Here is a 461,373-nt window from a genome sequence, read left to right as displayed (position 1 = left end):
TTGCCCTTTCGAATGATCAGATCGTACACGTCTATCCCATCCTTTTCACCAGTTGTCCATATCCCTTTTCGCCCACAACCCGCCCATCCCGGGCCACAATTCTGCCCCGCACCAGGGTCAAAACGGGGAGCCCCTTCCCCTTCATGCCCACGAAGGCAGAAATTCTGTTCAGATAATGCAGCGAATCCGCGGTGATCTCCCACACCCGGTCAGGGTCCAGGATCACCAGGTCCCCATCAAAACCCGGCTGAAGGGCTCCCTTTTGGCCATAGATCCCAAAGGTCTTTGCCGGGCCCTCGCTGAGCGCCCTGGCCAAAAGGGTGGGCGAATAACCCCGCTTCACCACACCTTCGCTGTAGACCACCTGCAGGGTGCTTTGGATGCCGCTGATGCCGCCCCAGATATCAAATACGCTCTCGCCCTCCTTTTCATCCGCTCTGCAGGGGGAATGGTCCGAACCCACCGAAGAGATCACTCCCGACTCCACATAGGTCCAAAGCTCTTCCGCCGCTTCCCTGCTGCGAAGGGGCGGCGCACATTTGAAGAGCGCGCCCCGCTTGAGAACATCCTCCTTCGTGAAGCTGAGGTAATGTCCGCAGGTCTCCGCCGTCACGTCCACGCCCGCCCGCTGGGCTTCTGCGATGGCCTCGGCCACCTTCGGATGGGATACATGGCAGATATGCACCTTGCAGCCCGTTTCCGCCGCCAGGTCCAGGACCGCCTGGGTGGCAGTCAGCTCCGCCGATACCGGCCGCGAATCGAGAAAATCCTGCCAGCCGTTTCGGCCTGCACGCTTATTCAGCATCTCGCCATGGCGGATGATGGAGAAATCCTCGCAGTGGAAGCCGGCGCGGCCGCCAAAGCTATGAATGATCTCCATGGCCTGCCGTGCCTCGCCATAGCTGAGGGACACGTAATCTGGAGAAACCGGTCCGATGAAAGATTTGAATGCCACACAGCCCTTTTCATGGAGTCCGGCAAGTTGATCCAGATTGCTGTCCACCAGCCCGCCCCAAAAAGCATAGTCCACATGAGCTTTTCCGGATACGGCCGCAAGCTTTCGTTCAAAGATATCTCCATCCGTCAATGCAGGCTCGTTCTGCAGGGGCATATCCACCACCGTGGTGCATCCGCCCGCCGCTGCGGCTGCCGTGCCATGTTCAAAATCCTCCCGCCAGGTAAATCCGGGGTCGTTGAGATGCGCATGGCTGTCGATGGCGCCGGGAAACACATACCTGCCCGAAGCATCGATCACCTCTCCCGCCTCCGGCCGCGATTCCGGCGCCAGAAGCGCCGCGATCTTTCCGTCCTTTATCCCGATCCCCGCCGGCGTCACTGCCTTTCCGCTCACCACGAGGCCGCCCATAATCAAAACATCATACATCGAAACCTTTCCTTTCCATCAAAAACGCGGTAAATCCCAAAGATCTCTCTTTAAGATTTGCCGCGTATTGTCATTATCCTGCAAAAATCCGCGTTCCGTCCCGGTGTTCCAGTGCGGATTTCATGTTTTCAATGGAGGTAATGATGGCTTCGCTGCCGCCCGCCGCCACAAACTCCATGGCAGCCTCCACCTTGGGACCCATGCTGCCCGGAGGGAACTGCCCCTCGGCTAGATAGGCCCGGCATTCCGTGAGGGTCATCTCATCCAGTTCCCGCATATTGGGTTTTCCAAAATCGATGGCCACTTTGGGCACCCCTGTCAGGATAATCAGCGTGTCTGCTCCTACCTCCCTGGCCACCAGTGCGGAAGCAAAATCCTTATCGATCACCGCCTCCACACCTTTAAGCTCCTCGTCTTCCTGCACCACAGGGATGCCGCCGCCGCCCACGGTTATGATCAAAAAGCCTTCCTTTAACAAGGCACAAACCGCATCCTTTTCCACCAGATCCAGCGGCCTTGGCGACGCCACCACCCGGCGGTACCCGCGCTCGCTGTCCTTTTGCATCTCAAATCCCTTGGTTTTCGCAAGAAAGTCCGCCTGCTCCGCGGTAAAAAACGGCCCAATAAACTTGGTGGGCTTTTGGAAGCTGGGGTCCATTTTATCCACCAAAACCTGGGTGAGCACAGTGGCAATCTTTTTTTGGATATGCCGATGCTTCAGCGTATTGCTGAGGGTCTGCGCGATGAGATAACCAAGACTGCCCTGAGTCTGCGCACCACACACATCGAGAGGATTTTCCGGTACCACGCTCTTGGCCAAATCGTTTTGCAGCACGATACTGCCCACCTGCGGCCCGTTTCCGTGAGTCAGAATGATCTCATATCCCGCCTCGATTAGATCGGCAATATTCTCACAGCAACGCTTAATATTGCTTTGCTGCTCCTCGATGGTACCCTTTTGACTGCTCTCAGTGATCGCGTTGCCGCCAATGGCAATGACCACAGTCTTCATAATGATTCCTCCATGTTTACCGCGACTCTTAAGGCCATGAGGATGCCCCGAAGGGTGTCGCGGCCCGAACTGTGGCCGGTCTCAGCCACGCTTTTCACCGCCGCCTCATTGCCCTCCCGGGCCAAACGGTGGAGTTTCTCACCAAATTCCCCTTCGCAGGAGCGGAGGAGGAACTCACGGCTGAGGTCATTTGTCCCCCCGGCCAGCTCCCGTACCCGGTTCGACAGCTCGTCAAAGGGCGCCGCTGTCAGCCGGCACGCCCAAAGCATGCCCACCAGAAAATCGTCCCCAGAGGGTGTGAGCCCCTGCCCCAGTCCGATCAGGGAAGGCACTTGCTCCAGAACTTCCCGCCAGCCCGCGGCTTTTTCCATGGCCGCTATTCTTTTTTGAAAAGCGGCCGTCAGGACACCGCTATCAGACCCTTCTTTATCCATAAAGGCGAAAAGATTTCTTTCGATTGCCCGGGCAATACCGTCCATAGTGTCCCTTGTCAGCCGCCCGGCAAGCTTCGGATTCCAAACCTGCCGTTCCCCGGCAAAGATTATGGTATCCTCAATCTCCAGCCAGCGGGGCGTGAATCGAACCGGCATGCCTCGGACCGCCTTTGGAAGCGTTCCTCTGAGGGTGATGGACAGCGGAGTTTTCGTCGCTTCCGAAGGATGGAGGGCCATAAGTCTTCCGGGAAGCTGAAGGTTGATCACACTGCGGTAAACGGAATGCACACAACCCTCGGCGCCGTTCCTGAACATTTTCTCAGCAGCCTCCACGCATTCAGCGACAGCCCCATCCAAATTCATCAATTCGGGTTAAACCCCAGTTTTTCCGCATAGGCCAGCACCGCCTTGGTGAAGCACTCCAGCGGCGGATTGACCGTACCCGCGCCAATCTGTCCCAAGCCCGCAATTTTGTGAGCAATACCGGTGTTGATCACCGGCGTGATGCCGGTGGCCGCCACCTTGCGGATGTCGATGCCAAGGCAGGTTCCCTTGAAATCCCAGGTGGGGATGGGGAACATGCCGTTGTTGGCGATGGTAATCTCGCACATGCGGTTGCTGGTCTCCAGCGCGTCGTAAAAGCCACCGCTGCCCACAAAACGGGTGACCGCCGGCGCCGCGATCATGGCCATGCCGCCCACGCCGAAGGTTTCGGTGATGGCCGAGTCGCCGATGTCGGGGTTGGCGTCCTCCTCGCTAAAGCCCGTGAAGTACAGGCCCTTGGGCGTATTGACCGGGCCGGTAAACCACTCGTTCCCCATGCCGCTCACACGGATGCCAAAATCCTTTCCGTTACGGCTCATCACCGTGACCACCGTCCCATACTCCACCGTCGCCGCGTAGTCCATCACCGCTTTGCCGGTAGCCATCATCACATTTAGGAAAAACTGGTCGGTGTTTGCCAGAAACTGAATAACCTTCCTCTTATCTTCAGTGGGGATATCCAGACCCACAATGATGGGCGCCACTTCCTTCAGGAAAACGAGGGATGCGGCAATGTTCCTTTGATGGAACTCGTCGCCCATGGCAATGGCCCTGCCAATCATCACGTTCAGATTGAGGCCGCCTTCCACCGTCTTCACCGCCTTTGCCAGCACGGGGCCCAGTGTGTCCCGCATGAAGCGCAGCCGGTCCACCACAGCTGGTCCGTAGGCGCCGAAACGCAGCACCTGGCCGATACCCTCGTTCATGGTGCAGTAGGCATCGTTGCCGCCGGTCACATTGGTGACCTTGAGCACTGGCATGTGTGCCGAGGTGATGCCCCCCATGGGTCCCACGAAGCCCGCATGATGGCAGGGCATGAAGGCCACCTCGCCCCGCTCAAAGAGGGCCCAGGCCTCCTCCTCCGTCGCAGCCCATTCTTCAAAGAGCGCCGCGCCCACGCAGGAGCCCTGCATGGGATGGGTCATCTCCTGCCACTCGATGGGCGGTCCGGCATGGAGCAGAAGCTTGCCGTGACCAAAGACATCCGACGCCTCGCAGGCGGGAATCACATCCACCAGACAGGGCAGGCTGCCGCGCACCTTGTCGATTACAGCCTCATTGGCTTCATCGATGTTGCGGTAAGGGCCGTCCTTAAATTCATAGTGTCCCAGGAAATTCAGGGCTTTCAACAGCGTTTTATCGCCGCCGGCCACCGGCCGCCATTCAAAGTGCACCGATCTTACGCCCTGCTTCTCAAGATCGTCGGCAAAGCCCTTGAGGCCCACATTGATCACGGCAGGCGTTCTTTGAAGCAGTTCCTTTGCGGCGTTTGAAGCCCCCGCACACTTTATTGCACCGGGCAGCTTTGCCGCCTTCAGCGGTGCATCGGGCAGGGCGTATCCGGCGATCTCAAGGGCGGCTTTCACCGCCCGGCTGTTGCCAAGGTAGACGTGTGCGCCGGCCTTCTCCAGAACCGCTTTGGAATGGAAGAGATTTTGAGGATCCCCCTCTGTGCCGAGAAGATTGACCACGAACGCGGTCCGATCCCCGCGGACCTTTTGAAGCTCCTCAATGGCGCCGGCCAGTTCCGCCGCCGGATCCTTGGCCGAGCCATAGCCCAGCACCACATCCAGCAGCACCACCGCCGGTCGGTCCAGCCCCGCCAGAATCTCCTTCATTTTCTCGTTTCGCGAGCTGGGATCCATCATGGGATGGGGCTTGCCCTTTGTGTACACATCGTCGCCGAGGTCAATGATCTCCCCGTTCTCCGATCGGAGGATGTAGCCCATCTCGTGAACGCTCTCCTCCTTGATGCCCATGGCCTCCTTCGCCAGATAGGCCGCTTCATAGGCCAGCGTTCCGCCGGTAAAAAGTCCAATGAGTTTTGCTCCGGGCAGTGCTTTCAGCCCATCGCCATCTCCGCCAAGGTCCCGCGGAGTTCCCCCCGCCAGTTCCACGGCGGTCCTTGCCAGGCCCTCCATGGTGCCCGCAAGACGTACTCCGCCCGTCCCTTCCCGAGCCTTTTCGCCCAGGAACAGCACAGCACAGGGTTTCGTAAGTCCGGCCAGGACGCCCAAAAGCTCATCCCGCACCGACGGCGCCGGGGGCTTGGAAATCACCGCAATCACATCGGTAGCCGAATCGTCCTCCAGCGCGCCAACGGCGTCCTTCATGGTGATGGCGCCAATTTTCCCGGACAAATCCCGTCCGCCGGTACCAATGGCGTGGGAGATGCCTCCGCCCAGCCGGTCAATCATGACGGAAAGCTCCTGAATGCCCGTGCCGGAAGCGCCGGCGATACCGATATTGCCCCGCCTCACACTGTTGGCGAAGGCGAGGGATACGCCGCCCAAAATGCTGGTGCCGCAATCGGGCCCCATCACCAAAAGTCCCTTTGCATGGGCGGCCTTCTTCAAGGCCAGTTCATCCTCCAAGCTCACGTTGTCGCTGAAAAGCATCACATGCCTGCCCTGATTCAGCGCTTCCATGGCCTCCGCCGCCGCATATTCGCCGGGTACGGAAATCAAACATACGTTGTAGTCCCCGCCCAGATCCTTTGCCGCTTCCCAGCTTTTTATCACGGTCTGTCCCGCAGCTCCGGAGGCCGCTTTATTCCTGCCCTCCGCCGCTTCCTTCACCGCTCTCAGGACGCTTTTCACCGCATCCTCATTTTCTGCATCCACAGCGATCACCATATCGTTGGCCTTCGCCGCCGTCAGCTTCTCCGAACCAAAGCCGCCTTTTTCCATGATCTCCTTGTTGGCCGCCGTGCCCATCATGACCGTGGCCTTCTCGATTCCGGAGAAATGACTGAGCTCCTTGCTCAGCTTCATCAGTTCCACTGAATCCATGTAGGTGTTTTTTTCAATAATGGTGTGCAGCACCGCACATACCCCCTTATCTGCGCTTCCGCCGGCAACGCCCGCGGCTCCTGTACTATTTCAGGTTGAGAACGACATCCTTCAAAATCGCTACCGCCTGCGCCAGATACTTGCAGTCAGTATCCTCCTCGGGGCAGTGGCTGCGGCCCTTTTTGCTGGGCACAAAAATCATGGCCGTGGGCATCTTCTCCCCAATGGGCAGGCTGTCATGTCCAGCACCGCTGTTGATATGCTGATAGGCAAAACCGTTTTGGATGCAGCTGTCCTCGATCAGCCCCTGCAGTTTTTCGTCCATGTCCACAGGATCCACCGTCAGCGTCTCCAATATGGAGTAGCTTCCCTTAAACCGGGCGGCTTCCTCATCCAGAATGGCCAGAAATCTGTGATAGACGGCGTCCACATTCTCCAGTTTGGTGCTTCGGATATCGACGCTGAACTTTACCTCCGAGGCCACCGTGTTAACGGCGTTCGGCAGTGGTGCAAAATACCCGCAGGTGGCCACCGTATGCTCATATTCCCGTGCGAGATCGCCCAGCCGGGCCACAGCCTTGGCTGCAATCTCGATGGCATCGATGCGCATATCCATGGGCGTGGTGCCCACGTGGTCCGCCCTGCCCTTCACCGTGATGATGCGCCGCTTCATACCCACGATGGTGTCCACGATTCCAATGGATTTCTGGTTCGCTTCAAGAATGGGGCCCTGCTCGATGTGCACCTCAAGAAAAGCTTTGAGCCCCTCAAGTTCCCGGACCGCCTCGCCAATCCGGTCGGGGTCGGCGCCGTATGCCTCCATGGCCTCATAGATGCTTATGCCCGCCGCATCCTTCAGCCGCTTCAGTTCGTCCACCGTGATCTCGCCCAGAAGAGCCTTGCTGGACAAAAATCCCGAGGAGAAACGCGCCCCTTCCTCATCGTTCATGGCGATAACTTCCACCGAATACAGGGGCTGAATTTCCGCCTCCCTCAGCTGGCGCACCGTCTCAATACCGCAGATCACGCCGGACATGCCATCAAAAGCGCCGCCGTTTTTCACGCTGTCGTAGTGGGAGCCGATCAGGATTGTTTCCCTGCGCTTTCCCTCCAGGCGGCCAATGACCGCTTCCGATGCGTCCACCCGAACCTCCATGCCCGCTTCCGCCATGAGCCACTTCAGCGCTTCCACCGTCTTTTTGGCCTCCGGCGTGAAGGGCAGACGGGTTACACCCGGGCCGGGCGCGGAAATCTTGGACAGCATCTCGATATCCTTCTCCATGCGCGCCGCTGCGTTTTCCATAACCTTCCTCCTTTTTGCTGACCCCTTGCAAACCTTTTTAAAACATGGTCTAATGATTTTATTCCATCTATGAATCAAGGTGTTTATTATGGCAATTACTTTGAACTGGCTCATCCATCAAAGCAAACTGGAGAATCTTTCCCTGGCAGCGTGTCCGGAACTCATCGACACGCCCATCTCCAGCGTCAATATCATGGACAATCCCGATGTCATTCAATGGTTCAAAAAGAATGAACTGGTGCTGACCACGGGCTACGTGTTTGCCAACGATCCGGAGCTGCAGACCACCATTCTGCAAAATCTAAAGCAGGCCGGCTGCAGCGCCCTTTGCATCAAAACAAAGCGCTATTTCGATACCATCCCCCAGCACATTCTGGACGTGGCGAACCGCATACATCTGCCCATCATCGAGCTGCCCGTGCATTACTCCTTCTCCGATATCTCCAGTCTGATCAGCAAGGAGATCTATGCCGATGAATTCCGGGATATCGCCCGGGAACAAAAACTCTACAACGCCCTGTTCAACAGCTTTTTTGAACACAGGCCCACCGAAGACACCCTCGAGCTGCTGAGCCGTTATCTGGATCATGGCGTGCTCCTCCTGGATGAGGGCGGCCGCGTGCGCTTTAATGCCGCAGGAGACGGCGGAAAAACGCTGCCCCCAGCTGAAATTCACATCGATCCGGTGCGGCTGAAAGATGCCTCATCCCGTCAGTCCGTTGAGGTGCAGCTGGGCGATGCCCTGCATCAAGGCGCGCTCACCCGCTTCGGCAAGCAGTATTTCTGCGTCCTGACGGACCGGCCGGACAAGCTGCCCTGGGACACCATTGACCACGCCCTGCGCATCATCGCCCTTTCCCAGCGCGGCCATGAGGAGCGCCCCCTGGATTTAAACAATTACTATGAGCCCTTCTTCCAGTTCCTAATCGACGGAAAAGGAAAAACCGATACGGAAATTGTGCAGCTGTGTGATTATTACGCTTTTCCATATCGGCTGAACCGGGTCTGCGTGCTCATCGCACCCCGGGAAAAAGAAAAGGGCTTCGACCCCGTTGAATCGGTGAAGCTTGTCCGGCGTGTCCTCAAAAAATGCGGGGTGCGGGACAGCTTCATCGCCTCGGGCCGCCGGCTTGTCTGCCTGTATCTATTTGGCAGGGACGAGGAACTCTCCGCCCTTGTCCGCACCTTTGCTCAGCAGCTGCTATCCGTAAGCCGGAACGGCTTTATCGTGGGGACAGGTCCCAGCGGCCGCGATTTAAAAGAAATCGCCTCCACCTATGAAAAGGCCAGCTTCATGCTGTCCCTTGGGGATAAGTTTCCGGGCCGGCCGGATTTCTTCTTCCAGGAGCATTTCATCTTCTGGCAGATTCACACCCTGCCAGCCCGTGAGCGGGAACGGATTTATCGGGATACGGTAAAGCCTTTGGCCGACCATGACGCCAAAACCCGTTCCAGCCTCACTCAAACGCTTCAAGTCTATTTCGAGTGCAGATTCAACGCTTCTCTTGCCGCTTCCAGGCTCTATCTGCACCGAAACACATTTTTAAAGCGCATCGCCAAAATCAAGGACATCCTGCCCATGGATCTGGAGGATCCAAACGCCCTCTATGCCATCCATTATGGGCTATGCGTCCATCGAATGCTGATGTGATTACTGCTCTGCTTCCCGGTAGACCTCAAGAGCGGCCGCGACGGCATCGCCGGCGGGAAGTTTCACCTTGTGCTGAAGCAGAACCGCCTCCAGAGCGCCCAGCGTAAACAGGATATTCCGCTTCTGGCTGGAATAGCCCATGTTGCCGATGCGAAGGATCTTGCCATCCAGCGGGCCAAAGGAGGTGGCAATTTCAATGCCAAAGTCATTGAGGAGCTCGGCGCGAAGCACCTTGCCGTCCAGGCCCTCGGGAATATTGATGGCGGTGACCACGGGCATCTTGTGCTTCAGATCGCCGAAGATGGTCAGGCCCATCGCCGTAAGACCGGCGCACAGCGCCTTATCATTCAGCTTATGACGGGCGAAGCGGTTGTCCAGGCCTTCCATTAAAATGCAGCGCAGCGCCTCATGAACCGCATACTGCATGCTGGTCGCTTCCGTATGGTGGTTGAGCCGGCGGGGACTCCAGTAATCCTGAAGCTGGGCCAGGTCCAGGTAGTTGCTGGGAATCTGGGGCAGAGAGGACGCCTTGTCCTCCGCCGTACGGATGCCCTTTTCCACCTTCTTGCGGGCGAGAATGATATCCTCGATCGCTTTGTTGTAGGTGATAAGCGCCGAACCGGAAGGCGCCGAGACGCACTTTTGCGTACCCGCGATGCATCCATCGATGAACCAGTCATCCACCTTGACTTCCGTACCGCCCAAGGTTGCCACCGTGTCCACAATGAGCAGGGCGCCGTAATTCTTGCAGATCCTGCCGATCTCCTCGAGGGGCTGCATCATGGATGTGGAAGTCTCGCCATGGACCAGGGCCACGGCCTTATACCGCTGCTTTTTCAGCTCCGCCTCGATCTGTTCAGGATCGAATACGCTGCCCCAGTCGGTTTCAATCAGGGTGATATCCGCGCCGCAGCGCTCCAAGATCTCCGAAAGCAGATAGCCAAACCTGCCAAAGGCGGGAATCAGTACCTTGTCCCCCGGGCAGATCGCACCGGTAAGGACCGTCTCCAGACCGCCGCGGGAAGTGGTATCCACAGTGTAGGTCTGGGCATTCTTCGTCTGGAATACCCTGCGCGCCATTTCCATGGTCTCGTTCATCAGCGCTGTGAATTCCGGATCGAACTGCCCCAGAATATGGGCGGACATGGCCCGAAGGACCCGGGGATCGGCCTCCACCGGTCCGGGAGCCATCAGCGTGCGGGGAGACGGATTAATTTCTTTAAATTCCATAAGAAGACCTTCCTTTCCCAATATATTTTCATTATACTCCTGTAGCCCAAATCTTCAATGGATGATCTGTCTGTTAATCAGACCTTATAGTGTGCATTGTGCATACTGCTCTTAAAGTATCATCATGGCGTCGCCGAAACTGAAAAATTTGTAACGTGCCTCCACCGCAGCCCGATAGCACTTTAAGGCGTTTTCCCGACCCATGAGCGCGCTCACCAGCATGAGCAGCGTGGATTCGGGCAGATGAAAATTGGTGATGAGCGCGTCCACCGCCCTGTAACGGTATCCCGGTTTGATGAAGATATCGGTGTAGCCTTTGGCTTCCCGCAGCCTGCCTTCATCGTCCGCCACCGTTTCCAGCACCCGAACGCAGGTGGTGCCCACCACCACAATCCGCCCGCCATGACCGCGAACGTCGTTCAGGGTTTGGGCCGCCTCTCCCGAAAGCTCATAATATTCGGAATGCATGTGATGGTCCTCCACGTTTTCCGCCTTCACCGGGCGGAAGGTGCCAAGGCCCACGTGGAGCAGAATGGGCACAATCCGAACGCCCTTGTCCTTCAGCCTCTGCATGAGTTCGGGGGTAAAATGCAATCCCGCGGTGGGCGCTGCCGCCGAACCGTTGGTTTTGGCATAAACCGTCTGATACCGGTCCTTATCCTCCAGGGCTTCTTTGATATACGGCGGCAGGGGCATCTGTCCGATCTCATCAAGAAGGGCCTCGAACACGCCCTCATAGAAAAAGCGCACCCGCCGCACGCCGCCCTCCTCCACGGTGAGGATTTCCGCCCGGAGCTTCCCTTCAGCAAACTCCACCCGGGCCCCCTCGCGGAGTTTGCGGCCCGGCCGCACGATCACTTCCCATTCGTCCATGGCAATGCGCCGCAGAAGCAGAAATTCCACGGCGCCGCCGGTGCCCTCCCGCACCCCAAAAAGGCGGGCCGGAATGACCCGCGTCTCATTGATCACCAGCGCATCCCCTGGGTTCAGATATTCGATCACATCGGCAAAATGCCGGTGCTCCAAGGTATCCTCTTTTCGGTTATAAACCATCAGCCGGCTTTGATCCCGCTCCTTGATGGGCGTTTGCGCAATGAGCTCTTCCGGCAGGTCGTAATAAAAATCACTGGTCTTCATGGCTACACCAGCTTCATCTGAGCGCCGTCGTTCCGCTCGGGATAGGGCAGACCAAAATGCTCATAGGCAAGACGCGTGGCAATGCGACCCCGGGGCGTGCGGCTCATGAAACCAATCTGCATAAGGAAGGGCTCGCACACATCCTCAATGGTGCCCGACTCTTCGCCGGTGGCCGCCGACAGAGTATCGAGACCCACCGGGCCGCCGCCGAACTTATCGATGATGGTGCGAAGAATGTTTTGATCCACACTGTCAAGGCCCAGAACGTCCACACCCAGCCGGTTGAGCCCCTCCGCCGCAATCTCCCGCGTGACCACGCCGTCCGCCATTACCTGTGCAAAATCCCGCACCCGTTTCAGGTAGCGGTTGGCCAGCCGCGGGGTGCCTCTGGAGCGGCGGGCGATCTCCGTTGCGCCGCCCTCGTCCACCTTCACATCCAGTATGCGGGCCGCCCGTTTTACGATCTGCTTCAGCTCGTCCACCGTGTAGAGCTCCAGCCGGAACACGATGCCAAAACGGTCCCTTAGAGGACCGGTGAGCATGCCCGCCCGGGTGGTGGCCCCCACCAGTGTGAAGCGGGGCAGATCCAGCCGAATGGATCTGGCCGAGGGTCCCTTGCCCAGCATGATATCCAGCACAAAATCCTCCATGGCGGGATATAAAATCTCCTCCACAGCGCTGTTCAGGCGATGGATCTCATCGATGAAGAGCACCTCCCGGGGATTGAGGTTGGTCAAATTGGAGGCCAGATCCCCCGCCCGCTCAATGGCGGGTCCGGAGGTAATGCGGATGTTCACACCCATCTCGGCCGCGATAATGCCGGCCAAGGTGGTCTTGCCCAGCCCCGGCGGGCCATAAAGCAGCACATGATCCAGCGCCTCCTGACGCATCTTGGCCGCTTCCATGAAGATGCGAAGATTTTCCTTCACATTCTTTTGTCCGATGTATTCCTCAAGGGTCCGCGGCCGGAGGTTGTACTCCAGCTCCGCGTCCTCCTCGGACATGCTGGTAACCACCAGCCTTTCATCTTCAAACATCCCTTACCCTCCTATCGCTGATCCAACTGACGCAGCGCCAGCCGCACGATATCCTCCACCGTGCTCTCGCTGGCGGCGGCACCCACCGCCTGAGCCGCTTCGCTTGCGGTGTATCCCAATGCCACCAAGGCGGCCAGGGCTTCCTGCGCGGCGCTTCCCGCCGGCGCCTGCGCGGGCGAAAAGCTGCCAATGGAAAAATCGGCCTTTTCCAATTTGCCCCGAAGCTCCAGAATGAGGCGCTGTGCGATTTTCTTGCCAATGCCCGGCACCTTGGAAAAAGCGGCCACATCATCGGCCAGCACCGCCATAGCCACCGCATCCGCCGTCATGCCGGACAGAATGGCGAGCGCCACGCGGGGGCCCACGCCCGAGACGGTAATCAGCCGGTCGTACATATCCCGCTCCACCTTGTCATAAAAACCGTAGAGAATGAGAGCGTCCTCCCGCACCCAAAGCCGCGTATAAAGTTTCACCTTTTCGCCCATCTTCACCCGGCCCAGAGTTTGCGTGGAGACATGCAGCTCGTAGCCCACGCCCCCCGCGTTCACATAGACGGCGGCGCCCTCCACTTCCTCAGCCACGCCCTTGATAAATCCATACATTGCTTCTTCTCCTACTGTATCTTGAATTCGCCGCTCATTCGATAGCTGTATGCATGGCAGATCGCCACGGCCAGCGCATCCGCAGCGTCGTCAGGTTTGGGAATATCCTTCAGGTTCAGCAGGGTTTTCACCATCAGCTGCACCTGCTTTTTATCCGCCTTGCCGTATCCCGTCACCGCCTGTTTGATCTGCATGGGTGTATACTCATACAAGTTGGAAGTGTGCTGGGCGGCGGCCACCAGAATCACGCCCCTTGCCTCGCCCACGCTGATCGCGGTGGTCACATTGCGGCTGAAAAACAGCTCCTCCACGGCAATAGCGTCCGGCTCATAATGGCCGATGAGCCGTTCAATGCCGTTGTAAATCATCATCAGCCGCTGAGGCGTGCGCACCTTGGCCGGCGTCTCCAATACGCCGTATTCCACCGACGCCACTCGAATTCCATCGGTGCTTACCACCCCGAATCCGATGGTGGCAAGGCCGGGATCAATTCCCAAAATCAGCAAAAGCGCCATCCCTCCATTTTGCCATATGACAACATTGTCCACGGTTTTTTCCCGTTTGTCAATGGACCGCTTTACCTATTATAACATAAATAAAGGGGCCCGCATCCGCAGGCCCGGGGGTTCAATTTTCTGCCCAGTTTAAAATAGGCTGAAGGTTTGCCGGATCGCACCAATCCGAGGCTCTTCCCCATAGGGACATCAGGTTCTTCTCCCATTCCTCCCTTTCCTCTTCCGGCTTTTTGTCCAGCATCTTTTTCATTAGATTCATCATCATGCGATCCTTCAAGGTCATTTTCCCAAAATCCATGGCGCCCCGGAGCATAAAAAGCGGCGCTTCCGCCATGGCCGGCGTAAAATTCTTTGACAGCAGGGCTTTGCGGGATTCGGGGGTTTCCGGAGCGGCGCCCACGGCAAAAACCGCGAGTCTTTGTCCCTCCGCCGCTGGAAAGCAGTTCTTGAGCAGCGATATACCCGCTATGCCGCCCGCATAGATGCCCCCGCCGTAGATCAGGGTGTCATACTGCCGCAGCCGCTCCGCCCTCACGCTTTCCCGAACCAGCAGGTCCGCGCCCAGCGCCTCCGCCAGCCATTCGGCATACCTCTTGGTAGAACCATACTTGGATTTATAAATCACCGCTGTCATCGCACTTTTCCCCCTTTTTATTCAGTCCTTCATAAAACTTCAAGAGCAGCCGCAGAAATTCCCGCAGTTCCTCCCTTGTCATATTGTAAAAAAGCTCATCCATGAATCTCCCGTCCCGGCTCTTATGCTGTTTAGCATATTCAATGCAGTATTCCGTGACCGCGACCCGGTAAGTGCGCCGGTCCGAAGCATCCCGTTCCAGCCTTAAAAAGCCCTTCTGTTCCAGCTTCACCGCGATCTGTTTCGCATTTTGATGGGAGGTACCCATGGCCGATGCCAGTTCGCCCAGCGAAGGCGCCTCCTCAAAGAAGGTGGTCAGCACCGCCAGCATGAACCATTGTTTGGACGTAATACCGTCCAAATAGCTGTTGCCCACGGTCTCCAGCCTGGTAGCGATCAAAAAAAGACTGCCGAAGACGGCATAGCGCGGATCCAGCCCTGCGATCTTATCCGAATTCATTCCAATCAGCTCCATTAGGTAATGTATTACCTTTTATGCAAACACTATACCCCGGATTCCAATTTGCTGTCAAGGGTTAAAAATATACATTTTTGCTGGTGCAGCTTAAAAATTTGTTATATAATACGATTTGTTTGAATAAAGACGCAAAAATCAGTTGCATATTTATACATATCGCATTATAATTATGCCAAGTTCAATCTTAGGAGGATGCATCAAATGAGCAAGAAAAAAGTTGTATTGGCCTATTCTGGCGGTCTTGATACTTCCATCATCATTCCTTGGCTGAAGGAAAACTATGATTATGAAGTCATCGCTGTGGCCGGCGACGTGGGCCAGGGCGAGGAGCTTGAGCCCCTCAAAGAGAAGGCCATCAAAACCGGCGCTTCCAAGATCTTTATCGAGGATTTGAAAAAGGAATTTGTGGAGGATTATATCTGGCCCACCCTGCAGGCTGGCGCCGTGTACGAGGGCAAGTATCTTTTGGGCACCTCCTTTGCCCGCCCTGTGATCGGCAAGCGTCTGGTGGAGATCGCCCACCGCGAGGGCGCCGAGGCCATCTGTCACGGCTGCACCGGCAAGGGCAACGATCAGGTGCGCTTCGAACTGGCCATCAAGGCCATCGACCCTTCCATCAAGGTCATCGCCCCCTGGAGGATCTGGGACATCAAGTCCCGGGAGGAAGAAATCGACTACGCCCAGGCTCGGGGAATCGACGTGCCCGTGACCAAGAAGTCGATCTACAGCATGGACCGCAACATCTGGCACGTGAGCCACGAGGGCGCGGATCTCGAGGATCCCTGGAATGAGCCCAAGAAGGAAATGCTTCTTTTGTGCAAGGCTCCCGAGGATGCTCCCGACAAGCCCACCTACGTGACCATCTGCTTCGAGAAGGGTATTCCCGTTGCCGTCAATGGCGAGCGCATGGAAGCGGTAAAACTTTTGGAGACGCTGAACAAGATTGCCGGCGAAAACGGCGTTGGCATCATGGACATGGTGGAAAACCGTCTCGTGGGCATGAAGTCCCGCGGCGTGTATGAAACTCCCGGCGGAACGGTGCTCTATCAGGCTCATAAGGAGCTTGAGGAGATCACCCTTGACCGCGCCACCGCCCATTTCAAGGAACAGGCCGCCATCCGCTTTGCCGAGTTGGTCTATGACGGCTGCTGGTTCACGCCTCTAAGGGAAGCCCTGTCCGCTTTTGTGAGCGACACTCAGAAGACCGTAACCGGCACCGTGCGCCTCAAGCTCTACAAGGGCAGCTGCACCGTGGCCGGTGTGAAATCCCCCTACAGCCTCTACAGCGAGGATTTTGCCACCTTTGGCGAGGATGAGGTCTACAATCAGAAGGACAGCGAGGGCTTCATCAATCTCTTTGGCCTGCCGTTGACGGTTCGGGCCATGATGCAGAAAAAAGTGAAGGGATGAAATCATGAAACTTTGGGGCGGACGATTCGAAAAAGCAACCGACGCGGCGGTGGATGACTTCCACTCCTCCATTCATTTCGACTGGAAGCTGTACGAGGAGGATATTCACGGCAGTATGGCCCATGCCCGGATGCTGGCCAAACAGGGCATCATCACTGACGCCGAGGGCGAGGCCATTGTTAAGGGCCTTGAGGGCATCCTTCAGGATATCGCAGCGGGCAAGGTTGAGTTTTCCCTGGCTGCCGAGGACATCCACATGAATGTGGAGACTCTTTTGATCGGGCGGATTGGAGAAGCCGGCAAGAAGCTGCACACCGGCCGCAGCCGCAACGACCAGGTTGCACTGGACGTCCGCCTTTACACCAAATCGGCCATCGATGAAATCACCGGCGATTTGGTGACGCTGGAAAATCTGCTGCTGAAGCTGGCCGAGGAGCATCTGGACACCATGATGCCAGGCTACACCCATCTGCAAAAGGCTCAGCCCATCACGCTGGCCCATCATCTGATGGCCTATTTTCAGATGTTCCGTCGGGACTTGGGGCGTCTTTCTGACTGCAAGGTGCGGACCGATGAAATGCCCCTCGGCGCCGGTGCTCTCGCCGGGACCACCTACGATCTGGACCGGGAATATGTGGCCCGGCAGCTCGGTTTCGCCAGGGTCACGGAAAACAGCCTGGACAGCGTGTCCGATCGGGATTTTGTGATCGAATTTCTTTCCGCGGCCTCCCTTATTATGATGCATCTCTCCCGTTTCTGTGAGGAGCTGGTTCTTTGGTCCACGCAGGAATTCTCCTTTGTGACGATGGACGATGGTTATGCCACCGGTTCCAGCATCATGCCCCAGAAGAAAAACCCCGATGTGGCCGAGCTCATTCGAGGCAAATCCGGCCGCGTTTTCGGACACCTCATGGGGCTGCTGACCACCATGAAGGGGCTCCCTCTCGCCTACAACAAGGATATGCAGGAGGATAAGGAACCGCTTTTTGATGCCCACAGCAACCTGCACAAGTGTCTTACCACCTTCACCGGCATGCTGGCCACGATTACCTTCCGCAAGGATGTAATGCACCGCGGGGCTCTCGGCGGCTTCGCCAACGCCACCGATTTTGCCGATTATCTGGTCAGAAAAGGCATTCCCTTCCGAGATGCCCACGAGATCACCGGTAAGGCGGTGCTATACTGCATCAAGCATGAAAAGTCACTGCTGGATCTGTCCGCGGAGGAGCTCAAGGACTTCTCCCCGCTCATTGGAGAGGACCTCTACGGCGCCATCAGCCTGGAAACATGCGTCAATGAACGAAAGGTTTACGGCGGTCCTGCCAAGGTTCAGGTGGAGCAGGCCATCGTCAACGGCAGGGCCTTCATGGCAAAGCTTTCTTAAATCATGAAAAGACCGGGAAATATCCCGGTCTTTTTTATTGTGATTTTGTTACCGGCTCCACTTCGCCGGCCCGATATCCGGCGCGCTGAACAATTTGTTTCAATTCCTCATTGGGAACCGGTTCCTTTGTGTGAACAAGAGCGCACAATTGCTGCAGTTCATCCCTTCAAATGCAATTTTTCGCACATAGGTGCAATGGGATACCTGAATGAACACGGTGCGCTTCACTTTCAGCTGGCCAACGCTTTGCCAAGAGCGGCGCAGGCAGCTTCGCCTTCGCTGTCCGGCGCCTCGTTGCAGATCACGCTGTCACAAACCAGCACGGCCCCATCCCCTTTACAGGTCGCTTCCCAGGTGCGCATCCATTCGCCGTCACCCCAGCCATAGGAACCGAAAAGTGCAATCCGCTTGCCCGAGAGTTTAGCCTCGCAGGCACCGAACATGGGCGCAAACTCATTCTCCTCCAGCTCTTCATTGCCCATGGAAGGACAGCCAAAGGCCACTCCATCAAAATCGTCCATCCTGTCCACGTCAAATTCCGAAGCGGTGATCAGGACCACGTCTGCGCCGCCCTCCTTCGCGCCCGCCGCAACCTGATCGGCCATCGTCCGGGTGTTGCCGGTGCCACTCCAATAAACCACTGCCACTTTACTCATCTAAACGACCTCACTTCATTAAATATTGTACAGGTTAAGCAGTTACGGTGAGCTGCCAAACCGTTTTCCCCTCATGCCAGAGCCGCCCATAGATTTCGCGGCACCTCTCAAACCGGGCGAACAGTTTCAACGCCTCGTATTCGTTGCAATAGACCTTCCAGCATCCCGTATATTTGCTGTTCTTTCCCGCATTTTGAATAAACCCGATAACGTCTCCCAACGGGTAACCCAGAAAAATTCCGATCTCATGAGGAAATCCTTCGCAGTTTTTCAGCCTGCTCCTGAGCCGGTCAAGGGCATCCACCGTATTCAAGCGGTCATAACCGTATTGAGCCAGAAAATCTGCCACACCAGGCTTCATGAAGTCCGCTTCCAGGCGGTTTTTGCGATACACATAGATCAGCGCCCGGTTTCCTCTTTTTCTTAGAATCTGAAGGGATAATCCCTTTTTGCTGAGCTTGCGGTTCCAAACAGCCACATGATGTTCCACCTCACCCAAAGCCCCCAGCGGGGTGCAAAATAGATTGGCGGTCTTCAGGGAGGCCAGAGTGGGTGCACAATTCTCAATCAGGTACTTCTCCAGCAACAACGTCCCTCCTCAAATTGGCCCTGGATTCGATGCCGTTTTTCTCAAAGTATTTTTTAAGCGCCTCGAAGCTTTCGGCACTGATGATGTGCTCCATACGGCAGGCGTCATGCAAAGCTGTTTCCCGCTCCACGCCCAGCCCGGACAGTACGTTTGAGAATAGAAGATGCCTTTCGTACATGGTTTCAGCAAGTTTTCGGCCCTCCGGCGTCAAAAAGATCTCATGGTTCTCCCCCATGTCAATATATCCGCCCTTCCTGAGGTTCTTCATCGCCACACTGACGCTCGCTCTGGACACCCGCATTTCGGAGGCGATATCAATGGATCGGACCGTTCCCTGCCGACCTTGCAGCATCAAAATCATCTCCAAATAATCTTCCCCCGACTCCATAACTTTCATCCATGTGCGCCTCCTTCATCGCGGCAAGCGTTTTTAGTTAGTTATAGCTAACCTGAGGTTTATAAAAAACGCGGCCCTTTCCGCGCTCCCGAGTTAGCTATTGCTAACACCCACTTCAGTTTACTATAGATATCTCATCAAATCAAGAATAATTTAAAATTTTCTTCCCTTTTTGACCCGCAGCAGTTCCTGACCGATGATCGTCCTAGCCTCCTGGACATTTGTAAACGCACAGGGATGGTTTAAAAGGTACTTGCCAACTTCACAGTATTGTTTTAAGGAATAATCCCCCACATCCATCCAGAGTTTTGCAACCTGATCCGGCGTCGCTGTTTTATAATGCAGATCGGATAAATAATCGCAGTTCAGCAGCATAGCTATGGCTTCAACCAAATCCACCGCATATTTCACGAACCGCTCCACCCTTTCACAAATATTTACATAAAGACATTGTAGTACAAATTGTGACAACAGTCAACAGTAATAACTTTTTATTAAGTCATTTATTTCTGTATAAATAAAGCTATAGCTACTAGACTATTACTAGGTGATAAAATGAGTATCGATTATGCTGCAATCGGCAGACGCATTCAAGGAATGCGCAAAAAAAGCAAAAGAACGCAGGAGAATCTAGCGGAATATCTATCCGTGTCCGTAGGATACATCAGTCAGATCGAACGGGGCGTAACCAAGATCAATCTGGACACCCTTTCCGAAATTGCTCGATGGCTCGAGTGCGATATTACCGCTTTGGTTTCGGGGATCACGCCCCAACAGAGCTCCTATTTAAAGGATGAAATCGGCCAAATCTATGCCGGTATGAATGAACAGCAGCGGAAGGTGCTGCTGGAAATTGCGCTGGCCATACAAAAATACGGATGATGCGGTGTGCCCAGCACACCGCTTTTTATAACAGGAGAAGATCGCTGGGCTCCTTACCGGTTGGCAGGGAAAAGAGAGGCTGCCGTGTTTCGGCGGAAAAGGCGGTCACCGTCTCATCCTCCAGATCGGTGACAAAGACCGTATCCCCCTCCGCCCAGACATGCCAGGGCATGGAACCCGCCGGCACCAAGTCCACCACGGCGGGCTCTTCAAGACTGAGCACGCTCAACCGCCCGCTGCCGGTATTGGCCACCCAGGCTTCGTTTTGAAGGACGCCTATGCCGCCCGGCGCAACGCCCATGGGCATACGGGCGATCTTCCTGCCTTCGCCCAGGCTGATAAAGTCCATCCAGCCGCTGCCCTCGTAATCCACTCCGGTGACCGAGACCAGGATTTCTCCCCGTTTTTGATAGAAGGCCATGCACTGGGGCGCGCCATCCACCTGAAAGATGCCCAAAAGATGGAGATCCTCGCCGTCCAGCAGCATCACATCCCGGGAATCGGCGTTGGCCACCACCAGCATGGAACCATCGGGTGTGAACAAAGCGCAGCAGGGATATAAGCCCACCGGAACGCTGAACATGGGTTTCAAGGTGGCCTTATCCAGAATATACAGACAGTTTGCATCGCCGCAGCACACCACAAGATAGGTGCCGCAGGGCGACAGGGTCACATGGACGGGATGGGCGGCCACGCTTTTGGCGCCCAGGATCTCGCCCTCCTCGGCGCTTAAAGCCGTAACGCTCTCATCAAAGGCATTCACGCAAAAAAGACTCTCCCCATCCGTCGCCAGATGGCAGGGTCCCACCGCAGGAACGCTTCGTCCCAGGCCCCGGTTGATGGCGGCAATATCAATCCGCTTGGTCTTTTGGCTTTCCGGATCAATCCGCCACAGAGTATCCTCCCCCATGTTTGCAACCCATAACCTCTTCATCCATTCACCCTCCATTGAACCCCGTTAATGTCATACTATGAGCTTTGAAGGGTTTTGGTCCGCCTTGACAGGCCTTGGGCCGCGGTTATAATAGGAGCTGGAGGTGGCAAGCATGTTTGAATACAAAACCCGGGGAACCTGTTCCACTCGGATTGAGCTTGATATCGATGGGGACCGCATTCAAAAAGTGAAGTTTAAAAATGGCTGTGACGGCAACCTTCAGGGGATCAGCCGTTTGGTGGAAGGTATGAGAATCGATGATGTGATCGCAAAATGCGAGGGCGTGGACTGCCGCGGCAAGGGCACATCCTGCCCCGACCAGCTGGCCCGCGCCCTCAAAGAATACAAGAGTGCTCAGGGCTCCTGATCGATGACAAGACGCGCCTGAAAGACCTGTCGGATGGTTTCCATGACCTCGGCATCCCGGGCCACGTGAGCGTCCATATGGACCTTGCCGGGCGAAATGGTGATGAGGGAGCTGAGAAGGATATCGGCCTTGCCAAGCTGCATCCTTGAAAGTTCATCCTCCATCTCAAAAAGGGTCTCGTCCTCGATGGGTTCGCCCTGGCCATCGGTCAGGAGGTACTGGCCGTTAGCGTCCAGGGTGATGTTGACCCGGTCAATCTTGGGCTCCTGCGTGTCCACGAAGATACGCAGCAGCCGGATAAACTGCATATATTCCCGTTCGATGAGCAGCTCCTCCGCTGCTCTTTTGACTTTCTGTTCCCAGTAGCGCACCCAGTCCTTCAGCCGGAAACGGACAAAGCCGTCCAGCATCATTTCCTTCGAGGTCAAAAGATAGTCCTCCACCTCGTCGGTTACGCGAAGGCTCCACCGGGCGAAGCCGGCTCCATGGTTTTCCTTCATGTCCTGCCAGCTGTCCAGCACCATGTGTTCGATGCGCCAACGGTCATAGGCATTGAAGGATGAGCAATATTTTTCGATCAGTTTGGACACCATATTCTGCGGCAGACCGTTCATGATCACGTCCGCCAACAGCACGCTTACTTCCCGCCGCTTTTCTTCGGGCACGTGCAGGAGGCAGCCGTCGTCGTCCATTTCAAAGCATGCATTCAGCTTATAATCGTCCGCACGATCCGCCAAAATGCCCTGCAAATCAAAGGTATCCTCCCGCACCCCGATCCTGTACTCCATCCTCGCCGCACCCCTTTTCTATTTACTCCATTGTATGCAAGGAGTATTCGATCTTGCGCTTGCTAGTATGCCCAAGACCCAGAAAAAAGTTTACGGCAAATACTGGTCCCGCTCCTAATAGAAACGGTAGTCCCGCTTTAAATGCTGGGAAAGCAGGATGGGATTGCTCTTCAGTTCCACCATGTCCCCCTCGTCGATCTCAAGTTTGTCCGCCTCCACCATGAAGTAGTTCGCACCCACGCTGCCAATCACCTTGGCCGGTTCATCGTTGATCCAAACCGTGAGTCCGTTCAAAAGTGTTTTAACGGTGTATCGCATCCACGACAAGGGCGCAAGGCGGAAGATATGCTGATCCGCTCTTTCCATGAAGATGCCGTCGGCATAACCCGCCGCGATAACCGCCACCCGGGTGCGGCGTTTGAGCAGGGTCCTCGCACCGTAGCCCGGCCGCTCCCCCGCCTTCACCCAGCGTATACGAAGCACAGGCGCCTTCAGCTTCCAGGCTTTCTTGAGGCCATATCTGTAGAATTCCGGGACGCCGCCCACCAGCCCCGAACCAATGCGTATCATGTCCATACGCATCTCCGGAAAGCGAAGCGCAGCCCCGGAGGCGCAACAATGCAGACGCCCGGTGGGGACGCCCTTATTTTTCAAAACATTCACACATTGTTTAAAGAGCTTGAACTGCTTACGGGTCAGAGCCTCGTCCTGATAAGGTGCGGCAAAGTGGGTGTAGGTCCCTTCGATATCGAATTCCGCAGCCCTTGAAATGAACCGGGGGAGCTCGACCGGTGAGAATCCGTAACGGCCAAGGCCCGTATCCAGCGCAACGTGCACCCTGGGTCTTTGGTGACAGAGAGCCGCAGCTTCCAGCACGCATTCCATCTGCCTGACGCCGCCGAGGACCAGGGTCACTCTCCGCTCCATCAGCTTTTTGAGATGGGCCACCGACAGAATGGGCGTCAAAAGCAGCAGTTCCCCATCCACGCCCTGGCTTCTTAATTTCATAGCCTCCGCATAGCTGCCCACTGCCAGGGCATCGGCGCCCGCCCTCAGCAGGATTCTCGCATATTCCACCAGACCCATGCCATAACCATTGTTTTTGATCACCGCCATCAGTTTCGTGCCCATATTTTTAAAAACTTTCACGTTGTGCTGAATGGCCAATACGTTTACCATCACTTCAGCGCCATGGGCCTCCTCCGCTGTCGCAACCTGCATTTTATAGGCTTCGCTCACACGTCATACCTCTTTTTCTTTTGGATAACTCCAGTATGTCAAAGAGGCATGCAGCAAGTCCGCACAAAAATGCAATGAAAATGTAAAACCTATGGCATCTCCAAGCTAAAACCGCTGATGTTGTTCAGATGCTCCTCATAGATCAGTGTAAAGGACGCACCGTTTTTAAGATCCAGTGTCATCAAAATATCGGAGGTTCGTGGATTGAAGTCAACCAGGCGCGCCGCGTCCCCCTCCGGGTCGTAGAAGATGGCTTCTGCCAGATAGGCGGCCTCCAGCAGGTCATCGGACCCGACGTCCAAAAGCTGGAGGGATACCAGGTAAGCCCTAAGCGGATTGACAGGCATATCTTGATTTTCGTAATTGTACATGTATTCCAGCAGCGCGTTATACTGGTTGTCCCGCTCCTCCTGGGTCAGCGCCACAAAATTCATGGGTTCCGGCCTGCAGCGGAGATACACCACGTTGAATTCGGCGTCGAGAGCGCAATCCACCCGCATTTTTAACGAATCGTTGTAAAGCTCCGTATTTTCACCGAGGGAGACCAGACCATTTTTCATAAAGATGAAATCACCGTTATTGCCGCTGCAGCGGATGAATTTGCCCTCAAGGCTGCACACATCCACCAGCTTATAATAATAGCTTCCATCAAAGTCCTGTCCATTGGCCATTCCATTGGCCATCCCATTGACCATCGCTTGCTCCATGGACTGGCTCGCGTCCGTGCCACAAACCAGCGCCATGAAACGGATAAAATAATCGATGCCCTTGCCCTCGATCTTTGCAAGATCCTCCTCCGTCGCTTCCTGTCCCGTACTCGGTTTATAGTAGTTCCACGGGTATAGGGAGGGCCCCTCCTCCGTGCCCTGCACGGCCAGTTTCTCGGCCAAGGAGACATCGTCAAACTCAACGATCTCATTCTTATGGGTGGGCAGCAGATGATCCATCAAAGTCACCGCTGCCACGGCCGCACCCAAAAGCAGTATAGCGGCCAGCACCATGCAGATACTGCCCCGAATTTTCCGCGGTCTCACGAGGCGGCCCCCTTTCTGAAGACGATCTGCACCATCGTGCCCTTGCCCACGGCGCTTTGAATCTTGAGCTCCGCACCATGCAGCCTTGCAATTTCCACGCAAAGGGCCAGCCCAAGGCCCGCGCCTCCTGCCTTCCGGGAGCGAGCCTTATCCAGCATATAGAAGGGTTTTACGATTTGGGATATCTCCTTTTTGGGAATGCCGTGACCGTAATCCCGGATGGCAATCACCAATCGTTCCCGGTGAAAGCCCGCCATCATCTCTATGGTCTGACCGGGTTTGGACGCCTTGACGGCATTATCCACCAGATTGTACAGCATGGATTTAAAAAGCTCCATATCGGCCCGAATGGTCACCTCTGGCGACTCATGGACCAAAGTGAGCTCATTTTTCTCCATAATGGGCGTGAGTACCACGGCCATCTCGTCCATGGCCTCCTTCAGCGGAACATCCTTAAAATCCATCTTGGTCTGCCCCAGGGTGATGAGTTCCATCAGCTTGCCCGACAGGGCCCGGAGGCGCTTGGTCTCCTCCACGATGATGCCGGCGTATTCCTGCCGCTCCCGATCGCTTACCACCCGCTTCACCCGAAGCAGGTCGGCAAAGCCCAAAATGGAGGTGAGCGGCGTTTTCATCTCATGGGCCAGATTGGCAATAAAAATCCGCCGGTCTTCCGCCACCTGTTCCAGTGCATCCACGTTCTGCTCCACGGCGTCCGCCATTGCGTTCATGTTTTCCGAGAGTTCAGACAGCTCGCTTCGGCCTTTGACCGTGACCCGAACGCCATAGTTGCCCTGGGCGATCTGCCGGGTGCTCTCATTGATCCGCTGCAGGGGCCTGAGCAAAATCAGCACCAGCGCCAAAAGAATTCCCGCCGCCGCCAGCGCACACACGATGCTGATGATCTGCGTATATTTGAGCTGCTCCGCTCTCAGGGCGTAGATTGCCGAAACATCGGTGGAGGTTACCAGATCGTAAGTGGTATCGGAAAGTTCAAACTGGGAGAAGGCCAGCATGTAAGTGCCGCCGGCACCGTCCACAATCTCCACCAGATGCTTGCCCGTCCCTTCCCCCGCCTTGACAAGGGCCAGCTCCAGTTCGGATGAGCATTTGCTGGTGCTGAGAACGGACCTCCCCTCCAAAAACAGCGTGGCTCCTGTGCTGCCGCTTCCCTGCTGAGCGTTCATCACATCCCGGGCATAGCCGCGGATGTCCTCATCCTCCAGCACCACTTTACCCTGCCGCAGCCGTTCATAGGTCACGGTGTTCTTCAGGGTGGCCACCAGATACTCATGTTCCGACAGCGCCCGGGACTGTTCCCGCTCCACCATCAGTTCATGGGTGTTGCGCAATAGCAAAACCGCCGTCATATCCACAGCCAGAATCACCAGAATCAAGGTGCACAGGAAGATTTTTTGCCAAAGCTTCATCCCATCAACTCTCCAAACGGTAACCCAGCTTGGGAACGGTCACCAGCTTTTGCTGAAGTCCCAGCTTCTTTCGTACGTGCTGCACATGGATATCCACCGTGCGGCTCTCGCCTTCGAAGGCATATCCCCACACGGCGGCCAAAAGCCGTTCCCGGGTGAGGGCGATATCCAGGTTCTGCAAAAAGAAGACCAGCACGTCGAACTCCTTGGGCGTCAGGCTCACCAGCCTGTCCCCCTTTCGCACCGTGTGCTCGTCCAGATTGACCACGATGTCCTCAAAGGCCAGCACGTTCCGGCCCCGGTTGGAGCGCCGCAGCACCACCTCCACCCGGGCCAGCAGCTCCACCGCTTCAAAGGGTTTGACGATGTAGTCCTCCGCGCCCAGCCGAAGTCCCCGAACCTTATCCGCCACCTCCTGCCGGGCGGTAAGAAAGATCACCGGAGTGCCTCTGTTCTGAACCCGCTGAATGACCTCGAATCCATCCATATCCGGCAGCATCACATCCAGCAGAATAAGATCGAAATGCTCACCCATGATGCGCTCCACCGCGTCCCTGCCGTTTTCGCAGATATGGCCCTGATAGCCGCCGATGGACAGGGTGGCTTCAATCATCTTGGCAATATGAAGATCGTCCTCCACAATCAAAATATCAATCACGGAACATCCCCTGCGCCTTTATCATGTTCTCCCGCACCCGAACGGCAAAGGGGCAGCGCGGTTCGCACTGACCGCACTGAATGCAGTCGGACGCATGCTTTTCCAGCGCCCGATAGTGCTCCAGCACCGTGGGAGCCTTTGTATACTCGTAGAGGTCCGTGTATTTGGTCACCGCCGCGATGTCGATACCCGACGGGCAAGGCTGGCAGTGATTGCAGTACATGCACTTGCCGCTCATGGAATACTTCGGAGATTCGGCCAGCACCGACAGATCCTCCAGCTCGTCCTTCGGCGCCTCGAGATAACGCAGCGCCTCCTTCACCTCCGCCTCATTGGCACAGCCCACAAGAACGCTGGCCACCGCCGGTTTCGAGAGCGCATAGTGGATGAGCTGAGGTACCGTCATGACGCGGTCGAAGGGGGTTCTCGACGGCGAGATCATGGCGCCGCCGGCCAGCGGCTTCATCACCGTGATTCCCACGCCCAACGCCTCACAGGTCGCATAGAGCTTCGCACGCTCCGGATCCAACCCCCGAAAATTATCGCTCTCATAGGTCTCACTTTTGAACATATCATCGCTGTTCACGTCTTTGGGAAGCATGTCATAGGCCGGATTGATGGAAAACATGAGCACATCCACAAGTCCCGTCTCCACCATCATCCTGGCGGTCACCGGGTTATGGGAGCTCACTCCCAGGGTGCGCACCCGCCCCGCTTTCTTGAGCGAGCGGGCGTAGTCCATCACGCCCTCCTCCAGAACGACATGGACTTCCTCCGGCGAATCCACAAAATGGATCATGCCGATATCCACATAGTCCGTGCGGTATCGGGTATAGAAATCCTCAAAATAGGCCTTCGTCCGCTTCAAATCCCGGGTCCGGGCATATTGGCCGTCCTCACAAACCGTGCAGATATGCCCCTGGAGCAGCACCTTTTCCCGCCGTCCCTCCAGCGCCCTGCCAATATTGTCCCGCACCTCCGGCTGAGGCATGAAGACATCCAATATATTGATGTCGCCGTCCACAGCAGTCCCGATCACCCGATCCACCTCGGAAAAACTTTTATCCACCAGGTACTCACATCCAAGGCCTACACAGCTCGCTTTAAGGCCGCTACGGCCCAAATCATGATAAATCATGGGCAACCTCCTCACATTGTGCCAAATCCTATTGTTTCTATTGTGTCATCGAAGCGGGAGCCTTGTCAAGGGTGCCCCCGGGCGCCGGATCGGGACAGCATGCAAATTTTTTGTAATAATTGCGCGAATTGTGCTATGATATGGAAAGAATAACCGTAAGAGGTGGACCATGAAGACTTCCCGTATTGTGCTGGCATTGCTGGTCCTGGCCGTTCTGGCGGGGATGGCCGTGTACGGTCAGCTTCTTCCCGCATCCCTTTCGGCGACCGAACCGGCATCTTCTACCATTCAGGTGGATGTTCAGGGCGCCGTTCAGCATCCCGGCCTCTACGAGCTGCCTTATGACGCCAGACTGGAGGACGCCATTGAGGCTGCCGGCGGTTCGAACGGGGATACAAAGGAGCTGAACTTGGCGGAGCGCCTCTCCGACGGACAAAAAATCACGGTCCCTGGTGCGGACGGCGGCGCTGCCTCCGCTTCCACGGAGGAACCATCAGTATCTTCAAAACCGGCTTCCGCCCCATCTGCCGAGCCGATTCCCCCTTCCGAATCGTCACCATCCGCCTCCAAATCCCCGGACGTTGAAAAAATCAACATCAACACCGCCGGAAAGGAACAGCTTATGGAGCTGCCCGGCATCGGTGAGGTTAAGGCGGAAGCTATCATCGCCTACCGCGAGAGTTCCGGAGGCTTCCATGCGGTGGAAGAGCTGCTGAACGTCAAGGGAATCGGCGAAAAGACTTTGGAGAAATTGAAACCGCTGGTATCCATCGAATAAAAAAAGCGAGACAATGTGTCTCGCTTTTTTGTTTACCGTTCATATCCATCGGGATGAGTGCGGTGCCATTCCCAGGCGGTTGCAATGATTCGATCCAATTCAGGCATTTTGGGCTGCCAGCCCAGTTCCCTTGAAATCCTGTCCGAGCTTGCGATCAGGATGGCCGGATCTCCCGCACGCCGGGGCCTGACCTCCGCACGGATCTCCCGGCCGGTCACGTATCGGGCCGCCTCAATAACCTGGCGTACCGAGAATCCGCTGCCGTTGCCCAGGTTGTAAGCCGCGGAAGCGCCGCCTCTTTGCAGATGCTCAAGCGCCCGATAATGGGCGTCAGCCAGATCCATGACATGGATATAATCCCGGACACAGGTGCCGTCCGGCGTCTCGTAATCATCGCCAAAGATATCCAAATGATCCCGCTGGCCCAGGGCCGCCTGCAGCACCAGCGGAATGAGATGGCTCTCCGGGCGGTGGCTTTCGCCGATGGTGGCATCGGGATGAGCGCCCGCCGCATTGAAATATCTCAGGCACACGGAGCGGACGCCGTAAGGCCCTTCGTAGTCCTTCAAAATGTTCTCAATGATAAGCTTGGTCTTGCCGTAGATGTTCTTTGGCTTCTTATCCGCCGTCTCCACAATGGGAATGCGGACAGGATCGCCGTACACCGCCGCCGTGGAGGAAAAGACAATGTTTTGAACCTGCTGGTTCACCATGGCCCGAAGCACGGACAGTGTGCCCGCCAGGTTGTTGTAATAATATTTTTCCGGATTGACCATGGACTCGCCCACCTGGCTGAAGGCGGCAAAATGAATCACCGCATCCACCCGATGCCGCTCCATAACCCGTTCCAGGCCCCGGGTGTCGTGCAAGTCCCCTTCCACAAAGGTAATATTCTTCACCGAATCCCGGAAACCCGTGCTGAGATTATCATAAACCACCAGTTCTCTGCCGCGGTCTTTGAAATAGCGAGCAGTGTGGCTGCCGATATAGCCGGCGCCTCCCAGAATCAAAATACTGGACATCCAAAAACCTCCTTCATGTAGCCTTTATATATTCGCCAATTCCAAGCCAAATCCTGCCCATTTGGCAAACAAAGGTTCTTTACAATTGCGAACATATGTTTTATAATCACAATGTAGGAACAAACGTTCGGAGTGTGATTTTTTGTGGACCGAATCATTCTGCACTGTGATTTGAACGCTTTTTATGCCTCGGTCGAATGTCTGTACCGGCCGGATGTTGCTCATCTGCCGGTGGCCGTGGGCGGAGATGAGCAGATGCGTCACGGCATCGTGCTGGCCAAAAACGAGAAGGCCAAAGCCTTTGGCATCGCCACCGGCGAGCCCCTATGGAAGGCCCGGGAAAAGTGTCCAGGCCTTGTGATCCTGCCGCCCCACTCCCGGCGCTATCTCCATTTTTCCCAGCTGGCCCGAAATATCTACCAGCGCTACACCAATCGCATCGAGCCCTTCGGCATCGACGAGGCCTGGCTGGATATCACCGAAAAGGGCATGGATATGGCGGCGGGACGGCACGTTGCTGATGACATCCGCGGAGCCGTTCAGCGGGAGCTGGGCGTGACCGTATCGGTGGGTGTGTCCTTCAACAAGGTCTTTGCCAAGCTGGGCAGCGATTTTAAAAAGCCCAACGGTACCACCGTCATTGCCCGGCCGGACGTGTCCAGGCTGGTGTGGCCGCTCCCTGGGGAGCGGCTGCTGTTCGTGGGCCGCTCCGCCAAAAATGTCCTGCACAAGGTGGGCCTTTTCACCATTCGGGACATCGCTCACGCCTCCCCCAGGGTGCTGAAGGGCTGTTTGGGCAAGGCTGGTGAAAACCTGTGGCGCTATGCCAACGGCCTGGACGACAGCCCCGTGGCCATGGTGGACGAGACGGACCCCATCAAGGGACTGGGCAACAGCATCACCACCGCCCGCAATCTCACCCGCCAGGAGGAGATCCGCTTCGTGTTCGCCCATCTGGCCCAGAGCGTATCCAAACGGCTGCGCAAGCAAGGTCTGGTGGGCAGCACGCTGCAAATCTATGTCCGGTTCAGTGATCTTTCCCATCTGGAGCATCAGGGCCAGCTCCCCGCACCCACCCAGCTGGAAGACGATCTGACCCGGGAGGCCTGGCGCCTCTTCCAGGGCGTAAGGGTACAAAAGCCCATCCGCGCCCTGGGCATCCGCCTCACCCAGCTCCAGTCCGTCGAAGAGGCCGCCCAGCTTTCACTGCTGTGGAACGAAAAAAAGCGCCAACAAACGGCGCAGCTTGAACAATGTCTGGATCAAATTCATCGGCGTTTCGGTCCGGAAAGCGTACGGAAAGCCCCCGGCCTGGATGAGAACCTGGTCTCCCTGGTCCGGAGCACGGGCGTGGCTTCCCTCCCCGGCCGCCCTCACGCCTTTTGACGGCGAGAATTACAGCCGGTTCCATAGAACCTGATGATTTTCAAGATGGAGCTCAGCCCGGCCCGTCTCCCGAAGGTAACGCAGATAGGCGCCAAAGGTGGACATGAGCAGATAGTAGCCCACAAGATCAAAACGGGCGTCCAGCTCCCCCATCACCTTCCGGAAGGCGTCCTCCTTGGTCATGGGGCGGTCCAGTGCCTCATGGACCCTGCAGGCAAGCTCCTCAATGGCCCGCCGGTTGTCTCGGGCCAGGGCCCGAAAATCCTTCGCCACGCCGCCGTGGGCCAGCACACAGGCCTTCACGTCCATCTCCTCGATGACCTCCAGCGTCCCCAGGCTCTCCTTCACATCCACCAGATAGGGCATGCCCGTTCGCTGCCAAACCTTTCGCGAGATAAGCGCATCCCCGGAAAACAAATAGCCGTCCTCACTGAGGAAGCCTCCATGCTCCAAACAGTGGCCGGGAAGGCGAACCACTTCAAAGGACACATCCTCCACCGCCATGGGGCCGGCCTCAAGATGATGCACGGGCAAAACTGCTTCGGCATGAACAAACTTCGTCGAAAGCTCTGCGATGGGCCTGGCGGCATAGAGGTAGAAGCCTTCCAGACCGCTGTTCTCGATGGCTGCGGCTTCCGCGGGAAAAGCATAAAAAGAAGGCCGGGCATGCTCCATGAGATAGCCCCCGCCTCCGATATGATCCACATGGGAATGGGTATAAAGCACCGCCGAAACGGTGAACCCCGCGCCCTCCGCCGCCTTCAGGATGCGCCGGCCATAGCGCTCATCCAGGCCCGTGTCCACGATCACAGCCCGACCGGAAGCTCCGGTCATGGCGCCGATGACATTGTTGCCCGGCATGATATAGGTATGCTGATCCAAACGCTGAAAGGCGATCAAAGAACTTCCCTTCTATTCTCCAATAATTTTAACCAGCACCCGTTTTGAGCGCTTGCCGTCAAATTCTCCATAGAAAATCTGTTCCCAGGGTCCAAAATCCAGCCGTCCGCCGCTCACCGCCACCACCACCTCCCGGCCCATGACGGTGCGCTTTAAATGGGCGTCGCCATTGTCTTCGTAACCGTTGTGGGCGTAGGCGCTGTACGGCTTTTCCGGCGCCAGCTTCTCCAGCCAGCGTTCAAAATCCTGATGCAGCCCGCCCTCGTCATCGTTGATAAAGACGCTGGCCGTGATGTGCATGGCGTTGCATAACAGCAGGCCCTCCTGAATGCCGCTCTCCTTGAGCGCGGCTTTCACTTGCGGCGTAATATTGACGAACCCGCGCCGCGCAGGCAGATTGAAGGTCAATTCCCTGCGGTAGCTTTTCATGCTTCCACCTCTTCCCACCATGCGCCGTCCCGACATACTTCCAGAATATGAACCTCCCATTTATCCTCAAAGGTGGATGTATAGTAGTCCATTTCATACTGAAAACGCTGATAATCTTTGTCCAGAATGGCGATCATCGTGGGGCCGGCGCCGCTTAAAAACATGCCCTTGGCGCCCAGTTCCTTGGCCTTTGCCACGATATCATCGAAATGGGGAATAAACTTCTTTCGATAGGGCTGATGCAGCCGGTCGTCCGAGGCCGCCCAGAGGTTCTCCACCTTGCCGGTGATCAGCGAAGCCATCATGAGGCTTGCCCTGCTGATGTTGTATACCGCATCCTTTCGGGAAATCTCCTCCGGCAGGATGCCCCGGGCCATGGAGGTGGGCAGCGGGAAATCGGGAATCATAACGGCAAACCGGACAAAATCCACCGACATCTGCTTCACATAGTAAACCCGTTCATTCTCCATCGCCGCCACCGTCACGCCTCCGATGAGGGCGGGCAGAACGTTGTCCGGATGGCCGTCCATGCGGGTGGCCAGTTCAATAATATCCCGCTTTTTTAGGGGCTGACCCATCAGCGCATTGGCCGCAATGATGCCGGCCACGATGCAGGCCGCGGAGCTCCCAAGGCCGCGGGTGATGGGAATGCCGTTGATCTGACGAAGATAGAGGCCGGGCATGGGCCGGCCTACGATTTTATAGGTTTCCTTCATGGTCCGATAGACCAGGTTGTTTTCGCCCTCTTCCACCAGGGGCAGGTCCGATTCAGGAAAGTCCAGAATAAGGCCCTCTTCCCGAGGGTCCACAATAACGGTGTTGTAAAGGCTAAGCGCCATGCCCAGGCAGTCAAACCCCGCGCCCATATTGGCGCTGGTGGCCGGAACAAAAACCTTGATCATAGGTTCTATTCCTCCGTGATCACGCGAATCGGCATGGACAGCGCAAGACCCTCGCCCTTTTGGAGCAGCGCTTTCTCGGTCATGGGCTGGGTGATATAAGCGGTCCAGCCTTCAAACTCAGCCGTATCGCATTCGCCAAGAGCCGCCGTCACTTCCTCCACCGGCTTTGCCGATCGCACGAAGAAGCTTGCCGCTTCCGTATCAGGCACGATATCCTGCGTCTCCACCGGCAGAATGGGCGCCTTGAAGTCGCTCTTCTTCACGATATCGATGATATCCGCCACCACGGCGCTGGCGGTGGGCAGCTTGCCCGCGCCCCGGCCGTAGAACATCACGTCGCCCACAGCGTCTCCCTTGACCAAAACGCCGTTGAACACGTCGAAAATCCCTGACAGAGGATAGCTATGGGGCACCAGGCAGGGGGACACCCTCGCCGTAATCTCACCGCTCTCATCCATTCTGGCCGAACCGATGAGCTTGATGTTCATGCCAAAAGCCTTCGCGCCTTCGATATCCTCCATCTGAATCTTGGTGATGCCTTCGGTATCGATCTGGCGGTAGTCAATAAATTTCTGGAAGGCGATGGATGCGAGAATTGCAATTTTACGGGTGGAATCAAAACCTTCCACATCGTTGGTGGGATCCTTTTCCGCATAGCCCAGCTTCTGCGCATCGGCCAGCACGGTATGATAATCGAGGCCCTCGTTGCCCATGCGGGTCAGAATGTAGTTGGTGGTTCCGTTCAAGATGCCCTGGATCTCCGAGACCCGGTTGGCGCTCAGGCACTGGCTCAGCGGCCGGATAATGGGGATGCCGCCGCCCACGCTGGCCTCAAACATGAACCGGACGCCCATGCGCTGAGCGGTCTGGGTCAGCTCCGGACCATAGGTGGAAACCAACTCTTTGTTGGAGGTGACCACATGCTTGCCCGCCTCCATGGCGCGGCTCACAAAATCATAGGCCGGCTTGAGGCCGCCCATCATCTCCGCCACCACCTTGATCTCCGGATCCTCCAATATATCTTCAAAACGCTTGGTGAAAAGTCCGCTGTAGGACAGCTCGGGAAATTCGCGGAGGTCCAGCACTCTCTTGACCACGATCCGCTCCCCCGCACGCTTTTGGATGCTGTCCGCGTTCTTCATCAGCACTTCCACCACGCCGGAACCCACCGTTCCATGCCCTAAAATACCCACATAAGCCATTCGATCGTTCATCCTTTCTACATTGCCTGGATCGTTACCCGTTCAGCCAGGCTCTCAAAATCCTTTCGTTTGAGCAGCGCCGTGCCTTCGGCCAGGAGGCTGGATGCCGCCGCGGCCACGCCATAGCGCAGCTGTGTCTGAAGATCCGCGCCTTCGGCCAGCCCTTTGGCCATGCCCGCCGCAAAGGAATCCCCGGCGCCCACCGTAGCCCGTACGATCACCTTGAGCGCGGGCACAAAATACCGTTCCTCCCGGGTGAAGCAATAGGCGCCCTTGGAACCCATCGTTACCACCACCACCGTGACCCCCTTCTCCAGGATGGTCTCAGCGGCCTGAATAATCTTGTCCTTGGAGTCCATCTTCCGGCCCATGTAGGCCGCAAGCTCCGTCTCATCGGGCTTCACCATGTAAGGCGCGGCTTCGATACCCCGAATGAGTGCGAATCCTTCCGCATCCAGGATGGCTTTCTTGCCCATTTCCTTGGTGCGGCGGATAAGCTGGCCGTAGAAATCCTTGGGGCATTCCACCGGCAGACTGCCCGACATCACCACAACCTCGGAATTTTCCAGACTGGCGTTGAAGCTTTGCCAAAAAGCGTCCTCCGCCATCCGAGTCCAAGGCGAACCCGCCTCATTGATCTGGGTCATGGTTTGATGCAGGTTGTTCCAGATTTTATAGTTGGTCCGCACCGTGCCCGGCAGATAAACCATGCCGTTGTGGACGCCTTCCCTGGCCAGGCGGTTGTCAAAAACCATGCAGTTTTCCCGATGCAGGAAGCCCACACAGGTTGATTCAACGCCGAGGCGCTGCAGCGCAACGGCCACGTTGATGCCCTTGCCGCTGGGCGTCATCACCGTACGGCGCACGCGATTCACGCCGCCCTCGATCAGGCGGTCCACCAGCAGAGTCCGATCAATGCTTGGATTGAGACAAACCGTTGTAACCATGGGCATTACCCCCTCACATACACTTCATGATACCGAATTTTGACGGAGAACGCAACAGAAATTGCATAAAAAGAGGAGGCTTCTCACCTCCTCTTTCACCATCCTTTACTCTTCTTCCTTCTGATGGGCTTCAATGATCTTCTGGGCCATCTGGGCGGGCACTTCCTCGTAGCGCTCAAAGCTCATCGTGAAGGAGCCCCTGGCCTGGGTCATGGAACGAAGATCCGTAGCGTACTTGAACATCTCCGCTTCGGGCACTTCAGCCACGATCTGCTGAAGCTTGCCGATGGGGTTCATGCCCATGATGCGGCCCCTGCGCCGGTTCATATCCCCGATGATGTCACCCATGTACTCGTCAGGCACGGTGATCTCCACGTGATAGATGGGCTCAAGGAGCGCGGGATTCGCTTCCTGGCATCCCTTCTTGAAGGCAAGCGCCGCGGCCACCTTGAAGGCCATTTCCGAGGAATCCACCGGGTGGAAGGAACCGTCGTACAGGGTGCAGCGGATGTTGACCACCGGGAATCCCGCAAGAACACCCTTCACGATGCACTCCCGAAGACCCTTTTCCACCGCCGGAATGTACTGGCGGGGCACCACGCCGCCCACGACCTTATCCACGAACTCAAATTCAGCACTGCCGTCCAGAATGGGTTCAAACTCGATCCACACGTGGCCGAACTGGCCATGGCCGCCGGTCTGCTTCTTGTGGCGGCCCTCCGCCTTCACCTTCTTGCGGATGGTCTCCTTGTAGGGGATCCTGGGATCGCTGAGCTTGACCTGAGCGCCAAACTTGTTGGCCAGCTTTTTCACGATAATCTCAAGATGCATCTCGCCAAGACCGCTGAGCAGAGTCTCGCCGCCGTCGCCCTTGGCCACCCGGATGGTGGGATCCTCCTCCTCCAGGCGATGGAGCCCGGAAAACGCTTTGTCCTCATCGCCCTGCTTGGTCACCGTCACCGCCATGGAAAGGGCCGGTTCGGGGAAGACAATGGGGTCGAACAAACGGGGATGATTCACCGTGGACAGGGTGTCCCCAGTATTGGTCACCTGCAGCTTGGCAATAGCGCCGATATCACCGGAGGCGATGGCGTCGGTGGGAATCTGCTTTTTGCCCTGCAGAATATATAGGCCGCTCATCTTGCCGGTCTTTTCGGCATTGACATTGTACATCGGCGCATCGGAGCGGACCGTGCCGCTCATCACCTTAAACAGGGAGAGCTTGCCCACATAGGGGTCGGCCACCGTTTTAAAGACCCGGGCGCAGAGATGTCCGTCCGAATCCATCTTCACCTTGATGCGCTCGTGCTTGCTCACATCCTCCGCTTCCATCTCCGGCCGTTCGGCAGGATTGGGCATGAGCGTCACAACGGCATTCATCAAAGCCAAAACGCCCAGATTCTGGTTGGCGACACCGCCCAGCACCGGCACAATCTTGCCTTCATTCAGCCGTTCCCTGAGACCGCGCACGATCTCCTCCAGGGTCAGCGCCTCGCCGGCGAAGAACTTTTCAATGAGCTCGTCATCGCCTTCTGCCGCCGCTTCCGTGGCCACTTCAAGGGCCGCTTCCAGCGCGCCCTGCATATCCTCGGGCACCGGCGCTTCCTTTTCCTTCTTGCCGTCAAAGAGCATCGCCTTGCCGGAGATAACATCCACGTAGCCCGTAAGCTTGCCGTCCTCCTTGATAGGCAGCTGCAAAGGCACGATGGCCGTTCCGTAACGTTCCTGCAGCGCCGCAACCGTCTTATCGAAACTGGCATTCTCCTTGTCCAGCTTATTGACAAAAATCATACGGGGCAGCTGGGCCGCTTCACAACGCTCCCATGCTTTTTCAAAACCCACCGCTACACCGGAAGCGCCGCTGATTACCAGCACCGCGCCGTCCATCACGGTCATGGCCTCCGCCAATTCACCCTCGAAATCAAAATATCCCGGGACATCGATCACATTGATCTTGCAATCCCTATGCTCCACCGCCATGACGGAGGCGCTGATGGAAATCCCGCGCTTCGTCTCCTCGGGATCATAATCCGATACGGTCGAACCGTCTTCGACCTTGCCCATGCGGTCAATCGCACCGCTCTCAAAGAGCATCGCCTCGGCCAGGGTCGTCTTACCCTTGCCACTGTGGCCTACAATGCCAATGTTTCGTATCTCCTCGGTCTTATACGCTTTCAAATCCATCACTCCTCCTTATATTGACGTGCGAACATACGCGCTTCAAACACGCTGTTATATGTATTCTACCAAACATATATACAAATTGAAATATGCCAAGGTAAACTTTTTCATGACAATTTTGCAAAAATACCTAAAAGAGCGTCTTGGACTTCTGGCGGCGGGCCGATTGTGCTATGATGATAGCAGTATTGAAAGCGGAATAGGGAGGTTTGGAATGGCTTACGATCTCAGTAAATATTATTGGCAGGACGGCCGGGTTCGGCTCCGCGCCCTCCGGGAGACGGACTGGTCGGATTTTTATCAGCAGCTTATGGACGAGGAGCACACTTTCTTCTTTGACAGCATCGTGGAGCCGCCCCATAGCGAGGAATCGGCCAAAACCCGCTGGCTGGCCTACATGGCGGAAAGCCGCAAGCAGGGCCGCCTCAACTTTGCCATCGAGAATCTCGAAGGTGAAAAAGCGGGCACCGTGAGCCTTGCGGGCATTGACGAAAAGAACGGCCTTTTCACCATGTCCGTATCGGTGCTTCCCGCCTTTCGGGGAAGGGGCTGCGCCTACAGTGCCATGAATATTTTGCTCGATTACGCCTTCAATGAAAGGCGGCTTCACAAATTTGAAAGCGCCTGTGTGGAAGGCAACACCGTCTCGCAAAGGCTTCATGAAAAGCTGGGCTGCCGATTGGAGGGCCGTTTTCGCCAACGCATCTTTCACCAGGGCCGGTTCTGGAATGAACTGCGTTACGGCCTTCTGTCGGAGGAATACCACAGCCGCCGGGAGCTTTAAAATTGGGATATAAAAAAGCGGGGGAATTCCCCCGCTTTTTTATTCCCGGTTTAGCCGCACTTGGAATATCCGCAGGAGCGGCACACCACGCAGCCGCCCTCATGCTCCAGCTTGGAGCCGCACTCCGGGCAGTCCCCCGCCTCCTTCGCCGCCGGACAGGTGTCCTTCTGGGAGCACAGGGAGCAGTTATCCAGGCACCCATGCTTATCCACAAACTCCTTGCTTCCAATATCCAGGTTCTTGGCGGCGGTTTCGGCCTGCATGTGCTGCATCTTCATGACCTTCTCCAGCACCTTGCCAATAGCATCGGGGCAGGAGAGCACCTTAAGGCCCTTCTGGCGCAGCGTGGAATGACAGCGGATGCCCTTCAGCTGCTCAATGAGCGTGGTCACGTCCATGCCGGAGCGCAGAGCCATGGAAACAAGCCTGCTGGTGGCCTCGGACTGGCTGGGACAGCCGCCGGCGCGGCCCAGATTGGTAAACACCTCGCAGATGCCTTTTTCATCGTAATTGACGGTGATGTAGAGATTGCCGCAGCCGATGCGCACCTTTTCAGTGATGCCCATGGTCACCTCCGGCCTCGGCCGGGGCGTGATGGCCGCGGGCGCCGCAGGGCCTTCTTCTTCCTTGCCCTTCACCTTGCCCACATTCAGAACCTGCAGATCGCGGCTGCCATCCCGATAGATGGTCACACCCTTGCATCCCAGTTCATAGGCGAGGCGGTAGACGTCGCTCACATCCTCCCTTGTGGCGCTGTTGGGGAAGTTTACCGTCTTCGAAACGGCATTGTCCGTGAATTCCTGGAAAGCCGCCTGCATGCGGATATGGTATTCGGGGCTGATATCATGGGCGGTCACAAACACCCGCTTCACATCCTCGGGTACGCCCTCCACATGGGCCAGGGAGCCCTTTTGAGCGATCTCCCGCATGAGTTCATCGCTGTAGAAGCCGCGCTCCTCCGCCACCTTCCTGAAGTAGTCGTGCACTTCCAAAAGTTCATCGTTGTCCATGACGTTTCGAATAAAGGAGATGGCAAAAAGAGGCTCCACGCCGCCGGACGCGCCGCAGATGATGGAGATGGTTCCGGTGGGCGCGATGGTGGTGACGGTGGCGTTTCGGATGGGCTCCTCGTCCTTAAAGATGCTCTCGCCAAACAGCGGAAAGGGGCCGCGGGTTTTTGCCAGTTCCCGGGAGGCTTCCCTGCCCCGGGTTTCGATGAATTCCATGATCTTGCCTGCAACCGCGATGGCCTCCTCGGAGTTGTAGGGAATGCCCAGCTTGAAAAGCAGATCGGCAAAACCCATCACGCCAAGGCCGATCTTGCGCGTGCTCTTGGTGGTTTTTTCGATCTCCTCCAGCGGATATTTATTCATATCGATGACGTTGTCCAAAAAATGCACCGCACTGTCCACGATGCGGGCCAGCTTGGCATAGTTGATGACAAATTTGCCCTCCTCCTCATCCAGGACGGCATTGAGGTTGATAGACCCGAGATTGCAGCTCTCATAGGGCAGCAAGGGCTGTTCGCCGCAGGGATTGGTGCTCTCGATCTCGCCCTGGCTTGGGACCACGTTGTCCCGGTTGAGGCGGTCCAGGAACACGATGCCCGGCTCGCCGTTGTTCCAGGCCATATCCACGATAAGGTCATAGACCTCCTTCGCCCGTTTCTGGCCCACCACTTCCTTGGTCTTGGGGTCGATGAGATCATAGTAGGTGTCGGCTTTCACCGCCTCCATGAATTTCTCGGTGATGCCCACACTGATATTGAAGTTGGTGATCTCCGCACTGTCTTTCTTGCACTGAATAAACTCGGTGATATTGGGATGGTCCACGCGAAGAATGCCCATGTTGGCGCCCCGGCGGGTGCCGCCCTGCTTGACGGCTTCCGTAGCGGCATTGAAAACTTTCATAAAGCTGATGGGGCCGCTGGCCACGCCGCCGGTGGAACGGACCGAGCTGCCCGCAGGACGGATTCTGCTGAAACTGAAGCCCGTGCCGCCGCCGCTCTTATGAATGAGTGCAGCATTTTTCACCGCGTCAAAGATGCCGTCCATGCTGTCCGGCACCGGCAGCACAAAACAGGCCGAAAGTTGGCCCAAAGGCTTGCCCGCATTCATAAGGGTGGGCGAATTGGGCATAAATTCAAGATTGGTCATCATTTCAAAGAACTCTTCCGCCAGCGCCTTTGTGTCACTGTTTGAATCATAATGCTTATCCGCCTCTGCAATGTGGTTCGCCACCCTGCGGAACAGGCCCTCCACAGTCTCTATTAAATTTCCCTCTTCATCCTTGGAGAGATAGCGCCTTTCCAGCACCTTGATGGCATTCTCCGAAAACTTCATGAACCCCAGTCCTCCTGTCACTTTTACATATCTTGTGTTTCTGGTCCGCCCGAAACACTAGATATTGTACCACCCCCCTATAGGTTTTTCAACCACAATATGGAGTAAAATTGGCAAAAAAAATCCGGAACCAAAGTTCCGGACGCAAAACTGTATCAAATTTATACGAAGGTGTCCTCCACCTTGCCGGGATCCACCGGCTCCTCGTTCCTGCCCTTCAAACGGTTGTTGTACCAATAGATCAAAACGGAGGCCGCGATCACCAGCCCGCCGCCCATGCAGGAGGCGGCGGACACGTTCTCGCCCAGGATCACATAGCCCAGGATCATGGAAAAGATGATGCCCGTGTAGTTGTAGACGCTCACCTCCGCCGCCGGCGCCTTCTGGTAGGCCAGGGTGATGGTGATCTGGCCCAGCCACCCGAATACGCCGATGAGGATCAAATAGATGAGCTCCGTCCAGGTGGGCACCACAAAATTTCCGATCATAAACGGAATGGAAGCCACCGAGCAGAACACAAAAAGGTGAAACAAGATGGTCTGAGGATCCACTTTGCCCTTCATATAGGCCAGAAGCGTGTAGCAGATGCCGGCGGTGATGGAGGTGCAAAAGGCTATGATAAGGGGAAAATAGTTGGAATTGAAGGTGGGATTGGCCACCAAAAAGGCGCCAATGAAGGCAAGAATCATGGCCGGAATCTGCATCTTTGAAATTTTTTCCTTGAGGAAGATGGCCGCAAAGATGGTGATGAGGAAAGGCGACATCTTGCTTAGAATGGTCACATCCGCCTGATGGGCATGATTGACCGCATAAAACAGGGTGATGATGCCAAGAAAGCCGAAGAAGGAGCGGCTGAAGAGCATGGGCTGATCCTTTTTCGTCCCAAAATAGGAGCCCTTCCGCTTGGTGATCAGGATGAAGGACACCACGACTCCCACAATATTGCGGAAAAATACCTGCTCCAGTACCGGAATGCGGCCGCCGGATAGGGAGACCACAATCTGCATCGCCGAAAAGGACAGGGCCGACAGAATCATGAGCAGAATTCCCTGTTTCTTACCGGAAAGCCCCAATATTCCCACACTCCCTTGCTTTATCCTTCCTGATTATAGCCCCGGCTCCGCTAAGCGGTCAAGAGCGGGGCGCTCAGGGTGTCTCCATCAGGCGTTTTAAGAACGCCAGGGTGTCCGGATCGGCCGAGGACGAATGATACTCCACCGTGCCCGCCGTGCGGCGGCTCGTATCAAGGCCCCGGGATTCGAGCACATGCTTTAGATGGTGAACGGTGCCCTCGTTGCCGTCCACCAGTGTCACATCCCCCAAAATGTCCCGGATGGCTTCCTTCACAAAGGGATAATGGGTGCAGCCCAGCACCACCGCTTCAATCCTCCTGCCGCCGAAGGGCGCGAACAGGCCCGTGAGGTACTCGCGGATGGTCCTATCCCGAAAATGGCCCCCCTCCACCAGCTCCATCAGCCCCACGCAGGGCAGCGGCACCACCCATTCCGGATTGTGAAAGCTGTCCAGCATGTGATGGAAGCGTTCCTGCTCCAGCGTGGCTTGGGTGGCCATAACCACCACCACCCCGTCCTCATGGCGGGACAGGGCGGGCTTCACGGCAGGCTCCATGCCGAGGACAGGAATCTCAAGACGGCTTCTCAGCATCTCCAGCGCCGCGCTGGAAGCGGTGTTGCATGCCACCAGCAGCGCCTTGATTCCCCGCTCACGCAAAAAGGAAACGACCTTCCAGGTGAGGGCCCGAATCTCCTCGGGCTCCTTCACGCCGTAGGGTGCGTTTCCATGATCTCCATAATAGATAAAGGACTCCCTGGGCAGAACCTTTACCGCCTCCCGAAGGACGCTGATGCCGCCGCTGCCCGAATCCATCACGCCGATGGGCAAATTCCTTTGATCCATGGCTACCTCCTAAGGGTTTGCTCCTTATTATGGTACCACGAATTGTAGTCTTGTCAATTCTCAAAGCTGAGGCTGATGGCCTTCGCGATGTAGGGAACGGCGTTCAAAACCTCCTCCAGGGTGTTGGCATTGTTGCCCACCTCAATAAGGATACAGCCGGTGGACAGATGCTGATTGAACCGGCCCGTCTTAACATCCACTTCCTTGGCGATGCCCGGCGCGATATCGTTGAGGTTGTTGGTCACTTTGAGCCCCAGCTTGTAGTTTTCCTGCCAGTTGGGCCGCTCCTCAAAACCGCCGGCCTTGCCCTGACCTGTACCGATGACCACCATCACCCGGGCCACCTGCTTGCCGTCAATGGTCACGGTATTGGCTTCCTTGCTGCCCTCGATATATGCGTCCCGATGGAGATCGATGATCATCTTGAGTTCAGGATTGGCCGAAAGCTGGGACTCCATGGTGGTCAGGGAGCGGTTGTAAGCCGTGCCCAGCTTGGGCGGCTCATGCAGGGTGGTGTCATGGATCGTGGGAATGCCGTACTGGTTATTGAGAAGATGGGTCAGCTCCGCGCCCACCCGGGCCACATTGAAGTTGTTGTCCTTGGTCCGCCAGGCCTCCGTCTCCTCATAGGGATTGGCGGCGTCCTGAGCGTAGGCCTCGAAGTTATGGGTGTGATAGATGAGAATCTGCGGACCGTCGCCCTGGCTGGCGATGGGCGCCAGATTATCCGTCAGGTTTTCAACCTCCACCTGAATGGCCTCCGGAACCTCCGCGGCGGCCCCGCTGTTTTCGTTCTCATGGCCGTACGCATCCCCGGTGGTAATGTTGGCCGACGCCTCCTGCGCCGTATCCTCCCCCTCTCCGCCGCTGAGGCTGGGAATGGGATAGGTGATGAGGCTCTTCGGATCGTCCAGATCCACGCCGAAGACCGCCTCGCCCAGCCACTGGACCACGCCGCTCTCCGTGCGGGCGCCGCCCCGGGACACGGCGGGCGTTTGCCCAGCGTCCGCCGCCATTTGAACAGGTTCGTCCAGATTGGCCGCCGCGCTGTCCCCCGCGAGAAGCCGGGCGCCGAGGCCCACCAGTGCCACCACAATGAGAATAAAGGCCACCCCATAGATGAGGTTGACCGCTTTGACCACCCGAATTCGCATTTGTATAACACCGTCCTTCCTCTGATATCTATTCAGGGAAGGGACGAAGTATGTCTCAAAGGGTATCCAAAGGACAATCCTTAAACGCCGTAGGAACGGACCTCCTCCAGGCTGAGACCGTCATGAAAGGCCATGTTGAGCCCTTCGGACAGACTTTTCGACGCCTCCTCAATGAGCTCGTCCACCTCCTTTGGGGTGACCACCATCTGGGGAAACGTACCGGAGAGGACCTGCTGCTGCACATTTTCAAGGAGCTTTTCCTCCAGCGAATTGAGGCTCCGCTTGCCGCCGGACAGCGCCATCTCAATGGCGTCCTGCGCGATGGTGGACGCATAGACCACCATGGGTACGCCAAGGGCGATGACGGGGATGCCCAGCGTCTTTTGGGAGATCTCCCGGCGCCGGTTGCCCACGCCGCTGCCCGGCTGAATGCCCGTGTCGGAGATCTGGATGGTGGTGCCGATGCGGGACGCCTTGCGGGCGGCCAGGGAGTCGATCACCACCAGAACGTCCGGGGCGATCCGCTCCACCAGGGAGCTTATGACCTCAAAGGTTTCAAGGCCGGTGAGCCCTAAAACGCCCGGCGCAATGGCGCTGACGCTGCGGATCCGCTCGTCGATGGCGTCCGGCATGGCCATCAGCATGTGCCGGGTAACCAGCATCTGATCCACCACTCGAGGACCCAGGGCGTCGGGCGTCATGTTCCAGTTGCCAAGGCCCACCACCAGCGCCGTGGTCTCCGCCGTCATCTCAGGCAGCAGCGCTTTCAGTTCCTTGGCCAGCTGATTTGCAATCTCGTCCTCCAGTTCCATGCTCCGTTCGGGGACCGCCGGGAATTCCAAGGTCACATAGGTGCCCACGGCCTTTCCCATTTTCCGGGCCCCTTCCTCTGTTTCGATCCGGACCCGAGTCACGGTCAGCTCGCCCTTTGCCAGCGTTTCATGGCTCTCGGAAACGCCTGAAACGCTCTCCGGATCCTTCTTTTGCAATATTTCCCTGGCTTCCATGGCCAGATCGGTACGAATATTCATGGGAAACACCTGCTTTCATGCTTTTCCCATAGCATGGCTTTCCGCCGCTCAAAGTATGCAGTCCCAGGCTTTTCCGATATTTTTCCGTTTTATGTTGCAATCTTGGGGCAACCATGATAAAATGAAATCCGTTGAAATTTCATCAAGGAGGTGAATCGAATGCCACAAATCAAATCCGCTATGAAAAGGGTTAAGGTCACGGAAAAGAAGAACATGCGCAATCGGGTTTTGAAGTCCTCCTTGAAGACGACTTTGAAGAAGTTCGATAGTGCCTGCGCCGATAAGAACGTGGGCGAGGCCGAGACGTTGTTTGTCGAAGCGACCAGCGCTGTCGATAAAGCAGTCACCAAGGGTATCCTGCACCGCAACACCGCCAATCACAAGAAGGCTTATCTGGCCCGTCATCTGGACGCCGCCAAGGCCGAATAAGGTGGAATGCAAAAAAGCACCTCGAAGGGTGCTTTTTTTGATGCTAAAATCCGGCAATCCGCTGAAGAAGCAGCTCCAGCGCGGAATCCTCTTTGAGAACGCCGGTTTTGATGGCTTCGTCCATCTCCCGGCAGGCCCGCAGAGCGGCGGCGAGCTCCGGCTCCTTGAAGCGGCCGGCCTGCTGGGCGATCTTTCTTGCTACAAAGGGCGGAAGCTTGAGCACGGAAGCGAGATTCGCGCCCTTCTCCAGCGTTTTGGCCCGATAGAGATTCCGCATCTGGCGGTAGATCATGGCAAGCACGCCGATGCCGCTCTGCCCCTGGCCCAGCAGCCCCCGCAGAATGACCAGCGCCTCGCCCAGTTCCCGCCGGCAGAGATGGTCGGTCATCTGAAAGATGTTGTATTCAAGGGAGGGCTGCACCAGCGCCTTGATATCCGTCTCCCCGATGGCTTCACCGTCCGCGTAAACGGACAGCTTGTCGATCTCATGAATCAAGTCCTGCAGTTCCCGCCCGGCGTAGAGTATGAGCAGCTGAGCCGCCTCAAAATTCAGGTTCTTCCCCTTCATCCTCGCGTAGCGGGACAGATAATCCACAAGCTCCCGATCCTCCATGGGCGAGAAGAGAACCTCCTGACCCTGCTTGATCAGAAGCTGTGACAGCTTTTTGCGCTTGTCCAGGCTGCCCCGCTGATAGAATACCAGGCAGGTGCTTTCCGGAACCTCAGCCAAATAGGCCTCCAGTGTCTCATCCCTGCCTTCGTGAAGGAGGGGGCTGTCCTTCACCACCACCAGCCGCCGCTCCGCCATGAAGGGCAGCGTTTCCGCTGCCGCCCGGATGCGGCCGCCGTCCTTCTCCTCCTCCAAAACGTCATAGTTGACCGTACGGGTGGCGGGATCGGTCAGGGCGTTCACCAGCTTTTCCAGCGCCCGCTCCTTGATGTATTCCTCCTCGCCATGAAACACATATAAGCTGCCCACGATATCCTTTCGAATCTGATCAAAGAATCCTTGATAATTCATGTTCTCACCTCGCCATATTGAAGGCCCTGCCGCTGGCATAGCCTGTCATTTTCCAAAGTTCATTCTCTTTATGCACAATTACCGCGCCGTCCAGATCGGTGCGGAAAATTTCGATATCATGATCCGTGAGCCGCTCCAAAACATCGCTGTTTGGATGGCGGTACAGATTGTTCCGGCCCACGGAGATAACCGCCGCCTCTGGTTTTGCGGCATCCAGCCAGCCCTCCGTGGTGGAGGTGGCGCTTCCGTGATGGGACACCTTGATAAGATCCGCCTCACCGATGACATTTTGCAGCTTTTCCTCCCCTTCCGCCTCCAAATCACCGGCGGTTAAAAAGCGCAGTCCGTCCAGCTCGAGAGCGAGCACCATGGACAGATCGTTGGCGCCGCCCTCCATGTCCGCCGCGGGACCCAACACCTTGAAGGGGCCGAGCTCATCGCCCGCGCCCACTTCCAAAACGGGTATATCCCGCCGCTCCGCTTCCTCCAAAAGTCTTCGAAAGGGCACGTCACCCAGTCCCTCCAGTCCTTCGGAGCAGTAGATGGCGTCCACCTTGGTGTTTTGCAGCACGGTCAAAAGCCCGCCCACATGATCCGCATCGGGATGACTGACCACCATGCCTTTGAGATGAAGTGCTCCCTCCTGCCTTAAAAAGGGCAGAATCACACTCCTGCCGGGATCCCAAGTCTCCTCCAGATCTCCGCCGCCATCGATAAGATAGGCCCCTTCCTCCGTTTTGACAAAGATGCTGTCGCCCTGGCCCACATCCAGAAATACGATCCTCGGCTGGCTGTGCTCCGCCGTTTGTACAATGAGCCCCGCCGCCATGACCACACAGCACAGCGTAAGCAGGATTTTCCGGCTCCCCGGCCGCACAAAGAAGGGCGCGGAAACAAAGAGGATAAACGCGCCAAAGCCGACCGAAGTCAGGACGCTTGGTCTTGCCAGAATCAGCGTCGTGTAGGGCACCGATGCGGTGAGCCGGGTGAGGCCGATGATTCCCTCAAAGCCGAAATGGAGGAACCAGCCAAAGGGCACGGCGAGATAGGGCGTGATAAGTCCAAGCAAGGTCGCCACCAGCCCCACGACAATGAACACGCCAAAGATAGGTACGATGATCAGGTTTACAAAGAAGGAGAGAATGGATATCCTGCCAAAATACCAGGCCATGAGGGGCAGCGTTGCCAACTGGGCGGACAGGTTGACCGCCGTGATTTCCCTAAGAGACCTCGGCAGCCTCCGGAGAGGCCCCTCGGTAAAGCGCTGGCTGAGCAGCAAAATACCGGCAACCGCCGCATAGGACAGTTGAAAACCCGCTTGAAAGAGCGATAAGGGTGAAATGATGAGAATGACCAGCATGGACAGCGCAAGGCCGGTGATGCGGTCGGCGCGCTGGCCCAAGGCCTCCCCGGCAAGATAAAAAACCATCATGAGGGATGCGCGGACAATGGAGGGCGACAGGCCCGTCATCAGTGAATAAACCGAAAGAAAGATCACAATGATGGGAAAGCGCCATTTATAGTTGAGCTTAAGCCGCCTCAAAAAGGCGGTGAGCGCCATGGCCAGAATGCCTACATGCAAACCGGATATAGCGAGGAGATGGGAGACGCCCATGATTTGAAAATTCTCGCTCACCTCATCGGGAAGATCGCTTCGATCCCCCAGAAGCACGCTGGTCAAAAGGGCGGCGCCATCGCTTTTGCCAAGGTAGCCTTCAATGGAACGGCCGAGTTTCTCCTTGAGACCCAGAATCCAGCCGTAGGAATCCAGGCCCGAATCCGTGCTTCCAAGCATGACCAAAGTGTCCGTGGTCCACCCCGTGGAGGCCACGTTTTTGTAGGCCCAATAATTTTTGTAGTTGTATGCGCCGGGATTGGTGGGTTCCTCAATGGGGTTCAGCCGAGCCCAGCCCCGAAGGGTCTGCCCATAGACGGGGGAAAGACTCACCGGGCCATCGTCCCGGCCATAGAGGGTGAGCGCACAGCGTTTGGGATCGGAAAGCCATTCCCCTTTCACCCGCACCCGCACATCCTTCAAGATCAGCCGGACCGAACCATCGTCGTTTTCCACGGGAAGCTCCGAAACGATGCCGGAGAACTCGCGAACGGAGCCGTCCAGGTAGCTGCGTTCCAGTTCGAAGGGCAAAAATGCCGTACGACAGCAGAAGAGACCCGCCGCAAGGAAAAAAAGAAGCAGGCAGGCACGGAAGGGCACCTCCCACTTGCGAAAAAGAAGGGCGAGGGCAAAAAAAGCGGCAGCCGCGCCGAGGATCGCCAGAACCGGCCATTTCAGGCAGGCGCCAAGACCCACGCCTGCAGCAAATATCAGCGCAGGCGCCACAAACGGCCGGTTGTTAAAAAAGCGCATACCCCTCACCCATCATATCGATCTATACTGTGTAACTCTCCATCTCCCGCACCACTTGGGCTCCCGGGAAAACCTCACCCGCTTCCCTTCGGTACGCCGCCTCATCGGCGTATGGCGGCATGTGGGTCAAATAAAGCTGCTCGATGCCGGCCTGCCGGGCCACCATGGCAGCCTGGTGGGCGGAAAGGTGGGGGCCTTCCGGATGCTCGCCCAAAAAACAGGCGTCCATCAGCGCGCAGTTTGCACCTTGGACAAGCTCCATGAGCCCTTCAAAATAGGCGGTGTCCCCGGAATAAAAAAGCGTTCTCCCCTCCCCATGGAGGAGCATGGCATAGCAGGGCACAGGATGCCGCACCGGATGAAAGGTCAGACTAAGCCCAGTAAAATCGAGCCTATTTGCATAGACGCCCACCCGCATATGATCGAATCCCTCAATCATGGCCAAAACATCTGCCGGCGCTCCCGGAAGATACACCGGAAGCTTTCCCTGCCGCAGCCCCTTTTTCGTGAGCATCTGCATAGCGTAGTTCAAAACGCCGAGATCGCTTATGTGATCCTGATGGAGGTGGGAAATCACCACGGCATCCAGCTCCTCAAGGGCCGTAAGCCGCTGAAGCCGTGCCGCCGTACCGCTGCCGCAGTCCAGAAGGATCTTCAAATCGGCACATTCAAGGAGATATCCGCTGGTCGCGCCGTCTTCCGGAGGATAGGGACCGTATTTGCCAAGCACTGTAAATCTCATCTAACTGCCCTCCTTGATGATGCCGGGATTCCGCATGAACGGCGTGGTCATGTACAGATAGCCGCTCAGCTTATCGATGGACTGTCCGGCTCTAAAGAACTGCACCCGCCGGATGGTGGGCATCTCGGTTAAAGTGTTGACAATGGAATAGACCAGCATCCGCTCCTGAACCTCGCTCAGACTTTGACACTCCTCATAAAAGCTGTCCGAAAGATTCACCAAGGCTAAATCGCCCTCCACCGTCACACTCTCGAAGATAGCCTCCGTTTCGCCCTCCTGGAAAATGGGCGTGGCCTCCGCGCTTTCACCCTGAAGGGGCCCCAGCATGATCTGCTCCAGTCTTTGAATCATATAGCGCATACCCGTTTGGGACATGGCCCGGGTGACGGGCACCAGCGAATTCATGCTGGGATGCGCGAAATACAGCAGCACCGTATCGCCCACAAGTCCGCTGAAGTCGGTCTTCTCCATCAAGCCTTCGGTAAAATTCTTCTCCGGAATGGACGCAATAGGTTTGCCCTCAACCTGAATGGCGATGGCATTGAGATCGGGAAAGCAGGCGCACAGGCTCTCCACCACCGAACCCAGCACCAGAGCGTCGGAGGAGGATGTTCCCTGCACCACCGTATTGAAATGGGAGGAGAAATTGAGGGTCACCTGCGTAACATTTTCCCCCTCACCAAAGGTGGGCGCACCAAGGAGCGTCAGCTGGGAGGGCAGCACCGAAGTCATGCGGGTGGGATCGATGGGCCCTTTGCGCAGCTCAGAGATGACGATTTTCACGTTTTCCACCCGGTTGTTGGTCAACTGCACGCTTCGGGGTTCGATCAAAAGATAGGCGCCGTTAATATCCTTGAAAAAGAGTGGAAGCGTCACCTGCCGGGTGTAGGTCCGCTCCGTCGACAGCATCTCCTGCTGCTCCTCCACCTCCATCGAATGCTCCCGCCACGCCTCCTCCAGCGTGCGGTTGGTCTTGGACATGAGCCCCATGGGCTCCACGGCATCCCCCTCATAGAGCACGCCCTCCACAAAGATGCCCACCCACTGGATCTCCTCGGAAGATACGGTGAGCGTGTTGGTGATGGCAAGCCGGGCTGCAAATTGTTCCTTCGGCGAAAGATTCTTGAAGGCGCTATTGAGGTTGACCAGCACCACGTTTTCCGACTGTTCGATACCAAGAAGCTTCACATCCTCCGGCACCACCGCAAGAAAACCTGAATCCACCACACCCTGATCGGCGGCGGCCGTAGCTGAGGGACTGGGCTGGATCTCCGGCTGATATTCGGGCCCGCCCAGAAGCCACTCCACCGCCGCTTCGGCCAGGCTCTTGCTCTCCGAGTACTGGACCTCGCGGACCACCGACACCAAATTGGTCCGGTCCTGATTGTAAAAATACAGGGATACGCTGCGGGAAAGCCAATTCTCGCTGCTGCCAAAAACATGGGCCTGGGCGCTGGGCGCCGGGACGTTGCCCGTTTGATCGATATTTTCACGGGAGTCGGCGCAGCCCGCAAGGGCCAGAGCCAACATGAGAACGCCGAGCGCTCCTGCTATCATTCTTCTCATGACTTTATCCTCACGGCTGCTTGCTCAGCACCGAGCTCAAAGCCGAATAGTTGATCTTCCAAATCTGATTTTCCCGCCGCATGCGCAGCGGAACATTCTGCTTTTCCGCGATGATTCCATCGCTGTAACGGATTTTCACATTGACGCACACCACTGCCGTCTGACCATCCAGCGATACGCTCTCATGAACCACGGTGTAGGATTCCAGCGTGGGGTCCTGCACGGACAGGTTGTTCGTGACCTCCTCCAGGGTGGGCCGGCTCACACCCTGCTCGTCCTTGGAAGCCACATACTTATAAAGCCGGTCCCAGCTCTTTTTGCTGAAGCAGTCCAGCGCAATGCTCATGGTGGTTCTGGGCGTCAGAATGACGTCGTTTTGACGGTACATGGGCTCCATCAGCTGGTCATCGTTCGTTCCGTCCTGAAAGCCGAGGAGGCTTCTGCGCACCCGTTCGCCCTTGCCCGTATTCTCCACGTCAATCAGAATCTGAACGCCGCTGAAATTGCCCAGCTCCGTTAAGGAGTTGATGATGGAATAGATGGCCAGCCGTTTGTATTCGTTGACCTGCTCCACGGTCTTGGGGTCCTCCGCCCAGTTGTCGGGCAGATCCCCCAAGGCATCGGCAGGGTCGAGGAACTCCCGGCTCAGCGTCACAAAAAGATAACCGTTGCTCTCCGAAACACTGACCACCTTCGTGTCGCCGTTGAACAGGGATCTGAGTTCCACCTGAGAGGGGCCCCGGATGAGCTCCTTGACGATGCCCGCTTCCGTTCTCTCGTTGGCGGCCACCTGAATCTTTCGGGTTTCCGCCGTCAAATAGGGTTCGTCCAGAAAACGGAAGTAGAGGGTTGCACCCTGGACTTCCTTCTGGCTCTCCCCCACATCCGGCGCAATATCCGCCGCCGGGCTTTCGGAAGGCCCGGGAACCTCCTCTTGAATGAGCGATCCTGAAAACAGGGAACAGCCGCTCATCATGAGGGTTAAAACAACCATGGCGGCCGTCAGCCTTACCCATCTTCCCTTCATGGCTGAACCTCCTCTTGCTGCAATTTTTCCGGCGGCTCCACGCTGGGAAGATCCACCGTGATCAGGGAGCCCTCCCCTTCCTTGGAGGACACGGTGATGGTGCCGTCGTGCATCTCCACAATCTGCCTTACGATGGCAAGCCCAAGGCCCGTTCCGCCGGTGGAGCGGGACCTTGCCTTATCCACCCGATAGAAGCGTTCAAAGATATGGGGCAGATCCGCTTCCGGGATGCCGATGCCCGTGTCCGCTACCAGGATGCGGGCATAATTGTCCTTTCTAAGCAGGGTAACCACCACCTGGCCGCCTTCGGGCGTATACTTGAGGGCGTTGTCCACCAGGTTCATCAAAACCTGCTGAAGCTTGGCCATATCGCCGTCCACATACACGCCCTCGCGGATATCGAAGGCGAGCTGGATCTTCTTTTGTTCGGCAATGGGATTGAGCACCTTCATGGTGCGGATGATGAGCTCCTGCATCGGAAATGCCGATTTATGGAGCACCAGGCTCTGCTTGTCCACCTGCACCAAAGTCAGAAGATCGTTGATGATGTTGTTCAGCCGGTCAATCTCAAGATCCACATCGCCCAGAAATTCCTTAACCATCTCCGGATCGGTGATGCCCTGGTGAATGATGGACTCCACCAAAATCTTCATGGACGCCAGCGGCGTTTTGAGCTCATGGGATGCACTTGAAACAAACTCATTGCGGAGCTTCTCCATGGTCTCAATCCGTTCGCTCATCTGATTAAAGGATTCACTGAGATGGGATATTTCGTTGTGACCGGTGACCTTCATGCGCTGGTGGTAATTGCCCTGGGCCATCTCCCGGATCCGCTGGGTGAGCTGTTTGATGGGATTTGTGATCCATCCCGTGATGAAGATGCTGACCACCACCACCGCCAAGGTGATAATGACGCCATAGAGCATCATCCGGTCGTAGATGCGGTCGATCTGATCCACCACGTCCTGAATGGATACGGACAGAACCAGAGCGCCCAGCCGCTGCCCGTTGTAGATGATGGCCGTGGTATAGTACATGGTCCAGGAGGTCACCGTACCGCTGCGCGTGAGCAGGGAACTGCCCTGCTCCGGCTTGGTGCTGTTCTTCTGGAATCCGTAGGCACTGTAGCTTTGTCCCGAGATAACCTCCTCCACCGCCTGCTGATTCAGCCGTTGGCCGTTTAATTGGGAAAAGCCGTCCACCTGCACCACGCCCTGGGCGTTCAGGATGAGCATCCTGCCTCCCTCGTTTTTGCCGTAATCCACGGCGGCGTTGTACAGGCTGACGGCGTCAGCTTTTTCTAGATAAGGGGCCAGATCCACGGCCAAGTCCTCAGCGATAAGCTGCTGCTCCTTGATGCGCTGCTCCACCAGAAAATTCTCAATGAGCTGAATGACAGAGGCTTCAAGAAGAAATAGGCCGACCGCGATCAGCACCACAAAGGCCAAGATCGTCTTCCAGCGCAGGCTGGAGATGAATCTATTGATCCGCAAAGTAGTAACCCACTCCCCATTTCGTGAAGATATAGCTGGGTTGGCCAGGATTGGCCTCCACCTTTTCTCTCAGGCGGCGGATGTGCACGTCCACCGTACGAAGATCGCCCAGATAGTCATACTTCCAGATATTCTCCAAAAGGTTCTCCCGGCTGAAAACCTTGCCGGGGTTCATGGCAAGAAGCTTCAGCAGATCAAATTCTTTGGCGGTGAGGTTCACCTCCCGATCCCCAATCTTTACCGAACGGCTGCTGAGATTGATCACCATATCCCGGACCTTGATCACGTCCTTCGGCGCCTCGGCGCCGAAAGCCTGCGTCCGGCGGAGAATGGATTTGATGCGCGCCTTCACCTCAAGAATGTTGAAGGGTTTGGTCATGTAATCGTCAGCGCCGTATTCAAGGCCCAGGATCTTGTCCATGTCCTCGCCCTTGGCGGTGAGCATAATGATGGGCACATTGGATTTTTCCCGGATGCGCTGGCACACCTCGATGCCGTTCATCTTGGGCAGCATCACATCCAGCAGAATCATATCGAAGGAACCGGCCTCAAACTTCTGAATGGCTTCCTCGCCGTCCGCGGCCGAATCCACCTCGTAACCGTCCTGCTCCAAACTATATTTCAGGCCTTTCACAATCAAAGGCTCATCGTCCACAACCAAAATCCTCTTCGCCAACTTCAATCGCTCCCCTCTCTTGGACTACATTCTATTATATACTAGCTTAACAAAATTCAAAAGCCTTTTCAATCCACCATCACATACCCGCGGAGTTTTTCCAGCGATTTCTCCCCGATACCCGTGATGTTGAGCAATTCCTCCACACCGTAGAACCTGCCGTTTTCCGCACGATATTCCAGGATCGCATCGGCCCTTGCCTCACCAATGCCGGGCAGCTCCAATAGTTCCTCCCGCGTGGCCGAATTGAGATCCAGCTTTGGCCCCCATTCATCAGCCGCGGCGGATGCCTTCGCTTGGACCGGCCGCGGAGTTTGAAGCACCTTTTCATTGGACGCCGCCCGGGGCAGAATGGTTCCCCAAGCGGAAGCTGTCATAAGCGCTGCGGCAGCCAGGCAAAACAAAATTTTTTGATAAGCTTTCATACCGATGCCATCCTTTCCCTACATCTATTCGATGGATGGCCTTCCAATCCTTCCCCGCTGGATAGACTGTACAAGTTTTCGATCCATTGTTATAATAGTTGACGAATTGGTATGGAAAGGATCGAAGCGATGCAGCCGAAACGATGGATCAGTCTTTGGATGGTTTTACTCATTCTTGTGACGTTTCACTCGCCCATTCTTGCCGAGGAGGCGTCAAATCCGCTCCCGCCGCCCAGCCTGCCCAGCGAGGTGGCTGCGCCGGCGTCGGTGAACGCAGAGAGCGTACTTTTAATCAATGCCGAAACGGGTCAGGTGCTCTATGAGAAAAACGCCGATCAGCGCATGTTCCCCGCCAGCACCACCAAGATCATGACCGCGCTCATTGCCGTGGAGCGTATTGCGGATGAGGAGATGCTCACCGCGCCGGCCAACGTGGCCGATCTCGAGGAGGGCGCCACGTCCGTCAATCTTCAGGCGGGCGAGGTGATGTCCTTCAAGGATCTGCTCTACGCACTCCTGCTCCCCTCAGCCAACGACGCGGCCATTGATATCGCCGCCCACATCTCGGGATCGGTGCCGGCCTTCGCCGAACTGATGAACGAGAAGGCGGCGTCCCTCGGCATGACGGGAACCCACTATGTCAATCCCCATGGACTTCATGACGAAAACCACTACACCACCGCCCGGGATCTGGCCATCCTGGCCCAGGCCGCCTGCCGGAACGAAAAGATCATGGAGGTCGCGGGCACCTACGAATACACGCTGCCAGCGGACAATCTTCGGGCCAAGCCCATGGTGATCACCAATACCAACCTTCTTGTCAGCGAGAACCCCAAGGAAGCCTCCTATGCCTACGAGAGCGCCACCGGTATGAAGACCGGCTATACGGGCGCCGCTCAGGCCACTCTGGTGGCCAGCGCCGAACGGGACGGTACCCGACTCATTGCGGTGATCCTGAAAGATGGCAAAAACAACCGTTTTGAAACGGCCAAGGCTCTTTTTGAATACGGTTTTTCCCAGTATCCGGCAGTGGATCTGGGACAGCTGGCCGCCTACAACATCGGGCTTGTCAGCGTGGAGAAGGCCGATTGGTTCGATGCGATGGACGGCAAGGTTTACTTCACCGTGAATGCGAACAACGCGTCCATCAATCTGGAGCGCAGCGAAGCCGAAGCTCTCATCGCGGCGGGCGGCGCTCAGCTTGAGGTGCAGTATGACCGGGAGCTCACCGCCCCCATCCGTGAGGGCGAGGTGCTGGGTACGGTAAAGCTCTCCGGTGTGGGCGGAGCCAGCATGGAGGGCACGCTGGTGGCTGCCCGGGCGGTCAACCATGAGACCATCGTCTTCCCCGTGCTTTCCGTGGAATACGCCGGCGCCTTTAATTGGATGATCGTCCTTTATGTGCTGCTGGGACTCCTGCTCCTGCTCTTCCTGCGCATGATCCAGGTAGCGCACCGCCGCAGGAAGCGCAGAAAGCGCCAGGCATCCCGTCCTGCAGCCCGGGGCAAAACCGCCGCCCGTTCCTAACTGAATATGAAAAAACGCACAGGGACCGGAATCATCCGGTCCCTGTACTATTTAGAGTAGGAGGTAAGACTTGGCTCCGCTAATGATCTGAATGACAGGAGCGGGAACAGTGGGAGCATCCGCCGCCGCACATGCCGCAGGGGCTCTTTCTTCTGTCCTTTCTCAAGCTGAGGACCGCAAGTACCGCGAGGCCCGCCAGGACAGCCGCCACAACAATCGTTCCCAGATTCTCCGATAGAAAGCTTAACACGTTAGATTCCTCCAAGAGGCTGATTTGCAGCCGGTTCATGGGTGTATTCCTTATAGGGTCTCAATAGAAGGACCAGCATAGCCGCCACGACCAGGATCGCTATCACCGACCAGAAGGTGAAGCCGCCGCCCGTAAAGAGCAGTCCCAGCTGATTGACGCAAAGGGCAATGGCATAGGCGAAGATCGTCTGATACCCCACAGCGAACAGCGTCCATTTGCCGCTGCCCATTTCCCGCTTGATGGCACCGATGGCCGCAAAGCAGGGCGCGCACAGCAGATTGAATACCAGGAAGGCGTAAGCCGCAATGGGCGTGAAGGACGCCTGAAGGTTCGCCCAGAATTCCATGCCGTCCTCAGCCACCTCAGCAAAGCCATACAGGATACCAAAGGTGCTCACCACGTTTTCTTTGGCCACAAGGCCGGTGATGGTGGCAACGCTTGACTGCCAGTCGCCAAAGCCCAGGGGCTTGAAGATGGGCGCAACCACGTTGCCGATGTCCGCCAGCATGGATTCCGTCGTATCCACCATTTCCATGCTCCAGTTGAAGCTGGACAGGAACCAGATAAGTCCGCAGGCCAGGAAGATGATGGTACCGGCCTTCTTCACAAAGCTCTTTGCCCGGTCCCACATGTGGATGAGCACACTCTTCACACCGGGCACGTGATAACTGGGCAGCTCCATGACGAAGGGCGCCGGGTCACCGGCAAACCGCTTGGTTTTCTTCAAAATGATGCCGGAGACGATGATCGCGGCAATGCCTACAAAGTAAGCGGAAGGTGCGACCCACCAGGCTCCGCCAAACAGCGCGCCGGAGATCATGGCAATAATGGGAAGCTTGGCGCTGCAGGGAATGAAGGTTGTGGTCGTTATGGTCATGCGGCGGTCCCGTTCGTTCTCGATGGTTCTTGACGCCATGACCGCAGGCACACCGCAGCCGGTGCCTATGAGCATCGGGATGAAGGACTTGCCGGAAAGACCGAATTTACGGAAGATACGGTCCATAATGAAGGCGACACGGGCCATGTACCCGCAGTCCTCCAGGATGGCAAGCAGCAGGAACAGCACCAGCATCTGGGGCAGGAAGCCCAGTACGGCGCCGATACCGCCGATGATGCCGTCCAGGATCAAAGACATGAGCCATTCCGCACAGTTGATGGACACCAGCCAGTTTTCCACCGCCGGTGGTATAATATTGGTGAACAGTTCGTCATTCACCCAGTCCGTACCCATGGAGCCCACGGTGGTCACGGCCAGGTAGTAGACGAGGAACATGACCGCCGCAAAGATGGGCAGGGCCAGCCAGCGGTTGGTCACAATTCGGTCGATCTTGTCCGATACGGTGAGGTTGCCCTTGTTCTTTTTCTTCAGACATTTGCCAATCACATCGCTGATGTAATTGTACCGCTCGTTGGTGATGATGCTTTCGCTGTCATCATCCAAAACGCCCTCGCATTCGCTGACGATGCTCTCGATCTGGGACTTCAGACCGTCATCCAGCCGAAGCTGTTCCAGCACCTTCTCATCCCGCTCAAAAAGCTTAACGGTGTACCAACGCATCTGGCTGCCATCCACCCGGTCGGTGACGAGGGCCGCAATCTTTTGAAGCGCTCCCTCCACCGCATCTTCAAAGCTATGTTTGTGCACCATTGGCTTGCCGGCTTTGGCCGCCGCAATGGCCTTGTCGGTAAGCTGTTTGAGGCCTTTGCCCTTGAGCGCGGAGGTTTCCACCACCTCGCAGCCAAGAAGCTGTGAAAGCCGCCCAAGATCGATCCTGTCGCCTCTCTTGTCCACGATATCCATCATGTTGAGGGCGACCACTACTGGAATGCCCAGCTCGGTGAGCTGCGTGGTGAGATACAGGTTGCGCTCGATATTGGCGGCGTCCACGATGTCGATGATCACATCGGGCTTCTCCTGAACCAGATAGTTTCTTGAAATCACTTCCTCGAGGGTGTACGGAGACAGGGAATAGATGCCGGGCAGATCCATGATGGTGACGTCTTTATGCCCTTTCAGCTTGCCTTCCTTCTTCTCCACCGTTACCCCCGGCCAGTTTCCCACGTATTGTGAGCTTCCGGTCAGGGCATTAAACATGGTCGTCTTGCCCGAATTGGGGTTTCCGGCAAGGGCGATACGGATTGACATGTTCATTCCTCCCTAGTTAGTTTATGCTAACCCTATAGCGCAAAAAATCATTTGACTTCCACCATTTCCGCGTCGGCCTTTCTCAGGCTCAGCTCATAGCCGCGGATGTTGATCTCGATGGGGTCGCCCAGCGGCGCCACCTTGCGCACATACACCTGACAGCCCCGGGTGATTCCCATGTCCATGATCCTGCGTTTGACAGCTCCCTCTCCATGCAGCTTCACGACCGTAACAGTCCTGCCACAGGGAGTTGCTTTCAAAGTCTGCATACGCCCACTCCTTTCATACCATGATCCGGTTTGCCATTTCCTGGCTGATCGCGATTCTCGCATCCTTCACATTAACGATCACATTGCCCTGAAGCTTCGAAACCACCGTAACCTCGCTTCCGACAACAAAACCCAAGCCTTCGAGGAATCTTCTCGTCTTTTCCTTGCCACCCACCTTTTTGATGGCATTGGTCTCGCCCGTCTGCATCATGGATAAGGGCATCACATCACACCTCCAGCCAATTTGTTAGCTCAAACTAACCAAAGTTTCAAAACATGGGTTAGTATTAACTAACCCTTTATTAATATAGCATTGTCCCCCTTCACTGTCAATCGGTTTTTCAAGTTTTTCTTGGGGAACAGTACCAATTTGAAATTGCAGACTGGGTATGATAATATAGAGATCAACAAGTAGAAGAGGTGGGCCCATGAAAATTCAGGAATCCGCAGAAAACTATTTGGAAGCCATCTTGATGCTCGGCCAGCAGAACGGCCAGGTGCGCTCCATTGATATCGCCGCCCATCTGGGGTTTTCCAAGCCCAGTATCAGCAACGCCATGAAACGCTTCCGGGAGAACGGCTATATCACTATGGATGATACCGGATACATCACGCTCACCCCGTCGGGGCTCGAGATTGCCGAACGCATCTATGAGCGTCATCAGCTGCTCACACGCTATCTCACGGCGCTCGGCGTTGATCCGGAAACCGCACGGGAGGACGCGTGCCGGATTGAGCATGTGATCAGCCAGGAAAGCTTCGAAAAGATCAAAGCCCATGCCCAAACCAAGCAATGATAAAAGCCCGGCGGCCTGCCGGGCTTTTCCTTTACTTTTTGATCAACGGTTGGGCCAAATCTTCGCATCCTTTTCCAGCATCCAGGTATGACTGGGGTCGTCCTTGGGCTCCAGATAGGGTTCCTGGGGCAGGTGACGGATCGCCCAAAGATAGTACATGGCATATCCCGGCGCCGCGGCCTGGGGATGGGTCATGTTATCGGTAATCACCAGGGTATCGTTGTTATAGACCTTGTAGGCCTTTTCCCCCACCGCTGCAAGACCAAAGCCATTGTCCGGCGTGAAGCGGTAATGATAGATCTCCGGCTGCATATGGCTGTGAGGCGGATAGCTGGACCACCTGCCGGGGAAGGTTATGGTCTCGCCGATAACCAGATTGGAATGGGGCGCACTCTTATAATCAAAAATGGTGCGCACGATACGTTCGGAGGTATCGTTCAAAATACCCTTGCCCCGTTCTTCGCTTTTTACCTCGCCGCCGCCGTAGAAATGAGGTTCAAAAACCCGATCGTTGAAGGCGGTCAAAACAGCCACTTCCGCACGATCAGACAGAGCGCGGATAGACATGGATTCTCCGCTGGGAACGTGCAGACACCAGGGCTTTTGAGTCCAGATGGAAGTGCGGCCCACGTTCACCGACTGATCCCGCCAGCTAAAGCAGGCTTCTCCGGAAAGAAGCACGCACACCCGCTCCTTCTTCCCCGACTTTTCCCCGCTGCCGTTCATGACCTCGCCCTTTTTCAGCACCAGAATGCCAAAATTCATACCGGCTTTTCGGGTCTTATCGTCGTTCATCTTGACGATGGACGTGTACCCAAAGGGGAAAGGACTGCTATCTCCTTGAATGATCATTTCTCATGCCTCCTTAAACTTAAAACTTGCGTTCCTTGCCTAGGAACAGCACGCCCAGAACATCGGGACCTGCATGGGTGCCGATCACCGGTCCCACCAGATTGACCCATACGTCCTTAACAGGAATGGACTGCATAATCTTTTCCTTCACAAAGAGGGCATCCTCCAGACAGTCGCCATGAGCGATGCCGATGACCTGCTCCTCCGGCGCCTCGATGAGCGATTCCACCCGGGAGATGAGGGTGCGCAAAGAACGCTTTCTTCCCTTCACCTTCTCCTCCGGCACACACACACCGGCTCGATCCACGGTCAAAATAGGTTTGATATCCATGAGTGTGCCCATGAATGCAGCACTGGACTTGATGCGCCCGCCCCGCTTTAGATGGTTGAGGTCCTGCACCGTGAACCAGTGGTTCATCCGAAGGGCGTTATCCGCCACCCAGTTTTTTACTTCATCCAAGGAAGCGCCGCTTTCCTTTTTCATCACCGCATAATAAACAAGAAGCGCTTCACCCAGGGATATGCTCAGCGTGTCCACCATCTCAATTCGCTGATCGGGGAATTCCTCATGTAGAATCTCCGCCGCCAGCCTGCCGCTGTTGAGGTTGCCGCTCATGCCCGAAGAGAATGAAATGTACAATAAGTCCTTGCCCGCCTCCAGGTGCGGCCGAAAGAATTCGACAAAGTCGGCGGGATTGCGCTGAGCGGTCGTGGGCATGGCGCCAGCCCGGATGGCGCTGTAGAATTCGGTCACGTTATCCTTGTTCTCGCCAAGATCATAGGCATACTCCTTGTCGTTCAGGGTGTAGGGCATACGCATGTAGGGGATTTGATGCTCCTGTTGAAAAGCCAATGGCATTTCGGAATTGGAATCGGATAGGATCACATAGTCTCTCAAAAGAATTCCTCCCTGTAGCTCATTGCTTTCATTTTATACTATTTTACACCATTTTCATAGTCCAAATTTGTAAACAAAAAAAGACGGAATGATTTCCGTCCTTTTACAAAAAGATCATTGGAGCATCCCGTCAATCTGCCGGACATAGAAGTCAGTGAGTTCCTCAGCGGCCTCCATATCCGCGGCCTCTCCATAGACGTGAAACACCGGCCGGACTCGGTCCGGCTGGACCCACGCCCAGCCCCGATCAGTTCTCAGGCGCACGCCCTCGATCTGCTCCTCCTCCAAAGAATCCCGGTTTTGATCGAGGAGGGAGCGCATCACTCGGCCCTTAGCGCCCACGGGGCACTGAATCTCCCGCTCACACCTGCACAGTGTCGGCAGCTCCGCCGCCAACCCCTCCAGGCTTATCCGGCGCCGGTCCATAGCGGCGAGAAGCCACAAGGTGGCCATCAACGGATCCTCCAAAAGATTGACCTGACTCCAGGCGGCCTTCTCCCGTGTTACCGCTCGAAACACGGCCCGCCTCCGCTCCGACTGACCGCTTTTGCAGCGCACTGCTTCACCGCCATGACGCCGTACAATTTCTGACAATCCATGGGGCATGTCTGGAGCCAGAACCGCTGTTTCACCGGGGTGCTCCTCACACCAGGCATCAAGAAGCAGTCCCTGCACTGTGTCCGCCGAAACCCGTCGGCCCTTGCCGTCTAGCCACGCGCTACCATAGACCTTCCAGATAAAGCCCAGGTCACAGCGCTCCATGGGCGCGCCATCATCGCTCATGGGTCGGATCCGCACCGTACAGCCGAGGGCTCGAAGACACTGGGTCGCATACTTCTCCAGGACCTCGTGCTCGCAGCTGATCCAAACCTTGAAGTCCTTTGAAAAATTCCCGTGAGGAAGGCTCTTCAACATGTCCTCCAAATAGCGGTCCGCACCGTTGCGATGGGTCTCCACCGGCACGATTTCACCGGTCTTAACCGGATATTCGCCCCGCTGCCACAAGTTTTCCACCTTCCGCTCCTGGGCCGGTGAGAGCGCCTGGCCCAAAGTGTCCAACATGCGCACATAGACCTGGCCCGCCCGCTCAAATAGGAAGACGCCGCCCTGCCAGTTGAATTCCCGAACGGCGTGGCCCAGAACCTCGCCCGGTTCGCATAAAAGATCCATCACCCGGACGCCCTGGGACTGCAGGCCGGCAACAAAAGCCTGCCGGGCCACATCCACCACCGCAGAGCCAAGGGCGGACACGCCCACCACACCCCCGCCGTAGAAGGCTCCCGCCGCTTCCCCCAGCGCGGCCAGAAAGGCCGGGGAAAGATAGTCGTCCCGCTTCAGGGCGATGCATTCGTTTTGGAAAAGTCCGCGGCTGTTCTGTCCCCAAATGAGACTGCCCCGGGCTTCCGATTCCGCCTCAATGAGTTTCTCCGGCCATATCATGGCTGAGGGCCGCACCCGGGCACCCCGCTCCACCCGTACATTCTCTCCAAGGACACTGCCCTGTTCCACATGGGCCCCTTCACCCACGCGCACACCGGCGCAAAGCGCGGCGCCCTCGGCACGGCTCTCTTCCCCGAAGCAAACGCCGTCCCAGGCGACAGACCGTTCCACCCTGGCGCCGCCCGCCACAAGACAGCCCTCCCCCAGCACCGTATAGGCGCCAATCTTCGCGCCGCCTTCCACCACCGTGCCCCTACCGATGAAACAGGGCGCCGAAAGTTCAGCCTCGGGATGAACGGCGGCGCTGGGATGAATATAGAAGCCATCCTCCTTTGCGGCAATGGGCATTTTCAAAAACACCTCGCCTTTGAGAAAATCCCGCTGGGCCTGCATATACTGCTGGACATTGCCGATATCGCACCAGTACCCCTTGGCCGGATAGGCATAGAAGGGCAGGCCCCGCTCGAGAAGCAAAGGAAACAGATCGTTGCTGAAATCAAATTTCTGGTCCTGCGGGATGAACTCCAGCACTTCCCGCTCCATCACATAGATGCCGGTGTTCACCTGATCGCTGAAGACCTGCCCCCAATGGGGTTTTTCCAGGTAGCGCCGCACCCGGCCGTTCTCATCCGATACGATCACGCCGTATTCGAGGGGCCGTTCCCGCCGGACGGTGACCAATGTCACCAGCGCGCCCTTCTCCCGGTGAAAATCCATCACCGCGCCAAGATCGATGTCCGTCAGCGCATCGCCGCTCAAAACGATGAAGGGTTCATCCAAAAAACCTTCGGCATTTTTTATGCTGCCCGCGGTGCCAAGAGGTTTGTCCTCCCGGAAGTAGGAGAGCTTCACGCCGTATTCCTCTCCGTCACCGAATTCCTGCTCAATTTTTTGGGGTAAAAAACAAAGGGTTGCGCCTATATTCACAACCCCATAATGCTTTAGCAGCTGCAACCCGTAGGCCATCACCGGTTTACCCAGGATGGGCACCAGGGGCTTGGGCAGACCGCAGGTCAGCGGCCGAAGCCTCGAACCCTCGCCGCCCGCCATAATAACCGCTTTCATGGGATCATCCTTTCCGCAAAAATGGAGTATCCCTATTTTGTGCCGGTTACAGCAAGACTATTCTATTTGATTCGATGGTTTTTACAGGATATAGCGGCTCACATCCTGTTCGGACATGACGGAGGCCATATGGTCCTCCACATACTTCTTGTCCACCACCACTTCCACCAGCGGATGATCGCCGGTCGCGTTAAAGGAGATGTCCTCCAGCAGGAGCTCCACCACGGTGTGAAGCCGCCGGGCGCCAATGTTCTCACTGTTTTTGTTCATCCAAAAGGCGTTCTCCGCAATGGCCGAAATGGCGTCCTCGGTGAAGGTCAATTTCACGTTGTCGGTGGCAAGAAGCTGCTCGTACTGCTTGGTCACCGCGTTTTCCGGCTGGGTGAGGATGCGCCTGAAATCCTCGGCGGTAAGATTCTCCAGCGATACAGTGATAGGGAAGCGGCCCTGCAGCTCGGGAATGAGATCGGAAACCTTGGAGACATGGAATGCACCCGCCGCAATAAACAGGATGTAATCTGTTTTTACCGGTCCGTATTTTGTGACCACCGTGGAACCCTCCACGATGGGCAGAATATCCCGCTGCACCCCTTCCCGGGACACGTCCGGACCGGAGCTTCCGTTTCGTCCCGCGATCTTATCGATTTCGTCGATAAACAGGATGCCCTCGTTTTCCGCCTTCTCCCGGGCAATCTCGGTCACCTCGTCCATGTCGATAAGCTTTTGAGCCTCCTCCTGCTCCAGGTACTGACGGGCTTCCTTCAGCTTCATCTTGCGCTTCTTCTTCTTTTTGGGGAGCATGCCGCCAAACATATCCTGGAGATTGACGCCCTCACCCATGCCGGGCATGAGCTCCAGGGTGGGACCGTTCTCCTCCACCTCCATCTCCAGCACGGAGTTGTCCAGGGTGCCCGCCCGGAGAGCCTGGCGCACGCCTTGGCGGCGCTGCTGGATCTCACTGCTTTCCTTATCCTCCAGCTTGGGCTGTTCTTCATCCTCCCGGCCCATTAAAAAGTCAAAGGGCGTGGATTTTTTATCCTTATGCTTGCCCGGAACCAGAATGCGGACCAGCCGTTCTTCGGCATTGGCCGCGGCCTGGGCTTCCACTTCCTTCATCTTCTTTTCCTTGACCAGCCGCATCGAGGCCTCCATAAGATCCCGGACCATGGACTCCACGTCCCGGCCCACATAGCCCACCTCGGTGAACTTGGTGGCCTCCACCTTGACAAAGGGAGCCTCCACCAGCTTTGCCAGCCGTCTTGCGATCTCCGTCTTGCCCACACCGGTGGGGCCCATCATGATGATATTTTTCGGCGTGATCTCCTCCTGGACATCCTTCGGGAGCCGGCTTCTTCTGTACCGGTTCCTAAGCGCAATGGCTACCGCCCGCTTGGCCTCGTCCTGGCCCACGATGTAGCGGCCCAGTTCATCCACAATTTGTTTTGGCGTCAACATGATCTGATTTCCTCCACGGTGATATGGTCGTTGGTAAAGATGCAGATGGAGCTGGCAATACGAATGGCCTTCTCCGCAATCTCGGAGGGCGAAAGCCCGGTGTTCTGGGAAAGCGCCCGCGCCGCCGCAAGGGCATAGTTTCCGCCGGAGCCGATGGCCGCGATGCCATCATCCGGGTCGATTACTTCCCCGTTTCCGGAGATCACCAGGATCTCAGCGCCATCGCTGACAAGAAGCAGCGCCTCCAGCTTGCGCAGGATGTTGTCCCCCCGCCATTCCTTGGCCAGATCCACCGCCGCCCGCCGAAGGTTTCCGCCGCACTGTTCCAGTTTGCCCTCAAACTTCTCCGACAATGTGAAGGCGTCGGCCACCGAACCGGCGAAACCCACCGCCACCTTGTCGTGAAAGAGCTTTTTAACCTTCTTCGCAGAATTCTTCATGACCGTATTCTCGCCCATGGTCACCTGGCCGTCGCCCGCCATGGCGCAAACGCCGTCCCGGCACACGGCCACGATCGTCGTACCTTCAAAATTCATAAGTCTTTCCTCGCAATCTTCAAACTTATTTCAAGTCCGCATTTGTTTAGTCGGCGGGACGCAGCTGCATCCCTTCAATCAGCCGCTCCAGTTCCGCCAGGGATCTTTTAGCCAACACGCCGTACTTTTCCTTCTTGCCCCGGATTCGCTCCGGCAAAGGCTCCAGAATGCCAAAATTGGCGTTCATGGGCTGGTAGTTGACGGCGGGGGTTCCAATATGGCGGCTGAGCGCTCCGAGCATGGTGCGCGGGCCAAAATCCACCGGCGCAAGCGCCTTCAAATAGCGGTCCATATGGATAGCCGCCATAAGGCCGCTGGCTGCCGATTCCACGTAGCCTTCAACGCCGGTGATCTGGCCTGCAAAAAACAGGTTCGGCAGCTTTACCGTCTGGAACCTGGCGTTTAAATGGTCCGGCGCCGGCAGATAGGTGTTTCGGTGCATCACGCCGTAGCGGACAAATTCCGCGTCTTCAAGACCGGGAATCATGCCAAAGACCCGCTTTTGCTCGCCATAGGTGAGCCGGGTCTGAAAGCCCACGATGTTGTAAAGAGTTCCCTCCAGATTCTCCTTCCGGAGCTGCACCGTCGCATAGGGCCGGCGCTCCGTCTTGGGATCGATGAGCCCCACCGGTCTCAAGGGACCAAAGGCCAGGGTTCTTGGACCGCGCTTCGCCAGCGTCTCCACCGGCATGCAGGCCTCAAAGACCTTCTTATCCTCAAAACCATGAACCGGCGCGGTCTTCGCCTCCACCAGCGCATGCCAGAAGGCCTCATATTCTTCCCGGTTCATGGGACAGTTGAGATAGTCCTCTCCCTTGCCGTATCGGGAAGCGGCAAAGACCACATCCATGTTCAGCGATTCGGCACTAACAATGGGCGCTTCCGCATCATAGAAGTAGAGCCGCTCAAGACCCAAGAGCTCCGCGATATGGTCGGCCAGAGCATCCGAAGTGAGCGGACCGGTGGCCACAATGGTGGGAATTTCGGGATCAAGCCGTTCCACCTCCCCCGCCAGCACAGTGATGCGGGGCTCGCTTTTCACCCGTTCGGTCAGGGTTCTTGCAAAGGCGTCCCGGTCCACGGCCAGCGCCGAACCCGCCGGTACCCGCACAGCGTCCGCCGTCGCAATGATGAGAGATCCAAAAAGGCGCATCTCCTGCTTGAGCAGGCCAGATGCGCTGGTGAGTTCATTGCTTTTAAGGGAGTTGCTGCAGACCAGCTCTCCAAGATCGGGATTGCTGTGAGCCGGAGTATATTTTTCCGGCTTCATCTCCCAAAGCTCCACCTCATGTCCCCGGCGGGCCAGCTGCCATGCGGCTTCGCATCCAGCCAGTCCTCCGCCGACAATCCTGACTTTCACTTCAGCCGTCCTTTCCTTCGGACACCGTCTCCCGGTAGCCGCATTCGCCGTTGGAGCATACGTGGGTCTTTTTCCCGCTTCGATCCCGCTTAAGGACCATGTAGCTGTGGCATTTCGGACACTTTTCCTTCACCGGCTGATCCCAGGAGATAAAATCACAATCGGGATAAGCCTCACAGCCATAGAAGGTGCGGCCCTTCTTGGTGCGGCGGATGATGATGCCCGCCCCGCACTTGGGACAGGGCACGTCCTCCAGCTTTTTCACAATGGCTTTGGTATTGCGGCATTCAGGATAGTTCGGGCAGGCCAGAAATTTGCCGAACCGGCCCATCTTGTAGACCATCATGGCCCCGCACTTCTCGCACTGAACGTCCGAAACCTCGTCCTTTACCTCCACCTTCTCGATGGCTTCCTCCGCTTTTTCCAAGGTTTTAGCAAAGGGGCCGTAGAAGTCGGAGACGATCTTCTTCCAGTCCTGATCGCCCTCCTCCACCGCATCCAGGCGGTCCTCCATATCGGCGGTAAACTCCACATCCACGATGTCGGAGAAATAGTTTTTCATCAGCTTGGTCACGATCTCGCCAAGCTCCGTCGGAAAGAGGGTGCGCTGCTCCCTGACCACGTAGCCCCGGTCCAAAATGGTGGAGATGGTGGGTGCATAGGTGCTGGGCCGCCCGATGCCCTTCTCCTCCAGCGTGCGCACCAGGGACGCTTCATTGTAGCGCGGCGGCGGCTGGGTGAAGTGCTGTTCCTCCTCCGCTTCCACCAGTTTGACCTTCTGGCCCACCTGAAGCCCCGGCAGTGTGGTGTCGTGCTCATTTTTCTCCACGCCCACCGCGGCGAGGAACCCTTTGAAGATGAGGCGGGAACCATTGGCCCGGAACTGATGCTCGCCGGCTGTGAGGCTCACCTGCATGGTGGCATAGACGGCAGGCCTCATCTGGCTGCCCAAAAAGCGGTTGTAGATCATCTTATAAAGGCGGTACTGCTCTCTGGAGAGGGACTCCTTAAGCCGCTCCGGCGTATAGGCCACCGAGGTGGCGCGGATGGCCTCATGGGCGTCCTGCGCGCCCTTCTTGCCCTTAAACTCATTGGGTTTGTCTGGCAGATACTCGGCCCCAAAATGCTGGGTGATATGCTCTCTTGCCGCAGCCTGCGCTTCCTGGGAAAGCCGGGTGGAATCGGTACGGATATAGGTGATAAGGCCCACCGTGCCCTCGCCCTTGATATCCACGCCCTCATAGAGCTGCTGGGCGAGCATCATGGTTTTTTTCGTGGTGAAGCCAAGCTTTCTCGCCGCGTCCTGCTGAAGCTGGCTGGTGGTATAGGGCGCCGCGGGGTTTTGCCGCCGCTCCCCTTCCTTAATATCCGTGACGATAAAGGGCTTTTTCTCGATATCGGCTTTGACCTTGTGGACCAGTTCCGGGTCCTTGATTCTGCCGTTGTCGTCCAGGATGTACTTGGCCATGAATTCGCCCCTAGGCGCGCCGGTGGTAAGCTTCACGTCCAGCGTCCAGAACTCCTCGGGCACAAAGGCACGAATCTCGTCCTCACGGTCACAGATGATGCGCATGGCCACCGATTGCACCCTTCCGGCGGAAAGGCCCTTCTTGATCTTGGCCCAAAGCAGCGGACTGATCTTGTAGCCCACCAGCCGGTCCAGCACCCGCCTTGCCTGCTGGGCATCCACCAGATTCTTGTCGATGGCCCGGGGCTTTTTCACGGCCTCCTGAACCGCTCTTTTGGTGATCTCATTGAATTCGATGCGGCAGTTCTTCTTCTCGTCGATGTTCAAAATGTGCATCAGATGCCATGCAATGGCCTCGCCTTCACGGTCAGGGTCAGTTGCCACCAGCACCTTGCTGGCACTCTTGGCGTCCTTCTTGATTCTGTCCAAAATTTCACCCCGTCCACGAATCGTGATATAACGGGGCTCGAATCCATGTTCAATATCAATACCGATCTGGCTTTTGGGGAGATCCCGCACATGTCCATTGGAAGCTTCCACTTTATACCCCTTGCCCAGAAACTTTCCAATGGTTTTCGCCTTGGCGGGCGACTCCACAATCACCAGTTTGGGTGCTTTCGCTGCTGCCATCAGATACCTCCATGCGTGGTTTCATTGAATCCCGGCCATGCGGACGAACCGTTTGCCTGGGAGTTGCTTTATTATTCCTCGAAATTCTAGGATTGTCAAGAACGTATTCAGTCGATCCATGGCTAGTCCCGTTTTTTCCGCCAATTCCTCAATTCCGCACTCCCCTTCTCCAAGAGCGGTCCAAAGAGCAAGTTCGTCCCCCAAAAGCTCCGGTGCGGCTTCTCCGGCCTCGGGTTTTTGACCGGGCACAGGCCGCTCGCCCCATCTCAGCGCCTCCATAGCGTCCCAAACATCCAAAAGAGGCGCCGCGCCAAGACGCAGCAGCGCGTTTGAACCGGCGCTTTGCGGCGAAGTGATATTCCCGGGCACCACGAAAACCTCGCGGTTTTCCTCAAGGGCCAGATTGGCAGTGATGAGCGCACCCGAACCCTTTCCCGCCTCAATGACGATGACGCCGGGCGTGAGACCGGCCATGATGCGGTTGCGCTGAGGAAAATTCTGTTTGAGAGGCGGCGTTCCCGGCGGAAACTCGGAGAGGATCACCCCGTTTTCCATGATTCGCTGGTAAAGTCCGGCCTCCTCCTTGGGGTAAATGACATCCACACCGCAGCCAAGGACGGCGACCACCGGCTGGCCCGACTTGAGACATCCCTCCTGCGCCATGCTGTCAATGCCCCGGGCCATTCCCGAGACCACGCTGACCCCGGCTTCGCCCAGATTCTCACCCAGCAGCATGGCGGCCTGTTTGCCGTAACTCGTGCATCGCCTCGTTCCCACCACGGTTAGCGAACGTTCCAGAATCCTGTTCAGTTTTCCTCTGCCCTTGGCGTAGAGCGCCACCGGCGGATCATAGATGCTGGAAAGCAGCTTCGGATAAAATTCATCGGCCAAGGTTGCCACATGGATTTTCTCCCGGTCCAGCCGTTCCAGATATTCATCGATAACATTTTCAAAGCTGGCATGGCGCAGCGCCGCACGGGCCTTCGCGGAAATACCCGAACGGGGCAGGCGGTCCTCCGCGGCTGCATGGAAAAGCTCCTTTGCCGAACCGTAATGATCCAACAGACGCTTTCTTTGCGCCACGCTCACATCGATGAGGCTGGACAGCCACACCAGGTACCGACTTTCCTCCTTCATGATTTACCCCCAATACTTCTTATCCAGCGTGCGGTATTGGATGGCCTCCGCCACCTGGGCCGCGCCAATCTCCTCCTGGCCTGAAAGATCCGCAATGGTTCTGGCCATCTTCAAAATACGGGTATAGGCCCGGGGCGACAGTCCGAGGCTCTCATGGGCCATGCGCAGAAGGCTCTCCCCTTCCGCGGAGGGCGTGCAGTAGCGTTTAAGGCTGCCCGCGCCAAGCTCCGCGTTGAAGCGGATTCCCTCCGCCTTGTACCGCTTTCGCTGGATAGCCCGGGCGGCCTCCACCCGTTCCCGGACCTTGGCGGAGGACTCCTCCCTGCCCTTCCGGGTGAGCTCATCGTAGTCCACCGGCTGCACATCCACATGAATATCAATGCGGTCCAGAAGCGGCCCGCTGATCCGCCCAAGGTATCTTCGAATCTGCATGGGCGTACACCGGCATTCCTTCTTAGCCGAACCATAGTTTCCGCAGGGGCACGGATTCATACCGGCAACCAGCATGAACCTCGCGGGATAGCTCACCATACCGTTCACCCGGGTGATATTGACCACGCCGTCCTCCATGGGCTGGCGCAGGCTTTCCAGAACGGAACGGGGAAATTCAGGCAGTTCATCCAAAAAAAGCACGCCGAGATGGGCGAGGCTGATCTCGCCCGGCCGGGCATAGCCGCCGCCCCCGATCAGGGAATTGACGGAAGCGGAGGTGTGCGGCGCCCGAAAGGGTCTCGTCCGGATGAGGCCTTGAATCTCACCCGCGGGCCGCACCACGCTGTGCAGCATGGTCACCTCCAGCGCCTCCTCAAAATCGAGCTCCGGCAAAATGCCGGGCAGGCTTTTGGCCAGCATCGTCTTGCCCGAACCCGGCGGTCCGATCATAATCACATTGTGGCCGCCTGCCGCCGCAATCTCGAGAGCCCGTTTGGCGGCTCTTTGGCCCATGATATCCGCAAAGTCCACGCCGCGGTAGGGTTCAGCCGAGGTCATTCCAGGATTTGCATAAACCTTTGGCGCATCGCCGGAAAGCTGGGCCACCAGGGTTTTCAGATCCCTCGCCTCCAAAAGCCGAACCCCCTCCACCAGGGCGCCCTCCTTTGCGGAGACCTCGGGAACACATATTTCATGAAATCCAAGCCTCGCCGCGGCCACAACGGCCGGCAGCACACCCCGCACCGGCGCGATGGCCCCGTCAAGTGAAAGTCCGCCGATAAAGGGCATCGTGAGAGCCTCCATCGGCAGCTGGCCAGTGGCCGCCAAAATGCCAAGGGCCATGGGAAGATCGAAGGCCGCGCCCGCTTTTCTTCGGTCCGAGGGCGCCATGTTGATGGTGATGCGCTGCACCGGAAACTCAAGACCGCTGTTGCGGATGGCGGAGCGGACCCGCTCCTTGGCCTCCTTGACCGAGGCATCGGGCAGGCCCACGATATCAAAGGCCGGAAGGCCGTTGGCGATGTCCACTTCAATGGACACCGGATAGCCCTCCACGCCCCACAGGCCGATGCTTAGAGTCCGCGTAAACATGACTTCCCCCCCTTAACCGAAGGTCCAGGACGGCAGCCAGCGGATGAACTCCATGTAACCCTTCGTCATATCCATGCCGGAGACGACAGGATAGAACATGGCGAACAGCGCGATCACCATCACCACAAAGGCCGCCATCACATAGTTCATGCGTTTATGCTGCATCAAAGGATCCTTGTTCATGAACCCATAGCGGTACAGCGCGCCCACGGCAAGTATGCCCAAGAGCATGAAGGCCACAAGGGTGATAATGGTCACAGTAAGGTTCATGGTCACAAAGATTTTCAGCACCGAATAGGCAAGACAGCCAGCCACTGCGCCAAGACCGATGGTGAAGGGCAGCGTCCACTGCCAACTGTTCGGTTCCCGGTCCTCATCCCACTTTTTATAGGCGTAGCCCAAGGCCAGCACCACAAAGGGCAGGGATGCGAAATAGTGATAGATGAAGGTGACCCGGCTGACCATGACCCAGGGCAGGAACTGGAAGGCAAAACCCACCAGCATGACCCAGACACCGTTGCTGACGCGCTTTTTCCGAATGGATTTCACCACCAGCATGGCAAAGGCAATAAAGCCGCTCCACCACACCAGGGGATTGCCCAAAGAGACGATGGAGGAAACCATGCCCGGTTCCATGGGCTTGCCCTGATAGAACCAGATGGGTCTGAGCATGAGCGGCCACTGATACCAGGGCGACTGGAAGGGGTGGTCCGCCGTAAGCCCGCCGTGATAGTTGAACATGCTGACCTGATTGCTGAGAATATAGCTCGCATCATAGCCGGGTATCCGGATGAGGGGCAGATAGGAGAGCGCATAGATTCCCACCGGCACCAGCACGAAGAAGATGATGCAGAATCCGAGGATGCGCAGGGTGTTCAGCTTGTAGTCCAGCACGATGGCGCGCAGCTTGATCAGCTGGCCCGTGGCGTCAGGATAATACTTCGCCAGATAGGCCCTGTCCTTTTGGCAGCAGCGCCAGGCGAAGATATAGGCCGCGATCATGATCACTCCGCCAACGCCAATGAAAATCCAGGGCGAAATTCCCCCGGCTTCAAAAGCGGCTGCGCCGCCCATGTAAGGTTTGAGGGCCTCAATAATGCCGTAGAGCACCGAAGCGATGCTGATAAGCACGATGGCCGCCGTGGTCATGAAAGTGTAGCGGTTGAAGGGCACAAAGAAATTGGCGCCCTCCTGAACCTGAATGCCCAGACGCTTCAAGGCGTAGTTGTACTCCTGGTAGCGCTGGTAGAGGGTGTATAGGAACAGCAGCGCCAGTCCGCCGCCGCCATAGATCACGATCCACTTGCTGGCGCAGCCGATACCAAAAATAATGCCGGAAAGGGCCAGCGGCAGCAGCGTCTTTTTAAGCGGCTCCCGGTTGTAGCTCAGCTGCATGTACTTGAACATGAACAGGTACATCAGCATGATGAAGAAAACCGCATAGACGTCGATGGTGGAGATCCGGGTCTGGGCAAAGTGCATGAGATCGAAGGTGAAAAGCACCGTGGAAAAAAGGGCATAGCGGTGCTTCTTCAGAATCGCCCGGGCCAGAGCATAGAACACCGGTACCATGAAGATGCCAAATACCGTGCCCACAATTCGCCAGCCGAAGGGCGTCATGCCAAACAAGGACACCCCAAGGGAGATCAGCGTCTTGCCAAGCGGCGGATGGGTGGTCTCATAGATGCTAAGATCATGAAGCTGCTCGTAGGCCGTACGGGCGTGGTAGATCTCATCAAAATACATGCTGTTCATGTACGTGGGCTTCACGGGGACGATGGACTGTTCGTCAAACAGGCTCTCCCCCCTGCCGTCGGTGGAAGCGGTCACGGTGAGAGGCAGGGGCTGCTGGCCGCCGTCCAGAAACGCCATTTCAAATAGGGGCTGGCCCGCGTCCAGAGCGGTCACCCGAATATAGCGGCAGTCAGCGTTCACGTCCTCATACAGCCATTTGAACATGTCCCCCATGTCGTGCTCCAGCTCAGTAAGCAAATACCAGCTCGCGCCGTCCTCGGAGCCCTCCAGACGAATGGATCCCTTGCCCACGCCGGCGTAGTAGTATACCCGCTGAACGGGCTCGCCGCTTTGAAGTTCCACGCTCACACTGTCATAGGCCTTGGGCTCCCAATAGGTGGCTGGAGCGGTGGTATCGCCGAGGTTGACGAGGGCAATCGCGGCATAGATAACCGTGAGCGCCGCCACCACCAGCATCTCCCGCCGGGTGGTCCTGATTCTGGCCGGGGCATCGAAGATGCGGCGGTGGATGTCGCCATCCGCGCTGTCAAGCGGCTCCGGCGCAAGAGGCTTCTTATTTGCCCGGAGCACGAAAATATCCAGAGCCACGTACATGAGATAGAAGAACATGGCCACCTGGCCGAAAGCGATGATATACACCCAGGCATCCCCGGCAAGAACGCTGGGGTACATGGACAGAATCATCACCGTGTTGAGATAGTGCAGTATGCTGGACAGGCCAAGCGCGATGAGGAGCCTGCGGTCCCGGTGGACCACATAGGCCCCTGTCAAAAGGGCGATCAGCGGAAACAGATACCTTTCGTGCATCATGGGCGCCAGCGTGTACATCCAGCTGATGAGAACGGCTCCCACCATGAATACGCTCGAATACCTGCGGCGCTTGAAGTAGAGATAGCTTACGAACACCATCACGGATACCACTGCCAGGACGGTCAGGATGGTGACCGGCAGGGCGTCCATGTGCAGGTAATTGCACCCGATAAGGGCATAGAAGTTGAAGGCGTTGAGGGAGCTGTAGGTGTACTGCCCCACCGTGCCCACGTATTGATTGTAAAGGAAGGCAAGAGGACTGTCCTGCTTGATGATGAAGGGCAGGCTGAGTGCGATAAACACCGCGAGGCTGAGACCCACGCTGATCAAAAGCGTCTTTAAAGCCTTCCTGCGGTCCGCGTCCTTCCCGAGGAAACTATGAATGAACGGGAAGAGCAAAATGGGTGCAAACATGATGGCCTGAGGCTTCACCAAAAGGGCAATGGTATAAAACAGCGCCGCCCAGGTGAGCCGTTTGGTGGCCGCATAATAGGTACAAAGGATAAGGAACAGGGTGAAGAACCCATCCACCTGGCCCCAGGCGCTGCTGTTCAGGATCACCGCGGGGTTCAGCAGATACAAGGCCGCCAGCACCAGGGCGCCTTGGCCTTTGAGATGCTTTCTTGCGATCCGGTAGATCATAACGCCAAGCACCATATCGGTGATGATGCTGGGCAGCTTCATCAAAAGAATCATGGCTGGCGTTCCCGCCTCCAGATGCAATAGGGAAGCGATCCAGCCCAAAATGTACAGGACATACAGGTATCCCGGCGGGTAATCGCAGGCCCGTTCCAGATACTGGCTGTAATCGTATAGGTTGGCCGGGCCGCCTTCATAGGCGGTCTTGGACCAGCTGGTAAAGCAGTTGAGATCGAATTCCAGGCCCGAATGGAAATAACCGATGGCAAGGCGCAGGACCACCGCAGCCACCATCAAAAAGGCGATCAGCATTTTTTCGCGCTTCAGCCCCTCCTCCGTCTCGAAGGGGTCCCGGGCCTTACGGAGCCAGCGGTACAGGCCGTAGAAGATCACCGCATAGATCATGGCAAAAAGCAGCACCTTCATCCGGGTGCCGGTGGGCGTAGCCGTGGAGGCCGCCGCTTCGTCATCCGAGGAGGTCTGCTGAATCTCAATGTTTTGAATCTTGGCTCCATCGGGCACCTGGTCCACCTTGACCACTTCCACCTGGTCAAAATAGGCCTTGCCCACGGCGTTTTGATAATAGCCGCCAAGACGCACGCCCACGGACATGGTCTTTTGACCACTCCCCGTCTGACCGTACATCTCCACCTTCTGCCAGTCCTTGGCTTCAAGCACGCCGGAGGAGATGGCCACAGTGCCGATCACCGAAACGTTGGCTCCCGCCGTTCCGCCCCCGAGGCGCCCTTCAGTCTTCACGTAGGCGCTGATTCTGTAAAGGCTGTTCGGCTCCACATCGATCTGCTGCACCATGCGTGCGTCGTTCTCCGTAGGGTTCTCAATGGACAAACAGGTCCCGCCGTCCATGCCCCCCGCTTCCATCAGGAAGACGGCGGCGCTGTCCGCGCCCTCCCATTCGTCAATGCTCCAGGCTGCCGGAAGGCCGCCGGAGTTTTCCTCGAAGCCGGAATTTACCGCCAGGTTGGACCCCTCCGCAAAAGCCGCGCCGGAAAAGACGGCAAGGACAAGAACGATCAGTGTCCACGTGAAAAGCGTCTTCTTCAATGATCTTCACCTGTTCTTCTTATTTGGCGCCTATGCGCCAAAGGCATTTTCAATATGGCGGATGAGGGGTTCGTCCCCCCGCCACGTGATCTCCACCACGTCAAAGCGCATGGGAAGGTCCCAAAGCTTCCTTTGGGAAAGAAAAACCTCCGCTGCAAGAAGGAGATGGCGCTGTTTTGCGGCCGTAACCGCCTCGGCGCCGCTGCCGTAAAGATTCCCCCTGCGGGTCTTAACTTCGACAAAGACCACCCTATTCCCTGGTTCCTGGGCAACAATATCCAGTTCACCCATTTTTGTACGGAAATTTCGGGCCAGAATACGGCAGCCCTTGCTTTCGAGATAGGCGGCGGCAAGGGCCTCGCCCCGGTCGCCCACGTCCTTTAGCATACGGCTCATAGGATCTTCCTCAGGAAGGACGCACGATGGATGGGGCAGGGCCCGATGCGCCGCAGCACTTCAATATGGGCCGCCGTGCCGTAGCCTTTGTGCTGACCAAAGCCGTACTCGGGGTACTTTGCGTCCAGCTCGCGCATCTGGCGGTCCCGGGTAACCTTGGCCAGAATGGAGGCGGCGGCGATGCTGTAGCAGGTGGCGTCGCCGTGCACCACCGCTTCCACAGGGTATTTCACATCGATCACATCCCTGCCGTCCACCAGCACCCGGTCAAGGGCGATCCCAAGGTTCTCCACCGCCTGCTTCATGGCCGCAAGAGTGGCGTTTCGAATGTTCATTTCATCGATGCCCCTGGGGTCCACCTGACCGATCCCATAGGCCACCGCCTCCCGGGTGATCCTATCGTAAAGAAGCTCCCGCTTCTTTTCCGAGAGCTTCTTCGAATCGTTGACGCCCTCGATCACCGTGCCCAGCACCACGGCGGCGGCCACCACCGGCCCCGCCAGCGGCCCCCGGCCCGCCTCATCCACGCCGGCGATCACGGTGATGCCTTCCTCTTTCAGACGCCGTTCGAAGGCTAAAAGTTCAGCATTATTCCCCTTCATCGATGGTTTCCTCCGGTTTCTCCAGCGTGATGCGGCCTATGCGGCCGTTCCGGAATTCATCCAGCAGCATCTGCGCGCCCCGTAGGGTGTCCACCCGCCCGCCGGAGAGGATCATGCCCCGCTTTTTCGAGATCCGCTCAAGAAGCTCCTCCCCCTCGCCCGAAAGGGTATCCAGCTTGTATCTGGCAGCGAGGCAGTCCGGTTCCCGTTCGCGGAGCCTCAAAAGCAGCGCCATCGCCAGCTTTTCCGTGTCCATGATCTCGTCCTTCACCGCGCCCACGAAAGCGAGATCGAGGGCCACCCGCTCGGGAGTGAGCTTGGGCCACAGCAGTCCCGGCATATCCAAAAGTTCCAGATAGGGCGTCACCCGCACCCACTGCTTGCCCCGCGTCACGCCCGGCCGGTCCGCCGTCCTTGCCCGGGTTCCCCCGGCCACACAATTAATGAAGGTGGACTTTCCCACGTTTGGGATGCCGATCACCAGCGCCCGCACCGTCTTTTTGACCCCCTTCTGCTCCATGCGCCGGACCTCCTTCGCCGCGGCGTCGGAGATCATCTGGGCGGCCTTTTTGCGGTTGGAGGCGGTGGACACGAAGGGCAGTGTGGCGCCCTGCCGGCCCAGCTTCTCGCTCCAGGCCCGGGTCGCCTTTTCCTCGGCCAGATCGGCCTTATTCAGCACATAAATCCGCGGCCGCAGCTCAAGGATGTCCTCAATGTCAGGGTTGCGGCTGGCCACAGGGATGCGGGCGTCCAGAATCTCCACCACCACATCCACCAGCTTGATCTCATTCATCAAGGTGCGCCTGGCTTTGGCCATATGCCCCGGATACCACTGAATGTCCATCTCATGCCTCCCTTGCTATGAATCATTGACCCCTCGCGGGTCATTTACACCTATGAAAAAAAGAAGGAGCTCAATGAGCCCCCTCTCTTCAGCGATTTCTCAGCGTTCAATGGTGCGCAGCCGGGCCGCTTTACCCACGCGATTGCGCAGATAGTACAGCTTGGCGCGGCGAGCCTTGCCGTGACGGATCACATCGATGTGATCAATCTTGGGCGAATGCACCGGGAAAATCCTCTCAACGCCAATGCCATAGGAGATTCGGCGAACCGTAAAGGTTTCGCGCAGGCCCCCGTTCTGCTTGGCAATGATGGTCCCCTCAAACGCCTGAAGACGTTCGCGGCTGCCCTCCACAACTTTCACGAACACCTTGACGGTGTCGCCAATGCGAAGCTCGGGCAGATCGGTACGGAGCTGTTCTTTCTCGATGGAACGAATGATTTCGCTCATCTTCATTCCTCCTTTCCCTCATAGACGTTCATGCCATCAGCAGCGGACCGTCCGTAATCACGCAAAATATTGTAACACAAGCTCCAGAGTTTGACAATCCCTATTTTAGAAGATCGGGCCGGAGCCTCCGGGTAATCTCAAGGGCCTGTTCCCGGCGCCAGCGCTCAATGTTGGCATGATGCCCGGACAAAAGTATGTCCGGCACCTTCAATCCCCGAAAGTCCGCAGGCCGGGTGTATTGGGGATACTCGAGAAGGCCGCTGGAAAAGCTCTCATCCTCCGCAGACTGGTCGCTTCCCAGCACCCCGGGAATAAGCCTTGCCACGCTGTCCAAAACGGCGAGAGCGGGGATCTCGCCGCCGGTGAGGACATAGTCTCCGATGGAGATTTCCTCGTCAATCAGATGATCCAGCACCCGCTGGTCCACACCTTCGTAATGGCCGCACAAAAACACCAGATTGTCCAGCCGGGACAGCCGCTGGGCGGTTTCCTGATCAAAGGTTTTGCCCTTGGGCGAGAGATAGATGCGGTGCGCCTTCCCCATGCGTTTTTCCACGTCGGCGAAGGCGTCGAAGATGGGCTGAGGCATCATAACCATGCCCGGTCCGCCGCCAAAGGGATAGTCATCGGCCTGGTGGTGCTTGTTGTCGCTGTATGCCCGGATATCCACGGCAAAAGCGTCCAAAATGCCCTGGTTTCGGGCACGGCCCAGAATGCTTTCCGAGAGCACTGCCTCCACCATAGCCGGAAACAGGGTCAAAATAGCGGCCCTCATATTTCCTCAGCCTCCAGGAACGAGGAAGCCACGGTGATCCCTCTATCCAAGTCAATATCAAGCACAGCGTCGGGGATGACGGGGACAAGATACTCCCGTTCCCCTTGAATCACGTACACATCGTTGGCGCCGGGCTGAAGCACTTCCTCAAGTCTGCCCACGGGCACACCCTTTTCATCCGTCACGGGAAGCCCGATCAGATCGCAGATGAAATACCGGCCCTCAGGCAGCCTGACCGCCCTGGACCGGTGGACATACAGTTCCCTGCCCCGAAGCTGCTCCGCCCCGTTTCGGTCCGTCACACCCGCCAGCGTTAAAAATACGTTCGTATCCTGAATTCTGGCGCCCGTCACGGCAACGGGCGTGAATCCGCCCTCCCCTTTGAAGAAGGCCTCCGAAAGGTCATAGAAGCGTGCCGGATCGTCCGTCAGCGGCATCACTTTGACTTCACCCCGGATCCCCTGGGGTTTTACAATGGTGCCCACGCACAAATATTCCGCCTGTATTCCCACCTTGACCTCCCATGAAATAAAGGGACCCGAAGGCCCCTCCTTTTTTTAGATGATATCCACCAAGACCTTCTTGGCTTCCTTGGATGACGCCGCCCGGACCACGGAACGGATGGCCTTGGCAATGCGGCCCTGTTTGCCGATCACCTTACCCATATCTTCCTGGGCCACGCGGACCTCGATAATGATGTTATCGTCATTTTCCACCCGGCGCACGTCCACCTCGTCAGGATTCGTTACCAGGGATTTGACGATGTACTCCACAAGATCCCGCATGTTTTTCACCTATGCCTTACTCGATCGCGCCGCTCTTTTTGAGGAGCGCCCGAACGGTATCCGAGGGCTTAGCACCCTTTTTAATCCACTCCTGAGCCTTCTCCGCGTCCACCTTGATCTCCACGGGCTCCACCAGGGGATTGTAATAGCCGAGTTCCTCGATGCAGCGGCCATCCCGGGGCGCAGAGGATTCCGCAACCACGATGCGGTAGAAGGGAGCTTTTTTCGCGCCCATGCGGCGAAGACGAATACGTACTGCCATTGAATTGTACCTCCTAATTTATGTTTCACTACTATGTCACACAGCCTTCTGGCTGGATGCAGCTACATGAAAGGGAACTTCATCCGTCCCCGGCGCCGGCCGCCCCGCTCCATATCGGTGAACTGGCGCATCATCTTTTTCATGGAATCGAACTGCCGGAGCAGCTGATTTACCTGCTGGATGGACGTGCCGCTGCCGGCGGCGATGCGCTTTCTTCGACTGCCGTTGATAATGGCGGGATTCTGCCGCTCCGCCACAGTCATGGAGCTGACGATGGCCTCGGTTCTTGAAAGCTGCTTTTCATCCAGTTCCACATTGCCCAGCTTCGAAGCGTTCATGCCGGGCATCATGGCCAAAATATCGGACATGGAGCCCATCTTCTTCATTTGCTGAAGCTGGTCCATGAAATCCTCAAGATCGAACTTTTGGGATTTGATCCGTTCCTCCAGCTTGGCCGCCTGCTTCTCATCGAAGGCGGCCTGCGCCTTTTCAATGAGGCTCAGCACGTCGCCCATGCCCAGGATTCGGGACGCCATCCGCTCGGGATAGAAGGGTTCAATATCGGTGAGTTTTTCCCCCACACCGGCAAACTTGATGGGCTGGCCGGTGACGGCCTTGACCGAAAGCGCCGCGCCGCCCCTGGTGTCGCCGTCCAGCTTGGTCAAAATGACGCCGCTGATTTCCAGGGTATCATGGAAGCTTTGGGCCACATTCACCGCGTCCTGGCCGGTCATGGAGTCCACCACCAGCAGGATCTCATGGGGATCCACGGCTTTTTTCATCCGTTTCAGCTCGTCCATGAGCTCGGTGTCAATATGAAGCCGGCCCGCGGTATCGAGAAGCACCGCGTCATGCCCGTTGTCCTTTGCATATTGCACACCGTGCAGAGCGGTTTTTACCGCATCCTTCTGCCCCTCTTCAAAGACCGGGATCTCCAGCTTCTCGCCCAAGACCTTGAGCTGCTGAATGGCCGCCGGCCGGTAGATATCGCACGCACAGAGCAAAGGATTTTTGCCCTGCTTTTTAAGATAGCCCGCAAGCTTCCCCGCCATGGTGGTCTTGCCTGCGCCCTGAAGACCCACCAGCATATAGACCGACGGCGGCGCCGAAGCCACCGTAAGCTTGCTGACCGTGGAGCCCATCAGGTTTGTAAGCTCCTCGTTCACCACTTTGATGACCTGCTGGCCCGGGGTGAGGCTTTCCAGGATCTCCGATCCCACCGCACGCTCGGACACGGTCTTGATGAACTTTTTCACCACCAGGAAGTTCACGTCCGCCTCAAGAAGAGCCATCTTCACTTCCCGCATGGCCGCCTTCACGTCCTGCTCGCTGAGTTTGCCTCGGGACGTCAGCTTCTTAAAAACTTCCGAAAGCTTGGAAGTCAAACCTTCAAAGGCCATCCCGTACCTCCCACTCCTCAATGAGTTGATCGAGCTTTTTGGCCGTGTCGGGTCCCGCAAGGCCCGCCGCTGCCTCCGCCCGCAATCCCTTGAGCTGATCGGCCATCCAAAGATGCCGTTTTAAAAGTCCCAGTCGTTCCTCCAGCTGAGAGAGCTGATTTCTTCCCCGCTTCAGGCAGTCGGAAACGCCCTGCCGGGATATGCCCAGTTCCTCAGCGATCTCCGAAAGGGACCAATCCTGATCGAGATGCAGCTCCAGCACCCGCCGCTGCTGTTCCGTCAAAAGGCCGCCATAGAAATCCATGAGCCACGCATAGCGCACGTTCTCCTCCATGGCCTTCTCCTCCTCACGGGTCCCTTCTCCTTTTCAGCGCCGCTTCTCTTTGACCCTTCGGCTTTGCTCGAAAGGCCGTCCGCATTCGCCCAGATGGAAAAGGGAGTGTAAAGGTTTTAACCTTTACACTCCCTTACTATACCCATTTTCTCTGCCGCTGTCAAGCCTTTTCCTGAAGCAGTGCTTCCACGAAGGCCTTGGGATCAAAGACCTGCAGATCTTCCATTCCCTCGCCCACACCGATGAAGCGCACCGGCACGTTCAGTTCATTTTTGACGGCGATGACCACGCCGCCTTTTGCGGTGCCGTCCAGCTTGGTGAGAATGATGCCCGTCACGTTCACCGCTTCCTTGAAGATCTTCGCCTGGGCGATGGCGTTTTGGCCGGTGGTGGCATCCAGCACCAAAAAGACCTCCCGATGGGCGCCGCCGTATTCCCGGTCCACCACCCTGCCGATCTTTTTCAGCTCCTCCATCAGGTTCTTTTTGTTGTGCAGACGGCCGGCGGTATCACAGATAAGAAGATCGCATCCCCGGGCCTTGGCCGAGCTGATGGCATCAAAGACCACAGCCGCCGGATCGGCGCCCTCGCCGTGCTTGACGATGGGCACCCCCGCCCGCTCGGACCAGATGGTCAGCTGTTCGCTGGCCGCCGCACGAAAGGTATCCGCCGCGCCCAGCATGACCTTTCTGCCCTCACTTTTATAATAATGGGCCATCTTGCCGATGGCGGTGGTCTTGCCCACCCCGTTTACGCCCACCACCAGGATAATGCTAGGCGAGGGGAGCTCCAGTTCCCCGTCGGTCCCCACCATGCCCATCAAAATCTCGCTCAGGTATTCCCGGATTTTGGCCGTATCGCCCAGCTTTTCCTGATCCACCCGGGCGCGGAGCCGTTCTATGATCTCGCCGGTGGTGGCGACGCCCACATCGGCATAGACCAAAATTTCTTCCAGTTCCTCATAGAACTCGTCGTCAATCTCCCGGTAATAGGAGATGAGCTGATTGACCTTCTCCGTCAGGTTGTCGCGGGTCTTGGTGAGCCCGCCCACCAGCTTTGAAAAAAATCCTTTTTTCTCCATCGTTCCCCTCCTAGGCCAGTTTCACGGACATGAGCCGGCTAACACCCTTCTCCTCCATGGAGAAACCATACAGCGCATCGCAGGCGGTCATGGTCTCCTTGCGGTGGGTGATCACTACAAACTGGGTGTTCTTCGCGTAATCCTTCAGGAAATGGACAAAATTGCCGATGTTGGCATCGTCCAGCGCCGCTTCGATCTCGTCCAGAATGCAGAAGGGCGTGGGCTTCAGGCGGAGAATGGCGAAAAGAATCGCCGCCGCCGTTAGCGAACGCTCGCCGCCGGACAGCAGGGAGAGCACCTGCAGCTTCTTGCCCGGAGGCTGGGCGATGATCTCGATATTGCAATTCAGTACGTCACGTTCATCGGAAAGCTGGAGGCTGGCCGTTCCGCCGCCGAAGAGCTCCACAAAGGTCTCCTTAAAGTTTTCGTTGAGTTTCGCGAACTGCTCCTTAAACTGCACCTCCATGGTGCCCAGCAGCTCTTCAATGAGACTGCGGAGATCCTCCTTCGCCTTCACCAGATCCTCTCTTTGCTCGGTGAGATCGGTGAAGCGCTGGGATACCCGCTTGTATTCCTCGATGGCGTTCACATTCACATCGCCCATCTGCCGCATTTCCCGGCGGATAGCGCCCGCTCTGGAGGATGCCGCCGAAGGCTTAAAATCCTCCCTGCGTAGCGGCAGTGCCGTGTTATACGTCAACTCATAATCGTCCCAAATACGGTTATGGATGTTCTGCAGATCCGATTCCAAACGGTCCAGCTGGGACTGGGTCTTGTACTGACGCTCCAGGAGCTCCTCCAGCCTGCCGGAAAGCTCCTTTTGCCGCCGTTCCAATTCCTCCGATTCGAGGGCCAGTTTCTGACGATCCTGCTGACGCCGCTCCACCTCCGTCTGAACGGCCCAAAGGGTGGCCCGGCTGGCCTCAATCCTTCTTGCCAGCTCTTCCCGCTCCCTGCTGTCCTCATCCATGCGGTCCTTACGGGCTTCCAGCTCATTCTGAAGCCGGGCCAAGGTCCGCTCGTTCTCCGCCCGTTCGCCTAGAAGCCGCCGGACGTCCCGGCGGGCGGCTTCCAAGTCCCGGGCCGCGCCGGCATGGGCCGCCTGCAGCGTACCCAGCATGCCAAGGGCCGCCGTGTGCTCCTGGCGGAGGATGTTCATGGCCTCCTGCAGACGGAGGATATCGTCCCGGGTGGTGCCGTCCGAGCGTTCCATCACGCCCTGCTGGCTTTCGATCTCCCCGAGTTCGCCCACCACTTCGGCGAGGCTCTCCGAAAGGCGCTCCTGCTCCAGCCGCAGAGCCTCGCTGCCCTTCAGGTGTTCAGCATAGTGCCCCTGGGCCGTCTGATAGCGTTCGTTCTCCCGCGCCACAGCGATGTCCTGCTGGTGCCAGGCCTCGCCGATCTCCGCCAGCTCCGATTTCACGGTTTCCGCTTCAGCCAGCATTTCCGTAAGCTTGGCCCGATGGTCTCCAAGGCTTTTCTCCGTCTGGGAAAGTTCCTCTTTCAGTTCCTCAATCATGCGGCCCCGGCTCAGCAGGGAAGAATACTGGGACTTCTGACTGCCGCCCGTCATGGACCCGCCCACATTGAGCGTATCCCCGAGAAGGGTCACCACCCTGAAAGCATACCGGTTTCTGCGCATAAGCTGAATGCCCGTATCCATATCCTTGACAACGACCGTACGGCCCAGAAGATTCTCCATGATCCCCCGGTAGGCCTCGTCAAACTCGACGAGGTCGCTGGCCACGCCAAGAATACCGGGGCCGGACAAGGTTGCCTTCTCCCCCCCGTTCAAGGTTCTTCCCTTCACGCTGGTCATGGGCAGGAAGGTTGCCCGGCCAAACTGGCGCTCCCGCAAGAGATCAATGGCCGCCTTGGCATCCTCTTCCCGGCGGGTGACCACGTGCTGCAGGCTGGCGCCAAGGGCCATTTCAATGGCCTTTTCAAAGGTTTTAGGCACCCGCATCAGATCCGCCACGGTGCCCACAATGCCCGCGCCGCCCTGCGGCAGGCGGTGAGCCTCCCGCATCAGGTTGCGGATACTGCCAAAGTATCCCTCCCGATCCTTTTGCATCTCCTCCATCACATGGAGGCGGGAGGCAATCTGCTGGGCGCTTTGCTCCACGGTCTTGAGGCGGATGCGGATGTGTTCCGCCCTGGCTTCCGCCTCCTGCCCCGAAGCTTTTACCCGGTCCCGCTGCTTCTCCAGCTCATGCAGGCGGGCCTTGGCTTCCTGCAGAAGTTCTTCCGCCGCCAGCATGTCCGCCTTCAGCTGATCCTCCTGCTGCGTGCGTTCCGCCTGCTGCGTTTGAAGCTCGCTCTGACGCTGAACCAGGGTGTCCCGCATGGTGAGCAGCCGCTCCCGGCGGGTCTTGACGTTCGAAAGGCGGTTCAAATTATCAATCACTTCGCTCTTGGCGGCCTCCAGCCTGACCTCCTCGCTGGCCACTTTCTCCCCCAGCGCATCGGTGGATTGCCGGTGAGCCTCCAGTGCAGCCGCTTCGCCGGCAAGCTTTTGTTCCAGCTCCCCGCCGTGGGCCGCCGCCTCTTCCTGCTGCTTTTTGAGGTCCGCCAGGCGGTCCTCCGTTTCCCGGATCTGGCCCAAAAGCTGTTCCCGGCCGATCCTCGCATTATCCCGGCGCTCGTCCAGCACCTTGCTCTCACCCTCGGCCGCCTCGGTCTGGCGGGTGAGCTCCAAAATCTGTTCCCGGAGGGTCAATATCTCCCCGTCCATCCGCTCCAGATCCTCCCGGGACAGACGGTAACGCTCCGCCAAGGATGCCAGCTCCTCCTGACCCTTCGTGCGCTGTCCCTCGATGTCGGCCAGCGTTTCCCTAAGTCCCTGCTGACGGACCTGAATCTGCTCATTTTGGTGCAGAAACAGATTGATATCCAGGTCCTTCAGCTCGTCCCTGAGATCCAGATACCGCCGGGCCGCTTCACTCTGTTCCCGAAGGGGTTCCACCTGGCCGGACAGTTCCTCCAAAATGTCCTCGATGCGGATGAGATTTTGGTCGGTCTGTCCCAGCTTTCGTTCCGCTTCCTCCTTGCGGGTCTTATACTTGACCACGCCGGCGGCTTCCTCGAAGATCACCCGCCGTTCCTCGGATTTGGGCGTTAAAATATCGCCGATACGGCCCTGGCCGATGATGGAATAACCCTCCTTGCCGATGCCCGTATCCTGAAAAAGCGCCACCACATCCTTGAGGCGGCGCGAATTGCCATTGATCAGATATTCGGATTCACCGGAGCGGTAAATTCTGCGGGTTACCGACAGCTCGGAATAGGGCATGTCAAGAGAACCATCCACGTTGTCAAAGACGAGGGTTACCTCGGCCATGGACAGTTTCTTGCGCTTTTCCGTGCCGTTGAAGATGATATCCTCCATACGGGTTCCCCGAAGGGTTCGGGCGCTCTGTTCGCCCAAAACCCACCGGACCGCATCCGCCACATTGCTCTTGCCGCTTCCGTTCGGGCCCACCACGCCGGTGATGCCCCGTTCAAAAACGATCTCCGTGCGGTCCGCAAAGGATTTAAATCCGTATATTTCCAGCCTTTTGAGATGCAAGCACTTCACACTTTCTTCGGTTGATTGAGAATCTCGAGTGCCGCCTTAGCCGCGTTCTGCTCGGCGCACTTCTTGCTGCGGCCCTTGCCGCTGGCCATATCCTGGCCGTCCACCACAGCGGTGACGGTGAATACCTTGTCATGCTCCGGCCCCTCATCGCCGATGAGCCGGTAGCAGACCTTTCGTCCCTGCTCCTGGAGCTTTTCCTGCAGACGGGTCTTGAAATCCATGGCGCACTTCATCTCCGGCGCCCTTTGAATTTCGTCGTCCAGCTCGCGGTAGACATAGTCCCGGGCCGCCTCAAAGCCGCCGTCCAGATAGATGGCGCCGATCACGGCCTCATAACCGTCGGCCAGCACCGACGGCTTTTCCCGGCCGCCGCACTTCTCCTCCCCCCGGCCCAGCCGGAGGTAGCTGCCAAGGCTGATGCGCTTCGCCGCGGCCGCCAAAGAGGGCTCGGAGACCACAAACGCCCGCATTTTACTCAGTTCTCCCTCGTTGGCATTTCTGTACAGCAAAAAAAGGCGGTGGCTTACGGTAAGCTGCAGCACGGCATCCCCCAGGAACTCCAGCCGCTGATTATGGGCACAGCCCGACACCTCATGAGCGTAGGTGGTATGGGTGAGCGCTTTTCTTAGCAGCACAGGATCGCGGAAGCGGTAAGCGATTCTCTTCTGGAGCGCTTCCATACCCTGTTCAAAATCCAGCATCATTTCCTCCAATAAAATGAAGAGCCCCAAAGCAGGCTTGCTTCAGGGCTCAAAGTGATCCTATTGATTGTCCTCAATATAGCGCACGATGTCGCCCACGGTCTTGATCTCGGCAAGCTTATCCTCTTCGATCTGCATATCGAAGGCATCCTCAAGATCCATGATGAGGTCGGCCATGTCGATGGAGTCGGCCTTCAGATCTTTTTCAATCTCGGACTCCAGAGTCACTTCGCTGGGGTCCATGCTGAACTTATCAGCGACGATGGATTGCACTTTTTCAAATACCATTTCCATTCCTCCCGTTATTGTTGGTCTGCGCTGGCTTGCAGCGACTGGGCGATCTTGCCCACCACGTCGCCCCGGATCATCTGGGCGAGCTGGGCAATCGCATTGCTATAGGCCCGGGCATTGCTGCTGCCGTGGGCCTTGACAACCGGTTTGGCCACGCCCAGAAGGGGCGCTCCGCCATACTCGGTGTAGTCCATGGTGCGTTTAAAGCTCCGCAGCTTCGGTTTTAAAATCATGGCGCCGATCTTGGTGGCAAAACTCTGCATAAAGATATCCTTCAGGGAGTCGAAGATGAACACCGACGCCCCCTCCAGGCTCTTTAAAAGCATATTCCCCACAAAACCGTCGCACACCACCACATCGGCGGCGCCGCTCAGGATATAGCGGGGTTCAAGGTTGCCCATGAACTGAATGGAGGGCTCCTTTTCCAGAAGCTTGTAGGCCTCCTTGGTCAGTTCATTCCCCTTCTCCGGCTCCGCGCCGTTGTTGATGAGGGCCACCCTGGGCTCCGGCGCGTTCGTCACCGTGCGCATGTAGGCGTCGCCCATCAGCGCAAACTGGCGCAAAAACTCGCTCTTGCAGTCCACATTGGCCCCGCAGTCGATAAGAAGCACCCGACCGCCCCTCTTCGCCGGCAGAATGGGCGCCAGCGCCGGACGGTTGATACCCTTGATCCGTTTGATAATGAAGGTCGCGCCGGCAAGAACCGCGCCGGTGCTGCCCGCGGAGATGAATCCATCCCCCTGGCCTGCAGCGACCAAATTCATGCCCACAACCAGGGACGAGTTCTTCTTTTGCCGAATCGCCGTGACCGGCGCTTCCGCCATTTCGATGACGTCGGGGGCGTCCACGATCTCGATGCGATCCCTGGGTGCGTTCAGATAGCCAAGCTCCCGCTCGATTACCGCCTTGGGTCCGCAAAGGACCATCGTGAGCCCGGCGTCCCGTTCCAGCGCCATCACGGAACCCTTGATCACCGCAACCGGCGCCTGATCGCCGCCCATTACATCGGCTACAATGCGCATTCGTCCCCCTCCTTCGTTCAAAGCTTCCAAAAAAGCGCCTCCGAAAAACGAAGGCGCGGTTTTGTTAAGAGTTAGCCTTTTGTTTTTCCACATTCACGATCTGCTTCTTGCGGTAGTAGCCGCAGTGCTTGCAAACCCGATGGGACAACATCATCTGATGGCACTCGGGGCACTCCACAATGCCAGGCAGGCTCAGCTTCCAATTTGCCCTCCTGGAATTCCTGCGCTGTTTGGACGTTCTTCTCTTGGGTACTGCCATTTAATCCACCTCCTTCGAAAACATCTGCTTGAGCTGTGCAAAAGGATTGGGCTGCGCTTCCTCTTCCGGCGGCTGACAGCCGCAGGAACCCCGGTTAAGATTGTGAGAACAGGTGGGGCACAACCCCAGGCAATCCTCCCGGCACAAAAGACGCATGGGAAGGGACAGAATCAAATCTTGTTCGGCCATATCCGTCAGGTCGATTTCGTCCCCGCTGTACAGGAAACCGTCGGAATCGGGGTCCAAATGCTTGACAAATTCCTCGCGGAACTTCACCTTTTTTTCAAAGGTGAAAGGGTCAAGACACCGGTGACAGGTCGTTTCCAACCGAATCTTCAAGCGGCCTTCCACAAAAATGCTTTCTCCCAAAGCCATATAGGTACCTTCGATGAAAAGGGGCGAGAGAACTTTGAAACGGTCAAAGCCGCGGGAAAGTTCTTCCAGACGGCCCTCCATTTTGAAAGGAAACTGCTCGCCGGGCGCTTTGATGGCCTCGGCAACGTTCAAAATCACACAGCTCCCCCCTTATCCATCGGCTACAAGCTATTATAGGAAACGTGACGGCCTTTGTCAACCTTTAACCAAACGCTGGGTGTCCCTGGCGATGGTCATTTCCTCGTCGGTGGCAATGACAAGCACCTTCACCTTGGAGTCGTCCGTGGAGATCAGCACATCCTTCGGCCGGCTCTCGTTCTTTACCTTATCCATTTTCACGCCCAGGAATTCAAGGCCGGAAAGAACCTTCTCCCGGACGATGGCCACGTTCTCACCGATGCCCGCCGTCAAAACGATCACATCAAGTCCGCCCATAGCGGCAGCGTAAGCGCCGATGTACTTCTTGATCCGATAGCAGAACATCTCGAGGGCGTTTGCCGCATCCTCGTTGCCGGAAGCGGCAGCGCTGGTGATATCGCGCATATCGCTGGAGAGATCGGACACGCCAAGAAGTCCGCTCTTCTTGTTCAAAATCTTATCCACATCCTCAATGGACAGGTGGTCGCGGTCCATCAGATACTTCACGATGGCGGGATCCATATCGCCGCAGCGGGTGCCCATCATCAGGCCTTCCAGCGGGGTCAGGCCCATGCTGGTATCCACCGATCTGCCGCCGTCCACCGCGGACACCGACGAGCCGTTGCCCAGATGGCAGGTGACAATCTTGAGGGACTCCACGGGCTTGCCAAGAAGCTCGGCCGCCTTTTTGGACACATACATGTGGGAGGTGCCATGGAAACCGTAGCGCCGCACCTTGAGCCTGCGGTACAGATCGATGGGCAGGCCGTAGAGATAGGCCTTGGCGGGCATGGTTTGATGGAAAGCCGTATCAAAGACCGCCACCATAGGCGTCTTTGGCATAACGCTGAGGCAGGCCTTGATACCCATGATGTTGGCGGGATTGTGGAGAGGCGCCAGGGGCACGTTCTCCTCGATGGCCGCCATCACCGCATCGTCGATCAGCACCGATTCCTTGAAGGATTCGCCGCCGTGCACCACCCGGTGGCCCACCGCGCCGATCTCGTCCATGGAAGCGATCACGCCGTGGTTCTTGTCCACCAGAGCATCCAGCACCAGTTTCATGCCGTCCACATGATCCTTCATGGGGGTTTCGATGCGAACCTCCTCCTTCCCCGCCGGGCGGTGCTGGAGGTTGGCGCCTTCGATGCCGATACGCTCCACCAGGCCCTTGGCCAGGACCTTCTCGGCATCCATATCGATCAGCTGATATTTGAGGGAAGAGCTTCCCGCGTTGATTACCAGAATGTTCATCTTGTCTCCTCCTTTATGCCTGTGCCTGCACGGAGGTGATGGCGATACCGCACACGATATCCTCCACGTTGCAGCCGCGGGACAAGTCGTTTACCGGACGGGCCAGGCCCTGAATGATAGGACCGATGGCGATGCCGTGAGCAAGGCGCTGGGTCAGTTTGTAGGCGATGTTTCCGGCCTGAAGGTCGGGGAAGATGAGCACGTTGGCCCGGCCGCCGAGGGGGCTGCCCGGAGCCTTCTGCTTTTGCACTTCCGGAACCAGCGCCGCGTCCACCTGCAGTTCGCCGTCGATCACGAGCTCGGGGAACTGCTCCTTGGCAAGACGGGTGGCCTCCTGCATCTTGTCCACCAGTTCATGCTGGGCGCTGCCCTTGGTGGAGAAGGAAAGCATGGCGATCCTCGGGTCCATGCCGATCAAAAGCCGGGCCGATTCGGCCGCGGAGGCGGCGATGGTCGCAAGCTGGTTGGCGTCGGGATTGGGGTTGACGCCGCAGTCGGAATAGATGAAGGCGCCCTCGTGGCCGTAGCTCTTGTCGGGAATCTCAATCACGAAGCAGCTGGAAACGACGGAAAGTCCCTTCCTCGCTTTGATGATCTGCAGCGCCGGACGGAGCACGTCGGGCGTGGAGTTCACGGCTCCGGCCACCATGCCGTCCGCGTCCTCCATCTTGATCATCATGGTGCCGAAATAAAGCTCGTTTTTCACCATCTCCTGAGCCTTTTCGAGGGTCATGCCCTTGGCCTTGCGAAGCTCGTAGAGCCCTTCCGCGTAATCGGCCGCCTTCTTTGAAGTCAAAGGATTGATGATGGTCACGCCCGTCAGATCCACGCCAAATTTGGCGATGGCATCGGGATCGCCCAGCAGTACGATGTCCGCCAGGCTGATTTTGGTGGCTTCCGCCGCCGCCCTGACCACCCGTTCATCCATTCCTTCCGCCAGTACGATGCGCTTCTTATTCGCTTTTGCCCGGCTCTTGATTTGATCCATCACAGACATTTTGCTATCCCCTTCCTTGCTTGTCCGCGTGCACGACTTGTCCCGTTCGTGCCGCTATGTTAGGATATAAATAGTACATCAAACCCTTATAGTATACTTGATCTAGCCGGGTTTGCAAAGGAATTTTTGTGAGGATTTTTTTATGAATGTTACGGGCATCGTGGCGGAATACAATCCCTTTCACAATGGGCATCTTTATCATCTCAGGCAGGCCGTGCAGCGCTCGGACTGCAACTACGTGGTGTGCGTCATGTCCGGGAATTTCACTCAGCGGGGCGAACCGGCCATGACGGATAAATGGACGCGGGCCCGGGCCGCCCTTCAATTGGGCGTGGATGTGGTGCTGGAGCTGCCTTTCCTCTATGCCGCCATGCCCGCCAACCGCTTTGCCTATGGCGCGGTCAAGATTTTAAGCGGTCTTGGCCCGGTGACCCATCTCGCCTTCGGCTCGGAGGACGCGGCGGCCGCGGAACACTTTCGAGCCCTTTCAAAATACCTCCATACCGAGGAATTTCAACGGATTCTGAAATCCTATTTGGCCCAGGAGCCCTCCTATCCCGTGGCTTATGCCAAAGCGCTTGCGAAAATCTCCGGGCTCCCCGAGACGGCCTTTTCCTTTCCCAACAATATTCTGGCCCTGGAATACCTGAAAGCGCTGGACACCCTGAAAAGTCCCATGGCGCCTCTGGCCATTCAGCGCCAGGGCGCCCAGCACAAGGATATCCGCCTTGACGCGTATGCCAGCGGCAGTGCCATTCGCCGCGCCAGGGAACAGGGCCTTAGGGACCTGTCCGCCGCTATGCCGTTCGCCGTTTGGCAGTTGGTCAAGGATCTCAGGTGGGTGACTCCAGGGGATATGGCCCCCTCTTTTTTCAGCCGTTTCCGCACCATAAGCGCCGCGGAGCTTCAGGGGATTTTCGATGTGAACGAAGGTCTGGAAAACCGCCTTATCCGCGCTTTCCGCACCACGGACTACGAACTGGCCTGGAAGGAGCTCAGCTGCAAGCGCTATTCCAACGCACGGCTGCAGCGCATTCTCCTCTACGCCCTTTTGAACGTGACCCAAAAGGAAATGGCCGCGCTGGACGCATCGGGCCGGCCGGTCTATGCCCGTATCCTGGGCTTTCGCCGGAAAGCCACCCCCCTTCTTCGGGAGATTCAGGACCATGCCGCCATTCCGGTCATCACAAAGGCCGCCGACTTTCATCCGTCGGGCGGCCTTAATATGCTTTGGAAACGGGACCTCATGGCCACCGATTTCTATTCACTTCTGCAGGACCACGGCCCTTCCGGGCGGGATTACATCAAAGGCCCGGTGATTGTTTGACGCTCCCGCTTCTCCTCCCTCGCCTTTTCCAGCTTTGCCTGGATCTCCGGCAGCATGGCGGCGGCCAGCTTTCTTCCGCGCTCGATGCACTCTTCCGCCTGGGTGAGCGTATAGGGGTTGATATCGTTGAGCTCCGGCATCATCGCGACGTCCGCATCCAGGATGCGGTTTCGCACCAGCTGCCACTCCATAATGCCCATGGACACGATGAGCGTCTCCACGATCCCGTTCACGCTCTTTGGCGCGCCCCGAAAGCCCACATCCACCGCGATGATAAATTCGGCGCCCATGTCCCGCACGGCCTTGATGGGCACCCGGTCCATCACGCCGCCGTCCACATACAGCGTTCCATCCATTTTCACCGGCATGAACACGCCCGGAATGGACAAACTTGCCCGCACGGCCCGGTGAACCTTGCCGGTATTAAAGGTTTTAACCTCCGCCTTCAAAAGATCGCAGGCCACCACCGACAGGGGAATCTTGAGATCCTCAAAATTTTGGTGCTTGGTGAGCATGGCGATGAGCGTTTCAATCTTTTCACCCTTGATAAGCCCCTCCCTTGGCAGCGTAACGTCGGCCAGCTGCTTCACGTCCAGCGTGCAGGCAAGGCCCTTCACATATTTTAAGTCCGCGCCCGCGCAGTAGATGGAACCCACCACCGCGCCGATGCTGCATCCCGATACCATATGGATCGGGATATGGTTCTCCTCGAACACTTCCAATATGCCAATCTGGGAAAGGCCGCGAAATGCGCCCGAGCCCAGCGCCAGTCCCACCTTCAGTTCCTCTTGCATAAACCCTTCGGCTCCTTTCATATTCTTGAATACTGGATGGAAGGGGGCCTTCGTTTTGAAAAAAAATTTGGGATGGATCCTTTTGTTCGCCGCCTTTGCGGCGCTGATCCTCTTTTTTCCCCAGCGCGCCCTTTATGCGTCCAGACAAGGATTCGATTTATGGATCAAAGCGGTGTTCCCCGCTCTTTTCCCCTTCTTTGTGATCTCCACGCTTCTCAAGGAATACGGCGCCGTGGATCTGCTGTCCCGCGGTGTGGGCCGGGCCATGCCCGTACTGTTCGGCTGCCCGCCGCAAAGCGCCTATGCCCTTTTTACCGGTATTTTGTGCGGTTACCCCGCGGGTGCAAGGGCCGTGTCCGAACTGGCCCAGGAGGGGTACCTTGATGAAGCGTCGGTTCAGCGCTGTCTCATCTTCTGCAATACCTCCGGGCCCCTTTTCATGGTGGGCACCGTGGGCACCACCCTTCTTGGCAATCCTGAGCTTGGATGGATCATCGCCCTCGGACATTATCTTTCCGCTCTCATCTGCGGGTTTTTGACCAAATTTCTTATCCGGGGCGGAAAAAAGGAACGCGCCCCCATCGTTTCCATGCAAAAAGCGGCGCCGCCCTTTGGCAGCGCGCTTAAAAAAGCGGTCCTTGGCGCCATGGAAGCCCAGCTCCTGGTGGGCGGGCTCATCGTGCTCTTTAACGCCCTTTGGGCACTCCTGCAGGAAATCAGCATCGCCGGCACCCTGGCCCAGGGCATTCACATCGTACTTCCCTTCATTCCGGAAAACCTCACCAGCGCCCTTGGCGCCGGAATCATGGAACTCACCGTGGGCTGCAATCAGGTGGTGGGCTCCGCGGCTCCCACCGTCATCAAAATCGCCTTGTGCAGCGCCCTGGTGTCCTGGGGCGGGCTTTGCATTCAAGCCCAGTCCATGGCCATGCTGGGCGCCGTCAGGATCCGCATGGGCACCTACTGGCTCTTCAAGCTGCTCCATGCCCTTCTCGCCTTCGCTTTGGTCCTTGGGTTCTATCAGCTCTTTCCCGGCACCGCGCCAACCTTTGCGCCGGCTTCGGCCCAGGCCAGTTTTGCGCCCGGCGGCCTATGGCTCATCACCCTTGGATTTTTCATCGTCTCCCTGGGCATTCTCATCGGACTCAATCAGCCGGATCGGCGCTCCGTTCATCGCGGCCGCTCTTGAGCTCAAGGCGATTCTTCTTCACCAGCCTCAGGGTGTCCCCCACGTACTTTTCCACATCCGCCATCAGCTCGTCCGCATACACCCGTGCGCCAATGCGCACGTCCTTGGCGGTGCGCTGGGCGTCCGCCACCAACTCCCTTGAGTATTGATAGGCCTTCTGCGTGATCTCGTGATCCTCCACCATGAGCTTCGCCCGCTCCTCGGCGGCCTTCACCATGTCGTCAGCTTCGTGCTCCGCATCCAGCAGGATGTTATGCTTTTGCTGAATGATGATCTCGCACTGGCGGACTTCCTCGGGCAGATTGGCCTTCAGCTCCTCCAGCAGCGCCTGCAGGGCTTCCCCATCCACCATTTTTTTGGAGGAAAAGGGCACTCCCGAAGCGTTCGCAAGAAGTTCCTCGATCTGCTCCACTATGGACAATACATTCACAGGCCCATCTCCTTCTCTATTTTCGTAGACGCTCCGACACCTCGTCATGGATCTCCGGCGGAATCAGCTTGGAAATGTCTCCGCCCAGTCTTCCCGCTTCCTTGACCACGCTGGAGCTTAAAAAGGAATACTCGGTGCTGGTCATCATAAAAAGCATCTGAATATCCGGCGCCAGCGACCGGTTCATGGATGCCATCTGAAATTCAAATTCAAAATCGGATACAAACCGGAGTCCCCGGATAATCATATCGGCATGGAGCTCCCGCGCCAGATCCACCTGCAGGCCGCTGAAGCTCATCACCTCCACGTTGGGAAGGTGCCGGGTGCATTCCCGCACGAACCGCACCCTGTCCTCCAGGGGAAAAAAGGGCTTCTTGCTGGTATTGGTCAAAATCGCCACCACCAGCTTGTCCACGATCCCCGCCGTGCGCTCAATGATATCCAGATGGCCATAGGTAATGGGATCAAAACTGCCCGGATAGATTGCCGTTCTCATAACTGCACCGCCCTTTGATAGAATGAGAGGTAAACCCTGCCATACTTCCGCTGGTCCGTACGGACAAGCCCGCCGGATGTTTCCGGCGCCCGATAGGTCCCGTCGTGTTCCAAAACGAGGAGGCCTTCCTCCGCAAGAAGGGATTGTGCGCCATCCAGGACCCCGGGATAGAACCCGCCGGCATAGGGCGGATCGGCCAGAACAAGATCAAAGCTTCCGCCCGGGAGCCTCAAAAGAGCCGCCGCAAAATCGCCGGCCATGACCTCGCTTTGCTCCCCGAAGCCAAGATGCCGAACGTTTTCCCGCAGCAGCGCCAGCGTTTTGCCGTCCCGCTCCACGAACACGGCTTTCGCCGCGCCCCGGCTCAGGGCCTCAAGGCCAAGATTGCCGCTTCCCGCAAATAGATCCAGCACATTCGCCCCGGCAAGCCGGAACTGAAGGATGTTGAAAAGCGCCTCCTTCACCCGGTCGGTGGTGGGCCGGACGCTGTCCCCGGCGGGAGCTTTGATCACTCTGCCCCTGGCAGTGCCCGCGATAATGCGCAACCCCTCACATCCTTTTTTGTTTTAAATTGTAGCACGTCTTCCGGGATCGTACAAGCATAGCGGCGCCGCCTCTATAAAAAAACGTCCGCCCCCTGCCTTTAGAGGGGGCGGATCGCATTCTAGCATCCAAGATCCGTCAAAATGGCTTCTTTTACATCCTGGACCCGGGTCTCCCGCACCTTCTTGCGAAGCCCAAGCACGTAAGCGGGCGATACAGAAAGCTCATCCACGCCCATGGCCAGGAAGGTTTCTGTCAGCGCCGGATCGGCGCCCAGTTCTCCGCAGATACCCACCCAGATACCGTTTTTATGCGCGCTGTCCACCACGTGCTTGATGGAGCGCAGAATGGCCTTGTGATGGGGATCGTAAAAACGGTCGAGCTTCGGGTTCTGCCGGTCGACAGCCAGCGTGTACTGAGTCAGATCGTTGGTGCCGATGCTGAAAAAGTCTACTTCCTTTGCCAGCTCGTCACTGATCCAAACCGCCGCCGGCGTTTCCACCATGATGCCAAGCTCCACGGCCTTGTCATAGGCGGCGCCTTCCCTGTCCAGCTCCTCCCGGACCGTCCCTGCCATGGCTTTCACCTCACGGACCTCCGCCAATGAGGTAATCATGGGAACCATGACCGCGATATTGCCAAAGGCGGACGCCCGGTACAGCGCTCTCAGCTGGGTTTTAAAGACCTCCGGCCGGTCGAGGCAGATCCGCACCGCCCGGTAGCCAAGGGCAGGGTTTTCCTCCTTGGGAAGATCAAAGTAACCGATCCTCTTATCGGCGCCGATATCAAGGGTGCGGATGACCACCTTCCGGCCAGCCATGGTCTGCGCTACCTGCCGGTAAACCTTGAACTGTTCCTCCTCCGTGGGATAATCCTCCCTCTCGAGATAGATAAATTCGCTCCGGAACAGGCCTATGCCGCCGGCATCGTTCTCCAGCACCGCGCCCACGTCGGCGAAGCTTCCAATGTTGGCGAAGATATCCATTCTTCTGCCGTCCAGCGTTTCGCTGGGCTTGCCTTTCAGCTGCTTCAGCAGCTCCTTCTTTTCCCGGTCCTCCCGCCGTTTTGCTTCAATCTTCGTCCGGGTGCCCTCGTCGGGATCGATGTACACCTTGCCGGTGAAGCCGTCCACAATGGCGTCCGCACCGTCGTATTCGCTCTTCAGCGCCTCGCCCACGCCGATCACCGCCGGGATGTTCATGGTGCGGGCAAGGATCGCCGTATGGGAGTTGCTGGAGCCGTGCATGGTGACAAAACCCAAGATCATGTTCTTATCCAGCTGCACCGTTTCGCTGGGCGCCAGATCGTCCGCCGCGATAATCACCGGTTCCTGCAGGGCTGACGCCTTTTCACTGGTACCGTGGGCCAATACGGCCAGCAGCCGTTCAGTGATATCCTTCACATCCGCGGCCCGTTCCTTCATGTAGGCGTCGTCCATGGCGGAAAAGATCTTGGCAAAATTGTGTCCCGTGGTCTTAACCGCGTATTCGGCATTGGAACGCTCGTTTTGAATGATATTGACGACGGATTCGGAGAAAGCCTGGTCCTGAAGCATCATCTGGTGGGCCATGAAGATCATGGCGTTGGCCTCGCCCACCTCCTTCAGCGCCTTTTCATAAAGACCCTGCAGCTCCTCCACAGCCTTTTCCCTGGCCGCTTCAAATCTTGCAGTTTCCCGGCCGCTGTCCTCCACCGTATGGAGTTCAACCTTGTAGGCCCTGCGCCGATACAGGGACAGCTTTCCCATGGCGATGCCGCCAAAGACGCCTTTGCCCTCGAGTACAATCATGGCTACCGCCTCGCTTTTCTTTACAGATTGGCTTTGAGGATATCCTCCAAAGCTTTCGCGCCTTCACACTCGTCAGCGCCTTCCAGGATCAGCTCGATCTCCGTATCCTTCTTGATGTTAAGGGACATGATGGCAAAAATGGATTTGGCGCTGACGCTCCTTTCGCCCACCTTCAGCGTCACGGCGGATTGCAGCTTGGCAGCCGCCTGGACCAGCTCCGTAGCAGGACGGGCATGAACACCCTGGGGGTCGGTGATGACATAGGTAAAGCTCTTCATTGCATATTCCTCCTATCGTTCCTTTTCTTCACTCGTCTTTATGGGCCGTTTTAAGATGGCGAGGGCGGTCATGCCCACCACCGCGCCGGCCGCCAACGCCACAAGATACATGGGCGCATTCTCCACCACCGGGGTGACAAAGATACCGCCATGGGGCGCCCGAAGCCCGCAGTTAAAGAGCATGGACAGGGCGCCGGCCGTGGCCGATCCAAGCACGCAGGCCGGAATGACCCTGAGCGGATCGGCGGCGGCGAAGGGGATGGCGCCCTCCGTGATGAAGGACAGGCCCATGATATAGTTCGTAATGCCGCTTTGGCGCTCCTTTTTCGTGAAGCGGTTCTTAAAGAAGGTGGTGCAAAGGGCGATGGCAAGGGGCGGCACCATGCCGGCCACCATCACGGCCGCCATAATCTCGAACTGGCCGCTCGCCAGGGACGCAGTGCCAAAAACGTAGGCCGCCTTGTTGAGCGGTCCCCCCATATCCACCGCCATCATGGCACCAAGGACGATCCCGAGGATCACCCGGCTGGAGGAGCCCATGGAGGTCAATACGTTGAAGATCCAGTTGTTGAGCGCCGCCATGGGCGGATTAAGGACAAAGGTCGTAAAGGCGCCGATGATGAGAATGCCCAGCACCGGATAGAGCAGCACAGGCTTGATGCCTTCCATGGAACGGGGAAGTCTGCCAAACAGCTTTTCAAGGCCCAGCACCAGGTAGCCCGCCGCAAAGCCGGCCACCAGCGCGCCCAGAAAGCCCGCGCCGCCCTCCTTGGCGATGATGCCGCCCACAAAGCCTACTGCAAGGCCGGGCAGATCGGCAATGCTCATGGCGATGAAGCCCGCCAGCACCGGCAGCATGAACCCGAAGGCGAAATCTCCGGTAGTTTTGAGGAATGCCGGGAAGGGCAGGTTCTTGCCAAAGTTCGAGGGATCCATATCGTAGTTATCAAACAGGAAAGCCAGGGCAATCAAAATACCGCCGCCGATCACAAAGGGCAGCATGTGGGAAACACCATTCATCAAATGCTTATAGATGGTGTGGCCGACGCCCTCCTTCTCGCCTTCAAAGCCGCCGCCCGCCGCCGGGCAGTCCGAGTGGCTGTAGACTGGAATCCTGCCGCTCACCGCCTCCTCCAAAAGCTCATGGGCCTTGTGGATGCCGTTGGCCACCTTGGTCTCAATCACCGGTTTGCCGTTGAAGCGGGCCATCTCCACGTTTTTGTCGGCGGCGATGATGATGCACTCAGCCGCCGCGATCTCCTCTTTCGTGAGCACGTTTTTGGCGCCGCCGGAGCCGTTGGTCTCCACTTTGATGGAAATGCCCATTTCCCTGCCGGCATTTTCCAGGCTCTCCGCCGCCATATAGGTATGGGCGATGCCGGTGGGACAGGCCGTCACCGCCAGCACCCGGTATCCCTCGGCCGCGGTTTGTTCCGGCTTGGGCCCCTCGCCGAACTTCTCCTTTTCCGCCGCGTCCACCACCTGCAGGAAGGCCGCCGCATCCGGCGCCGCCATCAGATCCGACCTGAATTTTTCGTCCATGAGCAACATGGAAAGGCGGCTCAGCACCTCAAGATGGACGTTCTCCTCCGTGTTGGGTGCGGCGATGAGGAAGAAAAGATGGGCGGGCTGCCCGTCCAGGGACGCAAAATCCACGCCGTCCCGCACGATCATGGCTGCAAGTCCCGGCCGGTCCACAGCGTCCGTCTTGGCATGGGGAATGGCGACGCCCTCGCCCACACCGGTTGTGCTCTCCGCTTCCCGGGCAAAAACAGCCGATTTGTACGTCTCCTTATCCCTTAAATTTCCGGTTTCCGCCATCAGATCCACCAGATGTTCGATGGCTTGATCCTTGTTCAGCATCCCGGCATTGAGATCAATGCCCCTTTCGGAGAGCAGATCCACGATACGCATGATTCAAACCTCCTTACGATTGAACTTGAAAACGGTCATAAACCTTCATGATTTCCTCTCCGGTGGCCAGGCCCTCAGAAAAGGCGGTTGCACTGCCCGCCGCAAGGCCCAGCCGGAAGGCCTCCATTGGATCGCCCGAGCGGAGGTATCCGGCCAGAAATCCCGCCACCATGGAATCTCCGGCGCCGGTGGAACCTCTGACCCTGCCCTCCGGCGGCAGACTTTTATGAACCTTGCCCGCCTCGGTGATTAGAATGGCGCCCCGGGCCGCCATGGAAATGAGCACATTTCTTGCGCCAAGTTCCTGAAGCTTTTTCGCGTGCTCGATGATTTCCCCGTCTCCCGTGAGCTCCGTGCCAAAGATCTCCCCCAGCTCATGGCTGTTGGGTTTGACCAGGAAGGGGCGGTACCGCAGCACATTCAGCATCAGTTCCCCCGTAGCGTCCACCGCCGCATACACACCCCGGCCGTTCAGGCGGCCGAGGATGGTCTCATACGCATCCCCGGGCAGAGTGCTTGGAATGGTGCCGGCCAGCACCAAAGCGTCCCCCTCTTGCAGGGCGTCCAGCTTTTCAAGCAGCTGCTTTACCGCATCCCCGGGGATTTCCGGGCCCTGTCCGTTGATTTCCGTCTCCCGTCCGGCCTTGAGTTTCACATTGATCCTGGAGAAGCCTTCATGAAGCTCAATGAAGTCCGAACGTATCCCAGCGGCCCTCACCCGCCGCTCGATTTCCCTGCCGGTGAAGCCGGCAATAAACCCCAGGGCCACGTTGTCAAAGCCAAGGTTCCGCAGGATGCAGGATACATTCACTCCTTTTCCGCCAAAGGAAACATCCTCGAAAGCCGTGCGGTTGACCATGCCCTCCCGAAAATCCTCCACCTTCACGGTGTAATCCAGGGAAGGATTGAACGTAACGGTGTAAATCATAAATCCACCTCCAAGATCTCGGTACACCCCTTCAGGGACTCATGCTCCAGTTTTGTGGTGATCAGCACGGCCGCCTCAATGGGTGCGAAGGTCACCGGCGAAATCCTGCCGACTTTGGCGGGATCGCACAGCACATAGGATTCGCCGCAGCGCGCCATGGCCTTCGCTTTTACCATGGCCTCGTTCACATCCGGCGTGCTGTAGCCGCTCTCAGCCGTCACGCCGTTGGCGCCGAAAAAGCCCTTGGTAAAATTGTACTTCCGAAGGGCGTCAAGCGCCTCGCTTCCCACCACCGCCTCGGTAGCCGGCTTAATCTCGCCTCCCAGGACGAACACCCGGCACCCTCTTTGGGCCAGATGCCTGGCGTGCAGAATACCGTTGGTCACGTAGAGCGCCCGCCGCTCCTCAATATGCTGGATCATGGCCTGTGTGGAGGTGCCCGCATCGACATAGATAAAATCGTCCTTGCCGACAAGAGCCGCCGCATATTCGCCGATGCGGCATTTCTCCTCCCAGTTTAATCTTTGCCGGATTGTCACCGTATCATCCTTCGCATTGAACTGTCCGGCAAGGGAAGTCGCGCCTCCGTGCACCTTATTGAGTTTTCCCAGATTGTGCAAAGCCGTGAGATCCCGCCGAATGGTGGATTCGGACGTATCCAAAATCTCCGTCAGCTCCTGCACGGTTACCGCCGGTCTTTCCTGCAGAATTTTTAGGATCTCCCCGTGCCTTTCCTCGGTCAGCATGCGTCAGGCCTCCTTTGTTTGTTAAAATAATAACACTTCAATCCTTCAATGTCAATCATAATCATTCAAAAACAATCATATTTGAGCAAAAAGAAAGGCCTCGGTTTTCCGAGGCCTCCATTCTTCTCACATCTGCAGCATTTTGCCGAGGAAATCCTGCGCCCGCTTGGTTTTGGGCGCCGCAAAGAATTCCGTTGGATCGCCCTCCTCCACCACCGCGCCCTGATCCATAAAGACGACGCGGCTGGCAACCTGGCGGGCAAAACCCATCTCGTGGGTGACCACCACCATGGTGATGTGCTCTTTGGCCAAATCCTGCATGACTTTCAGCACCTCACCGGTCAATTCGGGGTCAAGGGCGGACGTGGGTTCATCAAAGCACAGAATATCGGGATTCATGGCCAGCGCTCTTGCAATGGCGGCCCGCTGCTTCTCGCCGCCGGACAGCTCGAAGGGATAGTTGTCCTTTTTGTGGGCAAGGCCCACCTTATCCAAAAGCCCGACGCCCCGCTTCTCCGCTTTCGCCTTGTCCTCGCCCAGCACGTGCACAGGCGCTTCGATGATGTTTTGGATCACCGACATATGGGGAAAGAGGTTAAAGCTTTGAAAAACCATGCCCAGTTTGCGGCGCATCCTCTTGATTTCCGGTTCCGCCGCGTACCGGCCCGCCGTCACCAGCCCTTCGCCCTCGATTTCAATGGTGCCGCCGTCCACCCGCTCCAGATAATTGATGCAGCGAAGAAGCGTGCTCTTGCCCGAACCGGAAGGGCCGATCACCGCCAGCGTCTCGCCCCGGTTCACCTCCAGACCCACGCCTTTCAAAACCTTCAGTTCCCCAAAGCTCTTTCGGATATCCGTTGCCTTCAGCATCAAATCAGACATCTTTTCATCCTCCGTCATTCGTAGTAGTTGAAGGCGCGCTCCACCCGCTCCAGGATCTTGGTGATGATGTAGGTGAAGACCAGATAGAACAGGAAGGCCATGACGTAAGGCGTCAGGGACAGATCCCGCACCGCCGCGTTCTTGGCCACCTTGACGATCTCCTGCATGGCCAGCGTGTATACGAGGGAGGTATCCTTGACCAAGTTGATGACCTCGTTGCCAAGAGCCGGCATCACTCTTTTAAAGGTCTGGGGCAGCACAATACGGGTCATCATCTGGGTTTTGGAAAGGCCCAGCACGTCCGCCGCCTCGTATTGGCCCCGCTCGATGGACTGGATGCCGCCCCGGAAGATCTCCGCAAAGTAGGCTGCATAGTTCAGCGTGAAGGCAATGACGGCCGAAGGATAGGATTCCAGCGGAATGCCCAGACCGCCCAGGCCAAAATAGACGAACAGCAGCTGAAGCAGGAGCGGTGTGCCCCGGAAGAACCAGACATACCAGCTCATGATTTTGGCGGCCACTTTGTTCTTCGACACGCGGATCAGTGCGAACAAAAAACCCAGCGGCACCGACAGCACCAGCGTGATCGCAAAAAGGGACAGGGTCACCAGGGCACCGTCACACATGGTCAAAAACAGCGATGATAGCTTCTCAAAACCCATGGCTCAATCCTCTACAAATAGCCATACGGCGAACGGCCCATCGGTCGTTCGCCGTCGGCATACTTTCTAAATTATTTTACCGAAACGTCCCGGTCAAACCATTTCTCAGAGATGGTCTTGAAGGTGCCGTCCTCAATCATGGCGTCAAGCTGCTTCTGCACCTCGGCGGTCAAAGCATCGCTGCCCTTCTTAAAGCCGATGACGAAATCCTCTTCGCCGAAGTTCTCCTCCAAAATGACATAGGTATCAGGCTTCTGCGTCTGGTAGTAACCGGCCACGATCACATCCACCACCACGGCATCCAGCCGTCCGCTGGCCAGATCCAGCAGTGCAAGATCGTTGGTCTCAAAACCCCGCAGTTCCTTGAAGCTGTCCTTCACGCCTTCGTCCTTCTCAATGGCCTGGTTGGCGCTGGAGTTATCCTGCACGCCCACCACCTTGCCGGCGAGATCAGCCTTGGTCTTAATATCGGAGCCTTCCTGCACCACGATGACTTGGGTGTTTTTCATATAGGGCTTGCTGAGGTTGAGCTTTTCCTGGCGTTCTTCGGTCACGCTGAGGCCGTTCCACACGACATCAATTTTACCCGACTCCACTTCCTGGAGCATGGAATCCCAAACGATGGGCTTAACCTCCAGCTCCACGCCCATGCGGCTGGCCACTTCCTTGGCAAGGTCAATATCAAAGCCCACAATTTCATTGCTGTCATCCCGGAAACCCATGGGCGGGAACGCATCGTCCAGGCCAAGCACCAGCTTGCCCGCACTCTTCACATCCTCGAGGGAGGTATCGGCTTTGGCATCGGCCGGCGCCGCTTCACTCGTCTTGGGGGTCGCTTCCGCGGCGGCGCTGGGGGTCGCTTCCTCCCCGTTGTTTCCGCAGCCGCTCAATAATAAGGCCATGGCCAGAACCAGTACCGCGGCCAAACTCACAATCTTTTTCATCTCTACTCCTCCTGCCGTTAATTTCTTTCATGATATTACTTTACCACACTAAAATTGTCAAGCGATTTGACCGGGTTATTATTATTAAAAAAACAGGCTTACGCCTGTTTTTCTTTTTTGGCTTTTCCAGAGGCTTTGTAGTAAGCGCCCGGGTGCTTGCAGTAGGGTTTCAGGGTGCAGATATCGCACTTTGGATGCTGGGCGGAGCAGACCTGGCGGCCGTGATAGATGAGCCAATGATGGGCCGCCGACCACGCCTCCTTCGGGATGTTCTCCATCAGCTGCTGTTCGGTATGCCATACATCCTTGGCATCGGCAAGGCCCAGCCGGTTGGTCACCCGGTACACATGAGTATCCACCGCAATGGCATCCCCGCCAAAAGCGTTGGCCAGCACCACGTTGGCGGTCTTTCTTCCCACGCCGGGCAGCTTTTGCATATCCTCGATGTTGTCCGGAACTTCGCCGTCAAAGTCGCTGAGGATCATCTTGGCCGCCGCCACGATGTTCTTCGCCTTGTTGCGGTAAAAGCCGCAGGATTTCACATGGGGTTCCAGTTCCTCCGGGGTGAGGGCGGCAAAATCCGCGGGTCCGGGAAACTTCTTGAACAGCTCCGCAGTCACCTTGTTCACCTGCTTGTCCGTACACTGGGCGGATAGGATGGTGGCCACCAGAAGCTCAAAAGGATTGCAGAAGTTGAGCTGGGGCACCGCATAGTAATAGGTTTTACCCAGTTCCTCCAAGATTTTATCCATTCTCTCTCGTTCCGTCATAATACCCCTCCGTTCTCCCTCGATTATAGGCTAAACTGCGGTGGAATTTCAAGTAAAAAAGGCCGGATTGCACCGGCCTTTCCCGCAAAGCTTCTATTTGAGAGGCAAAACCCGCATAAAACCTTGGGTTTTGTCCACCATGTAGAACCCCATAAAGGTCTCCGGCCGCTCCCGGCTCATGACCTCGCGGACCCTGTCAAAGTCCTTCAGATCAAACTGCACGGAAAGGCCGCAGCCCATGGACACCTTCTTGGGCGTCGTGATCAGATTGGAGGAGATATTGTTGCGTTTCAAGGCGCGGTCAAGCTTGATCACGTTCTGCCGTGAACGGAAGGACGCCACGCCAAACAAATCATGGTTCATGTATTTAACACCCCGCTCATATTATTAAAGGGCCGATCCCTTGAATAGCTACTATTATCATACGAATCAAAGTCTTGAGCGGTGACAGGAGGAAAACATGATTTATCTTGACAATGCGGCGACCAGCTTCCCCAAGCCCCCGGAGGTCTACCGGAGCGTGTACAGCACCATGACCAAGATCTGCGCCAATCCCGGGCGTTCCGGACACAAGATGTCCCTTGCGGCGGGCCGGGTTGTGTATGCGGCGCGGGAGATGTGCTGCCGGTATTTCCATTGCGGCGATCCGCTCAGCTTCGTCTTTTGCAGCAACTGCACCGACGCCCTCAATCTTGGCATCAAGGGCATTTTAAAGCCGAGAAGCCACGTGGTATCCACCTTTCTTGAGCACAACTCGGTGCTCCGGGTGCTGAAGAAACTGGAGGCGGAGCGGTACATCACCCTTACGCTGGTCTATCCTCAGGAAAACGGCGTGGTCAGTGCCGCGTCCATCGCCAAAGCCGTCAAATCCTCCACCCGCCTCGTGGTCCTGACCCACTGCAGCAACCTCACCGGCGCCATTCAGCCCGTCTATGAAGTGGGCGCCATGCTGAAAAAGCGGGGCATTCCCTTCCTGATCGACGCTGCCCAGTCGGCGGGCATTCTAACTTTGGATCTGGTGAAGCTGGAAGCGGACCTTATTGCTTTTCCCGGCCACAAAGGGCTGTACGGTCCCCAGGGTACCGGCGGTCTCTATATCCGGCCCGGCCTTATGCTGAAAACCCTCAAGGAAGGCGGCACAGGCACGGCCTCGGACAGCTTCTTCCAGCCCATGGAGACGCCGGAACGCTATGAATCCGGCACTCTCAACACGCCGGGCCTCGCGGGGCTCTATGCCGGACTTCGTTTTGTTATGGACCATCAAAGTGAAATCCTACCCCATGAGCGGGAGCTTTCCACCCGGCTCATCACCGGGCTCAAGAACATGAAGGACGTTAGCGTCTATTCCCCGGAGGACCCCAACTTTCGCAGCGGTGTAGTGGCCTTTAATCTCCAGGGCCGGGATTCCGGCGAGGTGGCCGACGCCCTGAACGACCGCGGCATCGCCGTTCGGGCGGGCCTGCACTGCGCGCCCCTCGCCCATAAATATTTGGGCACCCTCCAGCAGGGCGCCATCCGGGCAAGCTTCGGATTCTTCAACACCGCTGAAGATGTGGATGCCCTGCTCTTTGCCCTATGCGCCGTGCAAAAGGAACCCTGAGCGAAAACAAAATGCCCCGCAGATTTTTTCTGCGGGGCATTGATATTCAATCTATTTTCTGCTTTTCGCTCTGCGGCCGTAAAGAACGGCGCCTGGAAGCCCAGCGCTCACCAGAAGCGCCAGCGCCGCCCACAAAAGGGCGCCCCCGGTATGACCCGTTGACGGCACATCCGTTTGAATGGGAACCGCGGCAACCTGTTTATAGCCGCACTGCGTGCAGCTTCTTTCCCGGCTGCCCATTTCGCTGGACGTGGCAGCCTTGGTGGTCCTCCACGCTCCATAGGTGTGGGCACCCCGTTCCGCCGTCTCCCCGCAGGAGCATACCTTCCAATGGCCGTTCTCGTCAAACCGCCAGCCATCATAGCTGTGCGCATGACCCAGCGCGGGAATCTCCTCGGTGCGGAGCACCCGTTTGCAGACGGTGCAGGCGTAGGTGCGAAGCCCCTTATCCGCTGCCGTGGGCTCCAAGGTCACCGTGCCGCCATCCGCCGTATGGGGTCCATAGCCATCCTTTTCGCTGTTGGCGGCGGAACAGGCTGCACCGCCGCATTCGTGCCAATGATGCGTCTCATCGCTGGTCCAGGCCGCAAGCCAGCTGTGGTTATGCTTTTGTACGCCATAGGTCCCGTCGGCGCCGGGGATGATCTCGTAACCCGGGGCGAGATAGCCGCTCACATCCACAGTAAACGTCCCGCCCTTGATGGCAGGATCGCCCCATTTGTCCCCATCCTCCAGAACCAGGGGTTTGCCATTGGTTATAAAGGTTCCATCCTCAATATTGAGAACGCTGTCCGTGGCGGGCTCCGTCATGCCCAGCACGGCCACGCCATTCGTCTTGAACGTGCCGCTCTCGATCGTCACCTGACCGCCCTCATCGCACCACACTGCATAATGAAGCGTTCCAGTGACCTCCACATTCCGCAGCCTGACGTTGGTTGCATTATACACATTGATGCCGCCAAGCAGGGTTACGCCGTCCACAATGACGTTGTCGGTAACGCTCTCGTCCCCGATAAACAGAGCATAGCTGCCGCCTTTTGAATCGAAGGTCCCATTCTTCAGGATAAAATCGGAGCCCTCAAAAAAGAGCGTAAAATTCTCTGCGGAAATTGTCTTGCCGTTCAAATCGATGGTGAGTCCCGAGACATTCAACACACCGGCATCGGACAAATCCATGCTTTGCAGCAGCTTGATCGTATCCCCCGGTCCCGCTTCGATCAGCGCTTCCGCCAGCGTCCCATGATATGTGCCCGCCGTTTCGTTGTATACGGGGCGGAGGTCCTCCACCGCGCCTGCGGGCTTGCCGCCGAATTGGGCATTGCCGTTTTCATCCGTAAATACGCTCTGCGTATTCCCAGCCAACTTTTTCAGCTGTTCAACCGTAGCCCCCTCACTGCCCACCCTCACCGTACCCTGGGTTTGGGAGTCGGTCAGCTTCAGTTTTCCGCCGTCCAGCGCCGCCGCGCTGATCCCGACAGCCGCTCCGCTGTCCCCGCCGGAGACCACGGCGTCATCCAAGGTAACGCTGATCTGTACACTGCTGGCATTGGTCTGCATGTCCACGCCAAAGGGGGCGGCGGACCAAGCCGGCCCGTTCCCCGCGGAGACCCCGCCGCCCACAACCTTAATTGTGCCGCTTGTATTCTGACCTCCGGTAAAAAGCGCGGTGCCCGCGTAATCGTCGTAGGCGTCGCCGCCCTTCACCGAAGTGTTTTCTATCTTGATATCCATCGCGCCGGACTGGCACAGCACGCCCGTGCCGCCCTCGCCCAGGTTGGCGCCTTCGCCGCCGGACACCGAAGCGTTCTTGATCACCATGGTGCCGCCGCTTTGCAGCCACACGCCTGTGCCGCCGGTCCCCGCGTTGACCGTACTGCCGCCGCACAGCGTTCCACCGGTCACCTCAAGGTACACGCCGCTCTGCATCCGGACTGCCGCGCCGCCGTTGCCATTGGCGTTCTTCTTATTCTTGCTCGTGATCTGGCCTCCCGTAACCGCACAGTTGGTCAAAATCACCGTCTTATCGCCGGATGACGTCTGTATGGCCGCGCCGCCACCCGCCTGATTCGAACCAAAATCCGTTGTAGAGGTATCCGTCCCGCTGCCGCCCGTGATGGTGCTGTTCGCTGCTTCCAGCCGGGTAGCGGTCCCTTGCAGCCAAATACCGTAGCCGCCCTCGCCTCCAGGGCCGGAGTAAGCTCCACCCACGACCTTGGACTCGTTCAGTATTATATTGCCGGTGGACAGCCAGATGCCGCCGGAGGCCTGTGAAGTGGACGACGAACCCGTCGTCGCGCCGGCCTCAACCGTGGTATTGTTCAGGGTCAGCGTGCCTCTGGAGACCTGAATGACCACGTTGGACGACGTGGGGCCGGACGACGTGCCGTCGCCGCAGGAAATCGTCCCCGGTCCCTGAATCGTAACGTCCGCACCAATGGACAACACCTTGCTTCTTCCGGCGGTGCTCAGCGTGAATCCATTCAGATTTATCCGTACCGGATTTGTGATCGTGGCGGTGCTGGACAGCGCAATGTTACCTGATAAATCGATCGTTTCCGCACCGGCATTCAATGCGGCCACAAAATCTTCCGGCGTATTGACCCCGCCGTTCCTTGCGCCGGGCACGGTCATCAGCCCGGGCTGCGGGCCCTCGCCAGCCGGCGGGGTTCCCATACTGACATGCGGCAGCGGGCCCGCTCCCGCGCTCGGAGAGGGCTTTGCACCTGGAGAAGGTTCCGCGCTCGCTGATGGACTCCCTTCCTCCAGCGTATCTTCGCTTGGCGAAGGCTCAAGGGATGCTCCCAGAGTCGGTTCCGATGCGGATCCCGCTCCCAGGCCTTCCGCGAACGCCACGCCGCCAAACGCCGTGAACGCCATCACCGCGCAAAGGGTCATCGCCAATAGACCTTTCTTCTTTCGTTTCATCCCGCTACCCCTTTCTTCATAAAAACCATAACCATAAATATGCACATGCGGCTTCCAGAATAAATCATTTTTACATCAAGTAGTATAACAGATTATTTCTTGGCATGCAATGCGAAATGAATAGAAATCTAAAGTAATATCCTATCCCTTATTGGGGTTGAATTTTTAGGGGAATGAATTATAATTATAGTTATAACTCAAATTATACTGAAGGGTGATTAACCATGAAAAGCAGCTTCCGCATTTTTGTGACCGCCGTTCTTGTTCTTGCCATGCTTGCCGCCATGAGCGGCGCGGTATTGGCGGAAGGCGAACCGGCGGTGAACAGCACGACCGGCGCAGGCTACAATACGATTCAAGATGCAATCGACAGCGCCTCGCCCAACGATGAAATCGTCATTGCACCGGGCAGTTACGCCGAATCTCTGACCATCGATAAATCCCTTGTCCTGCGCTCCGGCGGCGAGGGCAAGGTGAACCTCGCGGGCACTATGACGATCACCGGCGGGCAGGTGACGCTGGAAGGTTTCAGCTGCGAATTCACCAGTACTTCCAGCACCCAGACCTCCATCGTCCGAATTGCGGGCACCAGCGGCCAGCAGGTCACCTTCCGGAATTCCACCATCACCCAGTACGGCAACCTCCATGGTCTTTGGACCAATGTGCCGAACGCCGTTATCACATTGGACAACACCACCGTATCCGCGCCCAACGGCGCGTATCCCGATACGGCTCAGGCCATCACGCTCCATCCTCTTGCTGCCGGCATAACGCTGAACGTGGTCAACGGGAGCAAGGTGACCGCGCCCAAGTATTATGCCATCACCAGCTGGGCGGAAAACGCCGTTATCAATGTGACGGACAGCACGCTCATTGGCTGGGCCGCAATTTATCTCAAAACCAATGCGGCCGGTTCAGCCCACAACACCACCGTCAATCTGACGCGGTCCACGCTGAACGGAGAGTGCCCCCATGGATTCGGTTCTTCCAACGGCTTCTCCACCATCGTATTGGAGGGCGTGTCCGGCTGTGACCTCAATATGGATGCGGCATCCACCATCACCGCCAAGGGAAACGCTAATCTTCAGGGGGTCGTCACGCTCAATAACGGGGCCGGCAATAACAGCGCTGACCTGAAGGGCACCCTGGTGGTGGGAACCGTGGACACCACCCCCGCCTTCTTTTTCGGTGACAGCAGCGCGGGCAATGAAATCATCCTCTCGGAAACCACCCGGCTCCAGCAGAATGCCGGCGCCGCCATTTTGCTCAAGGACGAGAACAGCCAAGCCGTAAATGTATTCACCCATCTTGAAGTTGCCGTAAATCAGGCCGGCGACGGCGATACGCTGGTGCTTCAGGGCACCTGCCCGCTGAATAACGAACTTGTTATCGACAAGGCGCTCACCATTGACGGCAACAAGGGCGGCATCGAGGGCAGCGTCAAGATCACCCATACGGGCGCTTCCATCCAAAACTGCGATCTTTCCGCCGCCGCCGTTACGGTGAATGCGGACGGAGCCAATCTCTCCAACAACTTTTGGGGGGACAGCCCAAAGCCGGATAATGCCGTGGTTTATCCCATCTACACTTCCGGGGACATGACGGATACCACGCTGCAGGACCAGCCCCCGCTCACCATCTCGGCCGTACCGGAAAAGACGATGGGCGATGCGCCCTTCACCCTTGAGGTGATTGGCGGATTGGACAGCATTGCAACGGAGTTTTCCAGTTCCAATCCCGCCGTAGCCACGGTAGACTCCACGGGCAGGGTAACGCTTGTCGGACCGGGAAGCGCGGAGATCACCGCCACCAAACCGGCCACCACCCTTTACAATCCCGTCACCGCCAGAGTAACCGTCACCGTTAAGCCGGCCGCCGTGCCCACGCCTTCCGCCGGAACCCCTTCGCCGGGTTCCACGCCCGGGAGCACCCTGGCGCCCGCGCCCACGGCCAGTCCGGCGCCAGGCGCCACGCCCGCCGCGGTTACGGATATCCCCAGCACCGGCCGTTCGGACGAGGCCCTTTTCGGTGTGCTGTTTGCAGTTTTGGTTCTGGGCGCGTTCACCCTTCTCGCCGTGAAACGGCACGCCCGCTAGGAAGGCAAAGGACACGGGGCAACCTCTTTTGAGGTTACCCCGTTTTTTGGGTCAGACGGAAATCCTGGAGACGTTTGCTCGAATCCTTTCCAAAAACACTTTTGCTGCGGGCGAAAAGGTCTGGTATTTCTTGGTCACGATGTATAGATTCACCGATAATTCCGGCGTAATAGGCCGGAAGGCAAGGTTGCGCCCCTCGGTATTGACCAACCGGTCCAGACACAGTGCATAGCCGATTCCGTGCTCAACCATGAAGGTTGCGTTATGGATCAGGTTATAGGTCGCAACCATATGGAGCACATCCAAACCGAACCACTCCAGCTCCTGATGCCCGGAAAAGGTCTGTTCCGGCAGAATCATCGGCAGCGACTTGAGCTGGTCGATGTTGATGGAGCGCTGTGCCGCCAGCTCACAATCTTTTCGCATCAACAGTCCGAACACATCTTTTTTATGAAGATTCAAATAATCATATCTCTCCTGCCGGATAGGACCCAGCAGCAGTCCCATATCCGCAAGCCCGCTGTCAAGCCGCTCGAGAACGGTGTCCGCAGCGCCGCTGTGGGTGTGAAATTTCACATCGGGATACTGCTCGTGGATTTCAGCGAACAGCGCCGCAATTTCATCCATTGCGATGGTTTCGCCGCATCCAATGGTAATCTCGCCGCTCAGGGTTTCAGCATTCGTCCGGAATGCGGACTCCGTGTTGTCCATCAGTTCCAAGATCTCCTGCGCCCGTCTGCGAAGGAAGCTCCCCTCCTCCGTCAACGTCAACTTCCGTTTTCCGCGGATAAACAGCTGTTTGCCCAGCTGTTTTTCCAGATCCATCATCTGTTTGGACAGCGTTGACTGGGTCACAAACAGCGTCTGCGCCGCCCTCGTGATATTCTGCTGCCTGGCAACGGCAAGAAAATACCGCAATAGTCTTGTCTCAATCATTTTTGCTCTCCCTTCAGTGCTTCCATTATACGGATTATTATCATTCTTGTAAACGATGATAATCCATTATCAATAACCATTTGTAATTTGTCGGATTCAAAGTATACTGAAACTTGAAGGGGCGAAAGAAGCCGCACGGTCTGAAGAAAGAATAGGAGGATACCATGAAAACAATCGAAAATAAGAACTTTGATGAAGAGCGGGCGCTTTATGGCAGTCAGAGACTGATCGGCACCGGCTGCGGAACGCCGGAAATGACAAAAAAGAGCGTCCATATGCGGGAAGCTTATGAACTTGGAAAATCTATATGACGGAGGAAACCTATGAAAAAACTGTTGTCCGTTCTTTTTTTAATGACGCTGGTATTCCCCTTTTCCGCGTGTACGGCGGAAAATACCGAGAAAACTCCAGGCCGTGAACTGAAAAGCCCCGTCGCCGTTACGCCGGATAACCGGCCCGCCGGGTCCCCGGCGCCGAAAGCGGGCGTCCGGGTGCTGGTCGCTTACTTTTCCGCTACCGGAACGACAAAACCGATTGCCGAATACATTGCCGAGGCGGCGGACGCGGATCTTTTTGAGATTGTGCCCGCTGAACCTTACAGCGCCGATGATCTCAATTACAATGACAACGGCTGCAGAGCAAACCGTGAGCAGCAGAATAATGACGCCCGTCCTGCGATTTCCGGCAGCATTGAAAATATGGGCGATTATGATGTGATTTTTATTGGGCACCCCATCTGGTGGGGCGAGGAGCCGCGGATCATCGACACTTTCGTGGAGACCTATGATCTATCGGGAAAAACCGTAATCGACTTCTGTACTTCCGGGGGAAGCGGCATAAGCCAGAGCGAGTCAAACCTGAAGGCCCTCTGTCCCGGCGATGTGACATGGCTTACCGGGAAACGCTTCGCCGCCAATGCCGATTATGAAGAAATCCAGGAATGGACGGAAAGTCTGTCTCTCACCGAATAAGAAAGGGCCGGAAGTACACTTCCGGCCCTTTTTTCCGTTTGGAGGCCTGCGGCACGGGATGCTTTAAGCCCTCCCCCGCCGCCCCATCCTTTATCCCACCTGCTTCATGGGTTTGGGTCCCGCGATGGCCTTTTCCTCCTGTTCAATCTCCTCCACGAACAGGCCGAGGACATCCGCGGCCGCTTTCTTCAGGTTCAGCAGTCTGGCCCGGGTATCGGCCATTTCTTCACCCAGCCTGCGCTTATGGCCTTCAAGCTCCATCAGCTGCCGCTCCGCACGTTCCTTGGCCTCCCGCTCCACCGCCGATGCCCGGCACTGGGCCTCCACCAAGGCGCCCACGATCTGATTCTCCTTATCCCGAAACTCGGCCAGTTCCTCACTTAAAAGCTTATTCTCCGCCCGAAGCTCCAACAGGCGATCCTTCTGGCGGGCTAAATCTTCCTCAAAGTCCTTTTTCAGGCGCTCAATATAGTCTTCCACCTCCGAAGGGTCGTAGCCCCTCGCTTTCACCCTAAACATCCTTTGCATTCCGAACCCTCCTTCTGCTTCTAGGACAAGCATACCTTGGCCGGGTCCAAAAAAATGTCAAACGGGCGGTGTCGAATTCCCTGTATTTTTCAAAATTCAGGCCGAGCTTCGTTTAAAAGTTTCTTCTTGAGGTCATAGAGCCGGTCGCTGAGGTCCACCTTGTAGGTGTGCGGTTTCACCAGGCGCTTGTACTCCTCCCAGAAGGTATCCAGCTCACTTTCGCAGTAATGCTGGATATCCATCAGGCTGGGCGCGGCGTAGACCTGGCGGCCCTCCCGGAAGATGGGCACCAGCAGCTTCCGCATGGTGTAATCCCGAAGGGTCATGCGCTTCCAGGTCTCGGTGGGATCAAAGATCGTAAGGGGTTTTTCGGTGTCAAAGGTGTCGTCCTCCAGGGCGATGAGATCGGCCAGCGCCTTGCCGGAGGTCTTGCCGTAGATGCGCCACACCGTCTTCATGCCGGGATTGGTGATCTTCACCGGGTTATCACTCACTTTGATCTTGGGCACCAGCGCACCATCCGGTCCGATTTCCCCGGACATCTTGTAGACGCCGCCCAGAGCGGGCAGGTCGGCGCTGGTAATCATCTTCGTGCCCACGCCCCAGGTATCGATGGCTGCGCCCTGGGCCCGAAGATCCCAGATCACTTCCTCGTCCAGGTCGCCGGAAGCCACCACCTTGGCGTTCTCAAAGCCGGCCTCGTCCATCATCCTCCGGGCCTGCTTGCTGAGATAGGCCAAATCACCGGAGTCCAGCCGGATGCCCATGGGCTCATGACCCGCCGCCCTCAGCTCCCTAAAGACCTTGATGGCGTTGGGCATGCCGCTTTTGAGGGTGTCGTAGGTATCCACCAGCAAAAGGCACTGATCGGGAAAGGTCTTTGCATAGGCTCTGAAGGCGCTGATCTCATCGGGAAAGCTCATCACCCAGCTATGGGCGTGGGTGCCCATGGCCGGAACCTCGTACATCTGACCGGTGAGCACATTGCTGGTGCCGATGCAGCCTCCGATGATAGCCGCCCGGGCGCCGTAGATGCCGGCATCGGGGCCCTGCGCTCTCCGGAGGCCAAACTCCATCACCCCGCCGCCGCCCGCTGCATGGACCACCCTGCTGGCCTTGGTGGCGATAAGGGTTTGATGGTTCACGATATTGAGCAGCGCTGTTTCGATAAACTGGGCTTCCATGATGGGCGCCTTCACCCGAACGAGGGGCTCGTTGGGAAAAACGATGGAGCCCTCCGGCATGGCATCGATATCCCCGGTGAAGCGAAAGTTGATCAGCATATCGAGGAATTCCTCATCGAAGAGGTTGAGGGAGCGCAGATAGGCAATATCGTTGGCATCCATATGGATATTGCGGATGTATTCGATCACCTGTTCCAGGCCCGCCGCCACCGCATAGGAGATGCCGTTCCTGCGGAAAAACAGGTCAAAGACCGCCACATTATTCTGCATGCCATGCTTATAGTACCCGTACATCATGGTCAGCTGGTACAGGTCCGTCATCATGGATAGGTTTCGTATCATCGTTTGTTTCCTCCCCTTGTTCCCTTTAGCTCAGTCTTTGGGCTGCGGCTCATCCGCTGCGGACGTCCCGGCCTCGGACTGTTCCTCCGCCGTTTCGGCTCCGTCTCCGCCGGCCGGTTCAGCTTCTATGGATCCGTCCGCCGGCTCATTCGGCGCCGGTCCGTCCTCGGCAGGTTCCGTTTCCGCCGCTTCCGCTGCTTTCCCGGCTGCGGGAGCCTCTTCGCCCCCGGTCCCTTCCAGATCCGACACGATCCCGCCGGTTTCACCGCCGTCCGCAGCATCCCCGGCCGCAGCGCCCAGCTTCCGCTTCTTCACGAACCGCACCACCAGTACGGCGCCGCATACGAACACCAGCACGAGACTCAGCACCTGGGATACCCGGAAGTCGCCCCAGTACAGGCTGTCGGTGCGAAGGCCCTCGATGAAGAATCGGCCAATGCCGTAGAACATGAAATACATCAAGGTGAGGGAACCGGACTTGAACTTCTTTTTGCGCACCGCCATCAGAAGAATGAACAGCAGCAGATCCCAGACGAATTCGTAGAAGAAGGTGGCCATATGCCACGCCCCTTCGCTTTCGATATATACGCCGATGGGAAACTTCTGAAAGGCGGGATTGGTGATGAGTTCGCCGTAAGCCTCCTGGTTGAAGAAGTTGCCCCAGCGGCCCACGGCCTGGCCCAGCGCCAGTGCGGGCACCACGATATCGCACACGTCCCAAAACCTGATCTTGCCAAACTTACCATAGATGAGCGCCGCCAGCACGCCGCCGATGATGGCGCCGTAGATGGCGAGGCCGCCCTCCCAGATCTTAAATACGCTCCAAAAATCGTTGGCGTAGTAATCCCAGGAAAAAACCACGTAATAAATACGGGCGCAGATGATGGAAATCGGAATGGCGATGAGCGCAAAGTCAATGATGCTGTCGGGATTGTAGCCCCTTCTTTTGGTTTCACGCCAGCTAAGAATGATGCCGACGACAACGGCGGCAGCAATCAAAATGCCATACCAGTAAACCGGTTTGCCAAATACCGTAAACGCAATGGGGTCAGCCATATTTCAGCCTCCTTGCTTATAGTGGTTTCATTATACTGCCAAGAGTTCCAATCCGCAACAGAAATGCCGGACATGAAAAAAGCTCCTTGAAGCAAGGAGCTTTGGGTTTGGAATCAATCAGCCTTGGGGGAAGTGAGCGCGGAATCCGCCGGCGTTTCAATGGCCCCAGGCGTCGAAGACGGGCTGGTGGATACCGTGGGCGATGTGGAAGGCAGGATGCTGGGCATCACCGATTCCAGAGGTTTGACGGTCTGAGCGGGCGTTGCAACGGGCGTGGGCGAAGGTTCGTTTTTCTTGCCACAGCCGGCGACCACAAGCGCCAAGCCCAGGACCAGTACCGCAATCAAAGCCAGAATTCTTTTCTTGTTCAATGGTTTCGCCTCCTTTTTGTCCTAGTATGAGCAGACAAAACCAGAAAAATACCAGTGGTCAGCTGTTTTGTAGAATTTTGATATAAAGATTGATTTTGGCGGTCTCCTCCACGAGTTCGGTGAGGTTGTAGGCAACGTCCAGATTGCTGCCCACCGTGATAAGGCCGTGCCGTTCAAGAAGAATGGCGTTGTACCGGCCGCCCCGAACCACCTCTTCCAGCGCGTCCGCCAGTGAATCGCTGCCGATGGGCCGATAGGGCACGATGGGAATATCTTTGAGGTACTCCATGCTCTCCGGATTCACCGCCTGAATCTCCCGGCCCAGATAGGCAAAAGCGGTAGCCGCCGGCGAATGGGTGTGAATGATGCCCTTGATGTGAGGCCAGTTCCGGTAGATGGCCAGATGAAGGGCCAGCTCCGAGGAGGGCTCGCCCATGCCGAAGAGCACCTCGCCCGCCATGTTCACCACCACCAGATCATCCTCCGCCACCTCCCGCAGAGGGAGTCCCGTGGGGGTTATGATGATCTTGTTCTCCGAACGGACGCTGACATTGCCGCCAAAAGCGCTGATCAGGCTTTTCTGATGGAGATGCTGACAGCATTTGATCACTTGACTATTGGTGTTGATATTGCGTTTCATGGACTTTTGACCACCTCTCATCTCCATTGTATCCATATTGCCAAAAAAAGCAATTGACTTATGGGTTTCACATTGCATAAAATCATAGGTGAATACAAGCCTTGGAGGTATCATGAAAAAGATAGTAACAAGCCTCATGCTCAGCGTCCTGATGCTCGGCCTTCTGCTGGCCGGCGGCTGCTCCTCTTTGATGAGCGGCGAGGAGCTGTGGAGCAAAATCGGCCTTGACGCCGACGGCGTTCCCACCGAAGTGGAGATTGAATACCTGAAGGAGAACGTGGGAACCACGGTGTACACCACCACCATGGACAAGACCATGCTGGAAGGGCTTAAAAGCGTGCGCTCCCTGGTCCTTGGATCCAGCGAGATCAAGCAGCCCAAAGGATACACCTTTGTACCTTCCGTCCAAAGCACCCACCGCATCCTGATCCATAATCGGGATGAAGTGCTGGAGCTTTACTACGTCAAGGGCGACGATCTTCTCGTGTGGCAGGATTCCCGGGGCGGAGACGTAAAAACCTACGACTACCGCTACTTCAAGCCTCACGATCAGTTCACCGTCTTTTTGGACGGCGTGCGCCAGCTGGCGGCGCTGCCCGGCGAACAGACGGGCGAGGACCTGGTCTCCTCGCTGGAACTGCGCGCCACCATCTCCCCGGAGGAGCTTCGGGAGGAAGGTGTGGGCGTGGAGTACGAGGTGGCCCTCGATATGTACGAACATCAAAAGCAGGGTTCCTTCTACCGTGTGCTCAGCCATGAGGACGACGTGATGATCCCCTACACCAAATATCTGATCGTAGCGGCCCTGGGCGAGCAGCCCACCGACGGCTATGATATTACGGTGGACCATATTGAGCGCAATACCTACTACACCAAGGTGTACATCACCTCGGAAAGTCCCTACATTGGCGAGAGTCCCAATCCCACCCCCACCTATCCCATCTCGGCGGTGCTGGTGAACGTTTGGGACGTGCCAAAGGAGCTTCCGGTGGTTTTCCTCGACGTGGACAACAACATCCTGGAGGTGCAGCAGATCACCGCCTTCAAGAACACCGACTATCCCACCGCCCCGCCGGCCACGCCCACACCCTCCGATGCCGGCACCGGTGACAATCTGGAGCCCTCTCCCACGGTGCCCGAGGTGGACATCAATCTCACCTCGGAAAGCCCGAGCGGCGAACCGGCGGCCTCCGGCGAGGGCGAGGCGTCGCCTTCCCCGGCCCCCTCGCCCTCACCCCAAACGGAATAAAAAAGCAAGGCAAGGTGTGTTGGCGCCTTGCCTTTAGTTTTGGAGGACAAACAATTATTCTTCAAACTTCATATCTTTGTAGTAATAGATCTTATCGTGGTCATTGAATTCCCGGACAACCTTGCAGGGATTGCCCACGGCGATGACATTGGGAGGAATATCGCGGGTGACCACGCTGCCTGCGCCAATCACGCTTCCCTCTCCGATGGTCACCCCCGGGCAGATGATGGCGCCGCTGCCGATCCACACGTTGTTGCCAATGACCACCGGCAGAGCATACATACCGCCTTCCCTGCGCTTTTCAGGATCCAACGGATGGTTGGTCACCGCGATGGTCACGTTGGGCGCGATCTTCACATCGTCGCCAATGGTGATGGTGTAATCGTCCACCAGATTCAAGTTAAAATTGGCGTAGAAATGCTTGCCGATAAACACATTGCTGCCGTAGCAGAAATAGACGGGCGGCTCCACCGTTCCGCCGCCAAAGGCGCCGAACATTTCCTGCAGGAGCTGATTGCGCTTTTCTTTTTCCGAAGGCCGGCTGTGGTTGTATTCGTACATGTACTCCTTGCCTCTCAGCCGGTCCTCCGGCATCCCCTCGCACCAATCGGTCCACAGCCGTTTGGCGGCCTTCCTCTCTCGCATGGTCATGGTCATAAACTTTTTATGCCTCCTCACAATTTACTTGACCCGAGAAGTCCCGGGTGATATTGGCCAGCCACCGCCGCCTGCGATAATGGAGCAGCACGGCGGGCAGCTTGATGAACTCATCCAGACAAATGACAAAATACACCGTCATCACCGGAAGCTTGAGCACGAAAGCGCTCAAGAATCCCAGCGGCAGAGCGATGCCCCACATGACGACGGCATCCATGATGAAGCCAAATTTGGAATCCCCTCCGGCGCAGAAGATGCCGCAGATGAGGGTGGTGTTGAGCGCCTTGCCAATGAGGTAATAGGCGTTGATCCACAGCATGCCGTCAAGATACGCATAAGCGGTATCCGTGAGCTCCACCATGTTCATGATCAGCGGCCGGGCGGCAATGATCAGGACCGCGCCCAAAAATCCAAAGAACAGCGTGGTGCGAAGGAGCCTGGCCGCATCCACACTGGCCTCCTCCATGCGCATCTCCCCCAGCTTCTTGCCAAGCAGGATCGCGCCGCCGCTGGCAATGCCTGTGCACAGGATGATGCCCAGATTCCGAGCCACCGTAGCCACCGAATGGGCCGCCACCATATCCGAACCCAAATGTCCCATGATCACCGAATACATGACATAGGCGCCGCCCCAGACGATCTCATTGCCGAGCACCGGCAGGGAGTAACGCATAAAATCCCGGAAAAGCACGGAGTCATGCTTTAGCAGCAGGGAAAACTTGATGGGAAGCACCCTGTTTCTTTGGGAATCAAACAAGCACCAGACCAGCTCCACCAATCTGGAAAGGGTGGTGGCCAGGGCAACGCCGGCAACACCAAGCTTTGGCATGCCCAATAGCCCGAAGATGAAAACGGCGTTGAGCAAAATATTGAGCAGCAGCGAGACGGAGCTGATTACCGTACTTTTTTTAACCCGCTCCACGCTTTTCATCACGCATAGAACCATTTGGGACAGGCCCATCATGAGATAGGATACGCCCACAATTTGAAGATAGACCGCCCCTGCTTCCCGCATGGCCTCATCGGGCGTAAAGATGCCCATGAGCTCTCGGGGGAAGAAGGTTGTTGCCAGGAAAAAAAGAACGGCCACGGCCATGGACAGCCGGATGGCAATTCCAAGGAGCCGCCCGATGGCCTCGCGGTCCCCTCTGCCCCAATACTGGGCCGTAAGCATGGTGGTGCCCAGGGTCAGCCCCATAAAAAACAGGTTGAGCACAAACTGGACCTGGTTGGCCAGGGACACGGCGGACAGCGCCGTTTGGCTCACATAGCCCAGCATGACCACATCCGCTGAGCTCACCAGGGTGGTGATGAGGTTTTGCAGCGCGATGGGCAGCACCAAAACAAACAAAGACCGATAAAAAGCTCGCGTTGCATTCCTCATCACTGAATCCCCTTTCCGATATCAGTATAGGCTAAACATCTTGAACTTTCCATCAATTATTGCTATGATAATATAACAATCGTATTTTTAGGAGGAATGATCCTTTGTCCGAACTGTCGGTGCGCAGCGATCTGTCCGAGATCGTGCAGTATACCTCGCCGTCCCTTCCGATTCGCTCCCGGCTCGTCCGCCTTTCCCGAATGCACCAAAGCAGCGCCGCCTGCCATTGGCATCCCGAACTGGAATACGTCATCGTGCGGGAAGGCCGCATGGCCTATTTTGTCAACGGCAAAACCTATATTCTCACTCCCGGCCAGGGGCTCATCGTCAACGCCAACCGCCTGCACTTTGGCAGCGCCGTCAATGGGAGCGACTGCGTGTTTATGCTGCTGGTGCTCCATCCCCTGCTTCTATGCAGCAATGCCTACACCGAGAGCCGCTACATCCAGCCCTTCATTCAGGATTCGGGCAGCGACGGCGTTCTGCTGGACGGCGAGGCGTGGCACCTGACGGTCAAGGAGCGTATGGAGAGGATCTATATTTTGAGTCAGGAGCTTCCCTCCGCTCACGAATTGGAGATTCAAAGTGAATTTTTGGCGCTCTGGGCGCAGTTATACCGCAATACCGTGGAGAAAAACGGCATTCACCGCCCGGCGGAGGGTATCACGACCGTCATGAACATGCTGAGCTTCATCGAGGCCCATTATACCGAGAACATCGTCCTTAAAGACATTGCCGCGGCCGGCGCCGTATGCCGCAGCAAATGCTTCAACCTGTTTCGGAGCATGCTGGGCCAGGCGCCCATCGAATACCTCAGAAACTACCGCATCCAAAAAAGCCTGGTGCTGCTGGCCGACGACAAAAAGTCCATCACCGATATCGCCGCCGTGTGCGGTTTCAACGGTGCGAGCTACTTTTCCGAAGTGTTCCGCCAAGTGATGGGCATCACGCCCAGTCAGTACCGGCAAAACCTCAAAAAGCACCGCTGAGCCCGGAGAAAAAAGTGGAGCACAGTTTTTAACTGCGCTCCATTTTCATTTTACCAGCTTATGCCCGGTAGTCGCCGCGGACAAAGGGTTCATCAATGCTCTCATCGGTAAGCATCCCGTATTTCTTGGGATGGCGGTACGCATTGCCGTGAACCTCGCTTCTTCGATAATTCCGCAGCATACTGAGATCGAATGAAGCAAGATAGACGCCTTCCCCGCCGCCCGCTTCCAATAGGCAGCAGTCCCGCGAACCGGGCATGCCGGGCAGGTAGGCCACGCCGTCAAAGGCGGAGGAGTGGCCGTTGCAGTCCGGCTGCCCGTCAGGATAATTGCAGGTCGCGATCCCCAGCATATTTTCATAGGTTCTGCTCCTCAGCTGGGAGAGACGGTTGATCTCCATCGGGCAGGCGTTCGGGACAAGAATGATTTCCGCACCCTTCAGCATAAGAATGCGGGCGCTTTCCGGGAACTCCCTGTCGTAGCAGATCATGGCGCCCACCTTGAGTGTTCCTGACGCCGTATCAAGGTCCGCAACATAGAAATCCTCGCCGGGAGTAAGCCCGCGCTCCACGCCAAAATCGCAGGTATGCACCTTGGCGTAGGTCAGCACCTTTCGGCCGTGCCTGTCAAAAAGAACCACTGTATTCCTTGGCGTGGGTTCATAGCGCTCCAGCAGTGTGACGGCGATGGCCATATTGAGCTCTGCCGCCAGCCTTCCAAAGGCCACAATAAACTCGCTCTCCACTGAAATGGCCGCCGCTTTCAACTTTCGAGGATCGTCGTCAATGCGGTAGCCCGTGTTCCACATCTCAGGAAACAGCGCGATGTCGGCCCCGGCTTCCTTCGCCTTCCGGCATGCCTCCAAACCCTTTTGCAGATTCTCCTGCTCCGTGTTTCCCGGCAGGATCTGAAGCAGCGCAACGTTAAGCCTGCTCATTTTTACCTCCAAAGTCTATTCCTCAAAACAGCTGCCGCCCACAAACTCCCGGATGATGGATGTATTGGGGATGGCTTCAAGATCGGTAAAGGGCAGAAAATAGTTCATAAATTTACGAAGACGGATCACCTCCATGGCATTGGGATCCTCCTCCGGGACCGCCCTCAGCAGCGGCATCACGAAGGGCTTCAGCACGGAAAACTCATAGACCAGCGAGGAGTTGAACATGGCGTCCGCCTCCTCCTGATAGGGGAAGATGTTCTTCTCCTCCCCCATGCGCACCTTGGCCCAGATATCCAGGGTCTCCTGCGCGGAAAAGCCCCGGAAGTGATGGTCCCTCACCAACCGCCGCACCAAACGGGTGTCGGTGGTGGGAATCCGGTTGTGATCGTCCAGATTGAGCTGGGTCAGCGCACTGATGTATATCTTGAAGGTCATCTCCGGCGGAATGCCCTGGGTCAGGGAGGGGTTGAGGCCGTGAATGCCCTCCACCACCACCGGCTGGTCCGGCCCCAGCCTCAAAATCCTGCCATGGTCCCTGCGCCGTCCGGTGGTAAAGTCGTATTCCGGAAGCTCCACCTCCTCGCTTTGCAGCAGGCGGCTCAGATGTTCGTTGAAAAGTTCCACGTCGATGGAATCGATGTTCTCAAAGTTCCGTTTGCCGTCCGGGCCGAGGGGCAGCTCCTCGCGGTTGCGATAGTAGTTGTCAAGGGAGATGGCCACCGGACTCATGCCATTGACCTGCAGCTGCACGCTGAGGCGGTGGGCAAAGGTTGTCTTGCCCGAAGAGGACGGGCCGGCGATAAGCACCAGTTTTCGGCTGCTGCCCCGCTGGCTGATCTGGTCAGCGATCTCGGCGATCTTCTTTTCATGGAGCGCCTCGTTGACAAAAATAAAGTTCCGAAGCTGTCCGTCCTCCACCAGCCGGTTGAGGTCGGCGGTATTGACGCACTGCAAAATCTCGCCCCAGCGGCTGGCCTCCCAAAAAACATCGGCCAGCTTGCGCTGATCAAAGAAAGTGATCTTCTTCTCCGGTTCACCCCGCCTTGGATGCTGCAGCACCATGCCCGGCAGATAGTAATGCAGTGCGAATTTATCCAGATATCCGGTGCTGGGCACCATGTAGCCGTAAAAATAATCGCTCATCCAGGAACAGCGGTACACATTGAAATGATCGTAGGGCCGGTATTTCAGGAGCCGCACCTTATCCATCTGACCATCGGCCTCGAAAAGACGAACGGCTTCCTCCTTGGTGTATTCAATTCGCTCAAAGGGCATGTTCTCCGCCACGATTTCGTGCATGCGCGTTTCGATCTGCGCCACATCCCGCTGGGTGAGAGGGCGCTTCCAGTGCACGCGGCAGTACAGCCCGCCGCTGATGGAGTGATCGATCTCCACCCGGCTGCCGTCATAGAGTTCCCGCACGGCCATGACGTAGATGAAGCTTAGGCCCCGGATATAGATGCGAAGGCCGTCCTCGTTGCGAAGATCCACCGGCTCCACCCGGCAGTCCTCCACCGGCATGAAGGTGAGCTCCCGGAGGATGCCGTCCACCTTGGCGGCCACGATCTTTGCATAACCCTCCGGCTTCACCCGGGCCATGACCTCCTCCAGACTCACGCCGATGGGAAAGTCATATTTTGCGTCCAATATCGTCACTTGAAAAGTATTCATAGATAAACCTCCTTTCGGGTTCATCTATAGTTTACGCTATTTTCAAAAATCAATCAATTCGGCGGGTGGCCACCACGTCCACGCCGGTGCCCGCGGCATTCTTCAGCACCACGTCCCCCACGCGGACCGGGGCCTTGACGGCAATGCCCCGAAGCTCCCTTAAAATTTCTCCGAGCTTCATCTTGGGAACCGCCCTTTCCGTCTTCACCGACAGAAGGGGCATATCGCCGCCCAGCACGGGCACAGAGGTGGTCAAAACCCGTTTGGGAAGGGTGATCTCGTCCTTTGCATAGACCTCGCCTCTTGGGCAGCCCTGGCCGCTGACCTTCAGTTCCTCCCCATGGTTTTCCACCGTCAGCTGACAGCCGATGGGGCACATAATGCAAATCATTTCCCTTTTCACGGCCTCACACCTCCTCCAATTTCACCGTGAGCTCGGAGGCGCACGGGACCTCCTTCAGCCTCATGGATTCCATCTCGCCCGGCTTCACAATGGGCCGCCTGCGCTTTTGAAGTATGGTGTCTCCGGCCTGCAGCACCACGTTCACATTTCTTTTCGTATCGCCCACCCGGAAGAACAGTTCGCACCCCTCGGCCGTCCGGCGGATGCGCTGGGGCACCACGTATCGGACGCCTTCGCCGGGCCTAACGGAAACCGTCTCCTCCTCGGGGAGCCTGCCCGCCGCAAATTTTGCAGCGGCCCTTCCCGCGATGCCCGCCTCAAGGCTCACATTGTCCACCAGATCATGCACATGCAGCACGTTGCCGCAGGCGAAAACCCCCGCCGCCGTGGTTTCGCGGTTCTCGTCCACCACCGCGCCCTGGGTCACCGGGTCCATTTCAATATCAAGGCCCTGGGCCACTTCATTTTCCGGGATGAGCCCCACCGACAGAAGCAGCGTGTCGCATTCCACGAACTCCTCCGTTTCGGGGATGGGCCTGCGGTTTTGATCCACCTTGGCCACGGTCACGCCCGTTACCCGCCGGTCCCCATGAACCCGGGTGACGGTGTATTCGTAGCGGAGGGGAATGTCGTTATCCTCCAGACATTGGACGATGTTCCGCGTGAGCCCGCTGGAATAGGGCATGATCTCGCACACCATCCTGACCTTGGCGCCCTCCCAGGTCATGCGCCGCGCCATGATAAGGCCGATATCGCCGCTGCCCAGGATCACCACCGTGCGGCCGGGCATGTAACCCTCCATATTGATGAGCCGCTGGGCACAGCCCGCCGTGAAAACGCCGGAGGGCCGGGCCCCAGGAATATTGAGGGCGCCCCTCGTCCGCTCCCGGCAGCCCATGGCCAGCACAATGGCGCCGGCCTTTACCTGCATGAGCCCTTCCTTCGGACTGACCGCCGTGATGATCCGCTCCCGCGAAATCTCCAGCACCATGGTATCCAGGGAAACCCTGACGCCGGTGCCGGAAAGCTTCTCCACGAACCGTTCGGCATATTCGGGACCGGTGAGCTCCTCTTTAAAGTAGTGCAGGCCGAACCCGTTATGGATGCACTGCTGAAGGATGCCGCCAAGATGGCTGTCCCGCTCCAGAATCAAAATTCTCTTCGCACCTTCCTCATGGGCCGCTTGTGCCGCCGCCAAGCCGGCCGGGCCGCCGCCCACGATTGCAACGTCCACTTCGATCATGCCTGGCCCTCCCTCTCTTTTTTCTCCACGATCCAGGAACCTGTGCCGCTTTGGGTGATCTCCTCCATGGGAACGCCCAGCTCCCGGCTCAGAATCTCCATCACCCGCGGCTTGCAGAAGCCGCTCTGGCATCGGCCCATGCCCGCACGGGTGCGCCGCTTGATCATGTCGAGACTGGTAGCCGGAAGGGGCCGGTGAATGGCCTCCACGATCTCCGCTTCGCTCACCGTCTCGCACCGGCAGATGATTCTGCCGTAGAGAGGGTTCGCCCTGACCGCATCGGCCCGCTCCCCGGGGGACATGGCGGAGAACCTTCGGATGTGTTTTCGATGGGGATCAAAGTCCGTTCTCTTCTCAAGGGCCAGGCCCGCCCCGCCCAGCAGGTCCACGACCCGCAGTGCGATAGCCGGCGCGGAGGACAGCCCGGGCGAGCAGATGCCCGCCGCCTGGATAAAGCCCGGCACCTTCCCGGAAGCTTCAATGCGAAAATCCGTGCCGCTCACGGCCCGAAGTCCGGCAAAGGAGCGGATCACCTTGCCCGCAGGCACGCTGGGCACGCTCTTTTGCCCGAGGGCAATGAGGTCGCCGATGCCCTTCGCCGTTACGTCCCGGTCCTCCTTATCCGTCTGGTCCACCGCCGTGGGCCCGATGAACAGATTGCCGTCCACGGTGGGGCTTACGAGAACCCCTTTGCCCATCCTGCTCGGCGTTTGGAAAATGACCGACGAAAGGAGGGTCCCCGCGGCCCTATCCAGCAGCATGTATTCGCCCTTCCGCGGATGAATCTCAAAATCCTCCGCGCCGGCAAGCCGGCTGATGTCGTCGGCATGGACGCCGGCCGCGTTCACCACATACTTCGCCCGCACTTCACGGCCGTCCCGCGCCCGAAGGACAAATCCGTCCTCCAGCCGCCGCAGGGAGACCACGTCGAAATTCACCAGCACCTCGCCGCCGTTATGAATGGCGTTTTCCGCGTAAGCCACCGTCAGCTCGTATGGGCAGGTGATGCCGCCGGTGGGCGCATAAAGGGCCGCGGTAATCCCCTCGTTCAAGGCGGGTTCCCGCCGCCGAAGCTCCTCGCCGGAGATGATCCGAAGACCGGGCACCCCGTTTTCATCGCCGTAACGCTTGAGCTTTTTGAGTTCCTTCTCGTCCTCCGCACCGAAAGCCGCCACATAGGAGCCGCACCGCTTCAAGGGCACCTCCAGCTCCCCGGCAACCTGGTCAAACAGGGCGTTGCCCGCAACGTTGAGCTTCGCCATCAGCGTTCCCGGCACACAGTCATAGCCGGCGTGGACGATGGCGCTGTTGGCCTTGCTGGCGCCGGAGGCCACGTCCTCCTCCTTTTCCACCAGCACGGCCTTCACCGCATAACGGGTCAGTTCCCGGAGGATTCCCGCACCAATCACCCCGCCGCCGATGATCACAACATCCCGCATCTTTCCGCCTCCCTTTTTCCATACAAAAAAGCCACGCACAAAAAGCCTTCCGGCCTTTTCTGCGCGGCTCTCCATACTCCGCCACACGAACTTACAGAATCATTAAATCACGAATGAAGAGGATTGTCAAATTTTCGAGCACCAAAGGGTTTCACTGGTGGTGGAAATGGCCCTGGCTCCTGCCCTCAGCGCTGCCGCGGCATCCTCCAGCGTCTCGATCATCCCGCCGGCAATGATGGGCTGAGCCAGCTCCCGGCTGAGCGCGGAAATCGCCCTTGGCACCAATCCTGGCATGACCTCCACCAGATGGGGCTTTGCGGCGCTCACCTGCTTGATTCCGCTTTTGAGGGACGCCGAATCCACAAGAAAGATGCGCTGCACCGCAACAAGTCCCGCGTCCAGGGCGCATTTGACCAAAGACGAGCGGGTGGTCAAAATCCCTCTCGGCTTCAAGATGCGGGCAACGTAGCGCACGCCCGCCTCATCCCTGCCGATGCCGCCCACCAGGTCCATATGAATGAAAACTTCCTTGCCGCCCCGCTGCAAAACCCCCACCATGTCCGGCAGCGTCAAAATGTTGCCGTCCAGGATGAAGACCGTCCGCACGGGCGATGCGGCGGCGCGCCCGGCCGCCGCCAAATCCTTCACCGCGGCCACCACCGGCCTGTCAAACTTCGTCACCTCTTACGCCTCCCCTTGGGAGCGGGCCTTGGCCCATTCCGGCCTGTGCCGCCCTTCCCATGGCCTCGATTTGCCGGCCGGCCCTCCAGCGGCCGCACCAAGCACTTTTTATCAAACCCGATCAGGTCCTCTCTGCCGCACAGCTGCAGGGCCTCCACCACCATGGCCCGGTTTTTGGGATGGGAGTACTGCAAAAGGGCCCGCTGCAATTCCTTTTCCCGGCCCTTCGGCACATGGACCGGCCGGCCCGTTCTTGGATCCATGCCCGTAAAATACATGCAGGTGGACAGGGTGCCCGGCGTCGGATAAAAATCCTGCACCTGCTCGGGAACCACGCCCTCGTTTCGGATCGTTTCCGCCAGCTGAACCGCATCCTCCAAAGTGGAACCGGGATGACTGCTGATGTAATAGGGTACGAGATACTGCTTTTTATGGAGCTCTCGATTGGCCTGACTGTAGCGGCGCTTGAAGGCGGAATAAACGTCATGGCCAGGCTTGCCCATCAGCCGGAGCACCCTTTCCGATACGTGTTCCGGTGCCACCTTGAGCTGACCGCTCACATGATGGGCCACAAGCTCTTTGAGAAAAGTGGGATCCTTATCCAGCACAATGTAATCATATCTGAGTCCGCTTCTCACGAAGACCTTCTTCACGCCGGGGACGCGCCTCAGCTTTCGCAAAAGGGCTAGATAATCCCCATGGTCCACCCGAAGCTTTCCGCAGGGCCTGGGGAAAAGACATTGCCGGCCCGGACAAGGCCCCCGCTCCAGCTGATCGTCACAGGCGGGAAATCGAAAATCCGCCGTGGGGCCGCCCACGTCATGGATATAACCCTTGAAATCCTGCTGGCGGGTCAAAAGTTCCGCCTCCCGCAGAATGGACTCGTGGCTCCTGGCCTGGATGATCCGCCCCTGGTGGAAGCCCAAAGCGCAAAAGGAGCAGCTGCCAAAGCAGCCCCGGTTGCTGGTAATGGAAAAGGCCACCTCGGAAAAGGCGGGAATAGGCTCCTCATACATGGGATGGGCCGCCCGCATGTAGGGCAGGTCGTACACCGCGTCCAGCGTTTCCTGATCCAAAGGCTGGGCCGGTGGATTCTGCACCACATAGCCCGGGCCGTGGCGCTGGGCAAGCCTTTTCCCGTTCATAGCGTTTTGGTTCTCCTGCTGGACCATGAAGGCGCGGGCATAGCTCTTCTTGTCCCGAGCCGCCGCTTCAAAAGAGGGGATCTCCACAAAATCCACCACATCTTCCAGATTGGACGCTTTAAAACAGGTGCCGTTCACATAGGTGATTTCGGAAACGGGGATACCCGCACTGAGGGCGTCGGCAATCTCCACACTGGGCCGCTCTCCCATGCCGTAGATGAGAAGGTCCGCCCGGCTGTCCAGGAGGATGGACCGCCTCACCCTGTCGTCCCAATAATCGTAATGGGCTAGCCGTCTCAGGCTCGCCTCGATGCCGCCAATGATGATGGGTACACCCTCAAAGGCCTGCCGGATCAAATTGCAGTAGACCAGCGTGGCCCGGTCGGGCCGCATGCCGCTTCTGCCGCCCGGCGAATAGGCGTCGTCATGACGCCTCCTTTTGAGAGCGGTGTAGTGATTCACCATGGAATCTACGTTTCCCGCGCACACCAAAAAGGCCAGCCGGGGCCGGCCCAATTTTTCGATATCCGCTGTGGAGCGCCAGTCCGGCTGGGGAATAATGCCCACCGAATAGCCATGGTGCTCCAGCCAGCGGGCGATGATCACCGGCCCAAAACTGGGATGGTCCACATAGGCGTCGCCGGAAACCATCACAAAGTCGGGCTGATCGATCCCCCGCGCCTCCAGATCCTGTCGATTTACGGGAAGAAACTGCATGTTTTCACCTTCGTTCCTTCCCAGTGTAGCCTATTTCTTCAATTCCAGCAATACCTTGACGCTGTGTACCCTGCCGTCATCGACAAGAGGAATGTGGGACTTAGCCAGTGCGCCATCCAAATAGATCTCCCGTTTCTCGCCCCGGGTCACCTCGATCTCATAGATTGCCCCGCCATAGCGGTAGACCAGATGGAAGCCCGGCCACGTGGGCGGCAGACAGGGTTCCATAAAGAGCTTCTCTCCCCGCTTGGTGAATCCTAGAATGCCCTCCAGCGCCACCTTGTACATCCAGGCTGCACTGCCCGTGTACCAGGTCCAGCCCGCCCGGCCCACATGGTCCTTGGCGTAATAAACGTCCGCCGCATAGGCATAGGGCTCGCCTTTGTAAACCAGAAGCTTCTCCCGGCTGTCCGTGCGGGCGACGGGATTGATTTTGGAGAAAATCTCATAAGCTTCCCCGCATCGTCCAAGCCGGGTCAGGGCCAGTATGGTCCAGGCCGCGCCATGGGTGTATTGGCCGCCGTTCTCCCGGACGCCGGATACATAGCCCTTGATATAACCCGGATTCTTCTCCCAGCGGTCGAAGGCCGGCGCGAGCAGACGCATCACACCCGCTTCCCGATCCCAGAGCTGTGTCAGCGCCGCATCCATGGCTTCTTCGCTTCGGGTACGGTCACCGCCGGCAAGAACCGCCCAGCTTTGGGAGATGCAGTCGATCCTGCCTTCCTGGCTTTTTGCCGATCCAATGGGCGTTCCGTCGTCCATGTAAGCCCTGCGGTACCAATCGCCGTCCCAGCCCGCCTTCTCAAGACTTGTCAAAAGGGCGCCTGCCTGCCGCTCAAAGAGCGCGGAGCGAACCAAATCCCCCCGCTTTCGCGCCAGCTCCGGCATTCTGCGGAGAATATGAAGCAAAAACCATCCCAGCCACACCGATTCACCCTTACCCTCGATACCGATTCGGTTCATGGCGTCATTCCAGTCGCCGCTGCCCATGAGTGGCAATCCGTGATCGCCCAGTCGGGAGGCCGAGCGTTCCACGGCCCGGCAGATGTGATCGTAAATGTCTCCCTCCGTGCCGCTCAGCTCAAAGTTCGCATACACATCCTCCTTGCCCGGCGGAATGGGCAGACCCTTGAGGTAGGGCGCTTTCTCCTCCAGAATCGTCCAGTCCTCGGTAACCTCGATATATTCCAGCGTCACATAGGCGAGAAACAGCAGGTCGTCGCTGATCTTGGTCCGTACGCCCCGCCTTGGCGGATGCCACCAGTGCTGTACATCGCCGTCCTCGAACTGGTGGCCCGCAAATTCCACGATCAGCTTCCGGGTCCGTTCGGGTTCGGCGTACAAAAGGGCCAAGCCGTCCTGAAGCTGATCCCGAAAACCATAGGCGCCGCCCGCCTGATAAAAACCGGTGCGGGCAAGCACTCTGGCGGAAAGGGTCTGGTAAAGCATCCAGCGGTTCATGACGATATCGAAAGCGGGATCGGGACTTGACACTGAAACGGTCCCAAGCCGTCTATCCCAAAAAGTCTTCACTCTGTCCAGCCTACTCTTTGTCTTCTCGGCCTTTAAGGCGGCAAGGCGAGTACGTATGGCGTCAAGATCCTGCTCTTCGCCCAGAACAAAGGAGCGTTCCAGGCTTTCTCCCGGCTCCAGCTCCACTTTCACCGCCATCACAGCCGCCGGGTCCGTGGCCGTACCGCACCTTTGGGATAGCGTCAGGGCCCAAGCGCCTCCAGGCACGCCGCTCACCTCATCCCCCACCCAGAAATCCGGACGGTGGCAGGTAAAATCGTCCATGCCTTCAAGGCATGCCGCATAGGCGACAAGTCCGCTGAAATCGTCGCTATAGGGATTTTTCGCCCAAAGAAAATCCTCCTCATGGCCCGTAATCCCATGCAGTGCCATGGCGTCCCGGGTCACGCCCAGCACCCATTCGGCATAGAAGAAAAGGGTGAGACTGCGCCGGGAATCGGTCAGGTTGGTGAGCTCCACCCGGTAGGTCTTGACTGGCGCCTCCGTATCCACAAATTCCGTGAGCGCCGCTTGAATGCCCTGGGGCCGCGATTCAAAGACGGTGTAGCCCTGACCGTGGCGAACCGCCACCTTTCGTCCCGCCGGCCGGGGCGTGAGGGAAAAGACCTCGCCGGTTTCGTTGTCCCGCACGAGGAGCATCTCCCCCAAGGGATCGAGCACGGCGTCGTTGCTCCAGGGCGTGAGTTTGTTCTCCCGGCTGTTGATATTGAAGGTGTAGCCGCCGCCGCTTTCCGTCACCAGCGTGCCAAAGCTTTCCCCAGCCATCACATTGGCGAATGGTAGCGGTGTGGGCGCGCCGTCCAGAAAATTCATCACGTATTCCCGGCCGCCCTCGGTAAACCCGCCGGTGCCGTTGTAAAAGAGCAGTTTTTCTTGAACCTGAACCCGTTCATCCCGCCAGGGAGAAGGCCTTTTCTTCACGAATTCCGGCTGATAGCCGGAAGGCTCCGGGAGCAGCAGGGGCTCGAAATCCTCGCCGCAGCTCACCGTCAGATTCGCCGTAGCTGCAAGGCGTTCCCCTTCCCCTTCCGAAAGCTCCTGGGCCTTCAGGATATGAACGCCGCCCGGTCCATCGTCGTCCCCACGAGCATGACTCGCCCGCACGAGATCGACAAGCTTTTCCTGCAGGGGCTGCAGGTAGTCGTTGCCGTACCGGTTCAGGAACACCAGATCCACCTTTACGCCCTTCATCCGAAGATAGCCATGAGCCTTGAGGAGCCGTTCGGCACCGGGAAGCTGATCTATGGCGTCGATGGTGGCCAGTACAATGGGCAGATCGCCGGAGATGCCGTGAGCCCACAGCGCCCTTTGCGTCAGAGATTTTTCACCTTTCGGGTAGCCCAGCACAAGCCAGGACGCCAGCTTTTGAAACAGGGCCGCATCCTTCGGCTGCATTTTGAGGTGCTCCGCCTGCACCCGGGCGTGGACCCGGGCCAGTTCAAGGGAGCGTTCCACGGCCTGGATGTTTCGGTACTCCTTCAGCAGTGCCACCGTCTCCTCCCGGGTTTTGGCGGCGGCGGTGATGCAGCAGAAGGTCTTCTTTTCGCCCTTGTTCACCACAAGCTTTCGCCGAATAGCCATGACCGGATCCAGCACCGCGCCTTCGGTTCGCTCCAGCTCCCGATAAATGCCTTCGGGGTATCCTTCCGAATAGCTTCGCCCATAAAATTTCGCCCGGTCGGTTTCAAAGGTCATCTCCCCTTCAAAGTCGCCATAGATCCCGTAGCCCACGCAAAGGGGAGCCACCTCACCCTCACGGGTTCGCCGTCCCGCAATGAGAGCGTCCAGCTCCGGCACACTTTTTGTGGTTACAAAGAGGTTTTGGAAGGCCATATGGGCTTCATCGTCCGCCTGCCGGGAAAGGGCAAGCTCAAAAAAGCCGGTGATTTCAAACTCGGCCTCAATGAGCGATCCATTCTCCAGTGTGACCCTTCGAATCTCCACGTCATGTTCCGGGGAAACCCACGACTCCATTTTGGTGGTGAAGCGGCCGTCCTTCCTGAGAAAAACCGCCCGCTCCGGCTCAAAGGCTGCCTGATAGCGGTCGGGCCGGTCCAGCGCCGGCTGATAAGCCGTGGAGAAGGTTTCTCCGTTTTTGAGATTGCGAAAGACGATTCTCTGGCCGTAGCGCTCCAGCACCCGGTCCTTGCGCCAGCGTCCTATGGCGTAATCCTGCCAGCGGGCATAACCCAGCCCCTTCGCGCTTACCATCAAATCGTAGCTGCCGTTGCTCAGGAAATGAAGCGTATCCTCTCCAGGCTGGCGCACGTGGCGGCTGGCAAAGGGTTTGGGCCGGCGCCGGGGCTGCTGGGCAACCTTGACCGTCTCCGGCTTTTTGCGCAGGAGCACGCTGGCCGGCTTCTCCAGCCAGAGGTCCTCCACCGCCTTCAGCATGAGCACCGCATCGGTGCGCTTTTGATGGATGCCATCCATGAGCACATTGTCCATGGCAACCAGCGCCATGCCCAGATGGTGCACCATAAAGCTTTTGACCACCTTGGGCCGCTGGTCCTCCAGCCGTTCCGCGGTAAAGTCCACAGCCTCGTAGAAGCCGTACCGCCCGAAGGCGCCTGCCTTTTCAAAATGTTTCAGGTCGCGCAGGGCCTCTTCCGGGTCCACCATCAGCGCCATCTGGGCGGCATAGGGCGCCGTCACCACATCCGGCGGCAGCGCCATGCGAAGGCTCACCCTGGGCACGCCGAAGGCCCGGTACTGATAGTTGAGGGCAAGATCAAAGGCATAGTAGCCCGATTCGGAAACGCCCCAGGGAATATTCCTTTCCCTGCCATAGGCGATTTGGGCCGCCATAAGGCCGGCATAGGTCCCGTGCATGGCCGTATGGGGCTTGTCCCCAAAAATAAGCAGGGGCATCAGGTATTCAAACATGGTGCCGCTCCAGGACAGGAAGGTGTCCCTGCCATGGATCCGCTCGGTGGGCCGGCCGAGGTTCCGCCAGTGCTTGGCGGGAACATCCCCCTTGGCGATGGCCACAAGACTGGTCTGCCTGGCCTCGGAAGCCAAAAAATCATAGTGGGACGGACTCTCCAGCTCATTTTCCACATCGTAGCCGATCCGCATGAGATCCATGGCCGGATCGTACAAAGCGGAGAAATTCATGGCCTCCACTAGGGCTTCCATGCGGCTGGCCAAGCGTCCGGCCTTCCTTTCCAGGGCTTCGGCGGCTTCGAGGCTGCCCAGCAGCGCCGATCGAAGCTGGGCCGCATAGCCGCCGTCATCCCCGGGGCGCAGCTGATCCAGCCTTGGCAGCGCCGCTGTCAGAGCTCCGTGAAGCGACGTCACGCTTTTAGCCTCCCGCACGGGCTTCAAAACGCTCTCCAGGGATTCCCGAAGGGCGGCGTCCAGACCTGCGGGCACGGCGTCATAGGCCATGACCGGGAAAACCGCCGCCGTGGAGGACTTCCAAGCGGCGAGGGATGCGGCCCCCAAACGATCCAATTTGGCCTCGCTCCTATGGAACAAATCGCCCATATCCTTTGCACCGGACTGCCAGTAGTCCCCCTTGAATCCGTCCAGCCAGGGCTTTTCAAGACCCTTTCGGACGCCCTCGGCCACAATGATGAGATACCCTGCCAAATTGCCGCTGTCCACGGTGGAGACGTATTTGGGCACCAGAACTTCAAGATTCGTCAGATCATACCAGTTGTAGAGATGGCCCTGCCATTTGGTCAGGCTCTCCACCACGGCCACCGTTTTCTCCAGCCGGTCCACCATCTCGCCATAGCTGATAAAGCCAAGGTCATGGGCGGAAAGACAGGCCATCAGATAGAACCCGATGTTGGTGGGCGACGTGCGCAGGGCCGCACCCCGATAGGGTTCAAGCTGTACATTGTCCGGCGGCAGGAAGAAGCGGTCCTTCGTCACCTGCTCCTCAAAATAGGCCCAGTTGAGCCGGGCAAGCCGCACGATGTACTGTCTGTCCGAGGCGTCAAGTATCCGCCGCTCCTTGGGCTTTGCCGAAAGAGCCGCCATCACGAAGGGGGCCGCCGTAAAGGCCAGGGCGGCAGCGGCCCAATAGGCGCCCGCGAAAATGCCCCAAAGCGCAAAGCCGGCGCCCAGCGCCATGGACGGCGCCATGGCAAGGACGTAAGCGCCCACGCCCACGCCATGGTGCTCCGCCTGAGCTGCGGGGGTCCATTCAAGAAGCTTGTGCTTTCCTGCCATGTGTTTCAGCGCACGAAGGATCGCAAGAAGGCTGTTCACGGCGCTGTCCCCGAGGAGCATGATCTCAAGAAGGGCGCGCACAAAGCCTTTGCCGACAGCGGCGGGCCGGACGCCCCGGTTCGCCGCCCAATCGTAGAGGCCCTGCGCCAGCCCCAGAAGGGGATGGATGAGCATGGGCAAAAGGGCGAGGACCGCCAGCAATGGCCGGCCAAATCCGATGCCCATGGCAATGAGCCCCGCAGAAAGAATGGGCACCAGGGAGCGCCGAAGATTATCGAACATCTTATACCGGGCAAGACGGCCCAGCGGATTTTTCTTCTTGTCGCCGGCCTCATCCCGCACCCTTCCCGTCAGCCAGGGAAGAAGCTGCCAGTCGCCCCGGATCCACCGTTCGCTTCTTTTGGCATAGGCAAGATAGCTTTTGGGGAAGCCGTCCATCAGCGCCACATCGCCAAGAAGGGCACACCGGGCATAGCTGCCTTCAAGAAGATCATGGCTCAGCACCCACTCCCTGGGCAGTCTTCCCTCCAAAACTGTGGTGAAGGCCTTCACATCATAAACGCCCTTGCCGGTGAAGATGCCCTCGCCGAATAGATCCTGATAGACATCGGAGGCGGTAAAGGCATAGGGATCAAAGCCGGGATCCCCGCCAAACAGATAGGCGAATCGGGACCGGTCAGCTTCCGCCACCGAAAGCTCCACCCGAGGCTGCATAAGGCCGTAGCCCTGAACCACCCGGGTGCCCTCCTCATTGAAAACAGGCCAGTTGAGCGGATAAGCCATGGCCGCAAGCATGCGCTTCGCCTCGTCCTTCATGAGGCGGGTGTCCGCATCCAGAGTGATCACGTATTTGGCGCCTCGAATTCGCGTGAGGCTGCCTTCGGTGGCCAGAAAGGCCTCCTCTTCCCCCAGAATGAAACGGTTCAGGCTGGCCAGGGCCCCCCGTTTCCGCTCTTTGCCCATATACCGCCTCTGCGTGGCGGAAAGCGTCCTTGGCCGGTGCAGCAGGAAAAACTGGTCGCCGCCCCTCGCCCAGCGGTGGTTGAGCGCGGCAATGCCCGCCTTCGCCGCTTCCAGAATCTCCTCGTCTCCCTCCAGCACAGGTTTCGGTTCATCGGCAAAATCCCCCAAAAGGACATAGCGCATGTTCTCGTCCCGGCTGGCATGAAAGGCGAGTTCCAGCTGCTGGACAAGTTTTTTAGCGGCATCCACGCTGGGAATGAGAGCGGGGATGGCCACAACCGCCGTAAAATCCCCGAAATTCTTCGTATAATCCATTTTCAGCAGAGCCGTGGAGCGCACGGCCTTGCCCATGATCGCGCCGGCAAGGGCGGCAAACAGGTCGGACAGCGGAAGGATGGCCAAAAGACCTACGGCGACCGCCCAAAAACCGGCCGCCGGCCAGCATCCCGCGGCAGCGAGAGCCGAAAAGCCCAGGCTCGGCACCCAGATCATGACGAAATAAAGGACGCGTTTGAGGACAAGGCCAAGACGCCTTCTTTTTCCCTTGCCCGCTTTATCCAGCTTCCCATAAAGCTTTTCAAGGCCCTCTTCCACCATCAGATAGTAGCCCACATGGCGCTGCTGGAGGGTCTCTCCCGCCTTGGCGAGTTCCAGGGCCCCTTCCGCCGCCGCCATCTCGTCGTTGCCGGCAATGCTCTCCAGACGGCCAAGAAGCCGCTGGCGGCTGTCAAAGCTCATCCTGCCATAGACTCCCGCCGGATCCCCCATGAACAGCCTGTGCACCGAGGAGATCTCCTCAAAATGGACGGCCCACTGCACCTGCTGCCAATGGTGAAGACTCTTGACCGCGTTCGCCATCAGAATGGCCTTTTTCACCCGGGCCTCCTGAACGGACTGCACGATGTGCTCAAGGTCCTCCTCCCGGTCCGCGATGGCCCCGTCCAGCAGCTTCAAAAGCTTCGGATTTTTGTACTGAACCAGCCGTTCATACACCTTCGCGATGAGTTCATCCGTCAGCTTGTTCTGTTGACCGCAGCGCTCGAGCAGCGCCTTCAGCGCCCGCTCCCCATCGCCCTCCAAACTTTTTTCAAACAGCTCCATGCACTTTTGGCCGTTCTTTTCCTCCTCCAGACTCTCCTGCGCCAGCCTCACAGCGGCCTGAAGCAGCAGAGCCTGAGCCATCTCGGGAAGCATCCACAGCTCCCGGAGGGCGAGCGGCTTATGCCGCTCATAAGTCTGAGCGGCCTCGGCCAGATCCTCGGCTGAAAGCTTCAGCTGATGGAGCTCCAGGGCCGTGCGGACAATGGCATAGCAGCGGGGCACATTTTTGAGGGGCCCGGCTGAAAAGGCCGGCAGTCCGCCCACGCTTTTCGTGGTCAGCGCCTTCTCCAGCCGGAGGAGCGTTTGGCGAAGAAAGGGATAGTGGTCCACATACCAGCTGAGCGCGCCGGCGTTATCCGAACCCAGGCGGCCCGCGGCTTCGCGGTAGAGCTCGGGCATGGCACGGGAAAGGCCGGCGAGATGCAGAGGATCCCGCCGGTAAAAGATTCTATTTTTGACCTCCGGCTGGCCGGCAAGCCAGGCCGCCCCCTCCTCCCCATCCAGGCCGGCCGGAGACAGCCGCTCCGCGCCTTCGCCGGACCGCCGTAAATTTAAAATGCCATAGACCGCCGCACCCACCAGAATTACGGCCAAAGCAGCATAGATTAGAAACATATTTTTGCTACGCTCCCATACCTTCTTTTCATTCATTATGCGCTTTTTCAGGCTATGGGATACATAAAAGACGGCGGCGGAGGATGTGTCAAGTTTAATGGCTTTGCAAAGCTTTGGCGTTTTTGCGGTACTGTCCGGGAGACAGGCCGCATTTTTCTTTGAACAGCTTGCCAAAGTAGCTGGCGCTGTTGAAGCCGCAGGAAAAACAGATGTCGGAAAGCTCGCGCTCCGTGCTGGTCAGCAGATGGGCGGCCTGGGAAAGCCTGTACTCACAAAGATACTCCGTGGGTGTTTTGCCGATAATCCCTTGAAAACAGCGGAAGCATTCGCTCCGGCCGATGCTCGCGGCCTCGGCAATGCGGTCAACGGTGATCCCTTCGCCGTAATGGGTGTGAATGTAAGCAAGCATCATTCGCGCTCTTTGCACCTGCAGGCGTTCCATCCTGTTGACGGGTGCCTCAGCGATGGCTGAAATGCGAAATAGCACCTGCCTCATCGTCCGAAAGATGAGCTCCATGACGGAAAGCTCATAGTCCGGGTTCCCAAAGGAGAGATCGCGAAAGGCCCTGAGGCAGCAAAGCAGATCCTGGTCCCTATTCCTGTCCTTAAACAGAAAAAGTCCGGGCGCGGCGGAGTGCAGAATGGGCAGGATGCCTCTTTGATACACCGCCTCCACCGGCTTTAGCGCAAAAAGGTTCGGGGGAAACACGAAGGCAAAAAAGATGGTGCCAGCTTCCGTCTGCCTCGCCCGATGGAGCGCCTTTGAGTTGACGAACACCCCGTCTCCCGCCCGCAGAATGCGGGTCTCCTGGAGCGTGTATTCCAGCCCGCCCTTCAAAACCAGGCCAAACTCAAATTCATCATGCCAGTGGTGGCCAAGTTCGCCGTTCAGATATTCGTCAAAATGGTCCTCATAGAAAGAAATGGGCAGCACGTTGTTCTCATATTCAATGGTTTCCAGCAGGTTTTGATCGGTAATCACCCTTCGACAGCCCATCGTCATCCCCCTTTGGCACAATATTGATATCATCCGGGACGATATCAGTATACAAATGCTTTTAATGATTCTATTATTATATTGTTTGAATGTCAAAGTGAAAGGAAATTCCATGAGCAGAATCAGAAACATGACGGTCGGAAGCCCCGCCAAACTGCTTTTATCCTTCGCCATCCCCCTTATTTTGACCAACCTGGGCCAGCAGCTTTACATGATCGTGGACGCGATCATCGTGGGTCAGGGCGTGGGCGTGGAGGCTCTGGCCGCCGTGGGCGCCACCGATTGGACCTATTGGCTGGCCCTTTGGGTCATGCAGGCCCTGACCCAGGGCTTCGCCATCCTCATCGCCCAGCATTTCGGCGAGGGCAGCGGGCCCAAAGTCAAAAAGGCTTTCGCCATGACCATCCTTTTGTGCGCAGGTTTGGCTCTTCTTTTAACGGGAGTGTGCCTTCTTATTGCAAAACCCATGCTCCATCTCCTGGAGACGCCGGAGCCTATCTTTGCCATGGCCTCCGACTACCTCACCACCATGTTCTCCGGGATTTTGGTAGTCATGGCCTATAACCTGGCCGCGTCCATCCTGAGGGCTCTCGGCGATGGCAAAACGCCCCTCATCGCCATGGCCATTGCCGCCGTAACCAATGTGGCGCTGGATCTGCTCTTTGTGCTGGTGTTTCACTGGGGCGTGGTGGGTGCGGCCGTGGCCACGGTTGCCGCCCAGCTGATCGCCTTTTTCTACTGCTTCGCCGTACTGAAGCGGATCGAGCTGCTGAGAACCAGCCGGGAGGATTGGCGGCCCGAGGGTCCGGTCATCAAACGCCTCATCGCCCTCGGCTTCCCCCTTGCGCTGCAGCATGTCCTCATCGCCGGCGGCGGCATGATCCTTCAATCGGCCATCAACCAGCAGGGGCTGATCTTTATCGCCGGGCTCACGGCGACGAACAAAATCTTCGGCCTCCTCGACAGCTCCGCCATCTCCCTTGGTTTTGCGATCACCACGTACATGGCACAGAATTATGGCGCCGGGCGGTATAGGCGCATACGCCTGGGAATGCGGAAGGCGGCGCTCATCGCCGTAACCCTGTCCATCCTCATCGCCCTTGTCATGTTTCTTGGCGGCAGATTCATCCTGAGCCTTTTCATCGACGCCTCCAACCCCCACGCCGGGGAGGTGCTGGCCGTGGCCTACCGGTATCTCTCCATCGTGAGCGCCATGCTTCCGGCCCTGTACCTGCTCTACGTCTTTCGCAGCACCCTGCAGGGACTGGGCAGCACGGGCGCGTCGTTATTATCCGGCTTCATGGAATTTTTGGTGCGGGTCTTGGCGGCGCTTATCTTTGTGCGCCTTTGGGGTTCCTCCGTCATCCTCTTTGCCGAACCCTCCGCATGGGTGGCCGCCATGGCCGTGCTGGCTCTTGGCTGCATAAGAAGGGTTCGGGAGATCCCAACAGACGATCTTCCCGTTTCAAGGGAGGCGGAGCGCTCTAGAATTCCCGTTTGAGGCTGCGCAGGAACAGTCCATCCAAGGTCCTTTGAGGATCCCTGCCCCGGTAGAGCACATCGTACACCGCCCGGCAGATGGGAAGCTCCACGGCATACTTCTGTTCCAGCAAAAGCAGCGCCTCCACCGTATAGTAACCCTCGGCAAGCTCGGTGTAGCGCTCCCCCTTCACGAAGGATTCACCGAACTGGCGGTTGTGGCTGTAGGGCGAAAAGACGGTGGCTTCATAATCGCCGAGATGGCATAGTCCGTAAGCGGACAGCTCGTTTCCGCCCATGGCCTTGATGAGCCTTGCGATCTCCCGGGTGCCCCGGGACATAAGCGCGCCCTTGAGGGAGGAGAGACGATAACCGTCCAGCATGCCCGCCGCGATGCCGATCACGTTCTTTGCCGCGGCGCCCACCTCGTTGCCGATGAGGTCGTTGCCAAAGTAAAAGCGAATGAGTTCACCGGAGAACTCGCCCACCAGCCGCTCCTTGGTGGCGGGATGAACGCTGTCGATCACCATGCAGTTGGGGATGCCCCGGGTGAATTCCTGCACGTGACCCGGTCCCAGCCACACGGCGATCTCATCATTATCGCCCAAAAACTCACCGGCCACCTCGCTGAGGCGCTCGCCCGTGCTGTTCTCCAGACCCTTCATGCACAAGACATAGCATTTTGCAGGAAGCTTCAGCTGACAAAGCTCCCCCATCAGTCCCCGGAGACTCTGGGAACCCACCGAGATCACCAGGGTTTCCGCCTCCGCCGCCTCCTTGAGGTCACAGGTCAGCCGTACGCTCCCGGGCAGCGTCACGAGCCCATTCATGCGGGTCTGCAAAAACCCTGCCATCCGTTTTGAGCCCGGTCTGCCGTACAGCGTGACCTCGTGCCCGGTCCGGTTCAGATACCACGCGATAAACGAGCCCCAGCGGCCGCAGCCCAGCACCGATATCTTCAAATCTCATCCCTCCAATGCTCCCTATTATAGCATAAAAAAGGAGCGGAAGATTCCGCTCCTTTGCATCTTTCCTTTTACTGAATCTGAAAATCCAGTTTGTCCTCGTCCACGCCGATGGTGACTTTGGCATGATCGGCCAGGGACCCGTCAACGATGCGCCGGGCCAGCGCCGTTTCCACCTCCCGCTGAATGTAACGCTTGATGGGCCGTGCGCCGAAGGCGGGATCGAAGGAGGCCTTGAGGATGTAATCCTTTGCCGCTTCGGTAAGATCAAGCCGAATGTCCCGATCCACCAGCCGCGCCTGCACCTCGTCCAGCGTCTTCGCGATGATCTTTTTGATCTGCTCCTCGTCCAGAGGCGTGAAAATGAGAATCTCGTCGATTCGGTTCAGGAATTCCGGCCGGAAGGACATGCGCAGGGATTCGTGCACCGCCTTTTTGGCTTCGTTCGTCACATAGCCGTCGTCCTCCAGCGATTTCAGCAGGGTCGCGCTGCCCAGATTGGAGGTCATGATCACCACGGTGTTCTTGAAGTCCACCGTTCGGCCCTGGTTGTCGGTGAGCCGGCCGTCGTCCAATACCTGCAGCAGAATGTTGAACACATCGGGATGGGCCTTCTCGATCTCATCAAAGAGGATGACCGAATAAGGCTTTCTGCGCACGGCTTCGGTGAGCTGGCCGCCCTCGTCGTAGCCCACGTACCCGGGAGGCGCGCCCACCAGACGGGACACGGAATGCTTTTCCATGTACTCGGACATATCGATGCGGATCATGGCGTCCTCCGAGTCGAACAGCGCCACGCTGAGCGCCCGGGCGAGCTCGGTCTTGCCCACGCCGGTGGGCCCGAGGAACATGAAGGAACCGATGGGCCGGTTGATGTCCTTAAGCCCCGCACGGGCGCGGAGCACCGCCTCGGAAACGGACTCCACCGCCTCGTCCTGGCCGATCACCCGCTTGTGCAGGATGGCGGGCAGACGCAGAAGCTTCTCCCGCTCCGATTCCACCAAACGGCTGACCGGAATGCCCGTCCATTTGGCCACGATCTCCGCAATCTGCTCCTCGGTGACCTCCTCCTTGAGAAGGACCGTATTTTTGCTTTGCTGGGACTCCTCCCGTTTCTTTTCCAGCTCAGGAAGCACGCCGTATTTGAGCTCGGCAAGCCGGTTCAAATCGTAGTCCCGCTCGGCCTGTTCGATCTGGCGCTTGGTCTCGTCGATCCTTTTGGTCAGGTCCTTCGAGCCCATGATGGCCACCTTTTCCGCCTCCCACTGGGCCCGAAGGTCATCGCTTTGCTTTTGGGCCTCCGCGATTTCCTCCTTCAAATCGGCAAGCCTGCGTTTGCTGGCCTCATCCGTTTCCTTCTTCAGGGCCTGCTCCTCGATTTGCAGCTGCATCAGTCTTCGGGTGACCTCATCCAATTCCTGGGGCATACTGTCCATCTCAGTTCGGAGCATGGCCGCCGCTTCATCCATCAGGTCGATGGCCTTATCCGGCAGGAACCGGTCGGAAATATAGCGGTCGGACAGGGTGGCGCAGGCGATGATGGCGCCGTCCGTGATGCGCACGCCGTGATAGATTTCAAACTTCTCCTTCAGTCCCCGCAGAATGGAGATGGTGTCCTCCACCGTGGGCGGCTCCACCAGCACCGGCTGAAAACGGCGTTCCAGCGCGGCATCCTTTTCGATGTACTTTCGGTATTCATCGAGGGTGGTGGCGCCGATACAGCGAAGCTCACCCCTTGCCAGCATGGGTTTTAGGATGTTGCCCGCATCCATGGAACCCTCCGTCTTGCCGGCCCCCACGATGGTGTGCATCTCATCGATGAAAAGAATGATCTGTCCTTCGCTCTTTTGGATCTCATCCAGCACGGCTTTCAGCCGCTCCTCAAATTCACCCCGGTATTTGGCGCCGGCGATGAGCGAGCCCATGTCAAGCGCAAAGACCGTCTTGTCCTTGAGCCCTTCAGGCACGTCGCCCTTAACAATGCGCTGGGCCAGACCCTCCACCACGGCGGTCTTGCCCACGCCCGGCTCCCCGATCAGAACGGGGTTGTTTTTGGTTCTCCGGGAGAGAATGCGCACCACGCGCCGGATCTCGCCGTCCCTGCCGATCACCGGGTCCAGCTTGTCGGCCTTGGCCATCTCCGTCAAATCCCGACCAAAACGCTTCAACGCCTGGTAGGTCTCTTCGGGGTTGGGCGAGGTGATCTTTTGGCTGCCGCGAACCTTCTTCAGTGCCTTCAGCATATTTTCCTTGTGGATGCCCTGGTTCCTCAAAATACGCCCGGCATCGGAATTGTCCTCCGTCAAAATGGCCTCAAACAAATGCTCCGTGCCCACATATTCATCCTTCACCCGCTTCGCATTGTCCTCCGCCGCAAGAAGGATCTGGGTAAATCTGCGGTCCGCCTGGGGCAGGGCCGCCCCGCCCTCGATCTTCGTGAGGCGGCCCAGGGCGTTCTCCACGTCCTTCGCCAGCATATCGGCGTCTTTATCCATTTCCGAAAGGACCAGCCGGACGGTGCCGTCCTCCTGCTGAAGCAGCGCCAGCAAAAGGTGCTCCGGCGTCAAAACAGGGTTCCCCAGCCGCACCGCCAGTTCCTGACTGTCCGCCACGGCCTGTTGAGCCTTTTGGGTAAATTTATCAAAATTCATGGAATCATCTCCTTGTCTGCACAGCAATATCTTACTTTGACTTTCATTGACTATTATAGAGGAAAACCCTCTCTTTGTCAATCAGAATATGGCTTAAATGCCATCATTCTATACAAAAAAAACCGGAGCCGAAGCTCCGGTTTTGATTGCGCTTGCGAGACAAGCCATAAGCCGAGTTCTGTCATAGGATGATCATCTATCTAGGCCCGAAGTTACCAACGGGCTCCAGCGATTACATGGGAGCGGGCGGGCCGCCGCAAAATGCTCCGCTATCAATCTTGCACCAGGTGGGGTTTACAGAACGGACAAGTCGCCAAGCCGTTGGTGAGCTCTTACCTCGCCTTTCCACCCTTACGTCCCGAAGGACGCGGTATATCTCTGTTGCACTATCCTTGGAGTCGCCTCCACTGGGTGTTACCCAGCACCCTGCCCTGTGGTGCTCGGACTTTCCTCGTCAAAAAGACGCGATCATCTGTCTTGCTCGCAGCGTTTTCAGCTCTCCTTCAAAAACAAGATTCTGCCGCAGTTTTCGCATTCCATGGGCCGCGGCGCCTCCCGCATCATCATAAGCATGGCGGAGGGCAGTTCCATATTGCAGCCGGAGCACTGGTTGTTGACAATGGGTGCCACCGGATTGGGCCGGGCGGAACGGATGCGTTTGTACCGCTTGAGAAGCTCCGGGTCCAAATCCCCCTCCATATCCTTTTTCTTCGCCTGATAGGGCGCCATCTGCTTTTGGTAGTTTTTGAAGATATCGTCGTATTCCTTCTTCAGCTCCGCGTAGTCCCGTTTGGCCGCCACGATCTGGGCGTTCATGCGCCTCAGCCGGCTTTCCACGGTGGACCAGGCGTCCACAATGCTTTTAAGCTCCTTCTCCCGCTTCACCAAAACGTCCAATAGGGACTCGGTGCGCTTGCGAAGATCCTGCAGGCCATGGAGATCCAGCTCCTCGTCCTGCTGTTCCTCCTTGAGATCGAGAAGCTGTTCGGTGGCAAGCTTGATCTCCTTTTGGAGGGTTAAGAAAAGCTTTTGCTGCTGTTCCGCCGATTGATCCATGTTCTGCAGCTGCTTTTGTTTCTCATTGAAAAAGTTCCTGACCTTGAGTAATTTCAACCGGGTGGGGTCCTGCCTCAGCTTTTTTTCCAACTGATCCAGCTGCAAATCCAGGTTCTGATATTCCAAAAGCATATCCAAATTCTGCATGGGATCATCCTCCTTCCATAATGCAGGTACAAAAACCCCCGATGCGTAGCTCGGGGGGTACTATCAATTTATCCAAGATAAAAAGGATCCATGCCCGCGGCATCCACAAGAATTTCTACTTGGTTATATTGTAATTCATTTAAAGTATTTTGTAAACCTCTAATCAGCCAATCAACCCCATGTTTTTCCAGTCCATAGTGCCCCGCATCCACCACCGGAAGGCTCAGTTCCTTCGCCAGCAGCGCGTCATGGTGCTTCACATCCCCGGTCACGTAGACGTCGGCGCCGGAGCGGGCCGCCGCTAAGATATAGGAGGCTCCGCTGCCCCCCAGCACGGCCACCTTCTCCACCCATTGGGGAAGATCCCCGCACACCCGAACGTAAGGGAGGTCCAGTTTTTCCTTCAGCCAGGGCAGAAATTCCCCGCCTTGAATTGGCACGATGCGGCCCACGCGGCCCGTACCCAGATCGGTCTTTTGGCGGAACAGCTCGATTACGTCCACCGCGGGATGCTCATAGGGATGAGCTTTGGCGAGCACGGCCAGCACCCCATCAAGATGGGCCCGGTCCACCAGCGCCTCCAGCTTCTCCTCCGGCACACGGGCCGTGGTCTCCCTTTGTCCGACGAAGGGATGGGCGCCGGCCAGCGGCCGGAAAGTCCCCTCCCCTTCCGTTTTGAAGGCGCAGCGGTCATAATGCCCCATTTTGCCCGCGCCGGCGTCAAACATAGCGTTCATCACCGCTTCCGCATGCTCATCGGGCACCGTGACCGCGACCTTGTACGCGCCGGAAAGGGGCACCAGCGGACGCCGGTCCATCATGCCCAGTCGGTCCGCCAGCTCATCGTTCATGCCGCCCGGCGCATTGTCCAAGTTCGTATGCATGCCATAGACGGCGATGCCGGAGCGCACAGCCTTCATCACCAGCCGTCCCACCGGATCATCCGCCCGAATTGCTGAAAGCTTGCCGAAGATGAGCGGGTGGTGTGCCACGACAAGCTCCGCTTCCATGGCCGCCGCATATTCCAGCGTGCCTTCCGTTACGTCCAGCGTCACCACGATGCGCCGGACCTCCCCGTCGGGATCGCCCACCGTGAGCCCAGAATTATCCCAGCTCTCCGCAAGTGCGGGCGGCGCAAGCCTCTCCAGCGCTTCCACGATCTCCCGAACCTTCATGTCGGAACCGCCTCCTTCAATTGCTTGATGCGCGCCATGAGTTCGGCCGCCCGGCCCTCCCCGTCCCCGGGATCGGAGCGCAGGACCTCCCCCGCCGCCCTTCGCAGATACTTCTCCCGCCAGGCGACAAGCTCGGGCAGCAGCGGATGACGCGTTTCGATCAACTTCCAGCCCAGCTGGTATTCCGCCCAGGACCGCTCCCGGTCCTCGCCCCAGCTGCACTGAATGATGCTGTAAAATCTTCGGTTTTCCCAGACCAGGTCCTCGCTGTCGATGCGAAAACCCTGCTTCACCAAAAACTCCCGCAGAAGCGGAGCCTGGCTCATGGGCTGCAGTATCCAGCAGGGAATATCCTGCCGGTTCGATGCCAGGATGCTGCGGATGGTCTGAGAACCCATTCCCGCCAGAACCGCCGCGTCCACACTGTGGAGCGCCAGCGGGTCCACTCCGCTTCCCAGCAGAAATTCCGCGTTCAATTCCCGGCCGCTGAACAAAGCCCTTGCCTTATTCAGTGACGGTTCACTGATGTCCACGCCATAGACCTTGCGGCACCGGCCCGTCACCAATGCCGCCAGCATCAGCCGCCCATGATCCGTGCCGATATCCGCCATCCGGCTGTCCATGGGCACTTTGTTCAGGATTGCCTCCAAACGTTTGGAAAGGCGCATGAATGAAAGAAGGCAGCCTTTTACGCTGCCTTCGCCTCAATCCAGAAAATCCTTCAGCTTCTTGCTTCGGCTCGGATGGCGGAGCTTCCGCAAAGCTTTCGCTTCGATCTGGCGGATGCGTTCCCGGGTTACGTTGAATTCCCGGCCCACCTCCTCCAACGTGCGCGCCCGGCCATCGTCCAGGCCAAAGCGCAGCCGAAGCACCTTTTCCTCCCGAGGGGTCAGGGTATCCAGCACGCCCAGCAGCTGTTCCTTCAGCAGCGTATACGCCGCCGCCTCAGCGGGAGCGGGCACATCGTCATCGGGAATAAAGTCGCCAAGATGGCTGTCCTCCTCCTCGCCGATGGGGGTCTCCAGGGACACGGGTTCCTGGGCCACCTTCATGATCTCCTGCACCTTATCCTCGGAGATGGTCATTTCCCGGGCAATCTCTTCGGGCTGAGGGTCCCGGCCATATTCCTGCAAAAGCTGCCGGGAAACCCGGATCAGCTTGTTGATGGTCTCCACCATATGCACCGGAATACGGATGGTTCTCGCCTGATCGGCGATGGCACGGGTGATCGCCTGCCGGATCCACCAGGTGGCATAGGTGCTGAACTTGTAGCCCTTGCGGTAATCGAACTTCTCCACCGCTTTAATCAGTCCAAGATTGCCCTCCTGGATCAGGTCCAGGAACAGCATCCCGCGGCCCACATACCGCTTGGCGATACTGACCACCAGGCGAAGATTGGCCTCCGCCAGCTTGCGCTTCGCCTCCATGTCGCCAGCTTCCATGCGCTTGGCGATCTCAATTTCCTCTTCCGCCGTCAGAAGGGGCACCTTACCGATCTCCTTGAGGTACATCCTCACCGGATCATCGATGCTCACCCCTTCGGGAATACCGGCTTCCGGGTCCTCCTCGGCCAATTCTTCCGGGAGCTCGGTAATTTCCGTGTCGGCGTCCAATTTTTCCACGACATCCACACCCATGGCTTCCAGCGTGTCGTACACCTTTTCAATTTGTTCCGGTTCCAGCTCGATCTCTTCCAAGGAGTCCATGATCTCCTTCAAGGTGAGCACGCCCTTATTCTTTCCGGAATCCAGCAACTCTTTTACGCGGCTTTGCTGCGTCTCTTCATTTTTCAAGAGTTTCCCTCCTTTGGGTCCATTCCTTCAGGCTCCTATACTGCTTGTTCAGCCGTTCCAGCTCCTGCAGGATCTCCTGCCGCCTGGAAGGCTCCGCCTTTGGGAAACCGTCCTGCAAGTCCCTGATCCTTTGCTGAATCCGCCGCTGTTTCAAGCGGTTGGCCAAAAGTTCAGCCATATCCAGCGCATCCTTGGCCGGCACCCGTTCCTTCTCCACCGCAGCGACAACCTTGGCCCATTCGCCGTCGGTTATGCCGCCCAGAAGTTCGTTCCAGCTGCCCGCGCCCCTGGCGATCTCCTCAAAGAGCTTCCCGTGTTCCTCATAGAGAAAATCGTCCTTCGTTACATCCACTCTTTCCCGTACAAAGGGGTATTGCATCCATATATAAAGGAGCTTTTGCTCCATAAGACGCTCCGAGCGAGCTTCCTGCTCCTCCTTATTATAACGCCCGGCTGCGTTCTTATTCTCCGTAAGCCTTTCCATGGCCTTGACCGGCACCTTCGCCGGCTTTTTTTGCTGCAGCTGTCCCACCCGGTTCTTCACCGTTTCCAGGGCAAAGCCGCTTCTTTGGCAAACATATTCGCCGTATAGATCGAGCTCCAGCGCGGTTTTCACATCCCTGGCCAGCATGGCACAGGATTTTTCCGCAAAATCCATGCGGCCCTCGGGCGTCGAAAGATCGGCGGACTCCTCCAGCAAGGTCAATTTATAGCGCACAAGCTCCATGGCGTCCCGGGAGAGCTCCAAAAAGGCATCCTTGCCCTCGGCACGAATGAATTCGTCGGGGTCCTTGCCGTCGGGCATGCGCATCACCCGCACGTCCAGCCCCTCATTGCGGAGAATATCCAAACCCCGCAGGGTGGCTTTGCGTCCAGCGCCATCCCCGTCATAGGACAGATAGACCCTGGGCACATAGCGCTTCAAAAGCCGTGCCTGCTGCTCCGTAAGGGCCGTTCCCAGGGACGCCACAGCGTTGGTAACGCCAAAGTTGGCCAGGGACACCACGTCCATATAACCTTCCACCAGAAAGACCGCGTCCACGTCCCGCTGTTTTTTCAACTGGCGCAGGCCGTAGAGGTGCTCGCCCTTCACAAAGATCTTGCTCTCCGGCGAGTTGATATATTTGGGCAGGGACTGATCCAGCACCCGCCCGCCAAAACCGATCACACGGTTGTTGGGCAATATGATAGGAAAGATAACCCGGTTGCGGAAGGCGTCGTAGTAGCCCTCCTTCTTTCCCTTATGTATGAGCCCCAGGGAAGCGGCCCGTTCCAAATCGCATCCCTTTTCCGTGAGATGCTGGACCAATCCCTCCCAGCCATCCGGCGCATAGCCCATACCGAACTGACGCACAGTGCTCCCCTTCATACCCCGCCTGGCGAGATACGCCCGGGCCCCGGCGCCCCCTTGCTCGTCCCACAACCGGTCGTAGAAGTAGCGGCCTGCAATCTTAACGATTCCATACAGCCTTTCCTTCTCCTCCCGCTGCCGCTTATAGGCACTCTCGTCGCCCTGCGTCTCGTAGGCCATGCCGCAGCGGTCGGCCAAAAGACGCACACTGTCCGGGAAGCTCAGCTTCTCCATCTCCATCACGAAATGGATCACGTTGCCCCCGGCATGACAGCCAAAGCAGTAATAAAACTGCTGCCCAGGATTCACGCTGAATGAAGGTGTTTTTTCCTGATGGAAAGGACAGCAGCCCCACATTCTGGAACCTTTGGACTTCAGCGGGACATATCCGGAGATCACGTCCACGATATCATTCTTTTCGCAGACCTCGTCCAAAAATTCTTGCGAAAAAAAACCGGGCATAGCACCACCCAATCCTTAAAACCTCCAGTTAAATTCGCCACAATCCAGGTCTTTTCCTGCTTTGCGGCCCGAATTCACCAAAAACTTGTCGAACCCGCCGCTTCAGTGCTGGGTTCGGGGTATGGAAATATCCTCAAAAACAGCGATGGCGTAGCGGTCGCTCATCCCGGCGATATAATCCACCACCCGCTGTTCCAGATCTCCCGGGCCTTCCGGAGGATGAGCCATGTAGTATTCGAACAGATGGGAGAGCATGAACCGCACCCGCTCCTCCTCCTTGAGGGCGCCGGGATGGCGATAGACCTTTTCGAACATGAAACCCCGGAGGTTCTCCATAGCCTCCCCAATCCGATCGCTCATCCGGATATCGCCTTTGGTCTCGCTCTCCTCCACCACGTCCCGGATCATACGGTCGATCCTCCGGCCATGGGTGTCTCCCAGGATGTCCAGGAGGTCCTTCGGCAGATCCTCAGGGCGCAGCAGTCCGGCCCTCAACGCATCATCGATGTCATGATTGATATAGGCGATACGGTCCGCCAGACTGACGGCCCTGCCCTCCAGCGTGGCCGGATGGCCCTTGGACGTATGGTTGACAATGCCGTCCCGCACCTCAAAGGTGAGATTGAGCCCCCCGTCCCCTTCCAGCACGTCCACCACCCGAAGGCTCTGTTCATGGTGCCGAAAGCCTCGGGAGGAAAGCTGATTTAAGGTGCGTTCCCCCGCATGGCCAAAAGGCGTATGCCCGAGGTCGTGGCCCATGCCGATGGCCTCCGTCAAATCCTCGTTCAGCTGAAGGGCTCTGGCGATGGTTCGGGCAATCTGGGAGACCTCCAGCGTGTGCGTGAGCCGGGTGCGGTAATGGTCCCCCTCCGGCGCCACAAACACCTGCGTCTTGTGCTTGAGCCGCCGAAAGGCCTTGGAATGAAGAATACGGTCCCGGTCCCGCTGAAAATCTGTTCTGAGATCACAGGGCGCCATGGGATACATCCGCCCCCGGCTTTTTGCACTCTTCGCCGCCTCCGGCCGCAGCGCCTTTTCCTCCCATGCCTCCGTTCGTTCCCGAGCCGTCATACCTTCACCTCCCACACCGATTTATTCACTATATACCACAAAGTCCGCAAAAATCCTGCAAAGGGGCAAAAATAGGGCTTTTCTGCTTCCCCGAATGAATTCTCTATTCCATTGTATTCAGCACGCAAAAAACAAAGACCCGTCCTCAACGGACGGGTCTTTTTGAATCAGCGGCTTACTTGTCCTGGAAAACATCCTTTTCAGCCAGGATCTTCGCCTGAGCGGCGGCCAACCGAGCGATCGGCACGCGGTAGGGCGAGCAGGACACATAGTTGAGGCCGATGTTGTGGCAGAACATGACGGAAGACGGATCTCCGCCGTGCTCACCGCAGATGCCCAGCTTGATGTCGGGGCGGGTCTGACGACCCAGTTCCACGGCCATCTTCAGCAAGCGGCCCACACCAACCTGATCCAGGCGGGCGAAGGGATCCTGCTCGAAGATCTTCTTGTCATAGTAATCGTTGAGGAACTTACCGGCGTCATCACGGGAGAAGCCGAAAGTCATCTGGGTCATATCGTTGGTACCGAAGGAGAAGAACTCGGCTTCCTTGGCGATCTCATCGGCCGTCACGGCAGCACGGGGAACCTCGATCATGGTACCGACCTTGTAGTTCAGCTTAACGCCCTTTTCGGCCATCACGGTCTCGGCAGTCTCAACCACAACGTTCTTCACATACTTCAGCTCTTTCACGTCGCCGACCAGGGGAATCATGATCTCGGGGATCACGTCGTAACCCTTCTCCTGCTTGACTTCGATGGCGGCCTCGATCACGGCACGGGTCTGCATCTCAGCAATTTCAGGATAGGTCACGGACAGACGGCAGCCGCGGTGGCCCAGCATGGGGTTGAACTCATGGAGATCTTCCACAGTGGCCTTCAGCTCGTCGAAGGTCAGGCCCATCTCAGCAGCCAGGCTGCGGATGTCCTCGTCCTCGTGAGGCAGGAACTCATGCAGCGGCGGATCCAGGAACCGGATGGTCATCGGACGGCCTTCCAGAGCCTCGAACATACCCTTGAAGTCGCCCCTCTGCATGGGCAGAAGCTTGGCAAGAGCCTTGCGGCGCTGATCTTCGGACTTGGCCACGATCATCTCACGCACGGCGGGAATACGGTCTTCCTCGAAGAACATGTGCTCGGTACGGCAAAGGCCGATACCCTCGGCGCCGAAGCCCACGGCCACCTTGGCGTCACGGGGGCTGTCAGCGTTGGTGCGCACACCCAGCGTACGGGTCTCGTCGGCCCACTGCATTAGGGTGGCGAAGTTGCCGCTGAGGCCGGCTTCCTGAGTGGGGATGGCCTCGCCATAAACATTACCGGTGGTGCCATCAAAGGAGATGAAGTCGCCTTCATTGATCTTGATCTCGCCCACGGTGAAGTACTTGTCTTCTTCATTGATCTTGATCTCGCCGCAACCCACAACGCAGCACACGCCCATACCACGGCCAACCACCGCAGCGTGGGAGGTCATGCCGCCGCGGGCGGTGAGGATACCCTGAGAAGCATACATACCCTCGATATCTTCCGGGGAGGTCTCCTGGCGGACCAGAACAACCTTCTCGCCCTTGCCAGCGGCTTCCACAGCGTCCTCAGCGGTGAAGTACACCTTACCGCAGGCAGCGCCGGGGGAGGCGGGCAGGCCCTTCGCGATGGGCTTCGCTTTCTTGACGGCAGCAGCCTCGAAGGTGGGATGGAGCAGGGAATCCAGCTGCTTGGGATCAACCTTCATCAGGGCTTCTTCCTTAGTGATCATGCCTTCCTTCACCAGGTCCACAGCCACCTGCAGGGCGGCGGCGGCGGTGCGCTTGCCGTTACGGGTCTGCAGCATGTACAGCTTACCACGCTCGATGGTGAACTCCATGTCCTGCATGTCCTTATAATGGTTCTCAAGACGGTTGGCGATGTCCGCAAACTGCTTGTAGATCTCAGGCATAGCCTGCTCCAGGGTGCTGATGTGCTGCGGGGTACGGATACCGGCCACAACATCCTCGCCCTGAGCGTTGATCAGGTACTCGCCATACAGCTTGTTCTCGCCGGTGGCGGGGTCACGGGTGAAGGCAACGCCGGTACCGGAATCGTCGCCCATGTTTCCGAAAACCATGGCCTGCACGTTAACAGCGGTACCCCAGTCGCCGGGGATATCGTTCATGCGGCGGTACACGATGGCGCGGGGATTGTCCCAGGAACGGAACACAGCCTTGACGGACTCAAGCAGCTGCTCCTTGGGGTCCTGAGGGAAGTCCACGCCCTTCTCCTGCTTATAAAGAGCCTTGTAACGCTCCACAACGTCCTTCAGGTTCTCAGCAGTGAGATCGGTGTCAAGCTTGGCGCCGTTTTCTTCCTTGACAGCGTCCAGGATGGCCTCAAACTTGCTCTTTTCAATCTCCATAACCACGTCGGAGAACATCTGGATGAAACGGCGGTAGCTGTCATAGGCAAAGCGCTCGTTGTTGGTGAGCTTGGCCACGCCCTTCACAGCCACATCGTTCAAACCGAGGTTCAAGATGGTGTCCATCATACCAGGCATGGACACGCGGGCGCCAGAACGCACGGAAACCAGGAAGGGGTTCTCCAGATCGCCAAACTTCTTGCCGGTGATCTTCTCCGTCTTCTCCATGGCATCCAGAATCTGATCCAAGATCTCCTGAGAAATGACTTTACCATCCTCGTAGTAACGGGTGCAGGCTTCGGTGCTCACGGTGAAACCCTGGGGAACCGGCATACCCAGCTTGGTCATTTCAGCCAGGTTCGCGCCTTTACCTCCCAGCAGGTTACGCATGGACGCGTCGCCTTCGCTGAAGAGGTACACATACTTCTTCGACATGGTCGATCCTCCTTACATAATAGAAAAATATTGTTGACTAAATTGAAATGGACGGGCTTTTACCCGTCCTTCATTGTAATACATCTTGCTTTATAAAACAACCGTTTTTTTGCCATTTTGAAATAAATCCATCATTTTGCACGATTCATGAATCAATTCTCGATTTCATCCAGAAAGGCCAAAGCTTTGAAGCGGGTGTCCATGTGATAGCGGACGAAACCAAGCAGCGCATCCTCGATCTCCTCCCGGTAATGGCCGAGCTTTAAACTGCCCATCTTGGTCAGCGGTATCCAGCGGCTGCTGGCAATGATGCGAAGGGCGCCGGCGGAAATGGGCCGGCCGGCAAGGGGCGCGCAGGCGGTGCACAATACGCCGCCCTCCTCCGGCACAAATCGCATGGCGGGCTCGTTCGCTTTGCCGCAGCGAAGGCAGTGCTCCACCTCCGGGCAAAAACCCATGAGATCCATCAGCTTCACCAGATAGATATCCCGAATATCCCGGGGATCGCCGCTGCCGTAGCATACCTGGGCTACAGCGGACAGGAGCAGATGGAACAGCTCCTCATTCGGCTCCCCTTCCAGCATGAAGGTTTCAGCAGCGTTGGCAAGATAGGTGGCGTAAGCCAGACGGCGCACGTCTGAACGCAAATCAAAAAAGGCGTCCAGCATTTCCACCGACGCCAGGTAGTTGCGGCCTTTGCTCTCCCGCACCATGAGTCTGCCATAGAAAAAAAGCTGGGCGCCGGAAGCAAGCCTGCTTTTGGGCTTGCGGCAGCCCACCGCGCCCACGCTGATCTTGCCCATCTCCCGGGTCAGCACCGTGAGCATGCGGTTCGCCTCACCATAGTTGGCCCATCTTACCACCATACCGGTCACCGTATGGATCATGGCCATCGCCCCCTTAGCGGCTTAAATCGTCCTCTACATCTGAAACCGCTCGATAGAACAGATATTCTCCGATGTGTCCGTCCTTTTCAAACAGTTCCCAAGCCATGTTTTCAACCCTGTGATCGTCCGTCATTTTATCCCCTCCAGCCCTTACCTTGCTTCAAGAGCGCGCTGTTCATACAAAGCAAATTCAGGGGGAACATGCAATACTTACTATTCGTAGCCCAGGGTGCGCAGCACCGACATCTTGTTGCGCCAGTCCTCCTTCACCTTCACCCAAAGCTCCAGATAGACCCGGTTGCCCAGCACCCGCTCGATATCCGGCCGGGCCATGGAGCCGATTTTTTTCAGCATGGCGCCATTCTTGCCGATGACGATGCGTTTATGGGATTCCCGCTCGCAGTAAAGGGTGGCCTGAATATCCACCAGATCCTGATTCTCCCGTTTTTTGAAGGACAGGATCTCCACGCCGATGCCGTGGGGCACTTCCTCCTCAAGAAGCATCAGCGCCTTCTCCCGAATGAGCTCCGCCACCACCGCCTGTTCCGGCTGGTCGGTGATCATGTCCTCCGGAAAGTAGTGGGGGCCCTCGGGAAGATAGCCTTCCAGCAGATCCACCAGTTCTTCGAGCCCCTTGCCCGTCTTGCCGGAGGTGGGCAGGATCTCCACCTGCTCCGGCGCGTCGCTGAAGGCGGAGAGGGCCTTCAAAAGCTCCTCCTCGCTGCAAACATCCGATTTATTGACGGCCACCACCACCGGCACCCTGCGGGCGGCGGCATTCTGATAGATGATGCGGTCGTTGGGGCCTACGCCGGACTTGGCGTCCACCACCACCAGGATGGCGTCCACGTCCTTGGCCGCATCCTCAGCACTTTTAACCATGTAGTTCCCCAGCTTGTTCTTGGGCCGGTGGATGCCCGGCGTGTCCAAGAACACGATCTGGAACCCGGGCTTGGTCAAAACGCCCATCAACCGGTTGCGGGTGGTCTGGGGCTTGGGGGAAACGATGGCCACCTTGTCACCGATCATGGCGTTCATCAGCGTGGATTTCCCCACGTTGGGCCGGCCAAGGATGGCCACAAAGCCGCTCCTAAAATTCTTCATATCAATTGCTCCTTACCAAATGCGTAGGGCATCAATTTCCTAAGGGTGTGCGTCTCATAGCGGTCCGGCGCGTCGGAAACCAAAACGATGAGTTCGGGCGCAAATTCGCTCAGCGCCTGCCGGCAGATGCCGCAGGGATAGGGCGGACTTTCGGCGGCGACGGCGATCCTTTCCAAACGCGCCGCGCCCTCGGACACCGCCTTGAAAAGGGCGGTCCGCTCGGCGCAGCAGGTGGCGCCGTAGGATGCGTTTTCAATGTTGCATCCCAAAAAGACCCGGCTTCCGTCAAAGAGGGCAGCGCCCACCTTGTAGCCCGAATAGGGCACATAGGCCCGTTCCCGCGCCTCCCAGGCCAGCTTCACCAGCTCCCGGTCCGTCATCCCTCGCCCTCCCGGGAGAGTCCGATGCGTCCCAGCGCCTCCTCCTCACGAAGGCGCATCATCTGCTTTTCCGCTTCCGCTTCATGGTCATAGCCAAGAAGGTGCAGGCAGCCGTGCACCGTCAGATAGCCCACCTCCCGGGCCAGCGAATGCCCAAAATCCTCGGCCTGGCGCCGGGCGGTCTCCAGGGAAATCACGATGTCTCCAAGGAAGATTTCGCCGGTCTCCGGATCGATGTCCAGCTCGCCCGCATCCTCTCCCGCCTCGATCATGGGAAAGGACAGCACGTCGGTGGAACGGTCCACGTTTCGAAAGGTGCGGTTGAGCTCCCGGATGCCGGGATCGTCCACCAGCACCACCGACACCTCCACATTCTTCTCCCGGTCCACCACCTCCATGACCGAAGCCACAGCCTGATGAACCACATCCTTCATAGCGGTGTCGAAGGCAATAATATCCTGACGGTTGTCGATTTCAACGGTCATTTCGATCCCTCCTTGACATCATCCATCTTAGGATACTCAATCCGTTCGTGGATGACCCCTGTCAAAACCTGCATGAACGCATCTTGAATGAGGGTGAGATCCTTGAGCGTGAGATCGCATTCGTCCAGCTGGCCGTCGGACAGCTTATCCTTGACGATGCTCTCCATCATCTCCCGGATCTTCTCCTGGTTGGGCTCCTTGATGGTGCGCACCGCGGCCTCGATGGAGTCGGCCAGCATCACCACGGCGGCCTCCCGGCTCTGGGGCCGGGGTCCCGGATAACGGTAATCCTTCGGATCCACGTTTTCATTGTCCTGCTTGGCCTTGTAATAGAAAAACTTGATCAGCGTGGTGCCGTGGTGCTGCAAAATGATATCCTGAATCCGCCGGGGAATCTTGTATTTTTGGCTCATCTGATAGCCCGCCTGGGTGTGTCCCCGGATGATGGAGGCGGAAAGCTCCGGCGAAATCCGGTCGTGGGGATTGTCGCCGCTCATCTGATTTTCCTTGAAGAAATAGGGCTGCTTCAGCTTGCCCACATCGTGGTAGTAGGCGCCCACCCTGGCCAAAAGGCCGTCGGCGCCCACCGCTTGCGCGCCGCGCTCCGCCAGATTCCCCACCACCACGCTGTGGTGATAGGTGCCCGGCGCCTCGAGGAGCAGCTTTCGCATCAGCGGCTGGGTGGGATTGGACAGCTCCAGAAGCTTGAGGGGCGTCAGCAGTCCAAAGATGCTCTCAAAGATGGGCATAGTGCCCACCGTCAGAATGGCCGACAAAAGTCCGCCCACCAGGCCCCAGCCAGCGGCCTGGAAGGTTTCCAGATTGTTGTTGCTGGACATGAGCCCCGTGGCCAGGATGCCGAGGGCATTGATGAGTCCAAGCACAAATCCGGCGAAAACCAGGTTGCTGCGCTGATAGGACCGCCGCGCCACGGAGATGCCCGCCATGCCGCTTAGAATGGAGATGAAGCCAAGATTGTAGGCCGCCGTTCCCAGCGCGCCCTGTTCCGGGGTAAACACGACGATAAGGCCCATCATCACCGAGGCAAAGACGTTGTAGAGAATGGCAAGCCTGGGCTTGAGGAGCAGCGCAATGGTCAGCGTGCCGTAAGCCACGGGCGCCAGCATGGGGTGCACAAAGTTGGCCAGCAAGGTGAAGGCTGGGATGAGCACGCCCATAACGCCCAGCAGAACCAGGGATGGCAGGTGGTTCAAAATCCAGGTCTCGTATTCCACCAAATATCCGCTGAAGATCACAAAGATGATGAGCAGGAAGGCGGCAAGCCCCACGTAAAGCAGGATGTCCACCGAGTTGCTCTGGATAAGGCCCAGGGTTTTCAGCATCTCATGCTGAGCCTCGGTCACCGCTTCACCGTCCCGGACGATATTCTGGTCCTTCTTGTAGACGATGGGCTGCACGGCCTCCTCCGCCTGCTTTCGCGCCGCCTCGGTGGCAGACTCGTCCCGGAGAAGATTCGCCTGAAGGTAGTCTGAAACAGCCCTCGCGCCAACGGCCTGCAGGCTTTGAGGGACACTACTCTCCCGCAGCTCCTGTACGATGGAAACCTTCTGGTCGGCCAGTCCCTCCTCCTTGATGGCGCTGTCCAGCGCCTCGGTGGAGAGCACCTCCACCGTATTTTTCAAATTCTCCAGTTCCTCCGGAGAGGCCTCCAGAATGGCCAGAATCTCGCTGTCCGTCAGCTCAATGGGCACGATATCGGCCATGGCCGAAATGAATTCATCGGAAAAGACGTCCGCCGGTGTGGCCTCCGGTGTGGGCGTGGGCGTCGCCGTGGGTTCAGGCGTGGCGCCGTCCTCCCCGGGAGAGGCCGGCGGCGGGGTGCCTGCGCCCAGCTGATCCGCCAGTTTCTGCTGACGGATCTCCGCGCCCTTTGCGTTCACCTGCACCAAAGCGCCAAAGTAGGCATCCATATCGGCAAGAACCCGGTCCGCAACCGTGGCGTCACTCTTATAAACCGTCTCCACCGCTTCCCGCGCTTCCTTGCGCTTCAGTTCGGTGGTGATGGTATCCTCCACGTCCTTGGTGGCCTTGATGGTTTCCGGCGCAATATTCCCCACCGACAGATTGTACTGTTTCGGGGTGATTGCCGCAATGAGCAGCAAAAAGATAATGATATAGCTGCATACGCCCACCAAAACATTGGCCAGCTTCTGCCTGGAAGTTCTTTCGGTTTTCTGAACGGGTTCCTCCCAAGGTTCCCTCGATTTTTTCACGGTGCACCTCCTCGGGCTGCTGATCATATCCACTATTTTGCCCTATTATACCAGAAAGGCTATCAGATTGCTATGAAAAATGAAAATCCCCTCCTTCACGAATGCAAAAAAGACGCCCCGAAGGGCGTCCTTGCATCTTGAAGGCAGGACCGCACGTTTGGCCGCCGGAAAAGGGCCGATTCTCACGATAAAGCGTGATGCTGGCGGTTCACGGCCCGGAGCCTCATTTCCTCCGGTAGTTCCGGTTTGAATCCGGTTTTGTTTTGGCCTCGTATTTCTCAAAGGCCTTGATGATCTCCTTGACCAGCTTATGGCGCACGACGTCCCGGTTGGTCAGATTCACCACTTCGATATCTTCAATGCCCTTCAAAAGGTCGGCGCATTTCTGCAGGCCTGACCCCTGTTCCTTGGGCAGGTCCACCTGGGTCACGTCGCCGGTGATCGCAACCTTGGCCCCCTCGCCGAAGCGGGTGAGCACCATTTTGAGCGTCTCCAGGGTCGCGTTTTGCGCCTCGTCGATCACCACGAATGCGTCACTCAGCGTGCGGCCCCGCATGTATGCCAGCGGTGCAACCTCGATGGTGCCGTTCTCCAAGTACCGCTGGAACTGTTCCTGGCCCAGGAAGTCGTACAGCGCATCGTACAGGGGCCGGAGGTAGGGGTCCACCTTGCTTTGGAGATCGCCGGGCAAAAAACCCAGTTTCTCTCCCGCCTCCACCGCCGGACGGGTCATGATGATGCGGGAGATCTCCTTCTTCTTCAGCATGGTCACCGCAACGGCGATGGCAAGGTACGTCTTGCCCGTGCCCGCAGGGCCGATGCAGATGGTCACCGTGTTTTCTTTAAGGGCCTTGATGTAGTTCTTTTGGCCGAGGGTCTTGCACTTGACCGGCTTGCCCCGGCAGGTGAAGGCGATCACGTTGGTCATGGCCGCCACCGCATCGTCCACGTTGCCGCTTTGTGCGAGCTCCAGGGCGTGGTTCACCATCCAGTCGTTGATCACCTCTCCATTGGCCAAAAGCTTCTTCAGCGTTTCCACCGTGTCCACGGCCGCCTTTACGGCCTCCGGCTCTCCATGGATCTCCACCCTGGCCTCGCGGAGCTGAATGCTGACTTCCAGCGCCTTCTCCAGCGTTTTTACATGCTCGTCGAAGGAACCAAAAACGCTCATCACCTGAGCCATGTCGTCAAATTCCACGTAATCTACCAAAAACTTCTCCTCGATTCTCCTTTGAAATCCTTTCAATTATAGTGCATTGGCGGCGATCTTTCAAGGCCATTGCCTGGTAATGTTATGCCCTGGATGGCTTTGCTCTATGAAAAAAGAGAAGGCCAAAGGCCTTCTCTTCAGGGCTCAACCACGCCGATGGATTCGCTCACCTCCAAGTACACCGTGGCCTTGAGCTCGCCGCCCTCCACCGTCACCTTATCCTTGCGCTCAAGGACGCTTTCCGGGTCCGGCACCTGGGCGAGGGCCTGCTGATAGGCTTCCTCCAGGGCGGCCTTGGCCACGCTGTCCGCATCCTTCTCCGCGACGCCGCGGATCACCTCCCGATACTCCTCCTCCACCAGATATACAGGAAAGTAGAGCTTTCCCAACAGAGGCGTTCGCCGCTGTGACAGCTCATAATCGGCGTAATCCGGCTTTTCGCCCTCCACCGGCACCGTCCAGGTGCCCATGTCGATGTATCTTCGCACCGCTGTGCGGCCGGTCTCGGCGGCCACATCCTCGTTCATGTTCCGGACCACGGTGCCCTCATAGTAGACCCGGCCCAGCACCGTGCCCTTGGCCCGCACCCTGATCTGCCGCTCCTCCGGGCCCAGCACCCCTTCGATCAAAACATCGCCCTTTCTAACCGTATCTCCGGCCTTCACCTTGGCTTTGCCCGCGAGGGCCGTGATCTCATAGACCACCGCGTCCCGGCCGGCCACGATATCCGCCGGTACGCTCTCGTCGATCATTTCCGGTTTTGGCTCGCCCTCCACCACTTCCACATGCAGGCGCATGCCCTTCATGGAGATGCCCACCCAGCTGAGCTCAGGAAAGGCGCCGAGGATATCGTCGGCAAGGACATGGAAATCCACTTCCGACTGACGGATGCCCGGCTTCACGTTCTGTGAGCTGAGATAGGCCATGATGCCCGCCGGGTCCAGTTTTTCCGTACCCACCACCTCCACGTCCCAGATGAAGGAGGAAAGGAAGATGAGAGCGGCCACAAAAAGGGCCACGCCAAAGACCAGCACCTTGCGCTTCAAAAGGTTGTGCCAAAGATAGGGAAGGCCCCGCCTGCCCAGAATCTCCACCTTGCAGCGGCTGCGCGACGCCGCGTCGAGGAGCGCCTCCAGCCGGCCCTTGCCCACCTTGGCCGTCATGACCGTATGGCTTGGCCGCTTCACGCCCCAGATTCGGATGCCCTCCACGCCTATGAGGTTCAGCATCTTCTCCAGCGAAAGGCCGGAGATCTTCACGGTCACATAGCCCAATAAATAGCGCCAAAACCAGGTCAAAGCCCACTCCCCCCGTTACCCGTCATAGTCCACATGGTTCACCTGGCCCGTCACCAGGATGTCCTCCGCACCCATATTCTGCAGCACCATTTCCCTGCCCAGGATGGTGGCGGTGCCCTGGGAGGTGTTCACCCGGATCTTTTCCGGCGTGTATTCGATGATGCCCTTGTGGTTCTCCAAATAAAGCTGGCGGCGCCCGATCAGCGTGATCTGGGGCAGGTCCAGCATGATCTCGCTGGGCAGCTCCAGGATGTCCGCCAGATGGGTCTTAATACGTTGTTTGGACGGTCTTTTCACACCCACCCCTCCTCGCCTAAGGATATGCCGCGGGCATAAAAAAAAGAAGGCGGACGCCTTCTATGCCGAAAAACAAAACCCGGCATAATAAGCCGGGTTTGGTTTCAAATCAATATTTGCGCTTGCGGGCTGCCTCAGCCTTCTTCTTGCGCTTCACGCTGGGCTTTTCGTAGTGCTCTCTTCTGCGAGCCTCAGCTAAAACCCCCGAACGGGCGCATTTCCGCTTAAAGCGCTTGAGAGCGCTCTCCAAGCTTTCGTTTTCACCAACGCGGATCTCGGACATTGAATCTCCCCTCCCTCCGCAACAACATAGTCCATGGAGCTGAGCTTTATGCCATGGCTCCATCGCGTATAAACCATTATACCGTAGTTACATTCAAAATGCAATACCCCTTCTCATCCGGGAGGCCAGCCGAGATTTCGGCCGCCAAGGACGTGAAAATGCAGGTGTTCCACGCTTTGGCCGCCGTCCTTGCCGGTATTGGCCACCACGCGGAAACCGCTCTCCAGCGCAAAATTTTTCTGGATGAAGGCAACCGCCTCCAGGACGCTGTCCATCAAATTCGTGCCCTTCGGCACCGCCAGGATATTGTCGTAATGCTTTTTGGGGATCACCAGAACGTGCACCGGCGCCTGTGGTTCCAGATCGTGAAAGGCCAGGACATCGTCGTTCTCATAGACCTTTTTGCAGGGAATCTTTCCCGATGCAATATCGCAAAAGATGCACATGCTTCCACCCTCCTTAGACTAAAGGCCCTCGGGCCTTCAAACATTTCTCCAACATTCTATCATATCTTCGCGGCCCCCGCAATTTTTGTAAGCGGCGTTCCTTCGAGAACGGCGCCCGCCGCGCCGGTGATGAGAACGTCCAGAAGCTGGCCGCTGCGGCCCCCGGCGAGCTGCACCTCCGTTTTTACGTACTGGGGGGTACATCCGGAGAAACGGTCGTTCCCGAGGTCTTCCTCCAGCACCACCGTCTGGCGGGTCCCCAAAAGTTTCCCCGCATACTCCCGTTCCAGACACTCCCCCAGACGAATCAGCTTCGCCGCCCGGGCCTCCTTCGTTTTTTTGTCCAGCTGGCCCTTCATTTTGGCTGCCGCCGTGCCCTGCCTTGCCGAAAAAGGAAAGACATGAATCCGGCTGAACGCCATCCTTTCCACAAAGGCACAGGTCTCGTCAAATTCCGCCTCGCTCTCCATGGGAAAACCGGTGAGAACATCGGTGGACAGGGCCACCAGCGGATCAAAGGCCCGGAGAAGCTCCGCCGCCCCTGCATATTCCTCCGGCGTATAGCGGCGGTTCATGCGCTTAAGCACCGCGGCGCTGCCCGACTGCATGGAAAGATGGAAATGGGGACAGACCTTGGGCAATTCCTTCAGGCTATTTACAAAATCTTCGCTGATCATGAGCGGTTCCAGGGAGCCCAGCCGAATCCGCTGAAGGCCTTCCACGTCATGGACCGCCCGAATGGCATCCATCAGCGTTCCCCCGGTATCCCGGCCATAGGATGTAAGATGGATGCCCGTCAGCACCACCTCCCGGTAGCCCGCTTCAGCCAGCCGCCGCGCTTCCTCCCTGATGGAAGGGATGGGCCGGCTGCGGACCGGTCCCCGGGCAAAGGGAATGATGCAGTAGGTGCAGTAGTTTTCACAGCCCTCCTGAATCTTCAGCACGGCTCGGGAAAACCCCTCATGGCTTGCGATGGAAAGATCCTCGAAAGCCTCGCCCCGCTCAAAAGCGCGGACGCGGCTCATCGGAGTTCGCTCCCGCAGGGCTTCCTCCACCCATTCCACCACCCGGCCCCGATTTTCCGTGCCCAGCACCAGATCCACACCGTCCACGGCCATGACCTCCTGCGGCGCGGTCTGGGCATAGCAGCCCGCCACCACCACCAGGCTTTTGGGATTGATCCGCTTCGCCCGCCGCACCATCTGGCGGGATTTCCGGTCGCCCTGGGCGGTGACGGTGCAGGTGTTGATCACATAGACATCGGCCGGTTCGTCAAAGGCCGCCACCTCGTAGCCCGCCTTCACGAACAGCTCCAGCATGGCCTCCGTATCGTATTGGTTCACCTTGCAGCCAAGGGTCGTAAAGGCCACCTTCATGGTCTCATCTCCCGTTCGTATAGGATCATGGCAAGGGCCGCCGGCCCCGCCGACTCGGTGCGGAAGATGCGGGGGCCGAGGCTGGCCGCCGCAAAGCCCATGGCAAGAAGATCTTTTATCTCCGCCTCGTCCAGGCCCCCCTCCGGACCCACCACAAGACCTATATTGACCGCTTGAGGATGACCGCGGAGAACCGCCTTCAGCGAGGTTCTTTTTTCGTTTTCATAGGCCGCCACCACCAGATCCAGTTCCGCCATGGCGGGAAGGGCCTCCTTCAGTGCCACGCCCTCCTGGACCTCGGGCACGCGGCCCCTTCCGCACTGCTTGGCCGCTTCAAAGGCGATCCGCTGCCAGCGCTGAACCTTCCTGTCCTTTTCCTTGAGGCGTGCCACCGAACGCTTCATCTCCACCGGCACAATGGTGTGAACGCCGTATTCAACCGCCTTTTGCACCACGTAGTCCATCCGTTCGCCCTTGGCCAGCCCCTGAAAGAGCGTCACGTTCACCGGCGGCTCGGCGGCGTTGGGCCGGCCCTTTTCCAGCTTTGCCAAAGCCGTCTCGCCCACCGCTTCCAGCACGGCGTCATAGTCCGTGCCCCGGCCGTCGCATACGATGATGCGCTCCCCCTTCTCCATGCGGAGCACCCGCCGGATATGGACGGCGTCCTCCCCGCGGATGGTGGCCGTCCCCTCACCGAAATCTTCCGGCATAACAAAAAAGCGGTGCATATCAGCCCGCCTTTTTGGCACAGATGGCCGTCCATTCGCCCATATGGGCCTTTTCCATTTCCACAAAGCCCACCGATTCCAGAGACTTGAAGACCTCGTCCTCCCGTTCCCGGATGATGCCGGAGGCGATGAAGATGCCGCCGGGCGTCAGTTTTTCATAAACGCCGGGCGCGATGGCCATGATGGTGTCGGCGATGATGTTGGCCAGCACCAGATTGCAGTCCTTCCAGGCCTTCGCGTTCTTCCAGTCCTTGTTCTTTTGCAGCACGTCGCCATGAAAAACTTCGATCTTTTCCTCCTCATGGTTCAGCGCCACATTCTGGGCGGCGATTTCCGCGGCTTTGCCATCCAGCTCGATGCACACCACTTTTTTGGCCCCCAGCTTGGCCGCGGCGATCCCCAGAATCGCGGTGCCGCAGCCCATATCCATCACCCGCATGCCGGGCTTCAGGCGTTTTTCCAAAAGATGAATGCACATCCGCGTCGTCTCATGGGAACCGTTGCCAAAGGCCATGCCCGGATCCATGTCAATGACCACCTCGCCCGGTTTGGCCTCATAGGGCTCCCAGGTGGGGCGGACCACCACTTTTTTGCCGATCAGCATGGGTTTGTACCACTTTTTCCAGTTGTTGGCCCAATCTTCCCGGTCCACCTCGTGAACCTCCACCGTCGCCGGTCCAAGGTCGATCATATCGGCGTCGCATTTCAGATGAATCAGCTTTTCCCTGAGCCGCCGGATGGTATCCTCAACCACGGAGTCATTGCAGATGTACCCTTTCACCAGCACATCCTCGTCCATGTTCTCGATGATGCTCTCATCGATATAATCCCAGTCGCCCTCCCGGCCCTGGTCCCGAATCACATCGGCCCGGTCCTCGATCACGACTCCCTGTAAATCCAGTTCGTCCAAAACGGCGGTAACCACCTCGCTGCCAAGGCTGGTGGTCCGAATCACAAGCTCCAACCACTTCTTCTTCACGCGGTATTCCCCCCTCACAGTACTGTTAGCCGCCGAAGGCCTCCTTCATCTTGTCAAAAAAAGTTTTGTGCTCGTTGTATTCCTTGCCGGTCACCGTGCTGTCAAACTGCCGGAGAATATCCCGCTGTTTTTCGGACAAGCGCTTTGGCACCTCCACCGTCACCTTGATGAACAGGTCGCCCTTGCCGTTGCCGCCAAGGACGGGCACGCCCTTGCCCTTGAGACGGAAAACCGTACCCGACTGAGTGCCCTCGGGGATCTTGTAGCGCACCTTGCCTTCCAGGGTGGGCACTTCAAGCTCCGCGCCAAGGGCCGCCTCGGTAAAAGTGATGGGCATTTCGCACCGAAGATCGTAATGCTCCCGGCGGAAGAGCTGATGGGGTCTCACGGTAACCCGCACATACAGATCCCCGGCCGGACCGCCGCGAAGCCCCGGCTCACCCTGGCCCCGAAGGGTCACAGCCTGGCCGTTGTCGATGCCCGCGGGAATATTGACGGAGATGGTCCTTGTCCTTTTCACCTGGCCCTTGCCGCCGCACTTGGGGCAGGGCGTCTCGATGATCTGGCCGGTGCCCTGGCACTGGGCGCAGGGACGCATGACCACCGAGCGGCCGAACAGGGTATTCTGGGAGGTCTGCACCTGTCCGCTGCCGCCGCAGGTGGGACAGACTTTGGGCGAGGTGCCCTTCTTTGCGCCGCTGCCGCCGCACTCCTCACAGGATTCGCTGCGGCTCACCTGAATTTCCTTCTTACAGCCAAAAGCGGCCTCGGTGAACTTCAGCGTCACGTTCACCTGAATGTCGCCGCCCCGCTGGGGGCCGTTGTTCGGCCGGCTGGTGCGGCCGCCGAAGCCGCCGCCAAAGAAGGCGTCAAATATATCCTCAAAGCCCCCGCCAAAGCCGCCGGTGCTGTACGTGTAGCTGCCGCCGCCACCGCCGAAACCGCCCATGGGGCCCTCGTGTCCAAACTGATCGTATTCCGAGCGCTTCTTGGCGTCGCTCAGAACCTCATAGGCCTCGTTGACCTCCTTGAACTTGGCCTCCGCTTCCTTATCGCCGGGATTCACGTCGGGGTGATACTTCTTGGCCAACTGCCGAAAAGCCTTCTTGATATCCGCGTCGGAGGCCGTTTTAGGTACGCCCAATACCTCGTAATAATCTCTTTTCGCTGCCAAATCAATACCTCCTCAAACCCGTTGCCCCACTTTATCATGAAGCACAGGAAGCGGGCGGCTCCAGTGCCGCCCGCTTGGCCCTGCGGTTTTTTGCATTACTTCTTGTCGTCATCCACGACCTCATAGTCGGCGTCCACCACGCCGTCATCGCCGGGCTGCTGGCCGGGATTGCCTCCCGCCTGCTGGCCCCCGGCGCCCTGCTGCGCCGCAGCTTCCGCCTGATAGACCTTGCCAAAGGCGTCGTAGGAGACCTGGGCGAGCTTCTCGGTAGCGGCCTTGATCGCCTCAAGGTCACCGCCCTCCTGGGCCTTCTTGACTGCGTCGATCTCGGCCTGGATGTTCTTCTTATCGTCGGCGGAGAGCTTCGCGTCCATATCCTTCAGGGATTTCTCGGTCTGGTACACCAGCGCGTCGGCCTGGTTTTTGACCTCGACCTCTTCCTTCTTCTTCTTGTCCTCCTCGGCGAAGCGCTCGGCTTCCTTGACCGCCTTGTCGATCTCGTCGTCGCTGAGGTTGGTGGAGGCGGTGATGGTCACCTTCTGCTCGTTGCCGGTGCCAAGATCCTTGGCGGACACATGCACGATGCCGTTCGCATCGATATCGAAGGTCACCTCGATCTGCGGAATGCCGCGGGGCGCCGGCGCGATGCCGGTGAGCTGGAAACGGCCCAGCGTCTTGTTGTAAGCGGCCATCTCACGCTCGCCCTGGAGCACATGCACTTCCACACTGGTCTGGCCGTCCGCCGCCGTGGAGAAGATCTGGCTCTTCTTGGTGGGAATGGTGGTGTTGCGGTCGATGAGCTTGGTGAACACGCCGCCCATGGTCTCAATGCCAAGGGACAGGGGCGTCACATCCAAAAGGAGAATATCCTTCACTTCGCCGCCCAGCACGCCGCCCTGGATGGCCGCGCCGATGGCCACGCACTCATCGGGATTGATGCCCTTGTGGGGCTCCTGGCCGGTGATGCGCTTCACCGCTTCCTGCACGGCGGGAATGCGGGTGGAACCGCCCACCAGAATGACCTTGTCAACCTCGCTGTTCGAGAGCCCCGCGTCCTTCAGGGCCGCATTCATGGGGCCCACGGTCTTCTCCACCAGATCCGCGGTCAGCTCGTCGAACTTCGCCCGGGTGAGGGTGATATCGAGGTGCTTCGGACCGGTGGCGTCGGCCGTGATGAAGGGCAGGTTGATATTGCTGGTCATGACGCTGGAAAGCTCAATCTTGGCCTTCTCCGCCGCTTCCTTGAGCCGCTGCATGGCCATGCGGTCGTTCCTTAAGTCGATGCCGGTGTCCTTCTTGAACTCATCCGCCAGGTAGTCGATGACCCGATTGTCAAAGTCGTCGCCGCCCAAACGGTTGTTGCCGTGGGTGGCCATAACCTCGAACACGCCGTCGCCGATCTCCAGGATGGACACATCGAAGGTGCCGCCGCCCAGGTCATAGATCAAAATTTTGTGGTTGTTATCCTTATCAAGGCCGTATGCGAGGGCCGCAGCCGTGGGCTCGTTGATGATGCGGAGCACTTCAAGGCCCGCGATCTTGCCGGCGTCCTTCGTGGCCTGGCGCTGCGCGTCGGAGAAGTAAGCCGGCACGGTGATGACCGCCTGGGATACGGTTTCGCCAAGGTAGGCCTCGGCGTCCTGCTTCAGCTTCATCAGGACCATGGCCGAGATTTCCTGGGGCGTATAGTCCTTGCCGTCGATATGGACCTTCTTGTCGGAGCCCATGTCCCGCTTAATGGACTGCACGGTGCGGTCCGGATTGGTCACGGCCTGGCGCTTGGCCACTTGGCCCACCAGACGCTCGCCGTCCTTGGAGAAGGCCACCACCGAGGGGGTGGTCCTGGCGCCTTCAGCGTTGGGGATGACGACGGGTTCGCCGCCTTCCATCACGGCTACACAAGAATTGGTTGTACCCAAATCAATACCGATAATTTTTCCCATAATTCTTTCCTCCTCGTTGCAATGATTGCACGTTAATTTTTGATATAAACTTTAACCATACTGTGCCGCAGCACCTTTTCGCCGATCCTGTAGCCTTCCTGAAAGACCTCGGCCACCTTGCCGTTCTCCTCGTCCTTCTCGGTGGGCTCCTGCATCACGGCGTTATGCAGGTTGGGGTCAAAATCGGTCCCCGCCGTTTCCATCTTGGTTACGCCCTGGGTCTCAAGGGCCGCGATAAACTGCTTGTAGATGTTCTGCACGCCTTGGGCGAAGGGGTCCTCCAGATTCGCGCCCTCCAGAGCCCGCTCGAAGTTATCCACCACCGGCAGCATGGACAAAAGCGCCTCGCCCCTGCCCTCGTCCAGGGCGTCCTTGCGGACACTCTGATTGCGGCGCCGGTAATTATCGAAATCCGCCTGGACCCGCTGGGCCAGCTGCACCATCTCGTCCTTTTGCTGGGTCAAGGTGTCGATCACCTTTTGCAGCTCGCCGATCTGGCTGTCAAGCTCAGCCGTTTCCACCTCGGCCTGAAGCTCCGGCTCCTGGGCCTCCTTCGTAGGTTCCTTCTTCTTGTCCTTCATTCCCATCCTCCTTAGATCTCGCCCCGCTTCATCAGCTCGGAGAGTATTTCGCCAAGGCTCTTGCCCATATAATCCAAAACGCTGATCACTTTGCCGTAATCCATACGGGTGGGGCCGATCACCCCAAAGGAGCCAAGCGTCTGATCGCCAATCTTGTAGGTGGCCGTTACCACCGAGCAGTCCCTCATCTGTTCAAACTCGTTCTCCGTACCGATGGTGACGGAAAACTCCATCTTGCTCGCCCGATTCAGCAGCTCGTAGAGCACATCCTTGGTTTCCAGCGTCATCAGGAAGTTCCGCGCCTTATCCATGTCGCTGTATTCAGGATAGTTCAAAATGTTGGCGGCGCCGCCCAGCACAACCTCCCGCTTTTCTCCCGCGGCAAAGTTCTGTTCCACCGCGTCCATCAGTTCCTTAAAGAACTGGCGGTAGGCGCCAAGGTCCGGCTTTAAGAATTCCCGAAGGGCCGACTGCACTTCGCCCGGCCGGAGTCCGGCCAGCCTTTCCGTGAGCATGCCCGATATCCGGTGCAGGTATTCGGGATCGATGCCGCCCGGAATGCGCATGGTGGTATCCTTGAAAACGCCCTTGTCGGTGACCACCACCAATAGGGCCAGGCCCTGGGAGATGGGCACCAGATGTACGCCCTTTATCAGCATGTTGTCAAATTTGGGCGCAAGCACCATGGACGTGTAATGGGTGGCGTCGGAGAGGATCTTGGCGGTGCGGTCGATGACCTGCTCCACCTCGTCCATCTGCTGGGTGAAATAGCCTCTCAGGTGATCGATCTCCGGCTTGGTCAGCCGCTCAACCCGCATCAGCCGGTCCACATAAAGACGGTAGGCCAGCTGGGAGGGCACCCTGCCCGCCGAGGTGTGGGGCTGTTCCAAAAGGCCCAGCTCCTCAAGATCGCTCATCTCGTTTCGAATCGTGGCGGAGCTAAGTCCCATCCCCGATTTTTTGGAGATGGTCCTGGAACCCACAGGCACACCCGTGACGATAAAATCGTCCACGATCGCCTTCAATATTTCCAGTTTTCTTGAGGATAGTTCCATACCTTTTCACCCTTTATTAGCACTCGCACCGATCGAGTGCTAATTTCTATTCCTACAATAACACCCGGTATCAACTTTGTCAACTCATTCGAGGCTTTTTTTATCCATTTCCTCCAAAGATTCCAGGAAGGGCAGAAGCGCCTGATTCTGCAGGTCTCTCCCCCGGTCGGTGAGCCTTAAAACGGGCGGTTCGAAGCTAAGAAGCCCCCATTTTCTGCCCTTTTCGACGGCGTCCCCGAAGACGTCAAAACCGGTGCCGTACCGCGCCTCAAAGGCCCGTTCATCCAGCCCCTCATTCAGCCTGAGGCCCAGCATCACCGCTTCAAAGAGGGCCTCCCTCCCCTCCACCCGTTCGCCCCGAAGCCATGCCCAGCTTTGACGGCGGACCGCCCTTTCGTACCCTTCAAAATCGGAAGGATTGAAGAAGCGTTCCTCGCCGAAAAAGGAATGGGCTGCAACCCCGAGTCCGATATAGGGCTCCCGGCGCCAGTAAAGAAGGTTGTGCCGGGACGCAAAGCCCCGCCTCGCGTAATTGGACAGCTCGTACTGAGCATACCCCATGCTCTGCAAGAAAGCGGTGCCCTCGTGGTACATGGCCCGCTCCTCATCCTCATCCGGGAGCTGTGCGCGGCCCCTTTGCACCCAGTCAAAAAGCGGCGTGCCCTCCTCCACCTTGAGGCTGTAGGCGGAGATGTGCTCCGGATGGAGGGCGGCCGCCCTTTCCAGCGTTTCCAGGAAACCGTCCACCCGCTGCCCGGGCAGGCCGAACATGAGATCCAGGGACAGATTTTCAAAACCGGCCTCCCTTGCCATACCATAGCTTTCCACAAATTCCTGCCAAGTATGAATGCGTCCGATAGCGGCCAGCAGGGCATCGTCTGCGCTCTGTACGCCAAAGCTCAATCGGTTCACGCCGCCCTGCCGGAGGGCGGCAAGCTTCCGCCTGTCCACCGTGCCGGGATTGGCCTCCACCGTGACCTCGCTGTCCTCCGCCAGGCGGAAATGCCGCCGTATCCCCGTCAAAAGACGGGAAAGGGCGGCGGCATCCAAATAGGTTGGCGTGCCGCCGCCCACGAAAAGGCTGGTGAAAACCTCATTTTTGCACAGTTCCCCCGCCGCCGCCATCTCCTGCTCCACGAGGCCGAGGTATCCATCCACCTGGTCCCGCCGGTTGGAATAGGAAACAAAATCGCAGTAGGCGCATTTCTTCTCGCAAAAGGGTATGTGCACGTAGATACCCGCCATAGCTCCTCCTAATCCATCTTCAGCACCGACATGAACGCTTCGGAAGGAATCTGCACCGTGCCCACCTGGCGCATGCGCTTCTTGCCTTCCTTCTGCTTTTCCAGAAGCTTCTTCTTTCGGGTGATGTCGCCGCCGTAGCACTTGGCCAAAACGTCCTTGCGCATGGCCTTCACCGTCTCCCGGGCGATGATCTTGCCGCCCACCGCCGCCTGGATGGGGATCTCGAACATCTGCCGCGGAATCACATCCTTCAGCTTTTCCGCGATGGCCCGGCCCCGGGGATAGGCCCGGTCCTTGTGCACGATGATGGAAAGGGCGTCGCAGATCTCGCCGTTTAAAAGGATGTCCAGCTTCACAAGCTCGCTACGCTCGTAGCCGATGAGCTCATAGTCGAAGGAAGCATAGCCCTTGGTTCTGGACTTCAGCGAATCGAAAAAGTCGTAAATGATTTCATTGAGCGGCATCCGGTAGCGGATGGTCACCCGATTGGTCTCAATGTAGGTCATGTCCTCATAGATGCCCCGCTTCTGCTGGCACAGCTCCATGATGGTGCCCACCGAATCCGGCGGCGCCATGATCTCCGCCCGCACCATGGGTTCCTCCATGTGTTCGATCTCCGCGGGATTCGGAAGGTTCGCCGGGTTGTCGATCAGCACCATCTCGCCGTTTGTCCTGATGACCTTGTAAACCACGCTGGGCGCTGTGGTGACAAGATCGAGGTCGAACTCCCGCTCCAGCCGCTCCTGGATGATCTCCATGTGCAAAAGGCCCAAAAAGCCGCACCGGAACCCAAAGCCAAGGGCCGTGGAAACCTCTGGCTCGTACATGAGGGAAGCGTCGTTCAGCTGCAGCTTTTCCATGGCGTCCCGAAGGTCCTCATAATCCGCACCGTCGGCGGGATAGATGCCGCAGTACACCATGGGGTTCACCTTCTTGTAGCCGGGCAGGGGCTCGGCCGCGGGGTTTTCCACCGCGGTGATGGTGTCGCCCACCCGGGTATCCGCCACGTTTTTGATGGACGCCGCCACGTAGCCCACATCCCCCGCCGCCAGCGTGCCGATGGGCGTGAGCCCGGGCCTGAAGACCCCCACCTCGGTGACGGGATACTCCCTGCCCGAGGACATCATGCGGATATCAAGGCCCTCCTTCACCGAACCTTCCATGATCCGAACGAAGCTGATGGCCCCTTTATAGGAATCGTAATAGGAGTCGAAGATCAGCGCCTTGAGGGGCGCGGTTTCGTCCCCCACCGGCGGCGGGATATGCTCCACCACCGCCTCCAGCACGTCTTCAATGCCCACGCCGGTCTTGGCCGACACCAAGGGCGCATAGGAAGCATCAAGGCCGATCACGTCCTCGATCTCCTGGCGGACCTCCTCCGGCCGGGCGCTGGGAAGGTCGATCTTGTTGATCACCGGCACGATCTCAAGATCATGCTCGAGGGCCATGTACACGTTTGCCAGGGTCTGCGCCTCGATGCCCTGGCTGGCGTCCACCACCAGGATTGCGCCCTCACAGGCCGCAAGGCTGCGGGAAACCTCATAGGAGAAGTCCACATGCCCGGGGGTATCGATGAGGTTGAGTTCATACTCCTCCCCATCCTTTGCCCGGTAGGGCATTCTGACCGCCTGGGCCTTGATCGTGATGCCCCGCTCCCGCTCCAGCTCCATGGTGTCCAGCACCTGGTCGTCCAGCTCCCGGGCGGAGAGCACCCCCGTTTTTTCCAGCAGCCGGTCGGCCAGCGTGGATTTGCCATGGTCGATATGGGCAATGATGCAGAAATTGCGAATTCTCTTCTGCCGCTGCGAATGATTCATCTTTCACCATCCAAACTTAGGTATTCTTTGTTATTATATCAGATAAAACGCTGCTTACCAACCGGAAATCGGGACAGGCCGGCAGGGATTGGCCCTCCGCGGGAGAAATATAAGAGTAAAGGTTATTTGGATAGGAGGCAGCGATATGAAGTGGATGGAAAATCTTTCAGCGGAGCTGGAGAAAAGGCATTACACGGTTCGATGCTTTGAAAACGGATCAGCGGCGGCCAAGGCTGCGCTGGAGGAGCTCGCCGGATGCGGGAGCGTGGGAATCGGCGGCTCCATGACGGTGGAGAAACTGGGGCTGTATGACGCCCTCAAGGACGCAGGGCACGAGGTTTACTGGCACTGGAAGGTGCCCAAAGAGGAGATGGATGCGGCCCGCCAAAAGGCTCTTCTTTCCGACGGTTATCTGCTTAGCTGCAACGCCATCACCGAGGACGGCATGATTCTCAACACCGACGGCACGGGCAACCGCATCGCGGCCTCCATCTTTGGTACCGGCAAAGTGATCTTCCTGGTGGGGAAAAACAAGCTGGCCAAGGATGTGCCGGCCGCCATGCAGCGCATCAACACGGTGGCCTGCCCCCTGAACGCACGCCGGCTCGGCCTTGCGACGCCCTGCGCCAAGAGCGGCGAATGCACCCAGTGCCAAGGCCCCGCCCGCATGTGCAATGTGACCGTCATCATGGAGGGTGCGCCCACCAGCCATCCGGTTCTCGTCTATCTTATTGACGAAGAACTGGGTTATTGAGCCGGCTTCACTCAGAATATCCGGCATGGCGGTTTCCTTCCCCACTGGCAGTTTGGGAAGGAGGCGCCTTGGATGAAGCTGTGGATTGCGGCATTCACGCTCGCTTTAATCCTGTGTCTTGGCGGGTGCTATTTCATCCCATCATCACAAGTCGACGGGGTTCTGGAAACCCCCATTCCTTCGGCTGCCGGCAGAGCGGAAATCACCGCTGGAGGCCCGGTGCCGTGGTGGAATGAGCATGCACTCTTTCGCCGGGTGCCCCGCTATGATTTGGGCGGCGAACTGAAAAGCGGCTATGAAAGCGCCCCGCTTGAGCTGCTGGGCGCCCATCATATCGTGCTGAAGGGTGTCGCGGAGAAGGAATACCTGGACTATGTGAATCTTTTAAGAGCCGATGGATACGTCAATTCTCTGGCTGATCTCATGGGCGAAAAATCTGCCGATGAGATGATCGAACGGGACGGCCTCGCCACATTGGTCAGGGACGGCCTGTCCGTCAATTTGGTCTATGACGGCAAGAACCGGGAGCTGTCCATTATGGTCTCCAGCGTCCCCTGAAAAAGCGCCGAACCGGCGCTTTTTCCTATTCCAGCGGCAGCACCTCGCAGCCGCGGCTGCGCACCTCATCGATAAAATCCCCAAGGAGCTCCGCATTGTCCTTTGAAACGGCATGCAAAAGGAAAATAGCGCCGGGATGAATGGCGCCCGTCACCTTGCCGTAGGCGGCTTCCCGTCCCATCTGATTCTCCGGGTCCCAGTCCCGGTAGGCGTAGCTCCAAAAGGCGCTCCGGTACCCCAAGGATTGGGCAAGGGCCAGCGTCTTTTGAGAGAATTCGCCCATGGGCGGGCGGAAGAGGCTCATGGACACCCCAAAGCCCTCCAGCACCTCGTCATGAAGTTTTGTGATCTCCAGCGCGGCCTCCGCTTCGGAGATCTCCGGCATGGAGGGATGGCTCCAGCTGTGATTGCCGAGAATATGGCCTTCGTCAATGATCCGCCGGACCAGTTCGGGATTTCGCTTCACATAGTCATGGGTCACAAAGAAGGTGGCCCGAACGCCCTTTTTCTTCAGCGTATCCAGGATGGACGCGGTATAACCGTTCTCATAGCCCTCGTCAAAGGTGAGATAGACGCTCTTGCCCGCTCCGATGAACAGCCCGCCCAGCTCACCGTATCTTTCCTGATAGTCCAGGGCCTTTACCGGCCGGTTTTTATCGTCCAGTTCGAGGCCCTGGCCCCAGCCTTCCTTGGCGGTGTCAAGATCCTCCATGCTGACCGCCGGCGAAACTTCGGGAGCCGCCGGCTGCTCCGCAGCCGTGTCCGGCGATGCCGGCGCTTCCAGTTCCGATGCGGCCGCAGGCAAAGCCGGCGATTCGGGCGCCCCTGCGTCCTTCAGGGCGATCCACCGGACCTTATCCGCCTCCGCCGCCCGCATGGGCTCCCCCATGGGGCCGCCCAGAATCACCAGCGCCGCCATCCACAAAACCAGACAAGACCGTTTCAATCCGCTCATACTTCCCCTCCCAAGGCTACTATATGTGCGGCCCCGGGCAAAATGCCTGTGGTCTTTCCCCAGCGCCTCCTGTATAATGAAACAAAAAAAAGGAGATATGCTATGGACATCACCGCTGCTGAAGCCCGAAGATTCCTCATCGCCCATCAGGGGCTCTCCGGCACGCCCTTCCGGGGCAAATCCGGAATTCTGCACTGCCTTGAACGCGTGGGCTCTATCCAGTACGATCCCTTGGATGTGGTGGGGCGGAACGCCGATCTTGTGCTTGCGGCCCGCATTCCCGGATACCGCCGCGCCATGCTAAGCGATCTTCTCTACAAGGACCGGCTACTCATGGACGGCTGGGACAAGATGATGTCGATCTATCCCGTATCCGACTGGCCCGCCATGGCCCGGGTTCGGGCGGCCCGGGCGATACAGATGCAAAACGTCCTCAAATGGCGGGGCACGGACAGAGCCCTGGAATATCTGGATCTGGTCAAGAACTTCATCAAGGAGAATGGACCCGCCGCCTCCACCCAGCTCAGGGTGGGTTCGGCGCCCAAGCATCGGGGCGGCCCCCGGGATCTGGCCGGCGCTGCCATGGACTACCTGTTTCATACCGGAGAACTCGGCGTATACGCCAAAAAAGGCGGTCAAAAGATCTATGACCGAATGGAGCATCTGCTGCCGCCGGAGCTCTTCGCCGCGCCCGATCCCTTCCCCGATGAGGGCGCCTTTCTGCGCTGGTATGTGAAACGGCGGATCGGCAGCGTCGGGCTTCTTCGGAACAAAAATACCGGCGGATGGCTGGGCGAATTCCTTGAAAACCGGGCCGTGCGCGACAGGGCCCTCGCGGAACTGATGGATCTTGGCGAGGTATTGGCCGTGAACGTGGAGGGATTCAAGGAGCCCTTCTATATGCAGGCCGAATCCCTGCCCCTCATGGAAAGCCGGCCCCAGCCAGGCAGAAAAGCAATCTTTCTCGGGCCCCTGGACAACCTTCTTTGGGACCGGGATATGATCGCCAGACTCTTTCATTTTGACTACACCTGGGAGGTATACGTGCCCGCCGCCAAACGGAAATACGGTTACTACGTGCTGCCCGTGCTGTACCGGGACAAGCTGGTAGCCCGCTTCGAACCGGACCACCATCGGGGCACGGACCCCCTTTGCATCAAGAACTGGTGGTGGGAGCCCGATGTTCGGCTTACGCCCGCCCTGTGCCGAGCGGTGGAGGAAGCCCTTGAACGCTTCGCCGCCTATCTGGGCGCTTCCGGCGTTGAAGGCGCTCCTTCCGGCCTCCCGCCCCGCTGACATCTCAAAAATTAAGGTCCCCCTTTCGGGGGACCTTTTTTCGTCTAAGCCTTTTGCAGCCGGTCCTCGGCATATCGGCAGGCCCCCGAATCCACCAGCTCGCCGTAGGCCAGGGGCCGGTCGATCACGCGGCCCTGGACCAGGAATCCTTGCCAGCGGTCCAGTTCATCCTTTTTGATGTCCACCGTGGCATCCCACATGCCGCACCGCCGGTAGGCGTCCACCACCTCAATACCGTCCTGAGGCGCCACCTTCGGCCAGTTTCGCCTCAGAATCTCTTCACAGTCCCTGCCCTCGTGCTGCAAAAGCCAGGCGGTCGCCCTCTTGAGGGCCAGGGTGAACCGTCCGGCGAGTTCGCCGTTCGCGTTTATGCCGTAGTATACGCTCCAGGGCACCGGTCCGCCCATGACAGCCAGATCCGCCGCCACATAGCCCCTGCCCAGCGCCGCGAGCTCCGCGGCAAGATCGCTTTTGAGCAGCACGTAATCCCCCATGCCGCCCTGGAACAGCTCAAAATGCATGGCCGCCGTGAAGTCGTGCACGAATTCAATCTTCCTCACATCGGCGCCGCCTTCCGCCGCAATCCCCTTAAGAAACAGCCCGGGGCTTGCGCCGTTGCCGCCGCTGACCAGCACCACTCGGTTTTCAAGATCCTGCCACCGGAAGCTCTTGGCCGGCCGTCTCGCCATGAGCACCAGCGGACAGCGCGAAGCGACTTTGGCGAAAGCTCTGTATTTTCGGCCCAGGCGGTTGTTGTAGATGGCGGGCACCCAGATGCCGCCCACCACCGCGTCATATTCGCCGCTGTCGATATCCTTCAGCACCTGGGTCCAGGGCGAGGGCACGTAGCTCGATACCGAAAGGTCCACGTCCCGGAAATAGCCCAGTTCCTCCGCCAGATACTGGGGCATGTAATTGATGGATACGCCGGTAGCGCTGATGCGAAATTCGTCCATGTCTAAAATCCCCTTTCCTTTGATCCGTCGTCCGCTTTAAACGAGCACCGTGAAGGTGGTGCGTCCCTCTCCGCTCTCCGCCCAAATCCGGCCCCGGTGATTGTCCACGATCCTTTTGGCGATGGCAAGCCCGAGTCCGTAGCCGCCCTTCGCCCGGGCCCTGGAGGAGTCCTCCCGGTAGAAGCGTTCAAAGACGTGCTCAAGATGCTCCGGCGCGATCTCCGCTCCGGTATTCGTCACCGTGAGCCGGGCCCGCTCCCCGTCCCGGCGCAGGCTCACCCAAACCTTTCCGCCTCTGCCCGCATATTTGAGTGCGTTATCAAGCAGGATGGCCGTCAGCTGGCGGAGCTGATTCTCGTCCCCGGCGCACATGACCCGCCCGCCAATATCGCTCATAAGCTCCACCCCCTCCTCATAGGCCACCGATTCAAAAGGCAGCAGGGCGCTCCACACCGTGTCGCTGAGGGAGATGGTGCCGCCGATCTCCGTCGGTCTTTTGGCGTCGGACTTGGCCAAAAAGAGCATATCGTCCACCAGCGTCTTCATGCGCCTGGCTTCCTCCTTTGTGTTTTCCACCCATTTGATCTGCCGCTCCACCGTATCCTCCCGATGGGCCATGAGAATGTCCGTGTTTGCCAGAATCACCGTCAGCGGCGTTTTGAGCTCATGGGACGCATCCGCCACGAACTGACGCTGCTGCTCCCAGGCCCTTTGCACCGGCCGGAGAGCCAGGTTGGACAAGAATAGGCTGATGAAAAAGAACGCCGCGAGTCCGCCAAGGCCCACGAGCAGCGACGTGCCGATGAGGCTGGCCAGCGACTCCAGCTCATCCTCCATGTCCGCAAAGGCGATCCGTTTGAGGGAGCCGTTCTCCTGCACCATGTAGCGCAGCCTCATGCCCCACAGGATTCCTTCGTCCTCGCCGCCGTCCAAAGCGGCCTTTGCCGCTTTCCTTGCTATCTCCTCGTCCACTTCCACATTGTCCCCCCCGGAGGCCAGAAAGGTTCCTTCCCCATCGGTTACCGCCCAAAAAACCGGGACCCTGGTCAAAAAATCATCGGGCTTGCGGTTGCCAAGCTCCATCTTGGGCGGCGTCCCCCCAAAGAGCAGAACCCGCTCCATGGCGTCACAGCTCTCCTTTTCCAGCCGCTGATAGCTGGAAAAGCACAGCACGGCAAAGACGATGACGAGCACCAGCGTGACCAGCGCCATGTTGATCAGCACAAATTTCCGCCTCAGCTTATGAATCATCTTCCGCCTCCAGCCGGTAACCCACCTTGCGCACCGTACCGATTCCCACCCGAGATCCCAAAAAGAAAAACTTTTTGCGCAGAAAGGAGATGTAGGCTTCCACATTGTTGTCCTCGGCTCCGGACTCCATGCCCCACACCTTGGTGATGAGCTCCTCCTTTGGAACCACCTTCGAGGGGTTCAGCATGAGGATCCTCAGCACCTCAAATTCCTTGAAGCCAAGGTGCACCGACCGTCCCGCCCGCTCCAGGGCGTAGGTGGACAGGTTCAAGGTGAGGTCGTCAAACTGGAGCTTCTCCAGCGCCACCTCCCCCTGACGCCTTGAGAGGGCCCGGATGCGGGCGAGCAGCTCCTCCGGCGCAAAGGGCTTGGTCATGTAGTCATCGGCGCCGCAGTCCAATCCCGCCACCTTGTCGGTGGTCTCATCCTTGGCGGTGAGCAGCAAAACGGGCGTGGCCACCTGCGCCTCCCGAAGGGCGCGCACAACAGCAAAGCCGTCCTTCCCCGGCAGCATCACATCCAGCACGATCACATCGTACTGGCCGCCAAGGCCATAGTCCAGTCCGTCCGTTCCATTGTAAACCGTGTCCACCGCATACTTTTGTTCACTCATGATCTGGCTTAGCGCATCGGCCAGCCGGACCTCATCCTCCACGATCAGCACCCGCACAAAAAATCACCTCTTTTTTATCATAACAGAACCTACGTCCACATTCTAGCAGTTCAATCTGAAAATAGTCTGAAAGGGCGTTTTCAGACTATTTTAAGGCGAGTGCGCTATGCTAATACCGTGATCAAACCTGTTTTTTTGGAGGTAAGTATGTCCGACCTGTATGTCTTTAAACGCTACGAGAAAAAGTATCTGATCAGCACGGCCCAGCACCGCGCCCTCGTCAAAGCCATCTCCCCCGCGATGACGGCGGACGAATTCGGTCTGCACGCCATCTGCAATCTCTACTTCGACACCGATGGATTTGACCTCATCCGGACCTCCATCGAAAAGCCCGTCTATAAGGAAAAGCTTCGGCTCCGAAGCTATGGCGTGCCCGGCCCGGACGACCGGGTGTTTCTTGAAATCAAGAAAAAGTTTAAGAAGATCGTCTACAAAAGACGGGCACCCCTTACCCTTCGGGAGCTGGAGGGCTATCTGGCCTATGGCCTCCATCCGGCCGGGGGCGGACAGGTCATGCGGGAGATTGATTGGTTCATGGCGCGCTACCGGCCCTACCCAAGAGCCTACATCGCTTACGACCGCATTGCCTATCTGGGCAGCAGCGATCCCAATCTTCGTATCACCTTCGACCATGACATCCGCTTTCGCGCCTCCCAGCTGGATCTTGCCCGGGGGGATTGGGGAAGCCCGGTGCTCCAAAAGGACCAGGTGCTCATGGAGATCAAGATTCCGGGCAGCATGCCCCTTTGGCTGAACCACATCCTGACGGATCTTGCCATCTTCCCCACCTCCTTCTCCAAGTATGGAACCTGCTACCAAAAATTTCTTATTCGTGAAGGGAGCGATTCGCTGTGCTTAACAGCATCCTGAACAACACCGCCGCCACGTCCGTCACCCTGCCCAGCCTCCTTTTGTGCATCCTAGCTTCCCTCGTTCTTGGCGTCGGGATCGCCCTTATCTACATGTACAAAAACGTGTACAGCAAGAACTTCGTGATCACCCTTGCTCTTCTCCCGGCCATGGTGCAGATCGTCATCATGCTGGTGAACGGCAACCTTGGCACCGGCATTGCGGTGATGGGCGCCTTCAGCCTGGTGCGCTTCCGCTCGGTGCCCGGCAGCGCCCGGGAGATCGGCAGCATCTTCTTTGCCATGGCCGTGGGGCTCGCCACCGGCATGGGATACCTTGGCATCGCCTTCTTGTTCCTCGTCATCGTGGGACTGATGACGGTGCTTCTGGTGAGCATCCGCTTCGGCGAACCCCGCAGGCGGGAGAAGGAGCTCAAAATAACGATCCCCGAAAATCTTGATTATACAGGAATTTTCGATGATCTGTTCGAAAAGTATACCAAGAGCGCCGAACTCATCCGGGTGCGCACCACCAGCATGGGCAGCCTGTATGAGCTCAGTTACCACATCACCCTCAGGAAAGAGGGCATTGAAAAGGAATTCATCGACGAAATCAGGTGCCGCAACGGCAATCTCAACATTGCCTGCGGCCGTGCCCCCGTAAACCGGGATGAATTATAGGAGGTAAATATGAAACTTCGATATGGAGCTTTGGCTCTCATTCTATCCGGAGCGCTGGTCCTTAGCGGCTGCAGCGGGGACGCCGCCTCCCCCGGCGCCACAGGCGGCACCGGTGCCAGCGGCGGAACGGCCGGCGCATCCTCCGGCGCCGGCCAAAGCGTACAATCCACCGACGGCGTGACGGAGGTCGCCGTCCTTGCTGCGGCCGCGGATGGGGAGGATCTCGACGCCAGTTACGATGGCGGCGCGTCCATCATCCTTGAGGGCGGTTCCGCAAAAACCGACGCCGTTGGCGTTGCCGTGTCGGGCAGCACCGTCACCATCGGAGTTTCCGGCATCTACATCTTAAGCGGCACCCTGGATGACGGACAGATCATCGTCGACGCGGGCAGCGAGGACACGGTGCGCCTTGTTCTCAGCGGCGTACGCATCGGCTGCTCCACCAGTGCGCCCATCTACTGCAAAAAGGCGGATAAACTCATCGTCACCCTGGCGGAAGGCACAGAAAACGTGCTGACCGACGGCGAGAGCTACGCTTATGCCGAAGGCGAGGATGAACCGGACGCCTGTCTTTTCAGCAAGGACGATCTCACGCTGAACGGCAGCGGCAGCCTCACCGTGACGGGCAGTTTCGGCAACGGCATCGGCACGAAGGACGACCTCGTCATCACCGGCGGCACCTACGCCATCACCGCGGCGGGCGACGGCCTGCGGGGCCGGGACGGTGTGATCATCACGGGAGGCATCTTTGACATCACCTGCGGAAATGACGGCATCAAATCGAACAACAACGAGGATGGCGAAAAGGGCTGGATCAGCCTGGAAGGCGGCAGCTTCTCCATCACCGCCGATCATGACGCCGTGCAGGCCGAGACCCAGCTCCAGGTGAGCGGCGGCGATTTCACCTTCATCACCGGCGGCGGCAGTGCCAATGCCAGCACCGATGCCAATGGCGATCCCCGGGCCGAATGGGGCAGGTGGGGCGAAGCTGACGGGGCGGAAACGGAGGACGGCGCCTCGGACAGCGCCAAAGGCCTCAAGGCCGGAACAGCCCTTCTCATCACCGGCGGCACCTTCGCCCTTGACACTTCTGACGACTGCCTGCACTGCAACGGGAACGTCACCCTCTCCGGCGGCGCCTATACCCTGGCCAGCGGCGATGACGGCGTTCACGCCGACGGGGATCTCATTATCAAGGGCGGCGAGCTGACGCTCACCCAAAGCTACGAGGGGCTGGAGGGCTGCACGCTCACCATCCTTGGCGGAACGATGGATATCACGGCCCGGGACGACGGTCTCAATTCCGCCGGCGGCAGCGACACGGCCGATGAGAACCGCATGGGCCAAAATTCCTTTGCCTCCAATGATAACAACTTCATCCGCATCGCCGGCGGCGAGCTGTGCATCGACGCCTCCGGCGACGGCATCGATTCCAACGGCGGCCTGTACTTCGAGGGCGGCACGGTGCTGGTGGAGGGCCCCACCGATGACGGCAATGGAGCGCTGGACTATGCGGGCGCCTGCACCGTGAGCGGCGGCATTCTTATCGCGGCGGGCAGCGCGGGCATGGTGCAGGCGCCGGGCGCCGATTCCGCCCAGCCCGTGCTCATGGTGACCTACACCGAAAATCAGGCGGCGGGTACCCCCATCCGCCTCACCTGCGGCTCCGAAGAGATCGCATCCTTCACGCCGGAAAAGGTCTACCGTTCGGTGATTATCAGCGCACCGGAAATGGAGGATGGCGGAACTTATACCCTCTATGCCGGGGATAGGGAACTCACCTCCCTCACCCTGTCCGGCGCCGTTACCTCCATCTCCAGCGATGGCTCGGCGGCGGGCGGCGGTATGGGCGGCAATGCAATCCCGCAGATGCCCGGAGGCGGCATGGGCGGCGGCAGGCAGGGCGGATTCGGCGGGGGCGCCATGCCCGAGATGCCGGAAGGTGCTTTGCCGGAGGACGGCACATTGCCGGAGATGCCGGAAGGCATGACCCCGCCGGAGGGCGCAAACGGCGTCCTGCCCGAGTCCGGCCTCGAGGGCACCACCTGAAAACAGCAAGGACCTATCTTCCGATAGGTCCTTTTTTCTTTCCCCTAAAGGGGTTTAATGCCCAGAATCAAAATCCACCGCTGCCGGAAAAAAATCTCGCTGCCTTTCCAGTAAGGTGCAAAGCCTGTTTTTTCGCCGCCGCCCAATTCGGCCCTGAGAAGGTCTTTAATCCGCTCCCGGACAGGGGCCGGCGTTTTCGTCAATTCCAGCCAGCTGTTCAAGGATACGGGGATCTCCGTCTTTTCGTAGAGCTTTACACAAAGACCGTGAGCGGTAAAAAGCGCCGTCAGCTCCTCCCCGCTCAGGTTGCGCACATGGGCCGGGTCCCGCATAGCTTCAATCCCGTCCTCCCGGGCCCGAAGCTCCTCCTTCGCCGCCTCCATATCGATGAGAGCAAGCTTGCCGCCGGGCCGCAAAACCCGCACCATCTCCGCAAAGGGCCGCTTTATATCGGGAAAATGGTGGAAGGCCAGCCTGGACAGAGCGATGTCGAAACTGGCGTCCAAAAAAGGGAGTTCCTCGGCATTTCCCTTAACAAAGACCATATTGCGGAGATTCTCCTGCTCCGCGTTCCGTTTACCTGTCTCCAGCATGGCGGGCGTGATGTCCAGGCAGGTCATCGTTCCAACCCTCGGCGCAAGCGCCCGTCCGCATGCGCAGGTTCCCGCCGCAACCTCCAGCGCTCCGTCGTTGGCACAGGGGCTGATCCGCGAGACCGTGTAGTCCAAAAACTCCTTCTTCGAGAAACTCATGGAGAAATGCTCAAAATTCGGGGCCTGGACTGCGAAGGAATCGTGGATTTCTTTCAGATTTGAAGGTTCCATGTCACAGCGCCGTTCCTTTCTCCGGGACGAAGAAGCGTCCCGTGTCCACCCCCTCCAGAGCGAGCAGGCCGATCTTCTTATCGATGCCGCCCGCATAGCCCGTCAGACTGCCGTTTGTGCCCACCACCCGGTGGCAGGGCACGATGATGGAGACGGGATTGTGTCCCACCGCGCCGCCCACCGCCTGCGCGGACATGCTGGTCAGGCCCTTTCTCAGGGCCATCCTCCTTGCGATCTCGCCGTAGGTCATAACCTCGCCATAGGGAATCTCCAGAAGAATCTCCCACACCGCCCGGCGGAAGGGCGAACCGGCAAGACTCAGCGGCGGGATAGAATCCGGGATCTCGCCGCGAAAGTAGCCGTCCAGCCATCGCCCCGTCCGTTCAAAGATAGGCAGATCCCTGAACCGACGCTCCCCGCCCAGCGCGGCCCCAAAATACTTTTGGCCGTCAAACCACAGCCCGGTGAGTTTTTCGCCGTCGCTGGCCAAAGTGATCCCGCCCAGGGGCGAGGCATAGGTATTGATATAGTGCATCTTGTACCTCCAAAAAAGGACGGATGGTTCCCCACCCGTCCGATTGCACTTCGGCGCGTTACGCGTTTTTCCCGCAGCACTTCTTGTATTTTTTGCCGCTGCCACAGGGGCAGGGATCATTGCGGCCCACCGTCTTTTCCTTCACAAAAACCTTGGAGGCGCGGTATTCCTTGGTGATCTCCCTGCGCCGCTCTTCACTCAGGATGCCTTCCCACTCGGGCAGATTGTACAGCCAATCCGCCTTGGCGTCCAGCATGTTGAAATAAAGCTTCTCGTAGTCGATGTCCAGCTTGACCGGCGTGGTCTCCTCCAGGGCATCGAGATCGATCTCCTCTTTGAGGCTGGTGTTGATGCCATCAATGAATCCGGAAAAGACCATGTTCTCCATATCAAAGAACTTGGCCAGCTCCTCCACCGTCCCCTCGTACACCTTGGGATCGGCTAGGATCTTTTTGTAATTCTCCTTTTCCTGATTGAAATACTCCTGCCAAAAGGCCTCCTGCTGCTGAGGCGTTTGCTGCATCTTGGCCAGATTACTCCACTGTTCGTACAGCTTCACGGTAGGCTCACTCCTTACGCGTATTTTTTATCCAGCCGTTCCCGAACGGCTTTGAGGAAATCTTCCGAATTGACCTTTTGCTTGCCCGGCACATCGGAGAGGATGTAGAGATCGCCGGTCAAAACGCCCGCTTCGATGGTCTCGATGGTAGCGGCCTCCAGGTTGTCCGCAAACTTCTCGAGCTCCGGCAGGCCGTCCAGCTCGCCCCGCTTTCTCAAGGCGCCGGTCCAGGCAAAGAGGGTGGCCACCGAATTGGTGGAGGTCTCCTCCCCCTTCAAATGCTTGTAATAGTGGCGGGTCACCGTGCCGTGGGCCGCCTCGTATTCATAGTTGCCCTCCGGCGATACCAGGATGGAGGTCATCATGGCAAGGCTGCCGAAGGCGGTTGCGAGCATGTCGCTCATTACGTCGCCGTCATAGTTCTTGCAGGCCCACACGAACCCGCCCTCCGAGCGAATCACCCGGGCCACGGCATCGTCGATCAGGGTGTAGAAATACTCGATGCCCGCCGCCTCAAAGCGCGTCTTATACTCCCTGTCGTAGATATCCTGGAAGATATCCTTGAAGTGATGATCATAGATCTTGGAGATGGTATCCTTGGTGGAGAACCAAAGATCCTGCTTTACGCTGAGGGCGTAGTTGAAGCAGGCCCGTGCAAAGCTCTCGATGGAAGAGTCGGTATTGTGCATGCCCTGCACGATGCCCTCGCCTTGGAAGGAGAAGATCTCCTGGCACTTTTTTGTGCCGTCCGGCGCGGTGATGACAAGCTCCGCCCTGCAGCCCGCGGGAACGGCCATCTCGCTGGCCTTGTACACATCGCCATAGGCGTGGCGGGCGATAGTGATGGGTTTCTTCCAGCCGGGAACCAGTGGATGAATCCCCTTCACCAGGATGGGCGCCCGGAACACCGTACCGTCCAAAATGGCGCGGATGGTGGCGTTGGGGCTCTTCCACATGCCGTGAAGCTTATATTCGTCCATGCGCTGGGCGTTGGGCGTGATGGTGGCGCACTTGACGCCCACACCGTATTTTTTGATGGCCTCCGCCGCGTCCACCGTCACCTGATCCTTTGTCTCATCCCGGTGGGGCAGACCCAGGTCGTAGTATTCGCTTTTGAGATCCACATAGGGCAAAATGAGCTCATCCTTGATCATCTTCCAAAGGATGCGGGTCATCTCATCCCCGTCCATCTCCACCAGCGGCGTTTTCATGGCAATCGGCTGCATCGTAAATCCCCCTTCGTTTCTTTTGTTTAGGCTCTCGGTTTGGCGTTGACCCTGCAGAACTCACCGATGAAGGGCAGCTCAAACCATTGTCCATTGTAACTTTTGATACCGCAAAGAATAAGGACCATCCAGCCTCCGAAGGACAGCACGGCTCTTAGGATGCCGCCCACAAAGGGGATCACCCCCAGCACCGCCGAAGCCACCGTGATCGCCAGAGCCAAAATGGTGGCCTGCAGGGCATGGAAACGCACAAAGTAACTTTTCCGCTCCGCCACGAAAACGATGAGGCCGCCCACCCACCAAAATACATAGGCGAGCAGGGTTAAAATGCCCGGTCTTACGTTTAGGGAACTGTCGCTGGGCTCGTAGTTGTTCTCGGGATAGCTCATGGTCCCATCTCCTTTGGTAAAAGGTCTCTATTTGACCAGCTTGCCGCCTCCCTTGAACTTTTGCAGCAAGTTGGTATCATAGGCAAAGCTGTTCTCGTTTTTATCCTTCTGGGCGCGGATGGCGATGTCCACCAGCTCGTCGATCTGCTGAGCAAAGGACAGGCCGGAAGGCTCCCAAAGATAGAAGGACATGGAGCCGGGGATGGTGTTGACTTCCCCCACATAGACCGCGTCCGCCTTGGTATCGTAAAGGTAGTCGATGCGGACCACGCCTTTGAGATCGAGGGCCGCAAAAATTTCCCGCGACATCTCCTGTACCTTTTTTGTCACCTCGTTCGAAACCGGCGCCGGCAGCTTGCGCTGCAGGTCCTTCATACCGCCGGAGACCTTGGAGCCGCTCTTGGCGCCGCCGCCCTTCCCGCCCCGCATATATTTTTCCTCAAAGGTCAAAAAGCTTTCCCAGGTGATGGGCTGCTCCAGGAGGGATGCCCTGCAGTCGGCGCCGTAGCCCATGACCGAGCAGTTGAGCTCCATCAGGTTTTCCACGCCCTGCTCCGCCAGGATCTTGCGGTCGTAGTGGCAGGCCACCTCCACCGCTTCCTTGAGGCTCGCCCGGTCCGTGGCTTTGCTGATACCTACGGAGGAGCCGAGGTTCGCGGGCTTGATAAAAATGGGATAGGCCAGCTTTCCCTCGATGCGGTCCAGGATGGCCTCGCTGCCCCTTTTCCATTCGGAACGCTCAAAATAGAGCGAATCCGGCATGGGGAATCCATGGTTCGCGAGGACCGCCTTCATGGTCACCTTATCCATGCAGACGGCGCTGCCCAGCACTCCCGCGCTGGTGTAGGGGATGTTGGCAAGCTCCATGAGGCCCTGAATGCAGCCGTCCTCGCCGCTGGTGCCGTGCAGGCAAAGATAGGCCGCATCCACGGAAATCTTGGTCTGCCTGGCGCCGCCGAAGATGCCCTTTTTCCCCTCCTCCACCAGGATGGCGGGATCGGCCGGGTCCATGGTGAAAGTGAGCCGCTTCACCGCTTCGGGATTAAAATTCTGGTAGGTTTCCATGCGGCGCAGGGCAGAGCCGGTGTAGAAGTTGCCGCTTCGATGGAAATATACGGGGATGATCTCGAAATGATCCTTGTTCGCATTATCCATCACCTGATTGGCGGTGATGATGGAAACGTCGTGTTCCACTGAGCGGCCGCCGTAAATGACCAAAAGATTCTTTTTCATGGGAATCCCTCCTCACTCGTTGTAAAGGTCGGGCAAATCGTTCTCAAAAAGGACGCAGTCCCCCACCTTGGTGATGCCGGCCAATCTCGCCGTGGCCTCGTCGAGATTGGATACGACGATGATATGCTCCTCGGGGAAGCCCTCCTTTAGCAGGCCTTCCGCAATGGGCCGGGTGTGGGCCGGGCCCACCAAAATCGCGTAATCCGCGGCATGGGCCATGAGCCGTCCAAACTTTTCGTTCTCCGCATCCTCCTCCGGCCCCTGTTCGATGAGGCCGGGAGTGATGACGATCTTGCGGCCGGGGAACCCGGAAATCACATCCATGGCGGCCTTGACCCCGGACGGCGACGCGTTGAAGGCGTCGTCGATCACCGTAAGGCCGTTGTTCGTGGGCAGCATCTGCAGTCTGTGCTCCACCGGTTCAATCTTGGAAATGCCCCGGGCGATCTCCTCCATCGTAAGCCCAAGGCTTTTCGCCACCGCCGCACAGCCCAGGATGTTGCCGATATTGTGACGGCCCAGGATTCTCGTTTCGCAGAGGATCTCCTCCCCGCCCATAACCAGCGTGAAGCGGGAACCGAAGGGGCCCACCGTCACGTCCCGCGCCGTCACATCCAGCTTCCGGCCCGCGCCGTCAAAGCCGAACAACACTTTTTCCACATGCTCCGTCTTATCATAGAGAGACAGACAGGGCTCGCTGTCCGCCGGGAAGAAGCCCACGCCGTCCTTCGGCAGGGCCTCGATGAGTTCGTACTTGGTGGCCTGAATGTTCTCAAGGCTCCCAAATGTGTCCATATGCTGGCGGCCCACCGAAGTCAAAAGGCCGTACCTCGGATGGACCAGATCGCACATCTCCTTGATCTCGCCCACGCCCTTGGCGCCCATCTCCGCCACGAAGATTTCCTCCCTGCCGGTGAGCTCCTCCCGGATCACCTTGGCAACGCCCATAGGCGTGTTGTAGCTGTGGGGCGTCACCTTGACGTCGTAGCGTTCGGCCAGTATGGTGCCCAGAATGAACTTGGTGCTGGTCTTGCCGAAGCTGCCGGTGATGCCGATTTTGATCATATCCTCAAAGGAAGCGAGGCGCTTTTCCGCCTGGCGGAAGAACTTTCTTTTCACCATCTTTTCAAAGGGCTGCATGAACCAGGCGGCAAACGCCACCACATAGGGCAGAAGGAGCACCCACAGGGAGACGAGAACGGGCGCTGCAAAGGCGTAGACCGTTCCGCCAAGAAGATCCCCCGCCGCGCCGCCGAGGAGATAGGATAAAAGGCAGCCCGCCCAAAGGAAGATGAGCAGGGCGGTCATCAGCCGCCGCACCCGGGCCGTCACCACAAGGTCCTTTTTCACCGGCTCCCGCTTCATCTTAACGAAGGCCGCGATCACAGCAAGAATCAGCACCGCCATACCCAGCCAGAAGGAATAGTCCCGGGTCGCCGGCACCGCGGCCAGCACGATCTGGCCCGCCACCGCCGCAAGAAACACGAAAAGAAGCGGCCTTATGCTGCGCTTCTTATTCTTGTGGACCCATTTGAGATAGAACTTCACCTCGTAGGTCTCCAGCTGGAGCATATGCAAATAGCGGTAGGACAGCATGAGAAGCGCCATCGCCACCACGAGAAGTCCGAGGACGTATAGAATACCCGTCATGCTTTAACCCCCAAAAAATGTTTCACCGCCGCCATGAAGGTGCCGATCTCCTCCAAATAGGCGAAATGCCCCGCACCCGGCAGCACTACAAGCCCCGCGTCGGGGATCTCCTTTTCCATGATCTTGCCCATGTAAAGGGGCGCCGCATCGTCCCTTTCCCCCCAAAAAAGAAGGCAGGGCGACTGGATGTGGGGAAGACAATAGCGCAGATCCTGATTGACCACTTTGACAAAGGTCTGGCGCATCACGCCGGCGGCATCCCGGTAGTCGGATGATCCGGCCCGGGCCTCGATGCGCTCTCGAAGGGCTTCCCGGACGCCCTTCAGGACGCCCAGCCTTTCCAAAAGGCGGTACACCCGCTTCATCAGCTTATAGGACCAAACCTTGGCGTAATACTTTGCCCCGCGCTTTGGCCGGATGCCCGCGCCGCCGGTGATAACCACCTTCCCCAAAAGCTCCGGGTGCTCCTTACCCATCAGAAGCGTCACCCGCCCGCCAAAGGAGTGGGCGATCACGTGAACCTTGGTAAGCCCAAGCTTTTTCAACAGTTTCACCGTAAGGGCCGTATATTCCGTCACCGACCAGGGCTCCGGCGGCGGATCGCTCTCACCAAATCCGGGGAAATCAAGGGCGATCACCCGGTTCGTGGGAAGAAGGCCTTGAATCACCGGCGCCATACTCTCGACCCGCCCGCCCCAGCCGTGAAGAACCAACACGGCTTCGCCCTGCGGGTTTCCCTCATCCGTATAGCGCACGGTCAGACCATCCAGATCTATTTTCATGGCGCCTCCTTCGCTTCTATCATTTTACGATGGAAAACCATTTTTAAGCAACTTTTTTATGGAATATTCTCCAAATCCCGCTGCCACATGATGATGGCGTCCTCGCCGTTGTCGGCGTAATAGCCCTTCCGCCGGCCAGCGGGTTCAAAGCCAAACTTTTCGTAAAGACGGATCGCACGGAAATTGCTTTCCCGAACCTCCAGGGTCGCGGAGACAACGCCCAGTTCCGCCGCCCGCCTCAAAAGGGCGTCCAGCAGGATCTTGCCGTATCCCAGACCCTGATAGTCCGGGTGGACCGCCACATTGGTGATGTGTCCCTCGTCCAGGACCCTCCAAAAGCCCCCGTAGGCAACCACCCGGCCTGCCGTCTCCCCCACCAGGTAGTGGGCGCATTCATTGTCCCGAACCTCACCAATGAAGGCCTCCCGGCTCCAGGGGGTGGCGAAGCAAAGCCGCTCCATCACCAGCACCGGATCGATATCCTGTAGAGCCATCTCCCGTACCCTCAGCTCAGATGTCAAGGCGTTCACCGGTCCTTTTTTCGTAGGCCTGCTGGGCCTGACTCTTCCTTAAATAGATGGGCAGCGCCTCAAGATAGGAAAGGGAACCGCCCGCCTCGTGCAGCTGAAGCCCAAGCCGCGCCACGCTGGAGGCTCGCTGCACCCATGCGCCGGGCGGCGCGATGAGCGCCCGCTCCCCCATCAGCTCCCTGAGGCTCTCCCGGCACACCGGTACGCCGTCCCCCACAAACAGGACCGGCCCCGCAGGAAGTCTCATCATCCACTCCTCAAGGGCTAAAGCTTCCGGCTCCATCAGCGTCTCGGGAAGGCCGGCCACCTTGTAGAGGGCCGTATAAACCTGACCTCGCCGTGCATCCATGATGGGGCAGACGGGGCAGCCGGCATGGGGCGCGTTCATGGCAAGGGCCGCCAGCGTGGACACCGGGGATACGGGAACCCCGAGGGCATGAGCCAGGGATTTCGCCGTGGTCACACCAATCCGAACGCCGGTAAAGGAGCCAGGCCCCGCCGATACACTGATCACGTCGAGGTCCGCCAAGACCGCTCCGGCCCGTTCCAGCGCCTCCTCCACCATGGGCATCAGCACCAGCGAATGGTTCTTTTGATGATTGGCCGTAATCTCGGAAAGAAGTGCATCCTCCCGTGCCACGGCCACCGAGGCTGACAGCGCGCTCGTCTCCAAAGCCAATGTTAGCATGGTTAAAAACTCCTATTGCAATTCCATCAGGCGGCGCTCCAGCTCCGCGCCCAGTTCACACTGCACGGGCAGAATTTCCACCGTCCGCTCCGTCTCACCGGCTTTTTCAAAGTGGAGCTCGATGCGCCGCTCCGGCAGCGCCTCCCCGGCGTACTCCGCCCATTCCGCGGCGGTGATGCCGTCCGACTCAACGTATTCCTCAAACCCGATATCCATGAGTTCCTCGGGGTTTTTGATCCGATACAAATCGAAATGATATAGAGGCGCTCTTCCCCCCTCATAAATATGAAGAAGGTTGAAGGTGGGACTGGTCACCTCGCCGGAAAAGCCGAGGCCCTGGGCCAGCGCCTTGGTGAAAGTGGTCTTTCCTCCGCCCAGATCTCCGCTCAGTGCAAGAAAGGTCCCCGTGGGAAGAGATTCGCCCAGGATTTTACCCAGGGTCTCCGTACCCTCACAATTCAGGGTGAAACGCATCACTTTTTCCTCCTTCGTCCCGGCCCATTATACCCCAAAGAAGCGGCTGCTGCAAATTACAGTTCGCCCGCCGCCAGTTTGCCGTTCACGTACACCGCGATCACCTTGGTACGAAAATCCAGGGGATGGCCGCTGAACACGGTGAAATCCGCGTCCTTGCCCGCCTTGAGGCTGCCCACCCGGTCGGCGATGCCCGCCATCTCCGCGCCATGAATGGTGATGGCGCGGAGGGCCGCTTCCTCGGACAGGCCCTGACGCACGGCCACCAGCGCGCAAAGGGGCAGGTACTGAATGGGCGTTACGGGGTGATCGGTCATGAGCGCAAACTTGATACCCGCTTTCTCAAAGAGCGCGGGGTTGCCGTCGGAGAGATGGCGCAGCTCCACCTTACCCCGATCACAGATGATGGGCCCTAAAATCACCCGGGCGTGTTCCTCCTTCAGGACGTCCAGAATGAGGGCGCCCTCGGTACAATGCTCAATCGTCATGTCAAGGCCGAACTCCCGGGCGATGCGAAGGGCGGTCATGATATCGTCCGCCCGGTGGGCATGGGCCTTCACCGGGATCTTCCGCTCAAGGGCCAACACCAGCGTTTCCATTTTGAGATCCCGGTCGGGGAGCTTCTCCGGATCCGCATTGCCCAGCTCCAGCTTGCGCTGGTATTCCTGGGCCTCAACAAAGGCCTCCCGCAGCAGCGCCGCCGTGGCCATACGGGTGGCCGGCGCCTTCTCCTGGTCCTTGTAGACCCGCTTTGGGTTCTCTCCAAGGGCTATTTTGAGGGCCTGAGGCTCCTTTACAATCATGTCCTCCACCCTTCTGCCATGGGTCTTTAAGGCCACAAACCGGCCGCCAATCACGTTGGCGCTGCCAGGACCGGTGACCACGGTGGTCACGCCCGCCTCCAGCGCTTCCCGAAAACTTTGATCCAAGGGATTGATAGCGTCGATGGCCCGAAGATGGGGTGTCACAGGATCGGTGGCTTCATTGCCGTCGTCCCCCTCATCCGCCATGCCGTTCTCCCACATACCCACGTGGCAGTGAGCGTCCACAAAGCCCGGCAGCACCCACTTGCCCTTAAGGTCCACCGCCTCGCCCGCCTTCTCCTCTTCGCCCACATAGGCGATCCTGCCGTCCTTTACCTCTATGCAGCCGGATTCAAAGATGTCGCCCTCCATGGTCCATATCCGTCCATTTTTGAAAATCATGTCATGCCTCCTTCATCGAAAGTGAAATTCGATTCTTTTTGAGATCCACGTCCAGCACCGTCACCTCCACCACCTGGCCCACCCGGACCACCTCGGAAGGATGCTTTACGAAATGATCGGACAGCTTTGAAACGTGAACGAAGCCGTCCCGGTGGACCCCGATATCCACGAAGGCCCCGAAATCCACCACGTTCCTCACCGTGCCGGTGAGCTTCATGCCCGGCTTCACATCCTCGATCTCCAGAACGTCCCCCTTGAGCAGGACCGGCGGCAGATTCTCCCGGATGTCCCGGCCAGGTTTTTCCAGCTCCTTCACAATGTCCGTGAGGGTGGGCAGACCCACTTTGAGCCGCTCCGCCCACGCGGGAAGCTCCTTTTCGGATGGAGCCTTGTGCATACCTTCCTTTAAGTTTGCCCCAAAGGCTCCCAATTCCTTCAACAATTCACGGGCAATCTTGTAGGATTCGGGATGAACGCCGGTTGCGTCCAAAATTTCTTCCCCGTTCAGCACCCGAAGGAAGCCCGCGCACTGTTCAAAAGCCTTGGGCCCCAGCTTCTCCACCTTTTTAAGCGCCTTCCGGCTGGTAAAGGGCCCGTGTTCCTCCCGGAAGCGCACGATATTTTGGGCCAGCGCCGGCGTGATGCCCGCCACATGACGCAGCAGGGGGACCGAAGCCGTGTTGACGTCCACGCCCACGGCGTTCACCGAATCCTCCACCACACCGTCCAGCACCTCCGCGAGCCGCTTCTGCTCCACATCGTGCTGGTACTGGCCCACGCCGATGGCCCGGGGCTCGATCTTCACCAGTTCGGACAGCGGGTCCTGCAGGCGCCGGGCGATGGACACCGCCGACCTCAGGGAGACATCGTAGTCCGGAAACTCCTTCGCCGCAAGCTCGGAAGCCGAATAGACCGAGGCCCCCGCTTCGCTGACGATGGTGTAGGAAACCTTCCGCGGAAGCTCCCTCAGCACCTCCGCCACCACCTTCTCACTTTGCCGGGAGGCGGTTCCGTTGCCGATGGCCACCACGTCCACCTGAAAGCGGTTCATGAGCGCCGCAAGCTCCCTTTTCGCCTTCGCGGTATCGTGATGCTCCAGGGTCATGTACACCACCGACGTGGCCAGCACCCTGCCCGAGGGGTCCACCACCGCAATCTTGCAGCCCGTCCGGAAACCGGGGTCCACGCCCATGACCACCTTGCCGGTGAGGGGCGGCTGCATCAAAAGCTGTTTGAGGTTCATGCCAAATACGGCGATGGCCTGTTCCTCCGCCGCACGGGTCATCTCGCTGCGCACCTGCCGCACGATGGCGGGCATGAACAGCCGTTTGTATCCATCGGCGATGGCCGCCGCCGCTTCCTCGCCGCCCGGCGTGCCCGGATATTTCACCCTGCGCTTGAAACGGGCGAGCAGCGCCTCGTCATCCAGGGCAAGCTCCACCTTGAGGCTGCCTTCCCGTTCGCCCCGGTTCACCGCCAGCACCCGGTGGGAAGCCATCCGCCGGATGGGTTCGGCATAGTCAAAATACATCTGATACACGTCCTCCGCCCCATCCTTCGCGGAGGTTTTCACCATGCCGTGCTCCATCATCTCCCGCCGGGCCACCCCCCGGGCGCCGGCATCCTCGGCAAATTCTTCCGCCAGTATGTCCCGCGCTCCCGCCAGCGCCTCCTCGATAGAAGCGACGCCCCCGTCGGGGTTTACATAATTTTTTGCTGCCGCTGCCGTGTCCGGCACCCGCTCATTTTGGAGCGTCCTCGCCAGACCTTCAAGACCCTTTTCCCGGGCTGCCATGGCCCGGGTGCGGCGCTTCGGACGGTAGGGCTCATAGAGGTCCTCCACCTCCTGCAGGGTGAGCGCGGCTTTCACTTTGCCATCCAGCGCCTCCGTCCATTTTCCGAGCTCGGTCAGCCGCTCCAGCACGTCCTTCTTGCGCTTGTCAAGGCCGCGAAGGTATTCCAGGCGTTCGGTCAAATGACGCAGGGTGGTGTCGTCAAGACCCCCCGTCGTCTCCTTGCGGTAGCGGGCGATAAAGGGCACCGTCGCCCCGCCGTCCAGGAGCTTCACCGTTTCCTCCACCTGCTTTGGCCGGATTTTAAGCTCCTTTGCCAGCTGTTCTATCAGTTTCATGCTCCGCCTCCATCCCCTTCCATTCCGCCGCGGGATCCCTATTTTTTTCCGCTTAGTTCATTGTCGCTGGATTGGCAGGCTTTGTCAACAATTCCCTCCAGCCGAAAGCAAAACGAAAACGCCGGCTTTCGCCGGCGTTTCCTATGAGGTTAACAGCACATGAAAGGGTCGCTGGGTTAAGGGATGATGTAGCCCTTCTCCTCCATGTAGGCGATGGCTTCCTCATCGGTGGTCATGTACTCGATGAACGCTTTCACCACACCCTCCGGTTCCTCCTTGGTGAGCAAAAGGAAGGGGCGGGACAGGGCGTAGTCACCGCTTTTGACGTTATCCGCGGTGGGTTCCACCTCGTCCATGGTGAGGGCGGCGATCTCATAGTTCTCCACGATGCCCATGGACATGTATCCGATGGCGTTTGGTTCGCCCTCGATGGTCTTGCCCACGTCCCCGTTGGAATTCACCACCAGGCACAGCTTGTCGTCGATCTGTCCTTCGCCGAGGACCAGTTCCTCGAAGGCACCCCGGGTGCCGGAGGTGGATTCGCGGGTGACCAGAACGATCTCGCCGTCGTTTCCGCCCACGTCCTTCCAGTTGGTGATCTCACCCTTGTAGATCTGGGCCAGCTGTTCCTTCGTCAATCCCTTGACCGGATTTTCGGGATTGACCACCACCGAGATCCCGTCCAGGCAAAGCTGGGTGGCGGTGAGAGGCTGTTCGTCATCCTTCAGTTCGCGGGAAGCCATGCCGATATCGGCGCTGCCGTCCATAGCGGCCTGAATCCCGGGGCCGGAGCCGTTCTGCTCCACGCTGATATCCACATCGGGATATTTGGCATGGAACATTTCCTGCAGGGCGGTGACCACCGGACCCACCGAGGTGGAACCGACCATGGTGATTTCACCTTCCAGCGCCTCCGGGGCAGCTTCGGGGGTGGCCTCAGCGGAAGCGGGCGCGCTGCTGGCGGAGGGTTTGGCCGATGCGGCGGCACTGGCAGAGGGCGTCGCGGCGTCCCCGCCGCCGCAGCCCGCAAACAGCACGGCGGTCATGGCAACGGCCACAGTGAGGCCGGCCCATTTGTTCATCTTCATGTTTCTCATCCTCCTTGATTTCATCTCTCTCTTGGACGGGTATAGCGTATCAAGCCCATGTTAAATGAAACCTATCCTCCCGTTAACGGCGTGTTAACTCGCGTTAAAACAAAAAAAAGACCGTCCGCAGACGGTCTTTGGGCAGGAATTAATTCAATTTGACTTTGGGAATATGCACCGTAAAGGCGGTGCCTTTGCCTTCCTCGCTTTGAACGTCGATGGTGCCTTTCATGGCCAAAACGATATGTTTGACAATGGCAAGGCCAAGACCGGTGCCGCCAAGGGCCCGGGACCTCCCCTTATCCACCCGGTAGAAGCGCTCGAACAGCCGCGGGATATGCTCCTTTGCGATGCCGATGCCCGTATCCGACACGCTGAAAATGAGCGTCTCTCCGGCGTTCCGCACCGACACCGCCACCCGTCCGCCCTCCGGCGTATACTTGAGCGCGTTGTCCACCAGATTGAGGATCATCTGCCGCCCGTCGTCCGCTTTCACCCGCACCAAAAGGGGACCGGGGTCCACCGATACCGTAAGTTCCAGTCCCCGCTTTCTGGCCGTCTCCGCCAGCATCTCCGCGGTATCCTCCACCAGCCTGCCGAAGTGGACGGGCTCGGGAAGCGGCTCGCCGGGTGCCTCCTGCTGGTTCTCCATGCGCGAAAGATTCAAAATGTCGTTGATGAGCCGGGTTAGGCGGTCGGCCTCCTCATCGATGATGGTCAAAAAGCGTTTCGCCTGTTCCGGCTGTTCCAGGGCGCCGTCCCGCAGCGTCTCCGCAAAACCCTTGATGGAGGTGAGGGGCGTTTTGAGCTCGTGGGACACGTTGGCCACAAATTCCTTGCGCATCACTTCCAGCTTTCTCAGCTCCGTCACATCCTCCATGACCGCCACCGCCCCAATGGTCTTTTCGCCCTGGATCATGGGCGCAATGGCCATGCGCAGGAACCGCTCGCCCATGCGCTGTTCCCGGCGCACCGTTTCATGAAGACGCATGACGCTGATCAAGATGCCCTCAAGGTTTGGGTCCCAGAGCACATCCATGATGTGTTCATCCTTCTTAATCCGCGTTTCCAGCATGCGCTCGGCCGCCGGGTTGAACATGATGACCCGAAGATAGGGGCTTACGGCGACCACACCGCTGGACATGGCGGTGAGCACGGTGGAAATCCGCGCATTATTTTCATTCAATTCCCTCAGCGTATTGTTCATGGCTTCGGTCATCACCGCCACCGACTGGGTCAGCTCCCGCATCTCGCCCTCGCCCTCCACGGCCACCTTCTGCTCCCAGTGACCTTCGGCGATGCGGTGGGCGGTCCGCGTGATGCGAAGGACCGGCTCGGACAGGCTGTGGGAAAGCCGCCGGGCGATAACAAGGCTCACGGCCAAAATGCAAAGAAGTGCCGCGATGAGGATCCACCAGGCGCTGTTCATGCGCTCGAAGGCCGAAACCAGCGGGACCGAAAGACGCACAATGATGCCGTCCCCGCCCCGGAAAGCCACATAGAGCCGGTCTTCGCCGGTGGTGGCACTGCGCCGGCGGTCATAGCCCGTGCCTTCCTCCCGCGCCTCACGGATCTCCCGGCGGTATTCGTGGCTGGCCATGATGCCGGGATCGGCCGCGGAATCGGCCAGCACCTTGCCGCCCGAATCCACGATGGTCACCCGGGTGCCGGATGCTTCGGCAAAATCCCGCGCCAGCTCCTGATAGCCGTCCGGCGCTTCCTTCTGCCGCTCTCTGTCCAGCACCCTCGCCTCCCGAAGAAGGGTGTCCCTGGCGCCAGCCGCATAGTCCCGCTCCATAAACCATACGGAAAAAACCGCCATGGCCAGCGCCGCAAAGACGCTGAGACCCAAAATGGCGGTAAAAATTCGCTTTCTCATCGTTTACCCCTTGTAGACCCATTTGTAGCCCACGCCGCGCAGGGTCTGGATATAGGTTTGACCGTCGGGATCCTCCAGCTTCTGCCGGAGATGGCGGATATGCACATCCACCGTGCGGGTCTCCCCGCAGTATTCATAGCCCCAGATCCGGTCCAGCAGCTGTTCCCGGGAGAACACCTTGCCCGGATTGGCGGAAAGGAACTTCAAAAGCTCAAACTCTTTCAAGGTGAGCTGGAGTTTGGCGTCACCGCGAAAAGCTTCGTAGGTGTCCTCATGGATTTTGAGGCAGCCGATGGTGCGCCGCTTACCCGCCTCGCCCTCCTCCTGGGCCGGGCGGTCCCAGCGCCGGAACATGGCCTTCACCCGGGCGGTCAGCTCCCGAACGCCGAAGGGCTTAACAATGTAGTCGTCGGCGCCCATCTCAAGGCCCACCACCTTGTCCACTTCCTCGCCCTTCGCGGTGAGCATAATGACCGGAATGGATTGGGTCCTCGGATTCTGCCGAAGCCGCCTGCAGACCTCCAGGCCGTCCATGCCCGGCAGCATAATATCCAGCAGCACCAGATCCGGCGCTTCAAAAGCCGCCTTTTGAAGGGCCTCCTCACCGCTTCCCGCCACCTCCACCCGGTAGCCCGCACTCTCCAGATTGAAGCGGATGAGCTCTTGAATGTTGACCTCGTCGTCCACCGCTAAAATCATCTGTCCCGCCATTTACGTCTCCCCTTTCAGCGCGATCATTGCCGCAAGACTGCCCGTTTTCCCCCGATCCCGCCGGTGGGAAAAGAAAAGCTCCCCCCGGCAGCGGGTGCATAGACCGGCGATGGTGATGTGCTCCGCCAAAAGCCCGCCGTCCATCAGGGCCCTGGCGTTTGCCCGCCACAGGTCCATATCGTAATGGCCGTTTTTCTTGTCCCGGACCAGCGCCGCCGAAAGGAGGCCCGCCTTCGCCATGGCGCCGTACACCGGTTCGTCCACCTCAAAGCAGCAGGGGCCAATACTGGGTCCGATGGCGGCGAGAATATTTTCCGGCTTTGAACCGTACCGCCGGGCCATGGCCTCCACCGCCCGCTGGGCGATGCGCTTCGCCGTGCCCCGCCATCCGGCATGAATGGCGGAAACTGCCTTTGCCGCCGGATCGAGCAGCAGGACCGGCACACAGTCCGCCGTGTGCTTGACCAGCGTAAGCCCGGAAAGGTCCGTGATCAGGGCGTCGGCCTTCTCCATGTTCTCCCGGTCCAGGACGCCCATGCCGCGGTCCGCTCCCTCAGGCGCCCACACCCTGTCCTCATGAACCTGCAGAGTGGAAACATAGCTGTCGAGGCTCACCCCCAGGACCTCCGCCATCCGCCGGTAGTTCTCCAGCACCCGCTCCGGCTCATCCTTCCTTGAAAAGCCGAAGTTGAGGCTCTCGCACTCGCCCTCGCTCACCCCGCCCAGCTTCGACGTGAAGGCGTGGGCAACAAGACCGGTCCTTTCGAAGCTTTCGGCGGTGAAATAGACGACGCCGTTCCTCTCCCGCCGGAGCAGTCCTTCGCGCCAGCTCATGACGGGTCCCTCAGGAGCTTATTCAGCTCCTCCATGAAGGTGTTGATGTCCTTGAACTGGCGGTACACCGAAGCGAAGCGCACATAGGCCACCTCATCCAGCTTTCTGAGACGCTCCATGATCATCTCGCCGATGACGGTGCTTTGCACCTCCTGTTCGCCGGCCTGGACCAGCTTGTGTTCGATCTCCTCCACCACGGTATCGATCTCCTCCAAGGCCACCGGGCGCTTTTCACAGGCCTTCATAAGGCCCCTTTTGATCTTCTCGGGATCAAAGGCCTCCCGGGTGCCGTCCTTTTTGACCACGAAGATGGGCAGAAGCTCCGCCACCCGCTCCAAAGTCGTGAACCTCCGGCCGCAGGCGATGCATTCCCTGCGCCGCCGGATCGCCTTGCCATCTCCCGCCGGCCGGGAATCCACCACCCGGCTGTCCTCGTGATCGCAGAAAGGGCACTTCATCCTAACGCCTCCTTGCTTGTCCCATCTGGCTTTTCTCTATTATACGGTCAAATGCCCGTCCCGTAAAGCTTTAGCAGCGGCGGGGCGTCCGTTTTTGATGGACCTCCACCAATATCACATCGTCACCAATCCGGCAGATGGAGCCCCAGGGCACCACCATCTCCTCGCCGCGGATGAGCCCAAAGAGCTTGCCCGGACCGGGCACCACGATGGATTCAATCTGGCCGTCCCGCTCGGAGAAGATCAGATCGTCCGTGTAGCCCAGCCGCTCGCCGGTGGAGACGTTGATGACCTCTTTTTTTTGAAAATCCGAAAAGCGCATGGTTTTGCCCCCTTCCCTACACCATTCTATGCGGGAAGGAACGTCCAACGTGTCAAAGGGCGCAAAAAAGGCCCACGCCTGACGGCGGAGCCTCAATATTCGTTCTTAAATATGCTTTCGCATCTGGCGCAGCGCGTTTTTCTCCAGCCGGGAGACCTGCGCCTGAGAGATCGAGATCTCGTCGGCCACCTCCATCTGGGTGCGGCCCTTGAAAAACCTGAGGTACAGAATGTACTTTTCCCGCTCGCTGAGCTTGCCCATGGCCTCCTTGAGGGCGATGCCCTCCAGCCAGGTCTCGTCCAGCGCCTTCTCGTCCTTCACCTGATCCATCACAAAGATGGCGTCGCCGCCGTCATGGTAGATGGGCTCATACAGCGACACCGGATCCTGAATGGCGTCCAGCGCCACCACCACGTCCTCCCTGGCCATATCGATGCGCTCAGCGATCTCCGCGATGGTGGGTTCCCGGTCCTTCTCGTTGGTGAGCGCCTCCCTGGCCTGCAGCGCCCGATAGGCCACATCCCGAAGGGAGCGGCTCACCCGGATGGCGTTGTTATCCCGGAGATACCGCCGGATCTCCCCGATGATCATGGGTACGGCGTAGGTGGAGAAGCGCACGTTTTGACTGAGGTCGAAGTTGTCAATGGCCTTGATAAGGCCGATGCAGCCCACCTGAAAAAGGTCGTCCATGGATTCGCCCCGGCCCGTGAAACGCTGAATCACACTGAGGACCAGCCTCAGATTGCCCCGGACAAATTCTTCCCTCGCCCCCTGGCTGCCCCGGTGAATCTCGCCAAAAAGTTCCCGCATCCGTTCGTTGGTAAGGACCGGGAGTTTGGAGGTGTCCACCCCGCAAATTTCCACTTTGTTGCTCATCATGTCCGCGCCCTCCGCTTCTTGTTTTTTCCTCACGGATAGGTTTGCCAACCCCGGAACTTTTATACCGGGCCAGGGACATGCTTCCGCCTTCTACAAAGTTAGACGATTTTTCCCAGATCTTTTTTCAGCCGCTTGATGATCCGTTTTTCCAGCCTCGAGATGTAGGACTGGGAGATGCCGAGCAGATCCGCGACCTCCTTCTGCGTCTTCTCAAGGCCCGTGCCGATGCCGAAGCGAAGCTCCATGATCTTCTTCTCCCTCGGCTGCAGCCGGGCGATGGCGCCGAGAAGCAGTTCCCGGTCCACCTCGTCCTCAATCAGCCGGGTGACCAGGTCGCTTTCCGTGCCCAAAACGTCGGATAAGAGCAGCTCGTTCCCGTCCCAATCCACGTTCAGCGGTTCGTCAAAGGAGACCTCCGCCTTGAGCTTGCTGCTGCGCCTCAGATGCATCAAGATCTCATTCTCGATGCAGCGGGAGGCGTAGGTGGCCAGCTTGATCTTCTTGGTCACGTCAAAGGTGTTCACCGCCTTGATGAGCCCAATCGTTCCAATGGAAATGAGATCCTCCACATTGACGCCGCTGTTGTCAAACTTTCTTGCAATGTACACCACCAGCCGGAGATTGCGTTCAATAAGCACGCTTTTGACCGCATCATCCCCGCCGCCAAGGCGGCCCAAAAGCCGGTGCTCCTCATCCAGGGTGAGGGGCGGCGGCAGCGCCTCCCCGCCGCTGATATAGTGAATGATCCGTTTCTTGATCACCCCCGCCCGGATCAATGCCTGAACCCATTTCAGCCGAAGACCCGTAAGTCCGCCATGCTTCATATCCTCATCCTCCTATCGCCCGCGTGCCGCCCGGCGGCACCACGGCGTCATATCCGCACTCCGGCGTGAAACCCGCGCCGGCAAAGCCCACGTAGGCCTCCTCCAGCACCAGCTCTTCACTGCCCACAACCTTAACATCCTTCACTTTGACACACCATAGATGCCCGCCTTCGCCCAGGCTCCGGAAGGGCACCAGGCGCACGCCCGCCGGCAGCGCTTCGTCCCCCGGCGCTTCGCCCCGCTCCAGGGCCGAAAACCATCCCGGCAGTTCCACGGCCTCCCGCCACACCACGATCACCGGCAGGCCGCTGATGGGCTCCGAAAGACAGTTGCCCGTATCCACCAGCCCCCGGATGACCACCGGCGCTCCAAAAAGTTTAAGCTCCACCCGGGCCACCTCGCCCTGGCCCCGGCGGCGGACGGCAGCGACCAGCCGCTGGATGCCAAAGGCGGCAAGGCCCGCCAGCGCCAGATAGAAGGCGTAGGGGCCGTCAACGTACAGCACGCCCCCCGCTATCTTCACCCCGCCGCTCATCAGAAAAGCCGCCGCGAAGGTGGCGCCGCCCATCAAAAAAGTGAAGCCATAAAAAATGGCCAGTCCCTTCAAAAGGGTTCGCACCGGCCTTCTGCCCAGGGCGAGAAACACCATCCCGCAGGAAAGCAGCACCTTGCCCAAAAGGCCAAGGACGCCCATCGCCGGCAGCATCAAGGCCGCCACCGAGGCCGCCGCGCCCAAAAATGCGGACAAAAAAAGCCGCCACCCCCGAATGCGCATCCCGGCGGCTTTCAGCGTCAGCAGCACAATCAGGGCGTTCACGGCCAGGTTCTCCAGCAGAACATCCTCCACATAGACCATGCCAAACCCTCCATGTGACCAACATTATAGTATATACGGGCCGGAAAACATGTAGAACAGCGTCGGGCATTTTCCGTCTATTGTGTGAGAAGGCTGTCGAAGCCCGCCAGCAGTGCGCTTCTTTGCCCGGGCAAAGCCCCATTTGGCGCCGCCGCGGAAACGTGTAAGGCCCAAAATAAAGCCGCCGGACAGCCCAAGGCCGCCCGGCGGAAGGTTTGGATGTATATGCTATAAGCTCATCAAACGGCGCGGAAACCCCGTCCGATAATTTCGTTGGAATTGGTCACAATGACAAAGGCGCCGGGATCGATCTCCCGCACCCGCCGCCGAAGCTTGGCGGCGTCGATCCGCGGGCACACCGTCATCAGCACGGTCTTTTCAAGGCCGGTGTATTCCCCCTTGGCCGCATAGCCGGTGACGCCCCGGTGAAGGTCGTTCATGATATATTCTGCGATGGCCTTCGGGCTGGAGGTAATGATGGTAAAGGCCTTGCAAAGATTGAGCGACTCGATCATATTGTCCACCAGGAAGGCCTTTGCAAAAAGCCCCAGCATGGAATAAAGCCCCGCCATGATCCCGGATACGAAAAAGTTTGAGCCGGCGATGAGAAAATCGGTGAACAGCAGCGCCCGGCCCACGTTGATATGCATGTTCTTTTTGAGAATCAGCGCCACGATATCGGTGCCTCCGGAGGATGCGTTGCAGTTGAAAATGATCGCCGAACCGATGCCGGTAAGCAGGATGGCGTAGACGAGCTCAAGGAAGGGTTGGTTGGTCAGCGGCCCCGCCAACGGAAGGAACCGCTCCATCAGCCAGGTCTCGGCGGAAAACATGAGCGAACAGTAAATGGTTTTGAGCCCGCATTCCCTGCCCAAAACCAGCACGCCCACCGCCAGCAGCAGCACGTTGATGGCCGTCATGTACTCCGCCTGCGTGAGTATCGGAAGTCCCTTGGCCAGCAAAATGGACAGACCGCTCACGCCGCCGGTTGCAAAACTGTTCGGCGTTTTGAAGAAATACACGCCCGCGGACAGCATCAAAATGCCAAGGTTGAGCATAAATGCGTATTTCAGCTTCTGCAAGGTCGTTTTCTGCATCTACAGCCCTTCTCGCTTTTCTACTTGGGAAATGCCGTGCCTATTATACCCACATTCCCGCAAAATATGCAAGAAAAAAATCACAAAGCAAGACGGGTGCAGGATTCAATCCTGCACCCGTCGTTTCATTCGAACAGCGTCATCTGGTCGGCTCGGTAAGGCAGTTGATAGTCCTGGATGATGGCGGGCATGGTCCAAATCAAGCCGCGCCGTTCACAGACCTCCTCAAAGGCCTCCTTCAGCCGGGACGCCTTGGGGGACAGACAGCTGTAACGTTCCCCATACTGGGCGACATACCGCTCCTTCAGCCCGGGCGCCATCCGGTCCAGGGCGTCATAGTACCACTGCCGCTGGTTCTGGCGCAGGGTCACGCCAAAATAGGCGTAGACAAACCGTGCGCCGCTGTCCGCCGCCCGGTTCACCACATCCGTCACGTTTTTTTCGCTGTCCTCCAGAAAGGGCAGCACCGGCATGAGCAGAACTCCCGTCCTGATCCCCGCCTTTGCCAGCGTCTCAAGGGCCGCAAAGCGCCGCGTGGGCGCGGGCGCGCCCGGTTCCACCTTGGCCGCCAGCGCTTCATCCGCCGTGGTCACCGTAAACTTTGCCAGTACGGGCGCCGTCCGCCGGATATCCTCCAGCACGTCCAGATCCCGGGCTATGAGATCGCTCTTGGTGCAGATGGCGGCCCCGAAGCCATAGGCATAAAGAAGCTCCAGGGCGTGACGGGTCAGCTGATGCTCCACTTCCAGGGGATTGTAAGGGTCGGACATGGCGCCGGTGGCAACCACACCCTTTCTTGTCTTGCGCCGAAGATCGTCCCGGATGAGCTCAAGGGCCCTCGCCTTGGCCCGCACCCGGTCAAAATCCTCGGTTCCGTAGCAGGCGCTGCGGGAGTCGCAGTAGATACACCCATGACAGCACCCCCGATAGATATTCATGTTGTAATCGGTGCCAAACCATGCCTTTGACTTATTTTTCGTCACCAGTGTCCTGGCCTCGATCCATTCCATGTCCCGCCCTATTTCCTCCAGCGCTTCAGCTGGGGAAAGAAGCTCTTCATGGCCTCCACAGCCGCTTCCTTCGTCATGCCGGGATTTCCCTCCGCCATGTGGGGCGCGCAGAACTCGATCATCTCCTCCATGGTCATTTCGCCAGTGAACTTACCCTTGTCATAGCAGTATTTGCAGTAATCCCCGCTCTTTTTGCCGTCGGCTTCGGTGCCCAGCAGCGTCTCCTCAAGCGGCATGCCACAGCTTTGACAGAATTTTTCCATTCGGATCATCTCCTTCGTTTTGATTCCATTCTACACCTCAATACCGGACACGATTTGTCCACTATTCGTAGTTTCTCATCATTTCCGCAATTTTATTGCGCAGCGTGCTGCGCACCCGCTCCGGCTCCAGCACCTTTGCTTTGTCCCCGAAGGAGAGCACATAGCCGTACAGCCAGTCATCCTCAGGGCAGGTCATCACCGCTTCAAAGCCATCCTTTGTTTTTTTGGCGCACTCCGGGCCAAACTCATCATAGACCCGGTAAGCCAGCTCCGGTGCAAAATGAAGCCGGAGGGTGACAAGGCATTGCGGATCCGGCGGCGCCGTCCCCAAATCCGGCGGCAGTTCCCGCGCAAAGCGTCCCTCCAGCAGTTCCAGATTCCGAATGCGGGTGAGTTTAAACAGCCGGTAACCCTCCCGGGTCCGGCAGTAAGCCTTGAGGTACCAGGCGCGGTCCTTGTACCAAAGCTGCAGAGGTTCCGCTTCCCGACGCATGTGTTCCCCCATGGCGCTGTAATAGTCAAAAGCCACCGGATGTTTTTCCAGAACCGCGTTCTTCAGGCCGTCAAAAACCGCCTTCCCACCGCCGCCCCAGCGGCTGAAGTCCACCTCAATCCAGCCGGGGCCCTCCCGCCGGAACAGAGCCCGGAGTTTTTGCAGGGTGGCGTCCCTGGGCAGGCTCACGGCGGCGAGGCTCTCCACCGCCATCATGATTTCGTTTTGTTCCCGTTCGGACAGCAGGGACCGGTTCAACACGAAGTTCTCCGTCAGCTGGATGCCCCCGCCCTTGCCCCGTACGGCATAGATGGGTACGCCCGCGGCGCTCAGCCGGTCCACGTCCCGGTAGATGGTCTTCTCCGAAACCTCGAAGCGCCGGGCCAGATCGGCGGCGGTGGCGCTCTTTTCGTCCAACAGGATGTAGACGATCTCAAACAGACGGTCCATCATCAAAATCACCTCTAAAAAACAATACCACAATCACCGAAGTGATCGTGGTATTGACATACTCAAATCAGCGCTTGGGAGGACGGCGCAGGAAGGTGGGAATATCCGTCTCATCTTCCCCATCGAAAAGCTGCTTGGCGAAGGCATCCCGGTCAAAGCTGGCGGTACTGCCGCTGCCGGTGCTGTTCTCGCTGCGGTCCATCATCCACCAGGGATCGGCCATCTCCACCCGGCGGGGCTCCTCACGGGGCTCCTGGGGGGCTTCAGGCACATCCACGCTGGCCTGCCGGGGAGCTTCCTCGGCTCTCGGCGCTTCCTTATCCTTCTTGACCCGCTCGCCACGCTCAAAGCCGGTAGCGATAACGGTGATGCGGATTTCGTCGCCCAGCGTCTCGTCCACGCCGGCGCCGAAGATGATGTTGGCCTCCTCGTCGGCAGCCTGGGTGATCATCTGCGCGCCCTCGTTCACATCGATAAGGCCCAGCTCCTTGCCGCCAGTCACATTGATGATCACGCCGGTGGCGCCATTGATGGAGGTCTCCAGCAAGGGCGAAGAAATGGCCTGTTTGGCGGCTTCGGTCATGGCGTTCTCGCCGCTGCCGTAGCCGATGCCCATATGGGCCATGCCCTTGTCCTCCATGACGGATTTGACGTCGGCAAAGTCCAGATTGATGAGGCTGGGAACGGCGATCAAATCGGAAATACCCTGAATACCCTGGCGGAGCACGTCGTCCGCCATGCGGAAGGCGTCCACCAGGGTTGTCCCCTTGCCCACCACGGAGAGCAGCCGCTCATTGGGAATGGTCACCAGGGAATCAACCTTCTGCTTGAGCTTTTCAATGCCGGTTTCGGCATTCTTCATGCGCTGGCGGCCTTCAAAGGAGAAAGGCTTGGTCACAACGCCGATGGTCAGGATGCCCAGCTCCCGGGCAGCCTCCGCAACCACTGGAGCCGCGCCCGTACCGGTGCCGCCGCCCATGCCGGCGGTCACGAACACCAGGTCCGCGCCCTTGAGGTTCTGCATGATTTCCTCGCGGCTTTCCTCGGCGGCCTTCGCACCCACCTCGGGGTTTGCACCGGCGCCCAGACCCTTGGTCACCTTGGCGCCAATCTGCACCCGCTGGTTGGCCTTGGACAGGGCCAAAGCCTGACTGTCGGTGTTGACAGCAATAAATTCCACACCCCTCAGCCCATGCAAAATCATGCGGTTGATGGCGTTGTTTCCAGCGCCGCCCACACCCACAACTTTGATTTGGGCCAAGGTGCCCGAATCGACATCAAATTCTAACACTGGCTCTTCCTCCTATTCAAAAAAGAAGTCACTGATCTTCTTAAATGCACCCTTGACACCCTTCATCACCGTAGGACTGTTGTTCTCCGGCTGCTCGGGATCGATGAGGGACAAATCCACTGTACCGAGGGCGCCCGCATAGACGGGCGAATTCATGTGAGCGGATTTGGGGGTGAGCACCCGAACGGGATGATCGAGTGCATTGGTCATAAACTCTCTTGCGCCGCGCATCAGGCCAATGCCTCCGCCGGCCATGTACACCATGGTCCGCTGAGGGATCCTGGCGTCCTTGCGTCTTAATATGTTCTTCACTGAGGCCGCAATCTCCTCCACGCGGCACTCAATAACATGCTGAATAAAATTGTCGGATACGCGGACAATTTTGCCCTGAATCTCCACTTCCATGCCGCCCATGTCGTCGGCCGCGGTGTCCAGGCCGAAAACGTGGCGCCGCTTGATCACTTCCGACTGCTCCACACTGAGCCTGAAGGCGCAGGAAAGATCGGAGGTGATATGCGCGCCGCCAAGGGGAATACTCTCATGCAAAATGATGCCGTCCCCTTTGAAGACAGTCACGTCCGTATTGTAGTATCCGATATCAAGCAGGATGGCGGTCTTGTCCCGCTCCTCGGCCTCGATGAGCATCAGCCCTTCGCCAAGGCAGGTGGCAATAAAGCCCTTGACGCTGTAGCCCTCCGCTTCAGCCAGCTCCTGCATGTCCTCCATGAATTCGCCGTTGGCCATGACAAAGGAGATCACGCCGTTCATCTTCTTGGCCTTGCTGCCCACGGGATCCACGATCATCTTGGGGTTGTCGTCCAGCTTGAAGTAGCAGGGCACCCGATGAATGACCATCCAATCCAGGGGCTTGTCGAATTCCTCCGCCCTCAGGATCAGCTCGTCCACATTGTGGGTCTCGATGCGCTTGTCCTTGTCGCTGAGAAAGACCTCCTGCTGTGCGGTAAAGGATTTGATAAAACATCCGGGCACACCAATATAGAGCTCCTTCACCTTGTGATGGGCCTGGTTCTCCGCTTCATGCAGGGCTTTGGCCATGGCCTCCTGCAAATTGGCGGGGTCCAGAATCACGCCGCGGCGGATCCCCCGATGGGACTGGCTGTTCCAGCCCAATATATCAAACTCACCATTGGCTTTACCTTCAGCAATAATCGCAACGACTTTGGACGTCCCGATTTCGACGGCCGCAGCCACATGTCTCATAAGCACTCATTCCTTTCGATAAGGGTTGTCCTTTATCGAAACAATCCTCCATTTAAAGCTATATTATGAATTATAGCAGAGTCTTCCGAAAGAATAAACCTTTTTTTGCATTTATTTGGCCTGTTCACAGCTTATTTACACCTGTTTTTTCGGATTTTTTTATGGAAGCGCGCCACAGCGCCTCATAATTATGAAAAACTTTCCATGTAAGCGCCGTCCATACGGCCAAATATAGGGGCAGGTCCATTCGCTCGCCCCAAAAAGTGATGAGAAGCGCCAGCGCGGTTTCCGTCAGAAATCTCCAAAATATCGGCCAGCTCATCCGCGCCTTCAGCCAAAGGGGAATATGGCCAAGGATGACCAGCACCAGACTGATCACATAGGCCTCGCTTCCCGCGGGAAGCCCCACCGGCAGAAAATACTGCAAAGCGGCGCCTGCCGCCAAGCCCAAAATGACATAGAGCATCGTTATTCCTCCTTGATGGCCGCCGCTTTGGCGTAGCTGTACTTCATGGGGCTCTTGAAGCCCTTCACCTCCACCGTGCCCGCCGCCTCGTAGGTGAAGGCGAGGCCATAGGCGGAGAACTCCTGATAGATGCCAAGGGCCTCATCGCTGCCGGTGATAGCCCTTACCAGCGCCTCGGGATCGCCGATGGCCCGAATGGTGAAGGGCGGGGTCAGAATCTGATCCCACACGTCGATAGCCGGGCCGCCGCAGCGGATCTTGGTGCGGCTTAAAATGCGCACGTCGTTGATGGACACGCATTCCGCACCGCCGTCCACCAGGACGTTCACCAGCCGCTTCAGGTCCTCATCGTGCACCACATAGTTGTTGTAGTTCACCGATCCTCCCTCCGGCACAAGGCCCCTGGGCGCGTCGGAAAGGGTGATCACGATGCCCGGTCCCCGCATGTCCGTAAGGCCGGCAAAGGGAGCAACGGCCCGAAGCTTCTCCATCAGCGGCGCGAGCGCGCCGTCCTCAGCTTCCGCATCCCGCTTAAATCCTTCCAGTCTGTCGGCCAGCTCATCCCGCTGGCGGGTAAGCTCCCCATTCTCCTGGTTCAGCCGATCCAGCTCCCGCTGGAGCAGTGCTTCATCGGAATTTGCGGCCGGCCCCGACAGGCTCTGGGCAAGAAAAAAGCCCGCCACTATGCTCAACAGTCCCGCGGCAAGCCTTTTCATGGCGTTGCCACCGGCTGAGCATAGTAGAAGGCCAGGGTACCCGAATAGGCCGGAATCTCCAGCCCGTCCACCTGGGTAATCTTAAGTTCATAAAAGGGTTCAAAGGTGTCCTTGATGCCGCCTAAGAGCATCAGCGAAGCGCTCAGCGTTTCCGGGTTGCCCACCGCCTCGATGGTGTAAGGCACGTTTGTGGCCCGGCGATTGATGTTGATATAACTGCCCGCCGTGCGGATCTCGCTTGTGGCCACGATGCGTTCGCCGTTGATGGCGATGGCTTCCGCGCCGCTGGCATTGAGCTCGTTGATGATGCGAAGCAGCTCGCCGTCCGACAGGGCACGCACCGCCTGCCGACTGCCCTCGGCATCGGACACGTAGCGGGCATCCAGCTCAATACGGATGCCCGGCCCGGTAAGGGGCACCAGGCCCGCCTCCATGCGGGCCGCGGCAAGCTCCTCGGCAAGCTCAGCGGCCACCGTATCCGAGGCCGCACTCGTCTTCTCGTATTCATCCAGCTTCTCCTGAAGCTGGCTCACCTGGTCCCCCAGCGTTCGGTTCTCGTCCAACAACTGGGAGAGCGTTTGGTTCTCGTTTGTCGCCACCTCCCCGCCCTTCGCCGGGGTCAGTGCGAGGGCAAAGCCAATGAGCAGGCTCGCGGTCACGATGAGTAGGGGCCGCCCGTATTTCATCCTATTTCCTCCCTGATTCCAGGCGGCGGCGTCCCTTATTCCTCCTTGGGACCGGTGGTGGGAACCGCGGCGCCCTGGGGTGCGGAAGGATCGGGCCTTGGCGTATCAAGGGACATGGGCGAACTCTTTGGCATGTAGCTGGCGTTGCTGTCGGGGGCGCGCACGTCCAGCGTGCCGCCGGCAAGATTGTTTTCCTTGAGATAGGTCAGCGTCTTTTCCAGCCAGGCCATCTTCTTGTCCCAGTTCTCGTCCTGGCCCAGCTCCACCCGGGTGCCCTCAGCCGTAACAAGCGCGAGGGCCTGGGTGTCTCTCACGTCCACCGACGCCAGATCGCCTTTGATGGGGCTCTCCAGAATGTGATCGAAAATGGACAGCAGCACGTGCACCTGATAGGTGTCGGCACACTGGACCTGTTCCTTCACCTGAACGCTCACAGGGTCCAATCCTTCTATAAGAAGATATTGCCCAACTGGCGGCTGATTAAACACCTCCAGCACAAGTCCCCCGCCGTCGATCAGCACATAGCCGGTGCCATAGGGAAAATAAGCCGCACCCTGACGCTCCGTGATCTCGATCTGCACCGTCGAAGGCAGCTTGCGGCTGATTTTCTTCACCACGAGATAGGGATTGGACTCAATGTTGGTCCTCGCGGCCTTGAGGTCGGCCTTGAAGATATTCTGGCCCAAAGGAATGCCGGCCATCTCCACCACCGCGTCCTCGCTGTACTTTGTAAGGCCCGTGACCGTCACGGCCTTCACATCAAAAACGCCGCAGCCGATGGCCACCGCCAGGCCGATGATCAGCAAGAGCGAAACCACAATCACATAGAATCTCGGTTTAACCCGTCTTTTGTAAGCCAAATGGATTTCCTCCTAAATCCTTCGTATATCCGCGCCCAGTGTGCGCAGATCCTCCACCAGCCGTTCGTAGCCGCGGTCGATGTAATGCACGCCCTCCACGGTCGTCTCGCCCTCCGCCCGAAGGCCTGCCAGCACCAGCGCCGCGCCCGCCCGAAGGTCTCTTGCGCACACGGTGGTCCCGGACAGCCGGGAAACACCCCGAACCAGAGCCAGCCGGTCCTTGATGGTGATGTCCGCGCCCATGCGGTTGAGCTCCGCCGCATGCTTGAAACGATTCTCAAAGACATTTTCCACCACGATGCTGGTGCCGTCAGCCACGCACAAAACGGACATGAGCTGAGCCTGCATGTCGGTGGGGAAGCCGGGATAGGGCAGGGTTTCCAGACGGTTGACCGCCCTTGGCCGTGCAAGACCCGATACCCGGAGCGTGCGCCCGGCGCGCTCCACCCTGCAGCCGGTGTCCCGAAGCTTGGCCGCAATGGCAAAGACGTGCTCATAGACCACGTTCTCCAGCAGCACATCGCCGCCGGTGATGGCCGCGGCCGCCATATAGGTGCCCGCCACGATCCGGTCGGGGATGACCTGGTATTCCACACCCTGGAGGCGGGATACGCCCTCCACCACGATGTTGCTGCTCCCCGCGCCCCGGACCCGGCCGCCCATGGCGTTGATGAAGTTCATCAGATCCACGATCTCCGGCTCCCGGGCGGCGTTGTGAATGGTAGTGGTGCCCTTGGCGAGAACCGCCGCCATCATGATGTTCTCCGTGGCGCCCACGCTGGGATAGTCGAGATGCACCTCGCCGCCGATGAGCCCATGCTCGCACGTGAGCTCCGCCATCCCCTCGTCCAGTTTGGCGCCCAGCGCCATCAGGCCTTTGATATGTAGGTCGATGGGCCTTAGACCAATTTCACAGCCACCGGGCTGTGCAACAAAGTGGATACTTCAGATGTTATCCCATCTCATGCCATCCGTCAAACTTTCCTTGAACCAAAAAACCACGCCGCCCTCCCGGCTCACCTGCCGGGCCAGTTCCTCGGGAAGCACGCCCCCGGCCAGCTCCCCGGGCAGGAAATAAACGGCCTCAAGATGCCGGGCCAGCTGCCGGGTGAAGGGAATCTCGGACCGGCCCGCCGCCTCCCCCAGAATACGCAGAAAATGAGCCGTCATGGCGGCCAGCTCCGATTCGGCGAGGAAATGGCGCAGGCAGCCGCCGTCCTCCTTCAGCGCCCCCTCCCGGTGATAGGTCCCGCACAAGAAACCGCCCCTGCCCCGCACCAAGGGCTTGCCGCACCGGCCGCACCGCACAAGCCCGCTGTAGAGGCTGGGACTATGCTTGCCGCCGCCCCGGCACTTCAGCGCCGCCGCCCTATGGAAGAGCTCCTCGGAAACGATGGCCTCGTGGTGGTTGGGCAGTACGATCCATTCCTCCCGGGGCCGGGACACGGTGCGGGCGCTCTTGAAGCTGCGCTTCATGGTTTTGCCGTGGATCATGGTGCCGGTATAGACCTCGTTGCCGAGGATGCGGTAGATGTGCTGGGGCGTCCAATGCTCCGCCGCCGGCCGTTCCCCCGGCACCATGGAGGGCGTGGGCACCCGTGCTCCGTTCAGCCTCCCCACGATTTCCCGGACGGAACGGCCCTCGGTGAAGTCCCGGAAGACTTCCCGCACCACCCGTGCCTCTTCCTCACGGATTTGAAGCCCGCTCTCCGTCTTTTCATAGCCGTAGGGCGCCCGGATAATGAGCTCCCCCGCCTCCATCTTGTGGCGCATCACCCGCCGGATCTTCTCGCTGTCCTCCCGGGCCCGCCGCTCGTTGAACCAGGCCATCAGGCCAAACAGATCTTCCCGGAAATCCTCGCTTTCAAAAAGAAGCTCCACCCCCAGCTCCTGCGCCAGCTCCACAAACCGCAGGCTCTCCATCTGGTTTCGCCCCAGCCGGGAGGCGTCCTTGAAGACCACCACATCCACCTCGCCCGCCTCCATCCTGGCCTCGAGATCGGCCAGCCGCTCGAAGCGGGTTCCGCTCACATTGTTATCCAAAATGATGTCCACGATATTGCTCAGGCCCCGTCTCGCGCAGAACCGCACCAGCATATCCCGCTGGGTCTCGATGCGTTCCCGATGCTCGCCGAAATCGTCCCGGCTTTCCCGGCAGTAGATCACCACCCGTCTATCGTCCATGGCCGGCCTTCACGATCTTATCCATCTTTTGGGCGGTGGCTTTGGCCGGCTTCGTCGATAAAAAATAAAAAGGCGTGCCTTTCGGCCCTTTGCCCAGGGCCACGCATTGGTAAAAACCGTCCTTTTTCGTTGAAATCCCCCCTTCATCAAAATTTATGAAGGGAATGGAGCCATTTATAACCTTCTCTACTTTGCCGCCTTTCGGGCACACTAGATTTGAAATCATGAAAAGGAGGAAGATCCTATGCAGGCCAACAAAGCGATTCAGTGCACGGTTCAGCAGTGCTCGTTCCACTGCGGTCACCAGAACTTCTGCTCCCTGGACAGCATCCTCGTGGGAACTCATGAGCAGAACCCGACCGTTGTGGAATGCACCGACTGCAAGTCCTTCCGTCGGAAGTGATTCAAATAAAGGGAAGCGCATGCGCTTCCCTTTATTTTTTGTTCATCATGGCACAAGGCGCCCGGCCCCGCTTCAGCCCTCCCGAGCCAGCCGGAATTTGTCCGGGCTGATGTGGCAGTAACCGCCCGGGTTCTTGTCCAAGTATTTTTGATGATACGCCTCCGCCGGAGCATAGTTCTTTAGGGGCAGCACCTCTACGGCGATGGGTCTTTGAAATTCGGGGCCCCTTTGTTCAATGAAGCGGCGGGCCTCCTCCAAGTCCTTGGGATCCGTTGCGTAGATCCCCGTTCTGTACTGGCTGCCCCGGTCCCCGCCCTGACGGTTCATGCTGGTGGGATCGATGGCCATAAAGTAGAGCTCCAGCAGCCTTTTGAGGCTCAGTCTCTCGGGGTCATAGCGAACCCGCACCGTTTCCGCATGGCCGGTGTTCTCATGGCAGACCTCCTCATAGGTGGGGTTTAAACTCCGTCCGTTGGCGTAGCCCGCCTGGGTTTCAAGAACGCCCGGAATGCCGCTCAGATACTTTTCAAGACCCCAGAAGCATCCGCCCGCCAGATAAATTTCCTTCAAAATGGATCCTCTCCTTCCCTGCCCCTAGTTTTCCCGGGAAAAGCGGGGAAGATGTGTCCATAAATTATCCCAGCCACCAGGATAGGTAAAGTCCACCCTGCCAAAGCGGGCCAGGATGGGCCCCAGCATGAAGATGGAGGATCGCATCTTGATGGCGACATCCTCGGGAATGCTGTGGCGGTTCGCCGCTGAGGAATCGATCGTGACCTCGCCCGCATGATAGGTGACCCGGCATCCAAGGGCCCGCAGAATATCGAGCATGTATTGGACGTCGGTCAAATCCGGGCACTCCAAGATGGTGACTTGCTTTTCGGTAAGAATGCTGGCAGCCAAAATGGGAAGCACCGCATTCTTGGCACCGTGAATGCCGACGCTCCCTCCAAGCTTTTTGCCGCCATGAATCAATAAACTGGCCATAGCCGCACCTCCCTGCGCTCCAATACTACCATTGTATGCGCTTGCAGGTCCTGCGGTGCTAGATGGGCTTTGTGCTTTTGGATATGTTCATCAAAACGCCGATAGCCGCCATGGACATGGCCAGGCTGGAACCGCCGGCGCTGATAAAGGGCAGCGGCAGTCCGGTGGGCGGCATGGAGCCGGTCACCACCAGGATATTGATGATCACCTGGATGGCGATGTTAAGGGTGATGCCCGCCGCGACCAGGCTTCCAAAACGGTCCGGACAGGCAAAGGCAACCTTCATGCCCCGCCAGATGAGAAGCCCGAACACGGCGATCAGGGCCACGCAGCCGATGAACCCCAGCTCCTCCCCGATGATGGAGAAGATGAAATCCGACTCGGCAAAGGTCAAAAAGGCGTACTTCTGGCGGCTGGCGCCAAGACCCACCCCAAAGAGCCCGCCGTTTCCAAGGGCGTACAGGGACTGAATGATCTGCCAGCCCGTGTCCAGCGGATCGGCCCAGGGATCAAGAAAGGCGAGATACCGCGCCCTGCGGTAGGGCTCGGCCAGCATGAGGCCGAAAGCGCCCGCACCGCCCACCAGCGCCATAAGCGCAAGGTGCTTGATCTTTGCGCCGCCAAGGTAGAGCATGAACAAAAGCAGCAGCACAAAGGTCATGGCCATGCTCATGTTGGGCTGGATGAGCACCATGCCCGCATACACGCCCACCACGATGGTCACGGGCAGAATGCCCTTTTTGAAGGAACCCATCACATCCTTCTTTTCCGTGAGGTATTTGGCCACAAACAGCACGATGGCCAGCTTTGCCACCTCCGATGGTTGAACGCTCATGCCAAGATTGATCCAGCGCCTGGCACCGTAAGATTCAATGCCAAGGGGCGTATAGATGAGAAGAAGCAGCACCAGGGACACGATAAGGCCCAGCGGCACAAGCCTCTCCAGCTTTTTATAGGGGAACCGGGACATGAAAAACATGGCGACGAAGCCTACCGCAGCCCCCACGATCTGCTTTTTAAAGTAGGACATGCTGTCGCCGCCCTTGCCCGCCATATAGTAGCTTGCCGAATACACCATGATGATGCCGAAGGCCACCAGAAGGATGGTCAGCACCAGGATGCTGTAGTCCAGAGGTTTGGATTTGATTTTCTTATTCATGCACTCATTCCTTCAACTGTCCGACCAAGAATTTGAAGATTTCTCCCCGCTCTTCGTAGCTTGTGAACATGTCGAAGCTGGCGCAGGCGGGCGAGAGCAAAACGTTCTCCCCGGGGCCTGCCATCTCCGCTGCCTTCCTCAGTGCATCCTCCAGGCTTTCCGCCCGGACCGCCGGCTCATAACCCAGTCTTTTTGCCGTATCCATCAGCTGCTCCGCGGTGGCGCCCAGCGTCACCATGGCCTTGATGGGACGACCTCTGAAGGATTCGATAAAGGGCGTAAAGTCGGTCTTTTTATCGTAGCCCCCGGCGATGATAACGGTGGGCCGATCCATGGTTTGGACCGCCTTGATGGACGAGTCCACGTTGGTGCCCTTGGAATCGTTGATGTAGCGAACGCCCTTCACTTCCCGCACGAATTCGATGCGGTGCTCCACGCCCCTGAACTCCCGAAGGCCCCCGGCAATGGCTTCGCTGCCGATGCCCACCGCTTTCGCCATGGCCACAGCGGCCAGGGCGTTTTCCAGGTTGTGGGGTCCGGGGATGAAAACTTCACCCGCCGCCAGAATATCCTCCTCCCGGCCGTCCCTCCTGAAGACGATGCGTCCATCCTTCACATAGGCGCCTTGCTCCACGAAATGGGTGCGGCTGAACAGGTATATCTTCGCGGCCGTACGCTTCGCCATCTCCAGCACCGCCGGATCGTCAGCGTTCAGAATAAGGGCATCCTCCGGCCCCTGGTTCTCGAAGATCCGGGCCTTCATGCGGATGTAAGTGGCCATATCGCCGTGGCGGTTCAGGTGGTCCTCGGTAACGTTCAAAATGGCGGCGACCTTTGGATGAAAGGCATGAATCGACTCCAGCTGAAAGCTGGAAACTTCCACGACAGCCCAGTCCTCCCCGGTGAGTCCAGGCGCTTCCTGCGTGATGGGTGTTCCCACGTTGCCCACCACCGGCGCTTTAAGCCCCGCCCGCTTTAAAATATCCCCCAGCAGGGACACAGTGGTGGTTTTGCCATTGGTGCCCGTAAGCGCCATGACCGATGCTTTGCAAAGAAGATAGCCCAGCTCCAGTTCGCCCAGCACCTCGAGGCCCAGCTCCTTCGCCCTTATCACAAAGGGCGCGTCGATGGGTACGCCCGGGCTGATAACCAAAGCATCCACCCGCGGCAGCAGGTCCATCGGCTCCTGCCCCAACGCGAAATGGATGCCATCTTTTCGCAAACTATCCAGTTCGCCGCCGAAGGCTTCCTCGGTGCGGCGGTCGTTCACATAGACCTCAGCCCCCTTGTTCCAGAGAGCCAGAGCCGCGGAGACGCCGCTTCTCGCCATACCCACCACCAAATACCTACGATTCCAATCCATAATCTATGCTCCTTGGTTTACAGCGATACGATCAAAAGGGTCAAAAGGCACAGTACCGCTGTGAAAATCATATACATCGACACCACTCGGGTCTCCGGCATACCGCACATCTCAAAATGATGGTGCAGCGGCGCCATCTTGAAGATGCGCTTGCCTCGCAGCTTGAAGGAGGCCACCTGCAAAATCACGCTGATGGTGCTCATCATCAGAAGCCCGCAGCAGATGGGCAACAGCAGCGGAATCTTGAAAACCAGCATGATGGACACAATGGCCCCGCCAAGGGCAAGGGAGCCCGTGTCCCCCATGAAAACCTTGGCCGGATAGGTGTTCACCCGAAGAAACCCAAGACACCCGCCGGCAAGGCCCGCCGCAAAGATGGCCACCCCATGGAGGTTTTCCGCAAGAAGGGTGGCGCCATTTGCCGCCATGGCTTCCGCGCCGTAATACAGAACGATCCCCAGGGTCACCAGGATGATGAGGCTCATGCCGGACAGGAGACCGTCGAGGCCGTCGGAGAGATTGGCGCTGTTGACGGTGGCCACGATCACGAAGATGGCAAAGGGGATGTAAAAGATGCCAAGATCCCATTCGGTGTTGGCGAAGGGCACCCAAACCGAACTGCCCACATAGGGGCTTTGATAACAAAAGATGGCCAGTACGATGGCAATACCCATCTGGCCAGCAAATTTCTGATAGGCTTTGAGGCCAAGGTTGCGCTTCTTGGCAACCTTGATGAAGTCGTCCAAAAAACCGATGAGGCCGTAGCCCAGGGTGGTGAGCAGCACCGCCAGCAGCAGTTCGTTGGAAAAGATGTTCTTTGCAAAAAGCAGGGTCGCCGCAAAAGCCGCGGCCAGAAATATGATTCCGCCGATGGTTGGGGTGCCCGATTTCACCTGGTGGCTCTTCGGTCCCTCCTCCCGGGTCATCTGCCCGAACTTCAGCCGGTGCAGGATGGGGATCACGATGGGACCCAGCGCAAGGGCCACCGCGAATGCGGCAATAACCGCCCAAATCATCGATTGCATCTTCTGTCTCTCCCTCTAGCTTACGGCGCCAGCAGCTCGTAGACGATCTTTTTCTCGTCAAAGGCATGGCGGACGCCTTTTATGTTTTGGTAGGTCTCATGACCCTTGCCGGCCAGAAGCACCACATCGTCCTTTCTAGCAATATGCAGAGCGTAGGCGATCGCTTCCCGGCGGTCCTCAATCACAGTATATGGACAGGGCGTCTTTTTCAGTCCTTTCTCGATGGCGGCAATGATCTCCAGCGGTTCCTCCGTCCTCGGATTGTCGCTGGTCAAAACGCAGAAATCGGAGTACTTGCCCGCCACCTCGCCCATCAGCGGCCGTTTGCCCCGGTCCCGGTCGCCGCCGCAGCCAAACAGAGTAATCACCCGGCCCTTGGCGCCGTCCTTCAGGGTTTTGAGGATATTGTACAGGCCGTCCGGCGTATGGGCGTAGTCCAGAATGACCTTGTATTCCTTTTCGAGCGGCAGAACCTCGAAGCGGCCCGACACGCTCTTGACCGTCTTGAGGCCCTGCTTGATGGCCGCCGTGTCGATGCCAAGGGCATAGCAGGCGGTGGCGGCTGCCAGCGAGTTGTAGATACTGAACACGCCCGCCAGGGCCAGATCCATGGCTACGGCCTCGCTGCCGGGCAGATGCATCTGAAAGGCAATGCCCATGTCCTTCACATCGATGTCGGTGGCATAGACGTCCTGCTGGCGGCAGATGCCATAATGATAAACCGGATAGGCGTCCTTGGCAACCAAATCCTGGGCGCAATCGTCATCGGCGTTCAAAACCGCCGTCCGGCAGCGTGCCTTCTCAAACAGTATCTTCTTGGCGTCCCGGTAACGCTCCATGGTGCCAAAAAAGTCCAGATGGTCCTGGGTCAGGTTGGTGAACACCGCCACATCAAAGATGAGGCCGTCCACCCGGCCCATCAAAAGGGCGTGGGCCGCCACCTCCATGACCACCCATTCCATGCCCTTATCCACCATCTCCCGGAGCATTCGGTGCAGATCCACCGATTCGGGCGTGGTTAAAATGGCCTCCTTCTTCTCGCTGCCGATGAGGTAGCCCACCGTGCCCATCAGTCCGCAGGGAATGCCCGCGGCTTCCGCGATGGAGCGAATGAGATAGGTCGTGGTGGTCTTGCCGTTGGTGCCGGTCACTCCGATGAGCTTCAGCTTTTTTGCCGGGTAGCCGAAAAACTTCGCCGCCGTCAGGGCCATAAAATGGCGGGCGTCCTTCACCCGGACCTGGGTCACCTCAAGGGGCAGAAAATGCTCCACCACGAGGGCCGCCGCGCCGTGTTCCACCGCGTCCTCGCCATAGAGATGGCCATCGGTGCGCTGGCCGGGCACGCAGTAGAACAGCTCACCCGGCTTCACCCTTGCCGAATGATAGGCCAGGTTCCCGATCTCCACGTCGGGGCCCCGCATCTCAAGAGCGCCCATGTCCTTTATCAGTTTGGAAAGTAACATACCTTTAACCTTCTTTTCTCGGATCTATTGGCCCGTTCCGAAGTTCACTTTTATTTTACTGCCCACGCTGACGCTCTCGCCGGCGTTTGGCTCCTGGGATACGGCCACGCCCTCCCCGCTGGCGTCCAGCATGAGGCCGCGGCCCGCAAGCTCCTTCTCGCAGTCCGCAATGGATTTGCCAAAGAGGTTGGGCACCTCCACCTCATCGCCGCTGTGCACCGGTTCATCCAGTTTGGTGTCGTCGTCCTTTTCGCTCATGTACAGCAGCACGATGGACCCTTCCTCCATGACCGCGCCGGGCTTCGGGAGCATATCCACCACCGTGCCTCCCACGCCGTCCTGGGTGTAGGAAAGACCTTTGGCCCTGAGCCGCTCCGCCGCGGAAGTGATGTCAAGATCGATGCAGTCGGGCACTTCCACCGTTGCAAGCTCGTTTTCGCCATCCTCATACTGGGGCTGGACCTTCATGTACTGCAGCGTATCCTGGATGATGCCCTTGGCGTAGGGCGCCGCCGCCTGGGAACCGTGGTCGTCGCCAATGGTGGGTTCATCCACAACCACCAGCACCACGATCTTCGGATCGTCGGCGGGCGCAAAGCCCACGAAGGAAGCGATGGTCTTGTCGCTGACGATCTTGCCGTCCTCGTACTTCTGCGCGGTGCCGGTCTTGCCGCCCACCCGGTAACCGGGCAGGTAGGCGTTGCGGCCGGTGCCCTCTTTCACGGTCATCTCCAGCATCTCCCGAAGGAGTTGGCTGTTGGCCGCGGAAATCACCTGGCCCTTGCTGGATTTCACAAAGCTTTCTACCGTGTTGCCGTCCTGGTCCCGGACCTCCCGCACCAAGGTGGGTTCATACAGAGTTCCGCCGTTCACCGCGGCGCTCACCGCCGTGGTAAGCTGGATGGGTGTGACGGCGATGGTCTGGCCGAAACCGATACGGGCCAGATCCACATTTTTGACGTACTGAATTCCCATCAGGATGCCGGGCTCCTCGCCGTCGAACTGGATGCCCGTCTTTTTGCCAAAGCCGAAGGCGTCGATGTACTGATAGAATTTTTCCTTGCCCAGCCGCCCGGCGATCTCCATGAACACCGGGTTGCAGGAATTCATCACGCCCTGAGTCAGCGTCTCGGAGCCGTGGGGATTGTAATGGCGCCAGCACTTGATCTTCTGGCCGTCCACGATCTGATAGCCGGGGCAGTAGAAGGTGCTGTCCTTGGTGATCACACCCGTCTCCAGGCCCGCCGCTGTGGTGACGATCTTGAAGGTGGAGCCGGGCTCATACACGTCGGAAACGCAGGAGTTGCGGCTCAGGGACTGCAAAAGCTCCGAATCGTTCCGGGGCGGATCGTTGAGATCGTAATCCGGCTTGTTCGCCATGGCCAGCACCTCGCCGGTACTCGGGTCCATGACGATAGCCATGGCCTTTTTACCGCCGGTGGCCTGAAGGGCCTCGTCAAGGTGCTTCTCGGCGAAGCTTTGGATCACATAGTCGATGCTGAGCACCACGTCGTAGCCGTCGATGGGCTCCACGTACTGCTCGGTGCCGCCGGGCAGCTCCTGCCGGTCGGCGCCCACCTCGGAGACGATGCGGCCGTCGGTGCCCGCAAGATATTTATTGAGCTTGGACTCGATGCCGCTAAGGCCGTTGCCGTCCACGGATACGAAGCCCAGAACCTGGCACAGAAGATTGTTCATGGGATAGTAGCGCTTGGAATCCACGGAGAAGGCCACGCCCTTCAGGTTGTGGGACTTGATCTCCTGCACCACTTCCCGTTCCACCTGACGTTTCAGCCAGATCTCACCCTTTGATTTGTCCTTCACCTTTTCCAGTACGGAGTCATAGTCCATCTCAAGCAGATCGGCAAGAACGCGGGCCGTCTCCTCGGCATCCCCATCCTTGATCTGGTTTGGGCGAAGAAGCACCGTGTCGGTGCTGGCGCTTTGGGCCAGGGATTGTCCGTTCCGGTCCAAAATGCTGCCCCGCTTGGCCGTGACGGGCAGATCGCTGGTCCATTGATCCAGGGCCTTCGCCTGAAGGTCCCCGCCCTGCACCAGCTGAATATAACCCAATCTGATGATAATGCCCCCCAGGATCACTAAAATCGCAATCAGGGAGGCAACCATTCTCTTTTTGGTGGAAACGCCGGGTGTCCTCAATGAAAATCCTCCTCGCCCACCCCTAGTGGAGAAGGCCTAAAACTGTATCCACAAAGCCCGTGGGTTTGGCGATGGCCTGGGCCGTAGCGCGGCCGCTGCTCCCCTCGCCGCCGGAAAGGCTCACATCCAGATACACCGTCTGATCGGCAGCGGGATAATTCATCCCAAGCCGGTTCTTGGCGGTTTCCTGAATCGCGGCGAGATCGCCGCTCTGGGCCAGTTTCACGTTCAGGGTTTCGGTGATGCGCTGCTCCTCCTTGAGCTCCTTCTCCAAAGCGATGATGTTGCTGTTGGCGCTGGCAATGTGCGCGTAACGGGTGATGAGAAGCGCCGCAACGGCAAAGCCGAAGCAGATCATCAAAAAGGGTTTTACCGACGCCTTGAGCCCCAGTTTTTTCTTCCCCTTGGGGCGGACGGCGGCAGGGTTTTTCTTTGGCGCCGCGGCCCTCGCCGCGGTGCGCTGAGCGGTTTTCGGGGCGCTGGGCGTCTGTTCCTGCCGGCGCCGTGCCGGCGCAGAAGCCGCACGATTTCTCGCGCTTTGCATTCTTACCCGTTCCAGCACCTCATGTTCATAGTTCCCGTATTCCCGATAAGCCACGCTCTCATTCCGCGCCGTTACCAATCTATTCAACCCCTTTATGTGTTAGAACATAGCCGCTGGGCGATGCGGAGCTTGGCGCTCCGGGCCCGCGGGTTGCCCTCGATTTCCTCGCTGCTTGGCTGGATGGGTTTTCGGGTGACGATCTCCACCTGCGGCTTCTTCCCGCACACGCATACGGGAAAGGATTTGGGGCAAGTGCAGGGATCGGCCAGCCTCCGAAAGGTCTGCTTCACCATCCGGTCCTCCAGGGAATGGAAGGTGATCACCGCCATCCGGCCGCCGGGCCGGAGCCTTTCCACGCCCCTCTCCAGCCCGTCCTGAAGGGCGCCCAGTTCGTCGTTGACCTCGATACGGATTGCCTGAAAGGTCCGCTTGGCCGGGTGAGGTCCTTCCCTCCGGGCCGATGCCGGAATGGCCGCCTTAATCACGTCCACCAGCTGTCCGGTGCTCTCCAGAGGCCCGCCCTTTCGAGCCTCCACAATGAATTTTGCGATGCGCGCCGCCCATTTTTCCTCGCCGTAGTCCCGGATCACCCGAAGAAGCTCGGTTTCGCTGTAGCCGTTCACCACGTCATAGGCCGAAAAGCTTTGCTGCCGGTCCATGCGCATGTCCAGCGGCGCGTCCGCCTGGTACGAAAATCCACGCTCCCCCGCGTCCAGCTGATGGGAGGAGACGCCGATATCCAGCAAAATGCCATCCGCCTTTTCTATCCCCAGCCCATCCAAAACCTCGGCGAGATCCCGGAAATTGGCCTTGACCAGCTTCACCCGCTCCGAAAAGGGACGAAGGCGCTGCCCCGCTTCCGCAAGGGCCTCACTGTCCTGATCCAGGCAGATCAGCTTTCCGTTACCAAGGAGTCTTTTCGCAATGCCTTCACTGTGACCGCCGCCGCCGGTGGTCCCGTCCACGTAGATGCCCTCCCGGTCCCGCACCAGGCCTTCCACGGCCTCTTTCAGCAGGATGGGTACATGGTAGGTCATCAAATTCCCATGGCCTCCAGCTTCTTCAGGGTCTCCTTGCGGTCGGTGCGCTGGGCTTTGTAGCTCTCATACCCTTCTTTAGCCCAAATCTCCGCATGATCCAGGGAGCCCATCACGATCACGTCCTTGTCCAGCTCCGCATACGCCCTGAGATGCTCCGGGAGCAGCAAACGCCCATGGCTGTCCACCTTGCACAGCGACGCTTCGGAAAACAGTTCCCGGATCACGTCCTGACCGTCAAGGTCCGTCATGGGAATGGTCTTGAGCTTGTCCGTGAAGGCGTTCCAACCCTCCATGGGGTACACGTAAAGGCACTTGCAGCTCTCATGCAGGGAACGGGAGACGACGAATCGCTCCCCCAAAAGCAGGCGGAACTCTGCCGGCATCATCATTCTGCCTTTGGCGTCCATGGCATATTGAAATCGGCCGATAAACAAAGTTTCCACCCCCCTTGTCCCACATTAAGCCCACTTTTGAACACAACGCAACATTTTTTCCCACTCTCGAGTGAATATATTCTCCTACTGCATCCTGAAATCCTCCTTGACGGGCATAAAAAAATAAATCTTTCGAAACAAATTCGAAAGATTTACGCGGCATTTGCTTATTTAAGATAGGGATCCAGGAGCTGAGGCGTAAAATCGATGTAATCGCAGGACACGTGGCGGTATACCACGCCCTCCCGCTCACCTTCGAAGGCGTAGCCCGCGCTCAGGTTGTGCAGGTGGCCGTAAAGCACCAAGCTCACGCCAAACTCCCGGTACAGCTCGGTAAAAAGGGAATTCTCCTGCCGGTCATTGAAGGGCGGGTAGTGCATCATCACCAGAAGCTTGTCCCCCTCCTGCCGCAGCCGCTCCCCCGCTTCCAGGGACAGTCTCAGGCGCTGTGCCTCCCGCATGTAAATCTTGTAGTCCTGGCTGCTCTCCTCAGCGGAAGTCACCCACCCCCGGCTGCCGCAGATGACGGCAGCGCCAAAACGGTACGCATTGTTTTGCAGAACCTCCATGCTTTCCGGCAGTACGGAACGAATCTTTGTGACTGAATTCCACCAAAAATCATGGTTGCCCCGCAGCAGAATCTTTTTCCCGGGAAGATCCGCGATGAAACGCAAATCCGCCATGGCATCCTTGAGGTGCATGGCCCAGCTGATGTCCCCTGGAACCAGCACCAGATCCTCTTCGGCGACCCCTTCCCGCCAGGCCTTTTCAATCTTGCGATCGTGGTCACGCCAATGCTCGCCGAAGATATCCATGGCTTTCGACGGATCGTTTGCCGCAAGGTGCAGATCGCTGATGGCGTATATGCTCATACTTCCCCCAAAAAAGCTTACTCTTCATCCTCCTCAGGATCAAAGTCCTCGTCGAAATCGTCCTCGAACTCCTCGTCCTCGCCCAGTTCGCTGTTGATCTCCTCCAGCTCGGTTTCCGGGATTTCACCCTCGTCCTCGCCGTCCAGCGCGATTTCCTGCATGCCCTCCAGCTCATCCTCATCCTCATCCAGATCGAGCAGATCCAGCGGCTCCATCTCCTCGGTCTTGGAGAGCTTTTTGGGCCTCATATGGGCTTTCTGGCAGACCACACAGTAATCCCCGCCGGGGATCACCGGCCGTTCGCCGCACTCCATGCAAAGCTCCGGCGTGTCGTCCGGGCCCTGATCGCCCTTGAGTTCACGCATGCACACGTCGCAATACTTTTTGCCTTCCTCCATGTAATTGAGTTCACAACGCGGACATTTTACCAAAGCCATTTTCCATTCCTCCAACCTAAATATACCCTAGTATAATCCAATTTCCGGCAGTCATACACCGCCCGAGAAACTTTATTCCACAAATTACCTTACCAATTCCCTGGCATTTTTGTTGATGAATTATTACAAAAAGATTTAGAATTATTACAAATTCACGAGGAGGTATTACACATTATGAAAAAAACATTGCTATCCGTGGTCGCCAGCACCGCACTTTTGGTTACGATGCCAATGGTTACCGCTTTTGCAGCGCCCAGTGCCCATACCTATTATAGCGTAAAAGATTCGTTTGTCTACAATGACCCCACAGAAAATTTACTGAATTTATCCAATTGTCTACGAAATCAAATGGAAATCATCCAAAAACGGGTCTGGACCTGCGGACGAATCACCTTCGTATGGAGAAACCACTGCGGCTCGGGCACGCGGCCGGGCTGCACGGTCCGGCCAAGCCAAAACCCCTGCCCTACGCCGTCCTGTCCCGCTGAAACGCCCGTGACGCCGCCGGCGACACCCAGCCCCACGCCCACCCAGAGCGCACAGCCCTCCTCGCCAGTGGAAAGTCCGGTCGTGACCCCGGAACCTTCCAGCATTCCCGCCGAGACGCCTGCGGCCACGCCCACCCCGTCGGTGACGCCGGCGCCCACCGTTTCCCCGGAGCCCTCCCTTCCCTCGTCCTCAGTCAACAGCTATGAAACGGAGCTTTTGGCCCTCGTCAATGAGGACCGGGTCAAAAATGGTCTGTCCCCCTATACCCTGGATCCTGAGCTTTGCCGCATCGCCCGGCTCAAGGCCCAGGATATGGCGGACAACAATTATTTCGCCCACGAATCCCCCACTTACGGCAAGGTGGCCGAAATGCTGAAGACCTTCGGCTACAGCTATCGTGCGGCCGGTGAAAACATCGCCAAATACGGCAGCATCGAAAAGGCCCACCTCGGACTCATGAATTCGGAAGGACACCGTAAAAATCTGCTCAGCTCCGGCTTCACCCAGATCGGCATCGGCGTGGTGAAAAAGGACAACTATTTTCTGATCTCGGAATTCTTCGCCCTCAAATAACGGCGGAATAGATAAAGCTCCCGGGATAACCCGGGAGCTTTATTATGTACCTTTAGCGAACAGTGCAGGTGCCGCAGTTCGGCTTACAGGGATTGCAGCTGTTGCAGGAGTTGGTGCTGTTGCACAGGTTGTTGTTGCAGGAAACACAGTTGTCGGGGCTGATATTGATCTCGTTGCCGTCGCAATCCTCCAGCTGAGGCGGGAAGATGGGCAGTCCGAAGAACTCGTCGCACACGTTCTCCGCGAACTCCTCGCAGGGAGGAATCTGGCAGAAGCCGTAGGACGGGATCAGCAGTTCCACTTCGGCCACGATCTTCAAAATCACGGTCACGCAGATGGTGACGTTGAACCGGAGATCGCCGCAGTATTCGCCGCTGACGCAGATCGCGCCCACGATGGATTCGACCGAGAAGGGGATGATGGACTCGTCGGGTACGTACAGGATGACATCCTTGCGAACGGTAAGTATGGCGCGGCCGGTGCCCTGATGGCCCGCGGCGTCGCAGAAGACCACGTCGATGGGAATATCCACATTGGCGCGGACCCTGGCGAAATTGGGCCGCTCGCACAGGCGCTCAATGGTCAGATCGCGGATGTTGCCGTGGGTGGTGGTGGAACGGCAGGACACAAAGGTCAGGGGACGGACAAATTCGCAGCCGCCGGGCATTACATCGCCCAGCTGGATGGTCACATTGTCCAGCTGCTCTTGCTGCATGCAGGAGTCGTAGACCTTCTTGACCTGAACGCAGACCCGCTCGCAAAGTCCGCGCAGAGATTCGCCCTGGATCCTGCCAGGACACACATCGGCATCAACGTTCTTATAGGAGTAAAACGACATTTCTTTCCCTCCTTCAAATGATGGGGCCCCATTTGGAATTCCAATAGCATCTTATGAACCCAGGAAAGAATGTGTGAAGATTGGCTTGCCCCTTTCATATAGATAGGGATAAAGGGGGAGATCAGTTTGAACACCGACGCCAAACGCTACTATTTGACCCTGCCCGGCGAGACGGCCTGGCAGATCGAGCAGAACGATAAAAAGCAGCTCGTCTACCGTCAGACGGGCTACACCAATATTCCGGCCGGCGGCACCCTGGAGGAGCGCTCGGTCGAGGACTTTTCCGCCTGTCTGGACCCCTCCGGCAAGCTTCAGGTCTTCTATTATCTGCAAAGCGGGTATCTGGTCTACGTGACCCTGTCGGCGAGCCGGGGCTGGCAGCAGCAGATTCTCTCCCGCAACAGCGCCGGTGCCGCGGAAATCGACGGGCTCATCATCACCGCCTTCGAAGCGCCCCAGCTCTTCTACCAAAGCCGCAACGCTTCGGGCAGCGCCTCCATCGTGCAGTACGCCATCCGGGGCGGCCAGTGGGCGGGCCAGCGCATTTTGGACATTCCCTCCTCCCAGCGGGTGCGGCTGCTCTTCGCCCAGCCCTCCGGCCTGTTCTTCCTGCGCCACAAGGACGGCGCCTGGGAGGTCTGCCGCATGCGCGCTCAGCAGGGCGGTTTCATGACGCCGGAGGCGCTGTATTCCAGCTATCATGAGCTCACCGACGTATCGGTGGTGCCCGGCGGCACCAAGGGGCTGGTGCCCTGCTGGTGCCAAAACGGGCAGGTCTACGTGGACGGTCGGCCGGTGGGCCATGCCGGACGGGCGAACCATCCCTGCCTCGCCCTCTCAGGAAGCGCTCTGGCCTGCGCATTCCTCGAAAACGGCCGGGTCCATGAGTTCGTGGCTCCCGCCGGCGACGCCTGGGAGGAGCTCCCCTCAAGCGTTCACGCCCTCACCCCCTATATCTATCAAAACCTGGCCGAGAGTCCCGTGCTTCGGCCCATTCTGACCGAGCCCCGCCTCGGCGCCGCCATCCTGCCCGCCTTTCCCAAAAAGCCGGCGGCAGGCGAGCCCATGCCCGTCACCCTGAGCCCGGACAGTCTCAAAAACAGCTATGAGCAGACCCTCATTAACCAGGCCCACCGCATCAAAAAAATCGAGGAGATGGTCTACAACCACCAGCGTTCCCTTTTCAATATGGAGGCCCAGAATAAAAAAAACGCTCATGATCTTGAGCGTTTGCAGGAATATGAACGGGAAATCCGTTCGCTGAAGTTGGGGTTTGAGTCGCTGGAGGCGGAGCTTAGAAGGATGAGGAACTGAGGACCTCCTCCATCCGCGCCAGCACACGGTCGCGGCCAAAACCCGTCTCCGAGGAAAAGGGAATCAGCCATTCCCTGCCGGGCAGCACCAACTCCTTCATGAGTGCGTTCACCCGCATGGGCACCTTGCTTTTGGCCACTTTGTCCGCCTTGGTCAAAATGACGGTGAAGGGGATATTGAGAATGCGCACGTAGCGCAGCATGGTCTCGTCGTCCCGGGTGGGTGAATGGCGGATGTCCATCAAAAGGAACATGTGCCGAAGGTTCTCCGACCCTTTGAGGTATCCCTCCATCATCTCGCCCCACCGCTCCTTCTCCGCCTTGGAGACCTGGGCGAAGCCGTAGCCGGGCAGATCCACCAAATAGAACGCCCCGTTCAAAAGAAAATAGTTGACCAGCCGGGTTTTACCCGGCTTTTGGCTCGTCTTGGCGAGCTTTTTCTGCCGGGTCATACCGTTGATGAAGGAGGATTTGCCCACGTTGGACTTCCCCGCCACCGCGATCTCCATGAGGGCGGGTGCGGGGAAATCCCCGGGCTTTGCGTAGCTTGTCACAAAGCTTGCGCTTTTAATCTCCATGCTCTTCTTCCTTCCTGGGCTTGGGCATCCTCACAAGGGCGTGCCGCAGGACGCTCTCGATATCCTTCACGGGTACGATTTTGATCTTGTCCTTCACATTCTCCGGAATCTCCTCGAGATCCTTCTGATTCTCCCATGGAATGAGGATCTCGGTGATGCCCGCCCGCACCGCGGCCAGCATCTTTTCCTTGAGGCCGCCGATGGGCAGCACCCGTCCCTGGAGGGTGATCTCGCCGGTCATGGCAACGCTCCCCTTCACCGCAATGCCGGTGAGGGCGGATACCATGGCGGTGACCATGGTGATGCCCGCCGAGGGGCCGTCCTTGGGGGTAGCGCCCTCGGGCACATGGATGTGCAGGTCCGTGTGTTCGTGGAAATCCTCATCGATTCCCCAGCGAAGCGCCCTCGAGCGGATGAGGCTCATGCCCGCCCGGGCGGATTCCTGCATCACGTCGCCCAGCTTGCCGGTGAGGACAAGCTTGCCGCTGCCCTTCATGCGGGTGACCTCCACAAGGAGGGTCACGCCGCCCACGGACGTCCAAGCAAGGCCGTTGGCGATGCCCACACCATCCTTTTTATCGAGGTCATCCTTGGAGAAGCGGGGCACCCCGAGGTATTCCCGGATCTTGCCCTGGTTCACCCGGATTTTCTCCTCCGGGTTCTCCACGATCTCCACCGCCGCCTTGCGGCATACCGCCGCAATCTGCCGTTCCAGGCTCCGTACGCCGGCCTCCCGGGTGTAGTCCTCGATGATCCGGCGGATGGCGGGCTTTGGAACGGCCAGGCTGTCCGGGCCGATGCCGTGCCGCTCCTCCTCCTTCGGCACCAGATGGCGGGCGGCGATCTCCACCTTCTCGTCCTCGGTGTAGCCGCCAAGCTCGATGAGCTCCATGCGGTCAAGCAGCGGCCGGGGAATGGTGTCCGCCGAGTTGGCAGTGGTCACAAAAAGCACCTTGGACAGATCGAAGGGGATATCCATATAGTGGTCCCGGAAGGTGGCGTTCTGCTCCGGGTCCAGCACCTCCAGCATGGCCGAGGCGGGATCGCCCCGGAAGTCGGAGGCCATCTTGTCGATCTCATCGAACAGGAACACCGGGTTCATGGACCCGGCCTGACGGATGGAGGACACGATTCTGCCGGGAATGGCGCCGATGTAGGTGCGGCGGTGGCCCCGGATCTCCGCCTCGTCCCGGACGCCGCCAAGGGACATGCGCACGAACTTCCGGTCCAGCGCCCGGGCGATGGATTTGGCGATGCTGGTCTTGCCCACCCCCGGCGGTCCCACAAAGCACAGAATGGGCCCATTGAGGTTCTCGGTGAGGCGGCACACCGCCAGATACTCGATGATCCTCTCCTTGACCTTTTCAAGGCCGTAATGGTCCTCGTCCAGAATCCTGCGTGCGTTTTTGAGGTTCATGTTGTCCTTGGTGTATACGCCGTAGGGAAGCTCCAAAATCCACTCAAGGTAGGTGCGGATCACCGGAATCTCCGGCGTGCCCGGCGGCATGTGAGCGAGGCGGTCCAGCTCCTTCATCACCTTGGTGCGGCTTTCCTCGTCCAGCGGCACCTTCTCCAGTTTCTCCCGAAGCTCCTCGGTGTCGTTGTCCCGCTCCCCCAGCTCCTTTTGGATGGCCTTCATCTGCTCGCGGAGATAGTACTCCCGCTGGGAGCGGTCCATCTGTTTTTTCACCCGGATGCCCACCCGGCGTTCCAGCTCCATCACGTCCGTCTCCCGCTTCAGGATGGCAAGCAGCCGCTCCAGCCGCTCCACTGCGGAAAAGCAGGACAAAACGGCCTGCTTGTCCTCCAGCTTCATGAGGACGTTGGCGGCGATGGTATCCGCCAGCTGACCGGGGTCCGTCACCGATTCGAGGGAGGATACGGTGTCCGAGGGAATCTTGCAGGAAAGCCGGGCATATTTTTCAAAGGCCTTGGCCAAAACCCGCATGTAGGCTTCCAGCGTGTCCGGGTTCTCCTCCGGTTCCAGCTGCTCCTCCAGCACGCCCTCCATGTAGGCGTCCTCCGAGGTCACGTCCACAATGCGCGCCCGGTTGACGCCTTCCACCAGCACCCGCACCGTGTCCCCGGGCAGCACCAAAATCTGCTTGACCCGGACCACCGTGCCCACGTCGTAGAGATCGTCCAGCGTGGGATTGTCCACCTCCAGATCCTTCTGGGCGGTGACAAAAAGCAGCTGATTGTTGACCATGGACCGCTCAAGGGCGTTTTTGGAACGCTCCCGGCCCACGTCAAAGTTCAGCACCATATAGGGAAACACCGCGATGCCCCGAAGAGGCACTACGGGCATGATTGTTGTTTTCAAGGTCTCAACACCTTTCCTTAAGAGGCTGTGTCCAATTATATCCTATTCACTGTAAAAAATCAAAACGAGGATTCGGCGCTCAATACCTCCGCTGGCGCCGCGGCGGCGATAGGCTGTTCCTCCCGGAGAAGGGCGCCCTCCATCACGTCGCTAAGATGGGACGCCGGCACGATTTCGATGCCCATATTGCCCACCAGCTCCTGGGCATTCTGCTCCGGCACGTACACCCGCTCCACGCCCGCTTCCCGGGCCGCCTCGGTCTTGGCCAGCACGCCGCCCACCGGCCGCACATCCCCGCGGATGGAGATTTCCCCAGTCATGGCCACCCGGCCGTCCACCGGAATGCCAAAGATGGCCGAATAGATGGCCACCGCAATGGCGATGCCCGCCGACGGGCCGTCCACCGCCATGCCGCCGGACACATTGAGATGGATGTCGTAGTTGCGGATATCCACGCCGTAGACCTCCTTGAGGGCTGTCGCCACGGTGGTCACCGAGGCCTGAGCGGTGCTCTTTCTGCGGAGCTTCCGGTTGCCGCCGTTCATCTCCTCCTCCTCGATGATACCCGTCACCCACTGCACGCCCAGTCCCGGCGCCGCGGGACGGGCCAGCGCCTCCACCTGCATGACCATGCCCTGACCCGCGCCGTACACTGCCAGCCCATGGACCACGCCCACCTGGGGCTTCTTCTCCGCCGGGCGTTCCACCCGCGGCGCATAACGTCCGTGCTGCAGGATCCATTCCACGTCGCTCCTGAGGATATCCTTCCTTCCGTCCATACGGGACAGCCCGCCGGCCATCTGCACGATGTTCACCGCATCCCGGCCGTTGGTGGCGTACCGGCCCACGGTATCCGCGGCTTCCATCTCGAGGGCAAACCCGCCTTTCAAAGCCGCGTTTCTCGCCACCTCCCGCACCTGGGACGGGGTGAGAGGCTTAAAGTAGATCTCCACGCATCGGCTGCGAATGGCCATGGGGATCTCCTCCGGGGACTTGGTGGTGGCGCCCACCAGCCGAAAATCGGCAGGCAGGCCGTTTTGGAAGATGTCATGGATGTGCTGGGGCACCTGGGCGTCGTCCTGGGAGTAATAGGCGCTCTCCAAAAACACCTTGCGGTCCTCCAGTACCTTCAAAAGCTTGTTGAGCTGGATGGGATGGAGTTCCCCGATCTCATCGAGAAATAAAATGCCGCCGTGGGCTTTCGTCACCGCGCCGGGCTTGGGCTGGGGGATGCCCGCCATGCCCATGGCGCCGGCGCCCTGGTAGATGGGGTCGTGTACCGAGCCGATCAGGGGATCGGCGATGCTCCTCTCGTCGAAGCGCACGCAGGTCGCGTCCATCTCCACGAATTTGGCGTCCGCCTTGAAGGGGGACCCTTCGGTCTTTTGCGCCTCCTGGAGGACCAGCCGGGCCGCGCAGGTTTTGCCCACCCCCGGCGGTCCGTAGATGATCACATGCTGGGGATTGGGCCCGCAAAGGGCCGCCTTGAGGGAGACAATTCCCTCCTTCTGCCCCACGATATCCTGAAAGGTCCGGGGCCGGGTTTTTTCCGACAGCGGCTCGGTAAGGGAGCGCTGGCGCATTCGCCTCAGCCGCTCCAGCTCCCGTCTCGATTCCTTCTCCACCGCTGTTTTGGTGCCCTGCTGGCTTTTCAGCTGATTATAAAAATACAGGCCGATGATGATCGAGAAGAACAACTGGATCACCATGGCCGCAATGGTTAGTCCGCCCACTTTTTTCACCCTCATTTCTAAAGTAATTCCATCCTATTATTTGTGGGCGGCATCCATTTATCCATGGTGGAATTCCCCATCAAAAAAAGCGCCGCACAAAAGCGGCGCCCTTTGGATCGTTTACAGTTTGAGGTCATATTTGAGGCTGCTTGCTCTTTTGAAGCCCACGCTTTCGTAGAGCCGGTGCGCCGGATAAGCGTCGTCCAAACAGGTCAGGGAGATGGATCGAAAACCATCCTTTCTCGCTTTGTCGATAACCAGCTCCAGCAGGCGCCTGCCAATCCCCTGTTTTCGGTATGCGCCCAGCACCGCCACATTGAAGAGCATAAGGCAGGGCTGAAAATCAAAGGTAAAAAGGTCGATGGCATAGGTGGTGACGCTGCCTACGATCCTCTCTCCATCCTTTGCAGCCCAAATGGTGTAGCCTGCCCGGTTCGCATACTGCTGATACCGCTCCAGCGGATTGCTCCCGCCGAAACAGTCATCCATGAGCGCCTTGTACGCGGCCAGATCCTTTAAATCCAAAACTTCGATCTTCATCTACGTCTCCTCCCGGCAATTCTTCTGCCGCTGGCAAAAGCGCTGCAGAATTTTTCGGCAAAAAAGCGCCGCATAAGGCGGCGCTTTGCATGAACGGCTTAGGAAACCTCCGGCTGACGTTTTTCCCGGGGTTTCTTGGCGGCCTTCTTGGCCTTGGCGATCTCGGAGACGACAAGCTTTGGCTTGCCTGTACCCTCGATGCACGCCTTGGTAATGACGCAGCGGTCCACGTCGTCCCGGGAAGGGATATCGTACATGAGGTCCAGCATGGACTCCTCCAGGATGGACCGGAGTCCCCGAGCGCCAGTCTTTCTGGCGATGGCCTTTTGCGCCACGGCCCGAAGAGCGTCCTCCTCGAACTCCAGCGTCACGCCGTCGAGATCGAAAAGCTTTTGATACTGCTTGATGAGCGCGTTCTTGGGCTCGCTCAGAATCTTCACCAGCGCCGCCTCGTCCAGAGACTCCAGCGTCACCGTGATGGGCAGCCGTCCCACGAACTCGGGAATGAGTCCGAATTTCAAGAGATCCTCGGGGAGGATGTTCTTCAAAAGCTGACCCAGATCCCGTTCCTTATGACTGGCCACCTCGGCGCCAAAGCCCAGGGTCTTCTTGCCCATGCGGTTCTCGATGATCTTTTCGATGCCGTCAAAGGCACCGCCGCAGATGAACAGGATGTTGGTGGTGTCGATCTGAATGAACTCCTGATGGGGGTGCTTGCGGCCGCCCTGGGGCGGAACGCTGGCCACCGTGCCCTCCAAGATCTTCAGCAACGCCTGCTGCACGCCCTCGCCGGACACGTCCCGGGTGATGGAGGGATTCTCGCTCTTCCGGGCGATCTTGTCGATCTCGTCGATGTAGATGATGCCCTGCTCGGCCTTCTCCACGTTGTAATCAGCCGCCTGAATGAGTTTGAGCAGAATGTTCTCCACGTCCTCGCCCACGTAGCCCGCCTCCGTCAGGGAGGTGGCGTCCGCAATGGCAAAGGGCACGTTCAAAATCCGCGCCATGGTCTGGGCGAGATAGGTCTTGCCGCAGCCGGTGGGTCCCAGCATGATGACGTTGCTTTTTTGCAGCTCCACATCGTCCTTGGTGTCCGCCGTCTTCTCGCTCTTGCGAATGCGCTTATAGTGGTTATACATGGCAACTGCCAGCGACTTCTTGGCGCTCTCCTGGCCCACAATGTACTGGTCCAGAATCTTCATGATCTCCGCTGGCTTCAGGATGTTCTGCAGATCCATTTCCATGGGTTCCGCAAAATCTTCCTCTATAATTTCCTGGCAAAGCTCGATGCACTCGTCGCAGATATACACCCCGGGGCCCGCCACGATGCGGCGAACCTGCTCCTGGGCCTTATTGCAGAACGAGCAGCGAACCTGCTTTTCCTCTTCATAACCTTTCATCGAAAAACACCTCGATTCCTTTAGGCCTTGCGGGGCGGGATGATCTCGTCCACAATGCCGTATTCCTTGGCCATCTCCGCGGTCATGAAGAAATCCCTCTCCACATCCTCCTGGATTTTCTCCAGGGGCTGACCGGTGCGGTCCGCCAGGATCTGATTCATTCTATCCTTAATCCTGCGGATATGTTCGGCATGAATCAGGATATCGGTGGCCTGGCCCTGGGCGCCGCCGAGGGGCTGATGGATCATGATCTCGCTGTTGGGGAGAGCCTTTCTTTTGCCCTTCACGCCAGCGGCCATGAGGAAAGCCGCCATGGACGCGGCCATGCCCACGCAGATGGTGGACACGTCGGCCTTGATGTACTGCATCGTGTCATAGATCGCCATACCCGCGGTGATGGAACCGCCGGGGCTGTTGATATAAAGGTTGATGTCCTTATCGGGATCCTCTCCCTCGAGGAACAAAAGCTGGGCCACCACCAGGTTGGCCGTGTCGTCGTTGATCTCCCCGCCCAGGAAAATGATCCGATCCTTGAGCAGACGGGAATAGATATCGTAAGACCTCTCACCGCGATTGGTCTGTTCGATCACCATGGGGACTAAATTCATCTAAACACCGTTTCCTTTCTGGGAAGCGTTAGGCCTCCTCTTTTTGACCTTCCTTGTCCGCCTTGGGTTCCACCAAAGCGGCGTTATCCTTCAAAAGATCGATGACCTTTTGATACTTGATCTCATCCTCCATATACTCGCGGTCCTCATCCCGGAGGCTCTTTTCATACTCTTCCACCGGTTTGCCCATACTATCCGCGACCTTCTTCATTTCGGCCTTGAGATCCTCCTCGGTGACCACGATCTCCTCGGCCTTCTCAATGGCTTCGAGCGTCAGCTGCACCTTCACCCGGTTCAAAGCCTCGTCCTTCTGGGTGGCCTTGAAATCCTCGATGGAGGAACCGATCATGGTGAGGTAATCCTCCAGCTTGATGCCCTGATAGGACAGACGGAACCGCGCCTCCTGCACCATGCGGTCCTGGGCACGCTCCACCATGCAGTCCGGAACGTCGATTTCGGCGTTTTTGACCACTTCCTGGATGATAAGGCTCTCCTGATCGAGGTTAGTGCGGCGCTCCGCATCCTCTTCAAGATGCTTTTGGATATCGGCCTTGTAGGCGTCCAGCGTATCAAATTCGCTCACATCCTTGGCGAATTCGTCGTCCAGCTCGGGCAGCTCCTTCACTTTGATGCTGTGGATCTTGCACTTGAAGACCGCCGGCTTTCCAGCGAGCTCCTTGGCATGGTATTCCTCGGGGAAAGTGACGGTGACGTCCTTCTCCTCGTCCACCTTCATACCCACCAGCTGCTCCTCGAAGCCGGGAATGAACTGACCACTGCCCACATCCAGCGTGTGGTTCTCAGCGGCGCCGCCCTCAAACTTCTCGCCGTCCACATAGCCCTCAAAATCAAGGACCACCCGGTCGCCGTTCTCCACAGGCCTGTCCGTGACGTCCACCCAGCGGGCAACCCGGTCCTGAGCCGCCTTGAGCTGGCGATCCACGTCCTCATCCGTAACAGTATACGAAACCCTTTCCACTTCTATACCCTTGTAAGCGCCCAGCTTTACCTCGGGCTTTACGGTAACGATGGCGGTAAAAACCACACCCTCCTCCGGGGAGTATTTCTCCACACTGATATTGGGGCGGTCCACCGGGAAGAGCTCATTCTCCTCCACAGCGGCGTCGTAGGCTTCCGGCACCACATCGTTCAAGGCCTCATCATAGAACACGTCTTTACCGTAATGCATCTCGATGACATGCTGGGGCGCCTTGCCCCGGCGGAATCCCGGAATCATAATATCCTTCACATTTTTGCGGTAGGCGCGGGTGACGGCCTCCTTGAAGACTTCACCCTCAATCTCCACATTCAGTTTAACGTCGTTCTTGTCCAGCTTTTCAATGGTCGATTTCATGACGAACCCCCTTCAATCTTTTAACGCAAACCCCACGGCTCTAGGCCGCGGGACGGATAGTTTCTGATCTGAATAAGTGTACCATATCACCCTGACCTTTGCAAATCATTTTTCCCGGTATGGCGGCCTTTCAGGCCCCTTGATGTTTTTCGGGCCATCCTATGCTATAATGTATGCAATTTGATCATCCTGGAGGGAAGTACATGAACCGCGTGCCTTTGATTCTCATCTGCGACGACGACCCGGTGATCCACGAATCACTGGGGATTTATTTCAAAGCCGAGCATTTCAGTTACGCCTCGGCGCTGGACGGCGTTGAAGCACTGGAAAAGTTTGAGGCGCTCACGCCCGACCTCATCATTCTCGACCTCATGATGCCCGGCCGCTCCGGCACCGAGGTGTGCCGGGAGATTCGAAAGACCTCGAAGGTGCCCATCATCATGCTCACCGCCAAGGGCGAGGAGATGGACCGGGTCCTCGGGCTGGAGCTCGGGGCGGACGACTACATCGTCAAACCCTTTTCGCCCCGGGAGGTGGTGGCCCGTATCAAGGCCGTGCTCCGGCGCATGGACGACGGTGCTCAGGCTCCCGACAAGCCGGACGCTCTGCGCTACGACGGTCTTGAGATCAGCATGGAGCAGTACCAGGTCACCCTGTCGGGGGAGCCCGTGCCCTTCACCCCGAAGGAGGTGGAAATCCTCTACCTTCTTGCCTCCCACCCCGGCCAGGTCTTTAAAAGGGACCAGATTCTCAACCAGGTGTGGGGCTATGATTTCATCGGCGACACCCGCACCGTGGACACCCACATCAAGCGCATCCGGGGCAAGCTTCCGGAGAATCCCCGCTGGGCGCTCAAGACGGTGTACGGCGTGGGCTATAAGTTTGAGGTCTCGCCATGATTCACAGCGTCTTTTTCCGGCGCATTCTCTGGCTTGTGGTGATCACCCTCATGCTCTCGGGCCTCATGACCACCATGCTGTTCATGTCCTTCACGAGAAGCCTTCTTATCAACACGAAGGCTTATGACCTGGTCCCCCAGACCCGGGAGCTGGCCTGGCTGTGCGGACAGGACACCCAGCGAAGCGACGATGTGCTGAACTATCTATTGAACGACTCCGCCTTTTTGGACGCGTCGGTGGTGATCCTCGACGAGAAGGGCAACGTGCTCTCCGCGCCGGAGAGCGTCGCGGGCATCGGCGACATTGAGACCTTCACCGCCAACATGTCCGGGGAAATCAGCCGGGTGCTGGCCGGCGAGGAGCTCCGCTACGTGGACTATGTGCGCTACAACAAGCTTTCCAATCTCATGATCGGCACGCCGGTCACAGGGCGGGACGGCAGCCCCGCCGGCGCGGTGTTTCTTTTTAAGCCCATCACCGAGATCATCACCGCGTTCAGCGGCCTCAACATGGCCTTCATCACCTCGGCGCTCATCGTGCTGGTCATCATGGCCGGCGCCGCCTTCTTCGTATCCCGCAGGATCATCCGGCCCCTGTACCGGATGCGGGACATCGCCCTGGCCATGGCGGACGGCAACTTCTCCGTCCGGGCGGATGAATCCCAGTCCGGCGAAATCGGCCAGCTGGGCAACTCCCTCAATGTTCTCGCCCGGGAGCTGGACGCCACCATCCGGGCGCTGAAGCTGGAAAAGCAGCGTCTGCAGAGCATCCTGGACAGCCTGTCCGAGGGCATGATCGCCGTGGACATCAAGGGCTCCATCACCCATATCAATCCGGCGGCCCACGCCCTTCTTGGACGCAGCCCCGACACCCCGGCCGAACCCATGGATTTGGTGGACGACAAGCGGTTCTGGGAAGATTTTTACAGCGTGCTGGTGGACTGCCACAGCGCCAGCCGAAACCTCGCGCTGCCCGAGGCCACCCTTCTTGCCACCTTCTCCCCCATCCTGGACGATCTCGGCAACGCCGAGGGCGCCGTGGCGCTCATCCGGGATGTGAGCGCGGCCAAGCGCATGGAGCGGCTGCAGCAGGAATACGTGGCCAACGTATCCCATGAGCTGCGCTCCCCCCTCACCGCCATCCGCGGCCTGGCCGAACCGCTGCGGGAGGGCATGGTCACCGATCCCGGCGACCAGCTGCGCTACATCAACATCATCTATCAGGAGACCCTGCGCCTGTCCAGGCTGGTGGACGATCTCATGGAGCTTTCCCGGCTCCAGTCCGGCGCCTTTGCCGAAAGCTCCCGGGCCTTTGACCTCGCCGAGCTTCTGGAGGACGTCAAAGACCGCATGGCGCCCATCGCCCAGGACCGGGATATCGCTTTCGATCTGTCCGTTCCGGAAGAGATGGAGGTCATGAGCAACCCCGACCGCATCGAGCAGGTGCTGGTGATCCTTCTTGACAACGCCCTCAAATTTACGCCCGCCGGTGGCAGGGTCACCGTCTCGGCAAAGGAGCGGACAGCGTCCTACCAGATTCACGTGGAGGACACCGGTCCGGGCATCGACGCCACTGCCCTGCCCTACCTGTTCCAGCGTTTCTACAAGGCGGACAAGGCCCGGGGCCGGGGCCGGAGCGTGGGTTCGGGGCTCGGGCTGTCCATCGCAAAGCAGGTCATGGACAATCTGGGCGAAGAAATCTCCGTCAAAAGCCAGAAGGGTCACGGCGCCGACTTCTTCTTCACCGTAAAAAAGGTCTAGCACCCCCGCATTTCGGTCCCGCCGCCGGCATAGGTTTCAAAGGTGCCTTCTTCATGAAAACGTGACGGGCTCGCCATATTCCCGCCATATTCCATGGGTATACTGAAGGCAAATCTTGGAGAAAGCCGAGGTAACCGATTTGAATAAACATTCGCGTTCGGTGATGGTGTGCGTGACCGATCAACTGCATTGTGACCGGCTCATCCGGGCCGGCGGCGAGCTCGCTCGCCGGGAGGGTCTTGCCCTACAGGTGGTCAGCGTCCAAAAACCAGCCAATGTCACTCCGGAATCCATGGAAGCTTTGGAGCATCTTTTTACCGTATCCAAAGCCAACGGCGCGGAAATGACCGTGCTCTATCAGCCGGATGTGGCACCCACCCTCATCCGATGCGCTTTAAAATATCGAGCCGTTCATATTCTCACCGGCTCCCCAGCCACCCTGGGCAAAGGCGCGGTAATCTCCGAACTGTGGAGCGCCCTCCCCGAAGCCTCCTGCCACGTCATGGACGAAAGGGGCCGGCTGGACACCTTAAAACCCTTCCACTCCGTTCAGGCTTCCATCAACCGTTTGGTACACGAAAACTGAAAAAATGCCGTCCCCTCCCGGGGCGGCATTTTTTTATTCCTCCTCCATGGGAAAGAAGATGCCCTCCGCCAAATTCACGAAAAGACCGTCCTCCTTGAGGGCAAGGGTTCTGCCCTTCCATAGAACGCTCCGTTCGCCGCCGGCCAGGCTCACCGTTCCCCCGTCCTTCAGGTGGTAGACCATCTCGATGCGGGGCTCCTCCTCCGCTTCTCCCAGCGTGAACTTGAGAAAACCGGCAAGGTTCACCGCAAGCTCGATATCTTCGCCTGTGACCCGCTTAGGCTCCGCCATGAGCCGCCCGTTGGTGATCTCTACATAGGCCACGTCCTCCGGCTCCGGCATCCCGAACAGGGGCACGCCGAAGAACGCGAAGTCCAAAACGACGGCAGTAAGCATGCTCAGCAGCGCCGGCAGAAGATACCGAACCAGAAATTTCTTCATGTTCCATCCTCCTTCATCATGAGGGCCTCGCCCACGGCCTACAGTCCGCCCGTCCGAAGACAATGCACCCCCAGAAGCAGCGCCAGCCCAAGTGCGTTGGCCGCCGTAAACAGGATGAGATACCGGCCCGGTTTGGCGTCCGGCGTTTTGATGTAGAAGCGGAAAGAGATAAGGCTGGCCAGGGAGGCGATAAGGGTGCCCAGGCCGCCCAGATTGGCGCCGATAAGAAGGCCCGCTCCATCCTGCGTGAACTGGGAAAGGAGCACCGCCGCCGGAACATTGCTGATCACCTGACTTACGGCAGCGGCGCTCAGCACCACACTTTGCTCCATAAAACCCCCGATCCATGCGCTCACCGCCGGGATGCGGCCCATATTGCCGGAAAAGACGAAAAAGCAAACGAAGGTGGCAAGAAGGGCGTAGTCCACCTTTTTCAGCGTGGGCCGGGAAAAAAGGAGGAGCGCCGCCGCCACGACGGCGGTCAAAATTCCGTAATGCAGCACCCGGAACACCGCCAACAGGCAAAGCACAAACAGGCCCGCAAAAAGCGCGAGCTTTCTCCTGTCGCCAATTCCCGCTCCCGGCGCTATTTTCACCGAGACGGCGCGGTTTTTCACCGCCGCTGCCGCCGCCGTCAGCGCAAGAAGGCTCGTAAGCACGTAGGGCAGCATGGTGCCTACGATCTCCCAAACCCCCATGCCGTACCTGCTGTACAAAAAAAGATTCTGCGGGCTGCCAAAGGGGGTGAGGGCGCTGCCGAGGTTGGCGGCCAGGGTCTGCAGCACCACCACATAACCCAGATAGGGCGAGTGGTCGATCAGCCCCAGAACCAGAACGGCAAAAGGCACAAAAGTGATGAGTGCCACGTCGTTGGTGACCACCATGGAGAAGAAAAAGGGCATGAGCACGAGAACGATGGAAAGGGTGCGGAACCGTTTCTCGCCGCCGATGAGCTTCCCCGCCAGAAAGCTGAAAAGTCCGCAGCTTTCAAGGCCGCTCACCACCGCCATGAGAGAAAAGAGGAGGCACAGCACCTGAAGATTGAGGTAGTCGAAATACTCCCTCGAGGGCGGCACGAAGAACATGGACGCGAGCGCAAGGACAAGGGCGATGATAAGCACCGCCTCCCCCTTCGCCCAGCGCCGGAATCCCCTCAGAACTTTCATCGTTGCAGCCTCAATAATCGTTGTTGCGCTTGCCCGTGATGCTTTCGATGTCGATCTTGCAGATGTAGAAGGTGGCGATGTACTTATCGATCACCGCGTCCCGGCGCTCCAGGGAATTTGGCGCAAACTTGTTGCAGATCATCAGGATCTTCTCCCGCTTTTCCGCCTTATCCGAGATGAAGGAGGCCCGTCCGGTGACGATGGCGCTCTCGTAGTGGGTGATGAACCGTTCGGGCACGATCTCCTCCCGTCCGATCACAAAAAGGGACACCCGGTCATTCTCCTTCATATTGGAAATTTTCCTGCCCTTGAGCTGGCAGTGAAAGTACAGGGCATTGTCGCCGGGCACATACACATAGTTGACGGCCACGCCGTAGGGCTCACCCTCCTTTGAGGCGGTGGACAAAACGCCGTATCTGCCGTTCAGCACCACCTGAACGGCATCCTCATCGGACATATGCCGATCCGGATTGAACAAGGAATCCTCCCCCTTTCAAAATAAAAAACAGCGGACAGTTCTTCGCTGTCCGCTGTCAAAAATCCTTCAAATTCCGCCGTTAAAACACTCTTTTTTGGGCGAAACGCTGTTTGAGGAGTTCCATGGCCTCGCCAAAGCGCTGGAAGTGGACGATCTCCCGCTCCCGTAAGAATTTGAGGGGCGCGATCACATCGGGATCGTCGGCGTAGTCCAGAATGTGCTCATAGGTTGCCCTGGCCTTCTGCTCTGCTGCAACCTCATAAGAACAACATAGGCGAAAAGCCTTATAAACACGTTGTTTTTCGTGGTACAGGCTTTCCCTAGCTGCGATTGCATAAAGACAAAAAGTATATTATATAGAAGATAAAGCAAACTATCCTGCAAAAAATTCCATAGTTTCGATAGACTGGGCGTTCAGAAATGAGCGTCTATTTTTTTACCCAAAATCACGAAAGGAGGATTTACAACGATATGAAAAAGATTATGAACCGTCTGCTTGCTGGCGTACTTAGTCTGGCTACGGTCTTTACAGCCTTACCAGCTTCACAGGTACAGGCAGCAGAGAAGCAATACTGGACAGACGCACAGGAAAAAGCAGGCTATGTAGAAAAAGTCATGAATGACGGCAGTATCGGTTCTACATTCCATGAGGGCATTATGCAGGTGGAGGGCGAAACCGCCTACTGTATCGACATCAACACAGATTTTCAGTCCGGCTACAAGACACGCTCGGACGCAAGTTCCCGTATGAGTGCCGACCAGATCGCCGACGTTGCCCTCTCACTGGAATACGTCAAGGAATATGCCGCCAGCCACAAGGAGCTGAATTACAAGCAGGTCTATCTATTGGAGCAGTGTGTTGTCTGGCAGCGTTTGAGCGTGCATTTAGGATGGAGCTGCGACCATGTACGAGCTGCCTATGATGAGGTATCCAAAGCGGTACAGGACGAGGTATACGCTGGCGCAAAGGCTTTTGTAAAAGCGAACAAAGGACGCTACGACTGCGGCGGCTATATCTATTCCGGCGACGGACAGGAATTAGGACAGTTCTGGGCGAAGCTGGATGTGGGAAATGCGGCACTTCAAAAGGTGTCCTCCAATCCCACCATTACCAACGGAAACAACAGCTATTCCCTTGCTGGTGCGACGTATGGTGTCTTTGCTGATAAAGGCTGCAAGGAACAGCTTGCCACCCTTACGACAGATAACGACGGGAACACCGAAGCGGTGGAGGTAAAGGCTGGTAAAGTCTATATCAAAGAGCTATCCGTTCCGGCGGCAGGTTTCCAGTTAGACAAGACGGTATATTCCTTGAACGTCAAAGCTGGTGAAACAGCCACCTTGAAAGTCAGCGATACACCCAAAGTCACAACCACACTGATTGAGCTTTTCAAGATAGACATGGAAACATCAAAGGGAGCGGCACAGGGGGCAGCTTCTTTGGAGGGTGCGGAGTTCGTCTGGAATTATTATGACGGGTACTACAACAAAGACAACCTGCCAGCAAAACCGACCCGTACATGGACGACAAAGACCGTGGCTGAAAAAAGCAGTGACGGAGCGACACATTACATCACAAAGCTGGCAGAACGCTACAAGGTATCCGGCGACAGCTTCTACTTACAGGATGGCGTGCCATGCCTGCCGCTTGGAACACTGACTGTATCCGAAAGTAAAAGTCCGGCAGGTTACTTGTTGGAGGGTGCGTATATGCAGGCAGGTGGCAGTGAGGAACAGATTAAGGGAATGTATCTGGCACAGATTACCGAAGATGGGGAGCTGGCGGTACTTACAGGCAGCAACAAGTATTCCGTATCCGACAAGGTTATCCGTGGCGGCGTGAAAGTCCAGAAGCGTGACCTTGAAACAAAGGACACGAAGCCACAGGGCGGTGCAACATTAAAAGATACGGAGTTCACTATCACCAGCCTAAATGAGAACGCTGTGCTGGTGGATGGCAAGCTCTACAACAAAGGTGAGGTTGTGAAAACCATCCTTACAGGCATTGACGGTATCGCTTCTACGGCTGCGGATACACTGCCTTACGGAACATACCGCTTAGATGAAAGCAAGAGTCCGGTAGGATATTTGACAACAGGTGCGGTTTCCCGTGAGTTTACCATCAAGGAAAATGGCAAAATCGTGGATTTGACTGGTGCGGAACAATCCATCTACAACCAGATCAAACGTGGCGACATTGAGGGCGTGAAAATCAGCGACGGTACACACAAGCGTCTTGCTGACGTTCCATTCCGCATTACCAGCAAGACCACAGGTGAGAGTCATGTTGTCGTGACTGATAAAAACGGGCAGTTCTCCACTGCTTCTGACTGGGTATCCCATAAACAGAATACCAACAGGGGCAAAACCAGCGAGGATGGTATCTGGTTCGGCACATCTGAACCGGACGACTCCAAAGGTGCGCTGCTCTACGATACCTACGAGATTGAGGAATTGCGCTGTGACAGCAATAAGGGGTTTAAGCTCATTCCGGCTTTTGAGATTGTGGTTTCCAGAGATAAAGTAGTCATTGACTTGGGAACACTCACGGATGATTACGAGAAAAAAATCTCCATCCATACCACTGCTGCTGATAAAGCTACGGGTGAGAAATCAATCGTTGCTGGTAAAGAGGTCACGATTGTGGATACGGTCACGCTGGACGGTCTGAAAAAAGGCACAAAGTACCAACTCAAAGGCTGGCAGATGGTAAAGGATGGAAACACCGAGCTTCTTGTTGATGGAAAGCGTGTGGAGAGTGATTACACATTCACCGCTGATAGTGAGGAAATGAAAGTCAAGGTGGAATATACGTTCAATGCTTCTGTTCTTGGTGGCAAGGACTTAGTGACATTTGAAGAATTGTACGACCTATCCGACAAGAACGAGCCTGTCAAAGTGGCTGAACACAAGGACATTGAGGACGACGGGCAGACGGTATCCATCAAAGAGCGTGTTATTAAAATCCATACCACCGCTGCGGACAAAGTTACGGGTGAGAAAGTAATCGTTGCTGGTAAAGAAGTCACAATCGTGGATACGGTCACGCTGGACGGTCTGGAAGTGGGTACAAAGTACCAGCTCAAAGGCTGGCAGATGGTAAAGGATGAAAATACCGAGCTTCTCATGGATGGCAAGCGTGTGGAGCGTGCTCACACATTTACTGCCGATAAAGAGGAAATGAAAGTGGAGGTCGCCTTTACATTCAACGCTTCTGCCCTTGGCGGCAAGAACTTGGTGACGTTTGAGGAACTCTACGACGTAACCAATCCCGACAAGCCTGTAAAGGTCACGGAACATAAAGACATAGAGGACGAGGGGCAGACGGTTCTTATCACCGAGCGTATCATCAAAATTCATACCACTGCCGCCAGCAAAGACGGTGAAAAAGTCATAGAAGCTGGCAAAGAGGTCACAATCGTGGATACGGTTACGCTGGACGCTCTGGAAGTGGGTACAAAGTACCAGCTCAAAGGCTGGCAGATGGTAAAGGATGAAAATGCCGAGCTTCTCATTGACGGGAAACGTGTGGAGAATGAGTACACATTCACCGCTGCCGATACCAAAATGGAGGTGGAGATTGTCTTTACATTCGACGCTTCAAAGCTGGGCGGTCAGCAGCTAGTGACGTTTGAGGAACTCTACGACGTAACCAATCCCGACGAGCCTGTAAAGGTCACAGAACATAAGGACATAGAGGACAAGGGGCAGACGGTGACAATCAAGGAAGTGCCGGAAACGCCTACGCCAGAAGAACCAGAGAAGCCACAGACACCAGATACACCGAGCCATAAGGCAACGGACTCCCCGAAAACAGGTGACAGCACAAATGTGGCTGCCTTTGCTGTCCTGTTTGGACTCTCTGCGGCTGGTATTGGATTTGCAGCTTATAAGAAACGCCGTTCTGTGAAACATGGCAGCAATGAGTAAATTGTGAGGTGACTGCCTATGAAGCTGCATACACGCTCGCCGCCTGCCGGGAGGTTCACACTGCCGGATAAAACCTTTACACTGTTTCTTTTCTGTCAATCGTCTTTTTGATTGATAGAAAAAAACAGTCCACTAGGGGGTATGGGGGATTGTAGCTCCCCCATGCTCTTTCCTTAAAGCTACACACATAGAAAGAAAAGAGGTAAACACATATGGAATTAAAACACGTAATCCCTAACATGGAAAAGACATTCGGAAACTTGGAATATGCCGGAGAGGGCAAGACCGAGCAGCGTCGGGTAAACGGGCGCATGACGGTCATTTCCCGAAGTTTCAATCTGTACTCTGACGTACAGAGAGCCGACGACATTATTGTTGTCCTGCCTGCTTCTGCCGGAGAGAAAAATTTTGAGGTGGAGGAAAAGGTAAAACTTATCAACCCGAAAATCACGGCTAACGGTTACAAAATCGGCACCCGTGGATTTACCAACTATATCCTGTCCGCTGACGACATGGTGAAAGCATAAGGAGGTCGAGAGATTATGAGATTAGCAAACGGAATTATCATAGACAAGGAAAAGACATTTGGCGTGCTGAAATTCTCTGCCCTTAGACGTGAGGTACACATCCAGAATGAGGATGGCACAGTGTCCGAGGAAATCAAGGAGCGCACGTATGATTTGAAGTCCAGAGGACAGGGGCGCATGATACAGGTGAGTATCCCGGCTTCTGTGCCGTTAAAAGAGTTTGACTACAACGCCGAGGTGGAGATCATCAACCCGGTGGCGGATACGGTGGCGACTGCCACGTTTCAAGGGGCAGACGTGGACTGGTACATCAAAGCCGACGATATTGTATTGAAGAATAAAGGCGTTCAGCCAACAGCCAACCCACAGAACCATAACCAGCAGCCGAGAAAGGACAATCTCAACGGAAAATAAGCCTGTTAATGGGATTTTGACAACCGACAGAAAGGAGAATTAGATTTATTGAGCGTTTAGCAATACGGGAAATCCCTAAAGATACAGCGGTCGCTTTCATACGGGAGTACCATTATTCCAAAGTGATACCACGGCTCTGCGTCTACTTTTTGGGGATTTACCATGAAAACCGATTAACAGGGGTTGTGGAGCTTGGATGGGGAACACAACCCTTACAGACCATCCGCAAGATTTTCCCACAGCAGGAGCTGGTGACATCCGATTATCTGGAAATCGGGAAGATGTGCTTTCTACCAGAAATGAACCATAACCAGTATTTTGGCAGCCTTGCCCTCTCCGCTTTGATGAAGTGGCTACGGGTAAACACGGGCTGCCTTTTTCTATATACCCTTGCGGATGGCATAGAGGGAAAATGCGGTTATGTGTATCAGGCTTCTAACTTCTACTACCTAGGCAGCTTCAAGACGAGCGTATACCGTGACCGGGAAACAGGCGAAAAGATACATCCCCGAAGTGCCAGAATACTGCTGGAAGAAAATGAAAATGCCCGTATGGATGGCGTAAAGAAGCGGCACTGGCTGACCCATGTGTTCTGTGAGTACAAAGGGATAGAGAAGATCAACGGACTTATGTTCCGTTATATCTATCCACTGACAAAAGAAGCAAGGCAGATTTTAAACGCCTATCCCTGTTACGCCAGACACCACTATCCCAAAGATGGCAGCCTGCTGTTTCAAAGACGGGTTTCTAACAGAGTCTATGAAACCATCCGGCAGCCGCATTTTGATAAGAACACCTGCCGCTATAACACACAGGACTATAACCATTGAGGAAAGGAGGACTTTATGCGATTTCACAAGCTCTATAAAGGCAACCGTATCCGAGCCAGTGACAGGTCGCTGGTGGTGCGGTCATTGGGCGGTCGGCTGGCGTGCCTGTTTCTTGCGGTCGTGCTGCTTTTGAATATCAATACGCTGCTGCATACAGACTGGAACACGGTTTCGCTATTTCATAATGGCAGCATAAAGCTCACGGTCACACCCTACATGATAGTATCTCTCATAGCGGCGGTGCTGGTGTGCGCCTTGGCTGCGCTCCTGTACGCCCGTTACCAGCCGGACAGGATAAAGCAGCTCTGTCACCGTCAAAAACTGTCACGGATGATACTGGAAAATGGCTGGTATGAGTCCGAGCAGTCACAGGATGGCGGCTTTTTTAAAGACCTGCCTGCCAGCAGGTCAAAGGAGAATATCACCCACTTTCCCAAAATGTACTATCGCTTGGAAAATGGACTTATTCACATACTGGCAGAAATCACCTTGGGAAAATATCAAGACCAGCTCCTGCACTTGGAAAAGAAGCTGGAAACAGGCTTGTACTGTGAGCTGGTTTCCAAAGAGCTGAAAGACAGCTTTGTAGAGTATGTGCTGCTCTATGACACCATTGCCAACCGTATCACCATAGACGAGGTACAGGCGGCAGGTGGCAGCCTGCGGCTCATGAAAAATGTGTATTGGGAGTATGACAAGCTCCCTCATATGCTGATTGCTGGCGGCACTGGCGGCGGTAAGACCTACTTTATCCTTACCATCATAGAAGCACTCCTGCGTACCAACGCTGAATTGTATGTGCTTGACCCGAAGAACGCTGACCTTGCCGACCTGTCCGCTGTTATGCCCGAAGTCTACTACCGAAAGGAGGAAATCACAGACTGTATCGACCGCTTTTATGAGGGCATGATGGAACAAAGCGAAACCATGAAGCTCATGGACGGTTACAAAACGGGAGAAAACTATGCCTATTTAGGTCTGCCGCCCCACTTCCTCATTTTTGACGAGTATGTGGCGTTTATGGAAATGCTGACGACAAAAGAAAACGCTTTGGTCTTGAATAAGCTGAAACAGATTGTCATGCTTGGGCGGCAGGCAGGCTATTTTCTCATTCTCGCCTGCCAGCGACCTGACGCTAAATATCTTGGTGACGGTATCCGTGACCAGTTCAATTTCCGGGTTGCACTTGGCAGGATGTCAGAGCTTGGGTATTCTATGATGTTCGGTGAGGTAGACAAAGACTTTTTCTTAAAGCAGATCAAAGGGCGTGGCTACGTGGATACGGGAACGAGTGTCATATCAGAGTTTTACACTCCCCTTGTACCCAAAGAGCATGACTTTTTAACGGTGATTGGGGAGCTGGCAGAAAAGGAGGTAAAAAAAGAAGCTACGGGAACATCCCCATAGCTTTAGCGTAATTTCAATATGTCATTTGGCGTGCAGTCAAGAAATTCACACAATCTGGCAAGTATCGCAAGGTCTACTCTGGTGACTTTGTTTTTACAGTAGTTGTTAAGCTGTGTCCGCTGCAACTTACACGCTTCACAGACTTTATTTTTACTGATATTCTTCTCTTTCAAAAAATTTTCTAAATCAATGTATATCATCATGATATGCTTACCTCTGTCCTTTTCTTTAAATTATAAGTACATCTGTATTGAAAAATAAGATGTATTGCAATACACTGTATTAGAATACAGGTGTTAGGAGGACAAGAGATTGAGAAGAAAGAAAGCCAGATTACTTGCCAGTATTATATTTATTATGTCCATAGGAATAGGATTTTATCTACAATATGGGCGAAGCATGGATGTCTATAATAGTTTCTCTATGAGTGCAACGAATTTCCATGAAGAAAGGATAACTGTGATAGCAAACAAGCTATACATATGGGACAAGGAAAGGTGCGCAAAAGAGATATTTAAACGGTGCAGAAAAAATGATTTTAAAAGCATACGTTTTAGCTATGATTATGCGAAACCAAACGCCTTGTATGTGTCGGTATATTTATCCGAGCATAGCGTGAAATCTGGAACTCCTGCTTTTGAGTTCTCTTACACACAGGAAGATACTATAAATGGCACATACAACATTTTAGACCATCCACAATATTTTCATCTTAAAATCGGGTCATAACCCACCCTTGCAGGCAGGACGGACAGGCGGCGTGCGAAGCGAAAGCCGCTGGTTCGTCCTAGCCGTGTTGGGGCGGCTTGCCGCCACAACCATTCGCCCCCCGGTATCTAACAGGGGGGCACAAATACAATAGGAAACAGTCAAAGAAGTTGGGAAAGTCCTTGTAAAATAAGGACTTTTTCTACTTTCATAAGATGTCAACTGGAACGCTTCTAGTTGACACTTTTTCCAGAATGGAGGGATTTTTACTGGATGATACAGAATGGAACACGGATTTAAAAGAAAAGCGGCTGGCATACGGCGTTTCACAAAATAAGCTGGCGGTGGCGGCTGGCATTACAAGGCAGTACCTTGGCAAGATAGAGTCCGGCAATGCTATTCCCAGTACGGAAATCAAAGAAAACCTGCAAAATGCTCTGGAACGGTACAATCCAGAAACGCCGCTTACCATGCTGTTTGATTACGTGCGGATACGGTTTCCTTCCACAGACGTGAAATTTGTGGTCGAAACCATTCTCAAATTGAAGCTGGACTTTATGATACATGAGGACTTCGGCTTCTACTCTTATCCAGAGCATTACTACATGGGGGATATCTTCGTCTTGGTATCCCCTGAACAGGAGAAAGGGGTGCTGCTGGAACTGAAAGGAAAAGGCTGCCGCCAGTTTGAAAACTTCCTGCTGGCACAGCATAGGAGCTGGTACGACTTCTTTATGGACGCTCTCTGCGAGGGCGGCGTATTCAAGCGGATAGACCTTGCCATCAACGACATGGTGGGGATACTTGACATCCCAGAGCTGACCGCTAAATGCCGGAATGAGGAATGTATATCCGTGTTCCGGAGTTTCAAGTCCTACCGCTCCGGTGAGCTGGTACAGAGCCATGAGGAAAACAAGTCCGGCATGGGGCACACGCTCTATATCGGTTCGCTGAAATCAGAAGTCTACTTCTGTGTGTATGAAAAAGATTATGAGCAGTACGTGAAATACGACATCCCCGTTGAGGAAACGCCTGTCAAGAACCGTTTTGAAATCCGCTTGAAGAATGAGCGAGCTTACTATGCGGTGCGTGACCTGCTGACCTACTACGACGCTGAACGTACTGCATTTTCCATCATCAACCGCTATGTGCGGTTTGCCGATAAGGACGACACGAAGCGACGGAGCGAATGGCAGACAAACCAGCGTTGGGCGTGGTTTCTCGGTGAGGGGCGTGGTCGGCTGAAACTGACGACCGAACCGGAACCGTACAATTTCCAGCGTACCCTAAACTGGCTGGCAAGGCAGGTCGCCCCTACCTTACAGGTAGCGGAAAAGCTGGATAAACAGAACAACACGACGGTGATTAAGGACATGGTGAAACATGCGAAGCTCTCCGACCGATTGGAAAAGGTCTTGCGGCAGCTCTCTGTCACCGTGGAGGAAATGACCGTCAAGGACAAGGAGGAATAGGAAAATGTGGCATATATTGTTTGACCTGTTGCTGGTATCAATCGGCATGGGAATGGGCGTGTTACTTATGTGTATTCTGCAAGTCGGGAAAGAAGCCGACACCCATTTAGAAGAAATGGAAAGGAGCAATGAAAAATGAACTTTGGTCAGAACCTATACAACTGGTTTTTGAGCAACGCACAGAGCCTTGTGCTAATGGCAATCGTGGTGATTGGCATTTACTTAGGCTTTAAGCGTGAGTTCAGTAAGCTGATTGGCTTTCTGGTGATTGCCTTAATCGCTGTCGGTCTGGTGTTCAACGCTGGCGGCGTGAAAGATGTACTCTTAAACCTGTTCAACAAGATTATCGGAGCTTAGAATCAAGGGTTTGCGCTTGCCGCAAACCTACCTCTCCCCCTATGGGAGTTCGGGCATAGGGGGAATGAAAAGGGGGTGACGGAATGGTACAAAAAGACATCTTCACGGTGATACAGGCTAAAATCGGGTGTGACAGACGTACCGAGCTGCCTTACCACAAGCGTGAAATCTGGCAGGAAATCAAAAAGCTGCCGCTTGCTGCCTATCCGCTGAACCAATTAGAAGAATTTTCCCACTTTGTATTTGATGTAGATTATGCTGTTTTGGTGGGAATACTATCAGAATTGAAAGGACGTGATTTATCACTATGTATGAAATGAGATTATATATCCTAAACACCACAAAACCTTATAACGACGACGAGGATGGTTATGCTGGCGCATGGTTTTCCTGCCCTGTGACCTTTGAGGAAATCAAGGAAAAATTAGGCGTGGAAAAAGAGGAAGATTTTGAAATTGAGGACTACGAGCTGCCCTTTTCCCTAAGTCCTGATATGCCCCTTTGGGAAATCAACGCCCTGTGCCGCATGGTGCAGGAAATCGAGGGCACGCCCCTTGGCAATGAACTAAACGAGATACAGGCAAAGTGGTTTCACAACATCAGCGACTTTTTCGACCACAAGGACGAGATACGCCACTATGATGTGCCGGACTCGGCTTCTCTTGCAGAATACCTTGTCATGGAGGAACACTGCTTCGGAGAGCTGCCGCCGGAACTGGCAAAACACATAGACTTTATCTCCTACGGTCATGAGCTGGAACAAAGCGACGAATACCTCTTTACGACCAGCGGCGTGTTCCGCTATCGGTAAGGCGGTGACTGCCTTTGGAGGAAATGCGTGTCTACATTGCCAACCTTGGCAAGTATAACGAGGGGGAGCTTGTGGGCGATTGGTTTACGCCGCCTGTGGACTACGACGAGATGGCAGAACGGATCGGCTTGAATGACCGATACGAAGAATACGCCATCCATGACTATGAGCTGCCCTTTGAAATCGACGAGTACACGCCCATTGAGGAAGTCAACCGTCTGTGCGAGATGGTGGAAGAACTGGACTATCCGCTGAATGAGGTGATTGACGACCTGCTCTGCCATTTTTGCAGCGTGGAGGAACTCTACGACCACAAGGACGACATTATCCAATTCCCTTGCGACAACATGGTGGACGTTGCCTACCATTTGATTGACGAGTGCGGCGTTCTGGGCGAGATACCCGACCGACTGAGAAACTACATAGACTATGAAGCTTTTGCCCGTGACATTGACTTGGAGGGGTGCTTCATAGAAACCAGATACGGAGTCTTTGAGTGTCCGTATTAACAAGCTGGCAGACCTGCACAAACGTGTGATTCTGGCAGCTTATTTTATGAGCAGCAGTCTGTGAAATGCAGGCTGCTGTTTCCATTTTTGAAGAAAGGAATGGTACAAAACATTGAAGAAAATAAGAAGCTATACCAGCATTTGGAGCGTGGAAAAGGTCATTTATGCTATCAATGACTTTCAGCTCCCGTTCCCCATCACATTCACACAGATGGCGTGGTTCGTGGTATCCCTGTTTGCGGTGATCGTATTTGCGGAACTGCCGCCCCTAAACATGATTGACGGGGCGTTCCTCAAATACTTTGGTATCCCCGTGGCGGTGACGTGGTTCATGAGCCAGAAAACCTTTGACGGAAAGAAACCCTACGGTTTCCTAAAATCCAGTATCAGTTACCTGCTGCGCCCAAAAGTGACCTACGCCGGGAAAGCGGTGAAGCTGAAAACGGAACTATTGAATACAGCCATTACGGCAGTTAGGAGTGATGTGTATGTTCCCCATTAAATATATCGAAAACAATCTGGTGTTCAACCATGACGGGGAGTGCTTCGCCTACTATGAGCTGATACCCTACAATTATTCGTTCCTGTCGCCGGAGGAAAAGTACATGGTGCATGACAACTTCCGGCAACTTATCGCACAGAACCGTGACGGGAAGATACACGCCTTGCAGATCAGCACCGAGTCCAGTATCCGGCAGACACAGGAACGCTCCAAAAAGGAGGTCACAGGCCGGCTTTGTGAGGTGGCTAGTGCAAAGATAGACGAACAGACCGAAGCGTTAGTTGAAATGATTGGGGAAAATCAGATTGACTACCGCTTTTTCCTTGGCTTCAAGCTGCTGGTAAATGAGGAAGAAATCAGCTTGAAGCACGCCGGAAAGTCCGCTGCCATGACCTTTGCTGATTTTCTGTATGAGGTCAACCATCAGCTCATGGGGGATTTTGTATCCATGAGTAATGATGAAATCGCCCGTTTCCAAAAGATGGAGAAGCTCTTGGAGAGCAAAATCTCCCGCCGCTTTAAAATCCGGCGTTTGGAAAAACACGATTTTGGCTACCTAATCGAGCATATTTACGGGAAAACAGGCGTTGCCTATGAGGACTATGCCTACAACTTCCCCGTAAAGAAGCTGAAAAAAGAAACGCTGGTAAAGCGGTATGACCTTATCCGTCCGACACGCTGCCAGATCACGGAGAACCAGCGGTACTTAAAGCTGGACAGTGAGGAACAGACGACCTTTGCCGCCTACTTCACAATCAACAATATCGTCGGGGAGCTGGATTTTCCATCTTCGGAAATCTTCTACTACCAGCAGCAACAGTTCACGTTCCCCGTGTCCACGTCCATGAATGTAGAAATCGTCACCAACAAGAAAGCATTGACGACGGTTCGCAATAAGAAAAAGGAATTAAAAGACCTGGACAACCACGCTTGGGAGTCCAACAACGAAACCAGCAACAACGTGGTGGACGCTCTGGACTCTGTAAATGAGCTGGAAACTACTTTAGACCAGTCCAAAGAGTCCATGTATAAGCTGTCTTACGTGGTGCGTGTGGCGGCAGATAGCTTGGACGAGCTGAAACGCCGCTGTGATGAAGTCAAGGACTTTTACGACGACCTCAATGTGAAGCTGGTGCGCCCGTTCGGGGATATGCTTGGTCTGCATGGAGAGTTCATTCCAGCCAGTAAGCGGTACATCAACGATTATATCCAGTACGTGACAAGTGATTTTCTGGCAGGTCTTGGCTTTGGTGCGACACAGCAGTTAGGAGAAAGCGACGGTATCTATATCGGCTATAACCTTGACACGGGCAGAAATGTGTACTTAAAACCGAGCCTTGCGGCACAGGGAGTCAAAGGCTCTGTGACAAACGCCCTTGCTGCGGCGTTCCTTGGCTCACTAGGGGGCGGTAAGTCCTTTTGCAACAACCTCATTGTCTACTATGCGGTGCTGTTCGGCGGCAGTGCGGTCATTGTAGACCCAAAATCCGAGCGTGGGAACTGGAAAGAAACGCTGCCGGAGATTGCACAGGAAATCAATATCGTGAACCTTACCAGTGAAGCGAAAAACAAAGGACTGCTTGACCCTTACGTGATTATGAAGAACTTAAAAGACGCTGAAAGCCTAGCAATCGACATCCTGACCTTTTTAACAGGTATCAGTAGCCGTGACGGTGACAAGTTCCCGGTGCTTAGAAAGGCAATCCGTTCTGTGACACAGGGCAAAAGGCGAGGTCTTTTGTGCGTCATTGACGAGCTGCGGAAAGAGGACACTCTTGTTTCCAACAACATAGCGGAGCATATCGAGAGCATGGTGGACTATGACTTTTCCCATCTGCTCTTTTCCGACGGTACGGTGGAACAGTCCATCAGCTTAGATAAGCAGCTCAACATCATACAGGTGGCTGATTTGGTGCTGCCAGACCGTGACACGAAGTTTGAAGAATACACCACAATGGAGCTGCTTTCTGTGGCTATGCTTATCGTTATCAGTACCTTTGCCCTCGACTATATCCACTCCGACCGGAGCATTTTCAAAATGGTGGATTTAGATGAAGCGTGGACATTCTTACAGGTGGCACAGGGCAAGGCTCTGTCCAACAAGCTGATACGTGCAGGGCGTTCTATGAACGCTGCCGTTTATTTCGTGACACAGAACTCCGGCGACGTGGACGACGAGAAGATGAAGAACAATATCGGCTTAAAGTTTGCGTTCCGCTCCACGGACATCAGCGAGATCAAGAACACGCTTGAATTTTTTGGTGTGGACAAAGACGACGAGAACAACCAGAAGCGGCTACGGGATTTGGAGAACGGACAATGCCTGTTTCAAGACCTTTACGGTCGGGTGGGCGTTATCCAGATACACCCTGTCTTTGCCGACCTGTTCCATGCCTTTGATACCAGACCGCCAATCCAGACAGAAGAAACGAGGTGAAGCCTATGCGTAAACATAAAATACTGCGCTATGCAGGTATCACCCTCTTAGTCATTGTGGGTATCCTCGTTTTCCTGTCCATCACAGGTACGGTGGCTCATGCCGCCGGATTGGTGGACGACACGGTGGACGCTGCCAACCAGTATTCTAAGTATCCGCTGGAAAACTACCAGCTTGACTTCTACGTGGACAGCTCATGGGATTGGCTGCCGTGGAACTGGCTGGACGGTATCGGCAAGAGTATCCAGTACGGCTTGTACGCCATCACCAACTTTGTCTGGACGGTCAGCATGTATATCTCCAACGCCACAGGGTACGTGGTGCAGGAAGCCTACAAGCTGGACTTTATCTCCGATACCGCAAACGCAATCGGAACAAACATCCAGACACTTGCCGGGGTAAATGCAGGCGGCTTTTCTACACAGGGGTTCTACGTGGGTTTCCTGCTTATCCTTGTGCTGCTGGTGGGTATCTACGTGGCGTACACAGGTCTTATCAAGAGGGAAACTACAAAAGCTGTCCATGCAGTCGTCAACTTCCTTGTGGTATTCGTCCTGTCAGCGTCCTTTATCGCTTACGCTCCCAACTATATCACGAAAATCAATGACTTTTCCTCGGACATCAGCAGTGCGGCATTGTCACTGGGTACGAAAATCACCCTCCCAAACTCCGACAGTCAAGGGAAAGACAGTGTGGACTTGGTACGGGACAGCCTGTTTTCCATACAAGTACAGCAGCCGTGGCTGTTATTGCAGTACGGCAGCTCCGATATGGAGGACTTGGGTGCAGACCGTGTGGAAAGCCTGCTCTCTGCCAGTCCGGACACCGACACCAGAGAGGATACGGTAATTGCAGAAATCGAGGACAAGGACAATCCAAACATGAGCGTCACTAAGACCATGAGCCGCTTGGGAACGGTGGTCTTTCTGTTCCTATTCAATATCGGCATTTCCGTCTTTGTATTCCTGCTTACAGGCATGATGATTTTCTCGCAAGTGCTGTTTATTATCTACGCCATGTTCCTGCCTGTGAGCTTTATCCTGTCCATGATACCCTCTTACGAGGGCATGGCAAAGAAAGCCATCACAAAGCTGTTCAACGCTATCATGATGCGGGCAGGCATTACCCTCATTATCACCGCCGCCTTTAGCGTGAGTACCATGTTCTACTCCATCTCGGCAGGCTATCCGTTCTTTATGATTGCCTTTTTGCAGGTCGTCACCTTTGCAGGTATTTATTTCAAACTGGGTGATTTGATGGGAATGTTCAGCTTGCAGTCAGGCGACGCACAGCAGGTCGGCAGGCGTATCTTCCGGCGACCTTATATGCTCCTAAACCGAGGGGCAAGGCGCATGGAGCGTCGTGTCGGCAGGACGTTAGCCGCTGGCATGGCTGGCGGTGCGGTGGGTGCTGCGGTGGCTTCTGGCAGCCGTAAACCCGATACAAGGAAATCAGCGGACAGACAGAACCACGCCACAGGCAGCCGCCCCAACCACGATACCGGACAATCCGGCAGTACCGCTACCTTTGGCAAGCGTGCTGGCTCTAAGGTGGGTGCGGTGCTGGATACAAAGCAGAGAGTCAAAGACAAGGCACAGTCCGTTAAAGAACAGGTGAAAGATATGCCGATACAGGCAGGATACGCCGTCCATTCCGTGAAAGAACGGGCAAAGGAAAACGTGTCCGACTTCAAGCGTGGCATGGTGGAAGAAAAAACCACCCGGCAGCAAGGACGGGCGGCAAAACAGGGCAGCCACAGGCAGACCATAGCGGAAAAGCGCATGGCAATGGAAAAGGCAAAGCCGACAGGATCAGCGGCGAAAGGTACTGCCCCTGTCCATGAGCGACCAGCCACAACGCCTGTATCCGGCGTAACAACACCACAGGCGACCGCTGCGAAAGGTGCAGCTCCTAAGACAGAGCCGACCAGCAAGGAACGTCCGGCGGCAGTAACCAGAGAAAGCTATGAGAAACCGCCGACCACGAAAGGCAGAGAGCCAGCGGCAAAGCCACAGGAACAGCGCACGCAAGTGGTACGGGAGTCTACGGCACGTCCACAGACGGTCAAAGAGCCTGCAAAGCCACAGGCGGTAAAAGAGCCTGCTCCTGTCGGAACTAAGACTATTCGCCAGACCTCGGCACAGAAAACAAGCCGGAATATCCAGCGTAACACCGGGAAGAACTCCACCACCCACAACACGAAGAAAGGACGGAAAAAATGAAGCTGCGGCATTTAGCACTGCTTGGTGGGATTTTCACGGTGATTATCAGCCTGCTGTTGTTTCTGTTTATCGTCACATCCGACGACGAGGAAAGCGGCGGCAGCTCCGGCTTTGACTATTCGGGCATGAACCTGTCAGCAGAGGTCTTAAAACATCAGCCGACTGTGGAGAAATATGCGAAACAATACGGCATTTCAGACTATGTGAATTACCTGCTCGCCATCATGCAGGTAGAGTCCGGCGGCACAGCGGTGGACGTTATGCAGTCCAGCGAGTCTTTAGGTCTGCCGCCCAACTCTTTAGGAACAGAGCAGTCCATTGAACAGGGATGTAAGTATTTTGCTTCTCTGCTTGCTTTGGCAAAAGCAAAAGGCTGTGATATAAACACCGTCGTCCAGAGCTACAACTATGGCGGCGGTTTTATTGATTATGTGGCAAGCCACGGAAAAAAGTACACCTTTGAACTGGCGGTCAGCTTCGCAAGGGAGAAATCCGGCGGTGTCAAAGTGACTTATAAAAATGAAATCTCCATCAAAGAAAATGGCGGCTGGCGGTATAAGTACGGAAATATGTTCTATGTCCGGCTGGTGGCGCAATATCTGGCAGTGCCTAATTTCAGCAACGCCACGGTACAGGCAATCTTCAATGAAGCTCTCAAATATCAAGGCTGGACATATGTGTTCGGGGGCGATAACCCGAACACCAGCTTTGATTGCAGTGGTCTGGTGCAGTGGTGCTATGGCAAGGCTGGAATTAACCTGCCGAGGGTGGCGCAAGACCAGTACGACGCAACACAGCACATCCCACTGTCACAGGCGAAAGCTGGTGATTTGGTATTCTTCCACAGTACCTACAATGCCGGAACCTATGTCACCCATGTGGGGATATATGCAGGAAATAACCGTATGTATCATGCCGGAAATCCGATTGGCTATACAGACCTAAACACTTCGTACTGGCAGCAACACATCATTGGTGCTGGACGTGTGAAATCCAACTAAGACAGAAAGGAAATGGTAACTATGAGATTTAATAAAAAAGAGAAAGAAGCAAAACCCAACAAGACGAAAAAAGTGCGTGTTCTAAAAGCAGGCACGCACAAGAAATCCGTGATTGCCCTGTGGCTGGTGCTGATTGCCAGCGTCAGCTTCGGGGTGTATAAGAATTTCACCTCCATTGATATGCACACTGTCCATGAGAAAGAGGTCATAGAGCAGCGTATCGTGGATACCAACAAGATTGAAAACTTTGTCAAGGACTTTGCAAAAGCCTATTATTCATGGAGCAATAACAAAGAAGCCATTGAAGCAAGGACAAAAGCCATCAGCCAGTATCTAACAAAGAGTTTGCAGGATTTGAACGTGGACACGGTGAGAAGCGATATTCCCACCAGTTCTGCGGTGAATGAGGTGAAAATCTGGAACTTGGAACAGGCTGGCACAGACGAGTATACCGTCCTCTATTCGGTCGATCAGACCATCACAGAGGGCGACCAGAACAGCCGTAATACTGCTGCTTATACTGTGGTGGTTCATGTGGATGGTGATGGAAACATGGTAATCACAAAGAACCCGACCATCAGCCGGATACCGGCAAAATCCGGCTATGAGCCAAAGGCAGCGGAAAGTGACGGAACGGTGGACGCTGCCACCACAGAGGAAGTGACGGAGTTCTTGGAAACATTCTTCAAGCTGTATCCGGCGGCTACGGACAAGGAGCTTTCCTACTATGTGGCTGGCAATGCGCTGAAACCTGTAAACACTGATTATCTGTACTCCGAGCTAATCAATCCGCTATTTACAATGGATGGGGATAAGGTCAAGGTGTCCATGTCGGTGAAGTATCTCGACCAGCGGACAAAGGCAGCACAGATTTCACAGTTTGATTTGGTGCTGGCTGAAATAGATGGGAATTGGAAGATTATAAAATAAAAATTTTGTTAGGCGGCAAGTAAATTTTTTGCCGCCATTATTTTTTAAAAACATATTGACATTTATCTATGTGTTGCGTATAATACACATATAGACGATTGTCTATGGGAGGTGATTAAATGGATTTAGACGAAAAACAAACTGCAATTATTTTTAAAGCTTTTTGTGATGAAAACCGCATTAAGATATTACAGTTACTTAAAACGGGTGAAAAATGTGCTTGTAAGCTACTAGAAGAAATTAACGTAACACAACCTACTTTATCGCACCACATGAAAATTCTTTGTGACTCTGGTGTTGTTACAGGACGTAAAGAGGGTAAATGGACACATTATTCTATTTCTCCAGAGGGTGCAGCTTATGCAATGAATTGTTTACTAGAGCTTACCAGAATAGAACTTCAAGATAACAAATTGTCGTGTTGTGGAAAGTAATATAAGACTTCTCAACACGGCATAATATAACATCAATATATAGATAGATTTAAATATGACTATATATCAGAAAGGAATTTTAATTATGCAAACACTAGAATTAGGATGGGATTTCTTTCAGAATGAAATCCTTGGAATGGGTTGGTTAAATAGGCTTATAGGAGTCCTGCTAAATACGATTGGTTTAGACACTTCAAGCCGAATAGGTGGCAGTGTTCAATTCTTCTTGTATGATACGATTAAAATAATGGTATTACTTGGAGTATTGATTTTAATAATATCTTATATCCAGAGTTATTTTCCACCAGAAAGAACTAAGAAAATTCTTGGAAGATTTCACGGGATATGGGCGAATATACTAGCCGCTTTACTTGGAACGGTAACACCTTTTTGCTCGTGTTCTTCCATCCCACTATTTATCGGATTTACAAGTGCTGGTTTACCACTTGGCGTAACCTTTTCTTTTTTGATTTCGTCACCAATGGTTGACTTAGGCTCTCTTGTTTTGCTAATGAGTATATTCGGTTGGAAAGTTGCCATTGTGTATGTGGTGCTAGGTCTTGTAATTGCTGTTGTTGGTGGTACATTGATTGAAAAAATGCACCTTGAAGATCAAGTAGAGGAATTTATTCGCAAAGGAAACTCCGTTGACGTACCGCAAGAAGAATTACTATTTAAAGATAGAATGAGATATGCTTGGGAGCAAGTAGTTTCAACTGCAAGAAAGGTCGCTCCTTATGTATTGGTGGGTGTTGGTATTGGTGCTTTAATTCATAACTGGATACCAGAACATTTGATTGTGAAAGCGTTAGGAACAGGAAATCCCTTTGGAGTTATTATTGCTACTATTGCAGGTGTGCCTATGTATGCTGACATATTTGGCACTATTCCTATTGCCGAAGCATTACTGGCAAAAGGAGCAATGCTCGGTGTGGTTTTATCTTTTATGATGGGTGTTACAACACTTTCTTTGCCATCAATGATTATGTTAAAAAAAGCAGTAAAGCCAAAATTATTAGGTATATTTGTAGCAATTTGTACGATTGGAATTATTATTGTAGGTTACTTTTTCAATGCTTTTCAGTACCTACTTGTATAATAATATGAAAATTTAAAGGAGGATTTTATTATGTCATTATTTAATCATGGAAAAAAGAATGGAGAAGAAACAAAAATGCCCGCTTGCGCTTGTAATGATGGTTGTTCTACAAGTGAAGCAACTGAAATTACTAACTCTTGCTGCGGTGCAGCAAACGGCGGTATCTGTTGTATCAAGGTACTTGGCTCTGGATGTAAGAGTTGCCATGCTCTGTTAGAAAGTACAAAAGAAGCTATTAAGGCAATGGGGGTTACTGTTGAAGTGGAATATGTAACTGATATGCAGAAAATTATGGAATATGGTGTTATGAGTATGCCGGCTTTAGTAGTCAATGAAAATGTCGTTTCTATGGGAAAAGTATTAAAACCTGTGGAAGTTGAAAACTTATTGCATAAATTAGGCTTTTAAGGAGGAAGGTTGCTGTGTCAAAAGATAAAGGTATCAATGTTTTTCAGAAATATTTATCTATATGGGTAATAATATGTATGATTACAGGGGTACTAATCAGCAAATATCTTCCGAGTATTCCTGCCACCTTAAACAGATTTGAATATGCGAAAGTTTCTATTCCAATGGCATTGTTAATATGGCTAATGATTTATCCAATGATGATGAAAGTTGACTTTAAAAGCATTAAAAATGTTAGCAAAAATCCGAAAGGTCTATTTGTCACTTGGATTACGAATTGGTTAATCAAACCTTTTACAATGTACGGTATTGCCAGTTTATTCTTTTTCGTAATTTTTAAATCTTTAATCACACCAGAACTTGCAACAGAGTACCTTGCAGGAGCGGTCTTGCTTGGAGCAGCACCCTGCACAGCTATGGTATTTGTATGGAGTTCACTTACGAAAGGCGATCCTGCATATACCGTGGTACAGGTAGCAACAAACGATTTGATTATACTTGTAGCATTTGTGCCAATCGTAAAATTTTTGCTTGGAGTATCCAATGTTTCAGTCCCCTGGGATACGCTCATGTTATCGGTAGTATTATTTGTAGTTATACCACTAATAGGCGGTATGGCTACCCGATATTATGTAATAAAGAATAAAGGTCAAAATTACTTTGAAAATATATTCCTGCACAAATTTGATAATGTAACCAGTATAGGACTTTTACTAACACTTGTCATGATATTCTCATTTCAAGGTAAAGTGTTTTTAGAAAATCCATTGCATATAGTTTTGATTGCAGTGCCATTAGTTCTACAAACATTTTTAATTTTTGCTATTGCATATATAGCTTGCCATATATTTAAACTTCCCTATAATATAGCTGCCCCTGCCGGTATGATAGGTGCGTCAAACTTTTTTGAGCTTTCCGTTGCAGTAGCGATTGCTCTATTCGGAACAGCTTCACCTGCTGCATTGGCAACAACAGTAGGCGTATTAACAGAGGTTCCTGTTATGTTGTTCCTTGTTAGAATAGCAAACAAAACGAAAGGTTGGTTTACACATGAGTAAAAAGAAAGTTGCATTTATATGTATCCATAATTCATGCCGAAGTCAAATTGCAGAAGCTTTGGCAAAGCATTTTGCTCCTGATATTTTTGAAAGCTACTCTGCTGGTACTGTCAAAAAGCCATATATCAATCAAAGTGCCGTTCGGCTTATGAAACAGATTTATGGTATTGATATGGAGAAAGACCAATACTCGAAGTTGATTGCGGATATTCCCATGCCGGATATTGCAATATCTATGGGTTGTGATGTTGGCTGCCCTTATATTGGCAAAGCATTTGATGATAATTGGGGATTGCTTGACCCCACTGGACAGGATGATGAAGTATTCAAAAGTGTAATTACTCAAATTGAAAAAAATGTATTACAGCTTAAAGAAACTCTAATTAAAGTATGATAAGGACAAAATGGATACTCTGCCCTATTTGTAAGGGCAAAACACGAAGCCAGATTAGGGCAGATACAGTTTTAATAAACTATCCCTTATATTGCCCTAAATGCAAACAAATAAGTTTAATTTCAGTAAGGAAATTTGTTATAACTGTAATTAAAGAGCCAGATGCTTAGACACAGAGCCAATAATTTGAGAGTTTCTATTCTCTATTATTGGCTTGTTTTTAATACTTGCCCCATACTCCATACGATTTGTAAACAGCAAAAATGGAGGATTAAATTTCCTCCACTTCCTTGGATTTGATGATACCATCAGCGACACTTTCCATGATAACCATGTCTTTGTCGTCGAAAGTATCAAGTTGCTGCTCCAACTGTCTGCGGCGAGTGCTTTTCACTTTATCGCTAGACGGTAGGAAAATTTCATCAACGGAAACATTGAGTAAAGTTACAAGGTCGTAAAACACCTGTAAACTTGGGTGCTGCCCTTTATTCTCAATGTTTGTCAGATAGCGTGGGTCAATTTCAATTTTTGCTCCCACCTGTTCACGGGTCAGACCTTGTTTCATTCTTGCTTTTTTAATAGCAAGTCCAAAGGCTCTGAAATCGTATTTATCTTCTGTTTTACGCATAGTTAATCACCTCACTACATTTTACTGTTCCTAAAGAATTTGCAACAGGTACAGTAAAACGTATTGTAAGGTTTATCAGTTCCTATGCACAGGTAAATATCAAATTTATATACTGCTTGGCGGTAATAAAAAAAACCCGTTGTCAGCAGTAACACTTTAATACGCTCTTTTCGATAAGACGACGGTTTATACAGCCGCCGTTTTATTTTTGCCTAACGGTGGATATACTACTGGATGGTTTTGTTTTAGCGGCTTTGGGAGGTAGCCGCATGGAACGCCTGCATATTCGACAACATTCGACCACTGGTAGTCCGTTAAAAAAATCCGTTTAATTTCTGCGGCGTTTCATACTCCTGTATATGGTTTTTCACGTCATATAGCAGGAACAATTCAGATAGCACAAGATCAGTACGTCAGTATTGCCCTTGTGCTTTTTTGCTGCATAAAACTTTTTGAAAAAGTTTTTGCGGTTGGGTATCAAATCCCACCTCTTGCGGCGAGTGTTAGTGCGAAAAGAGGTAGAAGCCTTTTCGCTTTAGCAACTTTAGCTGGAAAGGAGGTGAGATTATGAAGCCATCTTCTTTCGAGAACGCTATCAGACTCCAATTTGATTGTCTGGCTCGCAAGGTTGTAGGAACAACCGTAAAGGACTATAACCGTGAGCTTGGCAGACGTGCAAAGCGTGAAACTCCATTCTGTGAGCTGCCGGAAATGGAATTAAACCATATCGGCACTTGCGACGAATACTCGGCTGAATTTACAGCCTTTGACGTATTCGGCAATGAAGTCCGTATCTATGATGAACAGCTATGTGAAGCAATCAAAGAATTAAATGAAAGGCGACGTAACATTCTGCTTATGTCCTACTTTCTTGAGATGACCGACGCTGAAATTGCAGAGGTTATGGAAATGGAACGATTTTCCGTTTGTAGAAACAGGCTGCACACATTAAAGCTAATCAGAGATATGTACGAGGAGGTATAAACCATGATGAAGTCTACAAAGAAGTGTCCGCTATTTTCCACAATCAGCTCGGCTGCTGACGGTGACGAGGTAGCAATCGGAAAGATTTTAAACCACTATGACGCTTACATATCAAAAGCCAGTTTGCGCCCGTTCTATGACGAACACGGAAATATGTATATCGTGGTCGATATGGAACTGAAAGGCAGAATACGAGCTGCGCTGATTGAAGCAATTTTGGGATTTGAAGTCAAAGTGAAATAAGTGCAACAGAGAGCGTCTACCACCTCATTTCCGCTCTTTACCGTTCTTTGAAAACTGAATAAAGTAATCAGATACGTTTGATATGCGGCGAGCCTGCGTACTGGAACGCCACGACCAGTGAAAGGAGGGATACCAGCGAGCGACCACGCCAGTGATCCGCAAGCAACTGTTGGAAAGGTTGCTGCCATGACCCGTATATCAGAATAATGATACACCCGTATGACACGGTTCACCCATCAGAATGGGAATGGTGAAAGTCCAGTGGAGCTGCCGAAGCCATCTGATTACTTCTTAAATATATAGATAGACAAAATCTTTCATAATGTACAAGCATTTTTGCATACTTTGTAAATATAGTGTAGTGAGGTGGTTTAATGGCAAATAGCACAAAAGTGGTTTGCAGGAATGTTTTTAAGAATAAAGACGAAGCGGCTTTCAAGAAAATGTTTACTCTAAAATGGATAGAGTTGATTAACCAATTTGAAAAAAATAAAGGGCAATCTGCTCCTGCAAGATGATAGACAAACTATCCTGCCAGATGTTATAATAATATCAGCAGTGATAGTTTGTTTTGTCTTCTCTGAAAAGGAGAACAAAACATGATAAATAAGTCAAGGGTTGCTATATATTGCCGCTTATCAGAAGAAGATAGAAACAAACAATCAGAAACAGACGACAGTAACAGTATTCAAAATCAAAAGTCTATGCTGCTTCAATATTCTTTAGAACAAGGGTGGGAAGTCTACAACATTTACAGTGATGATGATTACACTGGTTCTGACCGACGACGACCAGAGTTCAACAAGTTATTGAATGACGCAAAAGACCGTAAATTTGATATTGTCTTATGTAAGACTCAATCCAGATTTACCAGAGAACTTGAATTGGTGGAAAAATATATCCACGGTCTATTTCCTATCTGGGGTATCCGTTTCATCAGTATTGTAGATAATGCGGACACTGCCAACAAAGGGAATAAGAAATCAAGACAGATTAACGGTCTGGTGAATGAATGGTACTTAGAGGATATGTCGGAGAATATCAAGAGCGTGCTGACAGACCGAAGAAAAAACGGTCACCATATTGGAGCGTTCGCACTTTACGGTTACAAAAAAGACCCCGACGTAAAGGGGCATTTGATTATTGATGAAGAAGCTGCAAAAGTTGTCAGAGAAGTTTTTACACTGTTTTCGCAAGGTTATGGAAAAACCGCTATTGCACGTATGTTGAATGACCGAGGTATCCCCAATCCGACGGAATACAAGCGGCTTCATGGTTTACGCTGGCGCACACCTCAAGGCAAGAACAGTACCTTATGGAAATATTATGCTATTTCCGATATGCTGGTAAATGAAATTTATATTGGCAATATGGTACAGGGCAAATATGGGAGTGTGTCTTACAAGACAAAACAGAATAAGCCACGACCTAAAAGTGAGTGGTATATTGTTGAGGGGACACACGAACCAATTATTGACCGTGAATTATGGGATAAAGTTCAAGCGTTGATCGCTCAAAAGGCAAAACCATTTACAGTAGGTACAATCGGGTTATTCGCTAAAAAAGCTCGCTGCATGAACTGCGGTTATGTAATGCGTTCTAACAAACAGGCTGATGGTAGACGTTATTTAGGATGTTCCAGCCGCCATGTTTCTAAGGACGCTTGTATCGGTTCTTTTATTTCTGTACCTAAGTTGGAACAGGCGGTGATTACTGAAATCAACAAACTGTCTGCCGCATATTTGGATATGGATGAGCTGGAACAAAACGTAACCTTTAACAGTGATGTAAAAGGAAAACAGAACGCTCTGAAAGAGGAAATTGCTGCATATCAAAGTAAGATTGCAGAATATACCAAAGGTATCCGTGAATTATATTTAGATAAGGTTAAGGGTATCTTGTCAGAACAGGACTATTTGGATTTATCCAAAGACTTCTCTACTCAAAAAGAAAGGCTTGAGAAACTGGTGATTGATACACAAAAGCAGCTTGACGTTATTGAAAGAAAAATACAAGCTGGCGATAACAAACGTCAGTTAATCGAGCAATACACCAATCTTGAACACTTAGACAGGGAAATTGTTGAAAAGCTGATAGATTATATATTAGTTGGAAAGAAAGACCCTGTAACTAAGGAAGTGCCTATCGAAATACATTGGAATTTCTAGGTTCTGATAATCTGGCAGCCAGTATGCCAGATTGTCATGAACATCTTTTATACAGTCAATGTTGTTCTTGCACAGTTGCACCATCCGCCGCCATATCCTCCAGGATATTGGCCAGCGGGTCGCCCTTGGCCGCAAAATAGGCCGCCGTGAAAGGCGCGCCCTGGGCGTTGGCCGCATACACATCCGAACCGCGGTCGATATAGTAGGGGGCAAGGCCCTGGGCCTCCAGCTCCTCCGGCGTGAGGTTGCGGGTGAGCTGACGGACCATGGTGCCGATCATTTCCAAATGAGCCAATTCGTCGGCGCCAATTTAAGGGCTATTCGTTGGCCTTAACCAGAAGGGCCTCTGCCAGCACCTCCGCGCCCAAAGCCACGTCCTCGTAGCTCGTCCATTCCTCGGGGCAGTGGCTGACGCCGTCCCTGCTGGGCAGAAAAAGCATGGATATCGGCGCGAAGGCGCCCACAAACATGGAATCGTGGAAGGCGCCGCTGATCAGCCGCTTAAAGGGGATGCCCCGCCTTTCGCAGATCCCGGCAAGAAGGTCCTGCATCCCATCCTCGCAGTGGACGGGAAGATCCCGGTTGATGGTCTGCATGCGCACTTTGACCCCCCGCTCCCGCTCGATGCGCTTCATCTCCTCCGAGAGCGCGGCCAGAATCTCGCCGGTGGAGCCGTCGCTGGTGTTTCGGATATCAATGGTGAAATGAACCCGGCCGGGGATCACGTTGAGGGCGTTCGGGGTCACGTCCACCCTGCCGATGGTACCGGTGGCATAGACGCTTTTCGCCTCCTTCACCAGCCGCTCCAAGACCATGCTGATCTCCGCCGTGGCTGCGAAGGCGTCCCGCCGGTCCGCCATGGATGTGCCTCCGGCATGGGACTGCAGGCCCTCCACCCACACGTTGAAGTAGGCGGGCGCTGAGATATCGGTGACCACGCCGAGGCGGCAGCCGCTCCTTTCAAGCTTCGGGCCCTGCTCGATGTGCATCTCGATGGCGGCATACACATCGCCGGGCTTCCGGCGGACCGCGTCAAGACGGTCCACATCGTAGCCCAGCTCCGCCAGGGTATCGTAGAGGCTCTTCCCCGCCTCGTTCTTCACCGCCTTCGCCGTCTCAAGGTCCAGCACCCCGGCCATGGCCCGGCTGCCCAGGCACCCGATGCCGAAAACCGAGGGCTCCTCGCCGGTGTAAGCCACCGCCGTCAGGGTGCGCCGGTGGGGCGCGCCCGCTTCACCGATGGCCCTCAGCGCCTCGATGGCGCCGATGGTGCCCGCCATGCCGTCAAAGCGGCCGCCCCGAAGCACGGTATCGATATGGGAGCCGGTCCAAACCGGCGCCAGCTCCGGTTCAGTGCCGGGCAGCGTGCCGAATATGTTGCCGATGGCGTCCTCGCTCACGTTAAGCCCCGCGCCCTTCATGCGCTCCTTGACGTACGCCCGGCCCAAGAGGTCCGCGGGCGAAAAGACCAGCCGGCTCACACCCTCACCGGGCGTTCCGCCAAAGCGGGCCAGATCCTCCAAGCCCTCCCGGACCCGATCCACAGCAATTTTCATGGTCCTATACCAGATTGACCGGCGCGTCGTTCAGCCAGCAGGTCACATTGTTGAAGCAAAGGTCGCACCGCTCCTCCAGCGCCTCCTCCGTCAAGAAACCAATATGGGGCGCCAGCACCACGTTGGGCGCGGTCAATAGGGGGTTGTCCTTCGGGATGGGTGGTTCGATATCGTACACGTCGATGCCCGCACCGGCGATCACACCCTCTTTGAGGCACGCCTGAAGGTCCCCGGCGTCCACAATGGGGCCCCGGGCGCAGTTGATAAGAACGGCGGAAGGCTTCATCAGCCTCAGCTTCTCCCCGTCCAGCATGCCCCTCGTCTCCGCCGTGGCGGGCACATGCACCGAGACAATATCGCTTTCCTTCAGCAGGGTCTCAAGGCTCACATACTGCACGCCCTCGATGTCCCGCTGCGTGCGGCTGAAGGCGAGGATCGTGCAGCCAAAGGCCCGGGCCAGCTCCGCCGTGCGCAGCCCGATGGCGCCGGTCCCGATGATCCCAAATATCTTGCCCCGAAGCTCCCGGCCCTTGAGGCCCGCGCTGGTGCCGCCGCTTCGCACCGCCTTCCCGCACGCATCCAGCTTGCGGTAAAGGGCGATCACCATGCCGATCACCAGCTCCGCCACCGCCTGGGTGGAATAGCCGGCGCAGTTGCTGACCACCATGCCCCGCTCGTGGCAGTACATGACATCCACATGATCCACGCCCGTGAAGGCCACCGAGATCATCCTCACCTTGGGGCACTTCTCCAAAACGTTCCTGCGAAGGGGCATATTGGCCACAATGATTACATCGGCGTCTTTGGCCCAGCTCACCGCTTCGTCCTCGTCCTTCGGCCGGCGGTCATGCAGCTCAATCTCCGCCGTGGCGGGAAGATAGGTTGCGATGCATTCCTTCAGTTTCTGCTGCGAAACTCCAAGCGGCTCCAAGCCTACAATCTTCATCCAAATCACTCCTTATCGGCATTTCACCTTCTTTCTTAACTATAGTCCGAAACTCCGGCCGAGGCAAGTCCTATTCCAACAGCTCCCGCTGGCCCTTGTACTCCCCAAGGAGCACCGCAGCCCGAAAACCCAGCTGAATCATAAGCGCTGAATCGGAGCCGGAAAGATCGCTGCCCAAAATCTCCTTAATCTTTTTGATGCGGTACAAAAAGGTGTTGCGGTGGATATAAAGCTTTTGGGCCGTGCGGCTGGCGTTCTGGCCCATCTTGAGGAACAGCAGCAGCGTCTTCACAAATTCGGTCCCCGCCTGCCGGTCATAGTCCACCAAAGGCTTCACCGTCCTTTCGTAGAGTGCCCGCAGCTTCTCCCGGGACATGCTCTCGTAAAGGATGTGATAGAGGTACTGATCCTCGTAGACATAGCTGTCCGCCTGGAAGATGCGGCGGCCCAGCTCCACCGATGCGGCCGCCTGCAGAAAGCACTGCCGCACCTCGGCCATGCTGCCGTTTGGACTGCTCATGCCAAGCTGGGCCTTCTGCCCGTGCCGCCGCATCCGCTCCAGGGCGCCGGCCAGGATCCCCCGGCCCTCCGCCAGCACTTCCGGGTCCGGGACGTCCGCCGGAAAATACACGAACATGGCCGCAAGATCATCCCGCGTGCCCAAAAAGACGCCCCTGTCCCCCGCGGCAAGGGCCATCGACCGGGCCAGGCCCCGGGCCGCGTGCCCCCTTGACCCCTCCTCCCCGGAGCCAAGGGATCTGGCCACGATGCAGATGTGTTTCTTCGTGTCGTCGAAGCCGTGAAGCGTACATAGATAGGGCGTGTCCTCCTCGCCCGCAATCAGCCTTTCCAAGAATTCGTCGCCGCTTCGGGTATCCATTTCCTCGCGGTCCATCAGCTCGAGGGCGATGAGGGGCAGAGCGCGATCGATCACCTGCTGCTCCCATTCGTCCAGCGGCCGCAGATTCTCCTCCAGCACGAGATAGCCCAAGACCCTGCCGCCCTTTGCCGCCCTCCAGATGCACAGCTTGGTGAAGCTTCCGATTTTGAACCGGCAGTGCCGCGCCCGCTCCATAGCTCCGCGCACCTTCTCCCCGTCCTGGGCCCGAAAGGCCGTCTCCCCCTCGCGCCAGGGTGCGGCCTTGGAGCAGGCGAGGATCTGCCAGCTTTCCCCGGCCACGGCCACCGGACGGCCCACCCCGTCCTCCAGGCTTTGCAGCATCTCCCGAAGGCCTCTCCCGGCCGCCTCGGCCACGGCCTCGCTGACCGCACAAAAACGCCGAAATTCCGTATCCGGCTGAAACTGAATCGCGCCCGTCCCGTCCGTTCTCATGATCAATCCTCCTTTTCCCATTCAAAAAGGGCGCAAACATAACCACGTTATGTTTACGCCCTTGTAAACCCCGTCTCAATTTTTATTTATTATAGCAGACTTCTTCCGATTGCGCATCTTTTTTTGGGCTCACAGCATCCTTTGGGCATTGTGCAGGCTGCACAAAATGGAGCCACGCCTCGCATTCCCGGATCACGGGCACCAGAATATCCGCCCGCTCCCCGCCCCCTGCTTCGATCTCGAGAGTTGTGCCTTCCAGCTGACAGCGCTTCATACCTTCTCCTTTCCGCATGGCGGCGGCGCCTTCCATCATAAGCTATGGGGAAGGGAGGCCGTCATGGCATACTGCATGTATCTTCGGAAATCCCGGGCGGACCGGGAGGCGGAGGCCCGCGGCGAGGGCGAAACCCTGGCCCGCCACGAAAACGCTCTATGGGAATTGGCCAAGCGCCTTCATATCACCGTGGCCCGGGTGGACCGGGAAATCGTCTCCGGCGAGACGCTCGCCAGCCGTCCCGTCATGCAAAAACTGCTCCGGGAGGTGGAGGCCGGCCTGTGGGAGGGCGTTCTCGTCATGGAGATTGAGCGCCTCGCCCGGGGCGATACCATCGATCAGGGGCTGGTGGCCCGGGCTTTCAAAACCTCCGGCACCGCCATCCTCACCCCTTTAAAAACTTATGATCCCGCCAACGAATTTGATGAAGAATACTTCGAATTTGGTCTTTTCATGAGCCGCCGGGAATACAAGACCATCAACCGCCGGCTGCAGCGTGGCCGGCTTTCCTCGGTGAGCGAGGGCAAATACGTGGGCAGCGTGGCCCCTTATGGATACCGCCGGGTCAAACTTGCCGGAGAAAAGGGCTACACCCTGGAGCCGGTGGAGCGGGAGGCGGAGGCGGTGCGCGCTCTTTTCTCGCTGTACGCCAGCGGCGAGACCCTGGCCGCCGTGGCCGAAAGGCTGAGCCTTCTCGCCTACCCCGCCCCCTCGGGAGGGCCTTGGAGCGCCTCCTCGGTCCAGGGGATCGTCCGTAATCCCGTCTACGCCGGGTTTATCCGCTGGCAGGCCCGGCCCCGGCAGCAGGGCGCCCGGCCCCGGCGCACGCCCCTCCTCTTCCCCGGACGGCATCCGCCCCTGGTGGATGGCGGGCTTTGGGCGCTGGCGGAGGCCCGCATCCGGCATCGTTCCAGCCGCAGCGAATCCCCCCTTTCCGGGCTCGTCCTATGCGCCGTCTGCGGCCGGCCCATGACCCGCAAGTCACAGCGCACCGGCCGGGATTCCCTCCTGTGCAGGACGCCGGGCTGTCCTACGGTGAGCTGCGCCCACGATCTGGTGGAGCGGCGCATCCTGGACGCCGCCGCCCTATGCTATTTTGATCTTCACCTCAGCCTCTCAGGCCACGATCCCTATGCCGGGCGCCGCCGCACCCTCGCCGGCCAAATTGCCCGGCTGCCGGAACTCATGGAAGCGGGCGTCTACGATCTTGCCGCTTACGGTGAACGCAGAAGGACGCTCGAGGAGGCCTTCGCCGCGCTCCCCCCTCCCCCCTCGCCGGAGGTCTACGACTTCGCCCGGCTTCGGGCGCTCTATGAAAAACTGCCGCCGCACCTTCGCCGCGCCCTTCTTCTCGCCCTGTTCTCCCGCATTGAATACGCCCGGGAGGAGGGCGGCCGCTGGAAGGATGGGACCCGCTTCACCCTCCGGCTCACGCCGCGGCTCTCACTGCACTGAACATGGCGCCGGCTCTTCGGTACCAATGTCATTCAAAAGACCCTTGACCTGAGCGTCGGGCATGGCGAATTTCTGGGTCAGATAGCGAAGGGACGCGGCAAGTTCGCCGTCCGGGCCGCCGTACTGACTGATGATATACTTCGCCATCTTGGCGTTGGGGACTTTGATGCTGATGGGAAATTCCAAGCGTTTTTCATAGTTCCACATACTTCTACCTCCCTACATTGCTGGTCGAAACGAATTCCGGATCCCAGGGCCAGGGGTTCTCGATCCAGGCCCATTCCTGGCCCATGGCGTCGTTGTCCCGGATTTCCAACGGTCCGAAGTTGGTGGTGTAGTAGTTCCTGAGGCAGTTCTCCTGGTAGATCGCCCAGTTGTACTGATTCTTCGCGTTGGTATCGGTGGGATGGGTGTCCAGATAAAGGCCCCATTCCACAACCTGAAAAGCATAGGCACTCAGTTGCCGCAAGCATTCCTCTTTATTCATACTGGTTCACTCCCCGCACGGTAATTTTGGTAGACGCCGTAGGGCAGGTCAAGCTCGGGATACAGCGTTCCCGCCGCCAGCGCCTGTTCCGGTCCATAGGTCTGGCCCGCCTGCTGAAAGGTAGCGGACGCATAGCCCACCTGAGAAGCGGGGTAGCCCAGCGGACAGGCATAGTGCTGATTGTATTCCATGGTAAAGCCTCCATTCATGGTATTCTCGGGGTCCATTACCATTGTATGAATGGCTATCCGGCCGGGTGTTTGTCCGGTCTATCTTTTGGGATATGCAAAATTTACACGATTTTAACCCGAGTGACCCAAATTCTTTGATTTGACCCCTGTACAATGGGGTGCGGAAGATTGTATGATGAAAGAAAAAACGGGGAGGCAAAGCCATGGATAAACTGACTAAGCTTGAAAAGCAATGGGTCCTTTATGATGTGGGCAACTCCGCCTTCACCATGCTGGTATCCACCGTGATCCCCATCTATTTCAAAAACACCGCCAGCGCCGCGGGAATTTCCGCCGCCGATTCCACCGCCTACTGGAGCTACGCCGCCTCCATCTGCACGCTGATCGTGGCGGTGCTGGGTCCCATCCTCGGGGCCGTCGCCGACACCAAGGGTTTTCGAAAGCCGGTGTTCACCGTCTTTCTTCTCATCGGGGCCCTGGGCTTGGCGGCCCTCGCGCTGCCGGTGGGCTGGCTGGCCTTTCTTATCATCTTCATTCTGGCCAAGATCGGCTTCTCCGGCAGTCTCATCTTCTACGATTCCATGCTGCCCGACGTGACCGCCAATGAGCGTATGGACCAGGTCTCCTCCCACGGCTACGCCTGGGGTTATCTTGGCAGCTGCATTCCCTTTACGATCAGCCTGCTTCTCATTCTCACCGCCGATTCCACGGGCCTTGGCACCTACGGGGCCACCGCTTCCGCCTTCGTGCTGAACGGCATCTGGTGGATCGCCGCCACCCTTCCGCTGCTCAAAAATTACCGGCAGAAGTATTTTGTCGCGGAAAACCAGCACATCGTGAAAAAAAGCTTCCAGCGGATCGGCCGAACTCTCCGGGATATCCGCAAGGAAAAGCACATCGCCATGTTCCTAATCGCCTTCTTCTTCTACATCGACGGCGTCTATACCATCATCGACCTTGCCACCTCCTATGGCAAGGACGTGGGCATCAGCGACACCCATCTGCTCCTCGCCCTGCTGCTCACCCAGGTGGTGGCCTTCCCCTGCGTTCTTCTTTTCTCACGCTTTTCCAAGAAAGTAAAGCCGGAAAAACTCATCGGCATCTGCATCCTGGGCTATGTGGGCATCACCCTGTTTGCCCTGCAGCTCGATAAGGCCTGGGAGTTTTGGTTCCTCGCCGTATGCGTGGCCGTGTTCCAGGGCGCCATTCAGGCGCTGTCCCGATCCTATTTCGCCCGGATCATCCCCAAGGAAAAATCCAGCGAATACTTTGGATTTTACGACATCTTCGGCAAGGGCGCGGCCTTCCTTGGCACCCTGTTGGTGGGGATCTCCACTCAGATCTTTGACACCTCGAAGGCGGGCGTGGCCCTGCTTCCCGTGATGTTCATTGCGGGTTACATCCTGCTCCGAAAGGCCACCCGCATGATGCCGGAAAACAACTCATAAAAATAAAAAGCGGCGAAACGCCGCTTTTTTGCTGCTCTTTTCAGGCCAGGCACTGGCCCAGAAGCCCGAAGAGCTCCTCGATCACCACGGGCTTGGTGAGATGCCCGTTCATGCCGCTTTCCATGGATTTATGGCTGTCCTCATCGAAGGCGTTGGCGGTCATGGCGATGATGGGCACGGTCCTTGAATCCTCCCGGCCCAGGGTGCGGATTCGGCGGGTCGCCTCCAGTCCGTCCATCACCGGCATGCGAATATCCATCAAAATGCACGCATAATAGCCGGGCTCATGGGCCGCGTAGGCATCCACACCCTCTTGGCCGTCCCTCGCCGTCTCCACAACGAACCCCTGCATCTCGAGGATGGTTTTGGCGATATCCCGATTGAGAGCGTTGTCCTCCACCAGCAGCAGCCTTTTGCCGGTGAAGTCCATAGGTTTCATCGCCTTTGGCATTTCCAGTTCGGTCTCCCCTTCGCCGTAGGGCAGCGCCAGGGTGAAGCTGAATTTCGAGCCCCCGCCCGCCTCGCTTTCCACCTCCAGCGTGCCGCCCATCATCTGCACCAGGCGGCTGGAGATGGAAAGCCCGAGGCCGGTTCCGCCATACTTTTCCACCACCTCCCGCCGTCCCTGCTCGAAGGCGTTGAAGATGCGGCTTTGGTTTTCCTTCAGGATGCCCACGCCGGTGTCCTCCACTGAAAAGCGCACAAGGGGGCCCGAGGCCCTGTGCCCCACCGGTTCCACCCGCACCTTGACACTGCCCCTCTCGGTGAACTTGATGGCGTTGCCCACCACGTTGATGAGCACCTGGTTCAGCCGGAGGGCATCCAGCATGAGCGGCCTCGCCTCCAGATGGTTTTCCACCGTAAACTCAATTCCCTTCTGCTCCGCCTGGGGCAGCAGCATGGCGTGAAGCCGCCTCAGCTCCGCCGCCAGATCCACAGCCCGTGGGTTCAGCTCCACCTTGCCGCTTTCGATCCTGGACATGTCCAGAATATCATTGATGAGGGTGAGCAGGTAGGCGTTGGAGGCCTCGATCTTGTCCAGGCAGTCCAGCACTTTTTCTCGGTCGTCCACCAAACTTTTGGCGATGATGGTCATGCCCGAGATGGCGTTCATTGGCGTTCGGATCTCATGGGACATACGGGAGAGGAAGTCGGTCTTGGCCCGGCTGACCGCATCGGCCTTGGCCTTCATGATGAACGAGGAGATCAGCTTGGTCATCTCCTTGAGCAGTTTACGCTCCTCATCGGTCCAAACGTAGTCCGGGTCCCCGATCTCAAAGCCCAGCGCGCCCGCATACATGCCCTGGTTCCAGAAGGCGGCCTGCAGGCAGGAAGCCATGGCCGACTTCCGATTAAAAGCCCGCTCGTAGATGCCTTCCTCGCCGTAAAGATGGGGCAACCGTTCATAGAGCTCCCGGTCGATGTAAAACTCCTGGCCCATCTGCAAATCGGTGCGGCTTCGGCTCCACTGGTAGGCATAGCGGAAGCTGAGATAATCCCGGTCAAACTCCACAATGGACACCCGGTCCAGCTTGAGACGCGTACCCATTCGGGCCAGCACCAAAAAGATGGCGTCGTCCAGCTTCTTGCCCCGGCCCAGCACCTCGAGCGCAAAATCCATCATGTTTTCCGCGCCGAAGGAGCCCTTGTTGTCGATATCGTTGAAGACATGGCCCTCATCGTAGTAGATGCGGGTGAGATCGGCGCCCGCCTCGTTGGAGGTATCCAGGTAACAGGCCGCGCCGCCCTTGCCATGTTCCTTGACATACATGAGAGTGCTCTCCGCACAGCGGTAGAGGCCATTGTATTCGTTCACCACCGATGTTGCGCACATGCCGATGCTCACCGACAGATGGGGCTCCCGTCCGCCGTAGAGGCTCTTCACCCGCTCCGCGATTCGGGGTCCCAGCTCAACGGCCTGGGGCCGGTCGCAGTTTTTGAGAAAGAGCATGAACTCGTCGCCGCCCAGCCGAATCTGATAATCCTCCGGCCCGCTCTCCGCACAAAGGATGTCCGCTACATCCTGCAAAATGGCATCGGCGAATACCGATCCCTCCGCCGTGTTCACCGCCTTGAAATTGTCCATATCCAGCAGCATGAGCACGCAGGGCTCCTCGACGGGCTTTTGCAGCATGTGCTGCCGAACCATGGCAACGCCGGGCTCCTTGTTGTACAGGCCGGTCAGCGGGTCGCGGGTATGGGCGGCCTCCAGCGCCGCCGCCATCTTCTTTTCCTTGGTGATATCCTCCACGATCCCCACCACAAATACCGGCTCGCCCTTTTCACCATAACCCACGCTGGACAGGGTCACCCGGCACCAGGCGCCGGTATTTTTGGAGGAGAATTCCGCCGTAGCCGTCCTCTCTCCCCGATGGATGGCGTCATACATGGCCGTAAAGGCGGACCAGCAGGCCTCCGCCACGAAATCCTCGGCAAAGCTTTGGGGCATGTCCTCGTAGCACGACTTACAGTGAAAGCGGGCCGTGGTCCGCTCGGGAATGATCACCCGCCGTTCCTCGGGATAATAATAAAACTCATAGTTATCGGTGTGTTCGAGAGCCATCTTGAGAAGCTCGTTACCCGCCTCCACCTGCTTGGTGAGCCGCTGATTCTGCATCTCCGCCTTCTTGCTGTTGTCGATATCAAGAAACACGCTTTGCACGACCACTTCACCGTCCAGGTCCCGGATAAGCTCCGCGCTGCCAATGATCCAAAGGGACGAACCGTCCTTTTGCCGCAGCCGGTACTCGTAGCCCTGCTTCTGGCCCACCTTCTGCAGCGTTCTTGCGCCCTTTAGCACCCGCTCCCGGTCCGCCTCGTCGATGAGCTCCGGCAGCCGCCAATCCTTCTTGGCCCAAAATTCGTCGGGCTCATAGCCAAAGATGCGGATGGCCTCGGGATTGGCGTTTTTAAAGACCACCTCGCCCGATGAATCCAAACGATATTGCACGATGCCGCAAAGAACCGAGCGGAAAAGATGGTTGTAACTGCGCGTCTCCCAATCCCAATTCTTAAAAAGTTTCATGCCGTCCTCACTTCCTGATCTCATGAACAAACCGGTCCAGCTTGGCAAAGAGTTCATGGGTATCGCGATGGGCTTGGTCAGATCGTCGTCGATGCCCTCCCGCTTGGCGTCCGCAATCTCCTCATGAAAAGCGTTGGCGCTCATGGCCACGATGGGCACCGAGGCGGCGTCCGGCCGGTCCAGGGCGCGAATGGCCCTCGACGCCGCCAGGCCGTCCATGACCGGCATACGGATATCCATAAGGATGGCGAAGTAGAGGCCCGGCTTTGAAGCGGCAAAGCGGTCCACGCCTTCCCGGCCGTTCGCCGCCGTATCCACCCCAAAGCCCTTCATCTCCAGGATGGTTTTGGCGATCTCCATGTTGAGTTCGTTGTCCTCCACCATCAGCACCCGCTTGCCGCAAAAGTCCTGCCAGCTGGGTTCCGCCGGGGCTGCTTGGTTTTCCATAGGACCCTGCTCCGCGGGCTTTAGAGGCACCAGCACCGTAAAGCGCGTGCCCTTCCCCGGCTCGCTTTCCACCTCCAGCCCGCCGTTCATCAGCCGCACCAGATTGCGGGTGATGGAAAGCCCAAGACCGGTTCCCTCCTGAAGGCCCGCCCGTTCGTCCTGGGCCTGCTCGAAGGGCTCATACATCCGCTCCATGAATTCCGCGGCCATGCCCACGCCGTCGTCCTCCACCTCGAAGGCCAGCGTTTCCTCGGGTCTTCCCGGATCCTGCCTGTGCACCCGAAGAACAATGTGTCCGCCCTCCGGCGTGTACTTGACCGCATTGCCCAGAAGATTCATCAGCACCTGGTTGAGCCGAAGCCCGTCACCCCGGTAGGCCTCGGCCAGGCCGGCGCCAAGCTCAATATGAAAGCTCTGTCCCTTTTGCTGGGCCTGTGGCGCCACCAGCGATTCGATCCGGTCCAGAAATTCCGAAAGGCTGATGGTTTCCTCCGTGAGAACCACCTTGCCGCTCTCGATCTTGGACATATCCAGGATATCGTTCACCAGATGGAGCAGATATTTGCCGGACATCTCGATCTTGCCCAGACACGCTTTTGTGCGGGGCGGGTTATCTTCCGTGGAGGCGATGGCCGCCATCCCCAAAATGCCGTTCATGGGCGTTCGGATATCGTGGCTCATGCGGGAGAGAAATTCGGACTTGGCCCGGTTCGCCTGTTCGGCGGCGGCCAGGGCATCCCGTAAGGCGTTCTCCTGCTCCTCCTTTTCCCGGCGGATCTCGTCAACATCCTGCAGGTACATCATCACTTTGAGGCCTTCCTCGTCCGCGGCAAGAAACTGGATGCGGGTGGCATACCAGCGCCGGCTGCCATCCTCCTCGAAACGCTGGTGCTCAAAATAGAGACTGCGCTTCCCTGCGTCGTAAGCCTTCCGCACGTTCTCCGGCCTGAACAGCGCGAGATATTCCCCGCGGAACTCCGGGCATACCAGGGCGCTGATCTGCTCCACATAGGCGCCCAGAGGGAAGGGCTGCGGGCTGCGCATCAGCGCGCCGTTCTCCTCCTTGAAGCTGAAGCACTCATCCCGGTCCACGTTGGATTCAAAGATGCGCACGTAAAGATCCCGGACGGTGACTCCAAATCGCAGCCCGAAGCTGTGCTGCTCTTCCCGGATCCGCTTGATTTCCTCAATATCCCGGAAGGTGCAGATGACCTTCTGTGCCTCGCCCTCCGCGGGCTGGGTGACAATGGCCACCATCTCCACCCAGTGGTAGACCCCCTTGGAGGTCAGGCGGCGCAGCTCCTTGGAGATCCTGGTTCTGCCCATGGCGATCTGACGCCTTAGCCCACCGTAGGAGAAGTATTTGCGGAATTCCGCCCGGTCCTCGGAATGGATCATGACCCTGCAGTAGGCCTCATTGCTGCTGCTGAAGCGGCCCTCCTCCTCGATCACATTCTGCGTATCCTTAACCTTTTGCAGCACATAGCTGTCCTCCTCCAGGTTGACGATGGAGCATTCCTCAAAGAGGGTGGCGATGGTGGAGAAGAAATCCTCCCGCATGCTCTGGGCCCGCCTGCGCTCGTCAATGCTGCTCACGAAGCCCACGATGCGGCCGTCTCCATTGAGGTCGTTTTCCGCCCGCATCAGCGTCATGTCCACCCAATGGTAGAGCCCGTCATGGCCCAGCCTCCGGAATTCATGGGACAGGGACATGCCCTTTTCGGCCAGAGCGCGAAGCACATTTTCCGCCCCGAATACCCGTTCATATTCCTGCCGGTCGTCCCGGTGGATATGATGGGTGAGGGCCTCCCTTTGCTTGACAAATTCCACGGCGCCGGTGTTCAAATTGGCGTAGAAGATTTCCTCGTAGATGGTGCTAATGGCGTGCTTCAGGCTTTGGTCCAGCAGCTCCTCTTTGAGCCGGGCGTTCCTGGCGTGCTCGATATCCCTTACGCCCATGAGCAGCGTGTCCTGTCCCTCATCCAGATAGGCGAAGGAGATGCACAGCCACCGCCAGGCGTCCCCCAGCCGGCAGCGGTAATAAAGGCTGTGCTCCGCCGCCCCATCCTGCAGCCAGAAGATGATCCGGGAAAGGGCCATCCTTTCCCGCGCATCCGCCCGGTCCTCCGGCGCCATGTGACGCTCGATGAGCCTCCGGATCTGGGCGTCATAGGCGCCCTGGGCGCGGCTTGGATCCTGCAGGCCCCCGCTGGACGTATAGCGCATGGTGTAGCGGCCGCTGCGCACATCCACTGTAGCCAGAAGCGCGTAATCCTTGCTGATGGCAAAGCTGCTGATCTTCTCCCACTGCTGGCGGTTCGCCTCCGCTTTCTTCACCCGGTCAATGTTGCGCAGGGTGCCGATGATGCGAAGGGGCCGGCCCCCATCCATGAGCGTGGTGGTCCGGCAGCCATACCAGGCGTAGCCCTCCGCGCTTCGCACGCGGAGGTCAAAGTTCGGCTTAGCTCCGCTCAGGGCGGCAAGAATCTCATCCCTGTCGTCGGGATGAATCCTGCCCTCGTCCTCCAGCGTCTCCACAAAACGCTCCAGGCTCCTTGGTGGATGCTCCGCCTCACCGCTTTGATAGATGCGCAGCAGGTCCTCCTTCACCAGATACTCGAACAAAATATCGTTGGAGGTCTCGGCGGCCAGCCGGTAGCGCATCTGCTCCTCGGCCAGGGCGCGCTCCATATCCTTGCGCCGGGTGATATCCACGGCCACCGTCAGATAGAGGGGATAACCCTTGAACGCGCCGATGCGCTTGCCCTCCACGTGCAGCCAGATGACGGCGCCGTCCCCCCGGATCATTCTGAACTCGCAGACGATGGGAAGATTCTGGGCGGCCTGGCTGCGGATCAGCTGCTCCACCATGGTCCGGTCCTCCTCATGGATGAGCCGAAGGATGCCCTCCGCAAAATCCTCTTCCCTCCGTCCGGTCATGGAAAAACAGGTTTCGTTGGCGGAGACATAGGTGAAGGCGCCGTCAATGGCCATCTTCAAAATGGAGCCGGGCAGATCGTCATAGGTGGCCTGCAGCTCCCGCTCCCGCTCAACGCGCCGGGTGACGTCCACCACCGACCCGAAATAGACGGGCCGCCCCTCCTGCTCCCCGATGCAGGAGGCCTGAGCCCGGAGAAAGATCTGCCGGCCATCCTTGACATAGGGAAATTCCAGATTAATCATGGACCTGTTTTTTACGAGGTCAAGGATGTGCTTTGTCATCAGGTCGCTGCTTTGCTTATCCAGACAGGCGAAGGCGTTTTCCTCTCCCTGCTCCCTTGTGATCCCGAAAAATTCATAGTACCGCTGGTTTGCCTCCAGCAGCGACACCCGGTCCTCCTCCACCAGATATTTGCCGGTGAGCCCGCCGGCCAGCTCGCAGGCGGCCTTGAAGGAATGCTTGAGCTGCTCCTCCGTGCGCTTCTCATCGTCGATGTTCTCGGCCAGTATCACCGCCATCCGGTCCTCCCCGAAGGGATTGTCGATGGGCAGCGCCCGGGTGCCGATCCAGTGATATTCGCCGTGCCAGGCGTGGTGGCATTCGAAATAGACCTCCCTGTCCCCCGCCTCAAAGCGCTTCAAAAGATTGTCCGGCGAGAAGACAGCCTGAAAGGCCCGGCGCTCACTGGCATGGACCCGTGCCGCTTCCTCCCGGACCAGTTCGCTGAAGCGGCCGGCTTCCCCCATCCGCTTTGTGCCCGTCCGGTCCGCCATGAGATCATAGGTGTCCCCGGTCAGATTGACGGAGGCGATGCGCTCGTACACCCGGCCCGCCGCCGCCGACATCTGTTCCCGTTCAAGCTCCCGTTTCTTCTCCGCGTCCGTCTGCCGGTGGGGCACGATGGACAATAGGTAGGCGGGAATCTCGTCCCAGAACACCTCGGAGGCCGTCACGTCCACCATGGGCCCGAAGGGATGGTTCGACATGGTCTCGGTGTAGGGCTTTCCATCCAGAAGGCCGCTGAAGGGGCAGTGGCCGCACATCTGCGGCCACACATCGTGACAGGCCATGCCAAGGGCAATGCCCGGCGCCACATTTCGCACCTGCTGGTTGAAATAGAGCAGCTCATGGCTGTCCCTGCGGATCACGTACAGCGCCGTATCCGGAAGTCCATCCAAAATTTTCAGCAAATTGGCCTGATTCAAGGCTTCCTCCCCTTGCAAGGCTATCGGTCGTGCTTCTTCGGCCCGGCGCCCGGTGCGGCGCATAAAACCCCCCATGTTATTTCCATCTTACCAGTCCGGGGCACTTCAACGCAAGAAAAACAACGGATTTTCATGAATAATATAAAAACCACGGCCTCCAAAAGCCGTGGCATACCTCATTCACTGTATTTCTCCCGGTCGCGCCGGATCTTGTTTTGGTAGCGGTCCGCCTCAGAGAAGATGCAGCCGCAGTACTTTTGCATGTAGAAGCCCAGCTCCCGGGCCCGCTGGTTGCCGGCCCGGAAATTGGGCCGGAAGTCCCGGTACAGAAAGTCAACCCCGTATTCCTGCGCAAACCGCCCGGCCGCCTCGGCAATCGCCTCGTGTCTTTGATAGGGACTGGCCAAAAGCGTGGTGGTGAAGGCGGAAAAGCCGTGCTCCGCCGCATACCTTGCGGCCGCCTCCAGGCGGTTTTCATAGCAGAAGGTGCAGCGCCCGCCGATATCCCCCGCCACCTTTTGGACAAATTCGCTGAGTCCATAATGCTCCTTGACCCGAACCTCCATATCGATGGTGGGCGCGTAGGCCAAAAGGCAGTCCCGCCGGGCCTCATATTCCTTCCAGGGATGGATGTTGGGGTTGTACCAAAAGGCCACCGGCTCGAAACCCTCCGCCCGCAGGGGATCGATTACGGACAGGGAGCAGGGCGCACAGCAGCAGTGCATCAGGATCTTCGCCATAAAACACACCTCATTTCAACCGGCAGCGCGGGATGTTCAAGCTATAAAAAGGCAGCCCACGGAATGTGAGCTGCCCATGGAGCGGCAACATGCCGCTGGAGGCGCCACCCAGATTTGAACTGGGGAATGAAGGTTTTGCAGACCTTTGCCTTACCACTTGGCTATGGCGCCTTATGGAGCGGAAGACGGGATTCGAACCCGCGACATTCGCCTTGGCAAGGCGACGCTCTACCACTGAGCCACTCCCGCATTATGGTGCCTCCGGGCGGAATCGAACCACCGACACGAGGATTTTCAGTCCTCTGCTCTACCGACTGAGCTACAGAGGCAAATTGGCGACCCGGAAGGGGCTCGAACCCTCGACCTCCAGCGTGACAGGCTGGCATTCTAACCAACTGAACTACCGGGCCATACAGTTGGTGGGAACAACAGGGCTCGAACCTGTGACCCTCTGCTTGTAAGGCAGATGCTCTCCCAGCTGAGCTATGCTCCCACACCGCAATGCAGTGTCTAGTATACTCGAAAACGGGCGGAAAGTCAACGCTCTTTTTTGGATGTTTGAGGGAGAATTATTTCCTCCGTTTGCCAATTTGGGCGTACACGTCCTCAAGGGTCATGCCCTGTTCCACCAGCAGCACCATCAGGTGATAGAAAAGGTCCGCCATCTCGTAGCTCACCTCTTCGGGCTCCCTGTTTTTGGCGCCGATGATGACCTCGGCCGACTCCTCGCCCACCTTCTTGCAGATCTTATCCACGCCCTTGTCAAACAGATAGTTGGTGTAGGAACCCTCGGTGGGATGGGCCCTTCGGTCCAGAATGGTCTCAAATTCCTGGCTCAGGCAAAGGGGTCCGAACATCTCCCGGCTTTCGGTAACCGGCGTGAAGAAGCAGGTTTTGCTGCCGGTATGGCAGGCCGCGCCCGCCTGTTCAACCTCCATCAAAATCGTGTCCCCGTCGCAGTCCAGCCAAAGGCTTTTCACCGTTTGGGTGTGGCCGGAGGTCTCCCCCTTCACCCAGAGCTTTCCCCGGCTCCGGCTGAAGTAGGTGGCCCTGCCCGTCTCGAGGGTAAGCCTGAGGGATTCCTCGTTCATGTAGGCCAGCATCAGCACCTCGCCCGTTCTGACATCCTGGGCGATGGCCGGAATGAGGCCGTCCTTGTTCCAACGAATCTTTGCATAGTCCATGATTATTCCTCCTTCAAGGCGTCCTCCAGGGTGAAGGCGCCGCTGTAAAGGGCTTTGCCCACGATCACGCCGTCAATGCCCGCCGTCCGGATCTTTGTGAGGTCGGAGAGCCTCGACACGCCGCCCGAGGCGATGATCTCCAGGCCCGTTTTCTCCTTGAGCCGCTTCGTCTCCGGAATATTGGGGCCGCCCAGCATGCCGTCCCGGGCGATGTCGGTATAGATCACGGTGCCGATGCCCGCCGCCTTCATTTGAAGGGCGAGGTCCACCGCCGTGAGGTCCGTATCCGTGGCCCAGCCCCGGGTGGCAACCTTGCCCGCCTTGGCGTCGATACCCGCCGCGATGCGGCCGGGATAAAGTCCCGCCGCCTCCTTGGCCAGTTCCGGATTCTCCACCAGCACGGTCCCCAAAATCACCCGGGTCACGCCAAGGGCCAGGCATTCCCGGATATCCTCCAGCGTGCGGATACCCCCGCCCAGCTGCACGGGAAGGCCGGTCTCCCGGACCGCCTTTGCCACCGCTTCCCGGTTGCGGCCCGCGCCGTCAAAGGCGCCGTCAAGATCCACCATATGCAGAAAACCGGCGCCCGCTTTCTTCCATTTGAGCGCCATCTCCACCGGATCGCCGTACACGGTGGAGCGTTCCATGCGTCCCTGGACCAGTCGCACGCATTTTCCGCCCTTGAGGTCGATAGCCGGATACACCCGCATCACAGAACCCCCTTGGTGGAAGGAACGCCCGTCTCCCGCGGATCGTGCTCCATGGCCTCCCGAAGGGCCCGGGCCACGGCCTTGAAGGCCGCCTCCGCCATGTGGTGGAAGTTCCTACCGTAGAGGTAGCGGATGTGCAGGGTGATGCCGGCGTTCATGGCGAAGGCCCGGAAGAATTCCTCCACCAGCTGATCGTCGAAGGCCACCGCCCGTCCGGGCACCAGATCCCCCGTGATCACAAGATAGGGCCGGCCGCTGATATCCACCGCCGCCTGCACCAGCGTCTCGTCCATGGGCAGGAAGACGGAGCCGTAGCGCCGGATCCCCGCCTTGTCCTCCATGATTTCGGCAAAGGCCTGCCCGAGACAGATGCCAAGATCCTCCACGCTGTGGTGGGCGTCCACGATGAGATCGCCCTTCAGGGCCAGCTTGAGGTCCATCAGCGAATGGCGGCAGAACAGGGTCAGCATGTGGTCCATGAACCCGATGCTGCTGGTCCCGTCAAATTTCCCCGAGCCCTCCCGGGTGAGCTCCAAAGTGATATCCGTCTCCGCCGTGGTGCGGCAAATCACCGACTGGGTCATCTTTCATCCTCCTTCATGCGGACGGACACCGCCTGGCCGTGGGCAAAAAGGCCCTCCAGACCGGCAAAATCCATGATGTCCTGACCAACCTTCTGAAGCGCCTCCTTCGTGTAGTGGATGACGCTGGAACGCTTGACAAAATCGTAAACGCCAAGGGGCGAGCTGAACCTTGCGGTGCCGTTGGTGGGCAGCACATGGTTGGGGCCGGCGAAGTAATCGCCGAGGGGTTCGGGCGCGTAATGGCCAAGGAAGATGGACCCGGCGTTCCTCACCCGGCCGAGGAGGGCGAAGGGATCGGCCACGGCCAGCTCCAGATGCTCCGGCGCGATGGCGTTCGCCTGGTCCACCGCGGCCTCCAGGGAGTCCGTCACGCCCAGAATGCCGTAGTCCTCCAGGGAGCGCTCGATGATCTCCCGCCGGGGCGCCGCCGCGGTCTGCCGCTCCACTTCCAGGAGAATCCTTTGAGCCAGCTTCTCATCATCGGTCAGAAGGATCGCCGCCGCCAGGGGATCGTGCTCCGCCTGGGACAGAAGATCGGCCGCCACGTACACGGGATTCGCGGAAGCGTCCGCCACCACCAGAATCTCGCTGGGTCCCGCGATCATATCGATGCCCACCTGGCCGAAAACCTCCCGCTTGGCGAGGGCCACGTAGAGGTTCCCCGGACCCACGATTTTATCCACCGCCGGCAGGGTCTTGGTGCCATAGGCCAGCGCCGCCACCGCCTGGGCGCCTCCCACCTTGTAGATCTCCTTCACGCCGGCCACCCGTGCCGCCACCAGCGTCATGGGCGTCACCCTGCCGTCCTTCCCCGGCGGGGTGACCATCACGATCCGCTCCACGCCGGCCACGCTGGCGGGGATGGCGTTCATCAGCACGGAGGAAGGGTAGGCGGCCCGCCCGCCGGGCACATAGATGCCCGCCGAAGCCAGCGGGCGCACGATTTGGCCCAGCTTGACCTCCTCCCCAAAATTCATGAAGGAGGCCTGCTTCTGCTGCTCATGGAAGGCGCGGATGTTCGCCGCCGACCGCTCCAGGATGGCGGCCGCCTTTTCGCCCACGATGGCGTAAGCCTCGGCAATTTCCTTCTCGCTCACCTGAAGGTTTTCCAGCTTCGCGCCGTCGAAGCGCTCCGTGTACGCCAAAAGGGCCTCGTCCCCTTTTTCGCGGACCTCCGTCAAGATCTCCAGCACCCTTTGCCGGGCGTCCTCCTGGGCCGTACCCGCCCGGCCCTCCAGCCGGGCCACCGCCTCTTTCAGGCCTTCGCCCTTCACAATGGACAGTCTCATGCCTCATCCTCCTTCAGCGCTTGCTTGAAGCCCTCGATCAGCCGCTGGATCTTTTCCGTTTTGGTCTTCATGCTCACCCGGTTGACCACCAGCCGGGCGGAGAGCGGCGCAACCTCCTCCAGCACCGCGAGGCCGTTGGCCTTCAGCGTGCCGCCGCTCTCCACGATATCCACGATCACATCGGACAATCCCACCAGCGGCCCCAGCTCCACCGATCCGTTCAGCTTGATGATCTGGATGTTCTGCCCCTTCTCGCCATAGTAGGCCCGGGCGATCCGGGGATATTTGGTCGCCACCCGGAGGGGCGCGCCGACCGGCGGCCTTCTGCCTTCGAACCCGCATACGCACATGCGGCAGGCGCCAAAGCCAAAATCCAGCAGCTCGTAGAGCGGGCGGTTCTCCTCCATCAGCGTGTCCTTGCCCACGATCCCCACATCCGCCACACCGTGGTCCACATAGGTGGGCACGTCGCTGGGCTTGACCAGGATGAACCGATAGGCGCCGCTGTCATCCTCAAAGACCAGTTTTCTGCCCAGTTCATCGAATTCCTTTGAGCGGATGCCCGCCCTCGCCATCAGTCCCATGGCCTTTTCCGAAAGCCTGCCCTTCGCCAGAGCCAGCGTCACCTTCTCCATTTAGACCTCCTTGCCCATGCGCTCCCGCACCATCAACACCGCCATCACATCCACCGCAAAGCCCATGGCCTCCATGGGCCGGCCATAGTTCTCCATCAGATGGTCATACCGTCCGCCGCTCACCAGCGGCCGGCCCAGCCGGTGGTCCATGCCCCGGAAGATCACGCCGGTGTAATAATCCATGGTGTGCACCATACCCAGATCTATTTTAACATATTTTTCATAGCCCCGCTGGCACAGCAGGCCGTAAACTCGCTCCAAATTGGCGAGCGCGTAGCGGCACCGGTCGTTTTTTGCCCAGGCGCCGGCCTTGTCGATGACCTCGGCGCCGCCAAAGAGGCTGGGCAGCTCCACCAGCGCCTCCTCCACGTCCGGCGTCAGATTCTTTTTCGCCAGCCATGCCCCGGCATCCAGCACGCTTTTCATCTCGATCAGCCGCCGGATGGCAAGGATCTCCTCCTCGTCAAAGCCCGCCCGTTCCATCAGCCCGGCAAAAAAGCCCACCTGGCCGATGTCGATCTGAAAGCCGTCCAGTCCGGAAGCCAGCAGCGCTTCGACGGCGAGAGCGATGATCCCCGCGTCCGCCTCCGGGCCGCCCTCGCCCATGAGCTCCACGCCCGTTTGGGGGATCTGCCGCATCTGGTCCGCCTCCGGCGTGTTGGTGTAGACGTCCCCGGAGTAAAAGACGCGGACCGTCTCACCCTCGGGAAAGCGGGCCGCCACCAGCCGCGCCGCGGGCAGTGTGAGATCGGGCCTCAGGGCCATCACCCGCCCCGATCCGTCGATGAATTTGATCACGCCGTCCCGCTTGGTGGGCTCCATGAGGGTGGCGAAATTCTCCCACGCCTCAAAAAGGGGCGTCTCGATGGGAAGATAGCCTCTCTTTTCAAAAAGCGCTTCCATCCCGCGCTCCAGTTTTCGCTTGAGCTGACAGCGCTCCGGCATCAAATCCTCCACGCCCTCGGGCAGATAGGTTCGCTCCTGCATGACCGGCCTCCGTTTTATCGATTTAGCAATTTACTTTAGTAAATTATAAGCACAACAAAAAGCCTTGTCAACCAAAAAAACAACCCTGGTCATTTCTCCAAAAGCGATGTTTTTTCAAAATGCCCAAGGCTGTCTTGTTTATATTGGAAAGCAGTACGCAAAAGAATGGTACAACCTAACTTATTTGCCCATCATGGAGCGCTCCTGCTGCTCGATCATCCGCTTGACCATGTAGCCACCCACATAGCCGTTCTCGCGGCTGGTCAGATCACCATTGTAACCCTGCTTCAGGTTCACGCCCAGCTCGTTGGCGATCTCAAACTTCATGTTGTTCATCGCCTGCTTCGCCTCGGGCACCGTCAAACGGTTCTGACGTCCGGAATTGTTGCTAGCCATTGTTGTTTCACCTCCTTATCCCGATAGAGATGGAATTACTTGTTCGCGTTCTGATAGTCTTCGATCATGCGGCGCACCATTTCGCCACCCACGCTGCCGTTCTGCTTGGAGGTCAGGTCACCCTTGTAACCGTTGTACTGAAGACCCATCTCCTGAGCGATTTCGTACTTCATCTTGTCCAAAGCCTGCTTGGCCTCGGGAACCACAACTCTGTTATTGCTGCTAGCCATGTTGTTTTTCACCTCCTTTTCGATGCAAGAATACTTTGTCCAAAGCGAAATGCTTTTACGCTGGTAATTTCAAACATAAAAAAACGCGGCGAAAAAAATTTTTCACCGCGTTTTTCCTCAATCTAATGGACCGCCCAGCTTCCCAGCCCATCGAAGGAAAACAGGCTGTGCTCCGGGATAGCGTAGGCCAGCTCGGGCCGGGTGCGAAGGAGTTCCACCGCAAGATCCCGGGCCCTTTCCACATCGGAGAGGCCAAGGCCGAAACCCGCCGTCTTAAAGCTCATCATGCCGCTCTGCCTTCCGCCCATCATCTCTCCCGGGCCCCGCATCCTTAGATCCTCCCGGGCGATTTCAAAACCGTCCTGGGTGCGGGCCAGCACGTCCAGCCGGGCACTGCCCTCCTGTTCGAGCAAAAAACAGTAGGAGGCCTCCCCGCCCCGGCCCACCCGGCCGCGAAGCTGGTGGAGCTGGGCAAGCCCGAACCGCTCGGCGTTTTCGATGACCATGACGGTGGCATTGGGCACGTTCACCCCCACCTCCACCACGGTGGTGGACACCAGCACCTGCACCTCATTTTTGCGGAAGCGTTCGATGACCGCCTCCTTCTCGCCGGACTTCATCCTTCCGTGGAGATAGGCGATGGAAACGCCCTTCATGGCCCTTTTCAGTTCCTGGTAGACGCTCTCGGCGGAGCGCACGTCCAGGTCCTCCGAATCCTCCACCAGCGGGCAGACCACATAGGCCTGCCCGCCCGTCTTTGCCCGCCGATAGATGAAATCGTACAGATCCCGCCGCCGCGCCTCCCGCACCCGTTTCGTCTCGATGGGCTTGCGGCCCGGCGGCAGCTCGTCCACCGCCGACACGTCCAAATCCCCGTAAAGGATGAGGGACAGGCTTCTTGGGATGGGCGTTGCGGACATGACGAGGACATGGGGCGCCGCGCCCTTGTCCACCAGCACCTGGCGCTGCTGGGCGCCGAAGCGGTGCTGTTCGTCGGTGACCACGAGGCCGAGGTTTCGGAAGCGCACCGAGCCCTGAATCAGCGCATGGGTGCCGATCACCACATCCCATGCTCCAAGCTCCGTCCGCTCCCGGCCGTCCCGCTTTTCACGCTCCTTTTGGCTGCCCAGAATGAGGCCCACCCGCACCCCAAAGGGACGAAAGAACTTCTGGGCCTCCGCAAAGTGCTGGCGGGCCAGAATCTCCGTGGGCGCCATCAGCGCTCCCTGCACGCCGTTCTTTGCCGCCGTGAGAAGGCTCAAAAAGGCGAGCACCGTCTTGCCCGAACCCACGTCCCCCTGAACCAGCCGGGCCATGGGATGGGGCCTTGACAAATCGTCAAGGATTTCCCCGAGCACCCGCTTTTGAGCGCCGGTGAGTTCATAGGGCAGGGCCGCAAGCGCCTCCTTCAGTTCCGGCGGCGCGGAAAGGACCTGGCCGGGCGTTCGCTCCCGCTCCACCCGGCGGCGCTGCACGGTTAGCTGGAAGGAGAGCATCTCCTCCACCATCAGCCGCTGCTCCGCCGCCGCCAGCCTCTCCCGGCTGGCGGGGCAATGCACCTCCAAAATGGCGTCGGCCAGTTCCATGAGTCCCCCCTTTTCCCGCACCTCGGGGGGCAGCATGTCCCGCACGTCAAGAAACTTCAGCGCCTGGGCTGCGGCATCCCGCACCACCTTCTGATGGAGCCCCTGCACCCTGGGATAGACGGGAAGCGGACGCTGCACCTCCCCCTCCACGTACAGCCGGTGGGCGGGGTTTTGCATCTGTCCTCCGAACTCCCGCGCCACCCTGCCCCGGAAGGCGTGGAACTCCCCCTCGTGGAAGGCCTGAGCCACATAGGGCTGGTTGTAATAGACGCAGGAAATCCGGCCCGTGCCGTCGTCGATTTTGAAGCGGGTGACGGAGAAATTTCTTCGCACATAGCTGGTCCTGGGCTCGTCCACCACCCGGGCCCGGAGGGTATATACGCCGCTCTCCCGGATGGCCGCAATGGCGGTGAAGTCATCAAAGACCTCGTAATCCCGGGGAAAGAGGGTCCAAAGATCGCGCACCTCCCGCACCCCCAGCCGTTCCAGCTGCTCCGCTCTTTTCGGGCCCACACCCTTCAGCGCTGTCAGTTCCAATTCGATCCTCCCAAAAAAGAAAAATGCCAGAAAAGCTCTGGCATTTCACAAATCGCTTATTCCACGGAAAAGATGTACTCATACAGCGGCTGGCCGCCGTCATGGATTTCCAGATCGCAATCGGGAAAGGCCGCTTCGATGGACCTCGCCAGTCGATCCTTCTGCTCGGGCGTGACGCCCTCTCCGGCGTAGACGGTGATGAACTCCTCATCCTCGTTGTTCACCATGCTGTGCAGAAGGGCCATGGAGATGTCCTGGGAATCCTGCCCCACGTGCTGAATGTCGCCGTCCAGAAGGCCCAGCACATCGCCGTCGTGAATCTTGGTCCCGTTGAGGCTGGTATCCCGAACGGCCCGGGTGATCTGGCCGGTTTTCACCTTGTCGTAGGCCTGCATCATCCGCTCGGTGTTTTCCGCAACCGAAAGCTCGGGATGGAAGGCCAAGATGGCCGCAATGCCCTGGGGAATGGATTTGGTGGGAATGACGATGATCTTCCTGCCCTCCACCATTTCCTGAGCCTGCTCCGCCGCAAGAACGATGTTCTTGTTGTCCGGGAAGACGAACACGTTCCTCGCGTTCACGCTCTCCACCGCCGCGGCGATGTCCGCGGTGCTGGGATTCATGCTCTGGCCGCCGGAGACGATGCCGTCCACCATCAGCCCGCGGAAGATTTCCGAAAGGCCCTCGCCGCTCACCACCGCCACCATGCCCATTTCCTTCATGGGCTCGGCGGGCGCCGGGGCGGGGACCAGATCCTCAAAGATTTCCCGGTGCTGCTCCCGCATGTTATCAATTTTGATGCCGGACAGCTCGCCCAGCTTCAAAGCTTCCTGCAGGATATTGCCCGGCTCGTTGCTGTGGACATGCACCTTCAGCATGGAAAGATCGCCCACCACCACCTGGGAGTCGCCAATCTTCTTCAAATATTTCTTGAACTTTTCAACGTCCTTGTCCGAGACGCCTTCCTGGATATTTTTAATGAAGAATTCGGTGCAGTAACCGAACTTGATGTCCGCCGTTTCCGGCTGCTGGGCCGTGACGCTGTCCGGCAGAGCCGCCGCCGTTTGGGGCAGCGGAATCATCTCCGGCAGGGGTTTGCCCTCGATAGCGACCTGAAAGCCCTTGAAAATCCAGATAAGACCCACGCCGCCGGCGTCCACCACGCCCGCTTCCTTCAAAACGGGAAGCATATCCGGCGTTTTTTTCAGGGTCTCCTCCGCCTTGGCGATAAGCCGCTTCATCACCATCATGGGAGAGGCGGTCTTGACCTTCTTTACGTATTTCTCCACTTCCTCGGCGGATACACGGGCCACGGTGAGAATGGTGCCCTCCTTGGGCTTCATGACCGCCTTGTAGGCCATCTTGACGCCGCTGGAGAAGGCCTTCGCGAGCACCGTGCCGTCCGCCGCATCCACGCTCCCGACCACCTGGGCAAAGCCCCGGAAGATCTGGGACAAAATAACGCCTGAGTTGCCCCTGGCGCCCTTCAAAGCGCCCTTCGAGAGGGCTTTCGCCACTTCCTCCAGGCTGTCCGACTGGACCCGGCTGACCTCCTCGTAAGCCGAACGCACGGTCTGAGACATGTTCGTCCCGGTGTCGCCATCGGGCACAGGAAACACATTGAGCGCATCCACGTTGGCCTTTTGCTGCTCCAGATAGCCCGCGGCAGCTTCCGCCATCCGTTTTAGTGTGCCCGCATCAATAACCTCGTTAGCCAAAACCTTTCCTCCCATAAACCTTGGATCTTTTATAGACGGATTCCCTCGACGGTCACATTCACGGCTTCCACCGTAAGGCCCGTCGTCTTTTCCACGGTGTATTTGACGGTATCCACCACGTTGGAAGCTACGGTCGCAATGGTCGTGCCGTATTCCATGATGACGTACAGATCGATCACCACGGCGCTTTCCTTCGTGGTCACCTTCACGCCCCTGGACAGATTTTCCCGGCCCAGCAGTTCCACAATACCGTCGGTCGCCCTCTTCGAGGCCATACCCACAATACCGTAGCATTCCACCGTGGCCATTCCGGCCAGCATGGCCACCACATCGTCGTTGATTTGGATCGTGCCCAGCGTATTGACAATCTTACCCGGCATGAAGACTCCTCCTTTCAACCTCCGCAATTCTCTTTATTCTATCTCATTTTGGTATGAGAAGCAATAAGAATTGCGTAAAATTAGCACAAACGGCCTGAGTTTTCAAATTTTTTGGTCCTGGGTGGTTGCCAAACCCAGTCCGCGATGGTAGAATTATATTTGCTTTGAGTTTGAATTATGCGGTAGGTTGCAAAAGGAGGTGCTCGAGATGGCCAAATACTGCGCAATTTGTCATAAAGGCGTAGTTTCCGGTAACAACGTCAGCCATTCCCACAAGAAAACCCGCAGGGTCTGGGCTCCCAATGTCCAGAAGGTGCGGATCATTCTGAATGGCGCTCCCAAGACCGCTTATGTATGCACGCGGTGCCTGCGGTCCGGCAAGGTGGAACGCAACGTTTAATTTCGGAAAACAAAAAAACGTGGTGCACACCACGTTTTTTTCGTATGTCCTTATTTTCCGAACAGCTTTTTTAAAATGCCTCTCATGAACCAAGGCGCACGCACACAATAGATTTTCACCCTTCATCTCTCCCTTCTAACACTTGACCAGGGCCGCGCCCACCAAGATGAGAGCGCCGCCGATGAGAACGGCCCAAATCCAGCCGGGGATGGCGAGAATGAGGACCAGCGCCCCGATCCCAATGAGCACGAAACCCGCGATTTTGTTGGCACTGCGGCATCTGGCCATGGCTGAATCCCTCCCGTTCCTTATCCTAGTTCATTATACGCAATAGAAAAAGGATGGTTCCAAAACCATCCTTTTATTTTTATTCCCGCACCAAAAACACAGCCAGGTGCCCCGATTCGATCTCCACCTCCGCCGGCAGGCCGGTGATCACATTGCTCACCCCGTAAGGATATTCCGGCGGCAGCGTTCCCTCCATAATAGGATAGAACAGGCCCCGGGTCTCCTTGACCCTCACCGGGCCGTCCAGAGGCAGCAGGGACACCGTTTGGCCCGGCTCGCCGGGAAGCCTCGCGATGCCCGGCCCCGCCGCGAACACCCGGTTGTGCCCGTCCAGAAGCTCCGCCTTCACGCCTTTTTTCAGCATGCGCAGCAGGAGAAACACATTGGCCAGCGTGTGGTCGAGACGGCTGCCGATGGCGCCCAGAATCGTGAGCTCGCCATAGCCCTCCTTTGCGCACCAGTCGGCGGCGTACAGGGTGTCGGTGTCGTCCTTCTCCCGGGGCAGCTCCATGAAGGTGACGCCGGGCATCCGGTATGCCTCCGGATCCTCCAGGGAATCCATGTCCCCAAGAATCACATCCGGCCGAAGCCCCGCCCTCCGCGCATAAAGGGCGCCCCGGTCGCAGCACACGACAAGGTCCGCGCCCTCCGCCTCCCGAAGCAGCAGCTCCGAAGGCGGCGCGTCTCCCCCGGTCACGATGAGCGCTCTCATCCCCTGAGCTCCCGGATGGCCTTGGGCCGGTCCGGCGCGCCGAACACGGCGCTGCCCGCCACCAGGATGTCCGCTCCGGCCCGCTTCAGCTGATCCGCATTCCCCGCGGTCACGCCGCCGTCCACCTCGATCAGCGTGGAAAGGCCCCGCGTCTCGATCATGGCCTTCAGCCGCTCCACCCTCTCCAGGGCCTTCGGGATAAAGGACTGGCCGCCAAAGCCCGGATTGACGCTCATCAGGAGCACCATATCCAGCTCCTCCAGGATGTCCTCCACCATGGCGAGGGGCGTCGCCGGATTGAGGGCCACGCCCGCCTTCGCGCCTCCCTCCCGGATGGCGGTCACCACCCGGTGCAGATGGGGCGTGCCCTCCTCATGGACCGTCACATAGTCCGCGCCCGCCCGGATAAAAAGGGGCACCAGCCAGCCCGGGTCCTCCACCATCAGGTGCACATCCAGCGGCAGCCGGGTATGGGGCCGGATGGCCGAAACCATGGGCGGCCCAAAGGTCAGGTTGGGCACAAAATGCCCGTCCATCACGTCCACATGGATGAGGTCGGCGCCCGCCCTCTCCATTTCCCGAACCGCATCCCCCATGGCGGCAAAGTCCGCCGAAAGAATGGACGGTGCAATTTTAACCATAGCGATTCCTCCACATCTCACCGATTTCGCTTAAAAGCTTGCGGTAGCGCATCAGCCGGGCCTTCGAGATCTCCCCCGCTTCGGCGGCGGCCGCCACCGCGCAGTCCGGTTCCCTGCCGTGGTTGCATCCAAGGAACCGGCATTCCCCCTCATAGGGGGCAAACTCGGGATAAAATTCCTTGAGCCGCTCCGGCTCCATAGCCTCCAAAGACAGCAGGGAAAAGCCCGGCGTGTCCGCCACATAAAAGCCCTCCGGGCTGTACAAAAGCTCCGCCTTGCGGGTGGTGTGCCGGCCCCGGCCCAGTTTCTCATTCACCCGGCCGGTTTCCAGCTCCGCGCCCGTCAGAAGCTGGTTCAAAATGGACGATTTGCCCACCCCCGACTGGCCCGCAAGAAAGGACACCTTGCCCTTCAGCTGCTCCTTGAGGGCCCCAAGGCCCTCGCCGGTCTTGGCGGAAGTGCGGAACACGGGGTACCCGGCCAGCGCATAATCCCTGCCGTCCGCCGCGCCCTCGTCGCATTTGTTGATGCACACCGCAAGCTCGATGCCCAGCATCTCGCCCATCACCAGCAGCTTGTCCGCAAGCTCGTAATCCGGCGGCGGATTCCCGGCGGAGATCACCACCACCGCCTGATCCACATTGGCCACCGGCGGGCGCACCATGGCGTTTTTCCGGGGCAGAATCTTCACGATAAAGCCCATCTCCCCGTCGGGCTCCAGCTCCACCCGGTCCCCCACCATGGGTTTCATGCCCATCTTGCGGAACCGGCCCCCGGCCTTGCAGGTGATGGCGCCGCCATCCGCCTTACGGACCTCGTAGAAGCCGCCGACGCCCCGCACAATGATGCCGGTCAAGTGGCAGGCACCTGTCCGCCGGCGGAGAAATCCACGTCCCGTCGCGTCAGCTCCTGGCCGTTGACATAGACGATCAGCGTCTGGGCGTCGGGATAGGCGCTGGTGAGGACCAGGGGCAGACTGTAGTCGCCGGCGTCCTTGACCTCGTCCATGATGGTCTTGCGCTGGCCGCTCTTATCCACAAGCTCCACCAAAATGGTGCTGCCGTCGTCCACCACCGTCAGGTCCACGTTGGCCTCCACCTGGTAGAAAAACTCCGGCGCCTTGGTCACCCAAAGCTGGATGGCCGTGGACACGTCCACGGTGGAGTTCATGGACGGATCCTGGCGCAGCACTTCGCCCGCCGCCGTCTCGCTGACCTCCTCCACCACTTCAACATTGGAGAAGCCTTCATTTAAAAGGCGCTGTCTTGCCTCGTCCACCTTCATGCCCACCACATCGGGCACGGGCTTAACCACGGTGCTGGGCTCCACGCACACCCAGATGTCCACCGTGTCCCCGGCCAGGGCCTCCGTGCCCGGATCGGGGGACTGGCGCAGAATGGAGCCCACGGTCTTGCCCTCCGCCTCCTCCTGGTGCACCTGCCCCACCTGAAGCTGGGATTTTTGCAGTTCCTGGGCGGCCAGTTCAAAGTTGGTGTTCACCAGGGTGGGCACGATCACCCGCTCCCGGCCCAGGCTGACCACCAGCTTCACGGTGCTGCCCTTCTTCACGGAGCTTGCGCCCAGCGGATTTTGGGAGACCACCCTGTCCTTTTCCACGTTCACGTCGTATTCATAGGCCACTTCCACCGTGAAATCGCCTTCAAGGGTCTCACGGGCTTCGGCCTCCGTCTTGCCCACCACGTTGGTAACCATGACCGGACGGTTCTTGATGCTGTTGTTGTAAAAACCCCGGCCCGCCATGAACAGGCCCCCGGCCACCACCAAAAGGGCCAGCACGCCCAGAAGAATCTTGAGCACCTGCCAGGCCGATTTGGCCCGTTTCGGCTCCTCCTGGGGCGGCTCCGGCTTGGTTCTGGCCTCGGTCTTCTTCGGCGGCGGCGCCTTTCGCTTTGCCGGCTCCCTCGCCTTTTCGCCGGTGATCTCCTTCACCTTGTCGGCGGGGATATAGAAGGTTTCCGCGCCGGGCTTGAAATGGGTCACAAAGGAGCCGTTCGGCTCGGACAGGCAGCGTATAAGGTCCTGCTCCATCTCTCTCGCCGAGTCGTAACGAAGGCCGGTCTCCTTCTCCATGGCCTTCAGGATAATCTCCTCAAGAGCCCTTGGCACCAGCGGATTGATGTGGCTTGGGGGCACCGGCTTCTCCTGAATATGCTTGATGGCCACCGTCACCGGGGTGTCCCCCTCAAAAGGCACCTTGCCGGTGACCGCCTCATAGAGCACCACGCCCAGGGAATAGAGGTCGCTCTTCTCGTCGGTGAAGCCGCCCCTGGCCTGCTCCGGCGAGGAATAATGCACCGAACCCATGATATTGGAGCCGGCAATGGTCACCGTGGAGGAGGTTGCACCCTTGGCGATGCCAAAATCCGCCACCTTCACCGTGCCGTCCACGGAAACGAGGATGTTTTGAGGCTTGATGTCCCGATGGATCACCCGATGGGCATGGGCGTAGTCCAGCGCCCGGCAGATCTGAATACCGATATGGATGGCGGCCTCCACGTTGAGAGCGCCGTTTCTGCGGATGGAGTCCTTCAGGGTCTCCCCCTCCACGTACTCCATCACGATGAAGTAGACGCCGTTCTCCTCGCCCACATCGATGGTGTCCACGATGCTCGGATGCTTGAGTCCGGACACGGCATGGGCCTCCCGCTTAAAGCGGGCCACAAACTCCTCATCCTCCAAAAATTCCGGCTTCAGGGCCTTGATGGCCACCACCCGGTCGTCCCGGAGCCGCCGTGCCTTGTAGACGTTGGCCATGCCGCCTCCGCCCACCTTTTCCATGATCTCATATTTATTGGCGAGCACTGTGCCGATCATAGCCCATCACCCCCTTCGTTGAGGGCCGCAACGGCGGTGATGTTGTCATGGCCGCCGGCCTCGATGGCCCGCTCCACCAGGGTCTTGACCCAGGCGTCCAAAGAGGGCTGACGGCCGAGCTCCGCAAGAATCTCCGTCTCGTCCACCTCGTTGACCAGGCCGTCCGAACAGATGAACAGGACATCGCCCCGCTGCCATTTTCCCTCATATAGATCCATATCCACCCTGAATTCCACGCCCACCGCCCGGGTGATGAGGCTGCGCTGGGGATGATTTCTGCGGGCGGCCTCATCCAGATCCACCGTGGAAGATATCTCCTCCACCAGCGTGTGGTCCCGGGTGATCTGGCGCATTTCACCGCCCGAAATGAGGTACGCCCGGCTGTCGCCCACATGGCCTACGGCGTAGCGCTCCTCGTCCATGAGGGCGAGGGTCAGCGTGGTGCCCATGCCCTGGCAGTTCTCGTCCAGGGATGCACGGCGGAAGATCTCGCCGTTTGCCTTCTCCACCGCCCGGCGAAGACGGGTCTCCATGGAGCCCCTGCGGCAGTCCTCCAAATATTCAGTTGTGGCCGATACGGCCATGGCGCTAGCAACCTCACCCGCCCGGTGTCCCCCCATACCGTCGGCCACCATCATCACATAGTAGCCATCCAACCTTTTCGTGGACACGTAATAGGAGTCCTGATTGCTCTTCCTGACAGCGCCTCGATGGCTCGAAGCCGCAAAGATCACGTGCGCTCCCCCTCGTTTTTCATTTTGCTTCGCCTCAGCTGCCCGCAGGCGCCCGCGATATCGGCGCCCATGGTGCGGCGCCGGGTTGCGGAGATGCCCTGGGCTTCCAAGGTCTCGAGAAAAATTCTGACCCCTTCCGGCGACGGGCCGGCAAGGCCGATGTCGCTCACCTCATTGAGCGGAATCACGTTGACGTGGCACTGGAATCCCCGAAGGAGGCGGGCAAGCTTCAAGGCCGCCTCCCGTCCGTCGTTGATCCCCTTCACCAAAGCATATTCGAAGATAAAGCGGCGGCCGGTCCGCTCCACATACTTCCGGCACACCGCCATCAGTTCCGTCAGCGGATAGGCCTTCGCCGCCGGTATCAGCCTTTGCCGGGTCTCGTCATCCGGACCGTGGAGGGACACGCACAGGGTGACGGGCAGCTCTTCCCCGAGAAAGTCCTCCATCCGCGGGGTCAGCCCGCAGGTGGACAGGGAAATGTTCCGGTAGCTCACGCCCAGAATATCCGGATCGTGCACCCGCCTTAGAAAGCGCACCACGTTGTCATAGTTGTCCAGCGGCTCGCCGCTGCCCATGAGCACAATGTTGGTGACGCCCCGGCGGTCCCCTCCGCCCTTGTCGGCATTGACGGCAAGGACCTCGCCCAGCATCTCGTCCGCCTCGAGGTTTCTCACGCACCCCTCCAGCGTGGACGCACAAAAGGCACACCCCATCCTGCAGCCCACCTGGGTGGAGATGCACAGGGTGTTACCGTAATGATAGGGCATGTAGACGCCTTCTATTATATTATGATCCTCCAGCAAAAACAAATATTTTGTGGTTCCGTCGATCTCGGAGACCCTTTTTTCCAAAATCTTCACGCCGCCTCTGCGGAAATGTTCCGAAAGGGCGGTCCGAAAGGTTTTGGGCAGCACGGCCATCCCTTCAAAATCCACGTCCCGGCTCAGCCATTCCCGAAGCTGCTTCGCCCGGTAAGCCGGCTGACCCAGCTCCTTTACCGCCCACTGAAGTTCGGGCAGCGTCATATCCAGCATGGCCTTTTTCATGAACGCCTCCTCATCCGGGCAATAAAGAATCCCTCCGTGCCCTCAAGGTCCGGTCGCAGCTCCACAAAGCCCCGCTTTGCCGCTTCCTCCATGCGCTCCGGAAAATACGGCGAAAGATCGTCCAGCTCAAATTCAGGACGCTCGGCAAGAAAGGCGCGGACCACGCCGTCATTCTCCTGTTCCGAGAGCGTACAGGTGGAATAGACCAGCGTTCCGCCGGCTTTAACATAGTGCCCGCAGGCAGTGAGAATGGACAGTTGGAGGTCCGCCAGCGCCGTCAGATCGTCTGGCACCAGGCGCCACTTGATATCCGGCTTTTGGGCCAGCGTACCCAGCCCGGAACAGGGCGCGTCCACCAGCACCCGGTCAAAGGCCTGTTCCCATTCGGGACGGTACAGGGCGGCATCGCCCGTAAAGCATGCCACCCTCGGCGTGTTTCGGGCGGCCAGCCGCACCTCCATCATGTTTTTGCGGTTTTCATGGAGCTCAAGAGCGGTCACTTCGCCGCCCGCTTCGGCCATGATCACCGTCTTGCCGCCGGGCGCCGCACAGGCGTCCAGCACCCGCTCTCCTGGCTGCACATCCATGGCGAGGGCCGCCATCTGGGCGCCTTCGCCCATGATCAGCCGGGCCGCGTCCAGCGCGCTCCGGCCCCGGAGATAAAAGGCGTAGGGCGATACCCGGCCCCGCACATATTCGAGGCCGTGCTTCTCGGCAAATTCCATGAATTCCACCTGGTCCCAGGCGCACACACAGATGCCCCTGGGCTTGGCCAGGCTCTCCGCAAGGGAAAGCGCCCCGGCCACGCCATAGCGCTTGAGCCACATCTTCGCCACGAATTCGGGGATGCTCCAATAGATGGTCAGATACCCCAGTGGGTCCTCGGGATAGGCGATAGCATCGAGGCCGCGCACCAGATTGCGCAAGACCCCGTTCATGAATCCTCCGTAGGAGTTCTTGCGCAGCTCCCGACACAGCTCCACCGTGGAATCCACCGCCGCCCGGTGAGGCAGGCGCATCAGCATGATCTGGCACGCGCCCATGCGCATCAGCGTCCGGGCGTCCCCCTTGACCCGCTTGCCCACAAGATAAGGCGCAAGAGCATAATCCAGCCTGGCCCGATGGGTGAGTACGAGATGAATGAGCTGAGTGGCGAAGGCCCGGTCCCGGGCGTTCAGCCGGTCCCGTTCCAGCTGCTCCTTGAGGGCGAGATGGAGATAGCTTCCCTCCTCCAGCACCCGATAGAGCACCCGGTAGACCGTCATTCTCGCCCTATCCATGGCAACCCAGCACCTCTCCCGGCCGGATGGCATGGCCGAGAAGATAGGCCTCCGCCGCCATCCGCTTGCCGGAAAGGCCCTGCACTTCAACAAGCTTCAGGCATCCTTCGCCGGCGCCTACAATAAGGCCCTCCTTGGGGGAGGCGGCGATCACCCGGCCCGGTTCGCCCTTTCCCGGCAGCGCCTCCGCCCGCCAAATCTTGAGGGGCTGTCCTTCAAAGTAGGTGTAGCAGCCCGGCCAGGGGTTCATGCCCCGAATGCGGTTTTTCAGGACCGCGGCGGAAAGGGAAAAATCCAGTTCGCCCATCTCCTTATTCAGCATGGGCGCCAGAGTGGCTTTTGTCCCGTCCTGGGCCGCGGCGGGAGCTCGTCCATGCTCAAAAAGCTTTAGCCCTTCCAGAAGCGTCTGGGCGCCGAGGGGCGCCAAACGGTCAAACAGCTCGCCCGCCGTCTCGTCCGGCCCAATCTCGAGGTGCTTTTGCAGGATCATGTCCCCGGTGTCCACGCCCACATCCATGTACATAAGGGTGATGCCCGTCTCCTTTTCCCCGTTCATCACCGCCCACTGAATGGGCGCCGCGCCCCGATAGGCGGGCAGGAGCGATCCGTGGACGTTGATGCAGCCAAGGGGCGGGATCTCCAGAATGCTCTTCGATAAAATCTGTCCAAAGGCCGCCGTAACCACCAAATCCGGCGCAAGATATGTAAGGGCTTCCACGCCTTCAGGACGCCGAATCCGTTCAAATTGGTATACAGGAATCCCCAGCTCCTCCGCCAGCACCTTCACCGGCGGCTTCTGCAGCTTTTTGCCCCGGCCCTTCGGCCGGTCGGGCTGGCAGAACACCCCTGCAATCTCATAGCCTCCCTCGGCCATGGCCCGGAGGGATGGCACCGCAAAATCGGGCGTACCCATGAACACGATACGCATTATTCCTCTTCCTCTTCTTCCCAATCGTCGTCCTCCGTCAGCTCCCGGGTCATCACGTCCCGCATGAGTCTGCCCTTCAAATGATCGATCTCATGGCAGAACACCGTGGCCAGACGGCCCTCCCCCTCCAGTTCGATGGGGTCTCCGTTCCGGTCCTGGGCCCGCACCTTCACCCTGTAGGGCCGGGGTACTATGCCGTACAGACCCGGAATGGATAAGCAGCCCTCAGGCAGCTCCTGCTGTCCCTCCTCGTACACAATCTCGGGGTTGACTAGTTCGATGATACCCTCCCAGTCGATGACGATCACCTGGCGGAGCACGCCCACCTGGGGCGCCGCCAGGCCCACGCCGTCCTTCTCCCGCATGGTCTCCGCCATGTCATCGAGGAGAGTCCACAGCCGTTCGTCGAAACGCTCCTGTTTCCGTGAAATTTTGCGAAGGGTCTCATCCCCTTCGGTGATGATGTTGCGAATAGCCACCGAATCACTCCTTTCTCTTTATTATAACATTGAAACCGGGTCCACTTCCATCACGGAAAACTCTTCTGCAGCCCGGTTTTGTTCATAGATATGGTATAAATCCTCCAAAATATCCCCTTTGAGAGGAAGTGCCAGCTTCAGGAGCACTTCGTAACGATATTTTTCTTTGATCCGCTCTCGGGGGCAGGGCCGTGCCGTCAGCAGCAGGGGCCTGTCATGGGTCTCAAAGTAGCCGTCGAAGGCCGCCTTCAGCGTCTCGGTATGCCGGGCCAACGCCGCGCCGTCCGTGCCGGTATAGACGAAGCGCACGAACATCCCAAAGGGCGGATACTGGCCCAGCTCCCGCTGTCCGATCTCCCGGCCATAGAAACCCAGGTAATCGTGATTCTTTGCATAGCGCACGCTTGGATGGCCCGGCTGATAGCTCTGCACCACCACCGAACCCTTTCGCTCCCCCCGGCCGGACCGGCCCGCCACCTGGGTGAGAATCTGAAAGGTGCGCTCGCTGCTCCGGAAATCCGGGTAGAACAGCGTGGCGTCGGCGGCGACCACACCCACCAGCGTGACCCTGGGGAAGTCCAGACCCTTGGCCACCATCTGGGTGCCGATAAGAACGTCCGCTTCCCCCTTCTCAAAGGCGGAGAGAATCTTGAGATGCCCCTCCTTGCCCGCCGTGGTGTCCGCATCCATGCGGAGAATGCGGGTGTCGGGAAAGAGCTTATGAACCTCCTCTTCGACTTTTTGCGTACCGCTGCCAAAATGGCGGATGTAAGGGCTTCCACATTCCGGGCATGTCTTGGGAAGCTCGGCCTCGTAGCCGCAGTAATGACATTTCAGCTTCCGCTCGGACATGTGATAGGTGAGGGACACGTCACAGTGCTCGCACTGCATCACATGCCCGCACTCCCGGCAGGAAACGAAGGTGAAGTAGCCCCGGCGGTTCAAAAAAAGGATGGCCTGCTCCTTCCGGTCCAGGCAGCCCTTGAGCCGCCGGTAAAGGGTGCGGCTGAAGATGGAGCGGTTGCCTCCCAGGAGTTCCTGGCACATGTCCACCACCGTCACCTCGGGCAGTTCGCCCATGGCCCGGCTTTCCAGGGTGAGGAGCCGGTATTTTCCCGACTCCGCCCCGTGGAAGCGGACAATGCTGGGGGTGGCGCTGCCCATGACCAGCACGGCGCCCGCCATGGCGCAGCGCGCCTCCGCCACCTCCACCGCATCGTAGCGTACCTGGGTCTCCGAACGGTAGCTGAGCTCGTGTTCCTCGTCCACCACGATGAGGCCCAGCCGCTCCGCCGGCGCAAACACGGCCGACCGGGCGCCGATCACCACCCGGGCCTCCCCGGCGCGGATGCGCTGCCACTCATCGTAGCGCTCGCCCACCGAAAGGCGGCTGTGAAGCACCGCACAGAGGGGGCCGAAACGCCGGGTGAACCGCTGCACCATCTGGGGGGTGAGGGAGATCTCCGGCACCAGCACGATGGCGGACCTGCCCAGTTTCAGCGTCTCGGCAATGGACTCAAAGTAGACCTCCGTCTTTCCGCTGCCCGTGATGCCGCGGATGAGGAAGGGCGCTCCCGGCTCCCCGCGAAGGGCCGCCCCGATTTGATCCGCCGCCGCCCGCTGGGCGGGCAAAAGCTCCAGCGCCTCGCTGCCATCCCCCATTAAACTTTGATAGGGCATACGCCGTATAGGCTTGTTCTCGAAGGCTAGTAAGCCCTTACTTGAAAGCGCTCTTGCTGCCGAGTTTGCCGAGGCGTGCATTTCGGCGAGAGCGGCCAGGGTCTTATCCCCCTCCGCCAGCGTCTTCAGGATGGCCGCCTGCACCGGCGCCCGCCGCGAGAGACGCTCCGCCTCGGCGAGGGCCGTCTCCCGGGAAACCGCCAGCCGCGCCATACGCACCGTCTTTTCCCGCACCCGGCCGCCCCGCATCTGGGCCGGAATCATGAGCCTCAGAGCATCCACCAGCCGGCAATGGTACTTTTTCTGCATCCAGCGGGCCAGATCGATCATCTCCGGCAGCAGCGCCGGCGTCTCATCCAGCACCGCCGCGATGTCCCGCACCTTGCTCTTGTCAAGCTCCGTGGTCTCGGAGAGGGCGATCACATAGCCCTCGATCTCCCGGGGCCCGAAGGGCACCCGCACCCGCCAGCCCGGCTCCTGCATAGCGGAGGGAACGCGGTAGTCGAACACCCGGTCCACCGAGGCGCTCGCGATATCCACGATGACCTTTGCGTAAGCCGTCTTTGACCCCTCCCTAATAAAATTGCCGTTTCAGGGACGTGTCCTTGAAAACGGCAAATGCGTTCATCCGTTCTTTCGCCGGTGCACCGCCAGCGCCTCATCCAGCACCCGGTCGGCCACCGCCTTCTTATCCATCAGGGGCAGCTCCACCCCATCGCCTTCCCCGTCGATCAGGGTCACGATGTTGGTATCGGTGCCAAAGCCCGCGCCCGCCCGGGTCACATCGTTGGCCACGATGAAATCCAGGTGCTTGCTCAAGACCTTGGCCCGGGCGTTCGTGAAAAGACTGCCCGTTTCCGCCGCGAAGCCCACCAGCACCTGGCCGGGCTTTTTCATCTCGCCCAGGGTCTTCGCGATGTCCGGGTTCTTCACCAGCTCCAGAACGAAATCGTCCCTGTCCGCTTCCTTCTTGATCTTCTCGGTCCTCGGATATTTCGCCCGGAAGTCCGCCGGCGCGGCCGCCTTGATGGTGATATCCGCCTCGGGAAAGGCCGTCCTGGCCGCCTGCAGCATCTCCTCTGTCGTGGTCACGGGAACCACCGTCACCCCGCTGGGCGGCGCGATTTCCACCGGGCCGGTGATGAGCGTCACCGACGCGCCCCGCGCCTTCGCCCGCTCCGCCAAAGCATAGCCCATCTTGCCGGAGGAATGGTTCCCGATAAAGCGCACCGGATCGATGGCCTCCCGGGTGGGCCCCGCGGTGACCAGCACCTTCAGCCCCTCAAGGTCCCTTCTTGGTTCCAGCAGGTCCATGGCCGCCTCGTAAATCTCCTCCACCGGGGCCAGCTTGCCCCGGCCCACGTCCCCGCAGGCCAGGCGTCCCACGGCGGGTTCCACAAAATGGACACCCAGCCCTTTGAGATCCGCAAAGTTGCGCTGGGTGACCGGGTTCTCCCACATGTTCACATTCATGGCCGGCGCCACAAGCACCGGCGCTTTTGTTGCCAGCACGGTGGTGGTCAGCATATCATCGGCGATTCCCGCCGCCATCTTGGCCATGAAGTTGGCCGTGGCGGGCGCGATCAAAAAAAGATCCGCCCTTTGAGCCAGGCTGATGTGCTCGATGTCCCGATGGCTGGGCCGCTCAAACATATCCACCACCCACTCATGGCGGGTGAGGCTCTCAAAAACCATAGGCGATACGAATTTTGCAGCATTCTCCGTCAAAATACCGTAGACCTCCACCCCCGCCTTCACCAAAAGGGAGGTGAGTTCGCAGGCCTTATAGGCCGCGATGCCGCCGGTCACGCCCAAAACCACCGTTTTTGCCATGTTCATTCCACCTTATTTGATGCCGTCCCGCACCCTTTGATAGGTCACTTTGCCCTCGTAGATCTCCTCCACGGCCTGGGAGACCGCTTTCACCTCATGCTTTTGCGGGGCGTCCTCGAATTCCTCGGCCCGTTCCTCCTGGTCCACCAGTTGGCGGGCGCGCTTGGCCGTCTCCACCACCAGGGTGTAGCGGCAGTCCACCATGTCCATCAGTTCCGTCAGCGGCGGGTGATTGATCATTGATCCATCGCTCCTTCAAGAATATTTTGTGTGAGCTCCGGCCGGCGCCAGCAAGCCAGCTTCTCCGCCCGAATGATGGCGGCGAGGGCTTCCACCGACCCATTGATATCGTCGTTCACAATGCAGTACCCATAGCGGGGAATCTGGGCGATCTCCTGCCTGGCCCATTCCAGCCGGGTCTCGATGTTGTCCCGGGTACCGGTATCGGCAAAGCGGATGCGCCGTTCCAGCTCCGTCATGGACGGCGGCGCGAGGAACACGGTCACGGCCTCGGGAAAGGCCTTCTTGACGTTCATTCCCCCCTGAACGTCGATCTCCAGCAGCACGTCCCGACCCGCGTCCAGCTGCTCCTCCACGAAGGCCCGTGGGGTGCCATAGTACTGATCGTAAACTTGAGCATATTCCAAAAAGCCCTTTTTGTCAACGAGGGCCAGGAATTCCTCCCTGGTCTTAAAAAAGTAGTGCACCCCGTCCTGTTCCGTCTCCCGGGGGCGCCGGGTGGTGGCGGATATGGACAGGCGGATGTTCGGGTCCCTTTCCAGGATGCCCTTCATCACCGTGCCCTTGCCGGCGCCGGACGGGCCGGACACCACGATCAAAAGTCCCTTCACGCTCATTCCCCCTCCTCCTCGGCGGCGTTGACCCGGTTTTGGATGGTGCTGGGATGGGAGGTGCTAAGAACGATATGCCCGCTGTCCATCATCATCACGGCACGGGTCTTGCGGCCCACGGTGGCATCGATCAGCATACCCCGCTCCCTGGCCTCCTGAACCAGCCGTTTCACCGGCGCCGATTCCGGCCCCACCACCGCCACCATCCGGCCGGCGGAAATCATGTTGCCAAATCCGATATTGATCAGCTTTACGTCCATGGACCCTCCTTATGGTCTTATTCGATGTTCTGCACCTGTTCGCGCAGCTTTTCGATCTCGCTTTTGCCCTCCACGGCCTGGGCGGTCACGTCCTTGTTCGACGCCTTGGAGGCGATGGTGTTCATCTCCCGGTTCATTTCCTGCACGATGAAATCAAGCTTCCGGCCCACCGGCTGCTCCTCCAAGAGCATGTCCCGGAACTGCTCGATATGGCTTCGGAGCCGGGCCAGTTCCTCGTCGATGGCGCACCGGTCGGCAAAGAAGGCCACCTCGTTCACCAGCCGCGCCTCGTCCAGCGGCACTTCCTTTAAAAGCTCCTCCATCCTCTGGCGCAGGCGGTCGCGGTATTCGGTGACCACGCCCGGCGCCAGCGCCGCGGTTTTCCCCACGATTTCTTCCAGCAGCTCCGCGTGGGCGAGAAGATCGTTCTTCATCCGCTCCCCTTCCGCGCCCCGCATGGCGATGAGCTCCGTCAAAGCTTTGCCCAGCGCTTCCATCAGGAGCGCCTTCACCGCCTCCTGGTCCTCCTCCCGTTCGCTCAGCGTGAGCACGTCGGGCTGGGCGATGAGATGGGACAGGGCGATATCGGACGAAAGGCCGCTCACTTCGGCGGCCTTGTCGAAGGCCCTTTTGTAGGCGGAGGCCAGCGCCTCGTTCAAGGTCACGTCCCGGGCGTCCTCCCGGGTATTTTTATATTGCAGGTAGACGTCCACATGGCCTCGGGACAGGGCGCCCTGCAGCTTTGTTCGGATGGTATCCTCCAAAAAGCCCAGACTTCGGTACAGCCGGATGTTGATGTCGAGGAATCGGTGGTTGACGCTCTTGAGTTCCACGGTGATCTCCCGGCCATCCGCCGCGGCGCTGGCCCGGCCGTATCCGGTCATGCTCTGCATGGGAAGTCCCCCCTTAGCGATTTTATCATTAACAATTTATTATAGCATAATGCCATCCATTTTCCTAGTCCAAATGACAGCCGCCCCCGGAAGGCAGGGCTTTTCGCCGTCCTATTCCCGGTTCGGAAGATGCCTGAGGAAGGTCTCCTCGTCCCACACCTCGATGCCGAGCTTCTCCGCCTTGGCCAGCTTGCTGCCCGCCTTCTCCCCGGCGATCACAAGGTCCACGTTCTTCGACACCGAGGAGGCCGTCTCGCCCCCCAGGCTCTCGATCAGTTCCTCAGCCTCGCCCCGCGTGAAGCGTTCGAGGCTCCCGGTCAGCACCACCTTCCTGCCGGCGAAGGGGCCCACAGCCTCCGCCCTTTCATAGAAGGGCGTAACCCCCGCTTCCAGCATACGGCGGATGCTGGAGCGGATGTTCTCCTCGCCAAAGAAATCCCGAATGCTCTCCGCCACCACCGGTCCCACGCCCTCCACGGCTGCCAGAGTCTCGGCGTCCGCCTCCATGAGGGCCTCCAGGCTTTCAAACCGCTCCGCCAGGTCCCGCGCCGTCTTGCGGCCCACGTTCGGAATGCCAAGGGCATAGACGAAACGCTCGAGAGGAATGTTCCGGCTCCCCGCAATGGCGAGGATCAGGTTGTCCGCCCGCTTGTCCTTGAACCCCTCCAGCTGCAATAGGTCCTCCCGTTTGAGGCCGTAGAGTTCGCTGATGTCCGTCATCTGGAGCTCATCCACGAAAAGCTCCGCCGTCTTCTCGCTGAAGGTTTCAATGTCCATGGCGTCCCGGCTGGCGAAATGGGCGAGCCGCGCCACCAGCTGGGGACGGCAGTTCAGCGAATTGATGCAGAAAAGATTCGCGCCCTTTTCCATCACCGGGCTGTGGCAGTAGGGGCAGTGGGTGGGCGTTTCAATGGGCCGGACCTCGCCCTCGTCCTCCCCGGCGGGTCCCAGGATCTCCGGGATCACGTCGTTGCTGCGCCGCACAAACATGCGGCGTCCCACGGCCGCCCTCTTGCGCAGAATGTCCCCGGCGTTGTTCAGGGTCGCCCGCTTCACCGTCACCCCGCCGATGTCCACCGGTTCAAGATGGGCGAGGGGCGTGAGCTTGCCCGTGCGGCCCACCTCCCAGGTCACATCAACGATGGTGGTGGTGGCCTCCTCCGCTTCAAACTTAAAGGCCATGGCCCAGCGGGGAAACCGATGGGTGTAGCCAAGGCGCCCCTGAAGGGGAATGCTGTCCACCTTCAGCACCACGCCGTCGATGAGAAAATCAAGAGCGGGCCGGGCTTCCCGCACCTCCTCAAAGACATCGTAGGCCTCCTCCAGGGTGTGCAGCACCTTGAAGTAGGGGGAGGTGGGCAGGCGGTTCTCCCGGATAAAGTCCATCATCTCCCGCTGGGTTTCAAAGCTCCTCCCCTCGATGTAGCCCACGCTGTAGAAGAAGGCGCTGAGATGCCGGCTGGCGGTCACCTTGGGATCGAGGTTGCGGAGGGCGCCCGCCGCGCCGTTCCGGGCGTTCTTCAGGGGCTCGGCGGCGGCCCTGTTGTACGCTTCCAGCTGGGACAGCCGCATGATGCCCTCCCCCTGCACCTCCATGCGCCCCTTGAAGGGGATGGTGAGGGGAATGGAGCGGATGGTTTTGACCTGTTCCAGAATGGTCTCGCCCACCACGCCGTTGCCCCGGGTGGCGGCGTTCACCAGCTCTCCATTGTCATAAGTGAGGTTGATGGTGAGCCCATCCAGCTTGTATTCCGCCGTGTATGCGATCTCCCCGGCGTCCGGCGCCAGCCGCCGGATGCGTTCCTCCCACGCGGCGATCTCCTCGAAGGTCTTGGACTTATCCATGCTGTAGAGGGCCGCCAGATGGCGGTGGGGCACGAAGTTTGTGAGCGGTTCTCCGCCCACCCGCAGGGTGGGCGACGCGGGCAGTACCTCGCCCGTTTCCTCCTCCAGCCTTTTGAGCTCATCAAAGAGCTTATCGTATTCCCCGTCGCTCACCGCGGGGTCGTCCAGCACATAATAGCGATAGGCAAAGTCGTTCAGCTGCTCCACCAGCTCGGCCATCCGTTTCATGGCATTCACGATTCAAACACCTCGGCAAAATTTATTGGACCGGCTTCATGGGCGCCAGGGAAGCCATCAGTTTCTTCACGCCCTGCCCTTCAAAGGCCACCGTGACCAGGGCTTCCTCGCCATGGCCGGTGATGGCGATCACCGTGCCCCGCCCGAACTTTTGATGCTCCACCTTCATGCCCATGGCGTACACCGCGTCGTTCTTCGGCTTCTTCATGAAGCTCGGGGTGAAGGCGGGCATCCTGTCCGTTTTCACTTTGGCGGGCTGGCTGCGGACCAGTCTGCCCTCGATGAGCTCCCCCGGGATTTCCGCGAGGAAGCGGGAGGGCGGATTGTACTGGGTCATGCCCATGAGCATCCGCTGCTGGGCGCAGGTGAGATAGAGCTGGTCCTCGGCACGGGTGACGCCCACATAACAAAGTCGCCGCTCCTCCTCCATCTGATCATCGTCGGTCATCGCCCGGCTCATGGGGAAGATGCCCTCCTCCATGCCGGCGATGAACACCACCGGGAACTCCAGCCCCTTGGCGCTGTGCAGGGTCAGAAGGGATACGGCCTGAGGTACTTCCTCCAGCCCATCGATATCGCTCACCAGGGCCACGTTCTCCAAAAAGCTCTCCAGCGTGGCCGTCTCGTCTGATTTCTCAAACTCCTGCACCGCGCCCAAAAGCTCCTTCAGATTTTCCAGCCGGGTCTGCGCCTCATCGGAAGGGTCCTTCTCGTATTGTGCCCAAAGCCCGGTCTTTTGCAGCATGGTCTCCACAAATTCGGAGAGGGGAAGCTGTTCCTTGTCCATCAAAAGGGCGGTGATGAGCTCAGCGAACTCCCCCACCTTCTGTTTGGCCCGGGCGGGAAGGCCGGTTTCCCCGTCGATGTCCACAACCACCCCGAACAGCGTCTCCGCCTGCTCCTCAGCCATCGCCGCGAGCTGGGCCACGGTGCTTTGACCGATGCCCCGCTTGGGCTCGTTGATGATGCGAGTGAGACTGATCTCGTCGGCGGGATTGACCACCGCCCGAAGGTAGGCGAGGGCGTCCTTGACCTCCTTGCGTTCGTAGAACCTTGTGCCGCCGTAGATGCGGTAGGGGATGCCAAAGCGCATCAGCATCTCCTCCAGCACGCGGGACTGGGCGTTCATGCGGTAGAGCACCGCCATCCCGCCATAGGTGCAGGCTTTCTCCCGGGAGAGCCGGGCGATCTCCGAGGCGATGTACTCCGCCTCGTCGTGCTCGTTGTCGCCCCGGTAGAAACGGAGCTTCTGTCCCTCGCCCCGGTCCGTCCAAAGCTTCTTCTCCTTGCGGCGGGCATTGTGCTGGATGATATGGTTGGCCGCATCCAGAATCTTCTGGGTGGAGCGGTAGTTCTGCTCGAGGCGGATGGTCACCGCTTCCGGAAAATCCTTGTTGAAGCCGAGAATGTTCTTGATGTCCGCGCCCCGCCAGCCGTAGATGCTCTGGTCATCGTCGCCCACCACACAGAGGTTCCTGTACCTCGCCGCCAGGAGTTTGACCAGCATGTACTGCACCGGGTTGGTGTCCTGGTACTCGTCCACCAATATGTAGCGAAAGCGTTCCTGATAGTAGCTTAAAACATCGGGGTAAGCGGAAAAGACCTCCAGGGTTTTCACCAGAAGGTCGTCAAAATCAAGGGCGTTGCTCTCCTTGAGCCGCTTCTCGTACACCCGGTACACTCGCTGGATCTTCTCCCTTCGGAAATCCCGCTCGAAGTGGTCAAAGAACTCGTCCGGGCCCACCAGGTTGTTCTTGGCCTCGGAAATCTTTGACCTCACCTCCCGGGGCGTGATGTCCCGGCCGATGTCCAGATCCTTCATGATAGCGGTCACCAGCCGGGTCTGGTCGTCGCTGTCGTAGATGGTGAAGCTCCGCTCATAGCCGATCTGGTGGATTTCCCGGCGGAGAATGCGCACGCACACCGAGTGGAAGGTACCCGCCCACACCTTTTCCCCATCGCCGGGCACCAGCGCCTCGATCCTGGTTTTCATCTCCCGGGCCGCCTTGTTGGTGAAGGTGATGGCAAGGATCTGGTAGGGGCTCACCCCCTCCTCCATGAGATGGGCGATCCGGTAGGTGAGGACCCGGGTCTTGCCCGACCCCGCGCCGGCAATAATCAAAAGCGGCCCATTCATCTGGAGCACCGCTTGTCTTTGTGGTTCATTCAATTGCGTTAATTCCATGGGTTCCCCCTACTGTTTTTTCTTCCCGTCCAGACGGTCCAGCACCCGAAGATAGCCGTCCGCGCCGTACAGCAGCGAACGGTTCACCCGGCTGATGGTGGCCGTGCTGGCCCCGGTCTTGTCGGCGATCTCCTGGTAGATGACCTTCTCCCGAAGCATCTTGGCCACCTCCAGCCGCTGGGCCAGGGAATGCAGCTCGTGGACCGTGCAGAGGTCCTCAAAAAAGCGATAGCAGTCCTCCATATCCTGAAGTTTGAGCACCGCCTCAAACAGGCTCGTCAGCTCTTCGCTTTTAAGCTTTGATTCATACATGGCTTTCCCTCCCGCGCCTTTCGTATGTTCTCATTTTATCATAGAAAAGCGCAAAAGAATAGAAAAAAAGCCTTTCGGCTTTTTTTAGAGTTCATTCTCCTCCAGGAGCTGCAGATAGGATACGGACACTTCATAGGCGGTGCGCTCCACCACCCGGTCCTCCAGCACCTTTTGATAGACGCGGCTTTGCAGCCTGCCCTCAAGATGGATATGCTCCCCCACCTTGAGACCGCCGGCAAACCGGGCGTTTCGGCCCCAGGCGATGGAAGGAATATAATCGCTCTTGTTTCCAAGGCGGTTCACCGCGAGAAGAAGATCGGAGATCTCCCGGTTCAGCGGGGTCATGCGATAGACAGGAGGTTTACATAAAGTTCCCGTCAGCTCCACCTGATTCACCGCCGTGCCTCCCGGCTCCAAAAAATCCCGCACGAACACGGTGATGATGAGGCGGCTCACGCCCTTGAGGATCTTGTTGTAGGAGCGGACCTGGCCGGACACGCCCATTTCCCTGCCCGGGGAAAGATCCACGCCTTCCATCATGCGCTCGGACACGGTGAGCGGCAGGAGGTCCACCTGGCCGGACAGGCGCGGGACCTCCATCCTCAATTCATAGAACCCCTCGCCATAGACCCGGTGGCTGAAAGCTGGCGTTTCGACCAAGGTCCCCTGCAAAACGATACTGTTTCTCTCGTACATTTCGTCCCCTCCACACCGCTGTTATTTGTAACAGCCTATGCGGATGGGACAAAACATATGCCTGTGGGGTGCTCTAGCTCCTCATCCTCCTCTGGAAGGACAGCACGGCCAATAAATAGATGACCGCAGCGTATCCTGCAACCCACAGAAGATTGGGCCAGATGGCGGCAAAATCGCCGTTCACCGCCGCCTTGGTCATGGCCACTCCGTGGGCGAAGGGAAGCAGATTGCACACCGTCTTGAAAGCTCCGCCGATGAGGTCCAAGCTGAACCAGGTGCCGCTGAGCCAGGCCGCCACGTTCACCAAAATGGATGCAAAGCCGCCCACCTGTTTGTCGGTGAGCCACACGCCCATCAGGATGCCAAAAGCAATGAACAAAAGCGCGGTGGGCAGCAAAGTGAGCATGGCCCAAAAAAGACGGATGTTCACCGGAAAACCGAACAGCGCGGCCACTGCAAAGCACACCGCACTTTGCACGACAGCGATGGGCACGAGGGGCAGGGAATAGCCCAGGATGTAATCAAGGCCGGTGAGGGGCGAGGCGAAAAGACGCATCAGGTAGGAGCTGCTGCGGTCGCCGGCAATGAGCGTGCCCAAAAACAGCGAGATGAAGGAAAGACCGAAAATAGCCATGCCCGGCGCAAAATCCTGAATGCCGAAAATCTCGGCGGGCATGCCCTCGATGCTGCGGTTCATCAGCGTGATCAGCAGGATCAGCACCACGGGAAAGCCCACGCCAAAGATGAGGCTGAGCGGGTCCCGCATGAGTTCCCTGCGGTTCCGTGCCGCAAACGCCATAAATCTCATGCCGTCGCCTCCTCTTCCGTCAGGGCCAAAAAGGCTTCCTCCAGGCTGGCCGTGCCGGTTGCCGCCTCGATTTCCGCCGCCGTGCCCAGCGCCTTCATCCTCCCGCCGCTCAGAATACCGATGCGGTCGGCCAAAGCCTCCGCCTCCTCCAGGTAGTGGGTGGTCAGCACAATGGTGATCCTGCCCTTCAGTTCCTCAATCAGCTTCCACAAGGCCCGCCGGGCCCGTACGTCCAGGCCCAGCGTGGGTTCGTCAAGGAAGAGCACCGCAGGCCGGGATATCAGCGCCATGGCGATACTGAGCCGGCGCTGCATGCCGCCGGAAAGCTTCTTCGCCCGGTCCCCCGCCCGTTCGGTCAGGGCGAAGACCCGCAGCATCTCTTCAGCCCGCGCCTTCGCCTCCGCTCTGCTCAGGCCGTAGATCCTGGCAATGAGCTCCAGATTTTCCCGCACGGTGAGCTTGGCCGCCACCGCCGTCTCCTGGGGGGATACGTTGAGGATCGCCTTCACCGCCGCCGTCTCCCGCACCACATCATGACCCATCACCCTCGCTTCCCCCGCCGTGGGCCGAACCAGCCCGCACAGCATCTTGATGGTGGTGGTCTTGCCGGCGCCGTTCTGTCCTAAAAGCGCGAACATCTCCCCCTCGCCAATGGCAAAGCTGAGAGCATCCACCGCCGTCCGCTCCTTATAGCGCTTGGTGAGGCCCGACGCCTCCACCCCGTTCATGGCTCCTCCTCCTGAGGCTGCTGAGCCTTCAGCACCGCTTGGGCAAACTGCAGGAACTGATCGTTCCGCACGATGGCGATCCCCTGATTCACGTCCCCAAGGAGCAGCACCGTATCCCCCGGGTGGATGTCAAAGACCTCCCGCGCCTCCTTGGGAATAACAATTTGGCCCTTCTCCCCCACCTTGGCCGTCCAAGCATACTTTCCCGTGGCCGCCATGTTACCGCCTCCGTTCAACATTTTAAACTAATCATACTTTTCATACTTATCCTACCACGGGCATCCCCTTCCGTCAACCCCCATGCCCAGACGCAAAAAGGACGCACTAACGTGCGTCCTCCAAGGTTTTCCACAGGCGTCCCACATCCCTTGAGGATCGGCAGACGGTGGTCTTTTCCCCATACTTTTCACAGATGGCGCGGTAGTTCTCCCGCACCCGCCGTTTCCGGCCATCCACCAGGATCCATTTGGCGAAGGTCCAATCAAACTTTTCCTCACAGCCTTCCGCAATGCTGTCCCGCACCCGTCCCCGGAAGGTGAGATACCGTCGAAAGGCCCGGTAGAAGCACACCCGCCTTGGAAAATCCATGAAGATGATCCAATCCGCCGCCGCCAGCCGCTCCGCCTGCAGGAAGCGCCGGTAGTTGCCATCGATCACCCAGCCGTCCCTCTCCATAAAGGCGCGCACCATGGCCCGGCCTTCCTCTTCATCCCGTTCCTGCCAATGGGGCAGGAAGTTTACCGCGTCCAGATGGAGCACCGGCACCTGAAAGTATTCCCCCAGCCTCCCCGCCAGTGTGGACTTGCCCGAACCGCTGTAGCCCAGGACTGCAATTTTCATGGGACCCGCCTCCTTGAATAAAAAGTGCGATGTCCCAGCATTTTATCATTTCAACTCCGCAAATTCAAGCCCCCCGCCGTCAAGGCTCGGGAGGCTGCTGCATGCCCGCATTGTCAATGGCGCATTCCCCGGGGTAGATGAGCTCTGAAATGGGCACGAATTCGTATCCCTTGCTTTGACAGTAGTCCAAAATCTGGGGCAGGGCCTCCAGAATGTAATCGGAATTGTTGTGGCAAAGGATGATGGATCCGCTCTCCACATTCTCCGTCACCCGCCGCACCAACGGGTCCACCCCAAGATTCTTCCAGTCCAGACTGTCCACGGACCATTGGATGGGAATATAGCCCTCGGCCTTAGCGGTGCGGATGAGCCGGTTGTTGTAGTCGCCGAAGGGCGGCCGGAAGAGCACCGGCCGCACGCCGGTCAGCGCCTCGATCTTCTCGGAGGTGGTGTTGAGCTCCATGCGGATCTGCTCCTCCGAAAGTTTGGACATCTCCGGGTGATCGGTGGAATGGTTGCCGATCTCATGGCCCCGCGCCGCGATGGCCTGCGTCTTTTCCGGATAGGCATCCACCCAGAACCCCACCAAAAAGAAAGTGGCGCGAACGCCGTGCTCCTCCAGAATATCCATGATGCCCTCGGTCTTTTCCGAGCCCCAGGCCGCGTCAAAGCTGATGGCAATCTTGTTGTCCTGGCGGTTCACGCCGTAGATAGGCAGCTCCCGTTCGGCGGCAAAGGCGCCCACCACGGCGGTTCCGCCCCATACCAGACCGCCCACCACGGCCACGGCCAAAACGCCCACAAGGCACAGCACGGCGATGGCTTTCTTTCGATTGTAGATGCGAATGATACGCATACCTTATCCCCCCTCCAGGTATGGTATTCCACAATCGGACAAAAAAGTATCCCTTCCTTGTCCTTTTCGACAGGGAAGGGATCTTGTGGGCGCATGGACCGCCATGCCGGGTCAGCATTCCACCAGGCCGCCGCAGGTGAGGCGCAGGGCGGGAATGACCGGAAGGCTCACAAAAGCCAGAGTCATGAACGGATCGATATCCGGGGACACGCCCAGCTCCCGGGCCATGTGGCGCAGCGCCTCCAGGCCGGCTTCCGCCTCGGCGGCGGTGAGCCGGCTCATGATGCCCGCCACCGGCAGGGCCAGGTGGCCCAGCACCCGCTCCCCCGCCACCACCGCCAGACCGCCGCCGCTTTTACGCACGGTCTCGGCGGCGAGGGCCATCTCCTCCGGGGAGGCGCCCGCCACGATCAGGTTGTGGCTGTCATGGGCCACCGTGGTGGCCACGGCGCCCCGCCGAAGGCCATAGCCCGTGATCCAGGCCCGGCCGATATGTCCGGTGTTTTTGTGGCGCTCCACCACGGCCAGCGCGTTCCGCGCCTCCTTCGCGGCGGCGGGAAGCTTCCTCGTGATGATCTCCCCCGGCACCAGACCGATCACCGGCCCCTCCGGCTCGGCGGACATATCGAAATCCGCCGGGGTCAGGGGCGCAAGATGGAAGGTGTTCTCCGCCCTTCGGCAAAGCTCCGCCGGGATCTCCGGCTCCCGGAAGGGCAGCACACCCCTCTGCCGGTCATAGACCTTCCTGCCCCGCTTCCACACCTCCATAACCTCCATTTCCGCGAGGTCCGAAGTGATGAGAAAGCTGGCCTCCCTGCCCGGCGCAATGGCGCCGAGATGCTCAAGTCCGAAATATTCCGCCGGCCTCGCCGTGACCAGCGCGGTCGCCCGCGCCGGGTCCGCTCCCAGCGCCGCCGCCTTTCGGATATTGGCGTCCAAATGACCGGCGATCAGGTCGCCGGGATGTTTGTCATCGGTGACCAGCATGATCCTGCCCGGGTCCTCGGCCATCAGACCGGCCAGCGCCTCCATGTTTCGGGCCGCCGTGCCCTCCCGAATCATGATCCACATACCGGCGTCCAGCTTCTCCCTAGCCTCGGCCAGGTTCGTGCACTCGTGATCGGAAGTCACCCCCGCCGCCGCGTAAGCGGCGAGGATCTCCCCCGTCACGCCCGGCGCGTGGCCGTCGATCCGCTTGCCCGCCGCCTTGGCGTCCGCAAGCTTTTCCAGCATGTCCGGATCGCCCTTCACCACGCTCCCCACGTCCATCACCTCGCCAAGACCCAGCACCCGGGGATGGTCAAGATAGGGCCTGAGGTCCGCCGCCGTGAGGGTGGCGCCGTTCTCCTCACCCGGCGCCGCGGGCACACAGGAAGGCAGCATGAAATACACGTCCACCGGCAGGCCTTCCGTGGCGGCCAGCATATAATCAAGACCCTTTGTGCCAAGAACGTTGGCGATCTCATGGGGATCGGCAACCACCGCGCCGGTGCCGTGGGGCAGCACTGTGCGCGCAAATTCCGCCGGGGAAACCATGGCCGACTCCAGGTGGATGTGCCCGTCGATCAGGGTGGGAACCACGATGCCGCCCTGAAGGTCCAGCTCCCGCTCCCCGGAAAGATTCTCCGAAAGGGCGGCAATCCGCCCGCCGCTGAGGGCGATCTCACCCCAGATGAGCTTGTCCCCTGCAAGGTACCGGCCGTTCTTTAGAACCCAGTCATACTTTTTCATCCACACCCTCCCTTCAGGTTATGGGTTAGATTATAGCACATCCCGGCGGGAAAAACCATTTGCGGTTTGGGCATAAAAAAGAGGCCGTCTCCGGCCTCTTCTCCTTTATTATTGATAGAGTTTGTTCCAGTCGTAGATGACGCCCAGTTCGGGACGAACGCCGTCCACCATGCCCATGTAGATTTCCGGAGCCTCCCGGGGATCCGCCCTGCGGGTGATGAGATCCTTCACGTTGAGCCGGCCCTGCAGCATGAGGTCGTGGATGATCTTGCGGCTGGTGGAGGGGGTGTAGGGATAGAACCAGTTGTACGTGTCCGCCAGGGTGCTGGAATGTACGCCGTACAGATTGAGGAAATTGGAGATCACGCCCGGTCCCAGCGGCTGCTTGGAGGGGGTGGGGCAGTCGCCCAGAATGAGCAGCTTGCCGTACTTGCGGGTGAGCACGCAGGCCTGGGCCAGCGTCTCCGGATGGCCGGTCGCATCGATGACCACGTCCGCCATTCTGCCGTCCGTCATTTCCCGGATGATGTCCGCCGCGTCGATCGCCTTCATGCGCAGGGTGTCCGTGGCGGCGAGCTCCTTGGCCTTTTTCAGCCGGAAATCCAGGGGATCGGTGTCAATGCACACGATGCGGGTGGCGCCGCAGACCTTCGCAAACTGCATGGCCATCTGGCCGATGATGCCCGCGCCGATCATCACCACAAAGTCGCCCATCTGCACCTGCAGCTTGCGGATGCCGTTGCTGGTGATGCGGCCGATCTCCGTCCAGGCCGCCTCTTCCGAGGATATTTCCTCGGGGATGGGGTCCAAACGGTCCTCGGAGGCCACAAAATACTGATGGTGCTTGGCAGGCACGAAGACCCGGTCGCCCGCCTTGAACTTCGTCACCCCTTTGCCCGTCTCCAGAATCTTCGCCACCATGCTGTAGCCGGGGGTGAAGGGATATTTAACCCAGTCATACCAGTTGGTGCCGGGATCGAAGATGCCCCTTAGGCAGATAATCTCCGTACCCACCGACATGAGGGACGTTTCAGCTTGGCAAAGAACGTCGTTCTCCCCCATGGGAGCCACATCCTGTTCCCAGATTTCCACTTTGCGGGCCTCAGGATACATAAAATTCAGTGATTTCATAGCTACTCCTTCCTTTCCAGTCCTCCTAATATTTTGGTGAAACGATTTTCTATAGTTACAATATAACGTTTCTCGGCGCTAAAGTCAATATCGGTTGAAAAAAATCGGACAATCCTTTATGCTTTTTTTAGGGAAGGAGGAACTTTGGTGCAAAGAAATCTGACGGAAGGCAGCATTCGCAAAAACCTCATCATTTTTGCCCTGCCTTTTTTAGCGGCCAACTTCTTGCAGGCCCTGTATGGGACGGTGGATGTGGCGGTGGTGGGCTGGTTCACCGATGCTTCGGGCATCTCGGCGGTGTCCATCGGCTCCCAGATCATGATGATCATCAACAGCCTGGTGGTGGGCGTGACCCTGGGCGGGACCATCCTCATCGCCCAGTACGTCGGGGCCAGAATGGAGGGCGACATCCGCGAGACCATCGGGTCCATGCTCACGCTGTTCATCATCGCGGGGCTTGTGCTCACCGCCGTGATGTTCGCCATGCTGGAGCCCATCCTGGGCTGGCTTCAAACGCCGCCGGAGGCCTTGGATCAGGCCCGGCAGTACAGTCAGGTGGCCTTTTGCGGCATCCTGTTCACGCTGATGTACAACGGCATCAGCGCGGTGCTCCGGGGTATGGGCGACTCCACCCGGCCCCTCATCTTCATCGCCGTTGCCTGCATTTTGAACATCGTGCTGGATCTGCTTTTTGTGGGACCCCTGGGGATGGGTGCATGGGGCGCGGCTCTTGCCACCATTCTCTCCCAGGCCGTGAGCATGGTGCTGTCCATCATCTACCTGAAGCGGCGGGACTTCCTGTTCGACTTCAAACTCAAAAGCTTTCGCCTGCACCGGGGCAAGACGCTGCGCATTTTAAAACTGGGACTTCCCATCTCCCTGCAGGAGAGCATGGTCAATCTGTCCTTTCTCATCATCTCCGCGGCGGTGAACGCCCTCGGCGTTGCGGCCTCGGCGGCGGTGGGCATCGCGGGAAAATTCGACGGATTCGCCATGCTGCCCGCAACGGCCCTGTCCGGGGCCATCTCCTCCATGGCCGCCCAAAACATGGGCGCCGGGCAGCCGGAGAGGGCCCGCAAAACCATGTACACCGGCATCGCCTTCTCCCTGGCCGCCGCCAGTGTGTTCTTCTTGTGGGTGCAGCTCGCGCCGGAATCGGTGATGGGACTGTTCGGCGCGGAAGGGGATGTGACGGCGGCGGGCGTGCAGTACATGCGGGCCTTCAGCCTCGACTTTTTGATGGTGGCCTTCGTGTTCTGCATGAACGGCTTCTTCAACGGCTGCGGCAGCACCGTCTTTTCCATGGCCAACGGCCTTCTGTCCACCTTCCTGGTGCGCATCCCGCTGGTGTTCCTGCTGGAGAGCGCCTTCCCGGCGGCGCCCCTTTTCGGTATCGGCCTTGCGGCGCCCATCGCCTCCGCCGTGTCCATCGTGGTGGGCCTCGCGTACATGAGATCCAACCGCTGGAAACGGGATCTGGTGCAGGAAGGCATCCTCTCGAAATCCTGAACCCATCAAAAAAAGCCCCCGCGGGGGGCTTTTTTGCTGTTCTAATTCTCCGGCTGTGCCGCCGGCGCGGGATAGGCGTCCACCACATCGTTCCCCAGGAGCACCATCACCATGGGCCGGCCCTTGGAGAAGCGGTTCTCGATGAAAATTTCCTCGCTGGAGAGCACCGTCCGCTCCCCGCTCTTTTGCACAAACACCAGGTCCCGCGGTTCCTTTACGGTGAATGCCGCCACGATGCGGGTGCCGTTCGCGCCGTTCTTTTTGAAGTCAAAGGTTTTAAGGCCCTTGCCGTTGCGGCCCTGGGGTTCATAATCCACAAGCAGGCTGCGCTTGCCGTAGCCTCCGTCGCTCATAAGGACGACCTCGCCTTCGTCGCTCACCTGCCGGGCGAACACCACCCGGTCCTCCGGGGAAAGCTTGATGCCCTTGACGCCCGCGGCCACCCGGCCGGTCACCGGGATATCCGCCTGGCCAAAGCAGATGCTCATGCCCTTTTCCGTGATCATGAGGATGTTCAGATCCGGCTGAACCCGCTCGATATTCACCACGCCGTCCCCCTCCTTCAGCTTGAGGGCGGCGAACTTGGTCTTTTTGAGGTTGTAGTCCGCGAGAAGGCCCCGCTTCACCTGGCCGCTTTCGGTATAGAAGTTGAGCTCGCCGCCTTCCTCGAAGGAAGCCGGTTCCGCGAACAGCACCCTTTCCTCCTTGGCGAAGCCGGGAATGATGCCGGAAAGATGGGTGCCCTTGTCCTTCCATTTGCCGTCGGGCAGGTTCTCCACGTTCCACAGGTAGGCATTGCCCAAGCTGGTGAGCAGAAGGAGCTTTGCCGCGGTATTCGTTTCAAGGACGAAGCGGTGCACCTCCTCCGGAGCCGTGCCTCCGTCCTGCTCCCTGGCCTGCCGGACCAAGTTGGTCTGCCGGACCATGTTCTTCTGGTTCACGCTCTTGACGAAGCCGCCCCGGCTCACGCACACCAGCACGTCCTCCACCACTTTGAAGGCCTCGGGATTGATCTCGGCCTTGGCGGCGTCCGCCTCGATGCGGGTGCGGCGCTCATCGCCAAAGCGGGCCTTGATCTCCAGAAGCTCGCTCTTGATGAGCGCAAAGAGCTTCTTTTCCGAGCCCAGAATGCCCTCCAGCTTCCGAATCAGTCTCTCGAGCTCCGCCAGCTCCTTCTTGAGGGAGAGAATCTCAAGGGCGGTGAGCCGCGCAAGGCGCATATCCAGAATGGCCTGGGCCTGCACCTGGGTGAGACCGAAGCGGGCCATGAGGTTTTCCCGCGCCTCCTTCACGCTCTCGGCCCGGCGGATGATCCGAATCACCTCGTCGATATTCTCCACCGCGATCACCAGACCCTCCAGGATGTGGGCCCTGGCCTTTGCCTGGGCCAGCTCGTGGCGGGTTCTGCGGGTGACCACATTTTTCTGGTGCTGGATGTAGTGGGCGTTGATGGCCTTGAGGCCCATAAGCACCGGCTTGCCGTCGGCGATGGCCACCATGTTGGCGCCAAAGGTCGCCTGAAGGTCGGAATATTTGTAGAGGTAATTCAAAATCACCTCGGCGTCGGCGTCCTTTTTGACCTCAATCACCGCCCGCATGCCGGTCCGGTCCGATTCGTCCCGAATGTCATGAATCCCCGTGAGAACGCCCTTGCGCTCCTCGCTGAGCTTCAAAATCTTTTCAAGCAGCGCGGCCTTGTTCACCTGATAGGGCAGCTCGGTGATGACGATGTTTCTCCGTCCCGCCGTGCTCTCCTCGATATGGCAGACCGCCCGGACGACCATGCGGCCCCGGCCCGTCTCATAGGCCTTCCTGATCTCCGCGGTGCCGATGAGCGTGCCGCCGGTGGGAAAATCCGGGCCCTTGACGTGCTCCATCAGCCCTTCCAGCGTGATATCCGGGTCGTCAATCTGGGCGATAACCCCGTCGATCACCTCGCCGAGGTTGTGGGGCGGGATGTTGGTGGCAAGGCCCACGGCGATGCCGGAGGCGCCGTTCACCAGAAGATTGGGGAACCGTCCGGGAAAGAGATCCGGCTCCTTCATGGTGTCGTCGAAATTCAGGCTGAAGGGCACCGTGTCCTTATCCAGGTCCCGGATCAGCTCCATGGCAAGCTCGGTCAGGCGCGCCTCGGTGTAACGCATGGCCGCCGCCGAGTCGCCGTCCACCGATCCGAAATTGCCGTGCCCGTCCACCAATAGATAGCGCATATTGAAGTCCTGGGCCATGCGCACCATGGCGTCGTACACCGCCGTATCCCCGTGGGGATGGTATTTTCCAAGGGTGTCGCCCACGATGCGGGCGGATTTCCTGTGGGGCTTGTCCGGCGTGATCCCAAGCTCGAACATGGTGTAGATGATCCTGCGCTGCACCGGCTTGAGGCCGTCCTCCACCCGGGGCAGCGCCCGCTCCAAAATCACGTATTCCGCGTAGGGGATCATGGAGTTGTGCAGCACATCCTCCACCGACCGCTGCTGAATGGTGCCGGTGGGCTTCGGCGGCTCCTTTCGCTTACTCGGCATGGTTCACCTCCATGTTCTCGAACTCGTCCACCCGGTTGAAGTTGGCGTATTCGCTCAAATATTCCTTGCGGGGCTCCACCTTGTCCCCCATCAAAATAGTCACCACCCGGTCCGCCTCGGCGGCGTCCTCAACGTTCACCTGCACCAGGTTGCGATGAAGGGGGTCCATGGTGGTCTCCCAAAGCTGACTGGCGTCCATCTCCCCCAGGCCCTTGTAGCGCTGGATGGTGTAGCCCTTGCCGTACTTTTTGAGCGCCTTTTGCAGCGCCCGGTCGTCATAGACGTATTCCTCCTTCGCGCCCTTCTTGATGCGGTATAGCGGCGGCTGGCCGATGTACACGTGGCCCTCGGTGATGAGCTCCCGCATGTAGCGGAAGAAGAAGGTGAGAAGGATCGCCCGGATGTGTCCGCCGTCCTGATCCGCATCGGCCAGGATGATCACCTTGTGGTAGCGCAGGGCCTTCACGTTGAAGTCGTCGCCAATGCCCGTGCCCAGCGCCGTGATGATGGTACGGAACTCCTCGTTTTCGAGGACCTGGTCCAACCGCTTCTTCTCGGCGTTGAGGGGCTTGCCCCGAAGGGGCAGGATGGCCTGATAGCGCCGGTCCCGGCCCTGCTTGGCGGAGCCGCCGGCGGAGTCGCCCTCCACGATGAAAAGCTCATTGTCCACCGGCTTTCTGCCGGTGCAGCTGGAGAGCTTGCCCACGAGAGGCGCACTGTCCAGCTTGTTCATCTTGCGGATGGTCTCCTTGGTCTTCCTCGAAGCCTCCCGCACCTTCGCCGCCTGCACGGCCTTGGTGAGGATCTTCTGGGCGGTCTCCTGGTTGGCCAGCTCTTCAAAATACTGGGAGAGCTGCTCCTGAGTGACGGCGTCCACCGCGGTCCTCGCCTCGGAATTGCCCAGCTTCGCCTTGGTTTGGCCCTCAAACTGAATGTTCTTCATCTTGAGGGAGAGGATGGCGGTGATGCCCTCCCGGTAATCCTCGCCGGAAAGGTTGCTGTCCTTCTCCTTCAGCACGCCGAGACGCCTCGCGGTGTCGTTCATCACCTTGGTGAGGCCGGCCTTGAACCCCGTCTCGTGGGTGCCGCCCTCGGGGGTGGGAATATTATTTACATAAGAAAAAATATTCTCCGTGTAGGAGTCGGTGTACTGCACGGCAATTTGAATGCGAATGCCCTCTTTTTCACCCTGCAAAAGAATGGGAGATTCGTGCAGCGCGTTCTTGTCTTTGTTTACATATTCAATGAAGTCCGCCAAGCCGCGGTGGTAGCAGTAGCTCCGCTTGTACGGCCCTTTCTCCTCCCGGCGGCGTTCGTCAATAAAGACGATCTCCACGCCGTCGTTCAAAAAGGCCAGTTCCTTGAGACGGCGCTTGACGGTGTCGTGGCCGAACTCGATGGTCTCAAAGACCCGGCTGTCCGGCAGGAAGGTGACCTTGGTTCCCTTCTTTCTCGTGTTGCCCAGCCGCTCCAGCGGCCCCTTGGGATGGCCGGAAAGGATCTTCTTCGTCTTCGGATCGTAGCGGCTCTCAAACTCCTGCCGGTAGGCGCTCCAATCGGTGTAGACCTCCACCGTCAGCCATTCGGACAGGGCGTTCACCACCGAGGCGCCCACGCCGTGCAGGCCGCCGGAATAGGCGTAATTCTCGTTGTTGAACTTGCCGCCGGCATGGAGCTGGGTGTAGACGACCTCCACGCCGGACACGCCCAGCTGGGGATGCTTGTCCACGGGGATGCCCCGGCCGTTGTCGGTGACGGTGGCCGAGCCGTCCTTATGGAGAATGACCTCCACCTTGGTGGCGTAACCGTTGGCCGCCTCGTCGATGGCGTTGTCCACGATCTCCCACAAAAGGTGATGGAGCCCCCGGCTGTTGGTGCTGCCGATGTACATGCCCGGCCGCATCCGAACGGCGTCCAGCCCCTCCAGCACCTGAATTTTTCCGGCGTCATATTTCTCTGCCATGCTCGTCCTCCCCAGCGAAATTTCCCAACTTATTTATATTATCAAAAATCATGGCCACCGGCAAGTTATACCAGCGCCAGCAGGTCCGTTAACCTTCGAATCACGTGGGTGGGCCGGGGCGCTTCCCCGCCGTAGCTCCCTTCGTAATCCACCAGGCAGGTATCAAGGCCATAGTTTGCCCCGCCGGCGATGTCCGTAATCATGGAATCCCCCACCACCAGCGCGTCCCCCTTCTCCGTGAGGCCCAGCTTCCGGAAGGCGTACTCGAAAAAGCCCGCCGCCGGCTTGACCGCGCCCGCCTCCTCGGAGGTGACGATGCCATCGATGAGGGGCGCGATGGCCGAATCCCGAAGGCGCTGGCGCTGCACCCTGTCGATGCCGTTGGTGATGATGCAGCACTTCCGCGCCGGCGTCATGGCTTTAAGGGCGGTGAGCACGGGCACGCTTTCCGGCATCAGCTGGCTGCCCCGGGCGAGGAAGCCCACGTAGGCTTCATTGGCCGCCGCGGGATCGGAAAAATCGACCAGCGCGGCGAACCGGTCGTACTGGAGCTGGGGCTTGGTGATCTCCCCCTTCTCGTACTTGCGCCAGCAGGCGGCGTTGGCGGCCTGGTAGCGGCGATAGAAGCCCTCGGTGTATGCAAGACCCATGGCCCCACAGGTTTTTTCAAAAGCCCGGCGCTCGGCGGCGTCGAAATCAAACAGGGTGCCGTCGGCGTCCAGCAGCAAGGTTTGGTACATGATGTCTCCTCCTTATGCAAAAGCCGGCGTGAGTTTCCTCACGCCGGCTGGGCTAAGCAGCTTAATACCGCTTGCGGGGTACGTAGTGGGTGTGGAGCAGCTCGTGGGAGCGATGGCTGCCCGGCTTCTCCAGATATTCGTCGTACAGCTTCTTGATGGAGGGGTTCTCGTGGGATTTGCGGAGGGGCAAGTCCTTATCCACACTGTAGATGGCCTTCGCACGCTCCACCCGGGGATCCTTCTCCATGCGCACCTTGGCGCTGACGATGGGCTGTCCGCCGCCGGTCACGCAGCCGCCGGGGCAGCCCATGACCTCGATGAAGTGATAGTCCTTTTCGCCGGCCTTCACCGCATCAAGAATCTTTCTCGCGTTGCCGGTACCGCTGGCCACAGCCACCTTCACATCCATATCACCGATCTTCACGGTGGCTTCCTTCACGCCGGCGATGCCGCGCACGTCCTCAAAATCCACCTTCTCCAGTGTCCCTCCAGTGATGAACTCGTAGGCGGTACGAAGGGCCGCTTCCATCACGCCGCCGGTGGCGCCGAAGATAGCCGCCGCGCCGGTGGAATCGCCGAAGATGGGATCGAAATCCTCATCGGGAAGCTCGGGGAAGTTGATGCCCGCTTCCTTGATCATGCGGGCCAGCTCCCGGGTGGTGATGACAAGATCCACATCCTGCAGACCGTTCACGGACAGCTCGTCGCGGCCCGCCTCGAACTTCTTGGCCACGCAGGGCATAACGGAGACGGTCACGATGTTTTTGGGATCGATGCCCTGCTTCTGGGCATAGTAGCTCTTGATGATGGCGCCCAGCATCTCGTGAGGCGATTTGCAGGTGGAAAGGTTATCCAGGAACTCGGGATAGAAGTGCTCGCAGAACTTCACCCAGCCCGGGCTGCAGGAGGTGATCATGGGCAGCTTGCCGCCCTTCGTCACCCGCTCGATGAGCTCGCTGGCCTCCTCCATGATGGTGAGGTCGGCGCCGTAGTTGGTGTCAAAGATCGCGTCAAAGCCCATCTTGCGCAGGGCGGCCGCCAATTTCCCGGTGACCACGGTGCCCATCGGCATACCAAACTCCTCGCCAAGGGCCACGCGGACCGCCGGCGCGGGCTGCACCACCACGTGCTTCGTGGGATCGGCCAGAGCATCCCAGACCTTCTGGGTACTGTCCTTCTCCCTCAAGGCGCCGACCGGGCAGGCCATGATGCACTGTCCGCAGTTGACGCAGGGCACGTCGCCGATCTTCATATCGAAGACGGGCTCGATAATGGTGTTGAAGCCGCGGTTCGTAGCGCCGATCACGCCGATCTTCTGAATGTTCTGGCAGGTGGCTACGCAGCGGCGGCACAGAATGCACTTGTTGGGATCCCGGACGATGGAGGGAGAGGACGTATCGATGGGGCGCTCAATCTGCACGCCGTCGAAACCGATCTCCCGGATGCCCAGCTCTTCGGCCAGGGACTGCAGCTCGCAGTTCTGGTTGCGCACGCAGGTGAGGCACGCCCTGTCATGGTTGGACAGGATGAGCTCCAGGTTCACCTTGCGGGCGTTGCGGATACGGGCGTTGTTGGTGTATACCTCCATACCCTCGGATACGGGATAGACGCAGGCCGCCTGCAGGGCCCGTCCGCCCTTCACTTCCACCAGGCACATCCGGCAGGCGCCGATCTGATTGACGCCCTTGAGGTAGCACAGGGTGGGAATATGGATATTGGCTTGGCGAGCCGCCTCGAGCACGGTCGTGTTTTCGGGAACGGTCACCTTGATGCCATCAATCGTCAATGAAACCATCTATTTCACTCCTTTTGCAAGACTCTTATCGTTTAATAACCGCACCGAACTTACAGGCCGACATACAGGCGCCGCACTTGATGCACTTCTTGGTGTCGATCACATGGGGCTCCTTGACCTTGCCGGAGATACAGCCAACGGGGCACTGACGGGCGCACAGGGTGCAGCCGCGGCACTTGTCGGGCTCGATGTAGTACTCGAGCAAAGCCTGGCAGTGGCCGGCCGGGCAGCGCTTCTCCTTGATGTGCGCTTCGTACTCGTCGCGGAAGTAGTGGATGGTGGACAGCACCGGGTTCGGAGCCGTCTGGCCAAGGCCGCACAGCGCCGACTCCTTGATGTTCTTGCCCAGGGTTTCCAGCTTCTCGATGTCGCCTTCCTCGCCCTTGCCTTCCACGATGCGTTCCAAAATCTCCAGCATCCGCCGCGTGCCGATCCGGCAGGGCGGGCACTTGCCGCAGGACTCATCCACGGTGAAATCCAGGAAGAACCTGGCGATATCCACCATGCAGTTGTCCTCGTCCATGACGATGAGTCCTCCGGAGCCCATCATGGAGCCGATGGCCATCAGCGAATCGTAGTCGATCATGGTGTCGATCTTGGAGGCGGGGATGCAGCCGCCGGAAGGTCCGCCGGTCTGGGCCGCCTTGAACTTCTTGCCGTTCGGGATGCCGCCGCCGATGTCGTAGATGATCTCCCGGAGGGTGGTGCCCATGGGGATCTCCACAAGGCCGGTGTTGTTGATTTTACCGCCGAGGGCGAACACCTTGGTGCCCTTGGATTTCTCGGTGCCCATTTCGGCAAACCATTCCCAGCCGTTGTTGATGATCACGGGAATGTTGGCATAGGTTTCCACGTTATTGAGGAGCGTGGGCTTGCCAAAAAGACCCTTGTTCGCCGGGAAGGGCGGACGGGGACGGGGCTCGCCGCGATGACCTTCGATGGAGGTCATGAGGGCCGTTTCCTCGCCGCACACGAAGGCGCCGGCGCCAAGGCGGATATCAAGATCAAAGCAGAAGTCGGTTCCAAGGATGTTCTTGCCCAGAAGGCCGTACTCCTTGGCCTGATCGATGGCGATCTGGAGGCGGTGCACCGCGATGGGGTACTCGGCCCGGACGTACACGTAGCCCTGATCGGCGCCCACGGTGTAGGCGGCGATGGCCATGGCCTCGATGACGCTGTGGGGATCGCCCTCCAAAATGGAGCGGTCCATGAACGCGCCGGGGTCGCCTTCGTCGGCGTTGCAGCACACAAACTTCTGGTCGCCCTTGGCCTTATAGGTGAAGTCCCACTTCATGCCGGTGGGGAAACCGGCGCCGCCGCGGCCGCGCAGTCCGCTCTTCTTGATCGTATCGATGACCTCCTCGGGGGTCATCTCGGTCAAAGCCTTCGCCAAAGCCTTGTAGCCGTCGAAGGCGATATATTCGTCAATGATCTCGGGATCGATGACGCCGCAGTTGCGAAGGGCAATACGCTTTTGCTTCTTGTAGAAATCCACCTCGTCCAGGGAGCGGATCTCATTCTCGTCGACCACCGCTTCCTCATAGAGCAGACGGGTGACGATGCGGCCCTTCAAAAGGTGCTCGCTGACGATTTCAGAAACGTCGTCGGCCTTCACGCGGCTGTAGAAGGAACCCTCGGGATAAACGATCACGACGGGGCCCATCTCGCACAAACCGAAGCAGCCGGTGCGCACCACTTTAACTTCCTTCTCCAGGCCGTTCTTCGCGATCTCCTTCTCAAAGGTGTCCATGACCTCCTGGGAGCCGGAAGACGTGCAGCCGGTACCGCCACATATTAAAACGTGGGAACGAAACATGTCCATGCTTTACTTACCTCCTCAAAAATCACCGATTATGATTTTACGTTGCCGATCAGATACTCGTGAACCGGCTGATTGTTGACGATATGTTCCGCGACAACGCGGCGGGCCTTCTCGGGGGTCATGTGCACATAGGTGCACTTCTCCTCGCCGGGCTTGAAAACCTCGACGATGGGCTCGTACTGGCAAAGCCCGATGCAGCCCGTCTGGGAGACGGTCACATCCTGCAGGCTGCGCTTTTTCACTTCCTCAACCAGCTCCATGAGAACGGGACGGGCGCCGGCGGAGATTCCGCAGGTGGCCATGCCCACCACAATCCGGGTGCCGTTCTCCCGGTCCTTGCGCAGGTTGATATTGTTAAGGGTTCTTTGACGAATCTCCTCGAGTTCCTTAATAGACTTCATAATCCGCACCTCCATGTAATGAAACGATGTTCTCCTGCAAGTAGGCCCGAACCCATTCGGCCACCGACGGGTCGGACAGGGGTACTTCCGGTCCCAGAATCTCCCGCATCTCCCGGGTGTCGAGGACGATCTCCTCGCCGTCCCGGCGGTGCACATAGCGAAATTCAAGATCCGGGTTGCAAAGGATAAGCGAGGCCATGGTCTCGGCAATGTTGCCAAGGGGCGGCCGGTCGATGTTGGTAAGACCAAACACCGCCTGAATCCGCGTGCCCTCCCCGAGCTTTGAAGTGAGGACCACGTATCCGCCCGACTGTTCGGCATTGCTCCGGAGCAGAGGTATCCCAAGGCCCACCTTGCGGGTGGTCCTGCTGGTGACAAAGGGATCGCTCACCCTTTGAACCAGCTCCGGACTCATGCCTTTGCCGTCGTCGCTCACCGTCATGCTCAGGGTATCGGCCCTGGTGTCCTCCGCGACCTCGACGGCGATGTTCTTCGCCTCCGCCCGCACGGAGTTCTCCACGATATCCAGCATGTGCAAGGATATATCCTTCATGCTTACGCTTCCTTGTACTTCTCCAGGATGCCCTTCACTTCCTCAGGCTTCAGCCTTCCGTAAACGTCGTTGTTGATCATCATCACCGGCGCCAGGCCGCAGCAGCCAAGACAGCGGGTGGCTTCCAGCGTGAAAAGTCCATCGGGAGTGGTCTTGCCCACCTCGATGCCAAGCGCCTCAGCCAGTGCGTTCAGAACCTTCTGGGAGTTCTTCACGTAGCAGGCCGTGCCCAGGCACACACCGATGGTGTACTTGCCCTTGAGCTCAAGGTTGAACTGGGAATAGAACGTGGCCACGCCGTACACTTCGGTCATGGGCACATCCAGCCCTTCGGCGATGGCGTTTTGCACTTCCAGCGGAAGATAGCCGTAGATACCCTGTGCCTTCTGCATCACGGGCATCAGATTGCCCGGCTTGCCCTTGTACTCTTCAATGACGGCCTGAAGCTGGGCAGCCTTTTCCTGGGTTTCGTGGGACATAATCGTCTTACCTCCTTGATATTGATATCCTAAATTTGATATAAATCTATCAAAGGTATCCGAGTTATTGTAACATAGATAAGCCCTTCTCGTACACCTTTTTTCTAAGATTTTGACAAAAAAAGCGGCTTAAATTAGGGTAAAAGCGCCTTTTCCTTCATTTTTTGAGACCCTTCGCCAAGACATCCAGAATTCCCTTCGCGCTGGGCTGCTCCACCTCCAGGAAAAACTCCTGCTCCAGGATGGCGCCGAGGTTGTGGGCGTCGGAGGAGCGAAGGACCAGCTTATCGGTGAGATCAGGCAGGGGCAGCCCCTCCTTCACCGCCTCCACCGCGGGGAAGGGCGGAAACGCGGGCATGAAGCCCAGGTTCGCCAGGATGCTGTGGCTCCCCCGGTTGATGTGGGCGGGCACCATCACGCCGCCGTGCTCCCGGGCGAGGCTGTAGACCTCCTCCATGGAAAGGGAGATGCCGGGAATGAGCAGCGGGTCCAGCGTGCCCATGGGCTCGTCCATCTCGTTCATGATGATCTGGCTGCCGAAGTAGTCCGGCCGGTTGGGTATGCCGGGCAGATGGCTTTGAATGATCTCCCCGAAGGCGGTGAGCGCCGCCACATCGGGAAAATAACAAAGCAGATGGACCTCCTCCCGGTCGGTCACTTCCATGCCCGGCACCACGACAAGGCCCATATCGCTTCCCACCGACGCCACCGCGGCCGCGTTCTGATAGCCGTTGTGGTCGGTGACCGCAATGGCTCCGAGGCCTTTGAGGGCCGCCATACCCACGATGTTGTTGGGGGTCATCTCATCCTCCCCGCAGGGGGAAAGGCAGGAATGGATATGAAGATCCACCGCCAGTTTCATTTTACGAAACGCCCAGCTCGTGGAGCTTCACGGCCAGCTCATAGGCGGTCATTGCGCTCCTCAAAACGGGGACTTCCTTCTCCATGGCCTTTTCAAGGGACACCTTTTCCATCTCCACCCCTTCGGGATTGATCACACAGGCGAGATCAAGGAGCGTGGACACGGCGATCACGTTGAGGTGGGTCTGCACGGTGATCCATGCCGAGCCCGCCCCGGCATGGGCCATCACCCAGCTCAAAAGGTCCCCGATGTAGCAGCCCGTGACCTCCCGGGTGAGGTCGGCGTCCGGGGTCAGCAGTTCGGAGTCGGTCTTTTCCAGCAAATCCTTCAGGGTCATTTATTCTCCTCCTTTGACAGTTCCACCATCTCGAGGGCCAGCTTCCTGACCTTCTCCTTCAGCTTGAAGATGCAGTCCATCTCCACCGCGTTGCCCTGCACGATATCCTCGGCCAGGGCCCGGCAGGAGGGCGCGCCGCAGGAGCCGCAGTCCAGTCCGGGCAGGTTCGCCGCAATGGACTCCATCCGCTCCATCTTCTTCAGCGCCACCACGATGTTGTCGTCCAGCTTCATCACCGGCAGGGGCTTGATTTCCTTGGTGCTGCGCACATCGAATGCGGCCAGCTCCTTCTCGATCTCCCCCGCCTCCGCCCGGGCCTTGGGGAGGGTCTCGATGAGCTTTCGGATGCGGTTTTTCGCCACGAAGCCGTTCTCAAAGACCAGCGGACCGCCCACGCAGCCGCCGGGACAGGCCAGGCCCTCGAAGAACTCGAGGTCGCTCAGCTTGTTGTTCTCGATCTCCTCCAGCACCCGGATCACGTTCCAGATGCCGTCCACCGCCATGGCGTTGTCGCAGCCCACCGCCGTGGTCTCGCCGCCGGAATTGGCCCAGCCCACGCCGTAGTAGGTGGCGTGCTGCAGGGATTCGTCCGAATCGGGCTTTTTGACCTGGCTGTTCAAAAGGCCGTACATGTCCATGATGGAGATGGCGCCGTCCACGCTCGAATCCTCCACCGTGAGGGAGCTTCGGATGCTGGTCATCTTCGCCGGGCAGGGCGTGATGAAAAAGGCGCCGATATCCTCCACGGCCACGCCGTTCTCCTTCGCGAAGTGGAGCTTGGCCAGGCTGGCCGCCACCTCCATGGGGGACTGAATGGGCACGATGTGGTCGATCAGCTCGGGAAAGCGCACCCGGATCAGCCGCAGGATGGCCGGGCAGGCCGAAGAGATGAGGGGCTTGGGAACATCCTCCTTCTTCAGATGCTCCGCCACCGCGTGGGAGACGATGTCCGCCCCCGCCGCCACCTCGTACACGGCGCTGAAGCCCATCATCTTGAGGCCCGCCAGAACCCGGTTGATGTTGGGCAGATTCTTGAACTGGCCGTAGAGGGTGGGCGCCGGCAGGGCGATGGAATACTTGAAGCGGTTGATGGAGGACAGCTCGTCCGTCACCGCCACCTTGGCATGGTAGGGGCACACCCGAATGCACTCGCCGCAGTCGATGCACCGCTCCCCGATGATGGTGGCCTTGCCGTCCCGCACCCGGATCGCCTCGGTGGGGCACCGCTTCAGGCAGTTGGTACAGCCCGTGCATTTATCCTTGTCCAAACGCACGGAATGGTAGTAGGTGCTCTCGTTCACAAACATCCCTTCTATCTATAAGAGGTTCTTCTTTAGAGATTCATCGTCATCGAGATCTTCGTCCCCGCCTTGGAGGAGCTGATCTGAAAATCGTCGGCGCAGCGCTCCATGTTGCATAGGCCCATGCCCGCGCCAAAGCCCATCATCCGCACGCTGTCCGGCGCCGTGGAATAGCCCGCCGTCATGGCAAGGTCGATATCCTCGATGCCCGGGCCCACATCCTCGGAGATGATGCGGACATGCTCCGGGGACACCTCCAGCTTGAGCTCGCCGCCCTCACTGTGGATCACCAGGTTGAGCTCCGCTTCATAGGACATGATGGAGGCGCGCCGCACCAGGTCGCCGTCGATGCCCAGCTGCTTTAAGACCCGCTTGAAATGGCTGGACGCCTCCCCGGCGCTGGCGAAATCGCCGGCCTTCACTTGATGCACTTCCGTAAATACGTTCTCTTCCATTTCAGTAAGCCCCCGTTCCGCCCCGAAGGCCCTTCTCATAGAGTCTGCCGCAGGCCGTGAACAGGGTCTCGCCGGTGCTTAAAACGGCGATGCCCCGCTCGGTGGCCATCTCCAGGATATCGGGGGTGGGCTTCTTGCCCCGGACAAAGACGATGCAGGACACGTCCAGCATCTCCGCCGTACGGATCACATGAGGATTGGTCAGTCCCGTCAGGAGTACAATCTTCTCCTTCACAAAGGCCAGCACGTCGCTCATCAGATCCGCACCGCACCCCGAAAGAATCTCCAAATCCATCAAATCTTCGCCGCACAGGACCTCGGCTTCCAAAGATTCCTTAATTTCACCAATCTTCATGGATCTTCATCCTTTCCTAATTCGCTTTTTTCGCCGATTGCTGCGTCAGGTCGGTGACGTAGGTTTTGTACAGGCTTGTCATATCGATATAAGTATACTTGATTTTTGACGAAAAAGCTACATTAGAAAGAGAGGTATCCGCTGTAAGCGCGTCCAAATTTTTCTCCGCCGAAGTCAGCATGGTCTCAAGGCCCACGAAAGCGGGCAGTCCGGGATTCTTTTCGCAAAGGGCGGCGATGGCGTCCCTATGGGCGGCAAGGGCCGTCTGCTGTTCCTTTATGGCGGTGCGGGCCCCGTCCCCGTCCAGGCTGCCCGACGCCAGGGAGGCGCTGATCTCCCGAAGCTTTGCCGCGGCGCCGTCATAGCCCTCGAAGGCGCTCCTCAGGGTTTCCACATCCGCCTCAGCTGCGGTGATCTTGAGGTTCAGCTGGCCCACCTGCATGGGATAGATGACGCTTTCCACGCCGTCCTCCGCCTTCAGCCGGTCCACCGCCGCCTTCGCCTCCGCCTCGCCGCCAAAGCCGCTGGTAAGAAGCCGGTGCTTGCCGTCGTAGGCGATGTAGCCCGCGCCCCCCTTGAGGCTGTCGTCCTCGGCCTGGGTCTCGGCGTTGGCCTTGTCCGAGAAGGCGCCGAGCTGAATGCAGTACAGCGTGGTGCCCCCCACGCTCACGGTCTGGGTCTCATAGGCCCCCGCCGGCGCCGGCGTGGCTTCTTCGCCGTCGGTGGGGATGGGCGAGGCCAGCACGCCCCCGGTGGCCTTCGGCTCGCCCCCGAAAAGCGGGCCCGTCACGTGCTCCGCAATCCAGCTCCCCGCCGCCGTGGCCGTCACCAGATAGACCAAAAGGCCCGCCGCCGCCAAAAGCAGAAACGCCTTGGCGTACCCCCTGCTCCGGGTGGCCCTTTTTCTCCGCCTTGAAGATTGATAACGCATGTTCCCTATCCTCCATTCCTCTGGGTGATGTTACATGATTATGCCTCGGGATATGGGAATATGTATCCGGTACAAACATCCGGGGGAAAAAGTTGTCCAGGAAAAAGGGCGTTAAAAAAGGACCGGCAAACCGGTCCCTGAGGGCCCTCAAAGAAGGGTAAACGCGATCTTTTCGGGGTTTTCAGCTTTGCAGCTTCGGAAATAGGGAACCCGCCTGGGGAATAACCCAGACCTTGGCCCGGCTCCCGCCCTTTTCGGCTATCACCCCGTTCAAGGTCTCCTGCAGCGCCTCCGGCGGGCGGTGCTTCATATAAAGCCGCTCCACCGCCCCGGCCTCAAGGTCGGTGATCATGTAGACATCCGCTTTTTGCAGCACCCTGGCGATGGCCGCCGCCTTGTGGCCGCCCAGCACGAACTCGCGGCGGATGCGCTCCGTCAGATCCTTCGGGGAGGTGCTCTCCCGCACCCATTTTTCAAAGGTCGCCTCGCCGTAGCCCTCACCGCAGGCGCCCACCCACAGGATGGCGCCCCCCTCCTTCACGGCGTAGGCACCGTTGTCCAGCGCCTTCTGGGCCTGGTAGAGGTTGATATCCTTGGGATAGCCGCCGCAGCTGACCACCACGATGTCCGCAAGCTCATGGATGGGATGGGCGTAGACGGTGTCAAGATAGGCGCAGCCCGCCCGGTGCGCCGCAAGGTAATCCCCGGCAAAGGCGGCGAGGATGCGCTTTTGCTCATCCAGCACCACGTTCAGGATGAAGTCGATCTTGAGGAATTTCCCGATCTCGTCGATGTCCTCCCGCACCGGATTGCCGGAAAGCCTTCCCGTACCCGCCCCCGGCAGAAGGTTCATGCTGTGGTTCGCCCGGATGGTTTCGTAGTTGGCCGCGCCGGGCAGCACGGCCTTCGCCCCGCCGGAATAGCCCACAAAATAATGATAGTCAATGTTGCCGGTGCAGATGACCCGGTCGCACTCCGTCAGGATTTTGTTTACATAATAAGGCGTGCCCCGGCTGGAGGTGCCCACCAGCACGTATTCCCCCTCGGTGGAATCCATGCAGCGGACCCGGCGGTACACCGCCTCACCCACCAGCCTTTCGTGCTCCGCCGCCGTGTGGGCCCGATGGATGCCCATGCCGAAGAGCACCGTCACATCCTCGTCCCGCACCCCCGCCGCCGAAAGCTCGTCCAGCACCGGCGGCAGGAGTTTGTAGGAGGGCGAGGGGCGGGTGATGTCACTGGCCATGATGACCACCCGCTCACCCGGCCGCGCCAGCTCCCGCAGCGGCGGAGTGCCCAGGGGCTGCCGCAGGGCGCGGCACAACTTCTCCCGCTCCTCCCCTTCGGTGGGCGTTTCAGGGAAATTGCCGGTGATGACGCCCAGAAGATTCTCTTCCGGGACTTCGAGACGCAGCGCATCCCTTCCAAACTTGAGTTCGATCATGCCTTGGCTCCTATTCGTGAATGATGGACTTGGTCTCGTAGTCGTATTTTTCCACCAGCACCGCCGCCTCGTTCAGGATGCGGGCGGCAAATTCGTCGGGATAGCCCTGGCCGTACACCAGCCGCTCGATCCCCGCATTGACGATGAGCTTCGCGCAGATGGCGCAGGGCTGATGGGTGCAGTACAGCGTGGCGCCGTCCACGCTGATGCCCAGCTTGGCCGCCTGGATGAGGGCGTTCTGCTCCGCATGGATGGCCCAGCACAGCTCATGCCGGGTGCCCGAGGGAATGTCCATGTCCCGCCTGAGGCACTGCTGCCGCTGCACGCAGGAAGCCATGCCCGCCGGCGCGCCGTTATAGCCGGTGGTGATGATGCGCTTGTCCCGCACGATGACCGCCCCGATCTTCCGGTTCTCCTGATAGCAGCTGGACCAGCCCGCAATCACCTGTACCAGTTCCATGAATCGATGATCCCATTTATCCATTGCGCCCTCCCCTTTGCACGTTTTTTGCAGTATTCCACGGCGCCCTTGTCGATTCCTTTATTATTTGGGAGGAAGGACAAAATTGTCCGCCTCCGCTGTTTAGAATGTTCCCCCGGGGTCAAAATCAAAAAAGCAAACTTTTTTGCAAAAAATACTTGCCAATCCGGCAAAGATTGGTTATAGTAGATGCAGATGTTAGCACTCGGGTCAAATGAGTGCTAATAAAGCAAATACACCAAGGAGGGAAATATCCATGAATATTAAACCTTTGGGAGACCGCGTTCTCATCAAGAGCTGCGAGAGCGAAGAGACCACCAAAAGCGGCATCGTGCTTCCCGGCAGCGCCCAGGAGAAGCCCCAGATGGCTGAAGTTTTGGCCGTGGGTCCCGGCGGCGTCGTGGACGGCAAGGACGTGACCATGCACGTGAAGGCCGGCGACAAGGTCATCTACTCCAAGTATGCTGGCACGGAAGTGAAGTTCGACGGTGAGGAAATGATCCTGGTCCGTCAAAACGACATTCTCGCGATCGTGGAATAATAAGGAGGAATCATTGAAATGGCTAAGCAAATGATTTACGGCGAAGAGGCTCGCCGCGCTTTGGAAAAGGGCGTCAACGCCCTGGCCGATTCGGTCGTCACCACCATGGGCCCCAAGGGCCGCAACGCTGTTTTGGAAAAGAAATTCGGCGCGCCCCTCATCACCAATGACGGCGTGACCATCGCAAAGGAGATCGAGCTGGAGGACCCCTTTGAGAACATGGGCGCCCAGCTCGTCAAGGAAGTTGCCACCAAGACCAACGACGTGGCCGGCGACGGCACCACCACCGCCATCCTGCTCGCCAAGTCCATCATCCGCGAGGGCGTGAAGAACGTGGCCGCCGGCGCCAATCCCATGATCATGATGAAGGGCATCCAAAAGGCCGTGGAAGCGGTCGTGGAGCACCTCAAGAGCATCTCCAAGGTTGTGGAGAGCAAGCAGTCCATCGCCCAGATCGCCGCCATCTCCTCCGGCAGCGATGAGATCGGCCAGCTGATCGCCGAGGCCATGGAAAAGGTGGGCAACGACGGCGTGATCACCGTTGAGGAGTCCAAGACCATGAAGACCGAGCTCACGCTGGTGGAAGGCATGCAGTTCGACCGCGGCTATGCTTCCTCCTACATGGTGACCGACACCGAGAAGATGGAAGCCGTGCTGGATAATCCGGTGATCCTCATCACCGAGAAGAAGATCTCGAACATCCAGGAGATCCTGCCCCTGCTCGAGCAGATCATGCAGGTGGGCAAGAAGCTGCTCATCATCTCCGAGGATGTGGAAGGCGAAGCGCTGGCCACCCTGGTGGTCAACAAGCTGCGCGGCACCTTCACCTCCGTCGCGGTCAAGGCCCCCGGCTTTGGCGACCGCAGGAAGGCCATGCTGGAGGATATCGCTATCCTGACCGGCGGCCAGTTCGTATCCAATGAGCTGGGCATCGAGCTCAAGGACGTGACCCTTGACATGCTGGGCAGCGCCCATCAGATCAAGGTTGACAAGGAAAACACCACCATCGTGGAGGGCAACGGCGATCCTTCCGAGATCAAGGCCCGCATCTCCTCCATCCGCTCCCAGATCGAGGAGACTACCTCCGATTACGACCGTGAGAAGCTTCAGGAGCGCCTCGCGAAGCTGGCCGGCGGCGTGGCCGTGGTCAACGTGGGCGCTGCCACCGAAGTCGAGATGAAGGAGCGTAAGCTTCGCATCGAGGACGCCCTGGCGGCCACCCGGGCTGCCGTGGAAGAGGGCATCGTCCCTGGCGGCGGCACGGCCCTCATCAGCGTGGCTTCCGCGGTGGAAGAGCTGATCAAGTCCGCTCATGGCGACGAGAAGACCGGTATGCAGATCGTGCTCCGTTCCCTGGAGGAGCCCATCCGTCAGATCGCCAAGAACGCCGGCCTCGAGGGTTCGGTGATCGTGGAGAAGATCAAGGCCTCGAACGAGAAGAATTTCGGTTTCGACGCTCTCAAGAACGAGTTCGGCGACATGGTGGAAAAGGGCATCATCGATCCCACCAAGGTGACCCGTTCCGCTTTGCAGAACGCGGCCAGCGTGGCGGCCATGCTGCTGACCACCGAGAGCCTGGTGGCCGACATCCCCGCTCCCGAGCCGGCGGCTCCCGCGGGCGGTGCCGGAATGCCCGGCGGAATGTACTAAGAGGTCCTGTAAAGGGCGGCGCGGTTCGCGCTGATTCAGGATAAAAAAATGGAAGATGTGAGAAACATAAAATTGTGTTTCTCACATCTTTTTCTTTATGCGTTGCGAAATGTGGAGATTCCCCAAAAAACTTGACAATAGTATGTTTAATCCTTAAACTGATTAGCGTAATAATATGTTTTTGAAACCGCCTTTCAATAGAATAATGGCTTGTGTTTTATTAAAAATATGGGGTGAATCATAATGAGCGTTGAGTATTCCTGGAAAGATATTAAGACCGCAGCTCAGTTGGCGGGGGATATGACGCGTTCTCTTGTCATCATCGGTGACTTTGCAACTCAGCATCTTGCTGTCGCATTACAGGGCACCTTTGTCCTAAGCCATATCGACTATGCCGTGCATGACACGGATTATGACCAAATTAATGCGCAAATACTGGATCCTGACTCCGAATTGTATCAGGCGTCGCCCGATGCCGTTCTGTTTGCCTGCTGTACAGCTAAGCTGTATGACGCTTACTGCAGCACACCTTTGAACGATAGAATTCATTTTGCGGAAAAACAGGCGGAAATACTGGCCTCGTTTCGTCAACGCCTGATAAAACAGACGCACTGCAAAATCTTCCAGCTGACGTATCCCCTGATGGATGATGCTACCTTTGGTAATTACGCCTGTAAAGTGGAATCCTCTTTCCCCTTTCAGCTCAAAAAACTCAACTATCTGCTTGGTGAGGCAGCACTCAATGAGCCCGGCTATACTCTCATTGATATGGATTTGATTCAGGCACGGCTTGGCCAAGCCGACTTTGCCTCGGATAAAATGTATTTCATCGCCCGAATGCCCTATTCACAGAAAACCTTACAGTATATTGCGGCACACATCGCCGATATACTGCGCTCTGCAATGGGACATATACACAAATGTGTGGTCCTCGATCTCGACAACACACTGTGGGGTGGTGTGATTGGTGACGACGGAATCCATGGTATTGAGATCGGTGAATTGGGAATCGGCCGCGCCTTTTTATGCTTTCAGCAATGGCTGAAGGAATTGCAGCTCCGCGGCATTCTGCTCGCGGTGTGCAGCAAGAACAATGAAGCTACAGCCAAGGAGCCTTTTGAAAAGCATCCCGATATGTTGCTGAAGTTGGACGATTTCGCTATTTTTGTGGCAAATTGGGAAGATAAGGCTTCCAATATAAAATTTATTCAAAAAAGCCTTAACATTGGCATGGACAGTATGGTCTTTATTGATGATAACGTATTTGAACGCAATGTGGTGCGCAGTCTCATTCCAGACATTGTTGTTCCTGAGATGCCCGAGGATCCGGCAGAATATGTGTCTTATCTTCGGAGGCTGAATCTATTTGAAACAACCTCCTATTCCGATAATGACGCAAGCCGTACACAGCAATATCAGGAACGCATGAAAAGCCTGAAGGCCCAGGCGGAGTTCAGCAACTATGACGATTATCTCAAAAGTCTGGAAATGAAAGCCACCGTTTCGGCCTTCGACCCCTTTCACTATCCAAGGATTGCGCAGTTGACTCAGCGGTCCAATCAATTCAATCTTCGTACCGGCCGTTATACCGAAGATGAAATTGCTGACCTTGCAAACAATCCCCAGGTCATCACGATATGGTTTGGTCTTAAAGACCGCTTCGCCTCCCATGGGCTGATCAGTTTAGTGATACTGGACAAGCGGGACGAAAATACACTCTTTGTTCGGGAATGGCTGATGAGCTGCCGTGTACTCAAACGCGGGATGGAAGAGTATGTAGCGGATACCATCATACGTACAGCAGCTGAAAACGGTTTTGATACGGTTGTCGGTGAGTATCTGCCCACTGCAAAGAATGGCATGGTGGCTGACCTTTATGAACGAATGGGATTTGATAAGTCCGGAGAAAGCTTTGTCGCTCATCCGGATACGTATCATTACCATACAACACATATAGATAGGGAGAATGAGACATGACAAAAGAAGCAATTTATGAGGAACTGAATGAGGTCTTTCGGGACGTATTTGATGATGATTCCATCACGGTAGGCAACGATACCACGTCGAGTGATATTGAGGACTGGGACAGTCTGGAGCATATCAACCTCGTAGTGGCCATCGAGGAAAGATTTGGTATGAAGTTCAAAATGGCTGAAGTGACCGGCATGAAAAACGTAGGTGAAATGGTGGATATCATAAAGGAACGCTGCGGACGATGACCGGTCAGGGAGAACGCATGGCAAAAACACTGCTGGTTGTTGGCGCGTCTTCAGATATGGGGACGCGCTTGATTGAATGCGCAGCGGAGGATTATGGCCGTATTTATGCCCATTACCGTATGCTTAACGGAAAATTGGAGCATTTAAAAAGCGTTCTTGGCGATAAGCTTGTACTTGTGCAGGCTGACCTGACCCAAGAGGAAGAGATAGGCGCCCTGATCGACCAGATCAACACGTTTCATTGTCCGCCCAGCCAGATCGTTCAGTTCGCGGCTCCTTCCTGTACAAATGGTCATTTTCATAAGTTGGCCATTTCAGCCTTCGATGAAGCTTTGATCATTGGGCTGCGCTCAACCATACTGATTTGTCAGGCATTTCTGCCGGCGATGGTTAAGCAGCGCTACGGCCGAATCGTCATGATGCTGTCCTCCGTTCTGTCCGGTCCGCCGGCGCCCTACTGCGCTCACTATATGACGGAAAAATACGCTTTATTGGGACTCATGCGTTCGCTGGCGAGTGAATATGCCGCCAAGGGTATTACAGTGAACGGTGTATCGCCCTCATGGACCGATACCAAATATATTCAAAATCAGCCGGAAATACTCGTGAAAAAATATGCTGCCGAAAATCCCGCGGGGCGGCTGCTTCATGTGGACGAAATCATACCGGCAATCCGCTTCCTTCTTTCTGATGGCAGCGGTCAAGTCAATGGTCAGAATATATTTATCACCGGCGGGCGCTAACCGCGTTGACGGTCAAAAACACATACTACAGAAAGATTATATAAGCCAATGTCGATTACTTCCTTGACTTTTTTTGTTTTACTGCCAATCGCACTGATCGTGTATTATATTCTGCCTGCCAGGATCAGATGGTGTTTTCTAGCCCTACTGAGTGCAGCATTTGTTTACCTGTCCTCAGGTATTTCCATGCTTTTGGTGTTATGCGCGGAAGTCTTTGTCGTTTGGTGCGGTTCGTATCTGATACAGCGCGTTAAAGGCGCTGCACTGCGTCGTCTTTGTTTGGTGGCATTCCTTGTAGCCACTTTGGGCACATTGTTCTTCTTTAGAGATATGGAATTTTTCAATCTTCTGAAGAAGCTGTATCATGCTATTTCCGGAAATGACGTAACCTTGATTGCCTACGCGGTTTGGGGCCCCATCGGCATTTCCTATTTCACTTTGTCCCTGGTGGGCTATCTGATTGATGTCTACTGGGAAAAGTACCCATATGCGCGCAATTATTTTCGATTATTCCTGGTAGCCAGTTATTTTCCCCAGCTAACCAGCGGACCCATTGTAAACTATGACAGCATGGAACCACAGTTTCGCAGCCCGCCTCCCTTCGATCCGAAACGGGTGCTGCACGGTGCGGAGCGGATACTGTGGGGATGCTTTCAGAAAATGGTGCTGGCGGACCGGGCAGGCATTTTTGTTGGCGCCCTTTTTGACGCGCCGGAGAACTATGCGGGATTATTCTGGGTCGTTGCAATACTGTTGTACGCCTTTCAGCTTTATAATGACTTTGCCGGCTGCATGAATATCGTGCTGGGCGTATCGGAATGCTTTGGCATCACATTGCCCGAGAATTTTAATGTGCCCTTCGCGTCATTATCCTTGTCGGAATTTTGGAGACGCTGGCATATCACCATGGGCCTTTGGTTCAAGACCTATGTGATGTATCCCCTGTTGAAATCCGGTTTCATGCAGCGTTTTACAAAAAAATCCAAGAAACATCTTGGAAAAGTATATGGGAAAAAACTGCCCGTATGTCTTGGCATGTCGGCGCTGTGGATATCCATTGGCCTTTGGCATGGCGGCAGCGCAACGTTCATCCTCGCCTCCGGATTAATACCGGGATTCTTCATCATTTCTGGAGAACTTCTTTCGCCGCTGCTCAAGAGGTTGACGAACTTGCTGCATATTCGCGTGGACTGCTTCAGCTACCGTTTGTTTTGCCGCATCCGCACCCTGCTGGCCATGTGCTGCAGCTGGATTTTTGTGCGTGCGGGCTCCGTGAGCGGAGGCATCGATGTTTTTTCCAGAATGTTCAGCGGCGGCATAAATCCATGGATTTTCACCGACGGTTCGCTGCTCAATATGGGGCTTGATATCTACGACTTTTTCATATTGGCAGTCGGATTCTTGGTTTTGGTCTGTGTTGGCATCCTGCATGAGCAGGGCAAACAGCTCCGCAACGCCTTGAGCCGGCAAAATATTGTTTTTCAGTATCTTGTCCTGCTGACAGGTATCTTTGTGGTGTTGATCTTCGGCATCTATGGTCCGGGATACAACGAAGCTGGCTTTATCTATAAGCAGTTTTAAAACGAAAGGACATGTCATTCATGGAATCTACTCCCAAAAAAGGTCGTTGGCTGATTCACGTTATTATATTTACCGTTATTTTTTCCGTTCTATTTGCATCCGTTTCCTACGTAGTCCGCCGTCAACACGATGCCTTTAAAAAGAATAAAAATGGCTATGAACAACACACAACGCCCATCGATGCCGTATGCATTGGCGGAAGTTCCACATATATTTACTGGATTCCCATGCGTGCTTGGAATGAGTACGGCTATACTTCCTTCAACTATTCCGGCGATTCCATGTCGCCTTCGGTGATTAAATATCTAATTGAAGAGTCCCGCAGGCATGAGACAGCCAAACTGTACGTTATTGATCTGCGGGCCGCAGAAATCATGCAGCATAACCCCTCATTTTATTCAGAAGAATATGTCCGGATTTATACGGATGCCATGCCTTATTCTTTGAACCGAATCAATATGGTTCATTACAGTATCGAAAAAAATGGACTGGTGCCTAAAAACACAGCTTCAATGTATTTAGATCTGATCTACTATCATGGAAACTGGCGTGAAATCGACCGATATTCCTATCGTCCCCAGGAAAATCTATATGCACGGCATATGAAAGGCTTTTATTTTTATAATTCGCCGCCTGTGCCTCAAACTTTGACGGATTATTCCATGGTAACCGAGCGCTGCGAATTAACGCCTGAACTGGAAAGCACCCTGCGGGATTTATTGGATTATTGCAAAGCTGAAAATTTGAACGCTTTATTTTTGGTCAATGCGTTTTCTGAAAAAGACAGCAGCGTGAAGGCCCTATACAATTCGGTTGAAGATCTTATTGGATCATATGGCTACGATTTTCTGGATACCAATGACTATTATGAGGAAATCGGATTGGATGCTGACATGGATCTATACGATAAAAATCATGTGAATATTTTTGGCGCTATTAAATACACCGATTTTGTGTCAAAATATATTCATGACAATTTCGAACTTCCCGATCACCGGGGGGATCCTGCATTCTCTTCGTGGGAAGAAGATTATCGAATCTATCAAGAAGCGGAAACAAACTTCATAAGCGAATATTGCATCACCAATAATATCACCAAGGAGGCAGAGCAATGAACGAAGCAGATATTCTGCGCGGATTGCGCAAAAAGATTTTTTTGACAGCCTGCGCAGGCGGCGGCGGTCATTTGGCGTCTTCATTTTCTTCTCTCGAGATCCTGTATACCCTTTATGCTAGAAAGACTATGAATTTTCGCTGCAATGAACCATTGTGGGCCGATCGTGACAGACTGATCCTCAGTAAGGGGCACGCGGCGCTCGCTTGTTATACGGTTTTGTCACATGTGGGGTTTTTTGGAGAAGATGTTTTGTCGGGGTATGCCAAGCCTCACTCCGTTCTCGGCGGCGAACCTTCCGGTGAAAGTATTCCAGGTATTGAAACCCCCACCGGTTCACTGGGACACGGCCTGTCTTTTGGCGTGGGCACGGCGCTTGCCAGCAAAATGTCCCATGCAGATTTTGAGACATTTGTTTTGCTGGGCGACGGCGAATGTGAGGAAGGCAGCGTTTGGGAAGCGGTTATTGCTGCTTCCGCCTTAAAACTGGGCAGGCTCATCGCCATCGTCGATGTCAACGGTTTACAGAAAATGGCCACCGTCAGCGAAATTGCCGGCATATCGTCGTGGGAGGATAAATGGCGTAGTTTCGGATGGGATGTTGTGAGTGTCGACGGTCACGATCTAGAAGCGTTGACTCAGATCTTGTCCCACAGACGGTCCCACGAGGACAAGCCGCTTGCGATTGTTGCAAAAACTGTCAAGGGCAAGGGTGTATCGATCATGGAAAATAACCCTGTCTGGCATTATCGCATGCCGGGGAAAAAGGAACTCAAGACATTTATGGCTGAATTGGACATAAGTCAGGAGGAAGTTGATCATGCAAAGAGCATATATCAATGCGCTGAATAAACTTGCCCAGGAAGATGACCGTGTGGTCTCCGTCCTTGCGGATAACGGCACCGATTATGATTGGCTGTTTCAGCGTGATTTCCCAGAACGTTTTTTCAACGTTGGTATTGCTGAACAAAATATGGTGGCTATGGGCGCCGGATTATCAACCTGTGGTTATATTCCCTTCGTTCTGACGGCCGGCTCCTTTCTTGCCTATCGTGCATACGAGTTCATCCGTGATGATGTATGCTTCCCATGCAGAAATGTAAAATTGGTCGCAAGCGGCGGCGGTATGTCCATCAGCAATCTGGGTTCAACTCATCATGCGACGGAAGATTTGGCAAATCTACGGGCATTGCCCAACTTGACCATTCTGTCACCCGCTTCGCCGGCCGAGGTGGAGGCTGCTGTGGCCGAGGCATACAAAATTGAGGGGCCTGTATATATTCGAATGGGGATGAACGGAGAAAAGGATTTTTTCCCGGCGTCCCGCAGCGGATATCCCTATCAGGCGCAGCAAATCGCGGATGGCACCGATGCGGCAATCATTACCACGGGCAGCATTGCCGAACAGGCCCTGGCCGCGGCGCAAAAGCTGACAACACTCGGCATTTCAACTGCCGTCTATGTTTTTTCCTCCATCAAGCCTTTTGACAGTGAGACCGTTTTAAAACTTGCGGCGAAAGTACGTCTGCTGGCAACGGTGGAAGAGCATAGCATCACGGGCGGACTGGGCAGTGCCGTTGCCGAAGTTTTGTGCGAGCTTCCTGAACATGCGGTGCTTTGCCGGATTGGTTTAGCCGGTGTGTTCTCTCAGGGATACGGCACATTGAAACAAATGTATCGGATGAACGGCCTCGATGCTGAGGCAATAGCCGACCGAGTACTGAAGACATGGAGGAAACTGTCTTGAACCATTATCAGCTGAAGGATCTATCCCTGGGAATGAAGCAGGAGCTGTCCTTTTCCATAACCCCAAAAATGATGGACCAGTTTCGGGAAATTACTGGGGACGAGAATCCTCTGCACCGCGATACAGCCTACGCAAATGAACACGGATTTGCCGAGCGTGTCGTCTATGGAATGCTGACGGCTTCATTTTTATCGACATTGGCAGGTGTTTACCTTCCCGGGGAACGCAGCCTAATTCACTCAGTGGAAGTCAAGTTCGTGGCTCCGGTGCTGGTGGGCGACGGGCTTGTGCTGCGCGGTGAAATCACTGCAATCAATGAGCAGTTTTCGTTCATAGAAATCAGTCTTAGCATATACAATCAGAATAACAAAAAAGTTTGCCGCGGAAAAATGCAGGTAGGTGTTCGCTGATTTGGCTCTGCCCCCGGTTTTGCCGCACTTTGCCTTTCAGCATTGACGAAAGCCGTTTTGAGGCATAATATGGAAGGGACAAACTATGATTTGAGGTGCTCTATGTCCAACGACAACCGTTTTGCCGTGCTCATCGACGCGGACAATGTTTCGGAAAAATACATCAAGTTCATCCTGGACGAGCTGTCCAACGATGGCGTCATCACCTATAAGCGCATCTATGGCGATTGGACCAAGCCGGCCCTGGGTTCCTGGAAGAGCGTGCTCCTCGAGCACTCCATCACCCCCATCCAGCAGTACGGCTACACCACCGGCAAGAACGCCACCGATTCGGCCATGATCATCGACGCCATGGACATCCTCTACACCGGCAATGTGGAGGGGTTTTGCATCGTATCCAGCGACAGTGACTTCACCCGCCTGGCGTCCCGGCTACGGGAGGCGGGCAAGGTGGTCGTCGGCATGGGCGAGAAGAAAACGCCCAGCCCCTTCGTGGCCGCCTGCAACAAGTTTAAATACCTGGAGGTGCTGGCTCAGGCCACCGAGTGCGCCGCCCCCACCGAGGACGCGGCCTACGCCTCGGAGCGCATCCCCCTCGACGCCATCCGCAAGGCCATGCGCACCATCGTGGACGAGACCTCCGACGATGACGGCTGGACCAGCGTGAGCAACATCGGCAACATTCTTATCAAGCGCTACCCCGATTTTGACGTGCGCAACTATGGCTTCAAGAAGCTGACCCGGTTCATCAGCTCCCTCAACGCCTTTGAGATCAAGTCCGTATCCAGCAAAGACGGCAACGGCAAGAATATCTTTGTGCGGGAATCCCGCAAGCTGACCAAAACGAAATGAGGTGTTGGCATTGATCGATCCCCAAAGGATGCTGCAAAAGTTTATGGATTATGTGCGGGTGGACAGCGAATCGGGAAATGAGCGGGCCTTTGCCGAGGTTTTGCTGAAGGATCTCGGCGCTTTCGCCGGCCTTTCGGTGGAATGGGCCGGGGGCGGCGAGGCGGCGGGCTCCGACGCGGGCAATCTGTACGCCTATCTGCCCGGCACAATGCAGGGCGAACCCATCCTCCTGTGCGCGCACATGGACACGGTGGTGCCCGGCCGGGGCATCGATCCCTACGTGGAGGACGGCTTTGTGAAAAGCCGGGACGGCACCATCCTCGGGGGGGACGACAAGGCGGGCATCACGGCCATCCTGGAGGCCCTTCGCGCCGTGCTGGAGGAGGGACTCCCCCACCGGCCGGTGGAGCTTTTGTTCACCGTCAAGGAGGAGGTGGGCCTCATGGGCGCCAAAACCTTCGACATCTCCCGGGTGAAATCGAGGCTGGCCCTGTCCGTTGACTATGTGGGGTCCCCCGGCGTCATGCCCATCCGGGGCCCGGGCATGATGGAGATCCGGGCAAAGATCCACGGCGTGCCCGCCCATGCCGGCATCGCGCCCGAAGCGGGCGTCAGCGCCATCATGGTGGGCGCCGCGGCGGTGTCCCGCATGAAGCTTTTACGGGTGGACGAGGAGACCACCGCCAACATCGGCACCTTCCGGGCCGTGGGCCCCACCAACATCGTATCTCCGGAGGCGGAGATCGTCATCGAGGTGAGAAGCCGTTCCAAGGTGAAGCTGGCCGGCCACACCAACGAACTGGTGCAGGCTCTGCAGTCCGCGGCGGATGAATACGGCGCACGGCTGGAATGCACGGTGCGGGAGGGCTACGTGCCCTACGATATTCCCGGCGATGATCCCCAGGTGGTGCGGGTGGCGGAAGCCTGCCGTCGGGCGGGCGTCACCCCGGAGTTCGTCTCCTGCGGCGGCGGCAGCGATTCCAACGTGTTCAATGCCCAGGGCCTCGTCTCCTTCAATATCGGCTCAGGCATGAAGGACGTGCACACCACCGACGAATCCCTGTCCATTGCCGAATTTGTGAGCGCCGCCCGGGTGCTCCGGGAGCTGATCCTCTAAGCGAACCCAAAAATGGGCCCCCTTTGCAGGGGGCCCATTTTTCTGGGTATGGAATTTCAAAAATTATGGGTTACAGTTTTTGGGCGCAGATGAGCGCACCATAGACGCCATTCTCCGGCAGACCGTCGGTGTAACGCAGCTCGATGGTCTCCTCCGGCAGGGGCTTGCGGGCGTGGAGGTGAATCTTCTCCTCCAGCAGCTTCACGGGGAAGGCGGGCATGGTGAGCACGCCGCCGCCCAGCACCACGCACATGGGGTCCAGAAGATTGATTTCCGCCGCGATCACGCAGGCGACTCCATCCACAAAATCAAGCAGGATGGGGTCCTCCCCGTGCTTCACGAACAGATCGGAAAGGGGTGTATCGGGGAAACAGGTGCGGGAGATGTTTTCAAGGGCCCGGCCGGAGGCATAGCACTCCGTGCAGCCAATATTCCCGCAGCCGCAGATCTTCTCGCTTCCGATCATGGGCAGATGCCCCAGTTCTCCGGCGACGCCGTTTCGACCCGTGTACGGCTTGCCGCCCAGGAACAGAGCGTTGCCAATGCCGGTGCCCACATAGATGCCCACGGTGAAGCCCTCCTGGGGCAGCGCCATGGCCTTCATGTCGTGGTACAGCAGAAGATTCACATCCCGCTCCAGCCATACCTTCGTCATCAGTTCCTTCTCCAGCCCGTCGGCCAGGTCCACCCCATCCAGTCCCTCCACATTGGGCGACTGGAGGACGCGGCGGTGGCTGGAACTGATGGTGGAGGGCAGGCCGATCACGATGGCGTCCACCGGGCCGCCCTGAAGCTCCTCAGCGATGTATGCCTTCAGATAGGCGCTGAGCCGCTCACAGGGTTCGGTGCCGGGCAGTACATCCCGCCGCGGCAGTTTTCGAAAGCCCACCAGTTCGCCGCTGCCCCGGGCGGCGCCAATCCGGATGTTGGTTCCGCCAATATCCATTCCGATCTGAAATCCACTCATGTACCCGTTTCCCCTTTCTTAAATCTCTTTTTAGACTATCTTTTCGCCTCGATGGCATGAATCATATCGATGCGCTTTTGATGGCGGCCGCCTTCATAGACGGCGTTCAGCCATTCGCTCACAATCATCTTGGCCAGTTCCACGCCCACAACCCGGGCGCCAAAGGCGATGATGTTGGTGTTGTTGTGTTCCCGTGACAGGCGGGCGGAATAGGGCTCGCTGCAAACGCAGGCGCGGATTCCCTTCACCTTGTTGGCCGCAAGGGAGATGCCCACACCGGTTCCGCAGATGAGAACCCCGAGATCCGCTTCCCCCGAAGCCACCGCCAGCGCCACCTTCTCCCCATAGACGGGGTAGTCGCAGCGTTCGGAAGAATCGGTGCCGTAGTTGACCACCTCATGGCCAAGCTCCGTCAGATACTGCTGGATCGCCTGTTTCATCTCCACCGCGGTGTGGTCGTTTCCAATGGCAATTTTCATGGTCCATCCCTTCCTGTTACAGACTTCGAAGTTCCCGAAGGATCTCGGCGTAGGGCCGGCCCTTCCCAAAAAGCGCCGAGGTGCCTAAAACGAACCCGTGCACGCCCTCCTTGGAGAAGCTTCCGATGCGCTCCGGCGAGCAGGCGCCGTCCAGCACCACCTCGTAGCCGTAGCGTCCGCTTTCCTTGGCGAAACGTTTCACCTTTTCGGCGCATTCCGGGATAAACGCCTGACCGGCGAAGCCGGGGTGCACGCTCATGGCCAGCACCTCGTCACACAAAGGCAGGAAGGCTTCGACCGCCTCGAAGGACGTTTCAGGGTTCACCGCGATACCCGCCTTCTTGCCCAGTGCCCGAATCTTTTGAAGCTGATCGGCGGTATCGCCTTCCGCTTCCGCATGGACGATGATCCGCTCCGCGCCCAGGGACGCAAACAGCTCGAGGTAATCCCCGGGGCGCCGCACCATCAGGTGGACGCCGCAGGGAATCCTTGCCGCTTTGCAAAGATACTCCGTATCCTGCAGTCCCATACCAAAATTGGGCACGAAGGTCCCGTCCATAATGTCAATATGCAGCAGATCCGCCCCCGCAGCCTCCAGCGCTTCCATCTCTGTCTTCAAAGAAGCATAATCCGCGCACATCATCGATGGACAAAGGAGCTTTTCCATGCTTACTCCCCAATGATGTAGGGCTCGCCGTCCTCCATGGTCATATCCACGGCGGCCTTGACGAACTTACCGTACTTCACTTCCAGATCGGCCTGAGCCTGATCGAACATGTTCCTCGGATAGATCCTGGTGGGCACATTGCGGAACTTCCACTCGCCGCTGGCCAGCATGCGGGCGGCGTTCTCGGCGCCGCTGCGGCTCAGCTCCAGCTCACGGGGATGGGTGGAGAGGCAGTCAATGGCCATCACATTGAGCCGCTGCACGTCCACAAGACGCTTGCCGCCGGTGTGATAGGCGCCGATGCAAAGCTGTCCGCACATCTTGGTCATATGGATGGCCAGATCCAGCGACTCGTTGGTCTCGCCCCACTCCATCACGGCGTCAAAGCCGAGGAAACCTTCGGAGGGATCCATATGGGCCTCGAACTTCTCCCAGGCCTCCTCCGGGGTGTACACTTCATCCGCGCCGTAGCGCTTCGCCCATTCGCGGGACTCGGGACGGATATCCACCGCCACCACGTAAGCGCCGCACGCCTTCAGAAGGCTGATGGCGCCGCAGCCCATGTAGCCGGTGCCCACCACGGCGATCTTGTCGCCGGGCACGCCCTTTTTCACCTTGCTGACCGCGCTGGCGATGCAGGCGAGGGGCTCCAGGATGGCTTCCTCATCGCTGAGGCAGTCGGGGAGCTTCACAACGACGTCCTTGCCGGGGGTGGCAACGCCGTACTCCACCATGCCGCCGGACCCGGGAAGAGAGCCGCCCCAAAGGCCGCTGACCCGATCGCCCACGGCAAAGCCCTTCACGTTCTTGCCCACTTCGGCCACATAGCCCATGGGCTCATGACCAAACTGCTGGCCCGCTTCGGCCACTTTCCAGTCGTCATGCTCCGAACGGCAGACGCCGACGTACTTCGTTTTAATCAAAAGCTGATCGTCGGTGATCGTGGGCATGGGTTCATCCACAATCTGGCTTTTCATGGGTCCGGTCGATATAATATGCTTCATTGATAATCCACCCTCCTAATAAAATCGTTTTTCCTTTCGGAACTAATCTCTATTATATTCACGGCAGGGGTGAAAACAGGAGGAAAATCCGGGACAGTTAGGTGGACAAAAACGAACTGGGATGCCGCGCATATTCGCTCGGCGTCTGGCCCGTCTCCCGGCGGAACAGCCGGGAAAAGTAGCGGGCGTCATAAAATCCGCAGGACAGAGCGGCCTCGGTGACGGAAAGCCCCGGCTGCTTCAGGATCTGCCGGGCCCGCTCCATTCTCAGCTGAATGAGGTACTGCTGGGGCGTCACGCCGAACTCCCTCGTGAAAAGGCGGCGCAGGTAATCCACCGAATAGGGCAGCCCCTCCATGGCGGAGGTGATGGACAGCTCGGGATCGGAAAAGCGCTGAATGATCACCCTTCGGATGCGCTCGGCGTAGGGATTCACCGGGCGCTGCCGGGTGCGCTCCTTGATCAGCTGGACCAGGGCCGCGCACAGTTCCGCCGTGCCGGCGCTCACAAGGCCGTTGTCCCGGAAATAGGCGTAATGGATCATCTCCATGATCTTTTCGATGCTCTTGAACTCGTCGTCGGTGGTGGTGATGACCCTGCCGCCGGGAAAGAGGTTCTTCTCATTCGTGGTGATATAGATATCCTTGAAGGTTCCGCGGCAGATTTTCCCGTGGGCCATCCGGGGCGGCACGCAGGTAATAAGCCCGGGATAGAAGGGGCTGGTCCTCTCGTCAAAGACGTTCTCCCCCCTGCCGGACAGGTTCAATATGATCTCCCAGCCGCCATGGGTGTGGCTCCCGCAGTCGCTGAGCGGAACAAAGGTTTTGGCCACGGTAAATTGGGTCACAGTCATCATCCTCACACGATATGCATTTATTATACTCAATCCACGGAAAAATTCAATAAAACGTGTATTTTTCCGAAAAAAAAGGCGGCCTGTCGGCCGCCCCGGTTTTCTGCTATTCCGCCATCATTTCCTTCAGCACCTTGATGCCGTCCTTCAGCTGGGTGTCGTTGTCATGGTTCAGGCTGGCCCGGCTGAGGTCCTCGGGCAGCGTGGATTCCACGTCGGGAATGATCCCGGTGCCGTGGATGCAGCGTCCGCTGGGCGTGTAGTAATAGGAGGTGGTGATCTTGATGGCGGCGCCGTCCTCCTGGAACTGGTGGATGGACTGGACGATGCCCTTGCCGAAGGTTTTCGTGCCCACCAGCTTGCCCACGCCGTAATCCTGCACCGCGCCGGCCAGGATCTCGGAGGCGGAGGCGCTGTTCTCGTTGACCAGGAGCACCAGCGGTTTGCCCCAGCAGCCCGCGTCCGAGGTCTCCTCCACGCGGTTGCCGTAGCGGTCCTCGGTGTACACCACCAGCCCCTCCGGCACCAGCAGATCGGCGATGGCCACCGAATCGCTCAAGAGCCCGCCGGGGTTATCCCGAAGGTCCACGATGATGCCCTTGGCGCCCTTCTCGCTGCCGTAGTCCATGGCCTCCTTGAAGCGGGTCACGTCGTTGCCGGAAAACTCCACGATGTGGATATAGAGGATGCCGTCGTCCAGCATCTCATACTCGGTGCGGTCCGCCACCACGTCGTCCCGGGTGAGGGTGAAGTCGATTTCCTCCCCGCCCCGAAGCATGGTAAGCACCACATCGGTGCCCTTCTCCCCCTTGACCCGGTCCACGATCGCATCGGTGGTGAGCCCGCGCACGTCCTCGCCGTCCACCTTCACAATCTTGTCGGCCTTGGCGACGCCCGCCTTGGCCGCCGGGCTGTCCGTGAAGACCTGCAGCACCGTCACCAGTCCGTCGTCCGGGTCCTGGGTCACCAAAAAGCCCGCCCCGGCGTAGGCGCCCTCCCGCTCCTGCTGGAGCTCGGCGTACTCCTCCGGGGTGTAGTAGGCGCTGTAGAGATCGCCCGTCGAATAGGCCATCCCCTTGACGGCGCCGTTCACCAGCGTCTCGTCGTCCACCTCGGTGATGTAGTTGTTCTTGATGTAATCCTGCACCTGGGCCAGCCGTTCGTACTGCTTGTATTGCTGGAAGGCCTCCTCGGTGATGAGCACCGTGCCCTCCTGCACGATGGCCGAACGGGTCAGGTAATAGGTACCCCCCGCCGTTATGGCGATCAGCAGCACCAGCGCCACCGAGGTCAACAGCGTTTTTCTTCTCATATCCGTACCCCATCTCCTCAATCTTCTCAATCATCCTATGCGGGAAGCGCCTTTGGCCATGCCAAAAGACGCGATAGTTTATTGTACACCCAAAAGGCGAGAATTTGAAGGGAAATTATTCCTTGCCCAGGGCCTCCACCGGATCGAGCTGGGTGGCCTTCCAGGCGGGATAGAGTCCGAAGACCAGGCCGAGAGCCGCGGCGAACAGGGCGGTGAGGAGCGCGGGGCCAAAACCCACGGCGGCGGGAATATCCAAAAAGATCCGGGCCAGAGCGGTCAGCCCCATGCCGCCCAGGATGCCGATAAGTCCGCCGGTGAGGGAGAAGAACAGCGCCTCGCCCAGAAACTGCACCATGATCATGCCGCTGTCCGCGCCCAACGCCTTCATGAGCCCGATCTCGTGGGTGCGCTCGGACACGGTGACCAGCATGATGTTCATCACGCCGACGCCCCCGGCCACCAGGCATATGGCGGCCACAAAGCTCATCACCATGAGGAAGATGCTGAGCACGTCCTCAGCGAGCCCCCGCTCATAGTCCAGGCTTTTGAGCTCCGCCTTAACGGACTGGCGGGCCAGCATCTCCCCCGCCGCCTCCCGGACCCCGGCCACGTCCGCGCCCTCGGCCACGCTGAGGGTGATCTCGGTGAGGCTGCCCCCGGGATAGAGGGTTTCGTACACGGAAAGGGGCAGGAACACCTGGTCCACCGCCGCGCTCTTCGACACGGGTTCGGTGCCGCTTTCCACCACGCCCACCACCTTGAAAGCGGCGCCGTCCACCCACAGCGTCTCACCAATGGGGTCCCCGGCGTACAGCGCCTCCGCCGTGCGGGACATGATGACCGCCGACCGTTCCCGGAGCGCCCCGTCCGTGTCCTTGAGGAAGCGGCCGAGAACAAGCTTCAGCTCCTCGCCCTCAAGCTGAGCGGGCGTGGCGCCCACCACCTGCAGGGTGCATCTGCCCTCCCCGCCCTCGGCAAGGCCCATCCGCCGGGCCACGGGACAGCAGGCGCTCACGTTGTCAAGGCCCATGAGCGCGGCGGCGCTCCTCACCGTCAGCGGGTCCTCCTCGGGGTAGATCCAGACCCGGTTGATGCCAAAGCGCATGAGCTCCCGGTTCATCCGCGCCCGGCCGCCGTCCCCCACCGAGGTGACGGTGAGGATGGAAGCCACGCCGATGGCGATGCCCAGCAGGGTCAAAAAGGAGCGCATGAAATTGTGCCGCATATGATGAAAAGCCATGCGGGCCATGTCCCAAAAACTCAAAAGTATCGCTCCAATCGTCCATTTTTCATGCGGTAGCCCTTGCCGGCGCACCTTGCGGTCTCCGGCTGGTGGGTGATCAGCACCACCGTGCAGCCCTCCTTGTGGAGGCCGCCGAAAATCTCCATGATCTCCCTGCCGGTGGTCTCGTCCAGGTTGCCGGTGGGCTCATCGGCGAAGATCACCTCCGGCCCCTTCACCAGCGCCCTCGCGATGGCCACCCGCTGGCGCTGGCCGCCGGAAAGCTCGCCGGGCAGGTGATGCAGCCGGTCCCCCAGGCCCATTTTCTCCAGCAGCTCTCCCGCCCGTTTCCTGCGGAAGGGCAGCGGGATGCCGGAGAGCATGAGGGGCAGCTCCACGTTCTCCTGGGCCGTCATGCGGGGCAGCAGGTGGAAGGACTGGAACACGAAGCCGATCACCTTGCGCCGCACCTCCGCCAGCTGGGCGGGCCGAAGATGGGCCACGGACCTGCCGGCGAGGCGGTACTCGCCGCCGTCCGGCCGGTCCAGGCACCCGAGGATGTTGAGCAGCGTGGACTTGCCCGATCCCGACGGGCCGGTCACCGCCACGAATTCCCCGTCCGCCACGGAAAAATCCACGCCCCGAAGGGCGTGGACCCCGCCTCTCGCCTGACGGTAATACTTGACCACGCCCTCCATCTCAATCATGGGCCGCCTCCAGGAGCACCCGCTCCCCTTCGGCAAGTCCGGAGACCTCCACGTAGGCGCCGTCGGAGAGCCCCAGGCTGACCGCCTTCCGGCTTCCGTCCGGCAAAAGGACGCAGGCTTCCCCGCCATCCATGGCCACGGCGGCAAGGGGCAGCGCGACGGCCTCCCGCTCCTCCACCCGCACCCGCACCTCCACCGTCTCGCCGAGGGCGAGGCCTTCCGCGCCCTCCAGCCGGGCGGTGGTGCGGTAGCCCTCCCCGTCGGGCTCCACCTTCACGTCCCGAAGGATGCCCTCCCAGCTCCGTCCGTCCGCTTCCGCATAGGCCCTTTGGCCGTCCATGAGCTTCGCCCCGTCGTTCATGGCGGCGCTCACCATGACCTCCATGGGCCCGCTGCCGATGATCACCCCGGATCCGGCGGCGGCGTAGCTTCCCCCGGCAACGCCCACCGCAACCACCTCGCCGGAGAGGGCGGCGCGGAAGGTGAGCCTGTCCCGGGCCTCTTCCAGCTCCGCAATCGTGAGGTCATAGAGTTCCAGCTGCTTCTGCGCCGCCGCCTCATCCGCAGGATTTTGGGCGCCGCCGCTCACCGCTCCGTTGAACGCGGAAAGCTCCGCCGAGGCCCCCTGCGCCATGGCCTGCTGCTCGAATAGCCGCTGATCCTGGGCCTTCGCCATGGCCGAGCGCTGTTCGGCGGCAAAAAGTTCACGCTCCGCCTTCGCCTTTTTGAGCGCGCTGACCGCTTCCCCGTCGTCCAGGGCAAACAGCGCCTCCCCCGCCTGCACGGAATCCCCCGGCTCCACCAGTACGCTTTTCACTTTCGCCCCCTCCGGCAAAGCCACCGTCTCCGTGTCCGCCCAGGCCGCCGCGCCCATCACCGTCACTTCCTTATATAAAAGCCGTTTTTCCGCCCGCACCGTGGGCGCCTCCGCCTGCTTTTCCGGAAGGCTCGCCGCATATCCTACGCCGCAAACCAGCGCCGCCACCGATAGATACACCATCCACCGCTTCCACATCGCCGCCACCTCCATCCAACATTTTCACCTTAGTTTGACTGACGCCGCCCGAACTTATGCGGCGCTTTTGCCGCCGTCCCCCAAAAAAATTGAAAAATACCCCTCGAAATCATTTGCATTATTATTCATAACTTTGTATAATTATAAAAAAGTTGTTCGGAGGTATTCCATCATGATCAAAGCGAGCATCATCGGCGCGACGGGCTATGTGGGGATTGAGCTCATCCGTATCCTCGCCGGCCATCCCGCCGTCACCCTTGTCCACCTGGTCAGTCAAAGCTTCGAGGGCCAGAAAATTGGGGAGGCCTATCCCCATCTCGCCGCACGGTGCGAGACGCTGGAGGGCATGAATTTTGAAAAAATCGGCGGGGATTCGGACGTTATCTTTACCGCCCTGCCCCACGGCGCGTCGGCGGAGACCATCCAAAAGCTCGCCCCCTACGGCAAAAAGATCATCGATCTGTCGGCGGACTTCCGCTACGACGATGTGGCCACCTACGAAGCCTGGTACAAGGTGAAGCATCCGGCGCCGGAGCTGATGCGGCAGGCGGTGTACGGCCTGCCGGAGCTGCACAGGGCGGAAATCCAAAAGTGTCAAATCGTGGGCAATCCCGGCTGCTACACCACCTGCAGCATCCTCGGGCTCGCTCCTGCGGTGCAAAAGGGATTCATCGACCCGGACAGCATCATCATCGACGCCAAGAGCGGCGTGACCGGCGCCGGCAGAAAGCCCTCCACCGACCTGCATTTCTCAGAAGTCAACGAGAGCTTCAAGGCCTACGGCGTGGGAACCCACCGCCACACATCGGAGATTGAGCAGGAGATCTCCAAGCTCGCCGGAAAGCCGGTGGTGCTCTCCTTCTCCCCCCACCTCATCCCCATCCAGCGGGGCATCCTCGCCACCATCTACGCGAAGCTCACCGGCGAGATCGCCCATGGGGATTTCGTGAGGCTCTACCAGGAGTTCTACAAGGATGAGCCCTTCGTCCAGATCGAGGAGAAGGGCCTGCCCCAGATCAAATACGTGCGGGGCACCAACCTGTGCCGGATCGGCTTCGTGGTGGACCCCCGGACGAACCGGGTGGTCATCGTCTCGGTGATCGACAACCTGGTCAAGGGCGCCGCCGGCCAGGCGGTGGAGAACATGAATCTTCTGTTCGGCCTTCCGGAAACGGCAGGCCTTGACAACTCCCCCTGGTACCTATAGAAAGGAGCGAATTTCCATGGATAAGACGGAAACCCTGGTTGCCAAAGCCAACATTCTGATCGAAGCCCTGCCCTACATCCAAAAGCTTTACGGCAAGACGGTGGTCATCAAATACGGCGGAAACGCCATGAAAAACGAGATTCTCACCCGCACCATCCTGCAGGACATCACCATGCTCAAATACTGCGGCGTGAATCCCATTGTGGTCCACGGCGGAGGCCCGGACATCAGCGCCATGCTGAAAAAGCTGAATATTGAGACCCAATTCGTGGGCGGCCTCCGGGTGACGGACGCGGCCACCATGGAGGTGGTGCAGATGGTCCTTTGCGGCAAGATCAACAAGGACATCGTGGCCCACATGGGCGCCCTCGGCGGCAAGGCCATCGGCCTTTGCGGCAAGGACGCGGGGCTCATCCGCGCCCACAAAAAATGTGCGCCGGACGGCACCGACCTCGGGTTCGTGGGCGAGATCGACAGCATCAATATTCAGCTGCTCACCACCCTCTCCCTCGATGAATACATTCCCGTCATCGCTCCCATCGGCGTGGGCGAGAACGGCGAGACCTACAACATCAATGCGGACACCGTGGCCGGGGAAATCGCCGCGGCGGCCCATGCGGAAAAGCTCATCTTCCTCACCGACGTGGACGGCATCCGGCGCGACCCCGGCGATCCCGCCACTCTCATCTCCCACCTCACCGTGGACGAGATCTACCAGCTTATCCGAAGCGGCGTGGTGGACGGCGGCATGATCCCCAAGGTGGAGGGCTGCATCCGGGCCCTGGAGGAGGGCGTCGCCCGCACCCACATCCTCAACGGCACCATCCCCCACCCCATTTTGCTTGAGATCTTCACCGACCAGGGCATCGGCACCATGGTCACCGACGATGTGTAAGGAGGCCGCCATGAATATCAGCGAAATCATCGCTTTGGATGAACAATACTACATGAACACCTTCGGCAAACGCACCCCCGCCGCCTTTGTCAAGGGCGAGGGCTCGGTGCTGACGGACACGAACGGCAAGAATTATGTGGACTTCCTCGCCGGCATTGCCGTCAACTGCCTGGGCTACGCCCACCCGGCGCTGGTGGCGGCGATCCAGGGTCAGGCGGAAAAGCTCCTGCACACCTCCAGCCTCTTTTACATCGAGCCCCAGGCGAAGCTGGCCGCAAAGATCGCAAAGCTGGCCGGCGGAGACTACAAGGTGTTCTTCGGCAACTCCGGCGCCGAGGCCAACGAGGGCTGCTTCAAGCTGGCCCGGCTCCACGGCAAGGCGCAAGATCCCGAAAAATATGGGATCATCACCGCGCTCAACTCCTTCCACGGCAGGACGCTGGCCACCCTGGCCGCCACCGGCCAGAAGAAGTATCAAGACCCCTTCGCCCCGCTGCCGGAGGGCTTCGCCCAGGTCCCCTACGGCGATCTTGAGGCCATGGAAAAGGCCATCACGAAAAAAACCGCAGGCGTGATGGTGGAGACCATTCAGGGCGAGGGCGGCGTGATCGAGGGCGGCGCGGAATATCTGCAGGGCCTTCAAAAGCTTTGCCGGGACAGAGGCGTGCTGTTCATGCTGGACGAGGTGCAAACGGGCATCGGCCGCACGGGCAGGATGTTCAGCTTTGAAAATTACGGCCTCTCCCCCGACGTGTTCTCCCTGGCAAAGGGCCTGGGAGGCGGCGTGCCCATCGGCGCGGTGGTGGCCAAGGCGCCCGTGGCGGACGCCTTCACCCCCGGCAACCACGGCACCACCTTCGGCGGCAACTTCCTTGCCACCGCAGCGGGCCTGGCGGTGCTGAATGAATTATGTAAACCAGGATTCCTCGAATCCGTGCGGGAGAAAGGCGCCTATTTCAAGGCGGGCCTTGAAAGGCTCGCAAACGGGTGTCCCGCGGCCGCGGCGGTACGGGGCACGGGGCTCATGCTGGGCCTCGCCCTTTCGTCCGAAACGGACGGCAGGGCGGTGGTGGCAAAGGCCTTTGAGAAGGGCTACATCATCAACTGCGCCGGCGGCAACACCCTTCGATTCGTGCCCCCCCTCATCATCGAAAAGGCCGAAATCGACGGACTGCTGTCCGTGCTGGGCGAAATCTTGAAGGAGGCGTAAACATGCTTGATCTGTACAATTACAAGGGCGAAAAGCCCTTTTCCCAGAAAAATCTGGTGAACCTCATCGGCTACGACCGGGACGACATCCTGCAGATTCTTGCCCTGGCCCTTCGGCTCAAGACGGAGAAGAAGGCGGGCATCCCCCATCCCCTGCTTGCCGGCAGGGTGATGGCCATGATCTTCACCAAGCCCTCCACCCGCACCCGGGTCTCCTTTGAGACGGGTCTTTTTCAGCTCGGCGGCCACGCCATGTACATCTCCGGCGGGGAGATGGGCCTTGGCACCCGGGAGACGGTCTATGACGTGGCGAATGTGCTGGGGCGGATGGTGGACGGCATCATGATCCGCACCTTCGCCCAGGCGGACGTGGAGGGCCTCGCCCGGCACGCCGGGGTGCCGGTGATCAACGGACTCACCGACGACTTCCATCCCTGCCAGGTGCTGGCGGACATGCTGACCCTCTACGAGCAGAAGGGCACGCTGGAAAACCTCCGGCTCGCCTACGTGGGCGACGGCAACAACATGGCGAACTCCCTATTGCTCATCACAAGCAAGCTCGGGGTCTCCCTCACCCTCGCCTGCCCCGCGGGCTACGAACCGAAGGCGGAAATTCTCGAGCTGGCGAAGGAGGCGGCAAAGGCCTCCGGCGCGAGGATCGAGCTGACGGACGATCCCAGGGCCGCCGTCTCCCACGCTGACGCCGTTTACACCGATACCTGGGCCAGCATGGGCCAGGAGGCGGAGCAGGAGAAGCGCGCCCGGATCTTCGCCCCCTATCAGGTGAACGGGGAGCTCATGGCCCTTGCGGCAAAGGACGCCATCTTCCTGCACTGCCTGCCCGCCCACCGCGGCCTTGAGGTCACCGACGAGGTGATGGATTCGCCGGGAAGCCGCGTCTTTGAGGAAGCGGAGAACCGGCTCCATGCCCAGAAGGCGGTCATGGCCCTTCTCATGGGCCAGGGGTAAGCTCTTATGGAAATGACGATACGCAAGGCGCTGCCAAAGGACGTGCCCGCCATCCTCGCGGTCACCCACCACGCCTTCACGGAGTACGCCCGGGCGGTGGGCCAGGACATTCCCGTCAAGGCCCTCGGCGAAAAGCGCCGGGACATCGAGGCCGATCTCATGCGGAAAACCGTGCTGGTGGCTGTGCTGGACGGCGTGGTGGCCGGCTCCATCCGCTATGAGCGGCTGCCGGGCAACCTGGCCTATGTGGGCCGGGTGGGCGTGGATCCAAAGTACCAGCGCTTCGGCCTCGGGCGGGCGCTGATGGAGGCCGTCGTGGAGCGCTGCCAGAAGGAGGGCTACGACGCCATGGTCCTCCATACGGCGAGCAAACTCAAGGAGCAGGTGCGCTTCTACTACAACAACGGCTTTTACATCCACTCCACCACCCACGACCGGGGATACATCCGCGCCCTGTTCTGCAGGGAACTGAAACAGCCCTTCCGGAAGGATTTGTTCACCCTCGTGCCGAAGGATAAATGATCCAATCATTTGAGGAGGGACAAAGATGAAGCTGGGTGCGTACACGCCGGAGATCAAACGGGGCTCCGTGGAGGAGGTTTTTGCCGCCATCCGGGACTACGGATTTGAGGCGGTGCAGTTCGACTACCTGTCCCACGGCGGAGTGGAGCTTCCCGAGCGGGTGGACGGAGCCATGACGGACCGCATCCGGGCCGCCGCCGAGGCCGCCGGCATCGAGATCGCCGCCATCAACGGCACCTACAACATGGCCAGCCCCGATCCCGCGGTGCGGGAGGAGGGCTTTCGGGGCTTCAGCGAGGTCGCCCGCTCGGCGAAGGCCCTCGGGTGCCGGCTGCTCACCCTTTGCACCGGCTCCCGGAACCCGGACAGCATGTGGCGCTGGCACGATGACAACGACTCCCCCGAGGCCTGGCGGGACATGGTCCGGGAGGTGGAGCGGGCGGCGGCCCTGGCGGAGGAGCTGGACCTTCTTCTCGGCATCGAGATTGAGGCCTCCAATGTGGTCCATTCCCCTGTCCGCGCCCGGCAGCTCTTCGACGATATGGCCTCCAAGAGCCTGAAGCTCATCTACGACGGCGCAAACCTCTTTTCCACCGGCGACGTCTCCGAGGAGACGGTGCTCGCCGTGATGGCCCGCACCTTCGACCTGTTCGAGGAGGACATCGCCCTTGTTCACGGCAAGGACCTGGCCCGCCGGCCCGGCGTTCACTTCGCCGTGTGCGGGGAGGGCATCGTGGACTTCGACTATTTCCTCGAGCGCTGCAGAAAGATGGGCTACACCGGGCCCATGATCATCCACGGCGTGAAGGAGGAGGACAAATTCCCCCGCTGCGCCGCCTACATGAAGGAGCGGATCGAGCGGGCGGGCCTGGGATAATTGCCGCCGGGCGCGGCCGCCGCACACTTTCAGCCGCAAAAAAAGCAGCCTGTACGGGCTGCTTTTTTTGATGCTCCATCGGCGGGCGAAACACCCCGCCGCAAACGCTACGCTCTTGAAAGCAAGGGGAACAGAAGGGGCATATCCGGCCAGTCCCCCCTGAGGAAAAGATCGCCGTCCAGGAAGGAGAGCTCGCCCAGGGGCTCCTTCGGCAGAAAGTCCAGGACCACCTCGGTTGTATCCGGCCGGGCGAAAGCGGCGATGGCCTCTGCAAGGCCGCCCCCTTCGCCGAAGATATCGCGGAGGATCATGCGGCCCTCCGCAAACTCGGCGGCCGCCGCACGCCCTGCGGCTTCGTCAAAGTAAAGGCAGTCCGCGAGCTCCGAGCGGCAGTAGAAGGCGGCAAGACTCTCCCCGTTCACCTGGGTGAGCCGGGCAAAGGGATTGCCCCCACGGCACCGGCTGAGGAAAAGCTCCCGGTCCCCTGCCAACCGCCAGTCCAGCCTGCGCACCCGCTTTGTCCCCTTCGTCCCCTCCCCGCTCCAGGCAAGGCGGACCCTGCCCTCCTTGGCCGGACGGAAGCCGAATTTTGGGTAGAATCCCTTTGCCATGTCGCTGGCGAAAAGATAGATGGGAAGATGGCCGTAATCCTCTAGAACGGCCTCCATCAGCCGCCGGGCCAGGCCCCGGTTCCGATGGGCCTCGCCGGTCATGACGGTGCCGATCTGAATGCAGGAAAAGGGCTGGCCGTCCAGCTGAAAATCCATCCGATTGACCGACGCATTGGCCAGCACTTCGTCCCCCTCCGCAAGGGCGTAGGGAATGTACCGGCCGCCCCACCAGCCCTCCTCGTACCAGCCCTCAAAGGCGATGCCGAAGGTGCGCCGGGCCAGATCAAAGAAGCTTTGGCGCAGCACCGGATCGTCCCGAAGCTGTTTCACCAGGCGCATTCCTTCATCCCCCTCAATTCAGTTCGTCCAAGGTCAGCGTGAAGCTGTCCATGAAGTTGTTCAAAAAGAAGTCCACCTCCGGCCGCCCCAGGGCCGCGATGTCCCGGCCGATGGCCTCCTTGGCCTTTTGGAACTCCTGATTGCCCATCCTAAGCTCCTCCACGCACTTGATGTAGGCGGCAAGCCGGTCCGCCGCCTTGACGATGGCGTAGGCCTCGTCCCTCTCCGGCTGGATGAGAGGCCGGTAGTCCGCCTGGAGCTCCCTCGGCAGCATGGCGACGACCTTCTCCTCCGCCACGCTCTCAATGGCCTTGTACGCCCGCTGGATCTCCGGATTGAAGTACTTGATGGGTGTGGCCAGATCTCCGGTGATCACCTCGGACACGTCATGATAGACGGCAATGGCGAGCACCCGGTTCGGATCCACGTCGCCGCCGAAATAGCGGTTCCTGATGAGGGCCAGCCCATGGGCCAGCACCGCCACCTGCATACTGTGCTCCTGGATGTTCTCCTCGGTGGTGTTGCGCATAAGCCCCCACCGCTTGATGTTCTTCATCCGGGCCAGATAAGCGAAAAAGTGATTCATGCTTCCCTCCCATGAAAAAAGGGCACGGTCCACCGCGCCCTCTTCCAATTTGCTTAAGATCAGATGATGTATTCGTCCTTCTTGGGCGGACGGGCATCCAGCTCCGCCTTCTTCTCCTCGTATCCGGGCCGTCCCAAAAGGGCGTAAGTGGCGTTCTTGCCCTCCTCCACGCCGGGCTGGTTGAAGGCGTCGATATTGAGGAACTCGCCCATGTAGGCCGTCTCCATCTGGAAATAGTACAGAAGCTGGCCCACGGTGAAGGCGTTCACCTCGGGCAGGGTGATGGTCATGGACATCTTGCCCAGCTTCAAAAGGGCGTACTCGGTGGCGTCCCGTTCGGCCTGAATCAGCTCGTTCATGGTGTGCCCGCCGAGGAAGGACACGCTGGGCACGTCCTCGCAGCCCTCGGAGATGGTGTAGGTGGTGCGGTACTCGCCCACCTTGAGGAAGGTCAGCACCTTGTCAAAGGGCCCTTCGGTGTAGAGCTGCACCTGGGAGTGCTGATCGGTGACCCCCAGGGACTTCACCGGGGTCTGGCCGGTGCGCACTTCCCTGCCCTCGTTGTCCACCAGCTTGCCCAGGCTCTCCGCCCAGAGCTGAGCGTACCAGTCGCTCATCAGGGACAGGGAGTCGGCGTAGGGCATCATCACGGAGATGTTGCGGCCCATTTCGATGGCGATCTTCATCATGACGGCGCTCATGAGGGCCGGGTTCTCATCCATGTCCTCCACGCGGCACAGCTGATCCATGTACGCCGCGCCGGCCAGGAGCTCCTCGATATCGATGCCGCACACCGCCGCCGGCAGAAGACCCACCGGGCAAAGCTCGGAGAAGCGTCCGCCCACGCCGTCGGGCACGAACAGCAGCCGGTAGCCTTCCTTCTTCGCGATGGGCAGGAGGCTGCCGCTGTGGGAGGAGGTGGTGCAGATGATGTGATCCTTGGCATCCGCGCCGAGAGCATCCTCCAGAAGCTTCTTCACGATCAGGAACTGGGACATGGTCTCGGACGTGTTGCCGGACTTGGAGATGACGTTGAAGACCGTCTTTTTGATATCGATCACGTCCAGCAGGGCCTGCATCCTTTCGGGATCGATGTTGTCCTCCACATAGAAGATGGGGCCGGGGCGCTTATCCCCGGGCAGGTCGTTGTAGTGGATGTGGTTCAAAGCCTTCTGCACGGCGGAGGGGCCGAGGGCGGAACCGCCGATGCCCAGCACCACAAAATAGTCGTTCTTCTCCCGGATGTCGGCGGCCATGGCGTTGATCTCCTTCACCACTTCGCCTTGATCGTAGGGGGAGGACATCCATTCCAGCCAGCCCTTGCCGCGCTTTAATTCCACGGCCTTGTGGGCGGCAAGCGCCGCACCGCGCTTGGCCTCGAGGGCGCTTTTGGCGATGCCGCGGCCGGCGCCCGTGAATTCCTCCATCATATAATTGAAGTCCACGCGCATCCGCATGGCCTTTTGCCAACTCTCCGCTTTCCAGTTCACCTTTCAAAACCCCTTTCAAACCTTGACTTATTTAGCTTCCCCTATTATACCCTATTTGCTGTAAATGCGCATGTCTTTTTCCGTATAAAATTTGGTTTTGTCCCATACATTTAGAGTAAAAACCACGGACAAGTGAGGTTGTACATGAAAAACTGGATTTTTCCCGCTTTGACGGCGCTGGCCCTCACCCTCGTCATCCTGTGCTTCAGCCTGCCCGGGGAGGAAACCCCCGCTTCCGCCGCGCCCTCCGGCTTTTTGCAGCTCCGGGTGCTGGACGGCGCCACCGAGGAGCCCCTGGCCGGGGCCACGGTGGTGATCCCGGAGACCGGCGCCGCGTCGGTGACCGATGAGAACGGCCTCACGGAAAAGTTTGCCGTACCCATCGAGCCGCCCGCCGCCTATCAATCCTTCGCGCCCGCCGCCTGGGGCGAGGTGACCGCCCTCGTCTACAAGGAGGGCTATGCCGATTACGCCCTTTTTCACGTGCAGGTGTGGGAGAACCAGCTCCGCTCCGGCCCAAACGTCTATCTGTTCGCCCAAAGCCCCAGCGACTATCAGCAGCCCTTCTCCGTGGTGGAGGGGCCGCCCCGCCTCTGGGTGAACGGTCTGCTGGACCAGTTCCGGCCCTGACGCCGCGGCTATCCGAACAGATCCTCCAGGTAGTGGAAGGCGCCGGTGAGCTCGCCGTCGTTTTGGAAGTTGTCGGCATAGACCTCCAGGGTCACCGGGCCGCTGTAGTCCATCTCCCGGAGCCGCCGGGCCAGCTTCCTGAAGTCCAGCTCCCCCCGGCCCGGCAGGCAGGCCGCGCTGCCCTTCATATCGCAAAGATGCACGTTTTTGAGCCGCCCGCCCATGGCCTTGAGATAATCCTCCCAGGGCCGCCCGCTTCGCACCGCCTGCTTCACGTCCAGCGTGAAGCCATAGTTGTCCCCATGAAGGCGCTCCATCAGCTCCCCGGCAAACTCCGGCCGGTTGAAGCTGGACCAGCTCACATTCTCCCAGCACACGGTGACGCCCAGCTCCTCCGCCGCCTTCAGCATGGCGTCAAAGGGGCCGGCCACCCGCGCCCCGCTGTCCGCGCTTTTTTTGATCATCACCGGACCGTGGAGGTTGTACAGCGGCGCGCCCAGGATCTTTGCCGCCGCGAGCACCTTTTGAAAGATGCCCATGGCCTCCCGCTGCTGACGGCAGGGCGGGCCGAAAATCTGGGGCTCAAACTGGGTGGTCAGCGGATGGACCGCCGACACGGCGAAGCCAAATTGTTTACATAATCTATCGAGTTCCCGGACATAATCCGGCTCATACTCCGAAAAGCATTCAAGAAAAATCTCAACATTCCGGGTACCGGTGGAATAAAGCCGCGTGAGGCTTTGTTCCACTTCGCTTTTGCCATGGAAGCACGCCGTGGAAATACCAACTTTCAACGCGCCGCCTCCTTTCCTATTCAAAAAGTATACCAAAAAGGGGAATCAAATTGCAAAAAAGAAGTTTTTTTCCCTGAGATGAAAATTGGTTATTGACAATCCTCCCCAAATGGTTTATATTATAACTCGTCGCGAAAAAGGCTCATAGCGGGGTGTAGCGCAGTTTGGTAGCGCACGTGCTTTGGGAGCATGGGGCCGGGGGTTCGAGTCCCTCCACCCCGACCAAATTCGCATTATGGCCCCTTGGTCAAGCGGTCAAGACATCGCCCTTTCACGGCGGTAACGGGGGTTCGATTCCCCCAGGGGTCACCATTTAACCTAAGCTATGGGCCTTTAGCTCAGTTGGTTAGAGCGACCGGCTCATAACCGGTTGGTCCTAGGTTCGAGTCCTAGAAGGCCCACCATTACATGGCCCGGTAGTTCAGTTGGTTAGAATGCCAGCCTGTCACGCTGGAGGTCGAGGGTTCGAGCCCCTTCCGGGTCGCCATTATGCCTCTGTAGCTCAGTCGGTAGAGCAGAGGACTGAAAATCCTCGTGTCGGTGGTTCGATTCCGCCCGGAGGCACCATTCCCAGCCGGGAGGCATCGAAGGAAGCGGCCGGGGAGCATTGGTTCTCCACCAGATCGCTGAGGAAAGAAAGTTTAGGTTATACGGGCCGGTGCGGCCCAAAGTCCACGCCGTTTTCGCTGGTGTAGCTCAATTGGCAGAGCAGCTGATTTGTAATCAGCAGGTTGCGGGTTCAAGTCCCATCACCAGCTCCACTATCATGGAGGGGTTCCCGAGTGGCCAAAGGGAGCAGACTGTAAATCTGCCGTCGCAGACTTCGATGGTTCGAATCCATCCCCCTCCACCATTTATACATATGCGAGAATGGCGGAATTGGCAGACGCGCTAGATTCAGGTTCTAGTGGTGGCAACATCGTGCAGGTTCAAGTCCTGTTTCTCGCACCAAAGAAAACTCCGGACACGTTACGTGTCCGGGGTTTTCTTTTTATCTTTTTTGTCCCATAAGATATACCGCAGAATATATTTTTGGATGTATCAAAGTCCTTCAGCTGCGAATATACTGCAGTGGGGCTATAACCCCAGAAGGAGGTAATACAAATTGGGTATTACAAGTTCGAACAAAGTCATCAACGTCGACCGGATTGACTGCGATGGTTCCCTTCGGGTCACCCTCGCGCTCACGGCAGCGCCGGATATCGTCTCCAATCCCACCGATATCGCACTGGTGCTGGACCGTTCCGGCAGTATGACCGGCACGCCTCTCGCCAATATGAAGACGGGCGCCAAGACCTTCATCGACATTATCGCCGAAGCCACCGGCGGCACGGCCAGCGGACAGATCGGGTATGGCAGCCGTATTGGCATCGTCAGCTTTGCCAGCACCGCGACCACCGACACCCCGCTCATCACCTCGGTGAACACCCTGAAAAATGCTGTGGATTCTCTGACGGCCGGCGGCAACACCAACCATGCCGACGCCTTCACCAAGGCGACGCAGCTGTTTGATCCCTCTTCCGGCAACGCCAAGGTGATCGTCATGTTCACCGATGGCAACACCACCACCGGTGCACCCCCCGCCCCCGTGGCCGCAGCCGCTCGGGCGCAGGGTATCATCATCTACTGCATCGGCCTGGTGGGGTCCGACGGCTTGGATGTGAATGCGCTCAACGACTGGGCCACCGACCCCAGCGCATCCCACGTGGCCGTCACCCCTGACGCCGCCGAATTGGAGGAGCTGTTTGCCGAACTGGCGGCCAACATCACCAAACCCGGCGCCACCAATATCGTGATCGACGAGGTACTCAACCCCGATTTTGCCGTCACCAGCATTCAGAGCCCCAACAAGGGTACGGCAACCATGCTCAACGCCACCTCCCTGAGATGGAATATCCCTGAGCTGGGTGTGACCGCCTCGGAAAGCGCGGTTTTGGAGTTTTTCGTCCGCCATGTGGGTCAGAACCCCGGCACCAAACTGGTCAACCAGTCCATCACCTACACCGACAATGAGGGGAACCAAGTGATCTTCCCCGCCCCCACCGTATCCGTGGAATGTGATATCGTCATCCATCCCGAGGAATGCCCCGCGCCGGTGGATTTGACCATCGACGGCTGTTCCGATTCGGTGGTTGTGGATCTGGGCGACGTTTATATGGAGTCCCTGGGTCGGGTAATCCAAATGGATGTGACGGTGAAAAACGTCTGTCCCGGACGCCGTGTGGCCCTGGCCGCCATCTTGACCGAGGTGGATGAGCAGGGCATGGAGTATCAACGGGGTATGAAGGCCATGACCCTGCCCGCCCACAGCTATCCCACCTGCCGGGATGTGTTGGTCAAGTGCATCAAGTTTGTGGTTCCGGAGGACCTGGATGTGTCTGGCGCCTCCACGCAAGCGATGTGTAACCCGCGCAATTTCAAGGCCCGTTTCATCGCCCACAACATTGACACGGACTACCGCTGCTGCGAAGCGGAGCTCACCCTGTAAGTCTTATCGGCTCAATACCACCGCCGCCCGGCGGTGGTACATAGACCCTTCTTCCCTTCTGCCCCATATTGGAGCATAGCCTTTCATGCCCCCGCCTGTCATAATTGAAATGGATTCCCCCATGTATACATTAGTTAATCCAAGGGTCTTCATCCCGGAGAAAGAAATAAGATACACTTAATCCATAAATTAGAGCTTGGGAAAGTTATGATTAGGCTGAGAGTAACGGATCTCCTTGATGAGAACGGAAAAACTAAATATTGGCTTCACAAGCAGCTGGGTATGAGTTATCAGAATTTTAACAATATGGTCAACAATCGCACCCGGTCCATTCAGTATGAGATGATTGAAACGCTGTGCGTGGTGTTTGACTGCACACCCAACGATCTTTTTGATATAACCGATGAATGATTTCCCGGCGGCGGGTGCAGGATACCGTTCAGACGCGGTATCTTTTTTCATGGCCGCGGCGGGAGGGAGAAAATATGAACCGGACAACCTGCTGTTTTACAGGCCATCGGCCGGAAAAGCTGAAAATCGGCGAAGCGGAGGTGAGGGCCGCGCTCAAAAGGGAGATTGAGGCGGCCGCGGCGGAGGGCTTCACCACCTTCATTACCGGCATGGCCCGGGGCGTGGATCTCTGGGCGGCGGAGGAAGTGCTGGAGCTCAAATCCAAAAATCCCGCCCTTCGTCTCATCGCCGCCCTGCCCTTTCCCCGCTTCGAGGCGGGATGGTCCCCTGCGTGGCAGGCCCGCTACCGGCGGGTTCTGAAGGGGGCGGATCAGCGCTTCGTGATCTCCCCCGCCTTCAGCTACGCCGCCTTCCAAAAGCGCAACCGCTGGATGGTGGACCGCTCGGGGCGGGTCATCGCCGTCTATGGCGGCGGCCGCGGCGGCACCTTGAACACCCTCCAGTACGCCCGCGCCCGGGGCGTCCCCGTCCGGATTCTGCCCGGATAGGCGGGCTTTTTTCCATGGATCGCTTTACTTTTTTTCAAATTGGGACTAGGATAATGATAAAGAATTGTCAATCTTCAGGAAAAGGAGAGATTAATGATGGCAAACAGAATCATGCTCAACGAAACCTCCTATCACGGCACCGGCGCGATTCAGGAGATTGCAAACGAGGTCAGAGCCCACGGCTTTCAAAAGGCCTTCCTGTGCACCGATCCGGATCTGATTCAATTCAAGGTCGTCTCCAAGGTGACGGATATCCTGGATCGGGAGAGCCTCCCCTACGAGATCTATTCGGATATCAAGGCCAATCCCACCATTGAGAACGTCCAGCACGGCGTTGCCGCCTTCAAGGCTTCCGGCGCCGATTACATCATCGCCATCGGCGGCGGCTCCTCCATGGATACCGCCAAGGCCATCGCCATCATCGTCGCCAACCCCGAGTTCGAGGATGTGCGTTCCCTGGAAGGCGTGGCGCCCACAAAGAACCCCTGCGTGCCCATCATCGCCGTACCCACCACCGCCGGCACCGCCGCCGAGGTGACCATCAACTACGTGATCACCGACGTGGAAAGAAAGCGCAAGTTCGTGTGCGTCGATCCCCATGATATGCCCATCATCGCCGTGGTGGACCCGGACATGATGGCATCCATGCCGAAGGGCCTCACCGCCTCCACCGGTATGGACGCGCTCACCCACGCCATCGAGGGCTACACCACCAAGGCCGCCTGGGAAATGACGGATATGTTCCACCTCAAGGCCATCGAGATCATCGCCAAATCCCTTCGGGGCGCCGTTGCCGGCACGCCGGAGGGCCGGGAAGGCATGGCCCTTGGCCAGTACATCGCCGGCATGGGCTTCTCCAATGTGGGACTTGGCATCGCCCATTCCATGGCCCACACCCTGGGCGCGGTGTATGACACCCCCCACGGCGTCGCCTGCGCCATGATGCTGCCCATCGTGATGGAATACAACGCCGACTGCACCGGCGATAAGTTCCGGGAGATCGCCCGGGCCATGGGCGTCAAGGGCGTGGACGAGATGTCTGAGGCCCAGTACCGCAAGGCCGCCGTGGACGCGGTGAAAAAGCTCTCCGCGGACGTGGGCATTCCGGGCAAGCTGGCCGCTTTGAAGCCGGAGGATCTCCCCTTCCTGGCCGAGTCCGCCTATGCCGACGCCTGCCGGCCCGGCAATCCCAAGGACACCAGCGTGGAGGATCTCAAGGAGCTGTTCCGCAAGCTGATGTAATTCTCCTCGCTCGCAGGGCATCCCGCAGTACGGGATGCCCTTTTATTTATTTCGCCGGTCTCAACCAAAAACCGCACCGCATCTTTCCCGCCCACATAGTTTAATATAGGTTCCTATAACCAAATTTGAGATTTGTGGAGTGATATCCCATGATATATAAAAACTATTTATATCCGTCCGGGATCTGCCATCCGGCGGCATCCTGTCCTCCCCCGCCTCCCGCTCCCTGCCAGCCGTGCTATGTGCCCGTCGCTGGACCGACCGGCCCCACCGGACCCCAGGGTCCCATAGGCTTTGAGGGGCCCCAGGGGCCCATAGGACCCACCGGACCGACAGGGCCCACCGGACCCACGGGTCCCCAGGGGATTCCCGGGTCTCAGGGTGCCCAGGGGGCCACTGGTGCGACCGGTGCGACTGGCGCCACCGGAGCGACTGGGACGACCGGCGCCACCGGAGCCACCGGGGCGGCGGAAACGATCACTGTGCGCTACACCACCACCGGTGAGCCTGGAACCGCTGCGGAAGTCCGGGATGTTGCCGGCGGACCGGGTCATCTTTTGGATTTCGTGATTCCAAGGGGCCACGACGGTCAGCAGGGCCCCGCCGGCGATCTTGGTCCCACCGGGCCCGCCGGTACGAACGGCGCGGACGGCGCAACGGGGCCCACTGGTCCCGCGGGCGCTGCCGGCGAAGTCGGTCCCACCGGTCCCACGGGCGCTGCTGGTGCCAACGGCGCGGACGGCGCAACGGGTCCCACCGGTCCCACGGGCGCTGCTGGTGCCAACGGTGCGGACGGCGCAACGGGTCCCACCGGTCCCACGGGCGCTGCCGGTGCCAACGGTGCGGACGGCGCAACGGGTCCCACTGGACCTACCGGGCCTGCCGGCGAAGTCGGTCCCACTGGTCCCACGGGTGCAACGGGCGCTACCGGCCCAACCGGGCCTGCCGGCACTGCCTCCGGCGGTCTTGCCGCGTATGGCGGCCTCTACAACGGAAGCACGCAGCTTCTTTTCTTCATTGCCGCCGACCAATATATCACCATTTCGCTCAATACCCCCATGCCCACGAAAAACGTCATCTATCCCACCACCAACAGCCTCACCATTCTTGAGGGCGGCGACTATGAGATCAATTACAACATCCTCCTCAACACCAGCAGGGCCGTCGACGTGGCGGTGGGAGTTCGCAGGAACGGTGCCATGATTCAGCAGACCCGGGGCTCCCAGACGCTGGCCGTGGACGACACCACCACCCTGTCCTACGACGGCCGGCTGTCCTGCTCCACCATCGTATCGCTCAGCGCCAACGATACCTTGGACCTGGCCATTGCCGTTCTCCGCACCCTGCCCAGCGGCCTGGATGCCATCATCAACGGAAATGCCAACGCGACCCTGTCTGTGAAAAAACTGAACGATTCCATTTAGATGGGAGCTCAAAGGCTGCCGCAGCCGCGGCGGCCTTTTTCTATTGCCCGAGGATGGCGATGCCCCGGCATCCGGCGCCATGGATAAACCGGCAGGCCGAGAGCGGAAAAGCCGTCCAGCCGCCGGACCATCGGCAGGGATGCGGACCGCGGCCCAAAAAAGGTTAACAAAAACGGCGCAGCCGTCTTGGCTGCGCCGCTCCGTGCTTTCGCTGTCAGGCCGCAAGGGGCCCAAAACTCATTAATCCCACTCGATGCCGGTGAACTTGTGGAAGGCTTCCATGCTGATCCTGATGGACTCAAGCTCGTCGATGGCGGTGAGATCCTGCTCGAGAAGCACGTATTCCACACCGCACTCGTTGCCCTTGTCGATGTAGTCCTGGATCGGCAGGATGCCGTTGCCCACCTCGGCGAAGGTGCCCACATGACGGTTGTCATTATGGGTTTTGCCGCTGATGGGTCCGTTGATGTCCACCTTCTCCTCGAAGAGATTGATGGGCTCGCCGGCATCCTTGGCGAAGTCCTTCTGGTGCATGAGAATGAGCCGGCCCTTCAGCTTCTCCATCTCCTCCACCGGGTCCACGCCGCCCCGGGCCGCCCAGTAGTTGTCCTGCTCGAAGAAGAAGATGGCGGGATCGCTGTTCTCCGCGATGATTTCCATCACGGTCTTGCCGTTAAACTTCTGGTATTCCCAGAAATGGTTGTGGTAGTAGTAGCGCATACCGTACTTATGGGCGATCTCGGCGCACTTGTTCATCTCGTCGATCTTGGGCATGAGCTCGTCAAGACCGCCGGGGAAGGTGTAGCCGCCGGTACCGAAGTTCTTCGCGCCAAGGTAGGCGTAGTAATCGGCCATGCCCTCGAAGTCGCCGGTGTAGTAGTGACCGCCCACGATCTTGATGCCGGTGTCGTCCAGGAACGCCTTCGCGTCCTTGCGGTTCATGCCAAGGCCGTAGCCCTTCTCGGCTTCGCCGGTGGAGAACCGTGCCGCGGCAAAGGGCTCAATGTACTTGTAGCCCAGTTTCGCAACTTCCTTCATGGTGCCAAGGCCGTCCTTCATCAGGTGTTCCTTGACGGAGTAGAGCTGAATACCAACTTTCATCGTTTCTCGTCTCCTTCAATATATAAATTTTTTTGAGGTAACTTAATCCCACTCGATGCCGGTGAACTTCTTGAAGGCTTCCATGCTGATCCTGATGGACTCAAGCTCGTCGATGGCGGTGAGATCCTGCTCGAGGAGCACGTATTCCACGCCGCACTCGTTGCCCTTGTCGATGTAATCCTGGATCGGCAGGATGCCGTTGCCCACCTCGGCGAAGGTGCCCACGTGACGGTTCTTCGTGTGCATCTCCCCGGTGATGGGCTTGTTGATGTCGATGCGCTCCTCGAAGAGATTGATGGGCTCGCCGGCGTCCTTGGCGAAGTCCTTCTGGTGCATGAGGATGAGCCGGCCCTTCAGCTTCTCCATCTCCTCCACCGGGTCCACGCCGCCCCGGGCCGCCCAGTAGTTGTCCTGCTCGAAGAAGAAGATGGCCGGGTCGGTGTTCTCCGCGATGATCTCCATCACGGTCTTGCCGTCAAACTTCTGGTATTCCCAGAAGTGGTTGTGGTAGTAATAGCGCATACCGTACTTCTTCGCGATCTCGGCGCACTTGTTCATCTCGTCGATCTTTTCCATGAGCTCATCCCGGCCGCCGGGGAAATGATAGCCGCCGGTGCCGAAGTTCTTCGCGCCAAGGTAGGCGTAGTAATCGCACATGGCCTCGAAGTCGCCCACATAGTAGTGGCCGCCCACGATCTTGATGCCGGTGTCGTCCAAAAACGCCTTCGCGTCCTTGCGGTTCATGCCAAGGCCGTAGCCCTTCTCCCCCTCGCCGGTGGAAAACCGGGGAAGCATGGAGATGTAGGGCTCGATATACCTGTAGCCCAGCTTTGCCACTTCCTTCAGCGTGCCGAGGCCGTCCTTTGCCGCATGCTGCTTGACGGAATAGAGCTGAATGCCAACTTTCATGATCTCGTCCCCTTTACCGCTAAAATTTTGATCAATCCCACTCGATGCCCTTGAACTTCTTGAAGGCATTCATGCTGGTCTCAATGGAGTCGATCTCGTCCATCTTGGTCAGATCCTGCTCCAGCAGAATGTAGGGCACGCCGATCTCGTTGGCCTTGTCGATGTAGTCCTGGATCGGGAGAATGCCGGTGCCCACCTCGGCAAAGGCCTCCACCCGCTTGTTCTGGCCGTACACCTCGCCGGACATGGGGGTCTGGCGGTCCAGCTTCTCAAAGATCACCAGCGGCTCGCCGGCATCCTTCGCGAAATCCTTCTGATGGAGCAGCACCAGCCGGTCCTTGAAGAATTCCATCTCGTCCCGGGGGTCTATGCCGGAACGGGCGACCCAGAAGGTATCCAGTTCAAAATAAACCAGTTCGGGGTCCGTCTCGTTGTAGAAGCGGTGCTGGATGTATTCACCGTCCACCTCCCGATACTCCTGCACATGGTTATGATAATAATAGCGGATGCCGTGCTTTTTCGCAATTCTGCCGGCCTCGTTGAGGTAGGGCGCCTTGGTTTCGATGTCCAGCTCCCAGGTTCCGCCGCAGCCCACCTGGGGCACGCCCAGCTCGGCATAATATTCGCAGAACTCATCCAGGCCCTCGGGAATCAGGGGATAGAAATGGGCGCCCACCACTTTGAGCCCGAGATCATCCAAAACGGCTTTTGCATCCTTGGCGTCCATGCCGAATCCAAAAGTTTTTACGTCCTTGCCTTCAGGATGGCTGTAAGACTCGATGTACTTGTAGCCCATGTCGGAAACCTTTTTGAGGGTGCCCAGCGGATCCTCGTTCATGTGATTCCTGACCGAATAGATTTGAAGACCGACTTTCATTTCAACATTCCTTTCTTAGACGGCTCCCGCCGTTTGATGGCGCTTTAGTCCCACTCGATGCCCCGGTACTTCCGGAAGGAAGCCATGCTCAACGCCACCGATTCGATCTCGTCCAGCTTGGTGGCGTCCTGCTCCAGGGTGATGTAGGGAATTTGGCTGCGGTTGCCCGCGTCGATGATGGACTGGATATCCATGATGCCGGTGCCCACCTCCACGAAATCCTCCTTCCGGTCCGGATGGAAGTCGACGCCGCCCCGCACGGGTACGGCGGGATCGTGGAATCCGTCAAAAAGATTGAGGGGGCCGTGGTATTGGGCCGGCAGGTCCTTTTGATGAAGCATGCAGATGCGTCCGCCGTACTGGCCGATGAGCTGAACCGGGTCCTGGCCGCCCCGAAGGGCCCAGTAGGTATCCAGTTCAAAATCCACCAGCTCGGGATCGGTGTTGTCCAGGATATGGTCCAGCATCCTTATGCCGTCAAAGGGCTGGAACTCGTGGAAATGATTGTGGTAATGAAAGCGCATGCCCCTGGCTTTGCACATGCGGCCGCATTTGTTCAAAAGCGCCGCTTTCTCCCGAATCTCCCCGGCCGTCTGGCAGAAGATGGAGTCGATGCCGGGGTTCAGGCATCCGATGGCCGCCTGGTAATCAAAGAAGGTCTCAAGGTATTGGTCGTCCCGAAGATCCTTCTCCCCGATATGGGCGCCGATGATGACAACGCCCAGCCTTTTGAGGAAGGGCACCGCCTCCTCGACGGGCAGGTCCAGCCCAAAGTTGTAGGGGCCGGACGAATTGAATGCACAGATTTCCCAGTAGCGGTAGCCAAGTTCGGCCACCTTTTCCATGGTTCCCATGGGGTCCTTGCCAAAGCTCTCCTTCACGGAGTACATCTGAAGGCCCACCTTCATAGAACCGCTTCCCCCTTCCCTTTGTCCAAAAGGCACTTTCTTAAGTATAAACCATGGGGTTACCCCAATGTCAAGATGCCTGGCCTATTTTCCTGAAACAAGTTTCCTGCCCGTTCACCCGCGGATGAGGTGAAGGCTCCGCTGCTCCGCGAAGGCGCGGACCGGGCCGGCAGCGGAAAAAGCCCGCCCGGCGCAAAAGAAAAAGGGCCGCCTTCCGGCAGCCCTTCCCGCTTTAATCCCACTCGATGCCCTTGAATTTTCTGAAGGCATCCATGCTGGTTTGAATGGAGTCGATCTCGTCCATGGTGGTGAAGTCCTGCTCGAGCAGGATGTAGGGGCATCCCACCTCGTTGCCCGCGTCGATGTAGTCCTGAATGGGGAGAATGCCGGTGCCCACCTCGGCATAGACATCCTGGCGGCGATACTTGTCCATGATCTCCGGAGTGATGGGCTCACAGCGGTCGATGCGGCCCTCGCCAAACACGGAGATGGGCTCGTCAAGACCCTTGGTAAAATCCTTTTGATGGAGCAGCACCAGGCGATTTCCATAGTACTTGATCTCTTCCACAGGATTCAAGCCCGCCCGGGCCAGCCAGAAGGTGTCCAGCTCGAAGGCGACCAGCTCGGGATCGGTCTCCTTGGCATAGATATGCATGATGTATTCGCCGTTCACCTTGCGGTATTCATGATAATGGTTGTGGTAATAGTAACGAAGGCCGTGCTTTTTCGCGACCTTGCCCGCAGCGTTGAGATTCGCAGCCTTGTGGGCCATCTCCGTCTCGTAGATGCCGCCGCAGCCCACCTGATCCGCGCCCAGCTCGGCATAGTACGCGCAGTATTCGTCCAGACCCTCGGGATGTTCGGGATAGAAATGGGCGCCCACCACTTTGAGCCCGAGATCATCGAGACGGGCTTTGGCTTCCTTCACCGGAAGGCCGAAGCCGAAAGTCTTTTCATCCCTGCCCTCAGGATGGCTGTAGGTCTCAATGTACTTGTACCCCATGTCGGACACCTTTTGCAGCGTGCCCACCGGATCCTCCGCCATGCGGTTCCTTACCGAATAGATTTGCAGACCAACCTTCATATCAACATTCCTTTCCTTCGCGGCCTCTCGCCGCGTGATTGCCCTTTGGGCCACATCTTTCAGTATAAACCATGGACCAGGGCAAAGGTCAATACGGCAAATCAAATTATTTTAATTCTTTTGCTGCGGGTCGGGTTCAATGGCGGGCCCGGCGGCGGGGCCTGACGCGGCCTAGGGCAGCTCCAGCCCCTCGCCGATGGGCAGATAGATGTCGGCGTACAGGTTGTCCGTATCCTGATAGGAGGTCAGCGTGAACTTCCGGACCAGGAAGGTGGGCCCATAGTTCAATCTGAGCTTATCGGCGAACATGCGGATGGGCATAAGCTCCTCCAGCGAGATGTCCCAGCGCCTGATGTGAAACATCCTCCGGACGCAGGGATAGGCCCTGATCACCTCCAGCGAGGAATCCAGCCGCATATGCATGGCGTCCGCCGCGGACTTGCGCAGCAGCCCATAGCTTTTGCCCTGGCTCAGCTTTTGGCCGTTCAGCTCATAGACGTCGTAGCTGCCGCACAGGATGATCTGTTCCGGCGTCAGCTGTTTGAGCTGGTAGGTGATGGGCGCCCGGTCGCAGCTGATGAAAAGCACGTAGGATTCGGGAAAGGTGGTCACCCGGCATTCGGCGTATTCGTTGACCGTGTTGTGGATGGAGCGCACGTAATTGATCTTTTTGAGCAGCTGCTGCTGATAGCGGATGCGGTGCTCCACCTCCCTGCTCTTCTCCGAAATGAGCTTCACCACCTCGGAGGAACCGCGGCTGTGCATGATGTCCTGGATTTCCGCGATGGAAAAATCCAGGCACCGGTAATAGACCACGTTGGTCAGCTCCAGAAGATTTTCGAAGGAAAAAAGGAGGTAACGGTTCGCCGGATTCTTTTCCGGATGGACCAGCCCCTTCTCCACGTAGAAGCGGATGGTGTCGGTGGTGAGGCCCAGCATTTTGGCCGTCTCGCCGATGGTGTACATGGTATCCTCTCCTTTATGTCAAAATAGGGTGAGCTGCCTGCCTTCCGGCCGGCCGGCGAGGGCCTTTTCAAAGGTGAGAGCGTCCTTCGGGATATCCCCGAGGAAGGGCGAGGGTTCGCCGGGGCAGGTCAGCGTGAGCCGGTCCTTCGCCCGGGTGAGCCCCACGTAGAGGAGCCGCCGCTCCTCCTGCGGGTCCGCGGCGCGCCCGGGCGCGTCGTAGGGAATGAGCCCCGCCCGGACGCCCGTGAGAAACACCGCCGGAAATTCCAGTCCCTTGCTGCCGTGCAGGGTCATCAGCCGCACCGCGCCGGAGGCATAGGACTTCTGGCCGCTCCGTCCAAGATCGATCTCCTGGCCGAGAAGCACGTTGGTGAGAAATTCGCCGAGACTGCGGAAAAGGGCCGCCGCCTGGACGAGTTTGTCCAGCGCCGGACCTTGGAGCCCCTGCTGGGCGGCGAGGGCGGCGATGAGCCGGTCCGGCCGGTCCTTTCCCGCGTGGGGGCCGTATTCCGCCGCCCGGGCCTCGAAGTCCGACCCGAGAAGGGGCTGGGCCAGTGCCCGGGACAGCTCGTCCCCCCGGTCCAGCAGGTACCGGAAGAAGGCGAGCACGCGGCGCACCGTCTCCTCCGCTAAAAAGTCCTCCCGGCCGGACACCACGTAGGGGATGCCCTCGGTTTTGAGGCAGTACTCCAGCATCTCCCCCTGGCGGTGGGTGCGGTACAGCACCGCGATGTCGGAAAAGCCCAGGCCCGCCTCCGTCCCTGCCGAAAGCATGTCCATGCCGCCCACCAGCGCCGCGATGGCCTTGGCCACGTACACGCCCTCCGCCAGTTCGCCGGGGCAGTTTACATAAACCGGCTTCGGGCCGCCGGGACGCTGGGCCTGGAGATGGTCCCCGGCCCGGCCGAGCGCGGGCAGCGCCGCCGCCAGAATCCCCGGGGAGGAGCGGTAGTTTTTCACCAGACGGATGGTGCGAAGGCCCGGCTTGTCCTCCCCCAGCCGCCGGAACCCATCGGCGCTGGAGCCGCGGAAGCCGTAGATGGACTGGTCCGGGTCGCCGATGGCGAACAGGGCGCCTCGCGCCGTCCACGTGAGGACCAGCCGGTACTGCACGGGGCTCAAATCCTGGAATTCGTCCACCAAAAGGTGGGCAAAGCTCCCGGGCACCGCCGTCTCGTAGTCCTCAAGAGCGCGGAGCAGCAGGTCGTCATAATCCAGCACCCGATGGGCGGCGAGCCTTTGCTGATAGAGGGGGTACGCCTTCGCCGCCTCGGGATGCTCCGGGGCAAGCCCGCCCTTCATCCTCGAGATGTCCGCAAGGAGCTTCGCCGCCGAAAGCTCCACGCCCGCCTCCCCCGCGGCCTCGGCGGCCAGCGAGCGGGCGGAGAATTCATCGATCAGGGTCACCGGCCCCTTACGGGACAGATGCCTGAGACAGATGGCGTGGAAGGTGCCGATGGTCATGGCCCGGGCGGCCTTCCTGCCCAGGGCCGCTTCCAGCCGCGATCTCATCTCCCCCGCCGCTTTGTTGGTGAAGGTGACGGCGGTAATGGAGCCGGGCTTCACCCCCGTCTCCACCAGGTGCTGGATGCGGGCGACCAGGGTCTTCGTCTTGCCGGTGCCCGGCCCGGCAATCACCGCCACCGTCCGCTCCCCGGCGGTGGCGGCGGCGCGCTGTTCCTCGTTGAGGCCAAAGAGGGCGCGGGGCCGCGGGGCCGCAGCGGGCCCTTCGGCAGACAGCCTGCCGGCGGTTGGGAAAGCGGTATGGGATGCGGCGGTGCGGCCTCCGCCCTCGGGGCCGCCCGGAACCGCGGCGGGTCCGCCCTGGGCTGCGGTGGACGGGGTCCCCTCTTCCCGGGACGCCCGCGGAGCCGCGGCCTTCCCCGCCTTCGGCGCCGCCGCGCCCAAAAAGGAGATCTGCCCGGCAAGGGCTTCCCGCTCCCCGGCGGTGAGGATATGCACCTTGCCGTATTCGCCGTCGTAGCCCGGGCTCAGGGTGACCTCCCCCGCCCGGAGCCGCCGCACGCCCTCCTCCACCAGGGGGCCCGCCGCCCGGCCCACGGCCGTTAGCGGCGCTTCCCTAAGAATGTAAAACTCGCTGCCCAGTTCGGCCAGCAGGCCCTCGTACCAGCCCTGAACCCTGCGGCTCGCCGGGGTATAGCCGGTGGACGCGGCGATGACCTCCGCCAGGGGAATGAGGCTCTCGTAGGGCCGCGCAAGCCGCGCCGCCCCCTCCGGGCGGTCGGCCAGCGCCTCCACCCGGTTCAGCACGCCCACGGTGATCTTCCTGCCGCACACCGGGCACCGGCCGCCGTACCTCGCCGTTTCCGCCGGGGTGAGGCGCACTCCGCAGTTTCGGTGGCCGTCCAGATGGTACTTTCCCTCCTCGGGGAAGAACTCCAGCGTGCCCACAAGGCCCTCCCCCTCGAGCGCCCGGGCCAGCCCGGTGTAGGACAGCTCCCCCTCGATCAGATTGGCTTCCCGGCCCAGCTTGGAGGGGGAATGGGCGTCGGAATTGGAGATGAGCGTGTAGCCGTCCAGGGCGGTGAGCCGCCCGTTCATGGCGGGATCGGAGGAAAGACCGGTCTCCACGGCGTGGATGTAGCCCGTCAGGTCCTCGAAGCATTCCTCCATGGTGTCAAAGCCGGAAAAAGCCCCGAACAGCGAGAAGTGGGGCGTCCAGATATGGGCGGGCACCAGGATGCCCCGGGGACAGGTCTCAAGCAGAATCTCCAGAAGATCCCGGCTGTCCAGCCCCAGAATGGGCCGGCCGTCGGAATGGATGTTGCCGATGGCCTCCAGCTTCCCCGAAAGGGCCTCCGCCGCCTCGAGGCTGGGCAGCAGGATGACGTTGTGGATCTTGCGGGTTCTGCCGTTCTTCTTGTAGATGGAGCTGATCTCCCCCGTGACCACGAACCTCGGCGTCTCCCGGTCCTCGAAGCCGGGAAGGCGGCGCTCCTCTTTGAGCACGTACAGCCCCTCCTCCGCCGGGATGAGCTTCTCCCGAAGCTCCGCCCGCCAGGCGGGATGGGTGAAATCGCCCGTTCCCATGAGCCCGATCCCCTTCTTCCTCGCCCAAAGGTCCAGATACTCGGGCACCGCTTCCCCGCTGGTGGCTCTTGAATACTTCGAATGGATGTGCAAATCAGCGATATACATGGCAATTCTCCCATATTTGCGTTCTATTCCCTATGATAGCCTTTTTCCCGCACCCTTGCAAATACCCATTGACAGGACCGTCCGCCGCGGGGTAGAATTATTTAAAATATTTTAATTAAAATTTTTGAGGTGTTTTGTCATGCTGGAGCACTGGATGGACGAATTTTACAACAGACTGGCCCTTTCCTTCTATAAAAACGCGGCGCGCCAGCAAAAGATTGAGGAGATCGGCAGCCTGGGGGCGGCGGATACGGGAACGCTGGAGATGGTGTACCTTCTAAAGGGGCCCACCTGCAAGGAGCTGGCGGACTTTTTGAGGATCTCCACCCCGAACCTCACCTACCGGGTGAACAAGCTGGTGAGCCGGGGATATCTTGAAAAGGTGCAGGACGAACGGGACCGGCGGCGGTACCACCTCAGGGTGACGGACAAATTCATGGACTACTACAGCGTGAACGACGCCTTCGTCCATCGGGTGGCGGAGCGGGCCCGCCAGAACTTTTCGCCGGAGGAGCTGGCCAGGTTCGAGGGCATGTTCCAGAAAATCATTGAGGAATACATGGAGGAAACAAAATGAACTGCGATATCTATCGGAAGGCCTATCTTGATGACTTGGCCGGCGTCGTGCAGCGGACATGGCATTTTGAAAAGGATCTCGACGGACCGAAGGACCCCCTCCTTCTCAGCCGCTATTACATCAAAAGCTGCCTCATCGGCTCGGTCCATCAGGACGTGGTGGTGGAAAAGGGCCGGGCTGTCGGGGTGCTCTTTGGCAGCGACGAGCGGCGGGGCCGGCTGGGCCGGGCACTTCAGTTCGGCTGGCTGGGCGCGGGCTTTTTCATCCAGGTGCTCCTTGGACGCCTGGGCGGGCGGCGGGCCGCCTTCCGCCTGATCCGGGATATGGGCTGGATGTCCAGGGCCGGCGAGGCGGTGGAGGGCTACGACAGCGAGGTGAACCTGTTCATCCTGGACGCCGAAACCCGGGGCAGGGGATACGGCCGGGCGCTCATGGACCGGTACCTCGCCTTTTGCAGGCGGCGGGGCATGAAGCGGGTCTTTCTATGGACCACGCCTGACTGCACCTACAGCTTCTACGACCGCTACGGCTTTCAGCGCATTCGCACCGTGCAAAAAGATGGCAAAACGGCGCTGATGATCTATGCCATCGAGATCCAATAAAGGGGACGGGGCGCTCTTGACTTTCCCTTTTCCGGTGCTATGATGGATTTATAGACCCCAAATAAAGGAGGAAGCGTATGAAAGTATTGATCGGTTCCATGGGCCACGAGTCCAACATGTTTGCCCCCGTGCTCACCAAGAAGGAGGATTTCAACTACCTCTACGGCGAGGATGTCATCGACCATCTGGCCTGCCGGGACATCTTCGAGGAGGCGGGCATGGAGGTCATTCCCACTCTGGCGGCCAGCGGCGGCGCCAGCGGCTATGTGGAGCGGGAAGCTTACGACTACATTCTCGGCCAGTTTCTGGACGGCGTAAGGAAACACAAGGACGAGCTCGACGGCATCTTTCTGTTTCTTCACGGCGCCATGCACGTGGTGGACCTCAAGCCCGATTCCGGCGAGCACTACCTCTTGGAGCGGATCCGGGAAATCGTGGGGCCGGACCTCCCCATCGCCGTAGCGATGGACCCCCACGGCAACGTCTCCCAGCACTACTGCGAGCTGGCCAATGTGGTGCGGTGCTACCGCAACTCCCCCCATACCGACGCCGATGAGACCAACCGCAAAACCGCCAGAATCTTCGTCGACATGCTGAAGAAAAACATCAAGGTCCATCCCGCCTGGGAGCGGGTCTCCATCCTGATCGGCGGCGAGCGGTGCGTTTCCGCCGAGGAACCTCTTTGCCTCATCAACGAGAAGCTGAACGAGTGCGAGAAGGATCCCCGCATCGCCAGCTGCTCCTATCACGTGGGCTTCGCCTGGGCGGACAGTCCCCTCTGCTCCGCCTGCGTGGTGGTGGTGCCCGCCGAGGAGCAGTACGCGGACTATGCCGCCGAAAAGGCCAGGGAGCTGGCGGACTACGCCTTCTCCAAGCGCCGTGATTTCCACTTCACCGGCAACGCCATGGATATGAACGAAGCCATGGACGTGGCTTATGCCTCGGACAAGAAGCCCATCTTCATCTCTGACGCCGGCGACAACACCACCGCCGGGGCCCTCGGCTGGAACACGGTGGTGCTGCGTCAGATCCTCGCCCGGGATACGAAGGGCAAGAAATCCCTGATCGCCGCCATCAACCATCCTACGGCCCTCGATAAGCTGAAGGATCTTGAGATCGGCGCGGCTGTGGAGCTTGACGTGGGCATGGATTACGACGAGGACAGCAGGGCGACCCCCATCAAGGGCATCGTCAAGGCGAAGGGCGACATGCTGGGCTACGACGGGGACGCGGAAGGCCAGGTGGTCACGGTGAGCGTGGGCGATCTGGACGTGGCCGTCTCCAACTCCGGCGCTTCCTTCACCCATCTAAGGCAGTTTGAGGGCGCGGGGCTCAACTGGAAGGATTACGACATCATCGTGGTCAAGCAGGGCTACCTCTTCCCCGAGCTCAAGGAAGTGGCGGGTTACATGATCATGTCCCTCACCCCCGGCGCCACGGACCAGCACACGGAAAATTTCGATTACAAGCTGATCCACCGGCCCATGTATCCCGTGGACAACTTCTAAAAAGTGCAGGAAAAAGCCGGCCTTAGGGCCGGCTTTTTTGATGCAAAAGAAGAAGCATATGAACGGCTTGACCTCCTTGATCCCCATGAATGAAAGCACTTTCATCATCGCTCAATACCGCTGCCCGGCCGCGCCCTTTCGCCACTCTTTTTCGGCCGGCGGACGGCGATTTCCCACTGGTTTCCCCCCTTCGGCCAGGGCAAAAAACGAGGGCCTTGAAGGCCCCGCTTTTTTACATGCCGGTGGATTTTTGATCGTGCTTGTAGCGCTCCAGCTTGCCCCAGACGTTTCGCTTCTTGCGGTAGCCGATGAGGGCGTTGGTGCGGATGAGCATGAGCACGAAGCGCATGCCGAACAGCTCAAAGACGCTGAGCAGCACCGCCTTCACCGAATCCTTGAAGGACAGGGTGAGCTGCTGGGTGTGGATGCGGCTGAAGAAGGCGATGAGCGTGAGGGTACAGCCGTAGATGGCGTACACCGCGAAGAACAGCAGCATGAAGGGCACGTTGATGAGATTCACCAAAAAGGCGAGCACGATGGTCAAAAGGCCGAACAGCTCGATGTAGGGCGAGAGCAGCTCATACAGCCAAAAGTACAAAAAGGACACGGAGCCCATGAGGCCGTACTCCTTCTTGCCCACCGAGCGGCGGTAATGCCACAGGCTTTCAAAAAGCCCGATGTGCCAGCGCCGGCGCTGTTTGGCCAGATCCTTCAGGCTGCCCGGAGCCTGGCTCCAGCACACCGCCTCGGGAACGTAGCGCATGCGGTAATCGATATGGTTGGTCCGGCAGAAGGCGTGAAGCTTGACCACCAGCTCCATGTCCTCCCCCATGGTGTCGAGAGCGTAGCCCCCGGCCAGCACCACCGTCTCCTTCCTGAACAGGCCGAAGGCGCCGGAGATGATGAGGTTGCCGTTGAAGTTGTCCATGAAGATGCGGGAAGCGAGAAAGGAGCGGTCGTATTCCAGCACCTGCATGGCGATGAGCAGATTCTTGGGCAGGCTGTAGTCCGCCACCCGGCCGTCCCGGATCTTCACACTGTTGGAAACCCGGACCTGGCCGCCGCAGGCAATGACCCGGTCGTCCTCCAGGATGGGCTGGGTGATCCTGCGGAGGGAATCCCGCTGCAGCATGGAATCGGCGTCAATGCAGAGAAAGTAAGGATAGGCGGACATGTTGATCCCCATATTGAGGGCGTCCGCCTTGCCCCCCTGCTCCTTCACCACCAGGGTGATGTGGGTGCCCCGCACATCCGTCTCATAGACGGCCTTCTCCCTCGCCGAGGGCACCACCCGGTGCACCGGCCGGGCGGAGGGATGGATATCAAAGGCCTCGATGAGGCGGGCCGCCGTCCCGTCATCCGAGCCGTCGTCCACCACCACGATCTCGAAGAGCGGGTAATCCTGCTCAAGCAGGGTGGACACCGTGTCCACGATGGTGACCTCCTCGTTATGGGCCGGCACCAGGATGCTGACGGGAATGTAAAAATCATGATGAATGCTGTTCTCCAGCTGTTCCCTTCGCCGGTTCTGATAGAGGGTGGACGAGCCCTGGAACACGGACAGGAACAGGAATGTACTGTACCCCAGAAGGTACAGCACGAAAAAGATCTCCACCGCGGCCAGGAAAATCTTGATGGCCTCCATCGTCTCACTCCTTCAAATCGCTATTGGGCCAGGGCCTCCCGCTTGTAGGCGAGAATATCCCGGGCATAGGGGTCGGGGCCTTTCAGCACCGTTTCGATCAGGGGATGGTCCGGGGCCACCTTGAGAATGGCCTCGGCGGCGTTGCTTCTCACGTACCAGTTGCGGTGCCGCAGGGCCTTTGCCAGCGCCGCCACCGTGTCCTCGCCGGGGTATTTTTCCAGCGTGGACGCCGCCAGCGCCGCCAGGGCGGAGAACTCCCAGCCCTCCCGGTTCGATTCATCCATGAACCGAAGGAGCACCGGCAGAACCGGCGGATAGGAGTAGCGCCGATAGTACCTCAGCAGCGCCAGCCTGACCTCCCGGTCCGTGTCCTCATCGGTGAGCAGGGGCAGGAATCTTTCGGTGAAGGCGCCGGTGGACATCCGAAAATAATTGACGAAAGCCGTCTGATAGGTGGCGGGAAACCGGTCCCAGGCCGCCCACAGCCCCTCGGCCAGGGCATCCTTATCCCCCTTGAAGGTCATCAGGCCGTCGGTGATGAGCTTGCCGCTGTGCTGGATCTCCCCGTCCGCCATGCGGGTGAGTCCCCGCATCACCATGTCCACGCTGCCGGAGGCGTACAGCCCGGAAAGGGCGTTCTCCCGGAGGTAGATGGAGTTCGCGGTGACCATGGTGAGGAGCTCCCGGGTGATGGGATCGTATTCCGCGGGCCCCGCCAGATGGAACAGGCCCATGAGGTAGGCGTAGTAGGCCTTGACCGCGTCGTCCTTCCTGTAGTAGTGCTGGGAGAGGGCGGCAAAGACCACCTTGTGCTCCCTCAGCCAGCGGTAGAGGGCCCTCCCCTCCGGCCTTATAAGCCGCCACTCCAGCTCCATCTGAAAGGCGCTGAGGGAGGAAAGACGGCCCAGCAGCCATTCAAGGAGCTGATTGTCCGAACGCCGCCGGAGGACTGGCCGGAGCGGGGCGGGCAGCATGGCGGTGAGTTCCTCCCGGACGGGCTCGCCCCGGGCCGCCTTTTCCAGCACCTGGCTCCACTGGTGGCAGCGGTGCTTATCCACCCGGAAGGAGCGCTTGCGCCACAGCACGGCCACGATGTTGAAGACCAGCATGCAGCCGCACATGGCAAGGTACACATAGATGATCAGATTCGCCGTCTTGAGGAACATGGGCTCACCGCCTTCCTAAGGGTTCCAGATGGATTTGAGGGCGTAATAGCCCTCCTTCAGCCGTTCGTGGTAGGTGACATTCCGGCCCCAGCCGGACAGCTTCGCCTCGCCCATCTCGACCGCGGCGCCCGCCGGGCCCACGCCCAGGTGGATGGCGCTGATCTGAAGGTTCTCCACGCCATAATGCTCGTAGTAATCGTCGTGAATCATCATCTCCGAGGGATTGGAGAAATTGAGCAGCAGCCAGGGCAGACGGATCTCGATGTCGTCGCCCTCGATGCAAAAGTCCGCCAGGGAATCAAAGTCCGGGCTTTCGGGATTTCCGTTGCCATAGCGGAGCCTGCCGGTGTCGTAGGTGTCGGCGGTGTCGTAGCCGGTGTTGGCCAGCTCCTCCCGGGGATCGATGGGCACCTGGAGAATCATGCGGATGGACGTGAACACGTCGGTGTCCGCCGCCGGGGGGTTGAGGTAGGCGTCCTGCAAGTAGACCCGGTGGGAATACATGGCCCGCAGGGCCTCGTAGCGCTGCTGGACCATGAGCTCGCTGTTCTCCCTGCCGTCCAGCACCAGCAGGAAATCCGCCGCCCGGTCAAAGGAAACATCGTAGCCAAGGGCGGTGGTGGAGCCGGATTTCGGCGTGATGTCGAGGGGCACGTACAGCTTATCCGTCTCAGGGTCGAAGCCCTCCTTGTGGATGCGCAGATAGAGGTAGGCCTCGTCGTATTTGAGGTAGATGGTGCAGCCGTCCTGGCTCGCGACGGGCGTGGCGTCCGCCCATTCGGACACGTCCCCGTCCACGTAGCACACCGATTTCTCCCGGCCCGGATCGAAGGCCAGAAGGCCGAAGTGCTGCTCATTGGTCTGCATGTCGCTCCAGTAGGGCGTCTTGGTGAGGTCCGTGTAGGCCATGGTGTTCCAGGTCCGCTTGAACCACTCGTCCTGCCAGCTGAAGATCACCGTGCCCGCGCAGCCGGAGGCCACCACGTCCTCATAGCACTGGACCAGCGCCTCGGCCTGCTCCGCCTCGGACAGGCCGCCCTGGGCCCGGCCGGTGTTGCGGTCGCTCTGGGCCCGGCCCCTCGAGGAGGGCACGCCGTATTCCGATACCACCACGGGCATGGTGTGGTGTTCATTGATGGCGGCAAGGTACGCCCGGTAGGAGTTGAACACGCCGTCCTCCACATAATCCGCCATCCCCGGCACCACCTCGCCGATGGCCTCCATGAAGCCGAAGTAGTCGGGGTAGTAGGGATAGATGTGGTAGGAGGCGAACTGTCCGGCGATGAAGGCGTCGGTGGTCTTGATATGCTCCACGTCCACCTTGGCAAACTTTCTGAAGTAGTAGGAGACCATCTCGCCCCAGTCCAGCGGATCGGTGGTGGGCCAGTTGGAGAAGGCCACCAGGCGCTGGGTCTTGTAGCGGCGGGTCTCGTAGCTGATGAGGCGGTCCCCCACCTCCGCCAGCATGGCCTCGAAGGGGGTGGCGTCCTCACTGGTGTACATGTATTCGCCCTGGTACTGGCTGCGCCCCTCCTCCATGTGGTCGGTGTAGGCCACCGTGGTGTCCTCCCACTCCACGCCCAGAATGTAGCCGATGACCCAGGGCGAGATGTCCTTGCTGTAGGTGCCGCTTCCCAGATCCTCGTTCAGGGTGAACTGCCTGTTGCCGTGGAGGATATCCACCAGCACCCGGGAGTCCTCGATCAGGGCGCCGATGAACTCGTCGTCATAGGCGGTGCGGTGGGAGTTGAGGATGTAGTCGTTCAGCCAAAGGCCGTGGATGATGTAGAGGGGCTGCTCCCGGCCCGCGTTGTATTCATACACCGCGTCGTAGAAATCATCGGGCAGGATGGTGTACACCCGGACGGTGTTGGCGCCCATCTCCTGGATCATCCCGAACCAGCGCATATAGGTCGCCTTGTCGATGGCATAATCGGTGGCAAAATGGCCGGGGATCCCCACGCCCATGTCCACGCCCCGGATCTCGAAGGGCTCCATGCCGGCGCCCTCGTCCACATAGATTTCCTTGCCCACCACCTTGGTGAAGGTGGTGACCTCCCTGTTCGGGGAGAAATCGATGTAAAACCCGGTCTGGTCCGCCAAAAACAGGTAGACGAGAACCACGGCCAGAATGGCGGCGCAGACGATCAAAAAGCGTTTCATGGCACTCTCCTTCACCGGTTTTTAGGGGTTGTATTTCTTGACGGCGGATTCGTGGCTGTACTGATTGAGCACGTCAATATGCTCATCCAGCCAGCTGAGCCGCTCCAGCAGGGCGTCCCTGTACTGGGCCACCGCCTCCTCGTAGCTTGACGGGTTCCGCTCGTCGGGGAAAAGCTTGTTGTGGTTGTCGAGGTTGGCGATATCAAAGCTGTAGCCCCACACGGCGAAGTTGCGCTCCACCGCCGGGCCCAGGTATTCGATGGTCTCCTCAATGAACCGCTCGATGTATTCGTCGGAAAGCAGGGTGTGCCTGAGCTGGCGGTACTCGGCGATGACGCCGTCCACGTAGGCCTGATCCTTGATCAGCATCAAAAACCAGGGCGCCTGCACGGTGACGAATTTTCGGATGGAATAATCGTCCTCGGCGATGAGGCTGTAGTTGCCCGAACCGTTGTTGAAGTCCCACACCACCGGCTTCACCAGTCCTCCGGGGTCCCGGTAGTAATAGGTGGAGAGGTTGCCGGCGTCATGGATCTCCATTACCTCGAGGATGAGCATGTAGTCGATGAATTCCCCCACGTCCATGAAGGTGGTGTAGCCAAATTCCAGGGAGTTGTAGTCGTAGGAATACAGCGCCTTCTCCATGGCGCTCACATCCCGCTCGATGTAGCGTTTGAGCTTGTCGGTGATGTTGTAGGTGCCGGGATACTCGGCCAGGATATGGGCGCCCTCCTTGAGGATATGGGCGTAATTGGAAAAGTTATGGAGGGGCTCCACGCTGGGCGTGGTGTCGGTGTCGAACTGCACCACGTAGCCGGTGACGCCCTTTTCCTCCTGGATGCCCCGGATGTCCACCCGGCCCTCGCCCCGGCTCACCGTCTCCATCAGAAGATACAGGCCCTGGTACTCGCCGTTCACCACCACCTCGCAGTAGCGCACGTCCGGCGCATAGTCCATCATCTGGCCCGCCAGATTCATGCCAAGGTAGTTGCGCATGAGGGACTTGTCGAGGAAGGGGCCGTGCAAAGCCCAGTCCTTGCCCGCCTCCATGCCGAGAAGGGGCAGCCGGTCCTCCGTCACCCCGTCCTGTTCCACCGTGCGGATGGCGTAGGATTTCTTATCGAACCAGCGGGAGGAGTTGCCTCTGACCCGGATGCGGATGGCGCTTTCCAGGGTGGGGTCGTCGGCAAGGCCGTTCAGCTCCCGGTCCCGCACCCGAAGGTCCGCCACGATGGTGCTCTCCCCATTCTCCGCCAGGGTGTACTCGGTGTGGTCCTGGGCCTCGCTGGGATAGTAGGGCTGGCCGGGAACCTCCTCGCCCCGGGTGTCGATCTCAAGAAGGGGCAGATGGGTGATCAGCTTGTCAAGGTCCACGGCGTTCGGATCGTAGGCCGTCTTTGAAAGTTCCGTGGGCGTCACGGCCGTCTCCGCGGGCTGCGCCGCCGCGCCCGCCATCTGGTGCTGAATGTACCTTTTGCCGCCGCCGGGAAGGCCCGCTTCCAGCATGATCGTGCCCACCACCGCGGCAAGCGCGATGGCCGCCGCCAGCATTCTTTTCTTCAAGGCCCTTCCCCCCTCTCGTCACTGCGGCGCCGCCGTCATCCGGCGATATCGTCGTCCTGGGTCACAAGGTTGACATAACTTATATTCTCGATCTTGTAGAGCACGTCGGTGACGGTCTCCACTTCCTTCTGCTTTTTCTTCATTGCGGCGCGGGAAAGCTCATAGATCAGCTCGACCGTGTTCTCGGTGGTGTTCTCCACCCGAAGGTTGACCCGGTTGTCATAATACGTGGACACCGCCGCCTTGATGCGGTTGGCGGTGCTGCGCTCGCCGCGCACGATGAGCAGCACCCGGTTTTCGTTCTTGATGCGTCCAAGGGCCAGCAGAACCAGGAACACCGCCGCCGAGCCGATGCCCGCCGTGGTGTAGTCCCCCACGCCGCAGGCCAGGCCGCCCACGATGGCCCAGAAGATGTACACCGTGTCCCTCGAATCCTTGATGGCCGTGCGGAAACGGACGATGGACAGCGCGCCCACCATACCCAGGGACAGCGCGATGTTGTTGCCGATGACCGCCATCACCGTGGCGGTGAGCACGGTCAAAACCACCAGGCTCACATTGAACTTGCGGCTGTACACCGTGCCCGCGTGGGCCAGATAGTAGGACAGATAGATCACAAAGCCGATGGCCGCCGCCACCAAAACGTGCAGGGCGATGCCCGCCGCGTCCACCCGCTGGACCTGTTCGATCAAGCTGTTCAGATAATCTTTCATGCTAGCCTCCTCTTTCTAAATCACCGTCTTGCCCACCCGGCCCATGGCGTATTTGCTGGCCGCGCTCTCGCTCTCGTCCGTCACCCGGAGGGCGTCCCGGAGAAAGGTGGGTAAGAAGTGGTTGTACTTCACTTCCAAAATCACATGAAAATCGGGCAGCAGGGGCGTGCCGGTAAACTCCCTGGCGAACAGATCAAGATCGCTCCCCGTAGCCCGAATATCCCGGTCGAAGGTGATGCGGATGCTGTTGGTGGGCAGCGTGTAGGCGGTGCGCCGGTACTCGATGACCACCTTGGGCAGGTAGCCTTCCGTGGTGAGCACGCCGTAGCACTCGGCGGCGAAGGGATCCTTCGATTGGATGAGGCAGGCAAAATCGCCCCTGGCCACCGCCTCGGCCTCATCCCGCTCAAGGGACAGGGATCTTTTGCGCTGGTCCTTGCCCTCCTTCTGCTTCATCTCCAGCTGGGCGTAGCCGCTGTCCGGATGGTAGCTGCGAAGGCGCATCTTCCGCCGGGTGGGATAGCCGCCGGCCTTGTCCCAGTAATCCTTGTCCAAAAAGGTGTCGAAGTACAAGGACCTGACCCGGTAACCGCCGGGCACGTTGTAAATGTCCGGCCGGGTGAAGGGCGCAAGGTCCCGCTCGCAGCGCAGGGCCTGGTCCGCCGTCAGCAGAAACTTCCGCTCCTGGCGCAGCACCACCTGGGTCCGCATGGCTTACTCCTCCTCACGTTCAATTTCTTTATCAGAGTGAAACCCTTTTTGAGGCCGGAAAATCACTCCTCCAGCATCTCCCGGATGGGCTGGGACCAGTGGTAGTCCCAGACGATGTCCAGCTTTGGATAGGCTGCGTCCACCGCCTCAAAGGCGGCCTTTGCCGCATCCAGTCCCTTGTTCCGGTAGGTCTTGGCCTCGGTGAGGCCGTGCTTGCCCACCTCCTGGAACTCCAGAATGCAGTGCAGGCGTTTGCCGTGCTTCAGGCTCAGCTCCGCCTCGGTGCGGATGGCCGCCACCTCGCCCCCGCAGTCGTAGTTCATCACCGCCACCTCGTCGGAGGCTGCGATGAGCCGCTCCAGCCCCTCGGTCAGCCCCTGATCGTCGTAATGGCGGGCGATGCAGGTGATCAGCGTCAGCTCGTTGGCCTTCGCGTAGCCGTAGGCCTTCTCCATGCCGGACACGTACAGCGCCATGGACCCCTCCGGGTCCTCCTTGAAGCGGGCCTGGGTGTAGGGCTCAATATCCGCCATCACCCCGGCGATGGGCTGGTCCGGATGGGCCCGGTTGTACGTCACGATCTCCCGCAGAGCCGCGATGAAGGAGGCGCCGTCCGCCTCAAAGCCCCATTCGGTCGCCCCGAGAAGGGCGTAAACCTCTATGCCGGCCTCCCTGAGCGCCGCCACGAAGGCTTCCGCGCCGTCATAGCCGCCGAATTCCTGATACCAGCGGCCGATCTCAAGACGCTCCGCCAGCTGGATGGCCGCCGCCGGATCCTCCACCGCCGCCTCGTCCCATTCGAACATGCCCCGGGGGGAGGTCTCCGCCCGCTCCGGCGCTTCCGGCCCCCTGGGCCAAAGGACGGACAGAGCGATGAGGCCGAGTCCCACAAGCACGAGGACCGCCCAAAAACCTTTCTTCGCTCCGCTCCTCCCTGCCAACAAACCCCATCCTTCCAGCATGTTTATTCGAGATATTATAGCACATATAACGAAAGCATTGCAAGAATTAATATCTGGTTATTCATTTTTTCTCCTGCTCCCACGGCTCCGGCCTTCCGCGGACAAAAACGCTGGTCTAATGGGCCGTTTTGGAGTAAGATATGGGAAATGGAGGCGAAAATCAATGGGTGAAATGAAGCATGTATTCGGGCCGGTGCCCTCCCGCAGGCTGGGCCGGTCCCTTGGAATCAGTCCCATCCCCAAGAAGACCTGCAACTATTCCTGCGTCTACTGCCAGCTGGGACGCACCAACCCCATGACGGCGACGCCCCAGACATTCTATCCCGTGGAAGAGATTCTGGACGAATTTGCCCGGGCGCTCATGGAGATTGAGTACGACGTGGTCACCATCGTGGGCGAGGGCGAACCCACCCTCTACCGCGGGCTGGGCCAGCTGATCGAGGGCGTGAAAGCCCTTACAGATAAACCCGTTGCCGTCATCACCAACGGGGCGCTCCTGACCGATCCGGCGGTGGCGGCGGCGCTCATGGGCGCGGACATCGTGCTGCCCTCCCTCGACGCCTACGACGAGGCCAGCTTCAAGCGGATCGACCGGCCGGTGGGCAGCATCCGTTTTGAAGCGGTGCAGGATGCCCTCCGCCGGTTCACCCGGGCCTATTCGGGGGAGCTTTGGCTGGAGATCATGCTGGTTGCGGGCATGAACGACAGCGACGAGGCGCTCTCAGGCTTTCAGGCCATTTTGCGGGAGCTAAGCTACGACCGGCTGTACATCAACGCGCCGGTGCGGCCGCCGGCGGAGCGGGACGTTGCCGCGCCCCCGCCGGAGCGGATGGCCGAGGCGGTGGAGCGCCTCGGCGGCGTATCCATCGACATGCTGACGGACGGCGCCTTTGACAGCGAGATCGCGGACGACTTTGAGGCCGCGGCCAGCATCATCCGCCGCCATCCCATGAACCAGCACGAGATCGAAAGCTTCATCCGGGGCCGGGGCGGCGACCCCGCCGCCATCCTCGCCCGGCTCGACGCCGATCCCGCCATCGAGGCGGTGGCCTACAAGGGCTACACCACCTACCGTTTTAAATAAGGAGGAATCGCCATGATCAAGAAGGTGGCCGCCATCCACGATCTTTCCGGCTTTGGCCGGGCGTCCCTTTGCACCATCATCCCCATCCTGTCCACCCTGGGCGTGCAGGTCTGCCCCCTGCCCACCGCCGTTTTGTCCACCCACACCGGGGGCTTTCAGCACTACAGCTTCCTGGACCTGACGGACAACATGGTGGAGATGATCGGGCACTGGAAGGAGCTGGGGCTCAGGTTCGAGTGCGTGTATTCGGGCTTCCTCGGCTCGCCGCGGCAGATCGCCGTGGTGGCGGACTTCATCGATCATTTCGGGAAGGACAATCTGGTGGTGGTGGACCCGGTGATGGGCGACGACGGCCGGCTGTACAGCTCCATGACCGAGGAGATGACCCGGGGCATGCGGGGCCTGGTGAAAAAGGCGAACATCATCACCCCCAACTTCACCGAGGCCGCCTTCCTGCTGGGGAAGGATGTCGGCCTCCGTCCCGGTCCGGCGGAGCTGAAGGACTGGCTCCTCGCCCTTTCCGATCTGGGGCCGGAGACGGTGGTCATCACCAGCGCTCCCGCCGAGAGCGAACGCTCCACCGCCGTTATCGCCTACGACCGCAGGAACGAAACCTTCTGGAAGGTGGGCTGCCCCTACGTGCCCGCCTCCTACCCCGGCACCGGCGACGCCTTCGCCAGCGTGCTCATCGGGGGCCTGCTTGGCGGGGACAGCCTGCCGGTGGCTCTGGACCGGGCAGTGCAGTTCATCTACCAGTGCATCAAGGCCAGCTACGGCTTCGACTACCCCCGCCGGGAGGGCGTGCTTCTGGAGCGGGAGCTGGGCCTTCTCAAGATGCCCGTGCTCATCAGCGGATACGAAATGGTGTAAAGCTCCGGACAAAACTGAGCAAGCAAAATCGGGCGCGGCCGCTTGCCAAATGTTACACTGGGGGCGGAAGGAGTGATGGACATGGAATGGGCCGAATCCATTGGCACAGCTATCGAATACATTGAAGCGCATCTCGGCGAAGCATTGAGCGTGAAATCGATTGCAAAAAGGGTCAACCTCTCCCCTTTCTATTTCCAAAAGGGGTTCAGCCTCCTGTGCGGCTTGACCCTCATGGAATATGTCCGCAACCGCAGGCTCACGCTGGCCGGGCAGGAGCTGGCGGCCACCGACGGAAAGGTGCTGGATACCGCGCTCAAGTACGGCTACGATTCCCCCGACAGCTTTACCAAGGCTTTCACCCGATTCCATGGGATCACGCCTTCCGAGGCTCGGCGGAAGGGAAGGACGCTGAAGTCCTTCGCGCCGCTGAAGCTCAAAATTGTGTTGGAAGGTGGTTATATGATGGACTATCGAATCGTACGGAAAGCAGGTTTCACCGTGATGGGCGTGGCAAAGCGCTTCAAGTATGAGGGCGCGAAGGATGAAATCCCCCAGTTTTGGGCCGATCATTTCGCCGGGGACGGCGGAAAAAAGGTGTGCGGCATGTTTGGCGTGAACATCGACGAAAAAATGTCGGGCAACGAATTTGAATACTGGATCGCCGATCTGTACAATCCGGCCGGCGATATCCCGGAGGGCTGTGAAACCGTGGAGATCCCCCCTTTCACCTGGGCGGTATTCCCCAGCGACGGGCCCATGCCCGAATCCCTGCAGGCCGTCAACAGGAAGATCTTTTCCGAATGGCTGCCGGCGGCGAAGGACTACAAATTTGCGGCGGGCTACTGCATCGAAATGTATGCCGCGCCGGACCAGTATCCGAACGGGACCCGCGACGAAAATTATCACTCGGAAATTTGGATCCCCATTGAGCAAAAATGAGCCCCTGTAAAGCGAAAAAAGGCCGCACCCAATGGGTGCGGCTTTTTGGTGCCGTCTATTCGCTTTGCAGGATGTATTTTCGGGTCTTCCATTTGCCGGTGAGGTAGTAGACGCCGCCGATGAAGAAGGGCACGAAGCCCGCGATGGCGTCGCCGTACCAAAAACCCAGATACCCCATGCCCGCCGTCACGCCCATCAGAAGGGCGATGCCGATGCGGGCCAGGATGCCGTCCAGCAGCGCCACGGCAAAGTTCAGCCTGTAGTTGCCCGAACCATTGATGAAGGCGTTCATGGGCGAACGGAAGGCGGTGGATGCAAACACCAGCACCGCAACGGGGATGTACTGCATGCACACGGCGAGCACCGCCGGGTCGCTGGAGAAGATGCCGAACACCGCCGACGGGAAGATGAGGATGACGGCGGCCATCACGGCGGAGCAGGCGGCGCAAAGGATGAAGGAAACCGACAGGATCTTCGGCACCCGCTCGTACTTCTCCGCGCCGATGTTCTGGCCCACCATGGAGCTGCCCGCGGCGTTCACCGAGTTGGAGATGAGGTTGCTGACGGTGCTGAGCTTGTTGCCGATGCCCGCCACCGCCGAGACGGCCACGCCGTAGCTGTTGATATAGGAATTGACGAACAGCTTGGAGAAGTGCACCGCCGCGCTCTTGATGGCCATGGGCACGCCCAGCTTGAGAAGGGTGGACAGTTCCGTCCTGTCCGGCAGGAAGTCCTTCGCCCGGATGGAAAAGCCCAGGCTCTGGCGCCTGCGGTACAGGAACACCGCCGCCGCCACGAAGCTGAGGCCCTGTCCGATCACCGTGGCCAGCGCCGCGCCGAAGGCTTCCATGCCCAGTCCCGCCACGAATACCAGGTCCAGCACCAGGTTCAGCACGGCCGCCGCCGCTACGAAGATGAAGGGATGCCTCGAATCCCCCATACCCCGGAGCACGGCGCTCACCGTGTTGTAGCCATAGATGAAGATGAGCCCCGCCATGGAGGTGACGGCATAGCTCATGGCGTTGTCCCAGGCTTCCGGCGGGGTGTTCATCCACTGCAGGATGGGCGTTCGGATGATGAAGCACACCACGCTCAGGATCACGGCGCAGGCCATCAAAAAGGTGGTCATGGTGCCCACCAGCCGGCCCACCCGCTCCCGCCGCTCGGCGCCGATGTATTGGGAGATGATCACCTGTCCGGCGCTGGCAAAGCCCATGGCGATGAAGGTGAGAAAACTCAGCACGTCGCCGCCGATGGACACCGCCGAAAGCCCGGCGCTGCCTACGAACTGGCCCACCACCACCATGTCCACCATGTTGTAGACCACCTGCAGGAGATTGGACAAAAACAGGGGCGCCGCAAAGCGCAGCAGCTGCCGGGGCACGCTGCCGGTGGTGAAATCCTGAATGAGCTCCCTAGATTTCACGGCGTTCACCCCCCTTTGACCCCTCCGGGGCCCGGGCGGAACGGCAGGGCTCCTCCGGCAGGGGGATGCATTTAAGCCAGTGGGGATAGAGCTTCCTCAGCAGCGCCGCAAAGGCCTGCCGCTCCTCCTGCGTCAGCACGGACAGCAGCCGTTCCGCCTCGAACTTTCGGACCCGCTCGTATTCCCGGGCCTGCATGCGGCCCTTATCGGTGAGGATCACCCGGAAGGTGCGCTGGTCCTCCCCCTTCTCCCGGACGATGCTTCCCTCCTTCTCCATCTTCCCGAGGAGCTCGCTCATGGACGAGGAGCGCATCCCCGCCGCCTCCTGGAGCTCCCGCTGGGTCATGGAGGTTCGGCCCAGCAAAACGGTGAGCAGCCTCGGCCTGCCCGTGGACTTTTTCCAGTGGTGGTGGAGCCTTGCCAGAGGCAGGAACGCCGCCATGACGTCGTCCGCCTCCCGGTCCCCCTTCCCCACCTTTTCGATGGGTATGCCCGCCGCCTCCGCAAAGGCCAGCCCCTTTTCACACAGGATGGCGTCAAAGGGGCACGCCTTTTCGCAGCCGGTGCAGATCTTTGTCATCTCCATTCCTCCCTTTGTCCCGAACCCTTCGGCAAAATCGCTAGGTACCTTCCAATTTTAGCACCCCCGCAAAGAATTTGCAAGGTACCTAGCAAAAAGACGAAAAAAAGGACCCGCGAAGGGGTCCTCATGGGAATCGTATGGGAAATGGACGGGCTTATGCCTGGCCGGAGTGTCCGCCGTGACCGTGACACTCGTGGCCCTCGCCGTGGCCGTGACACGCGTGGCCCTCGCCGTGACCGTGGCACTCATGGCCCTCGCCGTGGTGATGGCCGCCCTCGTGATCGTGATCGTGGTCGCACACCGCGCCGGTGGAGACCAGCTCTCCGGCCAGATAGCGCTCCACCGCAGCCTTCGCGCTGCCCGACGCGCCGGTGATCACCTCAAGGCCCGCCCGCCGGCAGTTCTCCTGGGCGCCCCGGCCCATACCCCCGGCGATAACCACACCCGCGCCGGCGTTCTTCAAAAAGGTGGGCAGAAAGCCGCACTGATGGCCGGGACTGGGCAGGTTCTCCCAGGTCTTGGCCTCCGGGTCGTAGAGGTTGAAGTTCTCACAGTGTCCGAAATGGGGGGACACCTCCTGTCCCATGCTGGCTACAGCAATCTTCATAAAATCATGCTCCTTTCCGTAATGGGGGCAGCGCCCGCAAAGACGGTACTCGCCCCCGTGGATGGCGAGCCCCCGGCCGTTGACCAAAAAATCGGCAAGCTTCCGCCGGGCCCGGTCGTAGATGCCCTGAACGGTGGTGCGGGCCACGCCCATCTGCCCGGCGGCTTCCTCCTGGCTGAGGCCCGCAAGATCGATCAGGCGGACCGCCTCGTATTCGTCCACGGTGAGACGGATCTCCTCCCCGGCTTCGCCGTCCAGCGGCCCGAACCGCGCCCGGCAGGGCATCCGGCACACCCTGCGGCATTTCGGTGGTCTGGCCACGGACTCACCCCCTTTTAATTGACATATGTCATGAATTCCTTCCCCTTCAGTATACCCCATTTCCGGCATATGTCAATTACTTTGCAAAAAAAAGCCCGGACAGCGTCCGGGTGCCAAATGGCTGGCTCTTTCCTTGGCCCGCAGTCCCCAAATTGAATCCTTCAGCTACTTTTTGCGGTACAAGGCATCGCACTGCCCGCCGCTCTCCAGGAAAAGGAAGGTATCCGCGTGCATCCCGGCGGGCGGAGCAGGCACTCGATGATGGTCCGGTCGATGTTCCCTTCCCCCGACTGGTCGTAGATGGTGAACAGATTGCCGATAAAGTGCATAGGACGCCTCCTATGATTTCAGGTATTCGCCCACCAGGCGGTTGACCAGGCCGCCGTCGGCCTTGCCCTTCACCTTTGGCATGAGCTCTCTCATCACAAGACCCTTCTGTTTTGCCGTGGGCGGCTCGGGGAAGGCGGCCAGCACCGTCTCGATGACGGCGCGGATCTCACCCTCGTCCATCATCTTCGGCGCGAATTCCTCAAGAACAGCCAGGCGGTCCTCGCATTCCTTGACGATATCCTCCCGGCCGCGGGCGCTGTCCAGCGTCTCCTGCGTTTGCTTGATTTCCCGCATGACGATGGCGTCCTCCTCCTCGGCCGTGAGCTCCGCCCGCTTATCCTTGGCTTTCGCCTTCAAGGCGGACAGCAGCAGGGACAGGGTGGTCTTGCGCGCCCCGTCGTGGGCCTTCATGGCCGCGACCATGGCCTTTTGCACCGCTTCGGTTTTGCTCATTCAAAAATACCTCCTTCATGTTTCCCCCTTCCCCGGGCCATACTAGGCGGGGAGGTGATTTAATGGATCACAATCATTACATGGACGACCCGAATCTTCGGGACTACTACGCGAAACTGCCCGGACATATCCAGTCCAGGCTCCTGCGGGCGAATCTTGAGATTTCCACCCTGGGCGAACTCATGCTGTGGGCGGAGCACTTCAAGATGGACGAGCCGAAGGACCGGAAGCCCTAGGGCCGGCATCCTCACGGCCGGCTTTGGCCGGCGGACGGACCGGCAAGAAAGGCCCGGGCGTTTTCCACCACCTTCTTTGAGAGGCGCCGAACCTCCTCCGCCGACCCGCCGGAGCCCTTGTTTGCCATGAGGACGCCCGGCGCGTCCGGCAGCTCCCAGTTCATGGCGGCCACCCTATCGCAGATGTAATAGTTGTTCCCCCGGCGGAGCCAGCGCTCCAGGGCGGCGGCGTCAAAGGAGGGTCCGATGGCGGTGTTGATCAGGATCTTGCCGTCGCCGAAGGCGTCAAATTCCCGCTCTCCCAGCAGGAAGGTGTTCTTCGGCAGGTGGGTGGAGACGCAGTCGCAGGTTTTTAAAAGTTCGGCGAGGGGCAGGTAGGCGATGCCTTCCGCCTCGGCGTCCGGCTTTCTCGTGCGGCTGTAGTAATAGACCTCCGCCTTGAAGAACCGAAGAGCCCGGGCCAGCATGCGGCCCACGGTGCCAAGGCCCACGATGCCCACCCTGAGGGCGGACAGCTCGTGGGGCTCCCCCCTCCATTGATGTTCGCCAAATCCGTGCAGCAAACGCACCAGCTCGGCGATGATGAACTCCACCACTCCGTCGTCGCCGTAGTCAAAGATGCCAGTGACGGCGATCCCCCGCTCCCGGCAGGCGCGGATATCCACATTGGCGCTGTCCTCGCCGTAAAGGCTGCAGCACATGCCGATGTACCTGAGCTCCGGACACTTCTCGATGACCCTTCCCGGGATGGGCGTCTTCCAGGAGACGAGAACGCCGTCGGCGCCCGCCATCCGTCCGAGCAGCTCCGCCTCATCCTTCGGCTCGCCGGGATAGAAGACCGCCGTCTCGGCCAGCTCCGCGAGAGCGCCGCGGCCCGCTTCGTTCACCCGGGTCTCGTCCACCGCCGCCAGTCTTTTGAATTTCATGGCATTTCTCCTCCACTTTTTTCTATTTAAGATTCCCCAAAAGTTCCTTAGTTCCTCTTTTTATGGTAGGATGATGGAAAGGCGTTCCGCGCCGGACGGCGCCGGACCGATCAAACCTTGAAGGAGTGACCGCCATGTATCAACCCATGCGCAAGGCCGACCGCGCTCTCACCCCCGCGGAAAGCCTCCAACTGCTGATGAAAGGGGAATACGGCTTTCTCGCCACCGTGGACAGGGAGGGCCAGCCCTACGCCGTGCCGCTGTCCTACGTGCTGATGGACGGGGCCATCTACTTTCACACTGCTTTGGAGGGGTATATGCTGGACAATCTCCGCCATGAGAGCCGCACCCATTTCACCGTGGTGGGCGAAACGGAGCCCCACCTTGAGGGCAAAGCCAACTTCACCACCTCCTTTGAGAGCGTGATGGTCTTTGGCCGGGCCTTTGAGGTGACAGACCGGGAGGAGCGGACAAAGGCGCTTCTCGCCCTTTGCGAAAAGTATGTGCCCGGCCACACCGAGATGGCCCGGAAGGTCTCCGCCGCCTGTGTGCGCTCCGCGGTATGGAAGGTTTCGCTGGATCATGTGACCGGCAAGGCGAAGCGTAAGCTTTAAATGAGCAAAAAAAGGCTGCTCCGGGGAGCAGCCTTTTTCCGTCACTTTTTTCGCCGCCGCACCACCAGCACCACCGTGACGGCCAGCGCCGCCGCGATCAGCACCAGCATTGCCGGAAGCCCCCAGCCCATACCGTTATGGCCGGTGGCCGCGATGGAAGGCGCCGAGGGCGCCGCCAGCGCGGGGACGGTTCCAAGGACGAGGATCCAAGACGTCAGCAGCATGGATACCGGCTTTTTCATGGAAATGCCCTCCAGTTCTATTATTCCCCAACATTATACCATGAATGCCGCCGCACAATCCATCCTATTATCGCAGTAACAGACATATTTTTACTTTTTTCCCGCTTCTCACCCTGGAATTCTCTTGAAATCCAGAACCGGATGGGCTATAATACCCACAGATATAAGACAAATATGTATGGAGGCGTTTCCCATGAAAGAGGGTTATACCATCGGCGAAGTGGCCCGGATGCTGGGTCTTGGCACGGAAACGGTACGTTTTTATGTCAAAAAAAACCTGGTCCATCCCTCGGTGATGGAGAACGGCTATCAAATCTTCAATCTGTACAACATCCAGGAGCTCATCGAAGTCATCTATTTCCGCAATCTGGACGTGCCCATCTCCCAGCTGCGTTCCCTATTGGAACGGACGAGTCCGGAACTGGTGAACGAAATCCTCCAGGAGAAGAAGGGGAAAATCGAGGAGACCATCCGCTTCCAGCAGCATCTGCTCAAAAAGATCGAGTACTTTGAGCGGGAGCGGGCGGAAACGGAGGAAAATCTGGGAAAATGTATTCTGACCCAGATCCCCGACTCCTATATACTCTACGAGGGCGAGGAGGACGAACCCTTTTACGTGCACAACCGGGGCAGGCTGTGCCCCGATCAGGTGGCGCTGTACAACGGCTTTCGGAAATATCGCTACACCCCTTCCCCCGAGGGCGGGCTCACGCTGAGCAAGGAGGGCGCGCTCATCGTTTTTTACAGGAGGATCGCACGGGAGCTTGGCATCACCGAGCGTTTCCGGGGCCTAGCCACGCTGAAGGCCGTGGATACCCTCAAGCTTTTGGTGCATCTTGAGGAAGGCGCCCTGCGCGAAGAACAGCTTTCGCCCCTCTTCCAGCGGGCGGAGGAGCTGGGCCTTCGCCACGGCAGCGTCCTATACATCCGCCGCTACACCTCCACCGCCTACACCGATCCCCATCACTTCTATGCGGACATCCATCTGCCCATTGAAAAGTAAGTGCAGACCCTCCCCACAGGCCCTTGCGCCCCTGTGGGGCTTTTTTTAGCCTTTTTTTTACAGGACATATTGACCCCGTACCTGGTACAGGGTTTATAGTGGAACGGATGAAACAAATTTGTTATTCAAGGAGAGATGTCAGCCATGAACTTTACCGTGCACACACCCGCTGATATGGGCCTTACCGGCATTGCCACCTTCGCAAAAAGCCCCCTTTGCACCGATCTAACAAATTTGCAGGCGGATATCGCCGTTTTGGGCGCGCCCTGTGACATCGCGGTACAGGGCAAGCCCGGCGCCCGCATGGGCCCGCGGGCCATCCGGGATGCCTCCACCGGCTTTCGCATGAGCGAGGACGGCTTTTACGACCCGGAGCGGGACGATTACTTCCTCAGCGCCCGGCGCTGGAAACTGGCGGACTGCGGCGACGCGGACTATGTGCCCGGCGACCTTGCCGCCACCTTCGACAACATCGAAAACGCGGTGCGCCTTATGGCCCGTTCCGGCGCGCTGCCGGTGGTGCTGGGCGGGGACCATTCCGTCTCCATCCCCGTATCCCGGGGCCTTGACGAAGTCGGGGATTTCAACGTGATTCACATCGACGCCCATCTGGACTGGACCTCCCACTGCGGCGACGCCCTGCTGTTCAACGGGTGTCCCTGCCGGAGGATGGCGGAACTGCCTTATGTAAAGCGTATGTTCCATCTGGGCATCCGGGGCACGGGCAGCTCGAAAAAAAGCGACTACGATGACGCCCGCTCCCGCGGCGATGTTATTCTCTCTCCCAAGGCCATGCGGGCCATGGGATGGGACCAGGTGACGGCGCTCTTCCCCAGGGGTGAAAAATATTATGTAACCATTGATATCGACGGTTTCGACGCCGTGCTCTGCCCGGGCACCGGGGCGCCCTCCTTTGGCGGGCTCCTCTTCGACGAGGTGATGGCCCTGCTGGAAGGGGCTGCCGCCGCAGGGCAGGTGATCGCGGTGGATCTGGTGGAGGTGGCCCCGCCCTACGACGATCGTTCGGGCACCACGGCCCATCTGGCCGCCACCACGCTGATGAACTTCCTCGGCTACATCACCAAGGCGCAGGAATAGCGGGCAGGGAGGCCCGGCCGGGTGAATGCCTGCGGACCGTCGTTCGCCCATTCTTTTGAAGGCTGCTCCGCTCCATTTGAGGACGGGGAGTCAAAATATATTTTATCTGAGGAGGATTGACAATGAAAGGGAACCTAAAAAAGCTCCTGTGTCTCATGCTTGCCATCGCTATGCTGACCATGTTGGTAGCCGGCTGCGGCGGCGGCGGAGACAGCAAGGAGAGCGCGAAGCCCAGCGCGTCCGCTGGCGCTGACAAGGACAAGGACACGGACAAGGATGCCGACAAGGACAAGGATGCCAGCAGCGACAAGCCTTTGGCTGAACTGCCCCGCAACGAAACGCTGTACCTGGGCGGCCAGATCTTTACCCCGCCCACGAACTTCAACCCCCTCTCCGGTACGGGCACCTACCCCACCAGCAGCGCGAGGGTGCCGCTCATCTATGAGACGCTGTTCATGTACAACCCCCTGGACGGCGGCCTCGAGCCCCTCTTGGGCACCACCTACGAGTGGATCGACGACAACACCCTCCAGGTGAAGCTGAACCCCGACGCGAAGTGGTCCGACGGCGAGAAGCTGACCGCGAAGGATGTGGAGTTCACCTACAAGATGTCCCAGACCCTGGCCATCTACTGCGCCGACACCTGGGATGTCTGCGAGGACATCAAGGCTGTGGACGATGAGACCATCAACTTTGTGCGCAAGGAAGGCGTCGGCAAGATGCTGATCGAGCGCGAGATCATGAAGGTCTGCATCCTGCCCGAGCACATCTGGGCGCCCATGATGGAGACCATGGAGGAAGCCGAGATCCGTCAGTTCGAGAACTTCGATCCCGTCGGCTCCGGTTCCTACAAGGTTTACTACTATGACGACACCCGCGTGGTCCTCATCCGGGACGATAACTACTGGGGCCAGGCTCCCTCCATGTTCGGCAAGCTGGCCGAGCCCAAGTACATCGCCCACGTAATCTTCAAGGACAACAACGCCAACACCACCGCCATGCAGGCCGGTGAGATCGACTACAACGAGAACTTCATTCCCCAGATGTGGAAACTGTGGGAGAATGGCGAGCCCTACCATTCCTACATGGATGAGCTCCCCTACTACGAACCCGGTATGCTGGTCTCGCTGTACTTCAACCTGACCAAGCCCGGTCTTGACAATCCCGACGTTCGCCGTGCTATCGGCTACGCTATCAACTATCCCCAGATCATCGAGCTTGCAATGAGCGGCTATTCCCCCGACGTGGTGCCCTCCCTCCTCATGCCCGATGAGATGGAGAAGTACCTGATCGAGGACGATGAGCTGAAATCCCTCCGCTGGACCTATGATCCCGACAAGGCCAATGAGATCCTGGACGGCCTCGGCGCCAAGAAGGGTTCGGATGGCGTCCGCGTGCTGCCCGACGGCACCCGCCTCGGTTTCTGGGGTCTTGAGTGCCCGAAGGGCTGGAGCGACTGGACCGCTTCCCTTGAAATCGTGGCCCAGAGCCTCAAGGCCGTGGGTATCGACGCCGGTTCCGAGCTGCCCGAGCAGTCCGTGTGGCTGAACGATTCCCAGACCGGTGAGTTTGACATGATCATGCAGCGGCCCGCAGCTTATGTGGATCCCTCGCAGCCCTATGCCCGCTGCAAGTTCATCATGGAGGGTTCCAACACCCCCGCCATCGGCGAGCAGACCTTTGAGAACTACAACCGCTACAACAACGAGGAAGCCACCAAGCTGGTGCAGCAGATCGCCGTCACCGAGGACGAAGAAGAGCTGAAGAAGCTGTACACCGCCCTTGACAAGATCTACCTCACCGATATTCCGGTGGTCACCCTCATGTACCGCCCGCTGACCTTCTACTCCGTGTATGAAGGCGTGTGGACCGGATTCGTGCGGGAAGGCGACGGCAGCAACCTGCCCGGTATCTCCTGCTTCCCGTACGCCTCCTACAAGATGCTCTACAACCTCAAGCTTGTAGACAAGTAATTTTGATCTCTAGGGAAAGATCCTCTTTTTGAAAAAGGGTCCGCCATCTCGGCGGACCCCCTTTTTTTATGGATGAGAACCGGCTCGCGGTTCCTTTTTATGCGGCGATGAGCCCGTCCAGGGTGCTCTCGTCCAGCACCTCGTCCTCGAGGAGCTTTCTTGCGATGCGGGCAAGCCGCCCGCCGTTCTCCTTCAAAAGGGCCGCAGCCCGCTGATACTGGACCTCAAGCAGGGCGGCCATATCCTTTTCCAGCGGCTCCTTGCCCTCCCGGTAGACCAGGCTGTCCCCCATGCCCAGCTGGCCCAGATAGGCCGCCGCCAGGCGGGAGGCCTCGCGAAGATCGTTCTCCGCTCCCGCGGTCACACCGTCCTCGCCGAAGGCCAGCGCCTCCGCCGCCCGTCCGGCGAGCAGAATCTGCATCTGATGCTCGAGGTCCACCCGGCGCAGCAGTCCCCGCTCCGGCGGAATCCGCAGGCTGTAGCCGCCCATGCCGCCGGTGGACGGGATGATGCTCACCCGGGGCACCGAGCTCTCCGGAGAGACCAGTTTGGTCAAAAGCGCGTGGCCCGCCTCGTGCACCGCCGTCACCCGCCGGTCCACGAGGGGGATCTGGTCCCGCTCCAGCTTCTCAAAGCCGGTGAGCACCCGGTAATAGGCCTGGTCCAGATCCGCCATGGAGATCCTGCCGCCGCCCCGCTTCGCCGCGGCGATGGCCGCCTCATTGACGAGATACTCCAGCTTGGCGCCGGAAAAATACACGCACCTGCGGGCCAGGGCGTCCACGTCCACATCCTCCACCGGCTTGCCCTCGAGGTAGTGCTGGAGGATGCGCCGGCGGGCGGGCAGATCGGGCAGGCCGATCTCGATGTGCCGGTCGAAACGGCCGGGCCGGAGCAGCGCCTCGTCCAGGGTGTCCGCCCGGTTGGTGGCCGCCACCACCACGATCCCCTCGTCCCCCTTGAAGCCGCTCATCTCGGACAAAAGGGCGTTCAGGGTCTGATCCCGCTCGTCACTGCCGCCGTCGCCGCCGGCCTGACGCTTCTTGCCCAGGGCGTCGATCTCATCGATGAAGATGACGCATTTGCCGTGGCCCCGCGCCTTCTTGAAGAGCTCCCGCACCCTGGAGGCGCCCACGCCCACGTACATCTGCACAAAATCCGAGCCGGAAAGGGCATAGAAGGCCACCCCCGCCTCCCCGGCGAGGGCGCGGGCCATCAGGGTCTTGCCCGTGCCCGGCGGGCCGTAAAACAAAACGCCCCGGGGCATACGGGCGCCGTACCGCTGGAATTTGGCCGGATCCCGCAGAAATTCCACCAGCTCCTCCATGCTCCTTTTCGCTTCCTCATTGCCCGCCACGTCCTGGAAGGTGACCGGCCGGGCCGGCGCCGCTTCGGCAACGTTCTTCGCCTCAATGGCGGAGACCGTCTTTTTGTTCCGGCTGCGAAGAATGAGGAACATGCCGCCGATCAGAATGCCACCGGTGATGAGGTTGGCGGAAACCTGAGCGCCGGCGCCGCCCTCCTTCACCGCCACACCCTTTTCAAGCAGCATCTCCTTGAAATCCTCGCTTCTGGGGTTGTCGGTGGTGAAGGTTTCACCCGTCGCCGTTTTGCCCTTGATCTTCTCGCCGGAGCCCAGCGTCACCTCGCCAATCCCGCCCCGGTCCACCGCCTTCAGGAAAGCGGGGTAGGCGAGATAGGCGGGCTCTTCGCGATTTTCCACAATGACAGCGGCCGTGATCAGCACCAAAATCAGCGCGGCCACGGCCCACATCATCCATTTTTTCCGAAACACATGGATAACCTCCTTTGAACCATACTTATTATAACGGAGCTTATCCCGTTCCCGCCATAGGAGCTTGGTGGAAAGGGTGACAAATCCCGCCAAAGACCGGCGGCGGGGTGCTTCGGCCGGCCCGCGGCAACACTGGCGGCGGGGTGCTTCGGCCGGCGCCGGCGGCTCCAAATCCCGCCAAAGCTTTTAAAAATACGGAAAATGGTTAGCCTAGAGGTTAAGGAGGTCTAGGAATATGGCGAAAAAGGCGAAACAACCCAAACCGAAGGGCAGGCACCGCGTCCTCAAGGTCCTTTTGGTGCTCTTTTTGGTGGCCCTCATCGGGGTGTTCACCCTCGGGGCGACCCTCCTCATGTCCGCCGACGAATGGGCCCAGCTGGACCCGGACAAGATCGAGAACGTGGGCCAGAGCCTGCAGATTTTCGATCAGAACGGGGAGCTCATCGCAAGGCTCCACGGCGGGCAGGACCGGATCAAGGTGTCCATCGACACCGTGCCCGAATACGTGCAGAACGCCTTCATCGCCATCGAGGACGCCCGCTTCTACCAGCATCCCGGCGTGGACGTGCGCCGGATTTTGAGCGCCCTTTGGCAGGACCTCAAGTCCATGAGCTTCTCCCAGGGCGCCTCCACCATCACCCAGCAGCTGGTCAAGCTCTCCCATCTCACCACGGACAAGACCATCGTTCGCAAATTGAAGGAGGCGGTGATGGCCCTGCAGCTGGAGCAGCGCTATTCCAAAAAAGAGATTCTGGAGATGTACGTCAACTTCATCTATTACGGCCGGGGCGCCTACGGCATCGAGTCGGCGGCGCAGGCCTATTTTGGCAAGAGCGTGGGCGAGCTCACCCTCGCCGAGGGCGCCATGCTGGCGGGGGTCATCAACGGCCCGGGCATCTACGCGCCCCACCTGCATCCGGACAACGCCCTGAAGCGGCGCAATCTGGTGCTGGATCAGATGGCGAAGTATGAGTTCATCACGGCGGAGCAGGCGGAAGCGGCCAAGGCGGAGGAGCTTATCATCGTGGAAAGCGCTCCGGCAAACACCTACCCCCACGGCTTCTTCGTGGAGCCGGCCATGACCGAGGCCAAGGAGCTTATGGGGATCAGCGATGAGGAGCTCTATTCCGGCGGCTACCGGATCTACACCTCCATGGACCCCGAGCTGCAGAGTCTGGCCGAGACCATCTATGAAAACGGGGACCTGTTCCCGCCGGCGGCGGAGGACGGCACCCTGCCCGAATCGGCCTTTGTGATGATGGACGCGAAGAGCGGTGCGGTGAAAGCGCTGATCGGCGGGCGGAGCTACACGGTGCAGCGGGGGCTCAATCGGGCCACCCAGATGCGCCGCCAGCCGGGCAGCACGATCAAGCCCATCATGGTCTACGCTCCCGCCCTCACCCTGGGGCACACCACGGTGGACTTCCTTCTGGACGCGCCCTACACGGTGGATGGCTACACGCCCCAGAACTTCGGGCACACCTTCCGGGGCTGGGTGACCCTGCGGGAGGCGCTCGCCTCCTCCCTCAACGTGCCGGCGGTGCGCCTGTTCGAGGAGATCGGCGTCGAGGCGGGCAAAACCTACGCCGAAAGCGTGGACATCCCCTTCGAGGACGCGGACCAAAACCTCTCCCTGGCCCTCGGCGGGTTCACCACCGGCGTGACCCCGGTGGAGCTGTGCCAGGCCTACACCGCCTTTGCGAACGGCGGCCTCTATTCCCCCGCCACCCTGGTGGAGCGCATCGAGGACGGGGAGGGCAACGTTCTCTATGAGAACCCGAAGGCCCAGCGCCGGGTGCTCTCCGAACAGGACGCCTTCATCATGAACACCCTGCTGGAGAGCGTGGTGAAGGAGGGCACCGGCACCCGGCTTCAGCTTACGGGCGTGCCCCTCGCCGCCAAGACGGGCACCGTGGACCTCGCCGGAGGCGGCGGCAACAAGGACGTTTGGGTGACCGCCTACAATTCGGAGCTGGTGGGCACCGTATGGATGGGCTTTGACAACACCGATGAGGCCCACCATCTCTCCTCCGCCACCGGCGGCAACCAGCCGGCGCGGCTCATGGCGGCCGTCTTCGCCGCCTATTACGAGGGCAGAACCGGCCCGGAATTCCTGCCTCCGGAGGGCGTCCGGGAGGTGCCTCTCGACAAAAAGGCCCTGGAGGAGCGCCAGCAGGTGCTGCTCGCCACCTCCCTCACCCCCGCCGATCAGATCATCGCCGAGTGGTTCAAGGACGGCGACGTGCCCGAGGAATCCACCGACTACTGGAACGCGCCCCTGCCGCCGGACGACCTCACGGTGCAGGACCAGCAGGGCGCGGCCGCGCTCCGCTTCACGCCGCCCTCCACCCAGATGTCCTACCGCATCATTCGGGAGGATGAGGACGGCGGCGCAGAAATTTTGACCGAGCTTGCCGGCAGCGGCCCCTGCACCTATCTGGATGAGACGGTGGAGCCGGGCAGGGATTATGTCTACTACGTGGTGGGCGTGCATCCCGAGCTCAAGGATCCGTCGGGCCAGCCGCTCACCGGCGGGGAGAGCAACCGGGTAACCTTCACCACCGAGATCAGCCGGGACGACCCGCCGGACCAGCCGACCCCTTCGCCCAGCGCCGGCGCGGACGGTGAGGGCGGGGGAGGCGCCAGCGCTCCCCCCGAAAGCGCCCTGCCCTCCCCTTCGCCGCCGCCCTCCGCCCTTCCCATCGGCTGAGCTCCCCGGAGCGCCGCGGAAAAGCGGTTGCCAAAACCCGCGGCGGGCTATAGAATAATCCTACCAAGGAGGCGAAGGCCATGAACAATCTTTTGAACGCCCGGCGGGTGGCCGACTCCCGCACCGAACAGATCCAAATCGTCATGCCCGAACAGATCAACGGCTATGAGCGCCTTTTCGGCGGCAAGCTGGTGGAATGGATCGATATCGTGGCCGCCGTGGTGGCGCGCCGCCATTCGGGCCGCAACGTCACCACCGTATCCATCGACAACCTCCAGTTCAGGGAGGCCGTTCATGTGAACGACACCATCGTGCTCATCGGGGAGATCACCTACGTGGGCAAGACCTCCATGGAAGTGAAGGTGGACACCTTTGTGGAATCCCTCTCCGGCGAAAAGCATCTGGTCAACCGGGCCTACTTCGTGATGGTGGCCCTGGACGAGCAGGAGCGGCCGGTGCCGGTGCCGCCCCTCAAGATCGAAACGGAAGAGGAAAAAACCGAGTGGGAAGCGGGTCTTCGCCGCTATCACCTGCGCAAACAGCGCACCGTCGAGCAGTTCTGAACTCATGAAAAAAAGCGGCCTCATCCCTTCGGGGATGGGCCGCTTTGCACTTGCGTCAGGAATTTTTCATGACGATGCGCTCCACGGTGTCCGCCATGTGCTCACAGGCGTCCACGCATTTCTCGAGATAGATGTAGATCTCCCGCCACACGATGATCTCAATCGGATTCTGACAGGTGGTGTGCAGTCTGCGCATGCTTTCCACAAACAGCTGGTCCGCTTCCCCCTCCAGCGTGTTGATGCGGATGATGTGATCGTGAAGGGTCTTTGAGCGCCTGAAGTTGGGAAACTCCGTGATCGTCTTTTTGGCCTCCTCACAGCAGCGGATGATGAGCTCCGACACCTGCAGCGCGTCCGGCCGGATGGCTCCGATGTTGTTGCAGTAGATCCGAAGCAGAACATCCTCCATCTTATCGGTCATTTCATCGATGTTCTGGCTGAGCAGGATGATGTCCTCCCGCTCGATGGGCGTGATGAACGCCTTGACCAGCACGTTGATGAGTTCATGCTTCTCCTCGTCGGCGCCATGCTCGATCCTGTGCATCTCGCCCAGCCGTGCCTCCAGCTTTTTCGGGTCAAACTCCCGCATGGCCTTGTCCAAAAGATGAGCCGCCCGGCAGGCATAGTCCGTACAGACGATAAATTTTTCAAAGTAGAATGCGTCCTGTTTCTTGGCCATAGGTTCTTTCTCCTTCCCTGTCGAAGCGTATTTCTTATCCCTTAAAAGATCGCCATAAACAGCTTGGCCATGGCGAAACTGATGAGTCCGCAGCCCGGGAAGGTGAACACCCAGGTGAGCATCATATCCTTCACCACGCCGAAATTGATCGCCGACAGCCGCTTCACCGCGCCCACGCCCATGATCGCGCTGGTCTTGGTGTGGGTGGTGGAGACCGGTATGCCAAACAGGCTGGAGAGAAGGAGGCATACGGCGGCGGACAGATCGGCGGCAAAGCCCTGGTACTTCTCCAGGCGGACCATGTCCATGCCCACGGACTTGATGATCCGCTCCCCGCCCACGCTGGTGCCCACACCCATCACCGCGCTGCACAGCAGCATCAGCCAGATGGGGATGACAACGCCGCTCACGCTGCTCTCGCCGTTGCTGAAGGCCACGCCGAGAAAGAGCACGCCTATGAATTTCTGCCCATCCTGGGCGCCGTGCATGAAGCTCATGGCCGCGGCGCCAAAGATCTCCGCCCCTCGGAAAAACCGATCCGTCTTTCTCCGGTTCATATTCGCGCAGATCACGGTCAGAAGCTTGCACAGGATCCAGCCGATCACAAAGCCCAGCGCCAGGCTGAGCACCAGTCCGTAGATGACCTTGATCCATTCGCTCATGTTCACGCCGTCCACGCCGTTGTGCATGGCGATGGCGGCGCCGGTCAGGCCCGCGATCAGGCTGTGGCTCTCGCTGGTGGGGATGCCGAAATAGGAGGCGCCCACGCTGTAGACCACGATGGAAAAGAGCGCCGCGCACAGCGCGATCAGCGCTTCGTGGGTGTTTCCGCCGAAGTCCACCATGTTGCTGATGGTGGAGGCCACCGAGCTGTTGATCTGGGTCATGATGAGCACGCCCAAAAAGTTGAATACCGCGCTCATCAAAATGGCCGTCCGGGCGTTCATGCACCGGGTTGTGATGCAGGTTGCAATGGCGTTCGGTGCGTCCGTCCAGCCGTTGACGAAGATCACGCCCAGCGTCATCACCACCGTGATCAGCAGCACCGGATTGGACATCACATCCTGCAGGAAGTTCGCAAAGGATACGTCCATGAACAGCCTCCCTCTCGATTGGTCCAAATAAAAAGCGAAACTCCTCTGGCCAGAAGTTCCGCTTATCATCCTACAATTGTGTTGTCATTGACCGTGAATAAATAGAGATTCTTAATCTCTATGACAGACTCCACCGCTTATTCCAGCCATAAAAACAATAACATCAAACCTATCATTCGTCAATACCCAATCGCTTCCGCCAGATTCCGGCACGGAGCCGGCCGGGCCGCTGCACACGCGGCGTCGTGTCCTTACGGAATCGGGCCTCCCGCCGCGCCGCCCGCGAGGGCCGCAGCGAACACCAGCGCCATGACCAGCGCCACCAGCGCAATCCTGCGGCACGCCCGCGCCCCTTCGCCTTTGCGCCGCCTGCCATAGCAAAAGCAGCCCCCGGCGGCCGCCAGCCCCGCCGCCATGAGAAACCAGACCATCCTTCAGCCCTCCCCCCGCCGCAGCGGTATAGTTAGTTGCAACTAACTATAGGATAGCACACCCGGCCCGTCCGGGCAAGTCATCGGCCCAGCTTTTTCTCCAGCCGGGAAAGCCGGTGCAGGAAGGCCGCCTCCCCCCGCTCGTCCCCGCAGGCACGGGCCAGTGCCAGGCCCTCCGCCGTCCAGTGCCGGGCCTTTTCCAGCTCCCCGGTCCTGTGCTCGCACAGCTTGGCCAGCTCGGCGTAGGGCATGAGGCCCCCCATGCTCCGCTCCGCCATCTCCTCCCACAGGCGGGCGGCTTCGCCGTAATTTCGGCGGCGTTTTTCCGTCATGGACAGCGATTTGCCCGCGCAGGCGGTGGGCGAAATCCTCCAGGAAGCCCGGTAGCACGCCCTCTCCCGCTCGTCCCCCGTCACGGCCAGGGAGCGGCCAATGCCGTAGAGATCGAGGGCCTCCGCCGTCTCGAGAGGGGATTCCAGCATCCCCTCCATCCGCACCAACAGATGGACCATGGACAGCACATCCATGAGGTTGTGGCGAAGGATGTCCTCCACCAGCCCGAAATCGCCAGTGTTTACATAATTAAAATACCGACCGGGGACCGCGCTGCCGGACACATCCCCCTGCCGGCGGGTGCCCAGCATCCTTTGTTCCAGATTCCCCAAAGAACAGCTGCCCAGACGGTACTTGAAGATGCGGCGGGCGGGCAGCAGAAGGTCGAGGTGGGGCAGGTCCAGACCCGTTTGCATGCGGTTCAAAACCATGCGGGATTCCAGAAGGGGCAGATCGTAGCGCCGCCCGTTGAAGCTTACCAGCGCCTTCCTGCCGGCCAGATCCCGCTGGAAGCGGCGCAGCATATCGCCCTCCTCGGCGGGATTGCGGACAAAATACTGGGCCACCCGAAACCGGTCGCCCTGAAAGCTCCCCACCCCCAATAGAAAGATCTGGGTGCCGGCGGCGAGCGACAATCCGGTGGTCTCGGTATCAAAGAACAGACACTCTTCCAGCGTCCAGCCGCCGGCGAGTTTAAGCTGTTTACATAATTCTTCAAAAGTGCGGCGGCTCAGACCGGGCCGGTTCATGGCCTCCGGCACCGTGCAGCCCAGGGCCTTCCCCCATTCGCCGGGCTGCGCAAAAAACTCCTGCACGTAGCAGGTTCCGGGGGCGGGTGGTGTGTCCGCAGGGGCGGCGGGCGCGCCGGGCGGTGTGCCTGCGGGGCCTGCGGCGGACGGGCAGCTTCCGCCCGCCGCGGGGCTATCGGAAGCGCTGGCGCCTCCGCCCAAAGCGGGACCTTTTGGGCTCCCCGCCCCCGCGCTCTCCCGGGCCAGCGCTTCCAGTTTGCTTCGAAGGTTAGGAATCACGGAGCATCCCCTCCAGAATACGCTTTGCCGCGTCCTTGCCGCCCTCGGTGAGCGCGCCCACACAGGAGGGACAGCCCGCCTGGCAGGAGCAGCCTTCCACCATCCTGAGGCACTGGCGGAACAGCTCAAGATGCATGGCGTAGAGCTTATCGGAGAAGCCCACGCCGCCGGGATAGGCGTCATAGATGAACAGGGTGGGCTTATGGGTGAAGGGCGACTTCGCCTGGTACACCACCGAGATATCCTTGGGATCGCACATGAGATAGAGGGGCGCCACATGGGCGAGGAGGTTCGACACCCCCACCATGCCCGCCTGGGCCTCCTCCCGGGACAGGCCCGCCAGAAGGGATTCGTCCACGGAGGCCCAGTAAGCGGTGGTGTGCAGGATCATCTCCGGCAGCTCCACCGGCCCGAAGCCCAGATTCTCGTGGGTATCCAGCTTGATCTTCTTGAACATGGACACCCGGCTGGTGACCGATACCTCGCCGCTGGTGCGGGAGACCGCGCCCGCCTCCTCCCGGAGCACGTCCAGCACCCGGAGGTTCACCGAAAGATCCGCGTCGGTGTAGTAATCCACCTCCACCCGCTTCACATAGGCCTTCTTGGCGGGGAAGTCCAGCTTCTCCACCTGGTACTGGTCGCCCTGATGCATATAGATGGCCTTTTCGTGGAGCAGCATGGGCACCGAATAGCGGTCCATCTCCCCCATGACCTTGGGAACGCCGGGCCGGGAGGTGTCCACGATGACAAAATTCTCATTGGTGGCGCTGCGAAGGCTCACATCGGAGGCGGGGAACTCCTCGCTCATCCAGTGCCAGGTGTCCCCCACCCGGCGGAGCACGCCCTGCTCCTCCAGATAGTTCAGAATTTCCTCGATGTCCTCTTCGCCGTATCGTTCGCCCTTCACAAAGGGCAGCTCGAAGGCGGCGCACTTGATGTGGCTGATGAGGATATACAGGTTGTTGGGATTGGTGAGGCCGCTCTCGGCGGGCTTGTCCAGAAGATAGTGGGGATTTTTCATGATGTACTGGTCGATGGGGCTGGAGTTCGCCACCAGCACCATGGCGGACACGCCGCTCCTCCGCCCGGCCCGGCCCGCCTGCTGCCAGGTGGAAGCGATGGTGCCGGGATAGCCGGAAATGACGCAGGCCTCCAGCTGGCCCACGTCGATGCCAAGCTCCAGGGCGTTGGTGCTCACCACGCCCACAATCTCCCCTTTCCGGAGGCCCTGCTCGATCCTGCGCCGCTGATTGGGCAGGTATCCGCCCCGGTAGCCCTGGACGGCCTCCGCCCGGCCGAGGTCGTCCCGCACCAGATCCTTGAGGTAGTTCACCAGCACCTCCACCGTGAGCCGGGCCCGGGCAAAGACGATGGTGGAGATGTCGTTGCGCAGGAAGTTCGCGGCGATCTTCCGGGTCTCAAGCAGGGAGCTCTTACGGATTCCCAGCTGGCGGTTCACCACCGGCGGGTTGTAGAAGATGATGTGCTTCTCCCCGGTGGGCGCGCCGTTTTCGCTCACCAGCGCGGGCTGCCGCCCGATGAGGGAGGCGGTGAGCTCCACCGGATTGTCGATGGTGGCGGAACAGCAGATGTAGGTGGGCCGCGCACCGTAGAAGCGGCAGATTCGGTTCAGCCGCCGCAGCACGTTGGCCAGATGGCTGCCGAAGACGCCCCGATAGGTGTGGGTCTCGTCGATGACGATGTACCGGAGGTTCTCGAAAAGCTTGACCCAGCGGGTGTGATGGGGCAGGATGCCCGAATGGAGCATATCCGGATTGGTGACCACGATATGCCCCGCCTGACGGATGGCGCTCCTGGCCGTGCCGGGGGTGTCCCCGTCGTAGGCATAGGCCTTCACGTCCGCGCCCATTTTATTGATGAGCTCGTTCATCTCCGCGACCTGGTCCCGGGCCAGGGCCTTGGTGGGGAAAAGGTACAGGGCCCGGGCGGAGGGATTGTCCAAAATCTCCCCGATCACGGGCACGTTGTAGCAAAGGGTCTTGCCGGAAGCGGTGGGGGTCACTACCACCACATCCTCACCCTTTAGAACATGCTCTATCGCTTTGGCCTGATGGATGTAAGGCCTTTCAATTCCTCTGGATTTCAGGGCGTCAACCAGGGGCTGCTTCACCCCCGCGGGCCAGGGCGCGTACACGCCCTCCCGGGCCGGAATGACCTCCCAGTCCGCCACGTTTTCCATAAACATGGGGTTCTCCTGCATCCGTTCCAGCAACTGTTCAAGATTCATAGCGCCACTCCTTTGGCACCATTATACGGCCAATCGGGCAGCGGTTCAACTACTCAAACATCAAAATGCCCATGGCTTTGTAGGCGGCGGCGTCCACCGTATGGGTGTAGGCGAGCCCATAGTCCTTCTTGAAGCGGAGCATGCCCGCCTTCATGCCCTCGCCGTACACCCCGTCGATCTCCCCCTCGTAGTAGCCCAGATTCCGCAGGCGCTTCTGCACCTCCACCACATGGGAGCCCCGGTCACCGGGGATGAGCTTTCGAAGGCCCCAGCCCAGCGGCCCATAGGGCCCGCCGTCCACCCACACCTTTGTCCCCTCCGGCACCTTCTTGTAGAGCTCCTCCACGTCCCGGTTCAGCATGCGGAAGCAGCCATGGGAGGCCATGGACCCGATGGAGCCGGGATTGTTGGTGCCGTGGATGCCGTACTTGCCCCAGCGCACGGAAAGGCCCATGAACCGGCTGCCAAAGCCCGTGCCCCAGTTCGCCGCCTTGTGGTTGATGGTAAAAACGCCGAGGGGCGAGGGCGTGGAGCTCTTGCCCACCGCCACCGCATACTTCCCCGCCACCCTGCCGTCCTCGAAATAGTACAGGGTGTTGGTCATGCCGTCGATGTAGATGTCCTTCTCCGGCTGGGTGAAGCCGGCCTCATCGCCGGCTTCCGGCGTGATCTGGCAAGCGCTGTGGCGTTCCCCCGCGGCCTGTGCCAGCGGCGCCCACAGCAGTGCCCCCAAAAAAATCAAAAGACCGAACGACTGTATCAAACGGGCCATGGTCCGTCCCCTTTCATGGCATTTGGTACAGTCTATTCGGTCCCGGGGTCAAAGTATGCCGGGATTCCTCCCTTCAGGGCCTCACTTCCACCAGCTCCGCCTTGGCAAGGGCGGCGTTCACCAGCGCCTCCACATCGAGATCCCGCTCCCCCGCCTCGATGGCGGCAAGCTTCGGATGGGTGGAGGGGTGCCGGGGCAGGAACACGGTGCAGCAGTCCTCATAGGGCAGAATGGAGGTGTCATAGGTGCCGATGGCCTTCGCCTCGTCCATGATCTCCATCTTGTCCATGGCGATGAGCGGCCGGAAGACGGGCATCCCCACCACCTGATCGGTGGCGGCGAGGCTTTCCAGCGTCTGGCTGGCCACCTGAGCCAGCGATTCCCCGGTGACCAGGGCCGCCGCGCCGTCCTTTTTCGCGATGGCTTCGGCAATGCGCATCATGAACCTTCGGGTGATGAGGGTGAGCTGGCTGTCCGGACACTTCTCATAGATGGTGGTCTGCACATCGGTGAAGGGCACGACAAACAGCCGCACAGGGCCGCTGTAAGTGCTTACAATCTTCGCCAGATCCACCACCTTGCTGCGGGCCCGGGCGCTGGTGTAGGGCGGGCTTTCAAAGTGCACCGCCGTCAGCGTCACCCCCCGCTTGGCCATGCGCCAGGCGGCCACCGGACTGTCGATCCCGCCGGAGAGCAGCACCGCCACCCGGCCGGAGGTGCCGGTGGGCATGCCGCCCACGCCGGGCACCGCGTCCAGATAAACATAGGCCCGCTCCCGGATCTCCACGCCCACGGCGTAGCGGGGCTGGTGCACATCCACGGTGAAACCCGGAAGCCTTGTGAGCACCCGGAAGCCCAGCTCCTGATTGAGCTGCATGGAATTCAGGGAAAAGGTCTTGTCGCTGCGCCGGGCCTTGATCTTGAAGGTGCCGGGCACCTCCTTGCCCAGCAGCTCCACAATCTTGTCCGCGATCTGATCAAGGTCCTTGTCCATCTCCCAGGCCAGGCTCACCGAATGCACGCCGAAAACCCGGCTGACCGCCCTGGCCGCCTTCCCGCCGTCGGAGAAACCCCGCACGTAGATGCGGCCCTGGGCCCGCTCCACCGTTCCGTCCCCGCCCAGGGCTTTTTCCATGTTCTCCACCAGCTTCTTCTCAAAGAAGGGCCGGTTCAGCCCCTTCAAGTGAATCTCCACGTATCTTGCCAGCAAAATCTGTTCCATCTATTTCCTCCTGAACCGGCGGAGCATCTTGACGCCCTCCGCCATGTGTCCTGCCGCTTCCTTCATATCCGCCTCCGTGAGCAACGGGCACAGGCTCACCCGCACTGAGCCCTCCGCCCGCACCCGCGCCACCTTCATGGCGGAGAGCACCGCGCTCACCTTGGTGTTCTTCGAGGAGCAGGCGCTTCCCGTGCCGATAATTACCCCCCGCTCCTCCAAAAAATGGAGCAGCACCTCCGCACGCACGCCGGGAAAAGCCAGGTTAAGGATGTGGGGTGCGGCCCTCTCCGGATCGGGTCCGTTGACATAAACTTCATCCAGCTGGTTCCGCAGTTCCTTTAAAAACAGGAGCTTAAGTGCCATCATATGATTTACATATTCTTTACGATTCGTCTGGTAGAGCTCCGCTGCGAGGCCCATGCCCACGATGCCGGGCACGTTCAAGGTGCCGGACCGCCGGCCGCCCTCCTGGCCGCCGCCCATCAGATAGGGCACCACCGACGCATCCCGCCGGAGGTACAGCGCGCCCACCCCCTTCGGGCCATGGAACTTGTGGGCGCTCACGGTGTAGAAATCCACCGCATCCAGCGAAAGCGGCACCTTGAGGTAGGCCTGCACCCCGTCGGCGTGGATGAGGGCCGGGCTTTTCGCCCGCACCGCCGCCGCAATGGCGGCAAGATCCTGAATGGCGCCGGTCTCATTGTTCACGTGCTGCACACTCACCAGCACCGTGTCCTCCGTGACCGCTTCCGCCGCCTTCTCCGGTTCGATCACCCCTTTGCCGTTCGGGTCCACCGCCGTCACCGTGCAGCCGAGATTTGTCAAAAACTGAACCGTCCTCAGCACCGACGGATGCTCAATGCCGCCCACCACGAAATGTTTTTTTGCCGGGTGGCGCTTCAGGGCCACGCCCAACAGGGCCGCATTGTTGCTCTCCGTGCCGCCGGAGGTAAAGACGATGCGGCCGGGCTCGCACCCGATGGGGCGGGCCGTCCGGGCCCTTGCGGCCTCCACCTTCTCCTCCACCGCCGCCGCCCTGCCATAGGGCGCGGATGGATTGTAGAAATCCTCGAGGGACGCTTGTTTTATCGTTTCCGCCACCGCCTCGAAGGGCCGGGTGGTGGCACTGTTGTCCAAATAGATCAAAGCCTTTCGCCTCCCTTAGGCATTGTACCACAAGGGCACAGGCCGGGACAAGCCCGCGGGAGGGGGAAAGGCCGCGGGCGCCCGGTACGGACGAGGCCGCGGCGGATCGTGTGGGGCCGTGGGCCGCGGGCCGCAGCGCCCGGCCCGGCAAAGCAAAGCCCGGCTGAGGCTTGAGCCTCGGCCGGGCAGACGGGTTCTTTTATTTGCAGTCGGCTCCCCGCTTAATCCCCCTGAATCTCCATGAGGGTGACGGTGAGCTCCATCTCCTCGCCCTGGACGGTGGACTGGCCTCCGCCGAAGCCCGGCCGGCCGCCGCCCTCGCTGGTGCTTTGCCGCCACACCTTGACGGTGACCGTATCGCCCACGTTGAAGTTTGCAAGCTCGTTGGTCAGGGTGGCAAAGGAGGTGACCTTGACGCCGTTCACCTCGGTGATGATGTCATAGGCCTTGATGCCGGCGGTCTCCGCACTGCCGCCCTCCTCCACGCTGCCCACCAGCACGCCGGCGGGAAGTCCGTAGATGCCCGCCATGTCCTCGGTGAGCATGGAGCCCTTGATGCCCAGGCCGGGCCGGGAGATGTGGCCCTTCGAAATCAGCTCCTCCACGATGGGCTTCACGTCGTTGATGGGCAGAGCGAAGCCGATGCCCTCGGCGGAAATGGCGTTGCCGGAGGAATCATAGCCGGCGGTGGTGCTCTTGAGGGTGTTGATGCCAATGACCTCACCGCTGGAATTCACCAGCGCGCCGCCGGAGTTGCCGGGATTGATGGCCGCATCGGTCTGGATCATGCTGAGGGTCACGCCCTCCGACTCCAGATTCCGGTTTACGGCGGAGATCACGCCCACGGTGACCGTGCCCGCAAACTCATGGCCGAGGGGGTTGCCGATGGCCACCGCCAGCTCGCCCACCTGCAGCGCGTCCGAATCGCCGAGAGGCGCCGCCGTGAGATCCAGGCCCTCGGGATCGATCTTCAATACGGCGATATCGGTGCGGCTGTCCGCACCCACCACGTCCGCCTTCACGGTCTTATCGCCGCCCAGCGTCACGGTGACGCTCTCCGCGCCCTCGATCACGTGGTTGTTGGTGACGATGTAGCCGTCGGTGGAGATGATCACGCCGGAACCGTAGCCCTGCTCCTGCTCGGTGATGCCCTGGCCCTGGGCGAAGGTGTTCACGTTGTTGCTCACGCCCACCAGGGAGGGGCCCACGTTCTTCGCGATGTCAATGACCGGGTTATCCGAGCTTGCAATCCAGCCCGCCGCGCCCCCGAGGGAGGGCACGGGATTGGCGCTCACCTCCGGCGAGGGACTGGGCGTCGCCCCGTCCGCCACCTGGCCGTTGGCGCCGGCGTCGGCGTTCCGGTCCAGAAGGGCCGTCACCCCCAGGGTGATCACGCTGCCAAGGAGCAGGAAGACCAGCCCGATGGCGATGAAAATCCACACCCGGTTCCCCTTCTTTTTCGGTTTATGATAAGGATCGTAGGGATCGTATCCATCATAGTCGTAGTAGTTGCTCATCTCTTGCCACCTCCAATATACTATGGCTACAATACCAGAAATTTATGAATGAATTGTGTCCAAATTATGATACTTGGTGCCCTTGCTCTGGCCCTTGGCCAGGGTGAAGGTGAACTCTGCGCCCTTGCCGGGAGAACTGGTGACCCAGATCTTCTGATCGTGCTCGGAGAGGATCTTTTTCACGATGGAAAGGCCAAGGCCGGTGCCCTGCCCCGCCACGTGGGCCTTCTCCGCCTTGTAGAAGCGTTCGAACACGTAGGGCAGGTCCGCCCCGGAGATGCCGGCGCCGTCGTCCTTCACCGACACATACACCTTCTTGCCATAGACATAGGTCCACACCTTGATCTTGCCGTGCTCGTTTGTAAACTTCATGGCGTTGTCAAGGAGGTTCTGCACCACCTGCTGGATGCGGGCGCTGTCGGCATAGACGAAGCAGGGGTCCTCCTTGAAGTCCACATCCAGCTGAAGCGCCTTCTCGTCGATCTTCACCTCGAAGGTGATGAGGGTTCTGCGGATGAGCTCGTTGATGTCGAAGTTCTCCATGTTCATGGGGAAGTCTCCCGACTCCATCCGGGAGAGGTCCAGAAGGTCCCGGATGAGGCCGGTCAGCCGCTGGGTCTCGCCGTGGACGATGGTGAGATAGTGCTGGTGCTCCTCCGGAGGAATGGTGCCGTCCAGCATACCCTGCACGAAGCCCTGGATGCTGGTCATGGGCGATCTCAGCTCATGGGAGACGTTGGCCACGAAGCTGCGCCGCATCTCCTCCAGATTGCCCAGGTCCTCGGCCATGGCGTTGAAGGACTGGGCCAGCTGGCCGATCTCATCCCTGCTTTTCACCTCCACCCGGTTGCCGAAGTTGCCCCGGGCGATCTCCCGGACCGCCCGGTTCATCTGTTTGAGGGGCCGGGTCACATGGCCGAAGAGCAGGAAGATGAGAACGCCGCCCAGCACCGCCGCCAGGATGGCGGATATCCAGATGAGCCGCCGCACCGAGCGCACGCCCCTTTCGATGTCCGCCACCCGGGTGTGGAGAAACACCGCGCCCTTGGGGGTGCCTTCCACCAGATAGGGCACGCCCACGGTGAGCATGGGCACGTCGAACTTGTCGGCGAAATTGCCCTCATAGGTGATGAGGCTTCCCTCCAGCACCCGCTCCATGTAGGCGCCCATGTCCTCGGAGAAGATCTCCTGGTCCTGCCCGAACTCCACCTTGTCCCCGTCGGTGGGGAACTGCAGGCCCCAGCGGAACTGGTTGACCACCCAGATGGTGCACCCCTCCTGGTGGGAGAGGATGTTGAGGCTCATGGCAAATTCGGCGGCGGTGAGCCCGCCGTCGTAGTAATTCTCCGTCAGGTCCGCCACGTAGCGCGCCTTGCCCGTCAGATCCTTCTTCGTCTTTTCAAAGCTCTGGTTGCGGTACATGGTAGACATAATCACTGCCAGTGAAACCAGCACCACAAAAAGGATGGCCCAGTACAGCGCGACCATCCTCCAATAGATCGATTTAAACATTATTTGACCTCAAACTTGTAGCCCACGCCCCACACCGTTTTGATCTGCCAGGAGGCGTCCTCCCGCCAAAGCTTTTCCCGAAGGCGCTTGATGTGCACATCCACCGTGCGGGAGTCGCCGAAGTAGTCAAAGCCCCACACCTGCTCGAGAAGCTGCTCCCGGGTGAACACCCGTCCGGCGTGCCCCGCCAGGAAGAAAAGCAGCTCGATCTCCTTGGGCGGCAGCTCGAAGGCCGTCCCGTCCACCACCACCTGGTAGCTTTTCATGTTGATGGAAAGGCCGGGAAAGCTGATCTCCCGCTCCGGCTCCTCGCTGGCCCGAGCCCGCCGCAGCACCGCCTTCACCCGCGCCACCAGCTCCTTGGCGTCGAAGGGCTTGACCATGTAGTCGTCCGCCCCCAGCTCAAGGCCCAGCACCTTGTCGAAGGTCTCGCCCTTAGCAGTTAACATAATAATAGGCGTGTTGCTGGTTCTGCGGATCTGCTTCAAAACCTCCCAGCCGTCCATGCCGGGCAGCATAACGTCCAGGAGAACCAGGGCGGGGTGAAGCTCCTCAAAGGCGGTGAGGCCCTCGTCGCCCCGGTAGGCCACCGCCGTGGTGAGCCCCTCCTTGCCCAGATACAGCTCGATGAGCTGGCCGATGTTCTTATCGTCGTCGATGATCAGGATGTCCGTCGTCTTCAAGGCTTCCTCTCCTTCCTGTCGCCGGGAAAAACGGCGATGCCCGCCGCCGTGAGCAGTGCGGCCGTCACCCCGCAGCCCGGGATGAGCCGGCCGGAAAAACTTCCGTCAAAGATTTGGCAAACCCCGCAGGAGGGGCTTTTATCCTTCAGATAGGCCCGGGTGATGCCGTTTTGCAGCGCGATCTCCACCACCCGCCTGGCGCCGGTGAGAAAGGCCTTCGTCACATCAAGGCCCTCCCGGGTGAGCACCGGGGCCCTCCCCGCCGCCACATCCCGGCCGCCGCCGCCCACGATCTCCGACGGCGGCCGGGGCAGCGCAAGCCCGCCGAGAAGCTCGGGGCAAAGGGGCACCGCTTCCCCCCGCCGCACCCGCTCAACCCACAGGGGATCGGCTGCGGCGCCGCCGTCATAGCGGCACTTCACGCCCGCCAGGCAGGCGCTCACCATCACCTTCATTTGAGCTCCACCACCGTCACGCCGGCGTCGCCCTCGCCAAAGCTGCCAAGGCGAAAGCTCTTCACGTGGGGATGCCTCCTGAGAAACTGCTGGATGCCGGTCCGGAGCGCGCCGGTGCCCTTGCCGTGAACGATGGTGACCTCCTTCAGCGAGGACAGGTACGCATCGTCCAGATATTTGTCCACGATCATGACCGCGTCGTCCACGTTCTCGCCCCGAACGTCCACCGTGAGGCCCACCGCCGCCGGCTGCTCCCGCACCGGCGCACGGCCCGCCCGTCCCGCGGGGGCCGCCGGCGGAGGCTCCGCGACCCGCACCAGGTCGGCCACCTTGGCGGTCACCTTCATGATGCCCACCTGCAGCTGCACCTCGCCGCTGCCGCCCGGGGCGGTCAAAACGGTGCCCGTCTGCCCCAGCTTCACCAGCTTCACCCGTTCGCCGGGCCTGAGGTTTTTCGGCGGCTCGCCGGGAGCCTCCATGGGCGCTTCGGCCTCGTCCAAAGCCTCCCGCTTCTGCCGGAGGGCGTCCCGGGTCTTTTGAATGGCCCGGTTCACGCTTCTCGCGTCCGCCTCGTCGGCGGCGGCCTTCAGCGCCCCGATCAGCGCTTCGCTCTCCGATTTCGCCTCGTCCAGCACGGCCTTCGCCTTCCTCTTCGCCTCCCGGAGCATCTTCTCCTTCTGGGCCTCCAGCTCCCGCTTCTGCCGCTCGATCTCCTTTTTCAGCGACTGGACCTCCTTGCGCATGGCCTCCGCCTCGGTCCGCTCCCGGTACGCCTTCTGGCGGTGGGTTTCCGCCTTCAAAATGGCGTCCTCAAAGCGCACGTCCTCCCGGGAGATGCGGGCGCGGGCCGCCTCGATGATGTGGGGGAACAGCCCCAGCCGGCGGCTGATCTCAAAGGCGTTGGACTTGCCGGGGACGCCGATGGACAGGCGGTAGGTGGGCCGGAGGGTGGAAACGTCAAACTCCATGGAGGCGTTGGTGAGCCCGTTCTCCATCAGTGCGAAAGCCTTGAGCTCGCTGTAATGGGTGGTGGCCAGCACCCGGCAGCGGATCTTCAAAAGCTCCTCCAGGATGGCCATGGCCAGAGCCGCGCCCTCGGTGGGATCGGTGCCCGCGCCCAGCTCATCCAGCAGGACCAGCGAATCGCTGTCCACCTTGGAGAGAATGTCCACGATGTTGGTCATGTGAGCTGAGAAGGTGGACAGGGACTGCTCGATGCTCTGCTCGTCGCCGATGTCGGCGAAAACATCCCGGAACACCGCCATATCCGCCCCCAGCGCCGGCACAAAAAGGCCGCACTGGGTCATGAGGGCAAAGAGGCCCACGGTTTTGAGGGTGACCGTCTTGCCGCCGGTGTTGGGGCCGGTGATGACAAGCCCGGTGAATGCCTCGCCCACCCACACGTCGATGGGCACCACCTTGGCGGGATCGATGAGGGGATGGCGGCCCTGCCGGATGTTCACCCGGCCCTCCCGGTTGATCTCCGGCCGCACGGCCTTCATCTCCCTCGCCAGCGCCGCCTTGGCGAAGGCGAAATCCAGCCGGGCCAGGAGCCCAAGGTCCTCCTCCAGTTCGTCCGCGCCCGCCTTCACCTGGAGGGTCAGCTCCCGGAGGATGCGTTCCATCTCCTCCTTCTCCTTCGCCGCCCATTCCCGGATCTCGTTGTTGATCTCCACCACCGCCATGGGCTCGATGAAGAGGGTCGCGCCGCTTGACGACTGGTCGTGGACCAGACCGGGCACGTTCTGCCTGTACTCCTGTTTGACAGGCAGCACGTACCGGTCCCCCCGGAGGGTGACGATGGGGTCCTGCAGATATTTCTGGAAGGCCGAGGAGCGGGTCATGCCGGCAAGCTTCTCCCGCACCCGCTCATGGGCCCGCCGCATGTTCCGGCGGATGGCGTAGAGGCCGTCCGAGGCCCCGTCCGCCATCTCCTCCTCCCCCAGGATGGACCGGGCGATGGCTTCCTTGAGGTCCGGCAGCGCGGAAAGGCCCTGGGCCATGCGAAGGATGGGACCGGCCTCCTCCCCCTCCGGAGCCTGACCGCCCTTCAAATCCCCCTTGGCCGCCCGGGCCGCGGAAAGCACCCGTTCCACCATGAGAAGCTCCTTCATGGTGAGCACCGACTCCACCCGCGCCTTCTTGAGGGAGCCGCGGATATCCTCGAAGGGGAATACGGGGGAATTCCCCAGGCGCAGCAGCCAGGTTTCGGCGTCGGCGGTCTCCATGAGCGCCCGCTCCACGGCCTCCGCCTCGCAAACGGGCAGAAGCTCCCCCGCCAGCGCCCCGCCCAGCTCCGAGCGGCACAGCCCCCGAAGGCGCTCCAAAATCTTGTTCAGTTCCAAAACACGATACAATCTCTCGTCCATTCTAACTCCTTATAAAAAAACAGACGCCAAGAAAAGGTTCCGAGCCCGGGGCTCAAAACCGGTTCCGACGCCCTGTCATACCGCTGAAAAGGGCGGCAAAAAGCCGCCCCCTCTTATTTAACGCCTTTGAGCTTGCCGCCGCCGCGGCCATCCCGCTGGAGAAACGCGTTCTCCCGCTGCAGACGGACCAGCTGACGCTGCAGCTCGTCGATGCGAATGCCAAGCTCCTTTGACTCATCCTTGGCCCGGATCAGGTCATCGGCCATGTTGAGGGAGGTCAAAATGGCCAGCCGCTCGCTGTCCAGCGGCAGCTTCGCCATCTTTTTGAGCTCCTTGTACTTGTACTCCACCGCGTCCACCACCCGCTGGAGATGCTCCTCCGACTCGGCGCCGGTGATGGTGTACTCCCTGCCTGCGAGTTTCACGGAAGCTTTGATCGTTTCCATAAATACCGCCTCTAACATTTTTTGATACTCTATTATAACCGATTCTACGCCGTTTGGCAAGATTCGCCGCCCTTCGCGGTACGGGAACCGCATGGGACGCGGGCAGGGGAGCACCGGCGGGCCGCATGGGACGGATGGCGCGGGACGCAGGCCCTTGAACCGCGGCCCCAAATCGGATAGAATGGAGCAAAGGGAGAAAGGGGGCCCCGTCCATGGGCAGAATTTTCGCCGTCCTCGCGCTCATTCTTGTCCTTGCCTTCGCGCCGGGCTGCGGCAGGAAGGTCCCGGAACTCGCCGCCGTGCCCGGGATGGGTGAGGCCGCGCTGACGGACGCCCTTCAGGGCATAAGCCGCGACGCGGTCCTCCAATCCTGGGGCGAACCGGACGGCGCCCTGTCCGGCATGTTCGGAGAGATCTATGATCTTCCCGGCGGCGGCGCATTCGTGATCGTCTATTACGGTCAGTCCGGCCCGGATCACGTTGTGGAGAACGTCAAGCTGGGCGCCAAGGATGAATAAGGGAGTGCAAAAAAAGGGTATGTTTTCCATACCCTTTTTGTATGCTCAGCTTCGAAGAACGGCGCCCGCATCCTTCTCGAGGCGGTCCAGAATCTTTCGCACCGCTTCGTCCACCTCCTCATCCTGGAGCGTCCGCGTGAGGCTTTGGAAGGTGAGCGCGAAGGCCACGCTCTTCATGCCCTCCCCCAGCTCCGGGCTGCGGTAGATGTCAAAGAGCTGCACGTCCGAGAGCAGCCTGCCGCCGGCCTTCTCGATGACCGCCGTCATCGCGCCCACGGTGACCTCCTCCTTCACCACCAGCGCCAGGTCCCGCTTCACTGCGGGATGACGGGACACGGCCGTGTAGTGGGCGGGCACCCGCCGGCTCAGAATGCGGGTGAGATCGAGCTCGGCCACATGGACCCGGCCCTCGGCCCCATAGGCCGCGAGGGTCAGCGGATGGACCTCGCCCATCACGCCCACCGTCTCCCCGTTCACCCTGATCTCCGCCGCCCTGCCGGGATGGAGATAGGTGCGGGTGGTTTTCTCAAAGACGGCGGGAACGCCGAAGGCCGCGAAGAGCGCCTCGATCCTGCCCTTGAAGCCGTAGAAATCCATGTCCCTGCCGTAGGCGCCGAGGCAGAGGGTGGCGGGCTCCTCGGGGAGCTCCCCGTCCCCCGGCAGGTACACCCGGCCAAGTTCAAACAGCGCCGCCTTCTCCCGCTTCTTGTTCACGTTTCCGATGAGGGCGTCCAGCATGGCGGGCACCATGGTGGTGCGCATCATGCCCATGTCCGCGGAGAGGGGGTTCAGGATGGTCACCGCCTTCCGGAGCTCGTCGTTCTCCGGAAGGCGCAGCGCCGCAAGATCGCTTTCCGACATGAAGGAGTAATGGTAGGTCTCATAGAAGCCAAGGCCCACCAGCGTATCCCGCACCCGCTCCACATCCCTTTGGAAGGGGGTGAGCCCGCCGGCGTGGCCGCCGCCCTTCGGCAGGGTGTAGGGGATCTTGTCGTAGCCGTAGAGGCGCAGCACCTCCTCGGCGATATCCGCCGGGCCCTTGATGTCCCCGCGGAAGCTGGGAACCATCACCGTGAGCTCATCCCCCTCGAGATTGGCCAGCATGAACAGGCGGTCCAGAATGTCCGCCATCTCCCTGCCGTCGATCTTAACGCCGCCAAGGTCGTTGATACGCTTCACCGGCACCCGGATCGTCCGCTCCCCCATGGGTGCGGAGAGAATGTCCACCCGGCCCTTCAGTACCTCCGCGCCGCACAGCTGCTGCATGAGCTGGGCCGCACGCTCGAGGGCCATCTGGGTGGTGAGGATGTCCACGCCCTTCTCATAGCGGGCCGAAGCCTCGGTGGCAAGCCCCAGCTTCCGGCTGGTGAGCCGGATGTTCGTGCCGTCGAACTTGGCGGACTCGATCAGGATGTCCACCGTGTCCTCCTTGATCTCCGAGTTCTCGCCGCCCATGATGCCCGCGAGGCCCACCGGGCCCACGCCGTCGGCAATGACCAGCATGCTCTCGTCCAGCTCCCGATCCTTACCGTCCAGCGTGACGAGGTTCTCCCCCGCCTTCGCCCGGCGCACCACGATCCTGTTCTCCCGGATGTTCCGCATATCGAAGGCATGGAGGGGCTGGCCCGTCTCCAGCATCACGAAGTTGGTTATGTCCACGGCGTTGTTGATGGACCGCACGCCCGCCGCCTGAAGATACCGGCGCATCCAGGCCGGCGAGGGCCCGATTCTCACGTTCTTCACCACCCGGGCCATGTACCGCGGGCAGAGGTCCTTGTCCTCCACCTCCACAGACACCGCCCACTGCATGGGGTTCCTGCTCTCCTCGTACTCGATGGCGGGGATCTCAAAATCGAGATCAAAGACCGCCGCCGTCTCCCGGGCCATGCCCATCACGCTGAGGCAGTCCGGGCGGTTGGCCAGAATCTCCGCTTCAAATACGGTGTCGGTGAGCCCCAGCACCTCCTTCATATCCGTGCCCGGCGTGAGCTCGTCCTCCTCCTTCAAGATGAGGATGCCGTCCACGTCCGCGCCGGGATAGTCGTCGTCGGTGACGCCCAGCTCCCTGCCCGAGCACATCATGCCCTCCGACACCACGCCCCGAAGCTTGCCCTTCTTGATCTTGACGCCGCCGGGGAGGCGGGAGCCGTCCAGCGCCACCGGCACCATGGCGCCCTCAAAGACGTTGGGCGCGCCGGTCACGATCTGGATATCCGTTCCGGCGTCCACCTGGCAGACCACCAGGCGGTCCGCGTCCGGATGCTTTTCAATCTTCAGGATCTTGCCCACGACCACCTTGTCGATCTCCTCGCCCAGGCGCTCGTAGCCCTCCACCTCGGTGCCGCTGAGGGCCATTCTCTCCATGTACGCCTCCGGGGAAACCTCCAGCTCCGGTACGTACTCCTTCAGCCAGTTGAGTGGCAGTTTCATCTTTCTCAGCCCTCCCTTGCGAACTGTTCGAGGAAGCGAAGATCGCCCTCGAAATTCAGCCGGATGTCGTCGATACCGTACTTCATGTTGGCCAGGCGGTCGAGACCGAAGCCGAAGGCGAAGCCGGTGTATTTTTCAGGATCAATGCCGCACATGTCGAGCACATCGGGATTCACCATGCCGCAGCCGCCAAGCTCCAGCCAGCCGGTGCCCTTGCACACCCGGCAGCCCTCGCCGCCGCACAGGGTGCAGGAGATATCCAGCTCGGCGCTGGGCTCCGTAAAGGGGAAGAAGGACGGACGCAGCCGGGTCTTGGTCTCCCCGCCGTAGAGCTTTTTGATGAAGGTGTCCAATACGCCCTTGAGGTCGCCCATGGTGATCCCCTCGTCCACCACCAGGCATTCCATCTGATGGAACACCGGCGAATGGCTGGCGTCCACCTCGTCGGAGCGGTACACCCGGCCGGGGCACACCACGTAGATGGGCGGCTTCTTTGTGGTCATCACCCGGGCCTGCACCGGCGAGGTGTGGGTGCGGAGCACCACGTTTTCGCTGACGTACAGGGTGTCCTGCATATCCCGGGCGGGATGGTTCTTCGGCAGGTTCATGAGCTCAAAGTTGAAGTGGTCGAGCTCCACCTCCGGGCCGTCGGCCACGGAAAAGCCCATGCTGGTGAAGATGGAGACCAGCTCCCGCTGAATCAGGGTCACCGGATGCAGTCCCCCCCGCTCCGGCTTTGCGCCGGGCACGGTCACATCGAGGGCCTCCTCGGCCAGCCGGCGCTCCAGCTCCGCCGCCTTGAGGCTCTTCGCCTTCTCGTCCAGCGCCGTCTCCAGCGCCTTTCTCACATCGTTGATCATCTGGCCCATGGCCGGGCGCTCCTCCGGCGAGAGGGAGCCCATACCCCGCAGAAACTGGGTCAGCTCACCCTTCTTGCCCACGATGCTCACCCGAAGGTTCTCGAGGGCCGCCGAATCGGAGATCCCCTTGAGATCCTCCAGCGCCTTTTGCCGAAGGGCTTCCAAGCGTTCCTTCATGCTTACCTGCTCCTTTCCAAAATCAAAAAACCTCCGCCCCATCGGGGCGAAGGTTCGCGGTACCACCCAAAGTTCACCAGGGTCCTCCCCTGGCCTCTTCACCGGTGTAACGGCCGGCGCCCGGCAAGGCCTACTTCCCTTCAGCCCGCAGCTCCGAAGCGAACTTCATTTATGGCCTGCTCCAGGACGCTTGCAGCCGGCGGCGTCCCGTCTCTTCGAGCGGTTCCCTAAACTACTCCTCTTCTTCCGCGCTTTTTACCCATCCAGTCTAACAAGGGTTCCTTGTTTTGTCAACCGGGCGGCGGGCAGTGCCCGCGGCCGATTCGCGTGCGCAGGACGAGGTGGGCGGGCTTCGGCGCCCGGGCGGCGTGGCGGGGCGGATCCGGCGCTCCAGGGGCGGGCAGTGCCCGCGGCCAATTCGCGTGCGCAGGGCGAGGTGGGCGGGCTTCAGCGCCCGGGCGGCGGGCGGGGCGGATCCGGCGCTCCAGGGGCGGGCAGTGCCCGCGGCCAATTCGCGTGCGCAGGGCGAGGTCGGCGGGCTTCAGCGCCCGGGCGGCGGGCGGGGCGGGTCCGCCGCTCCAAGGGTGGGCAGTGCCCGCGGCCGATTCGCGTGCGCAGGACGAGGTGGACGGGCTTCGGCGCCCGGGCGGCGTGGCGGAGTGGAGCAGTGCCCGCGGCTTCCCGGTGGGGGGGCGATCCCCCGCCTAGCTCTCGCCCGGCCCGCGGCGGACGCCGGTTCCGAAGGCTGCCCCGTACAGCAGGATTCCGCCGGCAACGGCCACGTTCAGCGATTCGGCCCGGCCCGCCATGGGCAGCTTCACCCGGCGGTCGCAAAGGGCCAGAACCGTCTCCCGGGGGCCCCTGGCCTCGTTGCCCACGATGATGAGCGTCCTTGCCGGGAAGGGCGGCGCGGCGTAGAAGTCCTCGCCCCTTAGATCGCCGGCCGCGGCGGTGTAGCCCGCCTCCCGAAAGGCCGCCACGAGGCCCGCCAGCTCCCCCCGAAGGATGGGCAGATGGAAAAGGGAGCCGGCGGCGGAGCGCACTACCTTGGGGCTGAAGGGGTCGGCGGTGTTTTCCGAGAGCAGCACGCCGGCGGCGCCGGCGGCGTCGGCGGTGCGGATGAGGGTGCCCACGTTTCCCGGGTCCATCACCTCGTCAAGGGCCAGCCACAGTCCCTCCGGCCGCTCCGGCAGGCGCGGTTCGGGCAGCCGGGCGGCGGCCACGATCCCCTGGGGCGTTTTTGCCGCGGACACCGCCTCAATCACCCGTGCGGAAGCCGTATGAGCCTCCGCAGCCTTCGGCGCAAGGGCAAAGAGGCCTTCCTCCCCTTCCCGCACCAGCACGAGGGTGATGGGAAGGCCCGCTTTTGCCGCCTCCGCCACCACCTTTCGCCCCTCCAGCAGAAATTCGCCGCTCTCCTCACGGCCCTTCCTGCTTTGGAGCGCCCGAAGCCGCTTCACCTTCGGATTTTGTACGCTTTCGATGAGCATGGGTTCCTCCTTACGAAAAAGGAGCCTCCGGTCCCTCGCGGGTCCGGCAGACTCCCTCATGCCTTTGTCTTACGCCTTCTCCTTGGCCAGCTCGGCGAGCTTTGCGAAGGCGGGCGCATCGTTCACGGCCAGATCGGCCAGAACCTTGCGATTGAGCTCCACGCCGCTCTTCTTGAGGCCGTTCATGAAACGGCTGTAGGAAATGCCGTTCAAACGGGCGGCGGCATTGATCCTGGTGATCCAAAGCTTGCGGAAATCCCGCTTGCGCAGCCGGCGGCCCACATAGGCGTACTGCAGGGATTTCATGACCGCCTGATTGGCGGCCCGGTACTGCTTGGACTTGGCGCCAAAATAACCCTTGGCGAGCTTCAAAACTTTTCTGCGTTTCTTATGGGCGTTGACAGCCCTCTTAATTCGTGCCACGGTGAAATCCTCCTTAGCCTACTTGTAGGGAATTAACTGCTTCAAGTTCTTCTCATCGGCGCTGGTCGCATAGGTCCCCTTGCGCAGATCCCGCTTGCGTTTGCGGCTCTTCTTGTTCAGGATATGGCTCTTATAGGCCTTGTTTCTTTTGACCTTCCCGGTTTTGGTCAGGCGGATCCGCTTGGCGGCGCCGCGATGGGTTTTGAGCTTAGGCATGTTCGCCCTCCTCTCTTATGTTTCCTTGGGTGACAGAATCATCACCATACTGCGTCCTTCCACCTTGGGCTGGCGTTCCATGTTCGCCACGTCCTTGACCCGCTCAAAGAAGTCCTTCATGACCTCAAGGCCGATCTGGGAGTGGCTGATCTGCCGCCCGCGGAACCGAATCGTTACCTTCACCTTGTCCCCGTCCTTCAGGAACTTGACGGCGTTTTTGACCTTGACCTCCACATCATGCTCACCGATCGTCGCAGACAGCCGGACCTCCTTGATGGAGATCACCTTCTGCCGTTTCCGGGCTTCCTTGTCCTTCTTGGCCATCTCGAAACGGTACTTGCCGTAATCCATCATCTTGCACACCGGGGGTTTGGCCTGGGGCGCAATCTTCACCAGATCCAGCTCCCTCTCCTCGGCCATCTGCAGGGCTTGACGGGTCGGCAGGATTCCCAGCTGCTCGCCATTTTGATCAATCACGCGGACCTGGGGCTCCCGGATCTCGTCATTGATCATGTAATCGATGTTAATAATGATACACCTCCGTAAAGATAAAAAATTCGGTGGGCATAGCTACCCACCGAATTGAATGAACACTCTGGTTAAAGACGAACGCCGGGCGGCCCTTCGGCCCCCATCCGCGCCCGATCCTTTTGCCCGGGTGACCCGCCCGGCAACCGGCCGGCGGGTGAGAAGTGGATAGCTTCTGCTTAACGGGTATTAGTTTATCATAGGGAAAGCGGGGTGTCAAGCCTCTTTAGGGATGGGCCTTGGAGGCGATTTCAAGGACGATTCTGTCCGCGAACTCGGCGGGCGTCATCACGCCAAGATCGCCCTCCCCCCGGCTTCGGACGGCCACGGCCCTGTTTTCGACCTCCTTGTCGCCCACAACCAGCATGTAGGGCAGCTTCTCCAGCTGGGCTTCCCGGATCTTGAAGCCGATCTTCTCGTTGCGGCTGTCGATTTTGACCCGCACGCCCCGCGCCTCCAGCTGCGCCCTGACCTCCTCCGCCCAGGCCTCGGCCCGGTCCGTGATGGTGAGAATGCGGCACTGCTCCAGGGAGAGCCAGGTGGGCATGGCGCCGGCGTACTTCTCGATGAGAAGGGCGAGGGTCCTCTCGTAGCAGCCGATGGAGGTGCGGTGGATGATGATGGGGTGCTTCTTCTCGCCGTCCCTGTCGGTGTAGACCATGCCGAAGCGCTCCGCCAGCTGGAAGTCGATCTGCACGGTGATGAGGGTGTCCTCCTTGCCGTAGACGTTCTTCGCCTGGATGTCCAGCTTGGGGCCGTAGAAGGCCGCCTCGCCCTCCGCTTCGGTGTAGTCGATCCGAAGGTCGTCCAGGATCACCCGCATCAGGTCCTGGGTGCGCTCCCATTCCTCGGCGCTGCCGATGTACTTCTCCTTGTTGTTCGGGTCCCACTTGGAGAAGCGGTAGGTGATATCCTCCGCGATGCCCAGAATGCCGAGCAGGTACTGGATGAGGTCCAGCACGCCCTTGAACTCATCCTCCAGCTGTTCGGGGGTGACGGCCAGATGGCCTTCGGAGATGGTGAACTGGCGCACCCGGATGAGGCCGTGCATCTCGCCGGAGGATTCCTTGCGGAACAGGGTGGACGTCTCCCCAAGACGCATGGGCAGATCCCGGTAGGAGCGGGTCTTGTTCAGATACACCTGGAACTGGAAGGGACAGGTCATGGGCCGGAGGGCCAGAACCTCCTCGCCCCGCTCATCCATCTCCTTGTCCCCGAGAACGAACATGGTGTCATAGTAGTGGTCCCAGTGTCCCGAGATCTTGTACAGGTCGGCTTTCGCCATGAAGGGCGTCTTGGTGAGGATGTAGCCGCGCTTTTCCTCCTCGTCCTCCACGAAGCGCTGCATGAGCTGGACGGCCTTACTGCCCTTGGGCAGCAGAATGGGCAGGCCCTGACCGATATAATCCACGGTGGTAAAGAAGCCAAGCTCCCGGCCCAGCTTGTTGTGGTCCCGCTTCCTCGCCTCCGCCTTGGCCTCGAGGAAGGCTTCCATCTCCTTTTTATCCTCGAAGGCGGTGCCGTAGATGCGCTGGAGCATCTTGTTCTTTTCGCTGCCCCGCCAGTAGGCGCCGGCCAGGGACTCCAGCTTCACGTGCTTCACCTTGCCGGTGGAGGGCACGTGGGGTCCGGCGCAGAGGTCGGTGAATTCGCCCTGGCGGTAGAAGGAGATGGTCTCCCCCTCCGGCAGGTCCTCGATGAGCTCCACCTTGTATGGCTCCTCCTTCATGAGCTCGAGGGCCTCCTGACGGGGCAGCTCGAATCTCTCCATCCGGTGGTTTTCCTTGATGATCTTCGCCATTTCCTTCTCAATTTTCGCGAGGTCCTCCTGGGTGAAGGGTTCCTCCACGTCGAAATCGTAGTAGAAGCCGTCCCGGGTGGCGGGGCCGATGGCGAGCTTCGCCGAAGGATAGAGGCGCTTCACTGCCTGGGCCAGCACATGGGACGCCGTATGGCGGAGGGCCCAGCGGCCGTCCTCATCCTCGAAGGTCAAAAACTCCAGCGTTCCGTCCCCGGTCAGCGGGCGGAACAGATCGATGGTCTCGCCGTTCAGTTTGGCGGCAAGAGCCTTTTTGTAAATCTCCTTCGGCGCGTACGCCTTGGCGATATGAAGGGGCAGCGCGCCCTGCTCCAGGGACAAGTTTTGCTCTCCCAATTTGATGTTCATGAAGGTCCTTCCTTTCTTTCTCCTGACAAATCAAAAAGCTCCCGTCCCCCTGAAGGGACGAGAGCATACTCCCGCGGTTCCACCCTTGTTGAATGAATTCCACTTTGGCTGGGCGATAACGGGCCCAAAGCGTCCGCCATCCCGGGCCGGTCTTCACCCGATCGCCTCGAGGAAGGCTTGCAGCTTCGACCTTCCCTCTCTGGCTCGGCTTCACAGGTTACTTTTCCCGTTCGCACGGCGGATTTGAGACCATTATAGGCCGCTCATCCGCCGTTGTCAATGAAAAAAGGGAGACTTTACTCCACGTGAATGGCTTCGGTGGGGCAGGACCCCGCCGCATCCTTCACCAGATCCTCGTACTCTAAGACGTCCTCCATCACCACATGGGCTTTGTCGTCCTCATCCCACTGGAAGACCTCCTCGCAGGTGTTCACGCAAAGCCCGCAGCTGATGCAGGCATCCTTGTCCACAATCGCTTTCATCTGTCCGCCTCCTTCAGTTTGATGCCCTGATTGTGCCCAGCCGGCCACCCTTTCATACCTGGGCCGGCAAGGTCGGCGCCCGGGCGGCAGTTTTTGCCCGGCGGAGCGGGTGAAGGGCCGGGGCGGGGAGACGCCGGGGCAGCAGTTCGGCCGGGCCATCGGGTGAAGCGCCGGGGGCCCGCACCGGATGCCAGCTGAACGCCGGGCGGGGACGTCACGGCTTGGCAGATTGGCCGCCGGCACCGCCGGCAAGCAGGGCCCGCGCCCGCTTCACCGCGTCCCCGCCCAGCAGCGCCCGCACGCTCACCCCCGTTTCGGTGTAGGTCTCCTCCAGCACCTTGCCGTTCTCGTGGAGGTAGGCGAGCACCGCGCCCTTGGCGAAGGGCACCTCAAGCACGACCTCCCTTTGCAGCGCGCCGAGGGCCTCCCGAATGGCGTCGGCCAGGGGCTGCAGGCCGATCCCTCTCTTGGCGGAAATGAAATAAAAGGGCACGTCCGGCTTTTCGATCTCCTCCCGGGAGGGGAGGGCATCGGCCTTGTTGAAGGCGATGATCTGCGGCTTATCCCCGGCGCCCAGCTCCTCCAGCACATCCCGCACCACCGTCATCTGGTGCTTGTATTCGGGGGAGGTCGCGTCCACCACATGGACCAGAAGATCGGCGTGCTTCGCCTCCTCCAGAGTGGAACGGAAGGCGCTGATCATGCTGTGGGGCAGCTTATGGATGAAGCCCACCGTATCCACCAGCAGAACCTCGCCCCCCTCGCCGGCGGACAGTCTGCGCTTCAAGGGGTCCAGGGTGGCAAAGAGCTTGTCCTCGGCAAAGGCGTCGGAGCCGCACATGGCGTTTAAAAGGGTGCTCTTGCCCGCGTTGGTGTAGCCCACCAGCGCCGCCACCGGCACCTCGTTCTTTTTCACCCGCTGGCGCTGGCTGTCCCGCTGCCGGCTCACCTCCTTCATCTGCTCCTCAAGGTCAAAGATGCGCCGCCGGATGAGCCGCCGGTCCATCTCCAGCTTGCGTTCGCCGGGGCCCCGGGTGCCGATGCCGCCGCCCAGCCGGCTCATGGCCGTGCCCGCGCCCATCAGCCGCGGAAGGCGGTACCTGAGCTGGGCCAGCTCCACCTGCAGCTTGCCCTCCCGGGACCGGGCCCGCTGGGCAAAGATATCCAGGATGAGGGCGGTGCGGTCCACCACCCGAACGCCCAGCACGGCCTCCAGATTCCGGGCCTGGGCGCCGGTGATCTCGTCGTCGGCGATGCAAACGTCCACCTTGAGCTTTTGATAGATCATGGCGAGCTCCTCGGCCAGGCCGCTGCCGATATAGGTGGCCGAATCCGGCCTCGGCCGTTTCTGGAACACCCGGTGCACCGTCTCCGCGCCGGCCGTGTCCGCGAGGTTCTCCAGCTCCCTGAGGGAGGACTCCCCGCCGCCGCCATCCGGTCCGCAGCCGATGAGGGCGGCCCGTTCCGCCGCGCCGTCGGCCCTGCCCACCTCGAAGCGCACCTCCTCGTCCGCCGCCCGGATGGCGTCCAGAAGCTCGTCGTGGGGCAGGCCCGCCAGCGGGAAGGGGCCTAAAAGCTTCACGCCTTCCCGCGCCGCATAGCCCACGCAGAGGAGCTCCCGGCCCTCTTCGGTGGACAGCGCCCCGAGGGCATCCAGCCGCAGCTTCCTTAGCGTGTGCTCGTCCATCTCCGACAGGGACGGATTGCCGCCGGGATGGGTGTGGATGAGCCGCACTCCGGACAGGCGGGAAAGGCCCCGCCGGGAGGTCCACACCTCCAGATTCACCCGGTCGTGGCGGCCCACCACCACCTCAAGTACGCTGCCGTCCCGGCCAAGATAGATGCAGATCTCCCGGTTAATCCGGCGGGTCATCTCCGCCATCTCCCGGAGCATGTCCTCCTCCGCAAACTTGTCCTGGGGGATCTTCACCTCGTACCAGGCCTCCATGGCCTCGAGGGCCGAACGGCGCACGCCGTCAATGTTGCCGTAAATCATATGTTTACATAAACTCCTTTAAGTCGTAATCGCTGAGCGGATAGTTTTCCCAATCGCTGTCGTCAAAATGCCACCATTCAGTGGATATGGTGCGAAATCCGCCCCCGGTCATGAGACCGGTGAGCAGGTCGAGGTTTTCCATAATCCCGGGATCACACGGCCCTTTCCGCGCCGCCCGGGGGGAAAACTCGTCGAAATAGGAGGGCATGGCCAGCTCCCGGCCCAGAAGATCGGTGAGCGTCGCGTCCACCGCCGCACCCCGGCTGTGCTTGGAGCCCCGGGCCGGGTCCGCCCAGAAGCTCTTGTCCGGCGCCGCCTCGTAAAGCAGGCGGTGGTAGCTCATGGGCCGGTAGGCGTCAAAGATCTTGATGCGGCAGCCCGCCGCCTTCGCCCGCCGGTGGATCAGGACCAGCTTTGCCGCCGTCTCCTCCCGCAGCACGGGCACGTCCAGCGGGTACACCGGCCGCCCGGAGAAGTTGTGGGGCGAAGCATACCGGATTTCAAAGATGAAATCCTCCCCCAGATCCCGTAGATTCACCAAACCATATTTTCTCATCTGCCGCCTCCCGTTCCATTCTATCATACCAACCCCCTGGGAGGCTATGCCGGCGCCCGCCAAAAAATGCGTCTTTCCCCCAAATCCCATCTTGACGGAGCGGAACAAAACCATTATAATATAAAAGTCGTTCGTAGGGGAGTAGCTCAATGGTAGAGTAGTGGTCTCCAAAACCATTGGTTGCGTGTTCGAGTCGCGTCTCCCCTGCCAGTTTGGGCATCCGCCCGTAAAATCCCGCTCGTTGAGCGGGATTTTTTATTTTACCCCCTTGACAGGGCGGCAAAACAAGTATACAGTATTAATTGATACAAAGTACTATTAAGGAACGATTTTATGCATCAACGAAATACCATTCAGGGTGCGCTGGTTTTGGAAGCCGTGCTGAGGCTGCAATGCCACGCCACCGCGGACGAGGTCTACAATGAGGTTAAAAAGGAGCATCCCCATATCAGCCGGGGAACCGTATATCGAAATCTGCAGCGGCTGTGCGACAGCGGGAAGATCCGAAAGCTGGAAATTCCCGGCGGAGCCGACCGTTACGACCATCTTTGCCACGATCATTATCACGTAAAGTGCGTGAAATGCGGCCGCGTTTTTGATGTGGATATGGACTATCTAACCGGTCTTGAAAACGCCATCAGGGATGGGAAGGGATTCATCTTTCTCAGCCACGATATCGTCTTTCGGGGTATCTGCCCAAAGTGCAGGGATGACCGGTAGTCCCCCGGCCAAGGGTTTTGGCGAACAGTCCGAGCGCCTGTGTGAGCGGGCAACCCCCCCCCGAAAATGAAATAGATAGGAGAGCGGTAAACATGAGAAGTATCACTAAATTGGACCTGCAGTACGCGCACAGATTCTACGGTTTCAAAGGAGAGGCCCAGTACCTGCACGGACATACCGGCATTTTGACCATCGAGGTGGAGGATTCGATCGAACCGGGCGTGAACATGGTCTTCCCCTGCAACGAGATTCAAAAGACCGCCTGGAACGTGCTGAAGAATTTTGACCATGCGCTGATCCTGCGGGAGGATGATCCCCTGCTTCCCGCCATTCTCAAGGTCTACGAGGAACAGGGCATCAAGGACGGCGCCCCCCAGAACAAGATGAAGGGAGCCGCCTTCCATACGGAGCTGGCCACCGCCTATCCCGACTGCCGCCTGGTCGTGACCAAGGAGACCATGACCGTGGAGGGCATGATCAAAATCGTCTATGATCTTTTGAAGGATAAGCTGAACATCGCCAAACTCACCTTCACCAGCGGCGTCAACGCCGCCAGCGCGGAGTTCAAGACCGAAAACAAGATCGACCGCTGCCCCCTTTGCGGCATCGCGCTGAACGAAAACGGCGTCTGCCCGAAATGCGGATACAGAAAATAAGAACGCGTCGATCCGGACATGTCTCCATTTTGCCGGGCCGTGCCCTTTGTTTTTCGCCTTTATTCGTGCTATACTGGAAAAAAAGACCAAGGAGATGCGTCCATGTCCACTTTGCAGCACTACGAATACATGCAGCCCACCCTCACCGCCCTTCGGGAGCTGGGGGGCTCCGCCACCGTGGCCGAGCTGAATCAGCGGGTACCCGCCATCATGGGTCTCACCGACGATCAACTGGCCCAGCTTCACAAAGGGTCCACCAGCCGCACCGAGGTGGACTACCGCATGGCCTGGGCCCGCACCTTTCTTCGAAAATATGGTGTGCTGGAGAATTCCGCCCGGGGTGTTTGGACGCTCACCCCCGCCTACGCCAGGGTGGAGACCATCGACGGCCGGGAAATTGCCCGCACCATCAATCGTCTCAGGCGGGAGGCCCGGGCCGGCGGGACATCGCCCGGCAGCGGGGACGGCATGTCGGATGGACCGATGGCAGACATCCCCGCGCCGAATGGAGCGACGGCGGATGGACCTGCCGGCCCCTTTGGCGAGGGCGGTCCGGCAAACGGCTTCGGTGGCGAAGCCGACCTTTCCACCGGGGAGCTGGATATGGACGCCCCCACCTCCTGGCGGGATCAACTGATGGCCGCGCTCATGGCCCTTGAGCCTGCCGCCTTCGAGCGGCTGACCCAACGGCTTCTTCGGGAGTGCGGTTTCGTGCGGGTGGAGGTGACCGGACGCACCGGGGATCAGGGCATCGATGGTACCGGCATCGTGCGACTGAACAACGTGATGAGTTTTCCCATGGTCTTTCAGTGCAAACGATACAGAGACGGCCACTCGGTGTCCTCCGGCGAGATGAGGGACTTTCGCGGCGCCATGGTGGGTCGGACGGACAAGGGCCTTTTCATCACCACCAGCACCTTCACCAAGGCCGCCCGGGAGGAAGCGAACAAGGCGGGCGCGCCGCCCATCGATCTCATCGACGGCGAACGGATCCTGGACCTTCTTTGCGAGCTGGAGCTGGGCGTGCGGCCCGTGATCACCTACGAGGTGGATGAAACCTGGTTCGACAATCTTTGAGGCATCTAAAAAGGATGGGCAAAAGCCCATCCTTTTTTGTTTGGCATAGAGGCGCCGTTCACCTCACCAGCACCGCCCGCACCGGCGAACCCTCGGCTCCCTCCACCTTGAGGGGCAGGGCGGCGAAGAAATAACGGCCCTCGGGCACGTCCTTCAGCATCAGGCCCTCCACCACGGCCACCTCGCTTTGCAGCAAAATGTGGTGGGTGGCGGCGGTATCGCCGTAGGCGCCGATGGACAGGTAGTCGATGCCCACCGTACGGACGCCCTTCGAGACGAGATAGTCCGCCGCGGACGGCGCCAGCGCCACAAAGTCCTTCCGGAACTCCCCCTCCGGGAAATCGCTGTTGTCCGTCCTGAAGAACACCGCGTCCGCGGTGATGGACCGCCGGCGGAGATCGGCCTCGGCGATCAGCGGCAGGCCCCTGAGGTCCAGCACCTCCACCCAGCCGATGAACCGGTCAAGATCCGTTTCCGGGATGGACTTGCCGTCCTCCACGAAATGCAGCGGCGCGTCCACATGGGTGCCGGTATGCATGCCCATATGAATGGCCGTGAGATTGCAGCCGTCGCCCCCGGCCACCGACTGCACCAGCTCCAAGGCCATCTTTTTGTCCCCCGGCCAGAAGGTCATCCCCGGATGCACCGGCCGGGTGATATCGTAAATCTCCATGGGTATCATCCTTTCCCCCAAAGCCTATTCGCCAAACAGCCTGGCAAACTTCTCGTCCTGGCTTCCGTCATGGACCACGTAGCCCACGGCCACCCGCTCGCCGGCTGCCGCGCCCACCCTGGCCGCGCCCTCCGGTCCGAAAGCACCGCACATTTCGATGAGATCGATGCCGGCCTCGCCCAGCTCCCGGGCCACCCCGGCGGCCTCCTCCAGACTGGATACCCCCACCATCAGCGCCGTTCCGCCCTCGCTTTCAAAGCGCACCCGGTGCTTCTTCGGGTCGTAGGGGCCCATCAGTAAGAATGCAAAGTTCACCATTCCATACCCTCCTTGTCCTTGATCATCTGCAGATAATCCAGCGGCTGATAGCCCAAACGCCCGTACAGGGCCACCGCCCGTTCATTGGTACGCGTCACCTCGAGGCGGAAGCGTCTGGCTTCGGGAAACTCCCGCTCCACGAACTCGAACACCGCCGTTCCGAGGCCCCGGCCCCGGCATTCCGGCCTTAGATAGGCCTCCTCCAAAAAGACCACCAGTCCGCCCACCTCATTGGAATAGGTGAGGGCGAGGAGGGCATAGCCCACCGCCCGCTCCTCATGGGTGACCATGATGCCCCTCACAAAGGGATTCCCCGCCAGAATCTGGTCGAAGGTGGTCTCAAAATTCTTCTCCGGCACCGGATGCAGCACCGCGCCGGTGCCGTAAAACTCGGCCGCCATGGCCAAGAAATCCTGCCGGTCCCCGGCTCTCATATAGCGTACCATATTAACTCTCCTTTCGCTCCCAGTATATCACGTCTCCGCCCCCTTCTTCAAGCCGGATCAAAAAGGGGGAAAAACAGCAAACCGCCCATCAAAAGATGGACGGTCTTTTACTTTCCTCCCGATGGCGGCATGTTTTCCAGCGCATAGTCGATACATTGGTTGATAAATTCGCTTCGGCTGATATCGCACTGGTAGGCCAGATGATCGATGAGCTCCACTTTCTCACAGCATATCCGGATGGTGATGGGCTCCTTCTTGTATGCCTTGGGAATAAAGTTCTTCATCAAGCATCACCTCTAACAAACAGTGTATTTGATAATATGCTCATATTATAGATTCGTTTTTAGCATACATTATCAAACACACATTAGGTGAACTGCCTCTCAGCGCCCAAACAGTACGTCCAAGGGCACATTCAACGCCTTGGAAATCGCGTCGATCTCCATATCGTTGACGGTTCTTGTACCATTCTCAATTCTGGAAAGGGAACCCCGGCAGATATACACCGCCATCAGTTCCAGCTTAACGCACAGATCCTTCTGGGTCATACCGGCAGCCTGTCGTGCGGCCTTAATACGGGGCCCAATCATGTTTGCTTTGCTGGTGCATGTTTTCGCCTTTTTCATAGACTCACCTCAAGAATACAAAATGTCTTGTTAGCAGGACATTTTTAGTGTATCCTTGAAAATGGATAGTTATGTCCCATTGATAGGACACAACTCAATAGGGCGAAAATTTTTATGGAGTTTTTGCCTAATCTTGAGCACGAAATGGACTGTTCTTGGGTGAGGCAGAACGGAAACGGCGTTCTTGAATTTCAGCGGACCGCCGGCATGAAGCGTGCCGGGAGGCTGTCGGCTGAGGCCGCCGTATACAGCAAAACCTCGGGAAACCGAGGTTTTTCTGCTCTCCTAACATTTTGCTTCTCTGTCTTCAGGAATTTTATCACCGTTTGGTGATATTGTCCATCTAAATCATGGAGAATTCCCCTAAAACAGGTTGAGGGATGTCGATTGGCGTGATCCAGCTGGCCCGGCGGGAGGCCCTCTCGGGGCCGTGGCAGGGCGCTGTGGCAGGGGGCCGCAGCGGGGCGCCGTATCCGGCGAAGGACGCGCCGGCGCAAAAAAACAAGGCCCCAAAGGAGCCTTGTTTTTGCTTTGCTTACTTGGCGTAGTCCACCACCCGGGTTTCCCGGATGAGGCTGACCTTGATCTGACCGGGGTAATCCAGTTCGCTTTCGATCTTCCTCACGATCTCCCGGGCCAGGGCCGTGGTCTCGGCGTCGCCCACCTTCTCGGGGCGCACCATGATCCGGACCTCCCGTCCGGCCTGCACGGCGTAGGACTTCTCCACGCCCTCGAAGCTGGAGGCGATCTCCTCCAGCTTTTCCAGCCTTCGGATGTAGTTCTCCAGGGTTTCCCGCCGGGCGCCGGGCCGGGCCGCCGAAATGGCGTCCGCCGCCTGCACCAGCACCGCTTCCACGGTCTGGGCCTCGATATCGTTGTGGTGAGCGAGAATCGCGTGCACCACCTCCGCGTTCTCCCGGTACTTCTTGGCCAGGTCCCCGCCGATCTGGGCGTGGGAGCCCTCGATCTCGTGGTCCACCGCCTTGCCGATGTCGTGCAGAAGACCCGCACGCTTGGCAAGCACCTCATCGGCGCCGATTTCGGCAGCCATCATGCCCGCCAGATAGGACACTTCAATGGAATGCTTCAAAACATTCTGGCCGTAGCTGGTGCGGTACCGCAGCCGGCCGATGAGCCGGACCAGCTCGTGATGGAGCCCATGCACGCCGGTTTCAAACACGGCCTGCTCGCCCGCCTCACGGATCTGGGTATCCACTTCCTTCTTGGCCTTCTCCACCATCTCTTCGATGCGGGCCGGATGGATGCGGCCGTCCAGAATGAGCTTCTCAAGGGCGATGCGGGCAACCTCCCGCCGCACCGGATCGAAGCCGGACAGGATCACCGCTTCCGGCGTGTCGTCGATGATAAGATCGATGCCGGTGGCCGTCTCCAGGGTGCGGATGTTGCGGCCCTCACGGCCGATGATCCGTCCCTTCATCTCGTCGCTGGGAAGGGCCACCACCGATACGGTGGACTCGGCCACATGATCGGCGGCGTATTTCTGAATGGCGCCTCCGATGATGTTTCGGGCCTTTTTCTCCGCTTCCTCCTTGGTTTTCGCTTCCATCTCCCGGAGCATCACGCCCAGATCATGCCGGGCTTCCCGCTCCGTGTTCTCGAGGAGAATCCCCTTGGCTTCATCCATGGTCATGCCGGAGATTCTCTCCAGTTCCTGCAGCTGATTTTTATGTAGGTTCTCGATTTCGTCCTGCAACCGTTGGACATCCTTCTGCTTGCGCGTCAGAGCGGTTTCCCGCTGTTCCAGACTGTCCAGTTTTTTGTCCAGCGTCTCTTCCCGCTGGATCAGCCTTCGCTCCGTACGCTGCATCTCATTGCGCCGGTCGCGGCTTTCCTTATCCAGTTCCGTCCGCAGCCGGTGCACCTCTTCCTTAGCTTCCAATATCTTTTCCTTGCGCATCGCTTCCACCTTGCTGTGGGCCGTGTCCAGAATGCGCTGGGCTTCCTCTTCCGCCCGGGCGATCTTGGCTTCCGCGATGTTTTTTCGATAAAAGTAGCCAATGGCGCTACCCAATACGATACATACAAGACCAATGAGAACCGGCAATAATATGCCGTCCACGAAAACAAAACACCTCCTTTACTGTAATTTCTCAAAATTTTTGTTTCGTTTTGAGCCTGTTAACCCAAGGTTAACAGGTTAATTTTATTACGTTTCGGAGGGCCTGTCAAGATTTGGCGGCTTCGCCGTAGGGGTATTTCTTTTTCTTGGCTGCGAGAAAGGCGGCGGTGACGGCAAGGGCCAGCAGCTCCGCCAGCAGGATGGCCAGCCACACGCCGTCCAGGCCCAGGATCAGAGGCAGGACCAGCACCACCGCGAGCTGGAACACCAGGGTCCTGAAAAAGGAGATGGCTGCGGAGACCGCGCCGTCCCCCAGGGCGGTGAAGAAGGCGGAGCCGAAGATGTTGAAGCCGCTGATGAGAAAGGACAGGGCGTACAGCCGGAATCCGCGAGTGGTCATGGAAAGAAGGCCGGCGTCATAGCCCACGAAGATGCCGGCCAGCGGCCGGGACAGAATGAGGGCCGACGCGGTGAGCGCCAGAGCGGCGCAGCCCGTGAACCGGAGGCTTTTTTGATAGAGGTTCCTGAGTTCACCGGCGTTGCCGGCGCCGTAGTGGTAGCCTATGAGGGGCGCGCTGCCGATGGCGTAGCCGATGAAGATGGCGGCGAAGATGAAATTGACGTACATGATCACGCCGAAGGCCGCCACGCCGTCCTCCCCCGCCAGGCGCATCAGCTGGAAATTGTAGAGCATGTTCACCAGCGAGGCGGAGACGTTGGTCATCAGCTCGGAGGAGCCGTTGGTGCAGGTCTTGAGGAGCACCCTGCCGTTCCATTTCGGCCGGGTCAGCCGAAGCAGGCTGTCGTTTTCCCGAAGGAAGTAGACCAGCGGGCCCACGCCGCCCACCGCCTGGCTCACAGCGGTGGCGACGGCCGCGCCCGCCAGCCCCCACTGGAACACGGCGACGAAAAGATAATCCAGCACGATATTGGTCACCCCCGCGCCCACCGTCATATAAAGGCCCAGCTTGGGCTTTTCCGCGGTGATGAGGAAGCTCTGGAACACGTTTTGCAGCATGAACAGGGGCAGCGAGGGAATGAGGATGGCGCCATAGAGCACGGCGTAATCCAGCATGGCCCCTTCGGCGCCGAGGAAGCGTGCGATGGGCCGCAGAAAGGCGAGGCCCGCCGCGGCCAGCACCACGCCTGCAACGACGGTCACATACACGAGCATCGAGAAGTATTCGTTGGCCTTCGCCCGGCTGCCCTCGCCCAGGGTGCGGGAGACGATGGCGCTGCCGCCGGTGCCGATCATGAACCCGATGGCGCCGATGACCATCAATAGGGGCATGATCAGGTTGAGGGCGGCGAAGGGCGTCTTGCCCACATAGTTCGATACGAAAAGCCCGTCCACCACGCCATAGATGGACGTGAAAATCATCATCACGATGGACGGGAGCACGAAACGGATCAGTTTCGGGTAGGTGAAATGTTCGGAAAGTTGAATTCTCATCATATCCTCCAATCTGGGGCGGATGGAAGCCGCCCGCCCTGCGGCCACAAAAAAAGACGCCCGGTCTCGCCAAGCGTCACTGAAATGCTGCCTCGGGTAAGGATCTATTCAGCTTTCAAAATACTGCTCCAGTGCCTTTTTCAGCAGGCGGTTGTACTTTTGGGAGGCGCGGATCATCTCCCGTCGTTCCGCCTTCGTGAGCTCGTTCCAAACCCGCTCCTCGATATCCATCATGGTATCGACGTATTTTTCCGTAAAGCTTTCGCCCGCCTCCGTCAGCACGATCTCCTTGACCCGAAGATTGCCGGGTTGGGTCTCGAGACGGACGATGCCCCGGCGAATCAGCTGTTTCAGTGCCGAGTGGACCGTTTGTTTGTTCATGGAAAGCTGCTCGCTGATCTCCGTCTGGGTGGTGCAGCCCTCCCGAATCATGACGAGGGCCCAATATTCGCCCTCCGACAGACCGCAGGCCCTTGAAAGCCGCGACCACACCCGGTCCAGCTCCTTGGCAGCCTCGCGGTACGCCTCGACCGATATGTCCAGGCCATGGCCATTCATCATCATACCTCCTTTGATCGTTTCCCCAAAAAGCCGGGGCTTCAGGCGGCGCATCGCGCCGGGCGGTCTGCCCTCGTGCGCCGTGTCCGGGTCCCGGGCCGTGCATTGCGCCGGGCGGTCTGCCCTCATGCGCCGTGTCCGGGTCCCAGGCGGCGCGGGCCCGGTTCTGGCTCCGCTCCCCTGCCCCGGGTTCCCTGCTTCATTGGTCCAAAATCAGATAGTATGAAATCGGACTATTGCCATCATAAAAGATTTCCCCGCCTTTGTCAAGGCCCCGCCGGTCCTTTTTTGCATGAAAAAAAACCGAGGGAAATTCCCTCGGTTTTCAGCGCGCAGAGTATTGACCGCCGAAACCGGGCGGCGCAGCATTTCGGCCGCCGGACCCGTGCAGGGCTTGACCGCTTCGGGGCCGGGCGGCGCAGGGTTTTGGATGCTGACCGCCGGGGCGGGTTTAGGCCTCGGGCGCGGGTGTGTCGGCGGCTTGCGGGGCTTCGGTGTCCTCGAAGTATTCCCTGCGCACCATTTCCTCGATCTTCGCCGCCACATCGGGGTTGTCCTTCAGGTACTTCTTGGCATTCTCCCGGCCCTGGCCGATGCGCTCGCCGTCGTAGGAGTACCAGGAGCCGGACTTCTCAATGATGCCCTTGTTCGCGGCCAGATCCAGAATGGAGCCCATCCTGGAGATGCCCTCGCCGTAAAGAATATCAAACTCGGCGATGCGGAAGGGCGGGGCCATCTTATTTTTGACCACCTTCACCTTGGTGCGGTTGCCGATGACCTCGGTGCCCTGCTTGATGGCCTCCTGACGGCGGATATCCAGACGCACCGACGCGTAGAACTTCAGGGCCTTGCCGCCGGTGGTCACCTCCGGGCTGCCGTAGATCACGCCCACCTTCTCGCGGAGCTGATTGATGAAGATGGCCACGGTGTTGGACTTATTGATGGTGCCGGCCAGCTTCCGAAGCGCCTGGGACATGAGCCGGGCCTGCAGGCCCACGTGGGAGTCGCCCATCTCCCCCTCGATCTCCGCCTGGGGCACCAGGGCGGCCACCGAGTCGATGACGATCACGTCGATGGCGGCGCTTCTCACCAGGGCCTCGGTGATGTCGAGGGCCTGCTCGCCGGTGTCCGGCTGGGACACGTAGAGGTTCTCGATATCCACGCCCAGCTTGCCGGCGTAGATGGGATCAAGGGCGTGTTCCGCGTCGATGAAGGCCGCGGTGCCGCCCAGCTTCTGCGCCTCGGCGATGATGTGCAGGGCCACGGTGGTCTTGCCGGAGGATTCCGGCCCGTAGATCTCGATGATCCTGCCCCGGGGAATGCCGCCGATGCCAAGGGCCACATCGAGGTCCAGGCATCCGGTGGGGATCACCTCCACGTGGCGGTGGGAGGTCTCGCCCAGCTTCATCACGGCGCCCTTGCCGAACTGTTTCTCAATGGAGGCGAGGGCAAGGCCCAGGGCCTTCTCCTTCTCCTCGGCGCTGTTCGCCGGAACCACCGGCGCTTTCGTATTCTTTTTATCCATCCGCTTCACCTCAACAATTTCTATCTTCCGGTAGTCCGAGAATTCTTCTCCGCACCCAATCGAAGGCATGGAGCATGGCGCCGTTCTGCACCCGCCTGCGGTCGCCGGTGAGGTACAGCTGGTGCACCTTCGTCTCCTCGCCCTTTTGGGCCATGCCGATGAACACCAGACCCACCGGCTTGGCGTCCACGCCGCCGCCGGGGCCGGCCACGCCCGTCACCGAGAGGGCCAGTTCGGCGCCGGAGGTCTCAAGAAGGCCCTCCGCCATCTCCTCGGCGCATTTGGCGCTGACGGCGCCGTTATAGTCCAGCGTCTCCGGGGACACATGCAGGCGCTTCACTTTGGATTCGTTGCTGTAGGTCACCAGACCTTCCAGAAAAACCTGGGAAATGCCGGGGTTGTCCACCAGCTTCGAGGCGAGAAGCCCGCCGGTGCAGGATTCAGCCAGCGCGAAGGTGACGTTCTCCTCCATCAGGAGGCGGGCCGCCAGCTTGTCCAGCGTCTCCTCGCCCATGGCGTACACCCGGTCCTCCAGCCGATCCCGGATCCTGGCTTCCAGGGGATCGAGCAGGGCGTTCGCCTCCTCGGCGGTCCCCGCCTTGGCGGTGAGCCGGAGCGTCACCTCGCCCGTGCCGGCATAGGGCGCGATGGTGGGATTGGTCTGGCCCTCGATCAGGTCCTCCAGCTCCTCCTCCAGCGCCGATTCGCCGATCCCGTAGATGCGCAGAACCCGGGAGACGATCTCCTCGCCGGTGCGGCCGGCCAGGTAGGGCGCCACCCTTTTATCGAACATGTCCTCCATCTCGAAGGGCGGGCCGGGCAGAATGATGAAGGTTTTGCCCTTCTCCTCCAGGATGCAGCCCGGAGCGGTGCCCTTGTCGTTGTCCAGCACCCTGGCCCCCCCGGGGATCATGGCCTGCTTCAGATTGGCCTTCACCATGGGCTGCGCCATGTGCTGGAAGCGGCGGCGCATGCGCTTGAGGCTTCCCTCGTGCATGTGCAGGGAAAGGCCCAGATACTTCGCCACCGTCTCCTTGGTGATGTCGTCGCTGGTGGGGCCAAGGCCGCCGGTGAGAATGATCACGTCGCTGCGGTGGAAGGCCTCGTCCAGCGCCGCGAGAAGCCGCGCCTCATTGTCCCCCACCACCGTTTGATGGTACATGTCGATGCCCATGGCCGAGAGCTTTCTGCCGAGGTACTGGGCGTCGGTGTTTACGATCTGGCCGAGCAGGAGCTCGGTGCCCACACAAATAATCTCCGCTGTCACTTTGTTTCATCTTCCTTCGTTCCAAAATTGAGCACGTGGCGGTTGACCACGAAATAATCGATGCCGCTCCAAAGGGTGAGGAACAGCGCCACATACAGCAGGATATCCGCCGCCGGCACCCCGATGAGGCTGAAGGGCATGTTGTCCATGAGGATGACCACGATGGCCACCAGCTGGATCACCGTCTTGATCTTGCCCAGCATGGACGCGGCGATGACCTTGCCCTCGGTGACGGCCACCATCCTGAGGCCGCTCACCAGAAATTCCCGGGCCACGATGATAAAGGCGATGGCCGAGGGGACCTTGCCCTGCTCCACCAAAATGATGAGGGCGGAGGTCACGAGAAGCTTATCGGCCAGGGGGTCCAGGAACTTGCCGAAGGTGGTGACCTGATTGCGGCTCCTGGCGATGTGTCCGTCCAGCGAGTCGGTGACGGAGGCCACCACAAAGATGAAGGCCGCGATGTAGTTGCCGTAGGGGATGCCCGGGACGAGCATGAACACCATGAAGATGGGAATGAGCAGAATCCGGGCGATGGTGATTTTACTGGCCAGCGTAATCATGGCAAACTTCTCCCATCATATCGTAATCGGCGGCCTCTGTGAGCCGCACCGGCACGAAGCCGGCGAGATCCTCCATGGCTGAAACATAGATGCGCCCGTCGGCGTCGTCGGGGGCCTCCCGCCAGGACCGGCCGAAGAGCACGCCCTCCTCCCGGCCCTCGAGAAGCACCTGTGTAATCTCTCCCACCCGCTTTTCCAGGAAGCCCCGGGAGATGGCCCGCTGTTTCTCCATGAGAAGCCCGAGCCGCTCCTCGGCCAGCGCCTCCGGCACCGCGCCGTCCATGCCGAAGGCCGCCGTGCCCTCCTCCGGGGAGAAGGCGAAGGCGCCGAGGTGCTGGAACGGATGATCGCCGATGAAGGCCAGCATCTCCCGGAAATCCGCGTCCGTCTCGCCGGGGAACCCGCACATGAGGGTGGTGCGGAGCACGAAGGGGGTCCTTCGCCGCTCCACCCGGGCTAAAAGCGTCTCGATGCCCGAGCGGGTGTCGTGGCGGTTCATCCTTCGCAGCATCCGGTCCGTCACGTGCTGGATGGGGATATCGAGGTAGGGCAGGACGCCCTTCTCCTCCTCCATCACACTGAGAAGTTCGTCCGTCACCCGCCCGGGATAGGCGTACAGCACCCGGATCCACTTGAAGTAATCCCTCCTGGCCAGCGCCCGCAGCAGCTCCGGCAGCCCGCCGGGCTCGTCGTAGCGGGTGGTGTCCTGGGCGATGAGGGTCACCTCCTCCACCCCGATGTCCATGAGGTCCTGGGCCTCCCGCAGCACCGAATCCACCGGGCGGTTGAAGTAGGGGCCGCGGATCATGGGAATGGCGCAGTAGGCGCAGCGGTTGTCGCAGCCCTCCCCGATCTTGAGGTAGGCGCTTTTCCCGCCGGTGGTGAGGATGCGAGGCACCTCGGGGAAGGTCCTGGGGTAGCCGGTGAGAACGGGCCGCTCCCCCCTCTCCGCCCGCCTGAGGACGTCCACGATCTCCTCCTGCTGGCCCGCGCCGAGGAAGGCGTCCACCTCGGGCAGCTCCAGGGCAAGCTCCTCCGGATAGCGCTGGGACAGGCAGCCGGTGACGATAAGGAGCCGGAGGCTCCCCCTCTTTTTGAGCTGGGCCATCTCGAGGATGGTGTCGATGGATTCCTCCTTGGCCGGCGCAATGAACCCGCAGGTGTTGACCACGATGGCGTCCGCCGCCGCCGGGTCGGACACGATCTCATAGCCCGCGCCCTCGATGAGCCCCAGCATCACCTCGCTGTCCACCCGGTTCTTGGCGCAGCCAAGGGATACCATGCCCACCCGCTTGATGCTCATAGAAGCCCCCCCTCTCCCGGGAACATGCGCTCATAGTCCTCCCGGGTGATGAGTACGTTCCGTGATTTGCTGCCCTCGAAGGCGGATACGATGCCCCGCTGCTCCATCTCGTCGATGAGCCGGGACGCCCGGGAATAGCCCACCCGGAGCCGGCGCTGGAACATGGACGCCGAGGCCTGCCCGTATTCAAGGGCGGTCTTTACCGCAAGGGGCAGCAGCTCGTCGTAGTCCTCCCCGCCGGCGGGGCTCTCCTCGCTGCCGCCCGCCGCCGCCTCGATGCCGCTTTGCACCTCCTCGGAGTATTCGGCCACGCCCATCCTCTCCCGGATGTAGTCCGCCACCCCGTTGGTCTCATCCTCGGAGACGAAGCAGCCCTGGGCCCGGGTGGGCTTTGAAGCGCCCATGGGGAAGTAGAGCATGTCGCCCCGGCCGAGCAGCTTCTCCGCGCCCGGCGCGTCCAGGATGATGCGGGAGTCGATCATGGAGGATACGGCAAAGGCGATGCGGGAGGGAATGTTCGCCTTGATCAGCCCGGTGATGACGTTGGCCGAGGGGCGCTGGGTCGCCACCACCAGGTGGATGCCCGCGGCCCGGGCCAGCTGGGCCAGGCGGCAGATGTTCTCCTCCACGTCCTTGGCGGCGACCATCATGAGGTCGGCCAGCTCGTCGATGATGACCACGATGAAGGGCATCTTCTCTTCTCCCGCCTCCGCCATCATCTCGTTGTACTGGGTGATGTTCTTCACCCGGGCGTCGGCGAAGGTGCGGTAGCGCTTCTCCATCTCCACCACCGCCCACTTGAGGGCGCCGGCGGCCTTCTTCGGATCGGTGACCACGGGGATCATCAGGTGGGGAATGCCGTTGTAGTTCCCCAGCTCCACCACCTTCGGGTCCACCACGATGAGCTTCACCTCCGCCGGGTCCGCCTTATAAAGAATACTCAGCAAAATGGAATTGATGCAAACGCTCTTGCCCGAGCCGGTGGCGCCGGCGATGAGCAGATGGGGCATCTTGGCCAGGTCGATCACAAGATCGGTGCCGGCGATGTCCTTGCCGAGGGCCACCGCAAGCTTGGAAGGATGATTCCAGAAGGTCTTCGAGTCCAGCACCTCCCGCAGGGAGACCATGGCGCTCTTCTGGTTGGGGACCTCGATGCCGATGGCCGCCTTGCCGGGGATGGGCGCCTCGATGCGAACGCCCGGCGCCGCCATGGACAGAGCGATGTCGTCGGAAAGGTTCAAAATCCGGCTCACCTTGATGCCCGGCGCCGGCTGCAGCTCGTAGCGGGTGATGACCGGGCCCCGGTTCACCTGCAGCACCTTGGCCGAGATGCCAAAGCTCGCCAGCGTCTCCTTCAGGATCTTCGCCTTCTCCCGCACATCCTCCGTCTGGCCGCCGGCCTTCGGCGGCAGGCGCAAAAGATCCACCGGCGGCCGGGTATAGGCCGGCTCCCGCTTCTCCGGCGCGCTCTCAGGGCCGCCCGCTTCCGGCGCGCTTCGGGGCCTTGGGGGCTCGTTCTCGTCAAAATCGCTCACGCTGGGATTCTTCGGCTGCTCCTCCTCAAAGAAGGAGGGCTTCGGCGCCTCCCGCCGCTTCGCCTTCCCGCCCACGCCCTTCAGCGCCTGGGCCCGCTCGATGAACGCCTCCTCCACCTCCAGCGGGTCGTTCTCGCCGTAAACCTTGATGGGCTCGTCCGGCTCGAAGGGCGGGTCGCCCAGCTCCACATCGCCGGGATAGCGGGGCCGCTTCACCATGGGGATGGGCCCCTTCTCCGTCAGAGGGTCGATGCCAAGCTTATCCTTTTTCGGCAGGCTCCCCGGCTCCAGGTCCGCCACGTACAGCTCCTTCTCCTCCCGCCTTTGCTGGCGCTTCTCCTTTTGATCCTTCACCGACTGGGCGATTCGCTCGCCCACCTCCTGACCCTTCTTGCGCACGGAGAAGTGGGTGAGCGCCACGATGCAAACAAGGATCGCCGTCACCGCAAAGATGTAGGATCCGGCGGTTCCAAAAAGCTTCATCGTCAAAAAGGCCAGGACCGCGCCCAGCGCGCCGCCGCCGGTGCGCCCGCCGATGCCCAGAAGATAGGAATCCTTCACATAGCCGAAAAAGCCCGTTTCCAGGATCTGTCCGTGCACGAACAGATGGAACAGGGTGAGAACCGCCCAGGCCAAAAGGCCCGCCACCACCATGTGCTTTGCGGTGAGCCGGAATTTGGCGTAGAAAATGATGGCCGCGCCCACCGCCAGGATGATGATGGGCGAGGCATAGGCCAGCGTCCCGAGAAGGCCGAACAGCAGCCCGGTCAGCCCCGTGCCCAGAAATCCGCCCGCTCCGGCGTACACGCTCACCCCCGCAAAAAGTCCGAGGGCGATCACGATCACCCCGGATACCTCCTGCCAAAAGGGAAACTTTTTCTTTTTTCCGCTCCCGCGGCTCTTTTTCCCCGAACTGGCCAATGGCCCGGCCCCCTTCTTATGACCTCTGTACATACGTATTCAATCTATTTTAGCACACATTCACGCCCCGCTCAACTCGGGTATTTGTCTTATTTTGGGGAGAGGCAGCCGGGGAACGCCGCGGACGGGCGAGACTGAAAACGGGGGCGGCGGGCGGGTGGGATCGATCCCGGCTCCGGGGAGCACTGCGGGCCGCAGCACAAAAAAGCGCGCCGGGGCGAACCCAACGCGCTTTTTTACGATTCCAGGCACCACTTCAGGGTGTCCAGGCAAAGCAGTGCCGCCTTCCCGCCATGGCCGCGGCCCGTGTCCACATTGATGAACCCCTCGGTGAAAATCACTCTGTCCCGATGCTCCCCGCCGTAGCAGTAGGTGGGCGTATGCCCGATGACGAGACGGGGCGAGCCGCCGTAGAAGGGTTCGGTGAGCTCCGGCCGGCCCCAGAGGAAATCGTCCAGTTCGTACTGCGCGAGGGGCGCCGCCGGATCAAAATGATCGATCCCCCCATGGCACAGCAGATAGTCCCGACCCCCGGCCCGCACCGTCTCATACAGGGGCATGTCCAGGATGTAGTCGAGTACGTCGCCCCGCCGCTCCGGGTCCAGCTTCCGGAAGGCTTCCAGGGTGGGCCCGCCGCCGTTCATCAGATAGTCGAGCACCATCTGCACCCGCGCCTCATCGAAGGCGGCCACGCTCTCCTCGGTGATCTCCGCGATGAGCCCCTCCGCCACCGACATGAACATGCGCTCATGGTTGCCCATCAGGGTGATCACATTGTCCCGGCACAGCAGGCTCTCCAAAAGGGCGATGCCGTGCTCGCCCCGGTCCAGCACATCCCCCAGAATGAACACCGTGTCCGCCGGCCCCACCCCGCCCCTGGCAAGGAGGCCGTCGAAGGCTGCCGGCGCCATGCCGTGGAGATCCGCCGTCACGTAGATCATGGGCAAAACATCCTTTCCTCGGTGATCCACAGGGGCAGCACGCTGTCGTGAGCCTCCCGGGGCAGGCCGGGCACCAGCTGGCATTCGAAGATGAGGCCCGCCCGGACCGCGTCCCTCCGCAGGCGGGGCAGATAGCGGTCGTAGTAGCCGCCGCCGTACCCGAGACGCACGCCGGCATGGTCCGCCGCCACCGCCGGCACCACGGCAAAATCAAAGAGCGCCGGGTCCGCGAAGGGCCCCGCGGGCTCAAGGATGCCCCGGGGGCCGGGCCGAAGCCCCTGAAGGTCCGTCACGAAGGCCGCCTCCATGCGTCCGCCGCCCAGATCCACCGGCAGGGCCACCGCTTTGCCCGCCTCAAGGGCCGCCTCGATCAGCGGCAGGGTGCACAGCTCCGCGCCGTAGGAGGCATAAAGGAGCACCGCCCCGGCCGCCCGGTAATCGGGAAGGGCGGCAAGACGCTCCGCCGCCCGCCGGCTCCCCTCCGCCCGGACTTCCGGGGAAAGGGCGCTTCGCCGGGCCAGAGCCGCCCTGCGGGCCGCCGCCTTGCGCTCCGCCATTACGCGCCGCCCCCCACGTACTTCCTTGGCACCCGCTTGTCATGGATGGAGGTGAGGATCTCGTAGTTGATGGTGCCGCACAGCCCGGCAAGCTCGGTGGCGTCGATGGTCTCGCCCCCGTCCGTTCCAAGGAGCGTGGCCCAGTCCCCCGGCGCCGCGGGAACGCCGGTCACGTCCACCATGGTGAGGTCCATGCACACCCGGCCCACCACCTTGCACCGCCGTCCGGCAATGAGCACCTCGCCCCGGCTGGACAGGCACCTTTTGTAGCCGTCGGCGTACCCCGCGGCAATGCACGCGAGAGTCATGGGCCTCTCCGCCCGGAAGGTCCGGTTGTAGGACACCGTCTCCCCCGCCGCCAGCTCCCGGACCTGCAGCACCCGGGCGTACCAGGAGAGCGCCGGCCGGAGCTTTCCAGTGTCAAAGCCGTAGCCGTACCCGTAGATGCCGATGCCCGGCCGGGCGATGTCGTAGCCCATCCCCGGGTAGTTGAAGATCCCGGGGGTGTTCTGCAGGTGGGTCTTGAAGGTGAATCCTGCACCCCGAAACATCTTCACCCAATGATCGAATTTCTCTTTCTGCATCAGCGTGTAAGCTCTTTCATCATCCGCGCTGGAGAGGTGGCTGAACACGCCTTCCAGCGTCACGTTCGGCGCCGAGCCCAGCGCGGCGATCATGGCCGAAACACCCTCATCCGAATCCATGCCCAGCCGGTGCATGCCCGTGTCCAGCTTGGCGTGAACCCGGGCCTTTTTTTGAAGCCGCCCGGCGATGGCGTTCACCCGGGCCACCTGCGCGGGATCGAACACGTTGAACTCCAGCCCGAGCTCCACCGCCCGCTCCTCGTCCTCCGGAAGGAGCCGTCCAAGAAGCAGCACCGGAAGGCCGATCCCCGACGCGATGAGCTCCTCCCCCTCCTCGGCGGAGGCCACGCAGCACCCGGCGAGCCCCGCCTTCTTCGCCGCCCTCGCCACCTCTACCGCGCCGTGGCCATAGGCGTCGGCCTTCATGGCGCCGTAGAGAGCGGTGCCTTCGGGGAGCTGGGAGGCGATCACCCGAACGTTTTCCATCACCCGGGCGAGATCAATTTCCACATAGGTTCTCATGGGGACACATCCTTTCCGTTACCCAAGTTTCACGGCCACCCCCAGGGCGACCTCAAAGATGGCGGAAGCCAGCGGAGCCAGCTCGCAGGCGGCCTGGGCGGGGTCCGAGAAGGCCGGGCCGACGCCAAAGGGGACCGGGCCGGTATAGGCCGTCCCGCCGCCGGCCGGGGTCACACCGGATGGGGCCGCGTTCGGGCCGGCCGGGCCGGTCCCAAAAGAACGGGACACCGGAAGCCTTTCAACGCCGGGCAGGGAGCCCACCGCGATCACGGGAAGGTCCCGGTCCAGCAGGCGGCGGATGGGACCGGCGCCCTCCTCCAGCGGCATCAGCGCCGCGGTCCGTCCCCCCGCCTCCATGGCCTCCACGAGGTTCTTGGCATATTCCAGCGCGGTGCCGTCGCCCAGCACCAGC

The 461,373-nt window shown here is 58.6% G+C and carries 440 protein-coding genes, 14 tRNA genes, 1 other RNA gene, 4 pseudogenes and 1 other annotated feature (2 of these 460 cut by a window edge); of the genes and pseudogenes, 112 read left to right on the top strand and 347 right to left on the bottom strand.

The window, feature by feature from the left end:
* The 6 genes from allB (H8696_RS04255) to H8696_RS04230 form a co-directional block, all read right to left on the bottom strand.
* On the bottom strand, window positions 1-29 hold the 5' portion of the coding sequence (allB, locus tag H8696_RS04255; protein ID WP_249315119.1) for an allantoinase AllB. It extends 1,336 nt beyond the left edge of the window; the window shows 29 of its 1,365 coding nt (coding positions 1-29); it begins with the start codon at window positions 27-29; its stop codon lies off the left edge, out of view.
* A gap of 2 nt (window positions 30-31) precedes the next feature.
* A complete protein-coding gene (allB, locus tag H8696_RS04250) occupies window positions 32-1,384 on the bottom strand; it encodes an allantoinase AllB (protein WP_249315118.1) in 1,353 nt (450 codons plus the stop codon).
* A 73-nt stretch (window positions 1,385-1,457) separates the two neighbouring features.
* The gene (gene arcC / locus H8696_RS04245; RefSeq protein WP_407926366.1) at window positions 1,458-2,399 is read right to left on the bottom strand and encodes a carbamate kinase; all 942 of its coding nucleotides are present in this window, start codon (window positions 2,397-2,399) and stop codon (window positions 1,458-1,460) included.
* Window positions 2,393-3,193 (bottom strand): DUF2877 domain-containing protein, encoded by an 801-nt coding sequence (locus tag H8696_RS04240; RefSeq protein WP_249315976.1) that lies wholly within the window; start codon window positions 3,191-3,193, stop codon window positions 2,393-2,395. The genes arcC and H8696_RS04240 overlap by 7 nt, the downstream gene beginning before the upstream one ends.
* Window positions 3,193-6,198: a bifunctional FdrA/YlbE family protein gene (gene fdrA, locus H8696_RS04235; RefSeq protein ID WP_249315116.1), complete on the bottom strand. Its 3,006-nt coding sequence runs from the start codon at window positions 6,196-6,198 to the stop codon at window positions 3,193-3,195. The genes H8696_RS04240 and fdrA overlap by 1 nt, the downstream gene beginning before the upstream one ends.
* A 52-nt stretch (window positions 6,199-6,250) precedes the next feature.
* A complete protein-coding gene (locus H8696_RS04230; RefSeq protein WP_249315115.1) occupies window positions 6,251-7,468 on the bottom strand; it encodes a M20 family metallo-hydrolase in 1,218 nt (405 codons plus the stop codon).
* Between the two features lie 88 nt (window positions 7,469-7,556).
* Between H8696_RS04230 and H8696_RS04225 the strand changes: the two genes are divergently transcribed.
* Window positions 7,557-9,119, top strand: a complete 1,563-nt coding sequence (locus tag H8696_RS04225) for a PucR family transcriptional regulator (RefSeq protein ID WP_249315114.1) — start codon at window positions 7,557-7,559, stop codon at window positions 9,117-9,119.
* Here H8696_RS04225 and H8696_RS04220 read toward each other — a convergent pair whose 3' ends face one another.
* The 7 genes from H8696_RS04220 to H8696_RS04190 form a co-directional block, all read right to left on the bottom strand.
* Window positions 9,120-10,349: a pyridoxal-phosphate-dependent aminotransferase family protein gene (locus H8696_RS04220; RefSeq protein WP_249315113.1), complete on the bottom strand. Its 1,230-nt coding sequence runs from the start codon at window positions 10,347-10,349 to the stop codon at window positions 9,120-9,122.
* A gap of 111 nt (window positions 10,350-10,460) precedes the next feature.
* Complete coding sequence (gene queA / locus H8696_RS04215) at window positions 10,461-11,486, bottom strand: tRNA preQ1(34) S-adenosylmethionine ribosyltransferase-isomerase QueA (RefSeq protein WP_249315112.1); 1,026 nt, start codon at window positions 11,484-11,486, stop codon at window positions 10,461-10,463.
* 2 nt (window positions 11,487-11,488) lie between these two features.
* Window positions 11,489-12,523 (bottom strand): Holliday junction branch migration DNA helicase RuvB, encoded by a 1,035-nt coding sequence (gene ruvB / locus H8696_RS04210; RefSeq protein WP_249315111.1) that lies wholly within the window; start codon window positions 12,521-12,523, stop codon window positions 11,489-11,491.
* Window positions 12,524-12,534: 11 nt separating this feature from the next.
* Window positions 12,535-13,125: a Holliday junction branch migration protein RuvA gene (gene ruvA, locus H8696_RS04205; RefSeq protein WP_249315110.1), complete on the bottom strand. Its 591-nt coding sequence runs from the start codon at window positions 13,123-13,125 to the stop codon at window positions 12,535-12,537.
* Between the two features lie 11 nt (window positions 13,126-13,136).
* Window positions 13,137-13,631, bottom strand: a complete 495-nt coding sequence (ruvC, locus tag H8696_RS04200; RefSeq protein WP_249315975.1) for a crossover junction endodeoxyribonuclease RuvC — start codon at window positions 13,629-13,631, stop codon at window positions 13,137-13,139.
* Between the two features lie 121 nt (window positions 13,632-13,752).
* On the bottom strand, window positions 13,753-14,274 hold the full coding sequence (locus tag H8696_RS04195) for a flavodoxin domain-containing protein (protein WP_249315109.1): 522 nt from the start codon (window positions 14,272-14,274) through the stop codon (window positions 13,753-13,755).
* Window positions 14,255-14,734, bottom strand: coding sequence for a MarR family transcriptional regulator (locus tag H8696_RS04190; RefSeq protein WP_249315108.1), 480 nt, complete (start codon window positions 14,732-14,734; stop codon window positions 14,255-14,257). Before H8696_RS04190 ends, H8696_RS04195 begins: the two co-directional genes overlap by 20 nt.
* Window positions 14,735-14,953: 219 nt before the next feature.
* Between H8696_RS04190 and H8696_RS04185 the strand changes: the two genes are divergently transcribed.
* The gene (locus H8696_RS04185) at window positions 14,954-16,162 is read left to right on the top strand and encodes an argininosuccinate synthase (protein ID WP_249315107.1); all 1,209 of its coding nucleotides are present in this window, start codon (window positions 14,954-14,956) and stop codon (window positions 16,160-16,162) included.
* 4 nt (window positions 16,163-16,166) lie between these two features.
* Window positions 16,167-17,546, top strand: coding sequence for an argininosuccinate lyase (argH, locus tag H8696_RS04180; RefSeq protein WP_249315106.1), 1,380 nt, complete (start codon window positions 16,167-16,169; stop codon window positions 17,544-17,546).
* A gap of 230 nt (window positions 17,547-17,776) precedes the next feature.
* On the opposite strand, the gene H8696_RS04175 is transcribed toward argH, so the two are convergent.
* The 4 genes from H8696_RS04175 to H8696_RS04160 all read right to left on the bottom strand — a co-directional run bounded on the left by H8696_RS04175 (window position 17,777) and on the right by H8696_RS04160 (window position 19,599).
* Entirely contained in the window at window positions 17,777-18,202 is a 426-nt protein-coding gene (locus H8696_RS04175) for a flavodoxin (protein WP_249315105.1), read from the bottom strand.
* A 34-nt stretch (window positions 18,203-18,236) separates the two neighbouring features.
* Window positions 18,237-18,788 (bottom strand): DUF3793 family protein, encoded by a 552-nt coding sequence (locus H8696_RS04170; protein ID WP_249315104.1) that lies wholly within the window; start codon window positions 18,786-18,788, stop codon window positions 18,237-18,239.
* Window positions 18,766-19,188, bottom strand: a complete 423-nt coding sequence (locus H8696_RS04165) for a metal-dependent transcriptional regulator (protein ID WP_249315103.1) — start codon at window positions 19,186-19,188, stop codon at window positions 18,766-18,768. The genes H8696_RS04170 and H8696_RS04165 overlap by 23 nt, the downstream gene beginning before the upstream one ends.
* 153 nt (window positions 19,189-19,341) lie before the next feature.
* A complete protein-coding gene (locus tag H8696_RS04160) occupies window positions 19,342-19,599 on the bottom strand; it encodes a hypothetical protein (protein WP_249315102.1) in 258 nt (85 codons plus the stop codon).
* A gap of 144 nt (window positions 19,600-19,743) precedes the next feature.
* Here H8696_RS04160 and H8696_RS04155 point away from each other — a divergent pair, with 144 nt between their 5' ends.
* On the top strand, window positions 19,744-20,070 hold the full coding sequence (locus H8696_RS04155) for a helix-turn-helix domain-containing protein (RefSeq protein WP_249315101.1): 327 nt from the start codon (window positions 19,744-19,746) through the stop codon (window positions 20,068-20,070).
* A 25-nt stretch (window positions 20,071-20,095) separates the two neighbouring features.
* Here H8696_RS04155 and H8696_RS04150 read toward each other — a convergent pair whose 3' ends face one another.
* Entirely contained in the window at window positions 20,096-21,004 is a 909-nt protein-coding gene (locus H8696_RS04150; protein ID WP_249315100.1) for a YncE family protein, read from the bottom strand.
* A gap of 112 nt (window positions 21,005-21,116) precedes the next feature.
* On the opposite strand from H8696_RS04150, the gene H8696_RS04145 reads away from it, so the two are divergent.
* Window positions 21,117-21,371, top strand: coding sequence for a TIGR03905 family TSCPD domain-containing protein (locus H8696_RS04145; RefSeq protein WP_249315099.1), 255 nt, complete (start codon window positions 21,117-21,119; stop codon window positions 21,369-21,371).
* Here the strand turns inward: H8696_RS04145 and ytxC are convergent.
* The 6 genes from ytxC to H8696_RS04115 form a co-directional block, all read right to left on the bottom strand.
* Window positions 21,359-22,159, bottom strand: coding sequence for a putative sporulation protein YtxC (gene ytxC / locus H8696_RS04140; RefSeq protein ID WP_249315098.1), 801 nt, complete (start codon window positions 22,157-22,159; stop codon window positions 21,359-21,361). The genes H8696_RS04145 and ytxC overlap by 13 nt on opposite strands.
* Window positions 22,160-22,273: 114 nt before the next feature.
* Complete coding sequence (alr, locus tag H8696_RS04135) at window positions 22,274-23,398, bottom strand: alanine racemase (protein ID WP_249315097.1); 1,125 nt, start codon at window positions 23,396-23,398, stop codon at window positions 22,274-22,276.
* Window positions 23,399-23,487: 89 nt separating this feature from the next.
* Complete coding sequence (locus H8696_RS04130; RefSeq protein ID WP_249315096.1) at window positions 23,488-24,432, bottom strand: hypothetical protein; 945 nt, start codon at window positions 24,430-24,432, stop codon at window positions 23,488-23,490.
* Window positions 24,429-25,862, bottom strand: coding sequence for a sensor histidine kinase (locus tag H8696_RS04125; protein ID WP_249315095.1), 1,434 nt, complete (start codon window positions 25,860-25,862; stop codon window positions 24,429-24,431). The genes H8696_RS04130 and H8696_RS04125 overlap by 4 nt, the downstream gene beginning before the upstream one ends.
* Window positions 25,863-25,866: 4 nt before the next feature.
* A complete protein-coding gene (locus H8696_RS04120) occupies window positions 25,867-26,520 on the bottom strand; it encodes a response regulator transcription factor (protein ID WP_249315094.1) in 654 nt (217 codons plus the stop codon).
* The gene (locus H8696_RS04115) at window positions 26,513-27,658 is read right to left on the bottom strand and encodes an aldo/keto reductase (RefSeq protein WP_249315093.1); all 1,146 of its coding nucleotides are present in this window, start codon (window positions 27,656-27,658) and stop codon (window positions 26,513-26,515) included. Before H8696_RS04115 ends, H8696_RS04120 begins: the two co-directional genes overlap by 8 nt.
* 169 nt (window positions 27,659-27,827) lie before the next feature.
* On the opposite strand from H8696_RS04115, the gene H8696_RS04110 reads away from it, so the two are divergent.
* Window positions 27,828-28,436: a ComEA family DNA-binding protein gene (locus H8696_RS04110; RefSeq protein ID WP_249315092.1), complete on the top strand. Its 609-nt coding sequence runs from the start codon at window positions 27,828-27,830 to the stop codon at window positions 28,434-28,436.
* Window positions 28,437-28,468: 32 nt separating this feature from the next.
* Here H8696_RS04110 and galE read toward each other — a convergent pair whose 3' ends face one another.
* Window positions 28,469-29,458, bottom strand: coding sequence for a UDP-glucose 4-epimerase GalE (gene galE / locus H8696_RS04105; protein ID WP_249315091.1), 990 nt, complete (start codon window positions 29,456-29,458; stop codon window positions 28,469-28,471).
* Between the two features lie 144 nt (window positions 29,459-29,602).
* On the opposite strand from galE, the gene H8696_RS04100 reads away from it, so the two are divergent.
* The gene (locus H8696_RS04100; RefSeq protein WP_249315090.1) at window positions 29,603-30,844 is read left to right on the top strand and encodes a DNA polymerase Y family protein; all 1,242 of its coding nucleotides are present in this window, start codon (window positions 29,603-29,605) and stop codon (window positions 30,842-30,844) included.
* A 9-nt stretch (window positions 30,845-30,853) separates the two neighbouring features.
* Here the strand turns inward: H8696_RS04100 and H8696_RS04095 are convergent, their stop codons facing one another.
* The 6 genes from H8696_RS04095 to fusA form a co-directional block, all read right to left on the bottom strand.
* Window positions 30,854-31,744, bottom strand: coding sequence for an MBL fold metallo-hydrolase (locus H8696_RS04095; RefSeq protein WP_249315089.1), 891 nt, complete (start codon window positions 31,742-31,744; stop codon window positions 30,854-30,856).
* 12 nt (window positions 31,745-31,756) lie between these two features.
* Window positions 31,757-32,173: a secondary thiamine-phosphate synthase enzyme YjbQ gene (locus H8696_RS04090; protein ID WP_249315088.1), complete on the bottom strand. Its 417-nt coding sequence runs from the start codon at window positions 32,171-32,173 to the stop codon at window positions 31,757-31,759.
* A complete protein-coding gene (gene thrB, locus H8696_RS04085) occupies window positions 32,170-33,075 on the bottom strand; it encodes a homoserine kinase (protein ID WP_249315087.1) in 906 nt (301 codons plus the stop codon). The genes H8696_RS04090 and thrB overlap by 4 nt, the downstream gene beginning before the upstream one ends.
* A 5-nt stretch (window positions 33,076-33,080) precedes the next feature.
* Window positions 33,081-34,277 (bottom strand): homoserine dehydrogenase, encoded by a 1,197-nt coding sequence (locus H8696_RS04080; protein ID WP_249315086.1) that lies wholly within the window; start codon window positions 34,275-34,277, stop codon window positions 33,081-33,083.
* Window positions 34,278-34,294: 17 nt separating this feature from the next.
* Entirely contained in the window at window positions 34,295-35,224 is a 930-nt protein-coding gene (locus H8696_RS04075) for a 1-phosphofructokinase family hexose kinase (protein ID WP_249315085.1), read from the bottom strand.
* Window positions 35,225-35,329: 105 nt separating this feature from the next.
* Complete coding sequence (gene fusA, locus H8696_RS04070; RefSeq protein ID WP_407926365.1) at window positions 35,330-37,402, bottom strand: elongation factor G; 2,073 nt, start codon at window positions 37,400-37,402, stop codon at window positions 35,330-35,332.
* A gap of 217 nt (window positions 37,403-37,619) precedes the next feature.
* Here fusA and H8696_RS04065 point away from each other — a divergent pair, with 217 nt between their 5' ends.
* Window positions 37,620-38,189 (top strand): GNAT family N-acetyltransferase, encoded by a 570-nt coding sequence (locus H8696_RS04065; protein ID WP_249315083.1) that lies wholly within the window; start codon window positions 37,620-37,622, stop codon window positions 38,187-38,189.
* Between the two features lie 50 nt (window positions 38,190-38,239).
* Here the strand turns inward: H8696_RS04065 and H8696_RS04060 are convergent, their stop codons facing one another.
* The 5 genes from H8696_RS04060 to gpr all read right to left on the bottom strand — a co-directional run bounded on the left by H8696_RS04060 (window position 38,240) and on the right by gpr (window position 44,633).
* Window positions 38,240-40,531, bottom strand: coding sequence for a vitamin B12-dependent ribonucleotide reductase (locus tag H8696_RS04060; RefSeq protein WP_249315082.1), 2,292 nt, complete (start codon window positions 40,529-40,531; stop codon window positions 38,240-38,242).
* A gap of 161 nt (window positions 40,532-40,692) precedes the next feature.
* Window positions 40,693-41,613, bottom strand: a complete 921-nt coding sequence (locus H8696_RS04055; protein ID WP_249315081.1) for a DMT family transporter — start codon at window positions 41,611-41,613, stop codon at window positions 40,693-40,695.
* A gap of 64 nt (window positions 41,614-41,677) precedes the next feature.
* Window positions 41,678-42,448: a glutamate racemase gene (gene murI / locus H8696_RS04050; protein WP_249315080.1), complete on the bottom strand. Its 771-nt coding sequence runs from the start codon at window positions 42,446-42,448 to the stop codon at window positions 41,678-41,680.
* Between the two features lie 53 nt (window positions 42,449-42,501).
* Window positions 42,502-43,602 (bottom strand): stage II sporulation protein P, encoded by a 1,101-nt coding sequence (spoIIP, locus tag H8696_RS04045; RefSeq protein WP_249315079.1) that lies wholly within the window; start codon window positions 43,600-43,602, stop codon window positions 42,502-42,504.
* An 80-nt stretch (window positions 43,603-43,682) separates the two neighbouring features.
* On the bottom strand, window positions 43,683-44,633 hold the full coding sequence (gene gpr, locus H8696_RS04040; RefSeq protein WP_249315078.1) for a GPR endopeptidase: 951 nt from the start codon (window positions 44,631-44,633) through the stop codon (window positions 43,683-43,685).
* A gap of 159 nt (window positions 44,634-44,792) precedes the next feature.
* Here gpr and rpsT point away from each other — a divergent pair, with 159 nt between their 5' ends.
* Window positions 44,793-45,062, top strand: a complete 270-nt coding sequence (gene rpsT, locus H8696_RS04035) for a 30S ribosomal protein S20 (RefSeq protein ID WP_249315077.1) — start codon at window positions 44,793-44,795, stop codon at window positions 45,060-45,062.
* A 43-nt stretch (window positions 45,063-45,105) separates the two neighbouring features.
* Here the strand turns inward: rpsT and holA are convergent, their stop codons facing one another.
* From holA to H8696_RS03995, 8 genes are all read right to left on the bottom strand, one after another.
* Entirely contained in the window at window positions 45,106-46,083 is a 978-nt protein-coding gene (holA, locus tag H8696_RS04030) for a DNA polymerase III subunit delta (RefSeq protein WP_249315076.1), read from the bottom strand.
* A gap of 4 nt (window positions 46,084-46,087) precedes the next feature.
* Window positions 46,088-48,451: a DNA internalization-related competence protein ComEC/Rec2 gene (locus H8696_RS04025; protein ID WP_249315075.1), complete on the bottom strand. Its 2,364-nt coding sequence runs from the start codon at window positions 48,449-48,451 to the stop codon at window positions 46,088-46,090.
* Window positions 48,452-48,473: 22 nt separating this feature from the next.
* A complete protein-coding gene (locus tag H8696_RS04020) occupies window positions 48,474-49,193 on the bottom strand; it encodes an MBL fold metallo-hydrolase (protein ID WP_249315074.1) in 720 nt (239 codons plus the stop codon).
* Window positions 49,194-50,759 carry a GerMN domain-containing protein gene (locus H8696_RS04015; protein WP_249315073.1) on the bottom strand — a complete coding sequence of 522 codons (1,566 nt, stop codon included), beginning with the start codon at window positions 50,757-50,759 and terminating at the stop codon, window positions 49,194-49,196.
* 10 nt (window positions 50,760-50,769) lie between these two features.
* Complete coding sequence (locus tag H8696_RS04010) at window positions 50,770-51,786, bottom strand: GerMN domain-containing protein (RefSeq protein WP_249315072.1); 1,017 nt, start codon at window positions 51,784-51,786, stop codon at window positions 50,770-50,772.
* Window positions 51,783-53,279, bottom strand: a complete 1,497-nt coding sequence (locus H8696_RS04005) for a sensor histidine kinase (RefSeq protein ID WP_249315071.1) — start codon at window positions 53,277-53,279, stop codon at window positions 51,783-51,785. The genes H8696_RS04010 and H8696_RS04005 overlap by 4 nt, the downstream gene beginning before the upstream one ends.
* A complete protein-coding gene (locus H8696_RS04000) occupies window positions 53,266-53,955 on the bottom strand; it encodes a response regulator transcription factor (RefSeq protein WP_249315974.1) in 690 nt (229 codons plus the stop codon). Before H8696_RS04000 ends, H8696_RS04005 begins: the two co-directional genes overlap by 14 nt.
* 68 nt (window positions 53,956-54,023) lie before the next feature.
* Complete coding sequence (locus H8696_RS03995; protein WP_249315070.1) at window positions 54,024-54,380, bottom strand: ComEA family DNA-binding protein; 357 nt, start codon at window positions 54,378-54,380, stop codon at window positions 54,024-54,026.
* Between the two features lie 111 nt (window positions 54,381-54,491).
* Here H8696_RS03995 and H8696_RS03990 point away from each other — a divergent pair, with 111 nt between their 5' ends.
* On the top strand, window positions 54,492-55,907 hold the full coding sequence (locus H8696_RS03990) for a D-alanyl-D-alanine carboxypeptidase family protein (protein WP_249315069.1): 1,416 nt from the start codon (window positions 54,492-54,494) through the stop codon (window positions 55,905-55,907).
* A gap of 79 nt (window positions 55,908-55,986) precedes the next feature.
* Here the strand turns inward: H8696_RS03990 and H8696_RS03985 are convergent, their stop codons facing one another.
* The 4 genes from H8696_RS03985 to H8696_RS03970 are packed head-to-tail and all read right to left on the bottom strand — an operon-like array spanning window position 55,987 to window position 58,798.
* Window positions 55,987-56,157, bottom strand: coding sequence for a FeoB-associated Cys-rich membrane protein (locus H8696_RS03985; protein ID WP_249315068.1), 171 nt, complete (start codon window positions 56,155-56,157; stop codon window positions 55,987-55,989).
* A gap of 1 nt (window position 56,158) precedes the next feature.
* On the bottom strand, window positions 56,159-58,303 hold the full coding sequence (feoB, locus tag H8696_RS03980) for a ferrous iron transport protein B (RefSeq protein WP_249315067.1): 2,145 nt from the start codon (window positions 58,301-58,303) through the stop codon (window positions 56,159-56,161).
* Between the two features lie 47 nt (window positions 58,304-58,350).
* Window positions 58,351-58,572 (bottom strand): FeoA family protein, encoded by a 222-nt coding sequence (locus H8696_RS03975; protein WP_249315066.1) that lies wholly within the window; start codon window positions 58,570-58,572, stop codon window positions 58,351-58,353.
* A 13-nt stretch (window positions 58,573-58,585) separates the two neighbouring features.
* Window positions 58,586-58,798 carry a FeoA family protein gene (locus H8696_RS03970; protein ID WP_249315065.1) on the bottom strand — a complete coding sequence of 71 codons (213 nt, stop codon included), beginning with the start codon at window positions 58,796-58,798 and terminating at the stop codon, window positions 58,586-58,588.
* A 202-nt stretch (window positions 58,799-59,000) separates the two neighbouring features.
* On the opposite strand from H8696_RS03970, the gene H8696_RS03965 reads away from it, so the two are divergent.
* Window positions 59,001-59,369: a metal-dependent transcriptional regulator gene (locus tag H8696_RS03965; protein WP_249315064.1), complete on the top strand. Its 369-nt coding sequence runs from the start codon at window positions 59,001-59,003 to the stop codon at window positions 59,367-59,369.
* A 42-nt stretch (window positions 59,370-59,411) separates the two neighbouring features.
* Here H8696_RS03965 and H8696_RS03960 read toward each other — a convergent pair whose 3' ends face one another.
* From H8696_RS03960 to pta, 29 genes are all read right to left on the bottom strand, one after another.
* Window positions 59,412-60,221, bottom strand: coding sequence for a 5-deoxy-glucuronate isomerase (locus H8696_RS03960; protein ID WP_249315063.1), 810 nt, complete (start codon window positions 60,219-60,221; stop codon window positions 59,412-59,414).
* Window positions 60,222-60,240: 19 nt separating this feature from the next.
* The gene (locus H8696_RS03955) at window positions 60,241-61,119 is read right to left on the bottom strand and encodes a DegV family protein (protein WP_249315062.1); all 879 of its coding nucleotides are present in this window, start codon (window positions 61,117-61,119) and stop codon (window positions 60,241-60,243) included.
* A 114-nt stretch (window positions 61,120-61,233) separates the two neighbouring features.
* Window positions 61,234-63,624, bottom strand: coding sequence for a sugar phosphate nucleotidyltransferase (locus tag H8696_RS03950; protein ID WP_249315061.1), 2,391 nt, complete (start codon window positions 63,622-63,624; stop codon window positions 61,234-61,236).
* A gap of 81 nt (window positions 63,625-63,705) precedes the next feature.
* Entirely contained in the window at window positions 63,706-65,079 is a 1,374-nt protein-coding gene (hslU, locus tag H8696_RS03945) for an ATP-dependent protease ATPase subunit HslU (RefSeq protein ID WP_249315060.1), read from the bottom strand.
* Window positions 65,073-65,615: an ATP-dependent protease subunit HslV gene (hslV, locus tag H8696_RS03940; protein ID WP_249315059.1), complete on the bottom strand. Its 543-nt coding sequence runs from the start codon at window positions 65,613-65,615 to the stop codon at window positions 65,073-65,075. Before hslV ends, hslU begins: the two co-directional genes overlap by 7 nt.
* A 46-nt stretch (window positions 65,616-65,661) precedes the next feature.
* Window positions 65,662-66,975, bottom strand: a complete 1,314-nt coding sequence (trmFO, locus tag H8696_RS03935; protein ID WP_249315058.1) for a methylenetetrahydrofolate--tRNA-(uracil(54)-C(5))-methyltransferase (FADH(2)-oxidizing) TrmFO — start codon at window positions 66,973-66,975, stop codon at window positions 65,662-65,664.
* A 1-nt stretch (window position 66,976) separates the two neighbouring features.
* Window positions 66,977-69,073, bottom strand: a complete 2,097-nt coding sequence (topA, locus tag H8696_RS03930; protein ID WP_249315057.1) for a type I DNA topoisomerase — start codon at window positions 69,071-69,073, stop codon at window positions 66,977-66,979.
* Window positions 69,074-69,094: 21 nt separating this feature from the next.
* Entirely contained in the window at window positions 69,095-70,210 is a 1,116-nt protein-coding gene (dprA, locus tag H8696_RS03925; protein ID WP_249315056.1) for a DNA-processing protein DprA, read from the bottom strand.
* Between the two features lie 3 nt (window positions 70,211-70,213).
* A complete protein-coding gene (locus H8696_RS03920) occupies window positions 70,214-71,734 on the bottom strand; it encodes a YifB family Mg chelatase-like AAA ATPase (protein WP_249315055.1) in 1,521 nt (506 codons plus the stop codon).
* Window positions 71,735-71,746: 12 nt separating this feature from the next.
* Window positions 71,747-76,003, bottom strand: coding sequence for a phospholipid carrier-dependent glycosyltransferase (locus tag H8696_RS03915; RefSeq protein ID WP_249315054.1), 4,257 nt, complete (start codon window positions 76,001-76,003; stop codon window positions 71,747-71,749).
* Between the two features lie 30 nt (window positions 76,004-76,033).
* Window positions 76,034-76,399 carry a YraN family protein gene (locus tag H8696_RS03910; RefSeq protein ID WP_249315053.1) on the bottom strand — a complete coding sequence of 122 codons (366 nt, stop codon included), beginning with the start codon at window positions 76,397-76,399 and terminating at the stop codon, window positions 76,034-76,036.
* Window positions 76,396-77,001: a ribonuclease HII gene (locus H8696_RS03905; RefSeq protein WP_249315052.1), complete on the bottom strand. Its 606-nt coding sequence runs from the start codon at window positions 76,999-77,001 to the stop codon at window positions 76,396-76,398. Before H8696_RS03905 ends, H8696_RS03910 begins: the two co-directional genes overlap by 4 nt.
* Complete coding sequence (ylqF, locus tag H8696_RS03900) at window positions 76,988-77,845, bottom strand: ribosome biogenesis GTPase YlqF (RefSeq protein ID WP_249315051.1); 858 nt, start codon at window positions 77,843-77,845, stop codon at window positions 76,988-76,990. The genes H8696_RS03905 and ylqF overlap by 14 nt, the downstream gene beginning before the upstream one ends.
* A 99-nt stretch (window positions 77,846-77,944) precedes the next feature.
* Window positions 77,945-78,292, bottom strand: coding sequence for a 50S ribosomal protein L19 (rplS, locus tag H8696_RS03895; protein ID WP_249315973.1), 348 nt, complete (start codon window positions 78,290-78,292; stop codon window positions 77,945-77,947).
* A gap of 100 nt (window positions 78,293-78,392) precedes the next feature.
* Window positions 78,393-79,067, bottom strand: coding sequence for a tRNA (guanosine(37)-N1)-methyltransferase TrmD (gene trmD, locus H8696_RS03890; RefSeq protein ID WP_249315050.1), 675 nt, complete (start codon window positions 79,065-79,067; stop codon window positions 78,393-78,395).
* The gene (gene rimM / locus H8696_RS03885; RefSeq protein WP_249315049.1) at window positions 79,064-79,579 is read right to left on the bottom strand and encodes a ribosome maturation factor RimM; all 516 of its coding nucleotides are present in this window, start codon (window positions 79,577-79,579) and stop codon (window positions 79,064-79,066) included. Before rimM ends, trmD begins: the two co-directional genes overlap by 4 nt.
* 45 nt (window positions 79,580-79,624) lie before the next feature.
* A complete protein-coding gene (locus tag H8696_RS03880) occupies window positions 79,625-79,852 on the bottom strand; it encodes a KH domain-containing protein (protein WP_249315048.1) in 228 nt (75 codons plus the stop codon).
* Window positions 79,853-79,868: 16 nt separating this feature from the next.
* A complete protein-coding gene (gene rpsP, locus H8696_RS03875; protein WP_249315047.1) occupies window positions 79,869-80,114 on the bottom strand; it encodes a 30S ribosomal protein S16 in 246 nt (81 codons plus the stop codon).
* A gap of 62 nt (window positions 80,115-80,176) precedes the next feature.
* Window positions 80,177-81,514 (bottom strand): signal recognition particle protein, encoded by a 1,338-nt coding sequence (gene ffh / locus H8696_RS03870; protein ID WP_249315046.1) that lies wholly within the window; start codon window positions 81,512-81,514, stop codon window positions 80,177-80,179.
* Window positions 81,504-81,848, bottom strand: coding sequence for a YlxM family DNA-binding protein (gene ylxM / locus H8696_RS03865; protein WP_249315045.1), 345 nt, complete (start codon window positions 81,846-81,848; stop codon window positions 81,504-81,506). The genes ffh and ylxM overlap by 11 nt, the downstream gene beginning before the upstream one ends.
* A gap of 160 nt (window positions 81,849-82,008) precedes the next feature.
* Window positions 82,009-82,929, bottom strand: coding sequence for a signal recognition particle-docking protein FtsY (gene ftsY, locus H8696_RS03860; RefSeq protein WP_249315044.1), 921 nt, complete (start codon window positions 82,927-82,929; stop codon window positions 82,009-82,011).
* A 10-nt stretch (window positions 82,930-82,939) separates the two neighbouring features.
* Window positions 82,940-86,497 carry a chromosome segregation protein SMC gene (gene smc / locus H8696_RS03855; protein WP_283244901.1) on the bottom strand — a complete coding sequence of 1,186 codons (3,558 nt, stop codon included), beginning with the start codon at window positions 86,495-86,497 and terminating at the stop codon, window positions 82,940-82,942.
* Between the two features lie 5 nt (window positions 86,498-86,502).
* Window positions 86,503-87,207, bottom strand: a complete 705-nt coding sequence (gene rnc / locus H8696_RS03850) for a ribonuclease III (RefSeq protein WP_249315042.1) — start codon at window positions 87,205-87,207, stop codon at window positions 86,503-86,505.
* Between the two features lie 60 nt (window positions 87,208-87,267).
* A complete protein-coding gene (acpP, locus tag H8696_RS03845) occupies window positions 87,268-87,495 on the bottom strand; it encodes an acyl carrier protein (protein WP_249315041.1) in 228 nt (75 codons plus the stop codon).
* 14 nt (window positions 87,496-87,509) lie between these two features.
* Window positions 87,510-88,520: a phosphate acyltransferase PlsX gene (plsX, locus tag H8696_RS03840; RefSeq protein WP_249315040.1), complete on the bottom strand. Its 1,011-nt coding sequence runs from the start codon at window positions 88,518-88,520 to the stop codon at window positions 87,510-87,512.
* Between the two features lie 64 nt (window positions 88,521-88,584).
* Window positions 88,585-88,779, bottom strand: a complete 195-nt coding sequence (gene rpmF, locus H8696_RS03835) for a 50S ribosomal protein L32 (protein WP_249315039.1) — start codon at window positions 88,777-88,779, stop codon at window positions 88,585-88,587.
* A complete protein-coding gene (locus tag H8696_RS03830; protein ID WP_249315038.1) occupies window positions 88,780-89,292 on the bottom strand; it encodes a YceD family protein in 513 nt (170 codons plus the stop codon).
* A 57-nt stretch (window positions 89,293-89,349) separates the two neighbouring features.
* Window positions 89,350-90,546: an acetate/propionate family kinase gene (locus H8696_RS03825; RefSeq protein WP_249315037.1), complete on the bottom strand. Its 1,197-nt coding sequence runs from the start codon at window positions 90,544-90,546 to the stop codon at window positions 89,350-89,352.
* A gap of 13 nt (window positions 90,547-90,559) precedes the next feature.
* The gene (gene pta / locus H8696_RS03820; protein ID WP_249315036.1) at window positions 90,560-91,543 is read right to left on the bottom strand and encodes a phosphate acetyltransferase; all 984 of its coding nucleotides are present in this window, start codon (window positions 91,541-91,543) and stop codon (window positions 90,560-90,562) included.
* Between the two features lie 142 nt (window positions 91,544-91,685).
* On the opposite strand from pta, the gene H8696_RS03815 reads away from it, so the two are divergent.
* Entirely contained in the window at window positions 91,686-92,870 is a 1,185-nt protein-coding gene (locus tag H8696_RS03815) for a nucleotidyltransferase (protein WP_249315035.1), read from the top strand.
* Here the strand turns inward: H8696_RS03815 and H8696_RS03810 are convergent.
* Window positions 92,843-93,664, bottom strand: coding sequence for a patatin-like phospholipase family protein (locus tag H8696_RS03810; RefSeq protein WP_249315034.1), 822 nt, complete (start codon window positions 93,662-93,664; stop codon window positions 92,843-92,845). The two genes, H8696_RS03815 and H8696_RS03810, sit on opposite strands and share 28 nt — an antisense overlap.
* A 55-nt stretch (window positions 93,665-93,719) precedes the next feature.
* On the opposite strand from H8696_RS03810, the gene H8696_RS03805 reads away from it, so the two are divergent.
* Window positions 93,720-94,853, top strand: coding sequence for a nucleoside recognition domain-containing protein (locus H8696_RS03805; RefSeq protein ID WP_249315033.1), 1,134 nt, complete (start codon window positions 93,720-93,722; stop codon window positions 94,851-94,853).
* Here the strand turns inward: H8696_RS03805 and H8696_RS03800 are convergent.
* The 13 genes and pseudogenes from H8696_RS03800 to H8696_RS03740 all read right to left on the bottom strand — a co-directional run bounded on the left by H8696_RS03800 (window position 94,810) and on the right by H8696_RS03740 (window position 105,598).
* On the bottom strand, window positions 94,810-95,283 hold the full coding sequence (locus H8696_RS03800; RefSeq protein WP_249315032.1) for an ATPase: 474 nt from the start codon (window positions 95,281-95,283) through the stop codon (window positions 94,810-94,812). The two genes, H8696_RS03805 and H8696_RS03800, sit on opposite strands and share 44 nt — an antisense overlap.
* A gap of 16 nt (window positions 95,284-95,299) precedes the next feature.
* Window positions 95,300-95,779 carry a pantetheine-phosphate adenylyltransferase gene (coaD, locus tag H8696_RS03795; protein ID WP_249315031.1) on the bottom strand — a complete coding sequence of 160 codons (480 nt, stop codon included), beginning with the start codon at window positions 95,777-95,779 and terminating at the stop codon, window positions 95,300-95,302.
* Window positions 95,776-96,330 (bottom strand): annotated as a pseudogene (gene rsmD / locus H8696_RS03790) (16S rRNA (guanine(966)-N(2))-methyltransferase RsmD); the annotation flags it as partial. The gene coaD and the pseudogene rsmD, both read right to left, overlap by 4 nt.
* A 113-nt stretch (window positions 96,331-96,443) precedes the next feature.
* Entirely contained in the window at window positions 96,444-98,111 is a 1,668-nt protein-coding gene (gene ptsP, locus H8696_RS03785) for a phosphoenolpyruvate--protein phosphotransferase (RefSeq protein WP_249315029.1), read from the bottom strand.
* Window positions 98,112-98,131: 20 nt separating this feature from the next.
* A complete protein-coding gene (locus H8696_RS03780) occupies window positions 98,132-98,389 on the bottom strand; it encodes an HPr family phosphocarrier protein (RefSeq protein WP_249315028.1) in 258 nt (85 codons plus the stop codon).
* 12 nt (window positions 98,390-98,401) lie between these two features.
* A complete protein-coding gene (locus tag H8696_RS03775) occupies window positions 98,402-100,303 on the bottom strand; it encodes a PTS fructose transporter subunit IIABC (protein ID WP_249315027.1) in 1,902 nt (633 codons plus the stop codon).
* 13 nt (window positions 100,304-100,316) lie between these two features.
* Window positions 100,317-101,231: a 1-phosphofructokinase gene (gene pfkB, locus H8696_RS03770; protein WP_249315026.1), complete on the bottom strand. Its 915-nt coding sequence runs from the start codon at window positions 101,229-101,231 to the stop codon at window positions 100,317-100,319.
* Window positions 101,228-101,977 (bottom strand): DeoR/GlpR family DNA-binding transcription regulator, encoded by a 750-nt coding sequence (locus H8696_RS03765; protein ID WP_249315025.1) that lies wholly within the window; start codon window positions 101,975-101,977, stop codon window positions 101,228-101,230. The genes pfkB and H8696_RS03765 overlap by 4 nt, the downstream gene beginning before the upstream one ends.
* A gap of 126 nt (window positions 101,978-102,103) precedes the next feature.
* Window positions 102,104-102,847, bottom strand: a complete 744-nt coding sequence (locus H8696_RS03760) for an amino acid ABC transporter ATP-binding protein (protein WP_249315972.1) — start codon at window positions 102,845-102,847, stop codon at window positions 102,104-102,106.
* A gap of 26 nt (window positions 102,848-102,873) precedes the next feature.
* Window positions 102,874-103,521: an amino acid ABC transporter permease gene (locus H8696_RS03755; protein WP_249315024.1), complete on the bottom strand. Its 648-nt coding sequence runs from the start codon at window positions 103,519-103,521 to the stop codon at window positions 102,874-102,876.
* Between the two features lie 71 nt (window positions 103,522-103,592).
* The gene (locus tag H8696_RS03750) at window positions 103,593-104,465 is read right to left on the bottom strand and encodes an amino acid ABC transporter substrate-binding protein (protein WP_249315023.1); all 873 of its coding nucleotides are present in this window, start codon (window positions 104,463-104,465) and stop codon (window positions 103,593-103,595) included.
* 98 nt (window positions 104,466-104,563) lie between these two features.
* Window positions 104,564-105,235, bottom strand: coding sequence for an endonuclease III (gene nth / locus H8696_RS03745; protein WP_249315022.1), 672 nt, complete (start codon window positions 105,233-105,235; stop codon window positions 104,564-104,566).
* 93 nt (window positions 105,236-105,328) lie between these two features.
* Entirely contained in the window at window positions 105,329-105,598 is a 270-nt protein-coding gene (locus H8696_RS03740; protein ID WP_249315021.1) for a DUF3343 domain-containing protein, read from the bottom strand.
* A 97-nt stretch (window positions 105,599-105,695) separates the two neighbouring features.
* On the opposite strand from H8696_RS03740, the gene H8696_RS03735 reads away from it, so the two are divergent.
* The gene (locus H8696_RS03735; RefSeq protein ID WP_249315020.1) at window positions 105,696-106,835 is read left to right on the top strand and encodes an aminotransferase class V-fold PLP-dependent enzyme; all 1,140 of its coding nucleotides are present in this window, start codon (window positions 105,696-105,698) and stop codon (window positions 106,833-106,835) included.
* 51 nt (window positions 106,836-106,886) lie between these two features.
* On the opposite strand, the gene H8696_RS03730 is transcribed toward H8696_RS03735, so the two are convergent.
* Window positions 106,887-109,760, bottom strand: a complete 2,874-nt coding sequence (locus H8696_RS03730) for a hypothetical protein (protein WP_249315019.1) — start codon at window positions 109,758-109,760, stop codon at window positions 106,887-106,889.
* Window positions 109,761-109,984: 224 nt separating this feature from the next.
* Between H8696_RS03730 and H8696_RS03725 the strand changes: the two genes are divergently transcribed.
* Window positions 109,985-111,856: an Ig-like domain-containing protein gene (locus H8696_RS03725; RefSeq protein WP_249315018.1), complete on the top strand. Its 1,872-nt coding sequence runs from the start codon at window positions 109,985-109,987 to the stop codon at window positions 111,854-111,856.
* A gap of 51 nt (window positions 111,857-111,907) precedes the next feature.
* Here H8696_RS03725 and H8696_RS03720 read toward each other — a convergent pair whose 3' ends face one another.
* Window positions 111,908-112,792 carry a LysR family transcriptional regulator gene (locus H8696_RS03720; protein ID WP_283244849.1) on the bottom strand — a complete coding sequence of 295 codons (885 nt, stop codon included), beginning with the start codon at window positions 112,790-112,792 and terminating at the stop codon, window positions 111,908-111,910.
* A 164-nt stretch (window positions 112,793-112,956) separates the two neighbouring features.
* Between H8696_RS03720 and H8696_RS03715 the strand changes: the two genes are divergently transcribed.
* Together H8696_RS03715 and H8696_RS03710 are read left to right on the top strand one after the other, a co-directional pair.
* Window positions 112,957-113,103 carry a hypothetical protein gene (locus tag H8696_RS03715; protein WP_249315017.1) on the top strand — a complete coding sequence of 49 codons (147 nt, stop codon included), beginning with the start codon at window positions 112,957-112,959 and terminating at the stop codon, window positions 113,101-113,103.
* A 12-nt stretch (window positions 113,104-113,115) separates the two neighbouring features.
* Window positions 113,116-113,763: a flavodoxin gene (locus H8696_RS03710; RefSeq protein WP_249315016.1), complete on the top strand. Its 648-nt coding sequence runs from the start codon at window positions 113,116-113,118 to the stop codon at window positions 113,761-113,763.
* A 90-nt stretch (window positions 113,764-113,853) separates the two neighbouring features.
* Here the strand turns inward: H8696_RS03710 and H8696_RS03705 are convergent, their stop codons facing one another.
* From H8696_RS03705 to H8696_RS03685, 5 genes are all read right to left on the bottom strand, one after another.
* On the bottom strand, window positions 113,854-114,291 hold the full coding sequence (locus H8696_RS03705; RefSeq protein WP_249315015.1) for a DivIVA domain-containing protein: 438 nt from the start codon (window positions 114,289-114,291) through the stop codon (window positions 113,854-113,856).
* An 89-nt stretch (window positions 114,292-114,380) separates the two neighbouring features.
* Window positions 114,381-115,817 carry a nicotinate phosphoribosyltransferase gene (locus tag H8696_RS03700; RefSeq protein ID WP_249315014.1) on the bottom strand — a complete coding sequence of 479 codons (1,437 nt, stop codon included), beginning with the start codon at window positions 115,815-115,817 and terminating at the stop codon, window positions 114,381-114,383.
* Window positions 115,818-115,847: 30 nt separating this feature from the next.
* Window positions 115,848-116,873, bottom strand: coding sequence for a prolipoprotein diacylglyceryl transferase (gene lgt, locus H8696_RS03695; RefSeq protein ID WP_249315013.1), 1,026 nt, complete (start codon window positions 116,871-116,873; stop codon window positions 115,848-115,850).
* A 113-nt stretch (window positions 116,874-116,986) separates the two neighbouring features.
* Window positions 116,987-117,244: a hypothetical protein gene (locus tag H8696_RS03690; protein WP_249315012.1), complete on the bottom strand. Its 258-nt coding sequence runs from the start codon at window positions 117,242-117,244 to the stop codon at window positions 116,987-116,989.
* Between the two features lie 58 nt (window positions 117,245-117,302).
* Window positions 117,303-117,884 (bottom strand): class II aldolase/adducin family protein, encoded by a 582-nt coding sequence (locus H8696_RS03685; RefSeq protein ID WP_249315011.1) that lies wholly within the window; start codon window positions 117,882-117,884, stop codon window positions 117,303-117,305.
* A gap of 112 nt (window positions 117,885-117,996) precedes the next feature.
* Between H8696_RS03685 and H8696_RS03680 the strand changes: the two genes are divergently transcribed.
* On the top strand, window positions 117,997-119,133 hold the full coding sequence (locus H8696_RS03680) for a protease complex subunit PrcB family protein (RefSeq protein ID WP_249315010.1): 1,137 nt from the start codon (window positions 117,997-117,999) through the stop codon (window positions 119,131-119,133).
* 54 nt (window positions 119,134-119,187) lie between these two features.
* Here the strand turns inward: H8696_RS03680 and H8696_RS03675 are convergent, their stop codons facing one another.
* Both H8696_RS03675 and H8696_RS03670 read right to left on the bottom strand, forming a co-directional pair.
* Window positions 119,188-119,790 carry a DapH/DapD/GlmU-related protein gene (locus tag H8696_RS03675; protein WP_330605311.1) on the bottom strand — a complete coding sequence of 201 codons (603 nt, stop codon included), beginning with the start codon at window positions 119,788-119,790 and terminating at the stop codon, window positions 119,188-119,190.
* A 7-nt stretch (window positions 119,791-119,797) separates the two neighbouring features.
* Window positions 119,798-121,174: an MATE family efflux transporter gene (locus H8696_RS03670; protein ID WP_249315009.1), complete on the bottom strand. Its 1,377-nt coding sequence runs from the start codon at window positions 121,172-121,174 to the stop codon at window positions 119,798-119,800.
* Between the two features lie 104 nt (window positions 121,175-121,278).
* Between H8696_RS03670 and H8696_RS03665 the strand changes: the two genes are divergently transcribed.
* A complete protein-coding gene (locus H8696_RS03665; RefSeq protein WP_249315008.1) occupies window positions 121,279-122,163 on the top strand; it encodes an AraC family transcriptional regulator in 885 nt (294 codons plus the stop codon).
* Window positions 122,164-122,221: 58 nt separating this feature from the next.
* Here H8696_RS03665 and H8696_RS03660 read toward each other — a convergent pair whose 3' ends face one another.
* The 9 genes from H8696_RS03660 to H8696_RS03620 all read right to left on the bottom strand — a co-directional run bounded on the left by H8696_RS03660 (window position 122,222) and on the right by H8696_RS03620 (window position 139,796).
* Window positions 122,222-123,100 (bottom strand): carbon-nitrogen hydrolase family protein, encoded by an 879-nt coding sequence (locus H8696_RS03660; RefSeq protein ID WP_249315007.1) that lies wholly within the window; start codon window positions 123,098-123,100, stop codon window positions 122,222-122,224.
* 15 nt (window positions 123,101-123,115) lie between these two features.
* On the bottom strand, window positions 123,116-124,774 hold the full coding sequence (locus H8696_RS03655; protein WP_249315006.1) for a nucleoside kinase: 1,659 nt from the start codon (window positions 124,772-124,774) through the stop codon (window positions 123,116-123,118).
* Window positions 124,775-124,823: 49 nt separating this feature from the next.
* Window positions 124,824-125,165, bottom strand: a complete 342-nt coding sequence (locus H8696_RS03650; protein ID WP_283244899.1) for a DUF1667 domain-containing protein — start codon at window positions 125,163-125,165, stop codon at window positions 124,824-124,826.
* Between the two features lie 16 nt (window positions 125,166-125,181).
* Complete coding sequence (locus H8696_RS03645; RefSeq protein WP_249315004.1) at window positions 125,182-126,420, bottom strand: NAD(P)/FAD-dependent oxidoreductase; 1,239 nt, start codon at window positions 126,418-126,420, stop codon at window positions 125,182-125,184.
* Complete coding sequence (locus tag H8696_RS03640; RefSeq protein WP_249315003.1) at window positions 126,417-127,859, bottom strand: NAD(P)/FAD-dependent oxidoreductase; 1,443 nt, start codon at window positions 127,857-127,859, stop codon at window positions 126,417-126,419. The genes H8696_RS03645 and H8696_RS03640 overlap by 4 nt, the downstream gene beginning before the upstream one ends.
* A 126-nt stretch (window positions 127,860-127,985) precedes the next feature.
* Window positions 127,986-128,540, bottom strand: a complete 555-nt coding sequence (locus H8696_RS03635) for a glycerol-3-phosphate responsive antiterminator (protein WP_249315002.1) — start codon at window positions 128,538-128,540, stop codon at window positions 127,986-127,988.
* The gene (locus H8696_RS03630) at window positions 128,537-130,402 is read right to left on the bottom strand and encodes a YgiQ family radical SAM protein (protein WP_249315001.1); all 1,866 of its coding nucleotides are present in this window, start codon (window positions 130,400-130,402) and stop codon (window positions 128,537-128,539) included. Before H8696_RS03630 ends, H8696_RS03635 begins: the two co-directional genes overlap by 4 nt.
* 30 nt (window positions 130,403-130,432) lie before the next feature.
* Window positions 130,433-138,799: a GH36-type glycosyl hydrolase domain-containing protein gene (locus H8696_RS03625; protein WP_249315000.1), complete on the bottom strand. Its 8,367-nt coding sequence runs from the start codon at window positions 138,797-138,799 to the stop codon at window positions 130,433-130,435.
* A gap of 94 nt (window positions 138,800-138,893) precedes the next feature.
* The gene (locus H8696_RS03620) at window positions 138,894-139,796 is read right to left on the bottom strand and encodes a helix-turn-helix domain-containing protein (RefSeq protein WP_249314999.1); all 903 of its coding nucleotides are present in this window, start codon (window positions 139,794-139,796) and stop codon (window positions 138,894-138,896) included.
* Between the two features lie 112 nt (window positions 139,797-139,908).
* On the opposite strand from H8696_RS03620, the gene H8696_RS03615 reads away from it, so the two are divergent.
* Window positions 139,909-141,297, top strand: coding sequence for an MATE family efflux transporter (locus H8696_RS03615; protein WP_249314998.1), 1,389 nt, complete (start codon window positions 139,909-139,911; stop codon window positions 141,295-141,297).
* Here H8696_RS03615 and H8696_RS03610 read toward each other — a convergent pair.
* From H8696_RS03610 to lepA, 29 genes are all read right to left on the bottom strand, one after another.
* A complete protein-coding gene (locus tag H8696_RS03610) occupies window positions 141,281-142,237 on the bottom strand; it encodes an NAD(P)H-dependent glycerol-3-phosphate dehydrogenase (protein WP_249314997.1) in 957 nt (318 codons plus the stop codon). The genes H8696_RS03615 and H8696_RS03610 overlap by 17 nt on opposite strands.
* Window positions 142,238-142,311: 74 nt before the next feature.
* Window positions 142,312-144,891, bottom strand: a complete 2,580-nt coding sequence (gene clpB / locus H8696_RS03605; protein ID WP_249314996.1) for an ATP-dependent chaperone ClpB — start codon at window positions 144,889-144,891, stop codon at window positions 142,312-142,314.
* A 151-nt stretch (window positions 144,892-145,042) separates the two neighbouring features.
* An RNA gene (gene rnpB, locus H8696_RS03600) (RNase P RNA component class A) lies at window positions 145,043-145,375 on the bottom strand.
* An 8-nt stretch (window positions 145,376-145,383) separates the two neighbouring features.
* Window positions 145,384-146,094 carry a zinc ribbon domain-containing protein gene (locus tag H8696_RS03595; RefSeq protein ID WP_249314995.1) on the bottom strand — a complete coding sequence of 237 codons (711 nt, stop codon included), beginning with the start codon at window positions 146,092-146,094 and terminating at the stop codon, window positions 145,384-145,386.
* 68 nt (window positions 146,095-146,162) lie between these two features.
* Window positions 146,163-147,269, bottom strand: a complete 1,107-nt coding sequence (locus H8696_RS03590; protein ID WP_249314994.1) for a Nif3-like dinuclear metal center hexameric protein — start codon at window positions 147,267-147,269, stop codon at window positions 146,163-146,165.
* Window positions 147,266-147,937: a tRNA (adenine(22)-N(1))-methyltransferase gene (locus H8696_RS03585; protein WP_249314993.1), complete on the bottom strand. Its 672-nt coding sequence runs from the start codon at window positions 147,935-147,937 to the stop codon at window positions 147,266-147,268. Before H8696_RS03585 ends, H8696_RS03590 begins: the two co-directional genes overlap by 4 nt.
* Window positions 147,938-147,973: 36 nt before the next feature.
* The gene (rpoD, locus tag H8696_RS03580) at window positions 147,974-149,062 is read right to left on the bottom strand and encodes an RNA polymerase sigma factor RpoD (RefSeq protein WP_249314992.1); all 1,089 of its coding nucleotides are present in this window, start codon (window positions 149,060-149,062) and stop codon (window positions 147,974-147,976) included.
* Window positions 149,052-150,887: a DNA primase gene (gene dnaG / locus H8696_RS03575; RefSeq protein ID WP_249314991.1), complete on the bottom strand. Its 1,836-nt coding sequence runs from the start codon at window positions 150,885-150,887 to the stop codon at window positions 149,052-149,054. The genes rpoD and dnaG overlap by 11 nt, the downstream gene beginning before the upstream one ends.
* 90 nt (window positions 150,888-150,977) lie before the next feature.
* Window positions 150,978-151,946: a deoxyguanosinetriphosphate triphosphohydrolase gene (locus H8696_RS03570; protein WP_249314990.1), complete on the bottom strand. Its 969-nt coding sequence runs from the start codon at window positions 151,944-151,946 to the stop codon at window positions 150,978-150,980.
* A gap of 175 nt (window positions 151,947-152,121) precedes the next feature.
* Window positions 152,122-154,767 carry a pyruvate, phosphate dikinase gene (gene ppdK, locus H8696_RS03565; protein ID WP_249314989.1) on the bottom strand — a complete coding sequence of 882 codons (2,646 nt, stop codon included), beginning with the start codon at window positions 154,765-154,767 and terminating at the stop codon, window positions 152,122-152,124.
* 152 nt (window positions 154,768-154,919) lie between these two features.
* Window positions 154,920-155,654 (bottom strand): DNA repair protein RecO, encoded by a 735-nt coding sequence (gene recO / locus H8696_RS03560; RefSeq protein WP_249314988.1) that lies wholly within the window; start codon window positions 155,652-155,654, stop codon window positions 154,920-154,922.
* 213 nt (window positions 155,655-155,867) lie between these two features.
* A complete protein-coding gene (era, locus tag H8696_RS03555; protein ID WP_249314987.1) occupies window positions 155,868-156,758 on the bottom strand; it encodes a GTPase Era in 891 nt (296 codons plus the stop codon).
* The gene (locus H8696_RS03550) at window positions 156,755-157,138 is read right to left on the bottom strand and encodes a cytidine deaminase (RefSeq protein WP_249314986.1); all 384 of its coding nucleotides are present in this window, start codon (window positions 157,136-157,138) and stop codon (window positions 156,755-156,757) included. Before H8696_RS03550 ends, era begins: the two co-directional genes overlap by 4 nt.
* Window positions 157,135-157,623: an rRNA maturation RNase YbeY gene (gene ybeY, locus H8696_RS03545; RefSeq protein ID WP_249314985.1), complete on the bottom strand. Its 489-nt coding sequence runs from the start codon at window positions 157,621-157,623 to the stop codon at window positions 157,135-157,137. Before ybeY ends, H8696_RS03550 begins: the two co-directional genes overlap by 4 nt.
* On the bottom strand, window positions 157,620-159,857 hold the full coding sequence (locus H8696_RS03540) for an HD family phosphohydrolase (protein WP_249314984.1): 2,238 nt from the start codon (window positions 159,855-159,857) through the stop codon (window positions 157,620-157,622). The genes ybeY and H8696_RS03540 overlap by 4 nt, the downstream gene beginning before the upstream one ends.
* A gap of 223 nt (window positions 159,858-160,080) precedes the next feature.
* Entirely contained in the window at window positions 160,081-161,067 is a 987-nt protein-coding gene (locus tag H8696_RS03535) for a PhoH family protein (RefSeq protein ID WP_330605309.1), read from the bottom strand.
* 137 nt (window positions 161,068-161,204) lie between these two features.
* Window positions 161,205-162,365, bottom strand: coding sequence for a sporulation protein YqfD (gene yqfD, locus H8696_RS03530; RefSeq protein WP_249314983.1), 1,161 nt, complete (start codon window positions 162,363-162,365; stop codon window positions 161,205-161,207).
* 15 nt (window positions 162,366-162,380) lie between these two features.
* On the bottom strand, window positions 162,381-162,662 hold the full coding sequence (gene yqfC, locus H8696_RS03525; RefSeq protein WP_249314982.1) for a sporulation protein YqfC: 282 nt from the start codon (window positions 162,660-162,662) through the stop codon (window positions 162,381-162,383).
* 109 nt (window positions 162,663-162,771) lie between these two features.
* Window positions 162,772-162,945: a 30S ribosomal protein S21 gene (rpsU, locus tag H8696_RS03520; protein ID WP_249314981.1), complete on the bottom strand. Its 174-nt coding sequence runs from the start codon at window positions 162,943-162,945 to the stop codon at window positions 162,772-162,774.
* 113 nt (window positions 162,946-163,058) lie between these two features.
* The gene (locus tag H8696_RS03515; protein WP_249314980.1) at window positions 163,059-163,391 is read right to left on the bottom strand and encodes a histidine triad nucleotide-binding protein; all 333 of its coding nucleotides are present in this window, start codon (window positions 163,389-163,391) and stop codon (window positions 163,059-163,061) included.
* Window positions 163,392-163,450: 59 nt separating this feature from the next.
* Window positions 163,451-164,767 (bottom strand): tRNA (N(6)-L-threonylcarbamoyladenosine(37)-C(2))-methylthiotransferase MtaB, encoded by a 1,317-nt coding sequence (gene mtaB / locus H8696_RS03510; protein ID WP_249314979.1) that lies wholly within the window; start codon window positions 164,765-164,767, stop codon window positions 163,451-163,453.
* Window positions 164,764-165,495: a 16S rRNA (uracil(1498)-N(3))-methyltransferase gene (locus H8696_RS03505; RefSeq protein WP_249314977.1), complete on the bottom strand. Its 732-nt coding sequence runs from the start codon at window positions 165,493-165,495 to the stop codon at window positions 164,764-164,766. Before H8696_RS03505 ends, mtaB begins: the two co-directional genes overlap by 4 nt.
* A gap of 1 nt (window position 165,496) precedes the next feature.
* Window positions 165,497-166,474: a 50S ribosomal protein L11 methyltransferase gene (gene prmA, locus H8696_RS03500; protein ID WP_249314974.1), complete on the bottom strand. Its 978-nt coding sequence runs from the start codon at window positions 166,472-166,474 to the stop codon at window positions 165,497-165,499.
* A gap of 25 nt (window positions 166,475-166,499) precedes the next feature.
* Window positions 166,500-167,648, bottom strand: coding sequence for a molecular chaperone DnaJ (gene dnaJ, locus H8696_RS03495; protein ID WP_249314972.1), 1,149 nt, complete (start codon window positions 167,646-167,648; stop codon window positions 166,500-166,502).
* A gap of 95 nt (window positions 167,649-167,743) precedes the next feature.
* Entirely contained in the window at window positions 167,744-169,591 is a 1,848-nt protein-coding gene (gene dnaK, locus H8696_RS03490) for a molecular chaperone DnaK (RefSeq protein ID WP_249314968.1), read from the bottom strand.
* 32 nt (window positions 169,592-169,623) lie between these two features.
* Window positions 169,624-170,172 (bottom strand): nucleotide exchange factor GrpE, encoded by a 549-nt coding sequence (locus H8696_RS03485; RefSeq protein ID WP_249314967.1) that lies wholly within the window; start codon window positions 170,170-170,172, stop codon window positions 169,624-169,626.
* Window positions 170,173-170,183: 11 nt separating this feature from the next.
* Window positions 170,184-171,227, bottom strand: coding sequence for a heat-inducible transcriptional repressor HrcA (gene hrcA / locus H8696_RS03480; protein ID WP_249314965.1), 1,044 nt, complete (start codon window positions 171,225-171,227; stop codon window positions 170,184-170,186).
* An 84-nt stretch (window positions 171,228-171,311) separates the two neighbouring features.
* Window positions 171,312-172,472 (bottom strand): radical SAM family heme chaperone HemW, encoded by a 1,161-nt coding sequence (hemW, locus tag H8696_RS03475; RefSeq protein ID WP_249314963.1) that lies wholly within the window; start codon window positions 172,470-172,472, stop codon window positions 171,312-171,314.
* 8 nt (window positions 172,473-172,480) lie between these two features.
* A complete protein-coding gene (lepA, locus tag H8696_RS03470; RefSeq protein WP_249314961.1) occupies window positions 172,481-174,289 on the bottom strand; it encodes a translation elongation factor 4 in 1,809 nt (602 codons plus the stop codon).
* 145 nt (window positions 174,290-174,434) lie between these two features.
* Between lepA and H8696_RS03465 the strand changes: the two genes are divergently transcribed.
* Together H8696_RS03465 and H8696_RS03460 are read left to right on the top strand one after the other, a co-directional pair.
* On the top strand, window positions 174,435-175,043 hold the full coding sequence (locus H8696_RS03465; RefSeq protein ID WP_249314958.1) for a lactate utilization protein: 609 nt from the start codon (window positions 174,435-174,437) through the stop codon (window positions 175,041-175,043).
* A gap of 72 nt (window positions 175,044-175,115) precedes the next feature.
* Window positions 175,116-175,601, top strand: a complete 486-nt coding sequence (locus H8696_RS03460; RefSeq protein ID WP_249314956.1) for a hypothetical protein — start codon at window positions 175,116-175,118, stop codon at window positions 175,599-175,601.
* Window positions 175,602-175,626: 25 nt separating this feature from the next.
* On the opposite strand, the gene H8696_RS03455 is transcribed toward H8696_RS03460, so the two are convergent.
* Window positions 175,627-176,556: a polysaccharide deacetylase family protein gene (locus tag H8696_RS03455; protein ID WP_249314954.1), complete on the bottom strand. Its 930-nt coding sequence runs from the start codon at window positions 176,554-176,556 to the stop codon at window positions 175,627-175,629.
* 102 nt (window positions 176,557-176,658) lie between these two features.
* Between H8696_RS03455 and H8696_RS03450 the strand changes: the two genes are divergently transcribed.
* On the top strand, window positions 176,659-177,852 hold the full coding sequence (locus H8696_RS03450) for a winged helix-turn-helix domain-containing protein (protein WP_249314952.1): 1,194 nt from the start codon (window positions 176,659-176,661) through the stop codon (window positions 177,850-177,852).
* Window positions 177,853-177,896: 44 nt separating this feature from the next.
* Here H8696_RS03450 and H8696_RS03445 read toward each other — a convergent pair whose 3' ends face one another.
* From H8696_RS03445 to H8696_RS03435, 3 genes are read right to left on the bottom strand one after another with little or no spacing between them, the layout of a single operon-like run.
* Window positions 177,897-178,808 (bottom strand): ABC transporter substrate-binding protein, encoded by a 912-nt coding sequence (locus H8696_RS03445; RefSeq protein ID WP_249314951.1) that lies wholly within the window; start codon window positions 178,806-178,808, stop codon window positions 177,897-177,899.
* Between the two features lie 36 nt (window positions 178,809-178,844).
* Window positions 178,845-180,059, bottom strand: coding sequence for a sensor histidine kinase (locus H8696_RS03440; protein WP_249314949.1), 1,215 nt, complete (start codon window positions 180,057-180,059; stop codon window positions 178,845-178,847).
* The gene (locus H8696_RS03435; RefSeq protein WP_249314947.1) at window positions 180,049-180,729 is read right to left on the bottom strand and encodes a response regulator transcription factor; all 681 of its coding nucleotides are present in this window, start codon (window positions 180,727-180,729) and stop codon (window positions 180,049-180,051) included. The genes H8696_RS03440 and H8696_RS03435 overlap by 11 nt, the downstream gene beginning before the upstream one ends.
* Window positions 180,730-180,879: 150 nt before the next feature.
* Here H8696_RS03435 and H8696_RS03430 point away from each other — a divergent pair, with 150 nt between their 5' ends.
* Genes H8696_RS03430 through H8696_RS03420 form a run of 3 tightly spaced genes read left to right on the top strand, consistent with a single transcriptional unit; the run spans window position 180,880 to window position 184,310 of the window.
* Entirely contained in the window at window positions 180,880-181,602 is a 723-nt protein-coding gene (locus tag H8696_RS03430) for a polyphosphate polymerase domain-containing protein (protein WP_249314945.1), read from the top strand.
* Window positions 181,584-182,261, top strand: coding sequence for a DUF4956 domain-containing protein (locus H8696_RS03425; protein WP_249314943.1), 678 nt, complete (start codon window positions 181,584-181,586; stop codon window positions 182,259-182,261). The genes H8696_RS03430 and H8696_RS03425 overlap by 19 nt, the downstream gene beginning before the upstream one ends.
* A 9-nt stretch (window positions 182,262-182,270) precedes the next feature.
* Entirely contained in the window at window positions 182,271-184,310 is a 2,040-nt protein-coding gene (locus H8696_RS03420; protein ID WP_249314941.1) for a carbohydrate-binding domain-containing protein, read from the top strand.
* A 44-nt stretch (window positions 184,311-184,354) separates the two neighbouring features.
* Here H8696_RS03420 and H8696_RS03415 read toward each other — a convergent pair whose 3' ends face one another.
* From H8696_RS03415 to H8696_RS03250, 34 genes are all read right to left on the bottom strand, one after another.
* Window positions 184,355-185,062, bottom strand: coding sequence for a class I SAM-dependent methyltransferase (locus H8696_RS03415; RefSeq protein WP_249314940.1), 708 nt, complete (start codon window positions 185,060-185,062; stop codon window positions 184,355-184,357).
* A 73-nt stretch (window positions 185,063-185,135) separates the two neighbouring features.
* Window positions 185,136-185,669: a methylated-DNA--[protein]-cysteine S-methyltransferase gene (locus tag H8696_RS03410; RefSeq protein ID WP_249314938.1), complete on the bottom strand. Its 534-nt coding sequence runs from the start codon at window positions 185,667-185,669 to the stop codon at window positions 185,136-185,138.
* 58 nt (window positions 185,670-185,727) lie between these two features.
* Entirely contained in the window at window positions 185,728-186,228 is a 501-nt protein-coding gene (locus H8696_RS03405) for an SEC-C metal-binding domain-containing protein (protein WP_249314936.1), read from the bottom strand.
* Between the two features lie 14 nt (window positions 186,229-186,242).
* Window positions 186,243-187,454 (bottom strand): NADP-dependent isocitrate dehydrogenase, encoded by a 1,212-nt coding sequence (locus H8696_RS03400; RefSeq protein ID WP_249314934.1) that lies wholly within the window; start codon window positions 187,452-187,454, stop codon window positions 186,243-186,245.
* A gap of 26 nt (window positions 187,455-187,480) precedes the next feature.
* A complete protein-coding gene (locus tag H8696_RS03395) occupies window positions 187,481-187,843 on the bottom strand; it encodes a DUF4870 domain-containing protein (RefSeq protein WP_249314932.1) in 363 nt (120 codons plus the stop codon).
* 27 nt (window positions 187,844-187,870) lie between these two features.
* Window positions 187,871-189,076: a D-alanine--D-alanine ligase family protein gene (locus H8696_RS03390; RefSeq protein ID WP_249314930.1), complete on the bottom strand. Its 1,206-nt coding sequence runs from the start codon at window positions 189,074-189,076 to the stop codon at window positions 187,871-187,873.
* A 12-nt stretch (window positions 189,077-189,088) separates the two neighbouring features.
* Window positions 189,089-190,726 carry a UDP-N-acetylmuramoyl-tripeptide--D-alanyl-D-alanine ligase gene (locus H8696_RS03385; protein ID WP_249314929.1) on the bottom strand — a complete coding sequence of 546 codons (1,638 nt, stop codon included), beginning with the start codon at window positions 190,724-190,726 and terminating at the stop codon, window positions 189,089-189,091.
* Window positions 190,723-191,508, bottom strand: a complete 786-nt coding sequence (locus H8696_RS03380) for an alpha/beta fold hydrolase (protein WP_249314927.1) — start codon at window positions 191,506-191,508, stop codon at window positions 190,723-190,725. The genes H8696_RS03385 and H8696_RS03380 overlap by 4 nt, the downstream gene beginning before the upstream one ends.
* Window positions 191,509-191,564: 56 nt before the next feature.
* Window positions 191,565-192,002, bottom strand: coding sequence for a ribosomal protein S18-alanine N-acetyltransferase (rimI, locus tag H8696_RS03375; RefSeq protein WP_249314926.1), 438 nt, complete (start codon window positions 192,000-192,002; stop codon window positions 191,565-191,567).
* 16 nt (window positions 192,003-192,018) lie between these two features.
* Window positions 192,019-192,726 (bottom strand): tRNA (adenosine(37)-N6)-threonylcarbamoyltransferase complex dimerization subunit type 1 TsaB, encoded by a 708-nt coding sequence (tsaB, locus tag H8696_RS03370; RefSeq protein WP_249314925.1) that lies wholly within the window; start codon window positions 192,724-192,726, stop codon window positions 192,019-192,021.
* A 12-nt stretch (window positions 192,727-192,738) separates the two neighbouring features.
* Window positions 192,739-193,200 carry a tRNA (adenosine(37)-N6)-threonylcarbamoyltransferase complex ATPase subunit type 1 TsaE gene (tsaE, locus tag H8696_RS03365; RefSeq protein WP_249314924.1) on the bottom strand — a complete coding sequence of 154 codons (462 nt, stop codon included), beginning with the start codon at window positions 193,198-193,200 and terminating at the stop codon, window positions 192,739-192,741.
* 56 nt (window positions 193,201-193,256) lie between these two features.
* Window positions 193,257-194,405, bottom strand: a complete 1,149-nt coding sequence (locus H8696_RS03360) for an amidohydrolase (RefSeq protein WP_249314919.1) — start codon at window positions 194,403-194,405, stop codon at window positions 193,257-193,259.
* Between the two features lies 1 nt (window position 194,406).
* Window positions 194,407-196,536: a Tex family protein gene (locus H8696_RS03355; RefSeq protein WP_249314918.1), complete on the bottom strand. Its 2,130-nt coding sequence runs from the start codon at window positions 196,534-196,536 to the stop codon at window positions 194,407-194,409.
* Between the two features lie 176 nt (window positions 196,537-196,712).
* Window positions 196,713-197,624, bottom strand: a complete 912-nt coding sequence (locus H8696_RS03350; RefSeq protein WP_249314916.1) for a phosphate ABC transporter substrate-binding protein — start codon at window positions 197,622-197,624, stop codon at window positions 196,713-196,715.
* A 148-nt stretch (window positions 197,625-197,772) separates the two neighbouring features.
* Window positions 197,773-199,503 carry a two-component system histidine kinase PnpS gene (pnpS, locus tag H8696_RS03345; RefSeq protein WP_249314914.1) on the bottom strand — a complete coding sequence of 577 codons (1,731 nt, stop codon included), beginning with the start codon at window positions 199,501-199,503 and terminating at the stop codon, window positions 197,773-197,775.
* A 3-nt stretch (window positions 199,504-199,506) separates the two neighbouring features.
* Entirely contained in the window at window positions 199,507-200,214 is a 708-nt protein-coding gene (locus H8696_RS03340; protein WP_249314912.1) for a response regulator, read from the bottom strand.
* Window positions 200,215-201,048, bottom strand: coding sequence for a peptidoglycan editing factor PgeF (gene pgeF / locus H8696_RS03335; protein WP_249314911.1), 834 nt, complete (start codon window positions 201,046-201,048; stop codon window positions 200,215-200,217).
* A complete protein-coding gene (gene nrdR / locus H8696_RS03330; protein ID WP_249314909.1) occupies window positions 201,045-201,506 on the bottom strand; it encodes a transcriptional regulator NrdR in 462 nt (153 codons plus the stop codon). Before nrdR ends, pgeF begins: the two co-directional genes overlap by 4 nt.
* Window positions 201,507-201,576: 70 nt before the next feature.
* Window positions 201,577-201,828: a YlmC/YmxH family sporulation protein gene (locus tag H8696_RS03325; RefSeq protein WP_249314907.1), complete on the bottom strand. Its 252-nt coding sequence runs from the start codon at window positions 201,826-201,828 to the stop codon at window positions 201,577-201,579.
* A gap of 105 nt (window positions 201,829-201,933) precedes the next feature.
* Window positions 201,934-202,707 carry an RNA polymerase sporulation sigma factor SigG gene (sigG, locus tag H8696_RS03320; protein WP_249314906.1) on the bottom strand — a complete coding sequence of 258 codons (774 nt, stop codon included), beginning with the start codon at window positions 202,705-202,707 and terminating at the stop codon, window positions 201,934-201,936.
* 98 nt (window positions 202,708-202,805) lie between these two features.
* On the bottom strand, window positions 202,806-203,531 hold the full coding sequence (gene sigE, locus H8696_RS03315) for an RNA polymerase sporulation sigma factor SigE (protein WP_249314905.1): 726 nt from the start codon (window positions 203,529-203,531) through the stop codon (window positions 202,806-202,808).
* A gap of 4 nt (window positions 203,532-203,535) precedes the next feature.
* The gene (locus tag H8696_RS03310) at window positions 203,536-204,387 is read right to left on the bottom strand and encodes a sigma-E processing peptidase SpoIIGA (RefSeq protein WP_249314903.1); all 852 of its coding nucleotides are present in this window, start codon (window positions 204,385-204,387) and stop codon (window positions 203,536-203,538) included.
* Window positions 204,388-204,626: 239 nt separating this feature from the next.
* Window positions 204,627-205,484, bottom strand: coding sequence for a YitT family protein (locus tag H8696_RS03305; protein ID WP_249314901.1), 858 nt, complete (start codon window positions 205,482-205,484; stop codon window positions 204,627-204,629).
* A gap of 125 nt (window positions 205,485-205,609) precedes the next feature.
* Window positions 205,610-206,494, bottom strand: a complete 885-nt coding sequence (locus tag H8696_RS03300) for an SPL family radical SAM protein (protein ID WP_249314899.1) — start codon at window positions 206,492-206,494, stop codon at window positions 205,610-205,612.
* 8 nt (window positions 206,495-206,502) lie between these two features.
* Window positions 206,503-206,757, bottom strand: coding sequence for a zinc ribbon domain-containing protein (locus H8696_RS03295; protein WP_249314898.1), 255 nt, complete (start codon window positions 206,755-206,757; stop codon window positions 206,503-206,505).
* Window positions 206,758-206,818: 61 nt separating this feature from the next.
* A complete protein-coding gene (locus tag H8696_RS03290; protein WP_249314896.1) occupies window positions 206,819-207,703 on the bottom strand; it encodes a helix-turn-helix transcriptional regulator in 885 nt (294 codons plus the stop codon).
* Between the two features lie 64 nt (window positions 207,704-207,767).
* Window positions 207,768-208,991 carry a cell division protein FtsZ gene (gene ftsZ / locus H8696_RS03285; RefSeq protein ID WP_249314894.1) on the bottom strand — a complete coding sequence of 408 codons (1,224 nt, stop codon included), beginning with the start codon at window positions 208,989-208,991 and terminating at the stop codon, window positions 207,768-207,770.
* Between the two features lie 12 nt (window positions 208,992-209,003).
* A complete protein-coding gene (gene ftsA / locus H8696_RS03280) occupies window positions 209,004-210,212 on the bottom strand; it encodes a cell division protein FtsA (protein WP_249314893.1) in 1,209 nt (402 codons plus the stop codon).
* 124 nt (window positions 210,213-210,336) lie between these two features.
* Window positions 210,337-210,678, bottom strand: a complete 342-nt coding sequence (locus tag H8696_RS03275; RefSeq protein ID WP_249314890.1) for a DUF1290 domain-containing protein — start codon at window positions 210,676-210,678, stop codon at window positions 210,337-210,339.
* 2 nt (window positions 210,679-210,680) lie between these two features.
* A complete protein-coding gene (locus tag H8696_RS03270) occupies window positions 210,681-211,394 on the bottom strand; it encodes a DUF881 domain-containing protein (protein WP_249314889.1) in 714 nt (237 codons plus the stop codon).
* Window positions 211,391-212,080: a DUF881 domain-containing protein gene (locus H8696_RS03265; RefSeq protein WP_249314887.1), complete on the bottom strand. Its 690-nt coding sequence runs from the start codon at window positions 212,078-212,080 to the stop codon at window positions 211,391-211,393. Before H8696_RS03265 ends, H8696_RS03270 begins: the two co-directional genes overlap by 4 nt.
* A gap of 35 nt (window positions 212,081-212,115) precedes the next feature.
* Window positions 212,116-212,940: a cell division protein FtsQ/DivIB gene (locus H8696_RS03260; RefSeq protein WP_249314886.1), complete on the bottom strand. Its 825-nt coding sequence runs from the start codon at window positions 212,938-212,940 to the stop codon at window positions 212,116-212,118.
* A 12-nt stretch (window positions 212,941-212,952) separates the two neighbouring features.
* Complete coding sequence (murA, locus tag H8696_RS03255; protein WP_330605371.1) at window positions 212,953-213,882, bottom strand: UDP-N-acetylglucosamine 1-carboxyvinyltransferase; 930 nt, start codon at window positions 213,880-213,882, stop codon at window positions 212,953-212,955.
* A gap of 3 nt (window positions 213,883-213,885) precedes the next feature.
* The gene (locus H8696_RS03250) at window positions 213,886-215,124 is read right to left on the bottom strand and encodes a recombinase family protein (RefSeq protein ID WP_249314885.1); all 1,239 of its coding nucleotides are present in this window, start codon (window positions 215,122-215,124) and stop codon (window positions 213,886-213,888) included.
* Between the two features lie 244 nt (window positions 215,125-215,368).
* Between H8696_RS03250 and H8696_RS03245 the strand changes: the two genes are divergently transcribed.
* A complete protein-coding gene (locus tag H8696_RS03245; RefSeq protein WP_249314883.1) occupies window positions 215,369-215,527 on the top strand; it encodes a DUF1540 domain-containing protein in 159 nt (52 codons plus the stop codon).
* Window positions 215,528-215,605: 78 nt separating this feature from the next.
* Here the strand turns inward: H8696_RS03245 and msrA are convergent.
* The 12 genes and pseudogenes from msrA to H8696_RS03185 form a co-directional block, all read right to left on the bottom strand.
* Window positions 215,606-216,097, bottom strand: a pseudogene (gene msrA / locus H8696_RS03240) (peptide-methionine (S)-S-oxide reductase MsrA); the annotation flags it as partial.
* 24 nt (window positions 216,098-216,121) lie between these two features.
* The gene (locus tag H8696_RS03235; protein WP_249314879.1) at window positions 216,122-216,514 is read right to left on the bottom strand and encodes a UDP-N-acetylglucosamine 1-carboxyvinyltransferase; all 393 of its coding nucleotides are present in this window, start codon (window positions 216,512-216,514) and stop codon (window positions 216,122-216,124) included.
* A 58-nt stretch (window positions 216,515-216,572) separates the two neighbouring features.
* Window positions 216,573-217,673: a putative lipid II flippase FtsW gene (ftsW, locus tag H8696_RS03230; RefSeq protein ID WP_249314877.1), complete on the bottom strand. Its 1,101-nt coding sequence runs from the start codon at window positions 217,671-217,673 to the stop codon at window positions 216,573-216,575.
* A 4-nt stretch (window positions 217,674-217,677) separates the two neighbouring features.
* Window positions 217,678-219,036, bottom strand: a complete 1,359-nt coding sequence (gene murD / locus H8696_RS03225) for a UDP-N-acetylmuramoyl-L-alanine--D-glutamate ligase (protein WP_249314875.1) — start codon at window positions 219,034-219,036, stop codon at window positions 217,678-217,680.
* A 17-nt stretch (window positions 219,037-219,053) separates the two neighbouring features.
* Window positions 219,054-220,061: a phospho-N-acetylmuramoyl-pentapeptide-transferase gene (gene mraY, locus H8696_RS03220; RefSeq protein ID WP_249314873.1), complete on the bottom strand. Its 1,008-nt coding sequence runs from the start codon at window positions 220,059-220,061 to the stop codon at window positions 219,054-219,056.
* A 20-nt stretch (window positions 220,062-220,081) separates the two neighbouring features.
* Window positions 220,082-221,524: a UDP-N-acetylmuramoyl-L-alanyl-D-glutamate--2,6-diaminopimelate ligase gene (locus H8696_RS03215; RefSeq protein WP_249314872.1), complete on the bottom strand. Its 1,443-nt coding sequence runs from the start codon at window positions 221,522-221,524 to the stop codon at window positions 220,082-220,084.
* A 24-nt stretch (window positions 221,525-221,548) separates the two neighbouring features.
* Window positions 221,549-223,684 (bottom strand): penicillin-binding transpeptidase domain-containing protein, encoded by a 2,136-nt coding sequence (locus H8696_RS03210; protein ID WP_249314871.1) that lies wholly within the window; start codon window positions 223,682-223,684, stop codon window positions 221,549-221,551.
* 22 nt (window positions 223,685-223,706) lie between these two features.
* Window positions 223,707-224,315, bottom strand: coding sequence for a hypothetical protein (locus H8696_RS03205; RefSeq protein ID WP_249314869.1), 609 nt, complete (start codon window positions 224,313-224,315; stop codon window positions 223,707-223,709).
* A gap of 5 nt (window positions 224,316-224,320) precedes the next feature.
* The gene (rsmH, locus tag H8696_RS03200; protein ID WP_330605370.1) at window positions 224,321-225,265 is read right to left on the bottom strand and encodes a 16S rRNA (cytosine(1402)-N(4))-methyltransferase RsmH; all 945 of its coding nucleotides are present in this window, start codon (window positions 225,263-225,265) and stop codon (window positions 224,321-224,323) included.
* On the bottom strand, window positions 225,265-225,702 hold the full coding sequence (gene mraZ / locus H8696_RS03195) for a division/cell wall cluster transcriptional repressor MraZ (protein ID WP_249314866.1): 438 nt from the start codon (window positions 225,700-225,702) through the stop codon (window positions 225,265-225,267). Before mraZ ends, rsmH begins: the two co-directional genes overlap by 1 nt.
* A 167-nt stretch (window positions 225,703-225,869) precedes the next feature.
* A complete protein-coding gene (locus H8696_RS03190; protein ID WP_249314864.1) occupies window positions 225,870-226,574 on the bottom strand; it encodes a metallophosphoesterase in 705 nt (234 codons plus the stop codon).
* Between the two features lie 17 nt (window positions 226,575-226,591).
* Entirely contained in the window at window positions 226,592-227,011 is a 420-nt protein-coding gene (locus H8696_RS03185; RefSeq protein WP_249314862.1) for a hypothetical protein, read from the bottom strand.
* A gap of 174 nt (window positions 227,012-227,185) precedes the next feature.
* Here H8696_RS03185 and H8696_RS03180 point away from each other — a divergent pair, with 174 nt between their 5' ends.
* Window positions 227,186-228,073, top strand: a complete 888-nt coding sequence (locus H8696_RS03180; RefSeq protein ID WP_249314860.1) for a CAP domain-containing protein — start codon at window positions 227,186-227,188, stop codon at window positions 228,071-228,073.
* Window positions 228,074-228,125: 52 nt separating this feature from the next.
* Here the strand turns inward: H8696_RS03180 and H8696_RS03175 are convergent, their stop codons facing one another.
* The gene (locus H8696_RS03175) at window positions 228,126-228,911 is read right to left on the bottom strand and encodes a hypothetical protein (RefSeq protein ID WP_249314858.1); all 786 of its coding nucleotides are present in this window, start codon (window positions 228,909-228,911) and stop codon (window positions 228,126-228,128) included.
* Between the two features lie 126 nt (window positions 228,912-229,037).
* Between H8696_RS03175 and H8696_RS03170 the strand changes: the two genes are divergently transcribed.
* Window positions 229,038-230,225 (top strand): hypothetical protein, encoded by a 1,188-nt coding sequence (locus tag H8696_RS03170; protein ID WP_249314856.1) that lies wholly within the window; start codon window positions 229,038-229,040, stop codon window positions 230,223-230,225.
* On the opposite strand, the gene yihA is transcribed toward H8696_RS03170, so the two are convergent.
* The 7 genes from yihA to tig all read right to left on the bottom strand — a co-directional run bounded on the left by yihA (window position 230,206) and on the right by tig (window position 238,760).
* On the bottom strand, window positions 230,206-230,802 hold the full coding sequence (gene yihA, locus H8696_RS03165) for a ribosome biogenesis GTP-binding protein YihA/YsxC (protein WP_249314855.1): 597 nt from the start codon (window positions 230,800-230,802) through the stop codon (window positions 230,206-230,208). The two genes, H8696_RS03170 and yihA, sit on opposite strands and share 20 nt — an antisense overlap.
* The gene (gene lon, locus H8696_RS03160) at window positions 230,792-233,110 is read right to left on the bottom strand and encodes an endopeptidase La (RefSeq protein ID WP_407926364.1); all 2,319 of its coding nucleotides are present in this window, start codon (window positions 233,108-233,110) and stop codon (window positions 230,792-230,794) included. The genes yihA and lon overlap by 11 nt, the downstream gene beginning before the upstream one ends.
* Window positions 233,111-233,184: 74 nt before the next feature.
* Entirely contained in the window at window positions 233,185-234,873 is a 1,689-nt protein-coding gene (gene lonB / locus H8696_RS03155; protein WP_249314852.1) for an ATP-dependent protease LonB, read from the bottom strand.
* A 105-nt stretch (window positions 234,874-234,978) separates the two neighbouring features.
* Entirely contained in the window at window positions 234,979-235,398 is a 420-nt protein-coding gene (locus H8696_RS03150) for a GNAT family N-acetyltransferase (protein ID WP_249314850.1), read from the bottom strand.
* A 98-nt stretch (window positions 235,399-235,496) separates the two neighbouring features.
* Window positions 235,497-236,798, bottom strand: a complete 1,302-nt coding sequence (gene clpX, locus H8696_RS03145) for an ATP-dependent Clp protease ATP-binding subunit ClpX (protein WP_249314848.1) — start codon at window positions 236,796-236,798, stop codon at window positions 235,497-235,499.
* A gap of 20 nt (window positions 236,799-236,818) precedes the next feature.
* Complete coding sequence (gene clpP / locus H8696_RS03140; protein WP_249314847.1) at window positions 236,819-237,406, bottom strand: ATP-dependent Clp endopeptidase proteolytic subunit ClpP; 588 nt, start codon at window positions 237,404-237,406, stop codon at window positions 236,819-236,821.
* A gap of 28 nt (window positions 237,407-237,434) precedes the next feature.
* Complete coding sequence (tig, locus tag H8696_RS03135; protein WP_249314846.1) at window positions 237,435-238,760, bottom strand: trigger factor; 1,326 nt, start codon at window positions 238,758-238,760, stop codon at window positions 237,435-237,437.
* A gap of 203 nt (window positions 238,761-238,963) precedes the next feature.
* Here tig and H8696_RS03130 point away from each other — a divergent pair, with 203 nt between their 5' ends.
* The 3 genes from H8696_RS03130 (at window position 238,964) to H8696_RS03120 (ending at window position 242,005) form a co-directional block, all read left to right on the top strand.
* A complete protein-coding gene (locus H8696_RS03130) occupies window positions 238,964-239,659 on the top strand; it encodes a response regulator transcription factor (protein WP_249314845.1) in 696 nt (231 codons plus the stop codon).
* Window positions 239,656-241,419 carry a sensor histidine kinase gene (locus H8696_RS03125; protein WP_249314843.1) on the top strand — a complete coding sequence of 588 codons (1,764 nt, stop codon included), beginning with the start codon at window positions 239,656-239,658 and terminating at the stop codon, window positions 241,417-241,419. Before H8696_RS03130 ends, H8696_RS03125 begins: the two co-directional genes overlap by 4 nt.
* A 139-nt stretch (window positions 241,420-241,558) precedes the next feature.
* Window positions 241,559-242,005, top strand: a complete 447-nt coding sequence (locus H8696_RS03120) for an adenine nucleotide alpha hydrolase family protein (RefSeq protein WP_249314841.1) — start codon at window positions 241,559-241,561, stop codon at window positions 242,003-242,005.
* Between the two features lie 33 nt (window positions 242,006-242,038).
* Here H8696_RS03120 and H8696_RS03115 read toward each other — a convergent pair whose 3' ends face one another.
* From H8696_RS03115 to H8696_RS11380, 4 genes and pseudogenes are all read right to left on the bottom strand, one after another.
* Window positions 242,039-242,446 (bottom strand): hypothetical protein, encoded by a 408-nt coding sequence (locus H8696_RS03115; RefSeq protein ID WP_249314840.1) that lies wholly within the window; start codon window positions 242,444-242,446, stop codon window positions 242,039-242,041.
* A gap of 38 nt (window positions 242,447-242,484) precedes the next feature.
* Window positions 242,485-243,612, bottom strand: coding sequence for an SLC13 family permease (locus tag H8696_RS03110; protein ID WP_249314838.1), 1,128 nt, complete (start codon window positions 243,610-243,612; stop codon window positions 242,485-242,487).
* Window positions 243,613-243,622: 10 nt separating this feature from the next.
* Window positions 243,623-244,090 (bottom strand): pyridoxamine 5'-phosphate oxidase family protein, encoded by a 468-nt coding sequence (locus H8696_RS03105; protein WP_249314837.1) that lies wholly within the window; start codon window positions 244,088-244,090, stop codon window positions 243,623-243,625.
* A gap of 79 nt (window positions 244,091-244,169) precedes the next feature.
* Window positions 244,170-244,349: pseudogene (locus H8696_RS11380) on the bottom strand (manganese catalase family protein); the annotation flags it as partial.
* A 212-nt stretch (window positions 244,350-244,561) separates the two neighbouring features.
* On the opposite strand from H8696_RS11380, the gene H8696_RS03095 reads away from it, so the two are divergent.
* From H8696_RS03095 to H8696_RS03075, 5 genes are all read left to right on the top strand, one after another.
* Window positions 244,562-248,020: a VaFE repeat-containing surface-anchored protein gene (locus H8696_RS03095; protein ID WP_249314836.1), complete on the top strand. Its 3,459-nt coding sequence runs from the start codon at window positions 244,562-244,564 to the stop codon at window positions 248,018-248,020.
* 212 nt (window positions 248,021-248,232) lie between these two features.
* Window positions 248,233-248,547, top strand: a complete 315-nt coding sequence (locus H8696_RS03090) for a YdcP family protein (RefSeq protein ID WP_249314834.1) — start codon at window positions 248,233-248,235, stop codon at window positions 248,545-248,547.
* A 15-nt stretch (window positions 248,548-248,562) separates the two neighbouring features.
* Window positions 248,563-248,961, top strand: coding sequence for a YdcP family protein (locus tag H8696_RS03085; RefSeq protein ID WP_249314832.1), 399 nt, complete (start codon window positions 248,563-248,565; stop codon window positions 248,959-248,961).
* Window positions 248,962-249,008: 47 nt separating this feature from the next.
* Window positions 249,009-249,791: a Mom family adenine methylcarbamoylation protein gene (locus tag H8696_RS03080; RefSeq protein WP_249315967.1), complete on the top strand. Its 783-nt coding sequence runs from the start codon at window positions 249,009-249,011 to the stop codon at window positions 249,789-249,791.
* A 15-nt stretch (window positions 249,792-249,806) separates the two neighbouring features.
* Window positions 249,807-251,198, top strand: a complete 1,392-nt coding sequence (locus H8696_RS03075) for an FtsK/SpoIIIE domain-containing protein (protein ID WP_249314830.1) — start codon at window positions 249,807-249,809, stop codon at window positions 251,196-251,198.
* A gap of 2 nt (window positions 251,199-251,200) precedes the next feature.
* Here H8696_RS03075 and H8696_RS03070 read toward each other — a convergent pair whose 3' ends face one another.
* Window positions 251,201-251,401 (bottom strand): helix-turn-helix domain-containing protein, encoded by a 201-nt coding sequence (locus H8696_RS03070; protein WP_249314828.1) that lies wholly within the window; start codon window positions 251,399-251,401, stop codon window positions 251,201-251,203.
* 109 nt (window positions 251,402-251,510) lie between these two features.
* Between H8696_RS03070 and H8696_RS03065 the strand changes: the two genes are divergently transcribed.
* The 18 genes from H8696_RS03065 (at window position 251,511) to H8696_RS02980 (ending at window position 265,710) form a co-directional block, all read left to right on the top strand.
* On the top strand, window positions 251,511-251,927 hold the full coding sequence (locus tag H8696_RS03065) for a hypothetical protein (protein WP_249314827.1): 417 nt from the start codon (window positions 251,511-251,513) through the stop codon (window positions 251,925-251,927).
* Window positions 251,928-252,160: 233 nt separating this feature from the next.
* Window positions 252,161-253,378: a MobT family relaxase gene (mobT, locus tag H8696_RS03060; RefSeq protein ID WP_249314825.1), complete on the top strand. Its 1,218-nt coding sequence runs from the start codon at window positions 252,161-252,163 to the stop codon at window positions 253,376-253,378.
* 4 nt (window positions 253,379-253,382) lie between these two features.
* Window positions 253,383-253,517: a DUF3789 domain-containing protein gene (locus H8696_RS03055; protein WP_249314824.1), complete on the top strand. Its 135-nt coding sequence runs from the start codon at window positions 253,383-253,385 to the stop codon at window positions 253,515-253,517.
* Window positions 253,514-253,735 (top strand): hypothetical protein, encoded by a 222-nt coding sequence (locus H8696_RS03050; RefSeq protein WP_002592295.1) that lies wholly within the window; start codon window positions 253,514-253,516, stop codon window positions 253,733-253,735. Before H8696_RS03055 ends, H8696_RS03050 begins: the two co-directional genes overlap by 4 nt.
* Before the next feature lie 83 nt (window positions 253,736-253,818).
* Window positions 253,819-254,055, top strand: a complete 237-nt coding sequence (locus tag H8696_RS03045; protein WP_249314823.1) for a hypothetical protein — start codon at window positions 253,819-253,821, stop codon at window positions 254,053-254,055.
* On the top strand, window positions 254,052-254,546 hold the full coding sequence (locus H8696_RS03040) for an antirestriction protein ArdA (RefSeq protein WP_407926363.1): 495 nt from the start codon (window positions 254,052-254,054) through the stop codon (window positions 254,544-254,546). Before H8696_RS03045 ends, H8696_RS03040 begins: the two co-directional genes overlap by 4 nt.
* Window positions 254,547-254,560: 14 nt before the next feature.
* Window positions 254,561-255,055 carry an antirestriction protein ArdA gene (locus H8696_RS03035; protein WP_330605298.1) on the top strand — a complete coding sequence of 165 codons (495 nt, stop codon included), beginning with the start codon at window positions 254,561-254,563 and terminating at the stop codon, window positions 255,053-255,055.
* A 112-nt stretch (window positions 255,056-255,167) separates the two neighbouring features.
* Window positions 255,168-255,557, top strand: a complete 390-nt coding sequence (locus H8696_RS03030) for a conjugal transfer protein (RefSeq protein WP_002592290.1) — start codon at window positions 255,168-255,170, stop codon at window positions 255,555-255,557.
* Window positions 255,544-257,994, top strand: a complete 2,451-nt coding sequence (gene tcpF, locus H8696_RS03025) for a conjugal transfer ATPase TcpF (RefSeq protein WP_249314819.1) — start codon at window positions 255,544-255,546, stop codon at window positions 257,992-257,994. Before H8696_RS03030 ends, tcpF begins: the two co-directional genes overlap by 14 nt.
* Window positions 257,995-257,999: 5 nt before the next feature.
* The gene (locus tag H8696_RS03020; RefSeq protein ID WP_249314818.1) at window positions 258,000-260,216 is read left to right on the top strand and encodes a CD3337/EF1877 family mobilome membrane protein; all 2,217 of its coding nucleotides are present in this window, start codon (window positions 258,000-258,002) and stop codon (window positions 260,214-260,216) included.
* Window positions 260,213-261,217, top strand: coding sequence for a bifunctional lytic transglycosylase/C40 family peptidase (locus H8696_RS03015; RefSeq protein ID WP_249314816.1), 1,005 nt, complete (start codon window positions 260,213-260,215; stop codon window positions 261,215-261,217). The genes H8696_RS03020 and H8696_RS03015 overlap by 4 nt, the downstream gene beginning before the upstream one ends.
* 21 nt (window positions 261,218-261,238) lie before the next feature.
* Window positions 261,239-262,147 carry a conjugal transfer protein gene (locus H8696_RS03010; protein WP_249314815.1) on the top strand — a complete coding sequence of 303 codons (909 nt, stop codon included), beginning with the start codon at window positions 261,239-261,241 and terminating at the stop codon, window positions 262,145-262,147.
* 119 nt (window positions 262,148-262,266) lie between these two features.
* Window positions 262,267-262,581 carry an ArsR/SmtB family transcription factor gene (locus H8696_RS03005; RefSeq protein WP_249314813.1) on the top strand — a complete coding sequence of 105 codons (315 nt, stop codon included), beginning with the start codon at window positions 262,267-262,269 and terminating at the stop codon, window positions 262,579-262,581.
* Between the two features lie 85 nt (window positions 262,582-262,666).
* Window positions 262,667-263,680, top strand: a complete 1,014-nt coding sequence (locus tag H8696_RS03000) for a permease (protein ID WP_249314812.1) — start codon at window positions 262,667-262,669, stop codon at window positions 263,678-263,680.
* 30 nt (window positions 263,681-263,710) lie between these two features.
* Window positions 263,711-264,088: a thioredoxin family protein gene (locus tag H8696_RS02995; protein WP_249314810.1), complete on the top strand. Its 378-nt coding sequence runs from the start codon at window positions 263,711-263,713 to the stop codon at window positions 264,086-264,088.
* Window positions 264,089-264,102: 14 nt separating this feature from the next.
* Window positions 264,103-265,146: an ACR3 family arsenite efflux transporter gene (gene arsB, locus H8696_RS02990; protein WP_249314809.1), complete on the top strand. Its 1,044-nt coding sequence runs from the start codon at window positions 264,103-264,105 to the stop codon at window positions 265,144-265,146.
* Complete coding sequence (locus H8696_RS02985) at window positions 265,139-265,540, top strand: arsenate reductase/protein-tyrosine-phosphatase family protein (protein WP_249314807.1); 402 nt, start codon at window positions 265,139-265,141, stop codon at window positions 265,538-265,540. Before arsB ends, H8696_RS02985 begins: the two co-directional genes overlap by 8 nt.
* Window positions 265,537-265,710: a cysteine-rich KTR domain-containing protein gene (locus tag H8696_RS02980; protein WP_249314805.1), complete on the top strand. Its 174-nt coding sequence runs from the start codon at window positions 265,537-265,539 to the stop codon at window positions 265,708-265,710. The genes H8696_RS02985 and H8696_RS02980 overlap by 4 nt, the downstream gene beginning before the upstream one ends.
* Window positions 265,711-265,811: 101 nt before the next feature.
* On the opposite strand, the gene H8696_RS02975 is transcribed toward H8696_RS02980, so the two are convergent.
* Window positions 265,812-266,168, bottom strand: a complete 357-nt coding sequence (locus tag H8696_RS02975; protein WP_249314803.1) for a helix-turn-helix domain-containing protein — start codon at window positions 266,166-266,168, stop codon at window positions 265,812-265,814.
* Between the two features lie 567 nt (window positions 266,169-266,735).
* On the opposite strand from H8696_RS02975, the gene H8696_RS02970 reads away from it, so the two are divergent.
* From H8696_RS02970 to H8696_RS02960, 3 genes are all read left to right on the top strand, one after another.
* Window positions 266,736-267,152, top strand: a complete 417-nt coding sequence (locus tag H8696_RS02970; protein WP_249314801.1) for an RNA polymerase sigma factor — start codon at window positions 266,736-266,738, stop codon at window positions 267,150-267,152.
* Window positions 267,153-267,155: 3 nt separating this feature from the next.
* Window positions 267,156-267,395: a helix-turn-helix domain-containing protein gene (locus tag H8696_RS02965; RefSeq protein ID WP_249314799.1), complete on the top strand. Its 240-nt coding sequence runs from the start codon at window positions 267,156-267,158 to the stop codon at window positions 267,393-267,395.
* A 599-nt stretch (window positions 267,396-267,994) separates the two neighbouring features.
* Window positions 267,995-269,563 carry a recombinase family protein gene (locus H8696_RS02960; RefSeq protein ID WP_249314797.1) on the top strand — a complete coding sequence of 523 codons (1,569 nt, stop codon included), beginning with the start codon at window positions 267,995-267,997 and terminating at the stop codon, window positions 269,561-269,563.
* A 55-nt stretch (window positions 269,564-269,618) separates the two neighbouring features.
* On the opposite strand, the gene H8696_RS02955 is transcribed toward H8696_RS02960, so the two are convergent.
* From H8696_RS02955 to H8696_RS02935, 5 genes are all read right to left on the bottom strand, one after another.
* On the bottom strand, window positions 269,619-269,873 hold the full coding sequence (locus H8696_RS02955) for a manganese catalase family protein (RefSeq protein ID WP_330605367.1): 255 nt from the start codon (window positions 269,871-269,873) through the stop codon (window positions 269,619-269,621).
* Window positions 269,874-269,880: 7 nt separating this feature from the next.
* Entirely contained in the window at window positions 269,881-271,119 is a 1,239-nt protein-coding gene (locus H8696_RS02950; RefSeq protein WP_249314793.1) for a M20 family metallo-hydrolase, read from the bottom strand.
* 4 nt (window positions 271,120-271,123) lie between these two features.
* Window positions 271,124-272,065 (bottom strand): NAD(P)-dependent oxidoreductase, encoded by a 942-nt coding sequence (locus H8696_RS02945; protein ID WP_249314790.1) that lies wholly within the window; start codon window positions 272,063-272,065, stop codon window positions 271,124-271,126.
* Window positions 272,066-272,135: 70 nt separating this feature from the next.
* On the bottom strand, window positions 272,136-273,398 hold the full coding sequence (locus tag H8696_RS02940; RefSeq protein ID WP_249314785.1) for a PucR family transcriptional regulator: 1,263 nt from the start codon (window positions 273,396-273,398) through the stop codon (window positions 272,136-272,138).
* A gap of 82 nt (window positions 273,399-273,480) precedes the next feature.
* A complete protein-coding gene (locus H8696_RS02935; RefSeq protein ID WP_249314783.1) occupies window positions 273,481-273,672 on the bottom strand; it encodes a hypothetical protein in 192 nt (63 codons plus the stop codon).
* A 63-nt stretch (window positions 273,673-273,735) separates the two neighbouring features.
* On the opposite strand from H8696_RS02935, the gene H8696_RS02930 reads away from it, so the two are divergent.
* Entirely contained in the window at window positions 273,736-275,127 is a 1,392-nt protein-coding gene (locus H8696_RS02930; RefSeq protein ID WP_249314781.1) for a recombinase family protein, read from the top strand.
* 6 nt (window positions 275,128-275,133) lie between these two features.
* Here the strand turns inward: H8696_RS02930 and H8696_RS02925 are convergent.
* The 3 genes and pseudogenes from H8696_RS02925 to H8696_RS02915 form a co-directional block, all read right to left on the bottom strand.
* Window positions 275,134-275,334 (bottom strand): annotated as a pseudogene (locus tag H8696_RS02925) (manganese catalase family protein); the annotation flags it as partial.
* A 4-nt stretch (window positions 275,335-275,338) separates the two neighbouring features.
* Entirely contained in the window at window positions 275,339-275,596 is a 258-nt protein-coding gene (locus tag H8696_RS02920) for a spore coat protein CotJB (protein WP_249314779.1), read from the bottom strand.
* A gap of 14 nt (window positions 275,597-275,610) precedes the next feature.
* A complete protein-coding gene (locus H8696_RS02915) occupies window positions 275,611-275,805 on the bottom strand; it encodes a spore coat associated protein CotJA (RefSeq protein WP_249314777.1) in 195 nt (64 codons plus the stop codon).
* A gap of 203 nt (window positions 275,806-276,008) precedes the next feature.
* Here H8696_RS02915 and H8696_RS02910 point away from each other — a divergent pair, with 203 nt between their 5' ends.
* On the top strand, window positions 276,009-277,253 hold the full coding sequence (locus tag H8696_RS02910) for an MFS transporter (protein WP_249314775.1): 1,245 nt from the start codon (window positions 276,009-276,011) through the stop codon (window positions 277,251-277,253).
* Window positions 277,254-277,293: 40 nt separating this feature from the next.
* On the opposite strand, the gene H8696_RS02905 is transcribed toward H8696_RS02910, so the two are convergent.
* The 18 genes from H8696_RS02905 to H8696_RS02820 all read right to left on the bottom strand — a co-directional run bounded on the left by H8696_RS02905 (window position 277,294) and on the right by H8696_RS02820 (window position 295,847).
* Window positions 277,294-284,871, bottom strand: a complete 7,578-nt coding sequence (locus tag H8696_RS02905) for an ATP-binding protein (RefSeq protein WP_249314772.1) — start codon at window positions 284,869-284,871, stop codon at window positions 277,294-277,296.
* A 176-nt stretch (window positions 284,872-285,047) separates the two neighbouring features.
* The gene (locus H8696_RS02900; protein ID WP_249314771.1) at window positions 285,048-285,611 is read right to left on the bottom strand and encodes an epoxyqueuosine reductase QueH; all 564 of its coding nucleotides are present in this window, start codon (window positions 285,609-285,611) and stop codon (window positions 285,048-285,050) included.
* Window positions 285,612-285,707: 96 nt separating this feature from the next.
* Window positions 285,708-285,782 (bottom strand) — tRNA-Cys (locus tag H8696_RS02895).
* Window positions 285,783-285,785: 3 nt separating this feature from the next.
* Window positions 285,786-285,860 (bottom strand) — tRNA-Gly (locus tag H8696_RS02890).
* 4 nt (window positions 285,861-285,864) lie between these two features.
* Window positions 285,865-285,940: transfer RNA gene (locus tag H8696_RS02885), tRNA-Phe, on the bottom strand.
* A 4-nt stretch (window positions 285,941-285,944) separates the two neighbouring features.
* A tRNA-Asp gene (locus H8696_RS02880) sits at window positions 285,945-286,021 on the bottom strand.
* Between the two features lie 7 nt (window positions 286,022-286,028).
* Window positions 286,029-286,104, bottom strand: a tRNA-Val gene (locus tag H8696_RS02875).
* 76 nt (window positions 286,105-286,180) lie between these two features.
* Window positions 286,181-286,795 carry a bifunctional phosphoribosyl-AMP cyclohydrolase/phosphoribosyl-ATP diphosphatase HisIE gene (hisIE, locus tag H8696_RS02870; protein WP_249314769.1) on the bottom strand — a complete coding sequence of 205 codons (615 nt, stop codon included), beginning with the start codon at window positions 286,793-286,795 and terminating at the stop codon, window positions 286,181-286,183.
* A gap of 2 nt (window positions 286,796-286,797) precedes the next feature.
* On the bottom strand, window positions 286,798-287,505 hold the full coding sequence (gene hisA, locus H8696_RS02865) for a 1-(5-phosphoribosyl)-5-[(5-phosphoribosylamino)methylideneamino]imidazole-4-carboxamide isomerase (RefSeq protein WP_249314768.1): 708 nt from the start codon (window positions 287,503-287,505) through the stop codon (window positions 286,798-286,800).
* Window positions 287,505-288,089 (bottom strand): imidazoleglycerol-phosphate dehydratase HisB, encoded by a 585-nt coding sequence (gene hisB, locus H8696_RS02860; RefSeq protein ID WP_249314766.1) that lies wholly within the window; start codon window positions 288,087-288,089, stop codon window positions 287,505-287,507. The genes hisA and hisB overlap by 1 nt, the downstream gene beginning before the upstream one ends.
* The gene (gene hisD / locus H8696_RS02855; protein WP_249314763.1) at window positions 288,086-289,378 is read right to left on the bottom strand and encodes a histidinol dehydrogenase; all 1,293 of its coding nucleotides are present in this window, start codon (window positions 289,376-289,378) and stop codon (window positions 288,086-288,088) included. Before hisD ends, hisB begins: the two co-directional genes overlap by 4 nt.
* Complete coding sequence (hisG, locus tag H8696_RS02850) at window positions 289,375-290,013, bottom strand: ATP phosphoribosyltransferase (protein ID WP_249314755.1); 639 nt, start codon at window positions 290,011-290,013, stop codon at window positions 289,375-289,377. Before hisG ends, hisD begins: the two co-directional genes overlap by 4 nt.
* Window positions 290,014-291,000 (bottom strand): ATP phosphoribosyltransferase regulatory subunit, encoded by a 987-nt coding sequence (gene hisZ, locus H8696_RS02845; RefSeq protein WP_249314753.1) that lies wholly within the window; start codon window positions 290,998-291,000, stop codon window positions 290,014-290,016.
* Between the two features lie 180 nt (window positions 291,001-291,180).
* Window positions 291,181-291,396 carry an alpha/beta-type small acid-soluble spore protein gene (locus H8696_RS02840; RefSeq protein WP_249314751.1) on the bottom strand — a complete coding sequence of 72 codons (216 nt, stop codon included), beginning with the start codon at window positions 291,394-291,396 and terminating at the stop codon, window positions 291,181-291,183.
* Window positions 291,397-291,431: 35 nt separating this feature from the next.
* On the bottom strand, window positions 291,432-291,626 hold the full coding sequence (locus H8696_RS02835) for an alpha/beta-type small acid-soluble spore protein (RefSeq protein ID WP_249314749.1): 195 nt from the start codon (window positions 291,624-291,626) through the stop codon (window positions 291,432-291,434).
* A 122-nt stretch (window positions 291,627-291,748) separates the two neighbouring features.
* Complete coding sequence (gene recG / locus H8696_RS02830; protein WP_249314748.1) at window positions 291,749-293,749, bottom strand: ATP-dependent DNA helicase RecG; 2,001 nt, start codon at window positions 293,747-293,749, stop codon at window positions 291,749-291,751.
* 56 nt (window positions 293,750-293,805) lie between these two features.
* The gene (locus H8696_RS02825; protein WP_249314746.1) at window positions 293,806-295,467 is read right to left on the bottom strand and encodes a DAK2 domain-containing protein; all 1,662 of its coding nucleotides are present in this window, start codon (window positions 295,465-295,467) and stop codon (window positions 293,806-293,808) included.
* Window positions 295,468-295,496: 29 nt separating this feature from the next.
* Window positions 295,497-295,847 carry an Asp23/Gls24 family envelope stress response protein gene (locus H8696_RS02820; protein WP_249314745.1) on the bottom strand — a complete coding sequence of 117 codons (351 nt, stop codon included), beginning with the start codon at window positions 295,845-295,847 and terminating at the stop codon, window positions 295,497-295,499.
* 208 nt (window positions 295,848-296,055) lie between these two features.
* Here H8696_RS02820 and rpmB point away from each other — a divergent pair, with 208 nt between their 5' ends.
* Window positions 296,056-296,247 carry a 50S ribosomal protein L28 gene (gene rpmB / locus H8696_RS02815; protein ID WP_249314744.1) on the top strand — a complete coding sequence of 64 codons (192 nt, stop codon included), beginning with the start codon at window positions 296,056-296,058 and terminating at the stop codon, window positions 296,245-296,247.
* A 135-nt stretch (window positions 296,248-296,382) separates the two neighbouring features.
* On the opposite strand, the gene H8696_RS02810 is transcribed toward rpmB, so the two are convergent.
* The 27 genes from H8696_RS02810 to H8696_RS02675 all read right to left on the bottom strand — a co-directional run bounded on the left by H8696_RS02810 (window position 296,383) and on the right by H8696_RS02675 (window position 322,079).
* Complete coding sequence (locus H8696_RS02810; RefSeq protein ID WP_249314743.1) at window positions 296,383-296,535, bottom strand: hypothetical protein; 153 nt, start codon at window positions 296,533-296,535, stop codon at window positions 296,383-296,385.
* 79 nt (window positions 296,536-296,614) lie between these two features.
* Complete coding sequence (locus H8696_RS02805) at window positions 296,615-297,247, bottom strand: thiamine diphosphokinase (RefSeq protein ID WP_249314739.1); 633 nt, start codon at window positions 297,245-297,247, stop codon at window positions 296,615-296,617.
* Window positions 297,244-297,888: a ribulose-phosphate 3-epimerase gene (gene rpe, locus H8696_RS02800; protein WP_249314738.1), complete on the bottom strand. Its 645-nt coding sequence runs from the start codon at window positions 297,886-297,888 to the stop codon at window positions 297,244-297,246. Before rpe ends, H8696_RS02805 begins: the two co-directional genes overlap by 4 nt.
* Window positions 297,881-298,744 carry a ribosome small subunit-dependent GTPase A gene (rsgA, locus tag H8696_RS02795; RefSeq protein ID WP_249314737.1) on the bottom strand — a complete coding sequence of 288 codons (864 nt, stop codon included), beginning with the start codon at window positions 298,742-298,744 and terminating at the stop codon, window positions 297,881-297,883. Before rsgA ends, rpe begins: the two co-directional genes overlap by 8 nt.
* Window positions 298,741-300,723 (bottom strand): Stk1 family PASTA domain-containing Ser/Thr kinase, encoded by a 1,983-nt coding sequence (pknB, locus tag H8696_RS02790; RefSeq protein ID WP_249314736.1) that lies wholly within the window; start codon window positions 300,721-300,723, stop codon window positions 298,741-298,743. The genes rsgA and pknB overlap by 4 nt, the downstream gene beginning before the upstream one ends.
* Window positions 300,720-301,457: a Stp1/IreP family PP2C-type Ser/Thr phosphatase gene (locus H8696_RS02785; RefSeq protein ID WP_249314735.1), complete on the bottom strand. Its 738-nt coding sequence runs from the start codon at window positions 301,455-301,457 to the stop codon at window positions 300,720-300,722. The genes pknB and H8696_RS02785 overlap by 4 nt, the downstream gene beginning before the upstream one ends.
* Complete coding sequence (gene rlmN / locus H8696_RS02780; protein WP_249314734.1) at window positions 301,454-302,506, bottom strand: 23S rRNA (adenine(2503)-C(2))-methyltransferase RlmN; 1,053 nt, start codon at window positions 302,504-302,506, stop codon at window positions 301,454-301,456. Before rlmN ends, H8696_RS02785 begins: the two co-directional genes overlap by 4 nt.
* Window positions 302,503-303,786 (bottom strand): 16S rRNA (cytosine(967)-C(5))-methyltransferase RsmB, encoded by a 1,284-nt coding sequence (rsmB, locus tag H8696_RS02775; protein ID WP_249314733.1) that lies wholly within the window; start codon window positions 303,784-303,786, stop codon window positions 302,503-302,505. Before rsmB ends, rlmN begins: the two co-directional genes overlap by 4 nt.
* Entirely contained in the window at window positions 303,779-304,714 is a 936-nt protein-coding gene (gene fmt, locus H8696_RS02770; RefSeq protein ID WP_249314732.1) for a methionyl-tRNA formyltransferase, read from the bottom strand. Before fmt ends, rsmB begins: the two co-directional genes overlap by 8 nt.
* Entirely contained in the window at window positions 304,714-305,193 is a 480-nt protein-coding gene (def, locus tag H8696_RS02765; RefSeq protein WP_249314731.1) for a peptide deformylase, read from the bottom strand. The genes fmt and def overlap by 1 nt, the downstream gene beginning before the upstream one ends.
* A 21-nt stretch (window positions 305,194-305,214) precedes the next feature.
* A complete protein-coding gene (gene priA, locus H8696_RS02760; RefSeq protein WP_330605289.1) occupies window positions 305,215-307,413 on the bottom strand; it encodes a replication restart helicase PriA in 2,199 nt (732 codons plus the stop codon).
* 84 nt (window positions 307,414-307,497) lie between these two features.
* Window positions 307,498-308,712, bottom strand: a complete 1,215-nt coding sequence (coaBC, locus tag H8696_RS02750; RefSeq protein ID WP_249314730.1) for a bifunctional phosphopantothenoylcysteine decarboxylase/phosphopantothenate--cysteine ligase CoaBC — start codon at window positions 308,710-308,712, stop codon at window positions 307,498-307,500.
* A 6-nt stretch (window positions 308,713-308,718) separates the two neighbouring features.
* Window positions 308,719-308,946, bottom strand: coding sequence for a DNA-directed RNA polymerase subunit omega (rpoZ, locus tag H8696_RS02745; RefSeq protein WP_283244847.1), 228 nt, complete (start codon window positions 308,944-308,946; stop codon window positions 308,719-308,721).
* A complete protein-coding gene (gene gmk, locus H8696_RS02740) occupies window positions 308,943-309,563 on the bottom strand; it encodes a guanylate kinase (RefSeq protein WP_249314729.1) in 621 nt (206 codons plus the stop codon). The genes rpoZ and gmk overlap by 4 nt, the downstream gene beginning before the upstream one ends.
* Complete coding sequence (locus tag H8696_RS02735) at window positions 309,560-309,817, bottom strand: DUF370 domain-containing protein (RefSeq protein WP_249314728.1); 258 nt, start codon at window positions 309,815-309,817, stop codon at window positions 309,560-309,562. The genes gmk and H8696_RS02735 overlap by 4 nt, the downstream gene beginning before the upstream one ends.
* 17 nt (window positions 309,818-309,834) lie before the next feature.
* Window positions 309,835-310,710, bottom strand: coding sequence for a YicC/YloC family endoribonuclease (locus H8696_RS02730; RefSeq protein ID WP_249314727.1), 876 nt, complete (start codon window positions 310,708-310,710; stop codon window positions 309,835-309,837).
* A 111-nt stretch (window positions 310,711-310,821) separates the two neighbouring features.
* Window positions 310,822-312,783, bottom strand: a complete 1,962-nt coding sequence (ligA, locus tag H8696_RS02725; RefSeq protein WP_283244889.1) for an NAD-dependent DNA ligase LigA — start codon at window positions 312,781-312,783, stop codon at window positions 310,822-310,824.
* 31 nt (window positions 312,784-312,814) lie between these two features.
* On the bottom strand, window positions 312,815-314,977 hold the full coding sequence (gene pcrA / locus H8696_RS02720) for a DNA helicase PcrA (RefSeq protein ID WP_249314726.1): 2,163 nt from the start codon (window positions 314,975-314,977) through the stop codon (window positions 312,815-312,817).
* 9 nt (window positions 314,978-314,986) lie between these two features.
* The gene (locus H8696_RS02715) at window positions 314,987-315,289 is read right to left on the bottom strand and encodes a YerC/YecD family TrpR-related protein (protein ID WP_249314725.1); all 303 of its coding nucleotides are present in this window, start codon (window positions 315,287-315,289) and stop codon (window positions 314,987-314,989) included.
* An 84-nt stretch (window positions 315,290-315,373) separates the two neighbouring features.
* The gene (locus H8696_RS02710; protein WP_249314724.1) at window positions 315,374-315,985 is read right to left on the bottom strand and encodes a single-stranded DNA-binding protein; all 612 of its coding nucleotides are present in this window, start codon (window positions 315,983-315,985) and stop codon (window positions 315,374-315,376) included.
* A gap of 73 nt (window positions 315,986-316,058) precedes the next feature.
* On the bottom strand, window positions 316,059-316,793 hold the full coding sequence (locus H8696_RS02705) for an ABC transporter permease (protein ID WP_249314723.1): 735 nt from the start codon (window positions 316,791-316,793) through the stop codon (window positions 316,059-316,061).
* A complete protein-coding gene (locus tag H8696_RS02700) occupies window positions 316,790-317,521 on the bottom strand; it encodes an ABC transporter ATP-binding protein (protein WP_249314722.1) in 732 nt (243 codons plus the stop codon). Before H8696_RS02700 ends, H8696_RS02705 begins: the two co-directional genes overlap by 4 nt.
* A complete protein-coding gene (locus tag H8696_RS02695) occupies window positions 317,518-317,739 on the bottom strand; it encodes an AbrB/MazE/SpoVT family DNA-binding domain-containing protein (RefSeq protein WP_249314721.1) in 222 nt (73 codons plus the stop codon). The genes H8696_RS02700 and H8696_RS02695 overlap by 4 nt, the downstream gene beginning before the upstream one ends.
* A gap of 106 nt (window positions 317,740-317,845) precedes the next feature.
* Window positions 317,846-318,361 carry a DNA topology modulation protein gene (locus H8696_RS02690; RefSeq protein ID WP_249314720.1) on the bottom strand — a complete coding sequence of 172 codons (516 nt, stop codon included), beginning with the start codon at window positions 318,359-318,361 and terminating at the stop codon, window positions 317,846-317,848.
* A 79-nt stretch (window positions 318,362-318,440) separates the two neighbouring features.
* A complete protein-coding gene (locus H8696_RS02685) occupies window positions 318,441-319,217 on the bottom strand; it encodes a polysaccharide deacetylase family protein (protein WP_249314719.1) in 777 nt (258 codons plus the stop codon).
* 111 nt (window positions 319,218-319,328) lie between these two features.
* Entirely contained in the window at window positions 319,329-320,948 is a 1,620-nt protein-coding gene (gene ade, locus H8696_RS02680; protein ID WP_249314718.1) for an adenine deaminase, read from the bottom strand.
* A gap of 108 nt (window positions 320,949-321,056) precedes the next feature.
* On the bottom strand, window positions 321,057-322,079 hold the full coding sequence (locus H8696_RS02675; protein ID WP_249314717.1) for a zinc-dependent alcohol dehydrogenase: 1,023 nt from the start codon (window positions 322,077-322,079) through the stop codon (window positions 321,057-321,059).
* A 147-nt stretch (window positions 322,080-322,226) separates the two neighbouring features.
* Between H8696_RS02675 and H8696_RS02670 the strand changes: the two genes are divergently transcribed.
* Window positions 322,227-323,588, top strand: coding sequence for an MATE family efflux transporter (locus H8696_RS02670; RefSeq protein ID WP_249314716.1), 1,362 nt, complete (start codon window positions 322,227-322,229; stop codon window positions 323,586-323,588).
* Between the two features lie 41 nt (window positions 323,589-323,629).
* On the opposite strand, the gene gyrA is transcribed toward H8696_RS02670, so the two are convergent.
* The 16 genes from gyrA to H8696_RS02590 form a co-directional block, all read right to left on the bottom strand.
* A complete protein-coding gene (gyrA, locus tag H8696_RS02665) occupies window positions 323,630-326,110 on the bottom strand; it encodes a DNA gyrase subunit A (RefSeq protein ID WP_249314715.1) in 2,481 nt (826 codons plus the stop codon).
* Window positions 326,100-328,073: a DNA gyrase/topoisomerase IV subunit B gene (locus H8696_RS02660; RefSeq protein WP_249314714.1), complete on the bottom strand. Its 1,974-nt coding sequence runs from the start codon at window positions 328,071-328,073 to the stop codon at window positions 326,100-326,102. The genes gyrA and H8696_RS02660 overlap by 11 nt, the downstream gene beginning before the upstream one ends.
* 65 nt (window positions 328,074-328,138) lie before the next feature.
* Window positions 328,139-328,813 (bottom strand): YjjG family noncanonical pyrimidine nucleotidase, encoded by a 675-nt coding sequence (locus H8696_RS02655; RefSeq protein ID WP_249314713.1) that lies wholly within the window; start codon window positions 328,811-328,813, stop codon window positions 328,139-328,141.
* A 61-nt stretch (window positions 328,814-328,874) separates the two neighbouring features.
* Window positions 328,875-330,608 (bottom strand): NADH-dependent [FeFe] hydrogenase, group A6, encoded by a 1,734-nt coding sequence (locus H8696_RS02650; protein WP_249314712.1) that lies wholly within the window; start codon window positions 330,606-330,608, stop codon window positions 328,875-328,877.
* A 25-nt stretch (window positions 330,609-330,633) separates the two neighbouring features.
* On the bottom strand, window positions 330,634-332,430 hold the full coding sequence (nuoF, locus tag H8696_RS02645) for an NADH-quinone oxidoreductase subunit NuoF (protein ID WP_249314711.1): 1,797 nt from the start codon (window positions 332,428-332,430) through the stop codon (window positions 330,634-330,636).
* 29 nt (window positions 332,431-332,459) lie between these two features.
* Window positions 332,460-332,834, bottom strand: coding sequence for a (2Fe-2S) ferredoxin domain-containing protein (locus tag H8696_RS02640; RefSeq protein ID WP_407926362.1), 375 nt, complete (start codon window positions 332,832-332,834; stop codon window positions 332,460-332,462).
* A complete protein-coding gene (locus tag H8696_RS02635; protein WP_249314709.1) occupies window positions 332,818-333,384 on the bottom strand; it encodes an ATP-binding protein in 567 nt (188 codons plus the stop codon). Before H8696_RS02635 ends, H8696_RS02640 begins: the two co-directional genes overlap by 17 nt.
* A gap of 2 nt (window positions 333,385-333,386) precedes the next feature.
* On the bottom strand, window positions 333,387-333,863 hold the full coding sequence (nuoE, locus tag H8696_RS02630) for an NADH-quinone oxidoreductase subunit NuoE (RefSeq protein ID WP_249314708.1): 477 nt from the start codon (window positions 333,861-333,863) through the stop codon (window positions 333,387-333,389).
* A 157-nt stretch (window positions 333,864-334,020) separates the two neighbouring features.
* Window positions 334,021-334,725, bottom strand: coding sequence for a PHP domain-containing protein (locus tag H8696_RS02625; protein WP_249314707.1), 705 nt, complete (start codon window positions 334,723-334,725; stop codon window positions 334,021-334,023).
* Window position 334,726: 1 nt separating this feature from the next.
* Entirely contained in the window at window positions 334,727-335,062 is a 336-nt protein-coding gene (locus tag H8696_RS02620; protein ID WP_249314706.1) for an AraC family transcriptional regulator, read from the bottom strand.
* Complete coding sequence (locus tag H8696_RS02615) at window positions 335,059-336,363, bottom strand: [Fe-Fe] hydrogenase large subunit C-terminal domain-containing protein (protein WP_249314705.1); 1,305 nt, start codon at window positions 336,361-336,363, stop codon at window positions 335,059-335,061. The genes H8696_RS02620 and H8696_RS02615 overlap by 4 nt, the downstream gene beginning before the upstream one ends.
* Before the next feature lie 32 nt (window positions 336,364-336,395).
* Complete coding sequence (locus H8696_RS02610; protein WP_249314704.1) at window positions 336,396-336,818, bottom strand: ATP-binding protein; 423 nt, start codon at window positions 336,816-336,818, stop codon at window positions 336,396-336,398.
* A 1-nt stretch (window position 336,819) separates the two neighbouring features.
* The gene (locus H8696_RS02605) at window positions 336,820-337,173 is read right to left on the bottom strand and encodes a DRTGG domain-containing protein (RefSeq protein WP_249314703.1); all 354 of its coding nucleotides are present in this window, start codon (window positions 337,171-337,173) and stop codon (window positions 336,820-336,822) included.
* Window positions 337,174-337,189: 16 nt separating this feature from the next.
* Window positions 337,190-338,104 (bottom strand): SPOR domain-containing protein, encoded by a 915-nt coding sequence (locus tag H8696_RS02600; protein WP_249314702.1) that lies wholly within the window; start codon window positions 338,102-338,104, stop codon window positions 337,190-337,192.
* A 181-nt stretch (window positions 338,105-338,285) separates the two neighbouring features.
* The gene (locus H8696_RS02595; protein ID WP_249314701.1) at window positions 338,286-339,548 is read right to left on the bottom strand and encodes a nickel-dependent lactate racemase family protein; all 1,263 of its coding nucleotides are present in this window, start codon (window positions 339,546-339,548) and stop codon (window positions 338,286-338,288) included.
* 10 nt (window positions 339,549-339,558) lie between these two features.
* Window positions 339,559-340,032, bottom strand: coding sequence for a deoxycytidylate deaminase (locus H8696_RS02590; protein WP_249314700.1), 474 nt, complete (start codon window positions 340,030-340,032; stop codon window positions 339,559-339,561).
* A gap of 253 nt (window positions 340,033-340,285) precedes the next feature.
* Here H8696_RS02590 and groES point away from each other — a divergent pair, with 253 nt between their 5' ends.
* From groES to H8696_RS02530, 12 genes are all read left to right on the top strand, one after another.
* On the top strand, window positions 340,286-340,570 hold the full coding sequence (groES, locus tag H8696_RS02585; RefSeq protein ID WP_249314699.1) for a co-chaperone GroES: 285 nt from the start codon (window positions 340,286-340,288) through the stop codon (window positions 340,568-340,570).
* An 18-nt stretch (window positions 340,571-340,588) separates the two neighbouring features.
* Window positions 340,589-342,220, top strand: coding sequence for a chaperonin GroEL (gene groL, locus H8696_RS02580; RefSeq protein WP_249314698.1), 1,632 nt, complete (start codon window positions 340,589-340,591; stop codon window positions 342,218-342,220).
* Window positions 342,221-342,463: 243 nt separating this feature from the next.
* Window positions 342,464-344,197, top strand: a complete 1,734-nt coding sequence (locus H8696_RS02575) for an HAD-IIIC family phosphatase (protein ID WP_249314697.1) — start codon at window positions 342,464-342,466, stop codon at window positions 344,195-344,197.
* On the top strand, window positions 344,194-344,439 hold the full coding sequence (locus H8696_RS02570; RefSeq protein WP_249314696.1) for an acyl carrier protein: 246 nt from the start codon (window positions 344,194-344,196) through the stop codon (window positions 344,437-344,439). Before H8696_RS02575 ends, H8696_RS02570 begins: the two co-directional genes overlap by 4 nt.
* Before the next feature lie 17 nt (window positions 344,440-344,456).
* Complete coding sequence (locus tag H8696_RS02565; protein ID WP_249314695.1) at window positions 344,457-345,182, top strand: SDR family NAD(P)-dependent oxidoreductase; 726 nt, start codon at window positions 344,457-344,459, stop codon at window positions 345,180-345,182.
* A 48-nt stretch (window positions 345,183-345,230) separates the two neighbouring features.
* The gene (locus H8696_RS02560) at window positions 345,231-346,763 is read left to right on the top strand and encodes an MBOAT family O-acyltransferase (RefSeq protein ID WP_249314694.1); all 1,533 of its coding nucleotides are present in this window, start codon (window positions 345,231-345,233) and stop codon (window positions 346,761-346,763) included.
* 20 nt (window positions 346,764-346,783) lie between these two features.
* Window positions 346,784-347,878, top strand: a complete 1,095-nt coding sequence (locus H8696_RS02555; RefSeq protein WP_249314693.1) for a hypothetical protein — start codon at window positions 346,784-346,786, stop codon at window positions 347,876-347,878.
* A complete protein-coding gene (locus tag H8696_RS02550) occupies window positions 347,875-348,729 on the top strand; it encodes a transketolase (RefSeq protein ID WP_249314692.1) in 855 nt (284 codons plus the stop codon). Before H8696_RS02555 ends, H8696_RS02550 begins: the two co-directional genes overlap by 4 nt.
* Window positions 348,698-349,624 (top strand): transketolase family protein, encoded by a 927-nt coding sequence (locus tag H8696_RS02545; protein WP_249314691.1) that lies wholly within the window; start codon window positions 348,698-348,700, stop codon window positions 349,622-349,624. Before H8696_RS02550 ends, H8696_RS02545 begins: the two co-directional genes overlap by 32 nt.
* The gene (locus H8696_RS02540; protein ID WP_249314690.1) at window positions 349,621-350,034 is read left to right on the top strand and encodes a MaoC/PaaZ C-terminal domain-containing protein; all 414 of its coding nucleotides are present in this window, start codon (window positions 349,621-349,623) and stop codon (window positions 350,032-350,034) included. The genes H8696_RS02545 and H8696_RS02540 overlap by 4 nt, the downstream gene beginning before the upstream one ends.
* Before the next feature lie 102 nt (window positions 350,035-350,136).
* Complete coding sequence (locus H8696_RS02535) at window positions 350,137-350,886, top strand: NYN domain-containing protein (RefSeq protein ID WP_249314689.1); 750 nt, start codon at window positions 350,137-350,139, stop codon at window positions 350,884-350,886.
* A gap of 10 nt (window positions 350,887-350,896) precedes the next feature.
* On the top strand, window positions 350,897-352,003 hold the full coding sequence (locus tag H8696_RS02530) for a M20/M25/M40 family metallo-hydrolase (protein ID WP_249314688.1): 1,107 nt from the start codon (window positions 350,897-350,899) through the stop codon (window positions 352,001-352,003).
* A gap of 70 nt (window positions 352,004-352,073) precedes the next feature.
* Here the strand turns inward: H8696_RS02530 and alsK are convergent, their stop codons facing one another.
* The 9 genes from alsK to H8696_RS02485 all read right to left on the bottom strand — a co-directional run bounded on the left by alsK (window position 352,074) and on the right by H8696_RS02485 (window position 360,229).
* The gene (gene alsK / locus H8696_RS02525; protein WP_249314687.1) at window positions 352,074-352,970 is read right to left on the bottom strand and encodes an allose kinase; all 897 of its coding nucleotides are present in this window, start codon (window positions 352,968-352,970) and stop codon (window positions 352,074-352,076) included.
* Between the two features lie 35 nt (window positions 352,971-353,005).
* Window positions 353,006-353,449, bottom strand: a complete 444-nt coding sequence (gene rpiB / locus H8696_RS02520) for a ribose 5-phosphate isomerase B (RefSeq protein ID WP_249314686.1) — start codon at window positions 353,447-353,449, stop codon at window positions 353,006-353,008.
* Between the two features lie 16 nt (window positions 353,450-353,465).
* Entirely contained in the window at window positions 353,466-354,116 is a 651-nt protein-coding gene (locus H8696_RS02515; RefSeq protein WP_249314685.1) for a ribulose-phosphate 3-epimerase, read from the bottom strand.
* Window positions 354,117-354,118: 2 nt separating this feature from the next.
* The gene (locus H8696_RS02510; RefSeq protein WP_249314684.1) at window positions 354,119-355,120 is read right to left on the bottom strand and encodes a zinc-binding dehydrogenase; all 1,002 of its coding nucleotides are present in this window, start codon (window positions 355,118-355,120) and stop codon (window positions 354,119-354,121) included.
* A 97-nt stretch (window positions 355,121-355,217) separates the two neighbouring features.
* Window positions 355,218-355,967 carry an AraC family transcriptional regulator gene (locus tag H8696_RS11335; RefSeq protein ID WP_249314683.1) on the bottom strand — a complete coding sequence of 250 codons (750 nt, stop codon included), beginning with the start codon at window positions 355,965-355,967 and terminating at the stop codon, window positions 355,218-355,220.
* Between the two features lie 112 nt (window positions 355,968-356,079).
* Window positions 356,080-357,285: a S41 family peptidase gene (locus H8696_RS02500; protein WP_249314682.1), complete on the bottom strand. Its 1,206-nt coding sequence runs from the start codon at window positions 357,283-357,285 to the stop codon at window positions 356,080-356,082.
* A gap of 115 nt (window positions 357,286-357,400) precedes the next feature.
* Window positions 357,401-358,549: an ABC transporter permease gene (locus H8696_RS02495; protein WP_249314681.1), complete on the bottom strand. Its 1,149-nt coding sequence runs from the start codon at window positions 358,547-358,549 to the stop codon at window positions 357,401-357,403.
* Window positions 358,546-359,214 (bottom strand): ABC transporter ATP-binding protein, encoded by a 669-nt coding sequence (locus H8696_RS02490; protein ID WP_249314680.1) that lies wholly within the window; start codon window positions 359,212-359,214, stop codon window positions 358,546-358,548. Before H8696_RS02490 ends, H8696_RS02495 begins: the two co-directional genes overlap by 4 nt.
* The gene (locus H8696_RS02485) at window positions 359,207-360,229 is read right to left on the bottom strand and encodes an efflux RND transporter periplasmic adaptor subunit (RefSeq protein ID WP_283244845.1); all 1,023 of its coding nucleotides are present in this window, start codon (window positions 360,227-360,229) and stop codon (window positions 359,207-359,209) included. The genes H8696_RS02490 and H8696_RS02485 overlap by 8 nt, the downstream gene beginning before the upstream one ends.
* Before the next feature lie 172 nt (window positions 360,230-360,401).
* Between H8696_RS02485 and argC the strand changes: the two genes are divergently transcribed.
* The 6 genes from argC to H8696_RS02455 are packed head-to-tail and all read left to right on the top strand — an operon-like array spanning window position 360,402 to window position 365,908.
* Window positions 360,402-361,436, top strand: a complete 1,035-nt coding sequence (gene argC / locus H8696_RS02480; RefSeq protein ID WP_249314679.1) for an N-acetyl-gamma-glutamyl-phosphate reductase — start codon at window positions 360,402-360,404, stop codon at window positions 361,434-361,436.
* Between the two features lie 16 nt (window positions 361,437-361,452).
* A complete protein-coding gene (argB, locus tag H8696_RS02475; RefSeq protein WP_249314678.1) occupies window positions 361,453-362,331 on the top strand; it encodes an acetylglutamate kinase in 879 nt (292 codons plus the stop codon).
* 10 nt (window positions 362,332-362,341) lie between these two features.
* Entirely contained in the window at window positions 362,342-363,541 is a 1,200-nt protein-coding gene (locus H8696_RS02470) for an aspartate aminotransferase family protein (RefSeq protein WP_249314677.1), read from the top strand.
* A 2-nt stretch (window positions 363,542-363,543) separates the two neighbouring features.
* Entirely contained in the window at window positions 363,544-364,509 is a 966-nt protein-coding gene (gene argF, locus H8696_RS02465; RefSeq protein ID WP_249314676.1) for an ornithine carbamoyltransferase, read from the top strand.
* 6 nt (window positions 364,510-364,515) lie between these two features.
* Complete coding sequence (locus H8696_RS02460) at window positions 364,516-365,031, top strand: GNAT family N-acetyltransferase (protein ID WP_249314675.1); 516 nt, start codon at window positions 364,516-364,518, stop codon at window positions 365,029-365,031.
* Window positions 365,032-365,056: 25 nt separating this feature from the next.
* A complete protein-coding gene (locus H8696_RS02455; protein WP_249314674.1) occupies window positions 365,057-365,908 on the top strand; it encodes a sugar phosphate isomerase/epimerase family protein in 852 nt (283 codons plus the stop codon).
* 107 nt (window positions 365,909-366,015) lie between these two features.
* Here H8696_RS02455 and H8696_RS02450 read toward each other — a convergent pair whose 3' ends face one another.
* The 3 genes from H8696_RS02450 to H8696_RS02440 are packed head-to-tail and all read right to left on the bottom strand — an operon-like array spanning window position 366,016 to window position 368,934.
* Window positions 366,016-366,858, bottom strand: a complete 843-nt coding sequence (locus tag H8696_RS02450) for a GNAT family N-acetyltransferase (protein WP_249314673.1) — start codon at window positions 366,856-366,858, stop codon at window positions 366,016-366,018.
* 13 nt (window positions 366,859-366,871) lie between these two features.
* On the bottom strand, window positions 366,872-367,444 hold the full coding sequence (gene yfbR / locus H8696_RS02445; RefSeq protein ID WP_249314672.1) for a 5'-deoxynucleotidase: 573 nt from the start codon (window positions 367,442-367,444) through the stop codon (window positions 366,872-366,874).
* Window positions 367,445-367,503: 59 nt separating this feature from the next.
* Window positions 367,504-368,934, bottom strand: coding sequence for a glucose-6-phosphate isomerase (locus H8696_RS02440; protein WP_249314671.1), 1,431 nt, complete (start codon window positions 368,932-368,934; stop codon window positions 367,504-367,506).
* A gap of 144 nt (window positions 368,935-369,078) precedes the next feature.
* Here H8696_RS02440 and H8696_RS02435 point away from each other — a divergent pair, with 144 nt between their 5' ends.
* Complete coding sequence (locus H8696_RS02435) at window positions 369,079-369,564, top strand: carboxypeptidase-like regulatory domain-containing protein (RefSeq protein ID WP_249314670.1); 486 nt, start codon at window positions 369,079-369,081, stop codon at window positions 369,562-369,564.
* An 8-nt stretch (window positions 369,565-369,572) separates the two neighbouring features.
* On the opposite strand, the gene H8696_RS02430 is transcribed toward H8696_RS02435, so the two are convergent.
* Entirely contained in the window at window positions 369,573-370,358 is a 786-nt protein-coding gene (locus tag H8696_RS02430) for a sugar phosphate isomerase/epimerase family protein (protein WP_249314669.1), read from the bottom strand.
* A gap of 148 nt (window positions 370,359-370,506) precedes the next feature.
* Between H8696_RS02430 and H8696_RS02425 the strand changes: the two genes are divergently transcribed.
* The 13 genes from H8696_RS02425 (at window position 370,507) to H8696_RS11280 (ending at window position 376,471) form a co-directional block, all read left to right on the top strand.
* A tRNA-Pro gene (locus H8696_RS02425) sits at window positions 370,507-370,583 on the top strand.
* 12 nt (window positions 370,584-370,595) lie between these two features.
* Window positions 370,596-370,670, top strand: a tRNA-Glu gene (locus tag H8696_RS02420).
* Between the two features lie 15 nt (window positions 370,671-370,685).
* A tRNA-Ile gene (locus H8696_RS02415) sits at window positions 370,686-370,762 on the top strand.
* A 6-nt stretch (window positions 370,763-370,768) separates the two neighbouring features.
* A tRNA-Asp gene (locus tag H8696_RS02410) sits at window positions 370,769-370,845 on the top strand.
* 4 nt (window positions 370,846-370,849) lie between these two features.
* Window positions 370,850-370,925 (top strand) — tRNA-Phe (locus H8696_RS02405).
* A 118-nt stretch (window positions 370,926-371,043) separates the two neighbouring features.
* Window positions 371,044-371,119: transfer RNA gene (locus H8696_RS02400), tRNA-Thr, on the top strand.
* 7 nt (window positions 371,120-371,126) lie between these two features.
* A tRNA-Tyr gene (locus tag H8696_RS02395) sits at window positions 371,127-371,211 on the top strand.
* A gap of 11 nt (window positions 371,212-371,222) precedes the next feature.
* Window positions 371,223-371,309 (top strand) — tRNA-Leu (locus H8696_RS02390).
* Between the two features lie 154 nt (window positions 371,310-371,463).
* Complete coding sequence (locus H8696_RS02385) at window positions 371,464-372,846, top strand: vWA domain-containing protein (protein ID WP_249314668.1); 1,383 nt, start codon at window positions 371,464-371,466, stop codon at window positions 372,844-372,846.
* Between the two features lie 207 nt (window positions 372,847-373,053).
* The gene (locus H8696_RS11285; RefSeq protein ID WP_283244844.1) at window positions 373,054-373,257 is read left to right on the top strand and encodes a helix-turn-helix domain-containing protein; all 204 of its coding nucleotides are present in this window, start codon (window positions 373,054-373,056) and stop codon (window positions 373,255-373,257) included.
* A gap of 74 nt (window positions 373,258-373,331) precedes the next feature.
* Window positions 373,332-373,805 (top strand): SLOG family protein, encoded by a 474-nt coding sequence (locus tag H8696_RS02375; RefSeq protein ID WP_249314666.1) that lies wholly within the window; start codon window positions 373,332-373,334, stop codon window positions 373,803-373,805.
* 96 nt (window positions 373,806-373,901) lie between these two features.
* Entirely contained in the window at window positions 373,902-375,047 is a 1,146-nt protein-coding gene (gene fucO, locus H8696_RS02370; RefSeq protein WP_249314665.1) for a lactaldehyde reductase, read from the top strand.
* 314 nt (window positions 375,048-375,361) lie between these two features.
* Entirely contained in the window at window positions 375,362-376,471 is a 1,110-nt protein-coding gene (locus tag H8696_RS11280; protein WP_407926361.1) for a collagen-like protein, read from the top strand.
* Window positions 376,472-376,711: 240 nt separating this feature from the next.
* On the opposite strand, the gene H8696_RS02355 is transcribed toward H8696_RS11280, so the two are convergent.
* From H8696_RS02355 to H8696_RS02325, 7 genes are all read right to left on the bottom strand, one after another.
* Entirely contained in the window at window positions 376,712-377,572 is an 861-nt protein-coding gene (locus tag H8696_RS02355; RefSeq protein ID WP_249314664.1) for a sugar phosphate isomerase/epimerase family protein, read from the bottom strand.
* A 42-nt stretch (window positions 377,573-377,614) separates the two neighbouring features.
* Window positions 377,615-378,481, bottom strand: a complete 867-nt coding sequence (locus H8696_RS02350) for a sugar phosphate isomerase/epimerase family protein (RefSeq protein WP_249314663.1) — start codon at window positions 378,479-378,481, stop codon at window positions 377,615-377,617.
* 31 nt (window positions 378,482-378,512) lie between these two features.
* Window positions 378,513-379,358 (bottom strand): sugar phosphate isomerase/epimerase family protein, encoded by an 846-nt coding sequence (locus H8696_RS02345; RefSeq protein ID WP_249314662.1) that lies wholly within the window; start codon window positions 379,356-379,358, stop codon window positions 378,513-378,515.
* Between the two features lie 44 nt (window positions 379,359-379,402).
* Window positions 379,403-380,266 (bottom strand): sugar phosphate isomerase/epimerase family protein, encoded by an 864-nt coding sequence (locus H8696_RS02340; protein WP_249314661.1) that lies wholly within the window; start codon window positions 380,264-380,266, stop codon window positions 379,403-379,405.
* 232 nt (window positions 380,267-380,498) lie between these two features.
* The gene (locus H8696_RS02335; RefSeq protein WP_249314660.1) at window positions 380,499-381,350 is read right to left on the bottom strand and encodes a sugar phosphate isomerase/epimerase family protein; all 852 of its coding nucleotides are present in this window, start codon (window positions 381,348-381,350) and stop codon (window positions 380,499-380,501) included.
* A 171-nt stretch (window positions 381,351-381,521) separates the two neighbouring features.
* Window positions 381,522-382,316 carry a helix-turn-helix domain-containing protein gene (locus H8696_RS02330; protein WP_249314659.1) on the bottom strand — a complete coding sequence of 265 codons (795 nt, stop codon included), beginning with the start codon at window positions 382,314-382,316 and terminating at the stop codon, window positions 381,522-381,524.
* Window positions 382,317-382,334: 18 nt separating this feature from the next.
* Window positions 382,335-385,475 (bottom strand): UvrD-helicase domain-containing protein, encoded by a 3,141-nt coding sequence (locus H8696_RS02325; protein ID WP_249314658.1) that lies wholly within the window; start codon window positions 385,473-385,475, stop codon window positions 382,335-382,337.
* A 139-nt stretch (window positions 385,476-385,614) separates the two neighbouring features.
* On the opposite strand from H8696_RS02325, the gene H8696_RS02320 reads away from it, so the two are divergent.
* The 3 genes from H8696_RS02320 to H8696_RS02310 all read left to right on the top strand — a co-directional run bounded on the left by H8696_RS02320 (window position 385,615) and on the right by H8696_RS02310 (window position 388,162).
* Window positions 385,615-386,052 carry a MarR family winged helix-turn-helix transcriptional regulator gene (locus H8696_RS02320; protein ID WP_249314657.1) on the top strand — a complete coding sequence of 146 codons (438 nt, stop codon included), beginning with the start codon at window positions 385,615-385,617 and terminating at the stop codon, window positions 386,050-386,052.
* Window positions 386,049-386,654: a GNAT family N-acetyltransferase gene (locus tag H8696_RS02315; RefSeq protein WP_249314656.1), complete on the top strand. Its 606-nt coding sequence runs from the start codon at window positions 386,049-386,051 to the stop codon at window positions 386,652-386,654. Before H8696_RS02320 ends, H8696_RS02315 begins: the two co-directional genes overlap by 4 nt.
* Window positions 386,655-386,731: 77 nt before the next feature.
* The gene (locus H8696_RS02310) at window positions 386,732-388,162 is read left to right on the top strand and encodes a M81 family metallopeptidase (protein ID WP_249314655.1); all 1,431 of its coding nucleotides are present in this window, start codon (window positions 386,732-386,734) and stop codon (window positions 388,160-388,162) included.
* A 232-nt stretch (window positions 388,163-388,394) separates the two neighbouring features.
* Here the strand turns inward: H8696_RS02310 and H8696_RS02305 are convergent, their stop codons facing one another.
* From H8696_RS02305 to H8696_RS02275, 7 genes are all read right to left on the bottom strand, one after another.
* Window positions 388,395-389,807: a glycosyltransferase family 2 protein gene (locus H8696_RS02305; protein ID WP_249314654.1), complete on the bottom strand. Its 1,413-nt coding sequence runs from the start codon at window positions 389,805-389,807 to the stop codon at window positions 388,395-388,397.
* Window positions 389,808-389,827: 20 nt separating this feature from the next.
* On the bottom strand, window positions 389,828-390,973 hold the full coding sequence (locus H8696_RS02300; protein WP_249314653.1) for a HEAT repeat domain-containing protein: 1,146 nt from the start codon (window positions 390,971-390,973) through the stop codon (window positions 389,828-389,830).
* A 15-nt stretch (window positions 390,974-390,988) separates the two neighbouring features.
* Window positions 390,989-393,136 carry a hypothetical protein gene (locus H8696_RS02295; protein ID WP_249314652.1) on the bottom strand — a complete coding sequence of 716 codons (2,148 nt, stop codon included), beginning with the start codon at window positions 393,134-393,136 and terminating at the stop codon, window positions 390,989-390,991.
* Between the two features lie 21 nt (window positions 393,137-393,157).
* Window positions 393,158-394,699: a CotH kinase family protein gene (locus H8696_RS02290; RefSeq protein WP_249314651.1), complete on the bottom strand. Its 1,542-nt coding sequence runs from the start codon at window positions 394,697-394,699 to the stop codon at window positions 393,158-393,160.
* 35 nt (window positions 394,700-394,734) lie between these two features.
* The gene (locus tag H8696_RS02285) at window positions 394,735-395,412 is read right to left on the bottom strand and encodes a DUF4956 domain-containing protein (RefSeq protein WP_249314650.1); all 678 of its coding nucleotides are present in this window, start codon (window positions 395,410-395,412) and stop codon (window positions 394,735-394,737) included.
* Window positions 395,413-395,427: 15 nt separating this feature from the next.
* Complete coding sequence (locus tag H8696_RS02280; protein WP_249314649.1) at window positions 395,428-396,123, bottom strand: polyphosphate polymerase domain-containing protein; 696 nt, start codon at window positions 396,121-396,123, stop codon at window positions 395,428-395,430.
* 62 nt (window positions 396,124-396,185) lie between these two features.
* On the bottom strand, window positions 396,186-397,019 hold the full coding sequence (locus tag H8696_RS02275) for a hypothetical protein (protein WP_249314648.1): 834 nt from the start codon (window positions 397,017-397,019) through the stop codon (window positions 396,186-396,188).
* Window positions 397,020-397,248: 229 nt separating this feature from the next.
* Between H8696_RS02275 and H8696_RS02270 the strand changes: the two genes are divergently transcribed.
* From H8696_RS02270 to H8696_RS02260, 3 genes are all read left to right on the top strand, one after another.
* On the top strand, window positions 397,249-398,169 hold the full coding sequence (locus H8696_RS02270; protein ID WP_249314647.1) for a radical SAM protein: 921 nt from the start codon (window positions 397,249-397,251) through the stop codon (window positions 398,167-398,169).
* Window positions 398,170-398,181: 12 nt separating this feature from the next.
* Window positions 398,182-399,039, top strand: coding sequence for a pyridoxamine kinase (locus H8696_RS02265; protein WP_249314646.1), 858 nt, complete (start codon window positions 398,182-398,184; stop codon window positions 399,037-399,039).
* An 81-nt stretch (window positions 399,040-399,120) separates the two neighbouring features.
* Window positions 399,121-399,978, top strand: coding sequence for an AraC family transcriptional regulator (locus H8696_RS02260; protein WP_249315961.1), 858 nt, complete (start codon window positions 399,121-399,123; stop codon window positions 399,976-399,978).
* Between the two features lie 55 nt (window positions 399,979-400,033).
* Here H8696_RS02260 and H8696_RS02255 read toward each other — a convergent pair whose 3' ends face one another.
* From H8696_RS02255 to H8696_RS02235, 5 genes are all read right to left on the bottom strand, one after another.
* On the bottom strand, window positions 400,034-401,404 hold the full coding sequence (locus H8696_RS02255) for an MATE family efflux transporter (protein ID WP_249314645.1): 1,371 nt from the start codon (window positions 401,402-401,404) through the stop codon (window positions 400,034-400,036).
* Complete coding sequence (locus H8696_RS02250) at window positions 401,394-401,984, bottom strand: MarR family winged helix-turn-helix transcriptional regulator (protein WP_249314644.1); 591 nt, start codon at window positions 401,982-401,984, stop codon at window positions 401,394-401,396. The genes H8696_RS02255 and H8696_RS02250 overlap by 11 nt, the downstream gene beginning before the upstream one ends.
* Window positions 401,985-402,141: 157 nt before the next feature.
* Window positions 402,142-402,915, bottom strand: a complete 774-nt coding sequence (locus H8696_RS02245; protein ID WP_249314643.1) for a DUF134 domain-containing protein — start codon at window positions 402,913-402,915, stop codon at window positions 402,142-402,144.
* A 161-nt stretch (window positions 402,916-403,076) separates the two neighbouring features.
* Window positions 403,077-403,244, bottom strand: a complete 168-nt coding sequence (locus H8696_RS02240; protein ID WP_249314642.1) for a hypothetical protein — start codon at window positions 403,242-403,244, stop codon at window positions 403,077-403,079.
* A gap of 10 nt (window positions 403,245-403,254) precedes the next feature.
* Window positions 403,255-403,698 carry a GatB/YqeY domain-containing protein gene (locus tag H8696_RS02235; RefSeq protein WP_249314641.1) on the bottom strand — a complete coding sequence of 148 codons (444 nt, stop codon included), beginning with the start codon at window positions 403,696-403,698 and terminating at the stop codon, window positions 403,255-403,257.
* Window positions 403,699-403,760: 62 nt separating this feature from the next.
* On the opposite strand from H8696_RS02235, the gene H8696_RS02230 reads away from it, so the two are divergent.
* Window positions 403,761-403,934: a hypothetical protein gene (locus H8696_RS02230; RefSeq protein ID WP_249314640.1), complete on the top strand. Its 174-nt coding sequence runs from the start codon at window positions 403,761-403,763 to the stop codon at window positions 403,932-403,934.
* A gap of 11 nt (window positions 403,935-403,945) precedes the next feature.
* Here H8696_RS02230 and H8696_RS02225 read toward each other — a convergent pair whose 3' ends face one another.
* Window positions 403,946-404,860, bottom strand: a complete 915-nt coding sequence (locus H8696_RS02225) for an NAD(P)-dependent oxidoreductase (RefSeq protein ID WP_249314639.1) — start codon at window positions 404,858-404,860, stop codon at window positions 403,946-403,948.
* A 134-nt stretch (window positions 404,861-404,994) separates the two neighbouring features.
* On the opposite strand from H8696_RS02225, the gene H8696_RS02220 reads away from it, so the two are divergent.
* A complete protein-coding gene (locus tag H8696_RS02220) occupies window positions 404,995-405,474 on the top strand; it encodes a pyridoxamine 5'-phosphate oxidase family protein (RefSeq protein WP_249314638.1) in 480 nt (159 codons plus the stop codon).
* Between the two features lie 41 nt (window positions 405,475-405,515).
* On the opposite strand, the gene H8696_RS02215 is transcribed toward H8696_RS02220, so the two are convergent.
* Window positions 405,516-405,716 (bottom strand): hypothetical protein, encoded by a 201-nt coding sequence (locus tag H8696_RS02215; RefSeq protein ID WP_249314637.1) that lies wholly within the window; start codon window positions 405,714-405,716, stop codon window positions 405,516-405,518.
* Between the two features lie 193 nt (window positions 405,717-405,909).
* Between H8696_RS02215 and H8696_RS02210 the strand changes: the two genes are divergently transcribed.
* From H8696_RS02210 to H8696_RS02200, 3 genes are all read left to right on the top strand, one after another.
* Window positions 405,910-406,719 (top strand): MerR family transcriptional regulator, encoded by an 810-nt coding sequence (locus tag H8696_RS02210; RefSeq protein WP_249314636.1) that lies wholly within the window; start codon window positions 405,910-405,912, stop codon window positions 406,717-406,719.
* Between the two features lie 144 nt (window positions 406,720-406,863).
* Window positions 406,864-407,817: an arginase family protein gene (locus H8696_RS02205; protein WP_249314634.1), complete on the top strand. Its 954-nt coding sequence runs from the start codon at window positions 406,864-406,866 to the stop codon at window positions 407,815-407,817.
* A gap of 122 nt (window positions 407,818-407,939) precedes the next feature.
* Window positions 407,940-409,790 (top strand): ABC transporter substrate-binding protein, encoded by a 1,851-nt coding sequence (locus H8696_RS02200; protein ID WP_249314633.1) that lies wholly within the window; start codon window positions 407,940-407,942, stop codon window positions 409,788-409,790.
* 97 nt (window positions 409,791-409,887) lie between these two features.
* Here the strand turns inward: H8696_RS02200 and H8696_RS02195 are convergent, their stop codons facing one another.
* Window positions 409,888-411,585: an ATP-dependent metallopeptidase FtsH/Yme1/Tma family protein gene (locus H8696_RS02195; protein ID WP_249314632.1), complete on the bottom strand. Its 1,698-nt coding sequence runs from the start codon at window positions 411,583-411,585 to the stop codon at window positions 409,888-409,890.
* Between the two features lie 235 nt (window positions 411,586-411,820).
* On the opposite strand from H8696_RS02195, the gene H8696_RS02190 reads away from it, so the two are divergent.
* A complete protein-coding gene (locus tag H8696_RS02190) occupies window positions 411,821-414,295 on the top strand; it encodes a transglycosylase domain-containing protein (protein ID WP_249314631.1) in 2,475 nt (824 codons plus the stop codon).
* Between the two features lie 80 nt (window positions 414,296-414,375).
* On the top strand, window positions 414,376-414,858 hold the full coding sequence (locus H8696_RS02185) for an acyl-CoA thioesterase (RefSeq protein WP_249314629.1): 483 nt from the start codon (window positions 414,376-414,378) through the stop codon (window positions 414,856-414,858).
* Between the two features lie 55 nt (window positions 414,859-414,913).
* Here H8696_RS02185 and H8696_RS02180 read toward each other — a convergent pair whose 3' ends face one another.
* From H8696_RS02180 to H8696_RS02115, 14 genes are all read right to left on the bottom strand, one after another.
* On the bottom strand, window positions 414,914-415,537 hold the full coding sequence (locus H8696_RS02180; protein WP_249314627.1) for a DUF47 domain-containing protein: 624 nt from the start codon (window positions 415,535-415,537) through the stop codon (window positions 414,914-414,916).
* Window positions 415,538-415,578: 41 nt separating this feature from the next.
* Window positions 415,579-416,631 (bottom strand): inorganic phosphate transporter, encoded by a 1,053-nt coding sequence (locus H8696_RS02175; RefSeq protein ID WP_249314626.1) that lies wholly within the window; start codon window positions 416,629-416,631, stop codon window positions 415,579-415,581.
* Between the two features lie 251 nt (window positions 416,632-416,882).
* Complete coding sequence (locus H8696_RS02170; RefSeq protein WP_249314625.1) at window positions 416,883-417,062, bottom strand: hypothetical protein; 180 nt, start codon at window positions 417,060-417,062, stop codon at window positions 416,883-416,885.
* An 80-nt stretch (window positions 417,063-417,142) separates the two neighbouring features.
* Window positions 417,143-418,423 (bottom strand): ribonuclease H-like domain-containing protein, encoded by a 1,281-nt coding sequence (locus tag H8696_RS02165; protein WP_249314624.1) that lies wholly within the window; start codon window positions 418,421-418,423, stop codon window positions 417,143-417,145.
* Complete coding sequence (locus tag H8696_RS02160) at window positions 418,413-420,671, bottom strand: DEAD/DEAH box helicase (protein WP_249314623.1); 2,259 nt, start codon at window positions 420,669-420,671, stop codon at window positions 418,413-418,415. Before H8696_RS02160 ends, H8696_RS02165 begins: the two co-directional genes overlap by 11 nt.
* A 49-nt stretch (window positions 420,672-420,720) precedes the next feature.
* Entirely contained in the window at window positions 420,721-421,443 is a 723-nt protein-coding gene (locus H8696_RS02155; RefSeq protein WP_249314622.1) for a L,D-transpeptidase family protein, read from the bottom strand.
* A gap of 73 nt (window positions 421,444-421,516) precedes the next feature.
* Entirely contained in the window at window positions 421,517-422,665 is a 1,149-nt protein-coding gene (gene thiI / locus H8696_RS02150) for a tRNA uracil 4-sulfurtransferase ThiI (RefSeq protein ID WP_249314621.1), read from the bottom strand.
* A complete protein-coding gene (locus H8696_RS02145; protein ID WP_249314620.1) occupies window positions 422,666-423,811 on the bottom strand; it encodes a cysteine desulfurase family protein in 1,146 nt (381 codons plus the stop codon).
* 221 nt (window positions 423,812-424,032) lie between these two features.
* Window positions 424,033-425,328 carry a S1C family serine protease gene (locus tag H8696_RS02140; RefSeq protein ID WP_249314619.1) on the bottom strand — a complete coding sequence of 432 codons (1,296 nt, stop codon included), beginning with the start codon at window positions 425,326-425,328 and terminating at the stop codon, window positions 424,033-424,035.
* A 42-nt stretch (window positions 425,329-425,370) separates the two neighbouring features.
* A complete protein-coding gene (locus H8696_RS02135; RefSeq protein WP_249314618.1) occupies window positions 425,371-426,840 on the bottom strand; it encodes a sensor histidine kinase in 1,470 nt (489 codons plus the stop codon).
* On the bottom strand, window positions 426,840-427,523 hold the full coding sequence (locus H8696_RS02130) for a response regulator transcription factor (RefSeq protein WP_249314617.1): 684 nt from the start codon (window positions 427,521-427,523) through the stop codon (window positions 426,840-426,842). Before H8696_RS02130 ends, H8696_RS02135 begins: the two co-directional genes overlap by 1 nt.
* The gene (locus tag H8696_RS02125) at window positions 427,520-427,978 is read right to left on the bottom strand and encodes a DUF523 domain-containing protein (protein WP_249314616.1); all 459 of its coding nucleotides are present in this window, start codon (window positions 427,976-427,978) and stop codon (window positions 427,520-427,522) included. The genes H8696_RS02130 and H8696_RS02125 overlap by 4 nt, the downstream gene beginning before the upstream one ends.
* On the bottom strand, window positions 427,975-430,347 hold the full coding sequence (locus tag H8696_RS02120) for an endonuclease MutS2 (protein WP_249314615.1): 2,373 nt from the start codon (window positions 430,345-430,347) through the stop codon (window positions 427,975-427,977). Before H8696_RS02120 ends, H8696_RS02125 begins: the two co-directional genes overlap by 4 nt.
* Window positions 430,348-430,460: 113 nt before the next feature.
* Window positions 430,461-430,793, bottom strand: a complete 333-nt coding sequence (locus tag H8696_RS02115) for a cell division protein ZapA (RefSeq protein WP_249314614.1) — start codon at window positions 430,791-430,793, stop codon at window positions 430,461-430,463.
* Window positions 430,794-431,005: 212 nt separating this feature from the next.
* Here H8696_RS02115 and H8696_RS02110 point away from each other — a divergent pair, with 212 nt between their 5' ends.
* Window positions 431,006-431,311 carry a hypothetical protein gene (locus tag H8696_RS02110; protein ID WP_249314613.1) on the top strand — a complete coding sequence of 102 codons (306 nt, stop codon included), beginning with the start codon at window positions 431,006-431,008 and terminating at the stop codon, window positions 431,309-431,311.
* A 45-nt stretch (window positions 431,312-431,356) separates the two neighbouring features.
* Here H8696_RS02110 and pheT read toward each other — a convergent pair whose 3' ends face one another.
* The 10 genes from pheT to H8696_RS02060 all read right to left on the bottom strand — a co-directional run bounded on the left by pheT (window position 431,357) and on the right by H8696_RS02060 (window position 442,636).
* Window positions 431,357-433,741, bottom strand: a complete 2,385-nt coding sequence (gene pheT / locus H8696_RS02105; protein WP_249314612.1) for a phenylalanine--tRNA ligase subunit beta — start codon at window positions 433,739-433,741, stop codon at window positions 431,357-431,359.
* 5 nt (window positions 433,742-433,746) lie between these two features.
* Entirely contained in the window at window positions 433,747-434,778 is a 1,032-nt protein-coding gene (pheS, locus tag H8696_RS02100; protein ID WP_249314611.1) for a phenylalanine--tRNA ligase subunit alpha, read from the bottom strand.
* Between the two features lie 39 nt (window positions 434,779-434,817).
* Window positions 434,818-435,036 (bottom strand) — a binding site (T-box leader).
* Between the two features lie 446 nt (window positions 435,037-435,482).
* Window positions 435,483-436,268 carry a TrmH family RNA methyltransferase gene (locus H8696_RS02095; protein ID WP_249314610.1) on the bottom strand — a complete coding sequence of 262 codons (786 nt, stop codon included), beginning with the start codon at window positions 436,266-436,268 and terminating at the stop codon, window positions 435,483-435,485.
* 69 nt (window positions 436,269-436,337) lie between these two features.
* Window positions 436,338-436,691 (bottom strand): 50S ribosomal protein L20, encoded by a 354-nt coding sequence (rplT, locus tag H8696_RS02090; protein WP_249314609.1) that lies wholly within the window; start codon window positions 436,689-436,691, stop codon window positions 436,338-436,340.
* Window positions 436,692-436,709: 18 nt separating this feature from the next.
* On the bottom strand, window positions 436,710-436,907 hold the full coding sequence (rpmI, locus tag H8696_RS02085) for a 50S ribosomal protein L35 (protein WP_249314608.1): 198 nt from the start codon (window positions 436,905-436,907) through the stop codon (window positions 436,710-436,712).
* A 15-nt stretch (window positions 436,908-436,922) separates the two neighbouring features.
* Window positions 436,923-437,420, bottom strand: a complete 498-nt coding sequence (infC, locus tag H8696_RS02080) for a translation initiation factor IF-3 (protein ID WP_249314607.1) — start codon at window positions 437,418-437,420, stop codon at window positions 436,923-436,925.
* 241 nt (window positions 437,421-437,661) lie between these two features.
* A complete protein-coding gene (gene thrS / locus H8696_RS02075) occupies window positions 437,662-439,602 on the bottom strand; it encodes a threonine--tRNA ligase (RefSeq protein ID WP_249314606.1) in 1,941 nt (646 codons plus the stop codon).
* Between the two features lie 296 nt (window positions 439,603-439,898).
* Window positions 439,899-440,084: a ferredoxin gene (locus tag H8696_RS02070; RefSeq protein ID WP_249314605.1), complete on the bottom strand. Its 186-nt coding sequence runs from the start codon at window positions 440,082-440,084 to the stop codon at window positions 439,899-439,901.
* A gap of 214 nt (window positions 440,085-440,298) precedes the next feature.
* Window positions 440,299-442,080 (bottom strand): GTPase HflX, encoded by a 1,782-nt coding sequence (hflX, locus tag H8696_RS02065; RefSeq protein ID WP_249314604.1) that lies wholly within the window; start codon window positions 442,078-442,080, stop codon window positions 440,299-440,301.
* Between the two features lie 4 nt (window positions 442,081-442,084).
* Entirely contained in the window at window positions 442,085-442,636 is a 552-nt protein-coding gene (locus H8696_RS02060) for a M15 family metallopeptidase (RefSeq protein ID WP_249314603.1), read from the bottom strand.
* A gap of 135 nt (window positions 442,637-442,771) precedes the next feature.
* Between H8696_RS02060 and H8696_RS02055 the strand changes: the two genes are divergently transcribed.
* The 4 genes from H8696_RS02055 (at window position 442,772) to H8696_RS02040 (ending at window position 445,089) form a co-directional block, all read left to right on the top strand.
* Window positions 442,772-442,846 (top strand) — tRNA-Trp (locus H8696_RS02055).
* A gap of 123 nt (window positions 442,847-442,969) precedes the next feature.
* Entirely contained in the window at window positions 442,970-443,356 is a 387-nt protein-coding gene (locus tag H8696_RS02050) for a Fur family transcriptional regulator (RefSeq protein ID WP_249314602.1), read from the top strand.
* Window positions 443,357-443,448: 92 nt separating this feature from the next.
* Entirely contained in the window at window positions 443,449-444,012 is a 564-nt protein-coding gene (locus H8696_RS02045) for a 6-pyruvoyl trahydropterin synthase family protein (protein ID WP_249314601.1), read from the top strand.
* A gap of 102 nt (window positions 444,013-444,114) precedes the next feature.
* Complete coding sequence (locus H8696_RS02040) at window positions 444,115-445,089, top strand: restriction endonuclease (protein ID WP_249314600.1); 975 nt, start codon at window positions 444,115-444,117, stop codon at window positions 445,087-445,089.
* A gap of 58 nt (window positions 445,090-445,147) precedes the next feature.
* Here H8696_RS02040 and H8696_RS02035 read toward each other — a convergent pair whose 3' ends face one another.
* The 17 genes from H8696_RS02035 to H8696_RS01955 all read right to left on the bottom strand — a co-directional run.
* Window positions 445,148-445,762: a cyclase family protein gene (locus H8696_RS02035; protein ID WP_249314599.1), complete on the bottom strand. Its 615-nt coding sequence runs from the start codon at window positions 445,760-445,762 to the stop codon at window positions 445,148-445,150.
* Window positions 445,763-445,786: 24 nt separating this feature from the next.
* Entirely contained in the window at window positions 445,787-446,080 is a 294-nt protein-coding gene (locus tag H8696_RS02030; RefSeq protein ID WP_249314598.1) for a DUF6506 family protein, read from the bottom strand.
* A complete protein-coding gene (locus H8696_RS02025) occupies window positions 446,074-446,526 on the bottom strand; it encodes a GNAT family N-acetyltransferase (RefSeq protein WP_249314597.1) in 453 nt (150 codons plus the stop codon). Before H8696_RS02025 ends, H8696_RS02030 begins: the two co-directional genes overlap by 7 nt.
* Before the next feature lie 107 nt (window positions 446,527-446,633).
* Window positions 446,634-446,810, bottom strand: coding sequence for a ribbon-helix-helix domain-containing protein (locus H8696_RS02020; protein WP_249314596.1), 177 nt, complete (start codon window positions 446,808-446,810; stop codon window positions 446,634-446,636).
* Between the two features lie 99 nt (window positions 446,811-446,909).
* Entirely contained in the window at window positions 446,910-447,152 is a 243-nt protein-coding gene (locus H8696_RS02015) for a helix-turn-helix domain-containing protein (protein WP_249314595.1), read from the bottom strand.
* A gap of 535 nt (window positions 447,153-447,687) precedes the next feature.
* On the bottom strand, window positions 447,688-449,232 hold the full coding sequence (gene rny / locus H8696_RS02010; protein WP_330605280.1) for a ribonuclease Y: 1,545 nt from the start codon (window positions 449,230-449,232) through the stop codon (window positions 447,688-447,690).
* A 106-nt stretch (window positions 449,233-449,338) separates the two neighbouring features.
* Window positions 449,339-450,685 (bottom strand): MATE family efflux transporter, encoded by a 1,347-nt coding sequence (locus H8696_RS02005; RefSeq protein WP_249314594.1) that lies wholly within the window; start codon window positions 450,683-450,685, stop codon window positions 449,339-449,341.
* Between the two features lie 108 nt (window positions 450,686-450,793).
* Window positions 450,794-451,249, bottom strand: a complete 456-nt coding sequence (locus tag H8696_RS02000) for a MarR family winged helix-turn-helix transcriptional regulator (protein WP_249314593.1) — start codon at window positions 451,247-451,249, stop codon at window positions 450,794-450,796.
* Between the two features lie 445 nt (window positions 451,250-451,694).
* Window positions 451,695-452,768 (bottom strand): recombinase RecA, encoded by a 1,074-nt coding sequence (gene recA / locus H8696_RS01995; protein ID WP_249314592.1) that lies wholly within the window; start codon window positions 452,766-452,768, stop codon window positions 451,695-451,697.
* Window positions 452,769-452,778: 10 nt separating this feature from the next.
* Window positions 452,779-454,035 carry a competence/damage-inducible protein A gene (locus H8696_RS01990; protein WP_249314591.1) on the bottom strand — a complete coding sequence of 419 codons (1,257 nt, stop codon included), beginning with the start codon at window positions 454,033-454,035 and terminating at the stop codon, window positions 452,779-452,781.
* The gene (gene pgsA / locus H8696_RS01985) at window positions 454,032-454,595 is read right to left on the bottom strand and encodes a CDP-diacylglycerol--glycerol-3-phosphate 3-phosphatidyltransferase (RefSeq protein ID WP_249315959.1); all 564 of its coding nucleotides are present in this window, start codon (window positions 454,593-454,595) and stop codon (window positions 454,032-454,034) included. The genes H8696_RS01990 and pgsA overlap by 4 nt, the downstream gene beginning before the upstream one ends.
* Window positions 454,579-455,901 (bottom strand): 30S ribosomal protein S12 methylthiotransferase RimO, encoded by a 1,323-nt coding sequence (rimO, locus tag H8696_RS01980; protein ID WP_249314590.1) that lies wholly within the window; start codon window positions 455,899-455,901, stop codon window positions 454,579-454,581. Before rimO ends, pgsA begins: the two co-directional genes overlap by 17 nt.
* Complete coding sequence (locus H8696_RS01975) at window positions 455,898-458,282, bottom strand: DNA translocase FtsK (protein ID WP_249314589.1); 2,385 nt, start codon at window positions 458,280-458,282, stop codon at window positions 455,898-455,900. The genes rimO and H8696_RS01975 overlap by 4 nt, the downstream gene beginning before the upstream one ends.
* Window positions 458,283-458,593: 311 nt before the next feature.
* On the bottom strand, window positions 458,594-459,298 hold the full coding sequence (locus H8696_RS01970; protein WP_249314588.1) for a metallophosphoesterase: 705 nt from the start codon (window positions 459,296-459,298) through the stop codon (window positions 458,594-458,596).
* Window positions 459,295-459,855, bottom strand: a complete 561-nt coding sequence (locus H8696_RS01965; protein WP_249314587.1) for a 5-formyltetrahydrofolate cyclo-ligase — start codon at window positions 459,853-459,855, stop codon at window positions 459,295-459,297. The genes H8696_RS01970 and H8696_RS01965 overlap by 4 nt, the downstream gene beginning before the upstream one ends.
* Window positions 459,855-460,961 (bottom strand): alanine racemase, encoded by a 1,107-nt coding sequence (alr, locus tag H8696_RS01960; protein ID WP_249314586.1) that lies wholly within the window; start codon window positions 460,959-460,961, stop codon window positions 459,855-459,857. The genes H8696_RS01965 and alr (H8696_RS01960) overlap by 1 nt, the downstream gene beginning before the upstream one ends.
* Window positions 460,962-460,979: 18 nt before the next feature.
* A protein-coding gene (locus H8696_RS01955) for a (deoxy)nucleoside triphosphate pyrophosphohydrolase (RefSeq protein ID WP_249314585.1) crosses the window boundary here: on the bottom strand, window positions 460,980-461,373 show its final stretch. 455 nt of this gene lie beyond the right edge of the window; 394 of the gene's 849 nt are visible here — the last part of the coding sequence; its start codon lies off the right edge, out of view; the stop codon is at window positions 460,980-460,982.

This window comes from Gehongia tenuis, assembly GCF_014384795.1.
Classification (GTDB): Bacteria; Bacillota; Clostridia; order Christensenellales; family NSJ-53; genus Gehongia; species Gehongia tenuis.
This window is presented reverse-complemented; position numbering and strand designations above follow the sequence as displayed.

Bases quoted from the DNA above. Each gene is read 5' to 3' on its own strand.
- thrB (WP_249315087.1), bottom strand. From the start codon at position 33,075: ATGATCAAGGTTTTTGTTCCGGCCACCAGCGCCAATATGGGCGCGGGG.
- plsX (WP_249315040.1), bottom strand. From the start codon at position 88,520: ATGCGCATTGTAGCCGATGTAATGGGCGGCGATCAGGCGCCGGTTGCG.
- H8696_RS02625 (WP_249314707.1), bottom strand. From the start codon at position 334,725: ATGAAACTGGCGGTGGATCTTCATATCCATTCCTGCCTTTCCCCCTGC.
- H8696_RS02205 (WP_249314634.1), top strand. From the start codon at position 406,864: ATGAACTTTACCGTGCACACACCCGCTGATATGGGCCTTACCGGCATT.
- H8696_RS02930 (WP_249314781.1), top strand. From the start codon at position 273,736: ATGGCATACTGCATGTATCTTCGGAAATCCCGGGCGGACCGGGAGGCG.
- recA (WP_249314592.1), bottom strand. From the start codon at position 452,768: ATGGATAAAAAGAATACGAAAGCGCCGGTGGTTCCGGCGAACAGCGCC.
- thrS (WP_249314606.1), bottom strand. From the start codon at position 439,602: ATGAACATCAAATTGGGAGAGCAAAACTTGTCCCTGGAGCAGGGCGCG.
- H8696_RS02965 (WP_249314799.1), top strand. From the start codon at position 267,156: ATGATGAAGTCTACAAAGAAGTGTCCGCTATTTTCCACAATCAGCTCG.
- H8696_RS03000 (WP_249314812.1), top strand. From the start codon at position 262,667: ATGCAAACACTAGAATTAGGATGGGATTTCTTTCAGAATGAAATCCTT.
- H8696_RS02120 (WP_249314615.1), bottom strand. From the start codon at position 430,347: ATGGACGAGAGATTGTATCGTGTTTTGGAACTGAACAAGATTTTGGAG.
- H8696_RS02810 (WP_249314743.1), bottom strand. From the start codon at position 296,535: ATGGCCAGATGCCGCAGTGCCAACAAAATCGCGGGTTTCGTGCTCATT.
- H8696_RS02305 (WP_249314654.1), bottom strand. From the start codon at position 389,807: ATGGAGGCCATCAAGATTTTCCTGGCCGCGGTGGAGATCTTTTTCGTG.
- clpP (WP_249314847.1), bottom strand. From the start codon at position 237,406: ATGAATTTAGTCCCCATGGTGATCGAACAGACCAATCGCGGTGAGAGG.
- ylxM (WP_249315045.1), bottom strand. From the start codon at position 81,848: ATGGAGGAGAACGTGCGCTATGCGTGGCTCATGGATTTCTATGGCGGC.
- nuoE (WP_249314708.1), bottom strand. From the start codon at position 333,863: ATGTCCCACGAAACCCAGGAAAAGGCTGCCCAGCTTCAGGCCGTCATT.
- dnaK (WP_249314968.1), bottom strand. From the start codon at position 169,591: ATGGGAAAAATTATCGGTATTGATTTGGGTACAACCAATTCTTGTGTA.
- H8696_RS03700 (WP_249315014.1), bottom strand. From the start codon at position 115,817: ATGATACGAAACCTATCCATGATGACGGACCTGTACCAGCTGACCATG.
- H8696_RS03385 (WP_249314929.1), bottom strand. From the start codon at position 190,726: ATGACGGGTATTCTATACGTCCTCGGACTTCTCGTGGTGGCGATGGCG.
- H8696_RS03585 (WP_249314993.1), bottom strand. From the start codon at position 147,937: ATGCGCCTTTCCAAACGTTTGGAGGCAATCCTGAACAAAGTGCCCATG.
- H8696_RS02470 (WP_249314677.1), top strand. From the start codon at position 362,342: ATGAATATCAGCGAAATCATCGCTTTGGATGAACAATACTACATGAAC.
- H8696_RS03825 (WP_249315037.1), bottom strand. From the start codon at position 90,546: ATGAACATTCTGGTAATCAACGCGGGAAGCTCTTCCCTCAAATATCAG.
- rnc (WP_249315042.1), bottom strand. From the start codon at position 87,207: ATGCTGGATTTTGAACAGGGTATGGAAGCGCTCCAGAAGAGAATCGCT.
- H8696_RS02280 (WP_249314649.1), bottom strand. From the start codon at position 396,123: ATGCGGACCCAGGTGGTGCTGCGCCAGGAGCGGAAGTTTCTGCTGACG.
- H8696_RS03175 (WP_249314858.1), bottom strand. From the start codon at position 228,911: ATGTCGTTTTACTCCTATAAGAACGTTGATGCCGATGTGTGTCCTGGC.
- H8696_RS04150 (WP_249315100.1), bottom strand. From the start codon at position 21,004: ATGAAGAGGTTATGGGTTGCAAACATGGGGGAGGATACTCTGTGGCGG.
- H8696_RS03950 (WP_249315061.1), bottom strand. From the start codon at position 63,624: ATGAAAGCGGTTATTATGGCGGGCGGCGAGGGTTCGAGGCTTCGGCCG.
- gmk (WP_249314729.1), bottom strand. From the start codon at position 309,563: ATGAGCGTGAAGGGACTTTTGATCGTGGTGTCCGGCCCGTCCGGCGCC.
- H8696_RS02185 (WP_249314629.1), top strand. From the start codon at position 414,376: ATGAACAATCTTTTGAACGCCCGGCGGGTGGCCGACTCCCGCACCGAA.
- ffh (WP_249315046.1), bottom strand. From the start codon at position 81,514: ATGGCCTTTGAAGGTTTGACTTCCAAGCTTTCGGAAGTTTTTAAGAAG.
- H8696_RS02560 (WP_249314694.1), top strand. From the start codon at position 345,231: ATGTCGATTACTTCCTTGACTTTTTTTGTTTTACTGCCAATCGCACTG.
- H8696_RS03430 (WP_249314945.1), top strand. From the start codon at position 180,880: ATGTCCGACCTGTATGTCTTTAAACGCTACGAGAAAAAGTATCTGATC.
- argH (WP_249315106.1), top strand. From the start codon at position 16,167: ATGAAACTTTGGGGCGGACGATTCGAAAAAGCAACCGACGCGGCGGTG.
- H8696_RS02510 (WP_249314684.1), bottom strand. From the start codon at position 355,120: ATGAAGCATATTATATCGACCGGACCCATGAAAAGCCAGATTGTGGAT.
- H8696_RS02155 (WP_249314622.1), bottom strand. From the start codon at position 421,443: ATGGCCCGTTTGATACAGTCGTTCGGTCTTTTGATTTTTTTGGGGGCA.
- H8696_RS02490 (WP_249314680.1), bottom strand. From the start codon at position 359,214: ATGATTGAGATGGAGGGCGTGGTCAAGTATTACCGTCAGGCGAGAGGC.
- murD (WP_249314875.1), bottom strand. From the start codon at position 219,036: ATGGATTGGAATCGTAGGTATTTGGTGGTGGGTATGGCGAGAAGCGGC.
- H8696_RS03750 (WP_249315023.1), bottom strand. From the start codon at position 104,465: ATGAAAAAGATTGTGAGTTTGGCCGCGGTACTGGTTCTGGCCATGGCC.
- H8696_RS03235 (WP_249314879.1), bottom strand. From the start codon at position 216,514: ATGGCCAGTTTATTGATTCATGGCGGCAAAAAGCTTGGAGGGAGCGTC.
- H8696_RS02040 (WP_249314600.1), top strand. From the start codon at position 444,115: ATGTCCACTTTGCAGCACTACGAATACATGCAGCCCACCCTCACCGCC.
- rplS (WP_249315973.1), bottom strand. From the start codon at position 78,292: ATGAGCGAAATCATTCGTTCCATCGAGAAAGAACAGCTCCGTACCGAT.
- groES (WP_249314699.1), top strand. From the start codon at position 340,286: ATGAATATTAAACCTTTGGGAGACCGCGTTCTCATCAAGAGCTGCGAG.
- H8696_RS02020 (WP_249314596.1), bottom strand. From the start codon at position 446,810: ATGAAGAACTTTATTCCCAAGGCATACAAGAAGGAGCCCATCACCATC.
- H8696_RS03270 (WP_249314889.1), bottom strand. From the start codon at position 211,394: ATGAAAAGGCTTGCCGCGGGACTGTTGAGCATAGTGGCGGGCTTTTTT.
- queA (WP_249315112.1), bottom strand. From the start codon at position 11,486: ATGAAGACCAGTGATTTTTATTACGACCTGCCGGAAGAGCTCATTGCG.
- H8696_RS03245 (WP_249314883.1), top strand. From the start codon at position 215,369: ATGCAGGCCAACAAAGCGATTCAGTGCACGGTTCAGCAGTGCTCGTTC.
- H8696_RS02005 (WP_249314594.1), bottom strand. From the start codon at position 450,685: ATGAGAATTCAACTTTCCGAACATTTCACCTACCCGAAACTGATCCGT.
- hisD (WP_249314763.1), bottom strand. From the start codon at position 289,378: ATGAGACTGTCCATTGTGAAGGGCGAAGGCCTGAAAGAGGCGGTGGCC.
- murI (WP_249315080.1), bottom strand. From the start codon at position 42,448: ATGGATCAAAGGAATTTGCCCATCGGCGTGATGGATTCGGGCAGCGGC.
- ylqF (WP_249315051.1), bottom strand. From the start codon at position 77,845: ATGGACATTCAGTGGTATCCGGGGCATATGGCCAAAGCCAGGCGCACC.
- H8696_RS02335 (WP_249314660.1), bottom strand. From the start codon at position 381,350: ATGAAGGTTGGTCTGCAAATCTATTCGGTAAGGAACCGCATGGCGGAG.
- H8696_RS03965 (WP_249315064.1), top strand. From the start codon at position 59,001: ATGAAAATTCAGGAATCCGCAGAAAACTATTTGGAAGCCATCTTGATG.
- hslU (WP_249315060.1), bottom strand. From the start codon at position 65,079: ATGTTGACGCCAAAACAAATTGTGGATGAACTGGGCCGCTACATCGTG.
- H8696_RS02125 (WP_249314616.1), bottom strand. From the start codon at position 427,978: ATGAAGGTGATGGTGAGCGCCTGCCTGGCGGGCGTGAAGTGCCGCTAT.
- H8696_RS04025 (WP_249315075.1), bottom strand. From the start codon at position 48,451: ATGCGCTTTTTTAACAACCGGCCGTTTGTGGCGCCTGCGCTGATATTT.
- H8696_RS03675 (WP_330605311.1), bottom strand. From the start codon at position 119,790: ATGACCATGACCATGCGAGAGAGGAAGGCCGCCAAACGGCTGTGGACC.
- H8696_RS04010 (WP_249315072.1), bottom strand. From the start codon at position 51,786: ATGAAGGGAAGATGGGTAAGGCTGACGGCCGCCATGGTTGTTTTAACC.
- H8696_RS02460 (WP_249314675.1), top strand. From the start codon at position 364,516: ATGGAAATGACGATACGCAAGGCGCTGCCAAAGGACGTGCCCGCCATC.
- H8696_RS02450 (WP_249314673.1), bottom strand. From the start codon at position 366,858: ATGCGCCTGGTGAAACAGCTTCGGGACGATCCGGTGCTGCGCCAAAGC.
- H8696_RS03765 (WP_249315025.1), bottom strand. From the start codon at position 101,977: ATGCTGACCGAGGAAAGGCACGGGGAGATCCTAAAAATTCTGCAGGAA.
- H8696_RS02935 (WP_249314783.1), bottom strand. From the start codon at position 273,672: ATGAAGCGCTGTCAGCTGGAAGGCACAACTCTCGAGATCGAAGCAGGG.
- H8696_RS02660 (WP_249314714.1), bottom strand. From the start codon at position 328,073: ATGGCAGAGAAATATGACGCCGGAAAAATTCAGGTGCTGGAGGGGCTG.
- H8696_RS03325 (WP_249314907.1), bottom strand. From the start codon at position 201,828: ATGCGCTTTTCGGATTTTCAAAAAAAAGAGGTCATCAACGTCTCCACC.
- H8696_RS04080 (WP_249315086.1), bottom strand. From the start codon at position 34,277: ATGGCTTATGTGGGTATTTTAGGGCATGGAACGGTGGGTTCCGGCGTG.
- H8696_RS03125 (WP_249314843.1), top strand. From the start codon at position 239,656: ATGATTCACAGCGTCTTTTTCCGGCGCATTCTCTGGCTTGTGGTGATC.
- H8696_RS02235 (WP_249314641.1), bottom strand. From the start codon at position 403,698: ATGAGCAAAACCGAAGCGGTGCAAAAGGCCATGGTCGCGGCCATGAAG.
- H8696_RS04020 (WP_249315074.1), bottom strand. From the start codon at position 49,193: ATGAGATTTACAGTGCTTGGCAAATACGGTCCCTATCCTCCGGAAGAC.
- H8696_RS03085 (WP_249314832.1), top strand. From the start codon at position 248,563: ATGAGATTAGCAAACGGAATTATCATAGACAAGGAAAAGACATTTGGC.
- tcpF (WP_249314819.1), top strand. From the start codon at position 255,544: ATGTTCCCCATTAAATATATCGAAAACAATCTGGTGTTCAACCATGAC.
- H8696_RS03215 (WP_249314872.1), bottom strand. From the start codon at position 221,524: ATGTTACTTTCCAAACTGATAAAGGACATGGGCGCTCTTGAGATGCGG.
- H8696_RS02060 (WP_249314603.1), bottom strand. From the start codon at position 442,636: ATGAGAAAATATGGTTTGGTGAATCTACGGGATCTGGGGGAGGATTTC.
- H8696_RS03130 (WP_249314845.1), top strand. From the start codon at position 238,964: ATGAACCGCGTGCCTTTGATTCTCATCTGCGACGACGACCCGGTGATC.
- hisZ (WP_249314753.1), bottom strand. From the start codon at position 291,000: ATGCAGGAGCGAACCTATCTGCCCGAGGGCGTGGAGGATTTGATGCCG.
- H8696_RS02270 (WP_249314647.1), top strand. From the start codon at position 397,249: ATGGGTGAAATGAAGCATGTATTCGGGCCGGTGCCCTCCCGCAGGCTG.
- H8696_RS03505 (WP_249314977.1), bottom strand. From the start codon at position 165,495: ATGCACCGCTTTTTTGTTATGCCGGAAGATTTCGGTGAGGGGACGGCC.
- H8696_RS04195 (WP_249315109.1), bottom strand. From the start codon at position 14,274: ATGACAGCGGTGATTTATAAATCCAAGTATGGTTCTACCAAGAGGTAT.
- pgeF (WP_249314911.1), bottom strand. From the start codon at position 201,048: ATGAGCTGGCGCGAAGGACTGCTCCGGCGGGAGAGGAACGGCGTCGTC.
- rimI (WP_249314926.1), bottom strand. From the start codon at position 192,002: ATGGCTCTACAGGATATCGATCCGGTGCTGGTGATGGAGCGGCTTTGC.
- H8696_RS02675 (WP_249314717.1), bottom strand. From the start codon at position 322,079: ATGAAATCACTGAATTTTATGTATCCTGAGGCCCGCAAAGTGGAAATC.
- tig (WP_249314846.1), bottom strand. From the start codon at position 238,760: ATGAAATCGACCATTGAAAAGCTGGACAAGAACGACGTTAAACTGAAT.
- pheT (WP_249314612.1), bottom strand. From the start codon at position 433,741: ATGAAACTGCCACTCAACTGGCTGAAGGAGTACGTACCGGAGCTGGAG.
- H8696_RS03645 (WP_249315004.1), bottom strand. From the start codon at position 126,420: ATGATCGAAGTGGACGTTGCAATCGTGGGCGGCGGCCCGGCCGGCTTG.
- rpsU (WP_249314981.1), bottom strand. From the start codon at position 162,945: ATGTCCGAGATCCGCGTTGGTGAAAACGAAAGCTTGGAGAGCGCTCTC.
- tsaB (WP_249314925.1), bottom strand. From the start codon at position 192,726: ATGCTAACATTGGCTTTGGAGACGAGCGCGCTGTCAGCCTCGGTGGCC.
- galE (WP_249315091.1), bottom strand. From the start codon at position 29,458: ATGTCCAGTATTTTGATTCTGGGAGGCGCCGGCTATATCGGCAGCCAC.
- ftsW (WP_249314877.1), bottom strand. From the start codon at position 217,673: ATGAATAAGAAAATCAAATCCAAACCTCTGGACTACAGCATCCTGGTG.
- H8696_RS03730 (WP_249315019.1), bottom strand. From the start codon at position 109,760: ATGAAACGAAAGAAGAAAGGTCTATTGGCGATGACCCTTTGCGCGGTG.
- nth (WP_249315022.1), bottom strand. From the start codon at position 105,235: ATGACGGAACGAGAGAGAATGGATAAAATCTTGGAGGAACTGGGTAAA.
- H8696_RS04110 (WP_249315092.1), top strand. From the start codon at position 27,828: ATGAAGACTTCCCGTATTGTGCTGGCATTGCTGGTCCTGGCCGTTCTG.
- H8696_RS02295 (WP_249314652.1), bottom strand. From the start codon at position 393,136: ATGAAACGCTTTTTGATCGTCTGCGCCGCCATTCTGGCCGTGGTTCTC.
- H8696_RS04185 (WP_249315107.1), top strand. From the start codon at position 14,954: ATGAGCAAGAAAAAAGTTGTATTGGCCTATTCTGGCGGTCTTGATACT.
- allB (WP_249315118.1), bottom strand. From the start codon at position 1,384: ATGTATGATGTTTTGATTATGGGCGGCCTCGTGGTGAGCGGAAAGGCA.
- trmD (WP_249315050.1), bottom strand. From the start codon at position 79,067: ATGAGGGCCGCTATTTTGACCCTGTTTCCGGCTATGGTGGAGGCAGTG.
- H8696_RS02545 (WP_249314691.1), top strand. From the start codon at position 348,698: ATGCAAAGAGCATATATCAATGCGCTGAATAAACTTGCCCAGGAAGAT.
- H8696_RS03920 (WP_249315055.1), bottom strand. From the start codon at position 71,734: ATGTTTACGCGGACTCTAAGCATCGGCCTGTGGGGCGTGGAGGGCTAT.
- H8696_RS02215 (WP_249314637.1), bottom strand. From the start codon at position 405,716: ATGAAAAAGCCGGTATCCATGCTGCTGACGTCTTGGATCCTCGTCCTT.
- H8696_RS03460 (WP_249314956.1), top strand. From the start codon at position 175,116: ATGAAGCTGTGGATTGCGGCATTCACGCTCGCTTTAATCCTGTGTCTT.
- ftsY (WP_249315044.1), bottom strand. From the start codon at position 82,929: ATGGAGAAAAAAGGATTTTTTTCAAAGCTGGTGGGCGGGCTCACCAAG.
- H8696_RS02175 (WP_249314626.1), bottom strand. From the start codon at position 416,631: ATGGACGTATCCTTTGCGAACTTCCTGCAGGATGTGATGTCCAATCCG.
- gyrA (WP_249314715.1), bottom strand. From the start codon at position 326,110: ATGCCGAGTAAGCGAAAGGAGCCGCCGAAGCCCACCGGCACCATTCAG.
- H8696_RS02565 (WP_249314695.1), top strand. From the start codon at position 344,457: ATGGCAAAAACACTGCTGGTTGTTGGCGCGTCTTCAGATATGGGGACG.
- H8696_RS04155 (WP_249315101.1), top strand. From the start codon at position 19,744: ATGAGTATCGATTATGCTGCAATCGGCAGACGCATTCAAGGAATGCGC.
- H8696_RS02240 (WP_249314642.1), bottom strand. From the start codon at position 403,244: ATGCACTTTATCGGCAATCTGTTCACCATCTACGACCAGTCGGGGGAA.
- sigG (WP_249314906.1), bottom strand. From the start codon at position 202,707: ATGATGAGCAACAAAGTGGAAATTTGCGGGGTGGACACCTCCAAACTC.
- ade (WP_249314718.1), bottom strand. From the start codon at position 320,948: ATGAAAAAGTATGACTGGGTTCTAAAGAACGGCCGGTACCTTGCAGGG.
- ligA (WP_283244889.1), bottom strand. From the start codon at position 312,783: ATGAAACGGATGGCCGAGCTGGTGGAGCAGCTGAACGACTTTGCCTAT.
- nrdR (WP_249314909.1), bottom strand. From the start codon at position 201,506: ATGAAGTGCCCTTTCTGCGATCACGAGGACAGCCGGGTGGTGGATTCC.
- H8696_RS02325 (WP_249314658.1), bottom strand. From the start codon at position 385,475: ATGTATATCGCTGATTTGCACATCCATTCGAAGTATTCAAGAGCCACC.
- H8696_RS02835 (WP_249314749.1), bottom strand. From the start codon at position 291,626: ATGGCTAGCAGCAATAACAGAGTTGTGGTTCCCGAGGCCAAGCAGGCT.
- H8696_RS02170 (WP_249314625.1), bottom strand. From the start codon at position 417,062: ATGGTCTGGTTTCTCATGGCGGCGGGGCTGGCGGCCGCCGGGGGCTGC.
- pcrA (WP_249314726.1), bottom strand. From the start codon at position 314,977: ATGGAATTAACGCAATTGAATGAACCACAAAGACAAGCGGTGCTCCAG.
- H8696_RS04090 (WP_249315088.1), bottom strand. From the start codon at position 32,173: ATGAAAAGCTACCGCAGGGAATTGACCTTCAATCTGCCTGCGCGGCGC.
- H8696_RS11285 (WP_283244844.1), top strand. From the start codon at position 373,054: ATGATTAGGCTGAGAGTAACGGATCTCCTTGATGAGAACGGAAAAACT.
- topA (WP_249315057.1), bottom strand. From the start codon at position 69,073: ATGGCAGCAGCGAAAGCACCCAAACTGGTGATTGTGGAGTCGCCCGCC.
- clpB (WP_249314996.1), bottom strand. From the start codon at position 144,891: ATGAATTTTGATAAATTTACCCAAAAGGCTCAACAGGCCGTGGCGGAC.
- H8696_RS03655 (WP_249315006.1), bottom strand. From the start codon at position 124,774: ATGAATACTTTTCAAGTGACGATATTGGACGCAAAATATGACTTTCCC.
- argC (WP_249314679.1), top strand. From the start codon at position 360,402: ATGATCAAAGCGAGCATCATCGGCGCGACGGGCTATGTGGGGATTGAG.
- rpoZ (WP_283244847.1), bottom strand. From the start codon at position 308,946: ATGATCAATCACCCGCCGCTGACGGAACTGATGGACATGGTGGACTGC.
- H8696_RS04015 (WP_249315073.1), bottom strand. From the start codon at position 50,759: ATGAGAAGAATGATAGCAGGAGCGCTCGGCGTTCTCATGTTGGCTCTG.
- pheS (WP_249314611.1), bottom strand. From the start codon at position 434,778: ATGAAGGAACGCTTGGAAGCCCTTCGGCAAAAGGCGCTGGAGGATCTC.
- hisB (WP_249314766.1), bottom strand. From the start codon at position 288,089: ATGACCCAGTCGGTGATTTGCCGCACCACGGCGGAGACGGATATCACT.
- H8696_RS03515 (WP_249314980.1), bottom strand. From the start codon at position 163,391: ATGTGCATCTTTTGCGATATTGCATCGGGAAAGATTCCCTGCAAAAAG.
- fucO (WP_249314665.1), top strand. From the start codon at position 373,902: ATGGCAAACAGAATCATGCTCAACGAAACCTCCTATCACGGCACCGGC.
- H8696_RS03685 (WP_249315011.1), bottom strand. From the start codon at position 117,884: ATGAAACGCAATATCAACACCAATAGTCAAGTGATCAAATGCTGTCAG.
- H8696_RS02180 (WP_249314627.1), bottom strand. From the start codon at position 415,537: ATGGCCAAGAAACAGGACGCATTCTACTTTGAAAAATTTATCGTCTGT.
- H8696_RS03485 (WP_249314967.1), bottom strand. From the start codon at position 170,172: ATGAAGGACAAGAAGAAGGAACCTACGAAGGAGGCCCAGGAGCCGGAG.
- H8696_RS03815 (WP_249315035.1), top strand. From the start codon at position 91,686: ATGAATGTTACGGGCATCGTGGCGGAATACAATCCCTTTCACAATGGG.
- H8696_RS02820 (WP_249314745.1), bottom strand. From the start codon at position 295,847: ATGCCGGGTAAGATTGTCAATACGCTGGGCACGATCCAAATCAACGAC.
- H8696_RS02690 (WP_249314720.1), bottom strand. From the start codon at position 318,361: ATGAAAATTGCAGTCCTGGGCTACAGCGGTTCGGGCAAGTCCACACTG.
- rpmF (WP_249315039.1), bottom strand. From the start codon at position 88,779: ATGGCAGTACCCAAGAGAAGAACGTCCAAACAGCGCAGGAATTCCAGG.
- fmt (WP_249314732.1), bottom strand. From the start codon at position 304,714: ATGCGTATCGTGTTCATGGGTACGCCCGATTTTGCGGTGCCATCCCTC.
- H8696_RS04240 (WP_249315976.1), bottom strand. From the start codon at position 3,193: ATGAATTTGGATGGGGCTGTCGCTGAATGCGTGGAGGCTGCTGAGAAA.
- H8696_RS03010 (WP_249314815.1), top strand. From the start codon at position 261,239: ATGAGATTTAATAAAAAAGAGAAAGAAGCAAAACCCAACAAGACGAAA.
- H8696_RS03640 (WP_249315003.1), bottom strand. From the start codon at position 127,859: ATGCGGGATGTTGTGATCATCGGCGGCGGGGTGATTGGTGCGGGAATC.
- H8696_RS02695 (WP_249314721.1), bottom strand. From the start codon at position 317,739: ATGGCGGCCACGGGAAAGTATGCTTGGACGGCCAAGGTGGGGGAGAAG.
- H8696_RS03095 (WP_249314836.1), top strand. From the start codon at position 244,562: ATGAAAAAGATTATGAACCGTCTGCTTGCTGGCGTACTTAGTCTGGCT.
- H8696_RS02045 (WP_249314601.1), top strand. From the start codon at position 443,449: ATGAGAAGTATCACTAAATTGGACCTGCAGTACGCGCACAGATTCTAC.
- H8696_RS02140 (WP_249314619.1), bottom strand. From the start codon at position 425,328: ATGAGCAACTACTACGACTATGATGGATACGATCCCTACGATCCTTAT.
- H8696_RS02000 (WP_249314593.1), bottom strand. From the start codon at position 451,249: ATGATGATGAATGGCCATGGCCTGGACATATCGGTCGAGGCGTACCGC.
- H8696_RS03625 (WP_249315000.1), bottom strand. From the start codon at position 138,799: ATGTTTCTAATCTATGCTGCTTTGGCCGTAATTCTGGTGGGTGCGGCG.
- H8696_RS02225 (WP_249314639.1), bottom strand. From the start codon at position 404,860: ATGAAATTCAAAAGACTGGCGGCGGTGGACGAGACCCGGGTGAACGAA.
- H8696_RS02025 (WP_249314597.1), bottom strand. From the start codon at position 446,526: ATGGTACGCTATATGAGAGCCGGGGACCGGCAGGATTTCTTGGCCATG.
- ppdK (WP_249314989.1), bottom strand. From the start codon at position 154,767: ATGTCGAAGAAGTATGTGTACCTCTTCAGCGAAGGCGACGCGTCCATG.
- ftsA (WP_249314893.1), bottom strand. From the start codon at position 210,212: ATGAGACATGTGGCTGCGGCCGTCGAAATCGGGACGTCCAAAGTCGTT.
- H8696_RS03760 (WP_249315972.1), bottom strand. From the start codon at position 102,847: ATGCTGAAGGCAACGGATATCCGAAAGAGCTTTGGGGAACTGAAGGTT.
- thiI (WP_249314621.1), bottom strand. From the start codon at position 422,665: ATGGAACAGATTTTGCTGGCAAGATACGTGGAGATTCACTTGAAGGGG.
- spoIIP (WP_249315079.1), bottom strand. From the start codon at position 43,602: ATGCGAATTCGGGTGGTCAAAGCGGTCAACCTCATCTATGGGGTGGCC.
- H8696_RS02710 (WP_249314724.1), bottom strand. From the start codon at position 315,985: ATGTACGAGAGAAACAGTATCGTTTTGCAGGGGACCTTGGTCGAAACG.
- H8696_RS03445 (WP_249314951.1), bottom strand. From the start codon at position 178,808: ATGGACGAATTTCGCATCAGCGCTACCGGCGTATCCATCAATTACATG.
- H8696_RS02535 (WP_249314689.1), top strand. From the start codon at position 350,137: ATGTCCAACGACAACCGTTTTGCCGTGCTCATCGACGCGGACAATGTT.
- H8696_RS03110 (WP_249314838.1), bottom strand. From the start codon at position 243,612: ATGAAAGTTCTGAGGGGATTCCGGCGCTGGGCGAAGGGGGAGGCGGTG.
- H8696_RS02250 (WP_249314644.1), bottom strand. From the start codon at position 401,984: ATGACAAAGATCTGCACCGGCTGCGAAAAGGCGTGCCCCTTTGACGCC.
- sigE (WP_249314905.1), bottom strand. From the start codon at position 203,531: ATGAAGCATGGCGGACTTACGGGTCTTCGGCTGAAATGGGTTCAGGCA.
- H8696_RS03670 (WP_249315009.1), bottom strand. From the start codon at position 121,174: ATGAGGAATGCAACGCGAGCTTTTTATCGGTCTTTGTTTGTTTTGGTG.
- H8696_RS02605 (WP_249314703.1), bottom strand. From the start codon at position 337,173: ATGAAGATTGGTGAAATTAAGGAATCTTTGGAAGCCGAGGTCCTGTGC.
- rimO (WP_249314590.1), bottom strand. From the start codon at position 455,901: ATGAGCATCAAGCGGGTGGGCATGGTATCCCTTGGCTGCGCCAAGAAC.
- H8696_RS03360 (WP_249314919.1), bottom strand. From the start codon at position 194,405: ATGATTTTCAAAAATGGACGGATATGGACCATGGAGGGCGACATCTTT.
- H8696_RS04065 (WP_249315083.1), top strand. From the start codon at position 37,620: ATGGCTTACGATCTCAGTAAATATTATTGGCAGGACGGCCGGGTTCGG.
- H8696_RS02135 (WP_249314618.1), bottom strand. From the start codon at position 426,840: ATGTTTAAATCGATCTATTGGAGGATGGTCGCGCTGTACTGGGCCATC.
- H8696_RS03740 (WP_249315021.1), bottom strand. From the start codon at position 105,598: ATGAACCATGATTTGTTTGGCGTGGCGTCCTTCCGTTCACGGCAGAAC.
- H8696_RS03995 (WP_249315070.1), bottom strand. From the start codon at position 54,380: ATGAAAGCTTATCAAAAAATTTTGTTTTGCCTGGCTGCCGCAGCGCTT.
- mobT (WP_249314825.1), top strand. From the start codon at position 252,161: ATGGAGGGATTTTTACTGGATGATACAGAATGGAACACGGATTTAAAA.
- H8696_RS03650 (WP_283244899.1), bottom strand. From the start codon at position 125,165: ATGATTTGCATTATGTGCCCCATCGGCTGTCAGCTGACGGTGGAAAAC.
- rsmH (WP_330605370.1), bottom strand. From the start codon at position 225,265: ATGACCTACCATGTACCCATCCTGCTGAAAGAGGCCGTGGAAGGCCTG.
- lon (WP_407926364.1), bottom strand. From the start codon at position 233,110: ATGCCCGTAGTGCCTCTTCGGGGCATCGCGGTGTTTCCCTATATGGTG.
- ptsP (WP_249315029.1), bottom strand. From the start codon at position 98,111: ATGATTGTACTCGAGGGCAAAGGCGTCTTTGGCGGCATCGCCATGGGA.
- H8696_RS03300 (WP_249314899.1), bottom strand. From the start codon at position 206,494: ATGGAATGGATCGAGGCCAGGACACTGGTGACGAAAAATAAGTCAAAG.
- alr (WP_249314586.1), bottom strand. From the start codon at position 460,961: ATGAGAACCTATGTGGAAATTGATCTCGCCCGGGTGATGGAAAACGTT.
- H8696_RS02330 (WP_249314659.1), bottom strand. From the start codon at position 382,316: ATGTACACCATCGGCGAGACGGCCAAAATGCTGGGCCTCACCACCGAC.
- H8696_RS03735 (WP_249315020.1), top strand. From the start codon at position 105,696: ATGATTTATCTTGACAATGCGGCGACCAGCTTCCCCAAGCCCCCGGAG.
- H8696_RS02190 (WP_249314631.1), top strand. From the start codon at position 411,821: ATGGCGAAAAAGGCGAAACAACCCAAACCGAAGGGCAGGCACCGCGTC.
- H8696_RS04225 (WP_249315114.1), top strand. From the start codon at position 7,557: ATGGCAATTACTTTGAACTGGCTCATCCATCAAAGCAAACTGGAGAAT.
- mtaB (WP_249314979.1), bottom strand. From the start codon at position 164,767: ATGAAGGTGGCCTTTACGACCCTTGGCTGCAAGGTGAACCAATACGAT.
- H8696_RS03340 (WP_249314912.1), bottom strand. From the start codon at position 200,214: ATGGCGGGACAGATGATTTTAGCGGTGGACGACGAGGTCAACATTCAA.
- H8696_RS03905 (WP_249315052.1), bottom strand. From the start codon at position 77,001: ATGAAGGGGAATAATGCTGAACTTTTAGCCTTCGAACGGCGTCTGAAA.
- H8696_RS03720 (WP_283244849.1), bottom strand. From the start codon at position 112,792: ATGATTGAGACAAGACTATTGCGGTATTTTCTTGCCGTTGCCAGGCAG.
- H8696_RS03455 (WP_249314954.1), bottom strand. From the start codon at position 176,556: ATGAGCGGATTGAAACGGTCTTGTCTGGTTTTGTGGATGGCGGCGCTG.
- H8696_RS02940 (WP_249314785.1), bottom strand. From the start codon at position 273,398: ATGAGAACGGACGGGACGGGCGCGATTCAGTTTCAGCCGGATACGGAA.
- rpe (WP_249314738.1), bottom strand. From the start codon at position 297,888: ATGGTTAAAATTGCACCGTCCATTCTTTCGGCGGACTTTGCCGCCATG.
- H8696_RS02435 (WP_249314670.1), top strand. From the start codon at position 369,079: ATGAAAAACTGGATTTTTCCCGCTTTGACGGCGCTGGCCCTCACCCTC.
- H8696_RS02320 (WP_249314657.1), top strand. From the start codon at position 385,615: ATGCTGGAGCACTGGATGGACGAATTTTACAACAGACTGGCCCTTTCC.
- H8696_RS03810 (WP_249315034.1), bottom strand. From the start codon at position 93,664: ATGCAAGAGGAACTGAAGGTGGGACTGGCGCTGGGCTCGGGCGCATTT.
- H8696_RS03400 (WP_249314934.1), bottom strand. From the start codon at position 187,454: ATGCAGCCGATTGCCATGAAAACGCCGCTGGTGGAGATGGACGGGGAT.
- nuoF (WP_249314711.1), bottom strand. From the start codon at position 332,430: ATGGACATGTTTCGTTCCCACGTTTTAATATGTGGCGGTACCGGCTGC.
- H8696_RS03705 (WP_249315015.1), bottom strand. From the start codon at position 114,291: ATGCAAAGGATGTTTAGGGTGAAAGCGAGGGGCTACGACCCTTCGGAG.
- coaD (WP_249315031.1), bottom strand. From the start codon at position 95,779: ATGAGAACGGCAATCTATCCGGGCAGTTTTGATCCCATTACCTATGGC.
- H8696_RS04060 (WP_249315082.1), bottom strand. From the start codon at position 40,531: ATGAAGTTTTCGGAGAATGCCATCAAGGTGCTGGAAAGGCGCTATCTC.
- pta (WP_249315036.1), bottom strand. From the start codon at position 91,543: ATGTCTGTGATGGATCAAATCAAGAGCCGGGCAAAAGCGAATAAGAAG.
- H8696_RS04075 (WP_249315085.1), bottom strand. From the start codon at position 35,224: ATGGTTACAACGGTTTGTCTCAATCCAAGCATTGATCGGACTCTGCTG.
- holA (WP_249315076.1), bottom strand. From the start codon at position 46,083: ATGAATTATCAAGGATTCTTTGATCAGATTCGAAAGGATATCGTGGGC.
- argF (WP_249314676.1), top strand. From the start codon at position 363,544: ATGCTTGATCTGTACAATTACAAGGGCGAAAAGCCCTTTTCCCAGAAA.
- H8696_RS03185 (WP_249314862.1), bottom strand. From the start codon at position 227,011: ATGGCTTTGGTAAAATGTCCGCGTTGTGAACTCAATTACATGGAGGAA.
- H8696_RS02375 (WP_249314666.1), top strand. From the start codon at position 373,332: ATGAACCGGACAACCTGCTGTTTTACAGGCCATCGGCCGGAAAAGCTG.
- hisA (WP_249314768.1), bottom strand. From the start codon at position 287,505: ATGCGGGTGTATCCGGCTATCGACCTCAAGGGCGGAAAATGCGTGCGA.
- H8696_RS03015 (WP_249314816.1), top strand. From the start codon at position 260,213: ATGAAGCTGCGGCATTTAGCACTGCTTGGTGGGATTTTCACGGTGATT.
- H8696_RS03725 (WP_249315018.1), top strand. From the start codon at position 109,985: ATGAAAAGCAGCTTCCGCATTTTTGTGACCGCCGTTCTTGTTCTTGCC.
- rpsT (WP_249315077.1), top strand. From the start codon at position 44,793: ATGCCACAAATCAAATCCGCTATGAAAAGGGTTAAGGTCACGGAAAAG.
- H8696_RS02315 (WP_249314656.1), top strand. From the start codon at position 386,049: ATGAACTGCGATATCTATCGGAAGGCCTATCTTGATGACTTGGCCGGC.
- hrcA (WP_249314965.1), bottom strand. From the start codon at position 171,227: ATGGAACTATCCTCAAGAAAACTGGAAATATTGAAGGCGATCGTGGAC.
- ytxC (WP_249315098.1), bottom strand. From the start codon at position 22,159: ATGGAGTACAGGATCGGGGTGCGGGAGGATACCTTTGATTTGCAGGGC.
- H8696_RS02975 (WP_249314803.1), bottom strand. From the start codon at position 266,168: ATGCGTAAAACAGAAGATAAATACGATTTCAGAGCCTTTGGACTTGCT.
- H8696_RS02915 (WP_249314777.1), bottom strand. From the start codon at position 275,805: ATGGAATACAATCAGCACTATGCCTGTCCGCTGGGCTACCCCGCTTCT.
- H8696_RS02910 (WP_249314775.1), top strand. From the start codon at position 276,009: ATGGATAAACTGACTAAGCTTGAAAAGCAATGGGTCCTTTATGATGTG.
- H8696_RS03595 (WP_249314995.1), bottom strand. From the start codon at position 146,094: ATGCAGAATTTGGATATGCTTTTGGAATATCAGAACCTGGATTTGCAG.
- H8696_RS02310 (WP_249314655.1), top strand. From the start codon at position 386,732: ATGAAAGTATTGATCGGTTCCATGGGCCACGAGTCCAACATGTTTGCC.
- H8696_RS02070 (WP_249314605.1), bottom strand. From the start codon at position 440,084: ATGAAAGCGATTGTGGACAAGGATGCCTGCATCAGCTGCGGGCTTTGC.
- H8696_RS02980 (WP_249314805.1), top strand. From the start codon at position 265,537: ATGATAAGGACAAAATGGATACTCTGCCCTATTTGTAAGGGCAAAACA.
- H8696_RS03660 (WP_249315007.1), bottom strand. From the start codon at position 123,100: ATGAGCAGGCTTAACGTTGCGCTGCTTCAGATCCTGCCGGGAAACACG.
- H8696_RS02260 (WP_249315961.1), top strand. From the start codon at position 399,121: ATGGAATGGGCCGAATCCATTGGCACAGCTATCGAATACATTGAAGCG.
- ruvB (WP_249315111.1), bottom strand. From the start codon at position 12,523: ATGTTTGAAGATGAAAGGCTGGTGGTTACCAGCATGTCCGAGGAGGAC.
- H8696_RS02735 (WP_249314728.1), bottom strand. From the start codon at position 309,817: ATGGACGTAAAGCTGATCAATATCGGATTTGGCAACATGATTTCCGCC.
- H8696_RS02035 (WP_249314599.1), bottom strand. From the start codon at position 445,762: ATGGAGATTTACGATATCACCCGGCCGGTGCATCCGGGGATGACCTTC.
- H8696_RS02595 (WP_249314701.1), bottom strand. From the start codon at position 339,548: ATGATCGAACTCAAGTTTGGAAGGGATGCGCTGCGTCTCGAAGTCCCG.
- H8696_RS02050 (WP_249314602.1), top strand. From the start codon at position 442,970: ATGCATCAACGAAATACCATTCAGGGTGCGCTGGTTTTGGAAGCCGTG.
- H8696_RS04125 (WP_249315095.1), bottom strand. From the start codon at position 25,862: ATGAAGCTTTGGCAAAAAATCTTCCTGTGCACCTTGATTCTGGTGATT.
- clpX (WP_249314848.1), bottom strand. From the start codon at position 236,798: ATGAAAGGTTATGAAGAGGAAAAGCAGGTTCGCTGCTCGTTCTGCAAT.
- H8696_RS04230 (WP_249315115.1), bottom strand. From the start codon at position 7,468: ATGGAAAACGCAGCGGCGCGCATGGAGAAGGATATCGAGATGCTGTCC.
- H8696_RS04220 (WP_249315113.1), bottom strand. From the start codon at position 10,349: ATGGAATTTAAAGAAATTAATCCGTCTCCCCGCACGCTGATGGCTCCC.
- H8696_RS03150 (WP_249314850.1), bottom strand. From the start codon at position 235,398: ATGAAGATCGAAGTTTTGGATTTAAAGGATCTGGCCGCGTACAAGGCG.
- pfkB (WP_249315026.1), bottom strand. From the start codon at position 101,231: ATGATTTACACCGTTACGTTCAATCCTTCCCTGGATTACACCGTGAAG.
- feoB (WP_249315067.1), bottom strand. From the start codon at position 58,303: ATGTCAATCCGTATCGCCCTTGCCGGAAACCCCAATTCGGGCAAGACG.
- H8696_RS02200 (WP_249314633.1), top strand. From the start codon at position 407,940: ATGAAAGGGAACCTAAAAAAGCTCCTGTGTCTCATGCTTGCCATCGCT.
- lgt (WP_249315013.1), bottom strand. From the start codon at position 116,873: ATGGCTGACCCCATTGCGTTTACGGTATTTGGCAAACCGGTTTACTGG.
- pknB (WP_249314736.1), bottom strand. From the start codon at position 300,723: ATGATCGGCACAGTGCTCGCCAATAAATATGAGATCATGGAAAAGGTG.
- era (WP_249314987.1), bottom strand. From the start codon at position 156,758: ATGAAGAATTTTAGGAGCGGCTTTGTGGCCATCCTTGGCCGGCCCAAC.
- rpsP (WP_249315047.1), bottom strand. From the start codon at position 80,114: ATGGCAGTACGTATTCGTCTTCGCCGCATGGGCGCGAAAAAAGCTCCC.
- H8696_RS03440 (WP_249314949.1), bottom strand. From the start codon at position 180,059: ATGATTCATAAGCTGAGGCGGAAATTTGTGCTGATCAACATGGCGCTG.
- H8696_RS02555 (WP_249314693.1), top strand. From the start codon at position 346,784: ATGGAATCTACTCCCAAAAAAGGTCGTTGGCTGATTCACGTTATTATA.
- H8696_RS03465 (WP_249314958.1), top strand. From the start codon at position 174,435: ATGAAGTGGATGGAAAATCTTTCAGCGGAGCTGGAGAAAAGGCATTAC.
- H8696_RS02550 (WP_249314692.1), top strand. From the start codon at position 347,875: ATGAACGAAGCAGATATTCTGCGCGGATTGCGCAAAAAGATTTTTTTG.
- H8696_RS02650 (WP_249314712.1), bottom strand. From the start codon at position 330,608: ATGGTTTCATTGACGATTGATGGCATCAAGGTGACCGTTCCCGAAAAC.
- H8696_RS03880 (WP_249315048.1), bottom strand. From the start codon at position 79,852: ATGCGGGATCTTGTGGAGTACATCGTCAAATCCCTGGTAACGAATCCT.
- H8696_RS03550 (WP_249314986.1), bottom strand. From the start codon at position 157,138: ATGACGGACCGGGAGCTGGTGAAGCTGGCCTGGGAGGCGCGGGAACGG.
- H8696_RS03180 (WP_249314860.1), top strand. From the start codon at position 227,186: ATGAAAAAAACATTGCTATCCGTGGTCGCCAGCACCGCACTTTTGGTT.
- H8696_RS03780 (WP_249315028.1), bottom strand. From the start codon at position 98,389: ATGAAGAGCTTTACCTATGTCATCACCGACCCCCAGGGTGTTCATGCC.
- H8696_RS01965 (WP_249314587.1), bottom strand. From the start codon at position 459,855: ATGGCGGAGCGCAAGGCGGCGGCCCGCAGGGCGGCTCTGGCCCGGCGA.
- dprA (WP_249315056.1), bottom strand. From the start codon at position 70,210: ATGAAGGAGGAAAGTCGGTACCTGGTGTGGCTGTCCAGCCTCATCGAT.
- mraY (WP_249314873.1), bottom strand. From the start codon at position 220,061: ATGCAATCGATGATTTGGGCGGTTATTGCCGCATTCGCGGTGGCCCTT.
- H8696_RS02995 (WP_249314810.1), top strand. From the start codon at position 263,711: ATGTCATTATTTAATCATGGAAAAAAGAATGGAGAAGAAACAAAAATG.
- hisIE (WP_249314769.1), bottom strand. From the start codon at position 286,795: ATGGACTATGCAAAGATTCGTTGGAACAAGGACGGCCTCATTCCGGCC.
- H8696_RS02455 (WP_249314674.1), top strand. From the start codon at position 365,057: ATGAAGCTGGGTGCGTACACGCCGGAGATCAAACGGGGCTCCGTGGAG.
- coaBC (WP_249314730.1), bottom strand. From the start codon at position 308,712: ATGAACATGGCAAAAACGGTGGTTTTGGGCGTGACCGGCGGCATCGCG.
- H8696_RS03975 (WP_249315066.1), bottom strand. From the start codon at position 58,572: ATGCAGACTTTGAAAGCAACTCCCTGTGGCAGGACTGTTACGGTCGTG.
- H8696_RS03355 (WP_249314918.1), bottom strand. From the start codon at position 196,536: ATGAAACTGATAGAACAGCTGGCAAAGGAGCTTAAAATCCGGCCAAAG.
- H8696_RS02805 (WP_249314739.1), bottom strand. From the start codon at position 297,247: ATGAGAGCGCTCATCGTGACCGGGGGAGACGCGCCGCCTTCGGAGCTG.
- H8696_RS02265 (WP_249314646.1), top strand. From the start codon at position 398,182: ATGATCAAGAAGGTGGCCGCCATCCACGATCTTTCCGGCTTTGGCCGG.
- rsmB (WP_249314733.1), bottom strand. From the start codon at position 303,786: ATGGATAGGGCGAGAATGACGGTCTACCGGGTGCTCTATCGGGTGCTG.
- gpr (WP_249315078.1), bottom strand. From the start codon at position 44,633: ATGAATATTCGTACCGATCTGGCCATGGAAGCCAGGGAAATATTGCAA.
- H8696_RS03020 (WP_249314818.1), top strand. From the start codon at position 258,000: ATGCGTAAACATAAAATACTGCGCTATGCAGGTATCACCCTCTTAGTC.
- H8696_RS02715 (WP_249314725.1), bottom strand. From the start codon at position 315,289: ATGTATGAATCAAAGCTTAAAAGCGAAGAGCTGACGAGCCTGTTTGAG.
- H8696_RS03450 (WP_249314952.1), top strand. From the start codon at position 176,659: ATGGACATCACCGCTGCTGAAGCCCGAAGATTCCTCATCGCCCATCAG.
- yihA (WP_249314855.1), bottom strand. From the start codon at position 230,802: ATGGAGATTAAAAGCGCAAGCTTTGTGACAAGCTACGCAAAGCCCGGG.
- H8696_RS02840 (WP_249314751.1), bottom strand. From the start codon at position 291,396: ATGGCTAGCAACAATTCCGGACGTCAGAACCGTTTGACGGTGCCCGAG.
- H8696_RS03350 (WP_249314916.1), bottom strand. From the start codon at position 197,624: ATGAAGATGAACAAATGGGCCGGCCTCACTGTGGCCGTTGCCATGACC.
- H8696_RS03570 (WP_249314990.1), bottom strand. From the start codon at position 151,946: ATGACGGCTCGGGAACGAACGGAGGCATGGGAGGAAAAGGCGCTGCGG.
- H8696_RS03410 (WP_249314938.1), bottom strand. From the start codon at position 185,669: ATGCACTATATCAATACCTATGCCTCGCCCCTGGGCGGGATCACTTTG.
- H8696_RS03250 (WP_249314885.1), bottom strand. From the start codon at position 215,124: ATGGACGATAGACGGGTGGTGATCTACTGCCGGGAAAGCCGGGACGAT.
- ruvA (WP_249315110.1), bottom strand. From the start codon at position 13,125: ATGTATGGATTTATCAAGGGCGTGGCTGAGGAAGTGGAGGGCGCCGCC.
- hflX (WP_249314604.1), bottom strand. From the start codon at position 442,080: ATGATTTACGGCAACATTGACGGCGTGCGCCGTTCGGCCCTCGAGGCC.
- H8696_RS03630 (WP_249315001.1), bottom strand. From the start codon at position 130,402: ATGCAGTTTCTTCCCGTAAATCGACAGGATCTGGAGGCGCGGGGGATC.
- alsK (WP_249314687.1), bottom strand. From the start codon at position 352,970: ATGAGTGGATTTCAGATCGGAATGGATATTGGCGGAACCAACATCCGG.
- H8696_RS02900 (WP_249314771.1), bottom strand. From the start codon at position 285,611: ATGGCGAAGATCCTGATGCACTGCTGCTGTGCGCCCTGCTCCCTGTCC.
- H8696_RS03715 (WP_249315017.1), top strand. From the start codon at position 112,957: ATGAAAACAATCGAAAATAAGAACTTTGATGAAGAGCGGGCGCTTTAT.
- ybeY (WP_249314985.1), bottom strand. From the start codon at position 157,623: ATGACCGTTGAAATCGACAACCGTCAGGATATTATTGCCTTCGACACC.
- H8696_RS03620 (WP_249314999.1), bottom strand. From the start codon at position 139,796: ATGGGCTGTCGAAGGGTGATTACCGATCAAAACCTGCTGGAAACCATT.
- H8696_RS02500 (WP_249314682.1), bottom strand. From the start codon at position 357,285: ATGAGAAGAAAAACGCTGTTGACCTCGGTGGCGCTGGTGCTGCTGATC.
- H8696_RS03755 (WP_249315024.1), bottom strand. From the start codon at position 103,521: ATGGGTTTTGAGAAGCTATCATCGCTGTTTTTGACCATGTGTGACGGT.
- H8696_RS03295 (WP_249314898.1), bottom strand. From the start codon at position 206,757: ATGGAAAAATTCTGTCAAAGCTGTGGCATGCCGCTTGAGGAGACGCTG.
- H8696_RS03395 (WP_249314932.1), bottom strand. From the start codon at position 187,843: ATGAGCTATCCCGAGAACAACTACGAGCCCAGCGACAGTTCCCTAAAC.
- H8696_RS03420 (WP_249314941.1), top strand. From the start codon at position 182,271: ATGAAACTTCGATATGGAGCTTTGGCTCTCATTCTATCCGGAGCGCTG.
- H8696_RS02230 (WP_249314640.1), top strand. From the start codon at position 403,761: ATGGATCACAATCATTACATGGACGACCCGAATCTTCGGGACTACTAC.
- H8696_RS02485 (WP_283244845.1), bottom strand. From the start codon at position 360,229: ATGTGGAAGCGGTGGATGGTGTATCTATCGGTGGCGGCGCTGGTTTGC.
- H8696_RS03615 (WP_249314998.1), top strand. From the start codon at position 139,909: ATGAGCAGAATCAGAAACATGACGGTCGGAAGCCCCGCCAAACTGCTT.
- H8696_RS03045 (WP_249314823.1), top strand. From the start codon at position 253,819: ATGGTACAAAAAGACATCTTCACGGTGATACAGGCTAAAATCGGGTGT.
- H8696_RS03415 (WP_249314940.1), bottom strand. From the start codon at position 185,062: ATGAGTTTCTCGAAGAAGGAGTTTTTGGACTACACGGTCTCGCGGATC.
- recO (WP_249314988.1), bottom strand. From the start codon at position 155,654: ATGATCCATACGGTGACCGGTATGGTGGTAAGATGGGCCAACTATGGT.
- H8696_RS02590 (WP_249314700.1), bottom strand. From the start codon at position 340,032: ATGGATAAATGGGATCATCGATTCATGGAACTGGTACAGGTGATTGCG.
- rpiB (WP_249314686.1), bottom strand. From the start codon at position 353,449: ATGAAAATTGCCATTGGAAACGACCACACCGCGGTGGAGATGAAACAG.
- H8696_RS02340 (WP_249314661.1), bottom strand. From the start codon at position 380,266: ATGAAGGTGGGCCTTCAGATGTACTCCGTGAAGGAGAGCTTTGGCAAG.
- H8696_RS02600 (WP_249314702.1), bottom strand. From the start codon at position 338,104: ATGCGTTATCAATCTTCAAGGCGGAGAAAAAGGGCCACCCGGAGCAGG.
- H8696_RS02515 (WP_249314685.1), bottom strand. From the start codon at position 354,116: ATGGAAAAGCTCCTTTGTCCATCGATGATGTGCGCGGATTATGCTTCT.
- H8696_RS02220 (WP_249314638.1), top strand. From the start codon at position 404,995: ATGTATCAACCCATGCGCAAGGCCGACCGCGCTCTCACCCCCGCGGAA.
- acpP (WP_249315041.1), bottom strand. From the start codon at position 87,495: ATGGTATTTGAAAAAGTGCAATCCATCGTCGCTGATAAGTTCAGCATG.
- H8696_RS02300 (WP_249314653.1), bottom strand. From the start codon at position 390,973: ATGTTCCTCAAGACGGCGAATCTGATCATCTATGTGTACCTTGCCATG.
- H8696_RS02655 (WP_249314713.1), bottom strand. From the start codon at position 328,813: ATGTACCAAACCTTGCTGCTGGACGCCGACGGCACCCTGTTTGATTTC.
- H8696_RS02350 (WP_249314663.1), bottom strand. From the start codon at position 378,481: ATGAAAGTTGGCATTCAGCTCTATTCCGTCAAGCAGCATGCGGCAAAG.
- H8696_RS02110 (WP_249314613.1), top strand. From the start codon at position 431,006: ATGGGCAGAATTTTCGCCGTCCTCGCGCTCATTCTTGTCCTTGCCTTC.
- hslV (WP_249315059.1), bottom strand. From the start codon at position 65,615: ATGAATTTTGAAGGTACGACGATCGTGGCCGTGTGCCGGGACGGCGTT.
- H8696_RS02345 (WP_249314662.1), bottom strand. From the start codon at position 379,358: ATGAAAGTCGGTCTTCAAATCTATTCGGTCAGGAATCACATGAACGAG.
- H8696_RS03040 (WP_407926363.1), top strand. From the start codon at position 254,052: ATGAGATTATATATCCTAAACACCACAAAACCTTATAACGACGACGAG.
- H8696_RS02635 (WP_249314709.1), bottom strand. From the start codon at position 333,384: ATGAAGGATATATCCTTGCACATGCTGGATATCGTGGAGAACTCCGTG.
- H8696_RS03680 (WP_249315010.1), top strand. From the start codon at position 117,997: ATGAAAAAGATAGTAACAAGCCTCATGCTCAGCGTCCTGATGCTCGGC.
- H8696_RS03070 (WP_249314828.1), bottom strand. From the start codon at position 251,401: ATGATGATATACATTGATTTAGAAAATTTTTTGAAAGAGAAGAATATC.
- H8696_RS03050 (WP_002592295.1), top strand. From the start codon at position 253,514: ATGAACTTTGGTCAGAACCTATACAACTGGTTTTTGAGCAACGCACAG.
- H8696_RS04115 (WP_249315093.1), bottom strand. From the start codon at position 27,658: ATGATTTATCATGATTTGGGCCGTAGCGGCCTTAAAGCGAGCTGTGTA.
- H8696_RS02575 (WP_249314697.1), top strand. From the start codon at position 342,464: ATGAGCGTTGAGTATTCCTGGAAAGATATTAAGACCGCAGCTCAGTTG.
- H8696_RS02985 (WP_249314807.1), top strand. From the start codon at position 265,139: ATGAGTAAAAAGAAAGTTGCATTTATATGTATCCATAATTCATGCCGA.
- H8696_RS03305 (WP_249314901.1), bottom strand. From the start codon at position 205,484: ATGCAGAAAACGACCTTGCAGAAGCTGAAATACGCATTTATGCTCAAC.
- H8696_RS04165 (WP_249315103.1), bottom strand. From the start codon at position 19,188: ATGAAAGTTATGGAGTCGGGGGAAGATTATTTGGAGATGATTTTGATG.
- H8696_RS03590 (WP_249314994.1), bottom strand. From the start codon at position 147,269: ATGAAGGTTCGGGAGATCGTGGAAGCGCTGGAGAGGCTTGCGCCGCCC.
- H8696_RS03775 (WP_249315027.1), bottom strand. From the start codon at position 100,303: ATGCGTATCGTGGATCTGCTCTCCGAAAGGGGCATTGATCTCAATGCC.
- argB (WP_249314678.1), top strand. From the start codon at position 361,453: ATGGATAAGACGGAAACCCTGGTTGCCAAAGCCAACATTCTGATCGAA.
- H8696_RS04190 (WP_249315108.1), bottom strand. From the start codon at position 14,734: ATGAATTCGGATAAGATCGCAGGGCTGGATCCGCGCTATGCCGTCTTC.
- H8696_RS03990 (WP_249315069.1), top strand. From the start codon at position 54,492: ATGGAAAGGATCGAAGCGATGCAGCCGAAACGATGGATCAGTCTTTGG.
- rpmB (WP_249314744.1), top strand. From the start codon at position 296,056: ATGGCCAAATACTGCGCAATTTGTCATAAAGGCGTAGTTTCCGGTAAC.
- H8696_RS02210 (WP_249314636.1), top strand. From the start codon at position 405,910: ATGAAAGAGGGTTATACCATCGGCGAAGTGGCCCGGATGCTGGGTCTT.
- H8696_RS04175 (WP_249315105.1), bottom strand. From the start codon at position 18,202: ATGAGTAAAGTGGCAGTGGTTTATTGGAGTGGCACCGGCAACACCCGG.
- pnpS (WP_249314914.1), bottom strand. From the start codon at position 199,503: ATGAGAAAGCGAATTTTTACCGCCATTTTGGGTCTCAGCGTCTTTGCG.
- lonB (WP_249314852.1), bottom strand. From the start codon at position 234,873: ATGAGGGTGAAAAAAGTGGGCGGACTAACCATTGCGGCCATGGTGATC.
- rlmN (WP_249314734.1), bottom strand. From the start codon at position 302,506: ATGAAAAAGGCCATGCTGGATATGACGCTGCCCGAACTTCAGTGGGCG.
- H8696_RS02015 (WP_249314595.1), bottom strand. From the start codon at position 447,152: ATGAAAAAGGCGAAAACATGCACCAGCAAAGCAAACATGATTGGGCCC.
- H8696_RS02950 (WP_249314793.1), bottom strand. From the start codon at position 271,119: ATGAAAATTGCTGTGGATCGGGTCCGGGAGGGCTTGGAGGATCTGGCC.
- H8696_RS02160 (WP_249314623.1), bottom strand. From the start codon at position 420,671: ATGAATCTTGAACAGTTGCTGGAACGGATGCAGGAGAACCCCATGTTT.
- H8696_RS03290 (WP_249314896.1), bottom strand. From the start codon at position 207,703: ATGATGGACCGTCTGTTTGAGATCGTCTACATCCTGTTGGACGAAAAG.
- H8696_RS02115 (WP_249314614.1), bottom strand. From the start codon at position 430,793: ATGGAAACGATCAAAGCTTCCGTGAAACTCGCAGGCAGGGAGTACACC.
- H8696_RS03005 (WP_249314813.1), top strand. From the start codon at position 262,267: ATGGATTTAGACGAAAAACAAACTGCAATTATTTTTAAAGCTTTTTGT.
- hisG (WP_249314755.1), bottom strand. From the start codon at position 290,013: ATGGAGAAGGTGACGCTGGCTCTGGCGAAGGGCAGGCTTTCGGAAAAG.
- H8696_RS02945 (WP_249314790.1), bottom strand. From the start codon at position 272,065: ATGAAGATTGTAGGCTTGGAGCCGCTTGGAGTTTCGCAGCAGAAACTG.
- H8696_RS01970 (WP_249314588.1), bottom strand. From the start codon at position 459,298: ATGATCTACGTGACGGCGGATCTCCACGGCATGGCGCCGGCAGCCTTC.
- H8696_RS02960 (WP_249314797.1), top strand. From the start codon at position 267,995: ATGATAAATAAGTCAAGGGTTGCTATATATTGCCGCTTATCAGAAGAA.
- H8696_RS04145 (WP_249315099.1), top strand. From the start codon at position 21,117: ATGTTTGAATACAAAACCCGGGGAACCTGTTCCACTCGGATTGAGCTT.
- groL (WP_249314698.1), top strand. From the start codon at position 340,589: ATGGCTAAGCAAATGATTTACGGCGAAGAGGCTCGCCGCGCTTTGGAA.
- H8696_RS03390 (WP_249314930.1), bottom strand. From the start codon at position 189,076: ATGAAAAAGAATCTTTTGGTCATTTACGGCGGCCGCTCAGTGGAACAC.
- H8696_RS03380 (WP_249314927.1), bottom strand. From the start codon at position 191,508: ATGAAAATAGATCTGGATGGTCTGACCGTGCGCTATACGGATGAGGGA.
- H8696_RS02095 (WP_249314610.1), bottom strand. From the start codon at position 436,268: ATGCTCATCGAAAGCGTACAAAATCCGAAGGTGAAGCGGCTTCGGGCG.
- H8696_RS02285 (WP_249314650.1), bottom strand. From the start codon at position 395,412: ATGAAAGATTATCTGAACAGCTTGATCGAACAGGTCCAGCGGGTGGAC.
- H8696_RS02355 (WP_249314664.1), bottom strand. From the start codon at position 377,572: ATGAAAGTTGGTATTCAGCTCTACTCCGTCAAGGAACACCTGATGAAG.
- infC (WP_249314607.1), bottom strand. From the start codon at position 437,420: ATGATCAATGACGAGATCCGGGAGCCCCAGGTCCGCGTGATTGATCAA.
- H8696_RS02685 (WP_249314719.1), bottom strand. From the start codon at position 319,217: ATGCGTATCATTCGCATCTACAATCGAAAGAAAGCCATCGCCGTGCTG.
- H8696_RS03910 (WP_249315053.1), bottom strand. From the start codon at position 76,399: ATGAGCCGTATGCTAAAGGACGTGGGCGACCGGGGCGAGGCCCTTGCC.
- H8696_RS03710 (WP_249315016.1), top strand. From the start codon at position 113,116: ATGAAAAAACTGTTGTCCGTTCTTTTTTTAATGACGCTGGTATTCCCC.
- H8696_RS02610 (WP_249314704.1), bottom strand. From the start codon at position 336,818: ATGGAAGAGAACGTATTTACGGAAGTGCATCAAGTGAAGGCCGGCGAT.
- H8696_RS03115 (WP_249314840.1), bottom strand. From the start codon at position 242,446: ATGAAGAAATTTCTGGTTCGGTATCTTCTGCCGGCGCTGCTGAGCATG.
- hemW (WP_249314963.1), bottom strand. From the start codon at position 172,472: ATGGCGGGTATCTACGTGCACATACCCTTTTGCGAGAAGAAATGCGCC.
- H8696_RS03960 (WP_249315063.1), bottom strand. From the start codon at position 60,221: ATGATCATTCAAGGAGATAGCAGTCCTTTCCCCTTTGGGTACACGTCC.
- lepA (WP_249314961.1), bottom strand. From the start codon at position 174,289: ATGAATCATTCGCAGCGGCAGAAGAGAATTCGCAATTTCTGCATCATT.
- H8696_RS02570 (WP_249314696.1), top strand. From the start codon at position 344,194: ATGACAAAAGAAGCAATTTATGAGGAACTGAATGAGGTCTTTCGGGAC.
- H8696_RS02705 (WP_249314723.1), bottom strand. From the start codon at position 316,793: ATGAGATTTATGGCGTTTGCGGCACGGAACCGCAGGGAACTCATGCGG.
- H8696_RS03190 (WP_249314864.1), bottom strand. From the start codon at position 226,574: ATGAGCATATACGCCATCAGCGATCTGCACCTTGCGGCAAACGATCCG.
- H8696_RS03275 (WP_249314890.1), bottom strand. From the start codon at position 210,678: ATGCTCTATGTCATTTTGGGCTTGGCGGCAGGCGCCGCTTTGCAGTAT.
- yfbR (WP_249314672.1), bottom strand. From the start codon at position 367,444: ATGAATCACTTTTTCGCTTATCTGGCCCGGATGAAGAACATCAAGCGG.
- H8696_RS02700 (WP_249314722.1), bottom strand. From the start codon at position 317,521: ATGAACGGGGTGGAGGCGTCGGGCCTCACCAAGCGCTATAAGGAGCGG.
- H8696_RS02030 (WP_249314598.1), bottom strand. From the start codon at position 446,080: ATGGTGAACTTTGCATTCTTACTGATGGGCCCCTACGACCCGAAGAAG.
- H8696_RS03310 (WP_249314903.1), bottom strand. From the start codon at position 204,387: ATGGTCTATGTGGAGGATGTTCTGCTGGAGAACCTGGCCGTGAACGCC.
- H8696_RS03055 (WP_249314824.1), top strand. From the start codon at position 253,383: ATGTGGCATATATTGTTTGACCTGTTGCTGGTATCAATCGGCATGGGA.
- H8696_RS02970 (WP_249314801.1), top strand. From the start codon at position 266,736: ATGAAGCCATCTTCTTTCGAGAACGCTATCAGACTCCAATTTGATTGT.
- H8696_RS03090 (WP_249314834.1), top strand. From the start codon at position 248,233: ATGGAATTAAAACACGTAATCCCTAACATGGAAAAGACATTCGGAAAC.
- H8696_RS02620 (WP_249314706.1), bottom strand. From the start codon at position 335,062: ATGACCCTGAAGGATTTGCTGGAAAAGACCGACTCCGAACTGCTGACC.
- H8696_RS03075 (WP_249314830.1), top strand. From the start codon at position 249,807: ATGCGATTTCACAAGCTCTATAAAGGCAACCGTATCCGAGCCAGTGAC.
- H8696_RS02730 (WP_249314727.1), bottom strand. From the start codon at position 310,710: ATGCAGAGCATGACCGGATACGGCCGGGCCAGCGCCGCGGCGGATGGC.
- rpmI (WP_249314608.1), bottom strand. From the start codon at position 436,907: ATGCCTAAGCTCAAAACCCATCGCGGCGCCGCCAAGCGGATCCGCCTG.
- H8696_RS03265 (WP_249314887.1), bottom strand. From the start codon at position 212,080: ATGAAATACGGGCGGCCCCTACTCATCGTGACCGCGAGCCTGCTCATT.
- tsaE (WP_249314924.1), bottom strand. From the start codon at position 193,200: ATGCGTTTCACCCTGAATTGTGAGGGTACGGAGACCCTGGGTAAAATC.